The sequence below is a fragment of the Geothrix sp. genome (assembly GCF_030219325.1).
Classification (GTDB): domain Bacteria; phylum Acidobacteriota; class Holophagae; order Holophagales; family Holophagaceae; genus Geothrix.
In genome coordinates, this window is sequence record NZ_CP126625.1 from 395,588 (window position 1) to 844,408 (window position 448,821).

Annotated in this window: 412 protein-coding genes, 5 tRNA genes, 3 pseudogenes and 3 riboswitches (2 of these 423 only partly in view); of the genes and pseudogenes, 176 read left to right on the plus strand and 244 right to left on the minus strand. The window is 67.4% G+C overall.

What is annotated here, in order from left to right; all coding sequences use genetic code 11:
- Positions 1-1,360 carry the 5' portion of an endonuclease III gene (gene nth, locus QOZ81_RS01665; protein WP_291202571.1) on the minus strand. The gene continues 89 nt to the left of window position 1, outside the view, so 1,360 of the gene's 1,449 nt are visible here — the first part of the coding sequence; it begins with the start codon at positions 1,358-1,360; its stop codon lies off the left edge, out of view.
- A gap of 72 nt (positions 1,361-1,432) precedes the next feature.
- On the opposite strand from nth, the gene QOZ81_RS01670 reads away from it, so the two are divergent.
- Complete coding sequence (locus QOZ81_RS01670; protein WP_291202568.1) at positions 1,433-2,293, plus strand: bifunctional 5,10-methylenetetrahydrofolate dehydrogenase/5,10-methenyltetrahydrofolate cyclohydrolase; 861 nt, start codon at positions 1,433-1,435, stop codon at positions 2,291-2,293.
- A gap of 9 nt (positions 2,294-2,302) precedes the next feature.
- Here QOZ81_RS01670 and QOZ81_RS01675 read toward each other — a convergent pair whose 3' ends face one another.
- The 3 genes from QOZ81_RS01675 to kdsA are packed head-to-tail and all read right to left on the minus strand — an operon-like array spanning position 2,303 to position 4,173.
- Entirely contained in the window at positions 2,303-2,752 is a 450-nt protein-coding gene (locus QOZ81_RS01675; protein WP_291202565.1) for a hypothetical protein, read from the minus strand.
- A gap of 31 nt (positions 2,753-2,783) precedes the next feature.
- Entirely contained in the window at positions 2,784-3,332 is a 549-nt protein-coding gene (locus QOZ81_RS01680; protein WP_291202562.1) for a GNAT family N-acetyltransferase, read from the minus strand.
- A 10-nt stretch (positions 3,333-3,342) separates the two neighbouring features.
- The gene (kdsA, locus tag QOZ81_RS01685; RefSeq protein WP_291202558.1) at positions 3,343-4,173 is read right to left on the minus strand and encodes a 3-deoxy-8-phosphooctulonate synthase; all 831 of its coding nucleotides are present in this window, start codon (positions 4,171-4,173) and stop codon (positions 3,343-3,345) included.
- A 117-nt stretch (positions 4,174-4,290) separates the two neighbouring features.
- Between kdsA and QOZ81_RS01690 the strand changes: the two genes are divergently transcribed.
- Genes QOZ81_RS01690 through QOZ81_RS01700 form a run of 3 tightly spaced genes read left to right on the plus strand, consistent with a single transcriptional unit; the run spans position 4,291 to position 5,995 of the window.
- Entirely contained in the window at positions 4,291-4,794 is a 504-nt protein-coding gene (locus QOZ81_RS01690; RefSeq protein ID WP_291202555.1) for an Lrp/AsnC family transcriptional regulator, read from the plus strand.
- Positions 4,791-5,117, plus strand: a complete 327-nt coding sequence (locus QOZ81_RS01695) for an antibiotic biosynthesis monooxygenase family protein (RefSeq protein WP_291202552.1) — start codon at positions 4,791-4,793, stop codon at positions 5,115-5,117. The genes QOZ81_RS01690 and QOZ81_RS01695 overlap by 4 nt, the downstream gene beginning before the upstream one ends.
- Positions 5,117-5,995, plus strand: coding sequence for an EamA family transporter (locus tag QOZ81_RS01700; RefSeq protein ID WP_291202549.1), 879 nt, complete (start codon positions 5,117-5,119; stop codon positions 5,993-5,995). The genes QOZ81_RS01695 and QOZ81_RS01700 overlap by 1 nt, the downstream gene beginning before the upstream one ends.
- Positions 5,996-6,067: 72 nt before the next feature.
- On the opposite strand, the gene QOZ81_RS01705 is transcribed toward QOZ81_RS01700, so the two are convergent.
- From QOZ81_RS01705 to QOZ81_RS01720, 4 genes are read right to left on the minus strand one after another with little or no spacing between them, the layout of a single operon-like run.
- Positions 6,068-6,238, minus strand: a complete 171-nt coding sequence (locus QOZ81_RS01705; protein WP_291202546.1) for a hypothetical protein — start codon at positions 6,236-6,238, stop codon at positions 6,068-6,070.
- A 16-nt stretch (positions 6,239-6,254) separates the two neighbouring features.
- A complete protein-coding gene (locus QOZ81_RS01710; RefSeq protein ID WP_291202543.1) occupies positions 6,255-6,413 on the minus strand; it encodes a hypothetical protein in 159 nt (52 codons plus the stop codon).
- Between the two features lies 1 nt (position 6,414).
- Positions 6,415-7,656, minus strand: a complete 1,242-nt coding sequence (gene nrfD, locus QOZ81_RS01715) for an NrfD/PsrC family molybdoenzyme membrane anchor subunit (RefSeq protein ID WP_291202540.1) — start codon at positions 7,654-7,656, stop codon at positions 6,415-6,417.
- On the minus strand, positions 7,653-8,426 hold the full coding sequence (locus QOZ81_RS01720) for a 4Fe-4S dicluster domain-containing protein (RefSeq protein WP_300715312.1): 774 nt from the start codon (positions 8,424-8,426) through the stop codon (positions 7,653-7,655). Before QOZ81_RS01720 ends, nrfD begins: the two co-directional genes overlap by 4 nt.
- Positions 8,427-8,919: 493 nt before the next feature.
- On the opposite strand from QOZ81_RS01720, the gene QOZ81_RS01725 reads away from it, so the two are divergent.
- Together QOZ81_RS01725 and QOZ81_RS01730 are read left to right on the plus strand one after the other, a co-directional pair.
- Entirely contained in the window at positions 8,920-10,392 is a 1,473-nt protein-coding gene (locus QOZ81_RS01725) for a sigma-54 interaction domain-containing protein (protein ID WP_291202533.1), read from the plus strand.
- Positions 10,393-10,664: 272 nt separating this feature from the next.
- The gene (locus QOZ81_RS01730; RefSeq protein ID WP_291202530.1) at positions 10,665-10,991 is read left to right on the plus strand and encodes a hypothetical protein; all 327 of its coding nucleotides are present in this window, start codon (positions 10,665-10,667) and stop codon (positions 10,989-10,991) included.
- A gap of 14 nt (positions 10,992-11,005) precedes the next feature.
- Here the strand turns inward: QOZ81_RS01730 and QOZ81_RS01735 are convergent, their stop codons facing one another.
- From QOZ81_RS01735 to QOZ81_RS01750, 4 genes are all read right to left on the minus strand, one after another.
- Entirely contained in the window at positions 11,006-11,716 is a 711-nt protein-coding gene (locus QOZ81_RS01735; protein WP_300715315.1) for a hypothetical protein, read from the minus strand.
- Positions 11,713-12,921, minus strand: a complete 1,209-nt coding sequence (locus tag QOZ81_RS01740; RefSeq protein WP_291202524.1) for a hypothetical protein — start codon at positions 12,919-12,921, stop codon at positions 11,713-11,715. Before QOZ81_RS01740 ends, QOZ81_RS01735 begins: the two co-directional genes overlap by 4 nt.
- Positions 12,918-14,675, minus strand: coding sequence for a DUF2339 domain-containing protein (locus QOZ81_RS01745; RefSeq protein ID WP_291202521.1), 1,758 nt, complete (start codon positions 14,673-14,675; stop codon positions 12,918-12,920). Before QOZ81_RS01745 ends, QOZ81_RS01740 begins: the two co-directional genes overlap by 4 nt.
- Positions 14,676-14,744: 69 nt before the next feature.
- On the minus strand, positions 14,745-16,202 hold the full coding sequence (locus tag QOZ81_RS01750; protein ID WP_291202518.1) for a GGDEF domain-containing response regulator: 1,458 nt from the start codon (positions 16,200-16,202) through the stop codon (positions 14,745-14,747).
- A 162-nt stretch (positions 16,203-16,364) separates the two neighbouring features.
- Between QOZ81_RS01750 and QOZ81_RS01755 the strand changes: the two genes are divergently transcribed.
- Positions 16,365-17,813, plus strand: coding sequence for an NFACT RNA binding domain-containing protein (locus tag QOZ81_RS01755; RefSeq protein ID WP_291202515.1), 1,449 nt, complete (start codon positions 16,365-16,367; stop codon positions 17,811-17,813).
- Positions 17,814-17,927: 114 nt separating this feature from the next.
- Here the strand turns inward: QOZ81_RS01755 and QOZ81_RS01760 are convergent, their stop codons facing one another.
- The 5 genes from QOZ81_RS01760 to QOZ81_RS01780 form a co-directional block, all read right to left on the minus strand.
- Positions 17,928-18,470 carry an SPOR domain-containing protein gene (locus QOZ81_RS01760; protein WP_291202512.1) on the minus strand — a complete coding sequence of 181 codons (543 nt, stop codon included), beginning with the start codon at positions 18,468-18,470 and terminating at the stop codon, positions 17,928-17,930.
- Positions 18,471-18,540: 70 nt separating this feature from the next.
- A complete protein-coding gene (locus QOZ81_RS01765) occupies positions 18,541-19,623 on the minus strand; it encodes a beta-ketoacyl synthase N-terminal-like domain-containing protein (RefSeq protein WP_291202509.1) in 1,083 nt (360 codons plus the stop codon).
- Positions 19,620-20,810: a beta-ketoacyl-[acyl-carrier-protein] synthase family protein gene (locus QOZ81_RS01770; RefSeq protein ID WP_291202506.1), complete on the minus strand. Its 1,191-nt coding sequence runs from the start codon at positions 20,808-20,810 to the stop codon at positions 19,620-19,622. Before QOZ81_RS01770 ends, QOZ81_RS01765 begins: the two co-directional genes overlap by 4 nt.
- A complete protein-coding gene (fabZ, locus tag QOZ81_RS01775; RefSeq protein ID WP_291202503.1) occupies positions 20,807-21,214 on the minus strand; it encodes a 3-hydroxyacyl-ACP dehydratase FabZ in 408 nt (135 codons plus the stop codon). The genes QOZ81_RS01770 and fabZ overlap by 4 nt, the downstream gene beginning before the upstream one ends.
- Before the next feature lie 13 nt (positions 21,215-21,227).
- Entirely contained in the window at positions 21,228-21,482 is a 255-nt protein-coding gene (locus QOZ81_RS01780) for a phosphopantetheine-binding protein (protein ID WP_291202500.1), read from the minus strand.
- Positions 21,483-21,656: 174 nt separating this feature from the next.
- On the opposite strand from QOZ81_RS01780, the gene QOZ81_RS01785 reads away from it, so the two are divergent.
- The 5 genes from QOZ81_RS01785 (at position 21,657) to QOZ81_RS01805 (ending at position 25,919) form a co-directional block, all read left to right on the plus strand.
- Positions 21,657-22,037, plus strand: coding sequence for an NADH-quinone oxidoreductase subunit A (locus QOZ81_RS01785; protein WP_291202497.1), 381 nt, complete (start codon positions 21,657-21,659; stop codon positions 22,035-22,037).
- 1 nt (position 22,038) lies between these two features.
- Positions 22,039-22,647 (plus strand): NADH-quinone oxidoreductase subunit B, encoded by a 609-nt coding sequence (locus tag QOZ81_RS01790; RefSeq protein WP_341849991.1) that lies wholly within the window; start codon positions 22,039-22,041, stop codon positions 22,645-22,647.
- Positions 22,648-22,733: 86 nt separating this feature from the next.
- Positions 22,734-23,228 carry an NADH-quinone oxidoreductase subunit C gene (locus QOZ81_RS01795; protein WP_291202494.1) on the plus strand — a complete coding sequence of 165 codons (495 nt, stop codon included), beginning with the start codon at positions 22,734-22,736 and terminating at the stop codon, positions 23,226-23,228.
- 47 nt (positions 23,229-23,275) lie between these two features.
- On the plus strand, positions 23,276-24,430 hold the full coding sequence (gene nuoD, locus QOZ81_RS01800) for an NADH dehydrogenase (quinone) subunit D (protein ID WP_441316719.1): 1,155 nt from the start codon (positions 23,276-23,278) through the stop codon (positions 24,428-24,430).
- Between the two features lie 358 nt (positions 24,431-24,788).
- Positions 24,789-25,919 carry a beta-eliminating lyase-related protein gene (locus QOZ81_RS01805; RefSeq protein ID WP_291202488.1) on the plus strand — a complete coding sequence of 377 codons (1,131 nt, stop codon included), beginning with the start codon at positions 24,789-24,791 and terminating at the stop codon, positions 25,917-25,919.
- Between the two features lie 19 nt (positions 25,920-25,938).
- On the opposite strand, the gene QOZ81_RS01810 is transcribed toward QOZ81_RS01805, so the two are convergent.
- Positions 25,939-26,430: a MarR family winged helix-turn-helix transcriptional regulator gene (locus QOZ81_RS01810; protein WP_291202485.1), complete on the minus strand. Its 492-nt coding sequence runs from the start codon at positions 26,428-26,430 to the stop codon at positions 25,939-25,941.
- 111 nt (positions 26,431-26,541) lie between these two features.
- Here QOZ81_RS01810 and QOZ81_RS01815 point away from each other — a divergent pair, with 111 nt between their 5' ends.
- From QOZ81_RS01815 to QOZ81_RS01835, 5 genes are all read left to right on the plus strand, one after another.
- Entirely contained in the window at positions 26,542-27,111 is a 570-nt protein-coding gene (locus QOZ81_RS01815) for a YceI family protein (protein ID WP_291202482.1), read from the plus strand.
- 113 nt (positions 27,112-27,224) lie between these two features.
- Positions 27,225-27,467: a CDGSH iron-sulfur domain-containing protein gene (locus QOZ81_RS01820; RefSeq protein WP_291202479.1), complete on the plus strand. Its 243-nt coding sequence runs from the start codon at positions 27,225-27,227 to the stop codon at positions 27,465-27,467.
- A gap of 99 nt (positions 27,468-27,566) precedes the next feature.
- Positions 27,567-28,142, plus strand: coding sequence for an NADH-quinone oxidoreductase subunit NuoE family protein (locus QOZ81_RS01825; protein WP_291202476.1), 576 nt, complete (start codon positions 27,567-27,569; stop codon positions 28,140-28,142).
- A 13-nt stretch (positions 28,143-28,155) separates the two neighbouring features.
- On the plus strand, positions 28,156-29,526 hold the full coding sequence (gene nuoF / locus QOZ81_RS01830) for an NADH-quinone oxidoreductase subunit NuoF (protein ID WP_291202473.1): 1,371 nt from the start codon (positions 28,156-28,158) through the stop codon (positions 29,524-29,526).
- A gap of 70 nt (positions 29,527-29,596) precedes the next feature.
- Positions 29,597-30,940: a metallophosphoesterase gene (locus tag QOZ81_RS01835; protein WP_291202470.1), complete on the plus strand. Its 1,344-nt coding sequence runs from the start codon at positions 29,597-29,599 to the stop codon at positions 30,938-30,940.
- A 19-nt stretch (positions 30,941-30,959) separates the two neighbouring features.
- On the opposite strand, the gene QOZ81_RS01840 is transcribed toward QOZ81_RS01835, so the two are convergent.
- The 5 genes from QOZ81_RS01840 to QOZ81_RS01860 form a co-directional block, all read right to left on the minus strand.
- The gene (locus QOZ81_RS01840) at positions 30,960-31,331 is read right to left on the minus strand and encodes a cupin domain-containing protein (RefSeq protein WP_291202467.1); all 372 of its coding nucleotides are present in this window, start codon (positions 31,329-31,331) and stop codon (positions 30,960-30,962) included.
- Positions 31,332-31,611: 280 nt separating this feature from the next.
- On the minus strand, positions 31,612-32,109 hold the full coding sequence (locus QOZ81_RS01845; protein WP_291202464.1) for a hypothetical protein: 498 nt from the start codon (positions 32,107-32,109) through the stop codon (positions 31,612-31,614).
- Between the two features lie 93 nt (positions 32,110-32,202).
- Entirely contained in the window at positions 32,203-33,195 is a 993-nt protein-coding gene (gene argF / locus QOZ81_RS01850) for an ornithine carbamoyltransferase (RefSeq protein ID WP_291202461.1), read from the minus strand.
- An 85-nt stretch (positions 33,196-33,280) separates the two neighbouring features.
- Entirely contained in the window at positions 33,281-33,622 is a 342-nt protein-coding gene (locus QOZ81_RS01855) for an acetyl-CoA carboxylase biotin carboxyl carrier protein subunit (RefSeq protein WP_291202458.1), read from the minus strand.
- 41 nt (positions 33,623-33,663) lie between these two features.
- Positions 33,664-35,187 carry an acyl-CoA carboxylase subunit beta gene (locus tag QOZ81_RS01860; protein WP_366083004.1) on the minus strand — a complete coding sequence of 508 codons (1,524 nt, stop codon included), beginning with the start codon at positions 35,185-35,187 and terminating at the stop codon, positions 33,664-33,666.
- 236 nt (positions 35,188-35,423) lie between these two features.
- Between QOZ81_RS01860 and QOZ81_RS01865 the strand changes: the two genes are divergently transcribed.
- Complete coding sequence (locus QOZ81_RS01865) at positions 35,424-35,852, plus strand: CBS domain-containing protein (protein WP_291202453.1); 429 nt, start codon at positions 35,424-35,426, stop codon at positions 35,850-35,852.
- 53 nt (positions 35,853-35,905) lie between these two features.
- Here QOZ81_RS01865 and QOZ81_RS01870 read toward each other — a convergent pair whose 3' ends face one another.
- Positions 35,906-37,033: an SDR family oxidoreductase gene (locus QOZ81_RS01870; RefSeq protein ID WP_291202451.1), complete on the minus strand. Its 1,128-nt coding sequence runs from the start codon at positions 37,031-37,033 to the stop codon at positions 35,906-35,908.
- Between the two features lie 88 nt (positions 37,034-37,121).
- Here QOZ81_RS01870 and QOZ81_RS01875 point away from each other — a divergent pair, with 88 nt between their 5' ends.
- The 4 genes from QOZ81_RS01875 to thrC all read left to right on the plus strand — a co-directional run bounded on the left by QOZ81_RS01875 (position 37,122) and on the right by thrC (position 43,408).
- Complete coding sequence (locus tag QOZ81_RS01875; protein ID WP_291202448.1) at positions 37,122-38,423, plus strand: NTP/NDP exchange transporter; 1,302 nt, start codon at positions 37,122-37,124, stop codon at positions 38,421-38,423.
- A 226-nt stretch (positions 38,424-38,649) separates the two neighbouring features.
- On the plus strand, positions 38,650-41,127 hold the full coding sequence (thrA, locus tag QOZ81_RS01880) for a bifunctional aspartate kinase/homoserine dehydrogenase I (protein ID WP_291202445.1): 2,478 nt from the start codon (positions 38,650-38,652) through the stop codon (positions 41,125-41,127).
- Positions 41,127-42,143 (plus strand): homoserine kinase, encoded by a 1,017-nt coding sequence (locus QOZ81_RS01885; protein ID WP_291202442.1) that lies wholly within the window; start codon positions 41,127-41,129, stop codon positions 42,141-42,143. The genes thrA and QOZ81_RS01885 overlap by 1 nt, the downstream gene beginning before the upstream one ends.
- On the plus strand, positions 42,140-43,408 hold the full coding sequence (gene thrC / locus QOZ81_RS01890; RefSeq protein WP_291202439.1) for a threonine synthase: 1,269 nt from the start codon (positions 42,140-42,142) through the stop codon (positions 43,406-43,408). The genes QOZ81_RS01885 and thrC overlap by 4 nt, the downstream gene beginning before the upstream one ends.
- A 5-nt stretch (positions 43,409-43,413) precedes the next feature.
- Here thrC and QOZ81_RS01895 read toward each other — a convergent pair whose 3' ends face one another.
- The 3 genes from QOZ81_RS01895 to QOZ81_RS01905 form a co-directional block, all read right to left on the minus strand.
- Complete coding sequence (locus tag QOZ81_RS01895; RefSeq protein ID WP_291202436.1) at positions 43,414-43,833, minus strand: c-type cytochrome; 420 nt, start codon at positions 43,831-43,833, stop codon at positions 43,414-43,416.
- 88 nt (positions 43,834-43,921) lie between these two features.
- On the minus strand, positions 43,922-46,060 hold the full coding sequence (locus tag QOZ81_RS01900) for a M20/M25/M40 family metallo-hydrolase (protein ID WP_291202433.1): 2,139 nt from the start codon (positions 46,058-46,060) through the stop codon (positions 43,922-43,924).
- An 18-nt stretch (positions 46,061-46,078) separates the two neighbouring features.
- Positions 46,079-46,738 carry a glycerophosphodiester phosphodiesterase gene (locus QOZ81_RS01905; protein ID WP_291202430.1) on the minus strand — a complete coding sequence of 220 codons (660 nt, stop codon included), beginning with the start codon at positions 46,736-46,738 and terminating at the stop codon, positions 46,079-46,081.
- 137 nt (positions 46,739-46,875) lie between these two features.
- Here QOZ81_RS01905 and QOZ81_RS01910 point away from each other — a divergent pair, with 137 nt between their 5' ends.
- On the plus strand, positions 46,876-48,000 hold the full coding sequence (locus QOZ81_RS01910) for a response regulator (RefSeq protein WP_291202427.1): 1,125 nt from the start codon (positions 46,876-46,878) through the stop codon (positions 47,998-48,000).
- A gap of 61 nt (positions 48,001-48,061) precedes the next feature.
- Here QOZ81_RS01910 and QOZ81_RS01915 read toward each other — a convergent pair whose 3' ends face one another.
- Positions 48,062-49,399 carry an FAD-binding oxidoreductase gene (locus QOZ81_RS01915; RefSeq protein ID WP_291202425.1) on the minus strand — a complete coding sequence of 446 codons (1,338 nt, stop codon included), beginning with the start codon at positions 49,397-49,399 and terminating at the stop codon, positions 48,062-48,064.
- A 112-nt stretch (positions 49,400-49,511) separates the two neighbouring features.
- Here QOZ81_RS01915 and QOZ81_RS01920 point away from each other — a divergent pair, with 112 nt between their 5' ends.
- Complete coding sequence (locus QOZ81_RS01920) at positions 49,512-51,959, plus strand: ATP-binding protein (protein WP_291202423.1); 2,448 nt, start codon at positions 49,512-49,514, stop codon at positions 51,957-51,959.
- A gap of 248 nt (positions 51,960-52,207) precedes the next feature.
- On the opposite strand, the gene pyrH is transcribed toward QOZ81_RS01920, so the two are convergent.
- From pyrH to QOZ81_RS01950, 6 genes are all read right to left on the minus strand, one after another.
- Entirely contained in the window at positions 52,208-52,912 is a 705-nt protein-coding gene (pyrH, locus tag QOZ81_RS01925; RefSeq protein ID WP_291202420.1) for a UMP kinase, read from the minus strand.
- 80 nt (positions 52,913-52,992) lie between these two features.
- Positions 52,993-53,643, minus strand: coding sequence for a translation elongation factor Ts (tsf, locus tag QOZ81_RS01930; RefSeq protein ID WP_291202417.1), 651 nt, complete (start codon positions 53,641-53,643; stop codon positions 52,993-52,995).
- A gap of 83 nt (positions 53,644-53,726) precedes the next feature.
- Positions 53,727-54,479: a 30S ribosomal protein S2 gene (gene rpsB / locus QOZ81_RS01935; protein ID WP_291202414.1), complete on the minus strand. Its 753-nt coding sequence runs from the start codon at positions 54,477-54,479 to the stop codon at positions 53,727-53,729.
- Positions 54,480-54,621: 142 nt separating this feature from the next.
- A complete protein-coding gene (gene rpsI / locus QOZ81_RS01940; RefSeq protein WP_291202411.1) occupies positions 54,622-55,014 on the minus strand; it encodes a 30S ribosomal protein S9 in 393 nt (130 codons plus the stop codon).
- Between the two features lie 13 nt (positions 55,015-55,027).
- A complete protein-coding gene (gene rplM, locus QOZ81_RS01945; RefSeq protein ID WP_291202408.1) occupies positions 55,028-55,462 on the minus strand; it encodes a 50S ribosomal protein L13 in 435 nt (144 codons plus the stop codon).
- Between the two features lie 108 nt (positions 55,463-55,570).
- Positions 55,571-56,650, minus strand: a complete 1,080-nt coding sequence (locus QOZ81_RS01950; RefSeq protein WP_291202405.1) for a hypothetical protein — start codon at positions 56,648-56,650, stop codon at positions 55,571-55,573.
- 96 nt (positions 56,651-56,746) lie between these two features.
- Here QOZ81_RS01950 and QOZ81_RS01955 point away from each other — a divergent pair, with 96 nt between their 5' ends.
- A complete protein-coding gene (locus tag QOZ81_RS01955; protein ID WP_291202402.1) occupies positions 56,747-57,472 on the plus strand; it encodes a hypothetical protein in 726 nt (241 codons plus the stop codon).
- 3 nt (positions 57,473-57,475) lie between these two features.
- Here QOZ81_RS01955 and QOZ81_RS01960 read toward each other — a convergent pair whose 3' ends face one another.
- Positions 57,476-58,057: a gamma carbonic anhydrase family protein gene (locus tag QOZ81_RS01960; protein WP_291202399.1), complete on the minus strand. Its 582-nt coding sequence runs from the start codon at positions 58,055-58,057 to the stop codon at positions 57,476-57,478.
- A 118-nt stretch (positions 58,058-58,175) separates the two neighbouring features.
- On the opposite strand from QOZ81_RS01960, the gene QOZ81_RS01965 reads away from it, so the two are divergent.
- The 4 genes from QOZ81_RS01965 (at position 58,176) to QOZ81_RS01980 (ending at position 61,148) form a co-directional block, all read left to right on the plus strand.
- Positions 58,176-59,393 carry a pyridoxal phosphate-dependent aminotransferase gene (locus tag QOZ81_RS01965; RefSeq protein ID WP_291202396.1) on the plus strand — a complete coding sequence of 406 codons (1,218 nt, stop codon included), beginning with the start codon at positions 58,176-58,178 and terminating at the stop codon, positions 59,391-59,393.
- A 46-nt stretch (positions 59,394-59,439) separates the two neighbouring features.
- A tRNA-Val gene (locus tag QOZ81_RS01970) sits at positions 59,440-59,514 on the plus strand.
- Between the two features lie 92 nt (positions 59,515-59,606).
- Positions 59,607-60,173, plus strand: coding sequence for an elongation factor P (gene efp, locus QOZ81_RS01975; RefSeq protein ID WP_291202393.1), 567 nt, complete (start codon positions 59,607-59,609; stop codon positions 60,171-60,173).
- A gap of 300 nt (positions 60,174-60,473) precedes the next feature.
- Positions 60,474-61,148 (plus strand): Crp/Fnr family transcriptional regulator, encoded by a 675-nt coding sequence (locus QOZ81_RS01980; RefSeq protein WP_291202390.1) that lies wholly within the window; start codon positions 60,474-60,476, stop codon positions 61,146-61,148.
- A gap of 92 nt (positions 61,149-61,240) precedes the next feature.
- Here the strand turns inward: QOZ81_RS01980 and QOZ81_RS01985 are convergent, their stop codons facing one another.
- The 6 genes from QOZ81_RS01985 to QOZ81_RS02010 all read right to left on the minus strand — a co-directional run bounded on the left by QOZ81_RS01985 (position 61,241) and on the right by QOZ81_RS02010 (position 68,215).
- Positions 61,241-62,380, minus strand: coding sequence for a molybdopterin molybdotransferase MoeA (locus QOZ81_RS01985; RefSeq protein ID WP_291202387.1), 1,140 nt, complete (start codon positions 62,378-62,380; stop codon positions 61,241-61,243).
- Positions 62,381-62,460: 80 nt separating this feature from the next.
- Positions 62,461-62,904 (minus strand): RrF2 family transcriptional regulator, encoded by a 444-nt coding sequence (locus tag QOZ81_RS01990; protein ID WP_291202384.1) that lies wholly within the window; start codon positions 62,902-62,904, stop codon positions 62,461-62,463.
- 83 nt (positions 62,905-62,987) lie between these two features.
- The gene (locus QOZ81_RS01995; protein WP_291202381.1) at positions 62,988-63,755 is read right to left on the minus strand and encodes a YwiC-like family protein; all 768 of its coding nucleotides are present in this window, start codon (positions 63,753-63,755) and stop codon (positions 62,988-62,990) included.
- A 62-nt stretch (positions 63,756-63,817) separates the two neighbouring features.
- Positions 63,818-65,956 carry an acetate--CoA ligase family protein gene (locus QOZ81_RS02000; RefSeq protein ID WP_291202378.1) on the minus strand — a complete coding sequence of 713 codons (2,139 nt, stop codon included), beginning with the start codon at positions 65,954-65,956 and terminating at the stop codon, positions 63,818-63,820.
- 1 nt (position 65,957) lies between these two features.
- Complete coding sequence (locus tag QOZ81_RS02005) at positions 65,958-66,557, minus strand: indolepyruvate oxidoreductase subunit beta (protein ID WP_291202375.1); 600 nt, start codon at positions 66,555-66,557, stop codon at positions 65,958-65,960.
- A complete protein-coding gene (locus QOZ81_RS02010; RefSeq protein ID WP_291202372.1) occupies positions 66,554-68,215 on the minus strand; it encodes a thiamine pyrophosphate-dependent enzyme in 1,662 nt (553 codons plus the stop codon). The genes QOZ81_RS02005 and QOZ81_RS02010 overlap by 4 nt, the downstream gene beginning before the upstream one ends.
- A 493-nt stretch (positions 68,216-68,708) precedes the next feature.
- Between QOZ81_RS02010 and QOZ81_RS02015 the strand changes: the two genes are divergently transcribed.
- The 6 genes from QOZ81_RS02015 to QOZ81_RS02040 all read left to right on the plus strand — a co-directional run bounded on the left by QOZ81_RS02015 (position 68,709) and on the right by QOZ81_RS02040 (position 75,448).
- Complete coding sequence (locus QOZ81_RS02015; protein ID WP_291202369.1) at positions 68,709-70,088, plus strand: hypothetical protein; 1,380 nt, start codon at positions 68,709-68,711, stop codon at positions 70,086-70,088.
- Positions 70,088-70,561: a hypothetical protein gene (locus QOZ81_RS02020; RefSeq protein WP_291202366.1), complete on the plus strand. Its 474-nt coding sequence runs from the start codon at positions 70,088-70,090 to the stop codon at positions 70,559-70,561. Before QOZ81_RS02015 ends, QOZ81_RS02020 begins: the two co-directional genes overlap by 1 nt.
- 29 nt (positions 70,562-70,590) lie before the next feature.
- A complete protein-coding gene (locus QOZ81_RS02025) occupies positions 70,591-71,235 on the plus strand; it encodes a hypothetical protein (protein ID WP_291202363.1) in 645 nt (214 codons plus the stop codon).
- Positions 71,236-71,361: 126 nt separating this feature from the next.
- Entirely contained in the window at positions 71,362-74,247 is a 2,886-nt protein-coding gene (locus tag QOZ81_RS02030; protein WP_291202359.1) for an OmcA/MtrC family decaheme c-type cytochrome, read from the plus strand.
- 157 nt (positions 74,248-74,404) lie between these two features.
- On the plus strand, positions 74,405-74,773 hold the full coding sequence (locus QOZ81_RS02035; protein ID WP_291202356.1) for a ComEA family DNA-binding protein: 369 nt from the start codon (positions 74,405-74,407) through the stop codon (positions 74,771-74,773).
- Between the two features lie 180 nt (positions 74,774-74,953).
- Positions 74,954-75,448 (plus strand): RrF2 family transcriptional regulator, encoded by a 495-nt coding sequence (locus QOZ81_RS02040; protein ID WP_291202353.1) that lies wholly within the window; start codon positions 74,954-74,956, stop codon positions 75,446-75,448.
- A gap of 68 nt (positions 75,449-75,516) precedes the next feature.
- On the opposite strand, the gene QOZ81_RS02045 is transcribed toward QOZ81_RS02040, so the two are convergent.
- The 5 genes from QOZ81_RS02045 to QOZ81_RS02065 form a co-directional block, all read right to left on the minus strand.
- A complete protein-coding gene (locus tag QOZ81_RS02045; RefSeq protein ID WP_291202350.1) occupies positions 75,517-76,050 on the minus strand; it encodes an RrF2 family transcriptional regulator in 534 nt (177 codons plus the stop codon).
- Positions 76,051-76,189: 139 nt separating this feature from the next.
- On the minus strand, positions 76,190-77,182 hold the full coding sequence (locus QOZ81_RS02050; RefSeq protein WP_291202348.1) for a dihydroorotate dehydrogenase-like protein: 993 nt from the start codon (positions 77,180-77,182) through the stop codon (positions 76,190-76,192).
- Positions 77,183-77,192: 10 nt separating this feature from the next.
- Entirely contained in the window at positions 77,193-80,753 is a 3,561-nt protein-coding gene (nifJ, locus tag QOZ81_RS02055; protein ID WP_291202345.1) for a pyruvate:ferredoxin (flavodoxin) oxidoreductase, read from the minus strand.
- Between the two features lie 117 nt (positions 80,754-80,870).
- Complete coding sequence (gene gltA, locus QOZ81_RS02060) at positions 80,871-83,645, minus strand: NADPH-dependent glutamate synthase (RefSeq protein WP_291202342.1); 2,775 nt, start codon at positions 83,643-83,645, stop codon at positions 80,871-80,873.
- 143 nt (positions 83,646-83,788) lie between these two features.
- Positions 83,789-86,398, minus strand: coding sequence for a CHASE domain-containing protein (locus tag QOZ81_RS02065; RefSeq protein ID WP_300715326.1), 2,610 nt, complete (start codon positions 86,396-86,398; stop codon positions 83,789-83,791).
- A 112-nt stretch (positions 86,399-86,510) separates the two neighbouring features.
- Here QOZ81_RS02065 and QOZ81_RS02070 point away from each other — a divergent pair, with 112 nt between their 5' ends.
- The 3 genes from QOZ81_RS02070 (at position 86,511) to QOZ81_RS02080 (ending at position 89,540) form a co-directional block, all read left to right on the plus strand.
- On the plus strand, positions 86,511-86,957 hold the full coding sequence (locus QOZ81_RS02070) for a hypothetical protein (RefSeq protein ID WP_291202337.1): 447 nt from the start codon (positions 86,511-86,513) through the stop codon (positions 86,955-86,957).
- A 157-nt stretch (positions 86,958-87,114) separates the two neighbouring features.
- Positions 87,115-88,221, plus strand: a complete 1,107-nt coding sequence (gene pheA, locus QOZ81_RS02075) for a prephenate dehydratase (protein ID WP_291202334.1) — start codon at positions 87,115-87,117, stop codon at positions 88,219-88,221.
- Entirely contained in the window at positions 88,218-89,540 is a 1,323-nt protein-coding gene (locus QOZ81_RS02080) for a 3-deoxy-7-phosphoheptulonate synthase class II (protein ID WP_291202331.1), read from the plus strand. Before pheA ends, QOZ81_RS02080 begins: the two co-directional genes overlap by 4 nt.
- Before the next feature lie 4 nt (positions 89,541-89,544).
- Here the strand turns inward: QOZ81_RS02080 and QOZ81_RS02085 are convergent, their stop codons facing one another.
- Together QOZ81_RS02085 and moaA are read right to left on the minus strand one after the other, a co-directional pair.
- Entirely contained in the window at positions 89,545-90,531 is a 987-nt protein-coding gene (locus tag QOZ81_RS02085) for an isoaspartyl peptidase/L-asparaginase (RefSeq protein WP_291202328.1), read from the minus strand.
- A gap of 13 nt (positions 90,532-90,544) precedes the next feature.
- Entirely contained in the window at positions 90,545-91,549 is a 1,005-nt protein-coding gene (gene moaA, locus QOZ81_RS02090; protein ID WP_291202325.1) for a GTP 3',8-cyclase MoaA, read from the minus strand.
- A 67-nt stretch (positions 91,550-91,616) separates the two neighbouring features.
- Here moaA and QOZ81_RS02095 point away from each other — a divergent pair, with 67 nt between their 5' ends.
- Both QOZ81_RS02095 and QOZ81_RS02100 read left to right on the plus strand, forming a co-directional pair.
- Positions 91,617-92,843: a hypothetical protein gene (locus QOZ81_RS02095; protein WP_291202322.1), complete on the plus strand. Its 1,227-nt coding sequence runs from the start codon at positions 91,617-91,619 to the stop codon at positions 92,841-92,843.
- 26 nt (positions 92,844-92,869) lie between these two features.
- Positions 92,870-94,207, plus strand: a complete 1,338-nt coding sequence (locus QOZ81_RS02100) for a tetratricopeptide repeat-containing S1 family peptidase (protein WP_300715327.1) — start codon at positions 92,870-92,872, stop codon at positions 94,205-94,207.
- Positions 94,208-94,316: 109 nt separating this feature from the next.
- Here QOZ81_RS02100 and recA read toward each other — a convergent pair whose 3' ends face one another.
- The gene (recA, locus tag QOZ81_RS02105; RefSeq protein ID WP_291202316.1) at positions 94,317-95,375 is read right to left on the minus strand and encodes a recombinase RecA; all 1,059 of its coding nucleotides are present in this window, start codon (positions 95,373-95,375) and stop codon (positions 94,317-94,319) included.
- Between the two features lie 102 nt (positions 95,376-95,477).
- Here recA and QOZ81_RS02110 point away from each other — a divergent pair, with 102 nt between their 5' ends.
- A complete protein-coding gene (locus tag QOZ81_RS02110; RefSeq protein WP_291202313.1) occupies positions 95,478-97,883 on the plus strand; it encodes an ATP-binding protein in 2,406 nt (801 codons plus the stop codon).
- Positions 97,880-99,061, plus strand: a complete 1,182-nt coding sequence (locus QOZ81_RS02115; protein ID WP_291202310.1) for a hypothetical protein — start codon at positions 97,880-97,882, stop codon at positions 99,059-99,061. Before QOZ81_RS02110 ends, QOZ81_RS02115 begins: the two co-directional genes overlap by 4 nt.
- Positions 99,062-99,079: 18 nt before the next feature.
- On the opposite strand, the gene QOZ81_RS02120 is transcribed toward QOZ81_RS02115, so the two are convergent.
- Positions 99,080-100,207, minus strand: a complete 1,128-nt coding sequence (locus QOZ81_RS02120; protein WP_291202306.1) for a glycosyltransferase family 2 protein — start codon at positions 100,205-100,207, stop codon at positions 99,080-99,082.
- A gap of 37 nt (positions 100,208-100,244) precedes the next feature.
- Between QOZ81_RS02120 and QOZ81_RS02125 the strand changes: the two genes are divergently transcribed.
- Both QOZ81_RS02125 and QOZ81_RS02130 read left to right on the plus strand, forming a co-directional pair.
- Positions 100,245-101,486 carry a cation:proton antiporter gene (locus tag QOZ81_RS02125; protein WP_291202303.1) on the plus strand — a complete coding sequence of 414 codons (1,242 nt, stop codon included), beginning with the start codon at positions 100,245-100,247 and terminating at the stop codon, positions 101,484-101,486.
- Positions 101,487-101,754: 268 nt separating this feature from the next.
- On the plus strand, positions 101,755-102,696 hold the full coding sequence (locus QOZ81_RS02130) for an alpha/beta fold hydrolase (RefSeq protein ID WP_291202300.1): 942 nt from the start codon (positions 101,755-101,757) through the stop codon (positions 102,694-102,696).
- Between the two features lie 378 nt (positions 102,697-103,074).
- On the opposite strand, the gene trhA (QOZ81_RS02135) is transcribed toward QOZ81_RS02130, so the two are convergent.
- From trhA (QOZ81_RS02135) to QOZ81_RS02160, 6 genes are all read right to left on the minus strand, one after another.
- Complete coding sequence (trhA, locus tag QOZ81_RS02135) at positions 103,075-103,755, minus strand: PAQR family membrane homeostasis protein TrhA (protein ID WP_291202297.1); 681 nt, start codon at positions 103,753-103,755, stop codon at positions 103,075-103,077.
- 238 nt (positions 103,756-103,993) lie between these two features.
- Positions 103,994-104,185 carry a hypothetical protein gene (locus tag QOZ81_RS02140; protein WP_291202294.1) on the minus strand — a complete coding sequence of 64 codons (192 nt, stop codon included), beginning with the start codon at positions 104,183-104,185 and terminating at the stop codon, positions 103,994-103,996.
- Positions 104,186-104,494: 309 nt separating this feature from the next.
- Positions 104,495-105,217, minus strand: a complete 723-nt coding sequence (locus tag QOZ81_RS02145) for an ABC transporter ATP-binding protein (protein WP_291202291.1) — start codon at positions 105,215-105,217, stop codon at positions 104,495-104,497.
- 46 nt (positions 105,218-105,263) lie between these two features.
- Positions 105,264-106,250, minus strand: coding sequence for a FecCD family ABC transporter permease (locus QOZ81_RS02150; RefSeq protein ID WP_291202288.1), 987 nt, complete (start codon positions 106,248-106,250; stop codon positions 105,264-105,266).
- Positions 106,247-107,086, minus strand: a complete 840-nt coding sequence (locus QOZ81_RS02155) for an ABC transporter substrate-binding protein (RefSeq protein ID WP_291202285.1) — start codon at positions 107,084-107,086, stop codon at positions 106,247-106,249. The genes QOZ81_RS02150 and QOZ81_RS02155 overlap by 4 nt, the downstream gene beginning before the upstream one ends.
- On the minus strand, positions 107,086-109,158 hold the full coding sequence (locus QOZ81_RS02160) for a TonB-dependent receptor plug domain-containing protein (protein ID WP_291202282.1): 2,073 nt from the start codon (positions 109,156-109,158) through the stop codon (positions 107,086-107,088). The genes QOZ81_RS02155 and QOZ81_RS02160 overlap by 1 nt, the downstream gene beginning before the upstream one ends.
- Positions 109,159-109,231: 73 nt before the next feature.
- Positions 109,232-109,456: riboswitch (cobalamin riboswitch) on the minus strand.
- A 33-nt stretch (positions 109,457-109,489) separates the two neighbouring features.
- On the opposite strand from QOZ81_RS02160, the gene mtnP reads away from it, so the two are divergent.
- The 7 genes from mtnP to QOZ81_RS02195 all read left to right on the plus strand — a co-directional run bounded on the left by mtnP (position 109,490) and on the right by QOZ81_RS02195 (position 114,413).
- Positions 109,490-110,365 (plus strand): S-methyl-5'-thioadenosine phosphorylase, encoded by an 876-nt coding sequence (gene mtnP, locus QOZ81_RS02165; protein ID WP_291202279.1) that lies wholly within the window; start codon positions 109,490-109,492, stop codon positions 110,363-110,365.
- Entirely contained in the window at positions 110,365-110,874 is a 510-nt protein-coding gene (locus QOZ81_RS02170; protein ID WP_291202276.1) for a hypothetical protein, read from the plus strand. Before mtnP ends, QOZ81_RS02170 begins: the two co-directional genes overlap by 1 nt.
- 21 nt (positions 110,875-110,895) lie before the next feature.
- A complete protein-coding gene (locus QOZ81_RS02175; protein ID WP_291202273.1) occupies positions 110,896-111,492 on the plus strand; it encodes a hypothetical protein in 597 nt (198 codons plus the stop codon).
- Between the two features lie 177 nt (positions 111,493-111,669).
- Positions 111,670-112,527 carry a hypothetical protein gene (locus tag QOZ81_RS02180; protein ID WP_291202270.1) on the plus strand — a complete coding sequence of 286 codons (858 nt, stop codon included), beginning with the start codon at positions 111,670-111,672 and terminating at the stop codon, positions 112,525-112,527.
- A 190-nt stretch (positions 112,528-112,717) separates the two neighbouring features.
- Positions 112,718-113,233, plus strand: a complete 516-nt coding sequence (locus tag QOZ81_RS02185; protein ID WP_291202267.1) for a hypothetical protein — start codon at positions 112,718-112,720, stop codon at positions 113,231-113,233.
- Positions 113,230-114,060 carry a M23 family metallopeptidase gene (locus QOZ81_RS02190; RefSeq protein ID WP_291202264.1) on the plus strand — a complete coding sequence of 277 codons (831 nt, stop codon included), beginning with the start codon at positions 113,230-113,232 and terminating at the stop codon, positions 114,058-114,060. The genes QOZ81_RS02185 and QOZ81_RS02190 overlap by 4 nt, the downstream gene beginning before the upstream one ends.
- A complete protein-coding gene (locus QOZ81_RS02195) occupies positions 114,057-114,413 on the plus strand; it encodes a cupin domain-containing protein (protein WP_291202262.1) in 357 nt (118 codons plus the stop codon). The genes QOZ81_RS02190 and QOZ81_RS02195 overlap by 4 nt, the downstream gene beginning before the upstream one ends.
- Here the strand turns inward: QOZ81_RS02195 and QOZ81_RS02200 are convergent.
- Positions 114,410-115,324 (minus strand): DMT family transporter, encoded by a 915-nt coding sequence (locus QOZ81_RS02200; protein WP_291202257.1) that lies wholly within the window; start codon positions 115,322-115,324, stop codon positions 114,410-114,412. The two genes, QOZ81_RS02195 and QOZ81_RS02200, sit on opposite strands and share 4 nt — an antisense overlap.
- 270 nt (positions 115,325-115,594) lie before the next feature.
- Here QOZ81_RS02200 and QOZ81_RS02205 point away from each other — a divergent pair, with 270 nt between their 5' ends.
- Positions 115,595-116,752, plus strand: coding sequence for a hypothetical protein (locus tag QOZ81_RS02205; RefSeq protein ID WP_291202254.1), 1,158 nt, complete (start codon positions 115,595-115,597; stop codon positions 116,750-116,752).
- Between the two features lie 96 nt (positions 116,753-116,848).
- Here the strand turns inward: QOZ81_RS02205 and QOZ81_RS02210 are convergent, their stop codons facing one another.
- From QOZ81_RS02210 to QOZ81_RS02245, 8 genes are all read right to left on the minus strand, one after another.
- Positions 116,849-117,544: an ABC transporter ATP-binding protein gene (locus tag QOZ81_RS02210; protein ID WP_291202251.1), complete on the minus strand. Its 696-nt coding sequence runs from the start codon at positions 117,542-117,544 to the stop codon at positions 116,849-116,851.
- Positions 117,541-118,725 (minus strand): ABC transporter permease, encoded by a 1,185-nt coding sequence (locus QOZ81_RS02215; RefSeq protein ID WP_291202248.1) that lies wholly within the window; start codon positions 118,723-118,725, stop codon positions 117,541-117,543. Before QOZ81_RS02215 ends, QOZ81_RS02210 begins: the two co-directional genes overlap by 4 nt.
- Positions 118,722-119,363, minus strand: coding sequence for a hypothetical protein (locus QOZ81_RS02220; RefSeq protein WP_291202245.1), 642 nt, complete (start codon positions 119,361-119,363; stop codon positions 118,722-118,724). Before QOZ81_RS02220 ends, QOZ81_RS02215 begins: the two co-directional genes overlap by 4 nt.
- Before the next feature lie 10 nt (positions 119,364-119,373).
- Positions 119,374-119,802 carry a hypothetical protein gene (locus tag QOZ81_RS02225; RefSeq protein ID WP_291202242.1) on the minus strand — a complete coding sequence of 143 codons (429 nt, stop codon included), beginning with the start codon at positions 119,800-119,802 and terminating at the stop codon, positions 119,374-119,376.
- Positions 119,803-119,854: 52 nt separating this feature from the next.
- Positions 119,855-120,580, minus strand: coding sequence for a response regulator (locus tag QOZ81_RS02230; protein WP_291202239.1), 726 nt, complete (start codon positions 120,578-120,580; stop codon positions 119,855-119,857).
- A 123-nt stretch (positions 120,581-120,703) separates the two neighbouring features.
- On the minus strand, positions 120,704-121,300 hold the full coding sequence (locus tag QOZ81_RS02235) for a non-canonical purine NTP pyrophosphatase (protein ID WP_291202236.1): 597 nt from the start codon (positions 121,298-121,300) through the stop codon (positions 120,704-120,706).
- Positions 121,294-122,295 carry a ThiF family adenylyltransferase gene (locus tag QOZ81_RS02240; RefSeq protein WP_291202233.1) on the minus strand — a complete coding sequence of 334 codons (1,002 nt, stop codon included), beginning with the start codon at positions 122,293-122,295 and terminating at the stop codon, positions 121,294-121,296. The genes QOZ81_RS02235 and QOZ81_RS02240 overlap by 7 nt, the downstream gene beginning before the upstream one ends.
- A gap of 89 nt (positions 122,296-122,384) precedes the next feature.
- The gene (locus tag QOZ81_RS02245) at positions 122,385-122,849 is read right to left on the minus strand and encodes a DUF6941 family protein (RefSeq protein ID WP_291202230.1); all 465 of its coding nucleotides are present in this window, start codon (positions 122,847-122,849) and stop codon (positions 122,385-122,387) included.
- A gap of 101 nt (positions 122,850-122,950) precedes the next feature.
- Here QOZ81_RS02245 and QOZ81_RS02250 point away from each other — a divergent pair, with 101 nt between their 5' ends.
- Positions 122,951-124,558 (plus strand): bifunctional metallophosphatase/5'-nucleotidase, encoded by a 1,608-nt coding sequence (locus QOZ81_RS02250; protein ID WP_291202227.1) that lies wholly within the window; start codon positions 122,951-122,953, stop codon positions 124,556-124,558.
- Between the two features lie 6 nt (positions 124,559-124,564).
- Here QOZ81_RS02250 and QOZ81_RS02255 read toward each other — a convergent pair whose 3' ends face one another.
- The 5 genes from QOZ81_RS02255 to QOZ81_RS02275 form a co-directional block, all read right to left on the minus strand.
- Entirely contained in the window at positions 124,565-125,425 is an 861-nt protein-coding gene (locus tag QOZ81_RS02255; protein WP_291202224.1) for a hypothetical protein, read from the minus strand.
- Between the two features lie 120 nt (positions 125,426-125,545).
- The gene (gene dxs / locus QOZ81_RS02260) at positions 125,546-127,471 is read right to left on the minus strand and encodes a 1-deoxy-D-xylulose-5-phosphate synthase (protein ID WP_291202222.1); all 1,926 of its coding nucleotides are present in this window, start codon (positions 127,469-127,471) and stop codon (positions 125,546-125,548) included.
- An 8-nt stretch (positions 127,472-127,479) separates the two neighbouring features.
- Positions 127,480-128,367, minus strand: coding sequence for a polyprenyl synthetase family protein (locus QOZ81_RS02265; RefSeq protein WP_291202220.1), 888 nt, complete (start codon positions 128,365-128,367; stop codon positions 127,480-127,482).
- Positions 128,364-128,603: an exodeoxyribonuclease VII small subunit gene (gene xseB / locus QOZ81_RS02270; RefSeq protein ID WP_291202217.1), complete on the minus strand. Its 240-nt coding sequence runs from the start codon at positions 128,601-128,603 to the stop codon at positions 128,364-128,366. Before xseB ends, QOZ81_RS02265 begins: the two co-directional genes overlap by 4 nt.
- 50 nt (positions 128,604-128,653) lie before the next feature.
- Positions 128,654-129,388 (minus strand): DUF4412 domain-containing protein, encoded by a 735-nt coding sequence (locus QOZ81_RS02275; protein WP_291202214.1) that lies wholly within the window; start codon positions 129,386-129,388, stop codon positions 128,654-128,656.
- Positions 129,389-129,481: 93 nt separating this feature from the next.
- Here QOZ81_RS02275 and QOZ81_RS02280 point away from each other — a divergent pair, with 93 nt between their 5' ends.
- The 7 genes from QOZ81_RS02280 to QOZ81_RS02310 all read left to right on the plus strand — a co-directional run bounded on the left by QOZ81_RS02280 (position 129,482) and on the right by QOZ81_RS02310 (position 135,178).
- A complete protein-coding gene (locus tag QOZ81_RS02280) occupies positions 129,482-130,852 on the plus strand; it encodes a sigma-54-dependent transcriptional regulator (protein ID WP_291202211.1) in 1,371 nt (456 codons plus the stop codon).
- A 172-nt stretch (positions 130,853-131,024) separates the two neighbouring features.
- Positions 131,025-132,140 (plus strand): hypothetical protein, encoded by a 1,116-nt coding sequence (locus QOZ81_RS02285; RefSeq protein ID WP_300715333.1) that lies wholly within the window; start codon positions 131,025-131,027, stop codon positions 132,138-132,140.
- A 91-nt stretch (positions 132,141-132,231) separates the two neighbouring features.
- Positions 132,232-133,068: a deoxyribose-phosphate aldolase gene (gene deoC, locus QOZ81_RS02290; RefSeq protein WP_291202206.1), complete on the plus strand. Its 837-nt coding sequence runs from the start codon at positions 132,232-132,234 to the stop codon at positions 133,066-133,068.
- 43 nt (positions 133,069-133,111) lie between these two features.
- Entirely contained in the window at positions 133,112-133,609 is a 498-nt protein-coding gene (locus QOZ81_RS02295) for a roadblock/LC7 domain-containing protein (RefSeq protein WP_291202203.1), read from the plus strand.
- A 285-nt stretch (positions 133,610-133,894) separates the two neighbouring features.
- Complete coding sequence (locus QOZ81_RS02300) at positions 133,895-134,479, plus strand: GTP-binding protein (RefSeq protein WP_291202200.1); 585 nt, start codon at positions 133,895-133,897, stop codon at positions 134,477-134,479.
- Positions 134,480-134,561: 82 nt separating this feature from the next.
- Positions 134,562-134,637, plus strand: a tRNA-Asn gene (locus tag QOZ81_RS02305).
- A gap of 52 nt (positions 134,638-134,689) precedes the next feature.
- On the plus strand, positions 134,690-135,178 hold the full coding sequence (locus tag QOZ81_RS02310; RefSeq protein ID WP_291202198.1) for an FKBP-type peptidyl-prolyl cis-trans isomerase: 489 nt from the start codon (positions 134,690-134,692) through the stop codon (positions 135,176-135,178).
- 3 nt (positions 135,179-135,181) lie between these two features.
- Here the strand turns inward: QOZ81_RS02310 and QOZ81_RS02315 are convergent, their stop codons facing one another.
- The 4 genes from QOZ81_RS02315 to thiC form a co-directional block, all read right to left on the minus strand.
- Complete coding sequence (locus QOZ81_RS02315; RefSeq protein ID WP_291202195.1) at positions 135,182-136,456, minus strand: trans-sulfuration enzyme family protein; 1,275 nt, start codon at positions 136,454-136,456, stop codon at positions 135,182-135,184.
- Between the two features lie 100 nt (positions 136,457-136,556).
- A riboswitch (SAM riboswitch) is annotated at positions 136,557-136,657 on the minus strand.
- 105 nt (positions 136,658-136,762) lie between these two features.
- Positions 136,763-137,623 (minus strand): diaminopimelate epimerase, encoded by an 861-nt coding sequence (dapF, locus tag QOZ81_RS02320; protein ID WP_291202192.1) that lies wholly within the window; start codon positions 137,621-137,623, stop codon positions 136,763-136,765.
- A gap of 13 nt (positions 137,624-137,636) precedes the next feature.
- Entirely contained in the window at positions 137,637-138,218 is a 582-nt protein-coding gene (locus QOZ81_RS02325; RefSeq protein WP_291202189.1) for a DJ-1/PfpI family protein, read from the minus strand.
- A gap of 109 nt (positions 138,219-138,327) precedes the next feature.
- Positions 138,328-140,157 (minus strand): phosphomethylpyrimidine synthase ThiC, encoded by a 1,830-nt coding sequence (thiC, locus tag QOZ81_RS02330; protein ID WP_366083002.1) that lies wholly within the window; start codon positions 140,155-140,157, stop codon positions 138,328-138,330.
- Positions 140,158-140,292: 135 nt separating this feature from the next.
- On the opposite strand from thiC, the gene QOZ81_RS02335 reads away from it, so the two are divergent.
- The 6 genes from QOZ81_RS02335 (at position 140,293) to QOZ81_RS02360 (ending at position 144,431) form a co-directional block, all read left to right on the plus strand.
- The gene (locus QOZ81_RS02335) at positions 140,293-140,820 is read left to right on the plus strand and encodes a hypothetical protein (RefSeq protein ID WP_291202183.1); all 528 of its coding nucleotides are present in this window, start codon (positions 140,293-140,295) and stop codon (positions 140,818-140,820) included.
- Positions 140,821-140,859: 39 nt separating this feature from the next.
- On the plus strand, positions 140,860-141,171 hold the full coding sequence (locus QOZ81_RS02340; protein ID WP_291202181.1) for a hypothetical protein: 312 nt from the start codon (positions 140,860-140,862) through the stop codon (positions 141,169-141,171).
- Entirely contained in the window at positions 141,168-142,136 is a 969-nt protein-coding gene (gene pfkA, locus QOZ81_RS02345) for a 6-phosphofructokinase (RefSeq protein WP_291202178.1), read from the plus strand. The genes QOZ81_RS02340 and pfkA overlap by 4 nt, the downstream gene beginning before the upstream one ends.
- Positions 142,137-142,309: 173 nt before the next feature.
- Positions 142,310-143,353 carry a mannose-1-phosphate guanylyltransferase gene (locus tag QOZ81_RS02350; protein ID WP_291202176.1) on the plus strand — a complete coding sequence of 348 codons (1,044 nt, stop codon included), beginning with the start codon at positions 142,310-142,312 and terminating at the stop codon, positions 143,351-143,353.
- Between the two features lie 20 nt (positions 143,354-143,373).
- Positions 143,374-143,733 (plus strand): phosphomannose isomerase type II C-terminal cupin domain, encoded by a 360-nt coding sequence (locus QOZ81_RS02355; protein WP_291202172.1) that lies wholly within the window; start codon positions 143,374-143,376, stop codon positions 143,731-143,733.
- Positions 143,733-144,431: an outer membrane lipoprotein-sorting protein gene (locus tag QOZ81_RS02360; RefSeq protein ID WP_291202169.1), complete on the plus strand. Its 699-nt coding sequence runs from the start codon at positions 143,733-143,735 to the stop codon at positions 144,429-144,431. The genes QOZ81_RS02355 and QOZ81_RS02360 overlap by 1 nt, the downstream gene beginning before the upstream one ends.
- Positions 144,432-144,713: 282 nt before the next feature.
- Here the strand turns inward: QOZ81_RS02360 and QOZ81_RS02365 are convergent, their stop codons facing one another.
- Complete coding sequence (locus QOZ81_RS02365) at positions 144,714-145,628, minus strand: flagellar motor protein MotB (protein WP_291202166.1); 915 nt, start codon at positions 145,626-145,628, stop codon at positions 144,714-144,716.
- A gap of 6 nt (positions 145,629-145,634) precedes the next feature.
- The gene (motA, locus tag QOZ81_RS02370; protein WP_291202163.1) at positions 145,635-146,501 is read right to left on the minus strand and encodes a flagellar motor stator protein MotA; all 867 of its coding nucleotides are present in this window, start codon (positions 146,499-146,501) and stop codon (positions 145,635-145,637) included.
- Between the two features lie 103 nt (positions 146,502-146,604).
- Here motA and QOZ81_RS02375 point away from each other — a divergent pair, with 103 nt between their 5' ends.
- The gene (locus QOZ81_RS02375; protein ID WP_291202160.1) at positions 146,605-147,594 is read left to right on the plus strand and encodes a deoxyhypusine synthase family protein; all 990 of its coding nucleotides are present in this window, start codon (positions 146,605-146,607) and stop codon (positions 147,592-147,594) included.
- On the opposite strand, the gene QOZ81_RS02380 is transcribed toward QOZ81_RS02375, so the two are convergent.
- A complete protein-coding gene (locus QOZ81_RS02380) occupies positions 147,595-148,344 on the minus strand; it encodes a class I SAM-dependent methyltransferase (RefSeq protein ID WP_291202158.1) in 750 nt (249 codons plus the stop codon).
- 17 nt (positions 148,345-148,361) lie between these two features.
- Here QOZ81_RS02380 and gluQRS point away from each other — a divergent pair, with 17 nt between their 5' ends.
- Positions 148,362-149,261: a tRNA glutamyl-Q(34) synthetase GluQRS gene (gene gluQRS, locus QOZ81_RS02385; RefSeq protein WP_291202155.1), complete on the plus strand. Its 900-nt coding sequence runs from the start codon at positions 148,362-148,364 to the stop codon at positions 149,259-149,261.
- On the opposite strand, the gene QOZ81_RS02390 is transcribed toward gluQRS, so the two are convergent.
- Both QOZ81_RS02390 and rpsT read right to left on the minus strand, forming a co-directional pair.
- Positions 149,258-149,587 carry a DUF5329 domain-containing protein gene (locus QOZ81_RS02390; RefSeq protein WP_291202152.1) on the minus strand — a complete coding sequence of 110 codons (330 nt, stop codon included), beginning with the start codon at positions 149,585-149,587 and terminating at the stop codon, positions 149,258-149,260. The genes gluQRS and QOZ81_RS02390 overlap by 4 nt on opposite strands.
- 126 nt (positions 149,588-149,713) lie before the next feature.
- Positions 149,714-149,977, minus strand: coding sequence for a 30S ribosomal protein S20 (gene rpsT, locus QOZ81_RS02395; protein WP_291202149.1), 264 nt, complete (start codon positions 149,975-149,977; stop codon positions 149,714-149,716).
- Positions 149,978-150,168: 191 nt separating this feature from the next.
- Between rpsT and QOZ81_RS02400 the strand changes: the two genes are divergently transcribed.
- The 5 genes from QOZ81_RS02400 (at position 150,169) to QOZ81_RS02420 (ending at position 158,699) form a co-directional block, all read left to right on the plus strand.
- Positions 150,169-150,999, plus strand: a complete 831-nt coding sequence (locus tag QOZ81_RS02400) for a transketolase (protein ID WP_291202146.1) — start codon at positions 150,169-150,171, stop codon at positions 150,997-150,999.
- A gap of 7 nt (positions 151,000-151,006) precedes the next feature.
- Complete coding sequence (gene argS, locus QOZ81_RS02405; protein ID WP_291202143.1) at positions 151,007-152,806, plus strand: arginine--tRNA ligase; 1,800 nt, start codon at positions 151,007-151,009, stop codon at positions 152,804-152,806.
- Between the two features lie 8 nt (positions 152,807-152,814).
- Positions 152,815-154,425, plus strand: coding sequence for a CTP synthase (locus tag QOZ81_RS02410; protein ID WP_291202139.1), 1,611 nt, complete (start codon positions 152,815-152,817; stop codon positions 154,423-154,425).
- A 260-nt stretch (positions 154,426-154,685) separates the two neighbouring features.
- Positions 154,686-155,963, plus strand: coding sequence for an ATP citrate lyase citrate-binding domain-containing protein (locus tag QOZ81_RS02415; RefSeq protein ID WP_291202136.1), 1,278 nt, complete (start codon positions 154,686-154,688; stop codon positions 155,961-155,963).
- Positions 155,964-155,972: 9 nt separating this feature from the next.
- On the plus strand, positions 155,973-158,699 hold the full coding sequence (locus QOZ81_RS02420; RefSeq protein WP_291202133.1) for a citrate/2-methylcitrate synthase: 2,727 nt from the start codon (positions 155,973-155,975) through the stop codon (positions 158,697-158,699).
- Between the two features lie 64 nt (positions 158,700-158,763).
- On the opposite strand, the gene QOZ81_RS02425 is transcribed toward QOZ81_RS02420, so the two are convergent.
- The gene (locus QOZ81_RS02425; protein ID WP_291202131.1) at positions 158,764-160,071 is read right to left on the minus strand and encodes a citrate (Si)-synthase; all 1,308 of its coding nucleotides are present in this window, start codon (positions 160,069-160,071) and stop codon (positions 158,764-158,766) included.
- 244 nt (positions 160,072-160,315) lie between these two features.
- Between QOZ81_RS02425 and QOZ81_RS02430 the strand changes: the two genes are divergently transcribed.
- The 3 genes from QOZ81_RS02430 (at position 160,316) to QOZ81_RS02440 (ending at position 163,989) form a co-directional block, all read left to right on the plus strand.
- On the plus strand, positions 160,316-161,245 hold the full coding sequence (locus QOZ81_RS02430; RefSeq protein ID WP_291202129.1) for a DUF3187 family protein: 930 nt from the start codon (positions 160,316-160,318) through the stop codon (positions 161,243-161,245).
- A gap of 37 nt (positions 161,246-161,282) precedes the next feature.
- Positions 161,283-162,794, plus strand: coding sequence for a lysine--tRNA ligase (gene lysS / locus QOZ81_RS02435; protein WP_291202127.1), 1,512 nt, complete (start codon positions 161,283-161,285; stop codon positions 162,792-162,794).
- Positions 162,795-162,861: 67 nt separating this feature from the next.
- Positions 162,862-163,989 (plus strand): DegT/DnrJ/EryC1/StrS family aminotransferase, encoded by a 1,128-nt coding sequence (locus QOZ81_RS02440; RefSeq protein ID WP_291202126.1) that lies wholly within the window; start codon positions 162,862-162,864, stop codon positions 163,987-163,989.
- A 16-nt stretch (positions 163,990-164,005) separates the two neighbouring features.
- Here QOZ81_RS02440 and QOZ81_RS02445 read toward each other — a convergent pair whose 3' ends face one another.
- Positions 164,006-164,383: a hypothetical protein gene (locus QOZ81_RS02445; protein WP_291202124.1), complete on the minus strand. Its 378-nt coding sequence runs from the start codon at positions 164,381-164,383 to the stop codon at positions 164,006-164,008.
- A gap of 211 nt (positions 164,384-164,594) precedes the next feature.
- Between QOZ81_RS02445 and rplI the strand changes: the two genes are divergently transcribed.
- The 4 genes from rplI to QOZ81_RS02465 all read left to right on the plus strand — a co-directional run bounded on the left by rplI (position 164,595) and on the right by QOZ81_RS02465 (position 166,809).
- Complete coding sequence (gene rplI / locus QOZ81_RS02450) at positions 164,595-165,047, plus strand: 50S ribosomal protein L9 (protein WP_291202122.1); 453 nt, start codon at positions 164,595-164,597, stop codon at positions 165,045-165,047.
- A 110-nt stretch (positions 165,048-165,157) separates the two neighbouring features.
- Entirely contained in the window at positions 165,158-165,457 is a 300-nt protein-coding gene (locus tag QOZ81_RS02455) for an HU family DNA-binding protein (protein ID WP_291202120.1), read from the plus strand.
- Between the two features lie 184 nt (positions 165,458-165,641).
- Positions 165,642-166,079, plus strand: a complete 438-nt coding sequence (locus QOZ81_RS02460) for a hypothetical protein (protein WP_291202118.1) — start codon at positions 165,642-165,644, stop codon at positions 166,077-166,079.
- A 97-nt stretch (positions 166,080-166,176) separates the two neighbouring features.
- The gene (locus QOZ81_RS02465; protein ID WP_291202116.1) at positions 166,177-166,809 is read left to right on the plus strand and encodes a YqiA/YcfP family alpha/beta fold hydrolase; all 633 of its coding nucleotides are present in this window, start codon (positions 166,177-166,179) and stop codon (positions 166,807-166,809) included.
- Between the two features lie 108 nt (positions 166,810-166,917).
- Here the strand turns inward: QOZ81_RS02465 and QOZ81_RS02470 are convergent, their stop codons facing one another.
- Positions 166,918-167,823: a LysR family transcriptional regulator gene (locus tag QOZ81_RS02470; protein ID WP_300715334.1), complete on the minus strand. Its 906-nt coding sequence runs from the start codon at positions 167,821-167,823 to the stop codon at positions 166,918-166,920.
- 83 nt (positions 167,824-167,906) lie between these two features.
- Here QOZ81_RS02470 and amaB point away from each other — a divergent pair, with 83 nt between their 5' ends.
- Both amaB and QOZ81_RS02480 read left to right on the plus strand, forming a co-directional pair.
- Positions 167,907-169,427: an L-piperidine-6-carboxylate dehydrogenase gene (amaB, locus tag QOZ81_RS02475; protein WP_366082327.1), complete on the plus strand. Its 1,521-nt coding sequence runs from the start codon at positions 167,907-167,909 to the stop codon at positions 169,425-169,427.
- 110 nt (positions 169,428-169,537) lie between these two features.
- The gene (locus QOZ81_RS02480; protein ID WP_300715335.1) at positions 169,538-171,304 is read left to right on the plus strand and encodes a sensor histidine kinase; all 1,767 of its coding nucleotides are present in this window, start codon (positions 169,538-169,540) and stop codon (positions 171,302-171,304) included.
- Here the strand turns inward: QOZ81_RS02480 and thiS are convergent.
- The 8 genes from thiS to QOZ81_RS02520 form a co-directional block, all read right to left on the minus strand.
- The gene (gene thiS / locus QOZ81_RS02485; RefSeq protein WP_291202108.1) at positions 171,291-171,488 is read right to left on the minus strand and encodes a sulfur carrier protein ThiS; all 198 of its coding nucleotides are present in this window, start codon (positions 171,486-171,488) and stop codon (positions 171,291-171,293) included. The genes QOZ81_RS02480 and thiS overlap by 14 nt on opposite strands.
- 39 nt (positions 171,489-171,527) lie before the next feature.
- Entirely contained in the window at positions 171,528-173,756 is a 2,229-nt protein-coding gene (locus QOZ81_RS02490; RefSeq protein ID WP_291202106.1) for an aldehyde ferredoxin oxidoreductase family protein, read from the minus strand.
- A gap of 14 nt (positions 173,757-173,770) precedes the next feature.
- On the minus strand, positions 173,771-174,193 hold the full coding sequence (locus tag QOZ81_RS02495; RefSeq protein ID WP_291202103.1) for a 4Fe-4S binding protein: 423 nt from the start codon (positions 174,191-174,193) through the stop codon (positions 173,771-173,773).
- A gap of 109 nt (positions 174,194-174,302) precedes the next feature.
- Positions 174,303-175,421, minus strand: a complete 1,119-nt coding sequence (locus QOZ81_RS02500) for an ABC transporter ATP-binding protein (protein WP_291202100.1) — start codon at positions 175,419-175,421, stop codon at positions 174,303-174,305.
- Positions 175,418-176,116 carry an ABC transporter permease gene (locus QOZ81_RS02505; protein WP_291202097.1) on the minus strand — a complete coding sequence of 233 codons (699 nt, stop codon included), beginning with the start codon at positions 176,114-176,116 and terminating at the stop codon, positions 175,418-175,420. Before QOZ81_RS02505 ends, QOZ81_RS02500 begins: the two co-directional genes overlap by 4 nt.
- 8 nt (positions 176,117-176,124) lie before the next feature.
- Positions 176,125-177,756, minus strand: a complete 1,632-nt coding sequence (gene pruA, locus QOZ81_RS02510) for an L-glutamate gamma-semialdehyde dehydrogenase (RefSeq protein ID WP_291202095.1) — start codon at positions 177,754-177,756, stop codon at positions 176,125-176,127.
- Positions 177,757-177,779: 23 nt separating this feature from the next.
- On the minus strand, positions 177,780-178,616 hold the full coding sequence (locus QOZ81_RS02515) for a substrate-binding domain-containing protein (protein ID WP_291202092.1): 837 nt from the start codon (positions 178,614-178,616) through the stop codon (positions 177,780-177,782).
- 80 nt (positions 178,617-178,696) lie between these two features.
- A complete protein-coding gene (locus QOZ81_RS02520; protein WP_291202089.1) occupies positions 178,697-179,056 on the minus strand; it encodes a winged helix-turn-helix domain-containing protein in 360 nt (119 codons plus the stop codon).
- A 72-nt stretch (positions 179,057-179,128) separates the two neighbouring features.
- Here QOZ81_RS02520 and QOZ81_RS02525 point away from each other — a divergent pair, with 72 nt between their 5' ends.
- Both QOZ81_RS02525 and QOZ81_RS02530 read left to right on the plus strand, forming a co-directional pair.
- Entirely contained in the window at positions 179,129-179,572 is a 444-nt protein-coding gene (locus QOZ81_RS02525; RefSeq protein ID WP_291202086.1) for a hypothetical protein, read from the plus strand.
- Positions 179,572-180,795, plus strand: coding sequence for a molybdopterin molybdotransferase MoeA (locus tag QOZ81_RS02530; protein WP_291202083.1), 1,224 nt, complete (start codon positions 179,572-179,574; stop codon positions 180,793-180,795). The genes QOZ81_RS02525 and QOZ81_RS02530 overlap by 1 nt, the downstream gene beginning before the upstream one ends.
- Here the strand turns inward: QOZ81_RS02530 and QOZ81_RS02535 are convergent.
- Positions 180,789-181,637, minus strand: a complete 849-nt coding sequence (locus QOZ81_RS02535; protein WP_291202080.1) for an amidohydrolase family protein — start codon at positions 181,635-181,637, stop codon at positions 180,789-180,791. The two genes, QOZ81_RS02530 and QOZ81_RS02535, sit on opposite strands and share 7 nt — an antisense overlap.
- A gap of 401 nt (positions 181,638-182,038) precedes the next feature.
- Positions 182,039-183,526 carry a hypothetical protein gene (locus tag QOZ81_RS02540; RefSeq protein ID WP_291202078.1) on the minus strand — a complete coding sequence of 496 codons (1,488 nt, stop codon included), beginning with the start codon at positions 183,524-183,526 and terminating at the stop codon, positions 182,039-182,041.
- 119 nt (positions 183,527-183,645) lie between these two features.
- Here QOZ81_RS02540 and QOZ81_RS02545 point away from each other — a divergent pair, with 119 nt between their 5' ends.
- The gene (locus tag QOZ81_RS02545; protein ID WP_291202075.1) at positions 183,646-185,040 is read left to right on the plus strand and encodes an MFS transporter; all 1,395 of its coding nucleotides are present in this window, start codon (positions 183,646-183,648) and stop codon (positions 185,038-185,040) included.
- A 3-nt stretch (positions 185,041-185,043) separates the two neighbouring features.
- Here QOZ81_RS02545 and QOZ81_RS02550 read toward each other — a convergent pair whose 3' ends face one another.
- Genes QOZ81_RS02550 through QOZ81_RS02565 form a run of 4 tightly spaced genes read right to left on the minus strand, consistent with a single transcriptional unit; the run spans position 185,044 to position 189,722 of the window.
- The gene (locus tag QOZ81_RS02550) at positions 185,044-187,407 is read right to left on the minus strand and encodes a hybrid sensor histidine kinase/response regulator (RefSeq protein ID WP_291202072.1); all 2,364 of its coding nucleotides are present in this window, start codon (positions 187,405-187,407) and stop codon (positions 185,044-185,046) included.
- Positions 187,400-188,005 (minus strand): DUF1638 domain-containing protein, encoded by a 606-nt coding sequence (locus tag QOZ81_RS02555; protein WP_291202069.1) that lies wholly within the window; start codon positions 188,003-188,005, stop codon positions 187,400-187,402. Before QOZ81_RS02555 ends, QOZ81_RS02550 begins: the two co-directional genes overlap by 8 nt.
- Positions 188,002-189,006: a uroporphyrinogen decarboxylase family protein gene (locus QOZ81_RS02560; RefSeq protein WP_291202066.1), complete on the minus strand. Its 1,005-nt coding sequence runs from the start codon at positions 189,004-189,006 to the stop codon at positions 188,002-188,004. Before QOZ81_RS02560 ends, QOZ81_RS02555 begins: the two co-directional genes overlap by 4 nt.
- 17 nt (positions 189,007-189,023) lie before the next feature.
- Positions 189,024-189,722, minus strand: coding sequence for a cobalamin B12-binding domain-containing protein (locus QOZ81_RS02565; RefSeq protein WP_291202063.1), 699 nt, complete (start codon positions 189,720-189,722; stop codon positions 189,024-189,026).
- Between the two features lie 241 nt (positions 189,723-189,963).
- Between QOZ81_RS02565 and QOZ81_RS02570 the strand changes: the two genes are divergently transcribed.
- Entirely contained in the window at positions 189,964-191,106 is a 1,143-nt protein-coding gene (locus QOZ81_RS02570; RefSeq protein WP_291202060.1) for a homogentisate 1,2-dioxygenase, read from the plus strand.
- A 296-nt stretch (positions 191,107-191,402) separates the two neighbouring features.
- A complete protein-coding gene (locus QOZ81_RS02575; protein ID WP_291202057.1) occupies positions 191,403-192,320 on the plus strand; it encodes a mechanosensitive ion channel family protein in 918 nt (305 codons plus the stop codon).
- Positions 192,321-192,356: 36 nt separating this feature from the next.
- Here QOZ81_RS02575 and QOZ81_RS02580 read toward each other — a convergent pair whose 3' ends face one another.
- The 6 genes from QOZ81_RS02580 to QOZ81_RS02605 all read right to left on the minus strand — a co-directional run bounded on the left by QOZ81_RS02580 (position 192,357) and on the right by QOZ81_RS02605 (position 198,608).
- Complete coding sequence (locus QOZ81_RS02580) at positions 192,357-192,755, minus strand: nuclear transport factor 2 family protein (RefSeq protein ID WP_291202054.1); 399 nt, start codon at positions 192,753-192,755, stop codon at positions 192,357-192,359.
- Between the two features lie 10 nt (positions 192,756-192,765).
- Positions 192,766-194,235 (minus strand): amidohydrolase family protein, encoded by a 1,470-nt coding sequence (locus tag QOZ81_RS02585; protein ID WP_291202051.1) that lies wholly within the window; start codon positions 194,233-194,235, stop codon positions 192,766-192,768.
- Between the two features lie 69 nt (positions 194,236-194,304).
- Positions 194,305-195,162, minus strand: a complete 858-nt coding sequence (locus tag QOZ81_RS02590; RefSeq protein WP_291202048.1) for a flavin reductase family protein — start codon at positions 195,160-195,162, stop codon at positions 194,305-194,307.
- Positions 195,159-196,199, minus strand: coding sequence for a proline iminopeptidase-family hydrolase (locus tag QOZ81_RS02595; protein WP_291202045.1), 1,041 nt, complete (start codon positions 196,197-196,199; stop codon positions 195,159-195,161). Before QOZ81_RS02595 ends, QOZ81_RS02590 begins: the two co-directional genes overlap by 4 nt.
- A 26-nt stretch (positions 196,200-196,225) precedes the next feature.
- Positions 196,226-197,533 (minus strand): metal-dependent hydrolase family protein, encoded by a 1,308-nt coding sequence (locus QOZ81_RS02600; RefSeq protein WP_291202042.1) that lies wholly within the window; start codon positions 197,531-197,533, stop codon positions 196,226-196,228.
- Between the two features lie 55 nt (positions 197,534-197,588).
- The gene (locus tag QOZ81_RS02605; RefSeq protein WP_291202039.1) at positions 197,589-198,608 is read right to left on the minus strand and encodes a fumarylacetoacetate hydrolase family protein; all 1,020 of its coding nucleotides are present in this window, start codon (positions 198,606-198,608) and stop codon (positions 197,589-197,591) included.
- A gap of 108 nt (positions 198,609-198,716) precedes the next feature.
- Here QOZ81_RS02605 and QOZ81_RS02610 point away from each other — a divergent pair, with 108 nt between their 5' ends.
- Positions 198,717-199,628 (plus strand): MBL fold metallo-hydrolase, encoded by a 912-nt coding sequence (locus QOZ81_RS02610; RefSeq protein WP_291207563.1) that lies wholly within the window; start codon positions 198,717-198,719, stop codon positions 199,626-199,628.
- 12 nt (positions 199,629-199,640) lie between these two features.
- Here QOZ81_RS02610 and bioA read toward each other — a convergent pair whose 3' ends face one another.
- Genes bioA through QOZ81_RS02625 form a run of 3 tightly spaced genes read right to left on the minus strand, consistent with a single transcriptional unit; the run spans position 199,641 to position 202,271 of the window.
- Positions 199,641-201,005: an adenosylmethionine--8-amino-7-oxononanoate transaminase gene (gene bioA, locus QOZ81_RS02615; RefSeq protein WP_291202036.1), complete on the minus strand. Its 1,365-nt coding sequence runs from the start codon at positions 201,003-201,005 to the stop codon at positions 199,641-199,643.
- A 4-nt stretch (positions 201,006-201,009) separates the two neighbouring features.
- Complete coding sequence (gene bioD / locus QOZ81_RS02620; RefSeq protein WP_291202033.1) at positions 201,010-201,618, minus strand: dethiobiotin synthase; 609 nt, start codon at positions 201,616-201,618, stop codon at positions 201,010-201,012.
- A gap of 26 nt (positions 201,619-201,644) precedes the next feature.
- Positions 201,645-202,271: a tetratricopeptide repeat protein gene (locus QOZ81_RS02625; protein WP_291202030.1), complete on the minus strand. Its 627-nt coding sequence runs from the start codon at positions 202,269-202,271 to the stop codon at positions 201,645-201,647.
- Positions 202,272-202,426: 155 nt separating this feature from the next.
- Between QOZ81_RS02625 and QOZ81_RS02630 the strand changes: the two genes are divergently transcribed.
- The gene (locus QOZ81_RS02630) at positions 202,427-205,027 is read left to right on the plus strand and encodes a CHASE domain-containing protein (protein WP_291202027.1); all 2,601 of its coding nucleotides are present in this window, start codon (positions 202,427-202,429) and stop codon (positions 205,025-205,027) included.
- Here the strand turns inward: QOZ81_RS02630 and QOZ81_RS02635 are convergent.
- A complete protein-coding gene (locus QOZ81_RS02635; protein ID WP_291202024.1) occupies positions 205,024-206,166 on the minus strand; it encodes an aminotransferase class I/II-fold pyridoxal phosphate-dependent enzyme in 1,143 nt (380 codons plus the stop codon). The genes QOZ81_RS02630 and QOZ81_RS02635 overlap by 4 nt on opposite strands.
- Positions 206,167-206,256: 90 nt before the next feature.
- Between QOZ81_RS02635 and QOZ81_RS02640 the strand changes: the two genes are divergently transcribed.
- From QOZ81_RS02640 to QOZ81_RS02665, 6 genes are all read left to right on the plus strand, one after another.
- Positions 206,257-206,937: a Bax inhibitor-1/YccA family protein gene (locus tag QOZ81_RS02640; RefSeq protein WP_291202021.1), complete on the plus strand. Its 681-nt coding sequence runs from the start codon at positions 206,257-206,259 to the stop codon at positions 206,935-206,937.
- Positions 206,938-206,958: 21 nt separating this feature from the next.
- On the plus strand, positions 206,959-207,948 hold the full coding sequence (locus QOZ81_RS02645) for a peptidylprolyl isomerase (RefSeq protein WP_291202018.1): 990 nt from the start codon (positions 206,959-206,961) through the stop codon (positions 207,946-207,948).
- Positions 207,945-208,937: a peptidylprolyl isomerase gene (locus tag QOZ81_RS02650; RefSeq protein WP_291202014.1), complete on the plus strand. Its 993-nt coding sequence runs from the start codon at positions 207,945-207,947 to the stop codon at positions 208,935-208,937. The genes QOZ81_RS02645 and QOZ81_RS02650 overlap by 4 nt, the downstream gene beginning before the upstream one ends.
- A 4-nt stretch (positions 208,938-208,941) precedes the next feature.
- A complete protein-coding gene (locus QOZ81_RS02655) occupies positions 208,942-209,265 on the plus strand; it encodes an RNA-binding S4 domain-containing protein (RefSeq protein ID WP_291202011.1) in 324 nt (107 codons plus the stop codon).
- Between the two features lie 52 nt (positions 209,266-209,317).
- Positions 209,318-210,298 (plus strand): 3'-5' exoribonuclease YhaM family protein, encoded by a 981-nt coding sequence (locus QOZ81_RS02660; RefSeq protein ID WP_291202009.1) that lies wholly within the window; start codon positions 209,318-209,320, stop codon positions 210,296-210,298.
- Between the two features lie 206 nt (positions 210,299-210,504).
- Positions 210,505-210,990, plus strand: a complete 486-nt coding sequence (locus tag QOZ81_RS02665; RefSeq protein WP_291202006.1) for a hypothetical protein — start codon at positions 210,505-210,507, stop codon at positions 210,988-210,990.
- Between the two features lie 153 nt (positions 210,991-211,143).
- Here QOZ81_RS02665 and QOZ81_RS02670 read toward each other — a convergent pair whose 3' ends face one another.
- Positions 211,144-212,508, minus strand: a complete 1,365-nt coding sequence (locus tag QOZ81_RS02670) for a tetratricopeptide repeat protein (protein ID WP_291202004.1) — start codon at positions 212,506-212,508, stop codon at positions 211,144-211,146.
- 45 nt (positions 212,509-212,553) lie between these two features.
- A complete protein-coding gene (locus QOZ81_RS02675; protein ID WP_300715336.1) occupies positions 212,554-213,357 on the minus strand; it encodes a uracil-DNA glycosylase in 804 nt (267 codons plus the stop codon).
- A gap of 62 nt (positions 213,358-213,419) precedes the next feature.
- On the opposite strand from QOZ81_RS02675, the gene QOZ81_RS02680 reads away from it, so the two are divergent.
- The 3 genes from QOZ81_RS02680 to QOZ81_RS02690 are packed head-to-tail and all read left to right on the plus strand — an operon-like array spanning position 213,420 to position 214,764.
- Positions 213,420-213,935, plus strand: coding sequence for an RNA polymerase sigma factor (locus QOZ81_RS02680; protein ID WP_291201998.1), 516 nt, complete (start codon positions 213,420-213,422; stop codon positions 213,933-213,935).
- On the plus strand, positions 213,922-214,440 hold the full coding sequence (locus QOZ81_RS02685; protein WP_291201995.1) for a hypothetical protein: 519 nt from the start codon (positions 213,922-213,924) through the stop codon (positions 214,438-214,440). Before QOZ81_RS02680 ends, QOZ81_RS02685 begins: the two co-directional genes overlap by 14 nt.
- A 39-nt stretch (positions 214,441-214,479) precedes the next feature.
- Positions 214,480-214,764, plus strand: coding sequence for a hypothetical protein (locus QOZ81_RS02690; protein ID WP_291201992.1), 285 nt, complete (start codon positions 214,480-214,482; stop codon positions 214,762-214,764).
- Between the two features lie 130 nt (positions 214,765-214,894).
- Here QOZ81_RS02690 and QOZ81_RS02695 read toward each other — a convergent pair whose 3' ends face one another.
- Together QOZ81_RS02695 and QOZ81_RS02700 are read right to left on the minus strand one after the other, a co-directional pair.
- Positions 214,895-216,805: a helicase-associated domain-containing protein gene (locus QOZ81_RS02695; RefSeq protein WP_291201989.1), complete on the minus strand. Its 1,911-nt coding sequence runs from the start codon at positions 216,803-216,805 to the stop codon at positions 214,895-214,897.
- Between the two features lie 377 nt (positions 216,806-217,182).
- The gene (locus QOZ81_RS02700; protein ID WP_291201986.1) at positions 217,183-220,422 is read right to left on the minus strand and encodes an IPT/TIG domain-containing protein; all 3,240 of its coding nucleotides are present in this window, start codon (positions 220,420-220,422) and stop codon (positions 217,183-217,185) included.
- 250 nt (positions 220,423-220,672) lie between these two features.
- On the opposite strand from QOZ81_RS02700, the gene QOZ81_RS02705 reads away from it, so the two are divergent.
- Positions 220,673-222,418 carry a DNA repair helicase XPB gene (locus tag QOZ81_RS02705; RefSeq protein WP_291201983.1) on the plus strand — a complete coding sequence of 582 codons (1,746 nt, stop codon included), beginning with the start codon at positions 220,673-220,675 and terminating at the stop codon, positions 222,416-222,418.
- A 345-nt stretch (positions 222,419-222,763) separates the two neighbouring features.
- On the plus strand, positions 222,764-224,509 hold the full coding sequence (locus QOZ81_RS02710) for a BACON domain-containing protein (RefSeq protein WP_291201980.1): 1,746 nt from the start codon (positions 222,764-222,766) through the stop codon (positions 224,507-224,509).
- Between the two features lie 52 nt (positions 224,510-224,561).
- Here the strand turns inward: QOZ81_RS02710 and QOZ81_RS02715 are convergent, their stop codons facing one another.
- Genes QOZ81_RS02715 through QOZ81_RS02725 form a run of 3 tightly spaced genes read right to left on the minus strand, consistent with a single transcriptional unit; the run spans position 224,562 to position 227,063 of the window.
- On the minus strand, positions 224,562-225,155 hold the full coding sequence (locus QOZ81_RS02715; RefSeq protein WP_291201977.1) for a phosphatidylglycerophosphatase A family protein: 594 nt from the start codon (positions 225,153-225,155) through the stop codon (positions 224,562-224,564).
- Positions 225,148-226,392 carry an ABC transporter permease gene (locus QOZ81_RS02720; protein WP_291201974.1) on the minus strand — a complete coding sequence of 415 codons (1,245 nt, stop codon included), beginning with the start codon at positions 226,390-226,392 and terminating at the stop codon, positions 225,148-225,150. The genes QOZ81_RS02715 and QOZ81_RS02720 overlap by 8 nt, the downstream gene beginning before the upstream one ends.
- Positions 226,389-227,063, minus strand: a complete 675-nt coding sequence (locus QOZ81_RS02725) for an ABC transporter ATP-binding protein (protein ID WP_291201972.1) — start codon at positions 227,061-227,063, stop codon at positions 226,389-226,391. Before QOZ81_RS02725 ends, QOZ81_RS02720 begins: the two co-directional genes overlap by 4 nt.
- A gap of 189 nt (positions 227,064-227,252) precedes the next feature.
- Between QOZ81_RS02725 and QOZ81_RS02730 the strand changes: the two genes are divergently transcribed.
- Positions 227,253-227,774, plus strand: coding sequence for a hypothetical protein (locus QOZ81_RS02730; RefSeq protein ID WP_291201969.1), 522 nt, complete (start codon positions 227,253-227,255; stop codon positions 227,772-227,774).
- A gap of 1 nt (position 227,775) precedes the next feature.
- Here the strand turns inward: QOZ81_RS02730 and QOZ81_RS02735 are convergent, their stop codons facing one another.
- Together QOZ81_RS02735 and rimO are read right to left on the minus strand one after the other, a co-directional pair.
- The gene (locus tag QOZ81_RS02735; protein ID WP_291201966.1) at positions 227,776-229,953 is read right to left on the minus strand and encodes a DUF5916 domain-containing protein; all 2,178 of its coding nucleotides are present in this window, start codon (positions 229,951-229,953) and stop codon (positions 227,776-227,778) included.
- Between the two features lie 237 nt (positions 229,954-230,190).
- Positions 230,191-231,570 (minus strand): 30S ribosomal protein S12 methylthiotransferase RimO, encoded by a 1,380-nt coding sequence (gene rimO / locus QOZ81_RS02740; RefSeq protein WP_291201963.1) that lies wholly within the window; start codon positions 231,568-231,570, stop codon positions 230,191-230,193.
- A 99-nt stretch (positions 231,571-231,669) separates the two neighbouring features.
- On the opposite strand from rimO, the gene QOZ81_RS02745 reads away from it, so the two are divergent.
- The gene (locus tag QOZ81_RS02745; protein WP_291201960.1) at positions 231,670-233,289 is read left to right on the plus strand and encodes an adenylate/guanylate cyclase domain-containing protein; all 1,620 of its coding nucleotides are present in this window, start codon (positions 231,670-231,672) and stop codon (positions 233,287-233,289) included.
- 300 nt (positions 233,290-233,589) lie between these two features.
- On the opposite strand, the gene QOZ81_RS02750 is transcribed toward QOZ81_RS02745, so the two are convergent.
- Positions 233,590-233,859 carry a hypothetical protein gene (locus tag QOZ81_RS02750; protein WP_291201957.1) on the minus strand — a complete coding sequence of 90 codons (270 nt, stop codon included), beginning with the start codon at positions 233,857-233,859 and terminating at the stop codon, positions 233,590-233,592.
- A gap of 531 nt (positions 233,860-234,390) precedes the next feature.
- Here QOZ81_RS02750 and QOZ81_RS02755 point away from each other — a divergent pair.
- The 5 genes from QOZ81_RS02755 (at position 234,391) to QOZ81_RS02770 (ending at position 237,951) form a co-directional block, all read left to right on the plus strand.
- A complete protein-coding gene (locus tag QOZ81_RS02755) occupies positions 234,391-234,855 on the plus strand; it encodes a hypothetical protein (protein ID WP_291201954.1) in 465 nt (154 codons plus the stop codon).
- A 163-nt stretch (positions 234,856-235,018) separates the two neighbouring features.
- Entirely contained in the window at positions 235,019-235,549 is a 531-nt protein-coding gene (locus tag QOZ81_RS02760; RefSeq protein WP_300715337.1) for a hypothetical protein, read from the plus strand.
- Between the two features lie 349 nt (positions 235,550-235,898).
- A complete protein-coding gene (gene yidD, locus QOZ81_RS16730; protein ID WP_441316720.1) occupies positions 235,899-236,105 on the plus strand; it encodes a membrane protein insertion efficiency factor YidD in 207 nt (68 codons plus the stop codon).
- An 11-nt stretch (positions 236,106-236,116) separates the two neighbouring features.
- The gene (locus QOZ81_RS02765; RefSeq protein ID WP_291201950.1) at positions 236,117-237,283 is read left to right on the plus strand and encodes an SPFH domain-containing protein; all 1,167 of its coding nucleotides are present in this window, start codon (positions 236,117-236,119) and stop codon (positions 237,281-237,283) included.
- The gene (locus tag QOZ81_RS02770; RefSeq protein WP_291201947.1) at positions 237,280-237,951 is read left to right on the plus strand and encodes a hypothetical protein; all 672 of its coding nucleotides are present in this window, start codon (positions 237,280-237,282) and stop codon (positions 237,949-237,951) included. Before QOZ81_RS02765 ends, QOZ81_RS02770 begins: the two co-directional genes overlap by 4 nt.
- 479 nt (positions 237,952-238,430) lie before the next feature.
- Here QOZ81_RS02770 and dcd read toward each other — a convergent pair whose 3' ends face one another.
- Positions 238,431-238,964, minus strand: a complete 534-nt coding sequence (dcd, locus tag QOZ81_RS02775; RefSeq protein WP_291201944.1) for a dCTP deaminase — start codon at positions 238,962-238,964, stop codon at positions 238,431-238,433.
- Positions 238,965-239,030: 66 nt separating this feature from the next.
- Entirely contained in the window at positions 239,031-240,161 is a 1,131-nt protein-coding gene (locus tag QOZ81_RS02780) for an FHA domain-containing protein (RefSeq protein WP_291201941.1), read from the minus strand.
- A 146-nt stretch (positions 240,162-240,307) separates the two neighbouring features.
- Here QOZ81_RS02780 and QOZ81_RS02785 point away from each other — a divergent pair.
- The 15 genes and pseudogenes from QOZ81_RS02785 to QOZ81_RS02855 form a co-directional block, all read left to right on the plus strand.
- Positions 240,308-240,880: pseudogene (locus QOZ81_RS02785) on the plus strand (GTP-binding protein); the annotation flags it as partial.
- A gap of 410 nt (positions 240,881-241,290) precedes the next feature.
- Positions 241,291-242,763 carry a glutamate--tRNA ligase gene (gltX, locus tag QOZ81_RS02790; protein WP_291201936.1) on the plus strand — a complete coding sequence of 491 codons (1,473 nt, stop codon included), beginning with the start codon at positions 241,291-241,293 and terminating at the stop codon, positions 242,761-242,763.
- Positions 242,763-243,107, plus strand: a complete 345-nt coding sequence (locus QOZ81_RS02795; protein WP_291201933.1) for a hypothetical protein — start codon at positions 242,763-242,765, stop codon at positions 243,105-243,107. The genes gltX and QOZ81_RS02795 overlap by 1 nt, the downstream gene beginning before the upstream one ends.
- Before the next feature lie 180 nt (positions 243,108-243,287).
- Positions 243,288-244,103, plus strand: coding sequence for a pyrroline-5-carboxylate reductase (gene proC / locus QOZ81_RS02800; RefSeq protein WP_291201930.1), 816 nt, complete (start codon positions 243,288-243,290; stop codon positions 244,101-244,103).
- A gap of 182 nt (positions 244,104-244,285) precedes the next feature.
- Positions 244,286-245,995, plus strand: a complete 1,710-nt coding sequence (locus QOZ81_RS02805; protein ID WP_291201926.1) for a glutamine--tRNA ligase/YqeY domain fusion protein — start codon at positions 244,286-244,288, stop codon at positions 245,993-245,995.
- A gap of 218 nt (positions 245,996-246,213) precedes the next feature.
- A complete protein-coding gene (nuoH, locus tag QOZ81_RS02810) occupies positions 246,214-247,287 on the plus strand; it encodes an NADH-quinone oxidoreductase subunit NuoH (protein WP_291201923.1) in 1,074 nt (357 codons plus the stop codon).
- Positions 247,288-247,298: 11 nt separating this feature from the next.
- A complete protein-coding gene (locus QOZ81_RS02815; protein WP_291201919.1) occupies positions 247,299-247,862 on the plus strand; it encodes a NuoI/complex I 23 kDa subunit family protein in 564 nt (187 codons plus the stop codon).
- An 8-nt stretch (positions 247,863-247,870) separates the two neighbouring features.
- Positions 247,871-248,365, plus strand: coding sequence for an NADH-quinone oxidoreductase subunit J (locus QOZ81_RS02820; RefSeq protein ID WP_291201916.1), 495 nt, complete (start codon positions 247,871-247,873; stop codon positions 248,363-248,365).
- Positions 248,366-248,373: 8 nt separating this feature from the next.
- Positions 248,374-248,694: an NADH-quinone oxidoreductase subunit NuoK gene (gene nuoK / locus QOZ81_RS02825; protein WP_366082998.1), complete on the plus strand. Its 321-nt coding sequence runs from the start codon at positions 248,374-248,376 to the stop codon at positions 248,692-248,694.
- Positions 248,695-248,701: 7 nt separating this feature from the next.
- Entirely contained in the window at positions 248,702-250,606 is a 1,905-nt protein-coding gene (gene nuoL / locus QOZ81_RS02830) for an NADH-quinone oxidoreductase subunit L (protein ID WP_291201911.1), read from the plus strand.
- An 8-nt stretch (positions 250,607-250,614) separates the two neighbouring features.
- The gene (locus tag QOZ81_RS02835; RefSeq protein ID WP_291201908.1) at positions 250,615-252,222 is read left to right on the plus strand and encodes a complex I subunit 4 family protein; all 1,608 of its coding nucleotides are present in this window, start codon (positions 250,615-250,617) and stop codon (positions 252,220-252,222) included.
- Positions 252,219-253,718, plus strand: coding sequence for an NADH-quinone oxidoreductase subunit N (locus QOZ81_RS02840; RefSeq protein WP_291201906.1), 1,500 nt, complete (start codon positions 252,219-252,221; stop codon positions 253,716-253,718). Before QOZ81_RS02835 ends, QOZ81_RS02840 begins: the two co-directional genes overlap by 4 nt.
- Positions 253,719-253,869: 151 nt before the next feature.
- Positions 253,870-255,444, plus strand: coding sequence for an efflux RND transporter periplasmic adaptor subunit (locus QOZ81_RS02845; RefSeq protein WP_291201904.1), 1,575 nt, complete (start codon positions 253,870-253,872; stop codon positions 255,442-255,444).
- A gap of 13 nt (positions 255,445-255,457) precedes the next feature.
- Positions 255,458-256,675, plus strand: coding sequence for an ABC transporter permease (locus QOZ81_RS02850; RefSeq protein WP_291201901.1), 1,218 nt, complete (start codon positions 255,458-255,460; stop codon positions 256,673-256,675).
- A 3-nt stretch (positions 256,676-256,678) separates the two neighbouring features.
- The gene (locus tag QOZ81_RS02855) at positions 256,679-257,932 is read left to right on the plus strand and encodes an MFS transporter (protein ID WP_291201898.1); all 1,254 of its coding nucleotides are present in this window, start codon (positions 256,679-256,681) and stop codon (positions 257,930-257,932) included.
- A 52-nt stretch (positions 257,933-257,984) separates the two neighbouring features.
- On the opposite strand, the gene tpx is transcribed toward QOZ81_RS02855, so the two are convergent.
- Positions 257,985-258,482 carry a thiol peroxidase gene (gene tpx / locus QOZ81_RS02860; RefSeq protein WP_291201895.1) on the minus strand — a complete coding sequence of 166 codons (498 nt, stop codon included), beginning with the start codon at positions 258,480-258,482 and terminating at the stop codon, positions 257,985-257,987.
- A 100-nt stretch (positions 258,483-258,582) separates the two neighbouring features.
- Here tpx and QOZ81_RS02865 point away from each other — a divergent pair, with 100 nt between their 5' ends.
- Positions 258,583-259,302 carry a queuosine precursor transporter gene (locus QOZ81_RS02865; protein WP_291201893.1) on the plus strand — a complete coding sequence of 240 codons (720 nt, stop codon included), beginning with the start codon at positions 258,583-258,585 and terminating at the stop codon, positions 259,300-259,302.
- Here QOZ81_RS02865 and QOZ81_RS02870 read toward each other — a convergent pair.
- Both QOZ81_RS02870 and QOZ81_RS02875 read right to left on the minus strand, forming a co-directional pair.
- Complete coding sequence (locus QOZ81_RS02870; protein ID WP_291201890.1) at positions 259,299-260,975, minus strand: glycoside hydrolase family 44 protein; 1,677 nt, start codon at positions 260,973-260,975, stop codon at positions 259,299-259,301. The two genes, QOZ81_RS02865 and QOZ81_RS02870, sit on opposite strands and share 4 nt — an antisense overlap.
- A 94-nt stretch (positions 260,976-261,069) precedes the next feature.
- Complete coding sequence (locus QOZ81_RS02875; RefSeq protein ID WP_291201887.1) at positions 261,070-261,609, minus strand: DUF4136 domain-containing protein; 540 nt, start codon at positions 261,607-261,609, stop codon at positions 261,070-261,072.
- Between the two features lie 179 nt (positions 261,610-261,788).
- On the opposite strand from QOZ81_RS02875, the gene QOZ81_RS02880 reads away from it, so the two are divergent.
- Positions 261,789-263,252 carry an aminotransferase-like domain-containing protein gene (locus QOZ81_RS02880; RefSeq protein WP_291201884.1) on the plus strand — a complete coding sequence of 488 codons (1,464 nt, stop codon included), beginning with the start codon at positions 261,789-261,791 and terminating at the stop codon, positions 263,250-263,252.
- A gap of 42 nt (positions 263,253-263,294) precedes the next feature.
- Positions 263,295-264,395: a branched-chain amino acid aminotransferase gene (locus QOZ81_RS02885; protein WP_291201882.1), complete on the plus strand. Its 1,101-nt coding sequence runs from the start codon at positions 263,295-263,297 to the stop codon at positions 264,393-264,395.
- 63 nt (positions 264,396-264,458) lie between these two features.
- Here the strand turns inward: QOZ81_RS02885 and QOZ81_RS02890 are convergent, their stop codons facing one another.
- The 19 genes and pseudogenes from QOZ81_RS02890 to QOZ81_RS02980 all read right to left on the minus strand — a co-directional run bounded on the left by QOZ81_RS02890 (position 264,459) and on the right by QOZ81_RS02980 (position 286,225).
- A complete protein-coding gene (locus tag QOZ81_RS02890) occupies positions 264,459-267,554 on the minus strand; it encodes a sensor histidine kinase (RefSeq protein WP_291201880.1) in 3,096 nt (1,031 codons plus the stop codon).
- Positions 267,555-267,656: 102 nt separating this feature from the next.
- Positions 267,657-268,574, minus strand: a complete 918-nt coding sequence (locus tag QOZ81_RS02895) for an alpha/beta fold hydrolase (RefSeq protein ID WP_291201878.1) — start codon at positions 268,572-268,574, stop codon at positions 267,657-267,659.
- 8 nt (positions 268,575-268,582) lie between these two features.
- Entirely contained in the window at positions 268,583-269,596 is a 1,014-nt protein-coding gene (locus QOZ81_RS02900) for a 3-oxoacyl-ACP synthase (RefSeq protein WP_291201874.1), read from the minus strand.
- A 43-nt stretch (positions 269,597-269,639) separates the two neighbouring features.
- Positions 269,640-270,947 carry an acetyl-CoA hydrolase/transferase family protein gene (locus QOZ81_RS02905; RefSeq protein ID WP_291201871.1) on the minus strand — a complete coding sequence of 436 codons (1,308 nt, stop codon included), beginning with the start codon at positions 270,945-270,947 and terminating at the stop codon, positions 269,640-269,642.
- 38 nt (positions 270,948-270,985) lie between these two features.
- The gene (locus tag QOZ81_RS02910; RefSeq protein ID WP_291201868.1) at positions 270,986-271,783 is read right to left on the minus strand and encodes an alpha/beta fold hydrolase; all 798 of its coding nucleotides are present in this window, start codon (positions 271,781-271,783) and stop codon (positions 270,986-270,988) included.
- A 36-nt stretch (positions 271,784-271,819) separates the two neighbouring features.
- Positions 271,820-272,893, minus strand: coding sequence for a branched-chain amino acid ABC transporter permease (locus QOZ81_RS02915; RefSeq protein WP_291201865.1), 1,074 nt, complete (start codon positions 272,891-272,893; stop codon positions 271,820-271,822).
- Complete coding sequence (locus QOZ81_RS02920) at positions 272,890-273,912, minus strand: branched-chain amino acid ABC transporter permease (protein ID WP_291201862.1); 1,023 nt, start codon at positions 273,910-273,912, stop codon at positions 272,890-272,892. The genes QOZ81_RS02915 and QOZ81_RS02920 overlap by 4 nt, the downstream gene beginning before the upstream one ends.
- A 13-nt stretch (positions 273,913-273,925) precedes the next feature.
- A complete protein-coding gene (locus QOZ81_RS02925) occupies positions 273,926-274,663 on the minus strand; it encodes an ABC transporter ATP-binding protein (protein ID WP_291201859.1) in 738 nt (245 codons plus the stop codon).
- Positions 274,660-275,418 carry an ABC transporter ATP-binding protein gene (locus QOZ81_RS02930; protein WP_291201856.1) on the minus strand — a complete coding sequence of 253 codons (759 nt, stop codon included), beginning with the start codon at positions 275,416-275,418 and terminating at the stop codon, positions 274,660-274,662. Before QOZ81_RS02930 ends, QOZ81_RS02925 begins: the two co-directional genes overlap by 4 nt.
- Before the next feature lie 86 nt (positions 275,419-275,504).
- Entirely contained in the window at positions 275,505-276,686 is a 1,182-nt protein-coding gene (locus QOZ81_RS02935) for a substrate-binding domain-containing protein (protein ID WP_291201853.1), read from the minus strand.
- A 118-nt stretch (positions 276,687-276,804) separates the two neighbouring features.
- Complete coding sequence (locus QOZ81_RS02940; RefSeq protein WP_291201850.1) at positions 276,805-278,115, minus strand: porin; 1,311 nt, start codon at positions 278,113-278,115, stop codon at positions 276,805-276,807.
- A 125-nt stretch (positions 278,116-278,240) separates the two neighbouring features.
- A complete protein-coding gene (locus QOZ81_RS02945; RefSeq protein ID WP_291201847.1) occupies positions 278,241-279,035 on the minus strand; it encodes an SDR family NAD(P)-dependent oxidoreductase in 795 nt (264 codons plus the stop codon).
- A gap of 33 nt (positions 279,036-279,068) precedes the next feature.
- Positions 279,069-279,386: a hypothetical protein gene (locus tag QOZ81_RS02950; RefSeq protein WP_291201843.1), complete on the minus strand. Its 318-nt coding sequence runs from the start codon at positions 279,384-279,386 to the stop codon at positions 279,069-279,071.
- Positions 279,387-279,403: 17 nt separating this feature from the next.
- Positions 279,404-280,645: a thiolase C-terminal domain-containing protein gene (locus QOZ81_RS02955; protein WP_291201839.1), complete on the minus strand. Its 1,242-nt coding sequence runs from the start codon at positions 280,643-280,645 to the stop codon at positions 279,404-279,406.
- A gap of 127 nt (positions 280,646-280,772) precedes the next feature.
- On the minus strand, positions 280,773-282,122 hold the full coding sequence (locus QOZ81_RS02960; RefSeq protein ID WP_291201837.1) for an MFS transporter: 1,350 nt from the start codon (positions 282,120-282,122) through the stop codon (positions 280,773-280,775).
- Between the two features lie 119 nt (positions 282,123-282,241).
- Positions 282,242-283,804: pseudogene (locus tag QOZ81_RS02965) on the minus strand (acyl CoA:acetate/3-ketoacid CoA transferase); the annotation flags it as partial.
- A gap of 65 nt (positions 283,805-283,869) precedes the next feature.
- Positions 283,870-284,862, minus strand: coding sequence for a 3-oxoacyl-ACP synthase III family protein (locus tag QOZ81_RS02970; protein ID WP_291201832.1), 993 nt, complete (start codon positions 284,860-284,862; stop codon positions 283,870-283,872).
- 257 nt (positions 284,863-285,119) lie between these two features.
- Positions 285,120-285,755, minus strand: coding sequence for a TetR/AcrR family transcriptional regulator (locus tag QOZ81_RS02975; RefSeq protein WP_291201829.1), 636 nt, complete (start codon positions 285,753-285,755; stop codon positions 285,120-285,122).
- A gap of 377 nt (positions 285,756-286,132) precedes the next feature.
- Positions 286,133-286,225, minus strand: a tRNA-Ser gene (locus QOZ81_RS02980).
- 83 nt (positions 286,226-286,308) lie between these two features.
- Between QOZ81_RS02980 and QOZ81_RS02985 the strand changes: the two genes are divergently transcribed.
- Positions 286,309-286,396: transfer RNA gene (locus tag QOZ81_RS02985), tRNA-Ser, on the plus strand.
- Positions 286,397-286,608: 212 nt separating this feature from the next.
- Here QOZ81_RS02985 and radC read toward each other — a convergent pair.
- The 4 genes from radC to QOZ81_RS03005 are packed head-to-tail and all read right to left on the minus strand — an operon-like array spanning position 286,609 to position 288,574.
- On the minus strand, positions 286,609-287,289 hold the full coding sequence (gene radC, locus QOZ81_RS02990) for a RadC family protein (RefSeq protein WP_291201826.1): 681 nt from the start codon (positions 287,287-287,289) through the stop codon (positions 286,609-286,611).
- 11 nt (positions 287,290-287,300) lie between these two features.
- A complete protein-coding gene (locus QOZ81_RS02995) occupies positions 287,301-287,747 on the minus strand; it encodes a hypothetical protein (RefSeq protein ID WP_300715338.1) in 447 nt (148 codons plus the stop codon).
- The gene (locus tag QOZ81_RS03000; RefSeq protein WP_291201820.1) at positions 287,747-288,250 is read right to left on the minus strand and encodes a pilus assembly FimT family protein; all 504 of its coding nucleotides are present in this window, start codon (positions 288,248-288,250) and stop codon (positions 287,747-287,749) included. The genes QOZ81_RS02995 and QOZ81_RS03000 overlap by 1 nt, the downstream gene beginning before the upstream one ends.
- 9 nt (positions 288,251-288,259) lie before the next feature.
- The gene (locus QOZ81_RS03005) at positions 288,260-288,574 is read right to left on the minus strand and encodes a ComEA family DNA-binding protein (RefSeq protein ID WP_291201817.1); all 315 of its coding nucleotides are present in this window, start codon (positions 288,572-288,574) and stop codon (positions 288,260-288,262) included.
- 257 nt (positions 288,575-288,831) lie between these two features.
- A riboswitch (S-adenosyl-L-homocysteine riboswitch) is annotated at positions 288,832-288,921 on the plus strand.
- A 59-nt stretch (positions 288,922-288,980) separates the two neighbouring features.
- Between QOZ81_RS03005 and ahcY the strand changes: the two genes are divergently transcribed.
- The 5 genes from ahcY to QOZ81_RS03030 all read left to right on the plus strand — a co-directional run bounded on the left by ahcY (position 288,981) and on the right by QOZ81_RS03030 (position 294,324).
- Entirely contained in the window at positions 288,981-290,378 is a 1,398-nt protein-coding gene (gene ahcY / locus QOZ81_RS03010; protein WP_291201814.1) for an adenosylhomocysteinase, read from the plus strand.
- A gap of 179 nt (positions 290,379-290,557) precedes the next feature.
- Positions 290,558-291,730: a S1C family serine protease gene (locus QOZ81_RS03015; protein ID WP_291201811.1), complete on the plus strand. Its 1,173-nt coding sequence runs from the start codon at positions 290,558-290,560 to the stop codon at positions 291,728-291,730.
- 120 nt (positions 291,731-291,850) lie between these two features.
- Positions 291,851-293,233 carry a hypothetical protein gene (locus QOZ81_RS03020; protein WP_291201808.1) on the plus strand — a complete coding sequence of 461 codons (1,383 nt, stop codon included), beginning with the start codon at positions 291,851-291,853 and terminating at the stop codon, positions 293,231-293,233.
- Between the two features lie 117 nt (positions 293,234-293,350).
- Positions 293,351-293,881, plus strand: a complete 531-nt coding sequence (locus QOZ81_RS03025; protein WP_291201805.1) for a DUF4337 domain-containing protein — start codon at positions 293,351-293,353, stop codon at positions 293,879-293,881.
- On the plus strand, positions 293,881-294,324 hold the full coding sequence (locus QOZ81_RS03030) for an NUDIX domain-containing protein (RefSeq protein ID WP_291201802.1): 444 nt from the start codon (positions 293,881-293,883) through the stop codon (positions 294,322-294,324). Before QOZ81_RS03025 ends, QOZ81_RS03030 begins: the two co-directional genes overlap by 1 nt.
- A gap of 3 nt (positions 294,325-294,327) precedes the next feature.
- Here QOZ81_RS03030 and QOZ81_RS03035 read toward each other — a convergent pair whose 3' ends face one another.
- From QOZ81_RS03035 to QOZ81_RS03045, 3 genes are read right to left on the minus strand one after another with little or no spacing between them, the layout of a single operon-like run.
- Positions 294,328-294,810: a DUF4199 domain-containing protein gene (locus tag QOZ81_RS03035; RefSeq protein WP_291201799.1), complete on the minus strand. Its 483-nt coding sequence runs from the start codon at positions 294,808-294,810 to the stop codon at positions 294,328-294,330.
- An 18-nt stretch (positions 294,811-294,828) separates the two neighbouring features.
- The gene (locus QOZ81_RS03040) at positions 294,829-295,587 is read right to left on the minus strand and encodes an SDR family oxidoreductase (protein ID WP_291201796.1); all 759 of its coding nucleotides are present in this window, start codon (positions 295,585-295,587) and stop codon (positions 294,829-294,831) included.
- Between the two features lie 36 nt (positions 295,588-295,623).
- A complete protein-coding gene (locus QOZ81_RS03045) occupies positions 295,624-296,121 on the minus strand; it encodes a mycothiol transferase (protein ID WP_291201793.1) in 498 nt (165 codons plus the stop codon).
- A gap of 596 nt (positions 296,122-296,717) precedes the next feature.
- On the opposite strand from QOZ81_RS03045, the gene QOZ81_RS03050 reads away from it, so the two are divergent.
- Entirely contained in the window at positions 296,718-297,629 is a 912-nt protein-coding gene (locus tag QOZ81_RS03050; RefSeq protein ID WP_291201790.1) for a glutaminase, read from the plus strand.
- Between the two features lie 4 nt (positions 297,630-297,633).
- Here the strand turns inward: QOZ81_RS03050 and QOZ81_RS03055 are convergent, their stop codons facing one another.
- The 5 genes from QOZ81_RS03055 to QOZ81_RS03075 form a co-directional block, all read right to left on the minus strand.
- Positions 297,634-298,065 (minus strand): hypothetical protein, encoded by a 432-nt coding sequence (locus QOZ81_RS03055; protein WP_291201787.1) that lies wholly within the window; start codon positions 298,063-298,065, stop codon positions 297,634-297,636.
- Between the two features lie 143 nt (positions 298,066-298,208).
- A complete protein-coding gene (locus tag QOZ81_RS03060) occupies positions 298,209-298,565 on the minus strand; it encodes a hypothetical protein (protein ID WP_291201784.1) in 357 nt (118 codons plus the stop codon).
- Between the two features lie 48 nt (positions 298,566-298,613).
- Positions 298,614-299,549 (minus strand): 23S rRNA (adenine(1618)-N(6))-methyltransferase RlmF, encoded by a 936-nt coding sequence (gene rlmF / locus QOZ81_RS03065; protein ID WP_291201781.1) that lies wholly within the window; start codon positions 299,547-299,549, stop codon positions 298,614-298,616.
- A 398-nt stretch (positions 299,550-299,947) separates the two neighbouring features.
- Positions 299,948-300,496 (minus strand): cysteine hydrolase family protein, encoded by a 549-nt coding sequence (locus tag QOZ81_RS03070; protein ID WP_291201778.1) that lies wholly within the window; start codon positions 300,494-300,496, stop codon positions 299,948-299,950.
- A gap of 30 nt (positions 300,497-300,526) precedes the next feature.
- Positions 300,527-301,117, minus strand: coding sequence for a hypothetical protein (locus tag QOZ81_RS03075; RefSeq protein WP_291201776.1), 591 nt, complete (start codon positions 301,115-301,117; stop codon positions 300,527-300,529).
- Positions 301,118-301,362: 245 nt separating this feature from the next.
- Here QOZ81_RS03075 and QOZ81_RS03080 point away from each other — a divergent pair, with 245 nt between their 5' ends.
- Positions 301,363-302,058, plus strand: a complete 696-nt coding sequence (locus QOZ81_RS03080; RefSeq protein ID WP_291201773.1) for a carboxypeptidase-like regulatory domain-containing protein — start codon at positions 301,363-301,365, stop codon at positions 302,056-302,058.
- Between the two features lie 11 nt (positions 302,059-302,069).
- Here QOZ81_RS03080 and QOZ81_RS03085 read toward each other — a convergent pair whose 3' ends face one another.
- The 21 genes from QOZ81_RS03085 to QOZ81_RS03185 all read right to left on the minus strand — a co-directional run bounded on the left by QOZ81_RS03085 (position 302,070) and on the right by QOZ81_RS03185 (position 317,991).
- Positions 302,070-302,510, minus strand: coding sequence for a carboxypeptidase-like regulatory domain-containing protein (locus QOZ81_RS03085; RefSeq protein WP_291201770.1), 441 nt, complete (start codon positions 302,508-302,510; stop codon positions 302,070-302,072).
- A 57-nt stretch (positions 302,511-302,567) separates the two neighbouring features.
- The gene (locus QOZ81_RS03090; protein WP_291201767.1) at positions 302,568-302,783 is read right to left on the minus strand and encodes a hypothetical protein; all 216 of its coding nucleotides are present in this window, start codon (positions 302,781-302,783) and stop codon (positions 302,568-302,570) included.
- The gene (locus QOZ81_RS03095; protein WP_291201764.1) at positions 302,780-303,298 is read right to left on the minus strand and encodes a DinB family protein; all 519 of its coding nucleotides are present in this window, start codon (positions 303,296-303,298) and stop codon (positions 302,780-302,782) included. The genes QOZ81_RS03090 and QOZ81_RS03095 overlap by 4 nt, the downstream gene beginning before the upstream one ends.
- 147 nt (positions 303,299-303,445) lie before the next feature.
- Positions 303,446-303,904, minus strand: coding sequence for a hypothetical protein (locus tag QOZ81_RS03100; RefSeq protein WP_291201761.1), 459 nt, complete (start codon positions 303,902-303,904; stop codon positions 303,446-303,448).
- Between the two features lie 81 nt (positions 303,905-303,985).
- Positions 303,986-304,402, minus strand: coding sequence for a DUF1801 domain-containing protein (locus tag QOZ81_RS03105; protein ID WP_291201758.1), 417 nt, complete (start codon positions 304,400-304,402; stop codon positions 303,986-303,988).
- A gap of 41 nt (positions 304,403-304,443) precedes the next feature.
- Positions 304,444-305,214 carry a hypothetical protein gene (locus tag QOZ81_RS03110; RefSeq protein WP_291201755.1) on the minus strand — a complete coding sequence of 257 codons (771 nt, stop codon included), beginning with the start codon at positions 305,212-305,214 and terminating at the stop codon, positions 304,444-304,446.
- Positions 305,215-305,239: 25 nt separating this feature from the next.
- A complete protein-coding gene (locus QOZ81_RS03115) occupies positions 305,240-305,677 on the minus strand; it encodes an SRPBCC domain-containing protein (RefSeq protein WP_291201752.1) in 438 nt (145 codons plus the stop codon).
- Positions 305,678-305,879: 202 nt separating this feature from the next.
- Positions 305,880-306,476 (minus strand): hypothetical protein, encoded by a 597-nt coding sequence (locus tag QOZ81_RS03120; RefSeq protein ID WP_291201749.1) that lies wholly within the window; start codon positions 306,474-306,476, stop codon positions 305,880-305,882.
- Positions 306,477-306,638: 162 nt separating this feature from the next.
- On the minus strand, positions 306,639-307,004 hold the full coding sequence (locus QOZ81_RS03125; protein WP_291201746.1) for a hypothetical protein: 366 nt from the start codon (positions 307,002-307,004) through the stop codon (positions 306,639-306,641).
- Between the two features lie 154 nt (positions 307,005-307,158).
- A complete protein-coding gene (locus tag QOZ81_RS03130) occupies positions 307,159-307,539 on the minus strand; it encodes a RidA family protein (protein ID WP_291201734.1) in 381 nt (126 codons plus the stop codon).
- A gap of 222 nt (positions 307,540-307,761) precedes the next feature.
- The gene (locus QOZ81_RS03135) at positions 307,762-307,992 is read right to left on the minus strand and encodes a hypothetical protein (RefSeq protein ID WP_291201740.1); all 231 of its coding nucleotides are present in this window, start codon (positions 307,990-307,992) and stop codon (positions 307,762-307,764) included.
- A 1,144-nt stretch (positions 307,993-309,136) separates the two neighbouring features.
- Complete coding sequence (locus tag QOZ81_RS03140; protein ID WP_291207703.1) at positions 309,137-309,520, minus strand: hypothetical protein; 384 nt, start codon at positions 309,518-309,520, stop codon at positions 309,137-309,139.
- A gap of 848 nt (positions 309,521-310,368) precedes the next feature.
- Positions 310,369-310,866, minus strand: coding sequence for a hypothetical protein (locus QOZ81_RS03145; RefSeq protein ID WP_291201743.1), 498 nt, complete (start codon positions 310,864-310,866; stop codon positions 310,369-310,371).
- Between the two features lie 662 nt (positions 310,867-311,528).
- Positions 311,529-311,993: a DUF4760 domain-containing protein gene (locus tag QOZ81_RS03150; RefSeq protein WP_300714480.1), complete on the minus strand. Its 465-nt coding sequence runs from the start codon at positions 311,991-311,993 to the stop codon at positions 311,529-311,531.
- Between the two features lie 561 nt (positions 311,994-312,554).
- The gene (locus QOZ81_RS03155) at positions 312,555-312,956 is read right to left on the minus strand and encodes a hypothetical protein (protein ID WP_291201729.1); all 402 of its coding nucleotides are present in this window, start codon (positions 312,954-312,956) and stop codon (positions 312,555-312,557) included.
- Between the two features lie 1,713 nt (positions 312,957-314,669).
- Positions 314,670-314,978, minus strand: coding sequence for a hypothetical protein (locus tag QOZ81_RS03160; RefSeq protein ID WP_291207700.1), 309 nt, complete (start codon positions 314,976-314,978; stop codon positions 314,670-314,672).
- Between the two features lie 138 nt (positions 314,979-315,116).
- A complete protein-coding gene (locus QOZ81_RS03165) occupies positions 315,117-315,638 on the minus strand; it encodes a hypothetical protein (protein ID WP_300714688.1) in 522 nt (173 codons plus the stop codon).
- Positions 315,639-315,797: 159 nt separating this feature from the next.
- The gene (locus QOZ81_RS03170; protein WP_291207677.1) at positions 315,798-316,088 is read right to left on the minus strand and encodes a hypothetical protein; all 291 of its coding nucleotides are present in this window, start codon (positions 316,086-316,088) and stop codon (positions 315,798-315,800) included.
- A gap of 126 nt (positions 316,089-316,214) precedes the next feature.
- Complete coding sequence (locus QOZ81_RS03175; protein WP_291207674.1) at positions 316,215-316,781, minus strand: hypothetical protein; 567 nt, start codon at positions 316,779-316,781, stop codon at positions 316,215-316,217.
- Between the two features lie 169 nt (positions 316,782-316,950).
- Positions 316,951-317,367, minus strand: a complete 417-nt coding sequence (locus QOZ81_RS03180; protein WP_291201726.1) for a hypothetical protein — start codon at positions 317,365-317,367, stop codon at positions 316,951-316,953.
- A gap of 159 nt (positions 317,368-317,526) precedes the next feature.
- Positions 317,527-317,991 (minus strand): hypothetical protein, encoded by a 465-nt coding sequence (locus QOZ81_RS03185; RefSeq protein WP_291201737.1) that lies wholly within the window; start codon positions 317,989-317,991, stop codon positions 317,527-317,529.
- A gap of 748 nt (positions 317,992-318,739) precedes the next feature.
- Between QOZ81_RS03185 and QOZ81_RS03190 the strand changes: the two genes are divergently transcribed.
- From QOZ81_RS03190 to QOZ81_RS03200, 3 genes are all read left to right on the plus strand, one after another.
- Positions 318,740-319,717: an integron integrase gene (locus QOZ81_RS03190; protein WP_291201723.1), complete on the plus strand. Its 978-nt coding sequence runs from the start codon at positions 318,740-318,742 to the stop codon at positions 319,715-319,717.
- Between the two features lie 112 nt (positions 319,718-319,829).
- Positions 319,830-321,170 carry a M48 family metallopeptidase gene (locus QOZ81_RS03195; RefSeq protein ID WP_291201720.1) on the plus strand — a complete coding sequence of 447 codons (1,341 nt, stop codon included), beginning with the start codon at positions 319,830-319,832 and terminating at the stop codon, positions 321,168-321,170.
- A 10-nt stretch (positions 321,171-321,180) separates the two neighbouring features.
- Complete coding sequence (locus tag QOZ81_RS03200) at positions 321,181-321,552, plus strand: metallopeptidase family protein (protein ID WP_291201717.1); 372 nt, start codon at positions 321,181-321,183, stop codon at positions 321,550-321,552.
- 17 nt (positions 321,553-321,569) lie between these two features.
- Here QOZ81_RS03200 and QOZ81_RS03205 read toward each other — a convergent pair whose 3' ends face one another.
- Both QOZ81_RS03205 and QOZ81_RS03210 read right to left on the minus strand, forming a co-directional pair.
- Entirely contained in the window at positions 321,570-322,400 is an 831-nt protein-coding gene (locus QOZ81_RS03205) for a hypothetical protein (RefSeq protein ID WP_291201714.1), read from the minus strand.
- A gap of 58 nt (positions 322,401-322,458) precedes the next feature.
- Positions 322,459-323,247, minus strand: a complete 789-nt coding sequence (locus QOZ81_RS03210) for an SHOCT domain-containing protein (RefSeq protein WP_300715339.1) — start codon at positions 323,245-323,247, stop codon at positions 322,459-322,461.
- Between the two features lie 127 nt (positions 323,248-323,374).
- Here QOZ81_RS03210 and QOZ81_RS03215 point away from each other — a divergent pair, with 127 nt between their 5' ends.
- Positions 323,375-324,265, plus strand: coding sequence for an acyltransferase (locus tag QOZ81_RS03215; RefSeq protein WP_291201705.1), 891 nt, complete (start codon positions 323,375-323,377; stop codon positions 324,263-324,265).
- 412 nt (positions 324,266-324,677) lie between these two features.
- Here QOZ81_RS03215 and QOZ81_RS03220 read toward each other — a convergent pair whose 3' ends face one another.
- The 11 genes from QOZ81_RS03220 to QOZ81_RS03270 form a co-directional block, all read right to left on the minus strand.
- Positions 324,678-326,375: a hypothetical protein gene (locus QOZ81_RS03220; protein ID WP_291201702.1), complete on the minus strand. Its 1,698-nt coding sequence runs from the start codon at positions 326,373-326,375 to the stop codon at positions 324,678-324,680.
- Between the two features lie 545 nt (positions 326,376-326,920).
- Positions 326,921-328,021, minus strand: coding sequence for a 3-phosphoserine/phosphohydroxythreonine transaminase (gene serC / locus QOZ81_RS03225; protein WP_291201699.1), 1,101 nt, complete (start codon positions 328,019-328,021; stop codon positions 326,921-326,923).
- 55 nt (positions 328,022-328,076) lie between these two features.
- Positions 328,077-328,475 (minus strand): GxxExxY protein, encoded by a 399-nt coding sequence (locus QOZ81_RS03230; RefSeq protein WP_291201696.1) that lies wholly within the window; start codon positions 328,473-328,475, stop codon positions 328,077-328,079.
- Between the two features lie 8 nt (positions 328,476-328,483).
- Entirely contained in the window at positions 328,484-329,356 is an 873-nt protein-coding gene (locus QOZ81_RS03235; protein ID WP_291201693.1) for an NAD(P)-dependent oxidoreductase, read from the minus strand.
- Positions 329,357-329,367: 11 nt separating this feature from the next.
- Positions 329,368-330,618 carry a DUF1015 domain-containing protein gene (locus QOZ81_RS03240; protein ID WP_291201690.1) on the minus strand — a complete coding sequence of 417 codons (1,251 nt, stop codon included), beginning with the start codon at positions 330,616-330,618 and terminating at the stop codon, positions 329,368-329,370.
- Positions 330,619-330,799: 181 nt separating this feature from the next.
- On the minus strand, positions 330,800-331,531 hold the full coding sequence (locus QOZ81_RS03245; RefSeq protein WP_291201687.1) for a response regulator: 732 nt from the start codon (positions 331,529-331,531) through the stop codon (positions 330,800-330,802).
- 46 nt (positions 331,532-331,577) lie between these two features.
- The gene (locus QOZ81_RS03250; RefSeq protein WP_291201684.1) at positions 331,578-332,846 is read right to left on the minus strand and encodes a glycoside hydrolase family 113; all 1,269 of its coding nucleotides are present in this window, start codon (positions 332,844-332,846) and stop codon (positions 331,578-331,580) included.
- A gap of 150 nt (positions 332,847-332,996) precedes the next feature.
- On the minus strand, positions 332,997-334,613 hold the full coding sequence (locus tag QOZ81_RS03255) for an energy transducer TonB (RefSeq protein ID WP_291201681.1): 1,617 nt from the start codon (positions 334,611-334,613) through the stop codon (positions 332,997-332,999).
- A 175-nt stretch (positions 334,614-334,788) separates the two neighbouring features.
- Positions 334,789-336,036, minus strand: a complete 1,248-nt coding sequence (locus QOZ81_RS03260; protein ID WP_291201678.1) for a hemolysin family protein — start codon at positions 336,034-336,036, stop codon at positions 334,789-334,791.
- 13 nt (positions 336,037-336,049) lie between these two features.
- The gene (locus QOZ81_RS03265; RefSeq protein ID WP_291201675.1) at positions 336,050-337,513 is read right to left on the minus strand and encodes a heparan-alpha-glucosaminide N-acetyltransferase domain-containing protein; all 1,464 of its coding nucleotides are present in this window, start codon (positions 337,511-337,513) and stop codon (positions 336,050-336,052) included.
- A 10-nt stretch (positions 337,514-337,523) separates the two neighbouring features.
- Positions 337,524-339,032 carry an amino acid permease gene (locus QOZ81_RS03270; RefSeq protein ID WP_291201672.1) on the minus strand — a complete coding sequence of 503 codons (1,509 nt, stop codon included), beginning with the start codon at positions 339,030-339,032 and terminating at the stop codon, positions 337,524-337,526.
- Positions 339,033-339,134: 102 nt separating this feature from the next.
- Between QOZ81_RS03270 and QOZ81_RS03275 the strand changes: the two genes are divergently transcribed.
- Positions 339,135-339,839 carry a ComF family protein gene (locus QOZ81_RS03275; RefSeq protein WP_291201669.1) on the plus strand — a complete coding sequence of 235 codons (705 nt, stop codon included), beginning with the start codon at positions 339,135-339,137 and terminating at the stop codon, positions 339,837-339,839.
- Between the two features lie 7 nt (positions 339,840-339,846).
- Here the strand turns inward: QOZ81_RS03275 and QOZ81_RS03280 are convergent, their stop codons facing one another.
- Positions 339,847-340,941, minus strand: coding sequence for an NADH:flavin oxidoreductase/NADH oxidase (locus QOZ81_RS03280; protein WP_291201667.1), 1,095 nt, complete (start codon positions 340,939-340,941; stop codon positions 339,847-339,849).
- A gap of 102 nt (positions 340,942-341,043) precedes the next feature.
- On the opposite strand from QOZ81_RS03280, the gene QOZ81_RS03285 reads away from it, so the two are divergent.
- Positions 341,044-341,721 carry an ERCC4 domain-containing protein gene (locus tag QOZ81_RS03285; protein WP_291201665.1) on the plus strand — a complete coding sequence of 226 codons (678 nt, stop codon included), beginning with the start codon at positions 341,044-341,046 and terminating at the stop codon, positions 341,719-341,721.
- Positions 341,722-341,765: 44 nt separating this feature from the next.
- Here the strand turns inward: QOZ81_RS03285 and QOZ81_RS03290 are convergent, their stop codons facing one another.
- On the minus strand, positions 341,766-343,100 hold the full coding sequence (locus tag QOZ81_RS03290) for a cyclic 2,3-diphosphoglycerate synthase (RefSeq protein WP_291201663.1): 1,335 nt from the start codon (positions 343,098-343,100) through the stop codon (positions 341,766-341,768).
- Between the two features lie 153 nt (positions 343,101-343,253).
- Here QOZ81_RS03290 and QOZ81_RS03295 point away from each other — a divergent pair, with 153 nt between their 5' ends.
- On the plus strand, positions 343,254-346,127 hold the full coding sequence (locus tag QOZ81_RS03295) for a DUF748 domain-containing protein (RefSeq protein ID WP_291201661.1): 2,874 nt from the start codon (positions 343,254-343,256) through the stop codon (positions 346,125-346,127).
- Positions 346,128-346,431: 304 nt separating this feature from the next.
- Here QOZ81_RS03295 and QOZ81_RS03300 read toward each other — a convergent pair whose 3' ends face one another.
- The 3 genes from QOZ81_RS03300 to QOZ81_RS03310 all read right to left on the minus strand — a co-directional run bounded on the left by QOZ81_RS03300 (position 346,432) and on the right by QOZ81_RS03310 (position 349,330).
- Positions 346,432-347,091 (minus strand): 1-acyl-sn-glycerol-3-phosphate acyltransferase, encoded by a 660-nt coding sequence (locus QOZ81_RS03300; protein WP_291201659.1) that lies wholly within the window; start codon positions 347,089-347,091, stop codon positions 346,432-346,434.
- 53 nt (positions 347,092-347,144) lie between these two features.
- Complete coding sequence (locus QOZ81_RS03305) at positions 347,145-348,449, minus strand: protoporphyrinogen/coproporphyrinogen oxidase (protein WP_291201656.1); 1,305 nt, start codon at positions 348,447-348,449, stop codon at positions 347,145-347,147.
- Positions 348,450-348,748: 299 nt separating this feature from the next.
- Positions 348,749-349,330: a peroxiredoxin gene (locus tag QOZ81_RS03310; protein ID WP_291201653.1), complete on the minus strand. Its 582-nt coding sequence runs from the start codon at positions 349,328-349,330 to the stop codon at positions 348,749-348,751.
- Between the two features lie 191 nt (positions 349,331-349,521).
- Here QOZ81_RS03310 and QOZ81_RS03315 point away from each other — a divergent pair, with 191 nt between their 5' ends.
- The 7 genes from QOZ81_RS03315 to QOZ81_RS03345 all read left to right on the plus strand — a co-directional run bounded on the left by QOZ81_RS03315 (position 349,522) and on the right by QOZ81_RS03345 (position 357,347).
- Positions 349,522-350,823, plus strand: coding sequence for an arginine deiminase (locus QOZ81_RS03315; RefSeq protein ID WP_291201650.1), 1,302 nt, complete (start codon positions 349,522-349,524; stop codon positions 350,821-350,823).
- A 118-nt stretch (positions 350,824-350,941) separates the two neighbouring features.
- The gene (locus tag QOZ81_RS03320; protein WP_291201646.1) at positions 350,942-351,925 is read left to right on the plus strand and encodes a lysophospholipid acyltransferase family protein; all 984 of its coding nucleotides are present in this window, start codon (positions 350,942-350,944) and stop codon (positions 351,923-351,925) included.
- Positions 351,926-351,975: 50 nt separating this feature from the next.
- Positions 351,976-352,446, plus strand: a complete 471-nt coding sequence (locus QOZ81_RS03325; protein WP_291201644.1) for a GreA/GreB family elongation factor — start codon at positions 351,976-351,978, stop codon at positions 352,444-352,446.
- Between the two features lie 24 nt (positions 352,447-352,470).
- The gene (clpX, locus tag QOZ81_RS03330) at positions 352,471-353,715 is read left to right on the plus strand and encodes an ATP-dependent Clp protease ATP-binding subunit ClpX (protein ID WP_291201642.1); all 1,245 of its coding nucleotides are present in this window, start codon (positions 352,471-352,473) and stop codon (positions 353,713-353,715) included.
- Positions 353,716-353,727: 12 nt separating this feature from the next.
- Positions 353,728-356,148: an endopeptidase La gene (gene lon, locus QOZ81_RS03335; RefSeq protein WP_300715340.1), complete on the plus strand. Its 2,421-nt coding sequence runs from the start codon at positions 353,728-353,730 to the stop codon at positions 356,146-356,148.
- A 32-nt stretch (positions 356,149-356,180) separates the two neighbouring features.
- Complete coding sequence (locus QOZ81_RS03340) at positions 356,181-356,381, plus strand: hypothetical protein (protein ID WP_291201638.1); 201 nt, start codon at positions 356,181-356,183, stop codon at positions 356,379-356,381.
- A 9-nt stretch (positions 356,382-356,390) separates the two neighbouring features.
- Positions 356,391-357,347: a YihY/virulence factor BrkB family protein gene (locus tag QOZ81_RS03345; protein WP_300715341.1), complete on the plus strand. Its 957-nt coding sequence runs from the start codon at positions 356,391-356,393 to the stop codon at positions 357,345-357,347.
- A 793-nt stretch (positions 357,348-358,140) separates the two neighbouring features.
- Here QOZ81_RS03345 and QOZ81_RS03350 read toward each other — a convergent pair.
- The 3 genes from QOZ81_RS03350 to trhA (QOZ81_RS03360) are packed head-to-tail and all read right to left on the minus strand — an operon-like array spanning position 358,141 to position 361,182.
- Entirely contained in the window at positions 358,141-359,658 is a 1,518-nt protein-coding gene (locus QOZ81_RS03350) for a sigma-54-dependent transcriptional regulator (RefSeq protein ID WP_291201633.1), read from the minus strand.
- A 38-nt stretch (positions 359,659-359,696) separates the two neighbouring features.
- A complete protein-coding gene (locus tag QOZ81_RS03355; protein ID WP_291201631.1) occupies positions 359,697-360,413 on the minus strand; it encodes a helix-turn-helix domain-containing protein in 717 nt (238 codons plus the stop codon).
- A 4-nt stretch (positions 360,414-360,417) separates the two neighbouring features.
- Positions 360,418-361,182 (minus strand): PAQR family membrane homeostasis protein TrhA, encoded by a 765-nt coding sequence (trhA, locus tag QOZ81_RS03360; protein WP_291201629.1) that lies wholly within the window; start codon positions 361,180-361,182, stop codon positions 360,418-360,420.
- A gap of 47 nt (positions 361,183-361,229) precedes the next feature.
- Here trhA (QOZ81_RS03360) and ggt point away from each other — a divergent pair, with 47 nt between their 5' ends.
- Positions 361,230-362,882 (plus strand): gamma-glutamyltransferase, encoded by a 1,653-nt coding sequence (gene ggt / locus QOZ81_RS03365; RefSeq protein WP_291201627.1) that lies wholly within the window; start codon positions 361,230-361,232, stop codon positions 362,880-362,882.
- Positions 362,883-362,888: 6 nt separating this feature from the next.
- Here the strand turns inward: ggt and QOZ81_RS03370 are convergent, their stop codons facing one another.
- The 3 genes from QOZ81_RS03370 to QOZ81_RS03380 all read right to left on the minus strand — a co-directional run bounded on the left by QOZ81_RS03370 (position 362,889) and on the right by QOZ81_RS03380 (position 367,710).
- Entirely contained in the window at positions 362,889-363,299 is a 411-nt protein-coding gene (locus QOZ81_RS03370) for a bacteriohemerythrin (RefSeq protein WP_291201625.1), read from the minus strand.
- A 177-nt stretch (positions 363,300-363,476) separates the two neighbouring features.
- Positions 363,477-365,846: a S9 family peptidase gene (locus QOZ81_RS03375; RefSeq protein ID WP_291201624.1), complete on the minus strand. Its 2,370-nt coding sequence runs from the start codon at positions 365,844-365,846 to the stop codon at positions 363,477-363,479.
- 106 nt (positions 365,847-365,952) lie between these two features.
- On the minus strand, positions 365,953-367,710 hold the full coding sequence (locus tag QOZ81_RS03380; RefSeq protein WP_291201623.1) for a 30S ribosomal protein S1: 1,758 nt from the start codon (positions 367,708-367,710) through the stop codon (positions 365,953-365,955).
- 145 nt (positions 367,711-367,855) lie between these two features.
- Here QOZ81_RS03380 and QOZ81_RS03385 point away from each other — a divergent pair, with 145 nt between their 5' ends.
- Positions 367,856-368,599 carry an NRDE family protein gene (locus QOZ81_RS03385; RefSeq protein WP_291201622.1) on the plus strand — a complete coding sequence of 248 codons (744 nt, stop codon included), beginning with the start codon at positions 367,856-367,858 and terminating at the stop codon, positions 368,597-368,599.
- On the opposite strand, the gene QOZ81_RS16705 is transcribed toward QOZ81_RS03385, so the two are convergent.
- A complete protein-coding gene (locus QOZ81_RS16705) occupies positions 368,596-368,727 on the minus strand; it encodes a hypothetical protein (protein ID WP_341849992.1) in 132 nt (43 codons plus the stop codon). The genes QOZ81_RS03385 and QOZ81_RS16705 overlap by 4 nt on opposite strands.
- A gap of 85 nt (positions 368,728-368,812) precedes the next feature.
- Between QOZ81_RS16705 and QOZ81_RS03395 the strand changes: the two genes are divergently transcribed.
- Entirely contained in the window at positions 368,813-369,889 is a 1,077-nt protein-coding gene (locus QOZ81_RS03395) for a hypothetical protein (RefSeq protein WP_300715343.1), read from the plus strand.
- 15 nt (positions 369,890-369,904) lie between these two features.
- On the opposite strand, the gene QOZ81_RS03400 is transcribed toward QOZ81_RS03395, so the two are convergent.
- From QOZ81_RS03400 to QOZ81_RS03435, 8 genes are all read right to left on the minus strand, one after another.
- The gene (locus QOZ81_RS03400; protein ID WP_291201621.1) at positions 369,905-370,462 is read right to left on the minus strand and encodes a NifU family protein; all 558 of its coding nucleotides are present in this window, start codon (positions 370,460-370,462) and stop codon (positions 369,905-369,907) included.
- Positions 370,463-370,585: 123 nt separating this feature from the next.
- On the minus strand, positions 370,586-371,035 hold the full coding sequence (sufU, locus tag QOZ81_RS03405; RefSeq protein ID WP_291201620.1) for a Fe-S cluster assembly sulfur transfer protein SufU: 450 nt from the start codon (positions 371,033-371,035) through the stop codon (positions 370,586-370,588).
- Entirely contained in the window at positions 371,032-372,267 is a 1,236-nt protein-coding gene (locus tag QOZ81_RS03410; RefSeq protein WP_291201619.1) for a cysteine desulfurase, read from the minus strand. Before QOZ81_RS03410 ends, sufU begins: the two co-directional genes overlap by 4 nt.
- Positions 372,264-373,544 (minus strand): Fe-S cluster assembly protein SufD, encoded by a 1,281-nt coding sequence (gene sufD / locus QOZ81_RS03415; RefSeq protein WP_291201618.1) that lies wholly within the window; start codon positions 373,542-373,544, stop codon positions 372,264-372,266. The genes QOZ81_RS03410 and sufD overlap by 4 nt, the downstream gene beginning before the upstream one ends.
- Positions 373,541-374,305, minus strand: a complete 765-nt coding sequence (gene sufC, locus QOZ81_RS03420; RefSeq protein WP_291201617.1) for a Fe-S cluster assembly ATPase SufC — start codon at positions 374,303-374,305, stop codon at positions 373,541-373,543. The genes sufD and sufC overlap by 4 nt, the downstream gene beginning before the upstream one ends.
- 104 nt (positions 374,306-374,409) lie before the next feature.
- Complete coding sequence (gene sufB, locus QOZ81_RS03425) at positions 374,410-375,849, minus strand: Fe-S cluster assembly protein SufB (RefSeq protein ID WP_291201616.1); 1,440 nt, start codon at positions 375,847-375,849, stop codon at positions 374,410-374,412.
- 82 nt (positions 375,850-375,931) lie between these two features.
- Positions 375,932-377,785 (minus strand): tetratricopeptide repeat protein, encoded by a 1,854-nt coding sequence (locus QOZ81_RS03430; RefSeq protein ID WP_291201613.1) that lies wholly within the window; start codon positions 377,783-377,785, stop codon positions 375,932-375,934.
- A gap of 36 nt (positions 377,786-377,821) precedes the next feature.
- Positions 377,822-379,672: a phosphoenolpyruvate carboxykinase (GTP) gene (locus QOZ81_RS03435; protein ID WP_291201610.1), complete on the minus strand. Its 1,851-nt coding sequence runs from the start codon at positions 379,670-379,672 to the stop codon at positions 377,822-377,824.
- Between the two features lie 176 nt (positions 379,673-379,848).
- Here QOZ81_RS03435 and QOZ81_RS03440 point away from each other — a divergent pair, with 176 nt between their 5' ends.
- From QOZ81_RS03440 to QOZ81_RS03475, 8 genes are all read left to right on the plus strand, one after another.
- Entirely contained in the window at positions 379,849-380,370 is a 522-nt protein-coding gene (locus QOZ81_RS03440; RefSeq protein ID WP_291201607.1) for a tetratricopeptide repeat protein, read from the plus strand.
- A 138-nt stretch (positions 380,371-380,508) separates the two neighbouring features.
- Positions 380,509-381,342, plus strand: a complete 834-nt coding sequence (locus QOZ81_RS03445) for a PstS family phosphate ABC transporter substrate-binding protein (protein WP_291207560.1) — start codon at positions 380,509-380,511, stop codon at positions 381,340-381,342.
- 4 nt (positions 381,343-381,346) lie between these two features.
- On the plus strand, positions 381,347-383,440 hold the full coding sequence (locus tag QOZ81_RS03450; protein ID WP_291201604.1) for a hybrid sensor histidine kinase/response regulator: 2,094 nt from the start codon (positions 381,347-381,349) through the stop codon (positions 383,438-383,440).
- Positions 383,441-383,480: 40 nt separating this feature from the next.
- Positions 383,481-384,290 (plus strand): MqnA/MqnD/SBP family protein, encoded by an 810-nt coding sequence (locus QOZ81_RS03455; RefSeq protein ID WP_291201601.1) that lies wholly within the window; start codon positions 383,481-383,483, stop codon positions 384,288-384,290.
- 223 nt (positions 384,291-384,513) lie between these two features.
- On the plus strand, positions 384,514-385,014 hold the full coding sequence (locus QOZ81_RS03460) for an NADH-quinone oxidoreductase subunit NuoE family protein (RefSeq protein WP_291201598.1): 501 nt from the start codon (positions 384,514-384,516) through the stop codon (positions 385,012-385,014).
- 14 nt (positions 385,015-385,028) lie between these two features.
- A complete protein-coding gene (locus QOZ81_RS03465; protein WP_291201595.1) occupies positions 385,029-388,070 on the plus strand; it encodes an NADH-ubiquinone oxidoreductase-F iron-sulfur binding region domain-containing protein in 3,042 nt (1,013 codons plus the stop codon).
- A 77-nt stretch (positions 388,071-388,147) separates the two neighbouring features.
- Complete coding sequence (locus tag QOZ81_RS03470; RefSeq protein ID WP_291201592.1) at positions 388,148-389,923, plus strand: NADH-dependent [FeFe] hydrogenase, group A6; 1,776 nt, start codon at positions 388,148-388,150, stop codon at positions 389,921-389,923.
- Between the two features lie 54 nt (positions 389,924-389,977).
- Entirely contained in the window at positions 389,978-390,412 is a 435-nt protein-coding gene (locus tag QOZ81_RS03475) for an AtaL-like protein (RefSeq protein WP_291201589.1), read from the plus strand.
- On the opposite strand, the gene QOZ81_RS03480 is transcribed toward QOZ81_RS03475, so the two are convergent.
- The gene (locus QOZ81_RS03480) at positions 390,409-391,503 is read right to left on the minus strand and encodes a S1C family serine protease (protein WP_291201586.1); all 1,095 of its coding nucleotides are present in this window, start codon (positions 391,501-391,503) and stop codon (positions 390,409-390,411) included. The two genes, QOZ81_RS03475 and QOZ81_RS03480, sit on opposite strands and share 4 nt — an antisense overlap.
- A gap of 175 nt (positions 391,504-391,678) precedes the next feature.
- Between QOZ81_RS03480 and QOZ81_RS03485 the strand changes: the two genes are divergently transcribed.
- On the plus strand, positions 391,679-392,137 hold the full coding sequence (locus QOZ81_RS03485) for an Hsp20/alpha crystallin family protein (protein WP_291201583.1): 459 nt from the start codon (positions 391,679-391,681) through the stop codon (positions 392,135-392,137).
- A 61-nt stretch (positions 392,138-392,198) separates the two neighbouring features.
- Here QOZ81_RS03485 and QOZ81_RS03490 read toward each other — a convergent pair whose 3' ends face one another.
- From QOZ81_RS03490 to QOZ81_RS03515, 6 genes are all read right to left on the minus strand, one after another.
- On the minus strand, positions 392,199-393,389 hold the full coding sequence (locus QOZ81_RS03490) for an FG-GAP repeat domain-containing protein (RefSeq protein ID WP_291201580.1): 1,191 nt from the start codon (positions 393,387-393,389) through the stop codon (positions 392,199-392,201).
- Positions 393,390-393,491: 102 nt separating this feature from the next.
- Entirely contained in the window at positions 393,492-394,850 is a 1,359-nt protein-coding gene (locus QOZ81_RS03495) for an acyclic terpene utilization AtuA family protein (protein WP_291201577.1), read from the minus strand.
- A 26-nt stretch (positions 394,851-394,876) separates the two neighbouring features.
- Positions 394,877-396,259: a 1-acyl-sn-glycerol-3-phosphate acyltransferase gene (locus QOZ81_RS03500; RefSeq protein ID WP_291201574.1), complete on the minus strand. Its 1,383-nt coding sequence runs from the start codon at positions 396,257-396,259 to the stop codon at positions 394,877-394,879.
- A gap of 42 nt (positions 396,260-396,301) precedes the next feature.
- Positions 396,302-397,564 carry an ABC transporter permease gene (locus tag QOZ81_RS03505; protein ID WP_291201571.1) on the minus strand — a complete coding sequence of 421 codons (1,263 nt, stop codon included), beginning with the start codon at positions 397,562-397,564 and terminating at the stop codon, positions 396,302-396,304.
- Positions 397,561-398,799 carry an efflux RND transporter periplasmic adaptor subunit gene (locus QOZ81_RS03510; RefSeq protein ID WP_291201569.1) on the minus strand — a complete coding sequence of 413 codons (1,239 nt, stop codon included), beginning with the start codon at positions 398,797-398,799 and terminating at the stop codon, positions 397,561-397,563. Before QOZ81_RS03510 ends, QOZ81_RS03505 begins: the two co-directional genes overlap by 4 nt.
- 134 nt (positions 398,800-398,933) lie before the next feature.
- Entirely contained in the window at positions 398,934-399,674 is a 741-nt protein-coding gene (locus QOZ81_RS03515; RefSeq protein ID WP_291201566.1) for a YIP1 family protein, read from the minus strand.
- A 220-nt stretch (positions 399,675-399,894) separates the two neighbouring features.
- Here QOZ81_RS03515 and rocD point away from each other — a divergent pair, with 220 nt between their 5' ends.
- From rocD to QOZ81_RS03540, 5 genes are all read left to right on the plus strand, one after another.
- On the plus strand, positions 399,895-401,106 hold the full coding sequence (gene rocD / locus QOZ81_RS03520) for an ornithine--oxo-acid transaminase (RefSeq protein WP_291201563.1): 1,212 nt from the start codon (positions 399,895-399,897) through the stop codon (positions 401,104-401,106).
- 244 nt (positions 401,107-401,350) lie between these two features.
- Entirely contained in the window at positions 401,351-402,841 is a 1,491-nt protein-coding gene (locus QOZ81_RS03525; RefSeq protein WP_291201560.1) for a DUF2867 domain-containing protein, read from the plus strand.
- A gap of 43 nt (positions 402,842-402,884) precedes the next feature.
- Positions 402,885-403,346, plus strand: coding sequence for an MOSC domain-containing protein (locus tag QOZ81_RS03530; RefSeq protein WP_291201557.1), 462 nt, complete (start codon positions 402,885-402,887; stop codon positions 403,344-403,346).
- Between the two features lie 127 nt (positions 403,347-403,473).
- Positions 403,474-404,076, plus strand: coding sequence for a tetratricopeptide repeat protein (locus tag QOZ81_RS03535; RefSeq protein WP_291201555.1), 603 nt, complete (start codon positions 403,474-403,476; stop codon positions 404,074-404,076).
- Positions 404,073-404,738, plus strand: coding sequence for a tetratricopeptide repeat protein (locus tag QOZ81_RS03540; protein WP_291201552.1), 666 nt, complete (start codon positions 404,073-404,075; stop codon positions 404,736-404,738). The genes QOZ81_RS03535 and QOZ81_RS03540 overlap by 4 nt, the downstream gene beginning before the upstream one ends.
- Before the next feature lie 50 nt (positions 404,739-404,788).
- Here QOZ81_RS03540 and QOZ81_RS03545 read toward each other — a convergent pair whose 3' ends face one another.
- Both QOZ81_RS03545 and QOZ81_RS03550 read right to left on the minus strand, forming a co-directional pair.
- Positions 404,789-405,970, minus strand: coding sequence for an MFS transporter (locus QOZ81_RS03545; protein WP_291201549.1), 1,182 nt, complete (start codon positions 405,968-405,970; stop codon positions 404,789-404,791).
- Positions 405,967-406,797, minus strand: coding sequence for a sulfurtransferase (locus QOZ81_RS03550; protein WP_291201546.1), 831 nt, complete (start codon positions 406,795-406,797; stop codon positions 405,967-405,969). The genes QOZ81_RS03545 and QOZ81_RS03550 overlap by 4 nt, the downstream gene beginning before the upstream one ends.
- A 97-nt stretch (positions 406,798-406,894) precedes the next feature.
- Here QOZ81_RS03550 and QOZ81_RS03555 point away from each other — a divergent pair, with 97 nt between their 5' ends.
- Genes QOZ81_RS03555 through QOZ81_RS03565 form a run of 3 tightly spaced genes read left to right on the plus strand, consistent with a single transcriptional unit; the run spans position 406,895 to position 409,245 of the window.
- A complete protein-coding gene (locus QOZ81_RS03555; protein WP_291201543.1) occupies positions 406,895-407,449 on the plus strand; it encodes a TlpA family protein disulfide reductase in 555 nt (184 codons plus the stop codon).
- The gene (locus QOZ81_RS03560) at positions 407,449-408,705 is read left to right on the plus strand and encodes an SEL1-like repeat protein (RefSeq protein WP_291201540.1); all 1,257 of its coding nucleotides are present in this window, start codon (positions 407,449-407,451) and stop codon (positions 408,703-408,705) included. Before QOZ81_RS03555 ends, QOZ81_RS03560 begins: the two co-directional genes overlap by 1 nt.
- A gap of 33 nt (positions 408,706-408,738) precedes the next feature.
- Positions 408,739-409,245 (plus strand): hypothetical protein, encoded by a 507-nt coding sequence (locus QOZ81_RS03565; RefSeq protein WP_291201537.1) that lies wholly within the window; start codon positions 408,739-408,741, stop codon positions 409,243-409,245.
- 12 nt (positions 409,246-409,257) lie between these two features.
- On the opposite strand, the gene QOZ81_RS03570 is transcribed toward QOZ81_RS03565, so the two are convergent.
- Positions 409,258-409,899, minus strand: a complete 642-nt coding sequence (locus tag QOZ81_RS03570) for an HAD family hydrolase (protein ID WP_291201535.1) — start codon at positions 409,897-409,899, stop codon at positions 409,258-409,260.
- 65 nt (positions 409,900-409,964) lie between these two features.
- Between QOZ81_RS03570 and QOZ81_RS03575 the strand changes: the two genes are divergently transcribed.
- The gene (locus QOZ81_RS03575) at positions 409,965-410,558 is read left to right on the plus strand and encodes a hypothetical protein (protein WP_291201532.1); all 594 of its coding nucleotides are present in this window, start codon (positions 409,965-409,967) and stop codon (positions 410,556-410,558) included.
- A gap of 9 nt (positions 410,559-410,567) precedes the next feature.
- Here the strand turns inward: QOZ81_RS03575 and QOZ81_RS03580 are convergent, their stop codons facing one another.
- Complete coding sequence (locus tag QOZ81_RS03580; RefSeq protein WP_291201529.1) at positions 410,568-411,302, minus strand: hypothetical protein; 735 nt, start codon at positions 411,300-411,302, stop codon at positions 410,568-410,570.
- Positions 411,303-411,380: 78 nt separating this feature from the next.
- On the opposite strand from QOZ81_RS03580, the gene purF reads away from it, so the two are divergent.
- Positions 411,381-412,745: an amidophosphoribosyltransferase gene (gene purF / locus QOZ81_RS03585; protein ID WP_291201526.1), complete on the plus strand. Its 1,365-nt coding sequence runs from the start codon at positions 411,381-411,383 to the stop codon at positions 412,743-412,745.
- Positions 412,742-413,074, plus strand: coding sequence for a hypothetical protein (locus QOZ81_RS03590; protein WP_291201524.1), 333 nt, complete (start codon positions 412,742-412,744; stop codon positions 413,072-413,074). Before purF ends, QOZ81_RS03590 begins: the two co-directional genes overlap by 4 nt.
- Before the next feature lie 2 nt (positions 413,075-413,076).
- Here QOZ81_RS03590 and QOZ81_RS03595 read toward each other — a convergent pair whose 3' ends face one another.
- Positions 413,077-413,454, minus strand: coding sequence for a hypothetical protein (locus tag QOZ81_RS03595; RefSeq protein ID WP_291201521.1), 378 nt, complete (start codon positions 413,452-413,454; stop codon positions 413,077-413,079).
- Between the two features lie 72 nt (positions 413,455-413,526).
- Here QOZ81_RS03595 and QOZ81_RS03600 point away from each other — a divergent pair, with 72 nt between their 5' ends.
- Positions 413,527-414,408 (plus strand): tRNA (adenosine(37)-N6)-dimethylallyltransferase, encoded by an 882-nt coding sequence (locus QOZ81_RS03600; RefSeq protein WP_291201518.1) that lies wholly within the window; start codon positions 413,527-413,529, stop codon positions 414,406-414,408.
- Positions 414,405-415,157 (plus strand): enoyl-CoA hydratase/isomerase family protein, encoded by a 753-nt coding sequence (locus tag QOZ81_RS03605; protein WP_291201515.1) that lies wholly within the window; start codon positions 414,405-414,407, stop codon positions 415,155-415,157. The genes QOZ81_RS03600 and QOZ81_RS03605 overlap by 4 nt, the downstream gene beginning before the upstream one ends.
- A gap of 3 nt (positions 415,158-415,160) precedes the next feature.
- Here QOZ81_RS03605 and QOZ81_RS03610 read toward each other — a convergent pair whose 3' ends face one another.
- Together QOZ81_RS03610 and QOZ81_RS03615 are read right to left on the minus strand one after the other, a co-directional pair.
- Complete coding sequence (locus QOZ81_RS03610) at positions 415,161-415,931, minus strand: hypothetical protein (RefSeq protein WP_291201512.1); 771 nt, start codon at positions 415,929-415,931, stop codon at positions 415,161-415,163.
- Positions 415,932-415,959: 28 nt separating this feature from the next.
- A complete protein-coding gene (locus tag QOZ81_RS03615; RefSeq protein WP_291201509.1) occupies positions 415,960-417,492 on the minus strand; it encodes a sigma 54-interacting transcriptional regulator in 1,533 nt (510 codons plus the stop codon).
- A 118-nt stretch (positions 417,493-417,610) separates the two neighbouring features.
- Here QOZ81_RS03615 and QOZ81_RS03620 point away from each other — a divergent pair, with 118 nt between their 5' ends.
- Entirely contained in the window at positions 417,611-420,142 is a 2,532-nt protein-coding gene (locus QOZ81_RS03620; protein ID WP_291201506.1) for a protein kinase domain-containing protein, read from the plus strand.
- Positions 420,143-420,146: 4 nt separating this feature from the next.
- Here QOZ81_RS03620 and QOZ81_RS03625 read toward each other — a convergent pair whose 3' ends face one another.
- Positions 420,147-420,896 carry a lysophospholipid acyltransferase family protein gene (locus QOZ81_RS03625; protein ID WP_291201503.1) on the minus strand — a complete coding sequence of 250 codons (750 nt, stop codon included), beginning with the start codon at positions 420,894-420,896 and terminating at the stop codon, positions 420,147-420,149.
- Positions 420,897-420,941: 45 nt separating this feature from the next.
- Between QOZ81_RS03625 and QOZ81_RS03630 the strand changes: the two genes are divergently transcribed.
- Positions 420,942-421,160, plus strand: a complete 219-nt coding sequence (locus QOZ81_RS03630) for a hypothetical protein (RefSeq protein ID WP_291201500.1) — start codon at positions 420,942-420,944, stop codon at positions 421,158-421,160.
- A gap of 14 nt (positions 421,161-421,174) precedes the next feature.
- Here the strand turns inward: QOZ81_RS03630 and ric are convergent, their stop codons facing one another.
- The 15 genes from ric to flgB all read right to left on the minus strand — a co-directional run bounded on the left by ric (position 421,175) and on the right by flgB (position 435,706).
- Entirely contained in the window at positions 421,175-421,891 is a 717-nt protein-coding gene (gene ric / locus QOZ81_RS03635; RefSeq protein WP_291201497.1) for an iron-sulfur cluster repair di-iron protein, read from the minus strand.
- Positions 421,892-422,028: 137 nt separating this feature from the next.
- The gene (gene yidD / locus QOZ81_RS03640) at positions 422,029-422,253 is read right to left on the minus strand and encodes a membrane protein insertion efficiency factor YidD (protein WP_441316721.1); all 225 of its coding nucleotides are present in this window, start codon (positions 422,251-422,253) and stop codon (positions 422,029-422,031) included.
- Positions 422,254-422,326: 73 nt separating this feature from the next.
- Complete coding sequence (gene ispG, locus QOZ81_RS03645) at positions 422,327-423,433, minus strand: flavodoxin-dependent (E)-4-hydroxy-3-methylbut-2-enyl-diphosphate synthase (RefSeq protein WP_291201491.1); 1,107 nt, start codon at positions 423,431-423,433, stop codon at positions 422,327-422,329.
- A gap of 94 nt (positions 423,434-423,527) precedes the next feature.
- Positions 423,528-424,799, minus strand: a complete 1,272-nt coding sequence (locus tag QOZ81_RS03650) for a flagellar hook protein FlgE (RefSeq protein WP_291201488.1) — start codon at positions 424,797-424,799, stop codon at positions 423,528-423,530.
- Positions 424,800-424,841: 42 nt separating this feature from the next.
- Positions 424,842-425,495, minus strand: a complete 654-nt coding sequence (locus QOZ81_RS03655; RefSeq protein WP_291201485.1) for a flagellar hook assembly protein FlgD — start codon at positions 425,493-425,495, stop codon at positions 424,842-424,844.
- 52 nt (positions 425,496-425,547) lie between these two features.
- Positions 425,548-427,710, minus strand: coding sequence for a flagellar hook-length control protein FliK (locus tag QOZ81_RS03660; protein WP_300715345.1), 2,163 nt, complete (start codon positions 427,708-427,710; stop codon positions 425,548-425,550).
- A 909-nt stretch (positions 427,711-428,619) separates the two neighbouring features.
- Entirely contained in the window at positions 428,620-429,165 is a 546-nt protein-coding gene (locus QOZ81_RS03665) for a hypothetical protein (protein WP_291201478.1), read from the minus strand.
- A gap of 15 nt (positions 429,166-429,180) precedes the next feature.
- Complete coding sequence (gene fliJ, locus QOZ81_RS03670) at positions 429,181-429,630, minus strand: flagellar export protein FliJ (protein ID WP_291201475.1); 450 nt, start codon at positions 429,628-429,630, stop codon at positions 429,181-429,183.
- Positions 429,630-430,991, minus strand: coding sequence for a FliI/YscN family ATPase (locus QOZ81_RS03675; RefSeq protein WP_291201472.1), 1,362 nt, complete (start codon positions 430,989-430,991; stop codon positions 429,630-429,632). The genes fliJ and QOZ81_RS03675 overlap by 1 nt, the downstream gene beginning before the upstream one ends.
- Positions 430,988-431,719, minus strand: coding sequence for a FliH/SctL family protein (locus QOZ81_RS03680; protein WP_291201469.1), 732 nt, complete (start codon positions 431,717-431,719; stop codon positions 430,988-430,990). The genes QOZ81_RS03675 and QOZ81_RS03680 overlap by 4 nt, the downstream gene beginning before the upstream one ends.
- Positions 431,720-431,727: 8 nt before the next feature.
- Positions 431,728-432,732 (minus strand): flagellar motor switch protein FliG, encoded by a 1,005-nt coding sequence (fliG, locus tag QOZ81_RS03685; protein ID WP_291201466.1) that lies wholly within the window; start codon positions 432,730-432,732, stop codon positions 431,728-431,730.
- A gap of 3 nt (positions 432,733-432,735) precedes the next feature.
- Positions 432,736-434,334 (minus strand): flagellar basal-body MS-ring/collar protein FliF, encoded by a 1,599-nt coding sequence (fliF, locus tag QOZ81_RS03690; RefSeq protein WP_441316722.1) that lies wholly within the window; start codon positions 434,332-434,334, stop codon positions 432,736-432,738.
- Positions 434,335-434,473: 139 nt separating this feature from the next.
- On the minus strand, positions 434,474-434,794 hold the full coding sequence (gene fliE / locus QOZ81_RS03695; protein ID WP_291201460.1) for a flagellar hook-basal body complex protein FliE: 321 nt from the start codon (positions 434,792-434,794) through the stop codon (positions 434,474-434,476).
- A gap of 73 nt (positions 434,795-434,867) precedes the next feature.
- The gene (flgC, locus tag QOZ81_RS03700) at positions 434,868-435,287 is read right to left on the minus strand and encodes a flagellar basal body rod protein FlgC (RefSeq protein ID WP_291201457.1); all 420 of its coding nucleotides are present in this window, start codon (positions 435,285-435,287) and stop codon (positions 434,868-434,870) included.
- Complete coding sequence (gene flgB / locus QOZ81_RS03705) at positions 435,287-435,706, minus strand: flagellar basal body rod protein FlgB (protein WP_291201454.1); 420 nt, start codon at positions 435,704-435,706, stop codon at positions 435,287-435,289. Before flgB ends, flgC begins: the two co-directional genes overlap by 1 nt.
- A 165-nt stretch (positions 435,707-435,871) precedes the next feature.
- Here flgB and QOZ81_RS03710 point away from each other — a divergent pair, with 165 nt between their 5' ends.
- Positions 435,872-436,207 (plus strand): STAS domain-containing protein, encoded by a 336-nt coding sequence (locus QOZ81_RS03710; RefSeq protein ID WP_291201451.1) that lies wholly within the window; start codon positions 435,872-435,874, stop codon positions 436,205-436,207.
- Positions 436,208-438,167: 1,960 nt separating this feature from the next.
- Positions 438,168-439,121: pseudogene (locus tag QOZ81_RS16735) on the plus strand (BamA/TamA family outer membrane protein); the annotation flags it as partial.
- A gap of 462 nt (positions 439,122-439,583) precedes the next feature.
- Here the strand turns inward: QOZ81_RS16735 and QOZ81_RS03720 are convergent.
- The 8 genes from QOZ81_RS03720 to flhA form a co-directional block, all read right to left on the minus strand.
- Positions 439,584-439,658 (minus strand) — tRNA-Val (locus QOZ81_RS03720).
- A 297-nt stretch (positions 439,659-439,955) separates the two neighbouring features.
- Entirely contained in the window at positions 439,956-441,788 is a 1,833-nt protein-coding gene (gene glmS / locus QOZ81_RS03725) for a glutamine--fructose-6-phosphate transaminase (isomerizing) (protein WP_291201445.1), read from the minus strand.
- A 266-nt stretch (positions 441,789-442,054) separates the two neighbouring features.
- On the minus strand, positions 442,055-442,981 hold the full coding sequence (gene fliN / locus QOZ81_RS03730) for a flagellar motor switch protein FliN (RefSeq protein ID WP_291201442.1): 927 nt from the start codon (positions 442,979-442,981) through the stop codon (positions 442,055-442,057).
- 3 nt (positions 442,982-442,984) lie between these two features.
- Positions 442,985-444,001, minus strand: coding sequence for a flagellar motor switch protein FliM (gene fliM, locus QOZ81_RS03735; protein WP_291201439.1), 1,017 nt, complete (start codon positions 443,999-444,001; stop codon positions 442,985-442,987).
- Positions 444,002-444,004: 3 nt separating this feature from the next.
- Positions 444,005-444,922 (minus strand): FliA/WhiG family RNA polymerase sigma factor, encoded by a 918-nt coding sequence (locus tag QOZ81_RS03740; RefSeq protein WP_291201436.1) that lies wholly within the window; start codon positions 444,920-444,922, stop codon positions 444,005-444,007.
- A 10-nt stretch (positions 444,923-444,932) separates the two neighbouring features.
- The gene (locus QOZ81_RS03745) at positions 444,933-445,802 is read right to left on the minus strand and encodes a MinD/ParA family protein (RefSeq protein ID WP_291201433.1); all 870 of its coding nucleotides are present in this window, start codon (positions 445,800-445,802) and stop codon (positions 444,933-444,935) included.
- A complete protein-coding gene (gene flhF, locus QOZ81_RS03750) occupies positions 445,799-447,088 on the minus strand; it encodes a flagellar biosynthesis protein FlhF (RefSeq protein WP_291201430.1) in 1,290 nt (429 codons plus the stop codon). The genes QOZ81_RS03745 and flhF overlap by 4 nt, the downstream gene beginning before the upstream one ends.
- A 10-nt stretch (positions 447,089-447,098) precedes the next feature.
- Positions 447,099-448,821, minus strand: partial view of a flagellar biosynthesis protein FlhA gene (flhA, locus tag QOZ81_RS03755; RefSeq protein ID WP_291201426.1) — the 3' portion only. It continues 377 nt past the right edge of the window; only the last 1,723 of its 2,100 coding nucleotides appear in the window; its start codon lies beyond the right edge, outside the window — the gene reads right to left on this strand; its stop codon occupies positions 447,099-447,101.

Here is a 448,821-nt window from a genome sequence, read left to right on the forward strand (position 1 = left end):
ACGGGAAGCGCTTTTGCAGTTCGGTCTGGTGCCGGCGGTTGAAGCGATAGGGTTCGCTGGGCAGCAGGATGAGCCGGGGGGCGAGGTCCTGCAGATCCTCTTCAGTTAGCACTGGGTAGCGATCCGGGCCGATGGGCGTGAGGTTGCCCTGGCGCAGGAGGTCGCCAATGTAGGTGTCCGGCCCGGCGCTCATCCAGGGCTCCTTCCAGACCAGGGCCAAGGTGCGGGGGCCCTTGCGGCGGCGACCCTTCAGGGCGGTCTCCAGCGCGGTTGCGCGAAGCTCGGCGGCCTCCGGGACGCCCAGCCTCGCACCCAGCTGGCGGAGCGCCGCCGCGCAATCCTTCACGCTGCGGATCTCGAGGGCCAGCCAGGGGAGGCCCAGGGCTGTCAGGGCCTCGGCGACCTCCTTCGGGTTCTCGTCGCGCTCGAGGATCACCAGATCCGGTGCCAGGTCACGGATGCGGCGGAGGTCAGGATCCTTGGTGCCGCCCACGGTGGGTACGGAGTTGCGGATCCACCGGGGCTCGATGCAGTAGCGGGTGCGGCCCACGAGTTGCGCGGCCAGGCCCCACTGCACCAGGAGTTCGGTGACTGAGGGCACCAGGCTCACGATGCGCAGGGAGCCGCTGGCAGAAGACGTCGGAGGACTGATGGCGCTGGCCGGGAGGCCGGGAACCGAAGCCTGGAGTTTCACACCCAGGTGCGGGTCTTTCGCCTTGCCCAGCCCCGTGGGGCAGAGATCCAGCAGGGTGCAGGCGCCGCAGTCGGGGCGGCGGGCATCGCAGACGCGGCGGCCGTGGAAGATGAGCTGGTGGTGCAGCTCGATCCAGTCCTCCCGCGGGAAGCGGCGGCAGAGGTCGGCCTCCACCTTCTCCGGCGTGGTGGCCCTGGACAGCCCCAGGCGCCGCGCCACGCGGAAGATGTGGGTGTCCACGGCCAGGGCGGGCACGCCGAAGGCATTGGCCAGCACCACGTTGGCGGTCTTCTGGCCCACGCCCGGCAGGGCGCCCAGGGCCGCCGGATCCGAAGGCACCACGCCGCCGTGCCGCGCCATCAAGGCCTGGCCGAGGCCGATGAGGTTCCGGGCCTTGTTGTGGTAGAAGCCCGTGGAGCGGATGAGACCTTCCAGTTCCTCCAGGCGGGCTCCTGCCAGGCTGGCGGCGTCGGGGAAGCGGGCGAAGAGGGCCGGCGTGGTGAGGTTCACCCGGGCATCTGTGCACTGGGCGCTCAGGATGGTGGCCACCACCAGCTGGAAGGGATCCGCGTGGTCCAAGGCGCAGCGGGCGTCGGGATAGGCGCTGCGCAGGCGGGCCTGGAGATCACCGGGCTTGGGCCTGGGCTTGGACTTGGGAAGGCTCATGGAATCAGCATAGGAGGGCACCTAGGGCGAGAGGGCGGTAGGATTCGATAAACTACAAGTTTGAGGTGCCGCATGCCCACCACCCTGACGGGAAAGCTCGACTGCCAGGAAACCGCCCGCCACTACTTCGAGCTGGTGCGCTCCAACGTGAAGAAGCTGGGATTCTCCCCGGGACTGGGCATCGTCCTGGGCAGCCAGGACACCGGCAGCCTCACCTACCAGCGCTGGCTCATGAAGGACTGCGAGGACGCGGGCATCAACGCCTCGGACCTGCGGGTGGAGAACGGCATGCAGCTGGTGAAGCTGGTGGCCCGCCTCAACCAGGATGAGAAGACCCACGGCGTGTTCATCTTCTACCCCCTGCGCTACCAGGAGATCAAGGATGACGAGGTGATGGACCTGGTGGATCCCGGCAAGGACATCGAGGGCCTGCACGCCATCAACATCGGCTTCCTGAACAAGTACCGGAAGCGCATGGACGATGGCACCCAGCACCGCTGCATGACGCCCTGCACGGCCCGGGCCGTCGTCAAGACGCTGAAGCGGGGCTTCGGCGAGGCCTGGCTGGCGGGGAAGACCGTGCTCGTCATCAACGACAGCCTGCGCATCGGCCGCCCCCTCACGGCCATGGTGGCAAACCTGAAGGCCACGCCCATCCTCTGCCACGCGAACACCAACCCGGCGCACCTGGAGGGCTTCATCCGCATGGCCGACGTCATCGTCAGCGCCGTGCCGGCCCCGGGCTACCAGATCAACACCGACTGGATCAAGGACGGCGCCCTCTGCTTCGACCTGAGCGGCGAGGGCAACTTCGACTACGAGGCCCTGGCTCGCCGGGGCATCCCCTACACGGACACCACCAAGAACAGCGTGGGCAAGGTGACCCGGGCCATGGCCCTCCTGAACCTCACCTACGCGGCCGGGCTGGAGTAGCGGCTCTCCCTAGAACCGGAAGGTCGTCACCAGCCCCAGGTTGCTGCGGCGGCGTGGAGTTATGCCGCTGGAGAAGGGGCGCTCCAGGTGCTCGCCTTCGAGGCTGACGACCCAGCGGGGGTGGAAGGCCCAGCCGACCCGGAGGCGGGGGCCCAGGAAGGCACCCTCGCCCTGGGGCGCCTCGACGATGGCGCCGAGGCCCAGGAACACCTCGTTGGCGGTGGCATTGGCGTCCGCCACGAAGCGCAGGGCGTTGTCGCCATCGTCCCAGTGCCGGACGCCCAGGCCGATGCCCAGGTGGAGGTGGGCGAACTCGCCCCGATCCTTCACCTGCAGCTCGGTGATGGGCACGGTGAATTCGGCGGCCGTGGCCCGGGGCTGGCGGATCACCGAGACCAGGGTGGACTGGGCGGCGAGGGGCGGGGCCGCGAGCAGGAGGAGGGGTAGGAGTCGGCGCATGGAGAGGCTACCGGTCGGGCCCCATGATGGTTTAGCGGCTTCGCCACTCCCCGGTCAGCAGCCCGTACACCGCATGATCCACGAAGCGGTCACCGAGGCGTTCCGCCTGGCGCAGGGTGCCCTCGTGGCGGAACCCCAGCCGGCGGGGGATGGCCCGGCTGCGGTGGTTGCGCACGCCGGCGCGGATCTCGATGCGGTTGAGCTGCAGGGCGCGGAAGCCATGCCGGAGCAGCGCCTTCACGGCGGCGGTCATCAGGCCATGCCCCTCGGCCTCCTGGGCCAGCCAGTAGCCGATGGCGGCGCTGCGGTGGGCGGCATCGATCCACACGAAGCCGGCGATGCCGACGAGCTGTTCCTTCCACCAGAGGCCGAAGGACTGGGCCTGTCCAGCGCGGCCCTGAGCACGCACGCGCAGGATGTAGGCCCGGGAGTCCTGCAGGCAGAGGTTGGTCGCGGGCCAGGGCAGCCAGCGGTCCAGACGGGGGCGGTTGGCCTCCACCAGGGCGAAGAGGGCCTTCGCATCGCGCAGGTTCAGCGGACGCAGCTCCAGGCCGCGGCCTGCTCTCAGGGCATCGGCCATGGCCCCGCCCTCACTTCCCGGCGGGATCTTGCAGCGCCGCGGCACGGCCGGCGCGCCACAGCACCAGGAGCTGGTCCAGCAGGTCGCCGAAGCGGTCCAGGTGCATGGCGTTGGGACCATCGCTGTGGGCCTTCTCGGGGCAGTCATGCACCTCGAAGAAGAAGCCGTCCACGCAGGTGGCCGCCGCCCGCGCCAGGGTGGGGATCATCTCCCGGGCCCCGCCGGTGGCGTTCCCCAGGGCGCCGGGCTTCTGCACGCTGTGGGTGGCGTCGAAGATGACGGGGCAGCCGGTCTTGCGCAGGTGGGGGAAGCTCTGGAAGTCCACCGCCAAGTTGCCGTAGCCGAATGTGGTGCCCCGCTCGGTGACCCACACGGGGCCGTGGCCAGGGACGGACTGGAGCTTCTCCACGCCGTGCTTCAGGTCCCAGGGGGCCAGGAACTGGCCCTTCTTCAGGTTCACGGTGCGGCCCGTGCCGGCCGCGGCCACGAGCAGGTCGGTCTGGCGGCAGAGGAAGGCGGGGATCTGGAGCACGTCCACGGCCTGGGCCGCCGGGGCGCACTGGTCGCTCTCGTGCACGTCGGTCAGCACCGGCACGCCGTAACGGCTGCGCACTTCGGCGAGGATGTCCAGGCCGCCCTCCATGCCCGGGCCGCGGTGGCTGCTCGCGCTGGTGCGGTTGGCCTTGTCGAAGCTGGACTTGTAGATGAAGGGGATGCCCCGGGCCTCGGCCAGGTCCCGCAGGGCGCCGGCCATGAGGTGGGCGTGATCCCGGCTCTCGATGACGCAGGGCCCCGCGATGAGGAAGAAGCTCTGGTCGGTGAAGGGTCGGGCGAAGTCCATGGGCACCTCGCCCCCAGTCTAACGCCACGGGGCGCATTGACGGGTTGTCATCCTTCCTGTTGAAACCACTGTCATAATGTCCATCAGAGTCCTGTCCCCACTTGTCCGGAGCCCCCCATGGCGAAGCTGCTGATGGAAGACGACCTGAACCGCCGCCTGGTGGCCCTGCTCCAGAAGGACGGCCGCATGAGCCACGCCGAGCTGGCCGAGCGCCTGGGCGTGAGCCGGCCCACGGTCATCGACCGGGTGAAGCGCCTGGAGGCCGATGGCGTGCTGGGGGGCTACGCGGCCCGGGTTTCGCCCGCCGCCGTGAACAAGCCCACGGTGGCCTTCGTGGCGGTGCGCTACAAGGACAACAACGAGGCCATCGAGCAGCGCTTCATCAAGGCGCTGGAGGAGGAGCCGGACATCCTCGAGGCCCACACCATCGCCGGTGAGGACGCGCTGCTGCTGAAGGTGGTGGCCGACACGCCCGCGGGCATCGCCGAGCGGCTGCGCCGCATCCGCGTGCTGGGGCTCATGGTCACCACGCGCACCACCATGGTGCTGGAGACGCACTGGGAGAAGGCCGGCCCAAGCCCCTTCCCCATCGAGGGGCAGACCAAGAAGGTCAAGAAGTGATCGCACCCGCCCCGGAGCCACCCTACCTCGCCGTGATCTTCAGCAGTCAGCGCACCGAAGGGGACCAGGGCTATGGGGCCATGGCCGAGCGCATGGTGGAGCTGGCCCGCGAGCAGCCGGGCTTCCTGGGCGTGGAGAGCGCCCGGGATGCGGAGGGCTTCGGCATCACCGTGTCCTACTGGCAGGACGAGGCCGCCATCGCCAACTGGAAGGCCCATGCCGAGCACGCCGTGGCCCAGCGCCTGGGCTGGGACCGTTGGTACGCGGAATTCCAGCTGCGGGTCTGCCGCGTGGAGCGGCAGTACGGCAAGGTTCCGCGCTGATGCTTGCCTGGCTGGCCTACCTCACCGTGGCCGTGGTGTGGGGGTCCACCTACTTCGCCATCGCCCTGGGGCTCGCCTCCTTCACCCCCTACGGCATGGTGGCCGCGCGCTTCTCCGTGGCGGCGGTGCTGGCGCTGGCGCTGGGACGGCTGCGCGGGGAAGCCTGGCCGCCCTGGCGCGAGGTGTTCCATCTCATGGTGGTGGGCGCCCTCCTGCTGGGCGGCTCGAACGCCCTGGTGTCCTACGCCGAGCTGCACGTCTCCACGGGCCTGGTGGCCGTGCTGGCCGCCCTGGTGCCGCTGTGGCTGGCGGTGTTCTCCCTCGCGATGGAGCCGCTCGGGCCCAAGGGCTGGGCGGGCATCGCCCTGGGCATCGCGGGTGTGGCAGTGCTGGTCTGGCCCAGCGGCGGCCTGCGCATCCATCCCGGCGGTCTGGTGGCCATGGTGGCTGCGCCCCTCATCTGGGCCTGGGGCACTCTGCACGGCAAGCACTTCGTCCACGGTGGCGGGCTCATGACCAACGTGGGCCTCCAGATGCTCACTGCGGCGCTCATCGGCCTGGCCGTGGCCCCGCTCTCCGGGGGCTTCCTGCGGGGGCCCGTCACACCCAAGGCGCTCTGGGCCATCGGCTACCTGATCCTCTTCGGATCCCTGCTCGCCTTCTCCGCCTACATCTACCTGGCCAAGGCCTGGCCGCCCGCCAAGATGGGCACCTACGCCTACCTGAACCCCCTGGTCGCCGTGCTGCTCGGCAGCCTCATCCTGCACGAGGCCTTCGGCCTTCGCGAGATCCTGGGGATGACCATCATCCTGGCTGCCGTGGCCCTGGTGCAGCTGCGGCAGAAACCGGCGTCCAGGGCGGTACCCTCGGAACCGTGACCACCGGGAAATCGCGGGGCCGTTGCGGACCTCCCGATCCGGGTCCCTCCCCCCGACAGCCCAGGGATGGGTTCAGCCGATGGCCCGCTTCGTCAACTCTCCGTAATGGGGAGGGGCGAGTCGCGGCGTCTTCCCGGACCTGGCCGCTGCCCTCCTGGAGGCAGCGTGCTTGGAGGCCAGGCGGACGACATGATCGGTTCCGACGAAGGCGAGGAACAGGAACATGACGAGCAGAACGGTCATGACGGACCCCTTTTGGTTACTGCTTGGCGTTCGGTTTGTGGTCGACGGCCACATGTTCGTAGATGGCCGAACCACAAATCCAGACCACCAGCACGATGGTGGCGATGCCAAGAAGACCGTTCGTGATGTTCAGGAAGAGCGTTTCGGGGTTCCGCCAGTTGGCGAGATCGAACATGTCAACCTCCATGGAGCTGTGCGCGGGAGATGGGGTCCGCTTGCGAAGGACGCAGGTCTTCGCATTCGGGAGACTCGGACAGCGGCTCCTGCACGCCGCTCAGGGCCTCGTGGTGGAAGGGGTCGCCCGATTCCTCAACCCGGAAGATGGGGAGGCGTTCGGCGATGAAGGAGAAGGCGCAGAAACCGCAGGCCGTGATGCCGAGCATGATGAAAATCTCGATGATGGACGGGAAATAGGTCTGGCTCGGATAGTGCTCCAGCCCCGTGATGGCCGTGTTCATCCGGTTGAAGGCGAAGCCCAGCACCACCATCAGGCTCGCGGAATAGAGGCCCGTCTGCGACACCCGGATCCGCTCGAAGAGCAGCATGGCGAAGGGGATCACGAAGCCGATCAGAAGCTCTCCCCAGAACGCCACGCTGTAGTAGCTCAGGGTGGTCATGTCCCGGAACCCGCCCCGGGACAGCAGGTCCTGGATCCGCACCACGAAGTACACCGCCAGAGCGAGCGCGATGGCCTTCGCGAGATTGGCCCGGAGCCGCGTCGGCAGGAAGGGGCGCCCATCCCTAGAGAAGATGATGGACTCCAGGACGATCATCGAAAGACCGGAGGCGATGCACGAGATGAAGAACAGGACCGGAAGGAGGGGCGTGTACCAAAGCGCATGCAGGCGGTTCGGGACGATCAGGTAGAGCGAACCGAAGGAGGACTGGTGCAGGGTCGACAGGAGGACGCCGAAGATCATGAAGGGCAGGGAGACGGCGTGGATCCACTTGATGGGCGAATGGATGTGGAACTTCTCGAGGATGATGGGGGCGAACTCCAGCGACAGCACCGTGGTGTACAGCATCAGGCACCAGCTGATCTCGCACATGACCGAGTGTGGGTTCCACATGACCAGGGGGTGCCAGAAGTGGTCCGGCCGGCCGAGGTCGATGATCAGCACCAGGACCACCAGGAGGTACCCGATGAAGGCGGTCAGGATGGCGGGCCGCACGATGGGTTCGTACTCCTCGGCATGGAAGAGGTGCACCGCGGCGACGATCGTGAAGCCTGATGCCGCGAGGCCGATTCCGAGGAAGTCGAAGCCGATCCAGAGGCCCCAGGGGAACTCATCGCTCAGGTTGGTGGTCGCCCCGAGCCCGAGGGTGAAGCGCGCCACGGCGGCGAGGATCCCGGCCAGGATGAGGATGGTGGCGATGGGCCGCCAGCCGGTCAGGTGGGGCAGTCTCAGGCCTTTCATTCGTCGTCCTCCTGGGGCTGGGTCTTCCCCTGCTTCAGGGCGGACTCATGGGCCTGGACTTCGGTGCGGCGGTTGGTGATCCACCAGATGCCCGCCAGGAGGACGCCCCCGACGGACAGCACGTTGGGAACCTTGGATAGGGCGCTCATCGTGAGCATGGGCATGGGAATCTTCCCCAGCCGCGAATCGAACCCCAGCTCTTCGAAGGGCACCGGACTGAGGTACAGCATCGAGGTGCCGCCGACATCCTGCTCGCCGTAGATCCGGGTGACGTACTTTCCGGGTTCAGCGTTGATCCTTCGGGCCGCTTCGATCAGCAGCTCGTCCCGGTCGCCGAATTTCGTCGCCCCGGTGGGGCAGGCTTCGGCGCAGGCGGTCGGCCGTCCCTTGGCGAGCCTGTTGGGACAGAATTTGCACTTGCGGATGGAAGGCTTGGTACTGCTCCATTCGTACTTCGGAACATGGAACGGGCAGGCCTGCAGACAGTAGCGGCAGCCGATGCATTTTTCGCCATCATAGGACACCGGTCCGACGCCTGATTTGGTGAGGGCGCCCACGGGACACACCGACACGCACGTGGGGACGTCGCAGTGCTGGCACATGCGGCGGACGTAAAGATCGTTGTACTTGCTCAGCGCGGTATAGGCGGTAAGAGAGAGGTATTTCTCTTCATTGGGAGGAAGCCCGTTCTCTTCTTTGCATCCCGCCTGGCAGGCATTGCAGCCCACGCAGAGCGAGATGTCGATCAACATGGCCTTCTTATGCGTCATGGCTGGGTCCGATCAAGAAGGGAAAGGCCAAAACAAGATTTGATTTCAAGACAGGCGCAACCCACTGCGACCTGTACTTCTCAAGTTGTGTGCCAAGAAAACGGGATCGAGTGCGAGCCGGCATCTGCATGAAAGATTGGGCTTGAGGCACTCCCGAACGAGGCGTCGAACCTCGTTGCGGCGACCCCCACCGCGTCATGGGGCGGAACCGTCAAATGCGACGGGCGCGACGACGCTCACCGTGGAAGGCAGCCGTCGCGAAAATTCGAGAAAGTTTGATCCGTGGGGTTTCCCGTGGGAGGAAAGGCCTACACTTATTGATGACCGTTGAGTAATCAACGGATCTGTTGAGGCATTGATGCTTACACAGACCGTTCCCTGCGTCGTTCGTCGAGCCGTCGCCGCGGTTGGAGGCCTCTCCGAGGTGATCCAGGTGAATAAGCACAGGTCCTTTTCTACGCAGGTTTCGGCGCTGCTCCTGAAGCGCACGGAGATGACCGCGATCCTGGACACCACGCCGAATGCGGTGTTCATCCTCACCCACGAGGGAATCACGCGCTGCAACAAGGCCGCAGTCCGGATGCTGGGTGTCGCGTCGCTCAATGAACTCCGGAGCCGATACGGAAGAAGGGGCGAGGGATTCCTGCTTCGCTGGCCGAAGAACCTGCTTCCCCTGCGCGAAGAGGAGCATCCCCTCACGCGCGCCTTCAAGGGCGAGAAGGTGACGGAGGTGGTGCTAGCCATCCATGCGGGAACCGGCGAGGAGATCACGCTCAAGGTGACGGCAGCGCCCATCGTGGTGAAGGGCAAGATCATCGGCGCGGTGGCCATCCACTCAGACATCACCTGGGGGAAGCGCGCCTGCCCATACTCACCCGCGCTCGATACGGGCGAGGACCTCCTCACGCATGAAAAGGCCCTCCGGCGGCAGGCGGAAAACGACCTGCACAAGGCCAACGCGGAGATCCAGGCCCTGAAGGACCGCATCCAGTCCGCGGACATCTATCCCTTCCAGGAAGTCAACCACACCTACCACTTTGGCGAAGTGATCGGGCAGAGCCGCTGCCTGGAAAACGTGTTCTTCCGGGTCGAAGCCGTGGCGCCGCAGGACTCGACGGTGCTGCTGCTCGGGGAGACGGGCACGGGCAAGGGGCTGGTGGCGCGCGCCATCCACAGCCGGAGCCTGCGGAAGAACCGGCCCCTCGTCATGGTCAACTGCACGGCGCTTCCCGCCAGCCTCATCGAAAGCGAGCTGTTCGGGCGGGAGAAGGGCGCGTTCACGGGTGCCAGCGCCCAGCAGCTGGGCCGCTTCGAAATGGCGGACAAGGGCACCATCCTGCTGGACGAGATCGGCGACCTGCCTTTCGAGCTGCAGGCGAAGCTGCTGCACGTGATCCAGGATGGCGAATTCAGCCGGCTGGGAAGTTCCAGGACCGTGAAAGTGGACGTCCGCATCATCGCCGCCACCAACCGCGACCTCTACGAGGAGATGCGCCTAGGTCGCTTCCGCGAGGACCTCTTCTACCGGCTCAACATCTTCCCCATCACCATCCCCCCCCTGCGGGACCGCAGCGAAGACATCCCCCTGCTCGTGGAATATTTCCTGGAGAAGTTCAACCGCAAGGTGGGCAAGAACCTCCGGAACGTCACGAACGAAACCATGGATCGCCTCATGGCCCATTCCTGGCCGGGCAACGTCCGGGAGCTGGAGAGCGTGATCGAGCGGGCCGCCATCGTTTCGCAGGGCGCGACCCTGCAGGTGCTGGATCGCTTCAGTGCTGCAGGGCCAGCGCATCCTCAGGACGAGACTAAGCCTCTGGTGGACCTGGAGCGCGACTACATCAGCCAGGTGCTGCGCAAGACCAACTGGAGGATCGAGGGGGCCAACGGGGCGGCCCACATCCTCGGCATCAACCCGAGCACCCTGCGCGGCCGGATGCGCAAAGAGGGCATCCGCCGCCCCTGAGTGGAAGTCCGTCACATTTGACGATTCTGCCTCATGGCGCGGTGGGCCGACCCGCCCGGCCGTCCTGCAGGCTGGACTGGCCCCCGTTCAAGACCAGCGTCGTTAGTGAAATACGGAAGATCGTCGCGCGTGGTTGCAGTTGGCATGTGACTTGATCTTCACGCCAGAGATGAATTCACTCGGGCGGGGCCCTTCCAGGAATGGGAGCGGCGCAGTCCTCCGATTCACCGAACGTGCGGTGACCAACCGCCGGGCGAGGAAAGGGAACGTCCATGCGCACGACTGAGCAGGTGTCTCCACCCTACATGGCAACCTTGGCGAGCCGGCGGGCCGACCTGGAGCGCTTCGAAGCCCAGGTGGCGGAATGGACCGCGCTGATTGGCCAGTACCGAGCTAGTGCCCGGCGGGTGGAGGCCCAGGCCCGGCTCGAACTTGACAGCATCACGGATGAACTCCAGCTCCAGAGAAACGAGGCCAGCGCCCAGGTCATGCGGTTGAAAAGCTCCGCCGACGCCGAGTGGGAGCACGAGAAGTCACAACTGGAGCGGGCCTGGCAAGCCGTCCGCTCCGCCTTCCAGCGAGCCAAGCTCAAGTTCTGAGGAAGGGAGCCCGCCTACTTCAACCCACTCGGCGGAAAGCCCGGAATGGTTTCCAGATCCTTGAAGAGCTTGCCCATGGCCTTGCGGAGCGAGGCCTGCAGCTGACGCTCACGCCGGTTCTGCTCATCCGCGGGCAGGGCCGCCAGCTCCTTGCGGGCCCACAGCACGTAATACGTCTCCTCCCACAGGGGCTTGTCTGAACCCTTGCGGGTGAGGCGCGCTTCCACCACGGCGGGGGAGGACCAGCGGCCCATGAGCATGGACCCGCCGATCCAGAAGGCGCTTTCCTCCAGCAGCTCATAGACGCCGAGCCCCACCGCGAGACGGGCGTCGTGGGCGAGCAGGCCGACTCCCGCGCCCCAGGCCACGCCGCTGAGGATGCCCCAGGCGATGTACTTGGCCCTCACCTCCCCCAGGCTGGTGATGGTCAGGTCCAAGTGAAGGTCCGCGGCTGGGTCCAGCTGGAGGCCGCGCGCCGCAGCCTCGGCCCGGAGACCGGTCTCGAAGGCCTGGCGGTGGCCTTCCAGGGCTGCCCGGCGGGAGGCGGGTGAATCCACCTGACCGAGGGGCTGCTGCAGCCGGGCCAGCTTCCGGCTATGGTCTTCGATGCCGACGTTCAGGGAGAGGGCGGGCCTTTCCTGGCGGATTTGAAGGTCGTTCAGCGGCGAGCGGCAGGCCAATCCCGCCAGAGCCAGACCCATCAAGAGACCTGCACGGAACCTCATCCGCGGGATTCCTCCGCCGGTCGGAACAACCGCCACGCGGCACCTCCCAGCACCAGCAGCGCCAGGCCCGCGATCCAGGGCATCCAGGGGCGGGCACGCTGATCGGTGCCCTCGCGGCGGGGGAGGCCCTGGTCGTCCGGTTCCCGGGCGCCGAGGCTGAGCGGGGCACGACTGGCCAGGGTGCGGATGGAGGGCAGGGCGCCGAGGCTGCCGGGGGCCTGCCTGGCCTCGCCGCCCAGGTGCAGGGCATAGGCCTGTCCAGCCTCCGCGGGGAAGATCAGGGTCTGCCGGCGGACCAGGATGCGGACACTCTGGGGCGACGCCCCTTCGGGCAGGGTGAAGGTGAGGGTCTTCGCCTGGACAGGCGCGAGGGCGATGCGACTGGCCGTCGTATTCAGGGCCGGGAGGTTCCATACGAGATCGCTGCAGAACCAGCCCTGCTCATTCTCGCTGCCCTCGCCGAGGTGGATCTCCGGCCGCAGGGGCGCTACGGGCGGCACCAGCACCAGGTCCAGGCCCACCACGCGCTGGGTGTCAGGCAGCGTCAGCCGCCAAGTGCGGGGCCGGCCGGGTTCGGGCGTGAGCAGGCCGTCCAGGGCCAGCTCGGTCTCCAGGGCCTCGGGGCGCGCCTCGGCCCGCACGGAGATGCCCCGGATCCGCGGTGCCTCGCCCTGGGACGCGAGCAGCGTGAGCCGGTAGCGCTGACCATCCCAGGGGAGGTCGAGGCTGCGGCGGCTGCCCGAAGGCGACAGGTCGTAGAGGTGCAGCGGCGACAGCGGGTCGTAGGCGATGAAGGCGCCGCCCTCGCTCTGGCGTTCAGCCTTCACTCGAGCCACCCAGGGGGCGCGGCCGTCCAGGTCGAGCTCCAGTCTGAGCGATTCACGCTCGCCCACCCGCCAGCCCTCGGGCAGCTTCAGGGAGAACTCCGCCGTGGGGTGCCCTTCGGCGTCCCTGCCGGCGAGCAGGTTCTCCATCGGCAGGGTGCGGGATTCCCACAGGCCTTCGCGGGCTTCGATGAAGGGGATGCTATGTCCCGCGGCATCGCCGATCCAGGCGCCCTTCTTCTGGCGCTGGGCGTCGGCGTCCAGTGGCAGGCAGGCCCAGCCGTTGGCGGGCGCGGGCGAGATGGGCCGGCGGTGCAGGGAGGCGCGGTCCTCGCGGGCGCAGGCCAGGCTGAGGAACAGGAGGAGCGCGATGCGCTTCATGACGCTTCCCCGGAGCGCGAGCGGTTGGCGAGGATGGCGGCGGCCATGCCGATGGCGCCGACGCCGAGGAAGGCGAGGGCCCGCAGGGGCGTGTCGGCATGGTCGAGGTCCGCCGCGATGAGCTTGAAGCTGGCGATGCCCATCCAGGCGTAGCCCGCGATCATCAGGGCCCGGCGGGCCTCGTCCCGCTGGCCGAGGCCGCGCATCCACTGCCAGGCGCCGGACAGCGCCCAGACCAAGGTCATGGCGATGGAGGCGGCACGGGAGGGACCGTAGCCGAGGCCCGGGCGGGCGGGAGCCTGAAGCCGCTGGACCAGGCGCGCGGCCTCGAAGGCCAGCGTGACGTTGGCCGTGACCTGCAGGGCCATGAAGGAGATCAGGCCCAGGGGACCACCACGGCGCGTCAGCAACCACCAGGCGGCGGAGGCCAGGGCCCCTTCGGCAAAGGCGGGATTGAGGAGGGGTGTGTAGCCGTGGCTGCTGAAGAGCAGCCCGTCGAGGCCGTGGAAGGCCCAGCGCAGGGTGGTGGCCAGGGCCAGGGCCGCGGCGAGCCAGCGCAGCGCGGTGGCCTCCTCGGCGAAGTCGCCCTTCTCGGCCTTGAGGGAGGCCCAGGCCAGGCCCAGGGCGAAGGCGCCCCACAGCGGACCCACCCAGGCCCAGGCTAGGGCCACGGGCACCGCCAGGGCCAGGTGTCCGGCAATCAGGGCCAGCAGCCCCCAGTCGGCGCAACGGCCCCCCATGCGGTGGCGGAGGGGCTGCACCAGGGCCAGGTTCAGGGCCGCCACGAGGAGGACGGGCAGGGCGAAGGTCTCGACGGCGAGGTCCATGCGCTTCCAGACCAGCCAGCCGTACGAGGTGGCGAGGATCGAGGCCACCAGCCAGAGCACCGTGGGCGTGCCGGGGCGTTCCTCCGTGCCCGGCAGCCAGGCCCACAGGCCCGCGAGCACCAGGTGCAGGACGAGGAGCAGGGCGAGGGTCGCGGCATCGCCCTTCATGACGTCAAGGCAGGCGGGCAGCAGCAGCAGCCACACGCCCACGAGGGCCGTCCAGCGGGCCCCGTGCCAGGAGCCCCCCGTGCGGGCGAGGTAGGGCACCGCGAGCGCAGCGGCCATGAGCACGGCGAGGTACACCGCCAGGGCCACCTCGTGATGGCCGCCCTGGCTGAAGACCAGGGGCGCCACCAGGCCGGAGACCAGGGCCACGGTCAGGGCCCCGCCACTTCGGCCCCGGGCGGCGAGCCCGCCGGCCAGCAGCGTGACGAGGGCCGTCGCCGCCAAGCCCAGGGGCGCGGCGTAGAAGTGGTATTCCATGGCGCCGGCGCGGAAGGTGAACTGCAGGGTGCCGAGGCCCGCCAGCAGCAGCGCCACGCCCAGGCGATGGCTGTCACCGAGGATCAGCTTCGCGGCGAAGGCGGCGATGGCGCCGCCCACCAGCAGGCCCAGGACGAAGCGCAGCTCCGCCCCCACCCAGCCCTGCTGGATGGCCCAGCGGAAGAAGAAGATGGTGCCGAGGAGGAAGATGGAGGCCGCGATGCCGGCGATCCACACCACTGGGGAGATCTCCTTGCGGGGGACGGCGGGGCGCACGACGGGGCGGGGCAGGGGACGGGTGGCGGGTGCCGCCTGGGGCACCGGAGCCTGGGTCGGGGGTGCCTGCTGCCGCTGCAGCAGCCAGGCCACCTGGGCCTCCAGGCGGGCCACGCGCTCGGCGAGCTCGGGCTGGGCGGCGGGATCCTGTGGGGCCTGGGGTTCCATGGCGACTCCATACGGAAGCGTATGGAATCATGCGGCCGGGTCCTGGGGCCTGTCAAGACCCTGGGCGGCTCAGCCGACGACGCGGTTCCGTCCTTCCGCCTTGGCCCGGTAGAGGGCCTTGTCGGCCCGGGAGAGCAGGCGCTCCGGGGTGTCCTCGGGGCCCTCCCAGGTGGCCAGGCCGATGCTCAGGGTGACCCGGTCGTTGGCCGGCAGGCCGGGGATCGAGTCAATGGCCACCTGTTCGCGGAGGCGCTCGGCCAGGGCCCGGGCGCCCTCCAGATCGGTCTGGGGGCAGTAGGCCAGGAACTCCTCGCCGCCGATGCGGCCCAGCTGGTCCACCTTGCGGAGGCCGAAGGCCATGCGCTGCGCCATGACGCCCAGCACCTGATCCCCAGCGGCGTGGCCGAAGCGGTCGTTGACGGCCTTGAAGTGGTCGAGGTCCACCAGCATGACGGACAGGCCCTGGCCGAAGCGGCCGCACTGGTCCAGCTCCATGCCGAGCATGTCGAGGATGTGCTTGCGGTTGTAGAGGCCCGTGAGGGGATCGCGGATGGCCTGGTGGTAGAGGCGCAGGCGGGAGTCCTCGAGGCTCAGCAGGCGGCCCAGCTCCTCCGCGGCGATCTCGAAGAGGCGTTCATGGTCCTCGGCGGACCGCCGCTCGGTGATGAAGGCCAGGGCTCCGACCACGGGGTAGCCGGGCGTGCTGGCGGGGAAGACTCGGAGGATGGGATCGCGAAGGCTCCGCCGCCGCTCGTCGTCATCGGCAGCGGGATGCCAGTGGCAGTCCGGCGGCGCCTGGAAGAGCCCCTGGTCGGCCAGGGCCTGCTGTAGGGCCTGGCGGTCCTCGGCACCGGCGGAGGAGCCATGGACGCCGTGGCACCAGAGGCCGTCCTCGCCCAGGTAGGCGACGAGCAGCGCCCCGGGCAGGACGAGCTCCTGGAGAATCTCGACGAAGCCCTGGATCAGCCGCGGGGTGTCGTGCTCGGCGGTGTAGAGGCGGGCGACGGAATCCCGGAGTGCCGTTTCCACGAGGCGCTGCTCCAGGGCCTGGGCGAGGCGCCGCTGGATGGCGTCCACCCCGAAGTTCTCCTGGGCCAGCCTGGGGACGGCGTGGGCCGTGTGGGGGCGGGAGGACTGCCTGGCCAGGGCGGTGGCCACCTCCACCACGTGATCCAGGTCCCGGCCCTTGACCAGGAAGCGGTCGGCGCCGCAGGTCTTCGCCCAGAACCGGGCCAGGCCGGCCCCCTGGGCCGTGAGGAGCAGGACGGGCAGGTGGCGCGTGGCCCGATCGTCCTTCACCAGGCGGCAGAACTGGTAGCCGTCGAGGAGGGGCATCACGCAGTCGCTCACCACCACGTCGGGGAACTCCGTGGCCAGGACGATGAGGGCCTCGGCGCCGTTGCGGGCTTCGATGGTGAGGTGCCCGTGCCGCTGGAAGAGGTGCCGGAGGAGGCTCAACTGGATGGGGTTGTCGTCTACCAGGAGGACCTGGAGCGACTGGGGACCCTTCGGCGTGGCAGATGTCATAAGTACCGTTTATCGATCAGGGTGGGCCGCAGCATGAATTGATGGGACCCGCGGGTGGAAGGCACGACCGTGGGATGCTGAAGCAAGGAGTACGCCCCATCATGACCGCGGATCTCGAAATTCGACAAGGGATGAGGCCCTGAGCATGGGGGTCCGATAGCCATGGATGCTCCGCTGCTGCTCGCCTTGACCCGCGCCTGGCTGCGGGACCGTGGCGACCTGCCCGTGGAGGCGGTATGGGCCTCCGGCCGGGCCCTGGGCCTGAAGTGGGCCGGGCGCAGGGTCGCGGAGGGGTGGGTGCTGCTGCTGCAGCCGAAGCCGGAGCTGTGGCTGCTGGGCGTGGAGCATCCAGCCTGGAAGCGCCTGCAGGCCGAGGCACCCAAGGACAGCGGGAAGCTCTGGAGCCCCTGGTTCCAGGGCGCGAAACTGCGGGCCGTGGAGGGCGATCCCCGCGAGCGCTGGGTGGGTCTCCACTTCCAGCGGCGCGCCATCACCGGGCGGCTGGAGTCGCTGCGCCTCGCCTTCCAGGCCATCCCCGGGCGCCCCGGGATCCGCGTGGATGGCGTGGACACGCAGGTGCCGAGGCTGGGCCTGGGTGTGCCCTTTCCGGCGGCGGCGCCCGAACCCGTGGAAGACCCGCCGCCCTTCCGGCGCTGGCGGGAGCGCTGGGGCGACCAGCTGGAGGCCGCCATCGCCGGGGAGCTTCCCGAGGTGCTGGAAGGCGAGGGCGAGCTGCTGGCCCGGCATCGGGTCTGGTCCGAGGGACGGGCCGACGCGCTGATCCTCGGGCCTGCGAAGGCGGCCGCCGAGCGCAAGCGGCAGGCCGAGTCCGCGCGTCTGGACCGTCTGGCCCAGGCCCTGGCCCGGGATCGCGCGAAACATGCGGCGCAGCTGCCCCTGAAGGCGCAGGCGCGGAGCCTCGCGGCCGAACTCTATCGGCTGAAGGGGGCCACCCGGGAGGCCGTCCTGCTGGATGGGAGTCGCATCGCCCTGCCGGAGGGGGCCACCGCGGAGGATGCAGCGCAGGCCTGGTTCGCGGCGGCGAAGAAGGCCGAGCGGGGTCTGGGCCGGGTGGCCGAGCTCGAAGGTGAGCTCGTGCGGGAGCGGGCCGCCTGGCTGAGGCGGGCGGAGCTGGAGGCGGAAGGCCTTGCGCCGGAGCCGCCGCCTGCGAGACAACCAAGGGGGAAGCAGCCCACGAAGGACAAGGGGACGAAGCGGATGCAGGGTGGCGAAGGCAAGCGCAAGGATGGCAAGGGCGCGGCCTTCCGCAGCGTCATGGTGGATGGCTTCGAGGTGCTCATCGGCAAGGGCGACGCCGAGAACGACCAGCTCACGTTCAAGGTCGCCGACAACCTGGATTTCTGGTTCCACGTGGCCAGCGTGCCCGGCAGCCACGTGGTGATCCGCAATCCCGACAAGCTGAGCGACCTGCCCCGCAGCGTCATCGAGCGCGCCGCCGAGCTGGCCGCCTACCACAGCAAGGCCCGGGACGGCGGCAAGGTGGAAGTCCACATGGCCCGCATCGCCGACATCAGCAAGCCCCGCGGCTTCGCACCCGGCAAGGTCATCCTGAAAAAGTGGGTGGGTATCCGCGTCTATCCCAAGCCCTAGTCGCGATCGAAGCCGAGTCGGCGGAGTGTGAGCGGTGTCTCGCGTATCGCCGCAGGCGATACCGAGAGGAAGTGGGTGGGGATACGCGTCTACCCCAAGCCCTGATCGGAACCGCTACTCCACCTTCACCGCGAAGGGCTTGAAGCCGGCCTTCTTCAGCTTCTCGGCGGTCTTGTCCGCGGCGGCGCGATCCGTGGCTTTCGTCAGGCGCACCTTCAGCTGGCCCTTCTCCTTCACGGTGGTCGTGGCGAAGCCGGCGGTCTTGGCCTTGTCGGCCACCCGCTTGGCCTCGGCGGCCTCGGCGGTGGCCACCAGCTGCAGGGTCCAGGCCTCGGGCTCGGCGGCCTTCTCCGCGGGCTTGACCTCGGCCTTCGGCTCGGGCTTGGGCTCCTCTTTGGGAGCGGCCGCGTCCACCTTCTGGGTGGGGACCAGCTTGTCGGGACCCTCGCCTTCGAAGAACTTGAGCTGGTCCACCAGGGGCTCCGGCAGGTCCTTCAGCTCCTCCTCCACACCCTTCTGCATGGGGCGGCGCAGCGCCGCGCTCTGCTTGCCCACCTGCACGCCCAGGACGAAGGCCAGGGTCAGCAGGCCCACGCCCACGCCCGCCACCCAGAGGATGGACTGGCTTTGGATGCTGATCTGGTCGCGTGTGTTCACGCGGCACCTCCTGTGCCGCGCCCTTCGGGCTTCGGCTGCGCCAAAGTGGCACTTCGCTCCTGCTTCATGCTCATGACCGGTCCAGATTAACGCCCTCGAGCAGGGCCGCGAACTGGCTGCCGCTGCTGGCGGGGGCGGTGACGAGCGTCAGGTCCGAGGGTTCCAGCAGGGCCGCCGCCAGCAGCTGGCCGCCGGAGCCGCCGAACTCGCCCCACAGCCGCTTGGGATGGATCGCCCCGGGCCATTCCGGGTGAGCCTCTGCCAGGCCGCCCTCAAGCGCGTCGAGGCGCGCCAGGCCGTTGGCCCCGCCGACGCGGCGTTCCGGGCTGCCACCGCCCAGCGCGGCCACGGCGCGGGCCAGGGCCTGGCTGCGACCCGGTACCGTGTCCTCGAAGGAGGAACTGGAAGCCAGGGCGCGGAGCCCCGCGCGGGGACGGACGCCGCGGGACGCTGCGTGATCCCGGGATTCGAGCAGGAAGGCCTGGGCGCCTTCGCCGGGCAGAAAACCCCGGCCGCTTCCGACCTCGGGGTCGCCGTGGCGGGCCAGCATGCGGGCCCCCCGGCAGAGGTCCAGCAGGAGGGGGAAGAGGCCATCCGTGCCGATCACCAGGGCGACCTCCGCCAGGCCCAGGCGGAGCCAGCGCGCGGCCTGCTCCAGGGCGGCGAAGGTGGCGTTTTCCCGGTCCACGATGGTGGCGCTGGGGCCCTTGAGGCCGTAGGCGAGGGCGAGGTGTCCGCTGGCGGCGTTGGCCACGCAGTTGGGGAAGACCAGCGGCGAGGCGCCTTCGGGCCCGCGCTGGAGGTAGGGCCGCATGAAGGCCTCGCTGGCCTCGCTGCCGCCCGTGAGTGAACCCACGGCCACGGCGATGCGCTCGCCCATGGCTTTCGGATCGAGCCCGGCATCGGCGAAGGCCTGGTGGGCCGCCACCCAGGCGAAGCGCGACGGCCGGTCCAGGCGGCGCAGCTGCATGGGCGGGATGGTGCCCACGGGGTTGAAGGCCGCGCAGGCGGCGCCGCGGCCCAGCCCGAGGGCTTCGGGGAGGTCCGCGAAGCAGGGGGCGCCTGAAGCCAGGCTGGCACGAGCTGTCTCGATGCCATCTCCGCAGGGCAGCACCAGGCCCAGGCCCGTGATGACGAGGTCTGTGCCGCTCACCGGCCCTCCCAGCGACGCACAAGAAGGCTTGTGTTGTTGCCTCCGAAGGCGAACGCATTGACCAGCGCGGCCCGCAGGAGCCGCTGCTTCGCCACCTTCGGCGTGCAGTCCAGATCGCAAATGGGATCGGCTTCCTCCAGCCGCAGGGTGGGGCTCACCACCTGGTCGCGCAGGGCCAGGATGGCGGCGGCCGCCCCGAAGGCCCCGGCGGCGCCCAGAGTGTGGCCGAACTGGCTCTTGGTGCTGGTGACGGAGATGGCGTCAGCGGCCGTTCCGAGCGCGCGGCGGATGGCCAGGCACTCGGCGCCGTCGTTGGCCGGGGTGGCGGTACCATGGGCGGAGACCAGGTCGATGCCGGAGGCGTCCAGGCCCCCGGTGCGCAGGGCCATGGTCATGGCCCGGGCGGCACCCTCGCCCTCCGGGTGGGGGGCCGTGGGGTGGTGGGCGTCCATGCTGGCGCCATAGCCCAGCACCTCGGCGTAGATCATGGCGCCCCGGGCTCGGGCCCCGTCGAGGGTCTCCAGCACCAGCTGGACGGCGCCCTCCCCCAGGTTCAGGCCGGCCCGGTCGCGGCTGAAGGGGCGGCACTTCTTCGCGTCCACGGCCTTGAGGCAGGAGAAGCCGGCGTAGGTGGTGCGGCAGAGGTTCTCGGCGCCCCCGGCCACGGCGAAGTCGAGCTCGCCCGCCGCCAGCCGCTCCCAGGCCTGGCCCAGGGCCAGCAGGCTGGAGGAGCAGGCGTTCATGATCGTCCCCCGGGGACCCTGGGAACCCACCCGGCGGGCCAGGGCATCCGTGACCGTGCTGGGGCTCTGGTAGGCGGGTTCCGAGGCCCGTCCCCGGCGCCCGGCCAACCGTTCCTCCAGGAAGGCCTCCGCCACAGGCAGGCCGCTGGTGCCGGCCCCCTGGAAGACGCCGATGCGGGTCGGGTCGCCCTGGGGCACCAGGCCATCCAGGGCCTCCTCCAGCGCGCCCAGGGCCATGCGCTCGCAGAGGGTCTGATGGCGGCCCGGGTCCATGGCCACCTGCCCGGCCAGCTGGGCCGGCTCCAGGGGCAGGGAGAGACGGGTGAGGGGGGCCAGGCCATCCTTCCCTTCGAGCATGGCGGACCAGGTGCCTTCCCGGCCCAGGGCCAGGGAGGACACGATGCCAAGGCCCGTCACCACCACGCGCTGAGGGGGTCGGTTCATAGGCGCTTGACCAGCAGGGCGGCGGTGCAGAGGTCCCGGCCCTCGCAGCTGACGGTGCCCCGGATCTTCATCATCCCCGCAAAGGCGCCATCGGACCGGACCTCCAGGCGCAGGCGGTCGCCGGGCAGGGCGGGGGCCCTGAACCGGGCATCCTGCACGCCGGCCAGGAAGATGGCCGCCCCGTGCAGGGGCTCGGCTTCCAGGAACCCCCCGGCCTGGGCCAGCATCTCCAGCAGCAGCACGCCGGGCACCAGGGGGTGTCCTTCGAAATGGCCCTGGAGGTAGGGCTCACCATTGGTGACGAGCTTTTCCGCCACCACGCGCACCCCGGGCTCGCGCTCCAGCACCCGGTCCACCAGCAGGAAGGGGTAGCGGTGCGGCAAGTGGGCCGGAATGTCAGTCATCGGTCGCCTTCGGCTACTTGGCGTTCTCAGCGATGAAGTCCGTGAGGGCCTGCACGGACTTGAAGGCCTTGAGGCCCGCGGCCTCGTCCTCGATCTTCACGCCGAAGACCTGCTCGATGCCCAGCACCAGCTCCAGGGCGTCGATGGAGTCCAGGCCCAGCCCCTCGCCGAAGAGGGGGGCCCCGTCGTCGATCTGGTCCGGCGTCATCCCCTCGAGCTTCAGGCGCTCGATGATCATCTCTTTGACGCGCAGCTTGAGGTCGCTCATGGGGTTCCCGGCAGAAGGGTGGAAAGGCCCCCTAGATCCTAGCCAACGTCTGCGTTGGCTAGGGGATTCTATCCCGAACCCCGGCGTCCAGGACGCTTGTGATCTTGACATCGCTCCCGGTGGTTCAAAGGGCGCTAAGCTGGACCCTCGCGGAATCCTCCGCCCGAGAGCGCCATGGCCCATCCCGCATCGCCCTTCTTGTCGGTCCTGATCCTGTTGCTGGTGGCTGCCGTGACGGCCGCCGCCATCCTCGTGCTGTCGGGCTGGGTGCTCCCCATGCTGAAGCCGAACAATCCCCAGGAGGCCAAGCTGCGGGTCTACGAGTGCGGCGTGCCGCCCGTCCAGAGCGGGGCCCGGCACAAGTACTCCGTGAAGTTCTACCTGACGGCCATGCTCTTCATCCTGTTCGACGTGGAAGCCGCCTTCCTGCTGCCCTGGGCCGTGAACTTCAAGACGGCGCTCTGGACCTTCGGCGCCATGCTGAGCTTCATGGCCACCCTGCTGGTGGGCTTCATCTACGCCTGGGGCAAGGGCGCCTTCGAGTGGGAGCGCTGACATGGCCGAGCTGGACATCAACGATGCCGTGATGACCACCCGCCTGGACGCGGTGGTCAACTGGGGCCGCAAGAACAGCCTGTGGCCCATGCCCTTCGGCGTGGCCTGCTGCGCCATCGAGTTCATGAGCATGATGTCGTCCAAGTACGACCTCAGCCGCTTCGGCGCCGAGGCCATGCGCTTCAGCCCCCGGCAGAGCGACATGATGCTGGTGCTCGGCACCATCACCAACAAGATGGCCCCGGTGCTCCGCACCATCTACGCCCAGATGGCCGAGCCCAAGTGGGTGATCTCGGTGGGCGTCTGCGCGTCGTCGGGCGGCATGTACCGCACCTACGCCACCCTGCAGGGCATCGACCGGATCATCCCCGTGGACGTCTACGTGCCGGGCTGCCCGCCCCGCCCCGAAAGCATCATCTACGGCGTCATGAAGCTGCAGGAGCAGATCGAGAAGGAATCGCTCTCCATGCGCAAGGATCACATCGCGCGGTTCTACGAAAGCCTGGAGCGGCAGGACGCTCTGCAGGCGGCGAAGGGCCTCACCAGCCAGCAGACCATCCGCGAGATGCTGATGGACGCCGGCGAGCGCGGCGTGGGTACCATTTTCTAGGCGGGATGGACCATGAGCATGAAGCAGGAGCGAAATGCCACTTTGGTGAAGCCGAAGCCCGGAGGGCGCGGCACAGGAGGTGCCGCGTGATCATCGAGCACATCGACGCACAGCTCCCGGGGACCGTCACCGACCGGCACGACTTCCGGGGTGACCAGACCATCGTCATCGCGAAGGAGAACCTGCTGGCCGTGGTGGACCTGCTCCACCGCGAGGGCTTCCAGTTCCTGGTGGACATCACGGCGGTGGACTGGCCCGAGCGTGAGCAGAGGTTCGACGTGGTCTACCACTGGCTCAACCTGGCCAGCCAGGAGCGCCTGCGGGTGAAGGTGCCCGTGGCCGACGGCGAGTCGGTCGCCAGCCTGGCTGGCCTGTTCAAGACCGCCAACTGGTTCGAGCGCGAGGTCTTCGACCTCTTCGGCATCCGCTTCGAGGGCCACCCGGACCTGCGGCGCCTGCTGACCTGGGACGACTTCCAGGGCCACGCCCTCCGCAAGGACTTCCCCCTGGATGGCGGCGACGTCTTCTGCATGGAAGGTTGCACCGCGCCCTACAACAACGGCGAGCGAGGTGGAGAATGACCATGGACTCCATCGCCATGACCCGGCAGCAGCTCGACGGCGACAAGATGATCGTCAACATGGGGCCGTCGCACCCCACCACCCACGGCACGCTCCGCATCGTGCTGGAGCTCGAGGGCGAGACCATCACCAAGGCCACCCCCGAGATGGGCTACCTCCACCGCGGCGTGGAGAAGCTGGGCGAGAGCCTCAGCTACCAGCAGTTCATCCCCCTGACGGACCGGCTGAACTACTGCAGCTCCATCATGAACAACGTGGGCTACACCACGGCGGTGGAGAAGCTGCTGGGTATCGAGATCCCCAAGCGCGCCCAGCAGATCCGGGTGCTGGTCTCCGAGCTGGCCCGCATCGCCGACCACCTGGTGTGCGTGGGTGTGAACGCCGTGGACATCGGCGCCTTCACGGCCTTCCTCTACCTCTTCCGCCAGCGCGAGACCATCTACGACCTGTTCGAGATGGCCGCCGGCCAGCGCCTGCACACCAGCTTCACCCGCATCGGCGGCCTCTACCGGGACATCCCCGAGGGCTTCGTGCCCCTCACCGAGCGCTTCCTGGTGGAGTGCGAGGCGAGCATCAACGAGATGGAGAACCTGCTCACCCACAACCCCATCTGGCATGACCGCACCAAGGGCATCGGCGCCATCAGCCCGGAAGACGCGGTGAACTGGGGCTACACCGGGCCCTGCCTGCGCGCCGCCGGCGTGCCCCAGGACCTGCGCAAGGCCCAGCCCTACCTGGGCTACGAGACCTACGACTTCGACATCCCCGTGGGCACCACCGGTGACGTGTTCGACCGCTACCTGGTGCGCACCGAGGAGATGCGCCAGAGCCTGCGCATCATCCGCCAGGTGCTGGACCGGCTCGAGCCGGGTCCCGTCATGGTGGACGATCCCAAGGTGGCGCTGCCGCCCAAGGAGAAGGTCTATACCCGCATGGAGAGCCTCATCCACCACTTCAAGCTCATCATGCACGGCATGGAGATGCCCGTGGGCGAGGTCTACAGCGCCACCGAAGCCGCCAATGGCGAGCTGGGCTTCTACATCGTGAGCGATGGCGGCAAGAACCCCTACCGCATCCGCGTCCGTCCCCCCTGCCTCCCCATCTTCAGCAGCTTCGAGGAGCAGGTGAAGGGCGGGCTGATTGCGGATGCTGTTGCGGTGCTTGGCGCCATGAATATTATTGCCGGTGAACTGGACCGATAATCAAACGCAACCTGCAACGGCACAGGCGCCATGAGCACGAAGCAGGAGCGGAGTGCGACTTTGCCGAAGGCGAAGCCCGAAGGGTGCCGCACAGGATGTGCGGTGTCAGGATCATTGCGGGTGAGCTCGACCGTTGACGCGCCAAGCACGGCATGCGGGCGAAGGCCGCTGCCGGACTGGGGGCCATGAGGCCGAAGCAGGGAGGCTCCGTCTCCACGAGGCGCAGCCGAGCGGGAGCAGGCGCAGCGTACGATAGACGGAGCAAGGTCGACCGTGCGCGAAGCAGGCCGTGCTCTAGCCTCATTGGACCTGCGGTGGGTTTTTCGGCCAAGCTGTCGCATTCCCTCCGGGAGGTCCCATGGATCGCCGTTCGTTTTTGAACGCCACACTGGCTGTCAGCGCCGCGGGGGCCCTCGCGCCGCTCTCCGCCCAGGGGCGGCCCACGCCCATGCCAGGCGAGACGATGCCTACCCATGTCTGGCTCGTGGGGGACGCGGCCCCGACCGATCCGGCCGCATACGCGGCCCGCCTGGCCCGTTTGGCGTCGCGGGAGAAGGTGCGGGATACCTATCTGGCCCAGGGCGCGGTAACCGAGTTGGAGCAGGCTTTCGCCAGTCTCCTGGGCAAGGAGGACTGCGCCTTCTTCCCAACGGGAACCCTCGCCAACAACGTGGCCGTGCGGGTCCTTTGCGCCGACCATCCCCACGCGCTGGTCCAGCACGAAAGCCACTTCTACAGGGATGAGAGCGACGCGGCCCAGCGACTGGCGGGCATCAGCCTGGTGCCCCTGGCAGCCGGGCGCGCCACGCCCACCCTCCAGGAAGTCGCGACAGCCTTCGACGAGGCGGAGAAGGGGCCCTTCGCCATCAAGGTGGGCGCCATTTCCCTGGAAAGCCCCGTGCGTCGCCAGCGTGGCCAGCTGGTGCCCCCTTCAGCGGTTCAGGCTTTGACGGACCTGGGCAAGGCGCACGGGGCCGGCCTGCACCTGGACGGCGCGCGCCTCCTCCTCGCCCCACCCTCCCTGGATCTGAAGGCCTATGTGGCACCCTTCACCACGGTCTACGTCTCCCTCTACAAGTACCTGGATGCCCCCTTCGGGGCCGTGCTGGCGGGATCCAGCGTCCACATGGCCAAGGCTCGGGAGTTCCGCCACATCTATGGCGGGCTTCTCTACCAGGGCTGGGAGGCGGCCCTCATTGCCCTCGATTCCCTGAAGACCTTCCCCCAGCGCATGGCCCGGGCCCATGGCGTCGCCCAGGACTTGATGAAGGCCCTGGAAGCCAGTGGGAAGGTCAGGCGGCGGGTGGATCCTTATGCCTCCAACATCCATTTCCTGGAAATGGACGCCACCCTGGCCCAGGCCGCCACGGAAAGGGGTCGTGCGGCTGGCGTGCGGCTGGGCCCATTCATCGATGGCGCCCTTACCCTGGGCGTCAACGACACCATCAATCGCAGGCCCGTGGAGGATTACGTGAAGCTGTTCCTCTGATTGGCGGGGCAGGGCATGCTCACCCCTTCTGCAGCTCCGCCAGCTGTGTCCGGTGGTCATTCCGCAGCCGCTCCAGAAGGCCGAGCAGCGCGTCCCGTTCCTCGGGGCTGAGACAGCGGTCCACCTGCTGGCAGAGGGCGTTGTGGCGGGCGAACATCTTGGCTTCCAGGGCCAGGCCCTTGGGCGTGATCTGGACGCGGCTGCCGCGGCGGTCGGCGGGGTTCTCGCAGCGCTTGACGAGGCCCCGGGCTTCCAGGCGGTTCACGAGGCGGGGCACGTCCGCGAAGCGGTAGATCATGCGGCAGCGCAGCTCCTTCACCAGGTAGCCGTCCCTGGGCCCGCCCTTGAGGATGCGCAGCACGTTGAACTGCTGGTCCGAGAGACCCTCGGGTTCGTACAGGCACTCGTCGAAGAGGCGGGCCACGTACTCCCGGGTGAGGAGCAGGGCCAGGGCCACCTCGTGGCCCGGCTCGAGGGGCTTGGTGATCTGGAGTTCCTCGCGGATGTGCATGGCCGGCTCCTGCAGCCCCAGGATGACAGATTTTCAAAAAAAGAAGTTGCAACTCTCGAATTTCGACCTAGACTTGAATGCATGGTGAAACACCTATTCCCAGGAGGTCACATGCGCCACCCCTTCCGTGCCATTCTTGCCGTCCTCGCCCTGGCGGCGCTGCCCGCCCTGGCCCAGGACGCCTATAAGATCGACCCCGTCCACAGCGAGGTCAGCTTCAAGATCCGCCACCTCCTGGCCAAGGTCAGCGGCCGGTTCACGAAGTTCAGCGGCACCATCAAGGTCGATGCCGCCGACATCAGCAAGTCCAGCGTCGAGGTCAGCATCGATGCCACCAGCATCAACACGGACAACGAGATGCGCGACAAGCACTTGAAGACCGGCGATTTCTTCGACGTGGAGAAGTTCCCCACCATCACCTTCAAGAGCACCTCGGTGAAGGAAGTGGCCAAGGGCAAGCTGGAAGTGACGGGTGACTTCACCCTGCGCGGCGTGACCAAGCGCATCACCTTCCCCATCACCGCCGCCGGCACCCAGCCGGGGATGAAGCCGGGCACCGTGGTGGCGGGCTTCATCGATGGCGCCGTGACCATCAACCGGAACGACTATGGCATCAAGTACGGCCCCGGCGTCCTGGGCGACGAGGTGGCCATCTCCCTCAACATCGAGGCTGGCAAGTAAAGGCCGCCAGCCCTATTTCCAGTCCGTATCCAGGTGGCGGGGGCGGCATAAGGGGCCGTAACGGACTCGCCATTCGGTAGGAGTGATTCCGTAACGGCCCCTAAGAGGTCCTCATGAGCGAAGGATTCCCGAAAGTCGCGGCCAAGATCCCGGCGGTGCTGGATCTGGAGCCTGGAACCTACTTCTGGTGCGCCTGCGGCCTCAGCGCCAAGCAGCCCTTCTGCGACGGTTCCCACAAGGTCTGCGACCTGCGCCCCCTGAAGGTGGAAATCACGGAGGCCGGCAAGAAGGCCCTCTGCCAGTGCAAGCACACCAAGACCGCCCCTTTCTGCGATGGGAGCCACTGCGCCCTTTGAGGCCACTGGACCGGATTTGGTCGTGATGGGGGGCACCGGGTTTACCGGCGCCTCCCATCTTCGTTTACGGCTAAACTGAGCCCTCATGCGAGCGCGCCCATGAATCATCCCCAGCCTCCCGAGACCTCGAATGAACCCCTGGCCCCGGGCCAGCGGCTGCCCGAATCCGAGCGCAGAGAGTTCAGCCCTGAAGCCATCGCCGAGATCCAGGCGATCATGGCCAAGTATCCGGACAAGCTCGCGGCCACCCTGCCGGCTCTGCACATCGCGCAGCGCGAGTTCGGCTTCGTGAGCCTGTCGGCCATGAAGGCCGTGGCCAAGGCCATCGGCATTCCCGAGGGCCACGTCTTCGGCGTCGCCACCTTCTACACCATGTACCAGAAGGCGCCCGTCGGCAGGTACCACTTCTCGGTCTGCACCAACATCAGCTGCGCCCTGCGCGGCGCCGCCCAGCTGCTGGAGAAGGTCTGCGAGAAGACCGGCGTGAAGCCAGGCGCGGGCCCCAGCCCCGACGGCATGTGGAGCGTGGAGGAGGTGGAGTGCCTGGCCGGCTGCGGCGTGGCGCCCTGCGTCCAGGTGAACCACGACGTCTACGACGAGCTGGTGGACGAGCAGAAGCTCATTGAAGTCATGGAAGCCTGCAAGCGCGGCGAATACCGCCCCTGGGCGCAGTGAGCGGAGACGAGACATGGCAGCCATCCGCACCAAGCCTGATCACCACACCTACACCTTCCCCGGCTTCGGCTCGGAGAAGTTCCCGAACCTGCTGCTCCGGGGCGCGGGCGACCTGAACAACTGGCACCTGAAGGTCTACGAGCAGCAGCACGAAGGCTACGTGGCCATGAAGGCCGCGCTGAAGATGGAACCCGTGGCCGTGACCGAGGAGGTCAAGACCTCGGGCCTCCGGGGCCGCGGCGGCGCAGGCTTTCCCTGCGGCCTCAAGTGGTCCTTCATGCCCAAGGACACGGCGGACCGCAAGTTCACCCGCTACCTGGTCTGCAACGCCGACGAAGGCGAGCCCGGCACCTTCAAGGACCGCGTCATCCTCGAATACAACCCGCACCAGTTGATCGAAGGCATGATCATCGGCGGCTGGGCCATGCAGTGCGTGACCGGCTACGTCTACGTTCGCGGCGAGTTCCTCTGGCTCATCGAGAAGCTCGAGGCCGCCATCCAGGAAGCCCGCGATGCCGGCTACCTCGGCAAGAACATCCTCGGCACCGGCTGGGACTACGACATCCTCGTGCACCGCGGCGCGGGCGCCTACATCTGTGGCGAGGAGACGGCCCTGCTGAACTCGCTGGAGGGCCGCCGCGGCGAGCCCCGCGTGAAGCCGCCCTTCCCGGCGGCCAAGGGCGCCTTCGGCCAGCCCACCACCATCAACAACGTGGAGACCCTGGCTGCGGTACCGCCCATCATGCGCATGGGCGGCGCCGAGTACGCCAAGATCGGCTCCCCCAAGAACTCCGGCACCCGCATCTTTGGCGTCAGCGGCCACGTGAAGCGCCCGGGCATCTACGAGCTGCCCATGGGCACGCCCATGAATTTCCTGGTGGAGGAGCTTTGCGGCGGCTCCAGCACCGGCCGGAAGATCAAGGCCATCATCCCCGGCGGCGCCAGCTGCCCCATGCTGGACGAGAAGGATTTCGACGTCCCAATGGACTTCGACAACCTGAGGGCCCGGGGCTCCATGGGCGGCTCCGGCGGTCTCATCGTCATGGACGAGGACACCTGCATCGTGCAGGCCACCCTGCGGCTCATCCGCTTCTATGCGCACGAGAGCTGCGGCCAGTGCACGCCCTGCCGCGAGGGCTGCAACTGGATGGAGATGATCCTGTACCGCATCGAGCACGGCGAAGGAAAGATGGAGGACCTGGACCTGCTGGCCAGCCTCACGCCGCGCATCGGTATGCGCACGCTCTGCCCCCTGGGCGATGCGGCCTGCGGTCCCATGGACTCGGCGCTGCAGAAGTTCCGCCACGAGTTCGAGCATCACATCACCCACAAGACCTGCTACGCCACGGGCTCGCGCCTGCTGTCGAAGGTGGGGGCACACTAGGCTTTGCCGTTCCCTATCTCCGAAAATGGGCGCCGATGGCGCCCATTTTCGGAACAGGAGGAAGGACCTCATGCGTTGGCTGCTGCCCCTATTCCTCGCCTTCTGCCTGCAGGCCCAGGAGGTCTTCCTGGTGCAGCCCTACCTGCAGCTGGGCGACGCGCCCAAGGTGGCGGCCCGGGAGCGGCTGGACCTGCTCTGGCACGCGGGGGACGAGGAGGCTGCCTGGTCCGTGGAGGTGCGCGGCACCAAGGGCTGGACGGTCCAGTCCCCGCCCGCCTTCCGTCGGCTGGAGGCCCCGCCCCTGGCCCCCCACCGGGTTTACCGGGTCACGCTCCGGAACCTGCCGCCGGGCTCTGCCGTCCCCTACCGCGTGAAACGCCAGGGCAAGGTGGTGTTCGAGGCCGAGGCCCAGACCCGCAAGCCGGGCGCCCACCGCATGGTCGTCTTCGGGGACGCGGCCGATGGATCAAGGGACCAGTCGGCCATCGCCAAGGCGGTGCTGGCGGCTCAGCCCGACGCGGTCTTCATCACCGGGGACCTGGTCTATGGCCGGGGCCGCGCTTCCGAGTACCGCGCCCACTTCTTCCCGGTCTACAACGGCGAGGCGGCGCCCCTGATGCGCCGCACGCCCTTCCTGGGCGTGGTGGGCAACCACGACGTGCCCTTCGCCGGCTTTCCCGACGCCTCGGCCTACTTCGCCTACTGGTCCCAGCCTCTGAACGGACCTGCCCTGCAGCCCGGTGCGAAGAACGCCGCGCCGGTGAAGGCCGGGGTGCACGATGCCATCGTGGCGGCCTCAGGTCCGGCTTTCCCCCGCATGGCCAGCTTCAGCTTCGACTACGGACAGGTCCATTGGACGGTGCTGGATTCCAACGGCTACGCGGACTGGGACAGCCCCCCACTGAGGGCCTGGCTGGAGGCCGACCTCCGGGCCGCCAAGGGGGCCGCCTGGCGCATCGTGGCCCTGCACCATCCGCTCTTCCAGAGCGCGCGGAGCCACTCCGACGACCAGTGGATGCGGCCCATCAGCCCGCTCCTCGAGAAGTACGGCGTGGACCTGGTGCTGGCGGGGCACGTGCACAACTACCAGCGCACGGCGCCGCTGCGCTTCCAGCCCACCCAGGTCGGTTTGCGCGGCAAGCCAGTGGTGGGCGAGTTCACGGTGGACGAGGCCTTTGACGGCAGGACGGTCACCCGGGCCAGGGGGCCCATCCACGTCGTCACCGGCGCCGGGGGCGCCGAGCTCTACGACCCCTGGCAGACCGACGCCAAGGCCAGCTGGCAACCCTGGACCCGCGCCTTCGTCTCCGACAAGCACTCCTTCACGGTGCTGGACGTGGCCGCGAAGACCCTCACGCTGCGCCAGCTCGATGCCGAGGGCCGGGAACTGGATGCCATCACGCTGACGAAATAGCCGCCGCGGCCGACGGGCCTCAGAGCGGCCGGAGCTGCTCGGCGACGGAGCGGGTCCGCTCGGTGACCTCCGTGCCGGTGTGCAGGGTGGACTTTCGCTCGATGAGCAGGAGGTGGCATTCCTGCTCGGCCACCGGGTTGTGGCGGACACCCTTGGGGACGACGAACATCTCGCCTTCGTCCAGCTCCACGGACCTGTCCTCCAGTTCGATGCGGAGGTGGCCCTTGAGCACGAGGAACAGCTCGTCCTCCGCCTCATGGCTGTGCCACACCAGCGACCCCTGTACCTTGGCCACCTTGATGTAGGCCTCATCCACCTCACCCACCACCCGCGGCGACCAGAGCTCCGTCAGCGAAGCCGCGACCTGCCTGGGGGAGACGACGTTGGGCATGGGAGGCTCCTTGGGGGCTGACGAATGCACTCGGCCCGATCCATTGACAATGAAGCGTCGAGCGAACCCTCAGCGACGTTCGTACTCTACGCCCAACAAGGAGCAGAACACCTTCTTCAACCAGGCGTACGGGACAAGGATGATGCCCCAGAACCGACTCTGGCGGCGGAGGTCGGCCCATCGCTTCCGGCGATCATGAAAGCCGACGCTGAATTGTGAAACATGCTGCTTCCGGCGATTCATGGGGAGCCTGCCCGGGTCATGGAGGAAGCCACCGCCGCTACTTTCCGAAGGTGATCGAATAGGTCAGGGGCTTGGGCAGCTGGGGGCTCTTCACGGTGGCAGTCATGGTGAGGGACTTGCCGTCGGGGCTCAGCTTGAACAGGTTGGTGCGCTCGCCTTCGTCGTTCTTGAAGGTCTGGATGAGCTGGTCCTTGCTGACCTGGGCGGCCACCTGGAACTTGTCGCCGTCCTCGCGGGTCCAGGGGGCGGACTTGCCGTCGGGGGGCATGTGGATGGCATCGCGCTCGTCCAGCTTGATGAGCACTTCCCTGTCCGTGATGGTGATGACGACCTTTCGGTAGGCGGGGTTCAGCTTGGTGAGCCGGCCCCGGGCGATGGGGCGCTTGATGAAGTTCATGTCCGCCACGGTGCTGTTGATGGCCGCCGCGATGTCATCGGCCCGCACCTGGCTCCAGGTGCCGGACAGGGAGCCGTCCTGCGCGACGAGGGACAGGGCCGCGAAAGCGGGGACAAGGAACAGCCGGGCTGAACGCATGGGATCTCCGTGGGGTGGGTGGTCCCAACCATAGCACTTCCCAACGCAGAATTGGCCCCGTCCGGGGCCAATTCTGCGCGAGTGGGAAACGAATCAGCCGATGGTCGCCACCATGACCGCCTTGATGGTGTGCATGCGGTTCTCGGCCTCGTCGAAGACCACGCTGTGGCGGCTGCGGAAGACCTCGTCGGTGACTTCGCGGATGTCGTGGCCCTGGGCCTTCATCTCCTTGGCCAGCTTGGTCTCGAAGTCGTGGAAGGCGGGCAGGCAGTGGAGGAACTTCACGTCGGCGTTGCCGGTCTTCTGGATCATCTCCATGGTGACCTTGAAGGGGGTGAGCAGCTTCACGCGGGCGGGGATCTGGTCCTCCTCGCCCATGCTGGCCCACACGTCGGTGTAGATGACGTCGGCGCCCTTCACGGCCTCATCGACGTTGTCGGTGACCTCGATGGTGGCGCCGGTGAGCTGGGCGGCCTCGCGGGCGGCGGCGAGCACGGCCGGATCGGGGGCCAGCTCCTTGGGGCCCAGGGCCACCATGTGCATGCCGGTCTTGGCGGCACCGTACATCAGGGCGTAGCTCATGTTGTTGCGGATGTCGCCGCAGAACACCAGCTTCACCTTGTGCAGGGGCTTGGCCACGTGCTCTTCGATGGTGAGGAAGTCGGCCAGGATCTGGGTGGGGTGGTCGGTGTCCGTGAGGCCGTTCCACACGGGCACGCCGCTGTGCTTCGCCAGGGCTTCCACCACTTCCTGCTTGTAGCCGCGGTACTCGATGCCGTCATAGAAGCGGCCCAGCACCTTGGCGCTGTCCTCGATGGATTCCTTTTTGCCCACCTGGGAGCTCGCGCTGTCCAGGAAGGTCACGTGGGCGCCTTCCTCGAGGGCGCCGACTTCGAAGGCGCAGCGGGTGCGGGTGCTGGTCTTCTCGAAGAGCAGCACGATGTTCTTACCCTTGAGCAGGTAGTTGAACACGCCCATGCGCTTTTTGGCCTTCAGGTCCCGGGAGAGATCCAGGAGGTAGCGCACCTCCTCCGGGGAGAAGTCCATGAGTGTGAGAAAGCTGCGACCTTTGAGATTGACGGCCATGTGGTCCTCCGGAACAGGTGTAGGGCCCAGAGTAGCGCTGAGCCCTCGGCCCAGCGCTTTGAAAACACCATGTGGGGCCTGGGATTTACAAAGCGTCAGGGGTCGGCTCGAACTCCATGAGCAGCTGACCCTTGGTGACCGTCTCGCCGGGGGCCACATGGACGACTTTCACCGTGACGTCGTCGTGGGCGGTGATGTGGTTCTGCATCTTCATGGCCTCGAGGATCAGGAGGTCCTGGCCCCGGCGGATCCGGTCCCCGGGCCGCACGATGGGCTCGAGGATGAGGCCCGGGATGATGGCCGTGAGGCGGCTGGGATCCTTGGGCTGGTAGGGCTTGCGGTGGGCGTACTTCTTGGTGAGGGTGGTTTCGTACACCGTGTCGTTCAGGCTGATCGTCTGGCGGGCGGGCTTCTGGGCGGGGGTCATGGCATCTCGGCAGGGAGGGGCGGTCAGGGGTGGGGTGGGCCTCAGAAGGGCGGCACGCCGTGCTTCCGGCCCGGCCGGAGCTCCTGCTTTTCGGCGCTGATCTCCAGGGCGTGCAGCAGGAAGTCCCGGGTCTGGTGGGGCGCGATGACCGCGTCCACGTGCCCGTTGGCGGCGGCCACGTAGGGGCTGGCGAACTTCTCGGTGTATTCCTTGACCTTCTCCCGGCGGAAGGCCTCGGGATCCGCGGCGGCGGCGATCTCGCCCTTGAAAATGATGTTGGCCGCGCCCTCGGGGCCCATGACGGCGATCTCGGCGCAGGGCCAGGCGAAGACGAAGTCGGCGCCCAGGTGCCGCGAGCACATGGCGATGTAGCCGCCACCGTAGGCCTTGCGCAGGATGACGGTGATCTTGGGCACCGTGGCCTCGCTGTAGGCGTAGAGCAGCTTGGCGCCGTGGCGGATGACGCCCGCGTGCTCCTGGTCGATGCCCGGCAGGTAGCCCGGCAGGTCCACGAAGGTGACCAGGGGGATGTTGAAGGCGTCGCAGAAGCGGATGAAGCGGGCGGCCTTGTCGGAGCTGTCCACGTCCAGCACGCCCGCCAGCACCTTGGGCTGGTTGGCGACCATGCCCACGGTGCGCCCGTCCATGCGGGCGAAGCCCACCACGATGTTGGCCGCCCAGAGGGCCTGGACCTCCATGAAGTCGGAGCCGTCGCACACGGCGCGGATCACGTCCCGGACGTCATAGGGCTTGTTGGATTCCGCCGGGATGATGTGCTCCAGGCCGATCTCGCTGCGGGAGGGGATGACGCTGAAGGCATCGGCCTTCTTGCGGTTGTTCCAGGGGATGTAGGTGACCAGCCGCTTCACCTGCTCGAAGCACTCGGCCTCGCTCTGGGCGTAGAAGTGGGCGTTGCCCGTCAGCTCGGCCTGCACCCGGGCGCCGCCCAGGTTCTCCATGGAGATCTCCTCGCCCAGCACGGTCTTGATGACCTCGGGTCCGGTGATGAACATCTTGGAGATCTTGTCCACGACGAACACGAAGTCCGTGAGGGCCGGGGAGTACACGGCGCCCCCGGCGCAGGGGCCCAGGATGATCGAGATCTGGGGGATGACGCCCGAGGCCAGGGTGTTGCGGTAGAAGATCTCGCCGTAGCCCGCCAGGGAGTTCACGCCCTCCTGGATGCGGGCGCCGCCCGAGTCGTTGATGCCGATGAGGGGGATGCCCAGCTTGATGGCGTGGTCCATGATCTTGGTGATCTTGCGGGCGTGGGCCAGACCCAGGGAGCCGCCGGCCACGGTGAAGTCCTGGGCGAAGATGGCCACGGGGTGGCCCAGGATGGTGCCCGTGCCGGTGATGACGCCGTCCCCGGGGAGCTGTTTCTTCTCCATGCCGAAGTCGGAGCACTTGTGCTCCACGAAGAGGTCGTACTCGTGGAAGGAGTCCTGATCCAGGATGGCCGTGATGCGCTCCCGGGCCAGCAGCTTGCCCTGGGCCGCCTGCTTGGCAGCGGCCGCCGGGTGGGGCTCGGTGGCCTCGGCGTGCCGGACGGCGTGATCCTTCATCTTCTTGGGCAGGGACATGGAAAATCCTCGAGGAGTTGTTTGAAGCGAGAGCCAGGACTGGCTTGAAGATAGTAAGATGACTCAAACATCTGAAATAAACTATGCCAGGGGGTGGTTGCGGCATTCATCACGGTTCGGATGGACTTGGTCTCGGATTCACCCTGGCGTGCTCCCCGCTTCGCCTTATAGTCAGAACCACGATTCTCAATCCACCATGAAGGGCCCTGGAGGCGCACATGCGGCCACTGAAGCAGCTGATCGATGCCAAGCCGTCCACCGTCACGGTCGGGCCGGACGACACCGTGTTCTCGGCCCTGACGCTGCTCGCGCAGTTCGACATCGGCGCCCTCCTGGTGCTGGAGCAGGGCAAGCTCGTGGGGATCTTCTCGGAACGGGACTACGCCCGCAAGATCATCCTCAAGGGCAAGGCCTCCAAGGACACCCTGGTCCGGGAGATCATGAGCGAGAAGGTCAGTTGCGTGACGCTCAAGCAGTCTGTCGAGGAGTGCATGGCCCTCATGACCGACAAGCGCGTCCGCCACCTGCCCGTGATCGGGCCGAACGAGGAGGTGCTGGGCATCCTCTCCATCGGTGACCTGGTGAAGGAGGTCATCTCCGACCAGAAGTTCACCATCGAGCAGCTGGTGTCCTACATCCAGAACTGACGCAAAAGGGCCCAGGCGATGCCGGGCCCTTGCTGCTTTCGGATGGGGGCGCCTCAGCCCTTGGGCTTGGAGGCCTCCCGCCAGGCCGCAATGAGCTTGGTCTCCTGCTCTGCGGTGGGCGGGGCCAGCCTGGTGCGGCCCTTCTCCACCTTCTCCTGGGTCTTGAACCAGGCCAGGGTGTCCTTCACGGTCTCGGTGGCGGGGCGGAACTTCAAGCCGGCCTTCACGGCGCGGTCGTTGCGCCAGGTGGAGAAGCCCTTGGTCTCGCCCAGGTAGGGGGCCCAGATGGGGAAGTCCAGGCCCTCCTGCTTGACGATGAACTCGGCGGGGATCCAGATGGGCTTGGCGTTGGGGTTGCCGGCCTTCTGGCAGTCCGCGATGAGGCTGCCCCAGGCCAGTCGCTTCTCGGGGCCGCAGGCGTTGAAGGCGCCGGTCGTGCCCTGCTCCACCAGGTGGACCAGCCAGGCGGCCAGATCCCGCACGTCGATGATCTGCACCGGGTCGGTGGGGGCGCCCGGCACTGCGATCTCGCCGCCCTTGTCGAAGCGCACGGGCCAGTAGGTGAAGCGGCCCGTGGGATCGTCGGGGCCCACGATGTAGCCGGGGCGGATGATGGTGGTGCGGCCCGGCATGGCCTTCGCCGCTGCCTGCTCGCAGAGGGCCTTCAGGGCGCCGTAGTACTCGTAGCTCTTGCCCATGGTCTCGAGGGTGGGGTCGGGCATGGTGGCCAGGGGCGCGTCCTCGGTGCCGTTCTCGGGGTTGGGCTCCTTGTAGGCGCTGATGCTGGAGATGTAGAGGTACTGCTTGGCGCGGGGCGCCAGCAGGGCGGCGGAAGCGCCCACCATGCGGGGGTAGTAGCCGCTGTTGTCGATGACGGCATCCCAGGTGCCGGTCTCCAACTCCTTCAGGCCATCGCCCTTCTTGGGGTCGCGGTCGCCGTGCAGCTTCGTCACGCCGGGGAAGAGGTCGGGGCGCGTCTTCCCGCGGTTGAACATGGTCACCTCGTGCCCGCGGGCCTGGGCGATCTCGATGGTGGCGGGGCCCAGGAAGCCCGTGCCGCCCAGGATGAGGATCTTCTTCGGGGCGGTCTTGGCGGGGGCCGCCGACAGGTCGAGGCCCGTGGCCGCAATGGCGGTGGCGGCGGCGGACCACTGGATGAACTCGCGGCGGGAGACGGTCATGGAACCTCCGACTTGGGTTGGGGTTGATACCTCGTGAATCGATATATACTCCTCTGGAATAGCCCCGCAACACCTTTTTGGAGGTTCCATGTCCGCGGTCCAGCCGAAGTCGCCTCGGTTCTTCCGTCGCCTCGTCCTGCTGGAGGCGGGGGAGGGTGCCGCCCTGCTCTGGTCCACGGCCTACTTCTTCCTGCTGCTCTTCGGCTTCTACCTGCTGCGCCCCGTGCGCGAGGCCATCGGCATCGCCCGGGGCGCGGACAAGCTGCCCTGGCTCATGACCGGCACCCTGCTGGCCATGGTGCTGGCCAATCCGGCCTTCGCGGCCCTGGTGTCCAGGCTGCCGCGGCGGCGCTTCATTCCCGGGGCCTACCGCTTCTTCGCGCTCAACATGCTGGCCTTCTTCCTGGCCTTCCGCTTCCTGCCCCACCGCAGCCCGGCGCTGGGCTACGCCTTCTACATCTGGCTCAGCGTCTTCAACCTCTTCGTGGTCTCCGTGTTCTGGGGCCTGATGTCGGACGTGTGGTCCGAGGGCCAGGGCAAGCGGCTCTTCGGCTTCATCGCCACGGGCGGCACCCTCGGCGCCATTGCCGGGGCGGCCCTCACGGGCGCGCTGACGAAGGGCTTCGCCATCGGAGGCCTGGCGGTGAAGGTGGACCCGCTCTCGCTGCTGCTGCTGTCCATGGTCACACTGGAACTGGCGGTGCAGTGCGTGAAGCGCCTCGCCAGCATCTTCCAGCTGGGCGACGTGGCCCATGGCGCCCGGGAGCCGGGGCCGGGGCCGCTCGAAGGCCTGCGCCTCATCGCGACGTCGCGCTACCTGCAGCTCATCTGCGCCTACATGCTGCTCTTCACCATCACCAGCACCTTCCTCTACCTGCAGCAGGGCAGCATCGTGGAGCGGGCCTTCAGCGGCACCGCCGCCCGCACGGCGGCCTTCGCCCGCATCGACCTCTGGGTGAACGTGCTCACCCTGGCCACGCAGGTCTTCCTCACGGGCCGCATCATCACCGCCCTGGGCATCCCCTTCGTGCTGGCGATCCTGCCGGTGCTGACCATGGCGGGCTTCGGCGCGCTGTGGATCTGGCCCACCTTCGGCGTCATGGCCCTCTTCCAGGTGCTGCGCCGCGGCCTGCACTACGCGGTGGACCGCCCGGCCCGGGAGATCCTCTACATTCCCCTGGGCCCCGAGGAGCGCTACAAGTCGAAGCCCTTCATCGACACCTTCGTCTACCGCGGCGGCGATCTCCTGGGGGTGTGGGCCCCCACCGCCCTGGCGGCCCTGGCCATCCCCGTGGGCCTCGCGGCGGTGGGCTGCTCGGGCCTGTGGATCGGGAGCAGCCTGGTCCTTGGAAACCACGTGAAGGCGAAGGTCTCCGAGGATCCGGGTTGACTTTTCGGGGACTTCCCGGATGATTGCGGACATGCCGTTTTCGTTGAACCCCATGCCGTCCCGGTCCGCCAGCCCCGTTGGCGAGGGCAGCCTCCGCATGGTCAACACCAATGGCATTACCACCACCACGCACACCGCCGTGCGGGGCACCTGACCTGATTCCACCCTTCAGATCTCAGCCCCGCGAACCCCACGCGGGGCTTTTTCGTTTCGACCCGGAGCCCCCATGCAGCCCAGCCCCATCCGCGTCATGAAGTTCGGCGGCACCAGCCTGGCCGATGCGGCCCGGTTCCGCACCGTGGCCGACCTGGTCGCAGCCGCCGGTGCGACTCACCGCGTCTGCGTGGTGGCCTCGGCCATGGCCGGCGTCACCAACCTGCTGCTGCACGGGGGACGCGTCCCCAACCGCGAGGAGGCGGATCGCCTGCTGGAGGCGTTCCGGGACCGGCACGCCCAGGTGGTGGCGGACCTGGCGGAGGATCTGGGCGCCGAGGCCGGCCCCGTGCGGGGTGAGCTGGAGGGCCTCGAGGCCGTGGGCCGCCGCCTCCTGCATGGGATGGCCCTGCTGGAGGAGGGACCGCCCTCGGTGCTGGCCCAGGTATCCAGCCTCGGTGAGCGGGCCTCCTCCCTGATCCTGACGGCCCTGTTGAAAGCCCGTGGCCTGGCGCCCCGGTACCTCGATCCCGTGGAGCACATCAAGGTCGAAGGCGATCCCCTGCAGGCCCGGCCCCGCATGGCCGACATCGAAACGGCCTTCGGCGCCGTGACGGCCGGTCCGGGCGGGCTCTGGGTGCTGCCGGGCTTCTTCGGCGGAGATGCCCAGGGCCGCATCCTGTCCCTGGGACGGGGCGGTTCGGATCACAGCGCGGCCCTGGCCGCCGCGGCCCTGAAGGCGGACCTGCTGGAGATCTGGACCGATGTGGCGGGGCTCTACAGCGCCGACCCCTCGCTGGTGCCCGAGGCCTTCCCGCTGCCCGAGGCCAGCTTCGAGGAGGCCATGGAGCTGTCCTTCTTCGGCGCCAAGGTCCTCCACCCGAAGACCATCCCACCCGTGCGGGAGCGGGGCATCCCCGTGCGCGTGTGCAGCAGCTTCGACCCCCTGCATCCCGGCACCGTGATCCGCGAGGAGGTGCCGCCACCACCCAGCGGCGTGCGCGGCCTCTCCTTCCTGCGGGACCTCACGGTGGTGAACCTCACGGGCCCCGGCATGCCCGGCGTGCCCGGCATCGCGGGCCGCGTGTTCGGCGCCCTGGCGCGGCGGGGCATCTCCGTGGTGCTCATCACGCAGAGCTCGTCCGAACTCTCCATCTGCTTCGCCGTGCGCCGGGCCGATGGTCCGGGCGCCGTGGCGGCCATCCAGGAGGCTTTCCCGGCGGAGCTGTCGGCGGGCTTCATCGATCCGGTGCTCCTGCGCACGGGGCTCGCCGTGCTCAGCATCGTGGGCGACGGCATGCGCACGCGCCCCGGCGTGGCGGGCACCTTCTTCGACGCCTTGGCAGAGGTGGGCTGCAACGTGGTGGCCATCGCCCAGGGCGCCAGCGAGCGCATCATCTCCGCGGTGGTGGAGGAGGCGGATGGCGCCCGGGCCATGGCCCACATCCACCGGCGCTTCTTCCAGACCCAGGTGGTGGTGGACGTGCACCTGCTGGGCGCGGGCAACGTGGGCGGCAGCCTGCTGGGCCAGATCCAGCGCCAGCATGACCAGCTGCTGGGCCTGGGCCTGGACCTCCGCGTGACCACCGTGGCCACCAGCCGGCGCATGAAGACGGACGCCAAGGGCATGGACCTCTCCCGCTGGCGGGAGGACCTGGCCCAGGGCGGCCCCATGGACCTGGACCTGCTGCTGGAATCGGTGCGCACGGGGCCGCCGGCCCTGTCCGTGCTGGTGGACTGCAGCACCAGTGGTGAGCTGGCCGCCCGCTACCCCGACATGTTCGACGCGGGCTTCCACGTGGTGACGGCCAACAAGAAGGCCAACAGCAGCACCCAGGGTTTCTACCGCGAGCTGCGGACTCGCTCCTCGAAGCGGGGCCTGCGCTTCCTCTACGAAGCCAACGTGGGCGCGGGCCTGCCCATCATCGACACGGTGAAGAACCTAGTCATGACGGGGGACCGCGTGCTGCGGGCCGAGGGCATCCTGTCGGGCTCCATGTCGTACATCCTGGGCCTGCTGGGCGAGGGCGTGGCCCTCTCCGAGGCCGTGGGCCGGGCCAAGGAGAGCGGCTTCACCGAGCCCGATCCCCGCGATGACCTCAGCGGCATGGACGTGGCGCGCAAGCTGCTGATCCTGGCCCGGGAGCTGGGCCTGGAGCTGGAGCTGGACGACGTGGTCGTGGAGGGCCTGCTGCCCGCGGATTTCGACGCCACCGGCGACATCCCCTCGTTCATGGCACGGCTGCCGCAGCTGGATGCGCCCTTCCGCGAACGGCTGGCCACCCTGAAGGCCGAGGGGAAGACGCTGCGCTACGTGGGCTCGCTGTCCGAGGGCGGCTGCCGCGTGGGCCTGCTGCCCGTGGATGCGGACCATCCCTTCATCGCCATCAAGGGTGGCGAGAACGCCCTGGCCCTGCTCACGGAGCGCTACCAGCCCCATCCCATGGTCATCCGCGGCTACGGTGCCGGCGCCGAGGTGACCGCCGCCGGCGTGCTGGCGGACATCCTGCGGCTGGTGCCCCCGGGCGCCCGCCCGGCCCGGAGGCTGTGATGGCGGGCCTCTCGGACCTGCCGGCCACGGGCCTGGTGGCCTACGCCCCCGCCAGCATCGGCAACCTGGCCGCGGGCTTCGACCTGCTGGGCGCGGCCCTGGCGCCCCTGGACGGCAGCCTGCTGGGGGACCTGGTGCACGTGGACCATGCGCCGGAGTCCTCCTTCCAAATCACGGGCCCCTTCGCCGCGGCGCTGGCGGACGACATCCGCCCCAACCTCGCGCTGCGGGCCCGCGACCTCTTTGTCGAGGCGGTGCGGGCCGGGGGCGAGGAGGTGGGTCCCTTCGCCATCACGCTGGAGAAGCGCCTGCCCGTGGCCAGTGGCCTGGGTTCCAGCGCCAGCTCCATCGTGGCCACCCTGGTGGCGCTGCAGGCCCTCTGCGGCGAGCCCCTGAACGGCTCCGACCTGCTGGACCTGGCGGGTCGGGCCGAGGGGCTCACCAGCGGCGGCCGGCACCTCGACAACGTGGCGCCTTCGCTGCTGGGCGGGCTCCAGCTGATGGTGCCCGGGCGGGACGGCGCGCCCGCCACCCGCCGGCTGCCCTGGCCGTCGGACCTGCTGCTGGTGGTGGTGCATCCGGCCTACCAGCTGTCCACGGCGAAGAGCCGCGGCGCGCTGCCGGAGCGCCCGGACTGGAGCGCCACCGTGGACTTCGCCGGCAACCTGGCGAGCCTGGTACAGGCCCTCCACAGCGGGGACCGCGCCCTCCTCGCCCGTTGCCTGCGCGATCCCATCGTGGAGGTCCACCGCGCACCGCTGGTGCCCGGATTCCACGCCGCCCAGGCCGCGGCGAGGCAGCTGGGCGCCCTGGGCTGCAGCCTGTCGGGCTCGGGCCCCTCGGTGTTCGCCGTGGCCGAAGACGAGGCCCAGGCCGCGGCCATGGCCGATGCCATCTGCGGGGCCTTCGCTGGGGCCGGACTGGAGAGCCGGGGCTGGGTCTGCGCCCTGGATCCCGATGGCGCCCGCGTGCTCACCCCCGGTTCCAGCCACCCAGGACGCGAGGCCCACCCATGAGACTGGTCAGCACACGCACGCCCGACCTTGCCGCAACCTTCGTGGAAGCTGCGCAGATGGGCCTCGCCCCCGATGGCGGCCTCTTCGTGCCCGTCGAGATTCCGCGCTTCGCCGACGTGCCCGACCTGCTCAGGCTGGATTTCGCCACCCGCGCCACGGAGATCCTCCATCGCCTGCTGGGCGACGAGTTCCCCCGTGCCGTGGTCGAGCAGCTGGCGTGCTCCGCCTTCACCTTCCCGGCGCCGCTGGTGCCGGTGGACGGGCGCAGCTCGGCCCTGGAGCTCTTCCACGGGCCCACTCTGGCCTTCAAGGACTTCGGCGCGCGCTTCCTGGCCCGGGTGCTGGCACTGGGTGCGGAGGGTCACCGCCGCACGGTGCTCACCGCCACGTCCGGCGACACCGGCGCCGCCGTGGCCAGCGCCTTCCACGGCCTGCCCGGCGTGGACGTGGTGGTGCTGTATCCAGCGGGCCGCGTGTCGCCCCTGCAGGAGCGCCAGTTTGCTACCTGCGGCGGCAATGTGCTGGCGCTGGCCGTGGACGGCGCCTTCGACGACTGCCAGCGGCTGGTGAAGGGGGCCTTCGAGGATGCGGAGCTGGTGGCGCGCCTGGGCCTGACGTCCGCCAACAGCATCAACATCGCGCGGCTCCTGGCCCAGACGCTCTACTACTTCGAGGCCGCGGCACAAGTTGAAAGCGACTCGCCCCTGGTGGTCTCCGTGCCCAGCGGCAACTTCGGCAACCTCACCGCGGGCCTCTGGGCGCAGAGGATGGGCGCTCCGATCTCCGCCTTCGTGGCCGCCACCAATGCCAACCGGGTGGTGCCGGACTACCTCGACACCGGCGTGTACCAGCCCAAGGCTTCGGTGGCCACGCTGTCCAACGCCATGGACGTGGGCGCCCCCAGCAACTGGGAGCGCATCTTCGCGCTGTTCGGCGGCGACCACGATGCCATGGCCGGCGCCCTGCGCTGGGGCAGCTGCAGCGATGCGGAGACGGAACGGATCGTCATCGACCTGGATCGCGCGGGCTACCTGGCGGATCCCCACGGTGCCGTGGCCTACCACGTGCTGCAGGCCAACCTGCGCGAGGGCGAGCGGGGCATCTTCCTCGCGACGGCCCACCCTGCGAAGTTCATGGAGGCCCTGGCCCCGGCCCTGGGCCGTCAGCTCCCGCTGCCGAAGTCGCTCAGCGACCTCCTGGAGCTGCCGCTGCTCAACGAGCCCCTGGCCGCGGACCAGGCCGCGCTTCGGCGTCGACTGAGCTGAGCTGCCTACTTGGCCTGCAGGCTCTCGATATGGCCCGTCAGATTGGCCACGCGGATGCGGACCACGGGCTCCTGGCTGTTGTTCAGGCTGAGGAAGAAGGGCCCCCACACGGGCATGTCCTTCAGGCCGTGGGTCTGGGTGCCCACCTCGCCGCGGATCACCTTCGCCACGTGGTCCTTGGGGAAGACGCCCTTGTTCTGGGCGGCCAGCATGGTCAGGTCGGGCACCGCCGTCTTCAGGTGCTGGGCCACGGGGCCATCGCCCAGGCCCTTGGGCCCGTGGCAGCTGGCGCAGTAGGCCAGGTACATCTCCGAGCCCGAGGCCGGCGAGGTGTAGCGGGCAGGGACCTTCTTGATGGCCGGGCTCTGGGCCAGGACGGGCAGGGCGAAGGCGGCGAGGAGGAGGGCAACGACGGGCTTGGACATGGGGTGCTCCACGGAAACGGGGGAAGGAAGATGAGTCCGGCCTCTGGCGTGAGCCAGTAGAACAGGAGCCGCGGCTCCCGAACAGACCCTAGGAGCCCTGGACCGCCAGGACCTGCCGGATCACCCGCGTATCGGTGTAGGGGTCCACGGGGGCGGGGATCAGGTCCGCGGGACGGGCCGGCGTTCCGGGCGGCAGGCCGGGCAGGATGACGTCCACGGTCAGGTGGGATCCCGGCTGGGGTTCCAGCTCGAAGGTGAGGCTCGCCGGGGGGGCGAACCAGTGGAGCCGCCGGACGGCCGGGAGGGGTTTGCCATCCTGGGTCATCCCCGACATGGGCGTGTCCGCCGATAACACCAGGGCCAGCGCCCGTTCCGGGAGGGTGATGGTCAGGCGCTTCCCGTCCTGGAGCAGCGAGGGTCGGGGCAGATGGAAGACTGGGGCCGGGCTGGCGTGGGCGCGCCGCCCCCCGAAGCGGATGTCCTCGGCCGGCTCAGTCATCAGGGACCGGGTCCAGGCATCGGGCATGTGGAAGCTCACCCACTGCGCTTTCCCCGTGGCCGCGTCTTCGAGGTAGGCCAGGGTGCTGAGGCGAGGGCCGGTCCTGGTGGCTCCGACTGCGAAGCAGAGCACCGCGGCACTCAGGCCGGCGGCGGGCAGCACCCAGAGACGCGTCTGGAACGGGCGCCGCAGGAGCGGCAGCAGTGGCATCAGCCCGAAGGCGACCAGAAGCCCCAGGAAGAACGGCAGGCCGAAGCCCAGCAGGAGGGCGAGGTTGTGCCAGACGGGGGGGAAGAGCAGCAGCAGTGGAAGGGCGGCGACCCAGGGCTTCTCCCACCAAAGCCCCAGCAGGGCGAAGAGCAGGGGCCAGAGCAGGAAGTAGGTGGCGCCGGGCAGGATGGCGGTGGCGGCCACGAGGGCCAGCAGCCACCAGAGCAGGGCCCCCAGGGTGAGGCCCCGGACTTCGAAGCGGCGGAGCGCCCAGCCCCACACCAAGGCCAGGGTGGTCAGCGCGGTGGCGAGCAGGGCCGCCTCGAACCAACGCACGCCGTAAGGATCCTGGTTGGGGATCCCCTGGCGGAAGGGCTTCACCAGGACTTCCAGGCCGCTCGCCGTGAGGGCGCCAACGATCAGGCTGCCGAGCGCCAAGCCCGTGCCGGCCAAGAAGCTTTTCAAGACCCCCGGCCCGCGCCGGAGGCGCCAGAGCAGGGCGGCGAAGGCGGCCAGGGCCAGCGCGGTCAGGGGCCAGGCCAGGGTGGCGGGATAGAGCAGCAGGATCCGGCCCAGCAGGTCGAAGTAGATGGCTTCGCCCCGTCCGGGTCGGGCGATGGCTCCGAGATCGGCGGCGAGGAAGTGGCGACCGAGGGCAAGGGCCGTGTCCCCGTGCTGCTGGAGACTGCCCTGATCCAGGCCATCCGGCGTGTCGAGCGCGGTGTGGTAGTGCTGCCAGCGGCCCACGAAGGCGAAGTTGAGCCCGGCCATGCCCGCCTGCTTGAGCACGGTCAGGTCCGTGTCGTTGGGCAGCAGCTTGTAGAGAGCGTACATCAGGGAGGAGGCATGAGGCCTGGGGGCGGCCACGGCGAACTCGCGCATCAGGGGCAGGTTGCCCTCGCTGGTCTCGAACATGAAGACCGGCCCGCCACCGCCCCGCGCCTCAAAGTTGAGGGCCAGGGCGGGGGATTTCCCTTCGAGCGCATCGACATGGGCCTGGGCACCCAGGAGGCCCACCTCTTCGGCATCGGTGATGAGGATGCGGAGCGTGTTCCGGCTGGGCGCCAGGGCCCGGGCCGTTTCGAGCAGCGCAGCCACGCCGGCGGCATCGTCGCCCGCGCCGGGGCCGGTGCCATGCGAGTCGTAGTGCGCCATGAGCAGCAGGGTGCCGGTGGGGGCGCTGCCGGGCCTCTCGGCGACGATGTTCTCCACGGTCGCCAGAATCAAGTCACGGTCGCCGTGGACGCGCCAGGCCACCCGCTTCTGGACAGTGGTGGTGAATCCGAGCTGCCGGAAGGACGCGACCAGCTGGTCGCGGACGCGGTCATGTTCGGGCGTGCCCGGCGGGTGCGGCGCCCGTGCGAGCTCGCGCACGTGGACCATGGCCCGCTCCGCGGAGAAGCGATCGGCGGGGGCGCTGGCCGGGACCGGGTCCGGCGGTGCCTGCAGGACCATCACGCCGGCGGTGATGAGGCCCAGCAGCAGCAGGGTGGCGAGGGGGCGCTGCAGCAGGTTCATCGCGGGGGCCGGCTGTCGTCAGATCCCGTCCGCGATGAGCACCGCCGGGATGAAAGGCAGGTCCCTGGCTTCGGCCGGCGTCTTCATGCCCCACAGGGCCAGGCGGTCGGCATGGGGCGCCCAGAGTTCGGGCCGGGCCTTCACGGCCTTGAGGGGCGGGTGCAGCCAGAGGGCTTCGGGCAGGTCGGCCAGTTCCTCCGCGGTGAGGTCCAGGGCCTCGTCGGTCTCCCAGAGGAAGCCGCAGCGGGCAGTCTCACAGGCGGCCCACAGCTGCAGGACTTCGCTGTGCTCGAAGCTGCTGAACAGCACGCGGTCCAGGGCCTCGGCGGCCTCCACCGTGGCCAGGGCCTGCTGCCAGCCGGGCTCGCCCTTCAGTTCGACGTTGATGAGCCTGGCGGGCAACTCCAGGGCGTCCGCCAAGTGGGGCACGGCCTCGCCGTTCTTCAGGGGCGGCAGCTCGGCTGCCTTCATCTGCCGCAGGTGCCCGGAGCCTTTCGCCGTGCGGGCCAGGTCCTCGTCGTGGAGTACGAGGCAGACGCCGTCCCGGGTGGGCTGGACGTCCAGTTCGAAGCCGTCCATGCCCGCGGCCAGGGCCGCGCGGAAGGCCTCCAGGCTGTTCTCCAGGTGCTTCGAGGACAGTCCCCGGTGGCCAAGGATGAGGGAACGGGTGGAGGGCATGGCGACTCCCGGATCAGAGGTTGATTCTGCCTGGAAAGCCCGTCGCGCGGGGCCCCCCCCGCACGGGATTCCACCTTTGGCCGGATGATGCCGATGATATGAGTCTGCACTTGGGCGCTCGCGGAGAGGAATCTAGAATGCGGATCCTGCTGGTGGACGGCAATGCGGACCTGCTCCAGGAGATCCGGCGCGCCTTCTGGAAGCGCCATCGTTCCTGGGAGGTCCTCCTGGCCCAGACGGGAGCCGAGGCCGTCCAGGCGCTGGCCCGCGACCCCGTGGACATCGTGATCTCGGACATGGCGCTGCCGGACATGGAGGGCGCCGACCTGATCCACCAGGTGCGGGACCTCCAGCCCGGGGCAGTGCGCATCGCGCTGGCCGACCACCCCCTCGCCGAGTGGCTGGAGCGGGTGGAAGGGGACCTGCACCGCCTCTTCATCAAGCCGCTGGATCCGGAGTTCCTCATCGGGGCCGTCGAAAGCCTGGACATCGAGGACGATGAGGCGAGCGTCCGGGCGGTACGCGCCTTCGTGGGCGGCCTGGGCCGGATCCCGAGCCTGCCGAGCCTCTACTCGGAGCTGGTGGCGCTTCTCCAGCGCGAGGATGCCGGCATGAACGACGTGGCCCGCCTCATCCGCAGGGATCTCGGCGTGGCGAGCCAGGTCCTGAAGCTGGCCAACTCGGTCCACTGCGCCTCGGACCGCCCCGTGGCGGAGCTGGGCCGGGCCGTGGCCATGCTGGGCGTGGATTCGCTGCGCTCCCTGGTGCTGTTCCGGGGGCTCATCTCCGGCGTGGATTCCCCGCGCCCCCAGGGCCTCGACCTCGAGAAGCTCTGGTTCCATTCCTTCGAGGTGGCCACGGGAGTCCGCAAGCTGGTGGTCCTGGAGGGTGAGACGCAGCTGGCCGACCTCGCCTTCTCCGTGGGACTGCTGCATGACATCGGCCTGGTGGTCCTGGCCACCGATCCGTCGGGCCGCTACCGGGCCATCCTGGAACAGGCGCAGACGAGCCGGACCCCATTGGCGGTGCTCGAGCACGACACCTACGGCGTGGATCACGCCCAGGTCGGTGCCCACCTGCTCAACCTCTGGGGCCTGCCGCCCGCCTTCTGCCGCCCCGTCCGGGAACACCATGCACCGCCCCCGGGGGGAGAGGGCTTCCCCCTGTCCGCCGCGCTGCACCTGGCGGACGCCCGCCACGGCGGGGCAAGACCGCGGGCATCTTCGCCGATGGAAGGTGGGGTCTGCATCCGCATGTGCTGAGCGATCCCGTGCGCTTCGCCCGCTGGAAGGCCTGCCTGGCCATGGACGGCGGAGACTCTGCCTAGAGCACCTTTCCCGGGTTGAAGATGTTCTGCGGATCCAGGGCCTGCTTGATGGCGCGCAGGGCCCGCAGCTGGGCCGGATCAGCCAGGGCCAGGAAGGCCTTGCGTTTGGCCAGGCCGATGCCGTGTTCTCCGCTGAGGGTGCCGCCCAGGCTGAGGGCCAGCCGGAAGAGATCCATGAGCTGCTGCTCCAGCTGGGTGGGCTCGGCCTCGCCCGCGGCCAGCAGGTTCACGTGCAGGTTGCCGTCCCCCAGATGGCCGTAGGTGACGGCGGGAATGCCGAGGCGGTCGAGCCCGGTGAAGAACTCCCGGAGGCGGCTGCGGGGCACCACGATGTCCTCGCTGACCTTCTTCGGATGGCGCTCCTTCAGGAAGGCGCTGGTCATGCGGCGCACGGCCCAGATGCCCTGGCGCTGGCGCGCATCGGAGGCGATCTCCAGGCCGTCGGCCAGGGGCCCCAGCAGGTCGAGCAGGCCCTCGAGGAAGGGTTCCGAGGTGCAGCCGCGCTCATCGAATTCGAGGATGGCCAGGGCCTCGCCGGGCAGGCGCCGGGCCTCCTCCGGGCCGTGGGCGCGCAGCTCCGCCAGCACGGCGGGGTCGAAGAACTCGAAGGCGCTGGGCAGGTAGCCCGCGCCGCAGAGGCGCCCCGGCAGATCCAGCAGATCCTCCCAGCGTTTCACGGGAAGCAGGAGGGTGGCGAATTCCCGCGGCAGGGGCGTGAGGCGCAGGGTGGCGCCCACGATGAAACCGAAGAGGCCCTCACTGCCGATGAGCAGCTGGCCGAGGTTGGGGCCGGCGTTGGCCTTCACGCTGCTGATGCCGAAGGTGTGCACCTCGCCATCCTCGAGCAGGGCGTCCACGGCCAGGACCCAGTGGCGGGTCATGCCGTACTTGCAGGCATTGGGGCCGCCGGCGTTGGTGGCGAGGGTGCCGCCCAGGGCACAGCTCTCCCAGGAGTTCGGGTCCGGCGGGTAGAAGAATCCCTGGGCTTCGGCCGCAGCCTTCACCTCGCGGAGGGGCGCGCTGGCCGGGGCGCTGAGGCAGAGGTCCTGGGGCGACACCTGGATCTCGCCGGGCCACTCGGAGAAGTCCACCACCACGGAGCGTCCGGTGGGGAGGCAGCCGCCGGCCTTGCCGGTGCCGGCGCCCCGGGGCACGAGCCCGAAGCCTTCGGACTTGGCCCGGGAGACCAGCTCGCGGAGGGCCCGGGGACCGTGGGGCTTCACCACCGCCAGGGGCAGGACGCCGCGCAGGTGGGATTCGTCCTGGAGGAAGGGCGCCAGATCGCCCGGATCCAGGAGGACCTTGGCCTCGGGTAATTCCAGGAAGGCGTTCATGGATCCAGTGTGACGGATTCAACTTCCCCCAGGTAAGCTGGCCCTCATGTCACCGTCCTACGCGCCGTCCCCCCGGGCCCGCCGGGGCCGGTATTTGCAGATCCTGGGCCATGTGACGCCTTGGCTTGTGCTGATGCTGGGACTCGGCGGGACGATCTGGGCCTGGCGCGCCCTGACGCTGCAGGAGCGCTCGTTCCAGACCAGCCGCCTGGATGGGGCTCTGGCCCAGACCCGGGAGGCGGTGGAGCACCGCGTCGAGGAGCAGACCAAGCTGCTGCTCGGGGCCCAGGGCCTGGTGGTGGGGCGGCCCCACCTGGTGGCCGAGGATTGGCGGGCTTTCGTCGCCAGCCTGGACCTGCGGCGCCTCTCGCCGGGGACGCGGCTGCTGGGCTTCGTGCCCCGCGGGGTCTTCGAAGGGCGACCGGGCGCCTCGCCCATGCTGGAGCGGGAAGGGGACGCGGTCCTGATGGGGTCCAGGGGGCTGCTGAGTCTCCCCGGCTTTCAGGAAGTGGCGGCCAGGGCGAGGGACCTGGGTGAGCTCTCGGTGTCCGGGCGGCTGGATCTACCGGGCGAGCAGGTGCCCTCCATCGCCTTCGTGTTCCCCGTCTTCCGGGATTTTGCCGTTCCGGCCGATCAGGCGGCCCGCCGGGCGGGCTTCCAGGGGCTGGTGGTCTGCCTGGCCGATGGCCATGAGATGTTCCGGTCCATGTATGGAGCCAGCCCCATCGCCGACCTGGACGTGGAGATCTATGACGAACCGTCCTGCCGGGCGGAGGGGCTGCTCTACGACCGCGATCTGTGCATGACGAGGCAGGGTTCGGCCACCGCCTACCGCTCCGGGGCCAGACACACGCTCATGTCGGTGGGCGGCAAGCGATGGACGCTCGTGGTGGGCTTCCTGCCGGCCGAGGCGGGCCCCCTTGTCGACCGGCCGCGCATGGTGGCGATCGGGGGGGCCTTGGCGAGCCTGCTGGCCTTCGGGTTGACCCTGTTCCTGGCCTATGGCCGCTCAAAGCTGGAAGGGCTGGCGCACCAGCTCCGGGAGAGCGAGGCCAGGTTCCGGTCCGTGGCAGAGACGGCCTCCTGCGCGATCTTCATCTATTCCGACCGCATCGAGTACATGAACGAGGCCGGCTCCCGGATCACCGGCTTCTCCCTGGGCGAGATCGTGGGACTGCCCTTCTCGAAGCTGGTGCATCCCCTGGACCAGGAGCTGGTGTCCTCCCGCGCCAGGGCCCGACTTCGGGGCGATTCCGTGCCCCTCCGGTACGAGTTCCGGCTCCAGACCAAGCAGGGTGAGACCCGGTGGATCGATTTCGCCGCCGGAACGGTGACCCTGGGTGATCAGGTATATGGCCTGGGCACGGCCTTCGACGTCACGGAGCGCGTGAAGGCCAACGAAGCCCGGCTCAAGGTCGAACGCAAGCTGCTGGAGGCGCAGCGGCTGGAGAGCCTCGGACTGCTGGCCGGGGGCGTGGCGCACGATTTCAACAACCTGCTGACGGTCATCCAGGGTAATGCGGGCATGGTGCGCGAGGCTGTGGACGATCCGGAGCTGGCCCAGACCTGCCTCTGGAACATCGAGGAGACCTGTCGCCGGGCCTCGGACCTCGTGCGGCAGATGCTCGCCTACTCGGGACGGGGCACCGTCCAGTTCCAGCGGCTGGACCTGAACCGCCTGATCCAGGACATCGCGCAGCTGCTCAGCGTGTCCATCGCAAAATCCATCACCCTGAAGTACGACCTGGCCGAAACCCTGCCCCCGGTCTCGGCCGACGCCGCCCAGCTCCAGCAGGTGGTGATGAACCTGGTCACCAACGCAGCGGAGGCCATCGGCGAGGCGGAGGGCACCGTGACCCTGCGCTCCGGGGTCCGCGAACTCGGCGAGACCGATGTGACCGGCCTGCGCGTGGCCGAGGCCCTGAATCCCGGTCTCTTCGTCTTCCTGGAAGTGGTGGATACCGGCTCGGGCATGGACGGGGAGACCCAGGCCCGCATCTTCGATCCCTTCTTCACCACCAAGTTCACGGGCCGCGGCCTCGGCCTGGCGGCCATGCAGGGCATCGTCCGAAGCCATGGCGGTGGCGTGGACATCCAGAGCCGACCGGGCACGGGAACCCTCTTCCGGGTCTACCTGCCCGCACAGAGCGGGGCGGTCCACCCCGTGGCGGTCCCGGAGCCTGCCGCGGACCAGACCAGGGTGGTTGGAGAGGGCCTGGCGTTGGTGGCCGATGACGAGCCGGGCATCCGCGATTTCGCCCGGCGCGTCCTGGAGCGCACGGGGTTCGAGGTCATCGTCGCGGAGGATGGCCTCGAGGCCATCGAGCATGTGCGCGCCCATCAGGGGGAGCTGCGCCTCGTGCTGCTGGACCTGACCATGCCGAAGCTGGGGGGCGAGGAGGCCCTGCTGGACATGCGGGCCATGGGGTACGCCGGCCCGGTCATCCGGTGGAGCGGGTACGTCCTGAACGAGGTCGCACCGGACCCCAAGGCCCCCTTCCTGCGGAAGCCCTTCAGCGCGGGCGAATTGCTGGCGGCGGTGGGAAGGGTCCTGAGCTGACCTGGTCTCCGGTCAATTGACCAGCGTCCCCACAGGCTCCCCATTGACCGCGGCCACGAGGTTGCCAGGCTTGTTCATGTCGCGACCACCGGGTGACGGAGCAGGCTCCTGTGGAGCCTGCGTAGTCGGGACCCGGTGAGGAGCGAATCAGGCTGGAGTGGGTCGGGAACGGACGCCGGTTGAGCCCGTGGAATCGGGATCTTGTAAGGAGCGAATCACGCTTACCCGTGCACTGGAATTTTGAGGTTTCAGTTGACCAGCGTCCCCACAGGCTCGCCATTGACCGCGGCCACCAGATTGCCGGGCTTGTTCATGTCGAAGACGAGGATGGGGAGCTTGTTGTCCATGCACAGCGCGATGGCGGGCGCGTCCATGACCTTCAGCCCCTTCTCGAGCACGTCCTGGAAGCTGATGTGGTCGAAGCGGGTGGCGGTGGGGTCCTTCTTGGGGTCGGCGGTATAGATGCCATCCACGTTGGTGGCCTTCATGACCACTTCGGCGTTGACCTCGTTGGCCCGCAGCGCGGCGGCGGTGTCGGTGCTGAAGTAGGGGTTGCCGGTGCCCGCGCCGAAGATGACCACGCGGCCCTTCTCCAGGTGGCGCGTGGCGCGGCGGCGGATGTAGGTCTCGGTGACCTTGGGCATCTCCAGGCCGCTGAGGGTGCGGGTGTGCACCCCTTTGTGCTCTAGCGCGTCCTGCAGGGCCAGGGCATTGATCATGGTGGCCAGCATGCCCATGTGGTCGGCGGTGGTGCGGTCCATGCCCTTGGTGGCGCCGGCCACGCCGCGGAAGATGTTGCCGCCGCCGATGACGAGGGCCACCTCCACCCCCATCTCGCGGATGGTCTTCACCTGGTCCGCGATCATGGACACCACGGCGGGATCGATGCCGCCCTTCTGCTCGCCCATGAGGGCCTCGCCGGAGAGCTTGAGGAGGATGCGCTTGAATCTCATGGGTGCTCCGGGAACTGGGTAAAGCCTAGCCCAAAAAAAGGGCGGCACGGATGCCGCCCTCGTTCGGTCGATTCAAAACCTTACTTGGCGGCGGCAACTTCCGCGGCGAAGTTCTCGCTGCGCTTCTCCAGGCCCTCGCCCATGATGTACTTCGTGAAGCGGCGGATGCTGAGCTTCTCGCCGATCTCCGCGGTCTTCTGCGACAGGTACTGCTGGATGGTGAGGTCGGGGTTCATGATGAAGGGCTGCTCGAGGAGGCAGACCTCCTTGAAGATGCTGTTCATCTTGCCCTCGACGATGCGCTCGACGATGTTGGCGGGCTTGCCGGTGGCCAGGGCCTGCTCGGTGGCGATGCGCTTCTCGGTGTCCAGGAAGTCCTGGGTGACCTCGTCCTTGGTGACGAAGCGGGGCGCGGGATCGGCGGCCGCGATGTGCATCGCGATCTCCTTCACCAGGCGCTGGAAGGCCTCATTGCGGGCCACGAAATCCGTCTCGGAGTTCACTTCGACCAGCACGCCCACGCGGCCGCCGGGGTGGATGTAGGCTTCCACGATGCCTTCGGCGGCGATGCGGTCGGCCTTCTTGGCGGAGGCCGCCAGGCCCTTCTTGCGGAGCCACTCGTTGGCCTGCTCCATGTCGCCGTTGCTCTCTTCCAGGGCCTTCTTGCAGTCCATCATGCCGAGGCCGGTCTTCTCGCGCAGTGCCTTCACGTCTAGGGCGGTGAATGCCATGTCATCTCCTGATCGTTGGGGATTCAGAGCATCAGCCATCAGCGGGTGGACCACCGATGGCTGACGAATGGGTGGGTTTGGGTCTAGCCCTCGACTTCCATCTTTTCGGCCATCATCTTCTTCATGTCGTCGCTGTCGCCCTTGTCCCGGAAGGACTGGCGCCCCTCGAGGATGGAGTCGGCCACGCGCTCGGAGAAGAGCAGGATGGAGCGGATCGCGTCGTCATTGGCGGGGATCACGTAGTCCACCATGTCGGGATCGCAGTTGGTGTCCACGATGCCCACGACCTTGATGCCGATCTTCTTGGCCTCGGTGACGGCGATGTCCTCGCGGTGCGGATCGATGACGAAGATGACGTCGGGCAGGGCGCGCATGTCGCGGATGCCGTGGAAGGAGGCCTCCAGCTTCAGGCGGGTGCGGTTCAGGGTGAGCAGTTCCTTCTTGGAGAGCAGGGCCGTGCGGGCGGGATCGGCCAGGGTGGCCTCGATCTCGCGGAACTTCTCTAGGCTCTTCTTGATGGTGGCGAAGTTGGTCAGCATGCCGCCCAGCCAGCGGTTGTTCACATAGAAGGCGCCGCAGCGGGCGGCCTGCTCGGCGATGAGCTCCTGGGCCTGGGGCTTGGTGGCCACGAAGAGGAAGTTCTTCCCCTCGGAGGCGGACTTGGTGAGGAAGTTCGCGGCGGTGTTCCAGAGGCGCAGGGTCTTCTGGAGGTCAATGATGTAGATGCTGTTGCGGGCCCCGAAGATGTACTTCTTCATCTTGGGGTTCCAACGCTTGGTCTGGTGTCCGAAGTGGGCACCGGCCTCGAGGAGTTCCTTCATCTGGATGGCAGCCATGCTGGCCTCCCTGGTCAAGCGGCGAAGGCGCCGCGGGTGGGATGAAAGGCTTTGGGTTGGTTCCCTCGGCCCGAATCGTCCGCTTGCGCGGACCGGAAAAAGCAGAAGGGGGAACCGGTTGGCTCCCCCTTCCAGAGAACGACTAGCGCTTGCTGAACTGGAAGCGGCGACGGGCGGCCTTGCGACCGGGCTTCTTGCGCTCCTTCATGCGGGGGTCGCGGGTCAGGAGACCGGCGCCGCGCAGGAGGGACTTGAGCTGGTCGTTGTAGCCGAGCAGGGCGCGGGAGATGCCCATGCGGATGGCCGAGGCCTGGCCGGCGGGGCCGCCGCCGCACACGCTGATGATCATGTCGAACTTGCCGTCGAGGTCGGCCAGCACCAGGGGCTGGTGGACCATCATGCGGAGCACGGCGTTCGGGAAGTAGTTCTCGAGGCTGCGGCCGTTGACGGTGATCTTGCCGGTGCCGGGGCGCAGGAAGGCGCGGGCGGCCGCGCTCTTGCGGCGACCGGTTCCGTAGTTCTGGGAAATGGCCATGGGGTCCTCGCCTCTACTTCTGGATGGTCAGGATCTGGGGCTGCTGGGCGGACTGATCGTGCTCGGGGCCCGCGTAGACCTTGAGCTTGCGATACATCGCCCGGCCGAGGGGGCCCTTGGGCAGCATGCCCTTGACCGCGCTCTCGATGATGCGCTCGGGGAAGGTCGCCTTCATCACCTCGGCGCGGACTTCCTTCATGGAGCCGGGCTGGGTGGTGGTGCGGCGGTAGAACTTCTGCACGCCCTTCTTGCCCGTCAGCACGGCCTTGTCGGCGTTGATGACGATCACGTGGTCACCGGTGTCGAGGAAGGGGGTCCAGGTCGGCTTGTTCTTGCCGGAGAGGACGTCCGCCACGGCGGTGCTCAGGCGGCCCACGGCGACGCCGGTGGCGTCGACCAGGAACCACTGGCGCTTGACATCATTGGCTTTCGGGAAGTACGTGCTCATGGCCTGCTCCGGAATCACGTTCGATCCGCAAACACACCACCCCATGGGTGGAGAATTCACAGAAGGGAAAGCTTATCGCTGGCGGCCCGGAGGGTCAAGCCGGGATTTCTAGGCCTGGCCGCCGGCGAGGCGCCACAGCTCCTGAACGATGCGGGAGGCGGCCATGCCGTCCACCAGGGCCATGCCGTCCCGGACCTGCTCCTGGCGGTTGTCCTGGCCCTCGGGGCCCAGCCACTGGGCCAGGGCCTCCCGCACGATGGCCAGGTCAGCCTCGGGGCCCATGCCCAGGTCGAAGCAGCCATTGGCCAGGGCCAGGTCGGAGAGGATGCCGTGCTGGCGTTCGTTCTGGCCCCAGACGGTGGCGGGGACGCCCATGCAGAGGGCTTCCGCGAGGGTCACCCCGGCCGAGCACCAGATGGCGTCGAACTCCGGAATGCGGCGGGTGAGGCCCGGCAGGCTGCGCACCACGGTGCAGCCCGGGAAGGGATCTCCCTGGATGCCGTTGGGGGCGAGTACCGTGCAGGCGCCGCGCCAGCGGTCCTCGGCCGCGAGCCGGGCCAGGGTGTCGTAGGCCTTCTGGGCCAGGTTGGGTCCGTCGCTGCCGCCGAAGGTGACCAGCAGCTTGTGGACGGCCAGGGGCTGGAGCGGCATCCGCTTGGGCCGCAGGCCCAGGGCCGCCTTGTCGACCACGATGAAGTGCGAACCTCGCAGCACGCGACAGGGGCCGGAGGTGGTCTCGAAGGGGCGCACCTTGCAGCCGTTCACCACCTTCACGGGATGGTCCGGCCAGCGCACGCCCTCGAGGAAGGGCTGGAAGAGGAGGTCCGCCGACTCATGGGCATCGGTGTCGTCCTCCATCACGGCCACCTTCAGGGGCCGCAGGGCCTGGAGGAAGGCCGCGGTGGTGTCCCACTGGTCCACCAGGACCACGGCGGCGCGGGCCTTGAGCGCTTCGGGCAGCGGCGCGTGGAGGGCCTCGCCGAGGTCGCTCACCTCGCAGGCGAGGGGCTCGTCCAGGAAGGGATGGGTGCCGCCGCCCACGCGGCGGGCGCGGTCATCGCCCGTGATGGCGAGACAGACCTGGCCGCCGAGGCCGCGCCAGGCCTCCTGCAGGGCGAGGGCCCGGGCCACATGGCCCAGCCCAAGGCGCAGATCGGCGTGGACGCGGAGGATCAGCAGGGGGGACATGATCCGGAGAGTCTACCCGTCCTTTCAATGGAGGGGGAAGGGGATGCTCTTGGCCTGGGATTCGTGGAATGCTGGAGGCATCCACTGGAGATCGACATGTCCGATGCTTTTCTGACGCCCGCCCCCGGCGCCAAGGCTGCCAAGCTCTGCGGCATCCTGGCCATCGTCTTCGCCCTGACCTGCGTCGGCTTCCCCATCGCCATCGCCCTGGGCATCGTCGCGCTGGTGCAGCAGGCCAAGGCCAAGCGCCTCGCCAAGGCGGAGCCTCAGACCTACCAGCCCGTGCCGGCCACGGGCCTGGTCACGGGCATCATCGGGCTGGTGCTCCCGGTCCTGATGCTCCCCTTCGTCGGCATCGTCAGCGCCATCGCCATCCCGGCGCTTCTCGGCCAGCGCGAGCGGGCGCGGGAGGTGGCCGTGCAGGCCATGGTCGAGGCGGCCCGGCAGCAGGCGGAACTCATCGTGACGGACCTGCATGCCAAGGCCCCGGGCCAGGTCCCCTCCCAGGATGTGGTGATCCAGGCCCTGTCGCGGGATCCCGGAATCCTGGCCTTCAAGAACCCCTACAATCCCGCGGCGCCGGCCTTCAAGCGGGGAAAGGAAGGGGTGCTGGGCACCGTGACCGTCTATCCGGACATGGAGGAGGTGGGTGGCGTCACCACCTGGTCCGTCAAGTTCCGGGGGACCATCCGACGCGGCGGGCAGGAGCGACTGATCGAGGCCGAGGTCATCACCCACACCCAGGAGAAGGTCCACGGCCGCACCGAGGATGGCTGGGAGGTGGTCCAGCCGCCGGCGGAGCCCCCAGCGCAGAAGAATTGACGATCACGGATACGGATGCCCCTCGGCGAAGCCGGGCCGGGGGGCATCGATCTTCGGGGCCTCGGCGATGGGCCAGCCATCGGCGAAGTAGGCCTCCTTGTAGCGCACGTAGCGAGCCCAGACGCTGGTCGCGATCTCGCGCTGGCGGTCGCTGAGGGGCCCCTTCACGACCGCGGGCCAGCCCGCCACGAGGCTGTGGGGCGGCGCCTGGAAGCCTTCGCGGACCAAGCTGCCGGCGGCCACCAGGCAGCCCTCTCCGATCTCGGCACCATCCATGATGGTGGTGCTCATGCCGATGAGGGCGCCCCTGCGGATGGTGCAGCCGTGCAGCATGACGTTATGGGCCACGCTCACCTCCTCCTCGATCAGGAGAGGGCGGATCGTATTGGAGACGTGCAGGCAGCAGGCGTCCTGGATGTTGGCGCGGGCGCCGATGCGGATCCAGTTCACGTCGCCCCGGATGACGCAGTTGAACCAGATGCTGACGTCGTCGCCGATGCTCACGTCACCCAGGATCAGCGCACTGTCCGGGATGAACACGCGGCTTCCGATCTGAGGAACCATGCCTTGGAAAGGACGGATCATGCGCGTTCTCCGGGGTCTGAGTCTAGCTGGGGCCGGGTATCTCCGCCTCCCGGAGCCCGCCCGGGCGCCTGGGAAAGCGGCCGCGGACGGGTCCCTGGCTTCAGAGTACCCTGAGGGGATGACTGATCAGCTCATCCCCACCCGGCGTGCCTTCCCCGCGGACGACCCGATCTTCGCCCTGAATGCCGAAGCCCAGGCCCGCAAGGCCACGGGCGAGTCGATTCTCAACGCCACGGTGGGGGCCCTGCTGGATGAATCCGGGCAGCTGGTGGTGCTCGATTCGGTCATGGACCTGTGGCGGGAGCTGACGGCCCTGGAAGTGGCACCCTACGCCCCCATCGCCGGGGACCCCACGTTCCTGAATGCCCTGGTCCAGCGGCACTGGCCCTCGCTCCGTTCCGCCGGCGCCGCCTGCGCCACCCCGGGCGGCAGCGGGGCGATCTCCCTCTCCATGCGCAATTTCCTGGAGGCCGGCCAGAAGGTGCTCACCACCGCCCCGTACTGGGGGCCCTACGCCACCATGGCCGCGGAGAACGGCCTGAGCCTGGTCACCGCACCCTGGCCGGAGGCCAACCAGGCTCTGGACGCGGCCGCCTGGACCGGGGCCCTGCAGGCCCTGCTGAGGGATCAGGGGAGGGCGCTGATCATCCTCAATGATCCCTGCCACAACCCCACGGGGCGCAGCCTGAGCGTCGCGGATCGCCGGGCGTTCGCGGACCTTTTGCGCACCTGCTCCGCCCTGGGGCCCATCACCCTGCTCCTGGACTTCGCCTACCTGGACTACACGCGTGACCCGGCCTTCGTGGCGGCCGCACTGGCCGACTACGCGGTGCTGGGAGCCGAAGGCCGCATCCTGGTCGGGGCTTCCATGTCCCTGTCCAAGTCGATGACGCTGTATGGCGCGCGCTGCGGCGCACTGGCCTTCCCCTGGTGCACGGACCCGGCCCTGCAGGCCGCGCTCACCCAGTCCTGCCGCGGCACCTGGTCCAACTGCGCCAAGGCTCCCCAGGCCCTGCTCCTGCGTCTGGCGAAGGAGGGCAAGGCGCAGGAACGCCTGGCCGCCGAGCACCGCCACTGGTCCGACTTGCTGTCGGCCCGGGCCACGGCCCTGGATGCGGCCCTCGTCGAGGCGGCCATGCCGCCGGTCCACTGGATGGGGGGCTTCTTCGTCTGCGTGTCCGCGCCCGACCCCGAGGCCGTCTGCACACAGCTGAAGGCGCAGGGCGTCTTTACGGTGCCCCTGCCCGAGGGCCTGCGCGTGGGCCTCTGCGGCCTGCGGGCCTCGGAGGCTCCGCGCTTCGCCCAGGCGCTCCGGCAGGTCCTGTCGGTTCGCTGATTCGGACTTGGAAAGGCCCCCATCCTGGGGTATTCTGATCGACCGCGGGCGTATAACTCAGCGGTAGAGTGCTACCTTCACACGGTAGAAGTCCCAGGTTCGAATCCTGGTACGCCCACCACTCCAAGCCAAGGCCCTGATCGTGATCGGGGCCTTTTCTTCTTCCCGCCTGTTCTCTTTTCCCCGTCAGTCCTCCATCCCTCGGGAGCCTCCATGCCACTGATCCTCGCCACCCAGGTTCGCGCCGGGATGATCGTCAACTTCGAGAACGAACTCTGCCGCGTCATCAGTGTCGAGCACCAGACCCCCGGCAACCTGCCGGCGCGGGTCCAGGTCAAGATGAAGCGCCTGAAGGACGGCATCAACCGCGAGAACCGCTTCGGCAGCTCCGACAAGGTGGACAAGGCCAGCCTCGAGCAGCACATGCTCGAGTTCCTCTACGAGGACGGGGACAACCTCGTCTTCATGAACAACGAGACCTACGAGCAGCTCGAAGTCAGCAAGGACATCCTCGGCGAGGACATGGTCTTCCTCGAGCCCAACATGCAGGTGGAGATCGAGTTCTACGAGGGCCAGCCCATGGGCGCCACCCTGCCCCCCAGCGTGGTCCTGGAGATCGTGGAGACCGATCCCGTCATGAAGAACGCCAACGCCACGGGCTCGTACAAGCCCGCCAAGCTGAACAACGGCATCAGCGTGGGCGTACCCCCCTACATGGAAGCGGGGCAAAAGATTCGTGTGAACACCGTCGACCGCACCTTCATGGAGCGGGTGAAGTAGCTGTCTGGATCTCGAGCCTGACGAGGCTGGTTCCCGGACCGGGCCACGCCTCATCTCCGGGTTTGGATGGGGAGGGTCGGCGCCCTTCGGAACGGAATCAGCCACCCTCAAGGTGACCTGATCAAATGCCGATACAGAGCAGTAGGCAGAAGCCGCCGGGACCTTGTCCTTTATGATTTTCCCCGGACGAAATTCCAACCCCGCGGTAAAGTACTGGTCGGTTGGTTCCCGGGGGCGTGACCTAGGTCACAATCGGACGGGAATTATGCGATAACAGACTGATTCACCCGGTGGAGCCCCATGCCTCAAGCAGTCCTCAACCTGAGAAGGATCGAGTTCCTGGCCGGGCTGCCGATGAACGCGGCCGAGGAGATGGCCAGCATCGCCGAACTCCGTCGCTTCCCGGATGGCGCCCGCGTCTACACCCAGGGCGACCTGGTCTCGGGGATCTACGTCGTGGTCAAGGGCGGGCTGAAGGTCTTCCGCACCGATGGCCGGGGGCGGGTTCAGGTGCTCCAGTTCCTCAAGGTGGGCGACTGCGTGGGTGAAGTGCCGGTCTTCGACGGCGGCCCCACACCCTCCAGCGCCGAATCCCACGGCGAGACCGAGTGCTGGCTCATTCCCGCGGCACCGCTGCGCCAGATCGTGCATCGCCATCCCGAAGTGGCCGAGATGATCATCCACCACTTCACCGCCAAGGTGCGCCACCTGGTGACCCTGGTCGAAACCCTCAGCCTGCACAGCGTCCCCGAGCGCGTGGCCCAGCTGCTGCTGGAGGCCCACGAAGCGAATCCCATGCGATCCCTGGTGGAGTTCCAGGAAACGCAGGAGGACTTGGCCCAGTGCATCGGCGCCAGCCGCGAAGCCTTCAGCCGCGCCCTGCGCCTGCTGACGGACCTCGGACTGATCCAGAGCACCTTCCCGGTGGTGCGCATCCTCGATCTCGGGAAGCTGCAGCGCTACGCCAAGGGCTAGCCTCTGCTCCAAAAACGCTGCGCGTTTTTGGAGCTAGGAAAAGCTCTCTTTCTATCTCCAAATCGCCGCAGGCGATTTGGAGCAGGGAACGGCTAGATGACGGGCAACCACCTCACCTTGGCCCCGGCCTCCTGGCCGGGGCTGTCGATCCAGGCGAAGCCATCGGCCCTGGCCAGGGTGATCAGGTCTGCGGAGCCCTTGCCCGGCAGTGGCTCGAGGCGCCCCTCCACCAGGCGGCAGGGATGGAGCAGGGGGCGGTCGCCCTTGTGCTTCACGGGGGCGCTCAGGCGGCCCCTGCGCCACGGATCCGGCGCGTCGCGGCCCTCCAGCCGGGCCAGGGCCGGTCGCAGGAAGAGCAGCGCATTCAGGTAGGCCGATACCGGATTCCCCGGCAGGCCCAGCACCAGCAGGTCCCCCAGCAGGGCGGCCAGCATGGGTTTGCCGGGCTTGAGGCGGATGCGGTGGAAGAGGACCGTTGCGCCGAGATCCCTGAGCACCGCAGGCAGGTGGTCGTGGTCCCCCATGCTCACGCCGCCGGAGGTCAGCAGGATGCGGATGTCCCCTGGGTTTCGCAGGGCCGCCGCCAGGGTCGCGGGGTCGTCCGCCAGGGCCGGGCGGAGGTCCACCTCGGCACCAAGGATGTGGGCCAGGGCCGCGAGCATGGGGCCGTTGGAATCCCGGATCTGATGCGGGGCCGGCGATGGCACCAGCTCGTCGCCGGTGGAGGCCACGCCCACCCGGATCCGGGACCGCGCGGGCATGGGCTGGCCCTCCTGCGCCAGGAGGGCGATGCGGGCGGCATTGAAGGGGGTTCCCGCGGGCAGCAGCAGGTCTCCGCCGCGGGCCTGGTCGCCCTGGCGGCGGACATGGTCCCCGGACGTCGGGTCGATGGCCGGGAGGACCAGCCCCCCGACGGGCTCGAGCTGCTCGACCGGGACGATGGCATCGGCCCCTGCGGGCAGCGCGGCGCCGGTCATGATGCGAACGGCTGTGCCGGGCGTGACGGTGAAGGCCGCGGGATCGCTGCCGGCGAACAGGGTGCCCAGGATCCGTCGTGGCGCGCGGCCCTCCGAGGCCTTCAGCGCGATGCCGTCCATGCTGGCGCGGTCCGTGGCGGGGTCGTCCCGCTCGGCGCGAACCTCCGGCAGCGAGGGGGCGGGCAGGGCCTCCCATAGGCGCTGGAGGGCCTCCTCCAGAGGCAGCAGGTCGGGGTGGTCGCAGCTCATCGCCATGCCTCGATCATAGGGGTTCCAGGCTCAACGGAGTTTTTCCGCCCGGTCCGCCGCGGGCTCCCTCGGCCACTGGGGGAGCCTCAGCCGTTCTTCGAGGGACGCCCTTCCGCTTCCTTCTGATGGCGGATGTCCATGAGCTGGAGGTCCCGGATGGTGGCCTCGGTCATGGAGGAGGTCACCTGGGTCTTCACGGCGGCCCAGGCATCGTGCAGCGGGCAGGGGTGATCGCCGCCGCAGGTGGGGAAGCCCATGATGCAGCCCTCCATCGCGTCCGGGCCCTCCAGGGCCGCCACCACTTCGCCGACGGTGATGCGGTGGGAGGGGCGAGTGAATCGGAAGCCGCCCTTCGGACCGCGCACGGATTCGAGGATGTCCGCCTGGACGAGGCCCTGCAGGATCTTCGCGAGGTAGGGGCCGGGCAGGTCCAGCTTGGAGGACAGATCCTTCGCCAGGCTGAAGGACCCGTCTTCGGGCAGGGCCGCGAGGGCGCGGAGGGCATAGCCGGTGGCCGTGGAGTAGAGCATTCAGGAATCCTTGTTCTGAATCGAGCATCCGACTCAATGATTCAGGAGTCCAGCCCCCTTGTGACCGATGTCAGGGATCCAGGTCAAAGCAGCGCGCGCCAGAGCAGGGCGAGCCCGATGACGCTCAGGCCGCCCTCGCGCCAGCCGAGGGTGCGGGCCGGGACCAGGCGGTACGGGGCCAGGGCCCGCAGGTAGAGCAGGACCGTCCAGGCGGTCCACAGGATTCCCGCCACCCCGCGGGTTGCCAGCAGGAGGGCCGATGAGCCGACCAGCAGGGCGTGGAGGACATGGACGATGATCATCCGCCGCCGCAGGTCCGAATGCCCAATCCCGTGGGCCTGGCCCAGCCACCGGCGCACGTGGGCCAGGTTGGCGCTGCCGACGAGGGTGACGAACCACCAGGCGCGGAGGGCTCCCGGCAGCGGATCGCCGCCCGCCGCGAGCATGGCGGCCGCCAGTCCGGCAAAGGCGCCCTGGGCCGCCATCTCCACGGCCAGGGACCGCGTCGTCCGGGTCAGGTCGGCCCGCAGGGCGAGGAGGACGAGCGGCGCGACGCAGGCCAGGGGAATGAGGAACCGGGCATCAGCAATCGCCAGGGCCAGGACACCGAAGGCGATGGCCAGGGCGCCCAGCAGGAGGAGCGCTCGGATCTGGGCGGGATCCCTCTGCCCGAGGAGCACGCGCCGGAGGGGCGGTCGGCCCAGAAAGATGGAGAGCGCCGCGAGACCCAGGCAGAGCCCGGCGAGACTGGGACGCAACAGAAGGCCCAGCACCAGCGGGAATCCGAGCATGAACCAGCTGCCGTGTTCAGCGGGCAGGATGGAGCGGAGGGGCGGCAACCATTTGGTCATTTCGGTATCTAAACTCCGAAATAGAGTGTGGCCCCTTTGCGGGCCTCTGGCCATGCGTCCCGTCACACCTCGGAGGCGATGAGGCGCAGGCCCTCCAGGGCCTCCTCCATGGTCAGGAAGACGGGTAGCCCGGCCGCGCGGAGCTCCTGACGGTAGAGGTCGAAGAGGGCGCCCCCCTCCACCGCCACGCCCAGCCATTTGCCGGAGGCCTGAGCCAGGCGGGTCAATTCGGAGGCAAAGGCCCGGATGGCTTCTGGCTGTCTTGTGTCGAGGCGTACCGTGAGGGGCACCAGACCCACGACCACGGCTTCGGCCTCGGAACCCAGGAGCACTCTGGCCGCGGCCAGGTAGGCGGACTCGTTGGCCATGGGCGTGAGGTCCAGGGGCAGCCGGGCGCTGACGAGGCCCGCCAGACCCTCGGCCTCGATCGTGGCCGCCAGGGTGGCGGTTTCGGACTCCGACAGCTTGGCGCCCCGGAACGGCCCGCTCAGCAGATCGGCCGAGGCCACCGACTCGAAGCCCGCATTGGTCATGATGGCCACGGAGGTGGGTCGGCCCTCGGGATAGGCACCGAGCCAGGCGAGGGCCGCATCGAAGGTCTCCATCCGCTCGGCGAGCATCGCGCCCGCGCGGCGCAGCAGGGCGGCCTGCAGGGCGTGGTCGCCCGCGAGGGCGCCGGTGTGACTGCTGGCGGCGGCCATGCCCTCCTGGCTGCGGCCCCCCTTGTAGAGGAGGACGCGGCGGCCGGCACTCCGGAGGGTCCGGGTGGCCTGGGCGGTGGCCTGGAGGTCGGCGGGAGCGAAGCCCTCCAGGTAGGCGCCCACCACCTTCACGGCGGCATCCGTGGCGAAGCCGTGCAGGAAATCCGAGCAGCGCACGTCCATCTGGTTGCCGATGGCGATGGCGGCGCGCAGGCCCAGCTCGGGGCGGCGGCTGAGCCGCGTGATGAGGAAGGCGCCGCTCTGGCTGACCAGGGCCAGGTGGCCGGGCTTGGCCGTGAGCGGCAGCTTCACCTCGGGAATGAAGAGCGTGTTGAGGGCCAGGTCGGGACTGAAGAGCCCCAGGCCGTTGGGACCCACGACGGCGGGCGCCCACTTCCCGGCGCGGCGATGCTCCTCCAGGCAGGCCACGAGCCGCTTGCCGAGGCCTTCGGTATCGGCGCCATCGCCCAGGCCGCCGGCCACCAGGTAGACCACGGTGGCACCGCCGCCCTGGTGGCAGAGCTGCTCCACCACTTCAAGGGTCTGCGGTGCGGGCAACGACAGGATGAGCTGATCCGCGGGGGCCGTTGCAAGCTCGGCTACGGACGCGAGACAGGGCAGACCCAGGAACTCGGAAGAGCCCGGCTTGATGAGCCGCAGCGAAGACTCCGGCAGCTTCGACTTCCGAACGTTCTCGAGGATGATGCGCCCCACGGTGCCTTCGCGGCTGGAGACGCCGGCGATGACGAGGCTGCGGGGATTCAGCAGGGCCTGGTACCAGGCTGGGTCCGGGGAGGCCGGAGCGGGAAGCGCGGTGGCATCCAGCGTTCCGACGCCATCCAGCGCGGTGGGCAGGCCCTCGCTGTCCAGCACGATGGGATTGAGCTCGAGCAGGGTGACGCCCTCGCGCTCCAGGCCTTGCACGGCGCGCCAGAGGCCCTGGAGGAAGGCCAGCAGCTTCGCCTCGTCCGTGAGCGCTTCCGTGCCACGCTGCCGGCCGAGCCAGGTGCGGCCCAGCCAGTGGCCGCAGAGGTCCACCAGGGCCTGTTCCGGCGTGGTCAGGGCGATGGGCCAGATCAGGGGCGGCGCCATGGCGGCCCAGGCGTCCGCCTGGAGCCCCCCGATGCCGCACACCACCAGCCAGCCCGCGTCGGGATCCCGCTTCAGCGACATGAGGGCTTCGGTGGGCAGGCCGGTCAGCTTCTTGAAGGCCACCTTCTCGCAGACGAGACCGCCGATCCAGGGATGCTCGGGGACGCGCTGGCGCATGGCCGCCGCCTCGGCCCTCAGGGCCTCCACCTCGAAGGCGCCGAAGCGCACCGCGCCCCGGTCCGACTTGTGCCAGAGCTGGTCCGCGATGCCCTTGAGCACGATGGGCTCGCCGGGGGCGAAGGGCAGGTTGCCGGACTCGATGAAGCCGTGCCGGGGGACCCGCAGGCCCGCGGCGGCGAGCAGGCCGTAGGCCCGCCCCTCGTGGAGGAATCCCGTGGCCGTGTGCATGTCAGACTCCCACTGCTTCCTGGACCAGGCCCCGGCCCGCGTTGAAGGCCTCGATGTTCTTCTCGGTGACCCGGGCGCCCTTGGCGGCGAAGCGCTCGGTGATCACGTCGTGCCAGACGGCATCCGGCACGGGCAGGAACTTGGAGGCCATGCCCAGCAGGGCCATGCCGCCGGCCTGGCGGTGGTTGAGCTTGCGGGCCAGGTCCTCGGTGTCCACCAGGTGGCAGCCGCGGACCTTCTTCAGGGCGGCATAGACATCATCCAGGGGCGGGTAGCCCTCCATGTTCACCTGGGGTTCCTCGGACACCACCAGCTGCCCGTTCATGCGCAGCATGGCCACGTAGCGCAGGGCCTCCAGGGGTTCGAGGGCGATGAGCAGGTCAGCACAGCCCTCGTCGATGATGGGTGAGCTGAGGGGAACCTCCGAGAAGCAGACCTGGGCATGGACGCTGCCGCCCCGCTGGCTCATGCCGTGGATCTCGGACTGCAGCGCATGGAGGCCGCTGCGGCGCAGCGCTTCGAGGACGATCTGGGCGAGGGAGAGGACCCCCTGGCCGCCGACGCCGCCGAAGACAATGCCGTGAATGCGGGGTTCGCTCATGGGCGGGCCTCCGTGCTGCAGCAGGCCTGCTCCGCGCAGGCCTTCAGTTCCTGGTCGTGTTCTTTCAGGACGCCCCGGCGGATGGACTGGATGCATTCCCGGCGGAAGACGACCACCGAGGGGCCGGGGTGCTGAAGGGCGGTTTCCATGGCCTTCACGTTGGCCTCGTGCTGCCGGGGCAGGGGCGTGAGGACCTGGACCTGGGCGGCGGGGATGCCCATGCCGAGCACCATGCGCTCCACCTGGTCGAGGGCCTGGCTGGGCTGCTGGCCCGTCATGCCCACCACGCGGTTGTCGAGGATCATGACGGTGACGTTCACGCCGGAATCGGCGGCGGTCAGCAGGGCCGGCAGGCCGCTGTGCCCGAAGGTGGAATCGCCGATGACGGCCACGGAGGGCGTCTGGCCGGCCATGGCGGCACCCACGGCCATGCTGATGCTGGCGCCCATCTCGACGACGGCGTGGATGGCGCTCATGGGCTCCTGTGCGGCCAGGGTGTAGCAGCCGATGTCACCGAAGACCCGGGCGTCGGGCACGCCGAGGTTCCGCAGGGCCTCCTGCATGGCCTCATAGGCATCCACGTGGCCGCAGCCGTCACAGAAGCGCGGGGCGCGGATCGGCAGATCCAGGCTGCTGGCCGGCTTGCCGTCGGCGGTGAGCAGACTCAGGGCCTCCTTCAGCAGGCGCGGGGTCAGTTCGCCGGTGCGCGGCAGGGATCCATCCATGCGGCCGTGGATCTTCCCGGCCCGCTGGAAGGTCAGACGCTCCTCCAGCACCGGGTAGTCCTCTTCGAAGACGAAGACCTCGTCCACCTGGGCCAGGAAGGCCGGCTCGAGGCCGGGATCCATGGGGTAGGCGGCCACTTCCAGGCGGGGCATGGCCTTCAGCTCGGGGTGCTCGAGGGAGAGCTGCTCGAAGTAGGCGCGGCCCATGCCGGCCACCGCCACGCCCTGGCGGCCGCTGCCTGCCACGAGGCGGTTCATGGGCGCCAGCGCCTCGACCATGCGCGGCTGCTTGGCCAGCAGGTCCACATAGCGGCGGCGGGCGTTGGACGGGATGAGCACCCAATCCTGGATGGTCTCCCTGGGGGCGACGCCAAGGCCGGTGGGCGTGAGCACGTCGCGCCGGACCAGGTGGGCGCGGCAGTGGGCCAGGCGGGTCACGAGCCGCACCATCACGGGCACCTGCAGGGACTCGGACAGCTCGAAGGCGCGCCAGGTGAAGTCGTAGCACTCCTGGACGGTGCTGGGCTCGAGCACGGGCAGCCAGGCGAACTTGGCCAGGCGGCGGCTGTCCTGCTCGTTCTGGCTGCTGTGCATGCCGGGATCATCCGCCACGAGGAGGACGAGGCCGCCCCGGACGCCGGTGAGGGCGGAGTTGGCGTAGGCGTCCATGGCCACGTTCAGGCCCACGTGCTTCATGGTCACCAGGGTGCGGTGGCCGGCGTAGCTCACGCCCAGGGCCAGGTCGTAGGCCACCTTCTCATTGGCGGCCCACTGGGCCACGCGGCCCTCGGGGGCGGCGTGGATCATGGCCTCCACGAACTCGAAGCCCTCGGTGGACGGCGTGCCCGGGTATCCGAACGCGCCCTTGATGCCGGCATCGAAGGCCGCACAGCCCACCGCCTCCACGCCTAGCGCCAGGGTGCCCTGAGCCATGTCAACCTCCACCTTCATTCCAGCGGGGAAGTATGTGGGGGCTGGCCCGTGTCAGGGGTCACACGGGAGTGCCTGGGCCTCCCGGTGTGCACGGGGTCACAGCCCCTTCGGGGGCCCCCCCAAAAAACAGCCGGAAGTCCCGGGAACCTTTCCCAGTGCCACAGGTCACAACTTTGTCCCCCGAGGGGTGCGTGATTCGAATTCAAAACAATGTTAATGCATATTTTTTACCATTATTTCATCCATTAAATTAATGAAAAAAATAAACTTAAAATTTTTTTTGAATTGTCACGAATGCGTGATGATGCCCCTCTGTAGAACCATTCGGGCATATCTGTTTGTGCATTCTCTCTCTTGAGGTCGGCTAAATAGCGGCCTACTGTCGATCCTGACCTGACGATCAGCTAGACCGCCATTCCGAGTCCCCCGCACCACGCACCACTCGTCTTCTGAAACGGCCAAACGCACAGCGCACTGCGAGATGAGGCGAACCATGAAACGACACAATCTTGTGGCCCTGCTTGCCACCCTGATGTCAGCCACGGCTTGGGGCCAGGAGGTCAGCCTCTACGGCACCACCATGGCCCAGATGTGGAAGTCGGAGGTCGGGTTGGACAAGGCCACCTACACCCCCGCGACCCAGTACCTGGGCATCGATGCCAACAAGCTGGGCTCCGACAACCTGTCGCTGCACCTCTTCGGGTGGGGGCGGACGGACCTATCGGACTCGAGCAACCTGGATGGCTCGAAGACCGCGGGCTACCTGAACTTCGGGTACCTGCAGTACCGGTTCAACCAGGCGAATGCCGAGGTCAAGGCCGGCCGGTTCACGGTGAACCAGGGCACGGGCTTCGAGCAGGTGGACGGCGTCAGCCTGCGGACCGACCTCCGCGGCGGCTTCACCCTCTCGGCCTTCGGCGGCAAGCCGGTCCTCTACAAGACGGTGGATCCCACCGCCCAGAAGGACTACGACCTCCAGCGCGATTTCATCTTCGGGACCCGGTTGGGCTGGCGCATTCCCAAGATCGGCGAGATCGGCCTCTCTTACCTCCAGGACGGCACCAAGGCCGCGAAGGATCTGACCATCCCCTCTTCCGTGGACTACACCCGGAAGCAGATGGGCGTCGATCTCCTGATCGCGCCCGCCCCGGCGTTCCAGCTGCGTGGCCGCACGATCTTCGACCTGGCCGATCACCTGGCGCTGCCCGCTGGAACCGAGAAGCCCTCCAACATCGCCGAGCATGACTACACCGCCATCTTCAAGTTCGGTTCCAAGGTGACCCTCAGCGCCAACGTCGCGGAGCGGAACTTCTACGCCTACTTCGCGGGCACCAACCTGCCTTCGCTGTTCCGCCAGGACGAGAAGGACAAGTACAAGGGCTACGGCGGCGCCCTGACGGTGAGCGCCACGGACAACCTCCAGCTGATCGGCGATTTCCGCCACATGAACCGGGAGTCCTTCGGGGACGTGAACCGGGTCGGCGGCGAGGTCCGCTACGCCTCCACCGAGAAGCACTACATGGCCGGCCTGGGCGCCCGCTCCGTGAGCGCCAGCAAGACCATCCAGGTGGATCCCACTGCCCCGGGTCGCAGCCTGTCCCACACGGAATTCCGGGCCTGGACCATGATCGAGCGGAAGAAGCTCTCGCTGAGTCTCGATGGCATCGTCCAGCAGTTCAAGGAAGGCAACCCCTACCTGAACGGGCTCACCAGCCTCTATGAAGTGGTGGCCTCGGTGGGATTCAAGGCGACCGAGAATCTGAAGGTAAGCGGAGACATCAGCCGCGGCAGCACGCCGGTGGCCAAGGATGAGACCCGTGGTCTGCTGCGTGCCGAGTACCGGTTCGGCTTTGGTAAGAAGGGAGGTCAGTAATGGCCCGCAAGTCCGTCCTCCAGTTTTTCGGCGTCCTGTTCGGCCTGGGCCTGCTCATGGCCTGCAGCCTGATCTCCCCTGAGACCAGCTTCGCGGCGACCCATCCGGAAGGACTGGGTGCCGGCCGGCCCATGTGCTCCGAGTGCCACACCACGGATGTGTCGAAGGGCGCCCTCAAGCCCTACGCCTCCTTCGATCACACACAGACGTTCGTGAAGAGCCACAAGTACCAGGCGAACCAGGACGCCAACGCCTGCGCGTCCTGCCACGCCCAGTCCTTCTGCTCGGACTGCCACGGCGGCAAGGTGCCGATGAAGCCCGCGATTCGCCTCAGCGACAGTCCGGATCGCCTGGCGCCGCACCGGGGCGACTATCTGACCCTCCACAAGATGGAAGGGAAGATGGATCCGTCGAGCTGCTACACCTGCCACGGCCGGGCCAACAACGACAAGTGCCGCGCTTGTCATCGGTAGTCATCCGCTGAGTCTCGAAGGGGAATACGATGAGCAACGTTAAATGGATGGCCGGCAGTTGTTTCGCGATGGCCCTGGCGCTCCTCGCCTGGGGCTGCGCCGGGAAGGCCCAGAAGGCGGTTCCGTTCGAAGAGGTCAAGGGCCAGCATCCGGCCAACTGGATCCAGGTCCACTACGCCGGCTATGCCGCGACGCCCGAACAGTGCCAGACCTGCCACGGCTCCACCACTGATCCGGCCCTGGCCGGTGGCATCTCCAAGGTGAGCTGCTTCACCTGCCACCCCGGCGGCGTGAACCACCCTGCCGGCTGGGCGGATCCCATGGCGCATGGCCGCCATGCGGCGCAGCTGGCGGTGAACACCTCCGACATGTTCGCCATGGCCGGCTTCGCGCGCTGCGCGAAGTGCCACGGCTCCAACTACGACAATGGCCCGGCCATTTCGTGCAAGACCTGCCACACCAAGGCCCCGCATCCGGCCAAGCCCTGGACCAGCACCACCCTCTCGCTGCCCAACCACACGCAGACGGATGTCTCGAACGCTCCGGAGTGCGCCAAGTGCCACACCGCTGGCGCGAATTCAACCATGAAGCCCCTGACGACGCCGCCTGCCGGAACCGCACCGGGCTGCTTCAACGAGACCCTCTGCCACGGCACCAACATCGCCCGTCCGTAAGTTCCAGTCGCGGACCGTTCCGACTCATGAAGCCAAAGGAGGTGCCCCATTTCCTTTAGTGAACCAGGACTTTCACGCTTTGCCTTTTTCCACCGCTTCACCACCTCAATTCAAGGAGAACTGAACATGAAGCATCGTCCTCTGAAACAGCTCTGCGGGCTTCTCGCCACCGCAGCGATCGCCCTTGTGCTGATCGGTTGTAACGGAAAGGCCGGCCAGAACGGCGCCACCGGCGCCACTGGCGCCACCGGCCCCACCGGCCCCACGGGCCCCACCGGCCCCACGGGCCCCACGGGCCCCACCGGCCCCTCCGGCGCGACCCTGATCAACGCCGCCGCCATGACCCCCGACGAATGGGCTGCCCAGTCCTTCACCGGGACCATCACCAGCGCCACGGTATCCGCCGCCGCCGGTAAGCCCGTCGTGAACTTCAAGGTCACCGACAAGTACGGCGTGCCCGTCATCGGCCTCGGCTTCACCGCCAAGTCCGCCACGGCCCTCTTTCCCGCCTACCAGAACCTCTCCCTGAGCATCGCCAAGCTGGTGCCCGGCGCCAATGGCAGCCCCAGCATCTGGGTCAACTACATCGTGACCTCGACGCCGAGCACCACCACCGCCGCCGCCCCCTCCAAGCCCAGCACCGACAGTGTCGGCACCCTGGTGGACAACGGCGATGGCAGCTACAAGTACACCTTCTTCCGTGACATCACCGCTGCCCAGGCCTTCCTGGACGCGGCGACCTACACGGGCAACAACAAGCGCGCCGATCTCGGCGACGTGACCTTCGACGGCACCCTGGTCCACCGCGTCAGCATCCAGATCGGCGGCAACGCCCGCGGCACCGGCTCCAACACGCCTGACGGCTCCAACACCGCCATCCCCGGCGTGCCCGTCAAGAACCCCGCCAACATCCTCTACGACTTCGTGCCCGCCACGGGCCTCGTGGCCGCTCCCGCCGCCACCCGCACCATCGTGGACATGGCCGCCTGCAACCAGTGCCACACCGAGCTCGTCGTGCACGGCGGCAGCCGCGTCGATCCCAACTACTGCGTGGTCTGCCACACCGACCAGCGCAAGTACGGCAATGCCGAAGCCACCACCGTCGCCGGCGGCTACTCCGGCAACACCTACAAGATCAACGGCCTGGCCGTGGGCGAGTTCACCGCCTTCATCCACCGCATGCACATGGGCGAGGGCCTGACCAAGACGGGCTACAACTACGCCAACATCCTGTTCAACGAAGTCACCTACCCCCAGGACCAGCGGAACTGCGTCAAGTGCCATGACGGCGCCCGCAGCCCCGAGGGTGACAACTGGAAGAACGTGCCCAACCGCAAGGCCTGCGGCGCCTGCCATGACGCCGTGGACTTCGCCACCGGCACCAACCACGGCACCATCGGCAACGGTGGCCCCCAGCTTGACGACCACCTCTGCACCACCTGCCACACCGCGACCGCCATCGACCTCTACCACACCCCGGTCGTGGCCCCCAACGCGAACAACATCTTCCTGACCACCCAGACCGCGGCTGTTCCCAGCCCCGGCAACAACAACACCAACGCCTCCTTCGTGGCGGCCTACACCAACAGCCTGCCCCTGGGCGCCCACAAGCCCACCTGGGACATCAAGAGCTTCACCCTGGATGCCACCGGCCACCCGGTCTTCCTCTTCCGCTTCCTGGAAGATGGCCTCCGCAAGGACTTCCGCACCTACGCGGCCGGCACCGTGCCGACCTTCTGGGACAAGTACGTGGGCGGCCCCAGCTTCTACGTCGCCTTCGGCATGTCGCAGGACGGCATCACCGCTCCCGCCGACTGGAATACCACTCTGAGTGTCTACTTCCCCAACATCTGGCGCGCGGATCACCTCACCGCCGACGGCAAGGCCCTGGCTGCCACGGCCGACGGCACCCTGTCCGCCACCCCCGATGCCAATGGCTACTACACCCTGACCTTCACCGGCGTGACCGTTCCCGCCACCGCCACCATGGTCACCGGCGGCATCGGCTACACCTACGGCCTGCAGACCACCCAGCCCCTGACCCAGACCGATCTGGCTGCCTACCCCTACACGCCCATCGCGTGGACCGGCCCCGGCACCTGGACTGGCCCCTCCGGCCAGGGCGGCCTGAGTGTTCCCGCTCCCAACGCCTGGGTCAAGGTCAGCGGCACCCTGCCCGCCGGCTTCACTGCCAACGCGACGGCCAGCCGCCGCGCCATCGTCACCAATGCCAAGTGCAATGACTGCCACGCGGCCCTCGGCGAATTCACCGACAAGGGCTACCACGCGGGCCAGCGCAACGATGTGCCCACCTGCTCCTTCTGCCACAACGTCAACCGCATCAACAGCGGCTGGGCCGTGAACATCAAGGAAGCCATCCACGGCATCCACGCCTCCGCCAAGCGGGTGAACAAGTACTCGTGGGAAGTCACGGCCGGCGACAAGTACTGGAACACGACCTACCCCGCCGTCCTGAACAACTGCGAAGCCTGCCACGTCACCGGCTCCTTCGACTTCACCAACAGCGCCAGCGCCTCCGCGCTGCCGAACCTGCTCTGGACCGGCGTCGCCGCCGGCGCCCAGACCACCGCCACGGCCTACTCCATCGTGACCGGCGCCGAGACCGTGCTCGCCACGGACAAGGTGATCGCTCCCTGGATCAACCCGACCATGAACCCCGCGTTCAACCCCGCGCTCACCGGCACGGTCAACAGCAACCCTGCTGTCCTGCCCCTGAACACGGCTTATCCCGCGGGCTGGTCCTACGCTGCCGCCACCGGCGCCGTCACCCAGGCCAAGGCTGGCTCTCTCGTGATCTCTCCGATCACGGGCGCCTGCTCCGCCTGCCATGACACCCCGGTTGCTGTTGCGCACTTCCGTGCCAACGGTGGCTCGTTCTACGCGCCCCGCCCGGCCGATGGTGCGCTGCCTGCCAACGTCGAGCAGTGCTTGATCTGCCACGGCAACGGCAAGGTCGCGGACATCCGCGTCGTCCACCTGAGCTTCAAGTAGCCTGATCCCTGGGGCCCGGTCCGCCGGGCCCCACCGATCACCACCGCATGATCAAGGGACCCGGCCGCCCCAGGCTGCCGGGTCCCTTGTTTTGGCCTCCTGGTAAACTTCTCGCCAGGATTGGCCCGAGGATGATCCTGTTCCGAAGAGGTAATTCATGACTGGAAAAATAGTTGGTTTGTTCCTCGGCCTGGCCCTGGCCGTCCACTCCGTCGGTGTCACGGCCCAGGAGGACGCCCCAAGCAAGAAGCGGGTCCCATCCAAGGAGGAACTGGAGGCCAAGGCCAAGGTCCGCCAGCAGCGTTGGCAGGCCAAGAAAAAGGCAGATGCCGAGCTCAAGGCCAAGGCCGTGGACATCAACCACGCCACCAAGGCGGAGCTGATGAAGCTCCCAGGCATCCCGGCGGAATTCGCTGCCGCGATCATCGCCAAGCGGCCCTACAAGTCCAAGGCCGAGCTGGTGACCAAGAATGCGATCCCCAAGGGCACCTACCAGGGCCTCCACAGCTTGGTCGTGGCCAAGTAGGACCCACATCCCGGGGCAGATCCTGGTTTCAGAGCCCCCCTTCGGGGGCTTTGTTTTTTCCATCCGGCGCCCCCGTCCGCGACTGAGGTGACGCAGGTCACAACGGAGTTGACTCGTTAGATTACCGGAGCATCTTCATTAACAAGGCCTGTTCTGGCAAGCTCTTTCATGGAGGTTCAGATGCTCCCACTGTCCCAGACCACGGGCTATGCAGTGCGGGCGTTACGCTGCCTTCAGGAGCCCGGTGGCCATCCAGTGCTGGTCGAAGAGGTGGCCGAGTACACGGGCATCCCACGGTCGTACCTCTCCAAGCTGATCCACAAGCTGGCAAAGAAGGGGCTGGTGGTGGCCCGCCGGGGACATCATGGCGGCGTGGTGCTGGCCAGGCCTTCCACCGAGATCACCCTCGAGGATCTGTCCGATGCCATCGACGGCTCGGCCTGGCGGAACCGCTGCCTCATGGGCCTGCTGGGCTGCTCGGATCACACGCCCTGCGTCCTCCACGAGTTCTGGCACACCACGCTGGATCAGATCATGGCGCGGCTGCGCTCGGTGACCCTGGCGGACCTGGCGCAGAACCACGATCCCGGTGTGGAGAGCTTCCGGGCCACCCACGGTCTTGTGAATGAGCCTCATGCAGCGGCTTGCGAGTGTGAGCACGCCAGCGTGCATTGACCTTTCCATCCCCCTGAACGCAACAGGCCGCCCTGGGGGCGGCCTGTTGGCTTCTGAAGGGCCCTAGATCACGCCTTCTTGACCGGCGCCTTCTTGGGGGCGGCCGGCTTCTTGGCGGCGGGCTTGGCGGCCTTCTTGGCCCGGGGCTTCACCTTCTTCTCGGGCAGGGCATCGGCCAGGCGCCAGCCCCGGCTCTGCTGCTCGAAGGTGCGGATCTCCTCGAGGGTGATGTCCTTCAGGCAGCGGTAGATGTGGTCGCGCTCAGCCTTCCAGAAGGTGTGGGAGGGGCAGGCGCGCTCATCCGAGCAGTCCTTGAAGCCGAGGAGGCACTGGTTGCGCCACTCGGAGCCATCCACGGCCTCGGCGATGAGGTCCAGCGAGATCTCCTTGGCAGCCAGGGAGAGCACCACGCCGCCCTTGTTGCCGCGCTTGGCCATGACCAGGCCGACCTTCGCGAGCTTGTGGATCATCTTGGAGAGGTAGGGCCGGGGGAAACCCGTGCGGGCCGCGACGTCGACGACGAGGGTGGGCTTGCCACCCGGGTCTTCGAGGCAGCTCATGGCCAGGACCGCGTAACCGGAGGACTGGGACAGAGGAAGCATGGTCACCTGCGCTGATGAGGTTGGATGGATGCTACAGATAATAGACGATCTTCAGGTCAATCACATTCAAAGACTGTGATTCTGCGCACAATACACGAAACCCCCGGTCGCCCGGGGGTTCCTTGGGAAAAATCCCCACTCAGGGCTTCCATCCGTTCAGGATGCGCATGTAGTTGGCGCGGGTGAAGGCCTGGGGGTTCGGGGACTTGACCAGGCTCATGCTGCCCCGGGCCTGGGCCAGGGACTCGTATTCGTGCTCCTCGAGCCACTCGGCGAGGGTGGCCCGGCTCTGGGCCAGGCGGTCGGGGCCGTGGATCAGCAGGGCCGAGACCATCTGGACCGCGTCCGCGCCGGCCATGACGGCCTTGAGGGCGCCGATGCCGTCATGCACACCTCCGGTGACGGCGAGGCTGCCCTTGATGTGCCCGTGAAGCACGGCAAGCCAGCGCAGGCGGAGCAGCAGGTCCGAGGGGCCGGACAGCTGCAGGCTGGGCTCGGCGACGAGCTCCTCGACGTTGATGTCGGGCTGGAAGAAGCGGTTGAAGAGCACCAGGCCGTCGGCGCCCGCGCCTTCCAACTCCACGGCAAAGTGCGCCAGGGCGGAGAAGAAGGGCGAGAGCTTCACGGAGACGGGGATCTTCACTTCGGCCTTCACCGCCCGGACGATGTCGAGGGTGCGCTTCTCCACCTCGGAGGCGGATTCCTTCGCGTCCGTGGGGATGTAGTAGACGTTGAGCTCCAGCGCATCGGCGCCGGCATCCTGCATCAGCTTGCCGTAGTGCAGCCAGCCCGCAGGGGTGGTGCCGTTCAGCGAGGCGATGACGGGAACAGACACGGCGTCCTTGATGCGCCGGATCTGCTCCAGGTACTTCTCAGGACCCAGGCGGAAGTCATCAGGCTGGGGGAAGAAGGACAGGGCCTCAGCGCTGGTGCTCGAGCTGAGCTGCATGTCCATGATGGTGCCCTGCTCTTCGCGGGTGATCTGCTCCTCGAAGAGGGAGTGCATCACGATGGCCGAGGCGCCGGCGTCTTCCAGGCGCTTGACCATGCCCATGTCGTCGACCATGGGGGAGGCGCCCGCCATCAGGGGGTGGGCGAGCTTGAGGCCGAGGTAGGTGGTCGAGAGGTTCATGTCATCACCCTCAGCTGTGCTTGGCCGTGACGGACAGCTTGGCGAGCTGCTCGTAGACGGAATAGCGGTTGGAGGTATCGAGCTGGGCCTGGTCCATGAGCTTCTTGAAGTGCTCGGGGTTCTGCTGCTCGATCATGCGGTAGCGGGTCTCGTTGCGGACGTACTGGAGCATGGGGACCTTGGGGGCGCCTGAATCCATCTGGAGCGGCGCTTCGCCCTTGTCCAGGCGGCGGGGGTCGAAGCGGAACAGCGGCCAGTGGCCGGAGTCCACGGCCAGCTTCTGCTGGTCGCAGCCGTGGGACAGGTCGTAGCCGTGGGCGATGCAGTGGCTGTAGGCCAGGATGAGGCTGGGTCCGTTGTAGGACTCGGCCTCCTGGAAGGCCTTCACGGTCTGCGCGTCGCGGAAGCCGAAGGCGATCTTGGCCACGTAGATGCCGCCGTAGGACATGGCGATCATGCCCAGATCCTTCTTGGGCATGCTCTTGCCGGCCATGGCGAACTTGGCGCCCGCGCCCATGGGCGTGGACTTGGAGGCCTGGCCGCCCGTGTTGGAGTAGACCTCGGTATCGAGCACGAGCACGTTCACGTTGCGGCCGGAGGCGAGGACATGGTCCAGGCCGCCGTAGCCGATGTCATAGGCCCAGCCGTCGCCGCCCACGATCCAGACGCTCTTGTCGACCAGGTAGTCGGCGACGTCGTGGAGCATCTTGGCTTCAGGCTCCGCCATGGCGGAGAGCTTCTGCTTGAGGATCCCGACGCGCTCGCGCTGCGCCTTGATGCCGGCTTCGGTGGTCTGGTCGGCGGTGGCGAGGCCGGCGACGAGTTCATCGCCGAGCTTCGAGCCCAGGCGGTGCATCAGCTCGAGGCCGAACTCCTGGTGCTTGTCCACGGAGAGGCGCATGCCCAGGCCGAACTCCGCGTTGTCCTCGAAGAGGCTGTTGGCCCAGGCGGGGCCGCGGCCATCCTTGTTGGTGGTGTAGGGCGTGGTGGGCAGGTTGCCGCCGTAGATGCTGGAGCAGCCCGTGGCGTTGGCGATGAGGGCGCGGTCGCCGAAGAGCTGGGTGAGCAGCTTGACGTAGGGGGTCTCGCCGCAGCCGGAGCAGGCGCCACTGTATTCGAAGAGGGGCTCGAGGAACTGGGTGCCCTTCACGTCCATCTTCACCGTGGTGCGGTCGGCCTCAGGCAGGTCGAGGAAGAAGCTGTAGTTGGCCGCCTCGGCTTCGCGCAGCGGGGCCTGGGCCACCATGTCGATGGCCTTGTGCTTGGGGTTGCTCTTGTCCTTGGCGGGGCAGACCTCGACGCACAGGGTGCAGCCAGTGCAGTCCTCGGGCGCCACCTGGATGGTGTATTTCTGGCCCTTGTACTCGGGTCCCTTGTAGTCCACGGACTTGTAGGTGGCGGGGGCGCCGGCCAGCTCCGCCGGGTCATAGACCTTGGCGCGGATGGCGGCATGGGGGCAGGCCAGGACGCACTTGTTGCACTGGATGCAGATGCCGCTGTCCCACTCGGGGATCTCCAGCGCGATGTTGCGCTTCTCCCACTTGGTGGTGCCCATGGGCCAGGTGCCGTCGATGGGGAAGGCGCTGACGGGCAGCAGGTCGCCCTTGCCTTCCATCATCACGGCCGTGACGCGCTGGACGAAGTCCGGGGCGCCGGCGGCCACCATGGGGGGGCGCACGCGGGTGGAGGTGGCGGTGGCGGGGACCTTCACTTCGTAGAGGTTGGCCAGGGTCTCGTCCACGGCCTTGAAGTTCTGCTGGACGACGGCGTCGCCCTTCTTGCCGTAGGTCTTCTTGATGGCCTTCTTGATCTGGGCGATGGCCTCGTCCTTGGGCAGGACGCCGGAGATGGCGAAGAAGCAGGTCTGCATGATGGTGTTGATGCGGACGCCCATGCCGGTGTTCTTGGCCACTTCATAGGCATCGATCACGTAGAACCGGAGGTTCTTCTCGACGATGGCCTCCTGCACTTCCTTCGGCAGCGTCTCCCACACGTTCTCGGCGTTGTGGGGCGTGTTGATGAGGAAGGTGGCGCCCGGCACGGCGGCCTCGAGCATCTCGTACTTGTCGAGGAAGCTGGTCTGGTGGCAGGCGATGAAGTTCGCCTTGGTCACCAGGTAGGGGCTCTTGATGGGGCGCGGGCCGAAGCGCAGGTGGCTGATGGTGATGGCGCCGGACTTCTTGGAGTCGTAGACGAAGTAGCCCTGGCCGTAGTTGGGGGTCTCCTCGGCGATGATCTTGATGGAGTTCTTGTTGGCACCCACGGTGCCGTCGGCGCCCAGGCCGTAGAACAGGGCGCGGGTCACGTCGGCGCCCTCGATGTCGAAGTTGGCGTCGTAGGTCAGCGAGCTGTGGCTGATGTCGTCCACGATGCCGATGGTGAAGTGGTTCTTGGGCTTGTCCTTGGTCAGGTTCTCGAAGACGCCCTGGACCATGGCCGGGGTGAACTCCTTGGAGGACAGGCCGTAGCGTCCGCCGACGACGATGGGATCGAGGGTGGTGTAGCCCTCCTCACGGCCTTCGCGCAGGGCGGAGACCACGTCCATGTGCATGGGCTCGGCGGGGCACCCGGGCTCCTTGCAGCGGTCGAGGACGGCGATCTTCTTCACGGAGGCGGGCAGGGCGCGGACGAACTCGGCGATGGCGAAGGGCCTGAAGAGGCGGACCTTCAGGACGCCCACCTTCTCGCCCTGCTTCATGGCCCATTCCACGTACTCGTGGGTGGTGTCGCAGCCGGAGCCCATGGCGATGACCACGCGCTCGGCCTCGGGGTGGCCGAAGTACTCGTAGAGCCGGTACTGGCGGCCCGTCAGGGCGGCGAAGCGGTCCATCTCCTGCTGGGCGATGGCGGGGAAGGCCTCGTAGTAGGGGGTGCCGGCCTCGCGGGCCTGGAAGAAGGTGTCGGGGTTCTGGGCGGTGCCGCGGAGGACGGGGGCATCCGGCGTCAGGGCCATCTTGCGGAACTTGGCCACCAGCTCGTCCGGCACCATGTGGCGCAGGTCCTCATCGGTGAGGATCTCGATCTTGGCGACCTCGTGGCTGGTGCGGAAGCCGTCGAAGAAATGCAGGATGGGCACACGGCTGCGCAGGGTGGCGGCGTGGCAGATGGCCGCGAAGTCGTGGGCCTGCTGGACGCTCTCGGAGCTGAGCATCGCGAAGCCCGTCATGCGGCAGGACATCACGTCCGAGTGGTCGCCGAAGATGCTCAGCGCGTGGGTCGCCAGGGTGCGGGCGGACACATGCATGCAGAAGGGCGTCAGCTCGCCGGCGATCTTGTACATGTTGGGGATCATCAGGAGCAGGCCCTGGGACGCCGTGAAGGTCGTCGTGAGGCTGCCGGCCTGGAGGGCGCCATGGACCGCGCCGGCGGCGCCGCCCTCGGACTGCATCTCCACCACGGAGGGGATGGTCTTCCAGACGTTGGTCTTCCCCTGGGAGCTCCACTCGTCCGCCCACTCGCCCATGTTGGAGGAGGGCGTGATGGGATAGATGGCGATGACCTCGCTGAGGCGATGGGCGACCGAGGCGGTGGCCTCGTTCCCATCCAGGGTCTTCATGATGCGGGTGCTCATGGTTGGCTCCTCCCGGGGGCCCTCTACGGGGTTCCGGCAATGGGTATCAGGACAGGATTCGTGCCTGCCATATCATACCTGATGAAACGGTCGATTTGATCACAAACGGTCCAGTGGTCAGACCGCCGCCTGGGGCTCCCCCATGAGGCGATTGTGAATGGCTGCGGCCGCCCGGCGGCCCTGGCCCATGGCCAGAATCACCGTCGCGCCGCCGGTGATGACGTCGCCACCGGCGAAGACGCCGGGAATGGAGGTCTCACCGGTTTCGTTGTCAACCACAACAACTCCACCTTTGAGGGTCTTCAGCCCCTTGTCGGTCATGGCCAGGAGGGGGTTCACGTCGAAGCCCAGGGCGACCACCAGGGTCTCGCAGGGGATCATGATGCGCTCGTCGGTCATCTTGGGGCTGCGGCGGCCATCGGGTCCGGGCTCGCCCAGTTCCATGACGGCGCACTCGGCGTGGGTCATCCAGCCCTTGTCGTTGCCATGCAGCTGCACGGGGGTGGTGAGGAACTTGAACTCCACGCCCTCCTCGTGGGCATGCTCCAGCTCCTCCTTGCGGGCGGTGGATTCCTTGATGGTGCGGCGGTAGACGATGGTGACGTGCTCGGCGCCCATGCGGCGGGCGGCGCGGGCGGCGTCCATGGCGGTGTTGCCGGCGCCCACGATGATGACGTTCTTCCCGACGGTCACCGGGGTGCCGTACTGGGGGAAGAGGTCGGCGCGCATGAGATTGATGCGGGTGAGGAACTCATTGGCGGTGTAGACGCCCTTGTACTCCTCGCCCGGGATGCCCATCATCTTGGGCAGGCCGGCGCCGGTGCCCATAAAGAGGGCGTCATTCTCCTTGCGCAGGTCCTCCAGCGTCATGCTGCGGCCCACCAGGGTGTTCATGATGAATTTCACGCCCAGGCGGCGGAGGTTGTCCACTTCCTGGTCCACGATCTTGTTGGGCAGGCGGAACTCGGGGATGCCGTAGAGCATCACGCCGCCGGGCTTGTGGAAGGCATCGTAGACCGTGACCTGGTGACCCTTCTTGACCAGCTCGCCGGCCACCGTGAGACCCGCGGGACCGGCGCCGATGACGGCGACCTTCTTGCCCGTGGACGCCTCGACGGGGGGCAGCTCGGTGGAGCCCAGCATCGAATCGGCGGCGAAGCGCTCCAGGCGGCCGATGGAGACGGGATCACCCTTGATGCCCACCACGCACTTGATCTCGCACTGCTTCTCCTGGGGGCAGACGCGGCCGCAGACGGAGCCCAGGGAGGAGCTCTCCTTGATGACCCGGGCCGCGGCCTGGGGGTCGTCGTTGACGATCTGCTGCAGGAAGGCCGGGATGTTGATGCTGACCGGGCAGCCGTCGATGCAGGCGGGGTGCTTGCACATGATGCAGCGGGCGGCTTCGAGCTTGGCCTGTTCGGGCGACAGCCCGAGGCTCACCTCGTCGAAGTTGCACACGCGCAGCTCGGGCGGCTGGCAGGCCATCTCCTGGCGGGGGATCTTCATCTTCTGGCTGGGCTTGATGGTGCCCAGGTCCAGGGTCTTCCAGTCGGCCAGGTCGGTGACGGGGGCGTTCAGGTACTGCGAGTAGTCCACGGGGCCCGTGGCGGCCACCCGCCCGATCTTGCACTCGCTGGGGTCGCACTGCTCTTCCGCCTTGTACCAGTCCTGGCGGTTGCGCAGCATGGCGAAGTCCACCTTGTGGCCGTCGAAGTCGGGGCCGTCGAAGCAGGCGAACTTGGTCTCGCCGCCCACGCTGACGCGGCAGCCACCGCACATGCCGGTGCCGTCCACCATGAGCGCGTTGAGGCTCACCAGCGTGAAGATGCCATGGGGCTTCGTGAGATCGGAGACGGCGCGCATCATGGGCAGCGGGCCCACGGCCACCACTTCGGCGACGGATTCCCGGGCGATGACGTCCGCGAGGGCGTCGGTGACCAGGCCCTTGCGGCCCAGGCTGCCGTCATCGGTGGTGACGATCAGTTCGGCCGAGGCCGCCCCCAGCTCATCGGCCAGGAGGACGCGCTCCTTGCTGCGGCCGCCCAGGATGGTGATGACACGGCGACCCTTTGCATGGAGCTCTTCGGCGGCGGGGAGGATGGCGGCGGAACCATAGCCGCCCGCCATCAGCACGATGGTGCCCTCCTCGACCAGTTCCGTCGGGGCGCCCATGGGGCCGGCCACGGCGTAGAGGCGGTCGCCCGCGCTGAGCTTGCCCATGGCCTGGGTGGTGGAGCCCACCTCCTGCATGATGAAGTGGATGTAGCCCTTGCGCGCGTCACCGCCGGCCAGGGTGAGGGGGATGCGCTCGCTCTCGGGGAAGGGGGCCACCATGAAGAACTGGCCGGGCTTCCGGCCCCGGGCCACCTGGGGCGCCTGCACGATGAAGGACCAGGTCTCGGGGGCGACGAGCTTCTTCTCCAGGATCAGGTAGCCGTCCTGGGTCTCGTCGTCGGAGCAGTAGAGGGACTTGCCCCTGAGCAGGGGCAGCATGAGGAATTCTTCCGCCTCGATGTGGTCCCGGATGAGGTCCACCAGGCGCTGGCCCAGCAGTGTGAGGGAGCGCGGCGCCCGCACCTGGCCTTCGCTGATCTCGGTGAGCAGCTGGAGGGTGAGGTCCCACATCTGGCGGTGGTCCTCGTGGAGGCGCAGGTGCAGGGCTTCGGCGCCCAGCTCCTCCAGCAGCGGGAAGAGCTCCCGCTCCTCGGCCTCGTTGTGGGGCCGCAGCACTTCGTAGATCCACTTGGCGCCCTTGTCCACCTCCTTCCAGTCCCCGGCCCCCAGGGCCTCGGCCATGCGGGTCAGCCGGGCCTGGGCCTCCTCGTGGGTGGCATGCCAGTTGGGGGCAGGCAGGTTGCCGGCACTGATCAGCAGAGGAGCGGACTCGGACATGAATGCCTCCAGATCCGTTCAGCATGCGACGATCAAGGTGCGATTTCAGTGTTTAAAAACTTAATCAAGTACCACTTGTGACTCATGCCACAGGACGCTGTTGTGGCAAGGATTTAGCCCATATTTTAAATATTCCTTATTGTTTATTTATTCTTAGATTTGCCGGTGGGCCCGCGGAGGATTTCCCGGACCTTGCCCACCAGTTCGCGAACCCTGAACGGTTTCTGCAGAAACCCGTCCGGAGGGAGGTCCGCCAGGGACTCCAGGGATTCCTTCTGGGTGTAGCCGCTGGTCAGGAGCACCTTGATGCCGGGCGCCAGGCTCCGGATGCGTCGGAAGGTCTCGGCGCCGCCCATCCGGGGCATGGTCATGTCGAGCAGGACCAGGTCGATGGACCCACGCTCCTGCTCGAAGCGCTCCACGGCCTCCAGCCCGTCCCGGGCCTCCAGCACGCTGAAGCCGGCGGTCTCCAGGGCGCTCCGGGCCAGGTCGCGGATGATGCTCTCGTCGTCGACCACCAGGACCGTGCCGGACATCGGCACCGGCGGTTCGGCCTCGGGGATGAGCTGGGCGACGGTGGATTCGGAGGCCGGGAACAGAAGGATGAAGAGGGTCCCCTCACCCGGGTTGCTTTCCACCCGGATCCCGGCCCGGTGGCCGCGGACGATGCCCAGCATGGCCGAGAGGCCCAGGCCCCGGCCGGTGAACTTGGTGGTGAAGAAGGGGTCGAAGATGCGGCCGATGGTCTCGGCATCCATGCCGCAGCCATCGTCCTCGACCTCCAGGCGCACGTAGGGGCCGGGGTCCAGCACCTGGCCGGGGAAGGTGGAACTGAGCTCGGCCCGGCCGTAGGACACGCTCCGCGTGCGGACGACGACCCGGCCGGGCTGGTCCCCGATGGCCTCGGAGGCATTGATCACGAGGTTCATGACCACCTGCTGGAACTGGGCACTGTCGGCGTCCACGGGTGGCAGGCCCGGTTCCAGGTCGGTCGTGACCGTGACCTTCTTGGAGATGGACACGGAGAGCAGGTCGCCCATCTCGAGGATGATGGCGTTCAGGTCCAGGGGCCGGACGGCGAAGTGGGCCTTGCCGGCGTAGGCCAGGAGCTGCCGGGCGAGATCCGATCCGCGCTGGGTGGTGGCCTCGATGCGCTGGATGGCGCTACGCAGGGCGGGGTCGTCCGGGATGCGGTCCAGCGCCACCTCGGCATTGCCGAGGATGGCCGTCAGCAGGTTGTTGAAGTCATGGGCGATGCCGCCGGCCAGCACGCCCAGGCTCTCCAGCTTCTGGGCCTGGCGCAGGGCGCTTTCGGCGCGGCGGCGCTCGGTGACGTCATCGGCCAGGTAGATGGCCCCGATGAACCGCCCCCGCTCGTCCCGGAGGGCGGTGTTGTACCAGTCGCACAGGATCCGCTGGCCGGTGCGGGTGAGGTTCTCCATGGTGACGCGGGTGCCGGTCTCGCTGGCGAGCAGGGCTTCGCGGCGCGAGGGCACCTCGTCCTGGCCCTCCGGCGGGATGATCAGGGCCCGGGGGTCCTGGCCCAGCGCCGCCTCCCTGGAGAACCCGAAGATGCGTTCCGCGGCGGGGTTCCACTCGCTCACCTTGAACATCGAGTCCGTCTCGATGACCGCCAGGGGCGTGTACATCAGGTGGCTGCGGTTCCGGTGCAGCGCCTCGCGGAGGGAGGCGTTCATCGAGTGGGCCAGCTCCAGTGCCCGCCGGCGAGTGCCGGCGAGGGACCAGACGACGGCGGCCAGGCAGACGCTCACCAGGAGCCCGCCCACCAGGAGGATGAGGGGCTGGTTCCGGCCCTCGACCTTGTAGAAGTCGGGCTTGATCGCGTAGCGGACCTGCCAGCCGCGTCCCCCGATGTCCAAGGTGCGGATGACGTCGGCCCCGCCGCCCTTGGGCCAGTCGGAAGTCGCGTAGAGCCACCGGGGGCCCTGGGCGGCGAAGGCGTCCACCACTTCGAAGGCCACGCCCTGATCCTCACCCCTGAGCACGTCCTCGATGAGGGGCTTGATGAGGATGCCGGCGGAGATCCAGCCGCGGAGCAGCTGGCGGCGCAGGGCCGGGCTGCCGGGGGTGCCCTCGTAGACGGGCACGAAGAGGGCCACGGCGTCCTCCCGGCCCAGGGGCCGGGTGAAGTAGAGCAGCCCCGACAGCGCTGGCTGGCCGGTGTCCCGCGCCCGCTCGGCGGCCAGCCGCTGGGTGGCGCTGGTGCCCACGTCCAGGCCGAGGCCCGCGGCGGCACGCTCGCCGGGTTCGCAGAGCTCGATGATCAGGTGGTCCCCATGCTGGCCGGGGTCGTGCAGTGGCATCGGGTCCGAGATGGGCCGGTGGTAGCGGCCCGCGAGCTGGGGCCTGTGCGTCAGGAAGGCGTCCAGATCGGCGGAGGGGACCGGGGTGATGAAGGCGAGGCTCGTCAGGCCCGGGTGGCGGCCGGGCAGGTCGAGCCTGTCCACGTAGGTCCGCCACTGCTCGACCGCCAGGGGCGAATTCCCGCCCACGAAGAATCCCTGGGCGCCGCGGGCGATGTCCTCGTAGCGACCCAGCCGGTTCCGGAGGCTCTGCTCGGTGCGTCCCACGAACCGGTTCAAGCGGGCCTGGTCGCGCAGCAGCTGGTTCTGCCGTGAATTCAGCCAGGCCACCATCGTGACGGCCAGGCTCAGCAGCAGGACCGCCAGCGTCGGCACCCAGGGGCGCTGGGCGTCGGCTTCGGGATCGGATGGGTCGGAGAAAACGGGCATCGAGGGGCTCGGGAATCGGTTCATGTTAGCGGTCTTTGAGAGGTGTAGCGGCAGGTCGGAAGGATGTCCACCCTTCCTGCCTGCGGTAGGGTGGAGGACGCCGGAGATCGCCGTGGACCTGCTTGATGAATTCCTGCCCTACGCCCAGAGCTGCCTGAGGCACCCCTCCGAGCGGGCCCGTCTGGCGGTCATCCTCACCCAGTGGGCCGCCAAGTGGCAGGGGAAGCAGCGGCTCTTCGACTATTCCCGCAGCCACCATGGGGCCTACCTCCACTTCAACCAGCTCATGGGCGGGAAGTGGGTCCAGGCCTTCACCTTCGTGGCCACCCGGCGCGAGGGCGTCTGCCTGCGCGGCCCCGAGCCGGATCGCACCCGCAAGGCCCACAAGTTCCGCCACAACCCCCTGGATGCCGCCCCTCTGGAGGCCCTCTTCGAGGCCTGGTCCCTGCATCCCGAAGCCCGGCCGGCCGGCCACGCCGTGGAATTCTTCCTGGAGGAGACCCCGGATGACGTGTGGGCCGCCTGCCTGGCGGAAACATTGACCCACCTCGGCACCTGAAGTAAGGTGTCAGGACCGCCATGCTGATCTCCCGCCGCTTTTTCGCCTTCAGCTTTCGCACCTCGGGTGCGAGGCCGGGCGGCGTCTAGAACGAAACCGCTTCCGCCATCGCCCCCGAGACCTCACGGCTCGGGGGTTTTCGCATTCAGGAGTAACCATGATTCAGCCTGATCCCCAGTCTCTCGCCGGCCTCCGCCAGGCCATCGACGCGGTGGATGACCAGGTGCTGGCCCTCCTCAACCGGCGGGCGGGCCTCGCCGCGGAGGTGGGGCGCCTGAAATCCGAGGCGGCTCCGGAGGCCCTCTTCCACGCGCCCAAGCGCGAGCGGGAGATCCTCGCACGGCTGGAGGCGGCGAATGCCGGCCCCTTCCCGGATGCCGCCGTGCGCACGATCTTCCAGGAGATCATGAGCGCCTGCCTGAGCCTGGAGAAGCCGCTGCGGGTGGCCTTCCTGGGGCCCGAGGGCACCTTCACGCACCTGGCAGCCCGGCACCAGTTCGGCGGCTCCAGCCAGGCCCTGCCCCAGGGCACCATCCAGGCCGTGTTCCAGGCCGTGGAGCGGGACCGGGCGGACTATGGCGTGGTGCCCGTGGAGAACGCCACGGAAGGGGCCGTGGATTCCACCCTCGATGCCTTCCTCGACAGCCCGCTGCGCATCTGCGCGGAGATCCTGCTCCCCGTGGACCAGGCCCTGCTGGTGCACCCGGGCCTGGATCTCGGCAGCGTCCGGCGGGTCTATTCCCATCCCCAGGCCCTGGGCCAGTGCCGACGCTGGCTGGAGACCCACATGCCCCAGGCGGACCGCATCGAGGCTCCTTCGACCTCCGAAGCCGCCCGTCTCGCCCGGGAGGACGGCGAGGGGGCGGCCGTGGCCTCGGAGCTGGCCGCGGAGCTCTTCGGCCTCCGCGTGGCGGAGACGCGGATCCAGGACCTCGCCGCCAACGCCACCCGCTTCGTGGTGCTGGGGCCCAAGGCCGCAGAGCCCACGGGCCGGGACCGCACCACCCTGCTGGCCATGGCGCAGGATGGCCCGGGTGCCCTGCTGCGCCTGCTGGAACCCCTCGCCCGCCGCGGCCTGAACCTGAGCCGCATCCAGAGCCGGCCCACCCGGCGGAAGCTCTGGGAGTACGCCTTCTTCCTGGACGTGGAGGGCCACGCCGAGGATGCCCCCATGGCCGAGGCCCTCGTCGAACTCCAGACCGCCTGCGCCTCGCTGAAGGTGCTGGGCAGCTACCCGCAGGCCCCCATGGAAGGTGCGCGATGAAGCCCTGGACCCCCGATTCCTGGCGGGGTCTGCCCGCCGCCCAGCAGCCCGTCTACCGCGATCCCGCCGCCGTCGACACCGTGCTGGCGGAGCTGCGCGAGCTGCCGCCCCTGGTGGTGGCCGAGGAGGTGGATTCCCTCCAGAAGCTGCTGGCGGAGGCCGCGGCGGGTAGGCGCTTCCTCCTGCAGGGGGGCGACTGCGCCGAGGCCTTCCGGGACTGCCGCGGTCCCATCATCCAGGACAAGCTGCGCGTGCTGCTGCAGATGTCCGTGCTCATCACCCACGGCGGCCGCACCGGGGTCATCCACCTGGGGCGCATCGCGGGTCAGTACGCCAAGCCCCGCAGCGGCCTCACCGAGCAGGTCAACGGCCAGGAGGTTCCGGTCTACCGCGGGGACCTCATCAACGGGCTGGCCCCGGACCAGCGGGAGGCGGATCCCGGCCGGCTGCTGGAGGCCTATCACCGGGCCGCGGCCACCCTGAACCACCTGCGGGCCCTGGTGGATGGCGGCTTCGCGGACCTGCACCATCCCGAGCACTGGGACCTGTCCTGGAGCCGGGAGGATGCGGGCCACTACCTGGAGACCCTGGACCAGGTGCGGAACTCGCTGGATTTCGTCCAGCGCCTGGGCGGGCTGCCGGAGCACCTGCGGACCGGCGAGCTGTTCACCAGCCACGAGGCCCTGCACCTCCCCTTCGAGGCGGCCCTCACCCGCTTCGTGCCCGAGTTCGACCGCCACTACAACCTGGGGGCCCACTTCCTCTGGATCGGCGAGCGCACCCGGCAGCTCGATGGCGCCCACCTCGAGTACATCCGGGGTCTCGCCAATCCCATCGGCCTGAAGGTGGGTGCCTCCATGACGCCCGACCAGCTGCGGCAGGTGCTGGCGAAGCTGGATCCCGAGCGGAAGGCCGGCCGCCTCACGCTCATCACGCGCTTCGGCGCGGGGCGGGCCGAAGCCGTGCTGCCGGCCCTCATCGAGGCGGCCCGCGCCGAGGGCCATCCCGTCCTGTGGAGCTGCGACCCCATGCACGGCAACGGCCGCCAGGCCGCAGGCGGACTTAAGACCCGGGCCTTCGGGGACATCCTCCAGGAGCTGCAGGAGGTCGCGGCCCTCCATCGGGTCCACGGTTCGCGCATGGGGGCGGTGCACTTCGAGCTGACCGGCGAGCCCGTCACCGAGTGCACCGGCGGCATGGAAAAGCTGAACGAGGCGGACCTCGAACGGGCCTACCGCAGCGGCTGCGACCCCCGGCTGAACCGCAGCCAGAGTCTGGAGATGGCCTTCCTCATCGCGCAGATGATCCGGGAGTCGTGACGGCTTATTTCGCCAGGCTCCAGGCCATCTGGTTTCGGTAGTCCTTCACGAACTGCTTCGTCTCAGCGGAGAAGTTGCAGCCACCGCCGGTGCTGTCCGGGCCGATGGCGACCAGGCCGAGGTCGATGCGCGCGGGGAAGGCGGCGAGGGTGCGGTCCACGGCCTGCTGGGCGGAGAGGCCCTTCGCCAGCAGGTCGTAGGCGGCCTTGGCCACCAGGTGTTTGACGATGTCCTCGCCGTTGCCCGTGCAGGCCACGGCGCCCTTGGGCCCGGCGTAGATGCCCGCGCCGTACATGGGCACGTCGCCCACGCGGCCGTAGAAGGTGATGGTGGTGCCGCCGGTGCTGATGGCCGCGGCGAAGCGACCCTTCGCGTCGCGCGTGACGCAGCCCACGGTGTCGGGCGAGCCCAGGGCCTCCTTCAGCGGCGTGGGGAAGTTCCACCCCTTCTGCCAGTCGTAGCGCTTCCAGGCCTCGATCTGGCGCGGGTCGCTGCCCTGGAGGATGTCCTTCACGCGCTTGAAGCGGGCCAGGTTCTCGGGGCAGGTGGGGTCGTAGTCGGGGAAGCCCATGGCGCGGGCGAAGCGGGTGGCGCCTTCGCCCACGATGAGGAGGTGGGGCGTGTCCATGACCTTCCGCGCCACCAGCACGGGGTTCTTCACCCGCTCGAGGGCGGCCACGGCGCCGAAGGCCCCCGTGCTGCCGTCCATGCAGGCGGCATCCATCTGGATGGTCTTGCCGTCCAGACGGATGTTGGCGCCGGTGCCCGCGTTGAAGCGGGGGTCGTCCTCCAGGACCACCACGCCGGCCAGGGCCGCGTCGAGCGCGGCGCCGCCAGACTTCAACTCCGCCAGCGCCTTCGCCGCGGCGCGGTCCGTGCCGTCCATGCGGGCGCGGGGGCTGCCGGCACCGCCATGGACCACCGCGGCGGGCGGCGCGGCGGCGAGCAGGGCGGCCAGGGCCGCGAACAGGAAGGGACGAAGTGCGTTCATGGGGTTCCTTGGATCAGCCGCCGATGTGGGACATCTCGATGCGGGGGAGGCCCGGGGTCGCGCTGCGCCGCAGCTCGGAATAGCGGTCCCCGCGGCGCTTCCAGTGGGAGGCCAGCAGCGAGGTGAGGTCGGCATCCCCGTGGCCGCTCCGGAGGAAGCCCTTCAAGTCCAGGCCCCCCTTGGCGAAGAGGCAGGTGTAGAGGTGCCCGTCGGCGGAGAGGCGGGCGCGATCGCAGCTGCGGCAGAAGGGGGCCGTGACCGAGGCGATGAGTCCCACCTCGCCCTTGCCGTCGGCGTACTGCCACCCCCGGGCCACGGCGCCCTGGGTGGTGTGGAGGGGGGCCAGGGGCCAGCGGGCGTGGAGGGTGCGATGCACCTCGTCGGCGGGGACCACGGATTCCAGGCGCCAGCCGTTGGTGGTGCCCACGTCCATGAATTCGATGAAGCGCAGGGTGTGGCCCCCCTCCCGGGCGAAGGTGGCCAGTTCCAGGATCTCGTCCTCGTTCACGCCGCGCTGCAGGACGCAGTTGAGCTTGAGGGGGCCGAACCCGGCAGACCGGGCGGCCTCGATACCCGCCAGCACCCGGGACAGGGGCAGGTCCGTGTCGCTGAGGGCCTGGAACCGGTCCGGCCGCAGGGTGTCCAGGCTCACGGTGAGGCGTTTGAGCCCGGCGGCTCGCAGGGCCGGCGCCAGCTCCGGCAGCAGGACCCCATTGGTGGTCAGGGCCAGATCCTCGATGCCGGGCACGGCGGCCAGCATCCGCACCAGGGCCGGCAGCTCCCGGCGCAGGAGGGGTTCGCCCCCCGTGAGGCGGAGCTTGGTGACGCCGAGCTCCGCGAAGATCCGCACCAGGCGTGCGATCTCCTCGAAGCTGAGCAGGGCCTCCCGGGGCAGGAAGGCGTAGTCCGGCCCGAAGACCTCCCTGGGCATGCAGTAGGTGCAGCGGAAGTTGCACCGGTCGGTGACCGAGAGGCGGAGGGCCTTGAGGGGTCGGCCCAGGGAGTCGAGGGGCTGCATATCCCACAAGCATAAATCCCCCCGTGCGGTCACAATGGATTGTTTGGGTGGATACGCAGATATGGGCTTGTTTGATCGATTCTTCTCCCGCGCCGACGAGGCGCCCCTGCCGGGCCTGGCGGCCCTGCTGGAGGCCCGGGGTCTGCCCGCGGAGCTTCCCGGACTGGCGGCGCTGGCCCCGGGCTTCGAAGCCCACCGCAAGGCTGGGGAGCGGGAGGCCTGGGTCGCGGCCGTGGCCGAGCTCCACGGCCAGAACCTCCCCCTGCCCGAGCCCTGGATCGATGCCCAGGACCACCTTCTTCCCGAACTGGTGCCCTCCTGGCAGGCGGAGCGCGAAGGCCGCTGGTGCCGCGGCTTCATCGACGGCCTGAGCCAGCGGATCCGGGTGGGCGACATGATCATGCCCGCCGCCTGGCTGACGCTCTGGGACCAGTCCGCCGATGACGCCATGGAACTGGCCCTGGATCACCTCCGGCACCGGAGCGAGGGCAGCTTCGAGCGCCTGCCGTCGGGCGCCTACCGCAGCCCCTGGCGGGATGGTCTGGATGCGGCGCGACTGCTGCTTCCCGAGCTCTGGCACGGGCTCTTCAAGGACCAGCATCCCTTCCTCGCCATCCCCTCCGCCGACACCCTCCTCGCCGTGCCGCAGATCCTGCTGCCCAAGCTCATGGATGAGGTGGGCCGCAGCCTCCAGTCCGGCGCGAAGCCGTTGCAGCTGGCGGTCATCGAGCGCATCGGCGACCAGCTGATGACCGCCCGCCTGCAGGACCCCCACCCCATGTCGGCGCCCCAGCGGGAGCTGAAGCACATGGACCTGCTGCAGGCCCTGCGCGAGCAGGAGCGGGACCTGGATCCGGCCCTGGGCCTGCCCGCCACGGTCTCCCTGGTGAAGACCAGCCAGGGCAAGCCGCTCACCATGGCCCTCTGGAACGAAGGCGCGCCCATCCTGCTGCCCGAGACCGATCTCATCGCCTTCTCGGCGAGGAATGGCGAGCCGCTGGGCATCTTCGCGCGCCAGACCCTCCCCCGCATCCATGAGATCAGGGGCGAGGCCGTCGCCATCTGGGGGCCGCGCCGGGTGCGCTATGAGGGCTTCCCGTCCGCGGAGCAGCTGTCCCGTCTGGAGCAGTTCGCCACGGCCGAGCAGATGAAGTCCCTCCAGACCCCCACGGGCAACCGCGGCGCAGCGCCCCGGCCGGGGCCTGGTCCCGGTGCGCCTTTCAACGCCCAGGGCGCCGCGCCGCTGCCACGCCACCTCCAGGGCGCGGGATTGGGTGTGCAGGACCCGGAGTGATCCTGCCGGGGTGGCCGTTCCTCCTGATGCTTCAGGTCGCGCCGCCTCCGCCAGCGAATCCGGACCCGGTCCGCGCCCAGGCCTCCGTGGTCCTGGTGCAGGGCCGGCTGGGCGGCTCCCGCGTCCAGCAGGGCAGCGGCGTGGTGATCGCGCCCTTCCTCGTGGCCACCAATGCCCACGTGGTGGAACGGACCCAAGGACTCACCGTCAGGCAGGGACAGTCCACCTGGGCCGTGAGCGAGGTGCGGCTGGACCGGAGCCGGGATCTCTGCCTGCTCACGGTGCCCGGCCTGACCCTCCCCCCGGCCGATCCCGCCCCGTTCCCCGTCGAACCGGGCCAGAAGGTGCTGGCCGTGGGCTATCCAGGCGGCCAGGGTCCCGTGGTATCCCGGGGGCGCCTCCGGGGCATCTGGCACCACGGTGAGGGGCACCTGCTCCAGAGTGATGCCATGACCTTGCCCGGGAGCAGCGGCGGTGGCCTGTTCGACGAGGCCGGCCGCCTGCTGGGCCTCACGACCCTGACCTTTACGCCGAGCCCCCGGCTGAACTTCTCCGTGCCCCTGGACCGGCTTGAGGCGTTGATGCTCCAGCCGGAGGCGGTGCTGGAAAACCGGATCGAGGAAGGCCGTCGCAAACGGAGCGACGACTGGTTGGAGGGGCTCTGCGAGGATCCCCGCAACTGGCCCGCCTGGGAAGTCGCGGCCCGGCAGTGGGTCCAGGACCTGCCCAGGGACGAGAACGCCTGGCTGGCCCTGGGCCTGGCCCTGGACCGGGCGGCCCGGGCTTCGGCCGGTTCCGGCTCCTCGCCCAACCTGCTGCCGGAGGGGGTGGAGGCCTACCGCCGATCCCTGGCCCTGCGGCGGAGCCCCAAGACCTGGAACAACCTGGGCGTCGCCCTGGATCTGCTCAACCGCTTCGAGGACGCCGAGCTGGCCTTCCATGAGGCCCTCGACATGGAACCGGGCTACGCCCTGGCTTGGTTGAACCTGGGCTGCGCCCGGATGAACGCACACCGGTTTCCCGAAGCCGCCGAGGCCTTCCGGAAGGGGCTGGCCCTGCGTCCCGACGAGGCGGATGCCTGGCTCCGGCTCGCCCATTGCCAGCGGAGCGCGGGGCGGCGGGAAGCTGCCCTGGCGAGCCTGCGGATCGCCCTCCGTTATCGGCCCCTCGTCGGCGAGCATTGGCTGGATCTCGGCCTGCTGCTGGTGGACCTGGCGCGCCTTGACGAAGCCCGGGAGGTGGGGGCGAGGCTCGACGCGATGAATCCCGAACTGGCGGAGCGGCTGCGGGCCGCGCTGAGCCGGGTCAGATCAGGTCGTTCTTCCGCTGGCGCGGGAGCAAAAAGGCCTGGCCATCAAGGCTGACGCGACGGGAATTCCTCCCGCGCGACCCAGGCCAAAAAAACGGCGGCGGCCCCCGAAGGGCACCACCGCCGCCTGCCGACCCCTTCCAAAAGGCCGCAGCTGATGCGTTCTAGGCTTCGACCAGGGCTTTCATGCCGAGGCGTTCGCGAATGAGGCTTTCGACCTCGTCCGCCAGTTCGGGATTGTCGTTGAAGAGCTTCTTCACGTTCTCGGCGCCCTGGCCGAGGCGGCTGTCCTTGTAGCTGTACCAGGAACCGCTCTTCTGGATGATCTCCAGCTGGGTGCCCAGCTCCACCAGCTCGCTGGTGCGGCTGATGCCCTCGCCGTACATGATGTCGAAGGTGGCGACCTTGAGGGGCGGGGCGACCTTGTTCTTCACCACCTTCACCTTGGTCTTCTTGCCGATGACGGAGGAGTCCTCGTCCTTGGCGGCCACCAGGGGATCGCCGGTGTTGCCCTTGATGCTCTGGATGCTGCGGACGTCGAGGCGCACGGAGGCGTAGAACTTCAGCGCGTTGCCGCCGGTGGTGGTCTCGGGGTTGCCGAACATCACGCCGATCTTCATGCGGATCTGGTTGATGAAGACCACGCAGGTGTGGGTCTTGCTGATGGTGCCCGTCATCTTGCGGAGGGCCTGGCTCATGAGGCGGGCCTGCAGGCCCACGTGGCTGTCGCCCATCTCGCCGTCGATCTCGGCCTTGGGCACCAGGGCGGCCACGGAGTCGATGACGATGATGTCCAGGGCGCCGCTGCGCACCAGCTGGTCGCAGATCTCCAGGGCCTGCTCGCCGCTGTCGGGCTGGGAGATGAAGAGGTTGGCCACGTCCACGCCCAGCTTCTGGGCGTACTCGGGATCCAGGGCGTGCTCGGCGTCGATGTAGGCGGCCAGGCCGCCCTTCTTCTGGGCCTGGGCCACCATGTGCAGGGCCAGGGTGGTCTTGCCGCTGGCCTCCGGTCCGTAGACTTCGACGACGCGGCCCTTGGGCACGCCACCGACACCCAGGGCGGAATCCAGGGAGATGGAGCCGGTGCTGATGACTTCGATGCCCTCGGCGCTGCTCATGCGGTCGCCGAGCTTCATGATCGAACCCTTGCCGAAGGCCCGCTCGATGTCGGCGACGGTGCGGGTCAGGGCTTTGAGGCGATCGTCTTGCTCGGACGCGGCCATGGGGTCCTCCGGAAGGGGTGACTCCCAGTTTGAGGTAAAAAGCGAAAAAAACAAGAAATCTTTTTTCAGGTCCCGGTCCAGGCCGGCCGAAGAGGAACTGGCATGTCCACCGACGCCCAAGTCCCCCAGTCCACCCTGCCCATGGCCGCCCTTGAGGCCAGGCTGGCCGCCGTCCAGGCGGAGGCCGACCGCTTCCGCACCCTGGTCGAAGACTTGAAAGAAGTGATCTTCCAGATCGACCGCCAGGGCCGGTGGGCCTTCCTGAACCCCGCCTGGGCCGAACTCACGGGCTTCGCCGTGGAGGAGTGCCTGGGGCAGTCCTTCCTGGAGTTCCTGCACCCGGCCGACAACCCCCGCTACCTGAACATGCTCACCTACGCGGTGGACACCGGGCAGGCCGTCTTCGAGGGCGAGTTCCGGATCCCCACCAAGACCGGGGACGTGAAGTGGGTGACGGCCCACCAGCGCATCGCCTTCGACGAGGGGGGCGTGGTCCTCGGGGTCTCGGGCACCCTCAGCGACATCACCGAGCGCAAGCACACCGAGATCGTCCTCCGGGTGGCCACCAGCCGGCTGCGGGCCCTCATCGAGAACATGCAGGCGGGCATCCTGGTGGAGACCGAGGGGCGCAAGATCGCCCTGCTGAACGAGACCTTCTGCCGCATGTTCCAGGTGCCGGTGCCGGCCCATGTGCTGGTGGAGAGCGACTCCCGGGACCTGCTGAAGGAGTGCCTGCCCCTGCTGGTGGACCAGGCGGGCTTCCTCGCCCGCCTCGAGGCCCTGGGCGTGGCCCGGTGTCCATCCCAGGGCGACGAGTTCGAGCTGTGCGACGGCCGCATCATGGCCATGGACTTCGTGCCCATCGCGGTGGGCGAGGAGTACCTGGGCCACCTCTGGCAGTTCCACGACATCACCGACCGCCGCCGGGCCGAGATCAAGCTGGAGGAGGCGGCCCGCGAACTGGCGGTGGCCCGGGACCGGGCCCTCGAGCTCTCCGGCCTCAAGAGCGAGTTCCTGGCCAACATGAGCCACGAGATCCGCACGCCCATGAACGGCATCATCGGCATGACCGGGCTGCTGCTGGATACGCCCCTGGGCGGCGAGCAGCGCCAGTACGCCGAGACCGTGCGGTCCTGCGGCGAGGCCCTGCTCACGCTCATCAACGACATCCTCGACTTCTCGAAGATCGAGGCCGGCAAGCTGGTCTTCGAGACCCTGGAATTCGACCTGCTGTCCGTGGTCGAGGACGTCCAGGCGGTGCTGGGCGTGAAGGCTCAGGCCAAGGGCGTGGAGCTGGGCATCTTCGTCGATCCCGCCACGCCGCTCCAGGTGGCGGGCGATCCGACGCGGCTGCGCCAGATCCTCACCAACCTCATGGACAATGCCCTCAAGTTCACCCAGGAGGGCTCCGTCGAGGTCCGCGTGCGCCCCGAGACCCAGGATGATGGTCATGCCCTCATCCGCGTGGAGGTCCGCGATACGGGCATCGGCATGAAGCCCGAGGTGGTGGACCGGCTCTTCACCTCCTTCTTCCAGGGCGACACCTCCACCACGCGGAAGTACGGCGGCACGGGCCTGGGACTCACCATCTGCAAGCGGCTGGCCGAGCTCATGGGCGGCAGCATCGGCGTGACCAGCGCGCCGGGCCAGGGCAGCACCTTCTGGTTCACCCTCGGCCTGGATGCCCGGGGCTGTCAGGCGCCCGTGCGCCCCGGGGCCACCACCGTCCTGCTGGCGGGCCTGTCCGCAGGGGTGGGCCGCCTGGTCGGGGAGCAGCTCGATGCCTGGGGCGTGCCCTTCCGGATCGCCCCGCCGCAGGCCGAGGTGGGCGCGTGGCTGCGCGAGGTCCGCAGTCCCGATGCCGTGATCCTCGTGGGCCCCGAGGCGCTGGACGCGGCCCTGGCCGAGGCCGGGGAATGCGCCCTCGTCTTCGCGAGCCCGCTCTACCGGCCCGAGCTGCGGGAGACCGCCGCTCGGCGCGGCGTCCAGAGCTACCTCACCCTCCCCATCCGGCCCAGCCAGCTGCGGGGCCTCCTCGAACCGAAGGGCCTGAACATCGGCCGGATGGCCCCCGCCGCTCCGGTCCTGGCCGCAGACGGCCCCGTGAAGGTGCGCGTCCTGCTGGCGGAGGACAACCTCGTGAACCAGAAGGTCGCCCTGATCATGCTCCAGAAGTTCGGCATCGAGGCCGACGTGGTGGCCACGGGCGTCGAGGCCCTGGATGCCCTGGTGGGCGTCTCCTACGACCTGATCCTCATGGACTGCCAGATGCCCGAGATGGATGGCTTCGAGGCCACGCGGCGCATCCGCGAGCGGGAGCGGGGCAGCCGCCGGATCCCGGTGGTGGCGATGACCGCCAACGCCATGGTCGGGGACCGGGAGAAGTGCCTCGAGGCGGGCATGGACGACTACATCGCCAAGCCCGTGCGCGCCGAGGCGCTCCACCGGACGCTCTCCCAGTGGCTGCCCGTGGGGGCGGTGGCGCCCCTGGCCGGGGGGTCGAGATGAGTCGCTCCACCGCCCTGCTCGAGGACGCCACGGGCATCCGCATGGCCCTGCAGCGGCTCTGCGTGGCCGGCGCCCGCCTGGACGTGGCCTACAAGGCCCAGCGGTCGGCCTACCCGATCCTCACCGAGGACGGGGAGCGCTTCGCCTTCCGCATGCCCCATGAGGAGATCGGAGCCTGGGGCCTGAAGGCGGGGGAGAACCTGGCGGTGAAGCTCAAGGACCGCGGGCTGGAGTACGACTGCGTGGTGGCCTGCGCCGGACAGGAGATCCTGGAGGGCGTAGAGGCCTGCCTGGCCAGCATTCCCCGCGTGCTGCGCCGATCCGATCTGCACCGCCTGGCGGATTTCATCCCGGACCGCCCCCCCAGCCAGGCCCACGCGGCCACCTTCACCAACACCCGCAACGCCCTCATCGACGGCACCGTGCAGAGCTTCGGCGAAGAGGGGCTGGAACTCGTCCTGCGCAACACCAAGCAGGACATCCGGGAGCTGCTGCGCATGGGGGAGGAGTCGCTGCTCGACGTGCCCCTGGAAGACGACTTCCGCCTGCGTGCGGCCACCACCGTGGCCTACTTCGGCGACAACCTGGTGGGCCTGCGCTTCACCAAGCAGGCCGATCCGAAGATGCTCGACCAGTACCGCACCTGGATCCAGGACCAGCAGGTCCTCCAGGCCCAGCAGGACAAGGAGGAGTTCACGCCCCGCGGGTTCCAGGAGGCGACGGCGCGGATCAACCGGACGGCGGCCCTGCCCACCCTCAAGCTCATCGTGGACCGGGATCCCATGATCCTGCTGCTCACGGAGAAGGAGGACTTCGCCCGCCGGCTCGGCGAGGCCCTCAGCCGCAAGTTCGGGCTGGCCTCGCTGGATCACATCAAGGGGCCGGTGAAGACGCAGCTGGGGGAAGCCGGCGGAGAGACCGGCTGGGGACGCGTGCGCATGGTGCTCATCCACAACCAGCTGCGCCTGGCCAGCCCGCTGGAGCTCTGCCGCCAGCTCGTGGAGCAGGAGGGCTGCCCCGTGCCCGTGATCCTCCTGGGCACCGAGGAGGAGGAGGCGAAGAAGCGCCACCACGCCGTGGCGGCAGGCGGCGTGGACTACGTGGTCGTGGAGCCCTTCAAGATCCTCGGCATCCTGCGCAGGCTCGACGAGACTCTCAGGCTCTTCGAGGGGGTCTGAGCTCCAATGGGCTGGCTGCTACCGCAGGGCCACGTCCCGGCCCCGCCAGTGGTTCACGCCGCGGACGCGGTCCCACAGGGCCCAGGCGGTGCCCGCCGCGAAGACCAGCGCGTTCAGGGGCCACAGGGCCCAGAGCAGGTCCATGGGGCGCCCCGTCATGCGCTGCTGCACGTCCCCAGCCAACGTCGGGACCAGCAGCCAGAGCAGGAGCGCGAGGATCGGGTGGCCGGCGCAGGGCAGCCAGAGCGGCGCGAGGCCGATCATGAGGGCCAGTGGCAGCAGGGGCGGCAGCAGCCACCAGAAGGGCAGGGCCGCCGAGTTCTTCCGCATGGCCCGCACCAGCTCCCGAAGACCGTGGTACATCCGCAGGTGCAGGTCCGGGCCGCCCTTGGCCACGCGGTTGATGAAGCCCGCGGCCTTCACCCGGCGGGCCAGCATCATGTCGTCGATGGCCTCCAGGGGCGCCCCCGCGTGGCCGTCCACGGCGTCGTAGGCCTCGCGACGCACCAGCGTGAAGCCACCCACGCCGCAAAAGGCCGGATGCCGGGGGTTGGGCACCTGGTGCGGGGGGACCAGCAGGAGGAAGGCCGAGGCCGCGATGGGCAGGATCACGCGCTCCGCCGGGCTGATGGCGTCGATGGCCGGCACCAGGGCGAGGATGTCCGTGGGCTGGGCCTGGGCGAAGGCCATGGCCCGGCGCAGCAGACCGGGCGCCGCCTGCACGTCGCCATCCGCAAAGAGCAGCCAGGCCGCGGCCAGGGCCTCGGGCTGACGCGAGGCCAGGTCCAGGGCATGGTTCTTCCCCAGCCAGCCCGGCGGCAGGGCATCGTTGCGCAGCACCCGCAGGCGCTCCGGCTGGGCGGTCTGGCGTTGCTGGAGGATCTCCGTGCTGCCGTCGGTGGAGCCATCGTCCACCACGAGGATCTGCAGGGCCGGGTAGTCCTGGGCCAGCCAGGAATCCAGGGCCGCGGGCAGCTCCGCCGCCTCATTGCGCACGGGGATGCAGAGACAGACCGTGGGTGGCTGTGGTGGGAGCGCCGGATCCGGCTCCAGCTCGGGCAGCCGGGCCCAGTGGCGGCGCAGGAGGGCCAGCGCGGCGAGGATGCTGCCCGCCGAACCCCAGGATGCCGCTTCCAGCCAGACCATGCTTCAGCCTAGCCTGAGGGGTCACCCCCGAGGCAGCATGTCCTTCGCCCTCCTGATGCACGACCCCCTGGCCGGCACGCTGATGCTGCTGGCGCTGCTGTGGCTGTCGGCCAAGGTGGGGGGCGAGCTGGCGGTGCGCCTGAAGCTTCCGGCGGTCACGGGGGAACTGGCGGTGGGGCTCGCGCTCACGGCGCTGCACCGCTCCTGGCCCCTGTTCCCGGACGTGGCGGCCTCCCCGGCCACGGAGCTGCTGGGCGGGCTCGGCGTGGTGGTGCTGATGTTCGCCGTGGGCCTGGAGTCCACGGTGCCGCAGATGCTGAAGGTGGGCGTGGCCTCCCTGCGGGTCGCGCTGATCGGCGTGGTGGTGCCCATGGCCGCGGGCCTCGCCGGGGCCTGGCTGCTGCTGCCCCAGCGCTCGCCCTTCGTGCTGGACCTCTTCATCGGCGCCTGCCTCTGCGCCACCAGCATCGGCATCTCCGCCCAGGTGCTGCGGGAGAAGGGCGCCTCGGATTCCCTGGAGGGCCGCATCATCGTGGGCGCCGCCGTGGTGGACGACGTTCTGGGCCTGCTCGTGCTGGTGGCCGTGTCCGGCCTGGTGGGCGCGGCCGCTGGTGGCGGCGCCGTGGGGCCGGATCTGGCGAAGACCCTGGCCCTGGCCCTGGGTTTCCTGGCAGCGGCGCTGACGCTCGGCCGCCTGCTCACGCCGAGGCTCTTCCAGCTGGCCAGCCGCTTCCGGGGCGAGCAGGTGCTGCTGCCGCTGGGACTGGGCTTTGCCTTCCTGCTCGCCTGGCTGGGCAACCTCGCGGGGCTGGCCTCCATCGTGGGGGCCTACGCCGCCGGGCTCATCCTCGAGCCGGCGCACATCGTGGATCTGGAGCACCGCGAGCGGCACACGCTGGAGGAACTGGTGCATCCGCTGGTGACGGTGCTCTCGCCCCTCTTCTTCGTGCTCATGGGCGCCAAGGTGGATCCCGGCGCGCTCTTCAAGCCCGCGACCCTGGGCTTCGCCCTGGTGCTGGCCCTGCTCGGCGTGGTGGGGAAATACGTCGCCGGCTACGGCGGGGGTCGGGGTATCCGCGCCGCCGTGGTGGGCTGGGGCATGGTCCCCCGGGGCGAAGTGGGCCTCATCTTCGTGGCCGCTGGCGCCCAGCTCCATCTGAACGGCGTGCCCCTGCTCAGCGCCGAGGTCCAGGCCGGCATCATCGGCGCCCTGCTGCTCACCACCGTGGCCGGGCCCGTGGGGCTGGGGTGGGTGCTGCGATCGTCCCCTTCCGCCTAAAGGAGTCGCTGCGATGACCACCATCTCCTCGAGCCTCAGAACGGTCGTCGTGGCCCTCCTCTGGACCGGAATCCTGGCTGCCCAGCCCACCCTGCAGCAGGTGTGGGCGCGCCATGACCAGCTAGCGCTCCAACTCACCGAGAACCCTGCTCCTTTTGATCCGGGATGGGCCCATGTATTCACAGGACGGCGGGGTCGGACTGTCCGGGGCTGGGATGTGGGGGCACCGACAGCCCCGGTGGTATTGCACTGGGGCGGAGGCCCTGGGTTGGAACTGCGACCCGACCACTACCTCTCCGGGCATAGCGTGGGGGTGGCCCTGCGGCACGTGTCTGTGGACCAGCCAGGAACCGGCGGCTCCGCCTGGATACCCGGCTGGAAACCTGAGGACACGGTGGATGACGCCGCCGAGTTTCTCCGCCTGCGGGGCATCACGGAGCCGGTACTGCTGGAGGGATGGAGCTGGGGTTCCACCATGGCCCTGCTTTTCGCGCAGCGGCATCCGCGCCTGGTGCGGGGGATCGTCATCGGTGGTATGTGGACCAACACAAGGAAGGAAGTCCGGGCCTACCTTGATGCCGATGGTGCCCGAGCCTGGATGCCCGGCTGGACGGAGCAGTTCAGTGTCTTCACGAATGGACACGGCTCCGCCTGCGACCTGCATCGGGCCATCCGCGAAGGTGCGGGCGGCGGGACCCTGGCGGAAGCCTACGACGCGGCGGAGTCCGAACAGGCTGGTTCTGGCCAGATTCCCCGCCAGCCCCTGCCAGGGCCAATTCCGCGCGTTTCATCGCCGACCCCAGTGGACATGGAGACCGAATCCGACGAGACCATTCGATTCGCCTACATCGAGTCCGAGATGATGTGCCGCGGCCAGAGAGGGATATGGCGCCTTCGGCTGCAGTTTCCTAGGCGCCTGGCCTCCGTTCCCTTGGTCGTGATTCAGGGCCGCTACGACCAAGTGTGTCTGCCTGAAACCGCCCAGCGGGTTGTGCGAGCCTGGCCAGGGAGTCGCAAACTCTTGGTGCCGATGAACGGGGGTCACGGCTCCTTTCGTAGTCCACGACGCGAGGATCTGGAGCGGGCTGGGGTTAGCCTCCCAGCTGAGCAGCAATGGGCTCTGGAGAAGGCGGCGATGCTGAGCTACGGCAATGGGGGCCTGCTAAAGAGGGCAGCCCTGGAGTGTCTGGCCGGGGCAGGACAGCAGTAGGAAAGGTTCCCAGATCGGCCATGAGGCTAGGGAGCCGGAAAGCAAAGGACGCAGAGAAAAGCAAAATGGATTTAGCCACCGATGAACACCGATGAACACCGATGAAAAGCTGATGAAGAAAACGGGCGATGAAGGTGGACATGCCCGTGCCCATCAACGGCACCAAGCGATTCGCCTAAATCTGACTGTCCTTCTCATTCTTTTATCGGTGTGCATCGGTGTTTATCGGTGGTTCCAAGTTCTTTCGCACCAAAACCCGCCGTGCCACGGAACAGGCGCGGCTCCGCTAGGCTGAGTTCACGTTCTGACGCTTCCGGAAGGCACGTTCCCTTCCGTGGGAACCAGCAGTTGCAGTGATTCAGACGGTGGCCAAGTCCCTCAGACGAACCGCAGCACCGTGATGAAGTGGCTGGCGGTTCCGCCCAGCACGAAGAGGTGCCAGATGCCATGGGCATGCCGCACCCGGCGGCCCAGGAGGTAGAAGGCCACGCCGATGCTGTAGAGCAGGCAGCCGGCCAGGAGCCACTTCAGGCCCTGGCCCTGGAGGCGGCGCGCCAGGGGCAGGCCCGCGGCGAGGCCGCACCAGCCCATCAGCAGGTAGAGGGGGACGGCGGGCAGGGAACTGCGGTCCCACCACAGCTCCTTGGCGATGCCCAGGGCCGCCAGGGCCCAGACGAAGGCGAACAGTCCCCAGCCCAGGGGTCCGCGCAGGGTGACCAGGGCGAAGGGCGTGTAGGTGCCCGCGATCAGCAGGTAGATGGCGCAGTGGTCGGCCTTGGCCCAGCGTTCCTTGGCGGGGCCCTGGGCGCTGTGGAAGAGCGTCGAGGCCGCATAGAGCGCGATCATGGAAAGGCCGAAGATGCCGAAGCTGACCAGCTTGAGGGCGTCGCCACCCATGACCGCACGGCCGATCAGGAAGGCGGTACCCGGGAGGGCCAGGAGCAGGCCCAGGAGGTGGGTCAGGCTGTTCAGCCACTCATCCTGGGAGAGGTGCCACCAGGCGGGTCGGGGGGCCGGGAGCGCCGGCACAAAGGGGTCGGTCGACAGCTGCAGGGCCATGGGTCTCCACCCGGGTTGGAATCCATTCCACCCCAAGGGTGGGTGCCGGGGATGACGGCCCTGTGAAAGGGTTGCACCTTCCGAAAGCCGCGCGCCGTCCCTCAGCCGTGCACCTGCCCGCGCAGGCACCTGGCGGTATCCAGGCGGACGGGCCCTTCATGCATGATGGTCCGACCCCGGTGATGTCGGATTCGGTGATGTGGGGGTTCCAGGTCCAGCCATGCTCGGCCAGCAGGACCTAGCGGCTCAAGCCGGACATGTGCTCTCGCTTGTCCTCGTGGTCCTTGTCGCGGCGGTCATCGCGACGATCATCGCGTCGCTCATCCCTCCGTCCAGGTCCGCGTCCGCGGTCATGGTCCGGATAGAGGCAGCCCAGGGTCAGGCCAAGGGCGGCCACAGCAGTTGCCATGCAGATGAAGCGACGGTTCATGTCGATCTCCTTTGGTGATGCAGGACGGGGAGGTTGCCGGACCGGCGCCACGGTCCTGGCGGCCGAGGACAGGCAGGGCGAGGGGGCCCAGCTGCCGGGTGATGTCGGTCTGGATCATGCGCGAGTCGGCGAGCCCAAGAAACGGGGCCGAGGATGGAACAGCCATGAAACCTGCATGATCTGAGCCAGCCAGCAATTGATTGAGCCTTGGCATCTTGGATCCGTCGGGAGCAGGCGAACCCCGGTGCGGCAGATCAATTTGAATGGGCCGGGGCTTCAAATAGAAGCAATGACAACCGCCCGGGGGAATCATCCCCGGGGCAGCTCCGGCACGAGGCTCTCCACGAAGGTGGCTTCCACGCGGAAGACCTCGCGGATGAGGTCCGCCGTGAGCACGTCGTGGGGCCTGCCGTTGCCCACCAGGCGGCCGCGGTCCAGCACCAGCACGCGGTCGAAGCGGTAGGCGGCGCGCAGGTCGTGGAGGCTCACCAGCACGGTGCCGCCGCCATCCGCCAGGCGCCGCGCCAGACGCATCACCTCCAGCGCGTGGCGCACGTCGAGCTGGGCCACGGGCTCGTCCCAGAGCTGGATGGGCGCGCCCGTGGCCAGGGCCCGGGCCAGTCCCACGCGGTGGCGCTCGCCGCCGGAGAGCCGCGTGACCGGGCGTTCCGCCAAGTGGGTGAGGTCCAGCTCCGCCAGGGCCTCCGCCACGCCGGAAAGGTCGTCGCCCCAGGCGTAGCGGCCCTGGGCCACCACTTCGCGCACGGGGAAGGCGAACTCGAAGTGGGCCTCCTGGCCCACCCAGGCCAGGCGCCGGCCCCGCTCCGGCATGGTGATGCGGGACAGCGGCTGTCCATACCACTGGACGAGCCCTTCCGCGGGAAGCAGCCCCGCCAGGGCCTGGACCAGCGTGGACTTGCCGGCCCCGTTGGGGCCCACCAGGGCGACGAGTTCGCCCGGGCCGAGGTCCAGCGACACCGCCTCCAGACGGCCGGGTACCGCGAGACTGGAAGCGTGCAGGGCCGCGGTCATGGCGCGGCCTCACTGGGGCCTGAGGCCTGAGGCCTGAAGCCTCCCCTCATCGCGGCCTCCGCAGCAGCCACAGGAAGAAGGGGCCGCCGATGAGGGCCGTGACCACGCCCAGGCGCAGGCCCAGGGGGAAGGTGCGGGTGACGAGGTCGCAGGCCAGCAGGAAGCTGGCGCCGCCCAGCATGGAATACGGCAGCAGGCGCCGGTGGTCGGGGCCGAAGGCCAGGCGCAGCACGTGGGGCACCACCAGGCCCACGAAGCCCACGATGCCCGCCACGGCGGTGGCCAGGGCCGTGAGGACGGTGGACAGCACGATGAGCTGGCGGCGCAGGCGGCGCACGTCCACGCCCAGGCTCTGGGCGCTCTGCTCTCCCAGGCTCAGCAGGTCCATGGCGCGGCCCAGGGGCAGCAGGAGCAGGCAAGCCACGAGGATGGCGGGCACGCCCATCCACACGTGCTCCCAGCTGCGGCTCTCCAGACCCCCCATGAGCCAGAACAGGATCTGGGCGTTCACCTCGAAGTGGCCCGCCGTGGTGGTGAGCAGGAAGCTGGTGCCCGCGCCCAGCAGGGCGTTGAGGGCCACGCCCGAGAGCAGCAGCCGCTCCGTGCCCGCGCCCCTTTGCGCCAGCATGAGTACCATCCCCGTGGCGGCGAAGGCCCCCACCACAGAAGCCAGAGGCAGGGCCCACATCGTGGCGGCCGCAAAACCGAAGATCGGTCCCGTGGCCAGCACTGCCACGGCGCCCAGAGCCCCACCGCTGCTGACGCCCAACAGGCCGGGGCTGGCCAGGGGGTTGCGGAAGAAGGCCTGCATCACCACGCCGCTGGCGCCCAAGGCGGCACCCACGGCCAGGCCCACCAGGGCCCGGGGCAGGCGGAAGTCCCGCACCACGGTACGCGCCACCTCATCCGTGCCGTTCGTGAGGGCGCCCAGCACCTGCCCGAAGCTCAGCCGCAGCTCCCCGAAGGCCAGCGAGGCCAGGAAGGTCAGGGCCAGGAGCGCCAGCAGGAGCGGGACGGCGAGGCGGGGCTTCACCGGAAGCGCTCCGGATGCAGGGCGCGGGCCAGGGCCTCGTAGGCGGCGATGCGGTGGTGTGACACGCTGGACATCATGGGCCCTGGGAGCAGCACCAGGCGTCCGGCCTTGAAGGCGGGCAGGGCCCGGTAGTGGGGGATGGCTGCGAGCTGGGCGCGGGTGCTCTCACCGCCGGAGGCCACGAGCACCTCGACGTTCCAGACCAGCAGCTTCTCGGAGGGCGTCGGCGCGTGGCCCTTCAGGCCCACCTCTGTCGCCACGTTCAGGGCCCCGGCGTGGTCGCAGAGATCCTGGAAGGTGGTGCCGCTGCCTGAGGTGAAGGGATAGATCCCCGCGCTGAGCACGCGCACGGGTTTCACCCCCTTCAGCTTCGCGGCGAGGGCCCCCACGCGGCTCTGGCACTGGGCGATCACCGCTTCGGCGCGGGCCTCCTGGCCCAGCTCGCGCCCGAGGAGGCGCAGGCTCCCGTAGATGTCCTCCAGCGTGTCGAAGCGGTCCAGCACCACCAGCCGGACCCCGGCCCGCCGGAGCAGGGCCAGGGTCTCGGGGCGGGTGAAGCTGGCGGCCAGCACCAGGTCGGGGCGGAAACGCAGCACGCTTTCGGCGTCGCTGTCCTTGATGGCGGGGAAGCGCCCCGCCTCGGCGGCCACGGGGCTGAACTGCGCGTCGTGGCTGATGTGGCTGAGGGCCGCGATCTGGCCCGGATCCGCCAGGGCCAGCAGCAGCTCGTCCGTGCCCACCGTCTGGCTCACCACCCGCTGGGGGTGCGCGGCCAGAAGCGGCAGCGCGAGCATCAGGAGAAAAGCGAAGAGGCGGGTCACAGACGAACGGGCCATCACCACCTCCACGTGGCGCTGAGAGTCCAGCGGGGGCCGGGGGCGGGGAAGCCGTAGACCAGCGCGGCATCGCCGTTCTGGTCGTAGCGGCCGCTGAGCCAGTCTTGGACGCTCTGGCGGGGCTGCAGGAGGTGCTCGCCCCGCAGGGCCAGCGTGAAGTTCTTCACGGGTTCGAAGGAGCCGCCCACGCTGAGGTCGCGGTAGGGCCTGCCGGTGGAGATCACCTGGTAGGTGGTGTCGTGGATGTCGTAGCGGGCACCGACGCGATCGAAACGGACATCGGCCCGCCAGCGCTTCGCCTGGACGAAGGCGGCCACGGCGCCCGTGAAGAAGGGATGGCGCACGATGGCGGTGTTCTGCTGGCCGAATTCCTGGCCCTCGACGTTGTGGTCCAGGTCCCGGGTCTCCTGGCTGCGCAGGATCAGGTCCCAGCCGTAGGCCAGGTCGGCGCCGCCCCGCCAGCCCAGGGCGCCTTCGAGGCTCTGCGCGCGGATGCTGCCCTGGTTGGCGTAGTGCGAGGTGAAGAGGGGCGGGAAGGAGAAGCTGGTGTCGTAGACATAGGCCAGCAGGTTGCTGATGTGGGTGCGCTGGGCCTCCAGGCGGTACTCCCAGTGGCCCGCCAGCAGGCCCGTGGCGCCGATCTGGATGGTGCGGCTGCGCTCGGGGGCGATGGGATAGGTCTTCCCATCCTGGCTCTCTGCCTGGGCGTTGAGGGCGAACTCCGTGGTGTTGGGCATGCGGAAGCCCTGGCCCGCGCTGGCGTAGAGGCGCAGTTCCGGCGCCACCACCCAGTTGAGGCCCGAGCGCCAGGTGCCGGCCTCGGCGCTGCCCGCGCGGCTGCGCTGGCCGGTGTCCTGGCGGGTCAGATCGCGATGCCCGGCGTCGTGGCGCAGGCCCGCCACCCAGTCGAGGCCCTCGAGGAGCGTCCAGCGGGCTTCGATGGCCCCGGCCAGGTCGCGCCCCTCGCCGCGGTAGGACACGGCGGCGAAGGTGGACGGGTCGTAGTAGTTCTTCGCGTGGGCGACATCCTCCCGGCCTTCGAGACGGCCCGAGAGGCGGAAGGCCTTCGACGGCGTCCAGTGCAGGGTGAGCTGGTCCTCCACGCGGCGGAAGCTGCGGTCGGTCTGCTGGCGCAGGGGACCGCTGGGATCGCCGGTGCTGCCGGACAGCCCCTGCAGGGTGTCTTCCAGCACCAGGTCGGCGGCCAGGGTCCAGCGGACCGAGACGCCCAAGCTCTCCTGCCGGGCGTGGGTTTCGCGCTGCGGCTCATAGCTGCGCCCGAACCCCGGCCAGGCCAGCGTGGTGAAGGGCACGGAGGCCGTCTGGCCGCTGTTGCGGTAGAAGCCCGTGAGGTCCACGGGGCCGAGGGTGGTGCCCAGGCGCAGGAACCCACCCGCCTGGCGGAAGGAATCCTCCGGAAAACCGCTGGCCTGCTTCTGCGCTTCGGCCCCGGCGGCCACCCAGCCCAGGGCACTGGCGAGCTGCACCCGCGCCGTGCCCCCGAGCTGGCCATCGCCGCCGAGCTTGAAGCCCGTCTGGCCATCCGTGCCCACCTTCAGGCCCGCCTGCCCGTGGCAGCCGTCGGCGCCCCGGCCCACGCTGGTGAGCGCGATGACGCCGCCGATGGCGTCGCTGCCATAGAGGACGGAGGAGGGGCCCAGCACCAGCTCCACGCGGCCGATGCCCACGAGGCTGAGGGTGCCCAGGTCGGGGCTGGTGGCGGTGGGATCGTTGAGGCGCAGGCCGTCCAGCAGCACCACCACGTTGCGGCTGAGGGTGCCGTTGAGGAAGGCCGAGGCGGTGGCGCCGGGGCCACCGCTGGCCATCACGGCGCCGGGCTGGAGCACCTCCAGCAACTCGGCCAGGGTGCGGCTGCCCAGGCGGGCCAGCTCCTCGGCTTCCACGATGCGCACGGGGCCCGGGGTGCGGGTGACTTCCACGGGCTGGGCCTCGGCGCTGACCGTGACCGTGGCCTCGCCGGGCTTGCGCTCGGGCTCGGCGCCCGAGGCCGCCGCCAGGGAAAGGGCGGACACGGCCGCCAACAGGGATGAGATCCGGGAAATGCCCATCATGCCTCCACGCATGAGGTCGCGGCGGCGGGGCGGATTCCCCTGGTGGGAACCATGGCCCGGCCCGTTCCCGCGACGGGGGGTGAGGTGCAGGACCGGTCTCCGGACTCGCACGCGACAGGGGCTTTTCGGCTCCCCTCAGACCTTCCCAGGACGATTCCCAGTGGTCTGAGCTTGAGGTCTCACGCCCCTGATCCCGGAAATGGGGGGCCGTGGTGCTTACCGTTGCGGGGCAGTGCAGGAATCTCACCTGCTTCCCGAACATCCAACACTGAATTGTCAGGACCACCAGAGAAGCACGGCCAGTGCGCCCGGCGCAAGTAGAATGGGAAGCATGAACGCACCCATCGGCATCATCGGCGGCAGTGGCCTCTACCGGATGGAGGGCCTGGCCCTCGACCGGGCGCAGGAGGTGAAGACACCCTTCGGCGAGCCCTCGGGCCCCGTGCATCTGGGCACGCTGGATGGCGCCCCCGTGGCCTTCCTGGCGCGCCATGGCGAGGGCCACCGCTTCACGCCCAGCGAGGTGAACTACCGGGCCAACCTCTGGGCCCTCAAGTCCGTGGGCGTCGAGCGGCTGATCTGCGTATCCGCCGTGGGCAGCCTGCAGGCCCGCCACAAGCCGGGTGAGCTGCGCCTGGTGAGCCAGTTCATCGACAAGACGAAGCACCGCAAGGACACCTATTTCGGCGAAGGGATGGTGGCCCACGTGAGCTTCGCCGAGCCCACCTGCGCCCACGTCACGGAGGCCCTGCTCACCTCGGGCCGCGCCCTGGACCTGCCCATCGAAGGCGACGCGCTCTATGTGTGCATGGAGGGCCCGGCCTTCTCCACCCGCGCCGAAAGCAGACTCCACCAGGGCTGGGGCGCGGACCTCATCGGCATGACCCAGGTGACCGAGGCCCGCCTCGCCCGCGAAGCGGAGCTCTGCTACGCCTGCATCGCCCTGGTGACGGACTACGATGCCTGGCGCGAGGAGGAGGAGGGCGTTGACGCCGCCTCGGTGCTGGAGGTCATGCACGCCAACGTGGACAAGGCCCAGCGGCTGCTGCGCCAGGTGGTGCCCCAGCTCTCGGGCGCGCCGCGGTCCTGCGCCTGCGGCGAGGCCCTGAGGACGGCGCTGTTCACCGCGCCCGAGGCCGTCACGCCGGAGGCCCGCCAGCGGCTGGACCTGCTGGTGGCCCGGTACGGCTACGGCGCGGTGCGCTGATGGCCGTCGCCGCGCCCAGCCCCAAGCTGCAGGCCCTGCTGAAGGACTTCCAGCAGATCGCCAGCATGTCGGGCTACCTGAACCATTCCTTCGACCCGCCCCAGCTGCGCCTCTTCTTCACGCTGTACGGCCGCGTGATGGTGGCCTCGCCGGAGCAGGGGCTGGCCCTCACGCCCCAGCTGCAGGCCTGGTGCGAGGCCGTGTCCATCCGCCTGCGGGAGGGCAGCTCCGGCACCATCATGGCGCCCCAGGTGCAGGTGAGCACCCCCCAGACCATGCCCGATGGCCGCGACTACCTGGTGGCCACCCTCACCTTCAACACCAAGGTCACCGAGACCTCGTACCTCCGCATCCGCACCGCCATCCTCGCCGCCTACCAGGACGCCGTGAAGATGCGGGAGGTCGGGTTCAGCGAAGCGGCGCTGGGGGAAGGACCCATTCCAGAGAATGCGCAGGCCACGGCAACCGAAGCGATTCCATCTGCGGGTGGGATGGATAAACCTGGTTAGGCCGCTCACCGAGGATTAACCATGAGTCGTGACTACAAGACGAACGATCTCTTCTCGGTTGGCTCGAATTACCACCTAAACGCCTGTGTCGGTACGAATGGCGGTCCCTACGACTTCCGAGACTATGCGCACGGTTACTTTCTTGCCGGGAAACGGCTTCTTGAAAGCCTTCGGCAGGACTACTCGTATGTTGATACGCTTGTATATCCCTTAACATTTTTACTTCGTCATGCTATCGAACTATCTCTGAAGGGGCTGGCGAGAGATCTGTCGACACTCCACAAAACCGAAGGCCAAATCAAGCTCACTCATAGACTCGCGGATAATTGGGCGATTGTTCGCGACATGCTTCAACTCGATCAGGATGTATTCGACGAAGACAGAAAGCTGATTCCATTTTTAGATAAGGTTCTCAAGGACTATTTGGAATTTGATCCAAGCGGAGAGGTGTTTCGCTTCCCCGAGGATCGTAATGGAGCGCTCTTCCTTCAGGATGCCAGCATTATCAATGTCGAAGTCTTCGGTAGTATTCTTGAGGAGGTGGCCGAAATTATCGAATATTGGTTCTATCAGGTGGAAGATCTTAGGCGTCAATCAGAAATGAAAAATGAATACTGACGGCGACCTAACGCTTCGCTCAAGTTTCACCCCGCCTGCATTGCCTTTCGTTCTCCCTCATCATTTCGCTATCCAGGCCTACTCATCATCTCGGAGCAGGCGTGGCCGCCTTGCTTCCTCGTTAGGTATAGAGCGATGAGTCGACAAAACCTGAGGAAACCAATGTGGATTCTCACCTTGAGCCTTGTCGTCATTGCTGCATTCCCGATCCGTGCCAAGGCTCCGTATGGCGAACCCTCCATTATTGATTTGGTCTCGAGACAAGACGGCCCCCCTTCTGTTCCAAGGGACCTTCAAAAACCATGTATCGGCTGGCTATTCGGCTACGACGTCAAAACAGTGCTTCAGCTTGGTCGTGGAAAATCCGTTGAAGTCGAATCAATGGACTCTTCGGGATTAGATATCTTCCCTTTCCCAGGAGCGGGTGCTGAATCAGGCGACGCTGGAATGATCGCTGTCTACGAAAAGAAGGGCCCCTGGCTTCTATTGAAGTACAAAGGCCGGTTTTGTTGGTTCGACTTGCGACCCTACAAAGAGAGGCCCGACATTCGATTCACGCCAATCGAGGAATGGTTTGACGAAATTCGGCACTACTCACCCAACGCCAAAACCAATGGTTGGAGCTTCGAAGGTTTGGTGCTTCAAGTAGATCCACGTCTTTCCCAAATACATGAATCTCCATCTGAGGACGCTCCATCCCAGCACATCCCTATTACCCTGCTGGGGAAATGCAAGTGGAAAACCACTTCGCTTTCTGAAAGGCCAATTTCAAATCCTAAATACACAAATGTCGTTCGGGAGCCCATACGAATCGAATGCGCCTTTATCAAAGTCCTCCAGAGAAAGGGTGAATGGCTTAAAGTCTCACTATCAACGAATCCCACTTGGGAGGTAGGTGTGCCGGCCGGCGGGGACGTAACTGCTGGCAGCGGCCTCTTGGTTCATTGGGATCCCAAGGCCGTAGGTTGGATTCGTTGGAGGACAACAACCCGGGTGATGATTACCTCTCGCAGTTTCTCAAAATACGGCGGCTGATCATTGGATGCGCCGCTGCGGTCTGACCCTCTGCTCAACTCGGCCCCAGCCTGCATTGCCTACCGCCCTTTCTTGTCTCCTTGCTTACTCGGGTTCGCTCGGAGCCTCGGTACAGGCAGGGCTGGTTAGCGCACCTTAAGCGATGCGGATAGGCTGTACATCTAGGCATTCCCTAACTGGAGACATCACCTTGCGCATCTCAAACTTCCTGTTCCTGGCTCCGCTGCTTCTTGTCTCATGCATGCGCATGCCGGAGGTGACGCGGCGGGGCGAGCTGCCGGCGGGGTCGGAGCTTGGGGTGATCCTCTTCCAGGACTGCCTGATCCCGGATCAGGAGGACTGCACGGGCTCGGGCAACCTGGCGGCGAATGTGTTCGCCAAGGTCTTCTCCCAGTCGGCCAAGTTCCGCGCGGTGCCCCTGTCCCGGCCCGTGGGCCCCAAGGCGCCGCTGTCCGATGACGCGGCCGTGGCCCTGGCCAAGGAGAAGGGCTTCAAGTACGTCATCAACGGCGAAGTGATCGATTTCTACGATGTGGCCCCCATGACCTTCCGCGTGGACCGGGCGGGCGTCTCCATCCGGATCCTCCGGGTGGCGGACGGCTCCGTCATCGCCTTCTTCACCCACAAGAAGAACGCCAAAAGCAATTTCGCCACGCCCAGTGACGTCGTCCAGGAAATGGCCGAGCACGTGCGGGACAGCCTGTGAGGTTGCGCCTCGGCACGCTGGTCCTGTCGCTCGCCGCGCTGGCGGGGTCGCCCGGCCACGGCGCCGAGCCGCAGAGCCTCCCCTTCAAGCCCTCGCCCGTGCCCGGTGGGGTGGCGGTCGTCGCCCTGCCTGCCAAGGCCACGGCGCCCGCGGTGACCTACCGCGGCGAGCCCGTGATCACCCGGCGCAGCAGCCAGGGCTGGGTGGCGGTGGTGGGCATTCCCCTGAGCGCCAAGCCGGGTGAGCAGGCCCTCGAAGTGGATGGTCGTGGGGTGCCCTTTGCCATCAAGGCGAAGCACTACCCCGAACAGAGGGTGCATGTGGAGGATCAACGGAAGGTGACGCCCAACGCCGAGGACGAGGCCCGCATCGCCAGGGAGCAGGTGCTGATGGCGCCGGTCTGGAAGGCCTGGCCGGAGGCGCTGATTCCTTCGCTGAGCTTCCGCCAGCCCACGCCGGGGGCCCTCACCGCCTCCTTCGGCATGCGCCGCATCTTCAACGGCGTGCCCCGCTCGCCCCACTCGGGCCTGGACATCCGGTCTCCCCAGGGCCAGGCGGTACGAGCCCCGGCGCCGGGCCGGGTGGTGCTCACGGGCGACTTCTTCTACAGCGGCAACGCCGTGTTCATCGCCCACGGCGAGGGGGTGGTGAGCCTGCTCTGCCACCTGTCGAAGATCACGGTGAAGGAGGGCCAGGTGCTCCAGGCCGGCGACGTGGTGGGCGAGGTGGGCAAGACGGGCCGCGCCACGGGGCCGCACCTGCACTGGTCGCTGAGCCTCAACAACGCCCGGGTGGATCCCCGGATCTTCCTGGGAGGCCACCCATGATCCGGAGGCTGAGCGACCTGCCGGCGGAAGCCAAGGCGAACATCCGCGGCGGCAAGGGCCGGGCCCTCGATGTGAGCCTGCTGAAGCTGGGCGACATGGCGGGCGTGCTCAGCCTGGGCCGCATCACGCTGGAGCCAGGCGCCAGCATCGGCGAGCACGCCCACCCCAATACCGAGGACCTCTACCTGATCGTGGAGGGCCGGGGCACCGGCCTCCTGGATGGCGAGCGCTTCCCCGTGGGGCCCGGCGACCTCTTCCTGGTGAAGGCGGGCGGCAGCCACGGCCTCATCAACGATTCGGAAGAACCCCTGACCTTCATCGGCCTGCTCACGCGGAGCGAGGAGAAGGCCTAGCCCTCGGCCCTGGCATAGCCCTTCGTCTGCACCAGGATCACGCCGAGGATGGCGATGGCGCCGCCCACGAGGGTGAGCAGGGCGGGGAGCTCGCCCAGCCACACCCAGGCGATGAGGCTGGCGAGCACCGGCGACAGATATAGGAAGCTCGACAGCAGCGAGGCGGGCATCCGGGCCAGGGCGTAGTTCCACAGCACGTAGGCGATGGCCGCCGGGAAGATGCCGAGGTAGATCACGGCGAAGGTCGCCGGGGGCGCGGCCACGGGCAGGCGGCGGAGCAGGCCCGGCAGGAAGACCAGCAAGGGCAGAGTGCCCGCCCAGATGGAGTAGCAGGTGAACTCCAGGGCGGCGTGGCGGCGCAGCAGCTTCTTGGACAGGATCGAGTAGACGGCTGCCACCGTGGCCGCCAGCAGGATGAGCAGGGCCCCGGGCGTGAAGTGCAGGCCCCGGCCGCCGCTGAGGGCGATGAGCGCGACGCCGGCGAAGGCCAGCAGGATGCCCAGCCAGCCGAGCCTGGTCAGGCGCTCCTTCAGCACGGCCACGGACAGCAGCGCGGTGAACACCGGGGCCGCGGAGATGAGCAACGAAGCGGCACCGGCCTGCACCGTCATCTCGCCGAAGTTCAGGGCCACGTGGTAGACGCTGATGCCCAGGAAGCCCGTGAGGCCGATCAGCGGCAGCTCCGAGCGCTCCGGCAGCCGCATCCGCTTGGCCAGGGCGTACAGGGCCAGCACCGTGGAGGCCGTCCCGAAGCGCAGCAGGGCCAGCTCGCCGGGGCCGTAGCCATCGGGGCCCACGGCGCCCGCCGGGCTGAGCCGCATGCCCGCCCGGATGCCCGCGAAGGCCGAAGCCCACAGCAGCAGCAGGCCGGCGATGGCCAGCCAGGTACGGGGTTCGCGCTTCCAAGTCATGGTTCTTACCTTATCCTCGCGAGCACACACGGGTGAAATTTGGGTGATTTTTCGAAACGTATTGACCTACCCATGTGTGTGTGTGAAAGAATTTTTCCGAATCTCAGCCAAAGGAGAAAATCATGAAGAGGGTTTTTCGTTTTCTTGCAGCGTCTGCACTGGGGTTGGCCCCCGCAAACCTCCCAGCGGAGTGCGTGACGGTAAACTGTGTGAGTTCGTCCTTCTGCACGGTTTGCACGAGTTCCGGCGGTGGAATCTGGAATTGTGAAAATGTCTCGCCGGCACAAGCCAAGAAAATCCAACAAAAATCAGACTGCTGAGCGTCCGATGATTTTGTGGAGGCGTATCCAGGCACTCGCAGTCGTGACGATTCTGGCGCCAGTCGCCCTGCTGGGGCAAATCATGCCAAGGCCCCAGCAAATCATGTATTGGCACAAAGACGGTGTGGTCTACCAGGAATGGGACAGGGCCGAATACACCTTCCAGGGGCCTGGCAAGGGCGGGAAGGTGATCCACAAGGTTCCCGATTACTTGCTTCCCGACAGTCTGGATTGTTTTGACGGAGTGTACTGGGCCACTGCAAAGCGGGAACGGGGCGATGGGGGACGAATCCTGGATGTTTTCTGGAGTCCTTCAGGGTCCCAGTGGTTTCTCTCTGCAGTTCTCGATGCACCCAAAGATAGTGTGCCGTGCCGCATCATGCCACTGGATACGGGCCTATTCCTGGTGGAATCGTTGCACGGCTTCCATCAAGGGAGACAGCACTCCTTCCTTGCCACGGCCACACTCTCGAAGGATCAGAAACTATCCATTAAGGACATACTTGATCCGAACCTGAAGAAGCCTCTATTTCAGCGAGATCGCCTGGGTGCCTGGGAGGTCCACCCAGGATGTGCGGCGCTCTCCACGGGTTTTGGCTATCTTGTCGCACGATCTGAAGACGCCATCCTGATGGCCGATGGGAAACTAGGGTGGATTTGGATTGTGGAAACACGAAAACAGAGTCCAAGCCTGCGATTGGTCCGCCTATACCCGGGCATTGATGAAAGCTATCTCGATCGACCCTTTGGGAGGGGGCTGGAAATGGGGATTCTGGGCATCCAACCCAGAAAGAATGGGCATTTCCTCATCGCTGCGCGTTCAGAGCAGGCCGTCCTGCATGGGCGAGACTTCGAAAAGCAGGTCGAACCCATCCGAAATGTCCATGACCGCGGAACCCTCGCAAAGAATGCCTCCCTGGCGGAGGGGCGAAGGATGAGTGTCTCGACCTACCCAGAACTGGAATGGTGGGATCTTGATCCCGTCGGTGGCCAAGTAACCCGGGAGCCCACTCCCGCAGGTCTACCCAGGAAATTCAGTTCACCCGGCGAAATCGAGGGCTTCCGGTTCCGAATTGATATCAATGACCGCGTCATTGGAGGGGACTGAACCAGATACGGGGTCCCCGCTTCCAGGTCATTCCTTCACCCTACCGGAGAGGGCCACGCCTCCGCCTCCGGATTCCGTCGCGGGCATTCGTCCGCTTCACGCCTCGCAGGCCCGGCCGTCGCGCATCTCGATGTGGCGACTGCCGAGCCGGGCCAGGTCGGGGTTGTGGGTGACCATGAGGATGGTCAGCCCCGTGGTGCGGTTCAGCTGCTGGAGGATCTCGCCGATCTCGCCGGTGCGCGTGGTGTCCAGGTTGCCCGTGGGCTCGTCGGCCAGCAGGATCCCGGGCCGGTTCACCAGGGCCCGGGCGATGGCCACCCGCTGCATCTCGCCGCCGGAGATCTGCCCTGGCAGGTGGTTCATCCGGTGCTCCATGCCCAGCATGCCCAGCAGGTGTTCCACTTCCCCCTCCACGCCCGGCTTGCGGTAGAAGGCCAGGGGCAGGGCCACGTTCTCCCGCACCGTGAGGGTGGGGATCAGGTAGAAGTTCTGGAAGATGTAGCCGAAGATCTCGCGGCGGATCCGCGTGAGATCGCGTTCCCCGAGGACGTCGCCGTTGCCGAAGATGCGCCGGCCCGCCAGATCCAGCTCGCCCGAGGTGGGGTTCTCCAGGCAGCCCAGCAGGTTCACGAGGGTGGTCTTCCCGGAGCCGGAGGGCCCCATGAAGGACACGAACTCACCCTGGCGGATCTGCAGGGACACGCCGTCCAGGGCGCGCACCTCCTCGCTGCCGCGGCCGTAGATCCGTGTGAGCCCCCGGGCTTCCAGCGCGATGCCGCTTCCGGCGCTCATGCTTCACCCCGGATCGAATCCAGGGGCCGGATGCGGCCCGCCTTCCAGGCCGGATACATGCCACTGAGCAGACCCACGGCCACGATGGTCAGCAGGGTGAGGAGCGACAGCCGGAGGTCGATGGCCACCAGCTCCCCGCCCGGCGCGTAGGGCAGGGCCCGGCGGACCAGGAGGTCCGAGAGCCGGGCGAAGGCGAGCGCCAGCCCGATGCCCAGGACCCCGCCGCAGGCGCAGAGGATGAGGGTCTCGGTCCAGACCAGGCGGAAGATGTCGCCGGGCATGGCGCCCATGGTCTTCAGGATGCCGATCTCGTGCTTGCGCTCCAGCACCGACATGAGCACGGTGTTCACCACGCCCACCATGGCGATGAGCAGGGCGATGACGGCGATGGAGAGCACCATCACCCGCGCCGTGGCGATGAGCTTCATGATGGTCTGCTTCACCTGGCTGAAGCTCACCACCTGCATGTCCGGCAGCTGGTACAGCGAGGCCTCCAGGCCGGTGAGATCCGCGTCCTTCCTGGCCTTGATGCCGATGGTGGTGATCTTGTCGAGGCCGGAGATCTTCTGCAGGGTGCGCAGGGGCACGAAGATGGTGCCGTCGTCCTGGGTGCCGGTGCGCTGGAGAATCCCCACGACCTTGAGCTGCACGTTCTTCTGGGGGACCAGGATCAGGTCCCCCACTTCGCGCTGCTCCAGCTCCGCCGCCTCGTAGCCCATGACCGCCTCGGCGGCGTTGGCATCGGCGAACCAGCCGCCCTTGTGGAAGCGCAGGAAGGGCTTCATGGCCGGGAAGGTGGCGAGGTCCACGCCGAAGTAGCCCGCGATGCCGCCGCCGTCTCCCTTGTTGGGATCGAAGAAGGCCTGCATGAGGATGGGCGTCACCTTGTCCACCTCCGGTCTGGATTCGATGGACTTCACCACGCTCTCTTCGATGTAGCGGAGCCCGGCCCCGCCCTGCAGCATCATGGTGGCGGCCTCGTAGGGGCAGCCCTTGGCCATGACCATGATCTGGTAGCCCATGTTGTCGATGTCGCGGTTCAGCGCCTTCTCATAGCCGCGGTTGAACCCCAGCAGGCTCACGAGCACCCAGGACGAGAGGATGATGCCCACCAGGGTGAGGCCGGTGCGGGTCTTCTTGCGCAGCAGGTTCTTGGAGGCGATCTGGAACTTGCTAATCATGGCTTCTGCTTCTCGACGGCGTAGAAGAACTCGTCCATCAGGATGAGGTTCTTGTTCAGGGCCCGCAGGACGCCCAGGAAGTCGGTGAGGGCCTCGGGCACCGGGTTGACGACGGCGGCCAGGCGGCCGCTGCCCTTGCCGGCAATGAAGTCGAAGGCCGCGAAATCCTTGAGGGTCATGCCCACGAACTGGGTGCCGAACTTGCGGGCGGTGAACTTGTTCGCCCAGGAACCGGCCACCCGCTGCAGGTAGAAGGCCTTGATGCGGCCCTCGAGATCCAGGGACACGAAGACCTCCAGCACCCCGAACTGCCCCTTCTGGTTCACGCCGTGGATGTAGCCGATCTTCTCCTTGCCCTTGTAGATCTCGTAGAGGACATAGGGCACGTCGAGGGGCGCGTAGAGCGCGGGCACGCCGCCGAGCCTTCCCACGACCCGCTTGAATACGGGTTCGCCGCCCCGGCTCGAGAAGGAGAAGGCGATGGTCTTGAAGCTGGTGGACTCCGGGAAGAGCCGGGGCACGTCGGCGGCGGGGTTGTTCAGCTCGCAGCTGACGGCCGCGGGCAGGGGGGCTGCCACGAGCGCCATGGGGAGGAGCAGCAGGAGGCGCTTCGACGGGAGGCCGGGCTGGCGGTGCATGGGGCGTCCCCTAGAGATCGAACAGGTAGAGGCCGCGGAGGACCGCCTGGTTGTTTTTCAGGAAGGAGAACCGGATCTCCCAGTCCCCGGGCATCACCAGCTGCACGGGCAGCAGGTAGACCCCCTTGTTTGAGAGGACGAAGGCCTTCGGGCCGCTGCTGTGGGCCCCCCGCATGGAGGGCATGTCCGCATCGCCCTGGATGGCGAAGGTCGTGTCCCGCTTCCCATCCAGGGTGAAGATCTCCACCCGCATGATCGCCGTCCCCAGCTTGGGCTGCTGGGTGAAGCCGTAGGTGAAGTAGTGGTCCTTGCCCAGGGGCACCTTGCGGCCGGGTTGAGGCAGGGAGACGAAGGTGCCCGGGCCGGGAGCGGGGGCCGCAGCGACGATGGGCGCCACGAGCACCATCCCGAGGAACGACGCGACCAGTGCCTTGGACATGACCTTGCTCCTGTGGACTTCCAGCGGTTTGGACGGAGGGGAGAGGTCGATCCTACCCCGACAGGGTGGCCATGGGATCGGGGCATCCGAGGGAACCCGCCTCGAGGCCGGGACGGTGGCCTTGCGCCACCAGGCCCTTCTTGATGGCCAGGGCCGTCAGGGCCTGGATCGTGTGCAGATCGAGCTTCTTCATGAGGCTCGCCCGGTGCTTCTCCACGGTCTTGGGGCTGATGCCGAGGAACTCGGCGATGGCCTTCGAGCGGTGGCCCTCGGCGACCAGCTTCAGGACCTCGCGTTCCCGGTCCGAGAGGTCTCCGGTGGCCGCATGGACGGGCCGCAGCTTCCGGTCCCCCAGGAAGTGCGCCACCACGGTGGTGGCGATGGCCGGGGACAGGTACTTCTCGCCGGCCAGGACGCTTTCGATGGCCTGGAACAGCTCCTCTCCTGAAGAATCCTTCATCACGTAGCCGCAGGCCCCGGCCTGGAGGGCCGAGCAAATGGATTCCTCGGCGCGGTCGACGGCCAGGGCCAGGATCCGCGTCCCGGGACTGACCCGCCGCACGGCCATGAGCGAATCCGGGCCCTCGAAGCCGGGCAGGGAGAGCGACAGCACCATGAGCTCGGGCCGCAGCTGCCCGGCGAGGTGGACCGCCTCCCGCCCATCCACGCCCTCGCCCACGATCTCCAGGTGCGCCTGCGTCGAAAGCAGCATGCGCAGGCCCTCCCGCATGAGGGTCTGATCCTCCACGATAACAACGCGGCGCCGACCTTCAGCCATGCCCTACTCCCCAAGGAGCGTCGGGAAGAACCCCCATGGCTGGTTTAATGATAACCCACGGGTTGTCTTTACCTCGCCCAGGGAAAGATTACTCCCCCATCCGTTGAATGAGAAGGCTTCATATCACTTCATGGCCGCCAGCTGGTTCCGGAGGGCGGCGCAGGCCCGGGCCCGGTGGCTGAGGCCATGCTTGAGGTCGCTGGGCAGCTCGCCGAAGGTCCGGTCGTGGCCTTCCGGGAGGAAGATGGGGTCGTAGCCGAAGCCACCCTCGCCGCGGGGCTCGAAGGCCAGGCTGCCCTCCACGCTGCCGCTGACGGTGAAGGGCCCGCCCTGCATCCCCGTGAAGGCCAGCACGCACACGAACCGGGCCCTGCGCGCCGCGCCCTCGGGCAGCATGGCCAGCAGGCGGCGGTTCCTGTCGCGGTAGGCGGGCAGGTCCGGGGCGAAGCGGGCGCTCAGCACGCCGGGCCCGCCCCAGAGGGCATCCACGCAGAGGCCCGAATCATCGGCCAGCACACCGTCCACGGGCTCGGTGCCGTGTTCGAGCCACCAGGCCCGGGCCCCCTCGGCCTTCTGCAGGGCGTTGTCCTGAAAAAAGGCGCCAGTCTCCGGAAGCTCTGGGGCGTCCACAGGCCAGGGCACGAACTGCAGATCAGGAAGCAGCTCCGCGAACTCGCGCAGCTTGCCGGCGTTGCGGGAGGCTAGGAGGACTTTCAGCACCCCACCACCTCGGTGTACCAGCTGCGCGCCCGCTCGGGGGTCATGGGGCCGTGGACGAGGGCGCGGCCGTCGGCGAAGAGGGTGATCTCGTCGGCGCCATCGCGGCCCTTGAGCATCAGGCCCGCCTGCTTCCAGGGGCTGCGGGTGCGGGTCTCCAGACGGCCCTTCAGGGCTTCGAGGTCGAGCTTGCCGGGCGGGTTCACGCGGATCTGCACGCCCTCCAGACCGCAGAGGGCGCTGGCCCTCAGGCTCCAGCGCGCATCCAGGAACTCGGTGACCTTGTCCGTGCAGAAGCGGCAGCGGGTCTTCGGGGGCGTCAGGAACTGCCGCTCGTCATGCCAGAAGTCGAAGCGGGCCAGGTCGGCGTGGGGCGCTTTCCCCGCGAGGACCTTCATGGCCTCCAGGGCCGCCCAGCTGCCGATGACGCCCACGGTGGGGCCCAGCACGCCGGCGCTGTCGCAGGTATCCACGTCGCCGCCGGTCGGAGGCTCCTCGATGAGGCACCGCAGGCAGGGCGTGTGGGGCGGGTTCAGGGGCCACACGACCCCCTCGCCGCCGATGGCCCCGGCGTAAATCCAGGGGGTGCCCGTGAGGAGGGCCACGTCGTTGATGAGGAAGCGGGCCTCGAAGTTGTCGGTGCCATCGCAGATGAGGTCGAAACCCGACAGCAGCTCGCGGGCGTTGCCGCTGGTGAGGTCGGCCACCACGGGCCTCAGGTCGATGCTGGAGTTGGCCTCGGCCAACCGCTCGGCCGCCACCTCGGCCTTGGGCCGCCCCAGATCCGATTCGCCGTAGAGGAGCTGCCGCTGGAGGTTGGAGGCCTCCACCAGGTCCCGGTCGATGAGGGTGAGATGCCCCACGCCGGCCCGCGCCAGCCAGGGCGCGATGACCGAGCCCGTGGCGCCCAGGCCGAGGACCGCCACCCGCTTGGCGCGCAGCGCATCATCGGCTTCGCGGCCGAGAAAAATGCGCTGCTTGGCGTAGCGATCGCTCATTTGGAGTCCTCAGTCCTCAGGCTTCAGTCTAAAAGCAACGGCGCCCCGACGGGGCGCCGCACTCAGGATTGAGGACTCAGTCCTAAAAGTTAGTTGCCCGCCTGGCCGGCCTCGGCCATGGCCTTCTCGTACTCGGCCTGGAGGCGGCTGGCGTCGGAGATGGCGAACTTGTAGACATATTCAAAGCGGTCGCCGCCCTTGGTGAGGGCGATGATCACTTCGTAGACGCCCTCGCTGCCCACTTCGAAGGGGCTGGCGATGACGTTGAAGGTGCCTTCCTTGGCGCCATCGGGGATCTGCACGTCGCTGTCGCGAATCACGTCCTTGCGGTCGCCGGTGGGGCTCACGATGGAGAAGCCGAACTTGAACTGGCCGTCCATGCGGGAGAAGCGGGTGTAGAAGCACACCTTGGGCAGGGTGAAGGGCACCTGGGGCACCACGATGTGGTGGTCGTACAGGCCCATCAGCGATGTCTTGCCGCCCATCTCCTGGCGGATGTCGTCGCAAAGCAGCGTAAATTCGTGCTTGGGGGCCTTGATCTGGACTTCTTGCATGGGGGGCTCCGAAAGAGGGGGCATCCTTGGGTGAGGGGAAAGTTTACCCTTGAAGTCGGCCCCATCCAACCCTGGGTTGCCGGAGTCACCGTGGAGCGCGCATGCGTCATTGGTTCTGGATCCTGCTGATCACCTTGGGCCTCCAGGCTCAAGAGGCCCGGATTCAGATTCTTGGGACCACCGACATGCACGGCCACGTGCTGGCCGAGGACACCTTCAGCCTGCAGGCGGCGAACCAAGGATGGGCAAAGGTCACAACTCTGATCCGGCGCCAGCAGGCGCTGAACCCCAACACGATCCTGGTGGACTGCGGCGACACGATCCAGGGCGAGCCGGTCAACTACGTGCGGAACGCGCTCCGCCGCGACCTGCCCGAACCCAGCGTGGCCATCATGAACGCCCTGGGGTTCTCCGCCATGGCGGTGGGGAACCACGACTACGATTTCGGTCTTCCCGTCCTCCGCGAGGTGGAGAAGCAGGCGAAGTTCCCCTTCCTGTCCGCCAACACCGTGGACGCCAAGGGGCGGCCGGGCTTCCAGTCCCATGCCCTGGTGACGGTGGCGGGCGTTCGGGTGGCCCTGGTGGGCTTCACCACGCCCGGGGTGCCGGCCATGACCGAGCCTGCCAATTTCGCCGGCCTGGCCTTCCAGGACATCGTCGCCACGGCACGGCGTCTGGTCCCCTACCTGCGCGACAAGGAGAAGGCCGACGTGGTCATCGTCCTGATGCACTCCGGGCTGGGCGCGCTGCAGGGAGCGGAGGGCGACGAGAACGCCGCGCTCCGGCTGGCAGATCAGGTGCCGGGTCTGGACGCCATCTTCACGGGCCACACCCACCAGGCGCTCCAGACTGGGCACAAGGGTGTACCCATCGTCCAGGCAGGCTGCTTCGGCCGCGCCCTGGCGGTGGTGGACCTGGACCTGCGGCAGGAGAAGGGCCGCTGGCGGGTGGTGGCGAGCGCCGGCCGGATCATGAAACCCGATGACCAGACGCCCACCGATCCGGACGTTCTCAGCCTGACGGCGGAACTTCGCGCCGCCACGGACCGCTACCTCGACACGGCCGCCACCAACCTGCTGGTGGACCTCGACAGCCGCTGGTCGCGGATGGAGGATACGCCGCTCATGCAGCTCATCCACCAAGTGCAACGGCAGGCGACGGGCGCCCAGCTGTCGGCGGCGGCGAGCCCCGGGCCGAGGCTCTTCATCCCCAAGGGACCGACGAGCGTGCGCCAGTTCTACGCCCTGGCGCCCTTCGAAAGCCAGGTCGCGCGGATCCGCATCACGGGCGATCAGCTGAAGCGCTACCTGGAGCACGGGGCACGGCACTACGTCTTGAGCTGGCAGCCGGAGCTGTACAACCGCGAGGTCCCCTTCTACAACTACGACATGGTGGACGGCGTGAGCTATGCGCTGGACCTCGGCAAGCCCGTGGGCAGCCGCGTGCGGAACCTCAGCTACCAGGGCCAGCCCGTGAAGCCGGACCAGGTCTTCACCCTGGCGCTCTCCACCTACCGCCTGCGCGGAGGTGGAGGCTACATGGACGCCATCCGGTTCACGGGCGCGCCCGACCTGATCACGCCGGCCTCCCAGCGGAACCTCCTCCTCGAGCATGTCCTGGGCCGTCCCACGCTGAATCCCGTCCCCACGAACACCTGGCGGACGATCCCCTTCCTGGATCGGGAGCGGGTGCTGAGCCTGGCGGGCTGACGCGGCCTACTTCACCTTCACCAGCATCAACCCGCCCCTGGGGTTGACGAAGACGGCATCGGAATCCAGGAGGCCCACCAGGATGTGGGACTCATCCAGTCCCGTGGGGAGGAATTCCAGGCGGGACTGGGCGAAGTCGAGGCGCGCGAGGGCCAGGCCCTGGAGCTGGGCGCGCAGGGAGGTGGGGATCTGGGAGGCCCGGACCGCGGCGAAGACCACGCCCTTGCCGGGCCAGATCGCCAGGGGACCGCGCTCCACCACGTAGCCCTCGAGGGCGGGCGCGGCCTGGCCCGGGCCCAGCAGGAGGTTGGTCTCCCCGAGCTTCCTGCCGGTGGCGCCTTCCAGGATGGCGAGGTTCAGGGCATTCCCGTCGGCCATCAGCACATTGCCCGAATCATCCAGGACGACCGGGCGGCGGTTCTGGGGCGCGGGACCATCGCCCTTGCTGGGCTTGGCGCCGAAGGACCACATCAGGCCCCCCTTGAAGTCGCGCTTCTCGAGGTACGGCTCCGGGGCCTTGAAGGACAGCACGAAACCCTTGGCATCCCAGCAGACATCGCCCACTTCGGCGGGGAGCCTGAGGTTGAGGATGACGCGCCCCGTCTTGTCGATCTGGGTGATCGTGGTGCCCCGGGCGATCCAGGCGTTGTTGCGGGGGTCCATCACCCAGCGTTCGGGCGGCTCGTCGGACTTGCCCGTGGGCACGCTGCCGAGCACGCCCCCGTCGCGCAGCCAGGTGTAGAGCATCCGGCTGGCGGGGTCGAAGAAGGTGAAGGAGTCGTCCTTGTCCTGCTTGGCCCAGCTGCGGGCCTGGGTGGCGGCATCCCAGGACTGGGCGCGCAGGGCCGGGACGGACAGGCCGATCATGGCGCTCAGGATGGATAAGCGGATGCAGCTATTCCTCACGAAGATCCTCGGGGTTGATCAATCACCTGGGTGGGTTGATTCCAACCATAGGAAATCCCTGGGGCCTTCGCAAGTTTTTACTTAGATTTGACTGGAAAAGGCCTGAATCCGTTCCAACAGCTTCTTCGGGCTGAGGCCCTCGTCTTCGAGGAGGCGTTTGGGGTCCCCGTGGTGGACCAGGTGGTCAGGAACGGCACAGCGCAGCAGGGGGCGGAGGATCCCGGCGTCCGCCAGGGACTCCGCGACCGCCCCGCTGAAGCCCCCGGGGGCGCAGCCCTCCTCGAGCGTCACCACGCCCCGGCAGCGCTGGGCCCAGGCATGGAGGAGGGGCGCGTCGAGCGGCTTCACGAAGCGGGCGTTGATGACCGCGCAGGACCGTCCCTCCGCGGCCAGGGTCTCGGCCAGGGCCAGGGCCGGGGCCACCATGGCACCGATGGCGCACAGCAGCAGGTCGTCCCCCTCCCGCAGCAGCTCCCCCTTGCCGATGGGCAGGGCGCTGATGGGGTCTTCGAGTGCCACGCCCAGGCCATTTCCGCGGGGGTAGCGGATGGCCGCGGGGTGGCCGCAGTAGAGCGCGGTCATGAGCATGCGCCGCAGCTCGTTCTCGTCCTTGGGGGCCATGAGGATGATGTTCGGCAGGCAGCGGAGGTAGGCCAGGTCGTACAGGCCGTGGTGGGTGGGGCCATCCGCGCCGACGATGCCGGCCCGGTCCAGGGCGAAGGTCACGGGCAGGTCCTGGATGCAGACGTCGTGGGCCACCTGGTCGAAGCCGCGCTGCAGGAAGGTGCTGTAGATGGCCGCCACGGGCCGCATGCCCTGGGCCGCGAGGCCCGCGGCGAAGGTGACCGCGTGCTGCTCGGCGATGCCCACGTCGAAGCAGCGCTCGGGAAAGGCCTTCTGGAAGAGGTTCATGCCCGTGCCGTCCAGCATGGCCGCCGTGATGCCGACGATCTTCCCGTCGGTCTTCGCCAGCTCGACCAGGGCCTTGCCGAAGACGCTGGTGTAGCTGGGCGGAGCGGGCTTCGCCGGATCAGTGGTGACCTTGATGATCTCCCCGGCCTCGGCGTCGAAGGCGGTGACGCCATGCCACTTGAGGGGATCCTGCACGGCGGGCTCGTAGCCATAGCCCTTCTTGGTCTGCACGTGCAGGAGCACGGGACCGTCCTTCATCTTCTCGCGGGCCTCGGCCAGGGCCTTCGACGTGGCGTTCACGTCGTGGCCGTTGACGGGTCCCAGGTAGCGGAAGCCCAGATCCTCGAAGAGCAGGCCCGGCACCATGAGGCGCTTGAAGCTCTCCTCGCTCCACTTGGCCGCCTTCGCCACGCCCTTGCTGAGGCCCTCGAGCGGGATGGCCTTGATGGCGTGCTCGATGCGGTCGCGCCAGCGGTGGTAGTACTGGCCCGACATGATCTGGTTCAGGTAGCCCTGCAGCGACCCCACGTTGGGGTTGATGCTCATGTCGTTGTCGTTGAGGATCACCAGGAAGTTCTTCGTCTCCAGGTAGCCGGCCTGGTTCAGGGCCTCGAAGGCCATGCCGGCGGTCATGGAGCCATCGCCGATGACGGCGATGCAGGTGTGGTCCTGCTTCTGCAGGTCCCGGGCCTTGGCCATGCCCAGTGCCGCGGAGATGCTGGTGCTGGCGTGGCCCGCGCCGAAGTGGTCGTAGGGGCTCTCGTCCCGCTTCAGGAAGCCCGAGAGGCCGTGGTGCTGGCGCAGGGTGGGGAAGCGGTCCTTGCGGCCCGTGAGGATCTTGTGGGGGTAGGCTTGGTGCCCCACATCCCAGACGATGCGGTCCTGCAGGAAGTCGAAGTGGTGGAAGAGGGCGACCGTCAATTCCACGGTGCCGAGGTTCGAGCTGAAGTGGCCGCCGGTTTCCGACACGGAGGCGATGAGGAAGGCGCGGACTTCCGCGGCCAGCTGCTCCAGCTGGGGCGGCGTGAAGTGCCGCACCTGCTGGGGCGCGGCCAGGGAATCGAGCAGGGGGTAGGGGCTGCTGGGGGTCGGCACGGCCCGGCCTACCTGGCCCGCAGCGCCAGGTACCGTGCCCAGGCTGCCAAGGAATTCCGGTTGGGTAGGGAGGCTAGATGACATAGGGCGGTCTCGGTGGCTTCACTCAGGGCGTTGCGGGCACCATCCAGGCCCAGCAGGGAAGGGTAGGTGATCTTACCCCTGCCTGCATCCTTTCCGGCCCGCTTGCCCAGATCGGCATCGGTGGCAGTGGCGTCGAGGATGTCGTCCTGGATCTGGAAGGCCAGGCCGATGGTCTCGCCGTAGGCCCGCAGGGCGGCGCGCCCGGCCGGGGTCGCGCCGCCCAGGACGGCGCCGATCTCCAGAGAGGCGCGCAGCAGGGCGCCGGTTTTTAGGCGGTGGATGAGGCGGAGGTGGTCCAGGTCGTAGGCCTCGATGTTCTCACCCTCCAAGTCGAGGGCCTGGCCACCGGCCATGCCCTTCCAGCCGGCGCCCTCCGCGAGCAGGCCCAGGGCCTCGGCGCGGCGGACGGGGTCCAGGTCCGCGGTGGCCAGCACGCCGAAAGCCTCGGTCAAGAGGGCGTCGCCCGCGAGGATGGCGTGCCCTTCGCCGAACACCTTGTGATTGGTGGGCCGGCCCCGCCGCAGGTCGTCGTCGTCCATGGCGGGGAGGTCATCGTGGATCAGCGAGTAGGTGTGGACATACTCCACCGCCAGGGCGCCGGGCAGGGCCTGGGCGGGGGTGCCGCCCACCGCTTCACAAGCGAGCATGCAGAGCACGGGCCGCACGCGCTTGCCGCCGGCCTCGAGGCTGTAGCGCACCGCTTCGGCCAGCCGCAGGGCCTCGCCCTGGCGGAACGGGGTCGTGAGGGCGGCGTCAAGCAGAGGCAGCAGGCGGTCGAGATCGGCGCGAACCTGGGTGGAGGCTTCACTCATCGGGACCCTTTGGCGTCATCCAGGGGCTCGGCGCGGTACTCACCTCCGAGACCCGCCTTCAGCACCTCCACCCTGCGCTGGGCCTCGGCCAACTGCTTCTGGAGGGCCTGGCTCAGCTGCACGCCCTCTTCGAAGCGCGTCAGGGCTTCTTCCAGGCCCAGGCTGCCGGATTCGAGCTGCTGCACCAGGGCCTCCAGCCGGTCCAGGCCATCGTCGAAGGAGGGTTGGGCGCTCATGGGGAATCCAAGGGAAGGGGCCCGCGAGGGCCCCGACCAGTCTAGCGCCTTCAGCCCTTGTCCTTCAGGCCGCGCTTCATCTCCTTCCCACCGTCCTTCAGCGTGTAGTCCGCGGGCAGGGCCCAGGTGGATTCGGGGATGGCGGCGGTGGAGATCGCCGTGGCCACGGTGGTGACGTCCATGCCCATGAGGCCGGTGACGTGGGTGCGGAGGGGGACGCCCTTGAGACGCGCGGTCTCCTCGTAGATCCGCTTGAAGAGCAGGCCGGCCTGGCCGGGCATCCGGTTCAGCATGGACATGGCCTTGGCGTAGTCCTTGATGGGCATCTGGAGAGACGGATCCACGCTCATCTCCTGAACCATCTTGCCCAGGGTGATCCGCACCTTCTTGCAGGGATGGCCGAGGACCGTGTCCGGGCCCAGCTGCTCGACCTTCACGTCGGAGACATCGCCGAACATCATCTTCGTCACCATCTCAGGCATGCCGGCCGCCTGGTCTTCCAGGGACTGCATCGCGGCCTGCAGGTCCTTGAAGGTCACCTTGGTGACGACCTTCTTGTCGTGGTCGATCGTGTACATGACCTCCTGGCCATAGTCGATGAAGGTGTCGGTCCGGGCCCCGGCATGGTTGAGGCGCATCCGGCTCGCGTTGAAGTACTGCACCTGGACGCCGTCCTTGGCGAAGGCGCCCTTCCCGGTGACCTGGCTGGTGATGGTGAGGTCACCCGCCAGGAGGCAGGCCGTGGAGAGGATGGCCGAGCAGACAGCTGCCACAACGGTTCGCATGGGAATTCTCCGGTGGATTGGAAATCCGAGCATACGCCGCCATCCCCTCCGGGGCCAGGGCACTTTGGGATACCTTCATGGGTGGGGGTGGTCATGGCCCGTGTGCTCGTGGTGGATGACAGCAAGGAGACCTGCGAGTTCCTGGAGGAACTCCTGGGGACCATGGGCCTGGAGGTTGCGAAGGCCACCCACCCGGATCGGGCCATCGAGCTGCTGCACAAGGAGGCCTTCGATCTGCTGCTCTCGGACATCAACCTCGAGGCCAAGAAGGACGGGCTGGACCTGCTGCGCGAGGCCAAGCCCCTGGGGGTGGACACCATCCTGCTGTCCGGATTCGGCACCCTGGAGACGGCCATCGAGGCGGTGCGCGAAGGCGCCTTCGACTTCCTGAGCAAGCCCTGGAACAACGAGGAGCTGAAGGCCCTGGTGAGCCGGGCCCTCGCCCGGCGGCAGTCCAGTGGGCAAGGCGCCACCCAGGGGGCCTCGCCCAAGGCGAAGCGGAGCCTGATGATCGGCTCGAGCCCGAAGATGATGGCGGTCTACAAGACCATCGCGAGCCTGCAGAACAGCCGGGCGACAGTCCTGATCACGGGCGAGAGCGGCACGGGCAAGGAGCTGGTGGCGCGGAGCATCCATCTCTCCAGCGACCGGCGGGACCGGGCCTTCGTGGCGGTGAACTGCGGGGCCCTCACGGAGACGCTCCTGGAATCCGAGCTCTTCGGCCACGTGAAGGGCTCCTTCACCGGCGCCATCGGGGAGAAGCCCGGACTCTTCGAGGAAGCCTCGGGCGGCACCATCTTCCTGGACGAGATCGGCGAGACCAGCCCCAGCTTCCAGGTGCGCCTGCTGCGGGTCCTGCAGGAGCAGGAGATCCGCCGGGTGGGCGGCAACAAGACCATCAAGGTGGACGCCCGGGTCATCGCCGCCACCAACCGGGACCTGCAGGTCATGGTCAAGGCCGGGACCTTCCGGGAGGATCTCTACTACCGGCTCGGCGTGGTGGAACTGGCGGTGCCGGCACTGCGGGAACGGCGGGAGGACATCCCGGCCCTGATCGACCATTTCCTGTCCGAGTTCGGCCGCAAGGATGATCACGCCTACCAGCTGCATCCCGAGGCCCGCAGGGTCCTGGAGGCCTATTCCTGGCCGGGGAACGTGCGGGAGCTGAGCAATGCCATCGAGAACCTCACCCAGCTCAGCCGGGGTCTGGAGATCGCCGTGGACGACCTGCCGGCCAAGATCCAGGCCGATGTGCTGAAAAAGGCGCTCCGAAGGCCGGAGTCGGGGGAGGGAATCCCGGCCCTGATCGAGGACTGGCCCACGTTGGATGAGCTGGAGCGCCGCTACATCCAGGTTCTGATTGGCCGGCACAAGGAAAAACAGCGCATCGCGGAGATTCTGGGCGTCGACCGGACCACCCTCTACCGCAAGCTCAAGCGCTACGGGTTCCACGACGGCGAGTAGTGGACCTCCGGGGTCGGAATCGTCGCACCCTGCTACAGGTTGCAGAATGCGACGAATGTTGAGGGTTTCAAATTGAGCCAAGTCGTTGTTTTGCTTTACATATGATTTGGCCCAAAGCCTGCTTGGGGTTATGCACTTCCGGCCGTGCCGGATCACCCCAGGGAGCACCCCCATGAAGAAGCTTGCTGCGCTGCTCGTCGCCGCCGCTCTGATCAGCCCCGTCTTCGCCGAAGAGGCCAAGAAGCCCGAAGCCAAGAAGACCGAGAAGGTTGAGACCAAGAAGGCCGAGAAGAAGGCCGAGCCCAAGAAGGAAGAGGCCAAGAAGGCCCTGACCGCCGAGGAGAAGAAGGCCGAGCCCAAGAAGGAAGAGAAGAAGGCCGAGAAGAAGGCTGAGAAGAAGGCCGAGCCCAAGAAGGAAGAGGCCAAGAAGGCCCTGACCGCCGAGGAGAAGAAGGCCGAGCCCAAGAAGGAAGAGAAGAAGGCCGAGAAGAAGGCTGAGAAGAAGGCCGAGCCCAAGAAGGAAGAGGCCAAGAAGGCCCTGACCGCCGAAGAGAAGAAGGCTGAAGCCGCCCCCAAGGCCGAGAAGAAGGCCAAGAAGGCGAAGAAGGCCAAGGCTGAGCCCAAGAAGGAAGAGGCCAAGAAGGCCCTGACCGCCGAAGAGAAGAAGGCCGAAGCCGCCCCCAAGGCCGAGAAGAAGGCCAAGAAGGCGAAGAAGGCCAAGGCTGAGCCCAAGAAGGAAGAGGCCAAGAAGGCCCTGACCGCCGAAGAGAAGAAGGCTGAAGCCGCCCCCAAGGCCGAGAAGAAGGCCAAGAAGGCGAAGAAGGCCAAGGCTGAGCCCAAGAAGGAAGAGGCCAAGAAGGCCCTGACCGCCGAAGAGAAGAAGGCCGAAGCCGCCCCCAAGGCCGAGAAGAAGGCCAAGAAGGCGAAGAAGGCCAAGGCTGAGCCCAAGAAGGAAGAGGCCAAGAAGGCCCTGACCGCCGAAGAGAAGAAGGCTGAAGCCGCCCCCAAGGCCGAGAAGAAGGCCAAGAAGGCGAAGAAGGCCAAGGCCGAGCCCAAGAAGGAAGAGGCCAAGAAGGCCCTGACCGCCGAGGAGAAGAAGGCCGAGAAGAAGGCCGCCTGCCCCAAGGACTGCCAGAAGGAGTGCTGCAAGAAGGCTGAGAAGAAGGCCGAGGCCAAGAAGGCCCTGACCGCCGAAGAGAAGAAGGCCGAGCCCAAGAAGGAAGAGAAGAAGGCCGAGAAGAAGGCTGAGCCCAAGAAGGATGAGAAGAAGGCTGAAGCCAAGAAGTAATCGTCCTCACGGATGCATCGGAAAAGCGGGCTTCGGCCCGCTTTTTCGTGGGCGCCTTTCCCGGGATCGGCGGGCAGGCCATGATGGAGCCATGATCGATCCCCTCCTCGACCTCACTGCTGAAATCCGGGCCCGGGTGCCGGCCCCGCCCCGCGGGGGCACCACGCAGCTCCTGGGTTGCGTGGAGGGATTCGGCCTGTTCCGGGACGCCAAGGGCCTCCATCACCGGTCCTTCGCACAAATCGCCCCTGCGGAGGGGCCCTGGGACCTGTCGCCGTTGATCGATCACACCCTCCTCAAGGCCGATGCCACCGGCGCCCAGATCGAGGTCCTCTGCCGCGAGGCCCTGGCCCATGGCTTTGCCTCCGTCTGCGTGAATCCCCTCTGGGTGCCCCTGGCGGCCTCGCTGCTCAAGGGCAGTCCCGTACGCACCTGCACCGTGGTGGGCTTCCCCCTCGGGGCCTCCGCCACCCGGGCCAAGGCCTTCGAAGCCGAGGTGGCGCTGGCGGATGGGGCCCAGGAGGTGGACATGGTACTGGCCATCGGGGCGGCCAAGGCAGGCGACTGGGCCACCGTCCACCGGGACCTCGAGGCCCTGCGCTCTGCGGTGCCCGCCCCGGCCGTCCTCAAGGTGATCCTCGAGACCTGCCTGCTGGACGAGGCCGAGAAGGTCCGGGCCTGTGAATTGGCCGCGGAAGCAGGCCTCGACTTCGTGAAGACCTCCACCGGTTTCTCCACGGGCGGCGCCACCGAGGCGGACGTGGCGCTCATGCGGCAGACCGTGGGCCCAGGCCTGGGCGTGAAGGCCTCGGGCGGCATCCGGACCTATCCCGTGGCGCTCCAGATGGTCCGCGCCGGCGCCACCCGGCTGGGTCTGTCGGCGTCCGTGGCCGTGGTCCAGGGCGGCACTGGCGCCGGACCCTACTGAAAAGTGCGGTATCCTCCAACCATCAGTCCCCCCGGAGGCGGTCGTGGCGAAGCTTGATCTCATGTTGTACGAGGAGGAGTACAAGCTCCTCCAGGAGATCATCGGCCGCCTCGAGAAGGATGCCTCCGCCAAGGTGGTCTTCCTGGTGGACAAGAACGGCCAGCAGATCGCCGCGGCCGGGGACGTGAAGAGCATCGACGCCACCAGCCTGGCCTCCCTCACGGCCGGCAACGTGGCGGCCACGGACGGGCTGGCCAAGCTCATCGGCGAGAAGGAGTTCAGCCTGCTCTTCCACGAGGGGGAGAAGGACAACCTGCACATTTCCATCGTGGGCAAGCGCGGGATCCTGGTGGTGATCTTCGACCAGAACTCCAGCCTGGCTCTGGTGCGGCTGCGGGTGAAGAAGGCCAGCAAGGAACTCCAGGAGATCTTCGACCAGGTCGAGCAGCGGGCCCAGAAGGAATCCGACAGCGGCAGCCGCTTCGAGAGCCCCTTCTCGGAGATCACCGACGAAGACATCGATCGCCTCTTCGGCGACTAAGAGTGCCTAACAAAACCCCGACGAGGCCGCGATGAAGCCAGGCTGGATGCACCGCAAGGAAGGGCCCGCAGGGCGATGCGGGACATCGTGCAAGGGCCGTGACGCCGCGGGGCGCCAGCCTGGCTCCATCCCTCCGGGCGAGGGCCGGCGGGCGTCGCGATGCAGCGTCACGCTCGTCGCGCGTAGTACCCGCTACGCATCTCCTCGCGCTCCTCGCCTCACTCGCCCGGCGGCCCTCGCGCGACCCCGTGGGGGTTTTGTTAGGCACTCTTACCAGGGCGTTCCATGACCTTCATCAACTACGCGTCGCGTGAGATCAACTGCAAGATCGTCTATTACGGGCCGGGCCTCTGCGGCAAGACCACGAACATCCAGTGGATCTTCGAGCAGGCCAACCCGGACAAGCGCGGCAAGCTCGTCAGCCTCGCCACCGAGACGGACCGCACCCTGTTCTTCGACTTCCTGCCCCTCGACATGGGCACCGTGAAGGGGTTCAAGGTCCGCTTCCACCTCTACACCGTGCCGGGCCAGGTCTTCTACGACGCCAGCCGCAAGCTGATCCTCCGCGGTTGCGACGGCATCATCTTCGTGGCTGACAGCCAGAAGGCCCGCATGGAGGCCAACATCGAGTCCATCGCGAACCTGGCCACCAACCTCAAGGAGAACGGGTTCGACATCCGCTCCATTCCCTACGTCCTGCAGCTGAACAAGCGGGACATGCCCTCGGCGGCCCAGGTGCCCGAGATGGAGCGCCTCCTCCGGTTCCGGAACGAGCCCATGATCGAGGCCGTGGCCAACAAGGGCACGGGCGTCATCGAGACGCTCAAGGCCGCCGCCCGCCAGGTGCTCATGGAACTCCAGCGCGCCTAGGCCCGGCGACGCCGATCACAGGTCCCCGAGCCCTGCGCTTGAAACCCAGCCCCCATCCGGTAGAATGATCATTCGACCTTTTTCCGGAGTAGCTCAGGGGTCAGAGCGGGTGACTGTTAATCACTAGGTCGGGGGTTCAAATCCCTCCTCCGGAGCCAGCAACACCCGCCCCGCGTCAGCGGGGCGGTCCATTTCAGAGGAGACGACCGGATGAGATCAGCCCTTTGCGTGGCGATTCTTGCAATCGCCCTCCCCCTGGCCGGCGCGGACACCGCGAAGCCCTCGGCCCCCGCCCAGTCAGCCAAGGCGAAGGCGGCCACGCCCGACAAGACGAAAGGACCCGCCATGATCACCACCGATTCCGGCCTGAAGTATGTCGACACCGTGGTGGGCACGGGCGCCTCGCCGGCTCGCGGCCAGCAGTGCCTGGTCCACTACACCGGCTGGCTCAACGACGGCCGGAACGGTCGCGGCAAGAAGTTCGACAGCTCCGTGGACCGTGGGCAGCCCCTGGCCATTCCCATCGGCGTGGGTCGGGTCATCAAGGGCTGGGACGAGGGTGTCATCAGCATGAAGGTGGGCGGCAAGCGCACCCTCTACATTCCCTCCTACCTGGGCTACGGCCCCCGGGGCGCGGGCGGGGACATCCCCCCCAACGCCGACCTGATCTTCGACGTGGAGCTGGTCAGCGTTCAGTAGCCCTCAGGAGAAGGTCAGCGCGTACGCCAGGTCGGCCTGCAGATCCCGGACGTCCTCGAGCCCGATGGAGAGCCGGATGAGGTCATCGCTGATGCCCGCCCGCCGGCGGGCCTCGGGCGTCATGGAGGCGTGGGTCATGGAGGCGGGGTGGGCCACCAGCGACTCCACGCCGCCCAGGCTCTCGGCCAGCGTGAACCAGCGGAAGCGCCGCAGCACGTAGTTCAGGCGCTCGTTGCCGCCCTCCTTCAGCTCGAAGCTGAGCATGGCGCCGAAGCCGCGTTGCTGGCGTTTCGCCAGCTCATGCTGCGGGTGGCCGGGCAGGCCCGGGTAGTGGACCTTGCCCACGGCGGGATGGGCCGCGAGGAACTCCGCCAGTACCTGGGCGGTGGCCTCGTGCTGGCGCATGCGCAGGGGCAGGGTCTTCAGGCCGCGCAGCACCAGGAAGCAGTCGTGCGGCGCCTGCGAGGTGCCCAGCAGGTTGTTCACGCTCTGGATCTGCTGGGTGAGGGCGAGCCGGCCGGGGGCTGAGACGACGATGCCGCCCACCACGTCGCTGTGGCCGTTGAGGTACTTCGTGGTGGAGTGGATGACCAGGTCGGCGCCCAGGTCGAAGGGCCGCTGCAGGTAGGGGGACAGGAACGTGTTGTCCACGGCCACGAGGCAGTTCGGCTGGCGATGGCCGATGGCAGCCACGGCGGCGATGTCCGTGAGGCGGAGCAGGGGGTTCGACGGCGTCTCGATCCAGATCATGCGGGTGTTGGGCTGGATGGCGGCCTTCACGGCCTCGAGGTCCGCCAGGTCCAGGTAGGTGACCTCCAGGCCATAGGCCTTCTTGGCGTGCTCCAGCAGGCGGAAGGTGCCCCCGTAGCAGTCCACGGTGCTGATGAGGTGGCTGCCGTGCTCAAACAGGTTCAGGGCCACCAGGATGGCGCTCATGCCGGTGCTGGTGCAGGTGGCGCCGTGGCCGCCCTCCAGCAGGGCGATGGCCTCCTCCAGGACCGCGCGGGTGGGGTTGCCGCTGCGGGTGTAGTCGTAGCCCGCGTTGGTGCAGATGTCCTTGAAGGCGAAGGTGGACGAGAGGTACAGGGGCGGCATCACGGCACCATAGGCGGGATCCGGCTGCACGCCGCCATGGACGCACTGCGTGGCCACACCCGCGTCGGGCACGAGGCCCGGCCGGTGGATCCAGCCCGCATTGCCCTCCCGCCCGGGGGGCTGGATGGTGAAGTGGTAGGCCGGGTTGCCGGGCACGTTGGTATCGAGGAACTGCTCGCTCACAAGAACCTCCAGGGAAGGAGGATCCTCATCGTTTCATCGCGATCCAAAACGCAAAGGGGCCCGATTGCTCGGGCCCCTTCGCATGTCAGCTTCCGACACGTCAGCATCTCTCCGCGAGGACTCGCGGCAGGAATTGGCACCTTGCTTTCGCAGGTTGCCAAGGTTTCACAGGGCCCGTCCCTCCACCTTTCTGGATATCACGTGATGAAACTGACAAAGATCCTGTGGAACGACAGTATCCGACAGGGCCATTGAATCGCCAAGAAAATTCAATGAAGCACGAGAGCCAGAATTCCCGGTCCCCTCTCAGGCCTTCCAGTCACCGTGCAGCTGCCCCTCGAAGACGGGCTGCACGGGGCCGGACATGAGGATGTGGCCCTCGGGTGCGAACTCGATGTCGAGGGTGCCGCCGGGCATCTGGACCGTGACGCGATCCTCCACCAGGTTCAGGCGCCGGCAGGCGGCGGCGGCGGCGCAGCTGCTGCCCGAGGCGGGCGTGTAGCCGGCGCCCCGCTCCCAGATCTCGATGCGGATGCGCCTGCGGTCGACCACCTCCACCAGCAGGACGTTCACCCGCTCGGGGAACTCCGGGTGTCGCTCGATCCTGGGCCCCAGGCGGCAGGCATTGGCCTGGGAGACCTCGCCCGGGAAGACCACGCAGTGGGGGTTGCCCAGGCTGAGGGCCGTGATGGTGACTGGGCCCGTGGGGAGGAAGAGCGGGGTTTCCAGGACTTCGAGCTGGGAGGAGATGCCCGTGAACGGAATGTCGCCCGCCTTGAAGCTGGGTACGCCCATATCCACCTGGACGAGGCTGCCATCCGGCGCCAGGAAGCGCGCAGCGGAGAGGCCACCCAGGGTGTGGATCTGGCACTCGGTGCCATGCGCGTGGCCCGCCTCGAACAGGTAGCGGGCGAAGATGCGGAGGCCGTCGCCGCTGGTCTCCGCCTCACTGCCGTCCGGGTTGAAGATGCGCAGCCCGAAGGCGCCCGGATGCTCCGGCACCTCCAGCGGACCCAGCAGGAGCCCATCGGAGCCGATGCCCAGCCGGCGATCGCAGAGCGCCTGGATGAGCGGGGGCGCCGGCTCGAAGGCGGTCCGGGTCGGATCCACCACGAGGTAGTCGTTTCCGAGCACGTGGAATTTGGAGAAGCGGAGCGTGTTCGACATGGTCAGGGGCGGCTCACAGGGTGATGCGGGTTCCGAGCACCTGGAGGAACTGGGCGAGCCAGGCCGGGTGCGCGGGCCAGGCGGGGGCGGTGACCAGGTTCCCGTCGGTGACGGCGCCGTCGATGGCGATCTCGGCATACTTCCCCTTGGCCACCTCCACCTCGGCCCGGCAGGCGGGATAGGCGGAGCAGGTGCGCCCCTCCAGCACGCCGGCTGCGGCCAGCAGCTGGGCGCCATGGCAGATGGCCGCCACCGGCTTCTTGGCCGTGAAGAAGTGCCGCACGAGGTCCAGCACCTTCGGGTTGAGCCGCAGGTACTCGGGAGCCCGGCCGCCGGGGATCACCAGGGCGTCATAGGCTTCAGGCTTCACATCCGCGAAGCTGGTGTTGAGGGTGAACCGGTGGCCCGGTTTCTCCGAGTAGGTCTGGTGACCCTCGAAGTCGTGGATGGCCGTGGCCACGGAGTCGCCGGCCTTCTTGTCGGGGCAGACTGCATGCACGGTGTGCCCCACGGCCAGCAGGGCCTGGAAGGGCACCATGATCTCGTAGTCCTCGCCGAAGTCACCGACGAGCATGAGGATCTTCTTCGCGGCCATGGGAGTCTCCTTGGGGTGGTGGAACCGCCCCGATGATACGCGTATCCAGGGCTGAGCAGGGCCCGATCGGGCAAGTCCGGGACCCCCGGACCTGCGGGCCGGGACCGGGTCAGGCCTGGAGGTAGACTTCGGCGCCCTTCTGCACGAAGGTCTCCGCCATCTCCTCCATGCCCTTCTGCAGGGCCTCCTCCTCGTTGTAGCCATGGCTCTCGGCGTACTGCCGCACATCGTCCGAGATCTTCATGGAGCAGAAGTGGGGGCCGCACATGGAGCAGAAGTGGGCGGACTTGGCGCCCTCCGCAGGCAGCGTCTCGTCGTGGAATTCCCGGGCCGTGTCGGGATCCAGGGCCAGGTTGAACTGGTCCTCCCAGCGGAACTCGAAGCGGGCCTTGCTCATGGCATCGTCCCAGATACGGGCGCCGGGGTGGCCCTTGGCGAGGTCCGCGGCATGGGCGGCGATCTTGTAGGCGATGACGCCGTCCTTCACGTCCTTCTTGTTGGGCAGGCCCAGGTGCTCCTTGGGCGTCACGTAGCAGAGCATGGCGCAGCCGTACCAGCCGATCATGGCGGCGCCGATGGCCGAGGTGATGTGGTCGTAGCCCGGCGCGATGTCCGTGGTGAGGGGGCCCAGGGTGTAGAAGGGGGCCTCATCGCAGACTTCCAGTTGCTTGGTCATGTTCTCCTGGATGAGGTGCATGGGCACGTGGCCGGGGCCCTCGATCATCACCTGCACGTCGTGCTTCCAGGCGATCTTGGTGAGCTCGCCGAGGGTCTCCAGTTCGCCGAACTGGGCCTCGTCGTTGGCGTCGGCGGTGCTGCCGGGGCGGAGTCCGTCGCCCAGGGAGAAGGCCACGTCGTAGGCCTTCATGATCTCGCAGATGTCCTCGAAGTGCGTGTAGAGGAAGTTCTCCTGGTGATGCGCCAGGCACCACTTGGCGAGGATGGAGCCGCCGCGGCTCACGATGCCGGTGACGCGCTTGGCGGTCAGCGGGATGTAGCGCAGCCGCACGCCGGCGTGGATGGTGAAGTAGTCCACGCCCTGCTCGGCCTGCTCGATGAGCGTGTCGCGGAAGATCTCCCAGGTCAGGTCCTCGGCCTTGCCGTTGACCTTCTCCAGGGCCTGGTAGATGGGCACGGTGCCAATGGGCACGGGGCTGTTGCGCAGGATCCACTCGCGGGTCTCGTGGATGTTCTTGCCGGTGCTGAGGTCCATCACCGTGTCGGCGCCCCAGCGGATGGACCAGGCCATCTTTTCGACTTCTTCCTCGATGCTGGAGGCCACGGCGGAGTTGCCGATGTTGGCGTTGATCTTCACCAGGAAGTTCCGGCCGATGACCATCGGCTCGGTCTCCGGGTGGTTGATGTTGGCGGGGATGATGGCGCGGCCCCGGGCCACTTCGTCCCGCACGAATTCGGGCGTAATGCGGCTCTTCAGGCCGGCGGCGTCGCGGCCCAGGTTCTCGCGGATGGCGATGAACTCCATCTCGGGGGTGACGATGCCCTGCTTGGCGTAGTGCATCTGGCTGACGTTCCGGCCGGCCTTGGCCCGCAGGGGCTTGCGGTCGGCGTGGAAGCGGATGGCGTCGAGGTCCTTGTCCCGTTCCCGCAGCTTGCGGTAGAGGCTGGTGGCTCCCGGCAGCTCCTCCACGTCCCCGCGGCCCAGGATCCAGTCCTGCCGCAGCGGCTTCAGCCCCTTGGCCACGTCGATGGTGACGCTGGGATCCGTGTAGGGGCCCGAGGTGTCATAGAGCACCACCGGCTCGTTCTCGGTGAGCTGGTCCTTGAAATCCCGGGTGGGGTGCAGCTGGATCTGGCGGAAGGGGACCTGCACGCCGGGCCGGGACCCGGCCACGTGGAGCTTCGTGGAGGCCGGGAAGGGGATCAGACAGGCGGCCAGGGCCGTTCCATCCATGGGCACCGGAGTGGAATTCGACTGCATGGTCATGAAAACTCCGGACTTGGGAAAATCGGGCCAGGATTGATCCCGAATTAACAAGTTTATCGCGAGGGAGCGGACGCGACGAATTCAAAGATTATTGAGGGGTGGCCGATACGGGGGGCATGGAGCCCTCCCATGCAGGATAAGCCCCAAGAAAACCAGGCCATCCCTGATCAGCTCATGCAGATTGCCCGTGAGCAGGAGGGGGGCGCTGAGCGTGTGCTCGACCAGATCGAGGTGGTCCAGAACAGCTTCGAGGAGATCCAGACCCTCTCCAGGGAATGCCAGGAGATCCTGCGGAACCTGGTCCCTCCCTCCGACGAGCTGGAGACGCTGACCGCCAAGCTCGAGCAGATCGGCTTCCATGCGGACAACGGGGCCTACAACATCCAGGGCGCCTTCGACCTCTACCAGTACCAGGACGTGGTGCGGCAGAAGCTGGAAAAGGTGGGACGAAGCCTCATCGAGGTGGCCCACTACGTGCTGGGGCGCCTGCAACCCTCGGACGATCACCTGCCCAAGATGGCCCCTTCGGGCCGGGACATCCTGCAGCGCGAGCCCCAGATGGCCGACGTGACCAAGGTGGATGCGGATTCCGTGGTGGCGGAATTTTTCGCCAAGGCCCTCAAGGAGAAGGCCGCCGCCAAGAAGGCCGAGGGCTGAACCAGCCAGATGCGGGATAATCTGATCCCTGGAGGGATCATGCCGCGTCGTGTCCTGTTCATCAGCAGCCTGGCCCTGAGCCTGGTTGCCTCGACTGCGCCTCAGGAGGATCCGGTCCTCCGCGCCCGCGCGCAGCGGGCTGCGGCCCAGGGGGTCTCGGAAGGGGACCTGCCGCCGGTGCCCCGGGGCATCGTAGAACCTCCCCCGCTGCCACCGCCGGAAGCCCATGTGAAGGACAGCCGGAAGGGCCGAAAGGCCAAGGGCAAGGTGAAGAAGGGGAAGACCAGCGCCAAGAAGGGCAAGGGGGCTGCATCCAGCGCCAAGCCTGCAGCCAAGGGGAAGAACCAATGAAGATCGGTGTACTGACCTCCGGGGGGGACGCCCCCGGCATGAATGCGGCCATCCGGGCCGCGGTGCGCCAGGCCGATGCGCTGGGCCATGAGGCCTGGGGCATCCACCGGGGCTACCAGGGGCTGCTCGAGGGCGACATGGCCCCGCTGCCCAGCCGGGCCTGCGCCAACATCCTGCAGCGGGGCGGCACCATGCTGCAGACAGCCCGCTGTCCCGAATTCCACGAACCCGCCACCCGTGCCAAGGCCGCCGGGAATCTGAAGGCCGCGGGCATCGAGGCGCTCGTCGTCATCGGTGGCGACGGCAGCTTCCGGGCCGCGGAGGCCCTGCAGCGGGAGCACGGCGTGGCCTGCGCCGGGATACCGGGCACCATCGACAACGATCTGGCCGGGACGGAGCGGACCCTGGGTTTCGACACGGCCCTCAACACGGCCGTCGAGGCCATCGACCGCATCCGGGACACGGCCTCCAGCCATGGCCGCCTCTTCCTGGTCGAGGTCATGGGCCGGAGCTCGGGCATGCTGGCGGTCCATACCGCCCTGGCCTGCGGGGCCGAGGCCGTGCTCTATCCGGAGTCTCCGGATGACAGCTATGAAGTCCTGGTCTCCCAGCTGGAGGCCAGCTGGCTGCGCGGCAAGCGGAGCTCCATCGTGGTGGTGGCCGAAGGCGACACAGTCGGCCGGGCCATGGCCGTGGGCGAGCGCCTGAAGCGGGATCACCCCCTGGACCTCCGGGTGGTGGTGCTGGGCCACGTTCAGCGCGGGGGCAGCCCCTCGGCCATGGATCGCATCTGGGGCAGCCGCTGGGGCGCCGAGGCCGTGCGCCGCCTGGACCGTGGCGAGAGCGGCTTCTACCTCGGCGAAGTAGGTGGCGCCCTCGTGGCCCAGCCCATCGCCATGGTCCTGGAGCCCCAGCCGGTGCCTCCGGGCGATCTCGGCCGGCTGGTCGCGACCCTGGCGCGGTAGGTTGTGGGTATCCGCTTGGGTGGATGGGAAGGAGATCTGATGTCGGGCACGAATGGTCATCAATCCTTGGTCGCGGTCGTCTTCTCGGCATCGCCTGCGGCGATGCGCGAGACCTCCCGCGCTTGGGCGGATGGGGAGGAGATCTGATGTCGGGCACGAATGGTCATCAATCCTTGGTCGCGGTCGTTATGGCCGGTGGGCGGGGCACGCGGTTCTGGCCCCGCAGCCGCAACGCACGGCCCAAGCAGTTCCTGGCCATCGTGGGGACGGAGACCCTGCTGCACCAGACCGTGCGCCGCCTGGATGGCCACGTCAGCCCCGAGCGCATCTTCGTGGTCACCACGGAGGACCTGGCGGAGGAGACCCGGCGCATGCTGCCGGAGCTGCCCCCGGAAAACGTCCTCGTCGAGCCCGAGGGTCGCAACACCGCCCCCTGCCTGGCCCTGGCCCTGGTGGAGATCGAGAAGAAATTCCCGGACGGCGTCATGGCGGTGCTGTCGGCGGACCACTGGATCGGGGACCGGGAGCTCTTCCTGGAGGATCTCGACCTCGCCGTGAAGCACGCGGCCTGGGAGCGGGAGCTGGTCACCTTCGGCATCAAACCCACCTATCCCGAGACCGGCTACGGCTACATCGAATCCGAAGGCCACGGTCCCGTGCTGAAGGTACGGGCCTTCCGTGAGAAGCCGCCCGTCGAAGTGGCCGTGCAGTACCTCGAATCCGGCCGCCACTACTGGAATGCCGGGATGTTCGTCTGGACCCTGGCGGATTTCCGCGAAGGCCTGCAGAAGCACGCGCCGGAGGTGCTGGCGCCCCTCGACGCCTGGATGAAGGCCGGGGCCGATCCCGCCACCCTGGCTGCGGCCTATCGCCAGCTGCCCAAGCTGGCCATCGACGTGGCCCTGATGGAAAAGGCGGAGACGGTCGCCGTGGTGCCCACGCGCTTCCGCTGGTCCGACGTGGGCTCCTGGCCGGCGGCCATCGAATTCCAGGACACCGATGCCGAGGGCAACGTCAGCGTGGGCGAGACCCTGCTGCTCGACACCCGGAACAGCGCCTTCTTCGGCGGGAGCCGGCTCATCGCCGCCAGCGGCGTGGACGACCTCATCGTGGTGGATGCCGAGGATGCCCTCCTCATCTGCCGCCGGGACCGCGCCCAGACCGTCAAGCAGATCGTGGAGCGGCTCAAGGCCGAAGGCCGCGAGGATCTGCTTTAGCTTTCCGATTGAGGACACCCATGAACAAACCTGAAACCCTCCACGTCGACAAGCCCTGGGGCTGCTTCGACCAGTACGCCCTGAACACGCCCTGCACCGTGAAGATCCTCACCTGCAATCCCGGCCAGAAGCTGAGTCTCCAGCGGCACAGCCACCGCGGTGAGTTGTGGGTGGCCCTGGATCCGGGCGTGGTGGTGGACCTGGATGGCGAGGAGCTGCGGCCCGCCGTCGGCGACGAGATCTGGCTGCCCCTGGGAAGCACCCACCGCCTGCGCTGTGACGCCGATGCACCTCACCCTGTGCGGGTGCTGGAGGTCAGCCTCGGCACCTTCGACGAGGCGGACATCGAGCGGCTGCAGGACGACTACGGGCGCCGCTGATGCGCATTCTTCCACCTCCGACGCTCCTGCTGTTCGCCGCCCTGCCGGCCCTGGCCCAGAGCGGCGAGGAGATCCTGGCCCGGGTGGACCGCCTGCGCCACCCCTGGCCCGTCTTCACCATGGAGCTCACCCTGAAGGCCCCCGGGGTGTCCCAGCAGTGGAAGGTGTCGGCCAGGGAGAATGGCGATGCCCGTCTGGACGGCCTCTCCAAGAAGGAGAAGGGGCGGGCGGTACTGCTCAAGGGCGACCAGATGTGGCTGCTGCTGCCCGGTACCAAGCGACCCGTGAAGGTCACGCCCCAGCAGCGCATGATGGGGCCGGCGGCGGGCGGGGACGTGGCCCGCACGCGCTTCCGCGAGGACTACAGCGTGGAGGCCCTGGCCGAGGAGAGCCTGGAGGGACGGGACTGCTGGCGGCTGGAGCTGGCGGCCAAACGCCCCGCGCTGAGCGCCCGCAAGGTGCTGCTCTGGGTGGCCAGGGAGGGGACTCTGCCCCTCAAGGCAGAGTTCCGTCTGGCCTCCGGGAAGGTGCAGCGGACCGCGCTGTTCGGGGCGCCGGTGCAGAGCCACGGACAGGCGGTGCTCTCGAAGATGGTGATCGAGGAGCCTTCCGGCGCCCGGGCCGAGCTGCTGTTCGGAAACTGGGGGAAGGGCGGCGTGGACGCGGCCGCCTTCGAGCTGCCGGATCCGGATCGGTGATAGACTCGCCAGCGAGGTGCCCGCAAGGGCTTCCCGCCACCAATCATCCCACCACTTGACACCAGTCCCGTCCGCGGGACTCCCGCTCAACCACCCCACCACTCGAAATCCCGCCAAACCTACCCTCTCGAAGCGCCCGCACCTCCGGGCGCTTCTTTGTTTGTGCCGTCCGGGGGTTCCGCGCTGCGCGCATACCCCCGGGCCCCCGCGCAGAGGCTCGGCAGAGCCGGGGCCTCTGCTTGTCTCCCTTCGCCGGGCGCGGCCCTGTTCCCGCTCGATCGGCTAGTGCTTGGCCGGTTCCGGTTTGGGGCTGGCGGCGGCCTTGCGGTCCGTCTCCCTGGGCTGGGCTTTCTGGTGCTTGGACTCGGCGGCCTCGTTGGCGGCGGAGACCACGATGATGGAGATTCGTCGGTTCTGGGGATCCTTGGGATCCTTGCCCTCGATGGGGATGGTGTCGGCATAGCCGGTGACGCGGCGGACCTGGCCCGGGCGGAGTCCCCCGGCGGCGCCTTCCATCACCCGCCGGGCGGCGTTGGCGCGCTCGGCGCTCAGCTCCCAGTTGGTGCGGTCCTTGTTGGAGTACTGCTGGCTGTCCGTGTGGCCGCCGATCACCACGCGGTTGGGCAGCTTGCCCAGCTCCTTGGCGATCTCCTTGAGGATGGACAGGGTGTAGCTCTTGAGGGTGGCGCTGCCGGAATCGAAAAGCACCTGCGCGGCCTTGTCCTGGATCTGGATGCGCAGGCCCTCATCGGTGAAATCCATGCTGATCTGGTCCTGGAAGGCCTGGAGCAGTTCGTCCTGCTGGAAGGCCTTCTCGATGGCCTCAGCCGTGGCCTCCATGACCTTCTTCTCCTCCTCGGCAGCGCCAGGCGTCTCCGAGGCCGTGTCGGTGCCACCGTCGCCATCGGGGCCTGGGGCCATGCCCCGGCCACCGGGCAGGATGCCCTTGCCGTGGTTGGCCAGGATCTCCTTGCCCCGCTCGCTGTTGAAGAAGTTGGCGTCCTGGAACATCCCGGCGATGCCGGCCTTGGTGTTCTTGTCCGCGCTGTTCAGCAGCCACATCAGCAGGAAGAAGGCCATCATCGCGGTCACCAGATCGGCGTAGGCCACCTTCCAGGCCCCGCCATGGGCGGCGGCGTGGCCACCCTTCTTCTTGACGAACTTGATTTTGACTTCGGGTTGCTGTTGATCAGCCATAGGTCATCACCTCGGCTTGATCTGCCGCACCACTTCCTCCAACTCGCCGGAACCGGGCCGTTCGGTGGAGGGGATGTTGCGCCGGGCGAACTCCACGGCGGTGATGGGGGCGGCGCCATTGCCGAAGCTGGTGAGGCCGGACCGGATGCAGTTGAAGTAGTAGGCCTCGACGGCGTTCACGGCGTCGATGTTCTTGGCCAGGGGCTGGAACACGCCGTAGGCCAGCAGGATGCCCAGGAAGGTGCCCACCAGGGCCGCGCCCACCTTGCCGCCGATGATGTTGGGCGGCTGGTCCAGGAAACCCATGGTGATGACCACGCCCATGACGCAGGCCACGATGCCGAAGGCCGGGAAGGCGTCGGCCAGGGCACCCATGGCGGCACCGGGGGCGGCATTCTCCGCGTGGTGGACGTCCAGCTCGGCGTCCATGACCATGTCGATCTCGTCCATCTTGGCGCTGCCGTTGATGAGCAGCTTCATGGAGTCGCAGAAGAAATCCAGGGCGTGGTGATTGTGCGTGAAGGTCTCGTATTTCTTGAAGATGGCCGAATTGTGCGGGTCGTTGACATCCTGCTCCAGGGCCAGGAGGCCACCCTTCTTGATGTTCACGTAGACCTCGTACTGCATCATGAGGACTTCCATGTACACGGCCTTGGTATAGGGGCTCCCCTTGAGGGGCTTCATGACGTCCGCCGCCACCCGCTTGATGACGTTCATGGGGTTGGCGGCCAGGAAGGCGCCCACGCCCGCGCCGAAGATGATCAGGCCCTCTGCTGGCAGCGGATGCAGCAGCGTGGGGATGCTGCCGCCCTCCATCAGGTAGCCCCCGATGACCGCGCCAAAGACCACCACCAAGCCGATGATGAAAAACATGCTGCAGCTCCTGCCGTTTTCATCGGTCGGCAGGACCCGGGCCTGAATTCTGGACGGGAAATGCCCCCGATCCACTGGCACAATGAAAGGATTGGGAGGATTTATGACCGCCACGCCGGCCCTGGGGCCCGTTGGAAGCTACGTGAAACACCATTTCCGGCACTTCAACGCCGCGGCCCTGGTGGACGCCGCCGAGGGGTACCGGGTCTACCTGGCGCAGGGCGGCAAGATGATGGTGACCCTGGCCGGGGCCATGAGCACCGCCGAGCTGGGTCTCTCCTTCGCCGAGATGATCCGCCAGGACAAGGTGCACCTCATCGTCTGCACCGGCGCCAACCTGGAAGAGGACATCTTCAACCTGGTGGCCCACGACTTCTATGAGCGGGTGCCCCACTACCGGGACCTCACCCCCCAGGACGAGGCGGGCCTCCTCAGCCGGCACATGAACCGGGTGACCGACACCTGCATCCCCGAGATGGAGGCCATGCGCCGCATGGAGAAGGCCATGCTCGAGGTCTGGATGGCCGCCGACGCCAAGGGCGAGCGCTACTTCCCCCACGAGTTCTTCCAGCAGGTGCTGAAGAGCGGGAAGTACGAGGAGTACTACCAGATCGACCCCAAGCACTCCTGGATGCTGGCGGCCCTCGAGAAGGGCGTGCCCATCGTGGTGCCGGGCTGGGAGGACAGCACCCTGGGCAACATGTACGCCGCCGCCGTCATCCGGGGCGACGTGAAGAACGTCCACACCGTGCGCACGGGCATCGAGTACATGACCTGGCTGGCGAAGCACTACCAGGAAGTCACCAAGACCTCGACCCTGGGCATGTTCCAGATCGGCGGCGGCATCGCCGGCGACTTCCCCATCTGCGTGGTGCCCATGCTGCACCAGGATCTCGAACTGACCGAAGTGCCGCTCTGGGGCTACTTCTGCCAGATCAGCGATTCGACCACCAGCTACGGCTCGTATTCGGGCGCCGTGCCCAACGAGAAGATCACCTGGGGCAAGCTGGGCATCGATACGCCCAAGTTCATCGTGGAAAGCGATGCCACCATCGTGGCCCCGCTGATCTTCGCCTACCTGCTGGGCTGGTAGCTACAGCTCGAAGACCAGCAGCCGCGCCCCTTCGCGCCCCTTCACGGGGATCACGCGGTGGGGCGTTTCGTTGGGCACCTCGAAGCTGTGGCTGACGAGGCGGCTGCCTGGCCTCAGCTCCCGCTGGGCCTTGGCCCAGAGGGCGGGCATGGGCACCGGGGAAAGGAAGGCGTAGACCACGTCGAACCCGGTGAGATCCGTGCGCCAGAGGCTGCCCAGGCGGATGTGGGCGTTCCGGCGCGGCAGGCAGCGCAGCCAGGCCACCAGCCAGGTGGCGGGCGAGGCTTCGACACCCACGAAGACCGCATCAGGTCGGACCTTGGCGAGGTGTGCCACGGGACCACCGAAGCCGCAGCCCAGGTCCACGAAACGCGCCCCTGGGTGCCCGGGGAGCAGGCCCTCCAGCTTCTCCCAGGCGTCCTCGCTGGCGTGGTAGAGCGGCACGCGCGTGAGCAGCCCGCCGCCGAACACCAGGGCCAGCCCCAGGAACAGCAGGAGGTAGACCCAGGCGGGAATGGGCGCCCCCCACAGGGCCCGCACCAGGAAGGGCAGGGCCGCCTGCATGAAGACCCAGCGGGGGCCGAGGTCCAGCCACCGCGACAGGAACACCGCCAGCACGGACTGCAGCAGCACCCACACCAGGGGCGGGAAGCGCACGCCCAGCCGCACCAGGGCCACCAGCGCCCCGAAGGCCAGGGCCTGGGCCAGGAGGGCGCGGAGCACCGGGGGCAGGCGGCGGAGCAGGGACATCACCCTATGCTAATCGGATGACCCTCGGCCGCTTCGCCCCTTCGCCCACCGGCGTCCTCCACCTGGGCAACCTGCGCACGGCCCTGGCCTCCTGGTTGTCCGCACGGAAGGCGGGTGGACGCTGGATCGTGCGCATGGAGGACGTGGATGGCCCCCGCTGCCGCCGGGACCTGGGCGAAGCCCAGCTGCGGGACTTGGCCGCCCTGGGACTTGAATCGGATGCGCCCGTGCTCTGGCAATCCGATCGCTCGGCGGTCTACCGGGAGACCCTGACCGCCCTGCACCGCGCGAACCGCCTGTATTCCTGTCTCTGCACCCGGAAGGACCTGCAGCTGCTGGCTTCGGCGCCGCATACGGAAGATGGCCTGCGTGCCTATCCGGGCCGCTGTCGTGGGCGGGCCTGGGAGGGTTTCGACCGCGCCCTGCGCCTGCGGCTTTCCGACGGTCCGCTGACCTGGGAGGACCGCTTGCTGGGAGCCCAGGTCGATGATCCTGTCGCCCTCACCGGCGATCCGCTGCTGTTCCGGCGGGATGGCTGCTTCGCCTACCACCTGGCCGTGGTCGTGGACGATGGTGCCCAGGGCGTGACCGAGGTGGTGCGCGGCGCCGATCTCCGCTCCGTCACCGCCACCCAGATCCGCCTCCAGGAGGCCCTGAGCCTGCCGCGCCCGACCTACGCCCACCTCGGCATGGTGGCGGCCCCCGATGGCACCCGCCTGGGCAAGCGGGCGGGCGCCCTGGGACTGGAGGCCCTGGCTGCCAGGGGCGTTTCCCCTGCAGAGGCCCTCGGTTGGCTGGGCTGGAGCCTGGGCTGCCTGGACCGGCCGGAGCCATGCACAGCGTCCGACCTCATCGGGGCCTTCGACTGGACCAAGGTGCCGAAGGACGAGTCGCGAGTGCCGACGGCCTGGACCTAGTGTCCTGACTCCATCCGCTTCAACTCGGTCCACAGCCAGTCCCGGGCCGGGACCGTGCGGCCGTCCTGGAGCCGGATCTCATAGGGCTTGCCGCTCAGGCTGCTGCCGCTGGCGCAGTACTGGATGAACTCCGGGGCCGTCTTCACCCGGCGGCCGGCATTCTTCCACTTCAGGCGGAGGTGGTCCGCCGCCTCCTTCGGTGAGTGCTCGGTCCCATTGCGGATGAAGACCGCACCCTGGAGGTCGGCCACGGCCTGGATCAGGGCCTCGATCTTCTGGGCCTCGGGGGTCGGGGCAGGGGCAGCGAGGAGGAGAACCGGGATCATGCCTCAAGCATGGCAGGGGAGGTGTGGACGAAAGAAAGAGGGAAGCGGAGGCCTCTGCTTATTTCAGCTTTTGGAACGCAAAAAGGACCCGGCTCTCCGGGTCCTTTGAGATGGCTTGATGGCTACTTAGGCCAGCTTGTTGACCTTGGCAGCCAGGCGGGACTTGGTGCGGTCGGCGGCGTTCTTGTGCATGACGCCCTTGCGGCAGGCCTTGTCGACCAGGCCCTGGGTCGAGGGCAGCAGCTTGGCGGCCTCGTCCTTCTTGCCCCCGGCGATGAGGGCCAGGAAGCTCTTGACGGCGGTCTTCAGGGTCGAGCGGTTGCTGCGGTTACGGAGTCGGGCCTCGGCATCGCGACGGGCCTTCTTGGCAGCAGACTTGTGATTGGCCATGTTCAGATCTCCAGCTTCCGGGGCAGTCCCCCGTACAGGGGCTTGGGGAAGCGCGAAAGACCATCCTATCGCAAACAGCCCATGGGTCAAGGGCAAAAGGCGGGTCCCAGGGGTCATTCGACCCCTTCCGGAGGGGGCCTCCCTCGGCCATCCTAATCGGAGGCGAATGGCCTCCCGGGAAGGATGGGGTCATGCCGCAGCAGAAACTGGAGTCCGTCGTGGATATGGCGGCGAAGGCGAAAGCCCTTCGCAGGGATATCCTGCTGCAGGTCTACAAGGCCCAGAGCGGCCATCCCGGGGGCAGCCTCAGCTGGATCGACATCGGCGTGGTGCTCTACTACCACGAGATGACGGTGTTCCCGGAGAACCCCGCGAACCCCGCCCGGGATCGCTTCGTGCTCTCCAAGGGGCACGCCTGCCCGGCCCAGTACGCGCTGCTGGCGGACCAGGGCTTCTTCCCCAAAGCCTGGCTGGAGACCTTCCGCCAGTACCCCACCAAGCTCCAGGGCCATGCCGAGAACCACTACACGCCGGGCGTGGAGGTGACCACGGGCAGCCTGGGCCAGGGACTGCCCCAGGCGGTGGGCATCGCCATCGGCCTGAAGGTCCAGAACTCCGCCAGCCGCGTCTACTGCGTGGTGGGCGACGGGGAGAGCCAGGAGGGCGTGATCTGGGAGGCGGCGATGGCGGCGCCCCACCACAAGCTCGACAACCTCTGCGTCTTCCACGACCTCAACGGCCTGCAGATCGATGGCGACGTGAAGAAGGTGATGAACATCAACCCGGTCCCCGACAAGTGGCGCGCCTTCGGGTGGGCCGTGAAGGAGATCGACGGTCACGACTTCACCCAGATCCTGGAGGCCCTGGCCTGGGCCCGCACCATCCAGGGTCAGCCCGCGATGGTCTGCGCCCGCACCGTGAAGGGCAAGGGCGTGAGCTTCATGGAGAACAACGCTGGCTGGCACGGCGTGGCCCCCAAGCCCGAAGAGTACGAAAAGGCCCTGGCCGAGCTGGCCGACTGAGGACTGAATGGAAACCCTGCGGCACACCTTCGAACAGCAGCTGGCGGCGGCCCTGCCTGGCGTGGACATCGCGCTGGAACGGCCCAAGTCCGGCGAGGTGGGCGACCTGGCCTTCCCCTGCTTCCGCGCTGCCAAGCAGCTGGGGAAGAACCCCGTGCAGCTATCGCAGGAGCTGGCCGGATCCCTGTCCATCGAAGGCGGGATCCTCGTGGCCGCAGGCCCCTATCTGAACCTGAAGCTGGCCCCGGAAGCCCGCGCCAAGGCCGTGCTGGGCGCCATCCTGGAAGCCCCGGCCGGCAGGCCCTATGGCTCCCGCCGGGCCAACGGCAAGAAGGTGATCGTCGAGTACAGCTCGCCCAACATCGCCAAGCTCTTCACCATCGGCCACCTGCGATCCACCATGATCGGCCATGCCCTGGCCCAGACCCATCAGTTCCTGGGCTACGAGGTGACCCGCCTCAACCACCTGGGCGACTGGGGCACCCAGTTCGGCACGCTGCTGGCGGCCTACACCCGCTGGGCCCAGGCGGACAACGCCGATCTGGAGAAGGATTTCGACTGGGCCGAGCCCGCCCCCGACAAGCGCCGCACGCCGCTGTTCCGCCTCTTCCAGCTGTATGTCCGCTTCCACGCCGAAGAGGAGAACGATCCGGCCATGCGCGACGAGGCCCGGGGCTGGTTCAAGCGGCTGGAGGCTGGAGATGCCGAGGCCCGGCGCCTCTGGAGCTGGTTCCGGAAGATCTCGCTGAAGGAATTCCAGCGCATCTACGATCGTCTGGGCGTGAGCTTCGACACCCTGGAGCAGGGCGAGGCCTTCTACGAAGACCAGCTGGTTCCCACCATGGATCGCCTGGAGCAGGCCGGCCTCCTGGTGGAGGGCGACAAGGGCGCCCGCATCATCAACCTGGAGGACGTGGGCATCAGCACGCCCTGCCTCGTGCAGAAGGGCGATGGCACCAGCATCTATGCCACCCGTGACCTGGCGGCGGCGCTGTACCGGAAGGAGGCCTACGCCTTCGACCGCTGCCTCTATGTGGTGGGCACGGACCAGGTGCTGCACTTCCAGCAGATCTTCGCCGTGCTCGACAAGCTGGATCCCTGGTTCAAGGGCCGCATGCTGCACACGCCCTTTGGCATGGTGAAGCTGCCCGAGGGCAAGATGAGCACCCGCAAGGGCAATGTCATCTTCCTGGAGGACGTGCTGGATGAGGCCCGCGAGCGCGTGGCCGCCATCATCGACGAGAAGAATCCCGACCTGAAGGACAAGGCCGAGGTGGCCGAAATGCTGGGCATGGGCGCCGTGGTGTTCTTCGATGCCATGAACGACCGCGTGAAGCCCATCACCTTCACCTGGGACCGCGTCATCGCGCTGGATGGCGACACGGGTCCCTACGTGCAGTACGCCCACGCCCGCATCATGAGCGTGCTGCGCAAGGCCACCGGCGATTGGGCGGCCCGAGCCCAGGCCGGGGACCCGCTCGGCCCCGTGCTGCCCTTCGAAGAGATGGCCCTGCCCACCGATCTCTCCGGCCTGCAGGCCCCGGAGGCGCAGGCCCTGCTCTTCGAGCTGGCCGGCCTGCCCCAGGCGGTCTCCGCCGTGGCTGAGGGCTGCATGGCCACCCCCCTGGCGCGCCAGCTGGTGGCCGTGGCCCGCTCCTTCAGCGGCTACTACACGAACTGCCCCATCCTGGCCCCCGAGAACACCCCGGAAGTCCGCGAGGCCCGCCTCGCCCTGTGCGTGGCCACGGCCCGCGCGCTGCGCCAGGGCCTGTTCCTCATGGGCATCCAGGCCCCCGACGAGATGTAGGAGATTCCATGACCAAGTATGTGTTCGTGACCGGTGGCGTGCTTTCAAGCCTGGGCAAGGGCATCGCCGCGGCGAGCCTCGGTGCGCTGCTGGAGGCCCGCGGCCTCAAGGTCACGCTCATGAAGATGGATCCCTACCTCAACGTGGATCCGGGCACCATGTCGCCCTTCCAGCACGGCGAGGTCTTCGTCACCGACGATGGCGCCGAGACCGACCTCGACCTGGGCCACTACGAGCGCTTCACCTCCGTGCCCACCACCCAGAACCACACCATCACCACGGGCCGCATCTACAACACGGTGATCCAGAAGGAGCGCCGTGGCGACTACCTGGGCAAGACCGTGCAGGTGATCCCGCACATCACGGACGAGATCAAGGGCGTGATGAAGAAGGTCGCCAAGGACATGGACGTGGTGATCGTGGAGATCGGCGGCACCGTGGGCGACATCGAGAGCCAGCCGTTCCTGGAGGCCATCCGCCAGTTCAAGCTGGAGGCGGGCCTTGACTCGCAGATGAAGGCCAACGCCATCAACATGCACCTGACCTACGTGCCCTACATCAAGACCGCGGGCGAGCTGAAATCGAAGCCCACCCAGCACAGCGTGAAGGAGCTGCGGGCCCTGGGCATCCAGCCCGACGTGCTGCTCTGCCGCGCCGACGTGGACATCCCCCGGGACCTGAAGGACAAGATCGCCCTGTTCTGCTCCGTGACGCCCGATGCCGTGTTCAGTGGCCGCGATGCCCACTCCATCTACGAGGTGCCCCTGAACCTGCACCTCGAGGGCCTGGACACCAAGGTCGCCGCGCTGCTGGGCCTGGGCGAAAAGACGCCGGACCTCAGCGCCTGGCAGAACCTGCTGCACCGCATCCGCAACCCCAAGGGCAGCGTGCGCATCGCCGTGGTGGGCAAGTACGTGGAGTTCAAGGAGAGCTACAAGAGCCTCATCGAGGCCCTGCATCACGCGGGCTACGGGCTGGAGACCCAGGTCGACCTCAAGTGGATCGAGGCCGAGGAGCTGGAGGACCAGGATCCGGCCGGCTTCCTCCAGGACTGCCACGGCATCCTGGTGCCCGGCGGCTTCGGCGTGCGTGGCACCCGCGGCATGATCAAGTCCATCCAGTACGCCCGCGAGCAGCGCATCCCCTTCTTCGGCATCTGCCTCGGCATGCAGATGGCCTCCGTGGAGTTCGCCCGGAACGTGGTGGGCCTCGAGGGGGCCGATTCCACGGAGTTCGACGACGCGCCCAAGCACCGCGTCATCTTCAAGCTGCGCGAACTCGTGGACGTGGAGGAGCTGGGCGGGACCATGCGCCTGGGGGCCTACCCCTGCCGCCTCACCGCCGGCAGCCAGGGCGCCAGGGCCTACGGCGCCACCGAGATCAGCGAGCGCCACCGCCACCGCTACGAGTTCAACCACGAGTACCGGAAGGCCCTGGAGGACAAGGGCCTGTCGTTCACCGGCATGAGCCCGGATGGCGTCTTCGTGGAGATCGTGGAGCTGAAGGACCATCCCTACTTCCTGGCCTGCCAGTTCCACCCCGAGTTCAAGAGCCGCCCCCTGAGCCCCCACCCCCTCTTCACGGCCTTCGTGAAGGCCAGCACCGACACCCGGGGCTGAACTGGACCGGGATCAGCTGTCGCGACAGGGGGCCAGCCTCTGTCACGACGGCGGTTGCAAGGAATCTGAAAGGTTGACGGTGGTCCAATGGGATCGCCGCGAAGATTATCCATGGGTAATCAAAAGAGGCATCGTATTACGACTCAAGAGTCATCTTTGCTCTTGCCATCAAAAACGATCTAAATATCATTTATATGGACCCGGGCCCTCCAGGTGGACCGGCACTCCAGTTCATTGCCATCGTCGACGGAGGAAGGATCATGCAACTTTCGGGCTTGCGACACGGCTCCAGGCTTCTGCAGCTGGTCGAGTTCCCCACGGCGGAGTTCATCGATGGCTCCGCGACCAACCAGGACATCCAGCAGTTCCTCGAGAAGCACAGGAAGCTGGTGGTGAAGCCGGCCTTCTACGGCGGCGTGGGCAAGAAGGGGAAGGCCGGCCTGGTGCGGGTGGTGAGCACCCTCCAGGAAGCCCTCCAGGCCAAGCGGGACCTGTTCTTCGCCCAGCACGTCTACGGGAACAAGACGGTCACGGCCAATGGCGTGACCATGGAGGCCTTCGTCCCGTCGGATCTGGAGGTCTACTTCAGCATCTCCAGCTCCAGCGTGCACCGCGGTCCGGTGTTCACCATCACACCCTGGGGTGGGGTGGACATCGAGGAGCTGCCGGCTGAAAAGAAGGCCGTGGTGGAGATCGATCCGTTCATCGGGATCAACGCCTTCGAGATCACCAACGCCCTCACGGATACCGGCTGCCCCGAGGCCTTCATCTCGGCCCTGGTCCAGCACCTGCCCAAGCTGTGGGAGCTCTACGACGGCTACGGCCTGACCACCATCGAGCTCAACCCCATCCGCGTGCAGCGCAAGGGCAACCAGGTGCTGCCCGTGGCCTGCGACGTGAAGGCCAGCTTCGACCAGGACAACCCGGCCTGGAAGCGCATCGGCCTGCCGGATGCCCTCTTCCAGACGGAGACCACGGCCTTCGAGGCGGACATCAACGAGCTGCGCACCTACCAGGGCCAGAGCGACGTGCTGGAGATGAACCCGAACGGCAGCATCATCCCCTTCATGTTCGGCGGCGGGGCCAACAGCGCCGGCACCGAGACCCTGGGCGAGGCGGCCATCTTCTCGTCTGACTTTGGCGGAAACCCCCCCTACGAGAAGATCTACGAGATCAGCCGCATCGCCTTCGAGCACTGGTATGACAAGGCCAGCATGCTGCTGCTCATCGGGGGCAAGGCCAACAACACGGACATCTACGTGACCTTCAAAGGCGTGTTCGACGCCCTGCGCGATCACGTGTCCAAGGCTGGCTGGAAGCCGCTCTACGTGGTGATCGGGCGGGGCGGTCCCAACGTCGTGAAGGGCATGTTCTACGCCAAGGACATCCTCGACCGGCTGCGCTTCCCCTACAAGGTGTTCGGGCACGACACCTCGATGATCCTCACGCTCGAATACGCGAAGAAGGTGGACGAGTGGTGGCGGGCCGAAGGCGCAGAGGCCTACCGCAAGCAGATTGAAACCCAGGTCCGGGCCTAGGAGACAGCCATGCGACGACTGAAGACGAAGCCTTTCCCCTACTACGTGGGCCTGCACTCCCTCGAAGAGCTGGTCACCCGCGAGCACCGCGTCTGCGTCATGAACATCCTGGGCAGCGAAAGCCGCAAGGTGACGCCCGTGTCCCACGAGTACAGCGGTGGCAACATCGTGGCCGGCGTGCAGTATGGCCGCCGGGGCAGCCTGGAGACGAAGCTGGGGCCCATTCCCGTCTACCGCAGCATCCGCGAGGTCATGGAGAAGGGCATCGCCTTCGACATGGGCGTGGTCTACATTCCGCCCCAGGGCGTGTGCAAGGCGGTCTCCGAGCTGGTGACGCACAACGAGGCGCTCAAGCGCATCGTGATCGTCACCGAGAAGGTGCCGGCCCGGGACTCCCGCAACATCCGGGCCCTCTGCCAGGAAGCCGGCGTGGACGTCATCGGCGCCAACTGCCTGGGCATGGCCAACGCCTGGGACCGGGTCCGCATCGGCGGCAGCCTGGGCGGCGATCACCCCGATGAGACGCTCGTGAAGGGCTCCATCGCCATCCACTCCAACTCCGGCAACTTCACCACCACCATGGCGGAGTACCTCCGCACCGCGGGCTTCGGCATCAGCACGGCCGTGTCCAGCGGCAAGGACGTCTACATCCACTTCGCCCTGCCCGAGTTCCTCTACGCGGCGCAGAACGATCCCCGCACCAAGGCCGTGGTGATCTACGTCGAGCCCGGCGGCTACTACGAGAAGATGGCGCTGGACTGGATCAAGGACCGCACCTTCGGTTTCACCAAGCCGATCATCGCCTGCGTCACCGGGCGCTGGAAGAAGAACATCACCCGGGCCTGCGGCCATGCGGGGGCGCTGTCGGGAAGCGGCGACGACGCCGAGAGCAAGGAACGCTGGTTCGACGAGTACTTCGGGGTGGACGTCTTCGACCCGAAGACCTGCCAGGTCAGCAAGCGGGGCGTGCGCGTCTCCAGCATTCAGTACATCCCGGACGCCGTGCGGGCCGTCTACGAGAAGATCGACGAGAAGCCCGATTTCCCCACCACGGGCGACCTGTCCCTGAAACTGTGGCTGGGCGATGCCCTGGTGAAGCTGCCCTCGTCGCTGGACCTTCCCATCAGCCAGGCTCCAGCGCCCTATGACCACCAGATCATCGAAGTGAACAAGCAGGTGGGCGCCCACTACCTGCGGCAGAACATGGCCGACAAGTCCGGCGCCTCCCGGATGAGCCCGGAGACCCAGGTGGCGGAGCTGCACGGGAAGACGGTGCTGGACCTGTCCCTGAACACCCTGGAGGAGAACCTCTTCTTCTCGCTGGCCAAGGTGCTGCCGGAGAAGGCGGACATCCCCACGCTCAACCTCATCCTGAACCTGTTCATGAAGATCGACGAGCGGCGCATGGAGCTCATCGACGTGGGCCGGGCCAACGGGTGCCTTCCGAATGCCTGCCTGGCCTCCCAGATCGCCCTGGTGGGCGACAAGGAGCTGCTGGCGAAATCCCGGGACCACTCTCGGTTCATCATCGACCTCATCCGCGAGTTCGGTCTGGATGAGCACACGAAGACCTTCCCCCCGGAGCTGGACGCCTTCGTGGAGAAGCACCTGCTGCGGCCGGAGCCCTCCAGGAAGACGGACGTGTCCGAGCTGCTGTTCAAGGAGGTCAAGAAGTCCAAGAAGTCCTGCGTGGCCCTGAAGGTCTGCCAGCACATCATCGACCTGGCCGAGAAGCGGGGCCTCGAGATCCGGGATACCTACGAGTTCCTGCTGGCCACCATCGCCGTGTGCATCCTCTGGAACCCCATGCTGGAGAAGCGCATCAGCCGGCAGCTCGTGGAGGACGCGGTCACCTACTTCTACCTCATGTCCCGCGTGGTGGCCTATTCCGTGGTGAACCGGGAGCACAACCCCCACTGGAAGAAGCTGGTGGACCAGAAGCTGTCCAACCTCAACCACAGCTTCACGGAGAACGCGTTCAAGGTGCTCTTCGGCCACGTCCCGAGCCCCCTGGAGCTGCTGGAATTCCAGACGATGCTGGGGCTCACGCTCACCAACGGCCCCGGTACCCTCTCCTCGAAGGGGGCCAAGGAGAGCGTCAGCGCCCGCAACGACATCTCCATGGCCTTCGTGGGCTTCCTGGCGAACACCGGCCGCGCGCACGGCGGCAACGGCTATGAGGCCATCGAATTCCTGCTGGAGCAGTTCCGCGGCGTGGAGCTGGCGGATCCCGGCGATCCGGCCCATGGCCTGGACCTGAAGGGGATGGCGAACCGGGCCGCCCGGGCCTATGGCGCCTACAAGAAGCAGGCCCAGGAAGTGGAGGATGTCGTCGTCAAGCCCATCCCCTGCATCAACCATCCGGTCTTCCGCGGCAACAAGATCAACGTGGATCCGCGGGAGCAGTTCGTGTCGGGGATGCTCGCCGAGAAGGGGGTCTACAACGCCTTCTGGGAGTTCTACCGCCTGCTGGTGAAGGAGCTCTATGCGGAAGGCGTGACCAAGAACGTCTTCTGCGTGAACGTGGACGCCGTCCTGGCGGTGATCACCCTGAAGCTGGTGTGGAAGGACTACCAGGCCGGCCGGATCTCCCTCCGCCAGGTCCAGGAGCTGGCCTTCACGCTCTTCCTGTTCGGCCGCACCATCGGCGCCACCGCCGAGATCGCCGACCACCGGGACCGCGGGCTGGACATGGACTGCCGCACGCAGGAGCGTGACCTGACCTACGTTCTTTAGCCTCGTTGGGTATAGAAAAAGGGCGGGCCAGATGGCCCGCCCTTTTTGTGCAGGGGAAGAACGTCTATCGCCCGCCCTTGGTGGCCCACTCTTCGAGCATGGCGGTGGTGACGGACTTGGGGCGCTCCAGGGCATAGCCCAGGGCGCGGTCCCAGGTGATGTTGGCCAGCACGCCGATGGCGCGGCCCACGCCGAAGAGCACGGTGTAGAAGTCGTAGTCGGTGAGGCCGTAGTACCACTGAATGACGCCGCTCTGGGCATCCACGTTGGGCCAGGGGTTCTTGGTCTTGCCCTGCTCGGTGAGCACGCCCGGGGCCACGCGGTAGATCATGTTGACCAGCTTGAAGAGCGGATCGTTGGGCAGGTGCTTCTGGCAGAACTCCATCTGGGCGGTGTAGCGGGGATCGGTCTTGCGCAGCACGGCGTGGCCGTAGCCGGGAATGACGTGGCCGGAGTTCAGCGTGTCCCAGAGGGCCTGCTTGACGTTCTCCTCGGTGGGTTCGGCGCCGTTGAGCTTCTTCTGGAAGTCCTTGATCCAGTCCAGCACTTCCTGGTTGGCCAGGCCGTGGAGGGGGCCGGCCAGGCCGTTGAGGCCGGCGCTGAAGCTGTAGTAGGCATCGGACAGGGCGGAGGCCACCAGGTGCGTGGTGTGGGCGCTGACGTTGCCGCTCTCGTGGTCGCTGTGGAGGATGAAGTACATCCGGGACACATCGTCATAGGGTTTGGCGATGCCCATCATGTGGGCGAAGTTGGCGCCGAAGTCGAGCTCGTAGTTGCCGGGGATGATGTCCCCGTTCTTGTACTTGTAGCGGTAGATGAAGGCGGCGATCTCGGGCAGCTTGGCCAGCAGGTCGCAGGCATCCTCGTACATTGAGTCCCAGTAGTCGTTCTTCTTCAGGCTGTGGTACAGCTTGTTGAACTTGCTCTCCTTCTGCATGGCGAGCACCGCCGTGGAGAGCATCACCATCGGGTGGCTGTCCTTGGGCAGGGCGCGCAGCACGTCGAAGACGTAGGCGGGCACCTTGGCGCGGGACTTGAAGTCCTGGTGGATCTCCTCGGCTTCGGCCGCCGTGGGGATCTCGCCGGTGAGCATGAAGTACCAGAAGGACTCCACCGTCGGGTACTCGGCGCCCGGCAGCTTGGGCAGGGCCGCGAAGGTCTCGGGGATGTTCTTGCCGCGGAAGCGGATGCCCTCCTGGGAATCGAGGTAGGAGAGGTCGGTCACCAGGCACTTGATGTCCCGGGCGCCGCCGATGCACTGGTCGATGGTGACCTCGTCGATGACGACCTTGCCGAACTCCTTCAGGAGCCGGGTGGTGCGGGGCCGGTGCTCCTCGATCATTTCCTTCAGACGGGTTTTGAGGCGGGTCATGGGGCGGCTCCTGTAAAAAAGGGATGGGAAGGAATGGGTGCGACGGGAGAGACTGAAAGGCAGAGAGCGCTCTTTTGATGATGTATCAATCATTTATGAGCGTTCAAAAATCGAGTTGGGCGTTCCGGGGAATCGTCAGGGCAGAGTATTACCTTTGAGCAAAGGATGTTCCGTGACCTTGGTCAATCTATCCTTGCGGGTCCTTAAAGGGGGTGCAGGTCCCCTGGTCAGCATGATCTTGGGGTTGGCAACCTTCGGGCTCGCGGCCCAGGAGACCCCCCGCCCCAACCGGCTGGCCTGGTTCGAGGGATTTCCGGAGCCCCTGCCTGAGGGCGTCAATGAGCTGGTCCTCGAAGCCACGAGCCAGATGCTGCGTCCGGATCTGGAGCGGAGCGCCGATGGCCGCACCTTCGCGCGGCTGGACGGTGAGGCCTGGCAGCTGACTGGAGACTGGGCCCTGAAGGCCGGCTCCTCCCGGATCAACGTCCGGGCCCGGGTGGCCTACCGCTCCGGTGGCATCGCCGATCAGGCCATCTGGAACTGGCACCAGCTGTTCAACATGCCCCAGGGGGGCCGGGAGGACGCACCGAAGAACCGGCTCGTCTACCACCTGGAGCGGGATGGCCGCGTCATCGGGGATCTCACCCGCCCCGGCTGGGCGCTCATGGATCTGGATGTGGCCTGGGTCCGCCCCTTCGGCACGGCCGAGGCCGGCGGGAGGGTCGGAGCCTCCATCCAGCTGCCCACCGGTCGACAGGCCGACTTTTCTGGCAGCGGCGGCACCGATGGTCTGGTGGGAGCCGCCCTGTGGCGACGGTACGGGCGTTGGCGCTTCTTCGGACAGGTGGAGCGCGTGTGGTTGGGCCTTCCCGAACACAGCCCCCTGCGCGCCGTCATGGACCAGACCTCCTTCAGCCGGGCCTGGGGCAGCCTGGGCTGGGTGGGCGAGGGGCCGGGACTGCTCTCCGGCCTCGGGATCGAAGTCAGCCTGGGCTATGCCGGCAGCCCCTATCGCACCGGCCTGTCCCGCCTCGACCGCGCCGGCTGGCAGCAGCACTGGACCCTCCGCCACACGCGGCTCCCCCGGTGGCGCTTCGGGTTCAGCGAGGAGGCGGGCACCTTCACCGCCCCGGACCTGTCGGCCTTCGTGGCCTATCGCTTCGGGGAGCGCTGATCGTCCGGTACACTACATGGTTCGTGTCGGAGTCTCCATGCAGCCCAACCAGTACCGCGATGTGCGCCTTGAGAAGCTCGAGAAGCTGAAGGCTCTCGGCATCGAAGCCTGGCCCCGGAAGGCCAAGCGCACCCACGGCCTCGCCGAGCTGGCCACGATCTACGCCGATGCCGAAGCCTGGCCCAACGAGAAGCTGGAAGGCCTTGAGCTCAGCGTGTCGGTCATGGGCCGCATCCTCACCATCCGCGAGATGGGCAAGAGCGTCTTCGCGCATCTCACCGAGAACGGCGAGAAGATCCAGGGCTTCTTCCGCATGAACGACCTGTCCGAGACCAGCTGGGAGACCATCAAGCTCCTGGACATGGGCGACTTCATCAGCGTCACGGGCCCGCTCATGCGCACCAAGACCGGCGAGCTGAGCGTGCGGGTGAAGGAGATCCAGTTCCTCAGCAAGGCCCTGCTGCCCCTGCCCGAGAAGTGGCACGGCCTGCAGGACAAGGAGCAGCGCTACCGCCAGCGCTACCTGGACCTCGTCTCCAACGGCGACGTGCTGAAGACCTTCCAGACCCGGTCGCGCATCGTGAGCGCCGTGCGCCGCTTCATGGAGGACCAGGGCTACCTCGAGGTCGAGACGCCCATGATGCAGCCCATTCCGGGCGGCGCCACGGCCCGGCCCTTCATCACGCACCACAACGCCCTGGACATGGCCCTCTACCTGCGCATTGCGCCGGAGCTGTATCTCAAGCGGCTCATCGTGGGCGGCTTCGAGAAGGTCTTCGAGATCAACCGGAACTTCCGCAACGAGGGCCTCAGCGTCCGGCACAATCCCGAGTTCACCATGATGGAGTTCTACGCGGCCGGCCAGGACCTGCGGGACATGATGGCGCTGACCGAAGGCCTGATCTCCACGGTGGCCCGGTCCGTGGTGGGCTCCGAGGCCCTGCCTTGGGGCGAGCAGGTGATCTCCTACGCCGCGCCCTTCCGCCGCCTGACCATGAAGGACGCCATTGCCGAGTACGGCGGCATCGACCGCCACCTGCTGGAGGACGGCGACAGCGTGCGGGCCCTGGCCAGGACCGTGCACGTCGAGGACGTGGACAAGAAGACCGTGGGCTTCCTGCTGGGCGACCTCTTCGAGTACCATGTCGAGAAGCAGCTCGTCCAGCCCACCTTCATCACGGACTATCCCATCGAGCTGTCACCCCTCACCAAGACTCTGGAGGGCGATGACCGCTTCGTGGACCGCTTCGAGCTGTTCATCGGCGGCATGGAGATTGCGAACGCCTACTCCGAGCTGAACGATCCCATCGACCAGATGGGCCGCTTCCAGGCCCAGATGGATGAGCGGGAAGCGGGCAACGATGAGGCCATGCTGCTGGACCAGGACTTCATCACCAGCCTCGAGCACGGCTTCCCGCCCTGCGGCGGCGAAGGCATCGGCATCGACCGCCTGGTCATGCTGCTCACCAACAGCGCCAGCATCCGCGACGTCATCCTCTTCCCCCTCATGCGCCCGACGAAACCCCAGGAAGGCGGGGAGACCGAGTAGCCGCCCGATGTGACGGAATCTCGCTTGACCCGCTGCCATACTGGAACCCTTGATCTTTGGAGGCCCCATGCCCGTCCCGATGCTTGAACTCGCGCCGCAGAATGCCGCCGTCAAGACCAAGGTGCTGGAGGGGCTTTCGGGCCTCATCGACCGCTCCGCCTTCATCCTGGGCGAGAACGTGAAGGGGCTGGAGGCCGAGATCTCCGCCTACGCCGGCGCCGCCCATGCCGTGGCCATGTCCAGCGGCACGGACGCCCAGCTGGCGGCCCTCATGGCCCTCGGCATCGGCCACGGCGACGAGGTCATCGTGCCCAGCTTCACCTTCTTCGCCACCGCGGGCGTGGTCTCGCGCCTGGGCGCCAAGCCGGTCTTCATCGATCTGGAGCCCGCCACCTTCAACGCCACCGGCGCCCTGGTGGAAGCGGCCATCACGCCCCGCACCAAGGCCATCATGCCCGTGCACCTCTTCGGCCAGCTGGCGGACATGCCCGGCATCATGGCGGTGGCCGCGAAGCACGGCATCCCGGTCATCGAAGATGCCTGTCAGAGCCTGGGCGCCAAGGGCTGGGGCAAGTCCGCCGGCCAGTTTGGCGACATGACCGCCTACAGCTTCTACCCCACCAAGAACCTCGGGGCCTTCGGCGATGCCGGCATGACCGCGATCCGGGATGATGCGACGCTGGCGGCCCGCGTCCGCCGCATCCGCGTGCATGGCATGGAGCCGGTCTACATGCACCACGAGGTGGGCATGAACGGACGCATGGACGAGTTCCAGGCCCTGGTGCTGCGGGCCAAGCTGCCCATGCTGGACGGCTGGCACGAAGGGCGCCGCAAGCACGCCGCCTGGTACCTGGAGCGCATGAAGGGACTGACGGCGGAGGAGGCGGTGCTGCCCCTGGAAGTGGTGCCGGATGGCCGCCACATCTACAACCAGTTCACCATCCGCGTGAAGGGCGGCAAGCGGGATGCCCTCCAGGCCCACCTGAAGGAGCGCGGCATCGGCAGCGCCATCTACTACCCCATCTGCCTCCACGAGCAGCCCTGTTTCAAGGACCTTGGGTACAAGGTGGGCCAGCTGCCGGAATCCGAGCGCGCAGCCAAGGAAGTGCTCAGCCTGCCCGTCTATCCCGAGATGACCGAAGCCATGCGGGAAGAGGTGGCCACGGCCATCCTCGGCTTTTTCGGCCAGAAGTAGGTCCCTCCGGACAGGACTACTGCTGCGACGCCGTGGAGGCGTCCACCCAGACATTCAGGGCCCCCTGGGCGGCATCCTCGACGCCCAGGAACTGGATGCCGATGCCGACCATTTCCATGGGATCAGCCCCCGGACGGCCGCCCAGCACGTAGGACACGGCCGCGATGATGGGGGCCTTGGGTAGTTCGGGGTGCAACAGCACCAGGTTCTCCAGGACGGCGCCCCGCTCGAAGAGCCGGGCATCCCGGGCGCCCACAAGGGCGAAACACCCCCCGGGGCTCAGATTGGTGATGCGGACGTCCCTGTAGTCGTGCCCCTTCAGCAGGAAGGAGATGCTGAACTCCGGGCCGACGATGATGCGTCGTGTATCGCGTCGATCGGCGTAGGTGCTCATCCAGGCTCCACGGAACGGGAAATCCTTGCTTGGGTATCGTCTGGTCCCAGGATAGACTGGATTTTCTGATCGGCCTGAACCCATCGGGGGACAGGGCGGGTTCCCAAGGACCCGGCCCTGACGGCGCAGGACGCCGTCTCACCCACGCGGGGACAACGCGAGCCTCATGCGCTGGCCGTGCCCAACCCCATCCTTCCACCTGGGAGAACCCATGGAAATCCTTCTGATCGAAAACGTTCCGCACTTGGGCGTCCGCGGCGATGTCGTGAACGTCAAAGACGGCTACGCCCGCAACTTCCTGCTGCCCCGCAAGATGGCCCTGCCCGTCACCGCCGGCAACAAGCGCCAGATCGAGCTCGAGAAGGTCCGCGCCGAGAAGCTCCGCGCCAAGGAACTGGCCGACGCCAAGAGCCTGGCCGAGAAGCTCGAAGCCATCAGCCTCGCCGTGACCAAGAAGGCCGGCGAGAACGGCCACCTCTTCGGTTCCGTCACCAACGCCGACGTGGCCGAGCTCTTCAAGGCCAAGGGCTTCACGCTCGATCGCCGCGACATCACCGTGCCCCACATCAAGGATGCGGGCACCTACGTGGTCGACGTCCGCCTCTACAGCGGCGTCCACGCCAAGGTCAACCTCGAGGTCAGCGCCGCCGCGGCTGCTGAGTAACCCACCGTCCACCCCATCCCATCGGTGGCCGGCCCCCGCGGGGGAGCCGGTCATCCAGGCCTTTCCGCGCCGTCGGGAACCCTGACCAACCCATTCCAAGGAGTCCATCCATGGCCAAGAGCACCTCCAAGCCCGATACCCTCGGCATCGCTGAACTCGCCGCCAACCTCGCCGAAGCCCAGGACCTGTCCAAGGCCCGCGCCAAGTCCATCCTGGACGGCGTCCGCGACCACATCGTCGAAACCCTCCTCAGCGGCAACCGCGTCAACCTCTTCGGCCTCGGCACCTTCGAAGTGCGCGCCACCAAGGAGAAGATGGGCCGCAACCCCAAGACTGGCGAGAGCATCAAGATCCCCGCCGGCCGCAAGGTGGTCTTCAAGACTGCGAAGGGGCTGAAGGATCAGATGTAGGTTCATCGCTGCTCCCCGCCTGCGGCGGGGAGTCAACATCAGGCCGCCGAAAGGCGGCCTGATGCGTTCCGGGGTTGATAAGCCGTTCCATCTAAAGAGGTGTGCGTGATTTGAATCCCAGGGGTTGCGGGTTCATGCCGGGCCTGTCAGCTACCGAAACGCCTCATGTGCCTGGAGGTTTTCCATGACCCGTTTCCTGTTCGGCCAAATCCTCATCCTATTCCTGGTGATCCTCACCATCGCCATGATCGGGGGGCGTGCGGTCATCTGGCTTCATCCGGCTCCCTGGGCCTTCCTGCTCGTACTGGTGGTGCCCCTCGTGGCGGTCCTTTCGGCTCACCCTTGGAGTGCCTTCAGGCAGGCGCTCCGGGATGCGCTGCACCCGTCGGCCTCCTTGTCGAACGGGACCTCCGCCAAGGTCTGGAAACTCGCGGAGTCCTGCCTTTATTTCGGCGCGACCATCGCCTTCTTCATGGGATTGATGATCACTTTCTCCCTGTTGAGCGGCGACCTCCATAACCTGGGCGCCAAATTGGCCGCTTGTCTGGCACCCCCCTTCTTCAGCGTGGTTCTGGGGCTGTCGTGCCGGATCCTCAGGGCCCGGGTCGAGGCCGTCGCCTGATCGCCGTGGGAGCGGAAGCAGCTCTCCGAGGCTCCAGATCGGACGGCTGGTCACATGTTCGTTTCCCGCACCGTTGGAAGGAGAGCCTGGATCCCTCATGACCGCCCTCGTCTACCTCCACGGCTTCTCCTCGTCCCCCGGGGGCAACAAGGGAACCTTCGTTCGGCGCTGGGCCCAGACGCACGGCATCCCCTTCCATGCGCCGGACCTGAATCTGCCCACCTTCGAAAGGCTCACGCTCACGGCCCAGGTCGAAGCGGTGGAGGCCCTGCTGCAAGGCCTGGCGGAGCGGCCAGTAATGGTGGGCAGTTCTCTCGGCGGTTTTGTCGCCACGGCGGTGGCCCATCGTGGCGCTGCCATCCGATCCATGCTCCTGCTGGCCCCCGCCATCCACTTCGCCCGGCGCCGCATGACCAGCTCCGCCTGGGCCGCCTACCGGGAGCGAGGGGAGATGGAGGTCTTCCATTACGGTGCCGATCGGCCGCTGCGCCTGGGGCCCGAGCTGCTGCGCGACCTGCCCGCCTGGGCCGACGACGCGGACTGGCGCATGGCCGTGCCCACGGTGATCCTCCACGGCCGCTTCGACGAGGCGGTGCCCCTTGCGGAGAGTGAGGCCTACCGAGATCGGAACCCAGGCACCGCGCTGCACGTCCTGGAGGATGACCACGGTCTGCTGACCTCGGCCGCGCTGGAATGCCTGCGGAATGAGTTGGAAGCTGCCTTCCGTTGAGGCGTGGTTCCAATAGCAGGCCCGTTCCGGCTGCCCGCTTACGGCGGGCAGTCAACTCCAGGCCGGAGGCCTGGAGCCTGTCGAGGTGCGGGTGGGAACCTCGACCACCTACGACCCGAATTCCTCCGGGCTCAACCCCTGCAGGTACCGCGTGAGCAGCTTCTGCTTCTCGTGGTTGGCCTTCACCTTCTTCTGGTAGATGGAGAAGCGGTCCTCGGCGGGGCGGATGGCGGGGAAGAGGGCCACGAGATCGCCCCGCTGGAGCTCGCCCAGCACGCTGTAGCGGGGCACCAGCAGGGCGCCCATGCCTTCGACGGCGGCATGGATCATGGCGCGGATGTGATCCACGGCGATGATCCGGTCCAGCTGCGGCTGCTCATGGTCCGGCACGGCCATGAGGAAGCGGTTCCACCAGGCGCCGGCCTTGTCCAGGGAGAGGACGGGCCCACGGGAAAGGTCTGCCGGCACGCGCAGCCGGTGCGCCTTCCGGAAGGCCTTCGAGCAGGCCACCACGTAGGTCTCCCGGAACAGAGGCGACTTCTTCAGCGCGGGAAGGGGGTGTTCCTGGCAGTCGATGATCAGGTCGAGGTCGTCCCGCAGCAGCGGCCCCAGCAGATCGTGACTCAGGGTGAAGTCGATCTCCAGGCCCGGGTTCGCGGCCAGGAACGGCTGCATGTGCTTCATGAGGATGCTGCTGCCGAACTCCACGGTGGTGCCCACGCGGAGGCGCCCCATGGCGAGGGACTGGTGCCGGCGCAGGTCGTCCGCGGCCGCATCCAGGGTGGCGAAGACCTGCTCGCAGGCGAGGTAGAGCCGGCGGCCCTCTTCGGTCAGACCCAGCTCCCGGCCCCGGCGGGCCAGGAGGGGAACTCCCGCCAGGTCCTCCAGCTTGGCCATGGCGTGGCTGACGGCCGACTGGGTGCGGTGGAGTTTCCGGGCACAGGCCGTGAAGCCACCCGTCTGGGCCAGGGTGTAGAAGGTGCGCAGCTGGGGCAGATCGAGCAGGGCGTCCATGATCATGAATCATATTCATGTTGATCGTGAATCGAATGAATTTCTTAATTGAAACGAAATTAGTTACAAATGGAACCAGGAGGATGGCCATGCAGAAGATCCTGAAGTCCCTGGGCATTTCGGACGTGAATCCCGGCGGGTTCGCCGGCGAGTGGGTGGGTGGGGGCAAGGCCCAGACCGTGGTTTCCCCCATCAACGGCGAGGTCCTGGCCACGGTCGCCAACGTCACGCCCGCCGAGTTCGACGCCATCCTGGCGAAGTCCCACGCGGCCTTCGCCAGCTGGAAGCTGGTGCCGGCCCCCAAGCGCGGCGAGGTGGTGAAGGCCATCGGCGACGAGCTGCGCCGGAACAATGCGGCCCTGGCCGAGCTGGTCACCCTGGAGATGGGCAAGACGCTGCGCGAGGGGCTGGGCGAGGTCCAGGAGATGATCGACATCTGCGACTTCGCGGTGGGGCTCTCCCGGCAGCTCTACGGCCTCACCATGCCCAGCGAGCGGCGGGGCCACCGGCTGCAGGAGCAGTGGCATCCCCTCGGCGTGGTGGGCGTCATCACCGCCTTCAACTTTCCCGTGGCCGTGTGGAGCTGGAACACCGCCATCGCCCTGGTCTGCGGTGACACCATCCTGTGGAAGCCCTCCTCCAAGACGCCACTGACCGCCATCGCCTGCACCAAGATCGCCGAGAAGGTGCTCCGCGACTTCGGCTTCGATCCCGCCATCTGCAGCCTGGCCATCGGCCGGGGCAGCGACATCGGCGACCTCATCAACACCGACCCGCGGGTGGCGCTGGTGTCCTACACCGGCTCGGTGCCCGGCGGCCGGCACGTGGGCAAGCTGGTGCAGGAGCGCTTCGGCAAGCACATCCTCGAACTGGGCGGGAACAACGCGGTCATCGTGAGCGAGAGGGGGGATCTGGAGATCGCGCTGCGTGCCATCTACTTCGGCGCCATCGGCACCTCGGGGCAGCGTTGCACGTCCACCCGCCGCGTCATCATCCACGAGTCCGTCTATCCGGCCTTCACGGAGCGGCTCCTGGCCCTCTATCGGCAGACGCGCATCGGCGATCCCAGGCTCAACGAGAACCTCATGGGGCCCCTGGTGGACGCCCAGGCCGTGGCCACCATGCTGGAGGCCATCGGCAAGGTGGCGGCCGAGGGCGGCAAGGTGCTGACGGGCGGCGAGCGCCTCCCCCATGCTGGCGGCTGCTACGTCACGCCGTGCATCGTGGAAGTTCCCGGCAACATCCCGATGGTGCAGGAGGAGACCTTCGCGCCGGTGCTCTACCTCATGAAGTACCGCAGCTTCGAGGAGGCCATTGCCCTCCAGAATGGTGTGCCCCAGGGCCTCTCCAGCGCCGTCATCACCAACGACCAGCGGGAGAGTGAGCTGTTCCTCTCCGCGGCGGGCAGCGACTGCGGCATCGCCAACGTGAACACGGGCACCAGCGGCGCGGAGATCGGCGGCGCCTTCGGCGGCGAGAAGGAGACGGGCGGCGGTCGCGAGAGCGGGTCGGATGCCTGGAAGGTCTACATGCGCCGCCAGACCAACGCCATCAACTTCAGCGGCCAGGTCGAGCTGGCCCAGGGCATCACCCTGGAGCTCTGAGTCGAGGGCGGCCGGACGGGACGGGGGGCACTCGCCCCCCTTCCCGTTTTTAAGGAGACTCGGCAGCAGAGCCGCTAAGCTCAATGCCACCTTCTTGATGAGGCCCTTCCTTGACCGGGCCCGCCCACCCCCAGGATCCCCCCCCGGCCACGAGCCCCCGGCCCGAGGAGCAGGCCCTGGCTGCTGGCTGGACGTGGTGGGGCCGCGTCGCGCTGATGGGAGCCTGGGTCGGGGTGGCGGTGGTCCACCTGGTGTCTGCTCCAGAGCGGCGGAGCCTCGTCTGGAACCTCGGCTATCTGCTCATCGAGGCGCTGGCCTGCGCGAGCCTGGGCTACCGGGCCTGGCGGTCCGACCGCAAGGAACGGCTTGCGTGGCAATTGCTCTGGGCCTCGACCCTCCTGGACGTCATCAACCTCTCGCTCTGGATCCCGCCCTCCCTTGGCCATCCTCTCGCCTGGGCCTCCGACCTGCCCAAGCTCTTGAGTCTGGGCACCGGTCTCCTGGTGTTGGCCGCCGTCCTGAGCTTTCCGAGAGGAAGCTCCCGGGGGGGCGGAGGCCGCCGCCGGGTGCTGGATGGCCTGCTCTTCGCCGCGTCCGTCCTCTTCCTCCTCTGGGTGGTGGGAGTCCACGGGGCCTTGCGCACGGCCAACCCGGATCTGAGCCTGCGCGTCCTGGTGGCCTATCTGAATGCGGCGCTGATGGGGGGTGGCCTGGTCTACATGACCTCCAGCCGGCCGCATCAGTTCCGGGGTCCCCTGGGCTGGCTTGGGGCCTCGGCCCTGGCCTGGCTGGTGGTGCTCTCCGGCTGGGCCATGGCGGGCCTGCCCCCGGTCCCCCAGACCCAGTGGTGGTGGCCCCTGGTGGGCGGCATTCCCCTGTTCCAGGGGCTTGCCGCCTGGTCCCCGACCCCGGAGGAGGTCCCCGCCGCGGAGGAAACGAGGGGGATGTTCACGCGTCTGATCCCCTACCTCCCCGTGGTCGGGGCGCTGGCGGTCATGGCTGTGCTCATCCTCCGAGCGCCGCTCTACCTCGTGCGGGGGGCTTCGGGCATCTTCCTTGTCATGGTCGCCCTCCTCCTGCTCCGGCAAGTCCAGGCTGTGGAGGACCTCGAGTCGGCCCGGCGGACCCTTGAGGACCGGGTTCATGACCGGACTCGGGTCCTGGAGCAGGCCCAGCACACCCTGATCCGCACAGAGCGCATGAACGCCCTGGCCATGATGGGTGCCGGACTCGCCCACGACCTCAACAACCTGCTGGGAGCGGTGAAGAGCTCGGCCGATCTGGCGGTCATGAACCTGGAGGAGGGTGTGGCGCCCGGCCCCTCGGAGCTCAACCGCATCGCCATGGCCGCGGACCGCGCGGCCCTCCTCACCCGGAGGCTCATGGAATTCGCCCGGCGGGAGGAGGAGGCGCTGCAGCCCGTGGACCTGGGCCGGGAGCTGCGCAGCATGGAGGTGACCCTCCGCCTGCTCATTCCCCGCGCCGTGAACCTGGTCATCGACGTCCCCCTGGAGGATGCCCTGATCGTGAAGAGCTCCACCCTCCGGCTGGAGCAGATGATGGTGAACCTGGTGGCCAATGCCCGGGATGCCATGCCCACGGGCGGCCATCTCGGCATCCAGGTCACCCGGGGCGGAGCTGGCAGGGCGCACGCCCTGATCGAAGTGATCGATTCCGGCACCGGCATGACGCCCGAGGTCCTGGCCCGGATCTTCGATCCTTTCTACACCACCAAGGAGCCAGGCAAGGGCACCGGTTTGGGGCTCTCCTCGCTCAAGGCCATGGTGGAAGAGAGTGGCGGCAGCCTCGGCGTGGAGAGCGAACCCGGCTTGGGCACGCGGTTCCGCATCCTTCTGCCGCTCGTCAGCCCCCGCTGATGAGGTGGATGACCTTCACCACCGCCCCGTCCGGGATGGTGGTGGTGTCGTAGTCCTTCTTTGGCACCAGCGTGTCGCCGATGTGGATGACCAGCATGGGGAAGCGGTAGTTCCGCGCCTTCAGGACATCGCGGACGGTCAGGCCCTCGTGCCAGTCGAGCGGTTCCTCGTTGACGAGAATCATGTCGGTTCCTATCTCCATTCGCGCGGCGAATGGAGCCTGTCAGGAAAGATGCTGTTTGACGACTTCCACCACTTCCGGGAAGGCATCCAGGCCCAGCTCCTTCAGCCGTTCCAGGGTCGGAACGCCGTCCAGGGTCCAGCCCCGGCGGGTGTAGACGCTGTCCATGAGCTGGGAGAACCGGCCGGTGCGCCATTTCCGGTGCAGGGCCATCTTCTCTTCGGTGGTCTTGCCCTTGGGATCGAGGCCCATCTCGGTGACGATCTGCTGGTCATAGCGCTCGGCGCGGGATTCGTACTCTTCCTTCGTCACGGGGCCGAGAGAACGGTAGGGTGCGGCATCGTGCAGGCGCAGGCCCTTGCCCATGCGGATGTTGAACACGCGCTGGAAGTTGTAGACCTTCGCGGACTGCACGATGAGGTCTTCCTTGGTGATCCTGATCCCCGTGGTGGCGGTGAAGAGATCCACGTAGTTCTGCACATGCTCGGGCACCTTGTGGGCCTCGGGCTGCTCGGAGTTGTTGGCGGGCACCACGTCGTTCCAGGGCAGCTTGCAGAAACCGTTCAGGCCGAACCAGGTGCGGAACAGGGGGAAGTAGTAGAGCGCTTCGGCCTTGTCCTCGAAGGTGGGCAGCTGCTTGTTCACCATGTCCATGAAGATCAGCCAGGCCTCGTCATGCTGCGGGCCCTTGTTGGTGAGCGCGTAGCCGCCCTGCTGGGCCAGCGATTCCTTCGACATGTACTGGGAGTACTCGAGGCCCTTGTTCTCCATGCCGATGTCATTGATGAGCTGGGGGTCGCCCCAGCCATTCTTGATGAAGTGTTCCTTCATCTTCTTCACGCCCATGCCGGCGATCTTGCCGAAGCCTTCGCCACGGGCCATCTGGTGCATCATCTCGAGGTCGGCCTCGGCGTTGCCCCAGACCATCTCCAGGCCGCCGGTGCGCTCCTTGTTCAGGATGCCGCGCTGGTAGCACTCCATCACGAAGGCCGTGAGCGTGCCGTAAGTGATGGTGCAGATGCCGTAGGTGTCGCAGTAGAAGTTCAGCTCGAGCAGGTAGTCGGGATCGAACACGCCGCAGTTGGAACCCAGACCCGCCGCGTTTTCGTACTCGGGGCCGTCCACCGTGACCATGTCGCCCTGGTAGGGGCCGGTCTTGAGGACGAGGCCATCAGCACCCTTGGCACAGGCCATGGAGCAGCCGTACCAGCAGCCGTCGACGGTGTGCTGCGTGCAGCGCTGCTGCCAGTAGCTGCTGTCGATCTTGTGGACATCGGGGTGCGAGCCGAACTGGAAGTTGTGGACGGGCAGCAGGTCGTAGGCGTCCATGATCTCGACGATGTGCGCGGTGCCATTGCGGCGCATCATGCACTGGGTGCCGTCGTTCTCGCGGATTTCCTTGTGGTATTTCACGCCGGTCTTGGCGATGGTCTCGGGATCCACGGGATGGTTGAGGTCGCCGGCCACCTTGGGCCCACGCACCACCAGGGCGCGGATGCGCTTGTTCCGGAACACGGTGCCGATGCCGCCCCGGCCCGCCTGCTTGAAGCGGACGCACTTGCGGCGGCGGTCGTAGAACGAGAAGTTCAGCATGCCGATGAGGCTGTGCTCGGCGGCGGCGCCCGTGGACACCACGGAGATGTTGGGCAGGTCCGCCTCGTTCTCGGCGTACATGTGGGTGAGAATTTCCGCCAGGACATGGCTGTCCACGGGGTCCGTGGGAGCTTCCTCGATGCGGATGATGCCCTTCTGGCCATCGATGAACAGGATGATGTCCTTGTCGGACTTGCCCTGCAGCTCCAGCGCGTCGAAGCCCGAGAACTTGAGCAGGGGACCGTAGAAGCCGCCCACGTTGGAATCGATGGGGATGTCCGTCTGGGGCGAGAGGCTCACCACCAGCGACTTGCCGGTGCCCGCGTACTGGGTCATGCCCGACACAGGCCCGGGGCTGATGATGATCTCGTTCTCGGGATCGTTCCACCGGGTGGTGGGCTTCACCGCGTTCCAGAGGTGGTAGAGGCCGAAGCCGCGGCCGCCGATGAAGACGTCCTTCATCTGCTGGGTGACGGGCTTCTCCTTGATCTCAAGGGTGTCCACGTTCACGTACAGCGTGCGGTTGGTGTAGCCCTTGTCCGGCAGGCTGGGCGTGTAGGTGATCTCCTTCAGCACCTTGTGCGCGGCCTTGATGGCCTCGAGCCCGTCGAGGTACTCGGTGCGCTTGGTGTAGTCGATGTTCATCACCTTGCTGGGATCGAAAACGAGCTGGCTCATGGGGTTCCCTTTTCTCAGATGATCCGGACCGGCGGCTCGGGGACGTCCACGATGGAGAGCGCGCCGTGGGGGCAGACCTTCACGCAGACGCCGCAGGACGTGCACTTGTGGGGCGTGATCCAGTCGGAGTTCCGCATGAAGGCGTCCTTCTCGCAGAATCCGATGCACATGTAGCAGCCCACGCAGATCTTCTTGTCGATCATCACGACGCCGAGCTTGTTGCGCTTGAGGGCCTCGGTGGGACAGACCACCACGCAGTCGCCGCACTGGTCGCAGAGGATGGCGTGGCCGCCGCCCTCTTCGTAGGCCTTGATCTGAAGGGCGGCCTGGGCGGGATCGTCCACCTTGAAGACCTTGATGGCGCACTCCAGCTCGCACTCGTGATTGCAGTTGCGCCCTGCATCACACTTCTGGAAATCGATGACCAGCTGTTTCATGGCGCTCGCGTCTCCGGACGGTTCGGGGGGACAAAAACCAACGAGGGATGGCATGGCCATCCCCTTGTCGAGGCTAGTCCTGGGCCGTTATCCGGGCAATGGATACCGGTCACACTTCGGGGCCGAGACCTTCCTTGCGTATGAGGTGCACGGAGGTGGCCTTGAAGGAGGCCACCACGGGGCGGCCCGGCCGAAGCTCCAGTTCCGACAGGGATTGGGCCGTGACGAAGGCCGTGAGGAAGAACCCGCAATCCAGCTCGATCTTGAAGAAGGGACCCCGGGGTATGACCTTGGTCACAGCCCCCGGAAAGGCGTTCCGGGCGCTGCTGGCGTTGTCGGAGTGTAAAGACAGGGCCACGTGCTCGGGGCGGACCCCCACCAGGACGGTCTGGCCGGGCTCGGCCTCCCCCAGGGCCACGACCTCGCCGCTGCCGGTCCCCTTCCGGATCCGCAGGGTGAGCAGGCCTTCCCGGCAGTCGGCCACCTGCCCCTTGAGCAGGGTCTCCATGCCGACGAAGGCGGCGACGAAGGGATCCTCCGGGTGGTTCGTGACCTTCCGGAGCCCTCCCCGCTGGATGATCCGGCCGTCCCTCATGACCGCCAGCCGGTGCGCCAGGCGGGCGGCCTCGCCCTGGTCGTGGGTGGCGATCACGGCGGTGGTGCCAGTCTCGGCCAGCAGGTGGCCCAGGTCCCCGATGAGCTCCTCGCGGGCCTGGGGATCCAGGGCCGCGAAGGGCTCGTCCAGGAAGAGGATCTCCGGATTCAGGACGAAGGCCCGGGCCAGGGCCGTGCGCTGGGCCTCGCCCCCGGAGAGCTGGTGGGCAGGGCGATCCAGCAGGGCGCCCAGGCCCAGCTGTTCGGCCCAGGCCACCACCCGGGGCTTCCACTCAACGGCGGAGAGGCCACGCAGCTTCAGTCCGGAGGCGATGTTCTGGGCCACGGTGGCGTCGAAGAGGAGCGGGTCCTGGAACACCATGGTCGTGCGGCGGCGGAAGGCCTCCCGGTCGCCCTTCCCCTGGAGGGTCGAGCCCTTGAATTGCACCGCCCCGGCCGAGGGGGCCAGGAGGCCCGCCAACGTGAGCATCAGGGTGGTCTTCCCCGCGCCGTTGGGTCCCATGAGGGCCAGTACTTCGCCGGTCCGGAGGTCCAGCTCCGGGATCTCCAGCACTTTCACGGCGCCGCGGTGGACCGTGAGGTCTCGCGCCTCGAGGATGCGTTCCCGGCTCATGACCGCCGCCCGCGCTGCTGGAGGTGGGTGAGCAGGGCGTTCACGGAGAAGGCCAACACCAGCAGGATGAGGCTGAGGGCGATGGCCACGTCGAAGTTGCCCTTGCCGGTCTCCATCACCGTGGCGGTGGTCAGCACCCGCGTCTGGCCCTTGATGTTGCCGCCCACCATGATCGAGGCGCCCACCTCCGAGATCACGCCGCCGAAGCCGGCCATGACCGCGGCCAGGAGCGGAAGCCGCGCCTCCTTGAGCAGCAGCCACACCATCTGCGGGCGGGAGGCGCCCAGGGCCAGGATCTGCAGGCGGAGCCCCGGGGGCAGGTGCTGCAGGGCGGCGAGGCTGATGCCCGCGATGATGGGTGAGGCGATGACGGCCTGAGCCAGGATCATGGCCGAGGGCGTGTAGAGGATGCCGAGCGAGCCCAGCGGGCCGTTGCGCCAGAGCAGCACAGTCACGAAGAGGCCCACCACCACGGGCGGCAGGCCCATGCCGGTGTTCAGCAGTGCGATGACCAGCCGCTTGCCGGGAAACTCGTTCAGGGCCACGGCCACGGCCACCGTCAGGCCGAGGACCAGGCTGATGAGGGTGGCGACCCCGGAGACCTGCAGGGACAGCCAGGTGATCCGGAGGACCTCGGGATCCAGCGTGAGCAGAAGCTCCAGCGCTTTCCGGAGGCCCTCCCAGATCAGGTCCAAAGCCGCTCCTACTCAGCTTCCATGAACGGGAACTTGATGTCCCGGGGAGGCGTGAAGCTCTCCTTGATGGTGCGCGGGGAGGTCCAGCGGATCAGGTTCAGGAAGCTGCCGGCCTTGTCGTTGGTGCCCGAGGCCCGGGCGCCGCCGAAGGGCTGGTGGCCCACCACGGCCCCGGTGCACTTGTCGTTGATGTAGAAGTTGCCCGCGGTGTTGGCCAGGGCCTCCGTGAGCTGGTTGATGACGTAGCGATCCCGGGCGAAGATGGCGCCGGTGAGGGCGTAGGGCGAGGTCCCGTCCAGCACCTTCAGCGTCTCGGCGAGCTGGGCGTCGTCGTAGACGTAGATGGTGACCACCGGGGCGAAGATCTCCTCCTCCATGGTCACGAACTTGGGATCCGTGGTGAGGATGACCGTGGGCTCAATGAAGTAGCCCTTCGACTTGTCGCCCTTGCCGCCGGCGATGATCTTGGCGTCCTTGGCGTTCCGGGCCAGCTCGATGTACTTCATCGTGCTGTCGAAGGCGGCCTCGTCGATGACGGCGTTGAAGAAATTCCGGAAGTCGCGCACGTCGCCCATCTTCACCTCGGCCAGCAGGCCCAGGATGAGCCCCTGCATCTCGGTCCAGCGGGAGGCGGGGATGTAGACGCGGGAACAGGCCGAGCACTTCTGGCCCTGGTACTCGAAGCCGGCGCGGACGATGGCGGCGGCGGTCTCCACCGCATCGGCGGAGGCGTGCATGAAGATGTAGTCCTTGCCGCCGGTCTCACCCACCAGCCGGGGATAGCTTTTGTAGCGGGGCAGGTTGTCGGAGATGGTCTTCCACATGCTGTTGAAGACCCCCGTGGAGCCCGTGAAGTGGAGGCCCGCGAAGTCGCGGTGCTCCAGGGCGATCCTGCCGATCATGGAGCCGCGGCCGGGGATGAAGTTGATGACGCCATCCGGCAGACCCGCTTCCTTGAAGAGCTGCATCAGGTAGTAGTTCGACAGGATGGAGGTGGAGGCCGGCTTCCAGACCACCGTGTTGCCCATGATGGCCGGGGCCGTGGCGAGGTTGGCGCCGATGGCCGTGAAGTTGAAGGGCGTCACCGCCAGGACGAAGCCTTCCAGGGCCCGGTAGTGGACCCGGTTCCACACGTGGGGATCCGAGATGGGCTGCTGCTGGTAGATCTGCTCCATGAACTTCGCGTTGAAGCGGAAGAAGTCCGCCGTTTCGCAGGTGCTGTCGATCTCCGCCTGGTAGGCGCTCTTCGACTGGTTGAGCATGGTGGCGGCGTTGAGGATGTAGCGGTACTTCGAGGAGATGAGGCTGCCCATCTTGTGGAAGATGGCGGCGCGGTCCTCCCAGGGCGTGGCCTCCCAGTCCTTCTTGGCGGCCAGGGCCGCGTCGATGGCCAGGCGCACCTCGGCCTCGCCGGCCTCATGGTAGGTGGCCAGCACGTGCTGGTGGTCGTGGGGGCAGACGGCCTTCTGCGTCTTTCCGGTGCGCACTTCCCGGCCGCCGATGATGAGCGGGATGTCGAGCTGCTGGTTGAACTGCCGGTCCAGCTCGGCCTTCAGGAGGGCGCGCTCTCTGGATCCGGGGGCGTAGGGGAGGATGGGCTCGCTGTGGGAATCGGGCAGGCTGAAGATGGCGTTCGACATGGGTGCTTTCTCCTTCCGGCGTCCTATTCCTGGATGCCGGCATCAGGGAAGAATAGCGGTGAGCCAAAGGTTGCGATTCCGAATTCTTTGATGCGTGCCTGGACATCTTTCGACACCAGGAAGTCAGCAAAGGCGCGGGCTCCGGCCGCATTCACCTTGGGAAACCGCGCGGGATTTACCTCGATGACGTGGTAGACATTCCGGAGGGACGGATCGCCTTCGTGGAGGATGGCGAGCCCCAGTTTTTTCTGCAGGGCTAGGTACGTGCCCCGGTCTGACAATGTGTAAGCCCGCTTCTCGGCGGCGATGGCCAGTGTCTGGCCCATGCCCTGGCCGGTCTGCTGGTACCAGGCCTGGCCTTCGGCGGTGACGCCCGCGGCCTTCCACAGCTTCAGCTCCATGGCATGGGTGCCGGAGTTGTCGCCCCGGGAGAGGAACGTCGCCTTCGCAGCGGCGATCCGCTGGAGACTTTCCAGGGCCGTGCGCTTCGTGATGCCGGCGGGATCGGCGGGGGGCCCTAGCAGCACGAAGTCGTTGTGCATGACGATGCGCCGGTTCACGCCGGATCCATCGGCCACGAGGGTCTTTTCGGCCTCGGGGGAGTGGACCAGCAGCACGTCGGCCTCGCCGCGCTTGCCCATGGCGATGGCCTGGCCCGAACCCACGGCGATGGTCTTCACCACATAGCCTGTCTGCCTTTCGAAGCGGGGGATGAGGTCGTCCAGCAGGCCGGAGTCCTGGGTGCTGGTGGTGGTGGCGAGGATCAGGGTCCTTTCGGCGGGCGGCGCGGCCGCCAGGCAGGCGGAGGAGAGCGCCGTGGCCAGCGCCAGGCCCCATCGCAGGATCGTGGATCGGTTCATGTCAGCCTCCGGTTCGCTAGTTTCGCAGGGATATAACGGTCGGAACAGCCAGGCGTGTGCTTGTTTTGCGGATCGTCACATCAGTCCAGCAGGCGCTTCCGGAATTCCCGGACATCCTCCTCGATGGCCTTGAAGGCCTTGGCCTGGATCCGGCGGAAGCGGGTGAGGGCCTCCTGGCCCAGCTCGGTCACCACCGCGCCGCCGCCCCGCAGGCCACCCTTGGCGGCGGTCACCACGGGGCTGGGGAAGCACTGGTTCATCTCATCCACCAGCATCCAGGCCTTGCGGTAGCTCATGTCCAGCTCCCGCGCCGCCGCGGAGATGGAGCCGGTGCGGCCGATGGCCTCCAGCAGATCGGCCTTGCCCTGCCCGATGGCGATGTTCTCGCCCACCGCGATGCGGATGCGGATGGTGACGGCCGAAGGGGCGGGCTTGGTCATGGCGGATTCCTTGAGTCCGACCATTTCAGCACAGAGCCGGATGCCGGGGCTGGATTCTGCTAGAACAAAGGCATGGATCCCACGGGTGCGGACAGGTCGGCGCGCAGCAACCTCATGGCCCTGCTCTTTCCGGAAGCGCCCCGGCACTTCCCCTGGGCCCGGCCGGCCCAGCTGGTGCTGCGCAGCCTCCACATCGCCGCCATGGCCATGGTGGTGGGGGCCCTCCCCTTCGGCGCCCCCTTCGAGGCGCTGCGGCTTCCCATCCTCCTCACGCTGGCCAGCGGCGTGCTGCTCTTCGCCATCGACCTCGCCCGGGACCTGGCCATCCTCAGCCAGGGCAGCGGCGTGGCCGTGCTGCTGAAGCTGGGCCTCCTGGGCCTGGGCGCCCTGCAGCCCGCGGACCGGCTGCCCTGGTACCTGGCCGCCACCCTGGTGGCCTCCGTGGGCTCCCACATGCCCGGTTCCTGGCGGCATTTCTCCTTCCTCAGCTGGAAGGTGATGAGGTATCCCGACTGATGCCCACGCCCGCCGAAGCCCTCGCACTCATCCTGGATCGGGTCGCGCCCCGGTCCCCCCGGCGCCTGCCGCTGGAAGCCATCCTCGGCATGGCCGCGGCAGAGGACCTGGTCTCCACGGCCACGGTGCCGCCCTTCACGAACTCCGCCATGGACGGCTACGCCGTGCGGGCCATGGATCTGGCGGACGCTTCGCCGGAGCAGCCCGTCCGCCTGCGCGTGCTGGGTGATCTGGCCGCGGGGGGCGTTCCGCTCAGCGCCGTGGGGCCGGGCGAGGCCCTGCGCATCATGACCGGCGCGCCCATGCCCGAGGGCGCCGACTCGGTGGTGCCCGTGGAGGACACGACCCGGGGCGAGGATTGGGTGGAGACCGCCAAGTCCCTGCGGCCGGGCATCCACATCCGTCTGGCGGGTGAGGACCTGCGTGCGGGGCAGCTGCTCGTGAAGGCGGGGCAGGGGCTGCGGCCCGGCGACCTGGGCGTGCTGGCGGCGGCGGGAATCCCCACGGTGTCCGTCCATCCCCGCGTCCGCGTCGCCGTGCTCACCACAGGCGACGAGCTGGTGGACGTTTCGGAGGAGCCAGGCCCCGGCCGCATCCGGGATGCCAACATCCACGCAGTGTGTGCCCAGGTGTCCGCCTGCGGGGCGATTCCCGCCCCTTTTCCGAGGGTGCCGGACGACCGCGCCACGCTGATGGGCGTGCTGCGCCAGGCCCTGGAGGCCGACGTGGTCCTCACCACGGGGGGCATCTCCGTGGGCGACTACGACTTCATGAAGGCCATGCTCGAGGAGCTGGGCGCCGAGCGGATCTTCTGGAAGGTGGCGCAGAAACCCGGCGGCCCGCTGGGCTTCTGGATGCTGGGCAGCAGGCCCATCTTCGGCATCCCCGGCAATCCCGTGGCCGCCATGCTCATGGTCGAGGAGTATGTCCGCCCCGCGCTGCGCAAGCTCATGGGCTTCGCGAAGCTCCACCGCCCCGTGGCCCAGGCCCGCCTGGAGGACGGCTGGACCGGTCGCACGGACCAGCGCACCACCTTCCTGCGCGTCGTGGCGCGGCGGGAGGCGGACGGCCTCCACGCTCGCACCACCGGGCCCCAGGGCTCGGCCATCCTGTCCTCCATGCTCAGCGTCAACGCCCTGGCGGTGATCCCCGAGGGCGTGGCCCGCGTGGAACCGGGCGGCACCGTGCAGCTGCACCTCACGGAAGAGGCCGAGGATCACTGAGCCGGCAGGCTCTCCGGGCTGCGCTGGAAGAGCTCGGCGGGCCACCGCCGCCCGGTCCCCGGGTCCTTCAGGGTGCGCTTGAGCACGAAGTCGAAGAGCAGCGGGTTGTGCTTCCAGACCTCGTTGAGGGCCTTCCGCTCGGCGGCGCTGATCAGCCTCAGCTCCACCAGGCGGCGGGTCCAGATGACGAGGTCTACGCCGGGCAGCGGATAGTCGCTGCCGTTCAGCAGGCGGCCGTCGAAGTCCGGCCGGGCGAGCAGGGTCTGCAGCGGCGCCGGCAGGCGGTTGATCTGGGTGATGGCCGAGAGGTCACCGAAGAGCCGCCCGCGGTAATTTGGATCCTCCATCAGGCGCAGGAAGAGGTCAAAGTTGCGGGCCACCTTGCCGGGATGGTCAAGGTCCGCGTTCTTCCCCAGGCTGGCGCAGTGGGCCACGATCACCGTGACGTCCAGGTCCAGGGGCCGGCGCAGCTTCAGGGGATTGCCCAGGGCCTGGGCATCCTTCACGGCCACGGCCTTCTCCTCGCCGGCATGGGTCAGCAGCACCACGCCGAGCTCCCGCATGCGGCGGTAGAAGGCGTCGAAGCGCGGATCGGCGGGATCGATGGCCTGGGCATTGGGCAGCCACTTGAGCAGGCGGCCCCCCCTGGCGGCGCAGGCCTCCAGCTCCTGGATGGCGTCCTTCCGCGCGGGGTGGATGGACATCACCGGCACGAACAGGTCGGGGGGCTGGGCCGCCGCGGCGAACACATAGGCGTTGGGCACGTGGAACTCGGTGCGGGCCGCATCCGGCGTGCCATCGGCCCGGTAGGCCTGGTCCATGGCCAGCAGGTGGAGCCGCACCGGATGGGGAAGGCACGGGCCCGGGCCGCCAGCACCTCGAGGTAGTCGTGGTCGAAGTGAGCGAGGCCCTTCACGCCCGTGGCCTTGAGGTAGAGGTTCGTTTCGAAGCGCTTGAAGGGATGCCTGGGACTGAGCTTCTCGGGGTTCACGGAGGTGCCGTCACCCTCCTGGCCCAGGCCGATGGCGTGGACATGGACGTCGATCACGGGGCGGGCCGGATCCAGGTCAGCGAAGGCCCGGTCGATGAGGGCCTGCCCGGCGGGGGAATAAGGCTTGGCTTCCCGGGTCCTTCCGGCCCACGCCGAGGGTCCTGAGCCGAAGGCAAGGCACAGGGCGAGCCATAGGCGAACGGAGCGGGAAGGGGCCATCGCTCCGTTCTACCAGAGTCGGCTCCGGTTGCGTCAGGGCGTCACGACCACCTGCACGGTGCGGGTGGCGCTGCCGTAGGGGCCCTGGGCTTCCAGGGTGTAGGTGGTGGTCCTGGTGGGGCGCACGGTCACGCTGGTGCCCGTCACCCAGCCGATCTCCGGGGTGATGAAGGTGCGGGTGGTGTTTGTGGCGGTCCAGGTGAGCTGGCTGCTGGTGCCGTTGGCGATGCTGGCGGGATTTGCGCCGAGGGTGGGGATGGCCGGCGCGGCGCCCGTGGGGACCGTGGTGTACACGGTGCCCATCTGCACCACCTCCAGGTCGGAGCCCTTGATGCCGGAGAGGCTGGCGAGCTGATTGTTGTCCCAGCGGTCGTCCGGCGCACCGCTGATGTACCAGGCACTGCCGTTGTCGGCCAGGATCATGCCGTAGCGCTTGAGGGCGGTGAGGACCACGCGGGCCTGGGCGGGATAGGCGCTGATGTCCACGCCGGCCTTCAGCCGCACCCGCAGGCCCATGGGCGGGGCGCTGGTGCTGGTGTTGCTGGAGGCCCAGTGGGTGGCGGGGAGGACATAGGCGCGCCGGGATACGGGCACCGTAAAGCGCAGGGCGTGGGTGATGGCCCCGGCGGCCACCTCGTCGTAGCGGGCCAGGCCGGGGAAGATGGGCAGCCCCGCCGCATCGGCACTGGTCCAGCCGTGGGGTCGCAGGGTGTTGCTCTTGAGATCCCAGGTGGAGGCCGCATCGGCGGTCCAGCTGCCGTCGCCCTGGAGGAAGGCTCGGTACAGCTCGTAGAGCACACAGGCGTCGCGGTCCATCACCAGCACGTGGCGATCGCCGGTGGACCCGCTGCCGCCTTCGACGGGGGCGGTGGCAGGGATGGGCATGGGTCCGGGGTCGCTCTCATCGGCGTAGCCGGTCGCAGCGATGGTGACGGCCACCTTGGGCTGCGCGCCGGAGGCCACCACGGCGTAGGGGATCCCGATGGGACTGCCGGCGTAGAGGCCCGCGCCGAAATCCGGGTGCAGGCCAGTGCCAGTGCCGATGAAGGCGATGATGGCGGCGCTGTTGGGATCCACCGGATCGCTGGACACGTCGCGGTTCCAGGCGTTGTCGGCCGGGAAGGGGAGGAAGCCCTGGAGGGCGGCGCCGTTGCCCAGGGCGGCGCCATTGCAGGCGCCCGCGGGCGGCTGGACCGACACGGTCACGGGGGCCTGGGCGGACTTGGTGGCATCCGCCGCGCTGACGGCCTTCACGTGGAAACTCCCGGCGGTGCCAGGTGCCGTGTAGAGCCCCGCCGCGCTGATGGTGCCACCGGAGGCCTCCACCACGCTCCAGGTCACGGTCTGGTTCGTGCTGCCGGCCACGATGGCCTGGAAGGCTTGGGTACCGCCGGTCCAGACGCTGGCCCCCGCGGGAGAGATGGTGAGGCTGACGGGCTGGGGCGCCGGTGAGGAAGACCCGCCCCCGCAGGCGAGGGTCAGAACCAGGGCCGTCCCGCTGACCAGGGCCCGTGCACGCATGGTTCCTCCCCAGGATGCTGCCTGAATCCATGAGTGTTGTCGCCTCGCGGGGAAAGTCAACCGCGCGCCGACCGGGTCTGGGACGGCCCATGGCACACTAAGCGGACCCCGAGGTATCCATGAGCTCAGAGCCCACGTTCCGCGAGAAGTACGCCTTCCCCTCCACGTTCTGGAGCGCGAACGTCATCGAGTTGTTCGAGCGGGCAGCCTTCTACGCCATGGCGAGCTTTGTGGTGATCTACCTGGGGCAACTTGGATTCGGTGCCACGTGGCCAGGTGTCATCAATGGGCCCCTGCTCTGGGGCACGCTCTACCTCATGCCCATTTTCTCGGGGACCATGGCCGATCGCATCGGTTTTAAAAAGGCCCTTCTTCTTGCCTTCGGCGTGCTGGCCATCGGGTACTTCCTGATGGGCTCGCCGGTCTGGTTCGGGGGGCATCGGCTTCAGAACGCCATGACGGATCGGGTGACCGTGGGGTGGCAGCTGTGGATCACCGTGATCATGGGCATCCAGCTGATCGGGCTCGGTGGTTCCTTCGTGAAGCCCTGCATTGCGGGCACCGTCCAGAAGACCGCCGGGGCCAGGAAGACGCTCGGGTTCGCCATCTTCTACATGGTCATCAACATCGGGAGCGTGGTGGGGCGGGTGGTGGCCTATTTCGTGCGCAGCCGGCCTGGCTTCGATCTCAGCATCATCTTCGGTGTCAGCATGGCTGCCGCTCTGGTCGCCTTCGTCATGGTGCTGTTCTTCTACAAGGATCCCGACCTGGAAATGGGCGTGACCGAAAAGGCGCCCTCCCGCTCCCTCCGGGACATCTTCATGGGGATCTTCACCGCCCTCGGGAATGGACGCTTCGCCCTCTTCATCGTGGTGGCCAGCGGGTTCTACTTCATCTACAACCAGGTCTACACGCTGTTGCCGCTCTACGTGAAGCGGACTGTGGAACTGAGCCCCAGGATGGACCTCTACACCGCGGCCAACCCGGTCGTGATCGTGGCCTTCCAGCTCCTGATCACGAAGCTCTTCGGCAAGCTCCCACCCATCAAATCGATCGTCATCGGGACGGTGATCATCGGGCTGTCGATGCTCATCAACATCGTGCCGGTGTACCTCTCCGGTGGCGTCGAGGAGGGTACGAGATTCCTCTTCTGGGTGCTTCCGCTGGGATCGGTGTTCATCATCCTGACGGTCGCACTCATCGCCTTCGGCGAATTGTTTGCATCGAGTCGCCTCTACGAGTACATCGGGTCCCTTTCGCCCAAGGGACAGGAGGGCCTGTTTCTCGGGTACGCCCAGCTGCCCATGGGAATTGGGGCCATCGTGGGTGGCCCTGTGGGCACGGTGTTCTTCAACTACTTCATGTGCCGCCACGCGGAGAGACTGCCGAACGGCCTGCTCAAGTTGGATCCGACCTACGCCATGCTCGGCTGGGTCATCCTCGGTTCGTTTGGTCTGCTAAGCGCCCTCAGCATGCTGATCTACAACCGCTGGCTGCAGAGGCAGCCCGCCTAGGGATCACCGCTTCGGCAGGATGGCCGCGAAGGTGGCCTGGAGCTCCCGGAAGCTGAAGGGCTTGGCCAGGATGGTCACGCCCTGGATGGCGCGGGCCAGGTCCAGGGCCCGCTGATCGGCCCGGCCCGTGGACAGCAGGATGGGTACCTCCGGCAGGGCGGCCCGGAGCCGCGGCAGGGTGCGGGCCCCGCCCCAGCCAGGCATGTTCATGTCGAGGATGACCACGTCCGGCCGGAAGCCCTGGTTCACCAGCTCCATGGCCTGCTCGCCGCTGGAGGTGACGGTGGCCTCGTGCCCCATGGCCTCGAGCTGCGCCGCGACCGAGCTCTGGATCAACTCGTCGTCGTCCACCAGCAGGATGCGGCAGGAGGCGCCCGACTGGGTGGCCTCATCCTCCTCCCGGGTGGCCGGTTCCACCTGGGTGGGGACCGACTGGAAGCGCATCTCGACGGTGGTTCCCAGGCCCAGCCGGCTCTGGATGCTCAGGTCGCCGTGGTGGGCCTTCACGGTACTGTAGGCCAGGGACAGTCCCAGGCCGGTTCCCTTCCCCTGGGCCTTGGTCGTGTAGAAGGGTTCGACGGCGTGCTCGAGCGTCTCCGGGGACATGCCGCTGCCCGTATCCGCCACGGTGAGGAGGACCCGGCCGTCCGTCAGATTCCGGGTGCCCAGCGTGAGGTTGCCCCCCTCCGGCATCGCATCCACGGCGTTCACGCAGAGGTTCATGAGGACGAGGCTCAGGGCATCGGGATCACCGAGGATGGTCCCCACCTGGGGGTCGAGATCCAGCCGGATGGCGACGTTCGCGGGGATGGTCCGCTCCAGCAGACGGGCTTCTTCCTGGACGAGGCCGTTGAGGGACACCGAGCGTTCGCCGGTCATGTCCTTCCGGGCGAAATCCAGCAGGCTCTTCACCATGTTCCGGCCCCGCAGGCAGGCCTTCGTGATGGTCTGGAAGGTGCTGTGAAGCCGGGTCCCCTCCGGCTGCAGGTCCAGGTTCGTGGTGGCGAGGCCGAGGATCGCCCCCAGCACATTGTTCATGTCGTGGGCCAGGCCGCCCGCCAGGTTGCCCAGGCTTTCCATTTTTTGGGCAAGACGGAGGGCCTCCTGGGTCTGGATCTCGTCGGTGATGTCGCGGAAGACGGCGAGGCTGCCCGTGACCTGGCCCGCCGCGTCCCGGCGGGGGGTGGCGGTCAGCTGCAGGGTGCGTCGCGTGCCGTCGGCCCTGCGGATGTGGGTCTGGTAGGAGTCGGTCTGCCCATCCACGCGGCGCGTCGTCTGGGCCCTCGCCTGGTGCCAGTCGACGTCGTCCATGAAGGTACGGAGGTTCTGGCCGATCAGCGGATTGGACCCCACCCCGAAAATGCGGGCCGCCTCCGGGTTGGCCATGATGATCGTCTCGTGGAGGTCCGTGGCGGCCACGCCCTCCCCGAGGATCTCGATCAGCTCCCGGTGGTGCGCCTCGCTCTCCCGCAGGGAGCTCTCCGCTTCCGCCTTCTCGGTGAGGTCCCGGATGAAGCCGATGATCATGTCCCGGCTCGGGATGTGGGTGGTGGACACCTCCACGGGGAAGGAGGAGCCATCCTTCCGCTTGTGCCGGGACTGGAAGCGGTCCATGCCCTCGGCCTTCATCTTCTCGGTGTGCTGGTCGGTCTCGGTGCGGGTCTCATTGGCCTCCAGGGCGGAAACGTGCAGGGTCCGCAGTTCCTCGATGGAATAGCCGGTCATCCGTGCATAGGCCTCGTTGGCATCGAGGAGATCGCCGCGGCCGTTCACCAGGACGAAGCCGTCCAGGTTCGTCCGGAGCAGAGCCCGGTACTCCTCGGCCTGGGCGACGACCTTCTCCTCCTGGGACTCGAAGTGGAGGGCGTTGCGCAGGATCAGGGCGAACACCGGTGACAGCACGTCCAGCATGTGGATGACGTCGTCCGTGCGCTGGAGGTCCAGGTGGTCGAGGGCGATGAGGGTGCCCACCCGCAGGCCGCCCACGCGGAGCGGCGTCAGGCTGAGGGACTTGATCTCCAGGCTGCCCAGGGCCTCGCCGATGGCCTTCGGCACCAGGGGCTGGAAGTAGATGGTTGCGTTCTTCGGGTCGGGATCGGCCTTGATGACCTGGCCCAGCCCCGCGAGCAGGTTCCCGTTCCTCGCCCGCTCGGGCTCGAGCGCCACGATCCGGATGGGATTGCGCTGGAGGTCGGACCCGTGCTGGAGCATTGCCACGGCCCGGACGCCGAGCACCTCCCGGAGCTTGCGCGTCAGGAACCGGCCCATTTCGGCGGGGCTCTCCGAGAACCGCAGGATCTCGGCGAGCAGGTCCACGATCATGAACTGGACGGCAGCGGCGTCGGTCCTCTGGTTGCGCTCAGTCATGGTGGCCTGCGGTCTGGATGGCCTGTCTCAGGTTGGCGAGCAGGGGATCGAGGGAGACGGGGAGGATTTCCACGGGGAGGCCCAGGAATTCGCTGGCCCCGGCGAGCTCTTCATGGGGCACGGGCAGGATGCCAGTATCAAGGTAGATCAGCCGCGTGTGCAGTTCCTGCATGAAGGTCTTCGCGCAGGGGCCCAGGAGGCCCAGCTGCCCCACGAAGACCTGCCGCCAGGAGCGGGCCCATTCCGGCATGAGGAAGAAGGCGCCCTCCCGGCGGAGCTTCCGGTAGGTCTCGCGGCCGAGGACGATTTCGCAGCAGTTGATCCCCTGGGTCCGGGTGGTCCCGGGCTCCGCTTCGAAGTCCTCCATGTGCCCGCAGCAGTCGCCGTAGGCGATGACCACATCCCGGTCCGGGTCCTGCCTGCGGGCCGCCTCGAGAGCCTCCTGGAGCCGCACCTCGAGTTTCGCCGGGACCATGTGCAGCATTGAATTCAGGTACTCCACGGGCAGGTCGAGCCTGCCCGAGGCCTGCAGGGCCTCGAGCTCCTTCCGGAAGATCGAACAGGCGATGCACCGCACGCGACGGGGATCCTGGTTCATGCGGGGACCCGCCCGGCCCGGCACACGGCGTCGGTGAGCGCCTCGATGCACTCCGGAGGGGTGTCCAGGGGGATGTCGGCGCAGCAGGTCGCCAGGGCGAATTGCTGATCCGGGCCACGCTGCGCCAGGGCCCGGTCGCACAGGACCCCGACCTCGTCCGGGCGAAGTCCCGCCAGGTCGGGGCCGCTGAGGTTCCCCAGCAGGAGCGGGCCTGCGCCCAGCACCCTCCGGGCCTCGCCAAGGTCTTCGCCGGCATCGAGGACATAGCCCACGACGTTCGGGTGGCCCATGAAATCGCCGAGGTGGGGGAGCAGGGGGCAGCCTCCGTGGTGCAGGATGACGGGGCCGGGGATCTCGGCCAGGGCCTCTCTGAGCGCGGGTCGGCCCAGGGTTTCCACCACCCGTTCGGGGACGATGAAGCGGTTGGTCAGGTTGGCGGTCAGGGCCAGCGCAGTGGCGCCGTCGCCCAGCATGGCCTTGCCGAGGGCGGCGAAGAAGGGCGTCAGGCGGTCGAGGAGGGCCCGGGCGACCTCCGGCTGGAACAGGAGGGCATCCAGCCAGGCCTCGAGGCCGATGATGAGCGGCGGCAGGTCGAGGGGACTGACCAGGAGCCCGATGACGGGGACCCGGCCCGCGTACCTCCCGGCGAGCAGGCGGATGCTCTCCCGCAGGTAGAGGATGCCCGGGTGGCTGTCCACGTCGGGCAGCGGCAGCCTGAGCGCCGCCTCGGCGGATTCCGCCGCGAAGGCGGCCACATTGGGCGGCTGGCGGAGACTGGAGGTCACCCGGCTGCCGAAGGCCTCGCCGAGGCCGGCCAGGACGAAGGGGCTGATGAGGAAGTCGGGGCTGAAGGTCTCGAGGATGGCGACCTGGCCCTCGACGTAGACCGCGGGATCCCGGTAGTGATCCTTGAGGGAGGCGCCCGTGAGCTTCGCTCCGTAGAGCCCGGCGTTGAGGAGCAGGAGGGGCCGGTCGGCCGGCTGGTCCTGGAGGGCGGCCATCAACCGCTCGAGGCTGTTCATGGCAGGGCACGCAGGGGGGTGGGGTCCAGGTTCAGGGAGCGCTGCCAGAGCCGCTCGAACAGGGCCGAGGCCTCCAGGGCGCTGGTGGCGGTGCCATCCCCGCCCAGGTCCGACACCAGCTCGGGTCGCAGCTTGAAGACGGCGCCCCCCACGGCGAGCTGGACCTTGCCGGTCAGTCCGCGCCGGTCGATCTCCGCCCGGATCCGGGCCACGTTCTTGGCGGTGGTGTACATCATGGCCGAGGCGCCGATCACCCGCGCCCCGGTCTCTTCGGCCTGATCCACGAACTGGGCCGGCGGGACATCCACGCCCAGGTCGCGCACGTCCCAGCCGGCGGTCCGGAGGAAGGCCACGACCATGTTCCGGCCGAGAGGATGGAAATCATCCTCGACGTTGCCCAGGAGCACCGGCCCCTTGGAGGGGAGGATCGGGCCGCCATCGGGGCTGGATTCACGCAGCAGCCTGGACAGGACATCTTCCGCGACCTTCGAGGCCACGTAGCCGGTGGCGAGGGAGACGCCGCCATGGCCCTGGGACCAGAGCGTCCCGAAGGACTCCAGGGTGGGGGACAGCAGCTCCGGGACCACCTGGCTGAAGGAACGGCCGACGGCCCAGGCGTCGACCACGGCCGCCGCGCCGGCACGGTCGGCCCGCTCGATGGCGTCGAGCAGTTCCTGGCAGTAGTTCCGATCCATGATGCCTCCACCCCGAGGGCGGGAACCCGCGCGCAGGCCTCAGCGACCTGACTGGAATATGACCCGGTTGACCCACTGGATGTATCGGTAAGAAATGGTCATGGGGAAAATTTGGGGCCGGGGGTGGGCGGCGCAGGCAGTCCATCTCCCTGCAACCGGGTCTATTCCCTGCCGTTCCGCGAATTGACGATGCCTGTGCTCACAGATTCCCGCGATAATGGGGAACTCCTCCGAGGTTGTGATGTCCAAGAAGGAAACGCCGCTGTTCCCCCTCCGCAAGGGCCTGCACACGCGGCAGGCGCACGTGGACCTGCCCGCGGGCACCTTCGAGGAGGAGCACGCCCGGCAGGGCTTCTTCGGCCGCACCACGCACCTCTACCGCCTGCATCCGGTGACGGACTGGACCCGCATCGAGGGGCCCCTGCGGCCCCACAGCTACGACCTGAACGGCCTGCAGCCCTCTGGGGATGAGGCCATCCGGGCCTCGATGTTCGGTTCCACCGAGGCGGCTTTCGCCCCCATCTGCCTGCTGCACAACCACGATGTCGCCCTGCACTGGGTGGCGCCCGCCGCCATGGACTTCTTCTACCGCAATGCGGATGGCGACGATGTCTACTACATTCATGCGGGCAGCGGAAAGCTGGAGACTTCCTTCGGCGCACTGGTCTACGCCACCGGGGACTACCTGGTGATCCCCCGGGGCACCACCTACCGCTTCCTGCCCGACTCGGCTGACCAGCGCTACCTGCTCATCGAGAGCTTCAGCGAGGTCACCATCCCCGATCGCAACCAGCTGGGCCCCAACGCCATCTTCGACCCTGCCATGGTGGACACGCCGGAGCTGGAGCCCTACGACGCGACGCCGAGGGAATGGGCCGTCCACATCAAGCGCGAGAACGAGATCACCAAGGTTTTCTACCCCTTCAATCCGCTGGACGTGGTGGGCTGGAAGGGCGACCTCACCGTGTGGCGCATCAACGTGAAGGACATCCGGCCCGTCCTCAGCGCCCGCTACCACCTGCCGCCCAGCGCGCACTCCACCTTCATCGCGAACAACTTCGTCATCTGCTCCTTCCTGCCGCGGCCCTTCGAGGAGGAGGAGGGCGCCATGCGCGTGCCCTTCTACCACTCCAACATCGACTACGACGAGGTGCTGTTCTACTCCGCGGGCCACTTCTTCAGCCGAGATGGCATCGGCGCGGGCATGGTGACCTGGCATCCCCAGGGCATCCACCACGGGCCGCACCCCAAGGCCATCCCCCTCAGCAAGACCAAGGAGCGTACCGACGAGGTGGCCGTCATGGTGGATACCTTCCGTCCCCTGAAGGCCACGCCTGCCGCAGGGCTGGTGGAGAACGTCAACTACTGGGCGAGCTGGAAGTAGGACGAGGTGCTGGCGGAAGCCTAGCCCGCGCCCAGGAACCGCTCCACGATCCGCCTCAGGGGCATGTACAGGAACCGGAAGGGGCCGTGGTGTTGCCGGCGGTCCAGCAGGTTTCGCGCTCGCATGGGGCACCCAATTGGAGGATTGATGAGAATTTCCATCATCTGCTTTGGCGACGCAAGTGAATAAGTAGGAAACCGGCAAAAATCGTAAATCGAAGATCTATCGATCATCTAAGCCCTCCTTCCATCCCGCCAGTCCGAGGCGGTTTGCTAGGCTGGATCGGGAGACGCGGCATGGAACCACGAACGGCGATGATGGCGATGCTCATGGGCCCGGAGTGGGTGAAGGGGCTGCTGGGCTGGATGGGGCGCAGCGGCTGGTCGCGCCTGGGCCACCTGCTCCTGGTGGCGGTCGCCTGCGTCGGGCTCCTCCTGGCCGTGAAGCTGGTCACCCGCGCCGTGCGCCGGGCCGTGGACGATGGGAACGACGACGTGACCTCGGACTCCGAGCGGCGGGCCGAGACCCTGGGTTCCGTGCTCACCAATGCGGCCCGCGTGTTGGTGGTGGCCTTCTTCCTGCTGATGACGCTGCAGGAATTCGGCGTGAACATCGGCCCCCTGGTGGCCGGTGCGGGCGTGGCGGGCGTGGCCCTGGGTTTCGGCGCCCAGAGCCTGGTGAAGGACGTCATCAGCGGGTTCTTCCTGCTCATGGAGAACCAGTTCGGCGTGGGCGACATCATCAGCGTGGACGACAAGCACACGGGCACCGTGGAGCGCATGACCCTGCGCATCACCCAGCTGCGGGATGCGGAAGGCCGCGCCCACTTCGTGCCGAACGGCTCCATCATCCGCGTGGTGGTGCTCTCCAAGGATTTCGCCCGCGCCCTGGTGGACGTGGAGGTGGACTACGGCACCGATCCCGACCGGGCCTTCGAGGTGCTCCGGCAGGCCGGCGCGAAGCTGCATGCGGACTGGCCCGACCAGGTCATGGAACCCCTCGAGGTCAAAGGCATCGAGACCCTCAGCCCCAGCGGCTTCATCATCCGCACTTTCACCAAGACCGCGCCCGGGGCCCAGTGGGAAGTCGCGCGGGAGCTGCGCCGGCGGATCCTGCTGGCCTTCCGCGCGGCCGGCATCGAGATTCCCTACCCGCAGCGGGTGGTCCATCACCGGGGCGCCACCCCCGGGACCGGGGCGGAATCGGACGACTGAGCGGACCTGTGGGAACCAGCCGCCCGCGGACGGGGGTCAGCGTACCAGCCAGGCCCGCGCGATCCTGCCGTCCTTGACTTCGTAGATCACGACCGCCGTGAGCGGAGGACGCTCCGCCCCGCCCGGTACGAGGAGCACGCCGGTGATGCGCTCCTGATCGAGCACGAAGGGGGTCTGAAGGACGCGGTGGAGGACCTCTGCATGGAGCGTCGGATTGGCCTGGAACCGGGCCGCATAGAAGGCGCGGATGGCCGCCGTGCCCTTGGCCAGGAGGGCACCGGTGGCGAGTTCGACGATCTCGGCATCGGCGGCATAGGTGGCGGCGAAGGCCTCCGCATCGTGGCGGTTGTAGGCGTCGAGCTGGGCCTGGATGACGGGCTGAGGGGCCAGGTCCGTCACCGGCGTCAGGATGGGAGGAGGGAGGGGTGGCAGCATGGACGGGTCCTCAGCGGATGCCCACGTGGCCGCGCACCGATTCGATGAGCCGGGCGGAGTCGTAGCCCAGGCCATCCTTGAAGACCGTCACCACGTTCTCGACGTCAGCGATGTTCCGGGAGGGGTCGCCCTTCACCACCACCAGGTCCGCCTGCTTGCCGGGGGCCAGGGTGCCGATGCGGTCGAGGCGGCCCAGGAAGGCGGCGCCGTTGGCGCTGTAGATGCGGATGGCCTCCACGGGGGTGAAGCCCGCTTCGACCAGCAGCTCCAGTTCCCGCTGATCGCCGAAGCCCGGCAGCACGCCACCCGCGCCCGTGGGGTCGGGACCGGCCAGCAGCAGGCCACCGGCCTTGACGAAGGCCAGCTCGAAGGCCATCTCCTTCTTGAGGAGCTGCTCGGCCATGCCGTTGGCGACCACCTTCACCCGGCCCCGGGCCGCGAGGTAGCTGGCCTTGGACTCGGCGGACATGGCCGCGAGCATGCGCGCCTGCAGGGGCGGGCGCCCGGGGACGCCCAGCTCGAACACCGGCAGGGTGGAGGTGACGGCCACCCGCTTCGCCACCAGGTCCCGGATCAGTTTCTGCACCTCGGGTCCGCCCACGTCCACCTTCAGCCAGGAGCCCCAGGAGGCCGACACCGGCGGGCCCACGTCCGGCTTCTTGTCCGGCGCGAACTCCGTGTCCGTGTACACGGGGCCGTGCTCGAAGTCATCGATGCCCAGGGCCATGGCCTCGGGCCAGGTCACGGAGCCCAGGTGCCCGGTCACCTTGAGCCCCCGGGCGTGGGCGGCCTGGATGGCCGCGCCGAGGTCGGCCCGGCGGATGTTCATGTAGGCCTTGAAGGAGGTGACGCCCGCATCGGCCCAGAAGTCCACGAAGCGCCGGGCCTCCTCGGGGCTCTGCAGGGCGTGCATCTGGGGCGTCATGGGCTCCAGGCCCTCGAGGTAGGGGCCCGTCACGTCCATCTTCGGACCGGGCATGAGGCCCGCGTCGATCTGCCGCTTGATGTTGAGGTCCGTGTAGGGCTCCAGGCTGCCGGTGGTGCGGATGGTGGTGATGCCGCAGGCCAGGTAGAGGCGCGGGGCCGAGTAGGCGATCTCGGCGAAGAGCCGCCCGGGCGGCACCGCCGCGCCTTTCTCATCGCTGTGGATCGAGTGGGTGTAGAAGAGGTGGTTGTGCATGCCCACCAGGCCCGGCAGTACGGTGTGGCCGGTGAGGTCGATCACCTGGGCGTCCTTGGGGGGCGTCAGGGCGGCGGCGGGCCCCATGGCTTCGATGCAGCCTCCGCGGAGGATCAGCACCTGGTCCTCGCGGGCGGGCGCCCCTGTGCCATCCACCACCCGGGCATGCACCAGGGCCACCACCGGCGCGTCGACCTTGAGGAACTGACGGACTTCGGTGGAGGGCGCGGCCACCGTCTGGGCGCCCAGCCGGACTGCCAGGACCACGGCCAGGACAGTGATGCGTCTGCAGGGGGACATGCAACCTCCCGTGATCGTGAGTGCCAAGCTACCAGGGAATCCGGCAGGGGGCCGGCAAGGACCTGCCCATCAGACCTGCAGCCGCAGGCCCGCCAGGCGCCAGGCTTCGGCCAGGTCGCCGGTGGCGAGGGCCTGGTGGATGGCATGGTCGAGGCCCGCGGGGGCGATGGGATCGCCGGGCTTCCGCCTTGCCGCCGAAAGATCTGGCAGGACCGGGCTGTTCGCCAGCTGCCCCAGGTCGTTGCCGGTGAGGACGCGGCTCGCCTTCAGGGGGGCGGGCAGGGCATCGTAGCCGATGGGTCGGCTGGCCGGCTTGGGCACTTCGAACACCGCGGCGCCGCTGGCCCGGGTGTAGAAGGCACCGCCGTTTCGGCCCACCAGGTCGAGGGCATCGGGATGGAGGATGCCATCCACGAAGCAGTCCTCGCGCACGTGGAAGGCCAGCACCTCGCCGATGAGCATCAAGCCCGAGCCCGGACCTGCGCCCAGTTCCACGACCTGCTTCAGCCGGCACTCCATCTGGAAAGGGCTTTCGCCCACCAGCGCGGGTTCCACGAAGCGCGCGGGGACCGGCGTCAGCCCGCACTTGGGGAACTCGTCCACGCCATCGGGCCACTCGGCGCTGGCCACGTTCATCGGGTGCAGCATGGCGTGGCTCACGGCGGCGATGACGAACTCCCCCGTGGCCACGGCGTTCAGGTAGGTGTGCTTCACCGTGCCATCGCGGCCGCGGCGGTTGGGCGCGAAGGCCACCGTGGGCGGGTTCGAGCCGAAGGCGTTGAAGAAGCTGAAGGGGGAGAGGTTCCGCACGCCCTTGGCGCTGATGGTGCTGGCCAGCGCGATGGGGCGCGGCGCCACGCCGCCGCAGAGCAGGGCGTTGGTTTCGATGGGACTGAGGTCCCCGGGGAGGATGGTGCGGTGGCTCACGGCTTTCCGAAGGACACGGTCTTGCGGCCCGCGTCCGTCTCCTTCAGGAAGCGGATGAGACCCCGGTTGTAGGTGGCCTGGTCGTCCCACATGGCCATGTGGCTGCCTCCGGGGCAGAGCAGGAAGCTGCCGTGCTGCACCTGGCCTGCGACCCACTTCATGTGGGCGGGATCCATGGTGTCGTGGGTGCCGCCGATGACCAGGGTGGGCATGGCGAGCTTCGGCAGGTCTGCCTTGCGGTCCCATTTCTCCAGGCGGCCCGAGGCGCCGAACTCGCTGGGCCCCTGCATGAGCACGTAGATCTCCTTGTTGGCCCGGGCGGCGGCGCGGTTGAAGGCATCGGGCCACTCCGGCAGGCGGCAGAGGTGCTTGGCGTAGAAGTGCGGGATGAGCAGCTCCATGTAGCGGGGGCTTTCATACTGGCCCTGGGCCTCCAGCTCCTTCACCTCCTTCACCACGGCTGGATCCATGCCCTTGGCCAGCACGTCCTCCGCATAGCGGTTGTAGTCGGGGATGCTCATCATCATGTTCGAGATGACCAGGCCCTTGAGGTTCACGCCGTACTTCAGCGCGTATTCCACGGCGAGGATGCCGCCCCAGGAGTGGCCCAGCAGGTAGAAGTCGTCCTTGTTCAGGCCCAGGGCCAGGCGCACCTGCTCGACCTCTTCCACGAAGCGCTCCGTGGTCCAGAGGTCCTTGTCCTTGGGCTGGTCCGAGAAGGCGCTGCCCAGCTGGTCGTAGTAGATGAACTCGATGCCCTCGGCGGGCAGATAGCCCTCCAGCGATTCGAAGTATTCATGCGTGAAGCCCGGGCCGCCATGGAGCAGCAGCAGCTTGATGCGCGGGTTGTGGCCGAAGCGCTTGGTCCACACCTTGAACTCGCCCTTGGGCGTCTTGATGGGAATGAGCTTCACGCCGCCCTCGCGGACCTTCGAGGCGTCCGCAAAGTAGGACTTGAGCGTCGGTGCGGCCTTCTGCGCGGCGGCCGGGATGGCGCCGAAGAGCGACGCGAGGACGAAACACAGGACTCGGCGCATGGATACCTCGGGATGGGAAGGCAGTCTTACCGGGAAGGTGCCGCTGCGGCAAGGGGCGCCGTGCGCACCACCACGCCGCCCTTCACGACGGTCTGGAGGCGCTGCAGCGCCGTGATGTCCTTCAGCGGGTTTTCCGGCAGCGCCACGAGGTCGGCGTGGGCGCCAGCCCCCAGGTGGCCCAGCTCCTTCACGCCCAGCAGGTCGGCGGCCACGACCGTGGCGGACTGGATGGCCTGCAGGGGCGTCATGCCGCGTTCCACCATGAGGGCCAGCTCCCGGGCGGGATTCTCGGTCCAGGGGAAGGCGCCGATGTCGCTGCCGAGGGCGATCTTCACGCCTTTGGCCAAGCCTTTCCGGAAGGCCGCGGCGAGGATCTCCGGATATTTCTTCCCGAGCGGGCCGCGCCCTTCGGCGACCCAGATCCCGGCGTAGATCGTGGGGCACCAGAACGTGCCCTGCTTCACGGCGCGGTCGAGCAGCTCCTCGGTGAAGCCATCGGCGTGTTCCAGGGTGTCGAAGCCCGCGGTGAGGGCCGCGTCGATGCCGTCCCAGCCCTTCACGTGGGCCGAGGTGCGCTTGCCCAGCCGATGCGCTTCGTCCACGAAGGCCTTCAGCTCCTCGGGCCGATAGTTGGTGAGGGAGCGCAGGCGGCCATCGGCACCCTGGGTGATGGCGCGATCCACGTAGACCTTCACCCAGTCGGCGCCGCGCCGGACCTCGTCCCGCACGGCCACGCGGATGGCCTCCACGCCATCGACCACGCGCACGCCCGAGGGCAGGTCCAGCTCCCAGGCGTAGTTCTGCAGCGGGTAGGTGCCCGTGGCGGAGAAGGCCTTCCCCGCCACGAACAGCCGGGGACCGGGTACCACGCCGGCCTCGATGGCCCGCTTGAGGTCCACATCGGCGTAGCCCGCGCCTTCGCTGCCCAGGTCGCGCATGGCGGTGAAACCCCACATCAGGGCCGCTCGCGCGGAGGCCGCCGCGCGCAGGGTCCGGTAGGGCACGCTCTCCTTGAGGATCTGATCGGCGTAGTCCTGGCTGAAGCGGTTGCCCTGCAGCAGCACGTGGGTGTGGGCCTCGATGAGGCCCGGCAGCACGAACTGGTCCGAGAGATCCAGGATCGTCGTCCCCTTCGGCGCACTGGCCGAGACCTGGCCCCAGGGTCCGCTGGCGGTGATGCGGCCCTCCTGCACCAGCAGGCCCTGATCGGTGAGGAGCTGGCCGGTCCGGACATCCAGCAGGCGGCCCGCGCGGACCAGCGAGGGCGACTGGGCGGCCAAGGCGACGCCCACGAGGAGGCCAAGCAGGTGACGAAGGGCGGGGATCCGGTTCATGCGGCCATGATGGTCCCGGAACGGGTCCGCAGGCAATGATCCTTGTGGGGCGGGGTCAGTCCCCGGCTTCCCCCGCGGGCGTGCCTGCATAGAGGTCGGGCAGCACGCCACCCACCAGGTGCGGCGGCATGCCCTCCAACCGCTCGGGGGCATGGACGATGGTGTTCACCAGGCGGCCCAGCCCCTCGATGTCCATGACCACTTCGTCCCCGGCCTTGAGCCAGAGGTTGTCCGTGACCTTCGAGCCGTTCAGCTCCAGCAGGCAGCCCGTCCCCACGGTGCCGCTGCCGATGACTTCGCCGGCCTGCATCTGGATGCCGTAGCTGGTGCGCTGGAGGATCTGGGCGAAGGTCCAGTTCATGCTGTCGGCATTCCCATTCGACAGTCGGTGTCCATTCACGTCGCAGGTCATGGCGGCGTGGAGGATCTCGCCCTTTGGCGTCCGCTCCAGCTTCAGCTCGTCCTTGGTGACCAGCCACGGACCCAGGCTGGTGGCGAAGTCCTTGCCCTTGCAGGGGCCCAGGGACAGCTTCATCTCCTCCATCTGGAGCATGCGGGCGCTCCAGTCGTTCATCACCATGTAGCCGAAGATGGCGGCGTCGGCCTCCTCCAGGGTGGCGTTCTTCAAGGGCCGCCCGGTGACGATGGCGACCTCCAGCTCGAAGTCGAGGCGCGTGAGGTGGTGGTCCTGCACCAGCACTTCGCCGGGCCCAGTGACGGCCAGGTGATTGGTGAAGTAGGTGACGGGGAAGAGGTCGAACTCGGGGATCATCTCCAGCCCGCGGTTGCGCCGCGCCGTGGCCACGTGCTGGCGGAAGGCGTAGCCATCGCGCATGGAGACGGGGCGGGGGATGGGTGCCAGCAGGTGGATCCTGGCGGGGTCGACCAGGGCCGTCGCAGGGGGGGCGGACGCCAGGGCCCGGACGTGGGGCATCAGCTCGTCCTGCCGCCGGATGAGGGTGAGCATGTCCACGGCCAGGCGGGGCTCGGCGGCGGCGAAATCGAGGATGCGGCCATCCGCCACCACGGCACCGATCTTCTCCGTGCCAGCCTGCAGAAAGGTCACCAGCTTCATCGCGTGCTCCAGGGCAAAAACCCAGTGTAAGCCTGGAAAAAACATGACTCAGGCATCGTGATTCATGGGCCGGAAACCCGTGCTTTCACCCCCGGGGTACACTTGCCGATGCGCACCCGCTCCCTCCTCATCAGCCTCCTTCTTCCCCTGGCCGCCATGACCCAATCCGCCACGGAACCCGCACGGATGAAGCCCTCCCACGTGGCGCACCTGCGATTGGGGCAGATGCAGGTCTGGGTTCTCCAGGACGGGCGGCTTTCCCTGGAGGCCTCCCTGCTCAAGGACATCGGTCCCGCCGAGGCGCGCCGGATGCTGGGCGGGCAGGAGGCTGCGGTGACGCCCGTGAACGCCTTCCTGGTGCGGCTGTCCGGGAAGACCGTGCTCGTGGACACGGGCATGGGAAAGGACCCTGACGAGGACTCGGGCCACCTGGCGGAGCAGCTGGAGGCCGCAGGCGTGCAGCCCGGCGAGATCGATCTGATCCTCATCACGCACTACCACTTCGACCACATCGGGGGCCTGCTGAAGACCGATGGGACGCGGGCCTTCCCCCACGCGCAGCTGTGCGTGCCCCGGAGCGAACACGACTTCTGGCTCCAGGAACCCTCCAGGCTGCCCGAGCGGCTGCGGGGCCGGATCCCGAAACTCAAGGCCCTCTTTGCCGTCTACGAAGGGGCCCGCGCTCTCCGCGCCTTCGAGGACGGCGTGGAACTGGCGCCGGGCCTCCGCGCCATGGCGGCCCACGGCCACGCGGGCGGCCACACGGCCTACGCCTTCACGTCTGAAGGACACGAACTCTGGTGCATCGGCGACCTCATCCACTTCGGCGCGGTGCAGTTCGAAAGGCCGGAGGTGGGAATCTCCTACGACCTGGAGGGCCGCAAGGCCGTGGAAACCCGTCGGAGCTTCTTCCAGCGGGCCGCGCACTCCAAGGTGGTGCTGGCGGGCGCCCACCTGCCGCGGCTGGTGGGGATCGAAGCGAAGGGCGCCGGATACGTGGCCGTGCCTGTTCTCCAGTAAAGGGTCTGGACCTCAGCGGGACAGCAGGTCCGCCAGGGTTTCCGCGGCTTCCCGGATCCTCGCAGGCGGCGTGTTCAGCGGCGGCATCAGGTACAGGCAGTCGCCGATGGGCCGCACCAGCAGGCCGTGGTCGAGGGCTTGGCGGTGCAGGCGCCAGCCGAAGCGGGCCTCGGGATCGTGGGGCTTGCCCGTGGCGGGATCCACCAGACGGCAGGCCCCGATGGTGCCCAGCACCCGCGCCTGCCGCACGGCTGGATGGGTGGACAGGGTCGTGAAGGCATCCGTCATCGCGGTGTGAAGGGTCGCGGCGCTGGCCATCACCGGCTCGTCGTCGAAGAGCGCCAGGCTGGCGCAGGCCACGGCGCAGGCCGTGGGATTGGCGGTGTAGCTGTGGCCGTGGAGGAAAGCGCGGCCCGAGGCGGGCTCGCCCCAGAACTGCCCGTAGAGGGCCTCCGTGGCCCAGGTCATGGAGAGCGGCAGCGTGCCACCCGTGAGGCCCTTGGAGAGGCAGAGGAGATCCGGCGCGACGGTTGCCTGTTCGCAGGCCAGGAAGGTGCCGGTGCGGCCGAAGCCCGTGGCCACCTCGTCGAGGATGAGGTAGACGCCATGGGCATCGCACTGGGCGCGCAGCTCCTGCAGCAGCTCTGGCGGCCACATGCGCATGCCCCCGGCGCACTGGATGAGCGGCTCCGCGATGAAGGCGGCGAGACGTCCGCCATGCAAATGGAAGAAGGCCTGGATTTCTTCCCGTGCGGCGTCCAGCCGCGCGGGCCAGCCCGCGAGATCGGGGTGGATGTCCCGCCGGGGATCCTCCGGCACCTCCAGCCGGTCGCAAGCCAGCAGCAGCGGGCTGAACAGCCCCGTCATAAAGTTCTCCAGCTCGCCCACGCCCACGGCGCCCAGGGTGTCGCCGTGGTAGCCGCCGCGCAGGGCGCCGAAGCGGGCGCGGCCCTGCTCGCCCCGCTGCAGCTGGGCCTGGAAGGCCATCTTCAGGGCCACCTCCACGGCAGTGCTGCCGTCGTCTGAGAAAAAGGCCCGGGTGAGGTTCGCGGGCAGCTTGGGGCGCAGCCGGGCCACCAGCTCCAGGGCGGGCTTGTGGGTGAAGCCCGCGAACATCGCGTGGTCGAGCTTCGCGGCCTGGCGCTCCAGCGCGCTCACCAGCCGGGGATGGCCGTGCCCATGCAGGCAGGTCCACCAGCTGGAGATGCCGTCCAGCACGCGCTCGCCGTTGGCCAGCAGGAGGTCGCAGCCCTCGCCGCCGACGACGGGAATAGGCGGATCTGCCTCGTGGACCTTCATCTGCGTGAAGGGATGCCAGACATGGGCGCGGTCCAGGATCAGGCGGTCGGACCAGTCGGGGGGCAGGGGCGTGGGCATGCCCTCAGTCTAGGACGTGGACCGGCACCGGCAGGAACCCCCGCAGCGCCGCGGCGTTTGCTTCCGCCACCTCGGGCGCCGTTCCATCGGCGCCGGGATTGAGCAGCACCGCCTCGATGCGCCAGCCCCGCAGCATGAGGGCCTCGGCCGAGAGCAGGGTGTGGTTGAGGGTGCCAAGGCCGCCCAGGGCCACCAGCAGGCAGGGGGTCTTCTGGTCCGTGGCCCAGGCCAGGAAGTGGGTGGATGGGGCCAGGGGCACCATGAGGCCGCCCACGCCCTCCAGCAGCACGCGGCCGGCGAAGGGCCGCTGGCACCACCGGGCTGCGGCCTCGAGGTCGAGGCTGCGGCCTTCCAGCTGGGCCGCGGCCAGGGGCGCGAGAGGGGCCTTCAGCACGAGGTGGCTTTCGGTGATGATCCCGGGTCCACCCACGGCGGAGGCATCGGCCTCCGGGTGGTCGGCCCGGTCCACACCGGTCTGGAAGGGCTTGCGGTAGGCCACGGGGCCGAGCCCTGCCCAGGCCCGGGCCAGCCGGGCGGCGACATGGGTCTTCCCCACCCCCGTGCCGGTGCCGAGCACCCACAGGGGACTGGGGAGGGCGTCCGGGCTTAGCATGGCGGGGCCTGCGTTTCGGCGTCCGGCTACTTCTTCAGCTGGCTGAGCATCTGGCGGGCCTGGGCGGCCTGCTCGCTGCCCGGGGCGAGGGCGATGACCTTGTTCCAGGCCTTCGTGGCCTCATCCGGCTTGTGGAGGTCGGCGGAGTACACCACGCCCATGTTGAAGAGGCTCTGGACATGGTTCGGGTCCAGCTTGTTCGCCTTCTGGAAGTTCGCCAGCGCCTTGTCGAACTGGCCGAGGTCACGGTACATCACGCCCTGGTCGGTGAGGACGTTCGGCTCGTCGGGCTTGAGGGCCAGGCCCTTGGCGTAGGCATCCACGGCCTTCTGGTGCTGGTGGGCGTCGAAGTACTCGTTGCCGAGGGAGAACCAGGCCGCGACGTTCTTGGGTTCGGCCAGGACCGTCGCCTCGAGGCGCGTGATGCGGGCCTGCACCTCGGCGCTGGGGAGGACCGGGCCCGCGGGCATGGCGCCCGGCGCCGCCCCGGGTGCCGTGCCGCCGCCCAGGGAGGGCGCGGGCATGATGGGACCGGTCGGGGCCGCCACGACGGGGCGGGCGCCGTCATGGGATTCGCCACCGAAGACGAAGTACCCTGCGAGGAATCCTGCGGCAAGGCCTCCAGCCAGGGCGAACATGATGTTGCGATTCAAGCGGCACCTCCTGATGACCCTGCGGTCCACTGGAATTCTCCCACAGGTAAGGCCCGAGGGCTCCCGTGTCGATGAAATGGGATCCCGCGCTTCCCCCTGGGAACTCCACGGTTCGCACCGCGCGCCGCGCACCCAGGGCCGTCCCGAGGCATCTGTTGACCACACCCCCATCCCACCTCCCGTTTCGGGGCCGCCTGGGCATCCTGGGGGTGCTCCTGGTCGGGATCGCCCTCTCCACCCTGGGCTTCTTCTCCGCCCAGGAGGCGAACCGCCGGCAGGTGGAGGCGGCGTTCCACGCCGCGGCCCGGGACCGCACCGAGAGCGTGATCCAGGGCCTGCAGCATGGCTTCGAGGATGTCGCGGTCCTCCGCAGCTTCTTCCAGGCCAGCGATGAGGTCACGCGGAAGGACTTCGACGACTTCCTGGCCCCCCTGCTGGCCCGTCACCCCTACATCCAAGCTTTCCAATGGCTGCCGAAGGTGACCCCGCAGAACCGGGCCGCCCTGGAGGCCGAGGCCCGCCGCCTCCACCCCGGGTTCCGGTTCTTCGAGCGGGATGCCGCCGGCAACAGCATGGAACTGCCATCGGGGGCCTCGTTTTACGGCATCCACTTCGTAGCCCCCTTCCGGGGCAACGAGGTCACCCTCGGCTATGTGGCCCAGGCCCTGGCCACGCGCCAGGAGGCCCTGGCCCGGGCCCTCCGCACGGACTCCCTTGCCGCCAGTGGCCGGATCCGGCTCATCCAGGAGACGGGCGACCAGTCCGGCGTCCTGGTGATGATCCCCGTGCGCGGCAAGGATGGCCAGCCACTGGGGGTGGTCCAGGGCGTCTTCCGCATGGGGGACCTGGTCCAGAAATCCATGACCTTCCTCGAGCCCCAGGGGGTCGCCCTCAGGCTGTTCGATGCCAGCGCCCCGGCCCCGGAGTCCCTCCTGCACGAGGAGACCTCCCCGCTGCCGCCGGTTGGGCCGACCCGGGAGGATGGGCTGCGACTCTCCAGGGCCTTCTCCCTGGCTGGCCGCAACTGGCTGGTGACCGTCACTCCGGTTGGTGGGCACTTCGCCCTGGGCACGTCCTGGCGCGCCTGGGCGGTCCTGGTGGCCGGCCTGGCCTTCTCGTCCCTGCTGGCGGGTTACGTGCGGACGCTCCTGGCCAGCGAGGCGGACATCCGCACCCAGGTGGAGTCCCGCACCCAGGAACTGGCCCAGGAGATGGAAAGCCACCGCCTCGATGCCCAGGCCCTGCGCGAAAGCGAGGCGCGGTTCCGGCACCTCATCGAGGTCATGGGCGAGGGGCTGTGGGTCCTGGATGGCCAGGGCCTGACCACCTTCGTGAATCGCCGGATGGCCGAGATGCTGGGCTACGCCCCCGCCGACATGGTGGGCCGGTCCCTGTTCGAGTTCATGACGGAGGTCGATGTCGCCCAGGCGAAACGGAACCTGACGGATCGCCGGGACGGGCACGGCATCCAGCACGACTTCCGGTTCCGCCGCCAGGATGGGGGGGAACTCTGGACCATCGTGACGGGCACCCCCGTGATGGATGAGGATGGCCAGCTGCTGAGCGTGCTCGGCGTGATCACGGACATCACGGAGCGGCGGCGCCAGGAGCAGGCGCAGCTGCAGAGCCAGAAGCTGGAGAGCCTCGGCATCCTGGCCGGCGGCATCGCCCATGACTTCAACAACCTGCTCACGGCGATCCTGGGGAACATCAGCCTGGCCCAGCTCTGCATGCCGAAGGTCGCCCCGGCCTGGCCCTACCTGGAGAACATGGAGCGGGCCGTGCAGCGGGCCACCAACCTCACCCGCCAGATGCTGGCCTATTCCGGCAAGGGGCGCTTCGTGGTGGGCCCCCTGGACCTGAACCAGGCGGTGCAGGAGCTCTCGCACCTGCTGAGCGTCTCCACCTCGAAGAAAGTGGCGATCCGCTTCCAGCTGCAGGAGAACCTGCCCACCGTCATCGGGGAGGCCTCCCAGATCCAGCAGGTGGTGATGAACCTGGTCACCAATGCGGCGGAGGCCATCGGGGAGGCGGAAGGCATCGTGTCCATCCGGACCGGGCTGCAGACTTATGGCGGACCGGACCTGGAACGGGATTTCCCCGGGCAGCCCATGGAGCCCGGCCCGTTCCTCACCCTCGAAGTCTCGGACACGGGCCAGGGCATGACCCCGGAAGTCCAGGCGAGGATCTTCGAGCCCTTCTTCACCACCAAGTTCACGGGTCGCGGCCTGGGTCTCTCCGCCATGCAGGGCATCGTGCGCGGGCACCGCGGCGGGATCCGCGTCTACAGCGAGGTGGGGAAGGGCACCACCTTCAAGGTGATCTTCCCGGCGGGGGATGGGCTCGTCCGCGAGACCGGGAATGACGCCGAAGGAGAGGCCTGGACGGGCAGCGGGACCATCCTGGTGGTGGACGATGAGGAGGCCGTGCGCCTCGTGGCCAGGGACATGGTCCGCTCCATGGGATTCGAGGTGGTCACCGCGGAGGACGGGGTCCAGGCCCTGGCCCGCTTCCGGGAGGCGTCCGGGCGGATCTGCGCCGTCCTCATGGACCTGACCATGCCCCACATGGATGGCCTGGAGACCTTCCGCGAGCTGCGCCGCCTGGACCCCGGCTGCCGGGTGGTGCTCACCAGCGGCTACAACGAGCAGGAGGCCATCCAGGACTTCCTGGGCAAGGGGCTGGCGGCCTTCGTCCAGAAGCCCTTCCTCCGGGATGACCTCCTGAAGGCGCTGCGGCGGGCGCTGGAGGCCTAGGCCCTTTTTACCTTCTCCTGCAGGGCTGCGGCCAGGGCGGCCACCTCCGCGTCGGACAGGTGCGCCCCGGTGGTGATGCGCAGACGGGCCGAGCCCTCCGGGACCGTGGGGGGCCGCACGGCCCGCACGTCGAAACCCTGGTCCTGCAGGGCCTGGGCCAGGCGGACGGCGTCGGCGTCGGCACCCACCGGAACGGGAACGATGGCCGAGGGCTGGCGGGGCTGCCCCAGGGCTTCCCGCAGGCGGTCCGCCAGGGCCAGGGCGCGCTCCCGTCGCCACGGTTCGGCCCGGGCCAGGCGAATCCCCTCCAGGGCCGCGCCCACAACCGGGGGCGGCAGGGCGGTCGAGAAAATGAAGCCCCGCGCACCGTTCAGCAGGTGGTCCCGGAGCGCCGAGTCGCAGCAGACGAAGGCGCCGAAGCTCCCGAGGGCCTTCCCGAGGGTCCCCATCACCAGGGGCACCCGCCCGTGGACCCCCTGCAGCTGGGCCAGGCCGGCGCCATCGGCACCCAGCAGGCCCGTGGCGTGGGCCTCGTCGATGAGCAGCAGGGCCCCATGCCGTTCGCACAAGGTGAGCAGGGCCGGCAGGTCAGCGGCATCGCCATCCATGCTGAACACCGCATCCGTGACCACCAGGGCCAGGGCCTCGGCCGGGGCCCCGGCCCGCCAGGCCGCCAGCTGCGAGGCCAGGTCCCCGAGGTCGAGGTGCCGGTAGATGCCGACCTGGGCCCCGTTCGCTCGGGCCATGCGGCAGCCGTCCACCAGGGAGGCGTGGTTGAGGGCATCGGAGAACACTGCGTCACCCTGGCCCACCAGGGCGGGGATGAGGGTGGCGTTGGCCTGGTAGCCCGTGTTGAAGAGCAGGCAGGCCCCGGTGCCCTTCCATCGGGCCAGGGTCGCCTCGAGCTCGTCGTGGAGGCCGCAGGTGCCCCGCAGGAGCCGGGCCGCCCCGGCCCCGGCCCCATGCTCCCGGGCGGCCCGGGCGGCGGCCTCGGCCAGGCGGGGATCCCGCCGCAGGCCCAGGTAGTCGTTTGAGCAGACATCCACCCCGGCGGCCGGGTGGATGGCCCGGTCCCGGCCCAGGGCCCGCCGGGCCTCGGCCGACTGCTGCAGGCGGGCTTGCCAGGACGGGGGGATCACGGAACCTCGGGGTGGCTCACGGCAGGGATAGGGTGGGGGAATGTTAGGATCTGAGGGGGATCCGCGTCCGGATCTCCCTTGGAGCGTGGCATGGAATTCCAGCGGTCGTGGCAGGGAGCTTCCGAAGGGACCAGGTCCCGGGTCGATTTTGTCCGAAGCGTCTACCTGTGGCTCATGGGCGGATTCGCCGTGGCGGCCCTGGGGGCCGTCAGTGCCCCATTCGTGGCCCGGGCCCTCGTGCCGGTGGTGGGTCAATACCTGGGTTGGGTCCTGTTTGGTGCCCAGTTCGGAACCTTGATGTTTGCCTCCTCGGTTCGTCGTCGGGCGCCGCTGAACAAGCTTGCCTATGGCCTGTTCACCTTCACCTCCGGTGTCATCGCGGGCATCGTGGCCCTGGTGATCGCCTCGGGCGCTGGCTTCACCCCGGTGTTTCTGGCCTTTGGCCTCACGGGAGTGGTGTTCATGACCCTGACCATTACGGCCTTCGTTACGAAGAAGGACTTCAGCTTCCTCCGTAACTTCGTCATCGTCGGCATCGCGGTCATGTTCTTTGGCAGCCTTGCCGCCATGATCTTCCACCTGCAGACCTTCAGCCTCGTCATCTCCGGCGTGGCCGTCATCGCCTGCTCGGCGAAGCTGCTCTGGGACACCTCGGCCATGCTCCGCACCAATGACTTCGGCGATCCCGCCGGCTTTGCCCTGTCCCTCTTCGTGAGCCTCTACAACATCTTCATCTCGCTGATGAACCTTCTCGGCGGACGGCGCCGCTAGCGCCCCGCATCAAGGAAATCCATGCTCCGTGCCTCCCTGATCTCCCTTCTCGCCCTCGGTGTCGTCGCCCAGGAACCCGCCAAGGTCCCCGCCCCGGCACCGGCCCCTGCGCCCGTCGTGGCGCCGGCTCCCGCCCCCAAGCCCGAGGAGGTCGTGCTCGCCAGGGTGGGGGGCGAGGCCATCACCGAGGCGGACTTCCAGGCCGCCTTCCGCCTGCTGGGCCAGCAGGAGCAGATGCAGATCCTCATGATCCAGGGCGGCAAGGAGGAGTTCGTCAAGCGCATGGCCGAGAGCAAGCTGCTCTCCGTGAAGGCCAAGCGGATGGAGCTGGACAAGACGCCCGGCTACCTGCGGGCCCTGGACCGCACCAAGGACGACCTGCTGGCCCGTGAGTACCTGGCCAAGGAGGGCGAGGCCCTGCAGAAGAAGCTGGTCGTGGCCGAGGCCGACGTGAAGACCTACTACGACAAGCACCCGGAGCGCTTCAAGCAGCCGGACCTGGTCTCGGTGCGCCACATCCTGGTGTCCGTGAAGCAGGGCGAGGACCAGCCGGGCCTGAGCGACGCGGACGCGAAGAAGCGCATCGCGAAGATCCAGGCTGAGCTCAAGAAGGGCGCCAAGTTCGAGGACCTGGCCAGGAAGTACACGGACGATCCCGGCAGCAAGGAGAGCGGCGGGCTCTACGCCGACGCGGATCCCTCGGCCTGGGTGCCCGAGTTCGGCGCCGCCGCCCGCACTCAGCCCGTTGGCAAGGTGGGCGCTCCGGTGAAGACCCAGTACGGCTACCACCTGGTCAAGGTCGAGGCGCGGAAGCCCGCCCGCCAGGTCCCCTTCGAAGAGGCCAAGCAGCCCGCGGAGAAGATGGCCCAGCAGGAGCGCCAGGCCACCGTCTGGAACGAGCTGATGGATAGCCTGCGCAAGGAGATCCCCTTCGAGGTGGTCAAGTCGGCCGCGCCCAAGGCGCCCGAGGCGCCGAAGGCCGTCGAAGCCGGCAAGGCAGGTGCCCAGTGAAGGCGGTCGCGTCCGCGCTGGCGCTCCTCCTGGCCGCCCCCATGCTGGTGGCCGAGACCAAGCCCGATGTCCGCGAGGAGATCCTCGTGGTCGTGAACAAGCACATCATCACGCGGCGCGGCCTGACCCAGGCCGTGGAGCAGCAGCACGCCGCGCTCTACCGCCAGTTCTCCGGCAAGGAGCTGGACGAGAAGCTGGCCGACGCCCGGGAAAAGACCCTCCAGGGCCTGGTGGATGCCTTCCTGCTGGAGGACAAGGGTGCCGAGCTGGGTTCCCCGGTCTCCGACGAATACGTCCGGGCCAGCATCGACGGCATCAAGAAGGAGAACAACTTCGCCACGGACGCCGACCTGGAGCGGGCCCTCAAGGGCAGCCTCGGCATCGGGCTCCCGGAGTTCATGAAGCGCCAGAAGCAGCAGGCCATCCAGCAGTTCGTGCTCCAGCGCGAGGTGTTCTCCAAGGTCGCCGTGGAGGACAACGAGCTGCGGGCCTACTACGAGGACCACAAGGACGAGTACCGGATGCCCAGCCGCTTCCGCATCCGCGAGCTGGTGCTCGCCAAGGGCGCCACCGTCGAGGAGCAGACCGAGGCCCGGAAGAAGCTGGAGGCCATCCAGGCCGAACTCAAGGGCGGCAAGGCCTTCGAGGAACTGGCCCGCCTGCACTCCACCAGCCCCAGCAAGGCCACGGGCGGCGATCTGGGCTGGATGAACAAGGGCTTCCTCCGCGCCAGCATCGAGGAGGCGGCCGTGAAGCTCAAGCCGGAGCAGGTCTCGGCGCCCATCGAGACGGACAAGGACCTCTACCTGATCCAGCTCATCGCCCTGGAGGACGCCCCGGTGAAGGCCTTCGCCGAGGTGAAGCCCAAGATCCTGGAGAAGCTCCAGGAGCCCAAGGCCCAGAACGCCATGGAACAGTACCTGGCCAACCTCCGGATGCGCGCCAACATCCGCTACCTGGTGCCCAAGGAACAGATCCTGAAGGGGTGATGCCGTGCGTCTCGACGCCTTCCTCAAGAAGAGCCTGCTCATCAAGCGGCGGGAGCTGGCCAACCAGCTCTGCGACGAGGGGATGGTGCGGGTGAACGGGGTGCCCCGGAAGGCCAGCCAGGACGTGAAGGCCGAGGACGAGCTGGAGTTCCCGCTCTACAACCGCGTGCTCAAGGTCCGCGTGCTCTCCCTGCCCGAGGGCAACGTGAAGAAGGCGGATCAGTGGTCGCTCTTCGAGGTACTGGAAGACAAGCGGATTCCCCTGGACCTGGGTTTCGGCGACGAGGATCCCTTCGCGGCTCCGCCCAAGGCGCCCCGGAATCACTAGACAATCGTTGTCGCACCCCAGGGCCCATCCTGGCGCGACGCATGGAGCCCTGATGCCCGACCAGCCCCCCATCCGCAGCCTGAAGGAGGGCGACTCGTTCCAGGGCTTCCTCCTGGCCCAGGAGGCCGCCTACAAGGTCAGCACCAAGGGCAGCGAGTACCTGGAGCTGAAGCTGGCCGACGCCTCCGGCGACCTGAAGGCTTTCCTCTGGGACGTCCGGGCCATCGAGGGCGACATGGAGGCCATTCGGGCCGATGCCTTCCTGCGGGTGAAGGGCACGGTCACGAGCTACAACGGACGCCTCCAGATGAAGCTGGACAAGGCCCGGTTCGCCGCGGACGCGGAGGTGGGCGACTTCTCGGCCTTCTTCCCCGTGAGCGCCCGGCCCGTGCCCGAGATGCTGGCGGAGCTGGACGGGGTCATCGCCTCGGTCCGCGATCCCTGGATCCGACAGCTGCTGACGGCGCTGTTCGTGGAGGATGGCGACCTCCGCGCTGCCTTCGCCCTGGCGCCCGCGGCCAAGTCCATGCACCACGCCTACCTCGGGGGGCTGCTGGAGCACACCCTCTCGATCCTGGGCATGGCGGAACGGGCCTGCGCCCACTACCGGGCGCTGAACCGCGACCTGGTGGTGGCCGGCGTCTTCCTCCATGACGTGGGGAAGACGGCCGAGCTGAGCTATCAGCGCAGCTTCGGGTACACCGATGCCGGCAACCTGCTGGGCCACATTGCCCTGGAGGCCGACTGGATCAGCCGCGCAGTGGGCAAGATCCCCGGGTTTCCCGAAGAGCTGCGGATGCAGATCCTGCACATCGTCCTGAGCCACCACGGGCGCCTGGAGTTCGGCTCACCGGTGCTGCCGAAGACCCCCGAGGCCCTCCTGGTCCACTATCTGGACGACCTGGACGGAAAGCTGGAAGCCATGTTCCGGGCGGTGCAGGATGAGGCTGGCGGCGGTTCCTGGAGCCCCTACAGCCGGGCGCTGGAGCGCATGATCTACCGCAAACGGTGGCCCGAGGCGAACCGGGCCTGAAGCCTGTTCGGATTCGAACAGGCTCGATCCTGCCCGACCATTACTGGACAGGAAGGTACCGCCGAGTCGGGGGCTCTGGGCAGGACCCGCTGGGCAAGCCCAGGGGGGAAGTGCTGGTAATTCAAGAGCTGTGCCTTTTCGACCAGGGTAGAAAATTCCTGGCACGGCTCTGGCTCTGAGAGATTCAGCCCTTCCTGAGGTGGTCCATGAAGCTCTCCCGCAAAGCCAAGCGCTACGACGACTCGGTTCTCCCCGGGGAGTTCCAGGGTTTCGAGACCTTCCATCAGACGGACATCGAACTGGACGGGACGCTGGATGGCTTCCTGCGCCGGGCCGAAGGCGGGGTGCAGCTGGGCGAGATGGTGCTCGAGCGCCACGTGCCCAAGAAGCTCAGCTTCGCCAAGCTGAAGACCAAGGCGGAAAAGCTCTCCGAGCAGGTGGACTACCTGAAGGAGCGCCTCGAGATCGTGGACCACGACCGGCGGGGGATGTACATCCAGCTCCGCAGCCTGCCGCCCTACAAGGACGACACCCAGATCCAGTTCAACGAGATCAGCATCGGCAAGAACAAGATCGTGGTGAAGCGCATCGCCTTCTACCGCAAGGACGAGGTCAAGCAGCAGGTGCCCCTCCAGCTGTCCGAGCTGGAGCTCAAGCGTCTCCTGTTCGATATTCGACAGGCCATTGCGTAGCGTTTCATGCCATTTGTTAATTGAGTCATAACTGCAAAAAGGGCGCCATGGGCGCCCTTTTTGATGATCCAGGATGGTGGCCAACCTCGTTGTGATGCTCTGCTCGACGGGTGCCCAAACATGACGCTGCATCGCAGCGCCATGTTTGACCCGTCAGAGCATCGCCATCCACGAGCCACTCTCATTCCGGATGGGGCCTTCGGGCAGGTCGCTTTCCTTGAACATGAAGTGGTTGCTGTTCCAGCTTCCGCAATTCTCGCAGCGATCGGCGAAGTCCTGGGTGCGCTGGTTGCACACCGCGCACTCGTAGCGCAGCTTGAGGATCCCCAGGTTGCGGAGCAGCTGGCGGTACTCGTTCAGGGCCGCGTCCAGGCGGGCCCGGCGGCTGTGGATCTTGGCCATGAAGAAGAAGAGGATGGGGCTGTAGACCACCTGGCTGCGGACCTCCTGGAACAGGTCCAGGGCCTCGTCCAGGATCTCCAGGCGGTAGAGCATCTTGCCCAGGAAGAACTTGGCGGTGGTGGCGTGCTTGGAGGTGGCCGCGAGTCGCCGCATCAGGGCGAGGCCGTCCTCGGGGCGGCCCAGCTGGATGAAGTAGTCCTCGAGCTCCTGCAGGAAGGTGCCCTCCCCGGTCTTGCGGAAGCCCTCGATGAGGATCTCCAGGCCCTGGGCCTCCTGGTCCTGGAGGATCATGCAGCGGCCCAGGCTGAGGTAGGCCGGCACGAAGTCGGGCTCATCCTTGATCACCTGCTGGAAGATCTGGGCGGCATCCTTGAACTGATCCGCGTCGACCTTGGCCATGCCGATCTGGTAGGCCAGGGCCGAACCCTGAGCCTTCTCGGCCTGGGTGAGCTCGGCGGCGAAGTGGGACAGCAGCTTCTTGTGGGCCTCGGCCGCCTCCTCCCAGCGCTGGGCCTCCATGTGGATGGCCCGCAGGCGTCGCCAGGCGCGGAGCGCCTTCTTGGGGTGGTCGGCGGCCAGCTTCTTGAGCACGGCCACGGAGGCCTCGGGGTTCCGGACCGCCATGAGGGCCTCGGCCAGCTGGTAGCGGCCCTCGACCTGGTCGGGCACCTCGTCGCAGAGGGTCTGGAAGAGCTTCACGGCCTCATCGGCACTGCCGGTCTTGATGAGGATCTCTCCCAGCAGGATCCGCGCGGGGATGTGCTCCTTGCGCTGCTCGAGGATGGTCTCCAGGATCTCCTTGGCCTCGCGGGGCAGCCCGTGGGCCACGAGGTCACGGGCGTCCTGCATGCGCTCCGAGATGCGCTTCACCAGGCGCGTGTCGGCGGAATCGTTGAGCCCGCGCACCAGGCGGATGACTTCCATGATGCCGGTGTAGAGGACGTTGAGCAGGAATCCGAGCAGGAACGTGATGAGGATGACGCTCTGCAGCTTGATGCTTTCGCCGAAGACGACCACCTCGCGCACCAGCAGCTCGTGGTTCGTGAGGTACAGGTTGCCCAGCACCATCAGGACCAGCAGCAGCAGCACGATGAAGAACACATTGACCAGACGCATGGGCGGCCCTCGAAAACCTGCGCCTAGCATGACACAGGTCGGCGATCAGCCTTCCTGGGCCTTGTCCACCCACTCCTTCGCCGCCTTGAGGTCCTCCCACACGGCGCGTCGCACGTCCTGCGTGTACTGGCGCAGCACGTAGGCCGGATGGAAGGTGGGCATGACGGGGATCTCGCGATTGCCGACCACCACGCGCTTCCACTGGCCGCGCACCCGCGTGATGCCCTCGCTGACACCCACCAGCTCGCGCAGCGGGGTGGCGCCCAGGGTGACGATCACGGTCGGCCGGATCAGCTCGATCTGGCGGTGCAGGTAGCCCAGGCAGGCACGGGCCTCCTCAGGGGTCGGGGTGCGGTTGTCGGGGGGTCTGCATTTCACGATATTTCCGATGTAGACGTCTTCCCGCTTCAGGCCGATGGCGCCGATCATCTTGTCCAGCAGCTCCCCGGCCTTGCCCACGAAGGGCCGGCCCTGGAGGTCCTCGTCCCGGCCGGGGCCCTCGCCCACGAACATGAGCCGGGCCAGGGGATCCCCTTCGCCGAAGACGAACTTCAGGCGGCCCGGACCCAGGGGGCAGGCCAGGCAGCCCTGGATGGCAAGCTGCAGCTCCTGGAGGCTGGTGGCGCCGGCCACGGCCTGGGCGGTCGGACAACCGATGGGGTCCGTGGGGGGGGCATAGGCCGCGGCGGGGCGGGGTGCGGGGGCCGGTGCGGGGCGAACTGCAGGTTGGCGCGTCGGGGGCGGATCGGTGGCGACGACGGGGGCGACCTGGACGGGCTCGCGCACCAAGCCCATCACCCCCAATTCCTCGAGGGTGTCGCGCCAGGCTTGAAGCGGATGGTCCGTCACCTTTCCAGCGTAGCCGGAACCTACCAGAGGTTCCTGGCATCCTAAGGCGTCGGAGCTCATGCATGTCGCAGTCCCCCATGGAAACCCCGTTCGGCACGCAGGAGGCCTTTCATGCCGCCTTCGCCGAGCTTTATCCAAGGCTCGTGAGCTACTCACGCCGTTACGGGGCCACCTTCCCGGAGGACATTGCCCAGGAGGCCTTCGTCATCCTCATGCAGCGCGAGGAGCGGGTGGAACATCCCACTGCCTTCCTGTATGGCACCGTGCGAACCCTGTCCCTCACCGAGCGCCGCCCCATGAAGAACCAGAACCTCAGCCTGGAATCCGTCACCGAGCCCGGCCTCGCCGGGGGGGCCGACGACCAGGTGCTCAACCAGGAGGTGCGGGAGCGCATGCGAGCGCTCTCGCCGACCTTCCGCGAGGCCCTGTGGCTCTTCGTGGTGGAAGGTCTCTCCATCCGGGAGATCGCGGACATCCTCGGCATCCCCGAGGCCACCGTGAAGACCCGCATCCACCGGGCCAAGGCCCAGCTCAAAGATCAGCTCAATCCTTCAGGAGGCCTGCATGCCCTGGTCTGATCCCGCCCGGCGGTTCGAACCCGCAGAGGATGTCCAGCTTCGAGCCGAGCTCCGCGACCTGCTGGGTCTGGGGCCCGTGACGGCCCTCCGGCCCTCGGAGCCGACGGCGGAACTCACTGCCCTGGCCGATGATCTGCGGCGGGAGGCCCAGCGCCGCAGCCGCACCCAGCGCAAACGCCCCACCTGGGGACTCCTGGCCGCCGCGGCCCTGCCCCTGCTGGCGGCCCTGGCCGGACTGGGGACCTGGGGTTTCCAGCAGAAGCACCGGGCCGATGACCTCGCTGCCCACGCCCAGCGGCAGGAACAGGAACTGACCCAGCTCGCCGCCGTCCATGCCTCCGAAGTGGCCAAGGAACGCCAGGCCAAGGAGCAAGTTCAGCAGGAGTTGCAGTTGGCTTCACGGAAGGGAGGCCGGAAGGCAGAACCCTACCTGGTGATCCCCGTGGAGAAGCCCCTCAAGGTGATGGGCGACGACTACCAGCGGGTGAAACAGAAGCCCCAGTAGTCGGCACGGTCCTGGCAACGTCAGAGGCAAGGTGTGCCCATGGCCAGCAATCCGCTGCTCCTCCTGATCCTCCTGCTTTCCGCCTTCGCCACGGTGTTGGCCGGGATCGGCGTCTTCGGCAACAGCCGTCCCCCCGATCCCCGGCTGAACTCCCTGCTCAACGACCTGGACGACATCAAGGGGATGCTTTCGCAGATCCAGAAGTCCGTCCTCCAGACCGAGCGCAAGCTGGAGAAGGAAGTCCAGATCTCGCGCACCGAGAACCGCGAAGTGGTCGAGAAACTCGCCGAAGTGCTCGACAAGCGGCTGAAGGAATTGGTCTAGTCATCAGTCACAGAAAAGAAAGACAAAGCCCGGCCTGGCCGGGCTTTGTCGCGGGGGCCCGGGGGTGTGCGCGCAGCGCGCCCTTAGATCCTCGTAGCGCATGCGCTGCGAGGGGAACCCCCGGAGAACATCACCCCGCCTGGCTGTGATTCGCCGGGGTCCAGCCCCGCTCGTTCAGCAGCTTCACGCCCTGGATGCGGGTGAGGCGGAAGGCCATCTCCTCCTGGTGGAGGTGGCAGAAGGCCAGCAGGTGGTCCTCCTGGATGGTGCGGGGGGACACACGCCGCAGCTGGGTGCGGTGGGCCGCCGGGGGCAGGTAGGTGAGCTCCACCATGAGGGTGTGGCCCGCGGCGTATTCGAGGATGCGCTGCACTTCTTCGGCCAGCTGGTCCTCGCCGCCCAGGTGCAGCATGGGGATGCGCCGCTGCACCTCCTGGTAGAGGGCGGGGTCCTCGTCGTGCAGCTTCTGGAGGGCCGAGCGCACCATCTGCTGGACGGGCTCCAGGTGGTGGTTCATGCCCTTTTCATCCACGAAGGCCAGGGCCGCCAGGGCCCAGAGGTAGAGCTTTTCGTCCGAGTCCACGCTGAGGGCCAGGAAGCGGCCGGGCTTGGGCATGAAGCCCGCCTGCTTGAGCAGGGCATGGGCGTTGCCGTCCCCGCGCACTTCCAGCACTGTGTCCGACAGCGAGCCCAGCTTCAGGGGCGCCAGCTCGGGCCGCAGTTTCAGTTCCTCGGCCAGGTGGGCCGTCCGGGCCCGCACGAGGCGCACGCCCTGGTGGACCTCCACCTCGCCCACGCGGCGGGAGAGATCCTCCAGCAGCTGGAGCAGGGGCTGGGGCAGGGTCTGGGTGGTGGCGCCCAGGCGGAGGCCCAGCTCCTCCAGGGGCACGCCCGCGTCCAGGGCCCGCACCAGGGTGGCGTGGCTCACCCGGAAGCTGCCCATGGCATCCAGCGACTCGACATCCGCCAGCTGGGCCAGCTGCAGCAGCCGGTGGGGGTTCTGCAACAGCGGCGTCAGCAGCTCCAGGGTGGGCTGCATGATCATGGGCTGGTCCAGTTCCAGCGGCTGCCAGTGGGCGGCCGTGCCCTTGAGGTCGCGCAGCAGGTACTCGTGGGCCAGGGCCTCGCCGTGTTCGGTGAGCCGGAGATGGGCGAAGCCCTCGTCGGCCTGGATGATGCCCATGCGGCCCAGGAAGGGGAGGAACACCGTGCGGGTGCGCTCCTCGTCGAGGGGATGCAGGGTCTTGAGGAAGGCCAGGAAAGGCTGCACCGCCAGGGACTGGCCGCGGCGCTCCAGCAGGTGCTGCATGAGGAAGTGGCGGTCCTCCGCCGGGGGCATGCCCCAGGCCTTGAGGTCGTGTTCCAGCAGGCTGGCGAAGGCGCGCTCGGCCACCCAGCGGGGCGGATGGCTGGTGACCGCGGGCAGCAGCGTCTCCACGCGGCCGTCACGGTTCCACAGCAGGCCCAGGCGATGCAGCAGGGTGAAGAGCAGGGTCGCGTCCTGCTCCTCCTGGAGCATGGCGTTGCGCTGCATGAGCTGGCCCAGCTCCTTCTTGGCGGGCAGGCCACCCTTGAGCACGCGCAGGCCCGCCACGCAGCGCAGCAGGACGGTGGTGAGGGCCAGGGAGAAGCGGAAGGGCTCGGCCGCCCTGAACTTCACCTCGGTGGGGGTCTGGAAGCTCAGCGCGCCCTCGTCGAAATCCTCCAGGGCATCGGCCACCCGCTCCGCCACGGCCCAGCCGGCTCCGGTCGGCAGGATCAGGCCCAGGTCCCGCAGGATCTCGATCACCGCGGGTTCCGGTGGGGTCCCGTCGCTGACGAAGTGCTTCAACGCGACCAGGGAGCCGCTGCCCAGGTCGGCGAGGCTGTCCGACAGCCGCTTGTGGTCCTCCAGGTGGAAGACCATGGTCTTGAGCAGGCGCATGCGCCCCTCGCCGCAGTCCTCCCAGCGGATGGGGATGGGGAGGCGCCGTCGCTCGCAGATGGTTCGAAGCTGCTCATCCGAGCAGTTCGAGAGAAGCTGGAAGTGCGTGTGCGGCATGAGCACCTAGGAGCGTGTCCAGGCAATGGGTGGGGGCTGCACAGGGGCGCCAGCCGAGGGAGGCCAGGAAAGCGACGAAGGCCTTGGTGGCCCCAAGGTCGAGGAGCTTGACGCAGCATCCCGACGGCTGCCGTCCCTGCCCGCAGGGTTGATGGCAAAGGGCCCCCATGCTGCGTCAGCGGGCTTGAACGGTGTACCTGCACCGCCCTGCGCCCACTTCCTTGCCTGGAAACCCTTTGCCATCAATGCAGCCCCTATCGATTGCCCGGACACGCTCCTAGGTACAGAGGATCTTCCAGTATCCCACATTAGTGGAATCCGCTCACGCGCAAAAAACGCCCGGCATGCCGGGCGCTTGGGTGGACAAAACCAGGAGGCTAGTTGGCGGGTTCCAGGCGGTGGGTGTGGCTGACCACCCCGTCGCTGAGCACCAGGTCGAAGCGCTTGCCGGTGGCCGGGATGATCTGACGGCCGCCGGAGAGGATGGCGATGACCTCGCCGGTATCCGCATCCCGGACCAGGGCGGCCGGGTGGACGGTGGCGTCCCAGGTGAGCTGCAGCTTGTCGGCGGACAGCCGCTGGGCCTCAGGCGTGGCCGCGATCACCCGCGCATTGGCGGTCACCGAGCGCAGGCTGGCCAGGGTCTGGCCGGCCTTGACGACCTGGAGCCCGGCCAGGGAATCCAGCAGGGCCGCGTCCAGGGGCAGGGCCATGACGAAGTGGCGGATGTGCTCCTTGGGACCACAGCCGACTTCCATCAGCTCGAGCGGCGTGGAGAATACGGCGGCGCCCTTGGCGTCCAGGCATTCCAGCGTGAAGTCGCCGGAGGCGGGGAGTTCGGAGGGCAGGGCCCGGGTGCGGAAGGAGGGCAGCAGCTGGACCCTGCCATCCTCGTGGACGATGCCGCGGACGATGAGGCACTCCCGGGCCGTGGCCTGGGCCTTGGGCAGGGGCGCATCCTCGGCGCCCACCATGAGGAAGCCGCCGGTGCCGCCGCGGAAGTTCAGGATCTTCTGGTAGACGTAGTCGCTCACCCAGACATTGGGGCAGTACCCCATGATGTCGTGAATCGTGAGAGGGGAGAGGAGCGCATTGTTCACGCTGTCATAACCCCAGACGCCGATCAGACCAGAGGCATAAGGGTAGTTGGGATCGGGACTGCCGGCCCCGTTGCAGGGGCTGTGCTGGCGGCCCATGTTATGGCCCGTCTCGTGGGCGAAGACCTCGGGGAAGAGGCCGCCGTCGGCGTAGCCGGTGGTCTTGTCCCAGCCGATGGCCGTACGGGTGCTAAATGAACTACTTGGAGTGTTTGGAACCCAGCCGAGGCCTGCGATTCCGTTGGCATAGCTTACGTTGAGGGCCCCGTAGTAGTAGCGATCACTGGCCCCATCCGCCTGGTGTTTGGTCGTGAGGTCGTTGAGCGTGCCGCTCCAGCTGCCGTCACTGTCATCGGAGGTCAGGGCCGAGAAAGAACCAGTGAAGGGTGCCCCCACCTGGACGTCCACGCTGGCGACGGGATACATCTTGGCGAGCCGGGCGGCCCAGGCGTCCTTGTTGGCGGCCGAGATGTTACCGTTGCCGCTGGCAAGCACCACGGGGAAGATGGTGGTCTTGAAGATGGGGACCGTGGTGCTGGTGAAGGTGACCGTGGTCTGGTTGTTGGTCTCGTCGGCTTCCACCACGGCGTTCGTGGGGTCCACTTCGGCCAGCACGCTGTAGCCGGCGCCGGTGGGCGTGGTCAGGTCCGTGCCGGGCACCGCCAGGTTCCAGCTGGCGCCCAGGCTGGATTCATTCACCACCAGGGGGACGCTGGTCCCGGGGGCGGTCACGGTCTTGGGATAACCGGCCACCACCACGCCGTTGTTCATCAGCGTGATGCGGACCGCGGGCGTGGCCGTGTTGGCCTGGTTGGCCAGCACGAAGACCCGGATCAACCCACTCTTGCCGGCCACGATGGGCACGGTGTTGGCCAGGGTCTGGCTGCTCTGGGTGAACTGCACCTTGTCCACGTGCAGGTCGAAGGTGGTGGTCGCGGAATTGACCGTGAAGGTGCGGGTCTGCACGCCGCCGGGCGTGGTGACCACCAGGTTGCCGGAGGTGGCGCCCGCGGGCACCGTGAAGGTGAGACGGGTGGTGCTCTGGGTGGCGATGGTGATGGGCGTGCCGTTCAGGGTGATGGTGGTGCCGGTGTAGCCGAGGTAGGTGCCGTCGATCACCACGATGGTGCCCGCGGGGCCCTGGGTCGGGCTGACCGAGGTGACGGTGGGAACGCCATAGGACACGGTGAAGTTGGTGCTGGACAGGCCGGTGCCCTGGGCGTTGGAGATGCTGATGGGGGCGGGCCCGTTGGTCGCGCCGGCGGGAATCGGAGCCGAGAGGTTGGTGCCGTCGGTGAGGGTGTAGGCGGCGCTGGCGCCGCCGATGGTGACGGCCGTGAGGCCGAAGAAGTTCCGGCCCGAGATGGTGACGGTGTCCACGCCGCCCACGCCCGAGGTGGGGGTGAAGCTGGTGATGACCGGCTTGAGGTCGGCGGCATTCGGGACCGCGATGGTGGCCGTCACGTCATCCAGCAGGAAGCTGGTGGAGGTGATCCCGGGCTGGATGCCTTTGAAGTCCAGGCGCACCACCTGACCCTTGAAGGGAAGGAGGTCGACGTTGAAGGGTGCGTAGCTGGTCGATGCGTCCAGGTTGGATTTGGTGAGGAGGGTACCGCCGGTCAGCAGAACGCCCGAAGTGTTTCGTGCCGAGACGATGAATGTGTCCACTGCTGAAGAACCAGTCTGGTTGGTGAGGATCTTCAGGTAAAAGGTGACCGTGGCAGCCGTGGCTGTGGCTGGGATGTAGAAGTCTTGGGTGATCTCGTCTGCGAAAGGGGGGGTTCCAGATGCGTATCCTGCGAGCCAGGCGAATTGAGTTCCGCTGTGGGGTACCACATTGGCGCCGCTGGCGCCCTGGATGATGGCCGTGTCGCCCTGCCAGATGATCGGGGTGGTCGCCTCGAAGCCCGTGTTCATCATCACCTGGGCCTGGACCGAGAGATTCACGGTGTAGGCCGCGCTGGTGGCCATGCCGCCGCCACTGGTCACGGTGATGGTGCCTGCCGTCAGACCCGCGGGGGCCGTGGCCCGGATCTGGGTGTCACTGTCCACGGTGAAGGTGGTGGCATTGACGCCATTGAACTGCACGGCGGTGGCACCCACGAAGTGGGAGCCGGTCAGGGTGACGACGGTCCCGATGGAAAGCGCGGAAGGCGCGTAGGTGGTGATGGTCGGGGTCAGCGGGGCATCCACCGTGAAGGAGGGGGAGGTGGCCTGGCCGTTCAGCGTCGTGACCTGGATGGTTCCAGTCGTGGCATTGCCGGGCACCACGGCATCGATCTGGGTGCTGCTCGCCACCGAGTAGGAGAAGGCCGCATGCCCACTGAAGGAAACGGCGGTAACGTTGGTGAAGTTGGTCCCGGTGAGGGTGACCGCGGCGCCTGGACTCGCATGGGTGGGGCTGAGGCCGCTGACGGTCGGCGTGGGCGGGGGCGGCGGGGTGGAGCCACCTCCTCCTCCACAGGCAAGGAAGGCGATCAGGGCGAAGGCGGACAGGAATTTGTTCAGCGGCGAGGCCATGGCGGCTCCATGCGTGATCCCCTGAGTGACGGTGGAAGAGAGCGGGTCTCAAGGGATGGAAGACTATAATCCCCTTCACACGACAGGAAGCCTGACCTTTTCTTAACCGACCCGGAGGGTTTCATTAAGCCCGGTCGTTGCGGTGCCCGGACCCCTCCGGAGGCCGCCGGCGGCCCCATGGTCTGACCACCTTCCGTTGACCCGCCATGGCCCGGCCATCTACGCTCAAAGGTTTGGGTCTCCTGCCACCGTGATCGCCCTCCGCCCCGACAACCCCCTGATCGTCCAGAGCGATCGCACCCTGCTGCTCGAGGTCGCCCACCCGGCGTTCGAGCAGGTGCGGGACGAGCTGGCGCGCTTCGCGGAGCTGGTGAAGAGCCCCGAGCACATCCACACCTACCGCATCACGCCGCTGAGCCTGTGGAACGCTTCCGCCTCGGGCGTCAGCTGCACGGACATGATCGAGACCCTCAACACCTGGTCGAAGTACCCGGTGCCGCAGAACCTGCTGCAGGAGATCGAGGACCACGGCACCCGCTACGGCAAGCTGCGCCTGGTGGCCAAGGGCGACCGGCTGGCCCTGGAGATGGATGATCGCGGCCTCTTCTGGGAGCTGGAGAACCAGAAATCCCTGCAGGGCCTGCTGGCGGAACCCTACCCCGACGAGAAGGGCATCTACCTCAATACGGGCATGCGGGGCGAGGTGAAGCTCCAACTGATCCGCCTGGGCCACCCGGTGCAGGACATGGCCGGCTACAAGCCCGGCGATCCGCTGCCCTTCGAGCTGTCGCCCACCACGCTCCAGAACGGCAAGCCCTTCGGCCTGCGGCCCTACCAGCAGGCGGCGGCGGACGTCTTCCACGCGGGCGGTGGGCCTGATGGCGGCGCCGGGGTGCTGGTTCTGCCCTGCGGCGCGGGCAAGACCGTCATCGGCATCGGCTGCATGGCCAGCCTGCAGACGCACACGCTGGTGCTCACCACCAACGGCACCGCCGTGAAGCAGTGGAAGCAGGAGCTGCTGGACAAGACCACGCTGACGGAAGACCAGGTGGGCCTCTACACGGGCGACACCAAGGAGATCAAGCCGGTCACCATCGCCACCTACCAGATCCTCACCTACCGCCGCAGCAAGACCGGTCCCTTCGAGCACTTCAAGCTCTTCGAGGCCGCCAACTGGGGCCTGGTGATCTACGACGAAGTGCACATGCTGCCGGCGCCGGTGTTCCGGGCCGTGGCCGAGCTGCAGGCCAAGCGCCGCCTGGGCCTCACGGCCACGTTGGTGCGCGAGGACGGCAAGGAGGAGGACGTCTTCAGTCTCATCGGCCCCAAGCGGGTGGACGTGCCCTGGAAGATGCTGGAGAAGGACGGCTTCATCGCCACGGCCCACTGCCTGGAGATCCGCGTCCCCCTGCCCACGGACGAGCGCATGGAGTACGCCGTGGCCGACCAGCGCCAGCGCTTCCGCATCGCCTCCGAGAACAGCCTGAAGATGGTGGTGATGGATGAGCTGCTGGCGGGCCATCCCACCGACAACATCCTCATCATCGGCCAGTACCTCGAGCAGCTCCGCATCATCGGGGAGCGGCTCAACGCCCCGGTACTCACGGGGCAGACGCCGGAGAAGGAGCGGGAATCGCTCTTCCGGCAGTTCCGTGAGGGCCAGCTGCGGGTGCTCATCGTGAGCAAGGTGGCCAACTTCGCCATCGACCTGCCGGACGCCTCCGTAGCCATCCAGGTGAGCGGCACCTTCGGCTCGCGGCAGGAGGAGGCCCAGCGCCTGGGCCGCATCCTGCGCCCCAAGGGCGAGCGCAACGTGAGCTACTTCTACTCGCTCATCAGCAGCGAGACCACGGAGCAGGAGTTCGCCCGCAACCGCCAGCTCTTCCTCACCGAGCAGGGCTACCGCTACCTCATCGAAAGCCGCCGCTTCGACGAGCACCGCCGGCTCAGCGAACCCAGCGTGTGGAAGCAGCTGCTGGAGGAAACCAGGATCTGAACCCTGGTCACCGGTGCATCTGGGGCCATCCATGGAGCATGACGGTCCGGAGGTCCTCTGATTTGCCCCACCCCTGATGGAAGATGACCCATGCAACGGGTGTCCCCGGGGTTGGGAGAACCTCTCCAGGTGCGCAACGGCTGAATGCGGGGGCAGGGTGATAACGATCAGCCGCCAGCTGGAGCCAGTCATATAGGGCAGATATGATTACCCGTTGATCCCTGATGATCGGGTTGATAGCCTCTAAAAATTCAGGTTTTGCCAGTCATTCATCCGCTAAGCCACATCCAGCGCCCAGAGTTGAAGCGCGCAGGGTGGTTTTCAATTGTTCGACAGGAGGAACTCATGGGTCGTGTTAAATCCCTTCTTGGGATCGGGCTTTGTGTCTTCCTCCTGCTGGGCTGCGGCGGTGGAGGCGGGGGTAATAAAAATTCTGACGACAACAGTTGGCTATCAATTTCTCCTAACAGTGTGGGGGTTACCACCGTGGTTGGAGTGTCAACGCCCTTCACCATCACCGCCACCTCCTCCAAAACCATTTCCCAGACCCTCTACCCGGTATTCATCGACAATGCTGGTGTCCTTAACCCGTACGCCACGGTCATCACACCCTTAAGCCAGTTGCAATATAAGGGGGAATTCGCCACTTCCAGCACTTTGGCCCAGGGGTCCTACCAGGGCAATTTCTCGTTGTGGCTCTACACCGATAGCAACCATACCAACGCCTATCCCGGGTCGCCCTGGACGATTCCCTACCAGATCACGGTGGGCCCGGTGCGAGTCACTCACAAATTGCTTCCCGACTCCGTGGGGGTTGCATTCTCCTCGACGCCCGCAGGCGATCGTTTGACGAAGTCCATTCTCGTGGCCGACAACCTCGGCAAGACCACCCCTTGGCAGGCCACCTCGGACAAGTCCTGGCTCACCGTGACCGCTGCAGGGACCACCGGCACTCCCGGCACCACGCTGACCCTGACCGCGGATCCCACCAACCTTCCTTTGGACGTGATCAGTTATGTGACAGTGACGCTGACCTCGAGCGACACCTCCGTCCAGCCAATCGAAAAAATTCAGGTGGGCCTATGGAAGGGTTCCGCCAATGTGCAGCGCACGGATGTCGCCACGGGGTTTCCCTCTGCCGACATTAATTTAGTAAATGGTTTGTCCCCAAATATTTGCGTAGATCCCGTACGCCCCTACGTCTATCTTACCTACAGTTCGAATGTTGTAGATTGCTATAATATTTATACCGCCACCAAAGTCGCATCCATCAAATTGGATAACAACGCTCCTGTGTTACCGCCTTCGTTTCAAGGGCCTGCGGCTGGTTCAATGGCCATCACCTCCGATGGGTCAAAACTCTATGTTGGGAATGACCTCGGATTTTCAGCCCAAATTTTCTCTCTTCCGGAGATGGCTCCAATTGGAGTAATTCCTTATTTTAATTCTACTCTTTCGTATGCGAGGCCGAACGGAGTCGGCGTCATTCTTAGCAGTAACGGAGACGCCGTGCTGGCTTCGACCAGCACGCGTCTTCCGTATCAAGGCCCAAGGGGTATGGTGGCCACCACGGACAGCGGGGCCTTCTACAATCCGGTTGATGACGCTGGGCAATCCTTCATCGGTCGATATTCGATGGATTTCAGCGAATTCAAGGGCGGAACCCTGATTACGAAACTGGAGAATCATGCCAGCGACACCAACGGCCCCTACAGCCGATTCGTGCTGAGTCCCGATGGCGCTCGTCTCTACGAAGCCGCCTTGTCTTCCAAACTGCTGCGCCTCGATCCGGTCACGCTTGCCGTTCTAGGCACATTCCAGTGCGACTCGTCGGCGTGGTTTGGCCAGGTAAGGGTTGGCAACGATGGCCGGGTGTATTACGCAACCCAGAGCAGCAACGATCTTTTCAGTATCGGAATCCTCGGGGCCGATGACCGTCTGATCTCGACCCAGGTTGCCAATCCCCAAACCTTGCCAGCAGGTATCGGAACCTACAACGGGTTCAAGGGGGGATTTGTGGTTTCCGCCGATTGCATGGTTCTGGTGGTGAATTCGAACACGGTCGTCCAATTCCTTCCCGTTCTCCCCTGAAGGAGCGCGATTCTGCATTTCGGTGAGACCGCCGGTGGTGCAGTCAGGGGGGCTACCGACCCCAGAGGGCCGGATTGAGCAGCGACTGGGCGCCCAGCCAGCGGTCCAGGGGCCAGACCAGGAGCGCCGCGAGAAGACCGGCCAGCACGTCGTCCATGACCACGCCCCAGCCGCCGGGCAGGCGCTGGGCGGTGTCGACCGCGCCGGGCTTCCAGATGTCGAAGAGGCGGAAGAGCATGAAGGGTGCCACCAGCCGGGCCATCCAGAGGGACCAGGGCTGCGGCTGCAGGGTGGCCGTGAAGAGCAGGGGCGTGAGGGCGACCCAGATCCCGGCCCACTCATCGGCCACGATGAAGGAGGGATCCTTCTGGCCGGTCTCCTTCACGACCCGATCCGATGCCCAGACCGCCAGGAGGCTCAGCGCCAACGGCGCTGAGAGAAGGAGATAGGGAGTCCCCTTCCAATGGGTGGCCCTCATTCCGAAAACCATCAGCAACCAGGCCAGCAACCCCGCCAGGCTGCCCCAGGTGCCCGGCGCGGGTTTCAGGTAGCCGCTGCCGAAGCCCGTGGCGAGCCACCAGGCGATCCTCGGCGCCTTCCTTCCTGAGGCCTGAAGCCCGAAGCCTGAAGCCTGATCCTTAAACATGCCGCAGCGCTTCCACGATCCGCAGCCGCGCCGCCTTCAGCCCCGGGAAGAGGGCGCTCACCTGGATCGTCGCCTGCAGGCCGAGGGCCACGATGGCGTAGACGGCGGGCACGAAGTGGATGTCCAGCTCGTAGCCGTGGCTGGTGCCGGGCGGGGCGGGCATCTCGATGTGCAGGGCGTTCAGCCCGGCCCTCAGCAGCAATGTGGCCACCAGCCCCAGGGCGCTGCCCATGAGGCCGAGGAAGGCGCCCTCCCACTGGAGCAGCGCCAGCAGCTGGCCGGGCTGGAGGCCCATGGCCCGTAGCACCCCGAACTCGCGCACCCGCTCCATGACCGACATGAGCAGGGTGTTCGCCGTGGCCAGCAGCACCACCAGGAACAGCACCAGCCCCATGAAGCCGAAGATGGCGAAGTAGAGCAGCTTCACCTGCCGGTAGAAGGAGGCCAGCTCGAACCAGGGCTTGACGACCGTTCCCGGAAGCTGGGCCTGCACTCGCGCTTGCGCGCGCGCGATGTCCTGCGGACGCTTGAGCACCACGCTCAGGCGCGACCGCGCCTGCGCTGATTCCAGCAGCTGGTCCGCGGTGGCCAGGCTCACGGTGAGGAAGCGGTCGTTCAGTTCGCGGAGCCCCAGGTCCTGGAGCCCAGCCACCTCCACATCCACGGCGTTCAGCGCGCCGCCCCGGGTGGTGGACATCAGGGTGAGGGAGCTGCCCACGGTGGCACCCAGGGTGCGGGCCAGGCCCACGCCGAGGATCACCTCCCGCACGGCGGGATCGGCGGAGAGCCACCGCGAGCCCGCCCCGGCGGGGGTCTTCGCGCCGTTGTTCAGGGCCTCGGTGCAGGCCATGTGCCGGGGTTCGAGCACGGGGTCCACGGCGGTGCCCAAGAATGCGACGCTCTTCGCCCCGCTGGCCAGCAGGCCCATGAACTGGATGCGCGGCAGCACCTCGGCCACGGCGGGATCCTGGCGCAGCCGGGCCGCCAGCCCTTCGCCATCGGACAGGGACTGTTCCAGGCTCTGGGCCTCATCGCCTTCCATGGCGCCGGGTGGCATCACCTGGAGGTGGCCGAGGCCGCCCCGGATGGCCGCATCGGAGAGGCCCTGGAAGGTCTGGGCCATGAAGCCCCCGGCCAGGCTCAGGGCCAGGAACCCGGCGACGATGACCATGAGCGTCAGCGCCGTGCGCCGCCGCTGGCGCAGCAGGTTCCGGAGGGCGAGGCGGGCAAGGATCATGGCCGCTCCTCGCCGATGAGCTTTCCGTCCATGAGTCGGAAGACGACATGGGCACGGGCGATGACGGAGGGGTCGTGGCTGGCGACGAGGAAGGTGACGCCGCGCTCCGCCGCCAGCTCGGCCATGAGGTCCATGAGGGGACCGCCATGGGCGTGGTCGAGGCTGGCGGTGGGCTCATCGGCGAGGACGAGGAGCGGATCCGGCGCCAGGGCGCGGGCGATGGCGGCGCGCTGCTGCTGGCCGCCGCTGAGCTGGCCCGGCCGGTGGTGGGCGCGGTCCGAGAGGCCCACGCGCTCCAGCGCGGCCTCGGCCCGGAGGCGGGCCTCGGCCTCGGGCGCGCCCCGGAGTTGCAGGGGCAGCATGACGTTCTCCAGGGCCGACAGCACGGGCACCAGGTTGAAGGCCTGGAACACGAAGCCCAGCCGCCGGAGCCGCAGGTCGCACCGGGCCCGTTCGGACAGGGTGGACACGGGCTCGCCGTCCAGGCGGACTTCGCCTTCGTCCGGCGCGTCCAGCAGGCCCGCCAGCTGGAGCAGGGTGGTCTTGCCGCTGCCGCTGGGGCCCGCCAGCACGGCCAGGCAGCCCCTGGGCACCGTCAGGGATACGCCGAACACGCCGGCGCGCTCGCCGCCGAGTTCGTAGGCCCGGGTGATGCGGTCCAGTTGAAGCATGCCGCCAGTGTAGCCCGGAGCCAGGCGGGTCGCGGCAGCCCCGGGGCAATGGCCGGGCCGGCAGTTGACGCCCCGTGGGAAGATGGCGCAAGGGATTCCAACCATGCGAGGCGGGGGCTCACCATGCGGTGGCGGTGGGGTGTACATGAGGGTTTGATCAGGAGCACCAGGTCGCGGCAGGGATGGCTCGTGGCCTTGGCGCTGCTCGGGGTGATCCTGCTGGTCGACGTCATCGCGCCGCCCGAGGTGGATTTCTCCGCCTTCTACCTCGTGCCCGTGATCTGGCTGGCCTGGTGCCGGGGGACCCGCGAAGGACTCTTCATGGCCCTGTTCTGCGGCGTCGGCTGGTATCTCCACGCGCTCCTGAGCGGGCGGTACGCCAGCTCGGAGTGGTACCGGCTCTGGGATGCGCTGAACAAGCAGATCTCCTACCTGCTCGCGGCCTGGGCCGTGGGGGCCCTGCGCCGGGAGGTGCTGGCTCAGCAGTCCCTCAACCAGAAGCTGCAGGCATCCATGGCCGAGGTGCGGGAGCTGAAGGGGCTCCTTCCCGTCTGCGCCTGGTGCCACAAGATCCGGGATGACCAGGGGCAGTGGCACTCGATGGAGGTGTTCCTGCTGCAGCGCACGGGGGCCGCGGCCACCCATGGCATCTGTCCCTCCTGCCTGGAGAAGGCGGAGCCGGAGCTGGGGTCTCTGCGGTCGACGGACTGACTTAGAACTGCACGGCGTAGGCGAGCTTGGCGAACAGGCCGCGTTCGACCATGCGCTCGGAGGTGGGCAGGGACAGGGGATCCCGGCGGCGTTGCCCGGACCAGCCCAGGTAGGCATTGGTGAATGCATTGGGCTGCCAGCCCAGGAAGCCCTTCAGGAACTTGTCCACGCCCTCGGCTTCGGTGCCGTCGTAGCGCACGACGAAGGCCTGGGTCTTGAGGTAGATCGACCACGGGAACTGCCAGCTACCCGAGGCAGTCAGCTCCCGGGCCCGGATCAGGTGCCGGTTGTCTGCTTCCCGGTCCAGTCCGCCCTCCTGCGCAGTGAGGTTGTAGGACAGGGACTTCACGGTCCCGTAGAGGTAGAGTGCCGCTGAACGGAAGCGCGCGGGATCGCCTGAAGGCAGGTCCAGGGTGCGCGCCTCCGTGGCATTCCAGCCCATGCGCACAGCCGAGTACGCCCGCCAGTTGCCGCCCAGGGTAAGCGAGCGCGCCGCCACGGACTGGACCCGGTCATCGGCCCAGGTGCGGCCCGCCGCGTCCCAGTTCAGGAAGAAGCTGAGGCGGCCGGCGGTCTCTACCCAGGCGTCGAGGCCCACGGCGTGGTCCATCGGGTCCCCGTTCCACCAGCGCAGGTTGCGCCAGCGCAGGGTGGCGTTGGCGGAGGACAGCCTTCCCTCGTTCCAGTTGTTGCGCCAGCCGAAGCCTGCGTTGTCGCGGTGGTAGCCCTGCAGGTCCGTGAAGCCCGAAAGCAGGACCAGGTCCGGGCTCGTGGCCTGGGTGGTGACCCAGGCCGACCAGTTCCGTGTGTTCCAATCCAGCTCGGCGGAGGTGGCGGTGCCCCGTCCGGAGGCCTGGGAGCCATCCGCCTGGGGCAGGCGGGACGTGGCGGTCATGGCGCTGCCGATGAAGTGGAACTCGGAGCCGAGGTACTGGTCGAGGTAGATGCCGCCGCTCTGACCGCCGGTTCCGCCGGGGCCTCCGAGCAGGGTCTTGTCCGTCCCCAGCAGGGAAATGCCGGAGCCGCGGTCATCCGTCAGGAACTTCACCGAGGCGGCGGTATCCCGTGTGGCCCGGCCATCCACACCCACAGCGCCGTTGGAGCCAAGGATCAAGCCACCATCCTGATCCTTGGCGTGGAGCACGGTCCAGGTGGCGAAGGAGGCCTGTCCCGAGGCCTTCACGCCGAAGAGAGGATTCTGGATCGTCCGGCTGAAGAACTGGCGCTGGCTCCCCTGCACGCCCAGCAGGTCCATGCCTTCCAGAAAGAAGGGGCGCCGCTCGGGGTAGAACACCTTGAAACGGCTGTTGATCTGCAGCGGATCCACGTCCGCGTCCGCCGTGGCGAAGTCGGGCCTGTAGGTGCCTTCCAGGGTGAGGGCCGTGGTGGCGTAGCGCAGGTCCATGCCCAGGCGGGCCTTCGATTCGGCGGGCGCGCCGGGATTGTCCGCCAGGGACTGGGTGCGGTTGAACGTGGTGAAGGGGATCAGGAGGAATGGCGATCCCGGCTTGTCCACCGGCGCCCCGGAGATCCGGGCCAGCTGGCAGATGTCGCACTGCACATCCTTGCTCATCCGCGGCCAGGAGATGCCGTAGCGTCGCTCCCGGGGGATGATGCGGAGGATGCGCAGGCCCCAGTCGCCGGGCATGCGGCGCAGGCTGCTGTAGGGGATGCGCATCTTCACCACGTAGCCGGTGGGCGTGAGCACGCCGGTTGAATCCCAAAGCAAGTCGTACGACGCGTTCTCGCCGGTGCTGTCCGTGGCAATCTCGTCGATCTGGCCCCCCAGTGGGGTGACAAAGAAGCGGATGATGCTCTGGCCCTTGCCGGAGGGATCCAGGTCCACGCCCACGAAGTCGAAGTCGCCGGTGTTGTTGTCGCGCATGTGGCGGGCCGCGTGGATCTTCCCGGGCTCGGGATCCACGGCCTCGATGGCGACGTAGAGGGCGTCGGGCCCCCAGCCCGCGTGGACCGTGGTGGGCCAGCGGTTCTCCCCCTTGTCGTCGGGCATGATCATGCCGAACTCGGTGATCGTGAGGGCGCCCGCCCAGGTGGACAGGTCTGCGTCCCGGGTCATGGAAGGGGCCTGGGCCAGCCTCGGGATGGCCAGGTGGGGCGGGTTGGGCGCCTGGGAGGCCAGGATGGGCAGGCAGGCAAGGGCCAGGGCCGAACGTCGCATGAAGGATCCCCAGGTGGGTCAACCCCTCACCTACGAGGACCTTCGCAGGCCGGTTTAGCCCTTTTTGCGGAACGCCTGCTCGTAAGCCGCGGTGCTGGCTTCGAGGCCGCCCTCTTCGACTTCGCCGATGAGGTCATAGGCGTGGGTCTTCAACCCCGAGCCGGGTCCCACCTGGGGCTGCGGGGCAGCCTCAGGTGGGGGGCACCCGGCCGGGCGTTGACGCCAGGAAAGCCCCGACTAGGACCGCTGCCGGTTACGGAACGCCTGCTCGTAGGTTGCCGTGCTGGCTTCGAGGCCGCCCTCTTCGACTTCGCCGATGAGGTCATAGGCGTGGGCTTTCACGATGCGCACCATCTGGATGGTGTTCACCTGGGGGGCGCCGTCCACCAGCAGCACGTTGCCGTCGATCTCCGGGGCCTGGCCCGCGTGGCGGCCCTTGATGATGAGATCGGTCTCCTCGTGGGCGCCCTCCACCAGCACCTCAATGACCTGGCCCACCTTCTCCTGGTTCTTCTCCCGGGCGATCTTCTGCTGCAGCTCCAGCAGGCGGCGCTTGCGGGCCTCCTTGGTGCGCTTGGGGACGGGGTCGCCCAGGGCGTAGGCACTGGTGCCCTCCTCGGGGCTGTAGGTGAAGACGCCCACATGCTCGAAGCGCGCCTCCTGCACGAAGGCCTTCAGCTCCTCGAAGGCGGCCTCGTCCTCGCCGGGGAAGCCCACGATGAAGTTCGAGCGGATGGCGATGCCTGGCACGATGCGGCGCACCTTGTCGATGAGCTTGAGGAACGAGGCGCGGCTGCCCCCCCGGGCCATGGCCTTGAGGATGGCGGCGTCCGCGTGCTGCAGGGGCATGTCCAGGTAGCGGGCGCAGTTGGGCGTCTCCGCCATGGCGTGGAGGAGGCCGTCCGTGAGGCGGTTGGGGTAGGCGTAGTGGATGCGGAACCAGCGCAGGCCCTCGACCTGCCCGAGGGCGCGGACGAGCTTCTCCAGCGCATCGGGATCGCCGAAGTCGCGGCCGTAGTCCGTGGTGTCCTGGCCCACCAGGCTGATCTCCAGCACGCCCTGGGCCACCAGGTTCCTCGCCTCGGCCACCACGCTCTCGATGCTGCGGCTGCGCTGGGCGCCCCGCAGCTGGGGAATCACGCAGAAGGCGCAGGCATGGTCGCAGCCCTCGCTGATCTTGAGGTAGGCGCTGGCCTTGGGGGTGGTCAGCATCCGCGGGCTGGCCTCGGTGTAGAGGTAGTCGGGATTCGGGTTCAGCTCGAAGCTGGCGCCGGCGCCGATGATCTCGGCGATCTGCTCGATGTCGCGGGTGCCCAGGCAGGCGTCGATCTCGGGCATCTCGGCCATCAGTTCGTCGCGGTAGCGTTCGACGAGGCAGCCCGCCACGATGAGCTTCTCGCAGGCGCCCTGCTGCTTCATGGAGGCCGCCTGGAGGATGGCCTCGACGCTCTCCTTTTTCGCCGCATCGATGAAACCGCAGGTGTTCACCACCAGGATCTGGGCCTCCTCCAGCACGGGCGTGATCTGGAAGCCCTTGAGGCGCAGGTGGCCCAGCATGACCTCGGAATCCACGAGGTTCTTGGGGCAGCCCAGGGACATGAATCCGACTTTGGTCAACGCGCCTCCACACCCGCTCCGGGTGAACCTCATAGGTTACCGCACAGGGCCGATAAGGTCAGTAGCGCGTGTTAAACTCAGCACCCTTCCGGACATCCCATGAAGCTCACCCTCCAGGTTGACGGTGCCCTGCATCCCGTGACCCTCACGGAGGAGGGCGTGACCATCGGCCGGGGCGACCAGGCCACCATCAAGATCCAGGCGAACGCCGTGAGCCGGGTCCACGCCCGGATCTTCCTGAAGGATGGAAGGCCCCACGTCATGGACATGAAGTCCCTGAACGGCACCTCCCTGAACGGCACGACGCTCGCGGAACCCGCGCCCCTGCATCCGGGCGACACGGTCCTCCTGGGCGAGGCCATGGTGATGTGGGTGTCCGAGGGGGGGCCTTCCGCGCCGGCCTCGGGCCTGAACCTGAACCTGGCGCCCAAGGCCGTGGCCTCGAGGATCTCCCTGGAGGATCGCGCCTTCGACGCCTCCGGCTCCATCCTCGTGCCCCACGCCAGCCTGGAGGCCATGCTGGCCCAGGCCAGCGGCCAGCACCCGGCGGGCGAGGCGGTCACCCTGTTCCAGCGCCTGGCCAGCATGGCCGGCACCCTGCTGCGGGCCGCGGGCCTGGCGGAGCTGCTGGAGTCGGTGATGGGCCTGGTCACGGCCCAGATCCCCTGCCAGCGGGGCTTCATCCTGCTGGCCGACGCCACGGGCGAACTCGTCCCCGAGCTGATCTGGGAGGAGCAGCCAGGAACCCATGCCAACCCCATCAGCCGCACCATCGCCCGCACGGCTATGGACAACCGCGTGGCCATCCTCACCACGGATGCCCGCATGGATCCCCGCTTCAGCGCCGGCGAGAGCATCAAGATCCACGGGATCACCTCGGCCCTCTGCGCGCCGCTCATCGTGGAGGAGAAGGCCTTCGGGGTGATCTACCTGGAGACGAGCCTCAACAAGGGCGGCTTCAAGCGGGAGGACGAGCACCTGCTCAGTGCCATGGCCAACTTCGCCGCCGTGGGCATCCAGCGCGAGCGCGAGGCCAAGTTCCGCCAGCGCCTGGAGCGGTACCACAGCCCCCAGGTGGTGGACCAGATCCTGAAGTCCAGCCAGAGCAAGGAGGCCCCGGCCCTCCAGGCCCAGCGCTGCCAGATCAGCGTGCTCTTCGCCGACATCTCCGGCTTCACGCGCATGAGCGAGGGCATGGAGCCCCTGGTGCTGGCGGGCATCCTGAACCGCACCTTCGAGGCCATGACCGACCAGATCTTCAGCCGCGGGGGCACCCTCGACAAGTACATCGGAGACGCCATCATGGCCTTCTTCGGGGCGCCCAATCCCGATCCCGACCACGCCCGCCACGCCACCGAGGCGGCCATCGCCATGCAGGAGGCCCTGTACGACCTCAACGCCATGCGGCCCGAGGGCTATCCCGAGCTGAGGATGCGCATCGGCATCAACAGCGGCGAGGCCTTCGCCGGCGACATCGGCTGCGAGAAGCGCATGGACTACACCGTGATGGGCAGCACCGTGAACCTGGCCTCGCGCCTGGAGAGCTCCGTGGCCCGCCCGGGCCAGATCGTGGTGGGGCCGCGCACCGCCGAGCTCCTCGGACAGGAAGGGCTCCGGCAGCTGGGCGCCTTCTCGCTGAAGGGCATCGAGCAGGAGATCCGGCCCTTCGAAGTGCGCTGGGACCACGACTCGCCGACGGCGGTGCATGAATTGAAGTAGGGATGCCCGAGGAGATTGCCTTGACCGATGGTCCGCCGACAGACACCGCCAGGAGGCCCCGGGGCCCCATGGTCTTCGCCTTCGGTCTGGTGAGCCTGATGCCTTCTCCCGTATTCCTCCTCGTTTTCGCCGCCTAGAGCAGGGGTGGCAACGACCTGAAGGTCATGGCCGCACGCTCGCGATAGACGCCATCTTCTCGCTACCTGGGTTATGAAGCCCGGCGTCAGATTCCGCTTACCACGCCTAAAACCTGTTGTGGATCACGGAACGGACTCTGCTCGATAGCTCCGGGAAGGTACCTTAATAACGCTGCCCAGCCGGCCAGGTGCCGAAGGCCAGAATGCAAACCACCACGATGGGCCCAAAAAAGGGTACTAGCCAGAGGAATGCCATAGCGCCGTTGTAGCCCGCCTTTGTGAAGATGCGCCAAAAGCAGAAGATGGGGAAAGCCATCGCGCCGAGTAAGAGAAGGATCCAGAAGACGCACCCGAAAGCCATCAGGCCTGCGAGGGCGGCATCGTCGGGCTTGGTTTGGAGGAACGCCAGGGAGAGGGGGAAAGACTGGATCACGGGTGCCTCGTGGGAAGGTTTAATCCATGATATGACCAGCGCCTCCACAATGGTCGATCTCCGGAACGAACTTTCACACGGCATCAAGGCGGGGTCGTGTGCCAGCAAGAACAACCTTTCTTGACCCAGAGTTTTGCCTATCTAAATGTTAACAAAGGTGACACTTGAGGTCCACATGCCCCCTACAACCTTTGCCAATGACATCCAGGAAATTTTTTCGGTCTTATTTTGTGACATGCGTCATGGCTTCTATATAAAGCTTTATTTTTCATAATTTAGTCGAACACCCATTAATTGCAGCCGGGAGTATTACTTGAATCAGGTATTTTATACTGGACAGACCAATCCTCTGCTCGGTACAGTACGGTCGGAAACAAGCATTCTCTTAATGAAAAGGGCTTTATGATGGTGGAACTCATCAATTTATCGTGCCCCGGGTGTGGTGCTCGCGTCGCGATGGGAAACAATACCTGCGAATTCTGCGACGGACCGATTCTTATCACAACATTCAAAAGCGTAGCTGGAATGGGAATGGCTGAGGTGAATAAATATGCGAATGCTTACAGGAAGGCCCTCGCAGAAAACCCTGATAGCCTGGATCTCAGTATTTCGGTTGGCATGTGCTTTCTTAAGATGAAGATGTACGATAAGGCCCTCCTTGCCTTCGAAAAAGTCATGCCTGAAAATTTCGACAACTCGGAAGTCTTCTTTTATGCGAGCATCTCACTCCTACAGGGAAAGAAGGCATTCCTTCACTCAAGACCGGTTATTGATCGAATCCAGGAATACATCCATGCCGCACTGATGATTGAGCCCCGTGGAATTTACTACTATTTGCTGGCTTATATTAAGCACGATTATTTCAACCGAAAATATCTTAATACCAGCCCTACATGGCAGGAGGCCCTTGCTCAAGCAAAGACTGCGGGGCTTGCTGCAATGGATGTAGAACAGTTGTATGAGTTGCTTGGTGTGGAACGCCCCGAGCCGTTGTGACCCTACCCCCCGAGGCAAACGCCTCACTTCTCAAAACTTTTTAAGGAGTGGCCAAATGGCTCTTACACCGCAACAGGTTGAGCAAATGTGCAAGGGGAGGACCCCCGAGCAGAAAAAAGTAATTCAATACTTCAACCCGAAGGGGGGGTGCCTGAGTTCGGGGGTGCCCGACCAGGAGTTTGAGGCAATTTTGGGGAAGGCCCTGACGGGAACTGACTGGCGGAAGAAGGCTTTGGATAAGATTGGCCTTGATGAGTCAGAGGTAAGAGAAATTGAGCCTGTGCGGTTCGAGGGATATGTTTTTGATGGGAACGTATTCGTTAAAAGAGGTAAGGATGGTGTGTGGCGTAGTTCCGCTTACCAGCTCACCTGGTTGTTTTTCAGCTCCACCCAAGTGTATGTTTGGCAGAACACGTTCAATTTGAATGAGGGCGGGAAAAAGGAGAGAACCGAGGAATATTTCTATAAGGATATTACAAATTTCTCGGCACAGTCAGATACAGAAGAAAAGGAAACCCTGGCATCCGGGGGGTGCATGGGATCGCCGAAGGTCGTGCGGGAGCAGGTGCACACAAACCGCTTCCAGCTAACTGTGCCTGGTGAAAAACTTTTCTGCTCCATGCAGCAGAACGAGTACACAGAAAAGAGTATTCAAGGCATGAAGGCAAAGCTGCGCGAGAAGAAGAACGCTTAAAAATATTCTGAACTTGCTCCAGTTCGTGACACTACTCAAGCAGATGCGCCAACGGCGTTTGCCCCAAAGCGAGTCTCTGCCCCCTTCCGAAGAACAGAGACTCGCTGAGGAGTACTGCTGCACCCGTCCACTGAACCGGCCGGACAGTAGTTTGTTGAGAGCTGGGATTGTTTCTCTCATTTTCTTCGTGGTGGGCAGTACGTTTTCATTTGTATTGTTTTTCCTTCTGAAGGAGAAAGGATACTTTTTATACCTCCCGAAGCCCCTCAATTCGTTCGCCAGCATGCATCCCGTATGGTGGCGATGCTTTTTTTGGCTAGCGATCAATGGTGTGGGATTCGTTATTTGGATGCGAAAGGCATTGATTGGAATCATTCGTCTCTATCAGCGGTATGCTCCAGAGGATGTTCGCCGCCGATGCCTTTTTATGCCGACTTGTTCCGAGTATGCGATTCTTGTTCTGCAAAAGCATGGGGTCATTATTGGGTTGCTAATGATTTTCGATCGTCTTTGGTACCGCTGTCGTGGAACCATTTATCGAATTGATTACCCGTAAAGGAGAGATCCATGTCGATTATCGATCTTGTAAAGTGGGATGACCCCGGAAACTTGGTGGTTTGGAAATCCGACAAGTCCGAACTCACAACAATGACACAGTTGATTGTCAATGAGAGTCAAACAGCGATCTTGTTTAAAAATGGACAACGCTGCGACTTGTTTGGTGCGGGCCGCCATACTCTCTCTACTGGAAATATCCCTCTTCTTAATAAATTAATCAATCTGCCCTTTGGTGGCAAATCGCCATTCGCAGCAGAAGTCTGGTTTGTCAACCATGCGGTTCCACTTGATTTAAAATTTGGCACGCCCACGCCACTGCAGCTGGAAGATCCCGTTTACCAGATTGTTGTGCCCGTCCGAGCGTTTGGCCAGTTTGGCCTTCAAGTGGAAGATCCGGGATTGCTGGTCCATAAACTGGTCGGTACCCGACTCGGGATGGATCAGGAAACCTTGGTGGGGCACTTTAAGGGCATTCTGATCAGCCGACTTAAGTCACGAATTGCGCAAGTAATTGTGCGAGAAAAAATTGGTGTTTTAGAGATCGAAACACTCTTAGATGATATTTCTCGTTCACTTGAGGAAGCATACGCCCCGGATTTTGCAGAGTATGGCCTGGCGATGCGGGCATTCCGTATCATGTCAATCTCAGTGCCAGAGGATGACACATCAGTCCAGGAACTCAAGAGGGCCAAGGCCGCCGCAGCTCGCAGGCGAATTGAAGGTACGAATTACGCCCAGGAACGGGGTTTTGATGTTTTACAGGCCAGTGCCAGCAATGAGGGAGCAGGTGGAGGCTTTGCCTCGCTTGGTGTAGGTCTAGGCATGGGGCAAGCGATGGGGCAAATGGGCCAAGCTCTTATCGGGCAACAGTTTCAAGCCACATCCCCGTTCACGCCGCCATCCCCTGCACCTCCCCCGTTCGCACCCGCAACGGTGCAATTCTTTGTCTTTTTGAATGGCCAGCAGCAGGGGCCTTTTTCCATTGAACAGCTCCGCCCGGGGATAATTACGGGTGCATTCTCTGCGCAAACCCCAGTGTGGACGAGTGGACTGCCTGGGTGGTTGCCTGCCGGGCAAGTACCTCAGTTGGCAAGCCTGTTCATGCCAACCGCACCTCCGCCATTTCAGGACCCTGGGGGATCACCTCCACCGTACGGAGGGGAGGGGTTGAAATGAACCGCACCAGTGCTGGAGTACTGATTGTCGTAATTGGCGTCGCCGAATTGCTCATTGTCGGGTTGTTACTGCCGCATGATCGATGGCTGAACCAAGAAACCATGATAGCTCTCACCGGAGCCATCATCGCTTGGTCGGTGGTCACGGGGGTCGTTCTAGGTCAATTCGCACGTAGGGCTGAGACGGCTTCGGCGCTCGTGCAGTGGCCCTTGATACTCATCGCATTTTGTTGGGCGATTCTTAGTTCACTCCCTGTCGCATTCGCGGTGGAAATGACAACAAAATGGATAATTGGTTTGCATGCTCTGGCAGGACTCGCATGCACCGTTGTGTGGGTTATGACAAAGGAAACTGGCAGGTGGGTGGATAGCATTGAGGTGGAGATTGCGGAAACCTATGAGAACCACTCTGATCTGAAAAATGCTGTCGTTGAAGCCAAAGCCAAAATTGTGTCTTCGGGTCTTGACACCCCTACGGCTCAGCGGGCTCGCACGGTCCTTGACAGGACAGAAACCCTGCCGCGCCTGGTGCTGGATGGCCCTACAGGTGTGACCGCAGTGCAGTTGGTACGAAAGGTCGGATTGGCCGCAGGCGAAGGGGCGGAGAAATTACAAACAACCCTGTCAGAATTGAGCGAGTTCCTAGTGGCGGCGAAACGTCCTCGATAACCAATTTTATTCATTTTTTTCAGCTAAGAATTTTGCATTTTATTGCAATTCTTTCGCCACCACTATTGGATCGAGCAAATAAATTCCTTCGCTACTCGCCACTACAAAATTTTTCATTATCAATAATTTAATTTCTAAGATCGATTAAATTCATTTTTTATTATCATCAACTTTGGCTCCTCGCCAAATCACCCCAAGGAGACTTTATGATTTTACTTTTGTGCTCAATCATCAGCTTAATAGGTTGGATTTGGTTGGTTGTCACTGCATTTAAGGAAAGTCCCCAATGGGGCTTGTTGTGTTTGTTCCCTTTGATTAATCTCATTTTTGTTGTGAAGTATTGGGATGTAGCCAAGAGGCCTGCTCTTGTGATGTTGTCTGGTCAAGCTCTCCCTTTTTTACTTCTTTTGATAAGGGCTATTCACTAAAATCTTTTTGGGGCAGTCAACGATAGGCACCAAAATGTCCCCGAGGTGCCGTTATTCTTGTGCCTTCACGAAGTCCTTCCATAGCATCGAGGGCTGGATGCCGGAGTTCCGCTGGTACTTGCCGGACTCGTAGCTGTCGTACTCGCCGCTGATGGTGTGGTAGAAGATCTGGCAGATGGCCACGCCGGCGTAGATGCGCACAGGCTGGATGCAGCTGATCTCCAGGGTCCAGTAGCCGCAGAAGCCGATGTCGCCGAAGCCCGCTGTGACATGGACGAAGAGTCCCAGGCGACCCACGCTGCTGCGGCCCTCGAGCATGGGCACCATGCCGTGGGTCTCGGTGTATTCCAGCGTGCGACCCAAGTAGAGCCGGCCGGGCTGGAGGAGCAGGCCATCGGGCGGGATCTTCAGGAACTCGATGCCGTTGGGTTTGGCCATGTCGAGCTCGTGGTCCGTGTAGACCGCCAAGTCCTCCCCCAGGCGCAGGTTGTAGCTGTTGGGGTTGAGCTGGGCATCCTGCCAGGGCTCGATGCGGAGTCGGCCCTTCGCCTTCGCCTCGAGGATCTGCCTGCCGGTGAGGATCACGGGACCTCCTGCGCCAAACGGAAAGCGCCCGCGGATGCGGGCGCCAGCTCCGGGTTCAAACATTCATCAGCGATCGACCTTGATGACGACAGTCTTGCTGATCATGTCGTGCAGGCCCTTCCGTTCGACCGTGAAGAGGATTAACAGGTAGGGCACCACATTGGCCGCGAGGCTGATGATCTTCACGAGGAAGAGGCTGCCGCCGGTGGGCCGACCGGCCGCCAGGACACCCATGACGAAGAAGGCCGAGAAGGGCAGCGTGATGATCCAGGAGATGATGCCGTTCACGAGGTAACCCAGCATCCTCAGCACGGCCATGCCGAGATCGATCCGGCCTGTGGGATCGGATTCCGGAACCACGCGGAGCTTCATGATCTTCTTGCCGGGGGTGGCTCCAAACTTGATCCAGCACATGGGAACCAGGATCAGGTAGGCAATGAACAGGAGGATGGAGATGCAGCCAATTGCCGCGAGGGCTCCAAAGCCTCCTCCGACCCCGCCCACCACGATTGAGGCCGGCATGAGGAGAGCAGACACGATCTGAAGGGCGAGAATGGGCGAGTAGTCGATCAGTCCCGCGATCAATCGGCTGACAAAATCGCCCCTTTCGCCGGTGGGGACTGCGTCGTCGGGGGTGGGGGGAAGCAACGGGCCAAGAAACGATGGCGAGGAGGGGATCTTTTCTGCTTCCGGGGCAGACCAGGCGGCTGGAGGTGGGGCCACCGGCGGGACGGGCCTGGGGGTGGGCACGGGACCCGTGGCGACCTGATCCTGGATCTGGATCTTGGGTTCAGCCTCCGCCGGGGGCTTGCCGGCGTGGATGGCGGCCAGCTGGTCGGCGGACATGCGCACGGTGCCGCTGGGCGGGGGGGCGTCCATGGCGCTGATGGCCACGGTGGCCGCGACCTCGGGCCGGGGGTCCTGGAAGGTGAGCTGCACCTGGCCAAGGGTGATGCGGTCCCCGTCCCGCAGGGGGGAAGCCTGCACCCGATTGCCATTCACCAGCACGCCGTTGCTGCTCTGCAGGTCCTGGATCTCGAAGCCGCCGCCCACCTTGCGGATCACGCAGTGGTGGCGGCTGATGCTGGGATCGGGCAGGCGGAGGGTATTGTCCAGCTCCCGGCCCATGTGGACTTCGTTGTCGATGATTTCGAATTCGCGGATGCCCGCGCTTTCGTGCACCAGCAGTTTGGCCATGGGGACCCTCGGGAAGGTGGGATGGGCCGAAGTGTACCGCATCCCGGCCGCGCTGGGATAGGTTGGGGAGGGCGCGCGAATCACGCTTCTTTCTTGACGGGCCGAGGCGGACCCGCCAATCTTCCCCCACGAGACAAGGTGCAGGCATGGTGCTTTTCAACGCGGCCACCAAGGAGTTGACGGCCAAGATCGTCTACTACGGCCCCGGCCTGTGCGGGAAGACGACCAACCTCCAGCATGTCTACGACACGCTGCCCGGCGACGGGCGCGGCAAGATGCTCTCCCTGGCCACCCAGACGGACCGCACCCTCTTCTTCGACTTCCTGCCCATCGAACTGGGCACCATCCGGGGGATGAAGACCCGGATCCAGCTGTACACAGTCCCGGGGCAGGTCTTTTATGACGCCACCCGCAAGCTGGTGCTGCGCGGGGCCGATGCCGTGGTGTTCGTGGCCGATTCCCAGGCCCCGGCCCTGGAGAGCAACAAGGAGAGCTTCCAGAACCTGATCACCAACCTGCGGGATCAGGGCGGGGAGCTGGAGAAGATCCCCCACGTGATCCAGTGGAACAAGCGGGACACGCCCAATGCCCTGCCTGTGGAGACGCTGGAGCGGGAGATCAACCTCTTCGGCGCACCCACCTTTGAGGCCTGCGCCATGCGCGGGGAAGGGGTCAAGGAGACCCTTACCGGCGTGGCCAAGCTGGTGCTGAAGAGCCTCGCCGAGAAGTACGGCGGCGGCGTGGTGGAAGAGCCTCCCGTCTTCCTGGGCGGGCCTCCGCCCCAGGCCCCGCCGCCGGCCGCCGAATCCACCAAGCCCCTGGAGGTGGAGGAACTCTCCGCCGGGGAGCTTCTCGAGGAGATCGATGAGATCCCGGTGGAATCCGGCCAGGCCGCCCACGCCCCGGCCCCCGGCCATATGCCCCACAGCAGCGTGGTCGAAGTTCCGGTCGTGCTCGACCGCAGCCTCTTCAGCGGCGACTCCCCGGTGGAGATCCGATTGAAGCTGTACATCAAGTGATCTTTGGGGTTCCCTGCGAAAAACGCGGCCTTGCGCCGCGTTTTTCGTTAACGCGCGGACGGAGTCCGCGCGCTTGGGGCAAACTGGAGGATTGAATTCGAGGCCCCGCCATGTCCCGCCAGATCGTCACCCGCTTCGCCCCCTCGCCCACGGGCATGCTCCACATCGGCGGGGTGCGCACGGCGCTGTTCTGCTGGCTCTTCGCCCGCAGGCACGGCGGCCGCTTCATCCTGCGCATCGAGGACACGGACCTCTCCCGCAGCACCGACGACAACATCCGCATCATCGAAGAGGGCATGGCCTGGTGCGGCCTGGGCTGGGACGAAGGCCCGGTGGTGGGCGATCCCAGCCAGTGGAAGGGGCCCCACGGCCCCTACCGCCAGATGCAGCGCATGGACCTCTACCGCGCCAAGATCCAGGAACTGCTGGATCGGAACCTGGCCTACCGCTGCCGCTGCTCGCGCGAGGCCATCGAGGAGCGCCGCAAGACCGTGGAGGCCGCAGGCAAGGTGTTCCAGTACAACCGGGGCCTGGACCGCGGCAAGGGCTGCGCCGCCGCGAACCACGACGCCAGCGAGCCCGCCGCCATCCGCTTCCGCATGCCGGAAGAGGGCGACATCGTGGTGCCCGACCTCATCAAGGGCGACACCCGCTTCCCCGCGGACAGCCTGGACGACTGGATCATCGCCCGCACCGGCGATGGCCCCGGCGAGGTCGGCGTGCCCACCTACAACTTCTGCGTGGTGGTGGACGACACGCACATGGAAGTAACCCACGTCATCCGCGGCGACGACCACCTGAACAACACGCCCAAGCAGATCCCCCTCTTCGCCGCCTTCGGCACGGAGCTTCCGGCCTTCGCCCACGTGCCCATGATCCTGGGCGCCGACGGCGCCAAGCTCAGCAAGCGCCACGGCGCCACCAGCATCACCGAGTACCAGGCCATGGGCCTGCTGCCCTCCGCCGTGCGCCTGGCCCTGGCCCGGCTCTCCTGGACCCCCAAGATCGACGGCCGGGCCGTGGAGAGCGCCGAGGAGGAATTGCTCACGGACGACCAGATGATCCAGCTCTTCGACCTGGCCGACTGCCAGAAGAGCGCGGCCCGCTTCGACATGGACAAGCTCCAGTGGCTGAACCAGAAGCTCATCCAGCGCTCCCCCTGGCAGGAGCTGGAGCCCCACCTGCGGCCCTTCATGCCCGAGGCCTGGCAGGGCAAGCCGGACGCCTGGAAGGCCCAGGCCATCCAGTGCACCCAGAAGGGCAAGTCGCTCACCGACATGGCCGAAGCCCTGCGCTTCACCTTCGAGCGGCCCGCCGCTTTCGATGAGAAGGCCGTGGAGAAGTTCATGACACCCGCCGTCAAGCCGGCCCTCGCCGAGGTGGCCGCCCTCGCGGACTACAGCCATGAGGGGCTGGAGGCGACCTTCACCGCCATCCTCGAACGCCATGGCCTGAAGACCAAGGACCTGGCCCAGGCCCTCCGCGTGGCCCTCTGCGGCAGGCCGGTCAGCCCGGGCATCTTCGACACGCTCATGCTCCTGGGCCGGGACGAGGTCGTGGCCCGACTTGAACGCTGGCTCTGATGGATTTGGACGAGTTCACCCACATCACCCTGGCGGTGCTGGAGGACCAGGGCGCCGCGGCCTATGCGCCCACCATCATTGCCGACGACACCCTGCAGGTGATCCAGGGCATCCCCGAGGGGCTGGACCACCGGGAGGCCCTGCAGGAGACGGTGCTGCGGCTCGGCCTGGAGCTGTCCGAGTTCTACTTCGGGGTGAAGTCCGGGCCCGGCGAGGTGACCACGGGCTTCCATACGGCCGTCCGCACCCAGGTCCAGCGCATCTCCGAGATGCAGCAGGGCTTCGTGGTGTCCGGGCTGGAGGACTGCGCCTGGTGGACCCTGGGGCAGGGGCGGGACCAGTAACGGTTTTCACCCACACCCGGCCCGAGCCCGCTATGCTAACCGCATGATCCAGTCCACGGTCGTGCACCCGCGCCCTAGCACCTTGAGTGCGGGGGGGAGCTGCACGCCTCGCTGACCTGGATCCAGGTTCCGACATCCCCCCCGCCGCATCCGGCGGGTTTTTCGTTTCAGGGAGCACCCATGAGCCAGCACCCCAAGCTCGCCATCCTCGGCTTCGGCACCATGGGCCAGGCCATCAGCGCCGGCCTGGTGGAGGCCTCGGGCTACCCGGCGGGACGCATCCAGGCGGCCGACACGCATCCGGCCAGCGGCAAGGCCAGGGCTGCGGCCCTGGGCATCGAGCTCTCGAACCAGGTGGAGGCGGCCGCGAAGGGTGCGGAAGTGGTGCTGCTCTGCGTGAAGCCCAAGGAGCTGAAGGGGCTGCTGGACGGCCTGACCGCGGCGGGGGCCCTGGAGCACCGGCCCCTGGTGGTCTCCATCGCCGCGGGCACCACCCTGGCGTTCCTTTCGGACCACACGCCCGGGGGCACGCCCCTGGTGCGGGCCATGCCCAACACGCCCTGCTCCATCCGCCGGGGCATGACCGTCCTGGCGGCGGGGGAGGGGGTCACCGAGGCCCAGCTGGCCGCGGCCCGGGCCCTCTTCGAGCCCCTGGGCCGGGTCATGGATCTGGACGAGAAGCACATGGACGCGGTGACGGGCCTCAGCGCCAGCGGACCGGCCTTCATGTTCGTCATCCTGGAATCCCTGGCTGAGGGCGGCGTCCAGTGCGGCCTGCCCCGAGCCGTGGCCGTGGAACTGGCCGCCCAGATGACCCTGGGCGCCGCCTCCATGGTGCTGGAGACGGGCCGCCACCCCGCCGCCCTCAAGGACGAAGTGACCACCCCCGCCGGCTGCACCATCGCCGGCCTCATGGTCCTGGAGGACGGCCGAATCCGCTCCGTCGTGGCCCGCGGCATCGAGCGCGCCACCCAGGTGGCGGCGGGGCTGGGCTAACCGCGAAAAACCTTGAAACCGCGAATGGCGCGAATGGGCGCGAAAAATAAATCCACATGGATGGATGACGAATTTAGCTGTTCTTTTCGCGCGCCCGCAGGGCGATTCGCGTCATTCGCGGTTCCCACGGCTTTTTTATCTGTGGCCTTGGTATCTTTGAGGTTTGCTTCCTGTGAGCCCCGATGTCTGCTGATCTGCCCATTCCCGAACCCAAGAGCCTCCACTTCATCGAGGAGATCGTGGAGGCGGACCGCGTCACGGGGAAACATGGTGGTCGCGTGCTCACGCGCTTTCCGCCGGAGCCCAATGGCTACCTGCACATCGGCCACGCCAAGAGCATCTGCCTGAACTTCGGCCTGGCCAAGGCCTATGATGGCGCCACCAACCTGCGCTTCGACGACACCAACCCCGTGAAGGAGGACGTGGAGTACGTGGACTCCATCCGCGAGGACGTGCAATGGCTCGGATTCCAGTGGAAGGGCGAGCACTACGCCTCCGACTACTTCCAGTTCATGTACGACTACGCCGAGTACCTCATCGGGCAGGGCAAGGCCTATGTCTGCGACCTGACCGAAGCGGAGATCCGCGAGTTCCGGGGCAATTTCCATGTGCCCGGGAAAGCCAGTCCGACCCGGGATCGAAGCCCCGAGGAGAACCTCGACCTCTTCCGCCGCATGAAGGCCGGCGAGTTCCCGGACGGCGCCAAGGTGCTGCGGGCGAAGATCGACATGCAGGCCGGCAACATGAACCTGCGGGACCCGCTCATGTACCGCATCCGCCGGGCCCACCACCACCGCACGGGCGACGCCTGGTGCATCTACCCCATGTACGACTATGCCCACGGCGTGTCGGACGCCATCGAGACCATCACCCACTCCATCTGCACCCTGGAGTTCTCAGACCACCGCCCGCTCTACGACTGGTTCCTGGAGCAGGACGTGGACGGCAAGTTCTTCCAGCGCCCCCTGCCGCGCCAGATCGAGTTCGCCCGCCTGAACCTCACTTACACGGTCATGAGCAAGCGCCGCCTGCTGCAGCTGGTGCAGGACGGCATCGTGAACGGCTGGGACGATCCCCGCATGCCCACCATCTGCGGCCTGCGCCGCCGGGGCTACACGCCCGAATCCGTGCGGGCCTTCGCCGAGCGGGTGGGCGTGGCCAAGCGCGACATGGTGGCCGATGTGGGCCTGCTGGAGTTCTGCATCCGGGAGGATCTGGAGAAGCGGGCCCCCCGCCGCATGGCCGTGCTGCGCCCCCTCAAGGTGGTCATCACCAACATGACCGATGCCGAGGCCTTCGAGGTGGAAGTGGCCAACCATCCTGAAGATGTCGCCATGGGCACCCGGAAGCTGCCCTTCACCCGGGAGCTCTTCATCGACCAGGACGACTTCCGCGAGGAGGCGCCCAAGAAGTGGTTCCGCCTGGCGCCCGGCGCCGAGGTGCGCCTGCGGGGTGCCTGCCTCGTCACCTGCCGGGAAGTGGTCAAGGATGCCGCCGGGAACGTGGTGGAGCTCCGCTGCGAGTGGGACTCCGCCAGCCGGGGAGGCAACGCCCCCGATGGCCGCAAGGTGAAGGGCACCCTCCACTGGGTGAGCGCCGTCCACGCAGTGCCGGCCGAGGTGCGGCTCTATGAGCCCCTCTTCACCCAGGAAGATCCCATGGACGTGCCCGAGGGCCAGGACTGGAAGGCCCTCCTGAATCCGGGCAGCCTGGAGGTCCTCAGGGGGGCCCGCCTGGAGCCCTGCCTGGCCGACGCCCTGCCCGGCGAGCGCTTCCAGTTCGAGCGGACCGGCTACTTCACGGTGGACGCGGATTCCCGGCCCGGGCAGCCGGTCTTCAACCGGACGGTGGGGCTGAAGGACTCGTGGTCGAAGATCGAGGCCAAGCAGTGAGGTGATTCCCCGTACCGGGTGGCTCCGCTGCGCCACCCGGTGGTTGGGAGATCGAGGCTGGGGGCTGAAGGGGGGCTCCCCTCGGAGGCCACCTGGGGCTGTGACCCAGGTCGCATCGGGGCTTCGGGGGTTGTTTCCCCGCATGTCCGCAAGCCTGCGGCTCTGCTAGTCTCGATGGGTTGGGCCTCCCCGCGGGCGGCCCTGCCGGGAAGCCGCCCATGGACAAGCTTGCGAGCCTGCTGCACACGACGCCTGCCATCGTCTGGATGGTTTTGAAGGTCGTCATCGTCTTCGCCGGCGTCATGTCGCTGGCGGCGATCTTCACCTGGGTCGAGCGCCGGGGTTCGGCCATGATCCAGGACCGCATCGGGCCCAACCGGGCTGCGCTGTTCGGGAAGATCCGGATCATCGGCCTCGCCCAGATCCTGGCCGACGGCATCAAGATGTTCTTCAAGGAGGACCTGATCCCGACGGCCGCCAACCGGGGGCTGTTCTTCCTGGCGCCTTTCCTGGCCTTCGTGCCCGCGCTCCTCGGCTTCGCGGTCATCCCCTTCGGGAAGGATTTCGTCAGCGGCGGCGTGACCTATCACCTCTCCGTGCTGGATCCCGGCAACGGCATGGGCATGCTCTATCCCCTGGCCATCGGCGGCATGGCGGTCTACGGCGTGCTGGTGGCCGCCTGGTCCAGCAACAACAAGTGGTCCATCCTCGGCGGCATGCGGTCCTCCGCCGCCATGGTCAGCTACGAGATCGGCATGAGCCTGGCCGTGGTCAGCATCTTCATGACCGCCGGTGGCTATGACCCCTCGGAGATCATCCGGGCCCAGGAAGGCACCCTGTGGAAGGTGCTGCCCAACTGGAACGTCTTCCACCAGCCCCTGGGCTTCATCGTGTTCTTCACCTGCATGTTCGCCGAAACGAACCGCCTGCCCTTCGACTTCGCCGAGGGCGAGAGCGAGATCGTGGCGGGCTTCAACACCGAGTTCGGCAGCATGAAGTACAGCCTCATGGCCCTGGCCGAGTACTCGCACATGATGACGGCCTCGGCCCTCATCGCCACGCTCTACTTCGGCGGCTGGCAGGTGCCCTTCGTGAAGGATCCCTCGGTCCTGCTGTCCGTGGCCTGCTTCGTGGTGAAACTGGTCTTCTTCGCCTGGGTCTTCGTCTGGATCCGCTGGACGGTGCCCCGCTTCCGCTACGACCAGCTCATGAAGCTCGGCTGGAAGCGGATGCTGCCGCTGTCCATGGTCAACCTGGTCTTCCACGCCTGGCGCATGAGCCAGGGCCACTGAGGGGGGGGGCGATGGGCGTCGTCGTCAAGAAAGCCGAACTGAGCTGGCTGGACCGCACCTACGTCTGGCCGGTGATGAAGGGCATGGCCATCACCTTCGAGCACTTCATCAAGCAGCTCCTCACTCCGACCTCGAAGCGCTACACCATCCAGTACCCGGAGATGAAGAAGGAGATGCCCGATGGCTACCGCGGTCTCCACGAGCTCAAGCGGTTCGAGGATGGTGCCATCAAGTGCGTCGCCTGCTTCATGTGCCAGGAGGCCTGCCCGGCCCGCTGCATCAGCATCGAGGCCGAGGAGTTCAGCGACCTGAACATCACCCAGGGCTTCGAGGAGAAGCGGCCGGCCCAGTTCAAGATCGACATGCTGCGCTGCATCTACTGCGGCATGTGCGAGGAGGCCTGCCCCAAGGACGCCATCTGGTTGCGCAAGGACTACGAGGTGGCCGCCTACGACCGCCTGTCCATGCAGTACGGCAAGTGGGACCTGATGAACACCTACTCTGAGACCGACGGGAAGGCCCGCATCACCGAGGATCCCACCCCCACCGTGCCCCGCCGCACGATCGTGATGTAGGAGCGGCCATGTTCATCACCTTCGCCCTCATCACGCTCCTCAGCGCCCTCGGGATGCTGCTCCAGAAGAACGTCATCGTGGCGGGCCTGTTCATGGTGGCCACCTTCTTCGGCGTGGCCGGCCTCTTCGTGCTGCTGGCCAATCCCGTGGCTGCCGCCCTCCAGATCATCGTCTACACGGGCGCCATCATGGTGCTGGTGCTCTTCGTGATCATGATGCTGAACAGCCACGAGGAGGAGAAGGCGCAGTCCTCCCGGCCCGTGCAGACCTGGGTCTCGATCGCGCTGGTCGCCGCCCTGGCTTTCGGTGCCGTGAAGCTGGTGCTGGCCTCGCCCGGCCTGAAGGCCCTGGCCCAGAGCGGCGCCGTCGTGCCCGAGGCCATGACGCTACAGAAGGTGGGGATGACCCTCTTCGCGGACCACCTGCTGGGCTTCGAAGTGGCGGGCCTGCTGCTGCTGGCCGCCATGATCGGCGCGGTCGCCTTGACTAAGAGGAACCTGTGATGAGCGGCATGGACGCGATCCTCCAAGGCGGCCTCCAGGGGTACCTGGTGGTGGCCCTCCTCCTCTTCGCCATCGGCCTGGCGGCGGTGCTGCTCCGCCGCACCCTGCTCATGCAGTTCATGGGCGTGGAGCTCATGCTCAACGCAGCCAACGTCGCCCTGCTGGCCTTCGCCCGCTTCCGTGGGGGGGACAGCCAGGCCATGGTGTTCTACCTCTTCATCATCGCCGTGGCCGCCTGCGAAGCGGCGGTCGGCCTGGCGCTGGTCATCGGCCTCTACCGTCACCGGGACACCACCGACTCGGACCGGGCCGCCAGCCTGAAGCAGTGAGGATGCGATGAACAAGTACTACTGGCTCATTCCGATCCTCCCCCTGCTGGGCTCGGCCTTCAACGGCCTGCTGGGCAAGCGCGCCGGCAAGGGCGTCGTCACCATCGTCGGCCTCGGCGTGGTCCTGGGCTCCCTGCTCCTGGCCGCCTCGGCCTTCTTCGCCATGAAGGGCATGCCCGATCACCGCCTGGTGCTGAACTACGGCGAATGGATGGCCACCGGTTCCCTGAGCGTCCCCTTCGGCCTGGCCATCGACCCCCTCAGCGGCACCATGATGCTGGTCATCACGGGCATCGGCTTCCTCATCCACCTCTACTCCGTGGGCTACATGCACGAGGACGAGGGCTACTACCGGTTCTTCTGCTACCTGAACCTCTTCGTGTTCTTCATGCTCACGCTGGTGCTGGGCTCCAGCCTGGTGCTGATGTTCGTGGGCTGGGAGGGGGTGGGCCTCTGCTCCTACCTGCTCATCGGCTACTTCTACGAGACGGACTTCGCGCCGGACGCGGGTCTCAAGGCCTTCCTCACCAACCGCGTGGGCGACCTGGGCGTGTCCATCGGCATGCTGGTCCTCTTCGCCGCCTTCGGCACCCTGACCGTGTCCGACATCCTCACCCAGGCGGGCCACCTGGCCCCTGAGGTGGGCTTCGGCGTCCTCACTTTCGCCACCCTCATGCTGTTCTTCGGCGCCACGGGCAAGAGCGCCCAGCTGCCGCTCTACCTCTGGCTGCCGGATGCCATGGCGGGCCCCACCCCCGTCAGCGCCCTCATCCACGCGGCCACCATGGTCACCAGCGGCATCTACATGATCTGCCGCCTGGCACCCGTGTTCTCGCTCGCTCCCATCACCATGGACGTGGTGGCCTGGGTGGGCGGCGCCACGGCCCTCTTTGCCGCCACCATCGGCCTGGTGCAGCGTGACATCAAGAAGGTGCTGGCCTATTCCACGGTCTCCCAGCTGGGCTACATGTTCCTGGGCCTGGGCGCCTCGGGCTTCGCCGCAGGCTTCTTCCACGTCTTCACCCACGCCTGGTTCAAGGCTCTCCTCTTCCTCGGCGCCGGCAGCGTGATCCACGCCATGCACCACGAGCAGGACCTCTTCAAGATGGGTGGCCTCAAGACCAAGACGAAGATCACCTTCATCACGATGTTCGCCGGCACCATCGCCATCATGGGCTTCCCCGGCACCTCGGGCTTCTTCAGCAAGGACGAGATCCTCTACCTGGCCTTCCTGAAGTCCCCGGCCCTCTGGGTGATCGGCGTCATCGGCGCCTGCTGCACAAGCTTCTACATGTGGCGCCTGATGGCCCTCACCTTCTGGGGCGAGCCGCGCGACCACCACGCCTACGACCATGCCCATGAGAGCCCCCTGACCATGACCCTGCCCCTGATGGTGCTGGCCCTGGGCTCCCTGTTCTGGGGCTTCTGGGGCGTGCCCGAAGCCTTCGGCGGCCACTTCGCCGTGGGCGAGTGGCTGAAGCCGGCCCTCACCTATGGCCAGACCCATGCGGCCCACGGCCATCATGAGGGCCCGGCGGTGCTGCTCGCGATCATCTCCACCGGCCTGGGCCTGGGCTTCGGCTTCCTCGGCTGGTCGAAGTACAAGAACGGGCCCGCCGGCGAGCTGGCCTTCGCGGCGAAGTTCCCCTTCGTGCACAACCTGCTGCTGAACAAGTACTACGTGGACGAGGGCGTGGAGCTCTACCTGCTGCGGCCCACCCGCTGGTTCGGCAACCTGCTCTGGAAGCTCTTCGACGTGATCCTCATCGACGGCGTGGGCGTGAACCTGCCGGGCGCGCTGACGCGGGTCTTCGGCGACTTCACCGCCCTCCTGCAGACCGGCCGGGTGCGCAACTACGCGCTCAGCATGGCGCTGGGGACCGCGGTCCTCCTCTATGTCTTCCTGAAGTAGGTGGGGCGATGACCTGGCTGACCTCCCATCCCCTCTCCTTCCTGGTCTTCGCCCCGGCGCTGCTCGGCTTCGTGATCCTGGCGCTGCCCCACGCCCTGGGCCGCCTCTCCCGGATGCTCGGCTTCATGGGCGCCCTGGCCTTCTTCGCCCTCAGCCTGGCCTGGCTCCTGGGCCACGGCGGGGTGATGGTGACCGAGCGCGCCCCCTGGTTCACCCTGGTGGGCCTGCCGGTGGACTACGCCCTCACCGTGGACGGCCTGAACCTCTGGCTGGTGATCCTCACCACCTTCCTGGTGCCCCTCACCATGCTGGGCACCTGGAACAGCCTCAAGGACCGCATCGGCACCTTCGCGGCCCTGTTCCTCATGCTGGAGACCGGCATGCTGGGCGCCCTCATGGCCCAGGACCTGTTCTTCTTCTACCTGTTCTGGGAAGCCATGCTCATCCCGATGTACTTCATGATCGGGGTCTGGGGCGGCGACGAGTGCCGCTACGCCGCCAACAAGTTCTTCCTCTACACCCTGGGCGGCTCCCTGCTCTGGCTGGTGGCGCTGCTCTACCTGGCCAACAAGGCCGGCGGCTTCAACCCCACCCTCATGGGCCAGGCGGCCTCGCTGCTGCCCTTCAGCGTCCAGTGCTGGCTCTTCATCGCCTTCGCCGTGGCCTTCGCCATCAAGGTGCCACTCTTCCCGCTGCACACCTGGCTGCCGGACGCCCACGTACAGGCCCCCACGGCCGGTTCGGTCATCCTGGCCGGCGTGCTGCTGAAGCTGGGCGGATATGGCTTCATCCGCTTCGCCATCCCCATGTTCCCCCAGGCGGCCATGCACTACGCCAAGCCCCTGGCCCTGCTCAGCGTGATTGCCATCGTCTACGGCGCGCTGGTGGCCATGGTGCAGCGCGACATCAAGAAGCTGGTGGCCTACTCCTCCGTGAGCCACATGGGCTTCGTGATGCTGGGCCTGGCCTCGTTCACCGTGATCGGCACCCAGGGCGCCATGCTGCAGATGCTCAACCACGGCATCAGCACCGGCGCGCTCTTCCTCCTGGTGGGCATGCTCTACGACCGGGCCCACACCCGCATGATCGCCGACTTCGGCGGGGTGGTGACGAAGATGCCCGTGTTCACCACGTTCTTCCTCATCGTCACCCTCAGCTCCATCGGCCTGCCCCTCACCAACGGGTTCGTGGGCGAGTTCTGGATCCTCAACGGCACCTTCCTCTCCGGCTTCAGCTGGGGCCGCCTCTACGCCTGCCTGGCCACTTCCGGCGTGCTGCTGGGCGCGGTGTACATGCTCTGGATGTTCAAGCGGGTCTTCTGGGGTCCCGAGAACAAGGATGAGGACAGCGGCACCCACCACCTCCACAGCGACCTGAATGCCCGTGAGATCGCCGTCCTGCTGCCGCTGGTGGCGCTCATCGTCTGGATGGGGGTGCATCCCAAGACCTTCGTGGCCGCCAGCGAGGCGCCCGTCACGGCCCTGCTGAAGGACGCCGGGGCCCCGGAGCTCCGTACCTTCGTGTTGAAGCCGGCGGTGCATGAAGCCCCCGCCGCTCACGCCCCGGAGGTCCACGAGGGCACCCCCGGACCCGCCGCCCATGAGGTGCACCGATGAACCTCACTCCCAGCCAGTGGGCGGCCCTGCTGCCGCTGATCATCCCGGCCCTGGGCGCCTGTGCCGTTCCCCTCATGGCCCTCGACCGCGACCAGGCCACCGCGAAGTGGATCCGGGCGGCCATGTACGGCACGGCCCTGCTCGCCGTGGGCGCCAGCTTCTGGTACCTGACCAACCTGTGGCAGACCGGCTCCCAGCCGAGCTTCTACCAGCTGCGCATGGACCGGCTGGCCCAGTTCACCGGCATCTTCGTGCTGGTGGCCGCGGCCCTCACCATCCTCCAGAGCTGGGACCACTTCCACCAGGAAGGGTGGGTGAAAGGCGAAACCCTCTCCCTGCTCCTCTTCTCCGTGACGGGCATGCTGCTCTTCGCCGCCACCTCGCATTTCGTGGCCCTGTTCCTGGGGCTTGAGCTCTTTAGCATCCCCCTCTACGCCATGGTGGGCACGGTGCGCGCGCGCACCGAGAGCTCCGAAGGCGGCATGAAGTATTTCCTCACCGGCGCCGTGGCCTCCAGCTGCTTCCTCATGGGCGGCGTGCTGATCTACGGGCTGAGCGGCACGCTGGATCTGACGGCCGCGGCGATCACGCTCAAGGCCCAGGGGCTGGCCCTGGATCCCCTGGTGCTGGCCGGGGCGGCCCTCATGCTCATGGGCTTCCTCTTCAAGGTGTCGGCCGTCCCCTTCCACCAGTGGACGCCGGACGCCTATGAGGCTTCGCCCCATCCCATCGCGGGCTTCATGTCCGTGGCCACCAAGGGCGTGGCCCTCATCGCCCTGTTGCGCATCTTCCCAGGCAGCCTGGCGCCCCTGGGCGCCGTGGGCGTGAAGATGCAGGCCGTGGTGGCCGCGGTGGCCATGGCGACCCTGGTGCTCGGAAACCTCACGGCCCTGGTGCAGACCAACGTGAAGCGCATGCTGGCCTACTCCAGCATCAGCCATGCCGGCTACCTGCTCCTGGGCCTGGTGGCGGGCACCCCCGCTGCCTACAGTGGCATGCTGTTCTACCTGGTCATCTACCTGGCCATGAACATGGGCGCCTTCGGGCTGCTGACGGCCTTCGGGCTGGTCGGCGAGCAGACCACCTTCGATGACCTCCGCGGCCTGGGCTGGAAGCGGCCGGCCATGGGCGTCGCCGCGGCCATCTTCATGCTCAGCCTCGCCGGGATCCCCCCCATGGGCGGCTTCTACGGCAAGTACATGATCTTCCGCGAGCTGGTGGGCACCGGCCACGTCGGGATGGCCATCCTCGGCGTACTGGCCAGCCTCGTGTCGGCCTTCTACTACCTGCGGGTCCTGGTGGCCCTCTTCCTCCAGGCGCCCAGTGCCGAGGCCGAGCGGCTGGCCTCGGATCGGCCGGCCGTGCATGCCCCCCTGGCCGGCGCCACGGTGCTGGTCTGTGCCGCCATCGTCCTGGCCGGCGGCTTCCTACAGGCCTTCCTGGCGGACGGGTTCGCCCGGCGGGCCCTGGTGGATGGTCTCGGCCTCATCCGCTGAACCCTGCAAATCGATCCCCAAATAGCGCCGTTCGACCCCCGGATGAGGTCATTCGGCTTCAACCGGGAACGCGGGCTGGCGATCCATGCATCGTTATGCGAAGGTTAAGTTTGGGCTTGTCCCGGCCCCTTGATATGCGGAGCGCGGCGTCATGAAGCGGAACACCTGGATCGGTCTTGGCATTGGCATCGCGGTGGTGGCAGGGGGCACCGCCTATGTCCTGACCCGGCCCAAGGACGAGATCAAGTGGCGCTCGGGCAAGGTCGAACGGGGCAACATCACCCAGCGCATCAATGCCACGGGGGCGGTGAGTCCGGTGGTGCAGGTGGCCGTGGGCACCCAGGTGTCCGGCGTGATCTCAGCCCTCTACGTGGACTACAACAGCATCGTGAAGAAGGGGCAGCTCATCGCCCAGATCGACCCCACCATCTGGGAGACCCAGCTGGCCGACGCCAAGGCGGGCCTGGAGCGGGCCAAGACCAACATGGACGATGCGCGGCGCCAGTACGAGCGGGCCAAGCGCCTCGCCGCCGATAAGCTGCTGGCCGACCAGGACCTGGAAGCCAAGCAGGTGGCCTACCAGACCGCCGTGACCAGCATGGAGAATGCCAAGGCCTCCATGGACCGCGCCAAGGCCAACCTGGACTACTGCAACATCACCGCCCCGGTGGATGGCGTGGTCATCTCCCGTCTGGCCGACGTGGGCCAGACCGTGGCCGCCAGCTTCAGCACGCCAAACCTCTTCCAGATCGCCCAGGACCTCTCGGCGATGAAGGTCCAGGTGAACATCGGGGAATCCGACATCGACGAGATCAAGGTGGGGCAGCGGGCCATGTTCACCGTGGACAGCCTTCCGGACAAGCAGTTCACGGCCTCGGTGAGCCTGGTCCGCCAGGAGCCCATCACCACCCAGAACGTCGTGAACTACGTCGTGGAGATGATCGTTCCCAACGAGCCCCTGCCGGGCTCCGAGGAGGACGGCAAGGCCCCGGCCACCCGTGAAGCCGGGAAGGGCGGAGGTGGCGAGGCCGGAGGGCATTCCCGGGGGGCGGGGAAGGCCGGAGGCCAGGAGGGGGCACCGGACCCCGAGAAGGCCTGGGAGCGCATGAAGGACCGCCTGCCGGCCGGCACCACCAAACAGGAATTCTTCAAGCGTTTCAAGGAACGCCAGGCTGCTGGCGCGCTCAAGGCGATGCCGGCCGTCTCCGCGGCTCCGAATGGGGATCCCAGGGCCCTGGCCCGCATTCCGGGCGGCGCCAGCCAGCTGGGAGGACCGAAGTTCACGGGCAACCTGGCCCTGCGTTCCGGCATGACGGCCAACGTCACCATCAGCACCAACCAGCGCCGCGACGTGCTGCGCGTGCCCAATGCCGCCCTGCGCTTCAACCCGGCCGCCTTCCTCAAGGATGACAAGAAGGCCGACGGCCCCCGCCTGGGCCAGCCCGCAGTCATGGGTGGTGGCCCGCCGCGGCCCGCAGGCGCCCAGACCGGCACGGGCAGCAAGGGAGGCATGGTGGCCCGGCGGGAGGATCGCGTCTGGGTGCTCGAGAACGGCAAACCCAAGGCCATCGTGGTGAAGGCGGGCATTTCCGATGGGCAGTTCACCGAGGTGTCGGGCGAAGGCCTCACGGAGGGCATGCAGGTCCTCATGGGGGTCGACACCGCGAAACAGGCCAGCGGCTCTCCGGCGCCCCTGGGCGGCGCGCCCGGCGGCGGACGGCGCTAGCCGGAGGTAGATCATGTCTCCGATGGAGTTCCTGAAGCTGGCCCTGTTCGCCATCACCCGCAACAAGATGCGGGCCTTCCTCACCATGCTCGGCATCATCGTGGGCGTGGGCGCGGTCATCGCCATGATCGGCATCGGCGAGGGCTCCAAGCGGGCTTCCATCGCCCTGATCCAGAACATGGGCTCCAACATGCTCCAGATCTTCCCCGGCCAGGGCAGCAACCGCTTCGGCCCCTCGGCCATGGGCAGCTCCGACATCCTCCTGGAAAGCGACGTGCCCCTGATCGAGCAGGAACTGGGCGGAAGCAGCGTGGTGGCGGCCAGCCAGCTGGTCCGGACCACCCGGCCCGTCATCTACCAGAACAGCAACTACGTGTCCTCCATCCAGGGTTCCAACCCGAACTTCCTGCAGATCCGGGGCTGGGATGTCGAGAGTGGCCGCTTCTTCACGGACGCCGAGGTTCGCGGCATGGCCAAGGTCTGCGTGCTGGGTCAGACCGTGAAGGACAACCTGTTCCCCAATGGCGATGATCCCGTGGGACAGACCGTCCGGATCGGCGCCCTGCCGTTCGTGGTGGTCGGCGTCCTGGAGAAGAAGGGCGCCGGCATGTTCGGCGACCAGGACGACCTCATCGTGGCGCCGTACACGACCGTGATGCGGAAGATCATGGGCCGGGACAAGATCCAGCAGATCATGCTGAGTGCCCAGGAAGGCAAGGCCGAGCTGGCCGAGGCCGAGGTCACGGCCCTGCTCCGGCAGCGGATGAAGACGCCGCCCAAGGACGACAACCCCTTCCAGATCCGCAAGCAGGACGACATCGTGCAGATGCAGACCCAGCAGGCCGGCATCCTCACGGCCCTCCTCGCCGTGGCCGCCAGCATCTCCCTGGTGGTGGGCGGCATCGGCATCTCGAACATCATGCTGGTGAGCGTCACCGAGCGCACCCGCGAGATCGGCGTGCGCCGCGCCCTCGGGGCCACCCAGCGGAACATCCTCTGGCAGTTCCTGGTGGAGGCCATCGTGCTGTCCATCCTGGGGGGGCTCATCGGCGTGGGCTTCGCCATGAGCGCCATCGGCATCCTCCAGAAGTTCCAGGTGCCCGCCGTGACCGAGAGCTGGGCCGTGGCCCTGGGCCTCGGCTTCAGCGGCCTCGTGGGCGTGGTGGCGGGTTTCCTGCCGGCCCTGAAGGCCGCGCGGCTGGATGTGATCGACGCGCTGAGGTACGAATAGTCCATGACGGACGAACCGGGAGCCACGCCGCACGACCCCTACGCCGCGCTTCGGAATCCGGACTATCGCTGGTTCATCGCCTCCATGGGGCTGGTGACGCTGGGCCTCCAGATGCAGGGCGTCGTGGTGGGCTGGCAGGTCTACGACCGCACGGGCGATCCCCTGGCCCTGGGCCTGGTGGGCCTGTCCGAAGCCTTGCCGTTCCTGGTGGTGGCCCTCTTCGGTGGTCACGCGGCAGACCGCCTGAACCGGTTGCGGCTCTGCATGACCTCCACGCTGAGCCTCGCCCTCTGCTCGGCCCTCCTGCTGCTCTTCACCTGGCGGTCCATGGCGGGACCTCTGGCGAGCCAGGTGGCGCCCATCTACGGGATCATCTTCCTCACGGGGATCGTCCGGGCCTTCTACCGCCCTGCCAATGTCGCCCTCGGTACCGACCTGCTGCCGAAGGAACTCTACGCGGCCGGATCGACCTGGCGCGTCTCCATCTTCCACACGGGCATGGTGATCGGCCCGGCCATCGGCGGCCTGGTCTATGCGTGGAAGGGGCCCATCGCGGCCCATCTGATCGTGGGGGTCCTCCTGCTGACCGGCTTCGCGGGGCTGCTGCCGGTCCACTACGCGCCGAAGCCAGTGCGCCCCCGGGAGGGCTCCATCTTCGCGAGCCTCGGGGAGGGGCTGCGCTTCGTGTTCTCCCAGCGCCTGCTCCTGAGCGCCATCAGCCTCGACCTCTTCGCCGTGCTGTTCGGCGGAGCCGTGGCGGTGCTGCCCGTCTTCGCCAAGGAGGTCCTGCAGGCCGGACCGCAGGGGCTGGGCGCTCTGCGCGCCGCCCCCGCCCTTGGTTCCGTGCTCATGGGCCTCACCCTGGCGCACCTGCCGCCCCTGCGGCGGGCGGGGCGCACGCTCCTGATCTGCGTGGCGGCCTTCGGCGTGTTCACCATCGCCTTCGCCCTGAGCCGGACCTTCCTGCTGAGCCTCGTCCTGCTGGCGGCCAGCGGCGCCATGGACAACGTCAGCGTGGTGCTGCGCGCCACCCTGCTGCAGACCCTCACGCCGGAGCACATGCTGGGTCGCGTGTCCTCGGTGAATCAGGTCTTCATCGGCTCCAGCAACGAGATCGGCGCCTTCGAGAGCGGTCTGGCCGCGCGGTTCATGGGCCTCATCCCCTCCGTGGTCTTCGGCGGGTGCATGACCCTGCTGGTGGTGGCCTTCACCACCTGGAAGGTGCCCGAGCTTAGGAAGATGGACCGCATCGGGTAGGAATGAAAACAAAGCGGCCCCGAGGGGCCGCTCCTATCGAATCATCTGTGGCTTACAGCACCGCCAGCGCGGCGTTGTAGTCGGGCTCTTGGGCGATCTCGGGCACCAGCTCGGTGTGGACGACCTTGCCGGCTTCGTCCACCACGACGACGGCGCGGGCCAGAAGACCCTTCAGGGGGCCGTCCACCAGGGCCACGCCGTAGGCCTGGCCGAAGTCGGCGGAGCGGAAGCTGGAGGCGGGCACCACGTTGTCCAGGCCCTCGGCGCCGCAGAAGCGCTTCTGGGCGAAGGGCAGGTCGGCGCTGATGCACAGGATCGTCGTGTTGGGCTTCTCGTTGGCCCGGGCGTTGAACTTGCGGACGCTGGCGGCGCAGGTGGGCGTGTCCAGGCTGGGGAAGATGTTGAGCACCACGCGCTGGCCGGCGAGGTCCTTGCCGGAGACTTCGGCCAGGTCCGTGCGCACCAGGGTGTAGGCCGGGGCGGCCGCGCCCACCTTCGGCAGGTCGCCGGAGGTGTGGATGGGGTTGCCTTTGAGGGTGATCTGGGCCATGGGGAGCTCCTGAGGATGAATGTCTAGCTTAGCGCCCCGGGGAGCTCGCAGGTATCGCCTGTACCTGGGGTAGTCTTGGACATTCCCGCGACGGAGGCCCATGCCCACCCTGCTGCAGAAGATCACCGCGAGGGACCACCGCCTGGCCGGCTTCCGGCACTACGAGCTGCTGGTCCACGGCTACGTGGTGGTGCTGCTCATCAGCAACCTGCTGGGGCCCAAGCCCACGCAGATCGGCCCCTTCATCTTCAGCGGGGCCCAGCTGCTCTTCCCCATCACCTACATCTTCGGCGACATCTTCACGGAGGTGTACGGCTACGGGGGCTCCCGGCGGGCCATCTGGATCGCCTTTCTGGCCAACGTGCTGATGGGCTTCTTCGCGCTGTTCATGGTGTGGCTGCCCGCGGCTCCGGCCTGGCCCAGGGAGAACCAGCGGGCCTTCGAGATCGTCTTCGGCGCCACGGCCCGGGGCATCGTGGCCAGCCTTGCGGCCTTCTGGGTCGGGGAGTTCGTGAACAGCTACGTCATGGCGAGGATGAAACTCTGGACCGGCGGCCGCTGGCTCTGGACCCGCACCATCGGCAGCACCGTGGCCGGGCAGGCCGTGGACAGCCTGGTGGTGACCTTCGGTCTCTTCGCCTTCACGCTGCCGGTGAAGACCACCCTGGTGATGGCGGGCAGCGGGTACCTCTTCAAGGTGCTCTACGAAGCCGCGGTCACGCCCATCACCTACGCCGTCGTGGGCTTCCTCAAGCGCACCGAAGGCGTGGACGTCTATGACGAGGGGACGGATTTCAGTCCCTTCGTGAAGGACACCTAGAACACATCCACGGTGGTCACGCTCAGGGCGGGGAGGGTGAGCGTCAGGGTTGCTCCCGATGCCGCCTGGGTCCCGGCGGCGACGGGCTGCACGGTGCTTTGCGTCTGGGCCGTGGCGGCCGTCATCTGGTAGAGGTGGGCCGTCCCGGACAGGGGCTGGCCGCTGACCGATGTCACCTGCGTGGAGGTGGACCGGTTGATGGCCACCATCACCACGCGGCCCGGCCGGGCGCTGTCCGTGCTGACGTAGACCATGACGTTGGCGGCATTGCTGGAAGCGGCCTGCACGGCGGTATCCCCGAAGTGGGAGTTCCCGCCATCGAAATTCCGGTAGGCCCGGAACCCGGCCAGCAGATGGGGCTGGCTGCTCGTGAGGGGCCAGAGGTTTGCGGCGAAGATGCCCTGCGCGCCGAAGATGCCGAGGTTGTCCGCCTGGGCGATGGTTCCGGCGATGTGCTGGGCGCCGCCATTGTTGTATTCGGTGATGGCCAGTTTCACGGCCGGGTAGGTGGCAGCGATGCGGGACTGCAGGCGCCCCAGGATGTAGATGGGCTGGCCCAGGAAACCGGTGATCCAGGAGTTTTCGGTGTAGGTCGCGTCCCAGAGGCTGCGCGGGCTCTGGACGATGGCCTGGATCTGCGCCGCGGTCAGGGCGGTGCCGTTCAGGTCGGTGATGCGGTGGCCGCCGCCATCGGTCGCCTCGGAGTACCAGTGGAAGTCATAGACGTCCACCAGCGGCTTCCCGAAGCTCGTGGAGGCCGTCTTGAGCGCGGCCAGGTATTTGTCGGGGAACCAGTCGTTGCCCGAGGGCGTGGCGCTCAGCTCGCCCTGCCAGTTGTAGATGCCGTTGAACCCGTAGTGCACGGCTCCGAAGACGACCAGGTTCGGGAACTGGGTCTTGAGGGCCGTGGCGAGGCCGATGGTCTTCGCGATGTAGGCATCCGAGGTGATGGCTTGCGGCCCCTGGACCTCGAGGTGGGTGGAATTCCAGAGCTCGGGTTCGTTGTCGAGCTGGACGAAGACCGGCCGCGTGGTCGGGGCCGTTCCGAAGATGCCCTGGCCCGCGAACTTCTGGTCCAGTGCCCACAGGAATTCATCCATGTAGACGTAGGCGTCGGTGGTCGGGGGCGTGAGCGTGAAGGGCGTGCCCGTCCGGGCACTTTTCTGGAAGGCGACCGTCTTGAACCGCGTCATGTCCGGGGGTGCCGTGGTGCTGACCGGACCGCTCTCGTCCCCCGAGACGAGACCCTGCATCTGGAGGGTGACGATGCTCGCCATGCCCCTGGCCTGGTCATCGGCGATGAAACTGCGGACGGCTTCCGCCGGGGTGGCGCTACCACTCAGGTAGTTGTCGTTCTCGTAGAGGTAGTCGCTGCCGGCATTGGACGCGTTCGTCTCCCAGTTGTAGGCCGTCCAGCGGTTGCCGCCGGCCCGGTCGATGGTCAGGGCGGTCGGCGCACCCGTGAGGCCCGCCGCGCTGTTGATGCCGTAGATGTAGGGCGAGATCGGGTGCGTGTTCCCGGGGGTCACCGTGACGGTGACGTCCGGGGTGACCGGCGGAGGAGGCGGGGGCGGGGCGCTCGTCCCCCCGGTGGCTCCGGAGTGCCCGCCTCCGCAAGCCGCCAGCAGGGCCAGTCCAGCGGCGAGCGCGGGTTTCAGGGTCCAACGGGGCACGGTACCTCCGGGAGCATCGGGCGTGGCCTGCTGACCATGCCACCCCAGGGGGTGCAGCCACAATAGTCCGTTCGGAGGAGGAAGCCGGCCGTGGCTATTTCGGCGGGAACTTGGCCAGGATGTCGCGGACGGCGCGGGCCACCACTTCGTTGGCGTCCTCGGGATTCTCCAGCCCCGTGAGCGCGCCGGCGGCGGCGCCCTGCCAGACCATCTGGTTGCTCTTGAAGTCCACGATCTCGATGACGATGGTGCCTTCCTTGTATTTCCGCACCTGGGTGGAGCTGGTGCCGATGCCGCCGCGGAAGGGACGGTAGCCCCAGCCCCAGCCCATGTGGACCGTGCTGCGGACCTTCCGCTCCTGCACGATGGGGTAGTAGGTCACCAGAAAGTCCGGGTCGGCCTTGGTCTCCATGCTGAAGCCCTTGGCCTGCAACTCCTTCTCCACGGAGGCCCGCACGCGCTTGTCCATGAGGCTGGTGGTGCCCCCCGTGCCCTTCTTCGAGGTGTAGTAGTCGAAGGTCTTGTACCGGCCGTACGAGGCGGTCACGTCGTAGTCGTAGGTCACGTTGTAGCTGCTGCAGGCCCCGAGCAGGACCAGGGACAGCAGGGCGGCAGGCAGGGCAACGGCGCGCATGGGACCTCCAGACACCAGTATGGATGCCGGAAGCCCGGGGAAGGTTGAAGGGGGATGCGGTCTAGGGTGGTCTGAGTAATTCCGCCTTCCAGCCCCAGGGGCCGGGATGGTCTGTCCTGGGCTGTGATTTTCAATTCGTTTCTTTGAATGGCGGGGGGTTTCACCCGATCCTGATGGGGATGGTCCTCGATCCCACCCTCGACCCTGGCGCGTCCAGCCCCCTCTACCTGCAACTGCAGAGGAAGCTCCGTGGCCTGATCCAGCAGGGGGAGTGGCGGCCGGGTTCGCGCCTGCCGGCGGTGCCGGAGCTCGCGCAGCGCTGGGGCGTCCACCGCCTCACGGTGCTGAAGGCCATCGCCGGGCTGAAGCGCACGGGCTGGATCCAGACCGTGCAGGGCCGGGGCAGCTTCGTGGCGCCACGCCTGCCGGAGGCCCCGGGCCTGCGGGCCAGCAGCGAGTTCCCCTTCGAAGGCTCGCCCCTCCTGGTGCATGACGGCGAGCTGGGCTCCTGGCTGGGCGAGACGCTGGAGCGCGCCCAGGACACCCACCTGGTGAGCTTCTCCGCCGGCTTCATCCCCTCGGACCTCCTGCCTGGCGAGCAGCTGCGACGTCTCACGGCCCAGGTGCTCAAGGACCTGGGTTCCGAAGCCTGGGTCTACTCGGCGCCCGCGGGCTATGCCCCCTACCTGGAGGCCGTGGCGCGGTGGCTGGATTCGGAGGGCGAGCCCATCGACGAGGGCTGGGGCATCCGCGCCCTGCCCGGCGCCCAGTCGGGCCTGGCCCTGGCGCTGGAATCCTTCACCGTGCCCGGCGACCGGGTGCTGGTGGAGAGCCCCTGCTACGTGGGCATCCTGGCCCTCATCCGCGCCCTGGGCCGCGAGGCCGTGCCCGTGCCCGTGGACCGCCAGGGGCTCGATCCCGAGCGCCTTGCCTCGGCCCTCCAGCGCAGCGAAGCCAAGATGCTCTTCACGGTGCCCAGCTTCCACAACCCCACGGGCATGACGCAGTCGAAGGCCCGCCGCGAGCGCGTGCTGGCGCTCACCCGCGCCCACGGCGTGATCCTCGTGACCGACTCGGCCTACGGCGACCTGCGCTTCTCCGGCAACTCCCTGCCGCCCTTCCGCCGGCTCGAGGGCGCCGACCACGTCATCCACCTGGGCAGCTTCTCCAAGTCCCTGGCGGCGGGCCTCCGCATGGGCTACCTCATCGCCCGGCACGACCTGCTGCGGCGCATGGCGCCCATCCAGGAGGTGCAGACCATCGCGCAGCCGCCCCTCATGCAAGCCGTGGTGGCGCGCTTCCTCGACAACGGCGGCTTCCGGCGCCACCTGGCCAGGCTGCGCCGCGCCCTCAAGGAGCGCCGGGACGCCATGGTGGAGGCCCTCGCCGAGCACTTCCCGGCGGGCACCCAGGTCTCCGAGCCCAAGGGCGGCATGCACCTCTGGGTGGTGATGCCCGAGGAATTCTCCGCCCTGGATCTGCATCGCGACGCCCTGCAGCACGGCCTCGGCTTCGCGCCGGGCCCCCTCTTCTTCGCCGACGGCCGCGGCACCAACTGCCTCCGCCTGAACTTCTCCACCCATGACCCTGCGACCACCCGGGAGGCCATCGCGCGCCTGGGCCACCTGGTCCACCGGGTCTGATCCGATCCCCCCTCCCACCAGGGAGTTTCTGTGAGCCACGCCATGACCGACGCCACGATCGAGATCCGACCTTCCGCCCACCCCGCCACCGCCGAGGAGCGGGCCGTGCGCATGACCAACCCCGGTTTCGGCCGCATCTTCACCGACCACATGGTGGTGGTGCCCTACAAGGAGGACGAGGGCTGGGGCAAGGGCGTGCTGAAGGCCTACGGCCCCCTGGAGATGGATCCCGCCGCCTCCGTGCTGCACTACGGCCAGGCCATCTTCGAGGGCTTCAAGGCCTACAAGCAGCCCGACGGCAGCATCGCCTCCTTCCGCCCCGAGGCCAATTCGCGGCGCTTCAACGCCTCCGCCGCCCGCCTCGCCATGCCCGAGCTGCCGGAGGCCATCTTCATCGGCGCCGCCAAGGCCCTCATCACGCAGGACCAGGCCTGGGTGCCCGGCAACCTGGGCGAGAGCCTCTACATGCGCCCCCTCATGATCGCCACGGAAGCCGCCCTGGGCGTGCGCCCCAGCAACGAGTACCTCTTCGTGCTGCTGGCGAGCCCCAGTGGCGCCTATTTCCCCGCCGGCGTGAAGCCCGTGACCGTGTGGATCTCCGATGACTTCGTCCGCGCCGCGCCCGGCGGCACCGGCTTCGCCAAGTGCGCCGGCAACTACGCCGCCAGCCTCGTGGCCCAGCGCCAGGCGAAAGAAGAGGGCTGCGACCAGGTGGTGTGGCTCGATGCCATCGAGCGCAACTACATCGAGGAGATGGGCGGCATGAACATCTTCTTCGTCTACCAGGAGAAGGGCGAGACCGTGGTCGTCACCCCCGAGCTCACCGGCACCCTGCTGCCCGGCATCACCCGCGACAGCCTGCTGCAGCTGGCCCGCGAGCAGGGCTTCCGCGCCGAGGAGCGCAAGATCACCGTGGACGAGTGGAAGAACGCCATCGCCGAGGGCCGCATGACCGAGGCCTTCGCCTGCGGCACCGCCGCCGTCATCACCCCCGTGGGCCACGTGAAGTCCCGCCGCGGCAACTGGGACATCAACGGCGGCCAGACCGGCCCCGTGGCCGCGAAGCTCCGCGAAGTCCTGCTGGACCTCCAGCATGGCCGCGTGCCCGACACCCATGGCTGGATGAAGAAGATCGTCGGCTAGACGACCTCGATTACGGATGCGAAAACCCGCCGGAGGGCGGGTTTTCGTGTCTTCGGAACGCCGTCAGGCCGGGTTCGGATCTGTGGTGAGGAGGGGGAGGAAGACGCTGAAGGTGGAGCCCTTCCCCACCTCGCTCTGGACCTCGATGCGGCCCTCGTGGGCCTCCACGAGGGCCCGGCAGATGCTGAGGCCGAGGCCCCAGCCCAGGATGGCGTCCGAGTCCCTGGCTTGCTGGAAGGCCTGGAAGAGGCAGGCGATCGTCTCGGGTTCGATCCCCCTCCCCGTGTCCCACACGTCCAGGATCCAGGCGGTGGGCTCCAGCCGGGTCCGGATGCCGACGCTGCCGGGGGATGGCGTGAACTTGAGGGCGTTCTCGATGAGGTTGAAGACCACCTGCTGGAGCGCGGCGGTGTCTGCATGCACCCAGACCCGGTCCCCGGCGGCGTCCAGGGCGGATTCGGCCACCAGGCCCTTGGCCTCCGCCTTCAGCTTCAAGGTCTCCGTGAGGCCCTCCAGGATCTCCCTGGGGTGGCAGACCCGGAACTGGAGCCCATCCGTGAGGCTCTGGGCACGGCTCTGGTCCAGGTGGTTCCTGAGGAGCCGCTCCACCCGGTGGGCCTCGTGCTGGATGACCCGAAGCCCCTGCCGGACGCCCTCCGCGTTTCCGGGATCTTCTCCGACCCGGTCCACGGACAGGATGATGCTCGTCAAGGGCGACCGGAGGTCGTGGGTGATCATGTTCATGAGCTGGATGCGGCCCTCCAGGCTGCCCTTGAGCTGGTGGTGCAGGCGCTCCAGGGAGCGGTTCCGCAGCGCCAGCTCCTCCGTGCGCTCCTCGACCTTGAGCTCCAGCCGGTGGGCCTGGCGCCGGACCTGCCTCAGCCGCCCGTGGACGACGAGGACCCCAAGGCCCAGGATCACCACGACCAGGAGGCCGCGGGTGAGCCAGGTCTGGTACCAGGCCGCCTGGACCTGGATGTCGAGGGGATCGGACTCGGTCCAGAGCTGGCCATCCAGGGTCGAACGGACGCGGATGGCGTACGACCCTGGCTCCAGGTGGGCGATCTGGATGGTGTTGCCGACCTCGTCAGCGGCCCTCCAGATCCCGTCCACCCCGTCGATCCGGACTTCGAACCTGGGCGTGGTCGGCAGGATGGGATTCCCGGCATCGTACCGCACCTTCAATGTGCCCGGATTCGGCGGCAGGGTGAAGGAACGGGGCAGCAGGAAGGACAACTCGCCCATGGAGGCTTCCAGGATCCTGGGCCTCAGGACGATGGGAGCGGGCAGCTCCGCGGCGTGCTCAAGGACGCAGAGGCCGCCCACCATGCCAATCCAGAGCCGGCCGGCCCGGTCCACCTTCACCGCGGATTCAGACGTCTCGTTGGACAGCAGGCCCAGGTTCTGGGTGAGCAGCGTTCCCCGCGCCCCCTGGATCAGGGAGACGCCCATGGCGTGTCCCACGGCCAGCGTGTCGCCGCGCAGCCTGGCGATCCAGCTGATGCTGCCCCGGACCTGGGCCTCTCCGTAGTGGACCCAGGGGCCGGCCTCGCCCTTGGGAAACCCGTAGAGGCCGTCGGTGTCGGTCCCCACCCAGAGGGTGCCATCCGGATCCTGGAAGAAGCAGGTGACAGCGACCTTGGCCACGGGAGTGTCCTGGAGGAAGCGCCGGTACCGGCCCTGCTCGAAGGCGAAGATGCCGAACCGGGTGGCGACCAGAACGCCGCCGGGCTGGGGGAGGAGGGCCACGATCGCCGGGTCGCCCACCTCCTCGGGAACGGGGTGCCTGCCGAGGAACCGTCCGTGGAGGTCCAGTTCCAGCAGCCCCTGCTCGAGGGAGGCCACCCAGAGACGGCCCTGGTGGGCGAGCAGGGAACCCACATTGAGGGAGGCCACCTCCTTCGGTCCCGGCTCGATCCTCCCGTCCACCCAGCGGACCACGCCCTTGATGGTGGACACCCAGGCGCCTCCGAGGGGGTGGGGGGCGATGCTCCAGACCTCATTGCTGGGGAGCCCGCGGGAGCGGTCCCAGCTGCGGATGACCCCCTTGCCTTCCTCCCACAGGTGGAGGCCGGATGAACTTCCGATCAGCATCTCCCCAGGCCCCAGCTCATGGAAGGAGAGCACGGATCCGAGGCCCAGGCCCACGCCCCTCTGGAGGTTCGTGTCCAGGGTGAGGAGCCCGGGCATGGCCTCGACCATGAGCCCGGCCCCGTCCGTGCCGACCCAGAGGTTGCCCCGGCTGTCCCGCATCACAGAGGAGATGCCATTCCTGGGCAGACCGTCCAGGTGGGTGAGCATCCTGCCCGGGCCGCCAGGCCGATGGAGGTAGAGACCATCCGTGTCCAGGGCCAGGAGCACCTCTCCGTCGGGGGCCACCTGGAAGGACCGGAACCGCGGGTTCCGGGGCAGTCCCGGGAGGGGCTCCCTCAGCCAGCGGCCATCGCCTCCCAGCCGGAACAGGGCCTCGGTGCAGAGGGCCCACACCCGCCCCTGGGCGTCCACGCTCATTCTGCGGAACCGGGAGGCGACCGGGGCGGGAAGCACGCCTGGCCGCATGCGGTTCCCGTCCCAGCGGGCCAGGTTGCCCTTCAGGGAACCCAGCCAGATGCCCCCTCTCGGGTCCCGGACCATGGCGAAGATCGGGAGGTGGTCCCATTCCCCGGGAAGCGCCACCTTCTCGAACCGGTCTCCCTGCTTCCGGAACAGCCCCTGCCGGGTACCCGCCAGGAGGTTCCCCTGCTCATCCTCCAGGAGGCAGTAGACCGTCGAGACCGTGAGGCCCTGCTCCGAGGAGATGGTCCGGACCTGGTGACCCCGGATCTCGGCGATGCCGTTTTCGTGGGCCGCCACCCAGATGGCACCCGAGCGGTCCTGCAGCAGGTCGTTGATGTTGACGGACCGCAGCCCCTGGCCGGAGCCGAAGCTCTGGATGCCGAAAGCCCCCAGGCGGGCCAGACCCTCCGCAGTGCCGGCCCACACGAACCCTTCCCGGTCCTCGATCAGGACGTGGATCTGGCTCTGGGGCAGGCCGTCCCGGCCGTCGTACCGACGGAAGGCCTGGGACTGGGCCCACAGGGGCAGGCCGAGCAGGATCAGCAGACCCGCCACCAGCCGTCGAAGGCAGGCCCTCTGGTTCTGGGCGGGGGGCGGGTGCATGGCGGTCTGTCCCTGAAGTGATCTTCGGGACGGGGGGCCTCCTGGCCAAGTATTGGCCGGGTGGCACGCTGGACGCTGGCCGGATTTCCGGGCTCCCCCGGTTCAGGCGGGGACACCCTCGAGTGCCTTCCGAAGCGCCGTCAGGAAGCGCCCGGGGGCCTCCTGCTGGGGCACGTGCCCACAGCCCTCCAGTGCCAGGAGCTCGGCATCGGGCAGCGCCGCCAGCATGCGCTGGGCGTAGGCCAGGGGCATCAGCCCATCCGAGACGCCCCAGATCAGCCGTACCGGAACCCGGATGGTCTCTAGCTGGGCCTCGGTAAGCGCCCAGTCACCCATGGTGGGGGTGGTGGCCACGAAGCGGGCGAAGGGCCCGTTGCGGGAGCGGCGCACCAGGTCATCCAGGACATGGTCGGGGATGGCGGGGCTGCTGGCATCCCGCAGGCGGGCCATGGTCTCGCGGGCCTCCTCGCGGGTGGCTGGCAGCATGCGCACGCTCGGATCGGTGCCCGCCAGGGGCCCGCCGTTGACGGCGACGATCCGCTCCACCCATTCGGGGTGCCGGGTGGCCAGCACCATCGCCATCCACCCGCCCAGCGAGTTGCCGATGAGGGTGACTGGACGGCCCTGGGCCTGGCTGGCGATCACGGCCTCCAGCCCGCCCACGATGTCGGAGGCCTGGATCGGTCCTGTCCGGGGTGAGCTCTCGCCGTGGCCCGCGAGGTCCGGGATCACCAGGGTGTAGCGCGCGCCGAGGGCCCGGGCGGACTGCAGCCAGGTTCCCGCCTGGTGGCCGGCGCCGTGCAGGAACACCAGCACGGGGCCCGCGCCGCCCACGAAGACGGTCTGCGGGCCCGCCGGCGAGGGGACCACGCGCTTCTCCAGTCCGGCCCGGGCCAGGGCCCGCCGCGTGCCCCAGTCAAAGAGCTCCAGGGGCCGCTTGAGCATCAGCCAGCCGACGACGAAAACGGCGATGAGGAACGAGCCCAGTAACAGGGCTCCGACCATCCATCCCATGGACATGCAACCTCCTACTCCGAATACGGGCCCCACTGGATGGTGGTGGCGGCCCAGACGAACCCGAGCCCCGCGCCGACGAACACGATGCGGGAGCCGTCGTGGATCTTCCCGTCCCTCAGCCCCAGCTCGAGGGAGAGCACCTGGTCGTTCTGGCCCAGGTGGCCGTACTCGTCGAGGTAGGTGCTCTGGTCCTGCCGGAGGCCCAGCTCCGCCAGCACGGCGTCGTGGGCGCTGCGCTTGAAGTGGAGGATGGCGAGGTAGTCGAGCTCCTGCTCCGACAGGCCGGACAGCTTCAGCGATTCGCGGATCACGGCGTAGAAGTTGGGCATGGTCACCTCGCCCAGCTTGGCCTTGAAGGCCGGCTCGTCCGGCACCACGAAATGGGCGCGCTCCAAATCCCCGGCCGCAGGGGGCCAGGCCTTGGACCCCAGGGCGGGCACGATGCACATCTCGGAGAGGGAGCCGTCGCCGCGGAAGGCCGAGGCCAGGATGGCGTTGCGGCCGGCGTTCTTCTTCAGCACCAGGGCCGAACCGCCCGAGCCGATGTCGAGCATGAAGCGGGTCTCGGGCACGGCCGGATCGATGAGGTCGTTGTTGCGGTACCCGGAAACGAGGAGGACTGTCTCCAGCTCGGGGTGCGTGGTCATGAGGGCCTTGGCCACGTCGAGGGCGGCCATCATGGAGCCGCACATGGCCTCCATGTCGAAGCTCCAGGCGCTTTTCGCGCCGATCTGGTTGGCCACGTACAGGCCCGCCAGCCAGCAGGGGTAGTCCTTGTGCTGGGCCCCGCACCAGATCACCAGGTCCACGGCGCCACCTTCGATGCCGGCACTGGCCAGGGCCTTGTGGGCGGCGGCCAGCCCCATGAAGGCCGTGGTCTCGCCGGGGCCGGCGATGGGCTTGCCCTTCACCCCGAACTTCAGGGCGATGACGTCCTCGGGGATGCCCGTGGCCGCGGCCAGGTCTGCGGCCGTCACCCTGCCCGAGGGAATCCAGTTTCCGTGTCCGATGATGCCTACGTGCATGGCTCTAACTCCATTGAGGGATGTGGTGTCGCGCCCGGCCTGATCACAGGTAGCCGAGCTTCCCGGCCTGCTCGGTGAGCTCGGCGCGGAAGTCCGGGTGGGCGATGCTGATGAGTTCCCGGGTCCGCTCGCGCACGGTCCGGCCCCGCAGGCGCGCCACGCCGTGCTCCGTGACGACGTGGTCCACGTGGGAGCGGTGCAGGGTCACGGCCGAGCCCAGGGGCAGCGTGGGGGTGATGGTGGAGACGGTGCCGTTCTTGGCGGTGCTGTAGCAGGCGATGATGCTCTTCCCCAGGCCGTCGAAGCCGGCCACCGCACCTTGCGCCGTGTCGGACTGGCCGCCGGTGCCCGAGTACTGGCTGGTGCCGATGGACTCGCTGGCCACCTGCCCCGTGAAGTCCACGGAGATGCAGGTGTTCACCGAGACCATCCGGGAGTTCTGCGCGACGATGGCGGGATTGTTCACCCAGCTCCCGCGCTGGAACTCCACGGCCACGTTGTCGTCGAGCCAGTCGTAGAACTTCCTCGAGCCCATGGCGAAGGTCGTGAGGAACTTGCCGGGCTTCAGGGCCTTCCGGGCGTTCGTGATGACGCCCATCTCGTAGAGCTCCATCATGGAGTCCACGAGCATCTCCGTATGGACGCCCAGATCCTTCTTGCCCTTGAGCGCGAGGGCCGCGGCGTTGGGGATGCCGCCGATGCCCAGCTGGAGCGTCGAGCCATCCTCCACGAGGTCCGCGATGTAGGCCCCGATCTGGAGGTCGGTCGCATTGGGCACCGGGGCGGGCAGGGAGGGCACCTCCTGGTCGTGCTCGACGAAGTAGTCCACCTCGGACACGTGGACCTGGGTGTCGCCGAAGGTCCGCGGCAGGCGCGGGTTCACCTCCAGGACGACGAGGCGGGCGTGGTCCATGATGTCCTTCTCGTAGGTGATGCCCAGCGAGAGGGAGACGAAGCCGTGCTTGTCCGGCGGCGTGCAGGTACCGAAGAAGATGTCGGGCCGGTGCGCGTGGATGCGGTCCGTGGCCGCGCGGTGGAGCATGTTGGGCACGTAGGTCACGGTGCCCGTGCCGGCCTTGAGGGCGGCGCGCGAGCCCGGGGCATGGAACCAGGAGGCCAGCTCGAAGTGGCCCTGCATCTCCTTCTTCATGTAGAAGTCGTATTCCTTGAGGGTCAGCACCGAGAACACGCGGACGTTCTGCACCCGATCTCCCACGATGTGGAAGCGCGACATGCAGCCCTGGGGCTCCGAGGCGCACTGGGCGACGATCACGTCATGGTCGCTCTGGATGTGGGAGACGGCCTCGTCGATGGAGACCCGCTTGCTGCGGTAGATGTCCTGGGCATTCATGGCAACTCCTGGAAAGGATCCGCGGCTTCCCGGCGCGCTCACGCGGCGTGCTTGGCGAGGAATCCGAGAATGAGGGTGTTGACCTCCGCCGCCCGCTCCACGACGACGACGTGGCCGGCCCCGGGGACCAGGTGGAACTCGGCTCCGGGGATGGCCCGGTGCATGATCTCTCCGTACTTTCGGGGCTTGAGGAGGTCGAGCTCCGCCGAGACGATGCAGGTGGGGACCTGGATGCCGGGCAGCTCCGCGGTGACGTTGAAGCGCTGGAAGCTCTCGATGAGCCGCACGGCGGCGCGCAGATCGAGGGTGGCGTACCGTTCCTCCGCAAGGGGGACCAGGTCGGGGCGCTCCGTCAGGAAGGCCTCCGAGTAGACGTCCGCGTGGATGAGCCTGAAGAACGCCTTCCCGTCGCCGAGCTGGGCCGCCAGCCGCCAGCGCTCCACCATGGCGGCGCAGAGCGCATCGCTGTGGGAGACCGAGGCGATGATCACCAGGCTGCGGCAGCGCTCCGGATGCCGGAGGCCCATGAGCAGGTTCAGCTCGCCGCCGTAGGACGTGCCGACCATGTGCGCCGGCCCGAGCCTCAGGGCATCCATCAGGGCCGCCAGGTCCTCGGCATGCAGGTCCAGGGAATACTCCCCCTCGGGATGCCCGCTCCGGCCCTGCCCGCGCATGTCGTAGGCCAGCACCCGGTATCGCCGGGCCAGCTCGGGCAGCTGGAAGCCCCAGGACGCGGCGTTCATGAAGATGCCGTTGTTGAGGATGAGCAGCTCACCCGTCTCGGGACCGTGGAATTCGTAGTAAAGATCAACGTGGTTCACGTGCAGGTGGGGCATGGTGGATCACCTCCCGGAGACCCGGAATGGCGGGGCTCAGGCGTTCCCGCGGGCCTTGGTTCGGAGCTTCCCGACGATGCCCGTGGGGAAGCGGTAGACGCTCAGGACGAAGAGGATGCCCAGCCACAGCAGCCAGCGGTCGGGATGGAAGAGATCCCGCAGGAGGGGGATCCCGGAGAGCCCGTTGCTGGTGAGCTTCATGAGGTCCTGGAGGTAGTTCTCCGCGACGATGAACAGCGTCGCCCCGATCACGGACCCGTACATGGTGCCCATGCCGCCGATCACCACCATGAGCAGGAGGTTGATCATGATCTCGAAGGACAGCGAGGTGTCCGGGCCGTTGTAGCGCAGCCAGAGGGCCAGCAGGGCCCCGGCCAGCGCGGCGAACAGGGCCGACAGGACGCTGGAGCAGGTCCGGTAGACCACGGTCCGGTAGCCGATGGCCTCGGCCCGGAACTCGTTCTCGCGGATGGCCTGGAGCACCCGTCCGAAGGGCGAGTTGACGATCCGAAGCATGACCAGGAACAGCACCACGGCGGCGGCGAACACCAGATAGAAGCAGAGCAGCTTGCCATTCAGGGCCACGCCTCGGATCGTGTGCTCCGAGAGGGAGAACGAGGCATTGAGGAGCTCCGGCACCTTGAAGTTGAGCCCGTCGTCGCCGCCGGTGAATTCCGACAGCTGGGAGGCCAGGGTCTGGAAGGCCGTGGCGACCGCGAGCGTGATCATGGCGAAGAACATCGCTTTCACCCGCAGGCTGAAGAGGCCGATCACGAGGGAAAGGGCCAGGGCCACCACCAGGGCGGCGCCGGTGCCGATCGCCACGGCCTTCCAGGTGGCCCCCAGGGTGTTGAGGGCGATCGCCACCCCATAGGCGCCGATGCCGAAGAACATGGTGTGGGCGAAGGAGAAGATGCCGGTGTAGCCCAGCACCAGGTCGAAGCTGGCCACCAGCACGATGAAGATGCAGATCTTGGCGGCGACGTTGGTGGCCTTGGCTCCGGGGAACAGGAAGGGCGTCAGGAGCAGGCCGAGGAAGATGGCGATCAGCACCGCGGTCATCACGCGGCTGCGGGGCAGGTCGCCGGAGAGCAGGCGCCAGAGGATCATCGCTTCACCACCGGATAGAGGCCCTGGGGACGCCACAGCAGGATGAGCACCATCAGGAGGATGTTGGAGAACAGCGCCACCTTGGGGGCGAGGAAACCGGTGTAGTTGGCCACCAGGCCCACCAGCAGGGCGCCGATGAAGCAGCCGCCGACCGAACCCAGGCCGCCGATGATGATGACGATGAACAGCAGGACGTTGATGGCGCCGCCCATCTCGGGCGTGATGGTCTGCTGGTACATGCCCCACATCACCCCGCCCAGTCCGGCCAGGGCCGCGCCGGCGATGAACACGCCGAAGAACAGCAGGCCGATGCGGTAGCCGAGGCTCTCGACCATCTCCCGGTCCTGCACGCCGGCCCGGATCAGCAGGCCCACCTTGGTGCGGCTGAGCACCCAGAGCATGACCACGAACACGATCAGCCCCACCACGGTGGCGATCAGGCGGTACTTCTCCACGGCCGCGTCGCCGAACAGCAGCGAGCCGCTGATGGCCGCGGGCAGCGGCAGGGGAATGGCCTGGGCACCCCAGATCACCTTGATCAGCTCGACGCCGACGATCATGCCGCCCATGGTGATCATGATCTGCTTGAGGGGCTGGCCGTAGACCGGGCGGATGATCACCCGCTCGAACACGAAGCCGACCGCGCCGACCACCACCATGGCGATCAGCATGGCGGGCACCACCGCCATCAGGTTGCGGAGCAGGGAAGGGCTCTCGACGAACCCCCCCATCCGGCCGATGACGCTGGTGGCGATGAAGGCGCCCAGGGTGATGAACACGCCGTGGCCGAAGTTGAGGACGTCCATCAGGCCGAAGACCAGGGTGAGGCCCGAGGCGATGATGAAGATGATCATGCCCATGGCCAGCCCGGCGAACGTGAGGGTGACCCAGGTGGAGAAGGAACCCACCAAGGGCAGCGCGGCCAGGGCGATGACCGGGAGCAGCAGCAGGGGCAGCAGGTCGGTCTTGACCCTGGGCAGCGCCTCCGGGGCCGGAACCCTTGCAGTGGAGGAAGTCATCCGCGCTCCTTGATCATTGATGGGCCCCAAGGGACAGCCCCAGCAGATGCTGCTGCAGGGCCTCGTCCCCGGCGAGGTCGGCCATGGCGCCCGAGTGCACGATGCGGCCGCCGTCCATCACGGCCACCTGGTCACCGAGCTGGCGCGCGAAATTGAAGTTCTGCTCCACGAGCAGGATGGTGGTGTCGGTCTGCTTGAGCTCGCGGAAGGCCGCGATCATGTTCTGGATGATGGCCGGGGCCAGGCCCTTGCTGGGCTCATCGACCAGGAGCAGCTTCCGGGGCTCCACGATGGCCCGCGCCACGGCCAGCATCTGCTTCTGGCCACCGGAGAGCAGCCCCGCCGGGTACTGCCAGAACTTCCGCAGCGCCGGGAACAGCCCGAAGATCCACTCCAGGCGCCCGGGATCCATGTCCTCGGCGCGCTTGGCGCCGCTGGCGGCCAGCAGCATGTTCTCGCAGACCGTGAGATCGGAGAAGATGCCCATGTTCTCCGGCACGTAGGCGATGCCGCGGCGGGAGATCTCCGGGGTCGGCCGGGAGGCGATGCTCTCGCCCTGGAAGGTGATGGTGCCTTCGCCCGTGGGCCACAGACCCATGATGGTGCGCAAGGTGGTGGTCTTGCCGGCGCCGTTCCGCCCCAGCAGGACCGTCATCTCGCCCTTGGCCACCTGGAGGTCGACGCCATGCAGGATGTGGTAGGCCCCGATGCGGGTGTGGACCCCTTGCAGGTTCAGCAGTGGTTCACTCACTTGGCCACCTCCACGCCCAGGTAGGCTTCCTGCACGATGGGCGAGGCGATCACGGCGGCCGGCTCGCCGTCGGCCACCAGGGCGCCGTTGTGCAGGACGATGATGCGGTCACTGAGCTCGCGGACCACGTCCATCTTGTGCTCGACCAGCAGGATGGTCTTTTCGGTCCGCGTCTTGAGCACGCGGATCAGGTCGAGGATCACGGGCACTTCGTCCACGCTCATGCCCGCGGTGGGCTCATCGAACATGAACACGTCCGGCTCCAGGGCCATGAGGATCCCCACCTCCAGCTTCCGCTGGTCCCCGTGGGGCAGGGCGGCGGCGGCCACGTCGCGCTTGGCCTCCAGGGCCACCGCCTCCAGCACCTCCTCGGCCCGGCTGATCAGCTCGCGGTGGCTGCTCCAGATGCTCCACATGTTGAGGCCCAGCCCGGCGCAGGATTGAACCGCGAGGCGGATGTTCTCCAGCACGCTCAGGTTGGGGAAGAGGTTGGTCAGCTGGAAGGCACGCCCGATGCCCAGGCGGCTGCGGTGGGGTGCCGTGTGCGCGCTGATGTCCTCTCCGCGCAGGAACACCCGCCCCGCGCTGGCTTTGAGCTGGCCCGAGATCAGGTTGAAGTAGGTGGTCTTGCCGGCGCCATTGGGGCCGACGATGGCCGTCAGCGTGCCCGGCGCGAAGCCGCAGGAGACGGCGTTGACCGCCACATGGCCGCCGAAGCGGATGGTGAGTTCTTGGGTTTCCAGGGCAAAGGTCATCGTGGCTCGTTCAGGTGGGAGGGGCTGCGCTGGCAATGTCCAGCCGCGCATCCGCAGGCGCGGAGGCGCGGCTGGGCCGGGTGGGATCAGCGCTTGTTGCGGATGGGGATGACCATTTCGTCGATCTTGATCTCACGCACGAGCTCGGGGATGGCCCAGGCCACGGCGGGGTCGACCTTGATCTTGAAGTGGTACATGGACTGCAGGGCCTGGTGGTCCTCCTTGCGGAAGATCATCTTGCCCTTGGGCGTCTCGAAGGCCATGCCCTCCATGGTGGCGATCAGCTTTTCGGTGTCGACCGAGCCGCTGGTCTTCTTGAGGGCCTCGACGACCGCGATGCCGGCAGCCATGCCGCCCGCCGTGAAGAAGTCGGGGGGCACGTTGTTGAACCGCTTCTTGTGCTCCGCCACGAACCAGTCGTTCACCTTGTTCTTGGGGCTCTCGTAGTAGTAGTAGGCGGCGCCTTCCAGGCCCGGGAACGGCTTGTAGAGGGCCAGGGCCGGCAGGATGTTGCCGCCGGTGGCGATCTCGATGCCGTAGCGCTCGGGCTTCAGATCCGCGATCTTGAAGGCGTTGCTGCCGGCCCAGTTGATGAAGATGATCTTGCGGCCGGGCAGGCCCTTGAGCTTGTCGAACAGGCGCTGGGCTCCGGCGGTGAAATCGCTGGTCGCCGGGGGCAGATACTCCTCGTGCACCAGCTTGGCGTTCTTGATGGAACCCCGGAAGGCGGCCACGAAGTCCCGGCCGAAGGCGTTGTCCTGCGCCATGGTGGCGATGTTGACGCCCTTCTTGTCGAGGACGATGGCGTTGGACACGGCGTCCTGGGAGGAACAGCGGCCGGTGCGGAAGATGTAGCGGTTCCACTTGATCCCGGTGATGTCGTCGGCCACGGCCGGCTCCACCAGGAGGATCTTCTTGAACTGCTCGGCCACCGGCAGCATCGCCAGGGCCGCGCCGGAGCTGGTGGGGCCGATCGCGATGGCGGCCTTGTCGTCGGCGTAGGCCGCTTCCAGCATGGACTTGGCCACGTCGGGCTTGCCCTGGGTGTCCTTCTCGATGACCACCAGCTTGTGGCCGTTCACCATCATGGTGCCCTTGGTGGCGTATTCGAGGCCGAGCAGGAGGCCGTCCTGCGTCTGCTTGGCATAGGCCCCCAGGACGCCGGTCTTGTCATAGACGTGGGCGATCTTGATGTCCTGGGCCATGGCCAGGCCGGAGCAGATCACCGCCAGGGCCAGGCTTTTCATGAAGTTTCGTCGGAGCTGCATGTTGCCTCCAAATGGGTCGTGGAATTGGGACGCCAGCCCCCCCCGGGACTGGCGTCCCTGCCTCCAGCCTGGGAATGGTGGGGCGCCGGGACGGATCCCAGGTCACCCTCCGTCCAGACTAGAACCAGTAGTTGAGGATGACGCCGACCTGGCGCCAGCTCTCGCCACGGGCAATGGCGCTGCCGCCGAAGGGGCTGTAGCCGGTGAGGAAGGGCTGGTAGTAGGCGTTGGTGTCGTTGTCCAGCTTGGTGTAGTAGACACCCACGAAGGCGCGCTTGGTCATGGCGTAGTCGTAGACGAAGTTCAGCTGCTTGGCGCCCGTGTCGGCCAGGGAGGATGTCTTGCCAGCGATGGAGTAGGTGGCGTAGACGGCGTGATCGCCCCAGCTGTAGGAGACGGGGACCTCAAGCGCGGTGCGCTTGGCATCGGAAAGGGCGCCGGCGGTGTTGAGGCCGTTCACCATGTTGGCGTTGTCGTAGATGACGCCGAACTTGAACCCGGCGACCTTGTATGAGACGCCCATTCGAACGGCCTTCAGCTCGGTGTTCGCCGCGCTGGCCGCGACACCCTGGAACTTCTGATCGAGGTAGCTGCCGGAGGCGGAGAAGCCGTGCCCGTTGTACATCACCCGACCATAGATCGTCTGGCCGCCCTCATAGGTGGAGGTGTTGGAGGCCGCGTTGAACATGTTCTGGGCCCCAGCGGGGTTCTTCGACCAGGCCAGCGAGAAGTTCAGGAGGCTCTCGGAATCGGGCTTGAACAGGACCGAATCGTACCGGACCACGTTCCTTGAGCGGGTATTGCCCAGGACGTTGCGGGTCACGGAGGTGAGGACACCGGTGGCGGACACATTGCCCGTGTTGTAGGTGGACAGCATGTTGAAACTGGCCAGGCCGTTGGCATCCCAGATCCGGTAGCTCTCGCCGGGGGCCTCGAGGGAGGGGGCCAGGTAGCCCGCGGAGATGGTGTCGGTGTAGTAGAGGGTCGATTTGCCGACCACGATGGAACCATAGGGGGACGAGACGCCGCCCCAGGTGTCGCCATCCGCAATGCCGGTGGCATCATTGACGGCATAACCGGCCGGAGGACCGCCCGCAGCCGGGAGGAGCGAATCGCCAGGACGCACGTTGGGAGTGAAGCGCGTCTCCATGCGGAAGATCACGTTCCAGCCTTCAGTGATCTTCGAAGTGCTGGCGACGATGAGACGGGAGGTGTTGTCATCCACGTGGGTCTCGGCGGGCATGGCGCTGCGATTGCTCCACTGCGCGGCCGACGAGCTGCCCTGGGTGATCTCGGAGTTCTTCACGCCAACCGACAGCAGGCCGGAGATCGTGATGTTGGTGGCCCCGGTGACCTGAATGCCCTGGGCCCAACTGGGCAAGGCGGCAACGGCGGAGGCGGCTGCGACGACAGCGAAACGGATGTTCATGGCCTGTCCTTTGTGTGAGGGAGGGTCGGGGTGCATGACCCGCGATCCAAGGGGTTGGGGGGGGAAAGGGGAAGTGCTGGGGTGATCCTGGGGAAGTGCCGCACCTTCATGGGCCAGAGCCGGCCCTACTTGGCGATGCCCTTGGGGTAGCAGAGGCCGCCGGTGATCTCGATGGTGGTGGCGTTCAGGGCCTGGTTCTCGACGCAGTAGGCGATCAGCGAGGCGATCTCCTCGGGGGCCACCAGGCGGCCGAGGTGGACGTCCTCGAGGATGGCCTTGAGGGCATCCTGGTTCATGCCGGTCAGCATGGGGGTCGCGGTGTAGCCGGGGGCGATGGCCACGCAGCGGATGTTGCGGATTCCGCGCATGAGGAACTCGCCCACGATGATCTTGGGCATCAGGGCATCGGCGACCTTGGCGGAGGAGTAGTTGATCTGGCCGACCTGGCCCACCTTGTTGACGGAGGAGATCGGGACCAGCAGGCCCTCCCAGCCGCCGTTCACCATGGCCTCGGCCGCGTCGCGCATGGTGAGGAAGGTGCCGGTGAGGTTGGTGTCGATGACGGCCTGCCACTTGGCGAGGTCCAGCTTCTTGGAGACCTGCCCGGTCTCCTTGTCCAGGCTGAGCATCGTCCCGTCCCGGATGATGCCCGCGCAGGACACGGCGATGTTGAGCTTCCCGAAGGCCTCGATCGTGCCCTTGATGTAGCGGGCGGTATCGGCCTCGCTGGTCACGTTGGCCTGGATGCCGATGGCCTCGCCGCCCAGCTCCTTGATGTCCTTGACCACGCGGTCGATGTTCTTCTGGGCCATGTCGACCACGGCGACCTTGGCGCCCTGCCTGGCGAGGTGCTTCACCACTGCCTCGCCGATGCCGTTGCCGCCGCCCGTCACGAGGGCCACGCTGCCTTTGATGTCCATGGGAATCGTCCTTTGAATGGGGGTGGAGCCGGATCAGAGCTGTACGGGACAGGACACGCTGTCCTTGTTCCAGTAGATGAAGTTGGGGTGGGTGACGTCGGGGCCGACGATCTTCAGGTCGCCGATGGTGTTCGGGTGGCTGACATCGGGCCCCACGGACTTGATGCCCACGGGAAAGATGGTCTTGATCAGGGCCAAGGCACGGGCGGCGGCCTCGTTTCCGGGCAGGCCGGCGAAGAGACCGGCCCCGGCGATGGCGCTGGAGCCGTTGGGCAGGGCATAGCTGATGTCCCAGCGGTCGCCCCGGGGTTCCACCGTGAAGGTCATGTCGTTGTAGGTGATGGTGTACATGGTCGCCCCTTCCATCCCTACAGCTTCTTCAGGACGGTGACGCAGTTGGTGACGGCGGAGCCCCCGACGTTGAAGGCCACGCCGATGTCGGCCTTCTTCGCCTTCACGCCGATGGGCTCGCCGATGAGCTGCTTGTAGATCAGGGCGTGCATGGAGGCGCCGGTGGCGCCCACGGGGTGCCCCTTGGACTTCAGGCCGCCGGAGAGGTTGATGGCCACCTGGTCGTCGCGGGTGAACCGCCCGTCCAGGTAGTCGTAGCCGCCCCGGCCGTCCACGGAGAGGCCGAGCGCCTCGGTGGAGAGGATCTGGTTGATGGTGAAGCAGTCGTGCACCTCGGCCAGGTCGATGTCGGCGGCCGTGATGTTGGCTTCCTTGAAGGCCTTGGCCACGGCATCCTTGCCGGCCATCAGCTCGTGCATGTTGGGGCGCACGTTCTCGGGCAGGCGCTCGGCCGAGTGGCCGATGCCGGCGATCTCCACGGCGCGGGCCTTGTTGGTGACGTTGGCCGTCTGGGTGATGACCAGGGCGGCGGCGCCGTCCGTCACCAGAGAGCAGTCATGCAGGCGCAGGGGCGCGGCGATCATCATGTTCTTGCACTTGCCCTTCGCGTCCAGCTCGTTGAGCTTCATGATGGCCTCCACGGTCGCGGGGCCGTTCTGGACGTGGGCCAGCGGGTTCTCGGCGCCGTTCTTGTAGCAGAGCGCTCCGGCGGTCCAGAGCATCTTCTCCAGCTCCTCGGCGGGGATCTTGTAGTGCGCCTGGTAGCCCTTGGCATACTCCGCGAACAGCATGGGGAAGGACATGCCGCGCGAGCCTTCGCTGGGCCAGTGGGAGGAGCAGGCCAGCACGTGGGTCATCTGCGGCGTGGGCAGCAGGTTCATCTTCTCCACGCCGATGACCAGCACGTGCCTGGCGCGGCCCGCCTCGATGGCGTAGACCGCGTCGTAGAGCGCCACCGAGCTGGAGGCGCAGGCGCACTCGCAGCGGGTCATGGGCTTGAAGCGCAGGTCCGCATGGATCTCGGCGGCAATGGGGGCCACATGCTCCTGGTTGATGAAGGAACCCGGCGAGCAGGAGCCCACGTAGATGGCGTCGATGTCCTTCGCTTCCAGGCCGGCATCGGCGATGGCGCCGCGACCGGCCTCGATCAGCAGGTCGTAGTAGGTCTTGGTGTCCGTGACCAGGCCGGTGGCCTTGTCCTTCTTGATGAATGCACCGAATGCCGTGTTGTAGGCACCGATGATGCTGGCTTTGCTCATGGCTGCTTCCTTTCGTTTGTTTCACGTCCGACCACGCGGCCAGGCGAAATCGCAATTGAGGTGAGTGCCTTGCCTTGAAGAACACCCAGGTTCCGGCGCTGTCCGCCGGAACCTGGGTGTGCGAGTGCTAGGCGTCGATGCCGTCCTTGTGCGTCTCCTTGGCGAAGTACACCGAGACGGCGGTGATGGCCACCAGCAGCATCATGTAGTAGGCAATGTAGGTATAGGCCCTGCCGGCTTCCACGCCCTTCTTGAGGAGGTAGGTGGCCACCAGCGGCGAGAGGCCGCCGGCGAAGATGGAGGCCAGCTGGTAGCCCAGGGAGGCGCCACTGTAGCGGACGCGGGCCGAGAACATCTCGGACAGGAAGCTCGCCTGCGGGCCATACATGGCCGCATGGCCCAGGGCAACGGGGATGACGATGGCCATGGAGATGATCCAGGGCTCCCGGGTGCCCAGCATCCAGAAGAAGGGGAAGGCCATGATGCCGCAGAAGAGTGCGCCCCACATGTAGACCGGACGCCGGCCGAGCTTGTCGGACAGGGCGCCCCAGCCGGCGCAGGTGAAGATGGCCACGAAGGCGGCCCAGAGCAGGCCGTTGAGGCCCACGGCACGGTCCACCTTGAGATAGGTGGAGATGTAGACCAGCGAGAAGGCCGTGAAGACGTAGAAGAGGCCGTTCTCGGCGAAACGGACGCCCATGGCGATGAAGATGTTCTTGGGGTGCTTGGTGATCGCCTCGATGAGGGGCATCTTGGCTTCCTGCTTCTGGTCCTTCAGCTTCTCGAAGACCGGGGACTCGGCGATGGTCATCCGGATCCAGATGCCCACGACGACGAGGAGGAAGCTGAGCAGGAAGGGCACGCGCCAGCCCCAGGTGATGAAGGCGGCATTGGCAGCCTCCTTCGTCTCTGCCCGGAGGAACCACATCGAGTTGGCGGCGCGGAAGACCAGGGTGGAGAGCAGCAGGCCGATGAAGGCGCCCAGCTGGGGCCAGGAACCGTAGAAGCCGCGCCGGTTGGCGGGCGCGTGCTCCACCGCCATCAGCACCGCGCCGCCCCACTCGCCGCCCAGGCCGAAGCCCTGCAGGAGGCGCATGGTGATCAGGAGGACGGGGGCCCAGATGCCGATGACGCTGTAGGTGGGCAGCAGGCCGATGCAGGCCGTGGCCAGGCCCATGATCATCAGGGTCAGGTAGAGCATCTTCTTGCGGCCGATCTTGTCGCCGTAGTGGCCGAACACGATGCCGCCGAGGGGGCGGGCCAGGAAGCCCAGCGAGAAGGTGGCGAAGGCCAGCAGGGTGCCGACGATGGGATCGTAGCTGGGGAAGAAGATCTTGTTGAAGACCAGCGCCGCGGCGGTTCCGTAAAGGAAGTAGTCGTACCACTCGATGGACGTGCCGATGAGGCTGGCGAGGGCCACCTTCACGATCTGTCGGTGCTCCTGGTCTGGAGCGGCGGGGGAAGCTGCGATGGCCACGGAGGACTCCTGGAAATGGGAAAGGGATGAAGGGAAAAGAGGTGATGGCTTGCGGATGGTCGGGCGGGCGCCGAGGGCACCCGTGAGTGTCCTTGTCAGGTCCTGGCCAGCAGGGCCAGGAGGCCCATCGGTTCTTTGCGGAAGATGCATTCCGGCATCCGCTTCAGGTCCGGGGCGATGGCCGGCTTGAAATCCATGTGGGCGAGGATGTCCCGCTCGAGGTCCATGCCGGGGGCGATCTCGATCAGTTCGATGCCACCCTGGATCAGCCGGAACACGCAGCGCTCGGTGACGTAGAGCACCCGCTGGCCCTGGCGGAAGGCCACGTCGCCGCTGAAGGTCCGGTGTTCCACCTGCTGGATGAACTTGTGGCTGGCCCCTTCCTTGAGGATGCGCAGCTGGCCGTTCTCCACGGCGATCTCCAACCCGTTCGCGGTGAAGGTCCCGACGAAGACGACGGTCTTGGCGGACTGGGAGATGTTGATGAAGCCGCCGGCCCCGGCCAGCCGGGTGCCGAACTTGCTGACGTTGAGGTTGCCCTCCCGGTCCGCCTGGGCCAGCCCGAGGAAGGCCAGGTCCAGACCCCCGCCGTCGTAGAAATCGAACTGCGAGGGTTGGTCGATGATGGCCGCGGCATTGGAGCCGGCCCCGAAGCTCAGGCCGCCCGCGGGCACGCCGCCGATGACGCCGGGCTCCGTCGAGAGGGTCATGAGGTTGGAGGCGCCCTCTTCCACGGCCACGGAGGCGATGCCCTCGGGCATGCCGATGCCCAGGTTCACCATGCAGTTGGGGACCAGCTCCATGGCGGCGCGGCGGGCGATGAGCTTGCGCTCGCTGAGCTCCATCGCCTCGAGGGAGGACATGGGGATGCGGATCTCGCCGCTGTAGGCGGGATTGTATTGCTCTCCGAAGGTCTGCATGTGGTACTCGGGGCACTCCGCCACCACCACGAAATCCACCAGCACGCCGGGGATCTTCACCTGCCTGGGGTTGAGGGTGCCTCGGTCGGCGAGGCGTTCTACCTGGACGATGACCTTGCCGCCGCTGTTCCGCACGGCCATGGCGATGGCCTGGGCCTCCAGGGTGAGGGCCTCGCGCTCCATGGTGACGTTGCCGTCGGGATCCGCCGTGGTGCCGCGGATGATGCCGATCTGGATGGGCATGGCCTTGTAGAACAGGTAGTCCTTCCCGTGGATGGCCAGGTGCTCGACCAGATCCTCGGTGGTGCGCTGGTTGATCTTCCCGCCGCCGAAGAGGGGATCCACGAAGGTGCCGAGGCCGATGCGGGACAGCGTGCCGGGCTTGCCTGCGGCGATGTCCCGGAACAGGTGGGTGATGATGCCCTGGGGCAGGTTGTAGCCGTCGATCTTCTCGGCGAGGGCCAGGGCCTGCAGTTTGGGCGCCAGCCCCCAGTGTCCGCCGATGACGCGCCGCACGAGCCCTTCGTGGCCGAGGTGGTTCAGGCCCCGGGATTTCCCGTCGCCCTGTCCGGCCGCGTAGATCAGGGTGAGATCCCGCGGGGTCGCGGACTGGACGAACCGGTTCTCCAGGGCGATGGCGACGTTCTCGGCGAAGCCGATGCCGACGAAGCCACCCGTGGCCACCGTGTCCCCGTTCTGGACCTGCGCCACGGCCTCGGCGGCGGTGACCACCTTGCTCGGTCGCGAGGCGGGGGGTGCCATCTGTCGGGTCACGCTTGGCTTGGTTGTCGGCATGGTCTCTCCAGGCAGGAACGGTTCCGGCCCCATCAGGGCATGACGAAGGCCACGGCGGCCTGGTTGTAGCCCACCCCCGAGCCGACCAGCACGAGCCGGTCGCCGGAGTGGAGCTTCTTCTTGGCGAGCGCGTCGTCCAGCGCCATGGGGAGGCAGGCCGAGCCGGTGTAGCCCCAGCCCTCCATGATGGTGTGGGTCTTCTCCATGGGCAGTCCAAGGTCGGCCATCACCAGATCGATGGAGGGCTTCCGGACCTGGGTGAAGAGGATGAAGTCGATGTCGGCAATGGGGAACCCGCTGCCGGCGGCCAGCATGCGCACCACCTTCGGCCAGCCCTCGTGGTTGATCTCGGGGGGATAACGCTCGAGCATCTTCACCGTGGTGCGGCCCGCAGCCACGGATTCCTGCGTCGCCGGTTCGTAGGTGCCGCCGGAGAAGATGCCCCAGTGCTTGTGGTAGGCGCCCCCGGCCCGGGCCGCCGCGCCGAGGAACCCGGGACGGTCGGAGGCCACCAGGACCACGGCGCCGGCTCCGTCCCCGTAGAAAAAGCTCATGGGATCGTCCGGAGAAGCCAGCTTGTGCATCAGGTAGGCGCCCACCACCAGCACCGTCTTGATGGCCGGGTTGGTGGCGATCCAGCCGGCCCCCGAGGCCAGGGCCGTGGGGAAGGAGGCGCAGGCGCAGCCGACGTCGAAGGTCCCGGCATTCACCGCCCCCAGCTTGTACTGGAGAACCACCGAGGTGGCGGGGGTGATGTAGTCCGGCGAGTCCGTGCCGAGGATGATCAGGTCCACGTCTTCGGGGCGCAGCCCCGCGCGCTCCAGGGCCAGCTTCGCCGCCGGCAGGGCCAGGTCCGAGGTCGCCCAGTCCTCGGGGGCATGCCACCGGCTGCGGATGCCCGAGGAGGCCTCCATCAGGTCCACGAAGTCGGGGATGTGCGCGAAGCGCTGGCGGAGCTCGTCGTTGGTGACCTCGATCTCGGGCAGATAGCAGCTTGTGGATGCGATCGTCGCGAATCGGTTCATGGTTCCTCTGGGGCCAGGCAGGCAGACGGGAGCGTACGAAGCAGAGCGGTCGGTTTTTAAAAAACGAACAGTCGGTCGGTTTTTGAGAAGATTCCTCCGCAGGTGTACCTGTGTCAACGGGAAACATGAAATTGTTTCCATCGTGTGACGCAGGTCTCACCACCCATCCGTCCCTGGATGGGCAAACCCAATAAAATGCCAGTTTGGACCAGGTGACGACTGGTCAAAACTGGCTCATGAAGCGGTTTGGGAGCCGATTATTTCCCTGATTCCGGAGGCCGCAGAAAGCCCCGGCGGAGGATCTTCGAGATCTCCTTCAGGGCCTTGGGGGTCTCCTGGCCCAGCTGATCGGGCACCCCGAACAGGACCTCCACCGCGAAGTACTGGAGGAAGACCCGGCTGGCCAGCATGAGCGCCGTGGTCGGGTCCAGTCCTGGTGCCAGCTGATCCTTCAGCTGGCCATCGGGGAAGCGGCGGCTCAGGAACGTCTCGAACCGGCCGGACATCCCCGAGTAGAACTTCCGGATGTGGGTGCCGTCGAACTCGACCACGTCCACGTAGATCAGGGCCACGTGCCGGCGGTAGGTGGTGACGCTTTCCCGGGCAGCTTCGGCCAGGGCCTCGAGATCATCGGGGAAGGCCCCCGCGGCCAGCGCCTTGTTGAAGGGGAATTCCGGCGTGTCGATGGCTTCCCAGTACTGGTCGAGGAGGGTCCTGAACAGGGTCTCCTTGTCCGGGAAGTGGTGGTAGACATTGCCCGTGGACAGCCCCGCGGCCTCGGCGATCTCCCGGATGCTGGTGCCCCGGTAGCCCTGCTTCGAGAAGAGCTGGAGAGCCGCCTCCAGGATCAAGCCGCGGCTTCGTTCGGACTTCTCCCCCTGGGTCAATTTCAACGGATCGCTCCTTTGGGGGAGATTACGAGCAGGGGAGAGCCGGGGTCAAGGTCGGCAAGGCCCCACAGAGCCCGCCCGTCCCGGTGAAACCCGGTCGGGGACAGCCTTTCGTGGATTTTCCTTTCGGCCGCCGCTTCCCCACGACCGGGCTCCAAAAACGAAGCCGCCTGGCGGCGGCTTCACTGGCGGAGAGAGGGGGATTCCCTCCGGGGCCACCGCCCCGCGGCGTCCCCTCCGGCCGCACGAATCACTGGCACGCCGCTTACGGCTCCGTCAGCCCCCGGGCTGCCGAAGCCTGCGGCTACCTGCCAGTGATTCAGTGATTTCGAATCCCCCTGGCCGGCATCAAAAACGAAGCCGCCTGGCGGCGGCTTCACTGGCGGAGAGAGGGGGATTCGAACCCCCGGTACTGGTTTACCCAATACACTCGCTTAGCAGGCGAGCCCGATCGGCCACTCCGGCATCTCTCCAAGGCCTCCCAGATTACCGTTCCGACCGGGCTGGCACAAGGCTTCTTGCCCGGAGCCGCGCCCACGCTCCAAGATGGAGGCAGGGAGAGTTGGCCGAGTGGTTGATGGCGTCAGTCTTGAAAACTGAAGACGTGAAAGCGTTCGGGGGTTCGAATCCCTCACTCTCCGCCACACCAGCGCCCCGCGAATGCGGGGCGCACTTGTTTGAATGCGGGGAGTGCGGGGTTCGAAATCACTGAATCACTGGCAGGTAGGCCCCGCCGCAGGCGATCAGGGCCGTGCCAGTGATTCGTGCGGCCGGAGGGAATCCCTCACTCTCCGCCACACCAGCGCCCCGCGAATGCGGGGCGCCTCTGTTTGAATGCGGAGCCAGGGGCATCGACCTAGGCCTTCCCATCCCATCCCTCCGCCGCCCGGAAGCTGTGGTAGCGGCCGTTCCCCAGGATGAGGTGATCGGCGAGGGGAACCCCCAGGGACTCGCCGGCGGCCTGGAGGCGGCGGGTGAGCTGGGTGTCCTCCCGGCTGGGCGTGGGGTCGCCGCTGGGGTGGTTGTGGTAGGCCAGGGCCGTGGTGGCGCCGTAGCGGAGGGCCTCGCGGAAGAACTCGCGGGGGCTGATGAGGGTGGCCGTGGTGGTGCCCTGGCTGAGGATGCGTTCGGCCAGCAGGTCGCCCTTGGCATTCAGGGCCAGCAGGCCGAAGCGCTCTTCGGTCCAGCCCTGGCAGCGCGGCAGCAGGTAGGCCCCGGCCGCCCTCGGGCTGGTGATGCGCGGGCGCTCGGCGCTGCGCTGCCCGCGCCGGGCGAGCTCCACCGCGGCCCAGAGCTGGCCGGCCTTGGCGGGCCCCAGACCCGGCTGCTCCAGCCAGTCAGTGAGCCCGAGGCCGAGCAGTCCGGCGATGCCGCCGGTGCGGCCCAGGACGGTCTGCGCCAGCTCCACCGCACTCTGGCCCTGTCGTCCGGTGCCCCAGAGCAGGGCCAGCAGCTCCGCGTCGGCCAGGCCTTCGCCGTGGCCCGCCAGCAGACGCTCCCGGGGGCGCTGGTCAGGAGAGAGATCAAGGATTCGCATGGGGCATTCCTTCAGCAGGCCGTCCAGGCGCGGAGGAGGGGGCGGTAGCGCAGCAGCTCCACCGAGCCCGACAGGTCGAGGCGGAGGCAGAGGGCCTGGCGTCCGTGGTGCAGGAACCAGACGTTTGCCGAGGCGCGGCGCTGCGGCATGACGGTGATGGGGCGGGGGTGGCCGTTGCGCCAGCCGCTGTCGGCCAGGCTCGGCGGCAGGGGGACCGCCGCGGGGCGGCCCCACCGCACCCCTTCCGGCAGGCGCACGGAGAGGCGCCCCTCGGTGGCGGCCCGGCAGGGCTCCAGCACCACGGCGCGGCCGTGGGTGGTGGCCAGGCGGAAGGCGAGGTGGAGGCTGCGGCGCAGCTCGGATTGCGCGGCCCGGAGGGGCGGACAGAGGGGCGCGGGCAGGAGGGCGGCGGCGCTGCGGCCCAGGCGCTGGAGGAGGCGGCTCGTGGTCTCGCGCATCACACCCTCGTCCACTTCAGAAGGTCGCGGCGCCAGCGCAGCACCTGCAGCTGGCCATGCCCGGAGAGCCGCATGCACAGGGCCTCCCGGCCATCGTGCAGGAACCAGACGCTGGCCAGGGCCGTGCGCCGGGGCGTCACGGTGAGGATCGGGTGGGCCTCGCCGGTGGTCGCCGCGACGACAGGCGCGTCCATGTCCGGGGGCAGGGGGATGGTGGCAGGCTTGCCCCACTTGAGCTTGCGGCTGAGCTGCACCGGCAGGTGCTCACCCTCGCCGCTGGCCTTGCCGAGGGCCACCGTCACGTTGGTGCCCCGGGCGCGGGCCAGGGTGAAGGCCTGCTCCAGGCTGCCGCGGATCTCCTGGTGCGCGGCGGAGAGCTCCGTCGCGCCCGTATCCCAGAAGGAGGAACCCGCCACCGCGAGGATGGCGACCACCGCCAGCACCACGGTGAGTTCCAGCAGCGAGGTGCCCTGCTGGGTGGATCGTCGGCAGCCTGGACGCATCGCCGGCTCCTACTTCTTGGCGGCCGCGGGGCGCGGCGCGGAGGTGGCGGCCAGATAGGGCTTGAGCTTGGCGTAGGACTTCTCGCCGATGCCCTTGACGTTCATCAGCTCCTCGGAGCGCTGGAAGCCGCCGTGCTGTTTCCGGAAGGCGATGATCCGCTCGGCCGTCTTCTGGCCCACGCGGGGCAGCTGCATCAGCTCGGTGACGGTGGCCGTGTTGAGGTTGACCGGCCGCTGGGGGGCCCGGGGGGCGCGGTCGGGGGTCGCCGCGAGGGGAAGGGCCAGGGCGAGCGCCAAAGCCAGGGTGGTGAAGGGGTTGGACATGGTTGCCTCCTTTCAGGCAAGCCATTCCAATCGAGGTTTGTGCCAGGTTGTAAGTCGTTTATTTGCTTTTCTAAATTTTTTCTACGAAAAAATTTAGTTATTTAAAAATGACAAAATTTTATTAATTATTTATAATTATATTTATTTCAATAATTAATTTTTGTAACAAAATTTTGAAAAAATTTTGCAAGGCTACACAAAAATAGACCCAAAAAATTCCCCAAACCCGATTCCTGTCAGGACCGATTATTCTGAATCGGTCCGAGGAGCGCTGCAGGACCCGGCAGCTCGGCTGCGCGGGATCTCAGGCTCGGATGCTTCCCCATCAGGAACGGCGCTCACCTCAACCCAGCACCGGGTCGATGAGGTGGCTCCCCGCCCGTCGCCCGCCCTTCGAGGAGGTCCCATGACCGTCGCCGCCCAGGATTTCATCGTCCACGATCTCGCCCTCGCGCCCTGGGGCCGCAAGGAGATCGCCATCGCCGAGGGCGAGATGCCCGCCCTCATGGCCATCCGCCAGCAGTACGCCGCCCAGCAGCCCCTCAAGGGCGCCCGCATCGCCGGCTCCCTGCACATGACCATCCAGACCGCGGTGCTCATCGAGACGCTGCGGGCCCTGGGCGCCGAGGTGCGCTGGGCCAGCTGCAACATCTTCAGCACCCAGGATCACGCCGCCGCCGCCATCGCCGCAGGCGGCACGCCGGTCTTCGCCATCAAGGGCGAGACCCTGCCGGACTACTGGGACTACACGCACCGCATCTTCGACTTCGAGGGTGGTGCCAACATGATCCTGGACGACGGCGGGGACGCCACGCTGCTGCTGCACCTGGGCGCCCGGGCCGAGCTGGATGCCAGCGTCCTCGACCACCCGGACAGCGAGGAGGCCACCGTGCTCTTCGCCGCCATCCGCAAGCGCATCGCCGAGAAGCCGGGCTGGTACTCCGCCCAGCTGGCCAAGGTCCTGGGCGTCACCGAAGAGACCACCACCGGCGTGCATCGCCTCTATGAGATGGCCAAGAAGGGCGAGCTGCGGTTCCCCGCCATCAACGTCAACGACAGCGTCACCAAGAGCAAGTTCGACAACCTCTACGGCTGCCGCGAGTCCCTGGTGGACGCCATCAAGCGCGCCACGGACGTGATGGTCGCCGGCAAGATCGCGGTGGTCTGCGGCTACGGCGACGTGGGCAAGGGCAGCGCCCAGGCGCTGCGTGCGCTGAGCGCGCAGGTGTGGGTCACCGAGATCGATCCCATCTGCGCCCTCCAGGCGGCCATGGAGGGCTACCGCGTGGTCACCATGGATGAGGCCTGCAGCCAGGCCGACATCTTCGTCACCTGCACCGGCAACCTCCGCGTCATCACCCACGACCACATGAAGCGGATGAAGCACAATGCCATCGTGTGCAACATCGGCCACTTCGACAGCGAGATCGACGTCGCCAGCCTGGAGAAATACGCCTGGGAGGAGATCAAGCCCCAGGTGGACCACGTCATATTCCCCGACAACCACCGCATCATCCTGCTGGCCAAGGGCCGCCTGGTGAACCTGGGCTGCGGCACGGGCCACCCCAGCTATGTCATGAGCAGCAGCTTCGCCAACCAGACCCTGGCCCAGATCGAGCTGTGGACCAAGAAGGGCGAATACGAGGTCGGCGTCTACACCCTGCCCAAGCACCTGGACGAGCAGGTGGCGCGCCTCCAGCTGCAGACCCTGAATGCCAAGCTCACCACCCTCCGGCCCGACCAGGCCAAGTACATCGGCGTGCCGCTCGAAGGGCCGTACAAGACGGACCATTATCGGTACTAATCCTTGATGGTCCAGCACAGCTGAATCGCTGCGCGATTCAGAGAGCGGCGCCTTGTGGCACCGCACACCAAGGCTTGTTGGAATCGCGCAGCGATTCCTCACACGGCGCCGCAAGGCGCCGTGCTTGTCTATTGGCAACTGCTTGGTCAGGATGAAGCCACTCACCTTTGGGAGCACTCATGCGCTCGTGGACCCAGGGCCTTCTCCTCCTCGTGGCCGTGGCGCTGGCCGGGGCTGGCGGGGCCGCGGGCGTGCTGTGGTTCCAGGGCCGGAAACCCGCCGTGGTGGCGCCGGCTCCACCGCCCGAACCGCCGCCCGCCGCCCCGTCTCCGGCGGTCGTGCCGGAGATGCCCGCGGGAGCGGCGGCCCCGGCCCCCTCCACCGAGGACATCGTGGCCAAGGCCATGCCCGCCGTGGTGGTGGTGGAGACCTCCTCGGGCCGGGGCAGCGCCTTCTTCGTGGACCGCGACCGCCTCATCACGAACCACCACGTGGTGATCGGCCAGAGCTACGTCAAGGTGCGCCTCTCCGACAACAGCACCCTCGACGCTCGCATCCTGACCACGGCCCCCGACTACGACCTGGCCCTGCTGCGGCTCATGCAGCCCGGGCCCGACCGCCCCTTCCTGGCCCTGGGCAGCATCCAGGACGTCCGCCAGGGCCAGGAGGTCCTGGCCATCGGCACGCCCCACGGCGTCTTCCAGAACACGGTGACCCGGGGCATCGTCAGCAGCCTCCGCCAGCTGGAGAAGGTGGTGGTGCTCCAGACGGACACGGCCCTGAACCCCGGCAACAGCGGCGGCCCCCTCATCGACCACGCGGGCCGCGTGGTGGGCGTCAACACCATGGGCTTCCGGGGCAGCCAGGGCCTGAACTTCGCCGTGGCCATCGACCACGCCAGGGCCCTGATGGAGGGGCGGCCGCTCCAGCTCGCCTTCACCACGCCAGGCCTGGATGGCGGGATCAAGGGCCTCCTCCCGGGCGGCGGCGTCAGCGAGTCTGACCAGATCCGCGAGGAGGGCACCAAGCGCTACGCCGCCCAGCTGGCCGTCGTGGCCCGCACCGCGGATCAGATGGAATCCGCCTTCGCCACCTTCCTCGCCTACCACTGGGATGGCAGGGTCGTGGGCACCTTCGAGCGGAACTTCTACGCCCTGTGGGAGCGGGGCGCCTTGCAGGGGAGGCCCGTGAAGGGCTACGAAGCCAAGCTCGCCGAGCTGAACCAGGCCGCGGAGAAGCTGCGGGACCTCTCCCGCCAGGCCGAGGACCAGGCCCGCCGGGCCGACGTCTTCCCGGGCACCCGCCGCGACCTCCGGCAGCGGTACCGGCTGGATGACCGGAGGTGGGATTAGGGTTTGGCTGTGCCAGGCTCAACCGCTGTGCGGTTGAGTTAACTGGGCGCCACTCGGCGCCCAGCTTGTATCTGTGCATGGGGTTCCGTCAGGATGATCCCATCACCGTCGGGAGTACCTATGCGGGCCTGGATCCTGGGCATCCTTCTGGCCATCGTCGGAGTGGCGCTGGTCCTCGGCCTGTGGCTGCTGGGCTACCACCTCAGCGGCAGGTGGGCCTTCCAGCGCTGGCAGACCCAGCGCATCGCCATGGGCGACCGCTTCGGCTGGAAGGAGCTGGCGCCGCCGCCCGTGCCGCCTGAGCAGAACTTCGCCGAGGCTCCGCTGATCAAGGGTTCCATCATCGAGAAGGGCGCCGTGGACGCCCGGTTCAACGCCCTGGCCCTTCCCAAGGGGGCCGATGGCATCCTGGGCAACTGGATGGAAGGCCGCCGGGACGACCTCGACGCCCTCAGCAAGATCTATGGGACCGCCGACCTCCAGACGGTGTTCAAGCCCATGGAGGCGGCCTTCCGGGACCTGGACCAGGCCACCCGGCGCAGCGGCAACCGCTTCCCCATCGCCTATGAGGAGGGCGAGATCCCCGCACTGCTCGGCTTCCGCGCGGCCATGCGCACGCTGCGCGTGCGGGCGGTCACGAACCTGCGTGCGGGTCGCACGGACCTGGCCCTGGAAGACCTGCAGACCGGCCTGCGCCTGGCCGACCACCTCAAGGCCGAGCCGCACTTGATCAGCGCCCTGCTGCGGGTGGCCATCCTGAACATCACCCTGCAGGTGGCCTGGGAGGGACTGGAGGATCACCGCTGGACCGCATCCCAGCTGGCCACCCTCCAGGGGGACCTGGCGCGGATCGACCTGCTGGCCACGCTGCAGCGGGCCTGGCAGGCCGAGCGCCAGTTCAGCATCGGCGGACTCATGGCTCTGGCGGAAAACCAGCCGAGGCCGGCCTCCTACGCTCAGGCCAAGCCCGGCGAGGTGAGGCTGGGAGCCCTCGGTCGCGGGTGGGTGTACCGCAACCTCCTGGAGTCCAGCCGCTACCTGACGATGCTGGTGGATGTCCAGGATCCGCAATCCCACCGGGTGCATCCCGATCGGATGATCAGCGGCGAGGCCTGGCTGAAGCCCCTGCGGTACCGGTACGACCTGGTTCTCGCCAAGATCGCGCTGCCCGCCCTCGTCGGCCAGGTCGAGCGCTTCGCCCGGACCCAGGCCCTCCTCGACGAGGGCGTGGTGGTCTGTGCCCTCGAGCGGCACCGCCTGGACAAGGGCCAGTATCCCGAGCGCCTGGAGGCCCTGGCGCCGGCCTACCTCCAGGCCCTGCCCCACGACCTGGTGAGCGGTGAGCCGCTGCGCTACGCCCGCAAGGGCGAGGGCTTCGCGCTGTACCAGGTGGGCTGGGACGGGCAGGACAACGATGGGACCACGGCCTGGACAGGCGAGGGCCGGGACCGCAAGCTCGATCCCGCCCGGGGCGACTGGGTCTGGCCCCACGCGAACCGCTGATCGCACCGGTCCCTGGCCCGATCCCCTTCTCCTGCTGAAACGCTGCGCGTTTCAGATATCTGGGCGCCGAACGGCGCCCAGCAGTTTGTATGATCTAGGTTTCCCCGGAGCCCGACCATGGCCGACGACAAGAAGGAACCCTGGCTGAACCTGCTGGCCCTCACCACCGTGATCCTCGCGGTCTGCGCGACGCTGGCCACCTTCAAGGGCGGCGGCTACTCCACCAAGACCGTGCTGAACCAGGCCATGGCCTCGGACCAGTGGGCCTACTACCAGGCCAAGGGCATCAAGGGGAACCTCTACGAGGTGGAGGCCATGCGCCTGAAGCGGGAGCTCGAGCTGGCACCGAAGGCCTCGGTGCCGCTGCTGGAGAAGAGCCTGGCCGACGTGGAGAAGAAGGTCGCCAAGTACGATGGCGAGAAGGCCGACATCATGAAGAAGGCCACCACCTTCGAGGAGGCCAAGGCCGATGCCCAGAAGCACGGCGCGCCCTTCGGGCTGGCGGTGATCTACCTGCAGATCGGCATCCTGCTCTCCTCCATCGCCGCCCTGCTGAAGCAGAAGCCGGTCTACTGGGCGGGTCTCGCGGTGGGCCTCGTCGGCGTCGTCTACTTCGCCAACGGGTTCTTCCTGTTCTTCGCCGTCTGATGTGGGCCCTCACCGTCGCGGCGGTCATCGAGCGTGAGGGCCGCTTCCTCGTCGTGGAGGAACCCGACAAGGTGACGGGCCTGCCCGTGATCAACCAGCCCGCGGGGCACGTGGAGCCGGGCGAATCGCTGCTCGACGCCGTGCGCCGCGAGGTGCGCGAGGAGACGGGCCTGGCCTTCACGCCCGAGGCCATCGTGGGCCTCTACCCCCTGAAGGCCGCCAACGGGAAGGACTACTTCCGCGTGTGCTTCACGGGCACCGTGCCCGAAGGCGCCGTGGCCGCGCCCGAGGATGCCGACATCCTCCGCTGCCGCTGGCTCAGCCGCACCGAGCTGGGTGCGGCCGCGCTCCGCTCGGGCTGGGTGCTGCGCTGCCTGGACGATGCCCTGGCGGGGCGGCGCTTCCCGCTGGACCTGGTGACCGACATCCGGGTCGAGCGGTAGGGGCTATTTCTTCCGGAACCACACCGCCGCGATCACGGAGGTGAAGAGGCCCGTCATCACGGTGCCGAAGACGCCGGCCATGGCGCTGGCGCGGGGCGTCTGCATGGGGGCCTGGGCCTTCACGACGGCCTCGATCTGCTCGGGGCTCAGGCCCTGCGCCGCCATCAGCTGCCTGCTGGCCGCCACCGCCTCCTGGAGGTGGTTCGGGAACACCACCGTGGTGAACAGGATGCTCGTGGCGTAGATGATCAGCGAGCCGAGCAGGGAGATGCTCACGCCCGCCCAGACCTGGCGGCCGTAGCCACCATCAGCTGCGGTCGCGCGGAGGGCCCAGATCAGCAGGGCCACTTGGTAGGCGACCACCACCAGGATGAACCGGAGGAGGTACAGCGGGGGCTGCCGGTGCCACCCCAGCAGGTTGAAGATGCAGGTCCAGGCGGCCACGCCGAGGCCGAGGAGGACGCCGTAGCGCAGGGTGGGGTGCATGGGGGCTCCGGGCGCGGGTCAGAAGATGTAGCTGCCGCCGTTGACGGGCAGGGTGGCACCGGTGACGAAGCCGGTCTGGACGAGGCCGGCCACGGCTTCGGCCACGTCCTCGGCGAGGCCGTTGCGGCGCAGGGGGGTGTGGGCGGCGGCGGCGTCCTTGTGCTTGTCGGGCAGGCCGGCCGTGGCGTCCGTCAGGGTGAGGCCCGGGGCCACGGCGTTCACGCGGATGCCCATGGGGCCCAGCTCGCAGGCCAGGGCCCGCACGAAGCCCTCGAGCCCGGCCTTGGCGGCGCTGTGGGCGCAGAAACCCCAGCCCGGATTCCGCGCGAGGCCGCTGGTGATGGCCACGATGGACCCGCCCCGGCCATCCAGCTTCTGGCGCTCCAGCATCTGCGGCACCACCGCCTGGCAGCCGTGGAAGGCCGCGCCCAGCTCGCCCAGGAGCTTGGCCTGGAAGGCCTCCCAGGGATAGGCCTGGAAGGCGGCCATGGGGAAGCTGATGGACGCGTTCAGCACGAGGATGCCGATGGGGCCCAGCTCGGCCTTCACGGTGGCCGCCATGGCCTCCACCTGGGCCCGGTCCCGGGCATCCGCCTTCACGGCCTGGGCCGTTCCGCCCGCAGCCCGGATGGCCTGCACGACGGCCTGCGCCGCGGCTTCAGAGCCGAAGTAGTTCACGGCCACGGCCGCGCCCCGGGCGGCCAGGGAGGCGGCCACGGCCGCGCCGATGCCGCGGCTGGCCCCGGTGACGAGGGCGACCTGTCCCTTGAGTGGCATGGATCCTCCTGGATGAGCGGTGCTGATCCGTCGAGGTTAGCCCATCAGTTCGGCGATGCCCATGCCGCCGGTGGCCCCGGCCTCGCCCGTGAGGGCCCGGCGCAGGTAGCCCGCCTGGCCCAGGTGGAAGGCCAGGTGCGTGGACAGGTGCAGCAGGAAGCGCCCGGTGGGCGGCTGGTGGCCCAGAAGCACCTGGGGGTAGGGCAGGACCGGGGTTTCGGCCGTCAGGGCCTCCAGGCCTGCCTCGATCTCGGTGGCCGCGGCTTCCAGCAGGGCGGCCACCTCCGCGCGGGTGCCCTCCCGCCGGGCGAACTCCGCGTCCCGCTGGCGCTGGTAGCCCGTGCCGCCCAGCACGGTCCCCACGAAATGGCGCAGGTTGCCCGCCACGTGCAGGGCCAGGTTGCCCGCGCTATTGGTGATGCCCGGCATCGTCCGCCAGAGCGTGGCGTCATCGGGGAAGGCCTCGATCTCGCGGATGAAGCAGCGGAGGTCGCGGCGCAGGAGGATGAGAAGGTCGGCGGCGAGGGGCGTCATGGCGACCATCCTAACCCTGGCAGCGGCAGTGGCCTCCTAAAGAAAGAACGAAACGCTGCTCAGGTCTTCAAAAGAAAAAGCTGAACACCGATGAACACCGAGAACGGCATGATGAACACCGATAAAACCTGCCATGTGGTGGTCCGTTCCAGCCCGGGTGGGTTCGTAAATCAGATACCTGATTCTCGGCCAGGAAGGAAATGAACCGCGAATGGCGCGAATCGCTCTTCGAGCGCGCGAATGGCGAACGGCCATGCTTCCGCCTCCGCCCTCGGGGCGGATTCGCCGACTCTTGAAGGGCGGCGGCACCGCCCCGTGAGCGGCCAGCCGCACCTCGCGCGGCTGGGGGCCGAAGGCCCAGGCGGCTTATCCCCGCCGCATTCGCGTCCATTCGCGTCATTCGCGGTTTCAGTTTTGATCTGAAACCTGGCTGAGGCAGGCCAATAAGCGGGATCCGAAGTTCATAGCAGGAAATCCTCAGGTTGCCCGCGGCTTGGACCCGCCGAATGCAGCCCATGCTGGGAACGAAAGATCCCATCTTTATCGGTGTTCATCGGTGTTCCATCTTTCCTTCACGAGTGTGGGATCCTGGCGTCATGGACCTTCAAGCGCTCCTCGACGATCTGGCCCGCGAAGCCGCGCCCTTGGCGGCGCAGGGGAAGGTGGCGGACTACATCCCGGCCCTGGCGGCGGTGGATCCGGCCCGCTTCGGCGTCGCCCTGGCCACGGTGGACGGGCAGCTCCTGGGCAGCGGGGACTGGCGGGTGCCCTTCTCCATCCAGAGCGTATCCAAGGCCTTCTCCCTGGCCCTGGTGCTCGCCCGGGACGGCGAGACCCTCTGGAAGCGCGTCGGGCGCGAGCCCTCGGGCAACCCCTTCAATTCGCTGGTGCAGCTGGAGTACGAGAAGGGCATCCCGCGCAACCCCTTCATCAACGCCGGGGCGCTCATCCTCATCGACCGGCTGCTCTCGCTCACGGGCGATTCCCTGGGCACCCTGCGGGACTTCCTCCGCGCGGAGAGTGGCAACCCGGCCCTGGACCTCGATGCCGAGGTCGCGGCCTCCGAAGCCGGCCACGGCCACCGCAACGCCGCGCTCGCCCACTTCATGGCCAGCTGCGGCAACCTGGAGAACCCGGTGGAGCGGGTGCTGGACCACTACTTCCGCCAGTGCGCCCTCACCATGAGCTGCGCCGATCTGGCCAAGGCGGGGCTCTTCCTGGCCAACCACGGCCTGCGGGCCGACGGCTCCCGCCTGCTCAGCCGCAGCGAGGCCAAGCGCATCAACTCGATCATGCTCACCTGCGGCACCTACGACGCCGCCGGCGACTTCGCCTACCGCGTGGGCCTGCCGGGCAAGAGCGGCGTGGGCGGCGGCATCCTGGCCGTGCTGCCCGGGCGCGGCGTGCTCTGCGCGTGGAGCCCCGCCCTGGATGTCCACGGCAACAGCGTGGCCGGCGTCGAGGCGCTGGATCGCTTCACCACGCGGACTGGTTGGTCGGTCTTCTGAGGTCCTAGAGGATCGTCAGCTTGGCCAGGGCGGCGCCCTGCAGGTGGGTGGTGTGGCCGTGGCTCGTCCGGGTGGTGTGGATGTAGAGGGCGAAGATGTATTCGCCGGACAGCCAGACCGCGGCCGGGTTGCTGATGTAGGGGACGATCCGGATGTCGTAGATGCCGCCGCTCTGGTTGAGGAACTCCGTCACCGTGACCAGGGCCCCGCCCGGGCGCACGTTGAAGCCGTCGACCAGGGTCCACCCGGCGGGCAGGGTGGCCGCGCTGTTCTGGTCGCCCACGTTGGTGCCGAGGTCGTCTACCGGCACGCCGTTCTCGGTGACCAGGACGCTGATCATGGCCGAGGCCATCACGTTGGCGCCGGAACCGCCGGCCGTGGCGTTGCTCCGGTTGATCTGCATCTGGACGAGCAGCTCTTTCGTGGTCGTGGACATGGGTCACCTCGGAAGGATGGGTGTCCGAAGCATGATCCAATTTCGACAAAAAAAACAATATTTGCCTATATTTTACAATTTTATTCAAAACGCGGCATGCCCCCGAGGGGCGTTCCGGGCGGCCTCCACCCTCTGCCTGCGCTTCAAGATGCAGGTTCCGGGGGCCGGGGCTCTGCGGCTGCCTGCGGTGCGCGCAGCAGCCAGGCGGCCCAGGCCGTGAACAGCGTCACTCCGCCGAAGATCAGGGCCAGGCGCGTCCAGGGCAGGCCCACGGCCAGCCGCTCGCCCACCCGCAGCCAGGCCATGCCCAGCCAGGCCAGGCAGCCGCCCCAGAGCACGGCGCCGAGACTGGTCTGCAGCACGCGCTTCGAGATGAACAGCAGCACGAGCAGAACCATCGTCAGCGGCACCACCAGCAGGAAGGCCAGGCCCAGGCGCAGGGACAGGGCCCCCAGCATCACCAGGGCGATGAAGGCGGGCAGGCGGCGCAGCACGAACATGGCATTCCTCGGCAAGGCTCCAAGGTAGCCGATCGCCGGGCGGTGGCGTCAGGGGGTCTCCGGAACCTGGAAGGACCAGGCCACGAAGCGGCTCTGCTTCTGGCCCTGGGCCATGGCCACGGTGCGGATGTCCCGGGCTCCGACCTGGCGCAGCAGGCGGTGCAGGTTGGGCAGGGTGGCCGAGCTGGACACCAGGGTGGTGAACCAGCGCACCTGCCCACCCAGCGCCACGCTCTCGCCGATCATGCGGCGGATGAAGCCCGCCTCGCCGCCCTCGCACCACAGCTCCGCGCCCTGGCCGCCGAAGTTCCGCGCCGCGCCCGCCGCGCCACGGCCCAGCTTGCGCCACTTGGCCTGGGAGGCCTCGCGCACCGCGTGCGCGGAACCGTGGAAGGGCGGATTGCACAACGTCAGGTCGAAGCGCTCCCCAGGCTGGACCACGCCCTCGAAGATCGCGTTCCGGTCCCGCTGGCGACGCAGCTCGATGGTCCGCTCCAGGCCCGGATTCGCCGCCAGGATGCGCGCCGCCGAGGCCAGGGCCGTCTCGTCCAGCTCGGAGCCCACGAAGGACCAGCCGTACTCCCGGTGGCCGATGAGCGGGTAGATGGCGTTGGCGCCGACGCCCACGTCCAGCGCACGCACGACCGCGCCCCGGGGGATCGCGCCGCCGCTCGTGCTGGCCAGCAGGTCCGCCAGGTGGTGCAGGTAGTCCGCCCGCCCGGGGATGGGCGGGCAGAGGTAGCCGGGCGGGATGTCCCAGCCCCGGATGCCGTAGGCCTCCGCCAGCAGGGCCCGGTTGAGCGCCACCACTGCCGCCGGATCCGCGAAGTCGATGGAGGCCCCGCCGTGCTTCGCCCGCTGCACGAAGGGCCCCAGCTCCGGACTGGCCGCCACCAGCCGCGCGAAGTCGTAGCCCCCCGCGTTCCGGTTGCGCGGGTGCAGGCCTGGCTTGGCGGGCGGCGGACCTCCGGCGGATGTCGTCATGTCCTCAGTGTCCGATGAATGATGGCTGCGAGGCCAGGATGGAGAATGCCGAACAGAGGAACTGCGGAACTGCTTGACACCGATGAACACCGATCACTGCTGATGAACACCGATAAAGCCAGCGCCTTGCTGATGCGTCCTTGGCTGGTCCGAGGTTGGAAACGAAGAGCACCTGCCCGGATGATGTTGGGGCGCTGGCCGCGCAGGCCCGCCGTAGGCGACTTCCAGCTTTGCCGGAAGTGATCCAGGGGGCGCCTGGACCGCGTCCTTAGAAGCGCGCCTCAGGCGCTCCCTGGATGCAGCCCGTGCTGGGGGAATGGACGCTCCCATCCTGATCGGTGTTCATCATGCTTTGATCGGTGTTCATCGGCGTTCCAGCTTTTCTTCGACGGGCAGCCTCAGAGCCCTGCAAGGAGTTCCTCCGTGCTCTGCACCTGGGCGAAGGTGCCGTGCAGGGCGGCGAGGAAGGCGGCCTGCACCTGGGCGGCGGGTGTCGTGGCGCCGTTCCGCCCGAGGTCCCGGGTGGCGCAGGCATCCCCGGCCAGGTGGCAGGTGAAGCCCAGGTCGAAGGCCGCCCGCACCGTGGTGTCGATGCACATGTGGGTCATCATGCCCGCCACCACCAGCTCCGTAGCGCCAAGGCCACGCAGGTGCTCCAGCAGGGGCGTCTCCCGGAAGCTGTTGGGGAAGTGCTTCTGGAACACCGGCTCGCCCGGGAGCGGCGCCACGCCCGGGTGGATCTCCGCGCCCGGCGTGCCCGGCAGGAAGAAGGTGGCGCCGGGCCGCAGGGCGAGGTGCTGGATGTGGATCACGGGCAGGCGCTGCGCCCGGAAGGCCGTCAGCAGCCCGCCGGCCTGGAGGCCCGCCTCGGGACTGCCCACCAGCGCCATGGCCCCGCCGGGGAAGTAGTCGTTCTGGATGTCGATGAGCAGCAGGGCCCGGGTCATGGGTGGCTCCTTTGCGAAATCATTGGCGAGTCAAGCCTGCCCGCTGGCCTCGCCCTGGTGGCGCTCCAGGTCCCGGGCCCGCCGCGTGGCGAGGAGCCAGAAGCCGCCGGCGGCCAGGACCGTCAGGCAGGCCACCGTGGTGGCCAGGTTGCGGCCCTGCCAGCGGTCGTTCCACCAGCCCATGAACTCCGTGGCCAGCACGTTCACCTTGCCGCCGTAGAGCTCCAGGTCGCGCAGGTACTTCTTCGTGTTCATGGGCTCGTAGCCCAGGGGGTTCGTAGCCTGGGGCGCGGTGGCCAGATAGATGGCCAGGGCCGCGCCCAGACCCGCCGCCAGCAGCAGGGCCGTGAGCTGGCGGATGCGGGCCAGGCGGGCGGGGAGGCTGTCGCCGAGCCGCGCCACGAAGCCGTGGTGCAGGTGTGCCTGCACCGCGGCGTCCCGCTGCGCGAGGCCCTGGCGGATGCGCGTTCGCTCCTCCTCCGCGAGGGTCAGGCCGCGCTGCTCCAGCTCCGCCAGGGCGGCCTCCACGGCCTCGGTGCGATACCCCTCGAAGTGCGCGAGAACCTGCCGCAGCTCGACCTCGGAGAGGGTGGGGATCCGGGCCTGGAACGTGTCCGTCATGCGGGGCTCAGCCTTCGCCCAGCAGGGCCGCCAGCCGGTCGGTGAAGGCGTCGTCCTGGGGTGCGGCTGGACTCATGGCTGCGTCTCCTGGGTGGAAGGGTACCCGCTCCGGCGCCGGTCTGCGCCAGATCAGGCGACGGCGCGGCGCCTGTGACCGGGCTCCGCAAGGAGGTCGGGAAAGGTGCCAAATGGGTATTCTATTTCGAATCCGCCGCTCGGCACCCCCCGCTCACCGAGGCCATCCCATGCCACGCCCCCTCCTGCGTCCCCTTCTGTCCGGCCTGCTCCTGGCGGTGCTGGGCTGCACCCCGCATGGGGACTGCGGCTGCACGCCGCCGCCCTCCGGCACCGCGCAGGGCCGCCTGGTGGACGCGCAGGGCCAGCCCGTGGCGGGGGCCGAAGTGTGCGTGGTCACCATGACCGGCAGCGACCCCGTCCACCAGGGCCTCTATGTCGAGGCGAAGGGCAGCTCCCGCGCCGACGGCACCTTCGACCTTCCGGCCGTCGTGGGCCGCCACCGGATCCTGGTCCGCGCCCGGGTGGGCGGCACCGTCTTCCTGCCCCGCCTGGGTCCCGAGTTCGAGCTGAAGGCTGCGGGCACCCTGGTGGCGGGCCCGGATCTGGACCTCACGGCCGCAGTGCCCGCCACCCTGACCGTGGCCATCACCCCCGTTCATGGCGCCCAGCAGGAGGACGCCCTGCTGCTGGAACAGCGCCTGCAGGCGGACGGGATCGAGTTCACGCTGCCCATCGCCAGCCTCAAGCCGGCCATCGTCGCGGGCATCGAGTCCGTGGTTTTTGCCAGCCAGCCGCCGGGCACCTACGCCCTGTCCCTCTGGCGCAGCGAGACCACCGGCACCCACGCCAACGTGGGCTCGGCCAAGGCCACCCTCACCCTGGCGGAAGGCGCTGCCCTGGACCTGCCCCTGCCGGTGCAGTGACAGGCCAGACCCTAGTGCATGGGGATCTTCCCCGGCTCCCGGCGCAGGGGGACGATGGGTGCCGGAGCTTCTTCGTAGGTGGGCGCACCCGCCAGGCTCAGGCGGGGGCCCCGCAGCTCCGGCAGCGGGCCCGCGCCCAGCAGCCAGGCATTCGCCCGGATCGTCAGGCGCGGGTACACGGCCGGCGGATAGGCCTGCTTGCGCAGCTCCACCCGGTACTCGCCCGGCGGCAGGCCCCCGGCCTGGCACTGGCCCTGGGCGTTGGTGGTCGCCGCCCAGGTCCGGCCGTCCGGTCCCTTCAGCAGGATCCGCACGCCCGGCACCGGTGCGCCGCGCTGGTCGCGCACGTCGGCCCTCAGCCCGCCCTCGGTGCTGGAGATCACCGGCCGGACGGGCAGGGGCGCCGGCGCGGACTGGAGCAGGAGGCAGAAGGACAGAAGGGCAGCGGGCATGGATCACCTGACTCTGAGAGTCCGCGAAGCCAGCGGGTGTGACGGGACGACTCCAGATCAGCGGCCGGTGAAGGCGGATCGCAGCGCCCGGCCCACCCAGGCCAGGATCGCCCCCAGGCCCCTCCGGCGCCGCTCCTCGCGCCGCCGCTCGACGGGGTGCGGCAGGTCCTGCTGGCGGCGCTCCGCCTTCCGCTGCTCCTCCCGGTGGATGAAGTACAACAGGCAGGCGAAGAAGGCGACCACCACCAGCAGGAGACCGTCGTTGATGCTCATGCGGGCCTCCGTTCCTTGATCTGCCGGGCGTGGATCTCCAGGTGCAGCCGGTCCATGCGCAGCGCCTGGGACAGGGTGATGGGGCCGCAGACCGGATGCGAGAAGACGGCCCGCCCGGCCCCGCCCGGCGGCAGGCCCTCGGCGTAGGCGCGCAGCCACCGGTGCGTCGCGTCCCAGCGGTCGCGCAGTTCGGCCAGGGGCACCGTCCCCGTGGGCAGCATGCGCCGCGAGGGCACCTTCACCGGGATGCCGAGGCGCAGGACGAGCAGCACCAGGGGGTAGGTGCAGCGCTGCCGCAGGCTGCGGGGGCGGTCCACCAGGGCGGCCGGATCCGGCAGTCCCTGCAGGATCACCTGCTCCGCCACCACGAGATGCTCGACGATCTCCAGGATGGACCAGGCGCCGGGCGCGGGCCGGGCCTGCAGGGTCCCGGGGTCGAGGGTCTCCAGCGAAGCCAGCAGGGCCCGGCGCCGGTCGTCCAGCGCCTGGAGGAGGGCCGGGGCGTCGCCCTTCACAGGCCGCGCACCGCGGCGACGAGCTGGTCCAGGGTCGCCTCGGGCAGGGCGCTGGCGGGGGTCATGGGCGCTCCTCATGGTTGTGCGGACAGGCTTGGGGGACCTCCACCCTACCAGCACTGGGCCAGGACGGCCGTGGCGCGGGGCTCAGCGCCGGGAACTGGCGACCCGGGCCTCGCAGAGCGTCTTGAGCAGGGACAGCGCCCTGGGCCAGACCCCGGTCATGTACTCCTCGAAGGTCTCGGCCATGTCCATGTCCACCGTCAGCTCCGTGGCCGGGCCGGCCTCGGTGAAGGTGTAGTTCTCGAAGCAGGGGGTCCAGCTGCGGACGGCCTCGCTCTCCGTGTCCTCCACCCCCTCCTTGATCTCGCCCAGGTGCCGGATCGAGAGGAACTCATGGGGCCGCGATTCGGCGATCTCCGAGACCATGCCGTTGCCGCCGGGCGCCAGGAAGCGCATGCGCTGGCCCTTGGCCCAGGTGCCTTCGAAGTACGACCCTTCCATGAAGGCGGCGGTCCAGATGCGGTAGGTGACCGGTCCGAGCATCGTCTCCCAGACCTGGTCGCGGGGAGCCTGGATGAGCGTGGTGAACTGCAGCCTCTTCATGGGTTCTCCTGGCGCGGGTCGATGCCCCACAGTGACAGAAGGGCGGCCTGGAAGGGCAGCCGGATGCAGGGCCGCGCCGCCCTAGCAATGGCCGCGGGCCTTGGCCTGGGCGGCCTCGGCCACGAGCTGCTCGAGGACCTCCAGATCGATCTCGCGGAGGTTCCGCAGGTACAGGCAGCCCTTGCCAGCCTTGTGCCGCCCGAGCTTCGGCATCAGGGTTTCATGGCTGGGCGCGGCGTTCAGGCCGTACACGCTGATGTCCCCCTTCCGGGACGAGAAGCCCACCAGGCACATGTCCCCCTCGCGGCCGCTCTCGTACCGGTAGTGGTGGCTGCCGAAGCCCACGATGGCCGTGCCCCACATCCGGGCGGGCTGCCCGGTCGCCCGGGCCATCAGCCCGGCGAGGGTCTCACAATCCTGGCGCCGGTCCTCGTCCGCAATGGCCTCGAGGTAGTGCTCGACGCTGGCTTCCGTGGGCCTGGTCTTATTTTCCGCCATGGCTGAACCCTTTCAGAAGGGGACGGGGCCGGACCGGTGGGTCAGGGCCTGGGGGTTGGCATGGTGCCCTGCTGCGCAGCGGCCAGCGTCTCCCGGAACGCCGGGGTATCCAGATGGGAGAGGGCCCGGTCCACGATCTCCCGGGCCTCGTCGCCGCGCTTGTTGGCGATGAGCAGGGCGACCAGGGTTGCAACCTCATTCGTATAGGTGGACATGGCGAATTCGCGATGGCGGGGGCCGAACTGCGGATCCTTGGCCATCTCCAGATTGACTTTGAGGAGGTAGGTCGCCCGCTCCAGGTCCATGAAGGGTTTCAGGTAGGGATTGCAGCTGGTGTAGTGGCGGCCTTCGATGAGCGCGGGCTGGGCGATCAGGTAGACCTCTTTCGCAAGCTTCGGATTCTGCTTCTCGATGGCAAGGAAGAGCGCGGCCGTGTCCTTCGAGTCGCCCAGGTACTGGTTGATGGACGACACGTCATGGAACAGCTGGTGATCGCCCGTCCCGGCGAGCAGACGGGAGGTGTCCCGGTCCCTGATCGTCTTGAGGGCGTCGAGCGCCCTGGGGTAGGCCCTGCCGAGCTCGATCCACTCGGACAGCGCGTAGGAAAGGCGGACGCCATACATGGCCCGGTCATGCTTCAGCGCGTTCTCGTGGAACCAGAGGTGCTTCTGGAGGGCGACCTCGTAATTCCCGGCTTTGAAGTCGCTGCGGATCTCATTGAAAATCCGGTCCACGTCCGGCTCGCGCGGGGGAGTCCAGCCCTCCTGGGCCCAGGACACGACCGCGATCGGGATCAGGAGCGAGGGGAGCATGGATCCTCCGGTGTTGTGCGGATGCTCAGGCGCCGAGGTACGGACCGGGGCCGACCTCAAGGGCCAGCCGATCCAGGTTCTGCTCATTGGCCGTCTCGAGGAACTGGCGCATGTTCTCGGCAAATTCGCGGTTTTCAAAGACTCCGATCCAGGACACGAGGGTTCCGGCCGCACTGGGTTCCAGCGCAATGGAAAGCTCAAAGTGCGGCAGGTTGACGTGTCGGATCCGAACCATCGAATGGGGGACGATCTCCAGGAACTCGGACTGGTTCGGATAGTCGGTCCCGTCCGGCCCATGCATGGTGAACAGCCAGGATCCGCCCTCCCGGAACTCGAAGGTCTGGAACGTGTTCGTGAACCCCGCCGGACCCCACCAGCGGGCCAGACGCGCCGGATCCTGGATGGCGGCAAACACGGCTTCAGGGGCGGCTGGAAGGTCCCGGGAGTGGCGGAAGAGGGACATGGAAGCCTCCGTGGGTGGGTTCTCGGGCTTGGAGGGCGGGGCCTAGCGGAGAAGGCCGACCGGCCCCGTCTACGCCGGGGCGCTGGGCCATGTTAGTCCGGGGCAAGTCTGAAGCCAATCCAGGCCATCGGGAAATAGGCGAGGACAAGATCGACGGCCATGAACCAGGCGGGCGCTGGGATGGCTCCGACCGGGGTCGACGCTAGCGGAAGAAGCTGATCGGCTGTTTCGGCATGCGGCGCCGTGAGGCCAGCACCGCCAGGGAGGCGTTCAGGATGAAAACGTAGGCTACGAAAGTGGTGCTTTCAAAGGTGTGGGCTTGAATCGACAGAAGGCTCAATCCGAAGCCCAATGCGCTGACAGCATAGGCAATCCAACTCTCGGAGTGGGGATGGCGATACGACTTGATGAGGGTCGGTATGCTCGCCAGCACATCGGCCACCAGCGAAAGCAGCAAAGCCAGATTGGGTTTGCTGGTCATGGCCCAGAGGATGATGCCGATGATGGCCGCTGCCATCAGGTAGTAGTCGCGGGGCTCGCTTTTCCAATAGGCCTTCTTGTTGAAGAAGGATGCAGCGAAGATAAGCAGCGGCATAAAGCCGGCGGCGAACGATGCCCACGATATGCCCTGGACGCCTTGCGCCCTTTGGGCCGCAAAGATGACCAAGGGGAAGATGCCCCAGAGCAGCCATGTGATGCGGTTGGGCTGTGCCCTGCCGAGGAGGGTTTCGTACAAGTAATAGAAGCCGCCGAGCGAGCCGAGAATGGCACCAGCAATCGCGCAATGGTCGGGAAGCATGGACCGGCCTGACGGATGGGGCTGACTGGGCCCACCCGCACCGGGAAGACGCGCGAAGCCCAGACAGGGGGAAGTTGAGAGAGAGCGGAAGGCAAGGCCGGTGGAGTCTGAGTTGAGCGCAGGGTTAGGCCTGTGTGGAGGTGTATTGAAAAGCCTTGGTCATCAGGAAATTCTTGGGAGCTTATTGCTTTTAATGATTGCGTAACCAATTGTTCCGTATACCGAGCCTTTTTTGGCCCCCTGCCAGTAAACAGCAATTTGTATGGTGTAGTCGAATCGATCGCCGCTTTCCGTGCCGATTATCCATGACTCGAACGAACCAAGGTCGTTCTCTTGCTTCTCAATGATTGTTGCCTGATAGACCAAGTTCATTCGGTTACTTGGATATTTATGATCGTGAAATTTCTTGATGAATTGGTAGGCATCCTCCTTGTGGGCAGCCAGAGTTTGCACTCTCCCACGCGGTGCGAGCCAGGGTGGCTGACATGCCAATAGCAGCAATAGAAGGATCGAACCTATGATTTTCATCATTGCACCTATGATTGCTCTGGAGTGGGCCTAGGAGCCTAACGAATGAAGCTCACCGGCACCGCCTGCGCCGAAGCGCTGAGCGGAGACGGGAAAGCGGGAAGTTGAGAGAGAGCGGAAGGCAATGCAGGCGGGGTCCGAGTTGAGCGGGAGGTTAGGCCTCTGCTATTGCGGCGATTGAGATTTTGAGACCAGGAATTTTCACTGGCAACTTTGCCCCCTGACGAGCAGGTGGGTTGGAGGGGAACCAACGAAGCCATTCTTCATTCATACCTGGGAAGTCTTCCTCGTCTGCGAGGACCACGGTAGCGCTTACGATTTTGTCCAGTGAGCTGCCGGCTTCTTCAAGGATTTCAGCGATGTTGGTTAGGCACTGGGACGTTTGCTCCTGGATAGTTGCGCCCTGGATTTGGCCAGTGACCGGATCAATAGGAGCGGTGCCCGAAACAAAAATCAGCCCTGCCGCCTTCACAGCCTGGCTGTAGGTCGCTGGAGGCCTAGCTGCTTTTGGGGTGAAGACAATTTGACGAGGCATGTCAGCTCCTACGGATGAATCACAAGGAAACTGGACCAATCTTGGGAAGAGGCCTAACGAATGAAGCTAAGCGGCCACGCCTGCACCGAGGCGATGAGCGGAGCCGAGATAGCAAAATGCTGAGAGAGAGCGGAAGGCAGAGCAGGCGGGGTCCGACTTGAGCGGAGGGTTAGGCGTTTCGGAACTGTCGATCAGGGCTGGAAGGGGGCATTACTAGCGCATTCATGAGTGAATGATCTTTCGGAAGTCGATGAGGGCATAGGCAATCATGAAGGCGGAAATCACGAAGACCGAGATCAATTCGAACCAAAACCACAAAGGACGATCTTCCTTAGAAGTCCAGCCGTATATGTTGTCCCAGACCCGCCCAAGTTTCAGCCAGTAGACACCGACACAGAGCACGACTGCGCCAGCGAACAGGCTAGCCAGGGCCTTCATTGTCGGGATGCTCATGAAACGCCTAACGAATGAAGCTCACCGGCCCCGCCTGCACCGAGACGCTGAACGAAGCCGAGGAAGCGAGAAGCTGAGAGAGAAGGGAAGACAATGCAGGCGGGGCCCGAGTGCAGCACAGGGTTAGGCCGATGGTTTGCCTATTAACCCTGCTTGAAAAGGTCAACATGAGAGTCTAGAGCCCCTTGAAGGCCCCAATACGAAGCGATCAATGGTGTACAGAATGAAGATAAGTAATGAATCCAGCGTAGGACGGGAGATCCTGGGGAGTAGTGTTCAATCAAATAAACGGGAGCCCCAAACAGAAGGCTTACCACAAACCCTGAGACAACTGTTCGCCATAGAAACGACCACCAAATTGTCGCTATAAAGCGTGGATGGAATCGCTTTTGCGGGAAGAGCTCAGCCATGGGTGTTCCCTTTGGGTAGAGGCCTAACGAAGGAAGCTAAGCGGCCACGCCTGCACCGAGACGATGAGCGGAACCGAGATAGCGAAATGCTGAGAGAGAGCGGAAGGCAATGCAGGCGGGGTCCGACTTGAGCGGAGGGTTAGGCAAGCCATGAATCAATGCTTGAGGTTTATTGGACGGAACAACACAATGACAGCTTTGGATCGCCAACCACGGGTTAGATAACTAGTGCCAACTTGGACTGCTTGGCCATTTGTACTGGCAATGTTCCAGTCTTGGCTGCCCCCGGCAGAAATCGAGTAATCGATCATTTTCGGAGTATTGGGTATCTGGAATGACATCTTTGTCCTAATGTCGAGCCGGAATTTCGGTGATGAGAACGACACGCTGCATTTCTCGAGTGATTCGAGCCATCCGTGTACTTCGCTGAGGTCTTCGAGTTCAGAGGAAGGCAAAGCATTCAAGCCGTCTTCGGACTTCGCTGAAACAGGAAGTCGTTCTGATTTGATTACGAAGTATTCGAATGCAAGCTGATCTGCCCAGGCCGATGAAGAGGCCATGAGTATGAGCGCAAGGAGGACTGAACGAGGTGATCTGCTCATTGGTTGCCTAACGAATGAAGCTAAGCGGCCACGCCTGCGCCGAGGCGATGAACGAAGCCGAGGTAGCAAAAGGTTGAGAGAGAGCGGAAGGCAATGCAGGCGGGGTCCGACTTGAGCGGAGGGTTAGGCCGATCACAGAGGAGTAGCGGTAGATGAAAGCCTAGTGAAAGAGGAGACACGACAGAAAATTATTGCCACGACCAGCACTGGTGCCAAACCAATGAACATGACACCGACCGATAACGGCGTGATGAGTGCAATCCAGACCAGTACGGATCCAATCACGGTGCTCAGTGAGCGGCGAAAATGGCGCCCTGAGATTCCAAAATGCACGATGGGGCCGACCACTAGACCAATGACCATTGCCACAGGACACAGAACCGTAAGGACAAACGGATTCGTCAGTGGCTCCAGAAATGGCCCTTTTCGAGCAGCGTCAGTTGCGGGCAGTGAGAACCAGACCATCACGACGAAGAAAACAGCTGCAACGAAACTGAAGCCCACGGCGAAAAACATCGTGGCTGGAAGTGGGAGAGGGTTCTCGTCTGGATGGCGCATGAGGCCTAACGAATGAAGCTAAGCGGCCACGCCTGCACCGAGGCGCTGAGCGGAGCCGAGATAGCGGAATGCTGAGAGAGAGCAGAAGGCAATGCAGGCGGGGTCCGACTTGAGCGGAGGGTTAGGCAGCGGCGAAGACTCATGGTTCCGGGATTGCCGGGATTGAATTTCTAAACCAAATAAGGGCCTTAGCGAATGTGTACGGTTTCTCACTGATTACAATTTGTTGGAATTCGCCTTTGGTCCTCAGAATCGATTCGGAGGTAAGTTTATGGCTTGCCAGATCGCGGTTTAAATGAAAGTAAGCTACCGCTTCCTTCCCATCCTTATCGTATTGAATTTCAAAGATGTATTCCAAGTCAGCAGATCTGAAAAGACTAATCCCGACGTGATCACATGAACTCACTTCAGACAAGGTCATTCTGAAAGCCCTAGCCCAGATTTGTAAGTCAGGGGTTATAGGCTCGGGAGGCGTAATTCCATGGAGGGAAAGGCAACAAAATAGGAATGAAAATGCAATACATCTAGGTGTTCGCATCCATCCGTCCTTTCATGTGCGATAGTGCGCTGCCTAACGAACAAGGCTAACCGGACCGCCTGCGCCTGGGCGCGGAACGGAGCCGGGAAAGCCAGAGGATGAGAGAGAGCGGAGGACATGGCAGGCGGGGTCCGAGTTGAGCCGAGGGTTAGGGCGATGTTGGATAGAATTCGCCATCATCTCCTCGGACCCTGGCTCGAATGGGGCGGTGGAAACGAGGATAAGGGCAGGGAGATGAAGTCGCATCGAGAGCCCTTACGAGAGAAGTTCAGGGGACTAGATGGACGGTGAAATCCACATGGAGATCATTGTTCATCCAGGGGTCAAGGGCCATGGCCCTAACGGTGATTTCTCGCGGACCATCAAGGATAGCTGGGGCAGTGTAAGAAAAGGCCCAATGGGTGCCATCCAATTCGGAAATGAGGACTGTCCCTAATGGGCTGGAAGTCACTTGGGCCGGAATGAGTTCAAACCACTGCTGAAGGTCTAGGGGGCGAGGATTCAAAGTTACGACAAATTTGGCATTTTCTCCGGGGTGCAGTGTGGCAATGTTTGGAGTGCCACCGTTTTCAACGGCCAGTGCCTCATACAGCATTGGCGTTGTCTTTTGCTCGACATGAATGGGTATGTTCTGGCTACGCTCCCACAGGTGACTGATGGGGCTTTTCACCTCGATGCTGAATTGGACGGTAAGGCCCCCCGTTGGCACCTGGGAGGGCGGAACGTACCAGCCATAGATCGGTAGGAAGTCGCCGCCGAGGTCCACGGGCTTTCGTTCGATGTCTAGAAGAGTGCCAGGTCCTTCCAGGTGCCAACGGACACCTTCCGACCCCGAAGGGCTCACGCTGAATGCGATAGGAGTCCCATAGGATCCTTCAGTTGTTGATGTTCCGCCATCCCATCTAAATGAAAGGGTGTTCTCCCCAGAAGGACTCTGAGGGGCGGCATCGCCTGGTGGGAGGCAGGCGAGGAGAATGGGCAACATAATTACTGGAGAAACCCACATTAGCCTTCGTGATACCTTCATGGCTTCACCGTTACGCCGGGGTTAGGCGCATCTGTCATAACCCCTTGAGGCCCTTGATTAAACCAGGGATTGCGAACCACAATCCAAAACAGGAACCCATGGTGGTAATGAGAATGAAAAGGATGAATTTGTATGGATCTTCCTTTCGTCTGATTGGATCGCCAATTCGAGATACGAAAATTCCAGAGCGCATCGAGGTAAAACTGAATGCCAATCCAAATACGGCGAAGACGGCCATCAACGCTTCGTGGATATGGTTCATGTGCGGCCTAACGAAAGAAGCTAAGCGGCCACGCCTGCACCGAGGCGATGAGCGGAGCCGAGATAGCGAGCTGCTGAGAGAGAACGGAAGGCAATGCAGGCGGGGTCCGACTTGAGCGAGGGGTTAGGCCGTTAGAAGTTCAAAATTTAAACTCTCGGTTGTCGAATTTGAATTCGCGTTCACGAATTTTCATATCCATCACGAATGCGCGAAATAATGCCCAATAGTGGCTATCGCGATTAATGTTAGTCCAAAAATATTTGCACTCCCAACATCGCAGTGCGTAGTAACCAAACATGTAATGAGCCAACTGTTTGCGAATTAAACCGGAATTGACAAATAATGCAATTTCTTCAAAAAAACCAAGTAAATCTCGTTTTGATTTAAACTCCATTTCAGCAAGCTTCGGATCATTCATGTCAATTAAAGAACATAGTTCAAGAAATTCTTCATTCTCTTTGAAACGTTTTCGCAAGGCGATAAAGTGTTCAGCACGTTTTTGGGCCCCTTGTATTGTGTATTCAGCCACAGCCTTAACAAGAGTACCAAGGGCTATGATTGTTCCACCAATCGTGGCGATATCCTTCCAGGTATCAAGCGCCATAGTGAACTCCTAATGGAACGGCCTAACGGAATGAGGTAACCGGCCCCGCCTGCACCGAGGCGATGAGCGGAGCCGAGGAAGGGGGAAGCTGAGAGAGAGCGGAAGGCAATGCAGGCGGGGTCCGAGTTGAGCGGAAGGTTAGGCGTGGGAGGTGCCTTAATTTGTGGACTATTGTGATTCACGAATCAGCGGTATGACTCAACTAGTTCCCGACCATTCGCTTGTACAAAGCAAAGCACTTGGTATTTCCGCTATGGCTTCCTGTGGGCCTTCCACATCCCAGATGTGCTCGTAGCCACCTGTTGAATAGTCAGCTACCACCACAGTGGTACCCCATTTGGCCAACCAGGCCATGACCCACTTGTAGTCAGGTGGGTCTGCTTCATTGGGGGCCATTACCAAAATGGTGGCTCGGCGTAGGGTTGGGAACATGTTGATTTGACGCCTAACGAAAGAAGCTCACCGGCCCCGCCTGAACCGAGGCGCTGAACGAAGCCGGGGAAACGAGAAGTTGAGAGAGAGCGAGAGGCAATGCAGGCGGGGTCCGAGTGGAGCGGAGGGTTAGGGCGCTATATCGTGTGTGAGCCCAATAAAGTTCCAACCATCAGATAACGTGATAGATTCACGACCCTTTGAATCTGCCACACCGGACCATAGCTTTTTCTCGTATGAGCCGCTGAAGGGTGCATTGACGAAGTAATCAGAGTCGATAATGGAAAACTTGGCATCTACATGTTTGCCGGAGATAGTGCCCACCACTTTGTATTCCACCCCGTCGGAACTGATCATTGTTGTGCTAAGGCGCCCATTTTTGATTGTCACCTTGGCTTTGCCTTGTTTTATGTTGTAGGTGTTGGCATTGGATGAAACCCAAACGAAGGCCCAATCCTTTTCTCCTGCGAAACCCAGCGTGCAGAGTGCAAGGAAAAGGAGCGTGGTGCGGAATCTGAATGGCTTAGTCATGCGGGAGCCCTAACGAAAGAAGCTAACCGGATCCCGCCGCGGCTGAAACGCTCGGTGGAGCGGCTAGATGGAATTACCAGGGAGAAGGACCCGGCCGCTTGCGGCGGGGTCCGGGTTGAGCGGAAGGTTAGGCAGGGCGTAGCGTTGGATTGAGCGTGGAAACGAGCAACTGAGGCATTGGTAGCTTGCGTAGGGACGAAGCATACCGCCAGGTGGTGTTGGGCTGAAGGAGAATGCCCTTGGAGTGGCCGAACCGTATTGAAAATGCCGCTGAACGGGATTCGGGGTGCCCACCCCGGCAGGACTGAACCAGAGCCGCTGGGCGGAGCAGACGATGGATGGTGTTTTGCGGCGCGCCAGAATGAGCGACTGCGTTGAGAAGAAACCTTACGGGGCGATCAAAGAGCCGAGAGGCGGAATTCAAAGCGAAACCGTTTGAGAGGAGGCCACGGCAGAGGCCTAACGGATGAAGCTAAGCGGCCACGCCTGCACCGAGACGATGAGCGGAGCCGGGATAGCGAAATGCTGAGAGAGAGCGGAAGGCAATGCAGGCGGGGTCCGACTTGAGCGGAGGGTTAGGTGGCCCACGCGCAGACTACAACTAGGGAGTCATAGAACACTGGAGCGAATCTAATACGAGCAACTCGTTTTGGACCGTGAACCTGAACGTGCAGTTTGAAATATCTTCGTCGTTTGATCGAGTGATTTTGAGTTCACAGTGCTTAATGCCATTGGTGATCGTGGTTTGCCCAACAATTCGATTCTGACCTACGCCAAAGTAGGCTAGATGCACGCTGAGAATATCTAGGATTTTGGCAGACCCTTTCTGACCGAAATTACCGCAACAATGGGAACCAGGTGGGAGAGCCGAATTCGAGGCGGCTAGGAGATATCGAAGGACAGCTTGCGTTTCCTTTGGATTTGATTCATCGGCCTTCGGACGCGCCGTTAGAAAAGAGCAGCAAAGGGTCAAGGCCGGAATCAGGTATTGAACCCTCATTTGTAGACTCCTATTGGCGGGCCACCTAACGGATGTGGCTAACCGGTCCCGCCTGCGCCGGGGCGCTGAGCGGAGCCGGGGAAGCGAGATGCTGAGAGAGAGCGGGGGCCAATGCAGGCGGGGTCCGGGTTGAGCAGAGGGTTAGGCAGCCAGTCGAGATTTACAGATGTGCATGGCATAGGGCCCTCCCCTCCAATCTACGGTTTGGACAGCCAGCCCAGGTGCAAGGCTCCTCCGAGAATCCGTTATTGCCAAGCACAAGTAGGAACTGTCGTGTTGAGCGTGCCTTCTGAATGGAAGGAAGTTCATCGGTTTTGAACGCAAAGCCGGGTTCCAAGTCCTCCTCTGGAAAGACCTCGATGTACCAGCGTTGACCACATAAAGAGCAGCGGTAGTCAGTCGACCCAAAGGCCAGAGGTGGCTCGAATGGGCCGGTTGGTAGGCCCTCAAAATAATTCTGGAAATTCCTCACACCAGCATCGCTGGTGAATGCGCCGGGGAATTGAGGGTCGATTAAGCAAGCTGGGAGTGAATCACAATTACACATGGCTGCCTAACGAACCAGGCTAACCGGCCCCGCCTGCACCGAGGCGCTGAGCGGAGCCGAGGAAGCGGGAAGCTGAGAGAGAACGGGAGGCAATGCAGGCGGGGTCCGAGTTGAGCCGAGGGTTAGGCCGACGGGAAGGCTTGCTGGTATTGCACCACACACGGGGCTAGTCCTCTGCACTAAGCACACAGACAAACTCTAAATCGGAGATAGATTTATGGAGCGGCTTCAGGGGAGCGGTTGAGCCTTTGAGAATATAGAAGTAGAAAGGGAAATCCTTCATGGATTCGACGAACACCTCGGAATGGTTTTGGACGAACAGAATCTCTGATTGAGCGTGGGAGAACTTGAAATACTCACCACCCCCGAGATTTAGACCATCTCGTAGCTCCATTCCGTAGTCAGGCAAGCACTCCTGCTTGACCAAAGCGGCTAATTCATTGAAGGTGCGCTCACTTTTTACGAACAGCTTCATGTTTGGCGGCCTAACGAATGAAGCTAAGCGGCCCCGCCTGCACCGAGGCGATGAGCGGAGCCGGGATAGCGGAATGCTGAGAGAGAGCGGAGGGCAATGCAGGCGGGGTCCGACTTGAGCGGAGGGTTAGGCTGCCGATCACTTCGAGCGAGGAATGCTTTCAGGGTGAAGGCGCCTCAAAATGTCTTGGAGATGCCCACCTTTGGGATAGTAGAAATCTACGAACACGCAATTTCCATTTTCAACGGCTACCTGGGGGGTAACAGCCAGACTGCCACGCTTTCCCTTTCTGTCTCGAGTGAAGACTTCTACCCAATATAAACCCTGCCATTTCCGAATACTTCCAACCATGTATGAAGGGGCTGGATCTTGCGTGTTCAGGAATGGATCAAAGTCGAGCCCGTCTATCTCCCCTTTCGCAGCTGCTTGAGCCTCTGCGTCTTTCTTCAGCTCTTTAAGAAGGAATGGATGAAATAGCTCAGGCTTTCTTCTAAGTGCAATGTTCGAAGATGGCTCCTTTTGATCTGCCAATGCAAGCGGAACATACCAGTCGTAAAATCCGGTTACTACTTTTCGAATGAGATCCTCGGTTGGATCGGCAAAGCAGTTCTGGCCCACGGAGAAGGCCATGATTACCGGAAGGAGGATTGCTCGATTCATGCGAAGCAGCCTAACGAATGAAGCTCACCGGCCCCGCCTGCACCGAGGCGCTGAGCGAAGCCGAGGAAGCAGGAAGATGAGAGAGAGCGGAAGGCAATGCAGGCGGGGTCCGAGTGGAGCGGAGGGTTAGGCGGCGGGACCGGAGTTCGGGTTTGATTTTCAATCGAGTGATTTCAATAACCTGTTGAAGCCGAAAAATATGGCGGCAGCAGACAAAATCAGCATGGTCGAGTTTACGCCGACTCCAACATAGAAATCCGATGGATCGTCTGCACGTGAATAGTAGAAGGGGCGCCCCACTTTACTGACCCCCTGATAAACCTGGGTCGAAATGCATTCTTTGAGTCGACGCCCAAAAACGAATGCGCCGAATGGACCCGCCGCAAGCGCGAACACAGCAACAGTGAAGCTTTTGGTTGCTCCCGAATCCTTGATGTTGGTGTCTGCCATTGTTTGGCGCCTAACGAATGAAGCTCACCGGCCCCGCCTGCACCGAGGCGTTGAACGAAGCCGAGGAAGCGAGAAGATGAGAGAGAACGAAAGGCAACGCAGGCGGGGTCCGAGTGCAGCGGAGGGTTAGGCGTCGGGGAACAGTTCGGTAGATCCAGACCACCCATCAACATAGAGACCGAATGCATCTTCAGGTGGAATCGCCTGGGTAAGGATTGTTTTTATTTGGATGACAGTTTCAACGGCACGTTTTGCGTTGGCGAGAGTAACTTGCTTTTCAAGCTTAGACTCTGGCATATCAAATAAACGCTTATCATGTTGTTCTTGAGTAAGTGTAACTTCTTCAACTACATTTTCAGGTTTTGCATGTGCAATCTGATTACGGAATTTGATTAACCAACGAGCCGATACCCAAGGTTCAGATTCCTTGGTGAATTCGATATTCAGATGCTTGGTTAGCAGACGAAGTTTTGCTATCGGGGAGCCACTTTCAAAGTCTTGCCAATCTAGAATTATTCTCTCACCTATGGTGTTACACAATGATTCAACCGCGAGGGAAGAGAATGTAATGGCTACAAGCATGTTGTACATATAGCCTGGGCTCTTTTGTTCTGCTGCCTCGCATGCTCGAAAGGCAGTGCTGATTAACATGTGGTGAGCGGAAAAGGGCCGCTCTTGCTTGCGCTTCAACATGCGTGGCTTGGTCATGAGACGCCTAACGAATGAAGCTAAGCGGCCACGCCTGCACCGAGACGATGAGCGGAGCCGAGATAGCGAAATGTTGAGAGAGAGCGGAAGGCAATGCAGGCGGGGTCCGACTTGAGCGGAGGGTTAGGCAACCGGAGCGTTTGCCCAAAGTGTACTAATAAATTTTACGACCATGTTCGCCCCATGTGGTTTTTTCGAACCGCCTGTTTTGGAATCGGACCATTCCATCGCCCAATTCCACCTCTTCTGTTTTGAGGTCAAAGACCTGGCCGTTTGGACTTAGGAAGAGAATCTTCCTTTGTTTGAGTTTAGATGTGGTCGCGTCGAGGATGAATATCGAGTTGTCTCGGTACGAATACCCCTCGTATTTGAACCCATCCATCCCGAAGCCGAACTCATCAGTAAAATTACTTTCCCATAAATTGGTATTTGGCCGGTCTGGGTGGCTCTTGGTGAGCCCGATCGATTTACGGTCATGGAGGTCGAAGGATTTATTGCAGGAGACACACAATGCTGTGATTGCTATTACCGGAATCGCGATCGAGCATTGGCGTTCGTGAAATGTCATCATGGCACTCCACTCAATGGGTTGCCTAACGAATGAAGCTAAGCGGCCACGCCTGCACCGAGACGGTGAACGGAGCCGTGATAGCGAAATGCTGAGAGAGAGCGGAAGGCAATGCAGGCGGGGTCCGACTTGAGCGAGAGGTTAGACGCCCAGTCGAGATGTTCATACAACCGGTATTTCAGGCCAGAGTGTAGATCGAAAGGCTTTGATGGACACGCCATATGGTAGGGCAATACCTTCGCTACCTTTAAGGAAACGCCAAAGCGGGGCCTTGCCTGGACGCCTTGAGGCGGAATTCGGCCCCTCCTCTATGATTGGAACCGATTCAATCAGGATGGAATCGTTGGCAGGAACCCGAACGAGTGTGAATTGAGTTAGCCCAGGCAGTGCGGAGAGCCAACGATCAAAATCAGCCTCTGGAATCGAAACCGACACACGAACGAATTCCGGTTTTTGATTCGCCCCCAGAGAAACTTGAAGCAGGATGTCGGTAGAGCAAACCCCGTTCATTGGGACTTGGAACCAATGAATTGCGACAGCCTTGCCCTTGATAACCCTTGTTTCTGTTTCACCACAACTGCCGATATGGCAGACGATGACAGTAAGGAATAGGGCGAGTGGTCTCATGGGCGGCTAACGAATGAAGCTCACCGGCCCCGCCTGCACCGAGGCGCTGAACGAAGCCGAGGAAGCGAGAAGCTGAGAGAGAACGGAAGGCAATGCAGGCGGGGTCCGAGTGCAGCGCAAGGTTAGGGCGATCAATAGGGTTTGATTTGATTCCATTCTTTGCGCTTGTATCGGGACCACATAGAACGAGCAATTATGAAGCGTGTGCCAAAAAATGTGAGGAGGAGTACGGCCGCGACTGCAGGTGTTGTCCGCCAAGGCCTAACAAGGTACCCGACAAGTAAAGCTGTAGCTAACCCACCTAGAAAACTGGACCAGACAAGAGTTGTTAGCTCGCCATAGAGAATCCCAGCACGAGCCGCCAGGTCATTTTCTTCATTCCATCCCGGCCGCCAAAAAACCAATTCACCGGCAATCGCCGAGAACCGTCTTGCTGGCTTAATGCCCGGTGATGTGATGTAGCGGTGCTCGAATGGCATCGAGAGCCCTAACTAGTAATTGGACGACGGGGTGGGGGTGGGGTGGAGTTCGCCTATTCGGGAGACGGGGGGGAGCTGGTTGGGTTCGGTCGGTGGGGGGATAGGCGAACTGCGGAGGGGGCTTGACTGGCGAAAAAAAAGCGATAGATTGTTGTATCTCGGGGAGATAAGGAGGGCTTAGGTCGTCCTTAGTTTACTGCAATAGGCGAACTGCAAGGGCGGGGCGGCGGGGCATGGTGAACCTGAATAGGCAGACCGGTGGAAGGCGGATGGAGGGCCCCCATTCGAGCCCGCCCCGGCTGTTCGACCTGGTGCGCGAAGCCATCCGGATCCGGCACTACAGCTTGCGGACCGAGGATGCCTACGTGGACTGGGCGCGCCGCTTCATCCTGTTCCACGGGAAGCGGCACCCGCGCGACCTGGGGGCGCCGGAGGTGCAGGCCTTCCTCTCCCACCTGGCCGTCGACCGGCGGGTGGCGGCCTCCACCCAGAACCAGGCGAAGGCCGCCCTGATCTTCCTCTACAAGGAGGTGCTGGCCGTCGACCTGCCCTGGCTGGCGGACGTGGTGCATGCCAAGCGGCAGCCCAGGCTGCCGGTGGTCCTGACGCCCGCGGAGGTGCGCGTCCTCCTGGACCAGATGGAGGGCGTGATGGGCCTGGTGGCGCGGCTGCTCTACGGCACGGGCATGCGGCTGATGGAAGGGCTGCGGCTGAGGGTGAAGGATCTGGATTTCGTGGGGCGGGAGCTGGTGGTCCGCGAGGGGAAGGGCGGCAAGGACCGGGTGACGGTGCTGCCCGCCAGTCTGGTGGCCCCGCTGCGCGCGCACCTGGAGCAGGTGCGGACCCTGCACGCCTCGGACCTGGCCGAGGGCTTCGGCGAGGTCCTCCTGCCCGACGCCCTGGCCTCGAAGTACCCGGCCGCCGCGCGGCAGTGGGGGTGGCAGTGGGTCTTCCCCTCGGCCCTGCGCTCGGCGGATCCGCGCACGGGTGCCATCCGCCGCCACCACCTGCACGCGGAGAGCGTCCAGAAGGCCGTGCGGCTGGCCGCCCGCGCCGGCGAGCTGGCCAAGCCGGTGACGCCGCACGTGCTGCGGCACAGCTTCGCCACGCACCTGCTGGCGGCGGGCCACGACATCCGCACGGTGCAGGAGCTGCTGGGGCACGCGGACGTGGAGACGACCATGATCTACACGCACGTGCTGAACCGCGGCGGCCGCGGCGTGGCGAGCCCGCTCGACGGGCTGTAGCCGCCGGAACGGTGTGGGGGGCCGCTTCTAAACGGAACCCCGGGCCGGGCGTAGGCCTTCCCAGATACCCTGGCCCTGCCATGTCCAGACACCCGCTTCCCGGAGGGAACCCATGAAGGTCCGACCCCCTGTCCTGGGCCTGAGCCTTTGCCTGCTGCTGTCGGCGGGCCTGAAGGCGGCCGAACCGAAGGCGCCCGCGCCACCGGCGCCGGCGGTGCTGACCGTGCCGCCGGAGGCCCAGCCGGGGCCGGCCTTCAGCGTGGACGCCGCCACCGAGGCCTACCTGGCCCAGATGCCGCCGGGGGCCAAGGCGCGATCCGACGCCTATTTCGAAGGTGGCTACTGGCTGATCCTCTGGGATTTCCTCGTGGCCTCCGCGATCTCGCTGCTGCTGCTGACCCGGGGCTGGTCGGCCCGCATGCGCCAGCGGGCCGAGCGCATCACCCGCTTCCGCTACGCGCAGGCGCTGCTCTACTGGGTGCAGTACGTGGGCCTCACCTACCTGCTCAGCTTCCCGCTGGTGGCCTTCGAGGGCTTCTTCCGCGAGCACCGGTACGGCCTGTCCACCCAGACCTTCGGCGCCTGGCTGGGGGACGAGGCCAAGGGCCTGCTGGTCACCGCGCTGCTGGGCGGCCTCGCCGTGGCCCTGCTCTTCACCATCGTGCGGCGCCTGACGCGGACCTGGTGGATCTGGGGCGCCGTGGCCTCCCTGGCGATCATGGTCGTCGGCATCCTCATCGGGCCGGTCTTCCTGCAGCCGATCTTCAACACGCCCAAAAAGCTGGATGATCCCCGGCTCACGGCGCCGATCCTCAGCCTGGCGCGGGCCAACGGCATTCCGGTACATGACGTCTACCAGATCGACGCCTCGAAGCAGACCAACCGGATGAGCGCCAACGTGAGCGGCTTCGCCGGCACCATGCGCATCACGCTCAACGACAACCTCATCCGGCGCGGCGCGCCCGAGGAGATCCAGGCGGTGATGGGCCACGAGATGGGCCACTACGTGCTGAACCACATCCCGAAGATGATCACCTTCCTCGTCATCGTGATCGTCGCGATGTTCGCCCTGCTGCGCTGGGCCCTGGCCTGGTCCCTGGCGCGCTGGGGCGGGGGCTGGGGCATCCGGGACGTGGCCGATCCCGCCATCCTGCCTCTGGTGACGCTGGTGATGGGCCTCTTCTTCTTCGCCCTCACGCCGGTCCTCAACACCTTCATCCGCACGCAGGAGCACGAGGCGGATCGGTACGGCGTCGCCGCCAGCCGCCAGCCGGACGGTTTCGCCCTGGCCGCCCTCCACCTCGGCGAGTACCGCAAGATGAGCCCCACGCCCCTGGAGGAGTTCCTCTTCTACGACCACCCCAGCGGCCGCAACCGCATCCACCGCGCCATGGAATGGAAGGCCGAGAACCAGCAGCTGTTCGCCCCGGCGCCGGCGGCACCGAAGGAGTAACCTTCCTCCCATGCACGTGTCCGACCGCGCCTTCCGCAGGCTGGTGGACGAGGCGCTGGCCCTCGTCCCGGCGGAGTTCCGGCCCTACCTGGCGGGCGTGCCGGTGGTCATCGAGGACTGGGCGCCGGACGCGCTGCTGGACGAGCTGGGCATCCCGGAGGACGACACGCTCTACGGCCTGTACTCGGGCCGTTCCCTGACGGAGGGCCCGCCCGAGCCCGGCGACCTGCCGCCCCGCATCACCATCTACCGGGGCCCTCTGTTGGAGGACTGCGAGGACGAGGCGGACCTGCGCGACGAGATCGCCACCACCGTCATCCACGAGCTCGCCCACCACTTCGGCATCGACGAGGACCGGCTGGAGGAGCTGGGCTGGGGGTGATGCCTGGAGACTGACCCCTACAGCGTCTTCAGGATGGCGTCGCGCTTCTCCTGGTATTCGGCCTCGCTGAGGAGGTTCTCGTCGCGCAGCTTCTTCAGGGCGCGGAGGCGCTGGGCCTGGGCTTCGTAGAAGGCCTCGTCCCGCACGGCGGGGCCGGGGGCCGGGGCCGGAGCTGATGCCGCAGCGGCTTTGGGGGTGGCGGGCGCGGCCGGCGCCACCGCGGCGGCCGGGGCCGGCACCACCGCGGCGGCCGGGACGGGGGCCGGAGCCAGGGGGAAGCTCAGCCAGTCGGCGCGGCGGCGGGTGGCTTGGGGGGCTTCGAGCGCCACGCCGGAGGCGGCGGTGCGCGAGCCGTAGGTGAAGGTGGGCAGGGTCCGGTCCGCCGAGTAGCGGTCCATGAAGGTCAGCCGGGCGTCGTGGACGATGAGGTTCAGGGCGCCGTCCGCCACGAAGAGCCGCGCGGTGAGGCCCACGGGCATCTCCATGAAGCCGCCGCCGCGCTTGTAGGTGCTGAGCAGGATCAGGTCGTGGCCGGGCCGGGCCAGGGCCAGGGCCTCGCGCAGGGGCCGGGCCAGGCCCTTCAGCTCATCCTTGGCGAAGAGGGGGATGCTCTGGCCCTCCACCGTGACCTGGACGGGGCCCAGGGCGGCCACCAGGGCCTCGTCGCCGAGGCTGGCGGGGTGGGCGTTGGCGGGGGCGCCGGGCTCGGCGGGCACCAGCTTCAGCCAGGTGAAGTTGGCGAGCCGCCACTGGGTCTGGTCCGGCTCCGAGGCCAGGGCGCTGGGCGGGACGAGGGCCAGCAACGCCGCGATCATCCATCCCCTGCTGGTCGTCCCTGTGGTCCGCATGCGTCCTCCCGGTGGCGACCAGGATAGCGCCACCCGGCCTCCAGCCGGATCCGGCCGCCTACAGGGCCTTGAGGATGGCCTCGCGCCGCTCCTGGTATTCGGCGTCGCTGATGAGGTTCTCCTCGCGGAGGCGCTTGAGGGTGCGCAGGCGCTGGGCCTTGGCCTGGTAGGCCGCGTCGTCGTCCGTCGCGGCGGGCGGGGCCGGGGGCCTGGGGGCGGTGGCGGCGACGGGTGCCGGGGGGACCGCCGCCGGGGCGGGCGGGGCCGCAGGCCCGGGGGCGGCCAGGGGGAGGGCCAGCCAGTCGGGGCGCAGACGCGCGGCGCCCGGGGCCTGCAGCACCTCCGGGGAGGCCTTGGCGCGGGCGCCGTAGGTGAAGCTGGGCTGGACGTTCATGGCCTGGTAGGCGATCAGGAACTCCAGTCGGGCGTCGTGGACGAGCAGGTGCAGGGCATCCCCCTGCACGAAGAGCCTGGCCGTCAGGCCCTCGGTCGGCTCCATGAGCCCGCCGCCGTGCCGGCAGGTGCTGAGCAGGAGGAGGTCCTCGCCGGGTCGGGCCTGGGCGAGGGCCTCGCTGAGGATCGGCGCCAGCTCCTTCAGCTCATCCCGGCCGAAGAGGGGGACCTGCTTCCGGTCCACCTGCACCTTCACCGGCGCCAGCAGGGCCCGCAGCGCCTCGGGGCTGAGCTGGGCGGGGTGGGCGCTGGGCGCGGCGCCGGGCTCGGCGGGCACGCGCTTCACCCAGGTGAAGGCAGCCGGCTGCCACAGGACCTGGCTGTCCTGGGCCCGGACGGAGAGCAGGACCAGGGCCGGCAGCAGCAGCGTGAGCGTCCATCGCCTGAGTCGCATGGAACTTCCTCCGGGCCTTCGTCCACCAGGATAGCGGGGCGGAGCCCCGGCTGCGCCCCGTGCGCCGTCACCCCCCGCGGACCCGCTATGCTGATCGATCCGGTCCCGGGACCGGTCGGGGACGGGAATGCTCAAGCGGCTTGGGTCCACCTTGAAGGGCAGCTTCGCCAGCTCGGTGCTGGCGGCCAACACCATCGCCATCTTCTCGGGCATGATCCCCTTCGCCCTGCTGAAGCTGGCGCTGCCCTTCGCGGCCGTGCGCCGGGTCGTGGACCGGGTGCTCATGGCCCTGGCCCAGAGCTGGGTGGGGGTGAACGGAGTCTGGATGGCCCTGGTGCAGCGCATCCGCTGGGACGTGCAGGGCCTCGAGGGCCTGCGCCGCCGGGGCTGGTACCTGGTGAGCAGCAACCACCAGAGCTGGGTGGACATCCTGGTGCTGCAGAAGGTGCTCCACCGGCGGGTGCCCTTCCTGAAGTTCTTCCTCAAGCGCCAGCTGCTCTACGTGCCGGTCATGGGCCTGGCCTGGTGGGCCCTGGACTTCCCCTTCATGAAGCGCCGCAGCGGCAGCCGCTCGGCGGACCTGGCCACGGCCCGCAAGGCCTGCGAGAAGTTCCGCCTGGTCCCCACGTCGGTGATGAACTTCCTGGAGGGCACGCGCTTCAGCCGCGCCAAGCACGACGCGCAGCAGTCCCCCTACCGGCACCTGCTGAAGCCGAAGGTGGGCGGTCTGGCCACGGCGCTCAGCGCCATGGGCGAGCGCTTCGACGCCCTGCTGGACGTCACCATCGTCTACCCCGGCGGCGTGCCCACCTTCTGGGACCTGCTCTCGGGCAAGGTGCGGCAGGTGGTGGTGCGGGTGCGCGAGCTGGAGATCCCGAAGGACCTGCTGGGCGGCGACTACGAGGGCGATCCCGCCTTCCGCGCGCGCATGCAGACCTGGGTGCAGGCCATGTGGGCCGACAAGGACGCCCGCATCGAGGAACTCGTCTCCCCCGGGCAGAGCCCCGCAGAGGCATGAGGGACTGCATCGGGAACCGAGAGGGATTGGGAGCTCGTCGTGGTGCTGGGCGGGAGTGAATGAAAGATTGGAACACCGATGAACACCGATAACTGCTGATGAACACAGATAAAGCACGCAGGTTGTTGGTTCATTCAGGAATGGTTGGGAGCGGGGCATCGTGGGCTATTACACGAAGGGGTCGTAGTGTTCGCCGCGCGGGCCCGCCGGAGGCGGCTTCCGGCCTGGCCGGAAGTGATCCCGAGGGCGCCTGGATCGCGTCCAAAAAGCGCGCCTCAGGCGCCCTCGGGGTACAGCCCGTGCGATGCACGGACGCCCCATCTCGATCGGTGTTCATCATCTTTTATCGGTGTTCATCGGTGTTAAGCAGGTCTGCTTTTCAGCGACCGCCTTGTTCTGGTTTCACCCAGGCTCAGCTCAGCATCAGGGTGCCGAAGGGGCTGCCCAGGAGGGGCGGCAGGCCGGCCTCCTTGAGCTCGTAGAGGCCCGCCATGCCGGCGTCGGGGTGGCGCCTGGCGCCGTCGGGGATGGCCAGCCCCTGGAAGCAGACGCGGGCGGCGAGGTTGGCGATGAGGGCCGCCTCGTCCTCCGCCTGGGCCTGCTCGGTGCGGAAGGCGCGAGCCACGACCTTGTGGTGGCGGAGGCGCTTGCGCAGTCGCGCGAGCAGGCCGGCGTAGGCCTCGAGCGGCAACGGGGCGCCCAGGCGGGTCAACCGGTCCAGGGTGGCGAAGGCGTGCAGCTGGGTCTGCACGGGCAGGGTGCTGCCGTGGCCGTCGCCCTGCAGGCGCTCATGGAGGACCTTGAACGCCTCCAGGGCCGCTTTCAGGTGGGGCTTGGCGAAGCCCGCGGCATGGGCCAGGTGGGCGCCGAAGAGCAGCCGGGTGCCGCGGTCGCCCAGCTGGTAGGGGGCCTCCATGGCCGCCTCGAGCACGGTCTCGTAGGCCTGCCGGACGAACCGCTCCATGAGGATGCCCGGGGTGAAGTTGCGGATCCGGGCCGCGTGCGTGAGGGTGAGGACCAGGCGCACGAACTGGCCGTCGGCGATGCGGGTGTCCATCAGCAGTTCCGCCTGCACGCGGTGGACGGCCTCGAACAGGTGGGTGCGCCCTTCGGCCTGGCCCTCGTCCCCGGCCAGTCCGCCGTCGGCGAGGAAGAGGTCCGCCGCGTAGGGCAGGTGCCAGCCGGAGGCGGCCACGGAGCTGGGCACCAGGGGCCGCATGCGGGCCACCAGGGCATTCAGCCGCTCGCGGTTGCACCACAGGTAGGCGCGCTTGGGCTCGTCGCGCGAGGCCCGGAGCAGGCGCACGAGGAACGCGATCTTCGCCCGCAGGGAGCGCAGCTCGGAAAAGACGGACACCCGGTCATAGGCCTCCAGCAGGTGCTCGTATTCCGACACCAGGGCCGAGGGCCGCCCGCCCCGGGCCATGCCCTCCAGGAGGTGGGACAGGAGGCTGGCGGGGTCTTCGCGGAAGTGGGAGGAGCTGGCGCTGCGGTGGGTGAGCGGCCCGAAGGCCGTCTGGAGGGCCGCCTCGAAGGCCTCCATCACGGGGGCCTCGGGCAGGGCCGCCTCGCCGGCCGGCGTGAGGGTGTAGAAGCCCCCGGGCTCCACGTGGGTGCCGGGCGGGGCCTGCTTCTGGATGGTGTCGATCTCGCGGTCGGTGTCGGCCAGGCGGTCCAGGCACTCGCGGCCCTCCACCTGGATGTACTCCTGGATGCGGTCGAGGTGGGCGGGGATCTGGTCCAGGTCCTTCACGCCGCGGACCTGGATCTTCAGAAGCTCGAGGAGGTCCAGGAGGCGCACCACGTCGGGATCGTCCGGCCCCGGGGGCGGCGGGACCCCCACGCCCAGCAGGCCCGCGAAGCGCGACCGGGGCGCCATGCGGCGGTGGAGGCGCTCGGCGCAGCCCCGGGCCTCCAGGATGTGGCGGTGGGTCTCCTGCAGGGCCTCGTACCGGGATTCCAGGCTGACCTGCTTGGGCCGCTCGTCCTTCTGGATCAGTCCCCGGGCCAGCAGCTCGTCCAGGGCTTCGCCGCCGATGGCCTCCAGGCGCACCGTCTCGGTGGCGGCCAGGGTCTGCAGGCAGTCGAGCCAGGTCGGGGCGGGTTCCATGGGGGGCGGGTCGGTTCCAGGCAGGCGCCACGGGCGCTGGCATGTCATCGGCCCGCGGGCAAAGAAACCCAAGAACGGGACTTTGGGGCCTGGAACTTGGGAGATGGCCTATCCGTGGCTTCATGGGCCGGAATAGTGGAACGCAGAGGACGCCAGGCGTCGCAGGGGACACAAAGAAAAGGCCAAAAAGGGGAACCACCGATGAACACCGCAACGGGGATTGATGGAAAAGCCTTTTGCCGGAGATGAACGGAGATGGACGGTGATGGGGCCGTTTGTCACGCAGCATGGGCTCCACCCAGGGGCGCCGCCACCGAGCCTGTTGGGAGCTCGGCGGCGGTGCCCCTGGGTGACTTCCGGCTGGGCCGGAAGCCGCCGAAGGCGGGCCCATGCGGGGAATGCCCTGCTTTATCGCCGTTCATCTCCGGCTGAAATCAGTCGGCTCTTCCTCTGTGTCCTCTGTGTTCCTCCGTTGATCTGGATGAGCCCCAAAGAAAACGGACCCAGCCATCGGGCCAGGTCCGCGCTTTGGATCGGGATGGTGCCTACCCGTTGGTCTTGACGAACTGCTCCATGAAGTCCACGAGGGTCTTCACGTTGTCGACGGTGACGGCGTTGTAGGTGCTGACGCGGATGCCGCCGATGTCGCGGTAGCCCTTCAGGCCCACCATGCCGGCCTTCTTGGCCTCCTTCACGAACTGGTCGTCCAGCTCGGGGGTGGGCAGGAAGAAGTCCACGTTCATGAGGCTGCGGTGGCTCTTCTCGGTGACGAAGCCTTTGTAGAAGCCCGCGTGCTTGTCGATGCAGCCGTAGAGCAGCTCGCCCTTCTGGCGGTTGGCGGCCTCGATGGCCTTCAGGCCGCCCAGGCTCTTGTTGTAGGCCAGGACGTTGCGCAGGATGTAGATGCCAAATGTAGGCGGGGTGTTGTAGAGCGAGTTCTTCTCGGCGTGCAGCTTGAAACGCAGGTAGCTGGGCAGGTCCTGGGCCTCGCACATCTCGAGGAAGTCCTCGCGGATGATGGTGAGCGTGACACCCGAGGGGCCCAGGTTCTTCTGGGCGCCGCCGTAGATGAGGCCGAAGGGGCTCACGTCGAAGGGACGCCACATGAAGTCGGAGCTCATGTCGCAGACGTAGGGCACGTTGCCGACCTTGGGGAACTCCTGCCACTGCGTGCCTTCCACGGTGTTGTTGGACGTGAAGTGCACGAAGGAGCTGTCGGCGCCGACCTTGATCTCGCTGTCGAAGGGCAGGCGGCTGAACTTCTGCTCCTTGGTGCTGGCGGCCACGCGGACGTTGTCGCCGGCCACGAGCTTGGCTTCCTTGGTGGCCTTCTCGGCCCAGTTGCCCGTGACGATGTAGTCGGCCTTGCGGCCGGCGCGCAGCAGGTTGAGGGGGATCATGCCGAAGCTGAGGTGCGCGCCGCCCTGGAGCATGAGCACCTTGTAGTTGTCGGGGATGCCCATCAGCTCCTTGGTGAGGGCGATGGCCTCCTCGTGCACCGCGTCGTATTCCTTCGAGCGGTGGCTGATCTCCATGACGGACATGCCCGTGCCGGCGAAGTCCAGCAGCTCTTCCTTGGCGCGTTCGAGGGCGGGCAGGGGCAGGCCGGCGGGGCCGGCGTAGAAGTTGATCGCGCGATGGGTCATGGGAACCTCCAAAAAAAACGTAACCGCGAATTTCGCGAATGGGCGCGAAACAGGATCAGGTGCTTAGGATCAAGCGCATCCAATCCAATTTGGGGGCTCCAAAATTGGCCAGGATGGCGAGGGCATGGCCTGTGGCCTTCAGGTAGTGGAGGGCCTGGGCCCGTTCTGGATCGCCGAGGGCCTTGATGGCCTTCAGCTCGAGGATGATTTGACCATAAACCAGGAAGTCCGCCCGGTAGGTATGAGACAGGATTTCCCCTTTGTAATTCAATGCGATGGGGATTTCCCGCAGGAATGGGATGCCGCGACGACTGAGCTCGAGGGCCATGGCGTCCGCATAGACGGCCTCCAAGAACCCATGGCCAAGCACGGAATGGACCTCCATGGCGGCACCCACGATGGCAAACGCCTCGTCCTTGAACAGGAGATCTTCCTTCGCGCCCATTCGCGTCATTCGCGGTTTCAGCCTTTAAAATCCTGAAGAATCAGAACGACCTCATCGCCGATGCGGCCGAGGTTCTCCTTGGAGCTGGCGCCCAGGTGGGGGGCCATGAAGACGTTGGGGGCGGTGAGCAGCGGGCAGTCCGCCGGCGGCGGATCGCTGGGCCACACGTCGGTGCCGTAGGCGCGGAGCTTGCCGCTGGCGAGGGCGGCTGCCACGTCCGCATCCACGATGCACTTGCCCCGGCCGGTGTTGATGAGGATGAGGCCGTCCTTGGCCTTGGCCAGGAAGTCGGCGTTGATCATGCCGCGGGTCTCATCCGTGAGGGGCAGGTGCATGCTGATGACGTCGGCCTTGGCGGCCAGCTCGTCGAGGCCCACGAGCCGCGCGATGGGGTGCTCCTTCAGGTAGGGATCGTAGGCGATCACCTCCATGCCGAAGGCCTGGGCGCGCTTGGCCACTTCCGTGGCGATGTTGCCGGCGCCGATGAGGCCCAGGGTCTTCTTGAAGAGCTCGGTGCGCTTCAGCTCGCTCTTGAGGAACTTGCCCTCCTTCATGGAGGTGTGGGCCTCGATGAGGCGCGCGGGGATGGCCACCATGAAGGCCATGGCCATCTCCGCCACGGCCACGCTGCTGGCCCGGGGGGTGTTGACGGCCTTGATGCCCTTCTCGGCGCAGAGCTTCTTGTCCACGTTGTCCATGCCCACGCCGCCCCGGATGACGAGCTTGAGGTTGGGGGCCTTGGCCACGAGGTCGGCATCGACCTTGGTCTTGGAACGGACGAGGAGCGCGGTGGCCTGGCCCAGAGTGGCCATGTCGGAGCTGACGGTGCCGAAGGGGGCGAGGCGCTCCGGCAGCTTGGCGTCAAAGGCATCGGCGATGAGGATGTGCATGGGATCTCCGTTCAGCCTTCGTACATCCGGACCAGCAGTCCGGAGCGCAGCTTGGGTTCGAACCAGGTGGACTTGGGCGGCATGACCTCGCCGGCGTCGGCCACGGACATGAGCTGGGTGAGGGAGGTGGGATACACGGAGAAGGCCACGGCGCAGCCTTCCTTCACGCGGCGCTCCAGCTCGTCCATGCCGCGGATGCCGCCCACGAAGTCGATGCGGGTGTTGGTGCGGGGATCGTCGATGCCGAGGATCGGGTTCAGCAGGTTCTCCTGCAGGATGCTGACGTCCAGGCCGCGCACGGGATCGCTGGCGGGGAAGCTGCCGGGCTTGGCCTTGAGCTCGTACCAGGTGCCACCGAGATACATGCCGAAGGTGGTGGGCGCCTGGGCGGCGCGGTGGGTGGACACGGCCACGTCGAACGTCTCCCGCACCTTCTCCAGGAAGGCTTCCTGGCTGAGGCCGTTGAGGTCCTTCACCACGCGGTTGTAGTCCATGATCTTCAGCTGGTCGTGGGGGAAGACCACGGCCATGAAGCTCTCCCAGGGCTCGTCGCCGTCCAGGGCCTCGCCCCTGAGCTGGGCCTCGGCGCGGCAGTACTGCCCGTACCGGATGGCGGCGGCGGTGCGGTGGTGGCCGTCGGCGATGTAGAGGGCCTCCACGCCGTTGAAGAGGTGCACCAGTTCGTAGACCACGGTCTCGCCCGACACGACCCACACGGTGTGGCCGATGCCATCCGGGGTGACCACGTCATAGACGGGCACCTGCTTGCGGATGTCGTTCACGATGTGGTCGATGTAGGGCACGGCCTTGTAGGTGAGGAAGACGGGCTCGGCGTTGGCGGCCTGCTCGGTGACGTGGCGGGTGCGGTCGTCTTCCTTGTCCTTGCGGGTGAACTCGTGGCGCTTGATGAGGCCGGTCTCGTACTCCTCCACGGAGCAGAGGCCCACCAGGCCGGCCTGCACGTGGTCGCCCATCTTCTGCTGGTAGACGTAGAGGCAGGGCGTGTTCTCGTGGAACAGGGTGCCGCTCTCGATGAGCCCGCGCAGGTTCGACACGCCCTTGGCGTAGACCTCGTCGGCATGCACGTCGATGCCCGCGGGCAGGTCGATCTCGGGGCGGCCTACGTGGAGGAAGGAGTGGGGGTTCCCCTTGGCCAGCTCGGCGGCCTCCTGGGTGTTCACCACGTCGTAGGGAACGGCGGCCACCTGGGCGGCCAGTTCGGGCCGGGGGCGGTACGCGCGGAAGGGCTTCAGCTGGGACATGGACACCTGCCTGGGAAGGGGCCCCCGCGGGGCCGCACAGGCGCCATTATTCCCCCAAGGGTGCCCATTGGGGGCCCAATCGCTGACCCCCCGGTTGGGTTTTGACGAAAGTCCCATTCTCGGGCCGATTTACGGGCGAACCGTCAAGGCCGGCCCCATCGGCGGGGCTTGGTCAGACCACCTAGGCCTCGCCGAACTCCGGGTTCCGGTGGTCGGAGATCATGGCGGCGTTCATGAGCAGCTCGGTGAGGGGCAGGTCGATGCTGGGCTCCACGCGGCAGGTCTCCACGAACTCGATGTCGGGCTTGTCCCAGCAGAGGATCTCGTAGGCGGCGGGCAGGCCCTCGTCGGCGCGGTAGGCCGCGTGCACCACCTCGCCGAGCTTGAGGTAGAGCAGGCCCATGCCGGCCTCGGACTTCACGGTGAGGGTGCAGGACTTCTTCTCCCAGTTCAGCAGCTGCAGGATGCTGTTCAGGCCGATGCCCCGGACCATGCCGGCGGGCTCGAACTGGGCGGCGGCGCGGATGGCGTCCATGAGCAGGGTGAGGCGGGGCGGCTTGGTGAGGATGCGGATGGCGCCCAGCTGCAGGGGCGTGTTCAGGTGCTGGCTCTCGTCCAGGCCCGTCATCACGATGATGGGCACCTGGGGGTAGAAGCGGCTCACCTTGGCGATGAGGTTGAAGCCGTCCATGACGGGCATGTTCAGGTCGGTCACCAGGACGTGGACCGGCTCGTTGCGCAGCATGGCCAGGGCCTGGCCGCCGTTCTCCGCCATGATGATCTTGAAGCCCTGCAGGCCCTTCAGGCCGGCCCGGTAGAGGCTCAGGGTGGCGCGGTCATCCTCCACCACCAGCAGGGTCTTGGTGGGGACTTCCGGCATGGGCATGGGGCGGGGGCGGGTGGGTAGGCTCATGATGCGAGGTCTAGCATAACCCTGGGAAGGCCCGGGCCGGGCACCCTTAGCGGGCCTCGCCCTTGGGAATCTTGCGGGTCGGGGCCGGCTCCAGGGCCAGGATGGCCCGGGCCTCCGCGCCATCCTGGGGATTCCGGGCCTCCCAGTCCAGCACCCAGGGCGGCAGCTCGGCGTCCTCGTAGTCCCGCAGCTTCCGGTGCCAGCTCACCAGGGACTGGACCACGGCCTCGTGGATGTTCTCGGCCCTGGGCGGCAGGTGGCGGTCCCAGATGGGCTCGCGGAAGTACTTCCGCAGGGTGGCCTCGGCGGGCTTGCCCCACACGGCGTAGGTGCGGTCCGTGGGGCCGCCCACGGGCTTCACCTTGAGGTGCTCGCCGTAGAGGTAGTAGAACACCGCGTCGCCGTCGCTCCAGTGCCGCAATACGCCGAAGGCACCCTTCAGCAGCAGGTCCTGCAGGGCCAGGTCCAGGGGCTTGTCGGTGCGGAAGTCCCAGGGCCCCACGTGGGCGTGGGCCACGGAGGGGTAGCCCACCTCGGTGATCATCACGGGCTTCCCGAACCGGGCCGTGAGGGTGCGGGCCTTGTAGACGATCCACCACCAGGCGTCGCGGATCTGCTCGGGGGTGGGGTAGTCGTCGTACTTGGCGATGGGGTCGTAGGTGTTGATGCCGATCACGTCGAGGCAGTCGCCGAAGGTGAAGCTGTCGTGGCTGTCGAAGTTGACGCTGTAGACCAGCTTGCCCTTGAAGACTTGCCGCACCGCGGCGGCCAGGCGCCGCCACTGGTCGGGGAAGGGATGGGTGGAGGCCATCTCGGTGCCGAGGCTGTACCACTCCACGCCACCCTCCTGGGCCAGCGCCGCCAGCCGCACGTTGAAGGCCGTGTAGTTCCGCCACCAGAGGTCCCAGTCGTCGGGCTTGATGTTGCCCCGCCACCACTCGGCGTTCTCGGCCTCGTCCCGCATGTTGATCGTGGGGAAGAACATCATGCGCAGGCCGCGCACCCTGGCCTGGTGGAAGGTGCGGCGCAGGGCCGCCTCGGTGGGGCTGGAGGTGGGATGGCGGCGGATCTCCACGCTGTGGCCCGTGTCCATGCGGTAGATGGCCTGCAGGCTCACGCAGGTGGCCCCGGTGGCGGCGATGCGGTCCAGCTCCTCGGCATAGTCGTAGTCCGGCACGCCGGCGTAGAGGCCCAGGACGAAGCCCCGGGGTTGGGGCACCAGGGCCCGGCGCTGCGTGCGCCGCACGAAGTGCAGCGTGGCCGGCAGGGCGAGCAGGGCGATCAGGATGAGGGCGATTCGGATCTGACGGGGCATCGGGCAGGGCTCCAGGATCCAGCCTAGCGGCTGAATCCTGGAGATAGGAACTGCTCCGCAGTTCCAAACGCTTTTCCTAGCTCGCAAACCGCAGGTTTGCGAGCAGACCGGGCGATCGATCGGGCCGCCTCACCGGGTGGAGGATGGTTCTCAAAGCTCGCGAAGCCGGAAGGGCATCGTCAACCTGAACCGGGCGTAGACCGAGGTGCCGTTGAGCAGCGCCGGCATGAACCGCCAGCGCGAGGCGTACTCTTCCGCACAGCTCTTCAGCTGGGGCGGCCCCTCCACGGCATGCGTGCCATCGGGGACGCCATCCGGCCCCACGACGATCTCCACCACCACCGTGCCCTGGATCTTGGCGATCTTCGCCAGGGGTGGGTAGGGGGGCGCCGGCGGCTGGTACCGGATCCTGATCTGGCTGAAATCGAAATCGACGATCTTCGGGCGGCCGTCGGCCTGGTCCAGCCCATTCGCCATCCCTGCCGGCAGGGCCGGCATCCCCCCGGGGACTCCCCCGGGGGCACGCTCATCCCGCCAGCCTGGCGCCCTGGTCTCGGGCAGCGGGGGGAGTGGCACCTGGGACCGCCAGGCCGCGGCCTTGGCGGGGTCCTTGGCCAGACCCACCCCGTGGTCATGCATGAAGGCCAGGTGGAGCATGCAATCCGCGTCCTGCTGCTGGGCGCCCTTCTGGAACCAGGCCAGGGCTTCCTTGAGGTCGGCCTTCGTCCCCATCCCCCGTTCATAGGAGCGGCCAGCCAGGTAGCAGGCCGGGACGTGGCCCTGCCGGGCCGCCGCCAGGTACCACTTCATGGCCTCGGTCAGGTTCCGTCGCACCAGGCGCCCCTGTTCATAGATGGTTCCCAGGGCCACCTGGGCCTCGGGATCCCCGGCCTCGGCGGCCTCCTTCTTCTGCGAGAACGGGGCGGATGCGGGTCCGCCGGAGGGGCCTCCGACCACGCCACCGATGACCCCGCCAGGGGTTCCGGCGCTGGGCCGCCCGGCCTGGAGTTCGGATTCTCCCCGCCACTTCGCGATCAACGAAGGATCCTTCGGCTGGATCTCCCCGGAGGCCATGAGGCTCGACAGGCGCAGCAGGGCATCGGGTTCGTGCCCATCCGCCGCCTTCCGGAACCACGTCAGGGCCTGGACCGGATCCGCCTCCGTGCCCATCCCCTGCTCAAGGCAGGTGCCCAGCCTGAACATGGCCGTCGGCAATCCCTGATCGGCTGCGGCGGTGTACCAGGTCAGGGCCTTCGAGTAGTCCGGGACGATGCCGCCCTTGGTGTACCAGTCGCCGAGGATGAGCTGGGAAGCCATGTCGCCGGCTTCCGCGGCCCGGGCGGTCAGGTTGTGCGATTCGGCGTCGTCCCGTTTCGTGCCCAGGCCCCTGGCGTATTTCAGGGCCAGGTAGCGCATGGACCGGACATGCCCCTGGTCGGCGGCGAGTCGGAAGTAGCGTACCGACGATACCTGGTCGGCGGACACGCCATGCCCGTTGCCATAGAGCAGGCCCACCTCGCATTGCGCCTCGGCGTGCCCCTGGTCGGCGGCCTTCTTCAGCCACCGGAAGGCCTCCGGGTAGCTTTTGGGGAAGCAGATGGCGTCCTCATGCATCATGCCCAGGATGTACTGGGCCTGGGCCTGTCCCTGCTCCGCCAGCGTGGTGACGGCTTTGACGAAGGCATCGGCGCCGGGGATGGTGGCTGGCGGTTCGCCTGCAACCGCCATGCTGCAGGCGAGGATGGGAACGAGCAGGCGGATGGTCATGGGCAGGCGCTCCAAGCTCCAGCCTAGCGGCAGGACGTCGGGAACGGCTTCGCGGTTCCATGCTTTTCCTAGCTCGCGGAGGGAAGCTCCGCGAGCAGGCCCGTGGCATAACCTCCTCGCCGGATCCTTGCTCCGCCGCCCTGCCCCGCAGGGCGCTCTGCGATCCGGCGGTCGGCTAGATCCGCTCCACCCGCACCTGCACGATGCGCGTGCCCTCCATCCGCAGCACGGTCAGGCGGGCGCCCTCGACCTCCACGGACTCCTGGGGCCGGGGGACATGGCCCAGGCTGGCCATGACGAGGCCGGCCAGGGTGTCGAAGCCGTTGCGCTCCCAGGTGAAGCCCAGGGTCTCGGCCACGTCCTCCACGTGGGAATGGCCCGCCACCAGCCACACGCCGGGGGCCTGCTCGAGCAGTCCGGCGGGGGCCTCATGCTCGTCCTGGATCTCGCCGAAGACCTCCTCCAGCAGGTCCTCCATGGTGACCAGGCCCGACACGCCGCCGAACTCATCCACCACCAGGGCCAGCTGGGTGCGGGCCCGCTGGAGGTCGCGCAGCAGCTCGGCCACGGGCTTGCTCTCGGGCACGAAGTGGGCGGGCTTGAGCAGGGTGGCGAGGGGCGGCTTCGCCCCGTCCGCCAGCTGCATCAGGTCCTTGAGCAGCAGCACGCCGCGCACCTGCTCGATGCTGCCGTCGTACACGGGCAGGCGCGAGTGGCGGCTCTCGGTGAAGGCCGCCCAGGCCTCGCCGATGCTGGCCGTGAGGGGCAGGGCCACGATGCGCGTGCGGGGCGTCATCACCTCGCGCACCACGGTGTCGCCGAAGGTGACCACGTTGCGGATGAGCTCGCGGTCCTCGGCCTCGAGGATGCCCTCCGCCTCGCCCTCCTCCAGGAGGGCCGTGACGGCCTCCTCGGTGGTCTCCTCGTCATCGTCGTCCTTGGCCCGCTCCAGCGCGTGGCGGCGGTCGATCATCCGTGCCAGGGGGTTGACCAGGGGGCCGAGGAGGACCTGGGCCGGACCGTAGAGGGGGTAGAGCTGCACCAGCCAGAGGGCGGGATCGCGCGAGGCGAGCAGGGCCGGAAGGAGCAGGTCCAGCAGCCAGAGGCCCGCCAGGACCAGGAGTCCCAGGGTCCAGGCGCCGCCGGGCAGGGCCTGGTGGACCGGCCACAGCAGGGCCACCAGGACGAGAAGCAGCAGCTGGTTCCAGAACTCCAGGCCCATGCCCAGGCTCCGGGGTCGCTCCAGAAGCTCCGCCAGCCGCGGGTCGGTGATGGTCTCCTCTTCCAGGAGCCGGCGCCGCTGCAGGGAGGGCAGGGCGTGGAAGGCCGACAGCAGGATCGCCATGGCGCAGCGGTAGAGCCCCACCGCCAGGGCGGCGAAGAGGAACCAGGTTGGGGTGGCGCTGCCGCCGGATTCAGCCATTATCCAGAGGATTCTAGCGCGTTTCCCGGCGGGACTCGATGAGGCGGGCGGCCTCGGCCCGGGCGCCTTCGCCGAGGTGCAGCTTCAGCCGCTCCGCCTCGCGGAAGTACTCCTGGGGATCGCGGCAGAGGCCGTCGGGTGTGGGTGGCAGGCCCTTGCGGACCCGGGCGGCGTTGAGGAAGCGGTAGGGCTCCTTGGCCAGCTCGGGGCTCTGGAGGAAGTGGCGGAAGGTCCACCAGCCGCCCAGCACGAACCACACGCCCAGCACGGCCACGGCCCGGTGCTGGAGGCGGCGCATGAGATCCGGCGTGTGCCGCACCTGCTGCCAGGCCACGCCGGCCCAGAGGTTCAGGCCGATGATCAGGGCGGTCATCACCAGGGTGCCCGTCCAGCCCAGGCTGCCCCAGCCCCAGCCCGTGAGGCCGATGACCGCAGGCGCCAGCAGCACGCTGAAGATCATGTTGAGGTGAAGCATGTAGAGCAGCAGGGACTCGGCGCTGGCGGCCTTGATGGGGTTCGGCCCGCTCCACTTGGGCCGCACCAGCTCCACGGCACCCATGAGGGATCCGCCCAGCAGGATGAAGCCCAGGCGCCCGGCGACGCTGGGGAGCGTGGCGTTGGCGATGCCGCCCAGCTCGCTGTAGGTGAAGGCGCCGGAGCGGCTCTGCAGGAACCAGACGCCGTTCTGCTGGACCCACTGGCCGCCCCAGAGCCAGGCGTGCTGGGCGGAGGAGCCCCAGGCCAGGAGGGCCGCGCCGACGACGGCGAGGGCCACGAGAAAGCGGGGTTCGCTCCAGCGGGCCTTCCCATCGACGGGCTCCACGCGGAAGTGCCGGTAGAGGCCCCCCAGGAAGGCGCCGAAGGCCGGGAAGGCGATCCAGGGGAACAGCGGGAAGAGGGCCTGCACGCCGCGGTCGGGGTTGCCGTTGAAGAGGCCGCGGAGGGGCAGCCAGAGGCCGTCCGCCACGCCCGTGGCCCAGAGCGAGGGCGAGATCAGCGGCACGAAGATGGCGATGAGGAGCGCCAGGCCGGTGAAGAGGCGGGGGTTGCGCACCAGCCGCGCCAGGAGCTGCAGGATCAGCAGCGAGAAGACGATGCACTGCAGCACGTCGATCTTGAACAGCTCCCGGGCCTTCTGCGCGGTGTTGAGCACGGTCCAGTCGGCGGCCGTGATGCCCGGCGCGTGCAGGGCGTAGGCGCAGAGCAGGATGAAGCCCAGGCGCCGGGCGGTGTCGGGCCAGAAGGGGCGCAGGGTGCCATCGGTGCGGAAGGTGGAGATCACCAGGCTGTAGCCCGCCGCCATGGTGAAGCTGGGCGCCACCAGGCCGTTCAGGTAGTTCAGCCAGTCCGGGCGCAGGCCGGCCTGCAGCCACACGTTCACCGCGTGGACCTCGATCATCACGATCACCGCCCAGCCCCGCAGCTGGTCGATCCAATCGCAGCGCTTCGAGGGGGTCAGGTCCGTCCAGAGCGACATGGCCCGTCCCCTAGCTGGCGTTGTGCCGCATGACGCTGTGCTTCCTGCCGTAGGCGAAATAGATGATGAAGCCGAGGGCCAGCCAGGCGATGAGCCGCCACCAGTTGGCCACGGGCAGGGAGAACATGAGCATGAGGCAGGTCAGCACGCCCATGATGGGCACGACGGGCACCCAGGGGCAGCGGAAGGGGCGCTCGGCTTCGGGGTGCTTCTTGCGCATGATGAGCACGGCGGCGCAGACGATGACGAAGGCCAGCAGGGTGCCGATGTTGGCCAGGTGCAGCAGGGCGTCGATGGGCAGGAAGCCCGCCAGGGCGCCCACGAAGAGGCCGACGAGGATGGTGGACTTCCAGGGCGTGCGGAACTTCGGGTGCACGTCGCCGAAGGTGGCCTTGGGGAGCAGGCCATCCCGGGCCATGGCCAGGAACACGCGGGGGCCGCTGAGCATCATGACCAGCAGCACGGAGGTGATGCCGCTGACGCCGGCGGTGGCGATGAGCCCTTCGGCCCAGCCGATGCCCTTCTGCTTGAAGGCAGTGGACACGGGGGCGTTGATGTCCAGCTGGTCGAACTTCACCATGCCCGTCAGCACGGCCACCACGGCGATGTAGAGCACGGTGCAGACCAGCAGGGAGACGATGATGCCGATGGGCACGTCGCGCTGGGGGTTCTTGGCTTCTTCCGCGTGGGTCGATACCGAATCGAAGCCGATGTAGGCGAAGAAGATGATGGCCGCGCCGGCCATGGTGCCGATGGGCGCGCCGCCGCCATCCACCATGCCCGCCACCCGGTGCCCGAAGAAGCTGATGCCGGTCCAGCCGAAGGGCGCGAAGGGATGCCAGTTGGTGGTGTTGATGAAGAAGGCGCCCACGCCGATGACGAAGAGCACGGCCGCCACCTTGATGGCCACCATGACGCCGTTGAAGGTGGCGCTCTCCTGGATGCCCTTCACGAGGATGGCCGTGATGATGGCCACGATGATGAGCGCGGGCAGGTTCACCATGGCGCCCGTGGCGGCGAAGTGCCCGTTGCTGGGGTCGTACTTCCACGGAGATTCGCTCAGCAGCTTCGGAATGTGGATGCCGACCTTGCTGACGGCGCTCTGGAAGTAGGCGGACCAGCCAGTCGCCACGGCCGCGCTGGACACGCCGTATTCCAGGATGAGATCCCAGCCGATGATCCAGGCGAAGAGTTCGCCCAGGGTGGCGTAGGCGTAGGTGTAGGCCGAGCCGGCCACGGGCACCATGGCGGCGAATTCCGCATAGCAGAGGGCCGCGAAGATGCAGGTGATGCCCGCGATGACGTAGGACACCATCAGCGAGGGGCCGGCGATGTTGTGCGCCGCGGCGCCGGTGGCCACGAAGATGCCCGCGCCGATGATGGCCCCGATGCCCAGGGCCGTGAGCTGCACGGGGCCGAGGACGCGGCGGAGGCGGTTCTCCCCCTTGGCCTCCTCCAGGAGGAGGGCCAGGGGCTTGCGGGCGAACAATTGGGACTCGGTGCGCGGTTCGTTCGACATGAACAAGACTCCATGCGATCCGGTAGGTTGGAACCCGGAAGGATGTTCCAGGAGGGGACTGCCAAGTGGGGCTCCCGGCGATGCTAGCAGATATGATGCCCCATGCTTCCCGATGCCCTGAGGTCGCGCCTCGCCTTGGCGCGGAGGTCCCTGCTTCCCTGCCGGGGCTGCCTGGGGCCCGTGGGCGAAGGCGCCGAGGCGGGCCTCTGCGGCCGCTGCTGGGGCGGGCTGCTGCCCCTGCCCGAAGGGCGCTGCCCCCGTTGTGCCCTGGTGCATGCCGAGGCGGACTGTCCCGAGGCCACGGCCTGGGACTGCGGGGATGCGCTCTGGGACTACCACGGCGGACGCCCGCCCCTGGGGGCCCTGCTCCTGCCCGGCATCAAGCAGGGCGAGGCCGGCTGGCGGAAGGCGCTGCTGGGCCGCGTGCTCCGCGGTCCGCTACCGGACTGGGCGGCCGAGGTGGACTGCGTGACCGCGGCACCCAGCGCTTGGCCCCACCGCCTGCTCCGCGGCTTCGACCTCAGCGCCGAGGCGGCCCGGCTGGTGGCCGGGCGCCTCGACCGCCCTTTCACACCTCTGCTGGCCAAGGGCTGGCTTCGCGGGCGGCAGGCCTCGCGCACGGAATCCCAGCGCCGCCGGCTGCCGAAACGGGCCATCGGCCTGCGCCGCGGGGCCGCGCCCAGGGGCCTCATCCTCCTGGTGGATGACGTCTGGACCACGGGCACCACCCTGCTCCGCTGCGCCCAGGCGCTGCGGGCGGGCGGCGCCGACGAAGTGCGCGTGTTGACGCTGTTCCGGGCGCTGTGAGGCGGCTTCAGACCCTTGGCTGTCTCAGCGGCACGGACCCCTTCGCGGCCCGGGCGTACTGGGCGGGCCAGGGCACCTCGACGCCGAGGGCCTGCGCGGCGCGCAGGGGCCAGCGGGGTTCGCGCAGCAGCTGGCGGGCCAGCAGCACCAGGTCGGCGGCGCCCTCGGCGAGGATCTGTTCGGCCTGCTCCGGCTCGGTGATGAGGCCCACGGCACCCGTGGGCAGGCCCGCCTCGGTGCGGATGCGGGCCGCGAAGGGCACCTGGTAGCCGGGCCCCAGGGCGATCTTCTGCAGGGGCGACAGGCCGCCCGAGGAGCAGTCCACCAGGTCCACGCCCAGGGCCTTGAGCTCCAGGGCCAGGGCCACCGACTGGTCCAGGTCCCAGCCACCATCCACCCAATCCGTGGCGGAGATTCGCACGAGGAGGGGCAGCTCCTCGGGCAGGATGTTGCGCAGGGCGCCGACGATCTCGCGGACCAGGCGTGTGCGGTTCTCGAAGGAGCCGCCGTACGCATCGGTGCGCTGGTTCGAAAGGGGTGAGAGGAACTGGTGCAGCAGGTAGCCGTGGGCGGCGTGGACCTCGATCACCTGGAAGCCCGCGGCCAGGGCCTTGCGGGCCGCGTCCATGAAGGCCTCGATGACGGCCAGGATCCCGGCCTCATCGAGGGCCGTGGGCACGGTCCAGCCCGCGTCGAAGGGCAGGGCGCTGGGGGCCACGGGCGTCCAGCCCCCGGCGGCGGGAGGCACGCTGCCGCTGCCCTTCCAGGGGGCGAAGGCCGAGGCCTTGCGGCCCGCGTGGGCCAGCTGGATGCCGGGTACGGCGCCCTGGGCCTTGATGAAGTGGACGCTGTGGGCCAGGCCCTCGGCCTGGGCCATGTTCCAGAGGCCGAGGTCCTCGGGGCTGATGCGACCCTCGGGCAGCACGGCCGCCGCCTCCGTGAAGACCAGTCCGGCCCCGCCCTGGGCTAGGCCGCCGAGGTGGACCAGGTGCCAGTCATTGGGCAGGCCGTCCTGGGACGAGTACTGGCACATGGGCGACACGGCGATGCGGTTGGGCAGCGTCACACCACGGAGTTGCAGGGGGCGGAAGAGGTTCGTCATGGGGGCTCCAGCTTGGCTCGGAATGGGGCCCCTGCCCCATTCCGAGTTAGGGTAATGCGTCTGGGGCATGAACACGTCAAATCCCTTCCATGAGGTGGCGTGATGAATGGAGGTTCTGGCGGTCCGCAGATCCGGGTCTGGGTCGATGATCGAGAGGCTCGGGGATCGGCTGTGGCGGCCCAATTGGCGGCGATGAAGGATGTGTCCATTATGGTGAAGCGACTTCGGACGGGGGATTACCTGATCGAAGGAAAGGCCGTATTGGAGCGGAAGCGTGTGCGGGATTTTCTGGAGAGCCTTCGGCAGGGACGCCTGTTCAGCCAGGCCAACAGGCTCGCATCCTCACCCTTCAGGGCCTTTCTGATCCTTGAGGGGCAACCTCAGGAATGGCGAGGGGCAGGCGTAACCCGTGATGGAATTCAAGGCGCGCTTCTGGCCTTGGCGATTGGATTTGGCATTCCTGTCTTGCGCTCGCAGAGCGAAGAGGAAACAGCCCGGCTGATCCTCTTCACGGCCCGGCAGCTCCATTCACAGGCAAAGGTCGCCATCCGGCGCCCGGTACGCATCCATGGGAAGCGGGCCCGTCAGGTCTACATCCTTACGGGCATTCCCAATGTCGGTCCGAAGCGAGCCCTCCGACTGCTTGAGCGGTTCGGGACCATCGAGGGTGTGATGATGGCCAATCTCGAGGCCCTGATTGAAGTGGAAGGAATAGGGAAACAGACGGCCCAGCGAATCCACTGGGCCGTCCACGAAACCACGAATTCATATCGTTCTTGATTTTTTCCTAACTCGGGGCGCGCAGCGCCCCGAGCCATACGGCCCTACGTAAGCGAAACCAGCACCGACAGCGCCTTCTTGACCTCGGTCTCCAGCTGGCCGACCTTGACCTCCGCCAGGTCGTAGGTGGCCCGCAGCATGGGCTTGTTCACCTTGAGGACGCGGGTGATGTCGATGGGCGTGGCGGAGAGCACGACGTCGCAGGGGGTGGCCTCGATGGTGGCCTCCAGGTCCTTGATCTGGGCCTCGCCGTAGCCCATGGCGGGCAGAATGCCCTGGGCGTTGGGGTACTTCTTGTAGGTGGCGGCGATGGACGCCACGGCATAGGGCAGGGGGTCCACGATCTTGGCGGCGCCACAGTTCTTGGCGGCCACCACGCCGGCGCCATAGGTCATGGAGCCGTGGGTGAGGGTCGGGCCGTCCTCGATGATGAGCACGTTCTTGCCCTTGACCATCTCGGGTTTGGTGCAGGTGACCGGGCTGGTGGCGCGGATGACCACGGCCTTGGGGTTGACCTTCTTCGCATTCTCCTCGATGGCCTTGATGTCCTCTTCCTTGGCGGAATCGCACTTGTTGATGAGGATGATGTCGGCCATGCGGAAGTTGGCTTCGCCGGGGTGGTACAGCATCTCGTGGCCCGTCCGCAGGGGATCGGCGACGACGATGTGGAGATCGCACTTGTAGAAGGGCAGGTCGTTGTTGCCGCCGTCCCAGAGGATCACGTCCGCTTCCTTCTCGGCGCTGCGGATGATCTGCTCGTAGTCCACGCCGGAGTAGATGACGAAGCCGTTGTCGATGTGCGGCTCGTACTCCTCGCGCTCCTCGATGGTGCACTCGTGCTTGTCGAGGTCGGCGTATTCCGCGAAGCGCTGGCAGGCCTGCTTGGCCAGGTCGCCGTAGGGCATGGGATGGCGGATGGCCACGACCTTCTTGCCGAGGCTCTTCAGGATGTTGCTGATGTAGCGGGTGGTCTGGCTCTTGCCCGCACCGGTGCGGACCGCAGTGATGGCGATGACCGGCACCTTGGCCTGGATCATGGTCTTGTCGGCGCCCAGCAGCTCGAAGTCCACGTCGTGGGCGATGCAGAGGCTCGCCAAGTGCATGACGGTGGTGTGCAGGACGTCGGAATAGGAGAAGACGGCGACGTCGGGCTTCAGGTTCTGGATGACGTCCACCAGCTCGGACTCATCGAAGATGGGGATGCCCTGGGGGTAGAGCTTCCCGGCCAGCACGGCGGGGTACTTGCGGCCCGCGATGTCGGGGATCTGGGTGGCGGTGAAGGCCACCACTTCGAAGTCCGGATTGTCCCGGTAGACGGTATTGAAGTTGTGGAAGTCGCGTCCCGCGGCCCCCAGGATCACCACACGCCGTGTCGCCATGACACTATGCCTTTCGGTCCAGCGGCGGGCCGACACGCTCGATGGTGGCAGTCCTGGCCCTACCGCGACCCAGGGAGGATAGCCCCGTTCCCCGTCCCTTGAAAGGGGGAGGTGTCCCCGGTCACAGATGTCCAATGGGTCTATGCTTTTCCCATGTCCATACCAGCCTTCCTTTCGACCTTTTTCCGTCGTTGGCGGCGCCTGCTCCTGGTCCTGGCGACCATCTACGGGCTCTGGCTCCTGGCGGGTTTCTTCCTCATCCCCGCCCTGGCGCGGCCCCGGATCGAGCGGGCGGCGACGGAGGCCCTGAAGCGCCCCGTCACCCTGGCGAAGCTGCGCTTCAACCCCTTCACCTTCGGGACCACCCTGGAGGGGCTGCGGGTGGCCGAGCGCGAGGGGGGCGACTGGATCACCCTCCGCCACCTCTACGTGAACTACGATGTCTGGCGCCTCCTGGGGCACACCGTGGCCTTCTCCACCATCGAGGTGGATGGCCTCACCTTCCGGGCGACGCTGGATGCCAGGGGACGCCTCAACTTCCAGGATCTGCTGGAAGGCGACGGCAAGCCCGTAGCGGCGGCCCCGGCGAAGGAACCGGCCTGGATCCTGGATGTGCGCCGCTTCGCCCTGCGCGGGGGCCGGGTGGAGTTCCAGGACCGCTCCGGGACCGCGCCCTTCCAGACGGTGGTGGGCCCCATCTCCTTCACCCTCGAGGGACTGCGCACCGAGGTGGGCCACCGCAGCGGCGTCGCGCTGGAGGCCTGGACCGAGGCGAAGGAGCACCTCGTCTGGAAGGGCGACCTGGGCTTCCAGCCCTTCGCCTCGAAGGGCAGCCTGGTGGTGGAGAACATCTCCCTGCCCAAGTACCGGCCCTACGAGCAGGAGCAGGTCGCCACGGAGATCCGCAGCGGGACCGCCGCGGTCCGTTCCCAGTATCGCCTCGAGTGGGGGAAGGACCACCACGTGGTGGAGCTCTCCGACCTGGGGCTCACCCTCAGGGACGTGAAGCTGGCGGAGCGTGGCGTGGCCGAACCCGCCGTGGAGCTGCCCCTGCTGGAGGTCCAGAACGGCAGATTGGACCTGCTGGCATCGTCCATGGAGGTGGGCGCCATCCGTGCGGAACAGGGCGTGGTGCGGATTCAGAAAGCCAAGGAGGGCGGCCTGAATCTGGCGCGGCTCTTCGCGCCGACGAAGCCCAAGGTGAAGAAGGAGGATGAGAAGCCCTTCAAGCTGCTCATCCGCGACCTGGCCCTGCGGGGCTTCCGCCTGGGCTGGGAGGACCTGGGCCTGGCACGGCCCGTGAAGGTGGAGGCCACGGACCTGAACCTGCACTGGCAGGACCTGTCCCTGGATCCCGCGGCTTCCGGCAAGGCTTCGCTGGACCTCAAGCTGGCGGCGGGCTCGCTGAAGCTGGAGGGCAGCCTCGCGCCCCTCAAGGCCAGCGGCGACCTCAGCCTCAAGGCCGAGGGCCTGGACCTGGGCACCTGGGATCCCTACCTGGACTCGGCGCTGGACCTGCGCGTTGCCTCCGGGAAGCTGGGCGTGGACGGCCGCCTGCATTTCGCCTTCGAAGGACGGAAGTCGGACGGCCTCACCTTCCTGGGCGGCGCCTCCGTCCTTGGGCTGGAGGTGCGCGATGCCCTCCTGAACGAGCCCTTCCTCCGCTGGAAGCAGCTGCGGCTCTCGGGTGCCGACCTCCGCACCGCGCCCCTGGCCGTGGCCATCCAGGCCGTGGATTGGATCGATCCCGAGGGTCGTGTGGTGGTGCAGCCGGACGGCAGCACCAACGTGGCCCGGGCCCTGCGCCTGGCGCCCGCCGGCAAGCCCGCCTCCCCGGCTGCCGCCGTGCTGCCCGCCACGCCCGCCTCGGCGCCGGACCTGGGCATTGCGAAGCTGGGCATCACGGGCGGCCGCCTCAGCTTCATCGACCGCTCCGTGCAACCCAGCGCCGCCCTGGTGCTGAGTGACCTGGAGGGCTCGTACCTGGGCCTGTCCAGCCGCCCCGACGCCGCCTCCAAGGTGGACTTCCGCGGCAAGGCCGGCGGGCTCGCGCCCATCACCATCCAGGGCCACGCCATGCCCCTGCGCAACGACCTGGACACCGACGTGGTCCTGAAGATCCTGGGCGCCGACCTCACGGACTTCACGCCCTACACGGGCAAGTACCTGGGCTACACCGTGCAGAAGGGCAAGCTGAACGTGGACGCCCGCCTGCGCATCGACCACCGCAACCTCAAGGCCGAGAATGCCGTGAAGCTCGACCAGTTCTACCTGGGTGAGAAGGTGCAGAGCCCCGATGCCACGGGCCTTCCCGTGAAGCTGGGCCTGGCCATCCTCCGCGACCGCAAGGGCGTCATCGCCTTCGACCTGCCCATCGAGGGCAGCCTGGATGATCCCGACGTCAAGTACGGCAAGCTCGTGTGGAAGGCCGTCTTCGGGCTCCTGGGCAAGATCGCCACCTCGCCCTTCACGCTCATCGGCAAGCTCTTCGGCAGTGATGCGGGGGACCTGAGCAGCCTGGCCTTCGCGCCGGGCTCCAGCAGCCTGGAGGCTGCGGCCACGCCCAAGCTCCAGGCCCTGGCCAAGGCGCTGCAGGAGCGGCCCGAGCTGCGCCTCGACGCCGAGGGCGCCGTGGACGCCGACCAGGATGGCGCCGCCCTGCGGAAGGCCGCCCTGGAGGCGCTGCTGCGGCGCACCCGCATGGCCACGCTCAAATCCGCTGAAGAACAGCCCGTTCCCGCCGCGGAGCGCGAGCGCTGGGTCAAGGCCGCCCACGAGGCCGCCTTCCCGCCCCCGAAGGAGGCGAAGGGCGTCCAGCCGACCCCGCCGCCGCCCGTGGCCGAGATGGAGCAGCGCCTGCTGGGCACCCTCAAGGTGGATCCCGCGGACCTGGCCCAGCTGGCGGACGCGCGCGTCAAGCGGGTCCTCGCCTGGCTGCTGGACACCGCCAAGGCCGACCCCGCCCGGGTCTTCGAAGTGAACACCGGGCAGGCCAAGGGCGCGGTGGTGGCCTTCGCGCTGAAATGAGGGTCGGCGTCGCGGCTCACTTCCAATTTGAAAACAGACCCTATGCCCCTGCGACGAGGCACCACTTGAGCTGAAAGCATGGAACCGCGAATGCCGCGAATGGACGCGAATCCGCGGTGGATGGGCCGCCTGGGCCTTCGGCCACCAGCCGCGCCCCGCGTGGCTGGCCGATCACGGGGCGGCGCTACCGGCCTTTAGGAGCCGGCGAATCCGCCCCGTGATCGGAGGCGGAAGAATGCTCGTTCCACCTTCGCGCGCCCAAAGGGCGATTCGCGGCATTCGCGGTGGGCTTTTTGGGCAGACCCTAGCTCGCGGCGGGTCGCTCCCGCAGTCCATGCACGTGCTCGTACAGGGCCTGGATGAGCGGCAGGTCCCGGTCCAGGTCCCCGCTGGGGTGGAACAGGGGCATCAGCCGGATCACGTGCTCCCGGTAGTCGAAGCCCACGGGCAGGATGGGGACGCGCGCCGCCACGGCGATGCGGTAGAAGCCGCTCTTCCACTGGCTCGCGCCCTTGCGCGTGCCTTCGGGGGCCAGGGCGAGCATGAGGGCGGGGGCCGACTCGAAGGCGTGCACGCAGGCGCCGACCACGCCATGGCTGGCGCTGCGATCCACGGGGATGCCGCCCAGCCAGCGCAGGAAGGAGCCGAAAGGGGCGCGGAACAGCGAGTGCTTGCCCAGCCACGAGGCTCGCAGCTCCACCGCGAAGGCCACGGCCACGCCCACCACGAAGTCCCAGTTGGAAGTGTGGGGCGCCACGATGAGAACGTACTTGGGATCGGCGGGGAAGGCGCCCTCGATCCGCCAGCCGGCCAGTTCCAGGTAGCGCCGTCCGAGGGCCCGCCAGGCCCAGCCCCGGGGCTGGTGGAAGGCGGGTGGGACCGGCTGGTATTCCTTGGCCTGCGACAAACCGGACCTCGCGAAGGTGGATGAGATCGAAGCTGGGGGTGCCAGCAGGTTAACCATTCGGCGATCCCGCCGCGATGCGGTGTTTCTGCCCAGCGGACCGGGAACCGCCCTCAGGGGAGCGGGGCCCCTGCCCAGGCTTCCAGGCCCTCGGTGAGCTCCGGGAGGCCGGGGCCGAAGCGTGCGGCGCCCACCCAGTGCAGGCCCGGAGGCAGGGCCTGGACCAGCCGCGCCACCCGTCCCCCGTGGCCGGGTTCCAGCAGGGGGAAGGCGCCGGGACAGGCCTCCTCCCGCACCTGGATGGCCTCCGGCAGCTCTGGCAGCCAGCGGCGCAACTCGCCGAAGACGCCGGGCCACCCATCCAATTCGGGGGCCACCGGGTACGTGCCGCCGAGATAGGTTCGCACCTGGAGCAGACCGGGCACGCCCCGGGGGTCGTCCTCGGCGAAGGCCACGGCCCCCAGCAGGCCGCGCCCTTCGGGGGGATGGACGAGCAGCCCGAAGCCCCGCTCCCAGCCGGGCACCGGGGCATGGCGGCTGTGCCAGACGCGGAGGTCCAGGGATGGAATTCCCTCCAGGAGGCGGGCCGCCTCCTGCGAGACCGGGGCCAGGAGTGATGCGGCCTGACGCGAGGGCAGGGCCACCACCACGGCGTCCGCCTCCGAGGCGAGGCCCTCGCCGCGCACCCGCCAGCGCCCGCCGGGCAGGACTTCCAGGGTCTGAACGGGAGTCCCCGTCCGCACGCAGCCCAGGCGTTCCGCGAGGCTCCGGGCCAGGGTGCCGGTACCGCCCGGGAGCAGGCGCGTGCGCTCCGCGCCCAGCCGGAGGCCGCCCAACAGCAGGCCCCCGTGGGCATCCAGCTGACGCAGGCGCGGGAAAGCGTCCAGGCCCAGGCGCTCGGGCGGAGCCGCCAGCACGCCACCCACCAGGGCCGGCAGCAGCTCCCGGGCGAAGCCGGCACCGAGGCGGCGGGCGAAGAAGGCGTGCAGGGTTTCATCGGGATCTGTTCGCGCCGGAATCAGGGGTTCCGCCAGCATGCGCAGCTTCTCGCCGAGGCTGAGCCCCGGCGCGCGCAGGAGGCCGCCAAAGGTGGCCGGGCCGGGGTGCCGCCGTCCGTCCTTGCCCAGCCAGCGGGGGCCCTTGGGCCCGGTCGGGTACGGCTCCAGATCCAGCTCCAGCAGCAGGCGCGCCAGGGCCCCTTCCCGGGCCACCCGGAGGCCCTGGGGCCCACGCTCCAGCCAGCCCGGTTCGCCCTGCGGGCCCGGCCAGGCCAGCGTCTGCGCCCACCCGCCCACGGCCGAAGCGGCCTCCCAGACCTCGACCTCCCGGCCGCGCCGCTGCAGGTGCCAGGCCGCCAGGAGGCCGGAGATCCCGCCGCCCAGGACGATGACGCGGGCTCTATGTGCGGTGGTGTCCACATGGCTCCGGAAACGGGTGCTTCCGGAGTATGAAACAAAAGCGGGCGTCTTTCGGCGCCCGCTTCGCTCGCTCTCCGGCGATCTACTTCGAAGCCACGTAGGCCTTAAGACCGTCGGAAGTCGGCCTGGCTCGGGCCTTCGGCCCTCGGGGCTTTGCCCCCGCCATCGGCTGCGCCGATGCGGCCCTATCCTCCCTTCACTGCGTTTCGGTCGGATGGTCATGGCCCCGAAGGCCATTCCGCCTCTGCGTACACGCCGCGGGCGCCTGTCGGCGCCCGCTCCGTTCGTTCTCTGACGATCTACTTGGAAGCCACGTAGGCCTTCAGACCCTCCGCGTTCGGCTTCATGGCCTTCTGTCCCTTGTGCCAGTTGGCAGGGCAGACTTCGCCGTGCTCTTCGCTGAAGTCCACGGCGTCCAGGAGGCGCAGGACTTCCTCCACGCTGCGGCCCAGGTCGTTGTGGTTCACGGTGATGTGCTTCAGGATGCCGTCCTTGTTGATGATGAACAGGCCGCGCAGGGCGATGCCGATGGGCAGCAGCACGTTGTAGTCCTGGGCGATGGTCTTGTTCAGATCCGAGACCAGGGGGAAGGTGACGCCCTGGATGCCGCCGTCCTTGCGGGGGGTGTTCACCCAGGCGTGGTGGCTGAACTTGGAGTCGACGCTCACGCCGATGACCTGGGTGTTGCGGGCCTCGAACTCCTTGAGCGCGTCGGCGAAGGCCAGGATCTCGGTGGGGCAGACGAAGGTGAAGTCGAGGGGGTAGAAGAACAGGACGACCTTCTTGCCCTTGTAGTCGGACAGCGAGATCTGCTTGAACTCGCCGTTGACGAGGGCGTCGGCCTTGAAGTCGGGTGCGGGCTGAGTGACGAATGCGGCCATTGGTGCCTCCTTAGCGGGGACTTGCCCCTTGGGTTCGATGGGAATAATCAGGCTACGGCGGGCCCCGGAGGCGTTCAAGGAAAATATCCGACCAATTCAGTAAAGAATATGAAACCCGAGGGTCAACTGAGGTTTCCAGACTCAGTGGGGACGCGCTTCTCGTGGTAATCTGCGAGGTTACAAGGACCCCCATGCAGCCCATCCAGCTCTCCGTTTTTTCCGAGACCGCCCGGCTCCGGCAGGTGGTGGTGCACAACCCCGGCCCTGAGGTGGACCTGATGGTGCCCGGGATGATGGAGAAGCTCCTCTTCGATGACATCCTCCACGGCGACCTGGCCCGGTACGAGCACGGCCAGTTCAGGCAGGTGCTGGCCAAGGTGGCCGACGAGGTGCTGGACATCCAGGACCTCTTCACCGATGCGCTCCAGGACGAGGGTGTGAAGCTGGGCTTCATCGAGGACCTGCGGCGCCTGGTGGGACTGCCGGACGACACCTGCAACCTGCTGCGCGACATGGGCCCGGCGGACGTGGCCCGCAGCGTCATCGGGGGCCTGCCCTGGGACGACATGCCGGGCCACACGCGCTGGGAGGAGGAGTTCGACTACCGGGTGCGCCCCATCCCGAACCTGCTGTTCATGCGGGACCCGGCCTCGGTCATCGGCGACGGCTACAGCGTGAACTCCATGGCCACCTGGGCCCGGGAGCGCGAGCCGCTCATCCTCAGCTACGTCTTCCGCCACCACCCGCGCCTGAAGCACCACACGGACCACGACAAGTGGTTCGACCAGGTGACGCCCCTGGTGCGCGGCGAGATCAAGGCCCCCGTGAGCCTGGAAGGCGGGGACATCCTGGTGCTCAGCCACAAGGTGCTGGCCGTGGGCTGCAGCGAGCGCACCCAGGCCGACGCCATCCACCAGCTGGCCGAGAGCCTGCGGGCCCACCACGCCGAGGACAACGCCAGCTTCGACCACCTGCTCATGGTGCTCATGCCGAGCAAGCGCAGCGCCATGCACCTGGATACGATCTTCACCCGCACCAGCGAGGACGAGTGCCTGGTCTTCCCGCCCTACTTCCGCGAGGGCAGCCGGGAGCTGCTGAACGTGACCAGCATCGACCTGCGCCACCAGGAGCTGCGCATGAGCACCCAGCCCAGCCTGCTCAAGGCGCTGAAGACCCTCGGCATCGACCTGAAGCCCATCTTCTGCGGCGGCCTGGACCCCATCATGCAGCAGCGGGAGCAGTGGACCGATGGCGCCAACGCCTTCTGCCTGGCCCCCGGCGTCATCACCAGCTACGGCCGCAACATCGCCACGGCGGCGGCCCTGGACCAGGCCGGCTACCACGTGGTGACGGCCCAGGAGGTGCTGACCGATCCCACCCTGGACCTGCTGGATGGGGGCAAGTACCTGGTCCAGATCCAGGCCGGTGAGTTGAGCCGGGCCCGGGGCGGGCCGCGCTGCATGACCATGCCCCTATCCCGGGATGGGGCCTGACAGGCGCCATCCCGCCTGGGTGGAATCGCAAGTCTTGAAATGGTTCAGCAATGACTCCTGAATCTGGTTGCTGCTAAGCTTCATCCTCGCGCCTCGTCACCGAGGCGCCCCTTTTTTTATGGCCGATCTGACCCCCACCCCCACCTCCGCCCCGACCCTCCGGCACCGCCTGGAGTACGGCGTCTTCCGCCTGCTGGACGGCGTCCTGGGCCGGCTGCCCTGGGCCACGGTCCAGGCCCTGGGCGAGGCTGCGGGCGAGCTCTTCTACCTGGCTGACCCCAGGCACCGCCGCATCGTCCGGGAGAACCTGCGTTTCGCGGAACTCGGCCTGACGGAGGCCGAGACCCGGGCCATGGCCAAGGCCTGCTTCCGGCATTTCGGATCCCTGTTCATCAGCCTGCTCCGCCTGCGCCACGCCACGCCCGAGGAGCTCGACCGCTGGATCAAGGTCGAGGGGCTGGAACATTTCGACGCCGCCCAGGCCTCCGGCAAGGGCTTCATCCAGCTCACGGGCCACTACGGCAACTGGGAGGCGGTGGCCCTGGCCCAGAGCCGCCACGGCCGCACCATCGATGCCATCGGCCGGGAGCTGGACAACCCCCTGCTGGAGCCCATCTCCCTGGGTTTCCGCACCCGCTTCGGCAACCGTGTGATCCTCAAGGACGGGGCCATGCGGGAGACGCTCCGTTCTCTCAAGGCCGGGCGAGGCGTGGGCTTCCTGCTGGACCAGGACGCCCTCACCATGGGCGTGTGGGTGCGGTTCCTGGGCCAGTGGGCCTCCACCTTCGGCACCGCCGGCAGCCTCGCGGCCCGCTACGGCCTGCCCGTGCTGCCGGTGTTCAGCTGGCCCAACGAGGACGGCACCACCACCGTGCGCTTCGAGGCGCCCTTCGAGGTGCCCGTCACCGGCGATGCGGCCCGGGACGCCTGGGTGGCCACCCAGCTCATGACCGCCCGCATCGAGGGCCAGATCCGGAAGGACCCCCGCTGGTGGTTCTGGATGCACCGCCGCTTCAAGACCCGCCCCGGCGAGGGGGACCCCCTTCCGGCTCCGCTTCCGCCCCCGGAGTGGGTAGAATCGATCCCAACCTCTCCTGTCTGACCGGGCCGAACGGCCCGCCTTTTTTTGACCCTTCTTTCCCGGAAGTCCCCATGCCCAAGCACGTGCTCGCCAAGCTCGAGAAGGAACTCAAGGACATCAAGCAGGCCCTGCTCGTGGACATCCCCCAGGAGATCGCCCGGGCGGCCGGCCAGGGCGACCTATCCGAGAATGCGGAGTATGAACAGGCCCTGGCCAAGCGGGACATGTTCCAGAACAAGCTCGTCACCCTCGAGAAGCGCATTTCGGAGGTGGCCAGCCTGGACATCAGCCGCCTGCCCAAATCCCGGGCCGCCTACGGGTCCAAAGTCACCATCCTGGACCTGGATTCCGATGAGGAATTCACCTACACGCTGGTGCTTCCGGAGGAACTGGATGGCCATCCCCAGCATCTCAGCATCAGCTCCCCCATCGGCATGGCGCTGGTGGGCCAGGAGGAGGGCAACGAGGTCCGCGTCCAGATCCCCGCGGGAGTCCGGCGCTTCGAGATCCTGGAATTGAAGACCATTCACGATGTAGCCTAGAGCCGCACCCGAGCGGGAGCACGAATGAACAAGTACAAGCGCGAACAGAAATGCTCCTTCTGCGGCAAAGAGCCCCATGAGGTGGAGCAGCTCCTCGCGGGTCCCGAAGCCTTCATCTGCAACGAGTGCCTGGAGGCCGGCCAGCTGCAGCTGCGCATGAGCCGCCAGGGCAAGCCCCTGGGCAAGCACGAGGCCCGCCTCAGCCGGCCCAAGGAGATCAAGTCCTTCCTGGACGACTACGTCATCGGCCAGGAGGCCGCCAAGAAGCGCCTCAGCGTGGCGGTCTACAACCACTACAAGCGCATCCTGACGCCCCGGAAGGCCCTGGGCGCCACCGAGGTGGAGCTGTCCAAGAGCAACATCCTGCTGCTGGGCCCCACGGGCACCGGCAAGACCCTGCTGGCCCAGACCCTGGCCCGCTTCCTGGACGTGCCCCTGGCCATGGCCGATGCCACCACGCTCACCGAGGCCGGCTACGTGGGCGAGGACGTGGAGAACATCCTCACCAAGCTGCTCCAGGCCGCCAACTACGATGTGGAGCGGGCCCAGCGCGGCATCGTCTTCATCGACGAGATCGACAAGGTGGGCCGCAAGAGCGAGAACCCCAGCATCACCCGCGACGTGTCCGGCGAGGGCGTGCAGCAGGCCCTGCTGAAGCTGGTGGAGGGAACGGTCGCCAACGTGCCGCCCCAAGGCGGCCGCAAGCACCCGCACCAGGAGTTCATCCAGCTGGACACCAGCAACATCCTGTTCATCTGCGGCGGCGCCTTCGTGGGCATCGAGGACATCATCAAGCAGCGCATCCGCGCCAAGGCCGTGGGCTTCGGCTCCACGCCCTCCTCCAAGGAGGACAAGGAGAACATGCTCCGCCTGGTGGAGCCCGAGGACATCATCAAGTTCGGCCTCATCCCCGAGCTGGTGGGCCGCCTTCCCGTCGTGGCGGGACTCGCCCCCCTGGACCGGGAGGCCCTGGTGGCCATCCTCACCCAGCCCAAGAACGCCATCACCAAGCAGTTCGTGAAGCTCTTCGACATGGACGACGTGGACCTGAGCTTCGAGGAGGGCGCCATCGACGCCATCGCCGAGCAGGCCCTCACCCGCAAGCTGGGCGCCCGCGGCCTCCGCAGCCTGGTGGAGCAGATCCTCCTGGAGCCCATGTACGAGCTGCCCTCGGACAAGCGCACCTCCCGCGAAACCCTGCGCATCACCCGGCAGAAGGTCGAAGAGGTCATGGGTCTTCCCTCCCAACCGATCTCCGCCGCGGGCTGAATCGAGGCTTCCTTGGCCGTCCCCAAGACGCTCACCCTGCCCGCCATTCCCATCCGGGACATGGTGCTGTTCCCGGGGGCCCGGGTGCCCTTCGTGGTGGGACGGTCGGCCTCGGTGCGCACGCTGGAGCTGGCCATCAAGGCCGGCGACCACCTCCTGATGCTGACGCAGAAGGACGCCAAGGTGGAGACGCCGGGCCAGGATGATCTCTTCGCCATCGGCACCCTGGCCCTGGTGGAATCGGTCATCGCCCTGCCCAAGGACTACTACAAGGTGGGCGTGAAAGGCATCGCCCGCGTGAACCTGCGCCGTTACGACGACAGCGGCGAGGTCATCCAGGCCGAAGCCTACCTGCTGCCCGAGCCCGCCCAGACCGGCGGGGGCTCGCTCCAGCCCTTCCACCAGGCCGTGGAATCCTTCCTGGGCCGCAACTCCGACGCCTCCCGCCTGCTGAGCATGGACCAGATCCGCGAGCTGGCCCTGGGCAAGGCCATCGACACCGTGGCCGGGCTGGTGCCCGCCGAGGTGAAGCAGAAGCAGGAGATCCTCGATCAGCTGGAGATCGCCCCGCGCCTGGAGTCGCTCATGCGGCTGCTGGAGCTCGACGCCGCCCGCTCCGAGGTGGACCGCACCCTGGACGAGAAGACGCGCCAGCGCCTGGACCAGGACCACAAGCAGTACGTGCTGAACGAGAAGATGCGGGTCATCCAGCAGGAGCTGGGCAAGAAGGAGGAGAAGGACGAAGGCACGCGCCTGAAGGACCAGATCGAAGCCGCCGGCATGACCGTCGAGGCCAAGGCCAAGGCCCTGGAGGAGCTGGAGCGCCTGGAGGCCATGCCGCCCCAGAGTGCCGAGGCCACGGTCAGCCGCACCTACCTGGACTGGCTGCTCGCCCTGCCCTGGCAGGCCATGGCCGATGAGCGGCTCGACCTCACCGAGGCCGAGCGGGTGCTGGACGAGGACCACTCGGGCCTCGACAAGATCAAGGCCCGCATCCTCGAGCACCTGGCCGTCATGGCGCGGTTGCGCAACGAGCCGCTGAAGGAGGGCGAGACCGGCGACCGTGCCCCGCTCCGCGGCCCCATCCTCTGCCTCGTCGGCCCGCCGGGCGTGGGCAAGACGTCGCTGGCCCGCAGCATCGCCCGGGCCCTGAACCGGCCCTTCGTGCGGCTGTCCCTGGGCGGCGTGCGGGACGAGGCGGAGATCCGCGGCCACCGTCGCACCTACATCGGCTCCATGCCCGGCCGCATCATTTCGCTCATGAAGAAGGCCAAGGTCCGCAACCCGCTCATGCTGCTGGACGAGATCGACAAGATGGCCTCGGACTTCCGCGGCGATCCGAGTTCCGCCCTGCTTGAAGTGCTCGATCCCGAACAGAACGCGGCCTTCCAGGATCACTATCTGGACCTGGGCTTCGACCTCAGCCAGGTGCTGTTCCTGGCCACGGCCAACGTGCGCCACCAGATCCCCGAGCCCCTGGAGGACCGCCTGGAGGTGCTGGAGCTGTCCGGCTACACCACCAAAGAGAAGCTGGCCATCGCAGAGCAGCACCTGCTGCCCCGGGCCCTCGAAGGGCACGGCATGAAGGGCATGGGCGTGCACTTCGAGACCGCGGCCCTGGAGAAGCTCGTGCAGGCCTACACCCGCGAGGCTGGCGTGCGCCAGTTCGAGCGCGAGATCGCCAACATCCTCCGGAAGCTGGCACGGCACACGCTGCAGCCCGAGAAGGGCGAGCCCTTCGATCCCGTCATCACCGCCGAGCGGGTGCCCAAGCTGCTGGGACCCGAGAAGATCCTGGAGCACCGTGCCGAGGACACGGCCCCGCCGGGGCTGGTGAACGGCCTGGCCTGGACCCCCACGGGCGGCGACCTGCTCACCATCGAGGCCGCCGTGCTGCCGGGCAAGGGCGTGCTCAAGCTCACGGGCAAGCTGGGCGAGGTCATGCAGGAGAGCGCCAACCTGGCCCTGAGCTACGTCCGCGCCCGGGCCGAGCGCCTGGGCCTGAAGCGGGACTTCCTCGACACGGTGGACCTGCACGTCCACGTGCCCGAAGGTGCCATTCCCAAGGACGGCCCCAGCGCCGGCATCACCCTGGCCACGGCCCTCATCTCCGTGCTGACGGGCATCCCCGCCCGGGCGGACCTGGCCATGACGGGCGAGTTGACGCTGAGGGGCCGCGTGCTGCCCATCGGCGGGCTGAAGGAAAAGCTGTTGGCGGCTCACCGCCAGGGCCGCAAGGCCGTGCTGATCCCCAGCGAGAACGCCCGCCACCTGGAGGAAGTGCCCGCCGAGGTTCGCGAGCAGCTGAGCATCCACCTGGTGAGCCACATGGACGAGGTCATCCAGTTGGCCCTCACCCGCATGCCCGAGCCCCTGGGGCCGGAAGTGGCGGGCCACCCCAACCCCGCCCGCGAGAATCCGGCGACCCAGTAGGGAAGGCCGTTCCAGCCTGCTAACCTGAATCCATGCGCTTTCTCTCCAGCCACGTCCTCCATTTCCTCGTCATGGGCCTGGGCATCGCCGTGGTCCTGGGGCTGCTGCATCCGACCACCAGGCCGGAGCGGACGCGGGCGTCCATCCTGAAGCACGTGGCGGGGCTCATCGGCATCGGGCTGGCGCTGGCCTGGCTCATGTACCTCCTGCCCCGGCATCCCGTTCGATTCTAGGGGGACGCCGTGGTCGAGAAGGTCCTGGGCCTCTGGGCCACCCTCGAGGCGGGCTGGCAGCGGGCCTGGCGGCTCGCGGTGGACCTGTGGAATGAGATCGCCCGGACGGTACCCGTCGTGGGGCGCGTGGGGCACTTCACCTTCGAAGTGATCGGCAAGTACCACAAGGACGACTGCCTGAGCTACGCCGCGGGCCTCAGCTTCTGGCTCATCGTCAGCCTGGTGCCCCTGTCCACGCTGCTGTTCAAGCTGCTGGGCGCCATTCTGGGCAGCCGCGCCTACGGGCCCGCCACCATGAAGACCCTGCAGGAGATCGTGCCCTTCCTCCCGAAGGAGTTCGTCTACGATGCCGTGGCCAACAGCCAGAAGATTGGTGGCATGGGGCTCTCCTGGATCGTGCTGCTCTTCGGCAGCTACTGGGGCATCAGCCAGCTGGACACCAGCCTGGCCCACGTGTTCGGCCTGCGCATCAAGAAGCACCGCCAGACCCGCAAGAACCACCTGCTGCGCCAGGTGATCTTCCTGGTGGGCGGCCTGCTGGCCACGGTCTTCTTCCTGGCGGTGCTGCTGGGCGGCGCCCTGCGCAAGATCTTCCCCGCCCGGCAGACGGACTTCCTGCCCTACCTCGGGCCCCTGATCGGCCTGGTGGTGATGACCCTGGTGCTGCAGCACCTCCCCCGCCTGCACGTGAAGTTCCGCCACGCCTTCCTGGGTGCGGGCATCTCCACGGCCCTGTGGTGGCTGGCCAAGTGGGGCTTCGGCATCTACCTGAAGCACACCCTCACCTGGGGCATCATGTACGGCTCCCTGCTGGGCATCGTGGCGGGCCTCACCTTCCTCTACTACAGCTGCGCCATCCTCCTGCTGGGCGCCGAGATCACCGCCGCCTTCTACCGCCACGAAACCGGCGCCACCACCGTGCCCTCATGGCTGCGGATGAAGGCGGGCGAGCCGGTGAAGCCCTAGGGTTGTTCACGCGGAGACGCGGAGTGCGCGGAGGAACAGATCAGAATAGGGTCTCTGAATGTCCTTCCCTTCAGCGACGATCGGTCAGGGAGACAGTCATGCAGCACGTCCCAGCCCAATTCGAGAATCAGGCCATCCGGCGAGCCTATGACGAGTCCACGGAGACATGGTGGTTCTCGGTCGTCGATATCGTGCAGGTGCTCACCCAGCAGCCGGATTTCCAGTCGGCCCGCAAATATTCGAACAAGCTCAAGACTCGCCTAAATGTTGAAGGCAGTGAGTCGGTGACAAAATGTCACCGACTGAAACTACCCGCGCCGAGAGCACTCTTCAGTAGCCGCACCCCATCAACGGCGACGAGGTGTTTTGGTCGAAAGGAATTTTTAAAGCTGAGGAGAGCGGAGGAACGGAGGAGAGCTGAGAAAGACAGGAGGCATTTTCTCCGCTTTCCTCCGCCCCTCAGCTGTCCTCCGCTTACTTGACTCTTTTGCAGTAAAAGCCGCCAATGGCGAAAGCACGGGCCAGTGCCGCACCAAGGGGCATTCAAAAGAAAAAAAATTTGCCGGCGATGGACAGTGATGGACGGTGATGAAAAGAACGGGCGCAGTTATCCCCGTACATCACCGTGCATCACCGGCTAAAAGAAAAACACCGATGACACCAAGCACTGGCTGATGAACACCGAAGAGATCGGTGAGCGCGGCCCATGCCTTGCTCTTGACGGTGTTCATCAGCTTTTATTGGTGTTCATCGGTGGTTCAAAATGCTTTTGCTTTTCCCGGTGGCGATGCGGCTACTCGTCGTCGCGCCCGCGCTGACTCGCAGGAATCGCGTAGCCGTCGGCCTTGTACTCGTTGATCTTGTTCCGCACGGTGCGCAGGGCGATGTCGAGCTGTTCGGCGCAGTGGGTGCGGTTGCCCTTGAGGGCGCTGAGGGTGGAGAGCAGCCAGAAGCGCTCGAGCTCGGGCAGGCTCAGGCCCAGGGGCAGCACCACGGGGGTGCCCATGGGCACGCCCACAAGGGGCTTGAGGGGATCGGCCACCACGGCGCCGGCGGGGGCGGCCACGTCGCGGCGGACGGCAGCGGGCGCCACGGGGGGCGTCCAGGGCTCGATCACGGGGCTTTCCGGCGGATCCTCGGGCAGTCCCTCGAAGGCATCACTGGGCAGCAGCCAGCGCAGGTCCTGCTGGCTGAGGCGGCGGCCCTGGCTCAGCACCACGCAGCGCTGGATGACGTTCTCCAGCTCGCGGATGTTGCCGGCCCAGGGATGGCGGGCTAGCGCGCCGAAGAAGCTGGGCACCAGCTCCGGTACGGGCCGGTCGTTCTCGCGGGCGTAGCGTTCGGCGAAGTGCGAGGCCAGCAGGCTCAGGTCGCCCGGCCGGTCGCGCAGGGGCGGCAGGTCCAGGGGGATGACGTTCAACCGGTAGTAGAGATCCTCGCGGAAGCGTCCGGCTTTCACCTCAGCCTGGAGGTCGCGGTTGGTGAGGGCGATGAGGCGCACATCCACCGCGATGGGCCGGTTGCCGCCCAGGCGATCCACGGTGCGCTCCTGGAGGACGCGCAGCAGCTTGCCCTGGAGGCCCAGGGGCAGTTCACCCACCTCGTCGAGCACCAGGGTGCCGCCGTCGGCCTGCTCGAAGCGGCCCTGCTTCATGCTGGTGGCACCGGTGAAGGCGCCCTTCTCGTAGCCGAACAGCTCGGATTCCAGCAGGTTCTCGGGGATGGCGGCGCAGTTGATGGCCACGAAGGCGCCGTTGCGGCGGGGGCTGGAGCCGTGGATGAGCTTGGCCAGCAGCTCCTTGCCGGTGCCGCTCTCGGCCTGGATGAGGATGGTGGCGCGGCTGTCGGCGGCGCGGCGGGCCAGGGCCAGGGTCTCGCCCAGCGCCGGGTCCTGCGTGAGGATCACGGGGGCCTCGGAGGCCTCCTCGGCCTTGAGGTGGCCCTCGGACTTCAGCGCCTTGTGCAGGGCGCTGGTGAGTTCTTCGGGGCTGAAGGGCTTGGAGAGGAAGTCGAAGGCGCCGAGGCGCATGGCCTCGCGGGCGGATTCCAGGCTGCCGAAGGCGGTGATGAGCAGCACGGGCAGGCCCGGATCCACGGCCTTCAGCCGGGCCGTGAGCTGCAGGCCGTCCATGCCGGGCATGCGCAGGTCCGTGATCACGGCGTCGAAGGCGCCGGGCCGCACCATGCGCAGGGCCTCCTCGCCACCGCGGGCCTGCTCGGCAAAGAAGCCGGAGCGCTTGAGGCTCATGGCCATGCCATCCCGCATCCCGGGATCGTCGTCCACCACCAGCACCCGAAGGGGAGTCGCCATAGCTGAGCATCCATGCGGCCAGGGCGGCCGCTACCCCGTTATCGGGTCCCGGGGTCCGGACTGGAGTTTTGTGCCGGGCGGCGTTTCAGGATCCGGCGGGGCAGGTCGCCGCTCCCCTCCTCCCCGCGCACGGGGTCCCCGTGGCGGCGGATGAGCAGGTAGAGCTGGCGGCGGCTCACGCCCAGGCGCCGGGCGGCCTCCACCCGGTTGCCGTAGGCCCGGCGCAGGGCCTGGTGCAGCAGGTACCGCTCCAGCGCGTGCAGGTTGGTCGCCAGGTCCTCGGCCTCGAAGCGGGGCGGGCCGGCCGGTTCGGAGGCGGGCGACTGGCCCAGCAGCTTCCAGCGCAGCAGGCGGTTCCGCAGCTCCCGCAGGTTCCCGGGACAGGGCAGGGCGCCCAGGCTGGCGGGAAGGTCCCCTTCGAGGCCCTCCTCCGCGGCCAGTGCCGCCAGCAGAGCCGGGATCGCCTCGGGATGTTCGTCCAGGCCAGGCAGGCGCAGCTCCAGGCAGGGCAGGTGGTCCGGGACCGAGCGGGCCGCCACCACGCCCCGCGGCTCGCCCGCCAGCCACTCGGCGGCCGCCGTCGCGGTGCCAGCCTCGTGCATCGGTACGCCCCGGCGCGCGGCCAGCTCCGCCGCCAGCGTGGAGACGCCGGAGCCCACGGGGCCGTGGATCCACAGGGCCTCGGGACGGGCGATCAGCTCCTCCAGGTGGGCGCCCCACTGGGCGAAGCCCGGGAGGAGGGCCAGCGGAACCACGGGCCTACTTCCCCGGGAACACGTGGAAGAGCACGGCGAACACGTGGCAGGCGCTGCCGGCCACCACGAAGAGGTGCCAGAGGGCGTGGTGGAAGCGCAGCCGCTCCAGGCTGTAGATGGCGGCGCCCGCGCTGTAGAAGAAGCCGCCGCTGAAGAGCCAGTAGAGGCCGTGGGTCGACAGGGATTTCCCCAGGGGCACGGCGGCGATGACGATGAGCCAGCCCATCAGAAGGTAGATGCAGGTGGAGATCCAGCCCATGCGCTTGGCGAAGGCCGGATCCATGTCCGTATCGCCGGGCACGGCGTGGAGGTGGTCCACCGCGGGCGGCCGGAAGATTTGCCTGGCCAGGCGCGCGTAGAACACGGCCTTGAACACGATGCCCACCACCGCCAGGCCCCAGACCAGGCCGAAGAGGGTCCAGCCCCAGCCGGGTCGCGTCCGACCCAGGGCGGACAGGCAGAAGGGCGTGTAGGTCCCGGCGATGAGGATGAAGATGGCCGAGTGGTCGAAGACCTTGAAGACCAGCTTCACCCGCGGTCCGCGGAAGGCGTGGTACAGCGTGGACATGAGGTAGAGCAGGATCAGGCTGGAGCCGAAGATCGACGCCCCCACCACGTCCCGGGCGGTGCCGTGGATGGCCGCGGTGACCACCATCAGCACAAGCCCGGCGATGGACAGCGCCGCGCCCAGGCCGTGGGTCAGGCTGTTGGCCAGCTCCTCGCCGCGCGTCTGGGAGGTGGATCCGGGGAGAGAAGCCGTGCGGGACATGCCTTCGAGGATGACAGACTCTAGGCATCGGTTCCTCTGGAGCTTCCATGCGCGTTCCTCTGTATCTGGCCCTGTTCCTCACGCTGGCGGCCCCGGCGCAGACCCTGCGGGGCGTGGTCGTGAGCCAGGAGCGGCTGGCCTCGGAGGCCGGCGCCCAGGTGCTGCGGGAGGGCGGCACGGCCGTGGACGCGACCGTGGCCACGGCCTTCGCGCTGGCCGTGGTGCATCCCGCCGCGGGCAACCTCGGTGGGGGCGGCTTCCTCCTGTCGCGGCCTACCTCGGGTCAGGCCCTCTTCCTCGATTTCCGGGAGACGGCCCCGGCCGCCGCCCATCCGCGCATGTGGCTGAAGGAGGACGGCACCTACGACGAGGCGCGACACCATGAAAGCCTGGCCGCGGTGGGCGTGCCGGGCACGGTGGCCGGGCTGCGCACGGCCTGGAAACGGGCGGGCCGCCTGCCCTGGGCGCGCCTGCTGCGGCCCGCCATCCGGCTCGCCCGCGGGGGCTTCGTCCTCTCGGAGAATCAGGCGGCAAGCCTGGAGAAGCAGCTGCCCGAGTTCCGGAAGCACCCGCCCACCCTGGCCCAGTTCAGCCGCGGTGGCGAGCCGCTGAAGGCCGGGGACCGGCTGGTGCAGCGCGACCTGGCCCGCACCCTGGAACGCCTGGCGAAGGACTGGACGGACTTCTACCGCGGCGCCACCACCCGCCTCATCCTGCGTGACATGCAGGCCGGAGGGGGCCTGCTCAGGGCCGCGGATCTGCGCGCCTACCGGCCGCGCTGGCGTGAGCCTCTGCGCGGCAGCTACCGCGGCGTGGAGGTGCTGGCCGCGCCGCCCCCCAGCTCCGGCGGCCAGGTGCTCATCGAGGCCCTGAACGTGCTCGAGGGCTACGACCTGAAGGCCGCAGGGGCCGCCTCGGCCACGACCGTCCACCTGGCCTCGGAGGCGCTCCGCCGGGCCTTCGCGGACCGGGCGCAGTTCCTGGGTGATCCCGGCTTCAACGGGGACCTGCCGCTGGTCCGCCTGCTCTCGAAGGAACACGCGGCGTCCCTGCGGGCGACCATCCGCCCGGACCACGCTTCCGCCTCCGCGCCGGACCGCTTCACCTGGCCCGCGGATCGCCCCGACACCACCCATCTCTCGGTGCTGGACCGCAAGGGGAACGCCGTGAGCCTCACCTACACCTTGGAGGACAGCTACGGGCTCAAGCGCATCGTGCCCGGCGCGGGTTTCCTGCTGAACAACGAGCTGGGCGACTTCAACGCGGGGCCCGGCCTGACCGATGCCACGGGCCTCATCGGCACGGCGCCGAACCTGGCCCAGCCGGGCAAGCGCCCCCTGTCGAGCATGTGCCCCGTCATCCTCGTGCAGGGCGGAAAGGTGCTGCTGGTCAGCGGCAGCCCCGGTGGGCGCACCATTCCCAGCACGGTGCTGAACACGGTGCTCAACGCGGTGGACTTCGGCATGGAGGCGCGCTCCACCGTGGACGCCCCCCGCTTCCACCACCAGTGGCTGCCGGACCGCATCCAGGTGGAGGCGGACCTGCCCGCCGCCACCCAGGCCGCGCTGAAGGCCATGGGCTACGCGCTCAAGGACGTGAAGAAGCAGGGCTGCGCCCAGGTGATCCTGGTGCGCGATGGCCAGGTCGAAGGCGCCGCCGACATCCGGCGGTGGCCAGACAGCGCGGCGGTCGTGGAGTGAGGTGCTCTAGGCGGCGATGCCCTTCGCTTTGAGGAAGGCGCCCAGGGCCTTGTCCTCGCCCTGGATGTGCTTCGTGAGCCAGTCCTCGAGGAAGCTGAAGACCGAGGAGGTCAGCAGGATCTTCCCGCTCTGGTAGTTCGCGATGAGCGTCCCGACCTCCTTCACCAGGTCGGCGTGGACGGCGCAGTGCCGCTGGGTCTCGGGGTAGCGGTGCGCAATCATCAGGCGCTCCTCGCCCGCGAAGTGCGCCACGGTGTAGTCCTTCAGGAAGAGCAGGGTCTTCTCGATCTCGTCCTTGCCCTTGCCCTGTTTCATGGCCATGTGCAGGTTGTTCAGGGTGTCCACCAGGGACCGGTGTTCCGCGTCGATCTTCGCGTGGCCCACTTCCAGGGTCGCGCGCCAGTCCATGTAGGCCATCTCACCACTCCATTCAGGCAGAGCCCACACCAGCGGGGCGTCTCCCCAAGGGTTCGGCCGGGCCCTCCGCGTCGCTTCAGTCCTGGCGGCAGGCTTGTGACTGTCGTCATAAAAGCACTGAATTCATCGTTTATGAATGTGGTCGTTACACTGACGTGATTTTCCAGGAGGCTCCCTTCAGTTCGGTGCATCCTTCGCCGGTTTCACGTGCCTGTCGAACCAGCGGAGCATCTCCCAGAGGGTGTGCTCGATGGATTCGCGGGCGACGTAGCCGTGGGATTCCAGCGGCAGGGTGACGTAGCGCGCGGTCTGGCCGTGGCCCTTGAGGGCCGCGTAGAGGCGCTCGCTCTGGATGGGGAAGGTGCCGGAGTTGTTGTCGGCCTCGCCATGGATGAGCAGGATTGGCGCGTTGAAGTGGTTGGCGGACATGAAGGGCGACACCTTCAGGTACATCTCCGGCGCCTCCCATAAGGTGCGCCGCTCGCTCTGGAAGCCGAAGGGCGTGAGCGTCCGGTTGTAGGCGCCGCTGCGGGCGATGCCGGCCCTGAACAGGCTGGAGTGCGCCAGCAGGTTCGCCGTCATGAAGGCGCCGTAGCTGTGGCCGCCCACGCCCACGCGTTTGGGATCGATGACGCCCAGCTCGTCGGCCTTGTCGATGGCGGCCTTGGCGCTGGCGACCACTTGATCCAGGAAGGTGTCGTTCACGGTCTTGGGGTCACCCACCACGGGCATCGTCGCATTGTCGAGCACCACGTAGCCCGACAGCAGGAAGAACAGGTGGGACATGCCGCCGATGGTGGTGAACCGGTTCGCCGAGCCCGTGACCTGACCAGCCGTGGAGGCATCGGTGAACTCCAGCGGGTAGGCCCAGATCACCGCGGGGCGCCGCTCTCCGGCCTTGTAGTCGGGCGGCAGGTACATCGTGAAGCTGAGCGTCACGCCGTCGGGACGGGTGTACTTCACCAGCTGCTTCTGGATCTTGCGCAGCTCGGGCAGCGGGTCGGCGAAGGCCGTGAGGGCCTTGGCCTCCGTGCCGTGCAGCACGTAGTTCGGTGCTTCGGTGGAGCTCTCGCGCCGCGTGATGAACCGGCCATCCGGCAGCAGCGCCACCATGGCTTCATAGCGCCTGGGATCGGATTGGAAGCGGCGCTCGGTCTTGAGCGTGGCGGGATCGAAGCGGTCCAAGAACGGACGATCACCTTCGGGCGTGGCGCCCTGGCCCACCAGGAGCAGTGACCCGGCCAGCTGGCGCAGGGCCACGTGGCCGTTGGGCAGGAGCCGCGACTGGAAGGCGCCGGGGTCGCGGTAGCGGTCGTTTCGGCTGAGGTCAAAGGCAAGACGGGCCTCGGCGGGACGCGCTGGATTGAGCAGCCAGGTGCGGGTCCAGCGGCGGTCCTGGTCGTACTCGCGGATGACGGCCAGGTCCCCGCGCTCGCCCCACTCCATGCCCATCAGGCGGGCCTGCAGCTGGAGCAGCTCCGTGGGCTTGGCGGTGAAGGGCGCGGCCTGGGTCAGGATGCGGTCGCGGAAGGCGGCCTTCTGCTTGGGGTTGCCCCCGTCCATGGCCTCCACCCAGGCCAGGGTGGCGGGCTCCGTGGGCCGCCAGTGCAGGCGGCGGGGGCCGGTGCGCACGCCCTCGAGGGGGATGTCCTCGGCCAGGGGCTGATCCGCCACGAGATGCAGGAGGGCCCCGGAGCCATCCCAGACCTCTTCCCGCACAGGAAACTGCTGGCTGGGCACCAGGAAGGAGAAGGGCCGCTGCAGCCGGGACACCAGGACGAGGCAGCCGTCCGGAGAGGGCTGCACATTGGCGTAGAGGCCGGGCTTGCCGAGGGGCCTGAGGGCGCCCGTGGCGGGATCGACGCGCACCAGCTGGGACTGCCCCAGGAACTCGAAGCGGGCCTCGTCCTGGGCGTTCTGGAGCAGGTCCTGGTAGGTGGGGGCGGGAGCGGCCTTGCCCTCGTTTTCCTGGATGCGGGGGCCCTGGGGCGCCTCGGGAGCGCTGGGCTCCAGCCCCTGGCCCGCGGGCAGGGCCTTGCAGAGCAGGCTGCCGTCCGGCATCCAGTCGAGGGGGCTGCCCAGGATCGCGTTCAGCTGCAGTCCCTGGATCCGGTGCAGCTTTCCGGTGGCGGCCTCGCCGATCCACAGCTCCGTGGCCCGGGCCGACGCGCCGATCAGCGCGAAGCGTGTGCCGTCCGGGGACCAGCGCGGCTGGCCGAGGCTCACGCCCGCGGGCAGGGCAATGGTTTTCGGGGGGCCGTCGAGCCGCTGCATGGCCAGGGCCTTCAGGCGCGGCGGCGCGTGGGGGCCGCGGGTGCGCGGGTTGAACCGGTGCCCGGCCAGCCGCGCCATGGGCTGCGCCAGATCCTTGATGGAGGGGTGGCGGTCGAACTCCGCCAGGAGGAAGCGATCCCCCTTGGGGCTGAGGATCAGCGAGGGCGTGCCCGGGGCGTCCAGCACGGCCTGGATGGCCTTGGGCGCCTTCTGGTAGGGCGCGGGCTGCGCCAGCAGGGCAAGGCTGAGGATGGGTGCGAGGGCACGCAGCATGGGGGCTCCCGGGGGATGCCTCATCATGCCACGAGTCACGAGGTATGAAGGCGGATACAACGAAGCCCCCTTGCGGGGGCCTCGTCAGGTGCGGGTGGGGCGAAGACTACTCGCGCTCGGCCCGGTTGAAGGCGTCGGCCAGCGTCGCCTTTTTGAATTCCGGCTGGCGGGCCTTGGCAGCTTCCAGATCGCCACGCTCCATGTCCTGCTCCAGCTGCTTGACGGAGAGGCCGATGCGGCGCTCGGTGGGATCGAGCTTCACGATCTTCATGGTGAGCTCCTGGCCGGCGGCGAACTCCTTCTGGATGTCCTCCACCCGCTTGCGGCTCAGCTCGGAGACGTGCACCAGACCCTCGATGCCGTCGCCGAGGTCGACGAAGGCGCCGAAGTCGGTCAGGCGGGCGATCTTGCCGGTGATGACGGTGCCCACGCTGTGGTTCTCGAAGAAGATCTCCCAGACGTTGGGCTCCATCTGCTTCACGCCGAGGCTCATGCGCTGGGCCAGGGGATCCAGGTTGAGGACCTTGGCGGTGACTTCGTCGCCCTTCTTCACGATCTCGCCGGGGTGCTTGATCTTCTTGGTCCAGCTGAAGTCGGACACGTGGATCAGGCCGTCGATGCCCTCTTCCAGCTCGATGAAGGCGCCGAACTCCGTGATGTTGCGCACGGTGCCCGTGACGATCATGCCGGGCTGGTACTTCTCGGCGATGGCCATCCAGGGGTTCGGGGTGATCTGCTTCATGCCGAGGCTGATGCGGCGGTTCTCGCTGTCCACCTGCAGGATGATGGCTTCGACCTGGTCGCCCAGGTTGACCATGCCCTTGGCGGACTTGACCTTCTTGGTCCAGCTCATCTCGGAGACATGCACCAGGCCTTCGATGCCGGGCTCGAGCTCGACGAATGCGCCGTAGTCAGTGATCGACACGACCTTGCCCTTGACGGTGGCCTGGATGGGGTAGCGCTCCTCGACGGAGAGCCAGGGATCCGGGAACTTCTGCTTGTAGCCGAGGCTGACGCGCTCGGTCTCCTTGTCGTACTTGAGCACGGCCACTTCGACCTTGTCGCCCACCTGGAACATCTCGCTGGGGTGGTTGAGCCGGCCCCAGGACATGTCGGTGATGTGCAGCAGGCCGTCCACGCCGCCGAGGTCGACGAAGGCGCCGTACTCGGTGATGTTCTTGATGGCGCCCTCGACCAGCTTGCCTTCTTCGAGGCCCGCGAGGGTCTCTTCCTTCAGGCTCGCGTTGATGGTCTCGAGGAACAGCTTGCGGGACAGCACGATGTTGCCGCGGCGGCGGTTGACCTTGATGACCTTCATGTCGAAGGACTTGCCGAGGTAGGGATCCAGGTTGCGGACGGGCTTCATGTCCACCTGGCTGCCGGGCAGGAAGGCGCGGATGCCGATGTCGACCGCCAGGCCGCCCTTGACCTTCTCGAGCACGGTGCCGTGCACGGTCATGTTGGAACGGAAGGCCTTCTCGACCTCGTCCCAGATCTTCATCTTCTCGGCGCGCTCGCGGCTGAGGCGCACGTTGCCGTTGGCGTCCTCGAGCATCTCGAGCAGCACTTCGACGACCTCGCCCACCTGCACGCCCTGCGTGCCGTCGGGATTGTTGAACTCGTCGAGGTTGACGGTGCCCGACCCCTTGTAGCCGATGTCGACGATGACGTCCTTGCCGCGGATCTCCACGACGACGCCACGCACGACCTCTTCTTCGCGGAGGCCACGGGTTTCACCCTGCAGGGCGGCCATGAACTCCTGGCCCTCCTCGCTGCCGTCCTCGACGTATCCCGAGTCCAGCACGGTGATGCGGCCCATCTGCTTGGAGCCTAGGCCCTTGATGATTGCTTCTAACTTGGACATGAAGTCCACCTCTTTGGTTAGCCCCCGCGCTCTGGCGGTGGGCTGGAATCCCGGCACACGAAGTCCGGCAGAACGCCTAGATTATCCAGGAATGCCTTGGGGGGCCAGGAAATGTATTGGGAGAGGGTGGAGGCACAATAGGGGGATGTGCGTCATTGCCTTCCACTGGCGGCCCGAGGGCCCGCTGCCCCTGCTCGTGGCGGGAAACCGGGACGAGTTCTATGCGCGTCCCACGGCACCCATGGCCTGGTGGGAGGGTAGGCGCATCCTGGCGGGTCGGGATCTCCAGGCCGGTGGGACCTGGCTGGGGGTGGGTCCCGGGGGCCGCTTCGCGGCCCTCACCAACCACCGGGACCCCTCGAAGACCCGGCCGGATCGCGCCACCCGGGGCCTGCTGCCGGTGTGGTTCCTGGAGGTGGGCCACACCGCCGGAGCCTTCCTGGAGGAGCTCCGCCCGGTGGCAGGCCGCTACAACCCCTTCAACCTGCTGGTCTACGACGGCCGTGACTTGCTCGGCTTCGAGAGCCGCCAGGACCGGGTGGTCTCCTTCACGCCCGGAATCCACGCCATTTCCAATGGGGACTTCGACGAGCCCTGGCCCAAGGTCGAGCGCCTCAAGGCGGGACTGCTCGACGGTGAAGGGGATGACGAGGCGCTCCTGACCCTGCTGCAGGAGGCCGAGCCCTTCCCGGACGAGCGCCTGCCCAGCACCGGCGTGGCGCTGGAATGGGAGCGGGCCCTCTCGCCGGCCTTCATCCGGACGCCCACCTACGGCACCCGCGCCTCGACGCTCCTGCGCCTGGGCCGGGAGGCGGTGTCCGTGCTCGAACAGCGGTTCTCGCCCGAGGGCCCCGAAGGGCGCTCCGAGTTCCGGTTCCAACGGACCTAGACCGAGATCACCACGATCTCCGGGTCCACTTCCTTCTGCAGCATGCCTTCGATGGCCACCAGCGTGCCGGTGAGGCTGACGGGGCAGCTGCCGCAGGCGCCCCCACCTAGAGCATCCATCCGGATCATGACCTGCTTCTCGTGGCGGTCTGAACAGCTCGAGAGCGGCGGGAATTGATTTCCGTCCATCTGAATGCAGGGTTCAATGGGTTCCATGTTTCATGCCCTGTTGAATCCGGTGACGGTCGTTCTGCCCTCAGGGGGCTATGAGTCATTCCTTCTTGGGAATCTCCTAGCCGGGCTGGTGGAATACGGAGTGCTCCGCTGGAGATTTGGACTTCAGGGCTTCCGGTGGTTGGTGATCCTGGTGGTGGTCAATGCCTGCAGCGCCGCCATTGGGGGTTACCCGCTTCAAACCTGGCTTCCCACCTGGATCTCAAGGCTGAACCTGGGGCCGCTTGATCAGGTTCCCATGCTTCTCCTCTCGGCAGCCCTGCTCACCTTCCTGCTGGCCCTGCTCCTTGAACTTCCTGCTTACTTCGCGATCTTCCGACTGGCCGATGTGAGGAGGAGGCAGCCCATTCGTGCCTTGCTGGTTGCCCATCTGGTGAGTTGGCCAGTGACCTTGGGGCTGGCTGTATTCCTTTCTCGCCATGAGTGGGATCTGAGCCTTTATTCCAGGACGCAGCGAGTCAGAGTGTCGGCCATTGCCCCGCCAAGGACCTGGGTCTGGTTCCTGCGGGACGGGAAGCTTTGCAAGCAGCGCCTTGGAAGCCAAGCGGTCGAGTTCATTCCGGTTTCCTTTGGTGAGGCTGAAACCATCGCCAGTGACCCAGCGCTGGGGGGCTGGGTGCTGGAGGAATATGTCTTTGATACTCCTAACCACTGCAACAGTACGGCAGTCCTTCTCGCGCCATCATCTTGGGTTGGTCCGATGTGGACACAATCGTTTCCAGGCAAATCAGAAGAGAACCCCTGGAAAGATAAATTCCTGAATATCTCCATTCTCCGTGAGGAAAATTACTTCAATGCAAAGGATGCAGATCGCAGGGCAGTTACGGTAAGTCCTGAGGGAATGGGATCCGTCAGGGTGCTGCAGACAGGAGGTCCCTCGGAGGTCCTGAGGGCGTTCAGTCCCTTTCACAGGCCCTGGTTCGGCCGTGCCGTGACTTTTCCAGAAGGACAGGTTCTCTTTGAAATGGATCAAGGCATGGCACTGCTGGAACCCGCTAGTAGAAGGCTTGCCTCTGTCGGGCGAGGTCGACTGGTGATGGTGCTGCAGGAGCCCTGAATCCTTGCGCCTGGCCTAGACCGATATCACCACGATCTCCGGGTCCACTTCCTTCTGCAGCATGCCTTCGATGGCCACCAGCGTGCCGGTCAGGCTGGCCGGGCAGCTGCCGCAGGCGCCCACATAGCGGATCATGACCTGCTTCTCGTGGCGGCCGATCAGCTCGAGGCCGCCGCCATCGGCGGCCAGGGCCGGCAGGATGGCGCTCTCCAGCACCATGCGGATGTCGCGCAGCATGGGATCGTTCTCGTCCTCGATCTTGGTGAAGACCCGCGCGGGGGCCGGGGCGCCGGTGCCGCCGCCCGTGCCCGCGGCGGCGCGGATGGGGGCGGCCAGCAGGGGCAGCATCTCGGGCCAGCCCTTGTCGTCGGTCTTGGTGACCGTGAGGAACTTGTCCTGCATGAACACCGAGGTGACGTTCCCCACGGCGAAGAGGTTCTTCGCCAGCTCGTCGTGCTCCGCCGTCTCCACGCTGGGGAAGGACTTGGGGAAGCCCACGGCCACGGCTTCCTTCAGCACGAACTTCACGGCGTTGGGGTTGGGGGTGTATTCGATCTCGGCGATTTTGGGCATCAGGGACTCTTAACCGCGAATGACGCGAATGGGCGCGAATGAAGAAGCGGAAAACGGGCTGTCGGCATTGGCGCGAGTCGGGGTCTGGCTTTTATTAGCGAAAATTCGCGCCATTCGCGGTTCCTATTCTGTTGAGGCTTCGGCCTCGCCCTTGAGGGCGGCGTGGAGGGTGGCCCAGGGGAGGACGGCGCATTTCACGCGGCTGGGCAGGTCCTTGACGCCGCTGAAGAGCGTCAGCTTGCCGAGCAGGGGCGTTTGGATGCCCGGCTCCAACTCACCGCGCACCATGCCGCGGAACTGCTCGGCCATGGCCTCGGCCTCGACCACGGGCCTGCCCTTCACGGCGCCGGTCATGAGGCTGGCGCTGGCCACGTCGATGGCGCACCCGCTGCCCTGGAACTTGATGTCCTGCACCAGGCCGTTTTCGATGACCAGGGTCAGGGTCAGCTCGTCCCCGCAGAGAGGATTGTGCCCATCGGCGTGGTGCGTACAGGTCTCCAGCTTCCCGAAATTCCGGGGCTTCTTGTTGTGCTCCAGGATCACCTGCTGGTACAGCTCGCGGGGGTCGCTCATGAGAACAGCTCGATGGCTTTGCGGACGGAGGCGACCAGCACGTCCACCTCCTCGCGGGTGTTGAAGTAGGCGAGGGAGGCGCGGGTGGTGGCGGGGACGTTGAAGCGGGTCATGACGGGCTGGGCGCAGTGGTGGCCAGCGCGGACGACGACGCCCTCGCCGTCCAGCAGGCTGCCCATGTCGTGAGGGTGGATGCCCGCCACCACGAAGGAGATGACGCTGGCCTTGTCCCTGGCCGTGCCCAGGATGCGCAGGCCCGGAATGGCGGAGAGCCGTTCGGTGGCATAGGCCAGCAGCTCATGCTCGTGGGCCGCGATGCGGTCCAGGCCGAGGCCATTCAGGTAGTCGATGGCGGCGCCCAGGCCGATGGCGGCGGCGATGGGGGGCGTGCCCGCCTCGAACTTGCCGGGGGCGGCCATGTAGGTGGTCTTCTCCCAGCTGACGGAGCGGATCATGTTGCCGCCGCCGTGCCAGGGGGGCATGGCCTCCAGGTGGGCCAGCTTGCCGTAGAGGACGCCGATGCCCGTGGGGCCCGAGAGCTTGTGGCCGCTGAAGGCGTAGAAATCCGCGTCCAGGTCCACCACGTCCACCTTCAGGTGCGGCACGGCCTGGGCGCCATCCACCAGCACGGGCACGCCCTTGGCGTGGGCCCTGGCGATGATCTCCTTCACGGGGTTCACGGTGCCGAGCACGTTGCTGACGTGCACCACGCCGATGATTTTCGTGCGGTCCGTGATGAGCTCGTCGAGCGAGTCGAGGATCAGCTCGCCCTCATCGGTCATGGGGATGACCTTGAGGGTGGCGCCCTTCTCCTCGGCCAGCATCTGCCAGGGCACGATGTTGGCGTGGTGCTCCATGGCGGACAGCAGGATCTCGTCGCCCGCCTTCACCACCTTGCGGCCGAAGGTCTGGGCCACGAGGTTGATGGCCTCCGTGGTGCCGCGGGTCCAGACGATCTCCTTGATGGAGCCGGCGCCGATGAACCTGCGCACCTTCTCCCGGGCGGCCTCGTAGAAATCGGTGGCCTCCTGGCTGAGGGTGCTCACGCCGCGATGGACGTTGGTGTGCTCCTCCCGCTCGTACTTCGCCATGCGCTCGATGACGGGCAGCGGCATCTGGCCGCTCACGGCGCTGTCGAGGTAGACCACGGGCTTGCCGTGCAGCACGCGGGACAGCAGGGGGAAGTCCCGGCGGACCGCGGCGACGTCGAGGGGATCGAGGACAGTGCTCATGCCAGATCTCCCAGCGAGGCCGCCTGGGTGCGGGCCATGACGAGCTGGCGCAGGGCCCGCCGCAGGCTGGCCACGGGGATGTGCGTCAGCACGTCCGCCGCGAAGCCGTAGGTGAGGAGGTTGCGGGCGTCGTCGGCGTTGAGGCCGCGGCTCTGCAGGTAGAACAGCTCCTCGGGGTCCAGCGCGCCCACGGTGGCGCCGTGGCTGCACTTCACGTCGTCGGCGTAGATCTCCAGCTGGGGCTTGGTGTCCACCCGGGCCGTCTCGGAGAGGAGGAGGTTGCGGCTCTGCTGCTTCGCGTCGGTGCCCTGGGCCTTGGGCGCCACCAGGACCTGGCCGTTGAAGACAGCGCGGGCATGGCCGTCCACGATGCACTTGTGCAGCTGGTGGCTGCTGGCGTGCGGCTCGGCATGGAGCATGAAGCTGTGCGTATCCGCCACCTGGGTGCCATCCAGCAGGGCGAGCCCATCCAGGGTTGCCTCGGCGCCTTCGGCCAGGCGCACCCAGGGCTGCTGTCGGGAGAGCCGGGCCCCGAAGCTCAGGGTGCGGGAGTGGTACTGACCGCCCTTGGCCACTTCGGCCTTGAGGGTGCCCAGGTGGAAAGCCTCGTCACTGTCGCGCTGGACCCGCTCGTGGCGGAGGATGGCGCCCTCGGCCACGCGGACCTCCACCACGGGGCAGGTCAGGTAGGTGCCCTCGCCGTGATGCTCTTCCACCAACTCCAGCTCGGCGCCGCGCTCCAGCACCACCATGAGCCGCGGGAAGACGGCCACGGGAGTCGCGGCCTTCGTGATGAAGAGCAGGTGCAGGGGCAGGGCCACCTTCATGTTCTTGGGCACCAGGAGGACGGCGCCGTCCTCGAAGCGGGCGGTGTTGAGATCCTCGAAGGGGCTCTGGTTGTGGGTTGGTCCCACCATGCCGAGGGCGTGGCAGGCCTCGCTGGCCGTGGAGAGAGGCAGGAAGCGAACGCCGGCGGGCACCGCCGAGGCGCAGCTGGCATGGGGGGCGTGGTGGCCGTTCACGAAGACCTGGCGGGTGCCCACCATCTCGGGGAGCAGGTGGCCGCTGACGTCCACCGTGGTCTTCGGCGCAGGGCCGAAGGCGATGCCGCCCAGGGCCTTCAGGTCCGTGTACTTCCAGTCCTCGTCCCCGGTGGTGGGCAGGTCGCGGCCCGCCAGCCGAGCCTCGGCCTCCGTCCGCAGGGTCTCCCACTCCGCGGGCCGGGGCCCGCTGAGCAGGTCCACCAGCAGGCTGGAACCCATGACGGCCGAGGTCATCGCGCGCCCCCGGCGGCGGCCTCTTCCAGCACCCAGTCGTAGCCCCGCTCCTCGAGCTCGAGGGCCAGCTCCTTGCCGGAGCTCTTGAGGATGCGGCCACCCGACAGCACGTGGACGAACTGGGGCTGGATGATCTCCAGGATGCGGGGGAAGTGGGTGATGATGAGCAGGGCTCGGTCGGCGCGCTGCAGCTTGTTCACCGCATCGCCCAGCACCCGCAGGGCGTCGATGTCGAGGCCGCTGTCCAGCTCGTCCAGGATGGCGAGCCTGGGCTCCAGTACCGCCATCTGGAGGATCTCGTTGCGCTTCTTCTCGCCGCCGGAGAAGCCCTCGTTGAGGCTGCGGTCCAGGAACTCCTCCTTCATGGCCACGACCTTGATCTTCTCGTGGATGAAGTCGTCGAACTCCAGGGGATCCAGCTCGTCGCGGCCCTCGGCCTCGGCCTTCTTGTTGTAGGCCAGGCGCAGGAAGGAGGCGTTGCTCACGCCCGGCACCTCGATGGGGTGCTGAAAACCCATGAAGATGCCGGCCCGGGCTCGGGCATCAGCTTCCATCTCGAAGAGGTTCTGGCCCTCGTAGAGCACCTCGCCGCCCGTGACCTCGTAGGCCGGATGGCCCGCCAGGACCTTACCCAGCGTGGACTTGCCCGAGCCGTTGGGCCCCATGATGGCGTGGGTCTCCCCGGCCCTGATCTCCAGATCGATCCCCTTCAGCACCGGCGTGCCGTTGATCGAGGCGGTGAGGTTCTTGATCGAAAGCATCTAAAACTCCAACAACAAACTGACAACCGCGAATGGCGCGAATTTTCGCGAATGGAATTCGGCGCTTTTATTCGTGCCCATTCGCGTCATTCGCGGTTCCATCTTTAGCCCACACTTCCTTCAAGCTTCAGGGACAGCAGCTTGGTGGCCTCCACGGCGAACTCCATGGGGAGCTCGCGGAAGACGTCCTTGCAGAAGCCGTTGATGATCATGCTGATGGCTTCCTCGGCCGGGATGCCCCGCTGCTGGAAGTAGAAGAGCTGCTCCTCCCCGATCTTGCTGGTGGTGGCTTCGTGCTCCACCTTGGCGCTGCGGTTCTGCACCTCGATGTAGGGGAAGGTGCTGGCGCTGCAGGTGTGGCCGATGAGCATGGAGTCGCACTGGCTGAAGTTGCGGGCGCCCTCGGCCTTGGGCTGGATCTTCACCAGGCCGCGGTAGCTGTTGGAGCTGTCGCCGGCGCTGATGCCCTTGCTGATGATGGTGCTCCGGGTGTTCCTGCCGATGTGCACCATCTTGGTGCCGGTGTCCGCCTGCTGCTTGTGGTTGGTGAGGGCCACGCTGTAGAACTCGCCGATGCTGTCGTCGCCCAGCAGGATGCAGCTGGGGTACTTCCAGGTGATGGCGCTCCCGGTCTCCACCTGGGTCCAGCTGATGTGCGAGGCCTTGCCTTTGCAGAGGCCGCGCTTGGTGACGAAGTTGAAGATGCCGCCCACGCCGTTCTTGTCCCCGGCGTACCAGTTCTGCACGGTGCTGTACTTGATCGACGCATGGTCGAGCGCCACCAGCTCCACCACCGCCGCGTGCAGCTGGTTGGTGTCGAACTGGGGCGCGGTGCAGCCTTCCAGGTAGCTCACGCTGGCGCCTTCCTCGGCCACGATGAGGGTGCGCTCGAACTGGCCCGACTCCTTGTTGTTGATGCGGAAGTAGGTGCTCAGGTCCATGGGGCAGGTGACGCCCTTGGGGATGAACACGAAGCTGCCATCCGTGAACACGGCGCTGTTCAGGGCCGCGTAGAAGTTGTCGGCGGCGGGCACCACGCTGCCCAGGTATTTCCTGATGAGCTCGGGATGTTCCCGCACGGCCTCGCTGAAGCTGCAGAAGATGATGCCGACCGTGGCCAGCTTCTCCTTGTAGGTGGTGGTCACGCTGACGGAGTCGAAGACCACGTCCACGGCCACGCCGGCCAGGGAGGCCTGCTCGTTGATGGGCACGCCCAGCTTCTCGAAGGTGCGCAGCAGCTCCGGGTCCACCTCGTCCATGGAGGCGTACTTGGGGGCCTTGGCCTTGGGGGCGCTGTAGTAGACGATCTTCTGGAAGTCGGGGCGGGGGTAGCTCACCTTGGCCCAGTCCGGCTCGGCCAGGGTCAGCCAGTGGCGGTAGGCCTTGAGGCGGAACTCCAGCAGCCACTCCGGCTCGCCCTTCTTGGCCGAGATGAAGCGGATGACATCCTCGTTGAGTCCGGCCGCGACGCTGTCCGCCTCGATGTCCGTCACGAAGCCGTACTTGTATTCCTGGCTGGTGACCACGTTCAAGGTGGTGCTCATCGCCGTCTCCCGATTCCCTTCATTCTGGAATCTCGACCAAAATTGTCAACTTAATAGGCTGTGGCCCCGGTCACGAGGCCCCTCAGGCCTGGGATGTCTCGTCCAACTCCTTGAGAAGGCCGCGGATCTGGTTCTTCACACCCTTGGCCTGGCTCTCGTTGAGGTCCCCGGCTTCGGCATCCAGGCCTTCGGTCAGGAGGGCCCTGGCCTGGTCCCGCTCTCCCAGGCCCACCAGGGCGGCCCCGAGCTGGAAGTGGTTGATGAGGGTGGGTTCCTTCTCGATGAGGGGATCCAGCAGATCCAGCACCTCCTGGTGGCGCTTCAGGGCCAGCAGGTACTGGCCCAGCAGAGTGCGGGCGCGGGGCTCCAGGCCCGGCAGGGGATGGGTGTGGAGCCGGCGGACCTCAGCCAGGTCCTGGACCGTGATCTCCCCGTTCATGAGCCGGTAGGCCAGCCGCATGAGGGCCGCCTCCCACGCGCCGGTGCTCTTGGGATGCCGGGAGAGGAAGGCATCCAGGGCCTTGGTGATCTCGGGTTCCCGCTTCTGCTCCATGAGGTGTTCGAGGACCAGCCGCAGGGCCAGGAAGCAGAGCCGGGGATGGTGGTCGGAGCAGGCGAACTTCAGGGCCGCCTTCATCTGGCCCTCGGGGTCCTTCTGGAAGGCCAGGCGGAGCTCGAGCCATTCGGAGCGCTGGCTCCGGCCCTTGCGGCGGGCCCGCTTGAGCAGCACCTCGGCGCCTTCGGTCTGGTTCTCGTCCAGCAGCGTCTCCACCTCGTCCAGCATGAGCTGGGTGCCGGCCTTGCCATCCCGGGCCTCCCGCAGCTGGGGGTGGCTCTCGGCGTCCAGCATGAGCAGGAGGTGGGGATCGCCGGGGTTCTGCATGAGGAGTTCCTGGAGGATCGCGAAGGCCTTGGGGCGCTCGTCCTGCAGGAGGTAGGCCTCGGCCAGGGCTTCCCGCACGTGCAGGTCGCCGGGCAGGTAGGCGCTGGCCTCCTTGAGGGCGGGCACGGCCATGGCGCTCTCGCCGCGGGCCACGTGGACCTGGCCCAGCAGCAGGAGCGTCTCACCGTCCTTGCGCCGCGCCACCGCCTCCTGGGCCGCCTCCAGGGCGCCCTGCAGGTCGTCCTGGTCGAGCAACAGCTCTGCCAGCAGCATGCGGGGCTCGGGGTCCTCGGGGCGCAGGTCCGCGGCCTGGTGCAGGGCCTCGATGGCCTGGTCGGCATGTTCCGGGAGTTCCTGCAGCAGCTTGCCCAGCAGCATCCAGGCTTCGAAGTGGCGGGGGCTCAGGCCCACGACCTTGCGGGCGAGCACCTCGGCCTCCTCGAAGTTCTGCGAGGCCTCGTGCAGGGAAGCCGCCGTGAAGAGCAGCTCGTAGTTCTTGGGGTCCAGGGGCAGGGCCTGACCCAGGCGCTGGGCGGCGCCGGGCAGGTCGGCGGCCTCCAGCAGGGCTGTGGTTTCCAGCAGGGCCCGCTTGAGCTGGGCCATGGACTTGGGCCGGGCGATGGGCAGGATGCGGGCCCGGTAGCGGGTGAACAGCTCCCGGGCGCTGATGAGGTGCAGGTTCTCCTCGACGAGGCTCTCCCAGCGCTCGGAGAAGGCGTGGGCATCCAGCTGGCGGTTGTGCTCCATCTCCTGCACCAGGGCCATGAGGCCGTTGCGCAGCATGACCTCGCTGCGCTCCAGCTTGCCCAGCTGGTCCGAGACGGTCTCCAGGTAGGTCTCCACCCGGCGGAGGGTCTCCTCCAGCCCCGTGATGCGCTCCAGCAGGTGCTCTTCCAGATCCTCGCCGCCGTCGGACTCGTCGGGCTCGTCCTCCCAGGTCTGGTCCCCGGCCAGGATGAGGAGACGCGTGCCGCACTTCAGGCAGGTCTCCCGATCCCCGGGGTTCCAGGCAAGGCAGTTCTGGCAGAAGGAACCCGGGAGATCGTTGGCCATGGTTCCAGGATAGAGGGGAACCGTCGCGCGGGGAGGCTACTTGTCGGAGGCGGGCTGCTCCCCGCTGGGGTGGCTGCGCCTCAGGGCGGCCTGGAGGAGCTGGCCCATGGCCGGGAATTCCGCGGGCAGGCGGTCGGTGAGCTTCTCGAACAGCTCCTCGTGGAGCAGCATCTCCTGGCGCCATTCGTCGCCATCCACCTTCATCACGGCCTGGAACTCGGCGGGGCCGAAACCGGGCATCCCGCGGAGCTCGAGATCCTCCTCCAGCGGCATCCAGCCCAGGGGCCCTTCCACGGCCCGGGCTCGGCCCTGGACGCGTTCCACCACCCACTTCAGCACGCGCATGTTCTCGGAATAGCCCGGCCACAGGAACTTGCCGTCGGGGCCCTTGCGGAACCAGTTCACGCAGAAGATCTGGGGAGGGTGGGCGACCGCGTGGCCCATCTGGAGCCAGTGGTTGAAGTAGTCGCCCATGTGGTAGCCGCAGAAGGGCAGCATGGCCATGGGATCGCGGCGCACCGCGCCGATGGCGCCCGCGGCTGCGGCGGTGGTCTCGCTGCCGATGGTGGAGGCCATGTAGACGCCGAAGGCCCAGCTCACGGGCTGGAACACCAGGGGCACCGTGGTGGCGCGGCGGCCGCCGAAGAGCATGGCGCTGATGGGCACGCCTGCGGGATCCTCCCAGGCCTCATCGATGCACGGGCACTGGCGGGCTGGCGCCGTGAAGCGGGCATTGGCGTGGGCCGCGGGCTTGCCGCTGGTCTTGTCGTGGGGTTGCCCCTGCCAGTTGATGAGGCCATCGGGCGCCTCGTCCGTCATGCCTTCCCACCACACGTCGCCATCGGGGGTGAGGGCCACGTTGGTGAAGATGGTGTTCTGCTCGATGGCGAGCATGGCATTGGGGTTGGACTTCATGCCCGTGCCCGGCGCCACGCCGAAGAAGCCGGCCTCGGGATTGATGGCGCGGAGGCGGCCATCGGGGCCTGGCTTGATCCAGGCGATGTCGTCGCCCACGGTGGTGATCTTGAAGTCCTTCAGGGCCTCGGGCGTGCGGAGCATGGCGAAGTTGGTCTTCCCGCAGGCGCTGGGGAAGGCGGCGGCCACGTAGGTCTTGGGCATGCCGGGGCCTTCCACGCCGAGGATCAGCATGTGCTCCGCAAGCCAGCCCTCCTCCCTGGCCATGGCGCTGGCGATGCGCAGGGCGAAGCACTTCTTCCCCAGCAGGGCGTTGCCGCCGTAGCCGCTGCCGAAGCTCCAGATGCTGCGCTCCTCGGGGAAGTGGACGATGTACTTCTCCTGGTTGCAGGGCCAGGGAACGTCCCTCTGGCCCGCAAGCAGGGGCATGCCGACGGAGTGCAGGGCCGGCACGAAGTCGCCATCGCCGAGCGCGTCCCAGACCCGCCTGCCCATGCGGGTCATGATCTTCATGTTCACGGCCACATAGGGCGAGTCCGACAGCTCCACGCCGATCTGGGCGATGGGGCTGCCCAGGGGGCCCATGCTGAAGGGGATCACGTAGAGCGTCCGGCCCTGCATGCAGCCCCGGAACAGGTCCTGGAGGATCCCCTTCATCTTGTCGGGGTCCTCCCAGTTGTTGTTGGGGCCCGCGTCTTCCTTGATCCTGGAGCAGATGAAGGTGCGGTCCTCCACGCGGGCCACGTCGGTGGGATCGCTCCAGGCCAGGTAGCTGTTGGGGCGCTTCGCCGGATTGAGGGGGCGGAAGGTGCCTCCCTCCACCAGCCTGCCGCACAGGTGCTCGAACTCCTCGCCGCTGCCGTCGCACCAGTGGATGTCCTTGGGCTGGCAGAGTTCGATGACTTCCTCCAGCCAGCCGAGGAACTTCTGGTTCGTGACGAAGGAGGGTTTGTTGAGAAGGGCTGTGTCCATGTCGGGACCCTCGTGGAAAAGACGCAAGCCATGGTATGCCCAGATGTTGTGGTCTTGGCAAGATAAGATGATGAGCTGGTTGTTTTTGCTATCCCGGGGCTGCCGGGCGGTCCAGATTGAACAATCGTCCCTGCCGCTTCCTGAAGGTTTTATCCTGTTGGCGTCGAGGTTGACCAATGAGCGACGCGCAAGATCGGCAGGACAAACGGCAGGAGGCCATGGAGTGGGTGGGGAAGGCCTACCAGCTCCACATGAAGGGGGAGGTGGAGAAGGCCATCGGCCTCTACACCAAGTCCATCGAGATCTGCCCCACGGCGGAGGCCTACACCTTCCGCGGGTGGGCCCGCTCCTTTGAGAAGGACTACGCCGCCGCCATCGAGGACTGCCACCGCGCCATCGACCTGGATCCCGAGTTCGGCAACCCCTACAACGACATCGGCGCCTACTACGTGGAGCAGAACGAGCCCGACGAGGCGATCCCCTGGCTGCGCATGGCCCTGAAGGCCCAGCGGTACGAGAGCTACTGCTTCCCCCACTTCAACCTGGGCCGCGTCTTCGAGGCCAAGGGCCAGCTGGACAAGGCCCTCGAGCACTTCCGCCACGCCCTGGAGGAGAATCCCCGCTACGCCCTCGCCGCCAAGGCCGTGGATCGCGTGAAGGGCAAGCTCGCGGCGCGGAATCCCGAAGCCATCAGCTGAGCGGGGCTCCCGTGGCGCCCATTCCAGGCGACCTCCCGGGGGCGTGAAATTGTCGGCAGACATTGCCTGACCAACCAATCCGCTTTGGGTTGGTAGGATGGCGGTCGATCAGAAATTCGAGGAGGGGAGGGCTTGCCGATGCGAAAAACCAGCGCCTGGACCGTCCTGTTCCTGCTTTGTACCGCTTGGTCTGCATCGGCCCAGGTGACCGACACCATCCGCGTCAACGGCTCCGGCAGCGCCATGAGCATGCTGAAGCCGCTGGCGGAGGCGTACCAGCACTCGAACCGGCACGTCGAGATCGTTGCCGGCAAGCCTCTGGGCAGTTCCGGCGCCCTGAAGGCCCTGCTCGCAGGTGCCATCGACATCGCCGTGAGCAGCAAGCCCCTCTCGGCCGAGGATTCCGCCAAGGGGGCCCGGCTCTTCCCCTATGGCAAAACACCGCTGGCCCTCGTCGCGGAGAAGGAGGTTCCGGCCACCGACCTGAACTCCGCGCAACTGGAGGACATCTTCGCCGGGCGGATGACCCGATGGGGTCAGGGGCCCGCCCTCCGGCTGGTCCTGCGCCCGGAAGGGGATGTCGACACGCAGCTCCTCCGCGGCTTCTCCCCCGCCATGAACCAGGCAGTCTCCCTGGCCCAGGCGCGACCCGGGATGCTCGTGGCCGTGACGGACCCCGAGGCCACGGCCCTGATCTCCCGGACCCAGGGCGGATTCGGCGTGGCCGGTCTGGCCAGCGTCCTGGAGGATGGCTTCCCCCTGAAGGTCCTCACGCTGAATGGCATCAGCCCGACCACGGCCGCGCTGGCCGGCGGGACCTACCCCCTGGTCAAGGACATCCACATCGTGATCGCAGGCGGGACGACTCCGGCGGCCATGGCCTTCATCACCTTCATCTACTCGAAACAGGGCCGCGCACTGGCCCAGAAGGCGGGGGTCTGGGTCACGGCCTCGGCCACCCCCGCGCGATGACCCCATGACTAGCGACTCGGTCCAGCGGCGCACGCGCCTGATCGTCTGGGGCATCTCCGGGCTGGTCACGGTGCTGGTGCCGCTGCTGTTCTTCATGGGGTCGCACCAGTACTTGCGGGGCGTCATGGCGGCCCGCACCGAGCTGCGGGCCCGGGAAGTGTCCCAGCTCATCGCGGCCAATCCCACGATGTGGCGGTTCGAGGAACTGAGGCTGACGGAACTGCTGGAACGGGGGGTGGCGGAGGACCGCTCCGAATCGGTGGAGCTCGTGGGTAACGATGGCACGCTGATCGCGCGCAAGGGCCGCGCCAACGGGGCCCTGCAGGCCACGCATCTGCACGACATCTACGACGCGGGGGAAGTCGTCGGCCGCCTGCGGGCCAGCTACTCGCTCAAGCCGCTCCTGCTCAAGACCCTGGTGGTGGCCCTGGGCTCGCTGGCCTTCGCATTCCTGGTGATCCTCGTATTCCGGAGGCTCACGCTGCGGGAGGTCCAGGAATCCGCCAGCGCGCTGAAGGAGAGCGAACAGAAGTACCGCTCGCTCTACGGCTCCATGAAGGAAGGCCTCGCCATCCACAGCGTGGTGCCAGGGGAGTCGGGAGCCGGGCCGGCACTGACCATCCTGGACGCGAATCCCAACTGCCTCGCCATGTTCGGCCTGGACCGGAAGGCCATCCAGGGGGACGACAGCTTCGCCATCTTCGGCGCGGGGCTCCTGGAGCATCGGGCCGAGCTGATGGCGCTGCAGGGGACCGAGGGCATCGCCTCGTTCGAACTGGCGGTCCCCGGCCTGGCCAGGCATTTCCTCGTACAGGCCTTCTCGCCCGTCCAGGGCCAGATCGCCACGCTCTTTGAGGACATCACCCAGCGGAAGCAGTCGGAGAACGAGCGCCTGAACCTGGAGCGCCAGCTGCTGCACGCCCAGAAGCTCGAGAGCCTGGGCATCCTGTCCGGCGGCATCGCCCATGACTTCAACAACCTGCTGGCCGCGCTCCAGGGCTTCCTCAACCTGGCCCAGATCCAGCTGGATCCGGGCTCCCCCGCCCTCCGGCACCTGGACGCCATGGAGCAGGTCCTCCAGCGTGCCGCGGATCTCACACGCCAGATGCTGGCCTACTCGGGGCGGGGGCGGTTCATCGTCCAGCCCCACGCCCTGAACCAGATCATCCAGGGCATGAACGACCTCGTGAAGGTCACCGTCTCCAAGAAGATCACCCTGCGCTTCGATCTCGCCCTGGGTCTGTCCCCCATCGAAGCGGACGCCGCCCAGGTCCAGCAGGTGATCCTGAATCTCCTGGCCAATGCCTCGGAGGCCATGGGGGGGCTGGAGGGCGCCATCCACGTCGTCACCCGGGCCGCCCAGCTGGGGCCGGATGACATCGCGGGTGAGTTCCGGGGCCAGGATCTCGAGCCCGGCCCCTACGTGGTCCTCGAGGTCAGTGACACCGGTTGCGGGATGAGCCCCGAGGTGCAGGCCAGGATCTTCGACCCCTTCTACACCACCAAGACCACGGGCCGGGGTCTCGGCCTGTCGGCGATCCTAGGGATCCTGCGGGGGCATCGTGCCGGGATGCAGATCGACAGCTGGCCCGGCCAGGGCACGCGTTTCCGCATCTACTTCCGGGCCTCGGCGCAGCCTCTGGCGGTCAAGGGAATGAAGCCGCGGCCGCCCAGGACCAGGCTCCAGGGCAGCGTACTGCTGGTGGATGACGAGGAGATGATCGTGTCGTCGGTCTCCGACATGCTGGAGAGCATGGGACTCCGGGTCCACGTCGCCCGGGATGGCCGCCAGGCGGTGGCCCTGTTCCAGAAGGAGGGCGCAAACCTGGATCTGGTTCTGATGGACATCACCATGCCGCACATGGACGGCCTCGAGGCCTTCCGGCAGATCCACCTGCTGGACCCCCGCAAGCCCGTGATCCTCAGCAGCGGCTACACCGAGCACGAATCCATCCATGACGGGATCGGCGAGCAGGCCGCGGGCTTCCTCCAGAAGCCCTACTCGATCCACGACCTGTACGCGATGGTCACCTCCCACCTGGGTGGGCGGTCCCGGGAACGACCGGTGGAACCGACCCAGGGGACCCTCCCGTTCTGAATCCACCCGATCTGTGCTGAACTGGACGGCGAGGATCGCCATGAAGCTCACCATCGCCCACAGCCCGGACTCCGACGACGCCTACATGATGGCCCCCCTGGCCCTGGGCTGGATGGAGCCGGATGGTTTCGAGATCGAGTTCATCCGCAAGGACATCGAGCAGCTGAATGCGGAAGCCACGGAGGGCCGGTACGACGTCACCGCCATCAGCTTCGGCGCCTACCCCGAGCTGCGGGACCGCTATGACCTGCTGACGGCCGGCAGCAGCATCCAGGAGGGCACCGGACCCCTGGTGGTGAGCCGCACGCCCCTGGACGTGGCGGCCCTGAAGAGCCTCACCATCGCCATCCCGGGCCGCCGCACCTCGGCCTACCTGTCCATGCGGAAGTGGTGCGCGGAGCACGGCTTCGAGCCCGAGGTCGAGCTGCTGCCCTTCGACCAGATCCTGCCGGCGGTCGTCGAGGGCCGCTTCGAGGCAGGCCTGCTCATCCACGAGAGCCAGCTCATGTACCACGACGCGGGCCTGCGCCTGGTGGTGGATCTGGGCGCCTGGTGGAAGCACGCCTACGACCTGCCCCTGCCCATGGGCGGGAACGCCATCCGCAAGGATCTGCCCGCCGAGGTGAAGCAGCGCTTCGCCGTGCTCATGCGCAAGAGCGTCGAGCTGGCCCGCGAGCGCCACTGGGAGAGCGTGGACTACAGCCAGTCCTTCGGCCGGGGCATGGACCGCGAGATGATCGGCCGCTACGTGAACGCCTGGGTGAACGACTTCACCGTGGATCCCGGACCCCGCGGCCGCCAGGCCGTGAGGCTGCTGCTGGGGCTCGATCCCGTCTGGATCCAGGGCTGAAACAGCTCCGCCAGAGAATGCTCTGATCACCCACCCGGTGGTCCGTTGAACTGTTGTTGACTCATAGGTTGTTTTTGACTGAGGATGGGGCGCGCCCTCGTCCCGGCATGTTCCGAGCCTGAGCCCAGGGTGATTCAAGGTGAATTGGTTTCCAGGTTCTTGATGCGGGACTGAGTCGCACAAACCCGAGGTCGACCACTCCCGCCCCTTCATCGGAGGGTGCATGAGCGGCTGTGGTGTGTGTTCCTGCGGAGGCGCGGCCAGCGAGGCGGACCTGAGTCTGCGCCTGGACGAGACCATTCAGCAGTACCAGGCAGTGCCTGGCGGGCTCATTCCCGTGCTGCAGATCGCCCAGGGCATCTACGGCCACCTGCCCGAACCGGCCCTTCTGCGCATCTGCTCGGGGCTGAACAAGTCCTACAGCGAGGTGGCGGGCGTGGTGAGCTTCTACAGCTTCTTCTCCACGGAGCCCCGGGGGCGCCACACCATCCGCGTGTGCCTCGGCACGGCCTGCTACGTGCGTGGTGCCAACCGGGTGCTGGCGGGCCTCAAGCAGGCGCTGGGCATCGAGGTGGGCCAGACCACGCCCAACCTCCAGTTCACGCTCGAGGTGGCGCGCTGCCTGGGCGCCTGCGGCATCGCCCCGGCCTGCATGGTGGACAGCGTGGTCCACCAGAGCATCAAGCCCAACCAGATCGCCTCGATCCTCCAGTCCTACGAGTAAGCGGGGAGGCCGCCATGACGCGAATCCAGGCCCTTCATCTCTGTTCCGGCGCCGGCTGCGTGGCCGCAGGCGCGGTGCCGCTGGCCACGGCCCTCCGCGAAGCGCTGCACAGGCGCGGCCTCGACGTGAGGATCGTGGAGACCGGCTGCCTGGGCCCCTGCGCCGGTGGGCCGGTGCTGCTCTGCGAACCCGAGGGCATCCTGTACCAGAAGATCGACCTGGCCGACGTGGACGAGATCGTCGAGCGCACGGTGGAGCGGGGCGAGGTCATCGAGCGGCTGACCTGGCGCAAGGCCGACACCGGCGAGGCCATGGCCCGGGTCACGGACAACCCCTTCTTCCAGCGGCAGGTGAAGATCGCCCTCCGGAACTGCGGGGTGATCGACCCCGTGAGCATCGACGATGCCATCGCCCACCAGGGCTACGAGGCCCTCAAGAAGGTCCTGCACGGCATGTCCAGCGAGGACGTCATCGCCGAGGTCAAGGCCTCGGGGCTGCGCGGGCGCGGCGGGGCGGGCTTCCTCACGGCGCTCAAGTGGGAGCTGTGCCGCCGTTCCCCGGGCGACGTGAAATACGTGCTCTGCAACGGCGACGAGGGGGACCCCGGCGCCTTCATGGATCGCAGCATCCTGGAGGGCGATCCCCACAGCGTCATCGAGGCCATGGCCATCGCGGGCTACGCCATCGGCGCGGGGCAGGGCTATGCCTATGTCCGGGCGGAATATCCCCTGGCCGTGGAGCGCCTGGAGATCGCCATCCAGCAGGCGCGGCAGCGCGGCTTCCTGGGCACGGACATCCTGGGCAGCGGGTTCTCCTTCGATCTGGAGATCCGCATGGGATCGGGCGCCTTCGTCTGCGGCGAGGAGACGGCGCTCATGACCTCCATCGAGGGCAAGCGCGGCGAGCCGCGCCCCCGGCCGCCCTTCCCGGCCCAGGCCGGGCTCTGGGGCAAGCCCAGCATGCTGAACAACGTGGAGACCTACGCGAACATCCCCGCCATCATCCTGCGCGGGGCCGCCTGGTATGCGAGCTTCGGCACCGGGCAATCCAAGGGCACGAAGGTCTTCGCCCTGGCCGGCACCGTGCGCAACACCGGCCTGGTGGAGATCCCCATCGGCACGCCGCTGGGCGACATCATCTACGAGCTGGGCGGCGGCATCCCCAACGGCAAGAAGTTCAAGGCCGCGCAGCTGGGCGGCCCATCGGGGGGCTGCATCCCCGTGCAGCACCTGAACGTGCCCGTGGACTACGAAGCCCTGCAGGATCTGGGCGCGATCATGGGATCGGGCGGCCTCATCGTCATGGACGAGGACACCTGCATGGTGGACATGGCGCGCTTCTTCCTCGACTTCGTGCAGGACGAATCCTGCGGGAAATGCCCGCCCTGCCGCATCGGCAGCAGGCGGATGCTGGAGATCGTGGATCGCATCTGCACCGGCAAGGGCGAAGAGGGCGACATCGAGAAGCTGGAGGAGCTGGGCCGCATCATCCGCGAGACCTCGCTCTGCGGCCTGGGCCAGACGGCGCCCAACCCGGTGCTGTCCACCATCCGCCACTTCCGCGCCGAGTACGAGGCCCACATCCACGACAAGCGCTGCCCCGCGGGCGTGTGTCCCGAGCTGGTGCGGGCGCCGTGCCAGAGCGCGTGCCCGGCCAACGTGGACGTGCCGGGCTTCATCTCCCTGGTGGGCCAGGGCCGCATCGCCGAGGCCCTGCGCCTGCACCGCGAGCGCAATCCCTTCGCGGCCGTCTGCGCCCGGGTCTGCTTCCACACCTGCGAGGACAAGTGCCGCCGGGGCATGGTGGACGAGGCCCTCTCCATCCGCGGCATCAAGCGCTTCATGGTGGACGAGGAAGCCACCATGCAGCATCCCGAGGTCCGGATCAGCGAGACGAATGCCAAGCGTAAGGTGGCCATCATCGGCGCCGGTCCCGCGGGCCTCTCCTGCGCGTACTTCCTGGCGCGCCTGGGCTACAAGCCCCACGTCTTCGAGGCGGAATCGCGTCCCGGCGGCATGCCCGTCCAGACCATTCCCGCCTACCGTCTGCCGCGGGAGATCCTCTCCCAGGAAGTCCGCATGATCGAGCGGCTGGGCGTGCGCATCGAGACCGACCGGCGGCTGGGCCTGGACTTCAGCCTCCAAGACCTGCGGGACCGCGGCTTCGAGGCCGTCTTCCTGGGCGTGGGCGCGCCCCTGGGCCAGCACCTGGGGATTCCGGGCGAAGAGGCCGCGGGCGTCGACGACGCCATCCGCTTCCTGCGGGAATACAACATCCGCGGTTCCGTGCCCGTGGGGCAGCAGGTGGTGGTCATCGGAGGCGGCAATGCGGCCATCGACACCGCCCGTACGGCCATCCGCCTGGGGGCTGAGTCCGTGACCGTGCTCTACCGCCGCACGCGGGAGGAGATGCCCGCCTACGCCGAGGAGATCGAAGAGGCCGAGCACGAAGGCGTGAAGATCCGGGTGCTCACGGCGCCCTTGGAGATCCTCACCTGGGATGGCCTGGTGACGGGCGTGTCCTGCCAGGCCATGGTCCTGGGCGAGTTCGACGGCAGCGGCCGCCGCCGCCCCAAGGCGGGACCGGACGCGCCCTTCGTGGTGCCGGCCGATCAGGTCATCACCGCCATCGGCCAGCGGCTGGAGCCGTCGACGGTGCTGGGCGGCCTGAAGGTGGACCTCAACCGCGACGGCTTCATCGCCGCCGACCCCTACACAGGGCGCACCTCCCTCGACTGGCTCTACAGCGGCGGCGATGCCGTGTCCGGGCCATCTTCGGTGGTGGAGGCCGTGGCCGGGGGCGAGCGTGCGGCGGTGGCCATCGACGCCCAGTTCACGGGCGCCGAGCATGCCTTCTGGCAGAAGGAGAAGGCCTGTGCGGTCCCCTTCGATCCCAATGCGGAGCCCGTGCGCCATCCGCGCGCCCACATGGAACTGCTGCCCGTGGAGCGCCGCCGGGAGAACTTCAGCGAAGTGGAGCAGTCCTGGACCGAACAGGTCGCCGTCTGCGAAGCCAAGCGCTGCCTGAGGTGCGACTACCGGGAATCCGGGGACTGAGCGCCGATGCGTGAGGCCACGTCATTCCCCCACCACAGATCTGCCGTTCCTTCCTTTTCCCGAACCAGGGGACTTCGATGATCAAGCTCACCATCGACCACAGTGAAGTGAGGGTGCCCGAGGGCACGACGGTGCTCAATGCGGCCAGGCAGGCGGGCATCCGCATTCCGTCCCTCTGCTACCTGGAAGGCGTCCACGTGGTGGGCGGCTGCCGGGTCTGCCTGGTGGAAGTCGAAGGGGCCAAGGCCCTGCAGGCCTCCTGCTCCATGCCGGCCTCGGAGGGCCTGCGGATCCGCACCAGCACGCCCAAGGTGCGGGCCGCCCGCCGCACGGTGATGGAGCTCCTGCTGTCGGACCACGAGGGCGACTGCCAGACCTGCGGGCGCTCCACCGATTGCGAATTCCTGGCGGTGGCGCGGGACCTGGACATCCGCGACCTGCATTTTACGGGCGCCAAGCACCACCGCCTCGTGGACGAAAGCACGCCGGCCCTGGTCCGCGACTCGGCCAAGTGCATCATGTGCCGCCGCTGCATCACCGTCTGCGGCGAGCTCCAGGCCACGGGGGCGCTGTGGGCCCAGGACCGGGGCTTCGAGTGTGTGGCGGCCCCGGCCTTCGGCCAGAACCTCGACCGGGTGGCCTGCGTGCAGTGCGGCCAGTGCGCGGCGGTCTGTCCCACGGCGGCCATCACGGAACGGGACCACATCGAGCGCGTCTGGGAGGCCCTGGGCGACCCCACCAAGCACGTCGTCGTGCAGACGGCCCCCGCCATCCGCGCGGGCCTGGGCGAGTGCTTCGGCCTGCCTCCGGGCACCCTGGTCACGGGCCGCATGGCGGCGGCCCTGCGCCGGCTGGGCTTCGATGGCGTCTTCGACACGAACTTCGCCGCGGATCTCACGATCCTGGAAGAGGGCACCGAGCTGCTCATGCGGCTGAAGGAGGCCCTGGTGGAGCAGAAGCCCGTGGCCCTGCCCCAGTTCACCAGCTGCTGCCCCGGCTGGATCAAGTTCGCGGAGTACTTCCACCCGGACCTGCTGCCGAACCTGTCCACGGCCAAGTCCCCCCAGCAGATGTTCGGGGCCCTGGCCAAGACCTACTACGCCCAGTCCATCGGCCGGCGCCCCGAAGACATCTACGTGGTGTCGGTGATGCCCTGCACGGCCAAGAAATTCGAGGCCCAGCGTCCCGAGATGAACGGCAGCGGCTTCCAGGACGTGGACGCGGTGCTCACCACGCGTGAACTAGGGCGCATGATCACTCAGTCCGGCCTGGATTTCACGGCCCTGCCCGACGAGGCCATGGACCAGCCCCTGGGCATGAGCTCCGGCGCGGCGGACATCTTCGCCAACACCGGCGGCGTCATGGAGGCCGCCCTCCGCACGGTCTGGTGCGTGGTCACCGGCACGCCGTTCCCCTTCGAGAAGCTGCACGTGGCGCCCATCGAGGGGATGGAGGGCGTGAAGGAGATGGCCATCACCATTCCCGACGCGGTGCCCGAGTGGGCCTTCCTGAAGGGGCAGACCCTGAAGGTGGCCGTCGCCCATGGGCTGGCCAACGCCGACCGCCTCATCGAGCAGGTGCAGTCCGGCGAGAAGGCCTACCACTTCATCGAGGTGATGTCGTGCTCCGGCGGGTGCATCGGGGGCGGCGGGCAGCCCCGCTTCACCACCAACGAGGTGCGCCGCGAGCGCATGAAGGCCATCTTCGCCGAGGACGAGGGCAAGCCCGTGCGGATGTCCCACGACAACCCGGCCATCGCGGCCCTCTACCGCGACTTCCTGGGCGTCCCCCTCGGGGAGACGTCCCACCACCTGCTGCACACCCACTACGAGCCGCGGGGCGTCCACCACTGAACTGGCGGAGCGGGGCGGTTGGGCGTAGCCTTGGGTCCCCGCCCCGGATGCCCCATGCCCACCCATCGTGTCAGCAGCCCCGTGGATGCCTCCCCGGACACGGTCTGGGCGGTGCTGCTCGACAAGATGGAACATCCCCAGCGCTACATCGAGGACGCCCTGGACGCGGAGATCCTGGACCGGGACGATGGTTCCGTGGTCCGCCAGCTGGTGCTGCCGGGGGGCGTCTCCTTCTGCGAGCACATCGCCTCCGACGCCGCGGCGCGCACCATCACCTTCACCCTGCTGGACCACCCGGTCTACGAAGGAACGGTCGTCAACCTGCTCCAGGTGAGCCCGGCGGGTGGCGTCGAGCTGGTCTTCGAGCTCGACTGGCGGGTGCGCCTCGGGTGCGAGGACATCCGGGATCCCGAGGAGCTGCCGGGATTGATCCGCAGCTCGGTGATGCACACCAGGCGCATCGCCGAGGCTCTGGAGAATCGCGGCTAGTCTCTCGCCGCCTCAAGGCGGAGCGGGATCCGGAGCTTCCGGCCCTCGCGCAGCACCTCCAGGTCCACGGTGCCGCCCAGGGGCAGGGCCTCGACGGCATCCAGGAGCGCATCCCAGTCCTCCACCGGCCGGCCGTTGACGCCCTGGACGAGGTCGCCCGGGAGGACGCGGCGCCCCTCGGCGCCCACACCCTGGAGTCCGGCCTTGGCGGCGGCCCCGCCGCGGACCACCCGGCCCACCATCACGCCTTTCTGGGGACCGAAGGCCCGCTCCACGAGGCGCGGGGCCACGGGCTCGAAGCCCAGGTCCGGCCGCTCCAGGCGGCCCCGGGCGATGAGCTGGGGCACCACGCGGTTGACGGTGTCCACGGGCACCGCGAAGCCGATGCCGGCGCTGGCGCCGCTGGGGCTCTGGATGGCGGTGTTCACGCCGATGAGGCGCCCGGCGCTGTCCAGCAGCGGACCGCCGCTGTTGCCGGGGTTGATGGCCGCATCGGTCTGGATGACGCCGGCGATGCGCCGCCGCGTGACGCTCTGGATCTCCCGGCCGAGCGCTGAAACCACGCCGGTGGTGAGGGTCTGGTCCAGACCGAAGGGATTGCCGATGGCCAGCACGGTCTGGCCCACCTGCAGGTCGGCGCTGGTGCCGATGGGGATGGGCCGCAGCTTCGGGGGCGTCTTGGCCAGCAGCAGCACCGCCAGGTCCTTGTCCGGTGCGCCGCCCACGTAGGCGGCCTCGTGGCGGCTACCGTCCGCCAGAGTGATGTAGGCCCGCGCCGCGCCCTGGATGACGTGGAAATTGGTGACCACATGCCCCTGGTCATCCCAGATGAAGCCGGTGCCGGAACCCGCGGGCACCTCCACCACGTCGAGGCCGAAGAAGTCGCGGCTCCGTTCTTCCGTGGTGGTGATGTAGACCACGCTGGGAGCGGCCTCCTTGAAGCGCCGGATGGGCACCTGCTCCCACTCGGGGAGGGCGCCGCGGGGCTCCACCGCCCGCGGCTTCGCCAGGCTGGGGGTGAGCGCGTGGCCGCACCAGCCGGCGAGGATGCCCGCCAGCAGCAAACCGACGATCAGCATGCTCCGTCGCATGAAACCTCCAGGGCGGCCCCCAATCTACCCAGCCGTTGAAAAGTGTCAAGAGGTGTCATTCAAGGAGTTAACGAAAAAATCGAACCCCTCTTGACACATGATAAGTAAACACTAAGATTTTATTCGGCAACGGAAGCATAGCGTTTCCGTTCTCCATTTCCCAAAGGAGGACTTCATGAGCATCCTGCGAACCCGCACCCCCCAGGCCGTTCCGGCCACGGCCGCGTCCCTGGAGCCCTTCCGTCTCATGCGCGACTTCCTGCGCTGGGACCCGCTCCTGGACTACGGACCGGGCGCCCCCACCGCCTTCATGCCCAGCTTCGACGTGAAGGAAATCCCGGACGCCTACCAGTTCAGGGCGGACCTGCCCGGCATCCTGGAGGCCGACCTGGAGATCAGCCTCGAAGGCTCCCGCCTGACCGTCGCCGGCAAGCGCGAGGAGGAAGCGCCCAAGGAAGGTGAGCGCATCCACCTCTCAGAGCGCAGCCACGGCCGCTTCAGCCGCACCTTCACCCTTCCCGAAGACGTGGAAGGCGAGAAGGTGGTGGCCGAGCTCCGCAACGGCGTCCTGACCCTCATGGTGCCCAAGCGTCCCGAGGTGCGGCCCCGCAAGATCAACGTCAGTTTGGGGTGATATTCACCCGGGACCCGTTCCCTGCGCCAGAAAAGCCCCGGGATCCGGGGCTTTTTGGGCGTCAGTTGTAGAAGAAGTTCGGTGGCCCGAAGGTGCCCGGCGTGGTGCCGCTGTTGAGGCGCACCACGATGTCGCCATCGGCCAGCACCAGGTCCGGGTGGCCGTCCCCATCCATGTCGGCAATGGCCACGCCCATGGGGCCCCAGGTGCCGCGGTAGTTGACGGCGGCCAGGAAGACGCCGGGCGTGGCGGCGGCCGGCGGGGTCTGGAGGAAGACGGACACGGCGCCGGGATCGCCCGGCAGGCCCTCACAGGCCACGGCGATGTCGGGCTTGCCGTCGCCGTTGAGATCACCCACGGCCAGGGCCACGGCCCGGTAGGCGGTGGCGTAGTGCACCGGCGCGGCGAAGGTGCCGGGCGCGCCCTGGATCAGCACGCTCAGGCCCTGGCCGTCGGGGTTCGTGGCCGCGCCGAAGTTGGCGGTGAGCAGGTCGAGCTTGCCGTCGCCGTCGACGTCCGCGGCCCGGATGGCGACCGGCTGGATGCCCGTGGCGTAGTCCACGGCTGGAGCGAAGGTCCCGGCACTGGTCTGGAGGAGCACGGAGACCGCATTGGCGGTGGTGGCCACGGCGATGTCGGCCAGGCCGTTCCCGTCGAGATCCGCCACCGTCACGGCCTGGGCATCGCCCCCCACGGCGTAGGCCACCGGCGGATTGAAGGTGCCCGTCGCGGTCTGGGTGAAGACCAGCACACTGTTGGCGCCACTGGCGGCCACGACGATGTCCATCCGGCCGTCGCCGTTCAAGTCGCCCACGGCCACGTCCAGAGGGGTCCGACCGGGCGTCGGGAGCAGGATGGCCGGCAGGAAGAAGCCCGCCTTGGCGGGGTCGGCCAGCCGCACGCTGACGGTCTGGTCATCGGCATTGGCCACCACGAGATCCGGCCGCCCATCGCCATTGACGTCCTGCACCACCAGGTTGGCGGGACCCCTCCCCACGCCGAAGCGGGTGGGCAACACGAAGGCGCCCGCCGAGGACTGGAGCCGCGTGGACACATAGCCCTGGGTGGAGGCACCGCCAACCTCGGTGGACACCAGGCCGAGGATGTCGGGCAGCCCGTTGGCATCGATGTCCGCCACGGCGATGGCGTTCACCAGGTAGCTGGAGGAGGGGCCGTAGCTGTCCGAACTGGAGCAGCCCAGCAGGGCGAGGATGCCGATGGATCCGAGGAGAAGCCGGGTGCGGATGGTCATGGGGAACTCCGTGAACCTGTCAGGAAGAAAAGTTGGGAGGTTGGAGGAGGCAACGCAAGGGTGCAGGAATTGGACCCCCGCGCACCCGTTCAGGTTGAAGGATCAGATTTCCTCGACTGTCACGCCCCATGTGACGAGTTCCCGGGGCAGCAGGGCGGGCCAGTAGGCCACGATCTCCTGGGCCTTTGGACGCCCCCCGGCGAATCCTGTGACGCCCGCCGGGCCCGCCGTCACCAGGGGCGCGATCTCCCGGCCGAAGCGCTCGACCTTCCGACGATCCGGATCCTTCACGCTGAGACGCAGCACGATCTCGGCGGGATCCGCCGGAACCGGGGCGATGCCCGCATGGACCGTGCTGGCGCCCAGGAACTCGGCATCGGTGTGCTCGTATTCGAACCCCGCAGCCTGCAGGCGCTTCCAGACGATGTCGGCGCAGAGCCGGGCCTTTTCGAGGGCCCGGGGGCCGCTGAGCGTCAGCTGGCCGGTGGCCTTGTAGCCCTTCAGGTAGGCGCCGCTCACCTTGAGGAAGGGCGTTCGGGGCCGGCCCTGGATGCCGCTCACGCGGACCCGGTCGGGTCCGGCCTGTTCGAGGTGGATGGAGGTGAAATCGGCCACCACGTCCGGCGTGATGTAGTGGCGCGGATCCCCCATCTCGTAGACCAGCTGCTCGCTCACGGTGTCCACCGTGACCATGCCGCCGGTACCCGCATGCTTGGTCACCACGAAGGAGCCATCCTCCGAGCACTCGGCAATGGGATAGCCCACGTTCCAGAGCTCGGGCACCTCCCACCAGCGGGTGAAGTTGCCCCCGGTGCTCTGGGCACCGCACTCGAGGATGTGCCCGGCCACGGTGCCGGCGGCGAGCCGGTCCCAGTCGTCGGCTGCCCACTGGAACTCGTGGATCAGGGGCGCCAGGGTGAGACCCGGATCCGTGCAGCGGCCGGTGAGCACGATGTCGGCGCCGGTCTCCAGCGCCTCCACCATGGCCTGGGTCTGGAGGTAGACGTTGGCGCTGAGGATCTCGCGCGGCGCATCGAAGAGGCCCTCGTCCGTGTCCATGTTCGCCAACTTCAGGCCCTGGGCCTGGAACTCGGGCAGGCGCGCCAGCACGTCATCGCCGGTCACCGTGGCGATCTTCAGGCCGGTGACGCCGAGCTGCTTCGCCACTTCCAGCACCGCCGTCCGGCAGGCTTCGGGGTTCACGCCGCCGGCATTGGCCACCACGCGGATGCCCTTGGCCTTGAGCTGGGGGAGCACCCGCTTCATGAGGTCCACGAAATCCGTCGCGTAGCCCAGCTGGGGATCCTTGCGCCGCTGCTTCTGCATGATGGAGAGGGTGACCTCCGCCAGGTAGTCCAGGGTCAGGTAGTCGATGCCCCCGGCCTCCACCAGGCGCACCGGGGCATCGATGCTGTCGCCCCAGAAGCCTTGGCCATTGGCGATGCGGACGAGCTTGGACATGGAGACTCCGGGGGGAATTCACCAGTCTAGTGCGTCCGGATCTTTTCCAGCAGGTGGTCCACGCCATGGGCGTAGTAGTCCAGCAGGGGCGCCTTGTGGGGTGGCAGCACCAGGTGGCCGTCCTCCAGCACGAGGATGCGCCGCAGGAGGAGCACGCGCAGGCCCACGTCGAAGGCCCGCTGGTACGAGCCCCGGGGCAGATAGAGCGGCAGGCCCCGCGCCTGGGCGGCCGCGAACACCTCGAGCAGGTGGTCGCGCAGCTGAGCCCGGCCCGGGGCGGGATCGTCCATGCTGCGATAGGTCCAGGCGACGGCCGCCACGGGCGTGATGGGCACCTCCTCGCCCACGGCCCGGGCCAGGGAATCGGCGAAGGCCTCCAGCAGAGGTTTCCGGGCTTCCCAGTCCAGGGCGCGCAGGTCGGCGCCTTCCAGCGCGGCCCGGGCATGGATGGGCTGGCCGAAGTTCACCACCGCGTAGCCGAAGCGGTGGAAGCGGCGGGTGGCGCCGCGCCAGACCAGGCCCAGCAGCCAGAGGGAGGTCCGCCGGATGAGCGCCAGGGGGCTGCGCCGCGGCTTGCCCAGGGACTCGCGCACCAGGTTGCTGTCCTCCACCACCCGGTCGTAGTTGATGCCCACGGGAATGAAGACCAGATCCTTCGCGCCGGCGCGGAGCATGTAGTCCAGCAGGCCCAGCTTGGGGGCCTGCAGCCGCCCATCGCGGCTGAGGCCACCTTCGATGAAGATGCCCTGGGTGGTGCCCTGGGCCACGGCCCGCTGCACGTAGCGCTCCAGCACGGCGTGGTAGAGCGGATCGCGGAAGCGCCGTCGCACGAAGAAGGACCCGAAGCTGCGGAAGAGGCGCTCCAGCGGCCAGACCCGCGCCCACTCGCCCACGGCGTAGGAGATGGACACGCGGTTGGCCAGCAGGAAGGCCACCAGCAGGTAGTCCGCGTTGCTGCGGTGGTTCATCACATAGACCACGGACGCGTCTCGGGGGATGCGGTTCAGGGCGGCCTCGGCGCTGCGGCCGATGCGCACGCGGTAGCAGGTGCGCAGCAGCCAGCCCGCGAGGCTCTTGCCGAACGTGTAGGTGGTGATGAGGTTGAAATTGGGGATGATCTCGTCGAGGTAGAGGCTCACGTCGGCCAGCAGGCTGGCCTCGTCCCGACCCGAGGTCGCGGCCTGTTCCGCGATCCGCGTCCGGAGCTCGGGATCGGCCAGCAGGTCCAGCTTGAGCCGCTGCTTCCGCGTGACGGTGACCGGGTTCAGCCGGAAGCCCAGCTCCCGCCGGGTCCGCAGGGCGTGGCGCCAGGACCAGCGGCGCAGGGCCCGGCGGAGGATCCGGCGGAGCAGGATCAGCACCACCAGCCCCGCCGCGGCGAGGAGCCACCATCCATGTTTGGAAATCATGGGTGGGAGTATGACTCGATCCGCCCGCAATGGGGAGTTGCGCTACTCGTAGCGGAGCGCCTCGATCGGATCCAGCTTGCTGGCCTTGGCGGCGGGGTAGAGACCGAAGGTGAGACCCACGATGGCGGGCACGAGGAAGGCGGCGCCGATGGCCCAAGTGGGGACGCTGCCCAGGTGCTTCAGGAGCATCTGGCTGAGGAGGCTGCCGAGGCTCAGGCCCAGGGCCAGGCCGATCACGCCGCCCACCAGGCAGAGCACCATGGCCTCGATGAGGAACTGCATGAGGATGTTCCGGCGCCGCGCGCCCAGGGCCTTGCGGATGCCGATCTCACGGGTGCGCTCGGTGACGCTCACCAGCATGATGTTCATGACGCCGATGCCGCCCACCAGCAGGCTGATGGAGACCATGCCGCCGGCCGCGAGCATGAGGCTGCCGGTCAGCTTCTCCACCATCTCTACCTGCTTCTTGTTAGTGGTGAGGTCGAAGTTGTCGGGGTCGTCGCCGCGGAGGCCCCGGGACCGCCGGAGGCTGGACCGGAGCAGCTCCTCCGCCTCGGCCAGCGACATCTTCGGGTCCATCTGCAGCCGATAGCTGATGTTGTCCAGCATCCAGGGCTGCATGAACTCCTTGAAGCTGCCGAAGGGGATGAACACCTCGTTGTCCGTGCCCCATATGGCCTCGTCATCCTGGGGGACCATGGGAATGTCGCCCTGCTTCTTGAGGATCCCCACAATCTCCGCGGTCTGCCCGTTGATGGTGAAGGTCCGGTCGATGCCATGCTCCAGCCCCAGCTCGCTGGCGATCTTGGAGCCAAGGATCACCACCGGGGCGCGGGTGCTGCGGTCGGTGGCGGTGAAGGCGCGACCCTCGGCGAGTTCGAGGTTGGCCAGGTCCAGCCCCTCTTCCCCGATGGCATGCATGTAGATCCGGCGGGTGACGTCCCCGGCCTTGGCCATGTTGCGGCCCCAGATGTAGGTATCGGGCGAGGCCAGGCGAAGCTCGGGCACCATCTCCTTCAGGTCGCGGATGGTCTCGTCGTTGAGGGGCTGCCGCCGGATCTTCTTGCCCTGCCGCCAGGCCTGCTGGGACATTCCGGGGCTGAGGAAGAAGGTGAGGCTGCCCTCCTTGTTCACGTCCGCCATGATGCGGGCCTCAAGGCTCTTGGTGAGGTTCACCACCGTGATGACCGAGGCCACGCCGATGATGATGCCCAGCGTGGTCAGCACGGATCGCATGCGGTGGGCCCAGATGCTGCCCAGGGCCGCGTGGAGCTGCTCCCGTGCCGGGCCCGACCAGGAGATCACTTGGCGGCTCCCGGACCCTCGGTGGCCTTGGCCAGCTTGACCTTCCTGCCCTGGGCCAAGGCGCCTAGGCCCTTGGGGGGGCCGCTGATGATCTGCTCACCCTCTTTGAGACCTTCCAGCACCTCCGCGGCCCGGCGGGTGGTGGCGCCCAGGCGCAGGACGCGCTCCTCGGCCGCATCCCCCTTGAGCACGTAGACGGTGCTGCGGCTGCGGGCCATGAGCCCCAGGCCTCCGCTGCGGTCCTCGCGCTCCAGGATGGCCTGCAGCGGCACCGCCACCACCTGCTTCACCTCGTTGGCCAGCACTGCCACCCGGGCGCTCATGCCCGGGCGCAGCCGGTCCAGGTCCTCGGCCCGGCCAGCCAGCTGGATGCGAACCTTGTAGTTCTGGGCTTCCTGGTTGGAGGTAGACGACTGGTTCGGGAGCCGGTCGGAGCTGGTGGCCACGTTCACGACGCAGCCCTGGAAGACCATGCCGGGAATGGCGTCGACCTGGATCTCCGCGGGCTGGCCCAGCTTGAGCTTGGCCACCTCCAGCTCGCTGATCTTGCACTCCGCCAGGAGCTGCGACATGTCCGAGATGACCATCAGGATGGCGCTGGCGATGTTGGTCTGGCCGGCGATGGCGGTCTCGCCCTTCTCGGCCTTCAGCCCAGTGATCCGCCCCGCCATGGGCGCGCGCAGCTCGGTCTTGTCGAGCGCGTCCTGGGCCAGGGCCACCTGGGACTGGGCCTGCTGCACCGCCACCTTGGCCCGCTGGAGGGTGATGTCGGCGTTGTCATTGGCCAGCTTCGCCTCCTGGTGCTGATCCAGAGAGATGAGCCCCTGGTCGAACAGGGCCTGCTGGCGCCGGAAGGCGCCCGACACCTTGCGGAACGTCGCCTCGGCGGTGTCCTGGTCCTGCCGCGCCATGCGGAGGCTCAGTTCGGCACGGTTGAGGTCCTGCCTGAAGCGCTCCTGGTCGAGCGTGACCAGCAGGTCGCCGGCCTTCACCATCTGGCCGTCCTTGACGTGGATGGCCTTGATCTCGCCCGTGACGGTGGTGCCGACGTTCACGCGGCTCAGGGCCTGGATCTCGCCGTTGGCGGTGACGCTGTCCTTGATGTCCTGGCGCTTGATGGGCTCGACGGTGTAGAGGATCTCGACGTCACCGCCGCGGCCGAAGACCTTCCAGCCGCCGAGACTTGCCAGCAGAAGTGTGGCTGCACCGAGGACATACCATCTCTTTCGTTTCATGCACCACCCATGGGAGGGGCCCTGGTAAGGAATCGACCATGGGCGAATACCTGCCCCCAGTGTGCAGGATTCGATACCAAATGGTCATCAGGAAACCGCTCGCAGCGGCGGCCTTGGTGGACTGGGGAACGGCGCTACTTGGCGCCCAGCACGCGCAGGCCGATGCCGAAGGCCATGGGGAGCAGCACGCAGATGAGCGCCCCCGCGGTCTTCATGCGGACCAGGTGTCGCAGGGCGAGGTAGGTGAGCACGGCTTCGACCAGGTAGAAGAGGTCCAGCGTGTAGAAGAAGGCCTGGAGCTTGATGCTTTCGGTATGCAGGAAGTAGCCCAGTGAGGTGGGGGCGATCTTGTCGGGCGTGAGGCCGCCGATGGGACGCACCAGGCAGATCACCACGATCAGCAGCATCTGGGGCAGCTTCACCAGGGCCGGTACCACGGCCGCGCTCAGGGCCTGGGGATAGCTGGGGGCTTCGCCCTCGGGCAGGGCCTTGCCGATCAGCCAGTAGAACAGCGCCACGAGGGCCATGGCGGCGGCGGTGCCGAAGAGGGCGCCCAGGATGCTGAAGGGGAGGATGAACTTCTTCTGCATCTCGATGATCATGTCGATCTGCGAGGACTGGACCTGGGGGTTGCGCTCGAGGATGGGGCGCAGCATCTCGTCCACGTCCACCTTGAGGCCCCAGGCGACGGTGATGACCAGGGCGAAGGTGATGAGGACACCCAGGGCCCAGCCCCAGCTCGGCGCCTTGCTCAGCCGCTGGAAGAGTTCCACCGGCGCCGTGAACACCCCCGCGATCTGATCCAGTAGGCCGGGGGCCTGGGGAGGGGTCGGCTCGGGCTGATGGCCATACAGGGATTCGGGCTGGTCGCTCATGGGGGCTCCGTGGCATTCACGATAGGGGGGTCTGCGCGCCATTGTCGCAGGCCACCGCCCAACGGCGGGATTCGGCCGCCGGCCGGTGCATGGTTCCCGGGGGATGGCCCCTGACAATTCGTCAAGAAAACATTGAGAAACCTGACAACCGTGCCCGGCGGGACTAGAGTTTTAGACCTCGAACCTCGCCAGTCCCCCACTCAACCCATCCGGAGGTCCCATGGCCACCCTCGCCGCCAAGTCCGAGTCCCTGATCGCGCAGGAGAACCAGTTCGGCGCGCACAACTACCATCCGCTCGACGTCGTCTGCACCAAGGGCGAGGGTGTCTTCCTCACCGACGTGGACGGCAAGAAGTACATGGACTTCCTGGCCGCCTACTCCGCCGTGAACCAGGGCCACAACCACCCGAAGATCGGCGAGGCCATGATCGCCCAGATCAAGACCCTGGCCCTCACCAGCCGCGCCTTCCGCAACGACCAGTTCCCCCCGCTGCTCGAGAAGCTCTGCAAGCTGACGGGCTTCGACAAGGCCCTGCTCATGAACAGCGGCGCCGAGGCCGTGGAAACCGCGCTGAAGGCCATGCGCAAGTGGGGCTACGACAAGAAGGGCATCGAGTACGGCAAGGCTGAAATCATCGTGGCCGACGGCAACTTCCACGGCCGCACCATCTCCATCGTGGGCTTCAGCACCGATCCCGACAGCACCAGCAAGTTCGGCCCCTTCACCCCCGGTTTTGTGATCGTGCCCTACGGCGATCTGGAAGCCGTGAAGAAGGCCATCAACCCGAACACCTGCGCCATCTTCATGGAGCCCATCCAGGGTGAGGGCGGCGTGGTCATCCCGCCCGAGGGCTTCCTCAAGGGCCTGCGCGAGGTGGCCACGGCCAACAACTGCCTGCTGGTGCTGGACGAGATCCAGTCCGGCCTGGGCCGCACGGGCAAGATGTTCGCCTTCGAGCACGAGGGCATCCGTCCCGACGGCATCACCATCGGCAAGGCCCTCAGCGGCGGCTACTACCCCGTCAGCGCCTTCCTGGCCAACGACGAAGTCATGGACGTGTTCACCCCCGGCATCCACGGCAGCACCTACGGCGGCAATCCGCTGGCCTGCGCCGTCGCCAGTGCCGCCCTGGATGTGCTCGTCGACGAGAAGCTGGTGGAGCGCGCCGCCGAACTCGGCGAGTACTTCGCGAAGCGCCTGCGCGGCATGAAGTCCGACAAGGTGGAGCTGGTGCGCGTGCGCGGCCTGTGGGCCGGCGTGCAGCTCAAGGAGAGCGCCGGCAAGGCCCGTCCCTACTGCTACCAGCTCAAGGATCGCGGCATGCTCTGCAAGGACACCCACGAGCAGATCATCCGCCTCGCGCCCCCCCTCGTGATCACGAAGGAGCAGATCGATTGGGCCGTGGACCAGCTGGAAGCCGTCCTCGCCTAGCTGGAAAGTCCGACTCCCGACCGCGCCCCCTGCTCCAGGGGGCGCGGTGCGTTCAGGCCTGTCCATCCTCCCTGGTTGCAACCTGGAGGGCGCCAAGGGAGGAACCCGGAATAGGTCGAACAGACTAAGATGCTTTAGGTCAAATTAAGATAATATTAATGTTATGCTTGCTGGACATTGATCGCTGCGATGCCGTCTTTGGGTGCCTCGAGGGACCCGGGACGCCAGGTCGAAGGGGGAGTCCATGCGAGTACTGGTCACGGGAGCCACGGGATACATCGGGGGACGCCTGGTCCCCCGCCTCATCGCCAAGGGGCACTCGGTGCGCTGCCTGGCCCGGGATCCCCAGCAGCTCCAGGGGCGGCCCTGGCCCGGCGTCGAGATCGTGCAGGGGGACCTGGGGAGTCCCGAGACCCTCCCCTTCGCCCTGGAGGGCATCGACGTGGCCTACTACCTGGTCCACGCCATGGCCGACGGCAAGTCCTTCCGGGAGCAGGACCGCAAGATGGCCCGCGCCTTCGGGGAGGCGGCCCGGCGAGCCAGGGTCCGGCGCATCGTCTACCTGGGCGGCCTCGGCGACCCGGGCGAGCTGCACAGCAAGCACCTGATCAGCCGCCAGGAGGTGGGGCAGAACCTCGCCCGGGCTGGCGTGCCCGTGGTGGAGTTCCGCGCGGCGGTGATCGTGGGGTCCGGCTCGGCCAGCTTCGAGATGATCCGCCACCTCACGGACCGCCTGCCGCTGATGGTGGCCCCGCGCTGGGTGGAGACCCGCTGCCAGCCCATCGGCATCCGCAGCGTGCTGGACTATCTGGAGGAGGCCCTGGACCACCCCGAGGCCCGGGGCATCTACGAGATCGGCGGAACCGACATCCTGACCTACCGGGAGATGATGCTCGGCTATGCCCGGGCCAAGGGCCTGCACCGCATCATCCTGCCGGTGCCCATGCCGAAGCGGAATTTCAGCAGCCGGGTGATCGACCTCCTGACCCCGATCCCGCACCGCATCGCGGCGGCCCTGCTGGAGAGCCTCCGCACCGAGGTGGTGGTGCGGGACGATCGCGCCCTCCACACCTTCGCCGTGCGACCCACCACCTACGCCGAGGCGCTGGACCGCGCCCTGGGGCGCATTGCCGCGGACGACGTGGAGACCACCTGGGCCTCCAGCCTGGCCAGCACGGTCCGGAAGGATCCCGTGGGGCGGCAGCTGGACAACCAGGAGGGGTTGCTGGTGGAGCGCCACTGGCGCAAGGTGCAGGCTTCTCCCGAGCGCGTCATGGATATCATCTGCGCGCTGGGGGGCGAGCAGGGCTGGCCCGCCGGCAACGCCCTCTGGCAGCTCCGGGGCGCCATCGACCGGGCCATGGGCGGCGTGGGCATGCGCCGGGGACGGCGGCATCCCAAGGACCTGCGCGTGGGCGATCCCCTGGACTTCTGGCGGGTGGAGTCCTTCGAGCCGGGGCGGATCCTGCGCCTGCGCGCCGAGATGAGGCTGCCCGGCCGGGCCTGGCTGCAGTTCGAGGTGCGCCCGGAGGGCAGGCAGACCCACCTGGAGCAGACCGCCTTCTTCGAGCCCCACGGCCTCTCCGGCAACCTCTACTGGTACTCGGCCATGCAGCTGCACCGGTTCATCTTCCCGGGCCTCATCCGCGCCATCCAGACCCGCGCCGAGGAGGACCACACCCTGGACTACACCCTGCCTGGCCTGCCGGCCCCGACCCTGCTCGTGCAAGAGTGAAGGGGGGCCGTCGAGGCGCCCCCGAACTTCATGTGGAGTCCCCATGTTCCAGGGCTGCATCGAGTCCATCCATATCGCGCCTTCAGCCGAAGCCGCCATGCGCAGCGTCGACCAGGTGGTGGCCATCGCCGGCGTGGGGCTGGAGGGGGACCGGTATGCCACACGGACGGGCAGCTTCTCCGCCAAGCCCAAGCCGGGACGCCAGCTCACGCTCATCGAGGCCGAGGCCATCGAGGCGCTGGAGCGGGAGCTGGGGATGGTGCTGGCCCCCGGCGAAACCCGGCGCAACCTCGTGACCCGCGGGGTGGCCCTGAACCACCTGGTGGGGCGCGAGTTCACCGTGGGCGGCGTGCGCCTGCGCGGCCACGAGCTCTGCGAGCCCTGCGGCGACCTGGCCCGCATGACGGCCAAGCCGCAGATCCTGCCGGGGCTCGTGCACCGCGGTGGGCTGCGGGCTGAGATCCTCGAAGGCGGTCTGCTCCGCGTCGGGGATCTGATCGACTGAGGTGGGCGTTGGGCGTGCGGTTGCTGTCGTTCGTTGTTGATCCTCAGGTTGCTTTGTCGGATGCTTGAGCCGCATTGCAGGCTGTCGCCTGCGTTCTGGGAGGGCGCGCCCTCCAGGGAGGTCAGCCATGCGCTCCATCGGTCTGTCACTCGCGTTGGGATGCGCCCTCGGGGCCCAGGTTCCCGACCGCCCCACGGAGGCTTTCTTCAAGGGGGATCCCACCCAGGTGATGCTGGCCTGTGCGGAGCGGGCCGCGAACCTGAAGCCCGGGAAGGACCGGGTGTTGGCCCAGGCCGGTCGCGCCCACCTCATCGCCGGGGACCGGGCCAAGGCGGAGGCCTATTTCCAGAGGGTGGTCGGCGGGGACGCGGAGGCCTTCCGGTGGATGGGCCAGGCCTGGCTGGAGTGCGGCAACCCCAAGCTGGGCGTGGCCGCGCTGCTCAAGGTCGCCGAGCAGGATCCTGCCGCCAAGAACATCCAGCGCGACGCGGCCGTGGTTCTCATGGATGCCGGGTTCGCCAAGGAGGCCGACGAGGTCATGACCGGGGCCTTCCGGGTGGCGCCCCGCGACTGGCAGAACGTGACGGCTTTCGGCCGGGCCTGCCTCCGGCAGAAGCGGCAGGACCTGGCGGCCATCTGGTTCGAGCGGATCATGACCACCCGGCGCAAGACGGAGGGCCTCTGGAACGAGATCGCCCTGGCCTTCGCGGATCAGGGGGTGGAGCGATGAGCACCCGTGGCTGGAGCCTTCCCGTCTGTCTCGGCCTTCTGGCCCTGTGTCCGGCCTCGGCGCAGGCGCCCAAGGTTCCGGATGCGGCCTTCTTCTCCCAGGACCGAAAGGTGCTGATGCGGCTCTGCGCCGAGGAGGCCCGGCGTCTCGACCCCAAGGACACGCACTTGATGGTGGAGTACGGCGACACGATGCTGGCACTCGGGGAACGCCAGAAGGCGGAAGAGGCCTTCGAGAAGGCCGTCGCCGCGAAGCCCACCGACCCCCAGACCCACCACCTCATCGGTCTGGCCTGGCTCCGCAAAGGCTTCCGGCCGGAGGCCCTGAAGGCCTACCAGGCCATGGTCTCCGTGGAACTCTCCGGTCGCTACGAGCGGCTGAAGAACATCCTCAACAAGGCCGCCGTGGATCTCATCGCGGCCGGGGAGGTGAAGGTGGCCGCGGACTACATGGAGCGTGCCTATCAGCTGGACAAGAGCGACGCCAACAACTTCCTGGAATTCGGCCGCGCCGCCCTCCTGGCCGGTGAGAGGGACCTGGCCGCCCTCTATTTCGCCCGGGCCGCCAAGGCCGATCCCAATGACGTGGACGTGTGGCTGGAGATCACCAATGCCCATGCCGAGCTGCTCCTGAGAAGCGCCAGGCAGCCGGGAGCCAAATAAGACCGAGGGGCGAGTCCAGATCGACCGCCATCACCACGACCGATGGCGCGTCAGCCTTTGGGGGCGGGCGCCCCGGGCGTCCGGAACCGCGCCAGGAGCAGCCCCGCCGCGCCGGCGATGAGGAAGGTGGCCAGCCAGACGCTCCTCGGGCCGGCCTTGGCATAGGCCAGGACGCCCAGCCAGGGGCCCAGGGCCAGGGCTGCGGCGAAGGCCAGGGAGAGCAGGCCCATGTACTCGCCGCGGCGGTCCGGGGGCGCCAGGGTGGCCACGGCATCGCTCATGGCGGGGAACAGGATCATCTCGCCGAAGGTCCAGATCACCGTCGTGACGATCAGCATCGCATAGCTGGTGGCCCAGGCCGTGAGGCCGAAGCCGACGGCGAGGCAGAGCGAGCCCAGGAGCAGGAGCCGGCCGTGGCGCCAGTGGCCCATGGCGAGGTTCAGGGGCACCTCGAGCGCCACGATCAGGAGGGTGTTCACCGTGAACAGGATGCCGAAGAAGCGGCTGCCCAGGCCGAGGTCGCGCACCACCCAGAGGGGCAGGGTGCCCTCGATCTGGAAGAACACCATCAGCGCGGGGATGAAGGGCAGCAGCAGGAAGAGCAGGTGCCGGTCCCGCCAGGGGCTGCCGCCGGGCGCGTGATCGTGCGGCAGGTCCGGGGTGGGTTGGGCCTTCAGCAGGAGGCTCAGCAGGGCGGCGCCGGCCAGGGTGCTGAGGCCATCGGTCCAGAAGACCCAGCGGTAGCTGTGGTGGGCGATGAGGCCACCCGCGGCGGGACCCACCGCCATGCCGAGGTTGACGGCCAGGCGGTGCAGGGCGAAGACGGCCTTGCGCTGCTCGGGCGCGGCGAGGCCGGTGAGCAGGGCCATGGCGCTGGGCCAGAAGGCCTGGGTGAGGCCAGCCCACAGGAAGATGAGCGCGAAGAGCAGGGGCTTCGTGCTGGCGAAGGGCAGGATCAGCAGCAGAGCGCCCGAGCTCCAGAGGCTCGCCTTCAGGACGTGGACATGGCCCAGGCGGTCCGCCAGGCGGCCGGAGAAGGGCCCCGCCGTCAGGGCGCCGGCTCCGTAGATCATCATCCCGTAGCCGGCTTCTGCGGGCGTCCAGCGGCGGCCCTCGGTGAGGTACAGCACCAGGAAGGGCAGGGCCATGGTGCCCAGGCGGTTGATCAGCGTGCTGGCGCAGACCAGCCAGACTTCGCGGGGAAGGCCGCGGAGGCCGCGCCAGGGGTTCACGGTCGGGGATCCCGGTCGCGATCGCTGCGGCACCACTCGCTCCAGCTGCCGACATAGAGGGCGGCGCCGGGGAGGCCCGCCACGTCCAGGGCCAGCAGCGTGTGGCAGGCGGTGACGCCGGAGCCGCAGTGGACGGCGAGGCGCTCCGGCGGCGTGCCGTCCAGCAGGGGGCCGTACAGGGCGCGCAGGGCCTCGGGGCTCTTGAAGCATCCGTCGGGTCCGAGGTTCTCGTTCCAGGGCAGGTTCAGCGAGCCCGGGATGTGGCCGGCCACGGGGTCGAAGGGCTCAGACTCTCCGCGCCAGCGCTCCTGGGAGCGGACGTCCAGCAGCTTGCGGCCGGGGTCCTTCCGCAGGGTCTCCACCTCCTCCGCGTCGACCGTGGGGAACTGCCAGCGCGCCACCGGATAGGGCCCGAGGGTCGTCACGGGCGCGAGGTCCGAGGTCAGGGGCATCCCAGCCCCGAGGGCCTTCGGAAGCCCGCCGTCCAGCACGCGGACCTCCTCATGGCCCAGGGCCCGCAGCATCCACCAGAGGCGGGCCGCCGCGTTGCCGCCGCCGTTCGCATCGTAGAGCACGATCCGGGTGGCGGGGCCGATGCCCCAGGCGCCCACCTGCGCCGCAAAGCGCGGCAGCGAGGGCAGGGGATGGCGCCCTCCCCTCGCCGGATCGTGGCCCGGGTCGGAGGCGGTGCTGAGCTGGCGGTTCAGGTCGGCATGCAGGGCCCCCGGCAGGTGGCCCGCCGCGTAGTCCGTGGAATCGGGGCGGGCATCCAGCAGGCGGACCGAGGCAAGCTGGGATCGAAGGTCGGAAGCGGAGATCAGGTTCATCCCCACAGTATGAAGTGGTCGATAGGGACATTACCCTGAAGCCTGCCCATAGATCTCGGTCAACGCATGCGTTGCCCGAGGAAGCCCCGGAGGCCCCATGTCCGATGCCTATGTCCCCGAGTCCCGCTGGCGCCTGGCAGTGGCGTTCCTGCTCGTCGGCGGGGGCCTCCTGCTGGGCGGGGTGGCCCTCACCCGCGGGATGTCCGGCGGGGGCGGAGAAGGGGCTGCCAGTGGCGCGGACGTGAGCGGGGTGGCGATCCGGGATGCCGACGGCAACCGCCACACCCTGGCCGATTTCAAGGGCAAGGTGGTGCTGGTGGACGTGTGGGCCACCTGGTGCCCGCCCTGCCGCCGGTCGCTGCCCGAAGTCGCAGAACTGCAGAAGGCCGGCGGGGACCGCTACGTGGTCCTGCCCATCTCCGTGGACAGCGGGGGGTGGGGTGACGTGAAGCCCTTCCTGGCCCAGAACCCCCAGCTGGGACTCACGGCCTACCTTCCGGAGGGTGGTCGCGCGCTGGACGCCTTCGGCGAGGTCCGTAGCATTCCCACCACGCTGGTGATCGACCGGCAGGGCCGGCTCGTGAAGCGCTGGTCCGGGTACGGCGAGGGGATGGCGCGACGGGCCCTGGAGGAGGCCCTGAAGGCCCGGTGATGATCCCGACCCCACCTGTGGTGGCCTCCGGCTTCCGGCGGGCCTGGGCCCTGGCGCTTGGGGTGTTGATCGTCATCCTGGCGGGCCCCTTCCTGCTCCTGCCCACCCGCCTGGCCCGGGTGGCCGAGGCCTGGGCGGCGCTGCTGTTCCTGGCCCTTTGGGTCCTGATGGTGGCCCTGGTGATCGCGCGCCTGCTGTGGTCGACAACTGCGGTGTTCACCTGGCTCGAGCGCCGCCTGCGTTCCTGGGTGGCCTGGTTCGCGGCGGACCCCGCGGGATTGTGGCTCCACTGGACCCGGCAGGCACACCGCTCCGAGATGGCCCATTGGTGCCTCGAGCAGGCGGTGGCGGCTGGCGGGGCGGAGGCGCAGTTCCAGCACGGTCTCATCTTCCTGGAAGGCAGTTTCGGTCCCAGCGGCCAGGACGCCGCCATGGAGCGCTTCCGCCAGGCTGCGGACCAGGGCCATCCCGAGGCGGCCTTCCGTCTGGCAGAGGTCCTCCGCACGGGGGCGGGCCAGATCATCCCGGATCGTGCCGGGGCGGAGTCCTGGTACCTGCGGTCCGCCGGGTTGGGTTATGGCCCGGCGGCAGCCTGGCTGGCCCACGCCTATGGCCTGGGCGATGGGGTGCCGGCCGATGAAGTTCGGGCAAGGCGCTGGTCGGAGCAGGCGGAGCGCCTGCGCCCCCACCCGGAGCTCTCGCGCAGCGTCCTGCGGCACGATGCCGCGCCCGAGGATCCCCTGGTGCGCCTGGTCGCCAGGACGGTCCACGGAATGGAGTCCCTCGCCGCCCGGGGCGTGGAGTATCGGGCCGGACGCTGGAGTCTGCTCCTGGGGGCCCTGGTCCTGGGAGTGGCCCTGCTGGGTACCTTCGGCTGGCTCATCTGGGCCGGGTCGTCCTCGTTGTTCCACCTGCCCCTGCTGATGGCTGCCTCCCTGCTGCTTCTGCTGGGCTGGCAGACCCGCCAGCTACGGGCGGACCGGCCACGGTCGGGCCGGGACCGGCTGCTGGAGGCGGCCGGGGCGGGGGATCCGGAAGCCTGTCACCGCCTGGGTCTGGCCTACCGCCAGGGCAGCCCCGACCGGCCCCGGGATGACCTCAGCGCCGCCCTCTGGTTCCGGAAGGCGGCGGACCTGGGTCACCGCGAGGCCATGCTGGCCCTTGCCGAGGCCTACCTGGGGGGACATGGTGTCCTGCGGGATCCCCGCGAGGCCGCCCGCTGGGCCGAAGCGGCCCGTCGCGAGTCAACTTCCTGAGTCCAGTGCCCGATGATGATGGCAGGGGGAGCCATGTCCCGATCTTGGTTGGCGCTGGTGGTGCTTCTCACCCTCACGGGGTGCAGGGAGGATCCGCGCCGCATCGAGAATGAGAACCTCGGGATTGCCGTCACCTTCCCGGGACCTCCCAAGCTGCACCGGCACACAGACCCTGGACCCTTCGGCGACGTGGAGTGGTTCGACCTGGCCATGAGCCCGGCGGGCCGCCTGGATGAGACCTTCAGCGTCGCGGTGGGCAACCTGCCTCCGGGGGACAAGGGCGGGACCACGCCCCGGGAGATCCTGACCACCTACCAGAACTTCCTCGGCTACCGGTTCGGCGCGCTCCAGCGCACGGAGCTGCCCGCGGACAAGGGGCCCGGATTCCGCTACAAGGTGAAGGGGCCCAACGGCGGCGTGGTGGAGGGCATCGTGGTCGTGCGCCGGGGGCGGCTGCACCATGCCCAGGCCATCGTGAGGAAGGAGGGCGATCCCAGGACGGAGGCCTTCCTGGGCGATCTGGAAGTCCGGACGCGCTGAGCCAGCAGAGCCTCAGGCGTGTTCGAGCAGCGCCGCTTCCACTGCGGCGACCAGGTGCTCGGCCTCGGCATCGGGCGCCAGGTTCTGGTGCGTGCCCGGAACGGCCTCGCCGATGCCGACGAAGGGCATGCCGGCGGCCTGGGCCGCGACCAGGTCATGGGGGCGGTCGCCCACGTAGAGGTGGGGGCCCGGGCCGCCCCTCAGGGCCCGCTTCAGGAGGTCCGTCCGGTCGTGGCGCGGCAGCGAGCCCAGCCTGGGGATGACCGGGTCCACTCCCAGAACCTCGGCCTTGAAGGCCAGCAGCCCTGGCGCATTGCCGGAGACGAGCCAGACCGGCCGGGAGGCGGCCAGCCGATGCATGCCCTCCAGGACGCCTTCGAACCTCAGCGCCCGCTGGATCCCCGGGGCGAAGGTGGCGCGGAACCGCTCGACGCAGGCGGCCTCGTAGGCGGCGTAGCCCGCTTCATCCAGGTCGCGGCCGAAGCGCATCCGGTGCAGGTCGTCCACGATCTCCCAGTCCGTGGAGCCACGGCAGAGCCGCAGCTGCTCCAAGGTGGGAGTCGCCCCCCACAACCCGCCCAGGGCCTCGCGCAGCAGCACGAAGCCGGAGCTGAAGTGCCCCAGGGTTCCGTCGAGGTCAAAGCAGATCGGCACGACCGCACTCCCACGCTGGCCCAGGATCTCACGGGATGGCACCCTGGAAGGGAAGGTGGTACCCCGTGCGCCGGTTGATCGTCCTGCTCCTTTTGACTTTCTCGTTGCCGATCGGCGCCCAGGAAGGGCTCCGCTACCGGATCCAGCTCTGGATGCGCGGCGAGGAGCAGGCGATGGAGGCCCGCTTCCGGCTCCAGTCCGCCGCCGCGATCCGCAGCCACAACAAGGTGCAGAAGCCCCGCATGGGCGGGTGGCGCCTGGAGGCGGACCGCACGGAGGGCACGCCCTATGCACAGGCGATGCTGCTGGGCCGGGCCGAACGGCTGCTCTACCTCGCCGGCCCCTCGCCGCAGACCCGGCCTGAGCCCATCGCCCTCCGCTTCGGCAACCGCAGCCTTCCCGTCTGGAGCCTCGAGATGCCGCGGGGCCTGCACGCCTCCACGGTGCTGGTGGAAGTGGCTCCGAAGCTGCTCGCCCTCTGCGACTTCAGCGTGCGGTTCGAGCAGGGGGACATCGCTCGGCTGGAATTGCACCTGGAGGGGCTGGACAGCACCGCTGGCCTCGCGCCTGCAGAAGCCGGGACCACGCTGCTCAGCACCCTCCAGGCCTGGGCCCGGGAGGCCGGGGAGGCCGCCGAGAGCACGGTGACGGTGCGCTGAGGCGGCGCCCTAGAGCAGCGTGAGGGTCGTCGTCTTCTTCGTCTGGGACGAGGCACCGAAACCTGAGCTGCGATCCTCGCTGGTGGCGCGCGTGGCCACCAGGCGGTTGCCGATCCGGCTGAATTGAAGCTCCTGGGTGTTGCCGCCCTCGAAGCTGATGAACATGCGGCTACCCTTGTAGCTCACGCTGCTGGAGAAGGCCAGGGGCACGCCGTCCGCACCGACCCACACCTTGGCCTCGACCTTCAGTTCCTTGAGGTACTTTTTCTGGCTCTCGGGGATCTTCGGCGCCAGCTTCAGTACCAGGAGCCTGGCGGGCTTGCCCTGCCAGGTGTCCGCCTTCTCCTCCTGGACCTGGGCCTGGGCCAGATCGCGCAGCAGGGCCTCGGCGTGGTTCAGGGATTCCCCGACCTCGAGGGGGTCCACGTTGCGCAGCGCGGTGCGGGTGGGGGCCGGGCGGTCGGGCTCCCGTTCCTGGGCGGCGAGTTCCTTTGCGGCCTGCTGGAGGGTGCCGCGGCCCCAGGCCACCTTGAGGCCCTGGGGGCCATCCTCGAGCTGGGCCGTGACCTTGCCCTGGCTGATGACGGGTTTCTTGTCGTCCGTGGTCTGGCGCCAGAAGCTATGGTCCAGGGTGGCCTTCACGGGCTCGGAGCCCTGGAGCTTCTGCAGGGACGAGCGCAGGTCGTCCAGGCCATTGGCCCCGAGGGGCAAGGCCAGGGATAGCAGAAGGATGGACAGACGCATGAGGACTCCGGGCTGGACCAGGGATGCCGAAGCTACGGCCCGAGGTTCCCGGAGGTTATCCTGGGACCCGGGGGAAGCATGCCGTTCAGGGATGAATGCGGGGTTTTCGGGATCTGCCGCCAGACGGAAGCCTCCCGCCAGACCTACCTGGGTCTTTACGCCCTGCAGCACCGTGGCCAGGAGGCCGCCGGCATCTGCTCCGGTGACGACCAGGGCCTGCACCTCCACAAGGCGCAGGGCTACGTGGCGGACGTGTTCACGGAGGCGGTGCTGGACGCCCTGCCGGGCGACGCGGCCATCGGCCACACGCGCTACTCCACCACCGGCGGCAACGTGGCCTCGGCCGCCCACCCCTTCCTCATCCACGGCCGCTTCGGCCAGGTGGCCCTGTGCCACAACGGCAACCTCACCAATACCGGCGAGCTGCGCGACCGGCTCATCGCCGAGGGCCACACCTTCACCAGCCCCTCCGACAGCGAGGTCCTGCTGGCCCTCATCAACCGCGCCCAGGCCGACACGCTGGAAGATGCCGTGGTGGCGGCCCTGCGGGAGGCCAAGGGGGCCTACTCGCTGCTGATCCTCACCGACGACGCGCTCATCGCGGCGCGGGATCCCCACGGCTTCCGGCCCCTGGCCATGGGCCACATGGGCGAGACCCACGCCTTCAGCTCGGAAACCTGCGCCTTCGACCTGGTGGGCGCCAGCTATGACCGCGACGTGGTCCCCGGGGAGATGGTGGTGGTGTCGCGGAAGACTGGCGAGATCCGGTCACGCTTCCCCCTGCCCAAGGTGCAGCCGAAGCCCTGCGTGTTCGAGCACATCTACTTCGCCCGGCCGGATTCGCTGGTCTACGGCCAGAGCGTGATGGTGGCGCGGCGCGAGATGGGGCGCCGCCTGGCTCTGCGCCATCCCGTGGAGGCCGATCTGATCGTGCCCGTGCCGGACAGCGGCGTGAGCGCGGCCCTGGGCTATTCCGAGCAGTCCGGCATCCCCTTCGACTTCGGCATCATCCGCAACCACTACGTGGGCCGCACCTTCATCGAACCCAAGCAGAACATCCGCAGCTTCGGCGTGAAGGTGAAGCTGAACCCCGTGCGGCACCTGCTGGCGGGCAAGCGCGTGGTGCTGGTGGACGACAGCATCGTGCGCGGCACCACCAGCAAGAAGATCGTGCAGATGGTGCGCGAGGCCGGCGCCAGCGAGGTGCACATGCGCATCGCCTGCCCGCCCACGACGCACTCCTGCTTCTACGGCATCGACACGCCCAAGCGCCAGCACCTCATCGCCTCGTACATGCCCCTCGCGGAGATCACTGCCTTCGTGGAGGCGGACACGCTCGGCTACCTGAGCCTGGAGGACCTCGAAGGCTGCATGGGTGATGATGGCACCGGCTTCTGCTACGCCTGCTTCACCGGCGACTACCCGGTGGCCCCGGGCGGATGAGCACCGGCCCCTCGGGCCCCCCCCAGGCCCGCTTCGAGGACGGGCTGCGTTTCCTCGCGGCCGCCCTGGCACTGGACATCGACCATCGGAACAGCGCCGCCATCGTCTCGGCCGGCTGCGATGCCATCCAGTGCTTCCTCGCCGTCTTCGAGGCGGCGGCCCGTCACCATTTACCGGACCCCGCAGGCGAGACAGCCCGCCTGCGGGGCCAGCTCGAGGCCCTGCTTACGCCCAGGCAGTCCCCGGAAGCCGCAGCCCGCCATGCCCTCGAGGCTGCCCGGCTGGCGCGGGATCAGGCCTCCCGCCTGCTGCCTCGCCTCCTCGGCTGAGATTAGAAATTCACACTGCCCAAAGGGACGTTCTGCGGCACGGGATTCCCGCCGAAGCGTTCCACCGGCAGCGCCGCCGAAGCGAGGTTCCCGGCGGGGACGGTGGCCCCCTGGGAGCGCCAGAACCGCCGGAGGTCCTCGCGGAACCAGACGATGAACTCCTGGAAGGCCACCTGGCGCAGTTCCTCCCGCGTGAGCTCGCCGAACACCTCCACCACGGCCGAGGCGGAGGCCTCGGGCACGCGGAAGGTCTTCCAGGGCCTCGAGTCACCCTCCGCGCGCGCCAGCACCCTCGTCAGGAAGACTCCATCGCGCCCGGGCAGAGGCGGCTCCCCGGCCAGCAGGCCGGAGGCGAGGCAGAGGCAGATCAGGGCGCGCATGGACTTGATATGGTGCCAGAGATGCCGAGGTTCCCGTCCCAACCGGCCGGGGTCTGCTGATAGGTTTGACCCATGCCCATCGCCATCCTCGGACCCACGGCCTCCGGCAAATCCGCCGTGGCCGTGGCCGTGGCGCGCCGCCTCGGGGGCGCCGTGGTCAACGGCGATCCCTTCCAGGCCATCCAGGGGCTGGCCATCGGCACTGGGCAGCCGGACGCGGCCGAGCAGGGCGGGGTGCCGCACCTGGGCTACGGAGCGCTGCCCCTCTCGGCCCGCCCCAATCCCAAAGCCTTCGGGGCATCGGTCAGGGGGTGGCTGGCCGAGGCTTCCAAACCGGTGCTGGTGACGGGATCCGGTCTGTACCTGCGGGGCATCTGGGACCAGCTCTCGGATCTGCCCCCGGTCGATCCGGCGCTGGTGGACCGGGTCCGATCCTGGGGGGTCCGGCTGGGCGTGCCCACCCTTCACCGCTATCTGGCGGCCGTGGATCCGGCCCGCGCCGCGGCCCTGCACCCCCACGACGCAGCCCGGGTCCAGCGGGCCCTGGGTCTCCACTTGGCGACCGGTGGCGCCCCGTCGGAGTTTCTCTCCAGACCGGCCACCGGCGTTCCCCCGGGATGGCGGGTGCTGGTGGTCGCGCCCGGCCGCGAGCGCCGCCGCGAGCGCGTGGTGGCGAGGGTGGCCGCGCAGGTGGCGGCAGGCTGGCTGGACGAGGTGGCGGGCCTGGTGGCGACCGGCCATGCCGACGACCTGAGGGCCCTCCGGCCCCTGGGCTATGCGGCCTGGATGGCGGGCGGCGATCCCCATGCGACCCGGCTCGACGTGATCCAGGAGACCCAGGCCTACGCCAAGCGCCAGGCCACCTGGTTCCGCAACCAGCTGCCGGAGGCGCCGGTCTGGGATCCGGATCTGGAGCCGCTGGGGGCGGCCTTCGAGCGGCTGGGGCTGGGATGAGGCCGGAGAGCTGGTACGAGGGCCGGACCTCGCTGGAGCTGCTGCGGGGGGAAGGCTGGGCCTGGATAGGTCTGCGCTCGGGCGACGGCCTGAACCGCCTGCACAGCGACCTGCTGGTGGCCCTGGACCAGCTGTTCATCGAGCTGCGCTGGGCAGGGACGCGCCGTGTGGCCCTCAGCGCCGCGGGGTGGATGGCAGGCGTGCCGTCCGGGCTTTGCCTGGACAGCACGCAGGGGGCTCCGGGGGGGACATCGCTGGCATCAGCGAGCAGGCGGTCCCCCCCGGCTGCGTTAGCACGCGGGCACCACTTCTCCGCCGGGGCCGATCTGCACGAGGTGGGCGCGCTGGATGCCGTGTCCGCCGAACCCTTCTCCCGGCGCGGTCAGCGGGTCATGGCGCACCTGCTCTGGTCCGGCTGGCGCAGCCTCACCCTGATTTCCGGCGTGGCCATGGGGGGCGGCTGCGACCTCGCCCTGCACGGCCAGGAGCGCTGGGCCGTGGCGGCCGATGCCGAAGGCCGGCACGGCCTGCGGCTGGCCCATCCCGCCGCGAAGCACGGCATCCTCACGGGTTTCGGGGGCACCGTGCGGCTGCCCGAAATCCTGGGGCGCCGCGGGGCGGACCGCCTGTTCCGGGATTTCGAGACCTGGAGTGAGACCACGGCCCTGCAGCTGGGTGCCATCCATCGGGTGGTAGCTCCAACCGCGATCGGTTCGGAGGTCCACGTATGGCTGGCAGGATCCGGCTAGAAGCTAATGGCGCGCCGCTGCAAGGATCGGAAGGGCCATGATGAGCAGCGGGATCAGGCAGCAGCAGGCCAGGAAGAGAGGCGTCAGCACGGCGCAGATGCCGCGCCAGGTATCCGTTTTGTGCATGCGGGCCAGGCCCATGCCCGTGACGATCAGGCCGGCGATCTGGATCAGCATCCCGATCAAGGGGATGAATCCGCCGAGTTGCAGGAAGGCGTGGGCATAGCCGTAGGCCCGGATGCTCTGGCTGGTGCCCACGCCAGGCTTGAGTCCACCCCACAGCCAAAGGAAGAAGTGGTTGAAGGCGCCGCCGATGACCATGCCCAGGAAGCTGAATAGGGGCAGGAGCAGCAGGGTCGCGCCGAAAATCACAGGCAGGACCGCGGCGATGGCCTTGCCGTCGCCCTTTCCGGTCTGTTCGAGGGCCGCGAACATGGCGCCCATCCCCAGGAGGAGGAAGGCCATTGCGGCGAGCAGGAACGCGGGGATGGAGAGCAGGAGCAGGAAGCGCCAGGGTGCGCCCAGCCCTTCTGTGACGGGCACGCGGTCGAACAGTTCCATGGGGTTGCTGAACACCAGCCGGAACATGCCGCCCACCCGGGACCAGAAGGTGGGGAAGGTCTCGGGATCCTCGAAGGGCACGGGTCGCAGCGCCGGCAGGAGCGCCTGAGGCTCCTCGGCGAAGGGAGGTGGCATGGGCGGCAGGTTTGCCGGGGGCTCATTCAGCTGAATGACCGGGGGGATCGCATCGTTGGGGCCGGTGATCTCGCTCATCCGTCGCTCCGGAGGTTGAGGTACGCTATCACGCTTCGCGGAAGTCCCTGGGCCGCAACCCCAGCTTTTCCAGGCGGGAGAGCAGCGTGGAGGGCGCCAGGTCCGCCAGGGCCGCGGCCCCGTCGGGGCCGGCGATCTTGCCCTGCGTGTGCTGGAGGAGGCGCTCCAGGTAGGTGCGCTCCTGGGCCTCCCAGGTGGGGGGGCGGCTGGTGCGCTCGCCCCGGAGGGGCAGGGCTCCGGGTGGGAGCTGAAGCTCACGGCCGGCCGAGAGGATGGCGGCGCGCTCCAGCACGTTGTGCAGCTCCCGGACATTGCCCGGCCAGGCGTAGGCCTCCAGCTGATCGCGCACCGCCGGCGGCAGCCGCACGGCGGGACGGCGGTTCTCCCGGGCGAAGCGATCCAGGAAGCCCTCCGCCAGGGCGGCGATGTCCTGGGGCCGTTCGCGGAGGGGCGGCAGGTGGATGGGGAAGACGCTGAGCCGGTAGAAGAGGTCCTCGCGGAAGCGCCCTTCGGCCACGGCGGCGCGGAGGTCCGCGTGGGTGGCGGCCACCAGCCGCACGTCCACCTTTCGGGGCTTCTCGCTGCCGAGGGGATCGATCTCCTTTTCCTGGATGGCGCGCAGCAGCTTGGGCTGGAGGTCCAGGGGCAGGTCGCCGATCTCGTCGAGGAAGAGCGTGCCTCCGTCCGCCAGTTCGAACCTCCCCTTGCGGGCCGAGGCCGCGCCGCTGAAGGCCCCCTTCACGTGGCCGAAGAGCTCGGATTCGATGAGCGTGGCGGGCAGGGCACTGCAGTTCACCTTGATGAAGGGTTTCTCGCGGCGGGGCGAGAGGTGGTGGAGGGTCTGGGCCACCTTCTCCTTGCCGGTCCCGGTCTCGCCGGTGATGAGCACCGTGGCGGCGGTGGCGGCCACCTGCCGCAGCTGGTCGAGGATGTTCTGCATGGCGGGGCTTTCGGCGCGGAGGGGCTCCTGCAGCACGTCCCGCCGTTGCACCTCGCGGAAGTAGCTGACCTCCTCCGCCAGGGTCCGCTCCCGCTCGGCCAGCCGAGTCAGGTGCTCCGCCTGCTTGAGGCCCAGGGCCAGCAGCGAGGCGAAGACGCCCACATGGTGCAGCACGCTGTCCGGGTACTGGCGGCAGACCATGGCGTCGAGCGTCATGAGGCCAAAGGTCTCGCCGCGGCTCCGCAGCGGCGCCACCATGCAGCTGTGGCCGTGGGGCATCTCCAGGAGGCCGTGGAAGGTGTCCTCGCCGGGATCATCCTCCTCGAAGGTGGCGGGCCGCGAGCGGGCCTTGAGGGCGTTCTGGAGGCGCAGGTTGCCGCGCACGGGGATGCGGGCCTCCGCCAGCTGGGGCGTGGCGAGGGGCCCGACGGCGTGGGCCACCCGGAGGCTGTCGCCGTCCCGCAGCAGGACGGTGGCCAGGTCATAGGGCACCAGCTGGCCCAGGCGCTCGAAGGCGTGGGCCACCATGCGGTCGGGTTCCTCGCCCAGGGTGAGGAGGGCACCGGCTTCCTCCACCAGGCGGGCCCCCGTGAGGGCGGCATCGAGATCCGGGATGGGCACAGGTACCTCCGGGCCTGATTCTCGGTATTTCGAGAGATGGGTCAAGGGCTTCCGCCTTGGAGAATCACAACCGTCTTTCGAAAGGTATACTCCGAGGTCACCCTTCCTGAGGAAACGCTTGTCCTCCGACGCCACGCACTTCGGTTCCTACCGGCTCCTCTCTCCGCTCGGAGAGGGCGCCATGGGCGAGGTCTGGCGCGCCCTGGACCTGCGGCTGGAACGCGAGGTGGCGCTCAAGATCCTGAAGGACGCGGATGATCTGCGCCGGAAGGCGCTCATCGGCGAAGCCAAGCTGGCCTGCCAGCTGAACCACCCGAACATCGCCCACATCTACGATGCCGGCGACGTGGATGGCACGCCCTACATCGCGATGGAGCTGGTGGAGGGGCGGACGCTGCGGGCCCTGGTGGGTCGGCCCCTGGAGGCGGAGGCCCTGCAGGACCTGGCCCGGCAGGCGGCCTCGGCCCTCTCCCACGCGCACCAGAAGGGCATCGTCCACCGGGACATCAAGCCGGAAAACCTGCTCCTGACCGACGAGGGCCAGCTGAAGATCCTCGATTTCGGCATCGCGCGGCGGGGCGCCGAGGACGTGGGCCTCGGCCCCACCTCGCACCACCTGACCCTGGTGGAGCGCACGGCGCCGGGCTACAGCCAGGGCACGCCGGCCTACATGAGCCCCGAGCAGGCCAATGGGCAGGCCCTCACCGGCCAGTCGGACCAGTTCAGCCTGGGCGTGGTGCTCTACGAGCTGGCCACGGGCGTGCACCCCTTCCTGCGGGGCAACCTGGTGGACACCCTCTACGCCGTGACCCGGGACGAGCCCCGCCCGTTGGCTGAGCTGCGGCCCGACCTGCCCCGCACGGTCCAGGACGTCATCCACCGGCTGATGGCCAAGGCGCCCAGGGAGCGGTTCCCGAACCTGCAGACCCTGGCGATGGGCCTCTCCGAGAACATTGCCACGGCAGCGGTGCCCCACCTCAGCCGTCCAGTGGCGCTGCTCCGGCGACCCCGGCGCTGGGGCTGGCTCCTGGCTACGGCCGGGGCAGTGCTGGCCGCCTCGGTGGCGGGCCTCTGGTGGACCCGGCGCACGGATGGCACGGGCCTGGGTGAGGCCCGCCGGGCCTCCCGCGAGGACTTCACCAAGGGCCGACGCGTGGTGGCCATCCTGCCCCTGGAGCAGATGCAGCCCGATGCGGAGCACGCCTGGCTCAGCAACAGCTTCGCCGACGCCATGGCCTTCGGCCTGGTGCGGCGGGAAGACATGGCGGTCGTGGACCGGCTCCGGGTCGTCGAGGCCATGCACCAGCTGGGCGACACGCCCGGCCAGGCCCCGAAGGCCGTCGGCGAGCTGGGGCGCCAGCTCAAGGCCGAGCTGATGGTGCTCGGCAGCTACCAGGTGGTGGGCGGCCAGCTGCGCATGTTCGTGCGCGTGGTGGATGCACTCCGCGGCGCGACCCTCCACCAGTTCCAGATGGACCGGCCCGTGGCGGACCTGCTGAAACTCGAGGATGAACTCCAGCAGCGCCTGCCTCAGGAGATGGGGCTGGGCAGCGACCCCGGCTCCCTGCGCTCCCAGGCCAAGTTGCCGCGGACCCGCGAGCTCTACACCAGGGCCCTGCAGGTCATCACGGATGGGAACCAGGACTCGGTACGGCTGGCCAACACGCTGCTCGCCTCGGCCATCGAGCTGGAGCCGGACTACGCGCCGGCCCGGGCGGAATTCGCCTGGACCCTGGCCGAGCTGGGCGCCACCACGGCCCTGGGCAGCGGGCGCTACGAGGAGGCGCAGACCCTGCTGCGTCAGGGGAAGGCGGCGGCGGAAAAGGCCATCGCCCTGGATCCCAGCGCCTCCCAGGCCTATCGGGCCATGGCTTCGATCCTCCTTCGCATGGGCGACCTGGAGGGCTCGAGCCGGGCGGCCCTGCAGGCCGTGCGGCTGGACCCGGCGGACCACAAGGCCTATGACGTTCTGGCGGACGTCTTCGCTGGCCTGGAGGGCGAGGACAACCACCAGGCGGCCCGGCGCTACTTCGAGAAATCGCTGGACCTCTTCCCCGAGGGTTGGCAGGCCCACCACCGCTATGGCGTGCTGCTGCAGAACGAGGGCGAGCTGCCCGCGGCCCTCCTGCATGCGGATCGCGCCGTGGCCCTCCGGCCCGCGGCGGAGTACGCCTACGTCACCTCCGCGGATGCGCTCCTGTGGATGGGGCGGGCCCAGGAGGCGGAAGTCAGGCTGCGGGCCGGTCTCCGCGAGATCCCTGGTTCCAACGTGCTGCGCAGCCTCATGGCCTACACGGCCTGGGAGCGGAACGACCGTCCGCTGGCCGGGACCTATCTCCGAGAGCTGGAGGGCGTGTGGCCACCGGACCACTCCAACACCGCCCTGCTGGCGGGCGTGAAGCTGGCCGTGGCCGGGGATGGCGCCGGGGCTCGCGCCGGCTTCGAGGCCTACCGCCAGAAGCTTGCCGCCATCGATCTTTCCCAGCGGAAGCACAATGAGCGGCGGGTGATTTCGGTGAATCTCTACTTCATGGCGCGCATGGTGGCGCGGCTGGGGGATCCTGCCGGTGCCCAGTCCATCGTGGAGCTGGCGGACCGCTTCCACCCCGGCAAGCTGCGCGTGGCGAAGCAGGACCCGGTTTTCCGGTAGGCCCTCAAGCGATGGAGGTCCTAGCCTCGGTCACCAGGCCCTCGATGCGGGCCCGCACTTCCTTCATGAGGGCGTCGCGGTCCGGGTACCCGGCCGGATGCACGGGTTCCCCCACCATCAGGGCATAACGCCCGGGCCGGATTCTCACGCTGCCGGAGGAAAGCACGTGGAAACCGCCCACCGTGGCCATGGGGACGATGGGCACACCCGCCTCCAGGGCCAGGGCGAAGCCCCCCTTCTTGAAAGGCAGCATCTCGCCGCTGCGGCTGCGGGTGCCCTCGGGGAAGATCACGACGTTCTTGCCGCCCCTGATCTGGGTGGCTGCGTCGCGGATGCTGCGGATGGCGCGCTCCCGATCGCCACGGTCGATGAAGATGACGCCGGCGGCCCACCCCGCCCAGCCGATGAAGGGCATGTATTTCAGTTCCTTCTTGGCAATGTAGACGGCGGGTACCGGCAGGGCCGCGACCAGGATGGGGGGGTCCATCTGGCTTTCATGGTTCGACATGAAGATTACGGACTGGCGACCCTCGCGGATGTCCTCCGGCAGGTGCTCCCAGCCCTTCAGGGTGAAGGGGATGTGGCAGAACCAGGCCATGCCGCGGGCGAACATCGGCCCGATGGCGAAGAAGGCCCGGCGCCGGCCGAGGAAGGGCACCGCCAGCAGGATGCCAAGGACGGTCAGGGGCACCGTCACCAGGGCCCAGATCATCATCACGACCGCGCCGAATCCCGTGTCCCGCCAGTTGGCCACGCCACCTCCCCGTACCGTCTAAGCTAGCAGTAGTGGAGGTCTCCCGTGGACATCACCCAGCAGATCCTGGCCGATCACGCCGCCCGGAAGAATGCCGACGGCATCACCTGGTTCCACGCCGAGGACCTGAAGCGCCTGGGCATCCAGGACCAGCTGTTCACGGTCATGCAGACCGTCCAGCACACGCTGCGCCTCAAGAAGGCCCACCAGGTGGTGGAAAGCCACGGCTGCACGGACCGCTGGAGTGTGCAGGACGTGCACTGATTCCCGGGCTCTGATCAGGCCTGGAGGGCGGCCTCCAGCATCCGCGCCCGCGGGTGGAGGATCTGGTTCTCCAGGTAGATGTGGAGGTGGAGGTCCGCCTCCAGGGCCTTCAATCCATCGTAGAAGGCGCGGAAGGTGGCGCAGCCATCGGCGGGGACCGAGTAGCCGTCCGTGCAGGCGCGGAGCTGGACGAGCATGGCGCCCACGGCTTCATGTTCGGATTCCATGACGCGGATGGGGCTCTGCACGCTGGCGAAACAAGCCTCGGCGGCGACCCCGGCGTCCATCTGCCGGATGAAGGGGAAGAGGATCTGCTCCTCCTTCATGAGGTGGGGCATGAGATCCCCAGCCAGGGCCTGGAAGAGGTCGAAGACCTCGCCCAGTTCGGGGTGGTTCTCACCGTGGGCGCCGAGCACCTTTTCGAGCAGGGCCTCCAGCCCCGGCAGTTCAGTGCGCAGGTAGGCGTGGTGGGTGGCCTCGATGTGGGCCAGGAGCTCCGTGAGGGAGGCGTCCATCCAATCCCGGGACGAGGGGGCGTCGGCGGTCGGTGTTTCGAGGCCCCCCAGGCCCGCCAGGATCTGGCCGGGGTCGCATCCCGCCGCCTCGCAGGCCTCCCGGAGGGAGCGGTGGCCGCCGCAGCAGTAGTCCACGCCCTGGCCTTCCAGGTACCGCATGGCCTGGGGCCAGGCCAGCACGATGTCGCCCACTTTGGTCTCCAAGTTGATGGTCATGGCGTCTCCGTGGGGCCTTCCCCGCCTTCAACATGGGCCATCGGGGGCGTGAATGGCGTCACATATCCGACTAAAAAGATCTGAATTACCTATTTATGGTTTCCAGGTGTCTGCCCGGGCCCCGGACCAGCCTCAGGCTAGGGAATCGGGTCCAGGCCGCCGTTCGTGAAGGGGGAGCAGCGGATCAGCCGCCAAGTGGTGAGCAGGCCGCCGCGCAGGGTGCCGTACCTCTGGATGCAGCCCAGCCCGTAGTGGCTGCACGTGGGCGTGAACTTGCACTGGGTGGGCAGGTGGCTGGAAAGGGTGGCCTGGTAGCTGCGGATCAGGCCGCGGCAGATCCAGGCGGTGGGCTGGAAGGGCACCGGCAGGAAGGCCTCGAGCACCAGGAACAGCCCGATGGCCGCCAGGGGGTGGGACAGCAGCCAGTCGGCCATCCTATGCCTTGGCCGCATCGGCCTCGGCCTTGACCTTGCGGGCCTCCTCCAGGAAGGCGGGGACCAGGTCCTCCTCCTTCACCTTCCGGATGAGCTCGCCCTTCCGGTAGATGAGGCCCTCGCCCGCGCCGCCCGCCACGCCCAGGTCGGCATCCTTGGCCTCGCCGGGCCCGTTCACCACGCAGCCCATCACCGCGTAGGTGATGTTCTCGTGGTTGATGAGTTTGAGGCCCTCCTCGATTTCGTTGGCCACCCGGTTGAGGTCGATCTGCACGCGGCCGCAGCTGGGGCAGCTCACCATGCGGAAGCCGCCGGTGCGCAGCGCCAGGGAGCGCAGCATCTCGTGGCCCACCCGGCACTCGTCCTCGCCCTCGCCCGTGAGGGAGACGCGGATGGTGTCGCCCAGGCCTTCGGCCAAGAGGATGCCCATGCCGATGCTGGACCGGATGGTGCCCCCGAAGGGCGTGCCCGCCTCGGTGATGCCCAGGTGGAAGGGATAGTCCACCTGCTTGGCCAGCAGGCGGTAGGCCTGCACGGTGCGGATGACGTCGCTGGCCTTGAGGCTGATCTTGATGTCGCGGAAGCCCTCGCGCTCCAGCACGTCGATGTGGCGCAGCGCGCTCTCCACCATGGCTTCGGGGGTGGCGGCGCCGAACTGGTCCAGCAGGTCCTTCTCGAGGCTACCGCCGTTGACGCCGATGCGGATGGGGATGCCCAGCGACCCGGCCTTGTCCACCACGGCCTTCACGCGCTCCTGGCCGCCGATGTTGCCCGGATTGATGCGGAGGCAGGCGGCTCCGCCGTCTGCGGCCACCAGGGCCAGCCGGTAGTCGAAGTGGATGTCGGCCACCACGGGAATGGGGCTGCGGCCGCAGATCTCGTGGAAGACCTCGCCGGCCTTCTTGGTGGGGACGCTCACGCGCACGATCTCGCAGCCGGCATTGGCGTAGCCGTAGATCTGGTTGATCGTGGCTTCCACGTCGCGCGTGTCGGTCTTGGTCATGCTCTGGACGCTGATAGGGGCATCGCCACCCACGGGCACCTTGCCCACCAGGATCTGGCGGGTCTTGCGGCGCGGCGCGAGGGGCTGGGGTTCCTGCTCGGACATGGGGCCTCAGTCAAAGATTCCATTCTAACCGCCTATCCCCGTACGCAGCGCGCGGCCCGGTCGGGCCGCGCGCGGGATCAGGCGCGTGCTAGCGCTAGCGCTTGAGGTTGAGGGTCTCCTGCAGCAGCTCGTCCGTGGTGGTCACGATGCGCGAGTTGGCCTGGTAGCCGCGCTGGCTCACGATGAGCTTGGTGAACTCGCTGGCCACGTCCACGTTGGACAGCTCGAGGTTGGAGCCGAGGATGGCGCCACGGCCGCCCTGGTTGGCCAGGCCGATGGTGGGCGCGCCCGAGGCCAGGGTCTGGCTCCAGTGGTTGTTGCCCGCCTGCTCGAGGCCGTTCACGTTGGTGAAGCTCGACACGGCCAGCTGGGCCATCTTGAGGATCTGGCCGTTGGTGAAGGTGCCGGTGATCATGCCGTCCGAGTCCACGGTCAGGTCCCGCAGGGTGCCGGCCGGGAAACCGTTCTGGGAGCTGCTGACCGTCGTGCTGGCGGAGCTGAGGCCCGTGAAGGTCTGGCTGCCGTCGGCGTTGATGATGTCGAAGTTGATGGTGCTGTTCGCCGCCGAGCCGCCGGGCCAGGAGATGGTCAAGACGCTGTTGTCGCCCGCCACGGGCGGTGTGGGGCCGCCATTGAGGGAGGAGATCTTGCCGTTGGCGTCGAAGGTGATGGTGCCGGGAAGCGCTGGGGCCCCGGTGATGGTGGAGCCGGCGGGGCCAGCCACGGCGTAGGTCCAGTCGTTGGCCGCGCCCTTGGTGTAGGTGATGGTCAGGTTCTGGGAGTTGCCCAGGCTGTCATAGACCTGGATGGCCGTCTGGAAGGTGCTGCCGGCCACGGCGTTGGCATTGAGGTTGACGCCCAGGGACATGTCGGTGGTGGCCTGGGCTCCGAGGGTGGCTGACGAGATCTGGACGGGCACCATGGCCGTGGTGGTGACGACATTGCCGGCCGCATCGCGGTTCCAGCCCATGACGTTGGAACCGTCGCTCGCCACCAGGTAGCCGAGGCTGTCGCGGGTGAAGTTGCCGGCGCGGCTGAAGACCTGGGTGGCGCTCGGCGTCTGCAGGGTGAAGAACCCGTTGCCCTGGAGGGCCATGTCCAGGGCGTTGCCGGTGGCCTGGAAGGAGGACTGGGCGAAATCCTGGTTCACGGAGTTCGTCTGGACGCCCAGGCCGAACTGGATGGGGTTGCCGTTGCCCTGGGTCGAGGTCGCCCCCGCCGAGGCGAAGATGTCCCGGAAGGTCATGGTCGAGCCCTTGAAGCCGACCGTGTTGATGTTCGACAGGTTGTTGCCGATCACGTTCAGGGCGCTGGCGTTGCTGGAGAGTCCGGAGAGGCCGGAGTAGAAGGCGGAGTAGAGGCTCATGGGTTGCTCCTTGGGGTTGGGGTCAGGGGGAGGGAAGGGCGGCTAGGCGGTGATTTCGAGGACGTCGGCCAGGGAGAACACATTGCCTCCGGAGGCCAGGTAGATGCCGCCGCTCTTGAAGGTCACGGCGTCCACTTTCATGGTCAGGCTGGTGCGGAAGGCGGCAGGCTGACCGTCGTCCCCGGTGGCCTTCACGTCGACCTTGTACGAGCCGTCCGGCAGGACATTGCCGCTGGCATCCCTGCCGTCCCAGGTCATGGCCGAGAGGCCGCGGGCGAGATGGCCCTGAGGCAGGGTGGCCACGACCTTGCCGTTGGCGTCCTTCACGGTCAAGGTCACGTTGGCGGCGGCGCCCAGCTCGATGTTCATGCTGGCGGCGCCCGACCTGAGGTTGAACCCGGATCCATCCACCTTCACCGTCTTGCCCACGAGGCCAGCGGTCTGAGCCTGGAAGAGGCCGGCCGTCTGCGTCTGGAGGCCCGTCAGCAGGCTGTTGGTCTGCTGGGCCTGCTCGAGGCTGGAGAAGCTGGTCAGCTGCTGGACCATCTGGTTCGGATCCTGCCCGGCACCCGTCGGATCCTGGTTCTTGAGCTGGGCCACGAGCAGCTTGAGGAAGCCGTCCTTGTCCAGGGTGCTCTTGGGGGTGTTCGTGGTGTTCGATGTCGACGTGGTGACAGGCGTGGTCGTGCTGATCATGCCGGTTTCCATAGGGACCTCCAGGGGTAGGGCGGAACAGAAAGCGTGCCGATCAGGCGTAGAGCTCGACGTGGTGCGGGTTCAGGATGGATGGCGCGGAGATCGCGGGTGATTCTTGCCGGGTGATGATGGGTTCGGGAACGGCCGATTCACGGAGGACCGGAGCCGAGGGTGCCTCCTGGAAGGGCCGATGCCCCTGCTGGAGATCGAAGCTGCCCAGTTGAAGTCCCTGGTCCCTGAGGGCCTGCTCCAGGTGGGGGCGGCCTTCGCGGACCACCTGCATCGAGGCGGATTCCGTGATCCAAAGGCGGGCGTGGACCTCGCCGCCATCCACCTTCAGATGGATCGTCACCTGGCCCAGGGAATCCGGGTGGAGCTGCAGTTGGGCCTCCTGGCTGCCTCCCTTCAGCATCCATCGCAGGCCGGTTTCCACCTGGGCCACGGGGGCCGGGGGTGGCGTGACGGGAGTCGAGGGGGCTGCAGGTGGGGTGGCGGCTTCGGGACCATGAGCCCTGGAAAGGGTGGTGAGCGCTGCCAGGGGAGATCCATCCGAACCCTGGGGAAGGGAAGGATGGGTCAAGGCGTCGCGCTGCGCGGCCAGACCATCCGGTGGGGGCAGGAGGGCCTCCGGATGCTGCATCGACGAGGCCGTGGCGCCACCCGCTTGAGTGGAACCCTGTGGTTGAGCCGCGGGAATCACTGGAACCGCCGGCGCCGCCAGAGGGGTCGGGATCGATTTCAGGGAAGCGGAGGGGAGCTCGATGGCGCCGGGCGCCTTCGGATCGGAGGCGTGGGCCTCGGGGGTGCGCGGTTCCATTGGTAACGGCAGCGGCTCGGGACGGGCCACCTCGTTCGCCCGGATCGCCGGCTGGAGGCTGGCTCCCGACTCCAGGCCCCCGGCCGGAACCGCATCCGGCTTCTGGCCCCTGTGGCCATCGGCCGCCAGCGTCGAAACGGGAGCGGGGCTGGCGGGATCGCCCTGCGATGGGGGCTGATGGGAAGCAGGCACGGAGGTGCCGTGGACCGCTGGGGCCAGGTCCGCCCTGACCCGGGCAGGGCCTTCGGGCGGGATGGAGGACATGGCCGGAAGGCCGATGGGATCGGGCTGGGGTGTGGGCCGGGTGGACGCAGGCGTGAAGGCACCGGGAGCTGGCAGTGCCGCGTCGGCCTTGACCTGCCCCTGAGTTTCCGGCGCGGCCTTGGGCATGGCCGGAAGGCCGATGGGATCGGGCTGGGGCGCCGCCTGGACGGGCGCAGGCGCGAAGGTGCCAGGGGCAGGCAGGGCCGCGTCGATCGTCACCTGCCCATGAGCATCAGGCACGGCTTTGGGCATGGCCGGAAGGCCGATGGGATCGGGCTGGGGCACTGGCTGAGAGGCCGCCGGCGCGAAGGTGCTGGAGGCAGGTGGCGTGGCATCGGCCTTCGCCAGTACGGGATGTTCGGGCGTGGCCTTGGGCATGGCCGGAAGGCCGAGGGGATCAGGCTGGGGCGTGGCCTGGGTGGATGCAGGTGCGAAGGCGCCAGGAGTTGGCAGTGCCGCGCCGGCCTTGACCTGCCCACGGGCTTCGGGCGCGGCCTTGGGCGCGGCTGGAAGGCCTGTGGGATCGGGCTGAGGCGTGGGCTGGATGGGCGCAGGTGCGAAGGTGCCAGGGGCAGGCAGTGCCACCTCGGTCGTCACCTGCCCATGAGCTTCCGGCACGACCTTGGGCATGGCCGGAAGGCCGAGGGGATCGGGCTGGGGTGCGGGCTGGGTGGACGCGGGCGTGAAGGCACCAGGAGCCGGCAGTGCCGCGCCGACGTTGACTTGCCCATGAGCTTCCGGCACGACCTTGGGCAAGGCCGGAAAGCCGAGGGGATCGGGCTGGGGTGCGGGCGGGGTGGACGCAGGCGTGAAGGCACCAGGAGCCGGCAGTGCCGCGCCGACGTTGACTTGCCCATGAGCTTCCGGCACGACCTTGGGCATGGCCGGAAGGCCGAGGGGATCGGGCTGGGGTGCGGGCGGGGTGGACGCAGGCGTGAAGGCACCAGGAGCCGGTAGCGCCGCGCCGACGTTGACCTGCCCATGAGCATCGGGCGAGGCCTTGGGCAAGGCCGGAAGGGTGAGGGGATCGGGCAGGGGTGCGGGCTGGGTGGACGCAAGCGTGAAGGCACCAGGAGTCGGCAGCGCCGCGCCGACGTTGACCTGCCCATGAGCATCGGGCGAGGTCTTGGGCAAGGCCGGAAGGGCGAGGGGATCGGGCAGGGGCGAAGGGTGGATGGACGAGGGTGTGGGGGCACCACGCTCTGCCGAAACCCCGTCCCCCTGGAGTGACTTCCGACCTTCGGATGGGGGCTTGGATGCTGGGGAGGTGATGCCGGGATCACCCAAAGGCACAGACGGGGTGGGTACTGTGAAGAGGGGCGGAACCTGGGCTGTTTCTGCCGAGGTTTCCCTGGGGGAGGCCATGCGGGGCATGGAATCAACGGGGAGGCTGGCGGGACTCACCGGTGTCCCTGGTTGGACGGAGGGTCCACCGGCCAGAGAGCGAGAGACCGGGGGGGCCCCTGCCGCCGGGACCGGCGTGGATCCGGCCTGTTGGGCCTGGGCTCCCGGCGTTGCGACGTGAGGCTGGGATGGGGGAAGGGTCGCCTCCGGGTCGCCCGGAACGGAAGGGACTTCAGGGCGGGGCACCGCGGGGTCCGTCGGGGCGGCGGTTTCTCCAGTGGCCGCCGGGCGGGTGGGACGGGTGCGGGAAGCACCCCTGCGGGGACTCGGGGCGACCCGCGTTTCCGGGCCTGTGGGGACAGTGGCGGTGGGGGGCTCCGCGGACCTGCCTGCGGTCTCGCCTTGGCCCTGGGTGGTCGTCTCCATCGGCGGCTCGACGGTCCCGGCCGGGGCCGCATGAGGCCGGAGGTACTGGGCCATCAGGCCGGAGAACGGGCTCACGGAGGCCTCGCCCCCCTTGGCTTCCGGCCGTTCCGCCACCTGACGGTCGGGGACCGGCAGTACGGATACTCCACTGACCTGCGCCATGGCCGCCTCGGTTCCGGGTCATCCGGATGAGGTGCAAGCGCCAGGACCGTGCCGCGCTCATTGGGCAGAAAGGTGCCATCCCCCCGCGATGAGGCGGGACGGGCTGCGGATTCAGGCCGCGGGATCCTTGGGGCGGGACATCCCCACGCGTTCGGACAGGCGGCCCGCCAGCTTGGCGTCCAGGGGCGCCAGCTGGTCCATGAGCTTGCCAGCCTTCTTGGGGGTCATGCCGGCCAGGAGGGCCACGGCGACCTCCAGGTTCTGGCCGGCCAGTTCCTTCATGGCCTGGGCGCCGGCCGCTGGATCCATGGCCTCGTAGGTCCGGATGATCTGGGGATCGATCTCCGGCCGCACCTTCAGGTTCGCCACCTTGGCCAGGGCCTCCTGGACGGCCTTCTCCCGGATCGCGAGGTCGCCGCGGTCCTTGTCCAGGGTGGCCTGCAAGGTGGTGAGGCGCTGCTCCAGCTGGCGCAGTTCGGCCTCCTTCTGGGCGATGGCCTTCTCGCGGTTCTGGAGCTGCGAAGCCAACTCGGCGACCTTGACGCCCTCGGCCATGGCGGCCTTGGGCTCGCCCTTGGGTTCCTGGGCCGACAGCCAGAGCACGCCCGCGGACAGCGCGACGGGCGCCGAGATCCAAAGCAGGAAGCGTGCGTTCATGGGGACTCCTTGGGGCTAGGCGCTCTGCCGGTGGTGTCGAAGGACGGCCAGTTCATCCATTTCCAGGGCCTCGCGCAGCTGCTGCTCCCTCGCGTGCTGGAGGGCCCGGCGTTCCTTGAGGCGGACGAGCATCAGGTGGTCCCGGTGGGCGTGGGTCAGGGCCTCCCGCGCGGCTGCGACCTGGGCCGAGGCCTGGCGGAGCCGCTCGTAGCCTTCAAGCTGGCGGCGCTCCAGCACCACGAGGAAGCGCTCACCCGCGCGCCAGAGCTCCAGGTCGAGCTGCTGGCCCACGGCGAGGCGGCGGGACTCGAAGATGGCGAGGCGCTGAGTCTCCAGGGACTCCAGGTAGGCCCGGACCTCCCGTTCCGCCTGGATGGCCCGTGACAATGCGCGTTCCGCCTCCCGCTCCAGGGCCTCCCGCAGCTTGCGGACGGGCTCGAGGCGGAAATGGAAGCGGGCGGCCATCAGGCCTTGGCCTTCAGGAAGGGCGTGAGATCAATGCCGAAGATCTGCCCCATGGCCAGCATGGCCTGGCGGTGGTCGGAACTTTCGGCCGTCGCCTGGCGGAGGAAGGACTGGATGGCGGGCTGGAACTGGATGGCCTGGTCGATGCTCGTGCTTGAGCCTTTGGTGTAGGCCCCGATCTGGATGAGGTCCTCGGCGTCCTGGTAGGTGGCCAGGAGGTCGCGCAGCTTGCTGGCCAGCTGCTTCTGCTCCGGCGGTGCCAGGGCGCTGAAGAGGCGGGAGAGGCTCGCCAGCACATCGATGGCGGGAAAGTGGTTCTTGGAGGCCAGCTTCCGGGAGAGCACCACGTGGCCGTCCAGGATGCCGCGCACGGAATCGCTGATGGGCTCGTTCATGTCGTCGCCCTCCACCAGCACGGTGTAGATGCCGGTGATGGAGCCCATGCCCTCGAAGGTGCCCGCCCGTTCCATGAGGCGTGGCAGCAGGGCGAACACCGAGGGCGTGTAGCCCCGGGAGCTCGGCGGCTCCCCGGCGCTCAGGCCCACCTCGCGCTGGGCCATGGCGAAGCGGGTGACGCTGTCCATCATCAGCAGCACGTCCTTGCCCTGGTGCATGAAGTACTCGGCAACCGTGGTGCCGGCCATGGCGCAGCGCAGGCGCAGCAGGGGGCTCTGGTCGCTGGTGGAGACGACCACCACGCTGCGCTTCAGCCCCTCCTCGCCCAGATCGTTTTCGATGAACTCGCGCAGCTCACGGCCCCGCTCGCCCACCAGGGTGATGACGTTCACTTCGGCGGAGGTGTTGCGGGCCACCATGCCCAGCAGCGTGGACTTGCCCACGCCGGAGCCGGAGAAGATGCCGACGCGCTGGCCCTTGCCCAGGGTGAGCAGGCCGTCCACGGCCCGCACGCCCGTGGAGAGGATCTGGTCGATGCGTTTGCGCCGCATCGGATTGGGTGGCGGCCCCTGCAGGGGCAGGTGGGCGGTGGCTTCGATGGGCGGGCCACCGTCGAGGGGGCGTCCCAGGGGGTCGATGACCCGCCCGAGAAGCGCCTCCGCCAGGGGCAGTTCCGACTGGTGGCCGGTGCCTTCAACCCAGAGGCCGGGGCGGATGCCCTCGGTCTCCTCGATGGGCATGAGCAGGACCCGCTGGCCGGAGAAGCCGACCACCTCGGCGTGGACGAGCCGGGGTCTTCCCGCGGCATCCGCGCTGTGGATCAGCATCTGCTCGCCCACGGAACAATCCGGGCCACTGGATTCCACCACCAGGCCCACCACCTTGGTGACCCGCCCCATCCAGTCGCCCTTGGGCAACCCGCGCAGGCGGGTCGCGAGGCTGGAGAGGTCCACGACCGAACTCACGGCGCGCCACCCTCCCGCATGCGGGCGATGAGCTGCATGAGACGTTCGCGGCGGCGCTCCAGGCTGCCGTTCAGGATGCCGTGCGGGGCCTCGATGCGCAGGCTGCCGCGGGAGAGGCTGCCGTCCGCCGACAGGGTGAGGCCGGCGTGGCCGATGAAGTGATCCCCGAGCCGCTCGAGGTCCACGGGGTTGAGGAAGACCTGCACCGGCAGTTCGCCATCCCGCCGTCCCCGCGGGAGGGGGAAGGGCAGCTCCTCCAGGATGTGCTCCATCAGGGCCTTCACGGCACCGGGCGACTGCTCGATCTGCTGGACGGCGAGGTGCTCACCGACAGCCAGAGACAGCGCCACGAGTTCCTCGTTCAGGGCCTCCCTCAGCATCAGGCTGGTGGAGGCCAGCTCGAGCAGGTGTTCCTCGAGCCGCGCCATGTAGGACTTGTACTGACTCTCCCCGAACGCGTGGCCTTCCGCCTCGCCCGAGGCGAAGCCTTCTTCATAGGCCCGCCGCGCGATGTCCTGCGCCTGCCGTTCGGCCTCCTGGAGCCGATCCACGAGCCGCTGCTCGATGGGGATCTGGGCACCGCCGTCGCCGAGGTCGGAAGCCACTGAATCCGAGCCCTCCTCGAAGGCGGACCGGGACATCATGGCGTCCACCGGGAAGTACGGATAGGCCTCCAGGTGGGTGTCCCGGAGGTCCTCCGCGCGGATGTAGCCCTTATTCGAGCTCATGGTCTGCCCTAGGTGACATAGTCCTCGCCCCCGCCACCGCCGATGCTGATGACGCCTTCCTCCTCCAGCTGCCGGACGATCTCCACGACCTCGTGCTGGGACTTCTCCACGTCCTTCAGTTTTACGGGGCCCATGAACTCCATCTCCTCCTTCATGAGCTCCACGGCACGGCTGGACATGTTGCGGAAGAACTGGTTCTGCAGCTCCTCGCTGGTGCCCTTGAGGGCGATGGTGAGGGTCTTCTTGTCCGCCCGCTTGAGGATCTCGGTGATGCCGTTGTCGTCGATGAGCAGGATGTCGTCGAACACGAACATCAGGTCGCGGATGCTGGCGGCCAGCTGGGGGTTCTCGGTCTCGATCTTCTCCAGCACGGCGCGCCCCGTGTTGCGATCCATGCGGTTGAAGAGTTCGGCCACGGCCCGGACGCCGCCATAGGCCTCGGTCGCGAACGATCCCAGGGCTTCCAGCTTCTGTTCGAGGATGAGGCTGATGCGGCGCACCACCTCGGGGCTGATCTCCTGCAGGCTGGCCATGCGCATGGCCACGTCGCTGCGCAGCACCTCGGGTAGGCTGGAGATGAGCTCCGCCGCCTGGGAGGCATTCAGGTGGGCCAGGATCAGGGCGATGGTCTGGGGGTGCTCGTTCTGGATGAACTTGGAGAGCTGCTGGGGGTTGGCGCGTTCCAGGCTGGTGAAGCCGGCGCTGGATTCCAGGGCCTTCACGAGGCGGTCGATGATCTTGCGCGCCACTTCGGGGCCCACGGACTTGATGAGCAGCTTCTTGGCGTACTCGATGCCGCCCTGGCTGATGTAGCTGCGGGCCTGGGTCATGGTGTGGAACTCCTCCATGACTTCTTCCGCCACTTCGGGCTGCACGTGCTTGGTGATGGCGATCTCGCGGGAGATCGTCTGGATCTCATCCTCTTCGAGGTATTTGAAGATGTTGGAGGCGGTTTCGTCGCCGAGCGTGACCATGAGGACGGCGGCCTTCTGCATGCCGGTGAGTTTCGCCATGGCCTACCTTCCTTCCTCGAGGAGCCAGGATCGCACCAGCGATGCCATGGTCTCGGGGTCTTCGTTCGAACCGTCCTGGAGGCGCTTCTTGATCAGCTCGCGGCGCCGGGCCTCCGGGGCACTGAAGGCCGCGTCGGCGTTGAGTTCCGCCTCGATCTCGGCCTCGATCTCGGTCATCGACTTCACCTGGATCGGCTTGCGGGTGGAGCCGCTGCCGGCACCTGCCATGGAGGCTTCGCCACCGTCGGCGCTGGCCACGCGCAGCGGGGTCGGCCGGTTGATGGCCGCGGACATGCGCCTGAGCATGGGCAGGATCAACATGAAGAACACAGCCAGTCCGACGACGCCGTAGATCAAGCCGGGAAGGAACTTGTAGGCGAGGGCCCAGCGCTCGGCGTTCCTGGCCTCCGCTTCTTCCTTGGGATTCACCTGGAGGGTGGCGAAGGCCATGTTCTCCACGGTGAGCTCGTCGCCGCGCTTGGGCTGGATGCCCACGGCGGCGGATACCTGGTCGCGGATCTTCTTCAGCTCCTCGGCGCTGCGGGCCGTGAACTTCTGGACGGGCTCACCCTTGGCGTCCTTGTCCCAGACGGACATGTGGTCCACGATGACCGCCAGGGTCACCCGCTTCACCGACCCCGTGGCCTGGTCGATGGCCCGCACGGTCTTGGTGATCTCGTAGTTGGTGGTGGTCTCCTTTTTCTCGGAGCTCTCCGTGACGTTGGCCGAGGCGCCACCAGTGGCGGGGGCGACGTTGCTGGCCGTGCCCGGCAGGCCGGCACCCGCGTCGCGCTTCTGGACCTTCTCATCCTTCTGCTGGACGCTGCGCTCCACCTGGCCCTGGGGATCGAACGTCTCCGAGTTGATCTTCACCTTGTCGAAGTCCAGGTCCACGTGGGCCGTGGCGCGCACCTTCCCGATGCCGACGACGGGCTCGAGGAGCTCCGTCACGCGGCGCACCAGGTGATCCTCCTCCTCCCGGGCCACCTTCTTCTGGGCGTCGCTGGCCCCCACCATGGGGTCGCGGCCGGTCCGGGAGAGGATGCGGCTGAACTGGTCGATGATCACCACCTGCTCGGGCTTCAGGCCCTCCACGCTGGCGGCCACGAGGTTGACGATGGCCTGGGTGTTCTCGTCGGGGAGGATGCGCGTGCCGCGGAGCTTCAGCAGCACGCTGGCCTTGGCGTCTTCCTTGTCCGTGAGGAAGGGGCTGTCGTTGGGCGGGGTGATGTGGACGGTGGCCTCGGCCACCTGCTGCAGCCCCTTGATGGTCTGGGCCAGCTGGGCCTCCATGGCCCGCCGGTGGATCACCTTCTGGGAGAAATCGGTGGTGCCCAGCCCGGCGTTCTCCAGCTTCTCGAAGCCCAGCTTGTCCCCGGTCAGCAGGCCGTCCCCGGCGAACTTCAGGCGGAGCTGGCCCACCTTGCTCTCGGGCACGAGGATGGTGCGCTGGTCCCCACTCAGTTCGTAGGGAACCTGCATCTTGTCGAGCTGGGCCACGATGGAACTGGCCTCCTGGGAGGAGACATTGGACGCCAGGACGCCCTTGGCTTCCTGTCCAGCCCAGATGCCCAGGCCGGCCAAGGCCAGCAGCACTGTCATGGAAATGGCCAATACCATGACGCGCTGGGTAGCGCTCATGCCCTTGAAGGCGCTGGTCAGTTGTTCCGCGAGGTTCGTTTCCCCGGCCATAGGCGTTCCTCAGTCAGGGGTGAGGCCGCGCCGGGAAGCTCGGCCTGCGCTACATCTGCATGCGCATGACCTCGCGGTAGGCATCGATCAGTTTCGATCGGACGGCCATCATCATCTGGAAGCTAAGATCGGCCTTCTGGACTGCCAGCATGGCCGTGTGCATGTCTGCACTCTCCCCTGTCATCAAGTTCCGTGCCTCATCCTCGGCCTGGGCGGAGGCCTGGTTCACTTCCTGGAGGGCCTGCTTGAGGAGGTCACCGAAGGCCACCTCCCCGTCCGCCCCGCCTGCAGCGCTGCCCTGGCCGGACTTGGGGGCTCCGGAGAGGGGGCTGAGGGGGGACAGCTGGGGGATGTTCTGCAGGGGATCCATGGGGGACTCGGGGGAAGGGCCTTTTACACGATCGGTCGGGGGTGGGCGGGGGGCAAGTCGAAATTCCGACAGGCTACTGGACGCGCAGGATCTCCAGGGCGGAGGTGGCCATGGCCTTGGCCGAGCGGACCACGGCGATGTTGGCCTCGTAGGCCCGGCTGGCCTCGGTGAGGTTCACCATCTCATCCGTGGGATTGATGTTGGGGTAGCTCACCACGCCATCCGCGTTGGCGTCCGGGTGGCCCGGCTCGTAGCGCGTGAGGAAGGGCTCGTCGCTGGTGCGGATGGCGGCGACCCGCACGCCGGCGTTGGCCAGGGCTCCCGAGAACCCCAGGTCCTGCGCCTGGAAGACCGCGTCCCGGCGGCGGTAGGGGCCGCCCTCCTTGGTGCGCGTGGTCTCGCTGTTGGCGACGTTGGAGGCGATGAGCTGGACCCGCAGCCGCTGGGCGGCCATGCCGGTGCTCGCGATGTCGAGGATCTGGTTGATGCTCATCAGTGCGCGCTCGCTTCTCGGATCATGGAATAGAGCTTCCGAAGCTCGACCTGCATGAGGGTGGAGGCGGTCTGGTAGGTGGTCTGGGTGCGGGCCAGCAGCATGTTCTCCCGGTCCAGGCTCACGTCGTTGCCGTCGTTGCGCTCGGCGTTGGGACGAAGGGCATCGGTGGTCGGCGGCAGGGAGACGCTGGTGCTCCCCTGGAGGTGCATGGGATGGGTCACCTGGAGGGAGTTGGGCGATGTTTGCCCAGAAAGAGCCGCCTTCATGGCCCCCTCGAAGCTGAAATCCCGGGTCCGGTAGCCCGGCGTATCCAGGTTGGCCAGGTTGGAGGCGATGAGGGTCTGGCGCCGGGAAGCCAGGGTCAGACCGCGATCCATGGCCTGGATCATGCCGTTGCCGCTGGTCAGGTCGAACATGGTGCACCCTGCAGAATGGGCCGGGTGAGCCCGGCTTCCTGGTTAGGGATGCAGAGCCCGTGCCGTTCGTCCACTGGCCTCGGGTGGGCTGCTGACCCCGGGTCGGCTCTGCTTGCATTCTGGGATGTCAGCCTTGCTACACTGGCCCCTCACCTCGAGGGCCCCATGAATCTGAACACCCGCAAGCACAACGATGTGCTCATCCTCTACCCCGAAGGCAAGATCACCCTGGGTGATGGCGACCAGGAGCTGGGCGAGGCCGTGCGGACCTCCCTCTCCAACGGGGAGCGGAAGATCGTCATCAACTTCAGCAAGGTGAGCTACCTGGATTCCTCCGGCGTGGGCGAGCTCGTGGGTTGCTACACCTCCATCAAGGGCAAGGGCGGGGAGCTGCGCATCTGCGGGATGAGCGGCAAGATCTTCAGCCTCATCAAGATGACCAGCCTTCACTCGGTCTTCGAAGTGAAGGACACCGAGGACGAGGCCCTCGCGGGTTTCTAGGACGGTGCGCCTTCGCGCCGTCCCCTTCATCGGCCTCCTGGTGCTGGCGACCGCCGGCGCCCAGGAGGCCGATTCGCTGCGCCGGCTGACGGCGATCCGCATTGAGGGCGGGGACGAAGAGGACCGCCGCTTCGCTGTGGCGGCCCTGGGATTGAAGGTGGGCCAGGAGCTGGATGGGGCTGCCTTCCAGCAGGCCCTGGCGGCCGTGCGCCTGGTCGACCGCTACCGCTCGGTGGAGGGGACCTTCGGAGTGGACGGGCAGGCGCTGCTCCGCCTCGATCCACTGACGCCCATGGCGACCTGGCGCTGGGAGGGCGATGCGGTTCCACGGGAACTCGCGAAGACCCTCCTGCCGGAGCTGCGCAAGGGGCAGCGCCTGGGGTCCCAGCGAAGGTCGGTCCTGACGGGCATCGCGGAGCAGCGCCTGAGAGAGGCCGGGTATCCTGCGGCCAAGGTCAGTGGCCTGCTGGAGCAGGGTGGACGCCACCTGCGCCTGGTCCTGGAACTGGGAGCGCCCGCCAGAATCCGGGAGATCCGGCTCGAGGGGGATCCCCGTCCCTACTCCCGGGAGACCCTTTTGAAGGTGGCCGGCCTGCGGCCAGGGACTTCCTTCTGGACGCCCACCGTGGTGCGGGAGGCCCAGCGGCGGATCCGGCAGAGGCTCGTGAAGGACCGTCGACTCGAAGGCTCCGTCCGGTTGGAACCGACCAGCGAGCCGGAGGTGATGCTCCTTGAGGTCCGGCCGGGCCCCAAGGTGTACCTGCAGGCCAAGGGGCTGAATTTGCTGGCCCCTCTCTGGGGGCAGCCCAGGCTGTCGGAGTTCGTGCCCCTGGCGCGGGCCGAGCGGTACGCACCGAGCCTGCTGGACGAGGGCGCGGGAAGGATCACGACCTACTTCCGCAACCAGGGCTTTCCCGAAGCGAAGGTCAGCTACGAGCGGGTGGTGACCTCGGGAACGACGGAGCGGCCCGAGGCGGTGACGCTGACCTATTCCGTCGAGCGCGGCCCGAGGAGGACCCTCGGGAAGCTTTCCTTTGAAGGCCAGAAGGAGCTGTCGGAGGAGGAACTCCGGGCGGCAGTGGTGCTGCCCCGGCGCTTCCTGGTACTGCCTCCCCATGCCAAGGCCGAGGTCGTCAAGGGACTGGAAGACCGCCTCACCGCGTTCTACCTTCAGCGGGGCTTTCCCGAAGTGAGGGTCCGGCGCCGGGTGGACACGGCCGCGGATGGGTCGGTCGAGGTGCGCCTGATCATCCGCGAGGGCCAGCGCCGCTACCTGGATGCCCTGGTGCTCGACCTTCCCGATCAGCCCGGCTTCTCCCGCGAACGGCTCTCGCAGAGCCTGCTGCTTGCCATGTCCGATCGCCCGGTGCCTGTGGCCGGCAACACGTGGTACCGCTCGGACCGTCGGCACCTCCAGGGCTTCAAGGGGACCATGACACCCACGCCCCAGGGCGTCCGGCTCAGCTTCCAGCCCGCCCTGCCCCTGGTCCGCAACGACCTGGCGCTGGTGGTTTCCGACCTGCGGCAGCGGCTCTCCTCAGCCGGCGCTGCCAATCCCCAGGTGAAGCTGGCCTTCGAGGATGATGGTGACAAACCCATCGTCCGGATCCAGGTGCCTCCCCAGCCGCTGGACCACGCGAAACGGCTGGTGGTGCAGGGCAGCGACCGGACCCGGGCCGAGGCCGTGCTGAGGGAGGCGGAACTGCCCCAGGGGGCGCCGCTGGATCCGGTCAAGCTGGATGAGGGCCAGGTGCGCCTCGGGGGCCTGGGTGCCTTTCAGCGGGTGGACCTGCTCACGCTGAAGGACCTGCCCGAGCAGGAACAGCAGCCCTGGCAACGCGGCGATCTGGCTCTGCGCCTGCAGGAACGGAGCCCCTGGGTCTTCACGGAATCCTTCGGCTACGACAAGACTCAGGGCTACCACTTCGGTCTGAACGCACAGCGGTTGAACGTGGGGGGGATGGGACGGGTCCTCGATTTCGGCCTCCGCGCTGGCGACAACACCCTGAACAGCGAACCCCTGCGCCGAGCATTTCCCACCGGTGACATCAAGCGCTCCGTGGACAGCTACAGCATCGGCTACACCGACCCCTGGTTCCTGCCGAACGCCCTCGACTCCTGGCTGGCCTCGCGCACCCGGCTCCACCTGGAAGGCGCCTACATCGAGGAGGCCCAGGCGGCCTTCTTCGCCCGACGCCGGCGCTTCTCCCCGAGCCTCGACTGGAAGGTCGGCCAGAACCAGGCCGTCCAGATCGGCTACCGCTTCGAGCGGGTGGAGGTGGCCGCCAACACCGATAGCAACGGGGTTCCGCTGATCTCGGATAAGGACCTGTTCCTCATCGCCAGGACCCCGGCCCGCAGCATCATCTCCGCCCCCTATGTGCAGGTCGCGGTGGACCGGCGGGACCGGCCCTACGACCCGACGGAGGGCACCTTCTTCCTGGGGCGGCTGGAGCTGGCGAACCAGGTGTTCGGCACCTCGGCCAACAGCAGCTTCGTGAAGCTGGACCTCCGGCACCAGTGGAACTGGGGCCTGGGCTTCCATGCGGAGAACGGCGTGATCATGGCCAGCCTCAGGCTCGGCCTGGCCCGGCCCACGGACCATGCCGCCGAGGACCTGCCTCTGTCCGAGCGGTTCTTCGGCGGTGGTTCCTTCACCGTGCGCGGCGTCGAGCCGGACATGCTGGGCGAGGTCCGGCGCACCGACGGCAGCGGCAACCTGCTGCCGCAGATCATCCCGCTCGGTGGCCAGGCCCTCGCCGTGGTGAACCTGGAGTACCGGTTCCCCCTGATCGGCCAGAGCATCTGGGCCGAGGTCTTCGTGGACTCCGGCCAGGTCTACCGCAGCCTGCGCCCCGAGGCCGGCGCCGTCTCGCCCTTCCCGCCCCTTCGCACCACCCTGGGCGCCGGGCTGATCCTCAAGCTGGGCTTCCCCCTCAAGCTCGAGTACGCTGCGGACTGGAAACGCATCATGGGCAAGCCCCGCACCGCGGATGAGCGGGACACCCAGCTGAAGAGCCTGCTCATCTCGGCGGGATTCCAGTTTTAGGGGATCCGCATGCGCGCGGCTGGCCCCGCGGCTGATCGCCTCCGGTGCTCCGCCGGAGCGTCTCCGTCGGCTGCTACCGGGCCGCCGCCGTTTCTCGGCGGTCCGAGACCGCCCGGATATCTGTACACAAGAAAGGCCGCGTTGCGGCCTTTTACCTGGTTGGCGCGGGCGGTCTCGAACCATGCGTCCGGCTGGGCACGGGCCTTTTCGCTTCCAGCGCTCCGCAGGAGCGCCTCCAGCGAGGCCCTACCTGCCCGCCGGACTTTCTCGGCGGTCCGAGACCGCCCGATTGGGGTACGCGAAAAAGGCCGCAAAAGCGGCCTTTGGTGGTTGGCGCGGGCGGTCTCGAACCGCCGACCCCCACCGTGTCAAGGTGGTGCTCTACCGCTGAGCTACGCGCCAATGCGAACCCTCATTTTAGCGGAACGGGCGCGGCTGTCGAGCCTTCAGGGTGGATCGGACCCGCCTCGGGGGTCCCGAACCATAGCGCGGGGGCGGTCAGGGGTGGGTGGCGGGCCAGAAGAGCAGGGCGAGCAGGGCACCGGTCAGGATGAGGAGCCAGTCCAGCCACGCGGCGTGATCCGGGTCGAATCGGCGGAGGAAGTGGGCGGCCATGGCTGCCTCCAGGAGTACCACCAGCGTTCCCAAGAATGGGACGCTCCCCAGGAGCCGCCGTGAATTCCCGGGAAATTTCCCGGGTCATTCCACGGTCACCGACTTGGCCAGGTTCCTGGGCTGGTCCACGTCGCAGCCGCGAAGTACCGCAATGTGGTAGGCCAGCAGCTGCAGGGGGACGGCATAGACGATGGGGGCCAGCCAGGGGTGGACCGGAGGCAGCTCCAGCACGTCCTCGGCGATGCCGGCCAGGCCCGTGTCGCCCTCGGTGACCAGGGCCAGGATGCGGCCGTCGCGGGCCGCGGCTTCCTGCAGGTTGCTGAGGGTCTTGTCCCGGTGGGCGTCCTTGGGCATGAGTGCCACCACGGGCAGGGTCTTGTCGATGAGGGCGATGGGGCCGTGCTTCATCTCGCCCGCCGGGTAGCCCTCGGCGTGGATGTACGAGATCTCCTTCAGCTTCAGCGCCCCTTCCAGGGCGATGGGGTAGCAGGGGCCGCGGCCCAGGTAGAGGAAGTCGGTGGCGTCCTGCCAGCGCTGGGCCCACTGGATGATCTTAGGTTCCAGCGAATTCAGCCGTTCCAGGTGCGCCGGGAGTTCCCGCAGACCCTGCAGCAGCTCGGCCTTGAGCTGGGGATCCACGGTGCCCTTGGCCTCGCCGAGCTTGAGCGCCAGCAGGGTCAGGACCGCCAGCTGGGTGGTGAAGGCCTTGGTGGAGGCCACGCCGATCTCCGGCCCCGCGTGCGTCAGGATCGTGGCCTCGCACTGCCGGGTGGCGGTGGAGCCCATGACGTTGCAGATGGCCAGGGTGCGGGCGCCGCGGGCGGCGGCCTCCTTCATGGCGGCCAGGGTGTCGGCGGTCTCGCCGCTCTGCGTGATGCCGATGATGAGGGTGCCGGGCTGGATGACGGGTTCGCGGTAGCGGTACTCGCTGGCGTAGTCCACTTCCACGGCCACCCGGCTCAGCTGCTCGATGAGGAACTTGCCCACGAGGCCGGAGTGCCAGCTGGTGCCGCAGGCCACGATGTGGATGCGGGTGAGGTCCGCCAGCTCTTTTTCCGTGAAGGGGAGGTCCAGCGGAATGGGTTCACCGTGGAGTGGAAGGCGATTCAGCAGCGTGTTCGAGAGGGCCTGGGGCTGCTCGAAGATCTCCTTCTGCATGAAGTGCTTGTGGCCGCCCTTTTCGGCCGCCACGGGATCGTAGGGGATGGTGACCACCGGGCGCGCCACGTCACCGCCATCCAGGCGGAAGATCCGAGCGCCTTCCCGGGTGAGTTCCACGAGGTCGCCATCCTCGAGGAAGATCACCCGGCGGGTGTGGGGCAGCAACGGCACGACGTCGGAGGCCAGAAAGGTCTCGCCTTCCCCCAGCCCCAGCACCATGGGCGGTCCGCTGCGGGCGGCCAGGATGCGGTCGGGATCGGTGGCGTGCAGGCAGGCCAGGGCGTAGATGCCCTTCATGCGCCCCACGGCCTCCCGGAAGGCTTCCGTGAAGGAGCGGCCCTGTTTCATGAGGTGGGACACCATCACGGGGAAGCACTCGGTGTCCGTCTCGGACTGGAAGGTCTCCCCAGCCGCCTTCAGTTCGGCGCGCAGTTCGAGGAAGTTCTCGAAGATGCCATTGTGGACCGCCACCACCTGGCCATCGGCGCTGCGGTGGGGGTGGGCGTTCTCCTCCGTGGGGCGGCCGTGGGTGGCCCAGCGCGTGTGGCCGATGCCCAGCGGGGTCGGATCCGACAGGTCCACTTTGCCAGCGAGGTTCACCAGCTTGCCGGAGGCGCGGATGACGTTGAAGGCGCCGGATCCGGAGGAGAGGGCGATGCCCGCACTGTCGTAGCCGCGGTACTCCAGGCTCCGCAGGCCGTTCACGAGGATGCCGGCGGCACCCTGCTGTCCGATGTATCCGACGATGCCGCACATGGGGGACTCCCGATCACAGGTCCCAACTTAGCGGGATGGGCCCTGGGATCCAATGTGGTTCCGCATACCCGCCTCGCCGCACCCGCCGAACCACAGGTGTGGCAGACCCGCCCCGGCCAGTCGAAGGGCCATCGCGGAACGGCCTGCACCCCGCGTTACACGAAAGAACGCTGAGCGTTTGGTTGGGAGCCAAAGCGAAGCCCGGCTTTGCCGGGCTTCGCGCGGGGGTCCGGGGTGTGCGCGCAGCGCGGAACCCCCGGAGGATATTAGGCCAGGCTGCGGATCCTCGCGGCCCGGGTGTCGATCTCGGTGATGCGGAAGGCGAAGTTGCCATCCACGACCACCACCTCGCCCTTGGCGATGAGCTTGCCGTTTACAAGCAGCTCCACCGGCGCATCGGCGCTGCGGTTGAGCTCGAGGATGGAACCCGGCGTGAGCTTGAGCAGCTCGCCCATCTGCATCTCGGTCTGGCCCATGCGGACCACCACGGGAAGCTGGATGTCCAGGAGCAGGTCCAGGTTGCCGGAATCGGGGGCAGGTCCCGAGGCCACGGGGGCCTGCCGGGGCGGGGCGGCCAGGGTGGCGGCCACGGAGGCCGGGGAGGGCTCGGGTGCCGGTGGGGCCTCCACGAGGCCGAGCTTCCGCTTCAGCTGCTGGAGCAGCAGATCGGGGAAGAGCAGATGGATGGTCGTGCTCAGCGAGTCCTGGGTCGTCGGCAGGGAGAGGTCCTGGAAGCCGCCCTGGCCCAGCTGCTCGGCGAAGGCCGCGGCCTCCGGCTGGATGGCCAGGATCTCCACATTGGCGATGGCGAAGGTCTCCCCGGCCAGGTCCGAGAGGGTCTGGTTGGCGCTGCCCAGCACCTGGTTGAAGGTCTCGGCCAGGGCGTCCTTGGAGTCGCCGACCAGCTCCTCGGCGGCCGCGCCCTCGCCACCCAGCATGAGGTCCACCAGCATGGTGCCCTCCTTGAGGGGGAGGGTGAAGAAGAGCGTGCCGTTCAGCCCCTTCTGGTAGTTGGCCTTGACGAGGATGCCGGTGCCCTCGTGCAGGGCGGCGACTGCGGGGGTCTCCAGCAGCTCGCCCGGCGCCGACTTGATCTGGAATTCGCGTCCCGTGAGCATGGAGAACACGGAGGCCATGCTCTCGGCGAAGGCGCTGCCGACTTTCTGGAAGAATTCAGTGTCTCGGGCATCCATCGTTCACCCCTCCGACCGGCTGCCGGTCACTTGGAACACGCGTTTCCCGTTGGGATTCAGGGCCACCAGGCCCATGAAGCGTGGAATGCCGTCCACGCAGAGGTCCAGCTCCGCATCGAAGCGCTTGGTCAGCGGGATGAGGTCGCCGGTCTTCAGCTGGAGGACCTCCTCCATGCTGAGGCTGGTGCCGCGGATCTCGGCAGCGGCCTCCATGCCGCAGCGCTTCAGGCTGGCCATGAGCAGGCGGGCTTCTTCGAAGCTCGAGGACTTCTTGTAGCCCGTGAACATCTCCTGGTCGAACTTGGTGGAGATGGGCTCGAGAATGATGCTGGGGATGGCCAGGTTGATCATGCCGCTCACCGGGCCCATCTTCACTTCGAAGACCACCAGCAGCACGACTTCGTTGGGGGCCACGATCTGGATGAGCTGGGGGCTGGTCTCCCGCGCCTGGATGCGGAAATCGAGATCGATGATGCCCCGCCACGCTTCGCGCAGGTCCTCCAGCACCAGCTTCAGCACGCCATCGAAGATGCTCTGCTCGATGTCGGTCATGGTGCGCAGCTGCTTCAGGGGCTCACCGGGGCCGCCCAGCATCTTGTCGATGATGGGGAACACCAGGGTGGGGTTCACTTCCAGGGCCAGCGCGCCTTCCAGGGGCTTGATGGAGATGGCGTTGAAGCAGGTGGGATCGGGGACGGAGAGCAGGAACTCCTGGTAGCTGAGCTGCTCGACGCTCACCAGGTTCACCTCGGTGATGGTGCGGAGGTAGGCGCTCAGGGAGCTGGAGAAATTCCGGGCGAAACGGTCGTGCATGAAGTGGAGCGACCGCATCTGCTCGCGGCTCACCCGGTCGGGACGGCGGAAGTTGTAGAGGGTGACCTTGCGCTGAACCTGGGCTTTTTTTGCCGGGGCTGGTGCCGCACCCCGGTCTCCCCCCGCGGCGGACGAAGCCTTCCCAGCCGGCTTGGTGTGGGACTTAAGTAGTGCGTCTACTTCCTCTTGGCTTAGGATTTTGGCCATGGATTACCCTTCGATGTGCTTCTCCAGGAGCTTGCCCCGGAGCCGCAGCATGGCCTTGGTATGCAATTGGGATACCCGCGACTCGGTGATGTTCAGGAGGGTGCCGATTTCCTTCATGGTCAGCTCGTCGAAGTAGTAGAGCTGGACCACGAACTTCTCCTTCTTGGGCAGGACCTCCATGGCGTCCCGGAGGATGTCCTTGATCTCCGTGGACTGGAAGATCTGATGGGGGTCCTCCGCATCCGGGTCCGGCACGAAGCTGATGAGGCTCTCGCCCTCGCCATCCTCGCCCACCTCCACGAAGGTGCCGAGGGTGACGCCCTTCAGATCGTCCAGGTTCTTGTGCAGCTCCTCCAGGGGCATGCCCAGGTGCTGGGCCACTTCCTCGTCCGTGGCGGCCCGGCCCATCTGCTGTTCAAGGCTGTGGTAGGCCCCCTCGATGTCCTTCTTCTTCCGCCGGAGGCTGCGGGGCACCCAGTCCAGGTCCCGCAGGCCGTCCAGGATGGCGCCCTTGATGCGCAGCTCGGCGTAGGTCTTGAACTTGATGTTGCGGGCAGGCTCGAACTTCTCGATGGCGTCCATGAGGCCGAGGATGCCGCTGTTGATCAGGTCGTCCAGCTCCACGTGCGAGGGGAGGCGCGCGGCGATGCGGTGCGCCACGAACTTCACCAGGGGGACGTAGTCCTTGATGATCTGTTCCCGGTTCTCGCGGTCAAAGGGCTCAGGGGGTTCTGAGGATTCCGCGGCCAGAGAGGAAGGTGGCAGGGCGGGCACCTGGAGGGGGAGGGCCTTCCCGTAGGCCTTGGCCGCGGCGAGTGCAGCCCAGGGGCGGAGCGCGACGGGAGCCAGCTCCACGGCCCGGAGGGCCTCGCCGCTGAGGGGCAGGCCGGGATCGGAGGGCTGGTCCGGAGTGGGGGACATTCGTCAGGTCCTACTGGGGTTCATCGGAGGCGAGCTGCCTCCAGAATGACGCAAAGCCGTCGGGCTGCAAGGACACTTGGCCCAGCAATTGACGGGCCAGGGCCTGGAAGGCCAGGGTGGCCGGACTCCGAGGGAAGAGATCCACCACCCCCCGCTGCTGGCGGACCGCCTGCAGGATGTGCGGGTCGTTGGGGATCATGCCCAGCACCTTGAGCTGCTTGCCGAGGAAGCGCTCAGTGGCCGCCTGCAGCTGCTCGATCGTCTCCTGGGCCTCGTCGATGTTCTGGCCGTTGTTGATGAGCAGCCACAGGGGCTTGGTGGCTTCCCGCAGGTGCAGGACCTTCACCATGGCATAGGCGTCCACCAGGCTCGTGGGCTCTGGCGTGGTCACCAGGATCACCTCCTGGGCGGCCATGAGCAGCTTCAGGACCGAGTCGTGGATGCCGGCAGCCGTGTCGATGAGCAGCCAGTCCGCCGTCTCCGCCACCCGCTGCAGGCCCTGGACCAGGCGCAGCTCGCTCATGGTGTCGAGGCGGGTCAGTTCCTGGATGCCGCTGCTGGCGGGGATGATGCGGATGCCCATGGGGCCTTCCAGCAGGATCTCCTCGATCACCTTCTCGCCGCGGAGGACGTGCTCCAGCGTGTATTTCGGCGACAGCCCCAGCAGGATGTCGAGGTTCGCCAGGCCGAAGTCGGCGTCCATGACCACCACCCGCTGGCCCTGCTGGGCGAGGGAGAGGGCCAGGCCGGCCACGACGTTGGTCTTGCCGACCCCGCCCTTGCCGGAGGTGATGGCCACCACGCGGGCGGCGAAGAGCGGCGCCTCGGGGCGCTGCCCCTGGGCCATGCTGCGGAGCCGGGATGCCTGGTCGCTGCTCATTCGGCCTCCTTCATGGTGGCGGGGAGGATGAGGTCGGCCACCCGGCGGCTGGTGGCCAGCTCGAGGGCCTCGGGGACTTCTTGGCCCGTGCCGAGGTAGCTGAGAGGCCGCTTGACCCGCGCCAGGGTACTGAGGATGGGACCGTAGGTGGAGGTCTCATCGAGCTTGGTGAAGAGCAGGCGGGTGGGGCGCAGGGGCTCATAGCGGGCGGCGATCTCAGTCAGGTCGCGGGGCTTCGTGGTGGCGGACAGCACCAGGTGCGTCTCCACTTCCGGCAGCTCGTCCATCAGGCCCCGCAGCTGGTTGAGCGTGTCGGTGTCCTTGGGGCTGTGGCCCGGCGTGTCGATGAGCACCAGGGCGCGGTCCTGGTAGAAGCGCAGGGCGCTGCGGAGGTCCTCCACCGTGAGGGCCACGTGCAGGGGCACCTGCAGGATCTGGGCGTACTGCTGCAGCTGGTCCACGGCCGCCATGCGGTAGGTGTCCAGGGTGAGCAGGGCCACCTTCTGTTTGAGGTGGAGCTGGGCATAGGCCGCCAGCTTGGCCACGGTGGTGGTCTTGCCCACGCCGGTGGGGCCCACCAGGGCGGCCACGCGCATCTTGCCGGGATCGAGCTGGATGGGGGGCGCCACGGGAATGAAGTCGGCGATGACGCGGCGCAGGAAGAGCCGGGCTCGCTCGGGATCCACGGTGCCCATGGAGGCGTCGCCATCCTGGTCGGTCAGTGCGCGCTGCGCGTACTCGCAGAGGCGCAGGGCGATGAGGGGCTCCACGTCGTTGGCGACGAGATCGCCGTAGAGTTCCAGCAGGCTCGGGGGCAGGTGGAGCTGGGCCGGCGGCATGCCCTGGCGCTGGATGCGGCTGAGCAGGGCCTTCATCGAATCCAGTTCCTTCAGGATGGAGGCATTGCGCAGGTCATTGTCCTTCAGGGCCGCCACGGCCCCCTTGATCTCGAGCAGCTCCCGGCGCAGGGGCTGAAGGTCCATGGCTGGTGCGGGGGGCGGAGCCTGGGGGGTGGCTTCCCGTGAGGGGCGGTGGGCAGCGGGACCGCTCAAGGGGGCGCGGAGCCCGTAGGTGAGGGGAGGCGCTCCCACGGCCAGGGGCGCAACGCCCGCCTGGGCCTCGTCCACGGCGGCCGTCACCTCGATGACGGATTCCTCGCCCATGCCGAGGGCCGCGGGGCGACGCCGGGTGCGGGTCGAGAGGATGAAGGCCTCCTCGCCCATGTCCTTCTTCACGACGTCGAGGGCGTCCTGCATGGATCCGGCTTCGAAGGTCTTCACGCGCATGCTTCACCCTTCATGAGACGGTTCCGAGGTTCACGACACGGACATCGATGGGCACCTCGCTGTGGCTCAGCACCACCAGGTGGGGCAGGGCACGCTCGAGCAGGCGCCGCAGGTGGGGTCGCACCACGGGATTGGTGAGCAGCACGGGCTGGGCGCCCGGCAGCATGGCCGCGATGCCGTTGGCGATGCGGGACAACAGCTCCTGCGTGCGGCCGGGTTCCAGGGCCAGGAAGCTGCCCCGGTCCGTCTGCTCGATGCCGCCCTGGAGGGTCTGCTCCAGGGTGGGGTCCAGCACCAGGACGCCCAGCTCGCCGTTCTCGGAGAGGTGGGGCCCGGTCAGGACGCGCCCCATGGCCTGGCGGACGTATTCGGTGATGAAGCCGACGTCCTTGGTCATGGTGGCGGCATCGGCGGTGGCCTCGAGGATGCGGCCCAGGTCGCGGACGGGCACCCGCTCGCGGAGGAGGTTGTGCATCACCTTCTGGAGGGTGGCCACGCTGATGACGTTGGGGATGAGGTCGTCCACCAGGCGGGGGGTCGTCTCCTTGAGGGTGTCCAGCAGGTGCTGGACCTCGGGCCGCCCGAGCAGATCAGGAGCGTGCTGTTTGATGAGCTCGGACAGGTGGGTGGTCAGCACCGTCGCCGGCTCCACCACCGTGTAGCCCAGCATCTGCGCCCGGTCCCGCAGGTTGTCGGGAATCCAGTAGGCGGGCAGGCCGAAGGCGGGCTCGGAGGTGGGGGTGCCCGCGAGGTCCTCGGTGGCGGTGCCGGGGTTCATGGCCAGGAACTGGGCGGGCTGGAGCTCGGCCCGGGCGATCTCCTCGCCCCGGAGGAGGATGCGGTAGGTGTGCGGCGGCAGCTGCAGGTTGTCCCGGATGCGGACGGGGGGCACGACGATGCCCAGATCCGAGGCCATCTGGCGCCGGACGGCCTTGATGCGCTCCAGCACCGTGCCGCCCTGGTTCACGTCCAGCAGGGGGATGAGGCTGTAGCCCACCTCCAGGCCGAGGGGGTCCACCTTGAGCAGGCCCTCCACCTTCTCGCTGGTGTCGGCGGCGGCGGTCTTGGCCTTTTCGGCGGCGGCCTGCTCGGCCACGGCGGCGGGCACGGCCTGGGGCAGCTTCCAGGCGGCGTAGGCCATGATCCCGAAGATGGCGGCCATCACCCAGAAGGGGAAGAGGGGCAGGCCCGGCACGGCGCCGAAGAGGAAGAGGACCGAGGCGGCGATGCCCAGGGGACGGGGATCCGCGCCCAGCTGCCCCATGACCTCGCTGCCCAGCCCCGAGGCATCGCTGCCGCTGCGGGTGGTGAGGATGGCGCCCCCCACGCTGATGAGCAGGCTGGGGATCACCGTCACCAGACCGTCGCCCACGGTGAGGAGGGTATAGACCTCCAGGGCCTGCATGACCGGCAGGTTGTAGCGCACGACGCCCAGGAGGATGCCCGCCACGATGTTGACGGCCAGGATGATCAGGGCCGCCACGGCGTCCCGCTGGGTGAACTTCACGGCGCCGTCCATGGCCCCGTAGAACCCGGCCTCCTCCTGGAGGTCCTTGCGGCGCCTCCGGGCCTCCTGCTCGTCGATGTAGCCCGCATTCAGGTCGGCGTCGATGGCCATCTGCTTGCCGGGCATGGCGTCCAGGGTGAACCGGGCCGTCACCTCGGCGATGCGGCCCGCGCCGTGGTTGATGACCAGGAACTGGATGGCCAGCAGGATCAGGAAGACCACCAGG

Coding starts and splice junctions, on each gene's coding strand:
- QOZ81_RS01670 (WP_291202568.1), top strand. CDS start 1,433: ATGCCCACCACCCTGACGGGAAAGCTCGACTGCCAGGAAACCGCCCGC.
- QOZ81_RS01675 (WP_291202565.1), bottom strand. CDS start 2,752: ATGCGCCGACTCCTACCCCTCCTCCTGCTCGCGGCCCCGCCCCTCGCC.
- QOZ81_RS01680 (WP_291202562.1), bottom strand. CDS start 3,332: ATGGCCGATGCCCTGAGAGCAGGCCGCGGCCTGGAGCTGCGTCCGCTG.
- kdsA (WP_291202558.1), bottom strand. CDS start 4,173: ATGGACTTCGCCCGACCCTTCACCGACCAGAGCTTCTTCCTCATCGCG.
- QOZ81_RS01690 (WP_291202555.1), top strand. CDS start 4,291: ATGGCGAAGCTGCTGATGGAAGACGACCTGAACCGCCGCCTGGTGGCC.
- QOZ81_RS01700 (WP_291202549.1), top strand. CDS start 5,117: ATGCTTGCCTGGCTGGCCTACCTCACCGTGGCCGTGGTGTGGGGGTCC.
- QOZ81_RS01705 (WP_291202546.1), bottom strand. CDS start 6,238: ATGACCGTTCTGCTCGTCATGTTCCTGTTCCTCGCCTTCGTCGGAACC.
- QOZ81_RS01710 (WP_291202543.1), bottom strand. CDS start 6,413: ATGTTCGATCTCGCCAACTGGCGGAACCCCGAAACGCTCTTCCTGAAC.
- nrfD (WP_291202540.1), bottom strand. CDS start 7,656: ATGAAAGGCCTGAGACTGCCCCACCTGACCGGCTGGCGGCCCATCGCC.
- QOZ81_RS01720 (WP_300715312.1), bottom strand. CDS start 8,426: ATGACGCATAAGAAGGCCATGTTGATCGACATCTCGCTCTGCGTGGGC.
- QOZ81_RS01725 (WP_291202533.1), top strand. CDS start 8,920: ATGACCGCGATCCTGGACACCACGCCGAATGCGGTGTTCATCCTCACC.
- QOZ81_RS01730 (WP_291202530.1), top strand. CDS start 10,665: ATGCGCACGACTGAGCAGGTGTCTCCACCCTACATGGCAACCTTGGCG.
- QOZ81_RS01735 (WP_300715315.1), bottom strand. CDS start 11,716: ATGAGGTTCCGTGCAGGTCTCTTGATGGGTCTGGCTCTGGCGGGATTG.
- QOZ81_RS01740 (WP_291202524.1), bottom strand. CDS start 12,921: ATGAAGCGCATCGCGCTCCTCCTGTTCCTCAGCCTGGCCTGCGCCCGC.
- QOZ81_RS01745 (WP_291202521.1), bottom strand. CDS start 14,675: ATGGAACCCCAGGCCCCACAGGATCCCGCCGCCCAGCCCGAGCTCGCC.
- QOZ81_RS01750 (WP_291202518.1), bottom strand. CDS start 16,202: ATGACATCTGCCACGCCGAAGGGTCCCCAGTCGCTCCAGGTCCTCCTG.
- QOZ81_RS01755 (WP_291202515.1), top strand. CDS start 16,365: ATGGATGCTCCGCTGCTGCTCGCCTTGACCCGCGCCTGGCTGCGGGAC.
- QOZ81_RS01770 (WP_291202506.1), bottom strand. CDS start 20,810: ATGAACCGACCCCCTCAGCGCGTGGTGGTGACGGGCCTTGGCATCGTG.
- fabZ (WP_291202503.1), bottom strand. CDS start 21,214: ATGACTGACATTCCGGCCCACTTGCCGCACCGCTACCCCTTCCTGCTG.
- QOZ81_RS01780 (WP_291202500.1), bottom strand. CDS start 21,482: ATGAGCGACCTCAAGCTGCGCGTCAAAGAGATGATCATCGAGCGCCTG.
- QOZ81_RS01785 (WP_291202497.1), top strand. CDS start 21,657: ATGGCCCATCCCGCATCGCCCTTCTTGTCGGTCCTGATCCTGTTGCTG.
- QOZ81_RS01790 (WP_341849991.1), top strand. CDS start 22,039: ATGGCCGAGCTGGACATCAACGATGCCGTGATGACCACCCGCCTGGAC.
- nuoD (WP_441316719.1), top strand. CDS start 23,276: ATGATCGTCAACATGGGGCCGTCGCACCCCACCACCCACGGCACGCTC.
- QOZ81_RS01805 (WP_291202488.1), top strand. CDS start 24,789: ATGGATCGCCGTTCGTTTTTGAACGCCACACTGGCTGTCAGCGCCGCG.
- QOZ81_RS01810 (WP_291202485.1), bottom strand. CDS start 26,430: ATGCACATCCGCGAGGAACTCCAGATCACCAAGCCCCTCGAGCCGGGC.
- QOZ81_RS01815 (WP_291202482.1), top strand. CDS start 26,542: ATGCGCCACCCCTTCCGTGCCATTCTTGCCGTCCTCGCCCTGGCGGCG.
- QOZ81_RS01820 (WP_291202479.1), top strand. CDS start 27,225: ATGAGCGAAGGATTCCCGAAAGTCGCGGCCAAGATCCCGGCGGTGCTG.
- QOZ81_RS01825 (WP_291202476.1), top strand. CDS start 27,567: ATGAATCATCCCCAGCCTCCCGAGACCTCGAATGAACCCCTGGCCCCG.
- nuoF (WP_291202473.1), top strand. CDS start 28,156: ATGGCAGCCATCCGCACCAAGCCTGATCACCACACCTACACCTTCCCC.
- QOZ81_RS01835 (WP_291202470.1), top strand. CDS start 29,597: ATGCGTTGGCTGCTGCCCCTATTCCTCGCCTTCTGCCTGCAGGCCCAG.
- QOZ81_RS01840 (WP_291202467.1), bottom strand. CDS start 31,331: ATGCCCAACGTCGTCTCCCCCAGGCAGGTCGCGGCTTCGCTGACGGAG.
- QOZ81_RS01845 (WP_291202464.1), bottom strand. CDS start 32,109: ATGCGTTCAGCCCGGCTGTTCCTTGTCCCCGCTTTCGCGGCCCTGTCC.
- argF (WP_291202461.1), bottom strand. CDS start 33,195: ATGGCCGTCAATCTCAAAGGTCGCAGCTTTCTCACACTCATGGACTTC.
- QOZ81_RS01855 (WP_291202458.1), bottom strand. CDS start 33,622: ATGACCCCCGCCCAGAAGCCCGCCCGCCAGACGATCAGCCTGAACGAC.
- QOZ81_RS01860 (WP_366083004.1), bottom strand. CDS start 35,187: ATGAAGGATCACGCCGTCCGGCACGCCGAGGCCACCGAGCCCCACCCG.
- QOZ81_RS01865 (WP_291202453.1), top strand. CDS start 35,424: ATGCGGCCACTGAAGCAGCTGATCGATGCCAAGCCGTCCACCGTCACG.
- QOZ81_RS01870 (WP_291202451.1), bottom strand. CDS start 37,033: ATGACCGTCTCCCGCCGCGAGTTCATCCAGTGGTCCGCCGCCGCCACC.
- QOZ81_RS01875 (WP_291202448.1), top strand. CDS start 37,122: ATGTCCGCGGTCCAGCCGAAGTCGCCTCGGTTCTTCCGTCGCCTCGTC.
- thrA (WP_291202445.1), top strand. CDS start 38,650: ATGCAGCCCAGCCCCATCCGCGTCATGAAGTTCGGCGGCACCAGCCTG.
- QOZ81_RS01885 (WP_291202442.1), top strand. CDS start 41,127: ATGGCGGGCCTCTCGGACCTGCCGGCCACGGGCCTGGTGGCCTACGCC.
- thrC (WP_291202439.1), top strand. CDS start 42,140: ATGAGACTGGTCAGCACACGCACGCCCGACCTTGCCGCAACCTTCGTG.
- QOZ81_RS01895 (WP_291202436.1), bottom strand. CDS start 43,833: ATGTCCAAGCCCGTCGTTGCCCTCCTCCTCGCCGCCTTCGCCCTGCCC.
- QOZ81_RS01900 (WP_291202433.1), bottom strand. CDS start 46,060: ATGAACCTGCTGCAGCGCCCCCTCGCCACCCTGCTGCTGCTGGGCCTC.
- QOZ81_RS01905 (WP_291202430.1), bottom strand. CDS start 46,738: ATGCCCTCCACCCGTTCCCTCATCCTTGGCCACCGGGGACTGTCCTCG.
- QOZ81_RS01910 (WP_291202427.1), top strand. CDS start 46,876: ATGCGGATCCTGCTGGTGGACGGCAATGCGGACCTGCTCCAGGAGATC.
- QOZ81_RS01915 (WP_291202425.1), bottom strand. CDS start 49,399: ATGAACGCCTTCCTGGAATTACCCGAGGCCAAGGTCCTCCTGGATCCG.
- pyrH (WP_291202420.1), bottom strand. CDS start 52,912: ATGAGATTCAAGCGCATCCTCCTCAAGCTCTCCGGCGAGGCCCTCATG.
- tsf (WP_291202417.1), bottom strand. CDS start 53,643: ATGGCATTCACCGCCCTAGACGTGAAGGCACTGCGCGAGAAGACCGGC.
- rpsB (WP_291202414.1), bottom strand. CDS start 54,479: ATGGCTGCCATCCAGATGAAGGAACTCCTCGAGGCCGGTGCCCACTTC.
- rpsI (WP_291202411.1), bottom strand. CDS start 55,014: ATGGCCATTTCCCAGAACTACGGAACCGGTCGCCGCAAGAGCGCGGCC.
- rplM (WP_291202408.1), bottom strand. CDS start 55,462: ATGAGCACGTACTTCCCGAAAGCCAATGATGTCAAGCGCCAGTGGTTC.
- QOZ81_RS01950 (WP_291202405.1), bottom strand. CDS start 56,650: ATGTCCCCCCTGCTGATCCTCCGCGTCCACGCCGATCTGCGCCTTGGG.
- QOZ81_RS01955 (WP_291202402.1), top strand. CDS start 56,747: ATGTCCGATGCTTTTCTGACGCCCGCCCCCGGCGCCAAGGCTGCCAAG.
- QOZ81_RS01960 (WP_291202399.1), bottom strand. CDS start 58,057: ATGATCCGTCCTTTCCAAGGCATGGTTCCTCAGATCGGAAGCCGCGTG.
- QOZ81_RS01965 (WP_291202396.1), top strand. CDS start 58,176: ATGACTGATCAGCTCATCCCCACCCGGCGTGCCTTCCCCGCGGACGAC.
- efp (WP_291202393.1), top strand. CDS start 59,607: ATGCCACTGATCCTCGCCACCCAGGTTCGCGCCGGGATGATCGTCAAC.
- QOZ81_RS01980 (WP_291202390.1), top strand. CDS start 60,474: ATGCCTCAAGCAGTCCTCAACCTGAGAAGGATCGAGTTCCTGGCCGGG.
- QOZ81_RS01985 (WP_291202387.1), bottom strand. CDS start 62,380: ATGGCGATGAGCTGCGACCACCCCGACCTGCTGCCTCTGGAGGAGGCC.
- QOZ81_RS01990 (WP_291202384.1), bottom strand. CDS start 62,904: ATGCTCTACTCCACGGCCACCGGCTATGCCCTCCGCGCCCTCGCGGCC.
- QOZ81_RS01995 (WP_291202381.1), bottom strand. CDS start 63,755: ATGACCAAATGGTTGCCGCCCCTCCGCTCCATCCTGCCCGCTGAACAC.
- QOZ81_RS02000 (WP_291202378.1), bottom strand. CDS start 65,956: ATGCACACGGCCACGGGATTCCTCCACGAGGGGCGGGCCTACGGCCTG.
- QOZ81_RS02005 (WP_291202375.1), bottom strand. CDS start 66,557: ATGAGCGAACCCCGCATTCACGGCATTGTCTTCGGCGGCGTCGGCGGC.
- QOZ81_RS02010 (WP_291202372.1), bottom strand. CDS start 68,215: ATGGCTCAGGGCACCCTGGCGCTAGGCGTGGAGGCGGTGGGCTGTGCG.
- QOZ81_RS02015 (WP_291202369.1), top strand. CDS start 68,709: ATGAAACGACACAATCTTGTGGCCCTGCTTGCCACCCTGATGTCAGCC.
- QOZ81_RS02020 (WP_291202366.1), top strand. CDS start 70,088: ATGGCCCGCAAGTCCGTCCTCCAGTTTTTCGGCGTCCTGTTCGGCCTG.
- QOZ81_RS02025 (WP_291202363.1), top strand. CDS start 70,591: ATGAGCAACGTTAAATGGATGGCCGGCAGTTGTTTCGCGATGGCCCTG.
- QOZ81_RS02030 (WP_291202359.1), top strand. CDS start 71,362: ATGAAGCATCGTCCTCTGAAACAGCTCTGCGGGCTTCTCGCCACCGCA.
- QOZ81_RS02035 (WP_291202356.1), top strand. CDS start 74,405: ATGACTGGAAAAATAGTTGGTTTGTTCCTCGGCCTGGCCCTGGCCGTC.
- QOZ81_RS02040 (WP_291202353.1), top strand. CDS start 74,954: ATGCTCCCACTGTCCCAGACCACGGGCTATGCAGTGCGGGCGTTACGC.
- QOZ81_RS02045 (WP_291202350.1), bottom strand. CDS start 76,050: ATGCTTCCTCTGTCCCAGTCCTCCGGTTACGCGGTCCTGGCCATGAGC.
- QOZ81_RS02050 (WP_291202348.1), bottom strand. CDS start 77,182: ATGAACCTCTCGACCACCTACCTCGGCCTCAAGCTCGCCCACCCCCTG.
- nifJ (WP_291202345.1), bottom strand. CDS start 80,753: ATGAGCACCCGCATCATGAAGACCCTGGATGGGAACGAGGCCACCGCC.
- gltA (WP_291202342.1), bottom strand. CDS start 83,645: ATGTCCGAGTCCGCTCCTCTGCTGATCAGTGCCGGCAACCTGCCTGCC.
- QOZ81_RS02065 (WP_300715326.1), bottom strand. CDS start 86,398: ATGCCCGTTTTCTCCGACCCATCCGATCCCGAAGCCGACGCCCAGCGC.
- pheA (WP_291202334.1), top strand. CDS start 87,115: ATGATTCAGCCTGATCCCCAGTCTCTCGCCGGCCTCCGCCAGGCCATC.
- QOZ81_RS02080 (WP_291202331.1), top strand. CDS start 88,218: ATGAAGCCCTGGACCCCCGATTCCTGGCGGGGTCTGCCCGCCGCCCAG.
- QOZ81_RS02085 (WP_291202328.1), bottom strand. CDS start 90,531: ATGAACGCACTTCGTCCCTTCCTGTTCGCGGCCCTGGCCGCCCTGCTC.
- moaA (WP_291202325.1), bottom strand. CDS start 91,549: ATGCAGCCCCTCGACTCCCTGGGCCGACCCCTCAAGGCCCTCCGCCTC.
- QOZ81_RS02100 (WP_300715327.1), top strand. CDS start 92,870: ATGCTTCAGGTCGCGCCGCCTCCGCCAGCGAATCCGGACCCGGTCCGC.
- recA (WP_291202316.1), bottom strand. CDS start 95,375: ATGGCCGCGTCCGAGCAAGACGATCGCCTCAAAGCCCTGACCCGCACC.
- QOZ81_RS02110 (WP_291202313.1), top strand. CDS start 95,478: ATGTCCACCGACGCCCAAGTCCCCCAGTCCACCCTGCCCATGGCCGCC.
- QOZ81_RS02115 (WP_291202310.1), top strand. CDS start 97,880: ATGAGTCGCTCCACCGCCCTGCTCGAGGACGCCACGGGCATCCGCATG.
- QOZ81_RS02120 (WP_291202306.1), bottom strand. CDS start 100,207: ATGGTCTGGCTGGAAGCGGCATCCTGGGGTTCGGCGGGCAGCATCCTC.
- QOZ81_RS02125 (WP_291202303.1), top strand. CDS start 100,245: ATGTCCTTCGCCCTCCTGATGCACGACCCCCTGGCCGGCACGCTGATG.
- trhA (WP_291202297.1), bottom strand. CDS start 103,755: ATGGCCCTGCAGCTGTCGACCGACCCCTTTGTGCCGGCGCTCCCGGCC.
- QOZ81_RS02140 (WP_291202294.1), bottom strand. CDS start 104,185: ATGAACCGTCGCTTCATCTGCATGGCAACTGCTGTGGCCGCCCTTGGC.
- QOZ81_RS02145 (WP_291202291.1), bottom strand. CDS start 105,217: ATGACCGCGGCCCTGCACGCTTCCAGTCTCGCGGTACCCGGCCGTCTG.
- QOZ81_RS02155 (WP_291202285.1), bottom strand. CDS start 107,086: ATGGCCCGTTCGTCTGTGACCCGCCTCTTCGCTTTTCTCCTGATGCTC.
- QOZ81_RS02160 (WP_291202282.1), bottom strand. CDS start 109,158: ATGATGGGCATTTCCCGGATCTCATCCCTGTTGGCGGCCGTGTCCGCC.
- mtnP (WP_291202279.1), top strand. CDS start 109,490: ATGAACGCACCCATCGGCATCATCGGCGGCAGTGGCCTCTACCGGATG.
- QOZ81_RS02170 (WP_291202276.1), top strand. CDS start 110,365: ATGGCCGTCGCCGCGCCCAGCCCCAAGCTGCAGGCCCTGCTGAAGGAC.
- QOZ81_RS02175 (WP_291202273.1), top strand. CDS start 110,896: ATGAGTCGTGACTACAAGACGAACGATCTCTTCTCGGTTGGCTCGAAT.
- QOZ81_RS02195 (WP_291202262.1), top strand. CDS start 114,057: ATGATCCGGAGGCTGAGCGACCTGCCGGCGGAAGCCAAGGCGAACATC.
- QOZ81_RS02200 (WP_291202257.1), bottom strand. CDS start 115,324: ATGACTTGGAAGCGCGAACCCCGTACCTGGCTGGCCATCGCCGGCCTG.
- QOZ81_RS02205 (WP_291202254.1), top strand. CDS start 115,595: ATGTCTCGCCGGCACAAGCCAAGAAAATCCAACAAAAATCAGACTGCT.
- QOZ81_RS02210 (WP_291202251.1), bottom strand. CDS start 117,544: ATGAGCGCCGGAAGCGGCATCGCGCTGGAAGCCCGGGGGCTCACACGG.
- QOZ81_RS02215 (WP_291202248.1), bottom strand. CDS start 118,725: ATGATTAGCAAGTTCCAGATCGCCTCCAAGAACCTGCTGCGCAAGAAG.
- QOZ81_RS02220 (WP_291202245.1), bottom strand. CDS start 119,363: ATGCACCGCCAGCCCGGCCTCCCGTCGAAGCGCCTCCTGCTGCTCCTC.
- QOZ81_RS02225 (WP_291202242.1), bottom strand. CDS start 119,802: ATGTCCAAGGCACTGGTCGCGTCGTTCCTCGGGATGGTGCTCGTGGCG.
- QOZ81_RS02230 (WP_291202239.1), bottom strand. CDS start 120,580: ATGGCTGAAGGTCGGCGCCGCGTTGTTATCGTGGAGGATCAGACCCTC.
- QOZ81_RS02240 (WP_291202233.1), bottom strand. CDS start 122,295: ATGAGCGATCGCTACGCCAAGCAGCGCATTTTTCTCGGCCGCGAAGCC.
- QOZ81_RS02245 (WP_291202230.1), bottom strand. CDS start 122,849: ATGCAAGAAGTCCAGATCAAGGCCCCCAAGCACGAATTTACGCTGCTT.
- QOZ81_RS02250 (WP_291202227.1), top strand. CDS start 122,951: ATGCGTCATTGGTTCTGGATCCTGCTGATCACCTTGGGCCTCCAGGCT.
- QOZ81_RS02255 (WP_291202224.1), bottom strand. CDS start 125,425: ATGATCGGCCTGTCCGTCCCGGCCCTGCGCGCCCAGTCCTGGGATGCC.
- QOZ81_RS02265 (WP_291202220.1), bottom strand. CDS start 128,367: ATGAGTGAAGCCTCCACCCAGGTTCGCGCCGATCTCGACCGCCTGCTG.
- xseB (WP_291202217.1), bottom strand. CDS start 128,603: ATGAGCGCCCAACCCTCCTTCGACGATGGCCTGGACCGGCTGGAGGCC.
- QOZ81_RS02275 (WP_291202214.1), bottom strand. CDS start 129,388: ATGCGAACCGTTGTGGCAGCTGTCTGCTCGGCCATCCTCTCCACGGCC.
- QOZ81_RS02280 (WP_291202211.1), top strand. CDS start 129,482: ATGGCCCGTGTGCTCGTGGTGGATGACAGCAAGGAGACCTGCGAGTTC.
- QOZ81_RS02285 (WP_300715333.1), top strand. CDS start 131,025: ATGAAGAAGCTTGCTGCGCTGCTCGTCGCCGCCGCTCTGATCAGCCCC.
- deoC (WP_291202206.1), top strand. CDS start 132,232: ATGATCGATCCCCTCCTCGACCTCACTGCTGAAATCCGGGCCCGGGTG.
- QOZ81_RS02300 (WP_291202200.1), top strand. CDS start 133,895: ATGACCTTCATCAACTACGCGTCGCGTGAGATCAACTGCAAGATCGTC.
- QOZ81_RS02310 (WP_291202198.1), top strand. CDS start 134,690: ATGAGATCAGCCCTTTGCGTGGCGATTCTTGCAATCGCCCTCCCCCTG.
- dapF (WP_291202192.1), bottom strand. CDS start 137,623: ATGTCGAACACGCTCCGCTTCTCCAAATTCCACGTGCTCGGAAACGAC.
- QOZ81_RS02325 (WP_291202189.1), bottom strand. CDS start 138,218: ATGGCCGCGAAGAAGATCCTCATGCTCGTCGGTGACTTCGGCGAGGAC.
- thiC (WP_366083002.1), bottom strand. CDS start 140,157: ATGCAGTCGAATTCCACTCCGGTGCCCATGGATGGAACGGCCCTGGCC.
- QOZ81_RS02335 (WP_291202183.1), top strand. CDS start 140,293: ATGCAGGATAAGCCCCAAGAAAACCAGGCCATCCCTGATCAGCTCATG.
- QOZ81_RS02340 (WP_291202181.1), top strand. CDS start 140,860: ATGCCGCGTCGTGTCCTGTTCATCAGCAGCCTGGCCCTGAGCCTGGTT.
- pfkA (WP_291202178.1), top strand. CDS start 141,168: ATGAAGATCGGTGTACTGACCTCCGGGGGGGACGCCCCCGGCATGAAT.
- QOZ81_RS02355 (WP_291202172.1), top strand. CDS start 143,374: ATGAACAAACCTGAAACCCTCCACGTCGACAAGCCCTGGGGCTGCTTC.
- QOZ81_RS02360 (WP_291202169.1), top strand. CDS start 143,733: ATGCGCATTCTTCCACCTCCGACGCTCCTGCTGTTCGCCGCCCTGCCG.
- QOZ81_RS02365 (WP_291202166.1), bottom strand. CDS start 145,628: ATGGCTGATCAACAGCAACCCGAAGTCAAAATCAAGTTCGTCAAGAAG.
- motA (WP_291202163.1), bottom strand. CDS start 146,501: ATGTTTTTCATCATCGGCTTGGTGGTGGTCTTTGGCGCGGTCATCGGG.
- QOZ81_RS02375 (WP_291202160.1), top strand. CDS start 146,605: ATGACCGCCACGCCGGCCCTGGGGCCCGTTGGAAGCTACGTGAAACAC.
- QOZ81_RS02380 (WP_291202158.1), bottom strand. CDS start 148,344: ATGTCCCTGCTCCGCCGCCTGCCCCCGGTGCTCCGCGCCCTCCTGGCC.
- gluQRS (WP_291202155.1), top strand. CDS start 148,362: ATGACCCTCGGCCGCTTCGCCCCTTCGCCCACCGGCGTCCTCCACCTG.
- QOZ81_RS02390 (WP_291202152.1), bottom strand. CDS start 149,587: ATGATCCCGGTTCTCCTCCTCGCTGCCCCTGCCCCGACCCCCGAGGCC.
- rpsT (WP_291202149.1), bottom strand. CDS start 149,977: ATGGCCAATCACAAGTCTGCTGCCAAGAAGGCCCGTCGCGATGCCGAG.
- QOZ81_RS02400 (WP_291202146.1), top strand. CDS start 150,169: ATGCCGCAGCAGAAACTGGAGTCCGTCGTGGATATGGCGGCGAAGGCG.
- argS (WP_291202143.1), top strand. CDS start 151,007: ATGGAAACCCTGCGGCACACCTTCGAACAGCAGCTGGCGGCGGCCCTG.
- QOZ81_RS02410 (WP_291202139.1), top strand. CDS start 152,815: ATGACCAAGTATGTGTTCGTGACCGGTGGCGTGCTTTCAAGCCTGGGC.
- QOZ81_RS02415 (WP_291202136.1), top strand. CDS start 154,686: ATGCAACTTTCGGGCTTGCGACACGGCTCCAGGCTTCTGCAGCTGGTC.
- QOZ81_RS02420 (WP_291202133.1), top strand. CDS start 155,973: ATGCGACGACTGAAGACGAAGCCTTTCCCCTACTACGTGGGCCTGCAC.
- QOZ81_RS02425 (WP_291202131.1), bottom strand. CDS start 160,071: ATGACCCGCCTCAAAACCCGTCTGAAGGAAATGATCGAGGAGCACCGG.
- lysS (WP_291202127.1), top strand. CDS start 161,283: ATGCAGCCCAACCAGTACCGCGATGTGCGCCTTGAGAAGCTCGAGAAG.
- QOZ81_RS02440 (WP_291202126.1), top strand. CDS start 162,862: ATGCCCGTCCCGATGCTTGAACTCGCGCCGCAGAATGCCGCCGTCAAG.
- QOZ81_RS02445 (WP_291202124.1), bottom strand. CDS start 164,383: ATGAGCACCTACGCCGATCGACGCGATACACGACGCATCATCGTCGGC.
- rplI (WP_291202122.1), top strand. CDS start 164,595: ATGGAAATCCTTCTGATCGAAAACGTTCCGCACTTGGGCGTCCGCGGC.
- QOZ81_RS02455 (WP_291202120.1), top strand. CDS start 165,158: ATGGCCAAGAGCACCTCCAAGCCCGATACCCTCGGCATCGCTGAACTC.
- QOZ81_RS02460 (WP_291202118.1), top strand. CDS start 165,642: ATGACCCGTTTCCTGTTCGGCCAAATCCTCATCCTATTCCTGGTGATC.
- QOZ81_RS02465 (WP_291202116.1), top strand. CDS start 166,177: ATGACCGCCCTCGTCTACCTCCACGGCTTCTCCTCGTCCCCCGGGGGC.
- QOZ81_RS02470 (WP_300715334.1), bottom strand. CDS start 167,823: ATGGACGCCCTGCTCGATCTGCCCCAGCTGCGCACCTTCTACACCCTG.
- amaB (WP_366082327.1), top strand. CDS start 167,907: ATGGCCATGCAGAAGATCCTGAAGTCCCTGGGCATTTCGGACGTGAAT.
- thiS (WP_291202108.1), bottom strand. CDS start 171,488: ATGATTCTCGTCAACGAGGAACCGCTCGACTGGCACGAGGGCCTGACC.
- QOZ81_RS02490 (WP_291202106.1), bottom strand. CDS start 173,756: ATGAGCCAGCTCGTTTTCGATCCCAGCAAGGTGATGAACATCGACTAC.
- QOZ81_RS02495 (WP_291202103.1), bottom strand. CDS start 174,193: ATGAAACAGCTGGTCATCGATTTCCAGAAGTGTGATGCAGGGCGCAAC.
- QOZ81_RS02500 (WP_291202100.1), bottom strand. CDS start 175,421: ATGAGCCGGGAACGCATCCTCGAGGCGCGAGACCTCACGGTCCACCGC.
- pruA (WP_291202095.1), bottom strand. CDS start 177,756: ATGTCGAACGCCATCTTCAGCCTGCCCGATTCCCACAGCGAGCCCATC.
- QOZ81_RS02515 (WP_291202092.1), bottom strand. CDS start 178,616: ATGAACCGATCCACGATCCTGCGATGGGGCCTGGCGCTGGCCACGGCG.
- QOZ81_RS02520 (WP_291202089.1), bottom strand. CDS start 179,056: ATGACCAAGCCCGCCCCTTCGGCCGTCACCATCCGCATCCGCATCGCG.
- QOZ81_RS02525 (WP_291202086.1), top strand. CDS start 179,129: ATGGATCCCACGGGTGCGGACAGGTCGGCGCGCAGCAACCTCATGGCC.
- QOZ81_RS02530 (WP_291202083.1), top strand. CDS start 179,572: ATGCCCACGCCCGCCGAAGCCCTCGCACTCATCCTGGATCGGGTCGCG.
- QOZ81_RS02540 (WP_291202078.1), bottom strand. CDS start 183,526: ATGCGTGCACGGGCCCTGGTCAGCGGGACGGCCCTGGTTCTGACCCTC.
- QOZ81_RS02545 (WP_291202075.1), top strand. CDS start 183,646: ATGAGCTCAGAGCCCACGTTCCGCGAGAAGTACGCCTTCCCCTCCACG.
- QOZ81_RS02550 (WP_291202072.1), bottom strand. CDS start 187,407: ATGACTGAGCGCAACCAGAGGACCGACGCCGCTGCCGTCCAGTTCATG.
- QOZ81_RS02555 (WP_291202069.1), bottom strand. CDS start 188,005: ATGAACCAGGATCCCCGTCGCGTGCGGTGCATCGCCTGTTCGATCTTC.
- QOZ81_RS02560 (WP_291202066.1), bottom strand. CDS start 189,006: ATGGCCGCCCTCCAGGACCAGCCGGCCGACCGGCCCCTCCTGCTCCTC.
- QOZ81_RS02565 (WP_291202063.1), bottom strand. CDS start 189,722: ATGGATCGGAACTACTGCCAGGAACTGCTCGACGCCATCGAGCGGGCC.
- QOZ81_RS02570 (WP_291202060.1), top strand. CDS start 189,964: ATGTCCAAGAAGGAAACGCCGCTGTTCCCCCTCCGCAAGGGCCTGCAC.
- QOZ81_RS02575 (WP_291202057.1), top strand. CDS start 191,403: ATGGAACCACGAACGGCGATGATGGCGATGCTCATGGGCCCGGAGTGG.
- QOZ81_RS02580 (WP_291202054.1), bottom strand. CDS start 192,755: ATGCTGCCACCCCTCCCTCCTCCCATCCTGACGCCGGTGACGGACCTG.
- QOZ81_RS02585 (WP_291202051.1), bottom strand. CDS start 194,235: ATGTCCCCCTGCAGACGCATCACTGTCCTGGCCGTGGTCCTGGCAGTC.
- QOZ81_RS02595 (WP_291202045.1), bottom strand. CDS start 196,199: ATGCGCCGAGTCCTGTGTTTCGTCCTCGCGTCGCTCTTCGGCGCCATC.
- QOZ81_RS02600 (WP_291202042.1), bottom strand. CDS start 197,533: ATGAACCGGATCCCCGCCCTTCGTCACCTGCTTGGCCTCCTCGTGGGC.
- QOZ81_RS02605 (WP_291202039.1), bottom strand. CDS start 198,608: ATGAAGCTGGTGACCTTTCTGCAGGCTGGCACGGAGAAGATCGGTGCC.
- QOZ81_RS02610 (WP_291207563.1), top strand. CDS start 198,717: ATGCGCACCCGCTCCCTCCTCATCAGCCTCCTTCTTCCCCTGGCCGCC.
- bioA (WP_291202036.1), bottom strand. CDS start 201,005: ATGCCCACGCCCCTGCCCCCCGACTGGTCCGACCGCCTGATCCTGGAC.
- bioD (WP_291202033.1), bottom strand. CDS start 201,618: ATGCTAAGCCCGGACGCCCTCCCCAGTCCCCTGTGGGTGCTCGGCACC.
- QOZ81_RS02640 (WP_291202021.1), top strand. CDS start 206,257: ATGGAATTCCAGCGGTCGTGGCAGGGAGCTTCCGAAGGGACCAGGTCC.
- QOZ81_RS02645 (WP_291202018.1), top strand. CDS start 206,959: ATGCTCCGTGCCTCCCTGATCTCCCTTCTCGCCCTCGGTGTCGTCGCC.
- QOZ81_RS02660 (WP_291202009.1), top strand. CDS start 209,318: ATGCCCGACCAGCCCCCCATCCGCAGCCTGAAGGAGGGCGACTCGTTC.
- QOZ81_RS02665 (WP_291202006.1), top strand. CDS start 210,505: ATGAAGCTCTCCCGCAAAGCCAAGCGCTACGACGACTCGGTTCTCCCC.
- QOZ81_RS02670 (WP_291202004.1), bottom strand. CDS start 212,508: ATGCGTCTGGTCAATGTGTTCTTCATCGTGCTGCTGCTGCTGGTCCTG.
- QOZ81_RS02680 (WP_291201998.1), top strand. CDS start 213,420: ATGTCGCAGTCCCCCATGGAAACCCCGTTCGGCACGCAGGAGGCCTTT.
- QOZ81_RS02685 (WP_291201995.1), top strand. CDS start 213,922: ATGCCCTGGTCTGATCCCGCCCGGCGGTTCGAACCCGCAGAGGATGTC.
- QOZ81_RS02690 (WP_291201992.1), top strand. CDS start 214,480: ATGGCCAGCAATCCGCTGCTCCTCCTGATCCTCCTGCTTTCCGCCTTC.
- QOZ81_RS02695 (WP_291201989.1), bottom strand. CDS start 216,805: ATGCCGCACACGCACTTCCAGCTTCTCTCGAACTGCTCGGATGAGCAG.
- QOZ81_RS02700 (WP_291201986.1), bottom strand. CDS start 220,422: ATGGCCTCGCCGCTGAACAAATTCCTGTCCGCCTTCGCCCTGATCGCC.
- QOZ81_RS02710 (WP_291201980.1), top strand. CDS start 222,764: ATGGGTCGTGTTAAATCCCTTCTTGGGATCGGGCTTTGTGTCTTCCTC.
- QOZ81_RS02715 (WP_291201977.1), bottom strand. CDS start 225,155: ATGTTTAAGGATCAGGCTTCAGGCTTCGGGCTTCAGGCCTCAGGAAGG.
- QOZ81_RS02720 (WP_291201974.1), bottom strand. CDS start 226,392: ATGATCCTTGCCCGCCTCGCCCTCCGGAACCTGCTGCGCCAGCGGCGG.
- QOZ81_RS02725 (WP_291201972.1), bottom strand. CDS start 227,063: ATGCTTCAACTGGACCGCATCACCCGGGCCTACGAACTCGGCGGCGAG.
- QOZ81_RS02735 (WP_291201966.1), bottom strand. CDS start 229,953: ATGCGACGTTCGGCCCTGGCCCTTGCCTGCCTGCCCATCCTGGCCTCC.
- QOZ81_RS02745 (WP_291201960.1), top strand. CDS start 231,670: ATGAAGCTCACCCTCCAGGTTGACGGTGCCCTGCATCCCGTGACCCTC.
- QOZ81_RS02755 (WP_291201954.1), top strand. CDS start 234,391: ATGGCTGAGGTGAATAAATATGCGAATGCTTACAGGAAGGCCCTCGCA.
- yidD (WP_441316720.1), top strand. CDS start 235,899: ATGCGAAAGGCATTGATTGGAATCATTCGTCTCTATCAGCGGTATGCT.
- QOZ81_RS02765 (WP_291201950.1), top strand. CDS start 236,117: ATGTCGATTATCGATCTTGTAAAGTGGGATGACCCCGGAAACTTGGTG.
- QOZ81_RS02770 (WP_291201947.1), top strand. CDS start 237,280: ATGAACCGCACCAGTGCTGGAGTACTGATTGTCGTAATTGGCGTCGCC.
- QOZ81_RS02780 (WP_291201941.1), bottom strand. CDS start 240,161: ATGGCCAAACTGCTGGTGCACGAAAGCGCGGGCATCCGCGAATTCGAA.
- gltX (WP_291201936.1), top strand. CDS start 241,291: ATGTCCCGCCAGATCGTCACCCGCTTCGCCCCCTCGCCCACGGGCATG.
- QOZ81_RS02795 (WP_291201933.1), top strand. CDS start 242,763: ATGGATTTGGACGAGTTCACCCACATCACCCTGGCGGTGCTGGAGGAC.
- proC (WP_291201930.1), top strand. CDS start 243,288: ATGAGCCAGCACCCCAAGCTCGCCATCCTCGGCTTCGGCACCATGGGC.
- QOZ81_RS02805 (WP_291201926.1), top strand. CDS start 244,286: ATGTCTGCTGATCTGCCCATTCCCGAACCCAAGAGCCTCCACTTCATC.
- nuoH (WP_291201923.1), top strand. CDS start 246,214: ATGGACAAGCTTGCGAGCCTGCTGCACACGACGCCTGCCATCGTCTGG.
- QOZ81_RS02815 (WP_291201919.1), top strand. CDS start 247,299: ATGGGCGTCGTCGTCAAGAAAGCCGAACTGAGCTGGCTGGACCGCACC.
- QOZ81_RS02820 (WP_291201916.1), top strand. CDS start 247,871: ATGTTCATCACCTTCGCCCTCATCACGCTCCTCAGCGCCCTCGGGATG.
- nuoK (WP_366082998.1), top strand. CDS start 248,374: ATGGACGCGATCCTCCAAGGCGGCCTCCAGGGGTACCTGGTGGTGGCC.
- nuoL (WP_291201911.1), top strand. CDS start 248,702: ATGAACAAGTACTACTGGCTCATTCCGATCCTCCCCCTGCTGGGCTCG.
- QOZ81_RS02835 (WP_291201908.1), top strand. CDS start 250,615: ATGACCTGGCTGACCTCCCATCCCCTCTCCTTCCTGGTCTTCGCCCCG.
- QOZ81_RS02840 (WP_291201906.1), top strand. CDS start 252,219: ATGAACCTCACTCCCAGCCAGTGGGCGGCCCTGCTGCCGCTGATCATC.
- QOZ81_RS02845 (WP_291201904.1), top strand. CDS start 253,870: ATGAAGCGGAACACCTGGATCGGTCTTGGCATTGGCATCGCGGTGGTG.
- QOZ81_RS02850 (WP_291201901.1), top strand. CDS start 255,458: ATGTCTCCGATGGAGTTCCTGAAGCTGGCCCTGTTCGCCATCACCCGC.
- QOZ81_RS02855 (WP_291201898.1), top strand. CDS start 256,679: ATGACGGACGAACCGGGAGCCACGCCGCACGACCCCTACGCCGCGCTT.
- tpx (WP_291201895.1), bottom strand. CDS start 258,482: ATGGCCCAGATCACCCTCAAAGGCAACCCCATCCACACCTCCGGCGAC.
- QOZ81_RS02865 (WP_291201893.1), top strand. CDS start 258,583: ATGCCCACCCTGCTGCAGAAGATCACCGCGAGGGACCACCGCCTGGCC.
- QOZ81_RS02875 (WP_291201887.1), bottom strand. CDS start 261,609: ATGCGCGCCGTTGCCCTGCCTGCCGCCCTGCTGTCCCTGGTCCTGCTC.
- QOZ81_RS02880 (WP_291201884.1), top strand. CDS start 261,789: ATGGTCCTCGATCCCACCCTCGACCCTGGCGCGTCCAGCCCCCTCTAC.
- QOZ81_RS02885 (WP_291201882.1), top strand. CDS start 263,295: ATGACCGACGCCACGATCGAGATCCGACCTTCCGCCCACCCCGCCACC.
- QOZ81_RS02890 (WP_291201880.1), bottom strand. CDS start 267,554: ATGCACCCGCCCCCCGCCCAGAACCAGAGGGCCTGCCTTCGACGGCTG.
- QOZ81_RS02895 (WP_291201878.1), bottom strand. CDS start 268,574: ATGTCCATGGGATGGATGGTCGGAGCCCTGTTACTGGGCTCGTTCCTC.
- QOZ81_RS02900 (WP_291201874.1), bottom strand. CDS start 269,596: ATGCACGTAGGCATCATCGGACACGGAAACTGGATTCCCTCGGGCAGG.
- QOZ81_RS02905 (WP_291201871.1), bottom strand. CDS start 270,947: ATGAATGCCCAGGACATCTACCGCAGCAAGCGGGTCTCCATCGACGAG.
- QOZ81_RS02910 (WP_291201868.1), bottom strand. CDS start 271,783: ATGCCCCACCTGCACGTGAACCACGTTGATCTTTACTACGAATTCCAC.
- QOZ81_RS02915 (WP_291201865.1), bottom strand. CDS start 272,893: ATGATCCTCTGGCGCCTGCTCTCCGGCGACCTGCCCCGCAGCCGCGTG.
- QOZ81_RS02920 (WP_291201862.1), bottom strand. CDS start 273,912: ATGACTTCCTCCACTGCAAGGGTTCCGGCCCCGGAGGCGCTGCCCAGG.
- QOZ81_RS02930 (WP_291201856.1), bottom strand. CDS start 275,418: ATGACCTTTGCCCTGGAAACCCAAGAACTCACCATCCGCTTCGGCGGC.
- QOZ81_RS02935 (WP_291201853.1), bottom strand. CDS start 276,686: ATGCAGCTCCGACGAAACTTCATGAAAAGCCTGGCCCTGGCGGTGATC.
- QOZ81_RS02940 (WP_291201850.1), bottom strand. CDS start 278,115: ATGAACATCCGTTTCGCTGTCGTCGCAGCCGCCTCCGCCGTTGCCGCC.
- QOZ81_RS02945 (WP_291201847.1), bottom strand. CDS start 279,035: ATGGACATCAAAGGCAGCGTGGCCCTCGTGACGGGCGGCGGCAACGGC.
- QOZ81_RS02950 (WP_291201843.1), bottom strand. CDS start 279,386: ATGTACACCATCACCTACAACGACATGACCTTCACGGTGGAACCCCGG.
- QOZ81_RS02955 (WP_291201839.1), bottom strand. CDS start 280,645: ATGAGCAAAGCCAGCATCATCGGTGCCTACAACACGGCATTCGGTGCA.
- QOZ81_RS02970 (WP_291201832.1), bottom strand. CDS start 284,862: ATGAACCGATTCGCGACGATCGCATCCACAAGCTGCTATCTGCCCGAG.
- radC (WP_291201826.1), bottom strand. CDS start 287,289: ATGCGAATCCTTGATCTCTCTCCTGACCAGCGCCCCCGGGAGCGTCTG.
- QOZ81_RS02995 (WP_300715338.1), bottom strand. CDS start 287,747: ATGCGCGAGACCACGAGCCGCCTCCTCCAGCGCCTGGGCCGCAGCGCC.
- QOZ81_RS03000 (WP_291201820.1), bottom strand. CDS start 288,250: ATGCGTCCAGGCTGCCGACGATCCACCCAGCAGGGCACCTCGCTGCTG.
- QOZ81_RS03005 (WP_291201817.1), bottom strand. CDS start 288,574: ATGTCCAACCCCTTCACCACCCTGGCTTTGGCGCTCGCCCTGGCCCTT.
- ahcY (WP_291201814.1), top strand. CDS start 288,981: ATGACCGTCGCCGCCCAGGATTTCATCGTCCACGATCTCGCCCTCGCG.
- QOZ81_RS03015 (WP_291201811.1), top strand. CDS start 290,558: ATGCGCTCGTGGACCCAGGGCCTTCTCCTCCTCGTGGCCGTGGCGCTG.
- QOZ81_RS03020 (WP_291201808.1), top strand. CDS start 291,851: ATGCGGGCCTGGATCCTGGGCATCCTTCTGGCCATCGTCGGAGTGGCG.
- QOZ81_RS03025 (WP_291201805.1), top strand. CDS start 293,351: ATGGCCGACGACAAGAAGGAACCCTGGCTGAACCTGCTGGCCCTCACC.
- QOZ81_RS03030 (WP_291201802.1), top strand. CDS start 293,881: ATGTGGGCCCTCACCGTCGCGGCGGTCATCGAGCGTGAGGGCCGCTTC.
- QOZ81_RS03035 (WP_291201799.1), bottom strand. CDS start 294,810: ATGCACCCCACCCTGCGCTACGGCGTCCTCCTCGGCCTCGGCGTGGCC.
- QOZ81_RS03040 (WP_291201796.1), bottom strand. CDS start 295,587: ATGCCACTCAAGGGACAGGTCGCCCTCGTCACCGGGGCCAGCCGCGGC.
- QOZ81_RS03045 (WP_291201793.1), bottom strand. CDS start 296,121: ATGACGCCCCTCGCCGCCGACCTTCTCATCCTCCTGCGCCGCGACCTC.
- QOZ81_RS03050 (WP_291201790.1), top strand. CDS start 296,718: ATGGACCTTCAAGCGCTCCTCGACGATCTGGCCCGCGAAGCCGCGCCC.
- QOZ81_RS03055 (WP_291201787.1), bottom strand. CDS start 298,065: ATGTCCACGACCACGAAAGAGCTGCTCGTCCAGATGCAGATCAACCGG.
- QOZ81_RS03060 (WP_291201784.1), bottom strand. CDS start 298,565: ATGTTCGTGCTGCGCCGCCTGCCCGCCTTCATCGCCCTGGTGATGCTG.
- rlmF (WP_291201781.1), bottom strand. CDS start 299,549: ATGACGACATCCGCCGGAGGTCCGCCGCCCGCCAAGCCAGGCCTGCAC.
- QOZ81_RS03070 (WP_291201778.1), bottom strand. CDS start 300,496: ATGACCCGGGCCCTGCTGCTCATCGACATCCAGAACGACTACTTCCCC.
- QOZ81_RS03075 (WP_291201776.1), bottom strand. CDS start 301,117: ATGACGGACACGTTCCAGGCCCGGATCCCCACCCTCTCCGAGGTCGAG.
- QOZ81_RS03080 (WP_291201773.1), top strand. CDS start 301,363: ATGCCACGCCCCCTCCTGCGTCCCCTTCTGTCCGGCCTGCTCCTGGCG.
- QOZ81_RS03085 (WP_291201770.1), bottom strand. CDS start 302,510: ATGCCCGCTGCCCTTCTGTCCTTCTGCCTCCTGCTCCAGTCCGCGCCG.
- QOZ81_RS03090 (WP_291201767.1), bottom strand. CDS start 302,783: ATGAGCATCAACGACGGTCTCCTGCTGGTGGTGGTCGCCTTCTTCGCC.
- QOZ81_RS03100 (WP_291201761.1), bottom strand. CDS start 303,904: ATGAAGAGGCTGCAGTTCACCACGCTCATCCAGGCTCCCCGCGACCAG.
- QOZ81_RS03105 (WP_291201758.1), bottom strand. CDS start 304,402: ATGGCGGAAAATAAGACCAGGCCCACGGAAGCCAGCGTCGAGCACTAC.
- QOZ81_RS03110 (WP_291201755.1), bottom strand. CDS start 305,214: ATGCTCCCCTCGCTCCTGATCCCGATCGCGGTCGTGTCCTGGGCCCAG.
- QOZ81_RS03115 (WP_291201752.1), bottom strand. CDS start 305,677: ATGTCCCTCTTCCGCCACTCCCGGGACCTTCCAGCCGCCCCTGAAGCC.
- QOZ81_RS03120 (WP_291201749.1), bottom strand. CDS start 306,476: ATGCTTCCCGACCATTGCGCGATTGCTGGTGCCATTCTCGGCTCGCTC.
- QOZ81_RS03125 (WP_291201746.1), bottom strand. CDS start 307,004: ATGAAAATCATAGGTTCGATCCTTCTATTGCTGCTATTGGCATGTCAG.
- QOZ81_RS03130 (WP_291201734.1), bottom strand. CDS start 307,539: ATGCCTCGTCAAATTGTCTTCACCCCAAAAGCAGCTAGGCCTCCAGCG.
- QOZ81_RS03135 (WP_291201740.1), bottom strand. CDS start 307,992: ATGAGCATCCCGACAATGAAGGCCCTGGCTAGCCTGTTCGCTGGCGCA.
- QOZ81_RS03140 (WP_291207703.1), bottom strand. CDS start 309,520: ATGTTTTTCGCCGTGGGCTTCAGTTTCGTTGCAGCTGTTTTCTTCGTC.
- QOZ81_RS03150 (WP_300714480.1), bottom strand. CDS start 311,993: ATGGCGCTTGATACCTGGAAGGATATCGCCACGATTGGTGGAACAATC.
- QOZ81_RS03155 (WP_291201729.1), bottom strand. CDS start 312,956: ATGACTAAGCCATTCAGATTCCGCACCACGCTCCTTTTCCTTGCACTC.
- QOZ81_RS03160 (WP_291207700.1), bottom strand. CDS start 314,978: ATGAAGCTGTTCGTAAAAAGTGAGCGCACCTTCAATGAATTAGCCGCT.
- QOZ81_RS03165 (WP_300714688.1), bottom strand. CDS start 315,638: ATGAATCGAGCAATCCTCCTTCCGGTAATCATGGCCTTCTCCGTGGGC.
- QOZ81_RS03170 (WP_291207677.1), bottom strand. CDS start 316,088: ATGGCAGACACCAACATCAAGGATTCGGGAGCAACCAAAAGCTTCACT.
- QOZ81_RS03175 (WP_291207674.1), bottom strand. CDS start 316,781: ATGTTGAAGCGCAAGCAAGAGCGGCCCTTTTCCGCTCACCACATGTTA.
- QOZ81_RS03180 (WP_291201726.1), bottom strand. CDS start 317,367: ATGATGACATTTCACGAACGCCAATGCTCGATCGCGATTCCGGTAATA.
- QOZ81_RS03185 (WP_291201737.1), bottom strand. CDS start 317,991: ATGAGACCACTCGCCCTATTCCTTACTGTCATCGTCTGCCATATCGGC.
- QOZ81_RS03190 (WP_291201723.1), top strand. CDS start 318,740: ATGGAGGGCCCCCATTCGAGCCCGCCCCGGCTGTTCGACCTGGTGCGC.
- QOZ81_RS03195 (WP_291201720.1), top strand. CDS start 319,830: ATGAAGGTCCGACCCCCTGTCCTGGGCCTGAGCCTTTGCCTGCTGCTG.
- QOZ81_RS03200 (WP_291201717.1), top strand. CDS start 321,181: ATGCACGTGTCCGACCGCGCCTTCCGCAGGCTGGTGGACGAGGCGCTG.
- QOZ81_RS03205 (WP_291201714.1), bottom strand. CDS start 322,400: ATGCGGACCACAGGGACGACCAGCAGGGGATGGATGATCGCGGCGTTG.
- QOZ81_RS03210 (WP_300715339.1), bottom strand. CDS start 323,247: ATGCGACTCAGGCGATGGACGCTCACGCTGCTGCTGCCGGCCCTGGTC.
- QOZ81_RS03215 (WP_291201705.1), top strand. CDS start 323,375: ATGCTCAAGCGGCTTGGGTCCACCTTGAAGGGCAGCTTCGCCAGCTCG.
- QOZ81_RS03220 (WP_291201702.1), bottom strand. CDS start 326,375: ATGGAACCCGCCCCGACCTGGCTCGACTGCCTGCAGACCCTGGCCGCC.
- serC (WP_291201699.1), bottom strand. CDS start 328,021: ATGACCCATCGCGCGATCAACTTCTACGCCGGCCCCGCCGGCCTGCCC.
- QOZ81_RS03230 (WP_291201696.1), bottom strand. CDS start 328,475: ATGACGCGAATGGGCGCGAAGGAAGATCTCCTGTTCAAGGACGAGGCG.
- QOZ81_RS03235 (WP_291201693.1), bottom strand. CDS start 329,356: ATGCACATCCTCATCGCCGATGCCTTTGACGCCAAGCTGCCGGAGCGC.
- QOZ81_RS03240 (WP_291201690.1), bottom strand. CDS start 330,618: ATGTCCCAGCTGAAGCCCTTCCGCGCGTACCGCCCCCGGCCCGAACTG.
- QOZ81_RS03245 (WP_291201687.1), bottom strand. CDS start 331,531: ATGAGCCTACCCACCCGCCCCCGCCCCATGCCCATGCCGGAAGTCCCC.
- QOZ81_RS03250 (WP_291201684.1), bottom strand. CDS start 332,846: ATGCCCCGTCAGATCCGAATCGCCCTCATCCTGATCGCCCTGCTCGCC.
- QOZ81_RS03255 (WP_291201681.1), bottom strand. CDS start 334,613: ATGACCATCCGCCTGCTCGTTCCCATCCTCGCCTGCAGCATGGCGGTT.
- QOZ81_RS03260 (WP_291201678.1), bottom strand. CDS start 336,036: ATGGCTGAATCCGGCGGCAGCGCCACCCCAACCTGGTTCCTCTTCGCC.
- QOZ81_RS03265 (WP_291201675.1), bottom strand. CDS start 337,513: ATGTCGCTCTGGACGGACCTGACCCCCTCGAAGCGCTGCGATTGGATC.
- QOZ81_RS03270 (WP_291201672.1), bottom strand. CDS start 339,032: ATGTCGAACGAACCGCGCACCGAGTCCCAATTGTTCGCCCGCAAGCCC.
- QOZ81_RS03275 (WP_291201669.1), top strand. CDS start 339,135: ATGCTTCCCGATGCCCTGAGGTCGCGCCTCGCCTTGGCGCGGAGGTCC.
- QOZ81_RS03280 (WP_291201667.1), bottom strand. CDS start 340,941: ATGACGAACCTCTTCCGCCCCCTGCAACTCCGTGGTGTGACGCTGCCC.
- QOZ81_RS03285 (WP_291201665.1), top strand. CDS start 341,044: ATGAATGGAGGTTCTGGCGGTCCGCAGATCCGGGTCTGGGTCGATGAT.
- QOZ81_RS03290 (WP_291201663.1), bottom strand. CDS start 343,100: ATGGCGACACGGCGTGTGGTGATCCTGGGGGCCGCGGGACGCGACTTC.
- QOZ81_RS03295 (WP_291201661.1), top strand. CDS start 343,254: ATGTCCATACCAGCCTTCCTTTCGACCTTTTTCCGTCGTTGGCGGCGC.
- QOZ81_RS03300 (WP_291201659.1), bottom strand. CDS start 347,091: ATGGTTAACCTGCTGGCACCCCCAGCTTCGATCTCATCCACCTTCGCG.
- QOZ81_RS03310 (WP_291201653.1), bottom strand. CDS start 349,330: ATGGCCGCATTCGTCACTCAGCCCGCACCCGACTTCAAGGCCGACGCC.
- QOZ81_RS03315 (WP_291201650.1), top strand. CDS start 349,522: ATGCAGCCCATCCAGCTCTCCGTTTTTTCCGAGACCGCCCGGCTCCGG.
- QOZ81_RS03320 (WP_291201646.1), top strand. CDS start 350,942: ATGGCCGATCTGACCCCCACCCCCACCTCCGCCCCGACCCTCCGGCAC.
- QOZ81_RS03325 (WP_291201644.1), top strand. CDS start 351,976: ATGCCCAAGCACGTGCTCGCCAAGCTCGAGAAGGAACTCAAGGACATC.
- clpX (WP_291201642.1), top strand. CDS start 352,471: ATGAACAAGTACAAGCGCGAACAGAAATGCTCCTTCTGCGGCAAAGAG.
- QOZ81_RS03340 (WP_291201638.1), top strand. CDS start 356,181: ATGCGCTTTCTCTCCAGCCACGTCCTCCATTTCCTCGTCATGGGCCTG.
- QOZ81_RS03350 (WP_291201633.1), bottom strand. CDS start 359,658: ATGGCGACTCCCCTTCGGGTGCTGGTGGTGGACGACGATCCCGGGATG.
- trhA (WP_291201629.1), bottom strand. CDS start 361,182: ATGTCCCGCACGGCTTCTCTCCCCGGATCCACCTCCCAGACGCGCGGC.
- ggt (WP_291201627.1), top strand. CDS start 361,230: ATGCGCGTTCCTCTGTATCTGGCCCTGTTCCTCACGCTGGCGGCCCCG.
- QOZ81_RS03370 (WP_291201625.1), bottom strand. CDS start 363,299: ATGGCCTACATGGACTGGCGCGCGACCCTGGAAGTGGGCCACGCGAAG.
- QOZ81_RS03375 (WP_291201624.1), bottom strand. CDS start 365,846: ATGCTGCGTGCCCTCGCACCCATCCTCAGCCTTGCCCTGCTGGCGCAG.
- QOZ81_RS03380 (WP_291201623.1), bottom strand. CDS start 367,710: ATGTCCAAGTTAGAAGCAATCATCAAGGGCCTAGGCTCCAAGCAGATG.
- QOZ81_RS03385 (WP_291201622.1), top strand. CDS start 367,856: ATGTGCGTCATTGCCTTCCACTGGCGGCCCGAGGGCCCGCTGCCCCTG.
- QOZ81_RS16705 (WP_341849992.1), bottom strand. CDS start 368,727: ATGATCCGGATGGATGCTCTAGGTGGGGGCGCCTGCGGCAGCTGCCCC.
- QOZ81_RS03395 (WP_300715343.1), top strand. CDS start 368,813: ATGTTTCATGCCCTGTTGAATCCGGTGACGGTCGTTCTGCCCTCAGGG.
- QOZ81_RS03400 (WP_291201621.1), bottom strand. CDS start 370,462: ATGCCCAAAATCGCCGAGATCGAATACACCCCCAACCCCAACGCCGTG.
- sufU (WP_291201620.1), bottom strand. CDS start 371,035: ATGAGCGACCCCCGCGAGCTGTACCAGCAGGTGATCCTGGAGCACAAC.
- QOZ81_RS03410 (WP_291201619.1), bottom strand. CDS start 372,267: ATGAGCACTGTCCTCGATCCCCTCGACGTCGCCGCGGTCCGCCGGGAC.
- sufD (WP_291201618.1), bottom strand. CDS start 373,544: ATGACCTCGGCCGTCATGGGTTCCAGCCTGCTGGTGGACCTGCTCAGC.
- sufC (WP_291201617.1), bottom strand. CDS start 374,305: ATGCTTTCGATCAAGAACCTCACCGCCTCGATCAACGGCACGCCGGTG.
- sufB (WP_291201616.1), bottom strand. CDS start 375,849: ATGAGCACCACCTTGAACGTGGTCACCAGCCAGGAATACAAGTACGGC.
- QOZ81_RS03430 (WP_291201613.1), bottom strand. CDS start 377,785: ATGGCCAACGATCTCCCGGGTTCCTTCTGCCAGAACTGCCTTGCCTGG.
- QOZ81_RS03435 (WP_291201610.1), bottom strand. CDS start 379,672: ATGGACACAGCCCTTCTCAACAAACCCTCCTTCGTCACGAACCAGAAG.
- QOZ81_RS03440 (WP_291201607.1), top strand. CDS start 379,849: ATGAGCGACGCGCAAGATCGGCAGGACAAACGGCAGGAGGCCATGGAG.
- QOZ81_RS03445 (WP_291207560.1), top strand. CDS start 380,509: ATGCGAAAAACCAGCGCCTGGACCGTCCTGTTCCTGCTTTGTACCGCT.
- QOZ81_RS03450 (WP_291201604.1), top strand. CDS start 381,347: ATGACTAGCGACTCGGTCCAGCGGCGCACGCGCCTGATCGTCTGGGGC.
- QOZ81_RS03455 (WP_291201601.1), top strand. CDS start 383,481: ATGAAGCTCACCATCGCCCACAGCCCGGACTCCGACGACGCCTACATG.
- QOZ81_RS03460 (WP_291201598.1), top strand. CDS start 384,514: ATGAGCGGCTGTGGTGTGTGTTCCTGCGGAGGCGCGGCCAGCGAGGCG.
- QOZ81_RS03465 (WP_291201595.1), top strand. CDS start 385,029: ATGACGCGAATCCAGGCCCTTCATCTCTGTTCCGGCGCCGGCTGCGTG.
- QOZ81_RS03470 (WP_291201592.1), top strand. CDS start 388,148: ATGATCAAGCTCACCATCGACCACAGTGAAGTGAGGGTGCCCGAGGGC.
- QOZ81_RS03475 (WP_291201589.1), top strand. CDS start 389,978: ATGCCCACCCATCGTGTCAGCAGCCCCGTGGATGCCTCCCCGGACACG.
- QOZ81_RS03480 (WP_291201586.1), bottom strand. CDS start 391,503: ATGCGACGGAGCATGCTGATCGTCGGTTTGCTGCTGGCGGGCATCCTC.
- QOZ81_RS03485 (WP_291201583.1), top strand. CDS start 391,679: ATGAGCATCCTGCGAACCCGCACCCCCCAGGCCGTTCCGGCCACGGCC.
- QOZ81_RS03490 (WP_291201580.1), bottom strand. CDS start 393,389: ATGACCATCCGCACCCGGCTTCTCCTCGGATCCATCGGCATCCTCGCC.
- QOZ81_RS03495 (WP_291201577.1), bottom strand. CDS start 394,850: ATGTCCAAGCTCGTCCGCATCGCCAATGGCCAAGGCTTCTGGGGCGAC.
- QOZ81_RS03500 (WP_291201574.1), bottom strand. CDS start 396,259: ATGATTTCCAAACATGGATGGTGGCTCCTCGCCGCGGCGGGGCTGGTG.
- QOZ81_RS03510 (WP_291201569.1), bottom strand. CDS start 398,799: ATGAAACGAAAGAGATGGTATGTCCTCGGTGCAGCCACACTTCTGCTG.
- QOZ81_RS03515 (WP_291201566.1), bottom strand. CDS start 399,674: ATGAGCGACCAGCCCGAATCCCTGTATGGCCATCAGCCCGAGCCGACC.
- rocD (WP_291201563.1), top strand. CDS start 399,895: ATGGCCACCCTCGCCGCCAAGTCCGAGTCCCTGATCGCGCAGGAGAAC.
- QOZ81_RS03525 (WP_291201560.1), top strand. CDS start 401,351: ATGCGAGTACTGGTCACGGGAGCCACGGGATACATCGGGGGACGCCTG.
- QOZ81_RS03530 (WP_291201557.1), top strand. CDS start 402,885: ATGTTCCAGGGCTGCATCGAGTCCATCCATATCGCGCCTTCAGCCGAA.
- QOZ81_RS03535 (WP_291201555.1), top strand. CDS start 403,474: ATGCGCTCCATCGGTCTGTCACTCGCGTTGGGATGCGCCCTCGGGGCC.
- QOZ81_RS03540 (WP_291201552.1), top strand. CDS start 404,073: ATGAGCACCCGTGGCTGGAGCCTTCCCGTCTGTCTCGGCCTTCTGGCC.
- QOZ81_RS03550 (WP_291201546.1), bottom strand. CDS start 406,797: ATGAACCTGATCTCCGCTTCCGACCTTCGATCCCAGCTTGCCTCGGTC.
- QOZ81_RS03555 (WP_291201543.1), top strand. CDS start 406,895: ATGTCCGATGCCTATGTCCCCGAGTCCCGCTGGCGCCTGGCAGTGGCG.
- QOZ81_RS03560 (WP_291201540.1), top strand. CDS start 407,449: ATGATCCCGACCCCACCTGTGGTGGCCTCCGGCTTCCGGCGGGCCTGG.
- QOZ81_RS03565 (WP_291201537.1), top strand. CDS start 408,739: ATGTCCCGATCTTGGTTGGCGCTGGTGGTGCTTCTCACCCTCACGGGG.
- QOZ81_RS03580 (WP_291201529.1), bottom strand. CDS start 411,302: ATGCGTCTGTCCATCCTTCTGCTATCCCTGGCCTTGCCCCTCGGGGCC.
- purF (WP_291201526.1), top strand. CDS start 411,381: ATGCCGTTCAGGGATGAATGCGGGGTTTTCGGGATCTGCCGCCAGACG.
- QOZ81_RS03590 (WP_291201524.1), top strand. CDS start 412,742: ATGAGCACCGGCCCCTCGGGCCCCCCCCAGGCCCGCTTCGAGGACGGG.
- QOZ81_RS03595 (WP_291201521.1), bottom strand. CDS start 413,454: ATGCGCGCCCTGATCTGCCTCTGCCTCGCCTCCGGCCTGCTGGCCGGG.
- QOZ81_RS03600 (WP_291201518.1), top strand. CDS start 413,527: ATGCCCATCGCCATCCTCGGACCCACGGCCTCCGGCAAATCCGCCGTG.
- QOZ81_RS03605 (WP_291201515.1), top strand. CDS start 414,405: ATGAGGCCGGAGAGCTGGTACGAGGGCCGGACCTCGCTGGAGCTGCTG.
- QOZ81_RS03610 (WP_291201512.1), bottom strand. CDS start 415,931: ATGAGCGAGATCACCGGCCCCAACGATGCGATCCCCCCGGTCATTCAG.
- ric (WP_291201497.1), bottom strand. CDS start 421,891: ATGACCATCAACTTGGAGACCAAAGTGGGCGACATCGTGCTGGCCTGG.
- ispG (WP_291201491.1), bottom strand. CDS start 423,433: ATGTCCGAGCAGGAACCCCAGCCCCTCGCGCCGCGCCGCAAGACCCGC.
- QOZ81_RS03650 (WP_291201488.1), bottom strand. CDS start 424,799: ATGAGCCTCTACTCCGCCTTCTACTCCGGCCTCTCCGGACTCTCCAGC.
- QOZ81_RS03655 (WP_291201485.1), bottom strand. CDS start 425,495: ATGATCAGCACGACCACGCCTGTCACCACGTCGACATCGAACACCACG.
- QOZ81_RS03665 (WP_291201478.1), bottom strand. CDS start 429,165: ATGAACGCACGCTTCCTGCTTTGGATCTCGGCGCCCGTCGCGCTGTCC.
- fliJ (WP_291201475.1), bottom strand. CDS start 429,630: ATGGCCGCCCGCTTCCATTTCCGCCTCGAGCCCGTCCGCAAGCTGCGG.
- QOZ81_RS03680 (WP_291201469.1), bottom strand. CDS start 431,719: ATGAGCTCGAATAAGGGCTACATCCGCGCGGAGGACCTCCGGGACACC.
- fliG (WP_291201466.1), bottom strand. CDS start 432,732: ATGGCGAAACTCACCGGCATGCAGAAGGCCGCCGTCCTCATGGTCACG.
- fliF (WP_441316722.1), bottom strand. CDS start 434,334: ATGACAGTGCTGCTGGCCTTGGCCGGCCTGGGCATCTGGGCTGGACAG.
- fliE (WP_291201460.1), bottom strand. CDS start 434,794: ATGGATCCCCTGCAGAACATCCCCCAGCTGTCCCCCCTCAGCCCCCTC.
- flgC (WP_291201457.1), bottom strand. CDS start 435,287: ATGAGCATCAACCAGATCCTCGACATCGCGAGCACCGGCATGGCCGCC.
- flgB (WP_291201454.1), bottom strand. CDS start 435,706: ATGTTCGACCTGACCAGCGGCAACGGCATGATCCAGGCCATGGATCGC.
- QOZ81_RS03710 (WP_291201451.1), top strand. CDS start 435,872: ATGAATCTGAACACCCGCAAGCACAACGATGTGCTCATCCTCTACCCC.
- glmS (WP_291201445.1), bottom strand. CDS start 441,788: ATGTGCGGCATCGTCGGATACATCGGACAGCAGGGTGCCGCCGGCATC.
- fliN (WP_291201442.1), bottom strand. CDS start 442,981: ATGGATGCCCGAGACACTGAATTCTTCCAGAAAGTCGGCAGCGCCTTC.
- fliM (WP_291201439.1), bottom strand. CDS start 444,001: ATGGCCAAAATCCTAAGCCAAGAGGAAGTAGACGCACTACTTAAGTCC.
- QOZ81_RS03740 (WP_291201436.1), bottom strand. CDS start 444,922: ATGTCCCCCACTCCGGACCAGCCCTCCGATCCCGGCCTGCCCCTCAGC.
- QOZ81_RS03745 (WP_291201433.1), bottom strand. CDS start 445,802: ATGAGCAGCGACCAGGCATCCCGGCTCCGCAGCATGGCCCAGGGGCAG.
- flhF (WP_291201430.1), bottom strand. CDS start 447,088: ATGCGCGTGAAGACCTTCGAAGCCGGATCCATGCAGGACGCCCTCGAC.